Source organism: Variovorax sp. PBL-E5, assembly GCF_901827185.1.
Taxonomy (GTDB): Bacteria; Pseudomonadota; Gammaproteobacteria; order Burkholderiales; family Burkholderiaceae_C; genus Variovorax.
In genome coordinates this window covers 1-439,571 of record NZ_LR594672.1, presented here as the reverse complement: position 1 = coordinate 439,571, position 439,571 = coordinate 1, and the positions used below count along the sequence as shown (strand labels likewise).

At 62.5% G+C, this 439,571-nt stretch carries 447 protein-coding genes, 43 tRNA genes, 1 other RNA gene and 4 pseudogenes (1 of these 495 running past the window's edge); 262 read left to right on the top strand and 233 right to left on the bottom strand.

Annotated elements, in window-relative coordinates; translation table 11 throughout:
• The 7 genes from cas7e to WDLP6_RS29900 all read left to right on the top strand — a co-directional run.
• Window positions 1–977, top strand: partial view of a type I-E CRISPR-associated protein Cas7/Cse4/CasC gene (gene cas7e / locus WDLP6_RS29930; protein WP_068674097.1) — the 3' portion only. 193 nt of this gene lie to the left of the window's left edge; only the last 977 of its 1,170 coding nucleotides appear in the window; its start codon lies beyond the left edge, outside the window; it ends in the stop codon at window positions 975–977.
• Window positions 978–986: 9 nt separating this feature from the next.
• Window positions 987–1,664 carry a type I-E CRISPR-associated protein Cas5/CasD gene (cas5e, locus tag WDLP6_RS29925; protein ID WP_083944147.1) on the top strand — a complete coding sequence of 226 codons (678 nt, stop codon included), beginning with the start codon at window positions 987–989 and terminating at the stop codon, window positions 1,662–1,664.
• A 5-nt stretch (window positions 1,665–1,669) separates the two neighbouring features.
• Window positions 1,670–2,323 carry a type I-E CRISPR-associated protein Cas6/Cse3/CasE gene (gene cas6e / locus WDLP6_RS29920; RefSeq protein WP_146039555.1) on the top strand — a complete coding sequence of 218 codons (654 nt, stop codon included), beginning with the start codon at window positions 1,670–1,672 and terminating at the stop codon, window positions 2,321–2,323.
• Window positions 2,324–2,874: 551 nt separating this feature from the next.
• Window positions 2,875–3,972, top strand: a complete 1,098-nt coding sequence (gene dbpB / locus WDLP6_RS29915) for a DGQHR domain-containing protein DpdB (protein WP_162570915.1) — start codon at window positions 2,875–2,877, stop codon at window positions 3,970–3,972.
• A complete protein-coding gene (locus tag WDLP6_RS29910) occupies window positions 3,969–4,442 on the top strand; it encodes a DUF6884 domain-containing protein (protein ID WP_332105935.1) in 474 nt (157 codons plus the stop codon). Before dbpB ends, WDLP6_RS29910 begins: the two co-directional genes overlap by 4 nt.
• A gap of 31 nt (window positions 4,443–4,473) precedes the next feature.
• Window positions 4,474–5,223 carry a hypothetical protein gene (locus WDLP6_RS29905; RefSeq protein ID WP_068674103.1) on the top strand — a complete coding sequence of 250 codons (750 nt, stop codon included), beginning with the start codon at window positions 4,474–4,476 and terminating at the stop codon, window positions 5,221–5,223.
• 218 nt (window positions 5,224–5,441) lie between these two features.
• Entirely contained in the window at window positions 5,442–6,383 is a 942-nt protein-coding gene (locus WDLP6_RS29900; RefSeq protein WP_068674105.1) for a hypothetical protein, read from the top strand.
• Window positions 6,384–6,457: 74 nt separating this feature from the next.
• Here the strand turns inward: WDLP6_RS29900 and WDLP6_RS29895 are convergent, their stop codons facing one another.
• Entirely contained in the window at window positions 6,458–7,465 is a 1,008-nt protein-coding gene (locus tag WDLP6_RS29895; protein WP_068674107.1) for a hypothetical protein, read from the bottom strand.
• Between the two features lie 241 nt (window positions 7,466–7,706).
• On the opposite strand from WDLP6_RS29895, the gene WDLP6_RS29890 reads away from it, so the two are divergent.
• On the top strand, window positions 7,707–7,913 hold the full coding sequence (locus WDLP6_RS29890; protein ID WP_146039551.1) for a hypothetical protein: 207 nt from the start codon (window positions 7,707–7,709) through the stop codon (window positions 7,911–7,913).
• Between the two features lie 22 nt (window positions 7,914–7,935).
• Here WDLP6_RS29890 and coaD read toward each other — a convergent pair whose 3' ends face one another.
• Window positions 7,936–8,454 (bottom strand): pantetheine-phosphate adenylyltransferase, encoded by a 519-nt coding sequence (gene coaD, locus WDLP6_RS29885; RefSeq protein ID WP_068674111.1) that lies wholly within the window; start codon window positions 8,452–8,454, stop codon window positions 7,936–7,938.
• On the bottom strand, window positions 8,451–9,668 hold the full coding sequence (locus WDLP6_RS29880; RefSeq protein WP_068674112.1) for a dephospho-CoA kinase: 1,218 nt from the start codon (window positions 9,666–9,668) through the stop codon (window positions 8,451–8,453). Before WDLP6_RS29880 ends, coaD begins: the two co-directional genes overlap by 4 nt.
• Window positions 9,669–10,301: 633 nt before the next feature.
• Here WDLP6_RS29880 and WDLP6_RS29875 point away from each other — a divergent pair.
• The 4 genes from WDLP6_RS29875 to WDLP6_RS29860 all read left to right on the top strand — a co-directional run bounded on the left by WDLP6_RS29875 (window position 10,302) and on the right by WDLP6_RS29860 (window position 12,667).
• Complete coding sequence (locus WDLP6_RS29875; RefSeq protein ID WP_068674114.1) at window positions 10,302–10,958, top strand: hypothetical protein; 657 nt, start codon at window positions 10,302–10,304, stop codon at window positions 10,956–10,958.
• Window positions 10,959–11,160: 202 nt separating this feature from the next.
• Window positions 11,161–11,388, top strand: coding sequence for a hypothetical protein (locus WDLP6_RS29870; RefSeq protein WP_068674118.1), 228 nt, complete (start codon window positions 11,161–11,163; stop codon window positions 11,386–11,388).
• A gap of 124 nt (window positions 11,389–11,512) precedes the next feature.
• Complete coding sequence (locus WDLP6_RS29865) at window positions 11,513–12,190, top strand: hypothetical protein (protein WP_068674121.1); 678 nt, start codon at window positions 11,513–11,515, stop codon at window positions 12,188–12,190.
• Window positions 12,191–12,328: 138 nt separating this feature from the next.
• A complete protein-coding gene (locus WDLP6_RS29860) occupies window positions 12,329–12,667 on the top strand; it encodes a helix-turn-helix domain-containing protein (RefSeq protein WP_068674123.1) in 339 nt (112 codons plus the stop codon).
• Between the two features lie 119 nt (window positions 12,668–12,786).
• On the opposite strand, the gene WDLP6_RS29855 is transcribed toward WDLP6_RS29860, so the two are convergent.
• Together WDLP6_RS29855 and WDLP6_RS29850 are read right to left on the bottom strand one after the other, a co-directional pair.
• Window positions 12,787–13,506: a hypothetical protein gene (locus WDLP6_RS29855; RefSeq protein WP_068674125.1), complete on the bottom strand. Its 720-nt coding sequence runs from the start codon at window positions 13,504–13,506 to the stop codon at window positions 12,787–12,789.
• Window positions 13,507–13,600: 94 nt separating this feature from the next.
• Complete coding sequence (locus tag WDLP6_RS29850; RefSeq protein ID WP_162570914.1) at window positions 13,601–14,071, bottom strand: hypothetical protein; 471 nt, start codon at window positions 14,069–14,071, stop codon at window positions 13,601–13,603.
• A gap of 255 nt (window positions 14,072–14,326) precedes the next feature.
• Here WDLP6_RS29850 and WDLP6_RS29845 point away from each other — a divergent pair, with 255 nt between their 5' ends.
• The gene (locus WDLP6_RS29845; RefSeq protein WP_162577723.1) at window positions 14,327–15,076 is read left to right on the top strand and encodes an SOS response-associated peptidase family protein; all 750 of its coding nucleotides are present in this window, start codon (window positions 14,327–14,329) and stop codon (window positions 15,074–15,076) included.
• A 17-nt stretch (window positions 15,077–15,093) separates the two neighbouring features.
• Here WDLP6_RS29845 and WDLP6_RS35560 read toward each other — a convergent pair whose 3' ends face one another.
• The 4 genes from WDLP6_RS35560 to WDLP6_RS29825 form a co-directional block, all read right to left on the bottom strand.
• Window positions 15,094–15,366 carry an AbrB/MazE/SpoVT family DNA-binding domain-containing protein gene (locus WDLP6_RS35560; RefSeq protein ID WP_443083218.1) on the bottom strand — a complete coding sequence of 91 codons (273 nt, stop codon included), beginning with the start codon at window positions 15,364–15,366 and terminating at the stop codon, window positions 15,094–15,096.
• Window positions 15,367–15,699: 333 nt separating this feature from the next.
• The gene (locus WDLP6_RS29835; protein ID WP_162570911.1) at window positions 15,700–16,386 is read right to left on the bottom strand and encodes a glyoxalase superfamily protein; all 687 of its coding nucleotides are present in this window, start codon (window positions 16,384–16,386) and stop codon (window positions 15,700–15,702) included.
• A 228-nt stretch (window positions 16,387–16,614) separates the two neighbouring features.
• Window positions 16,615–17,556, bottom strand: coding sequence for a glycoside hydrolase family 75 protein (locus WDLP6_RS29830; protein ID WP_068674134.1), 942 nt, complete (start codon window positions 17,554–17,556; stop codon window positions 16,615–16,617).
• Between the two features lie 112 nt (window positions 17,557–17,668).
• On the bottom strand, window positions 17,669–18,247 hold the full coding sequence (locus WDLP6_RS29825) for a hypothetical protein (RefSeq protein WP_162570910.1): 579 nt from the start codon (window positions 18,245–18,247) through the stop codon (window positions 17,669–17,671).
• Between the two features lie 421 nt (window positions 18,248–18,668).
• Here WDLP6_RS29825 and WDLP6_RS29820 point away from each other — a divergent pair, with 421 nt between their 5' ends.
• Complete coding sequence (locus WDLP6_RS29820) at window positions 18,669–19,094, top strand: hypothetical protein (protein ID WP_162570909.1); 426 nt, start codon at window positions 18,669–18,671, stop codon at window positions 19,092–19,094.
• 872 nt (window positions 19,095–19,966) lie between these two features.
• Window positions 19,967–21,415 (top strand): hypothetical protein, encoded by a 1,449-nt coding sequence (locus WDLP6_RS29810; protein WP_162570907.1) that lies wholly within the window; start codon window positions 19,967–19,969, stop codon window positions 21,413–21,415.
• Window positions 21,416–21,735: 320 nt separating this feature from the next.
• On the opposite strand, the gene WDLP6_RS29805 is transcribed toward WDLP6_RS29810, so the two are convergent.
• Both WDLP6_RS29805 and WDLP6_RS29800 read right to left on the bottom strand, forming a co-directional pair.
• Complete coding sequence (locus WDLP6_RS29805; RefSeq protein WP_162570906.1) at window positions 21,736–22,599, bottom strand: hypothetical protein; 864 nt, start codon at window positions 22,597–22,599, stop codon at window positions 21,736–21,738.
• Between the two features lie 115 nt (window positions 22,600–22,714).
• Window positions 22,715–23,167 carry a hypothetical protein gene (locus tag WDLP6_RS29800; protein WP_162570905.1) on the bottom strand — a complete coding sequence of 151 codons (453 nt, stop codon included), beginning with the start codon at window positions 23,165–23,167 and terminating at the stop codon, window positions 22,715–22,717.
• Window positions 23,168–23,260: 93 nt separating this feature from the next.
• Between WDLP6_RS29800 and WDLP6_RS29795 the strand changes: the two genes are divergently transcribed.
• The 5 genes from WDLP6_RS29795 to WDLP6_RS29775 all read left to right on the top strand — a co-directional run bounded on the left by WDLP6_RS29795 (window position 23,261) and on the right by WDLP6_RS29775 (window position 27,122).
• The gene (locus WDLP6_RS29795) at window positions 23,261–23,905 is read left to right on the top strand and encodes a hypothetical protein (protein ID WP_162570904.1); all 645 of its coding nucleotides are present in this window, start codon (window positions 23,261–23,263) and stop codon (window positions 23,903–23,905) included.
• 190 nt (window positions 23,906–24,095) lie between these two features.
• Window positions 24,096–24,683, top strand: a complete 588-nt coding sequence (locus WDLP6_RS29790) for a hypothetical protein (protein WP_146039547.1) — start codon at window positions 24,096–24,098, stop codon at window positions 24,681–24,683.
• A 52-nt stretch (window positions 24,684–24,735) separates the two neighbouring features.
• Window positions 24,736–25,230, top strand: a complete 495-nt coding sequence (locus WDLP6_RS29785) for a hypothetical protein (protein ID WP_162570903.1) — start codon at window positions 24,736–24,738, stop codon at window positions 25,228–25,230.
• Window positions 25,231–25,429: 199 nt separating this feature from the next.
• Window positions 25,430–26,044: a hypothetical protein gene (locus WDLP6_RS29780; RefSeq protein WP_068674155.1), complete on the top strand. Its 615-nt coding sequence runs from the start codon at window positions 25,430–25,432 to the stop codon at window positions 26,042–26,044.
• A gap of 205 nt (window positions 26,045–26,249) precedes the next feature.
• Window positions 26,250–27,122 (top strand): hypothetical protein, encoded by an 873-nt coding sequence (locus WDLP6_RS29775; protein WP_162570902.1) that lies wholly within the window; start codon window positions 26,250–26,252, stop codon window positions 27,120–27,122.
• Between the two features lie 98 nt (window positions 27,123–27,220).
• Here the strand turns inward: WDLP6_RS29775 and WDLP6_RS29770 are convergent, their stop codons facing one another.
• Entirely contained in the window at window positions 27,221–27,424 is a 204-nt protein-coding gene (locus WDLP6_RS29770) for a hypothetical protein (RefSeq protein ID WP_068674159.1), read from the bottom strand.
• Between the two features lie 100 nt (window positions 27,425–27,524).
• Here WDLP6_RS29770 and WDLP6_RS29765 point away from each other — a divergent pair, with 100 nt between their 5' ends.
• Both WDLP6_RS29765 and WDLP6_RS29760 read left to right on the top strand, forming a co-directional pair.
• Window positions 27,525–27,896, top strand: a complete 372-nt coding sequence (locus WDLP6_RS29765) for a hypothetical protein (RefSeq protein WP_162570901.1) — start codon at window positions 27,525–27,527, stop codon at window positions 27,894–27,896.
• A 283-nt stretch (window positions 27,897–28,179) separates the two neighbouring features.
• A complete protein-coding gene (locus tag WDLP6_RS29760) occupies window positions 28,180–28,512 on the top strand; it encodes a DUF4148 domain-containing protein (protein ID WP_162570900.1) in 333 nt (110 codons plus the stop codon).
• 113 nt (window positions 28,513–28,625) lie between these two features.
• Here WDLP6_RS29760 and WDLP6_RS29755 read toward each other — a convergent pair whose 3' ends face one another.
• Both WDLP6_RS29755 and WDLP6_RS29750 read right to left on the bottom strand, forming a co-directional pair.
• Entirely contained in the window at window positions 28,626–29,474 is an 849-nt protein-coding gene (locus WDLP6_RS29755) for a hypothetical protein (protein ID WP_162570899.1), read from the bottom strand.
• Between the two features lie 290 nt (window positions 29,475–29,764).
• Window positions 29,765–30,487 carry an alpha/beta fold hydrolase gene (locus WDLP6_RS29750; protein WP_232076901.1) on the bottom strand — a complete coding sequence of 241 codons (723 nt, stop codon included), beginning with the start codon at window positions 30,485–30,487 and terminating at the stop codon, window positions 29,765–29,767.
• 150 nt (window positions 30,488–30,637) lie between these two features.
• On the opposite strand from WDLP6_RS29750, the gene WDLP6_RS29745 reads away from it, so the two are divergent.
• On the top strand, window positions 30,638–30,850 hold the full coding sequence (locus WDLP6_RS29745; protein ID WP_068674170.1) for a hypothetical protein: 213 nt from the start codon (window positions 30,638–30,640) through the stop codon (window positions 30,848–30,850).
• A gap of 162 nt (window positions 30,851–31,012) precedes the next feature.
• Window positions 31,013–31,396 carry a hypothetical protein gene (locus WDLP6_RS29740; RefSeq protein WP_162570898.1) on the top strand — a complete coding sequence of 128 codons (384 nt, stop codon included), beginning with the start codon at window positions 31,013–31,015 and terminating at the stop codon, window positions 31,394–31,396.
• Between the two features lie 239 nt (window positions 31,397–31,635).
• Here the strand turns inward: WDLP6_RS29740 and WDLP6_RS29735 are convergent, their stop codons facing one another.
• The gene (locus WDLP6_RS29735) at window positions 31,636–32,034 is read right to left on the bottom strand and encodes a hypothetical protein (protein WP_162577725.1); all 399 of its coding nucleotides are present in this window, start codon (window positions 32,032–32,034) and stop codon (window positions 31,636–31,638) included.
• A gap of 390 nt (window positions 32,035–32,424) precedes the next feature.
• Here WDLP6_RS29735 and WDLP6_RS29730 point away from each other — a divergent pair, with 390 nt between their 5' ends.
• Window positions 32,425–32,976: a hypothetical protein gene (locus WDLP6_RS29730; protein WP_162570896.1), complete on the top strand. Its 552-nt coding sequence runs from the start codon at window positions 32,425–32,427 to the stop codon at window positions 32,974–32,976.
• 75 nt (window positions 32,977–33,051) lie between these two features.
• Window positions 33,052–33,357, top strand: coding sequence for a hypothetical protein (locus WDLP6_RS29725; protein ID WP_162570895.1), 306 nt, complete (start codon window positions 33,052–33,054; stop codon window positions 33,355–33,357).
• A gap of 79 nt (window positions 33,358–33,436) precedes the next feature.
• On the opposite strand, the gene WDLP6_RS29720 is transcribed toward WDLP6_RS29725, so the two are convergent.
• Entirely contained in the window at window positions 33,437–33,826 is a 390-nt protein-coding gene (locus WDLP6_RS29720) for a hypothetical protein (RefSeq protein ID WP_068674180.1), read from the bottom strand.
• Between the two features lie 228 nt (window positions 33,827–34,054).
• Here WDLP6_RS29720 and WDLP6_RS29715 point away from each other — a divergent pair, with 228 nt between their 5' ends.
• The 5 genes from WDLP6_RS29715 to WDLP6_RS29695 all read left to right on the top strand — a co-directional run bounded on the left by WDLP6_RS29715 (window position 34,055) and on the right by WDLP6_RS29695 (window position 37,279).
• Window positions 34,055–34,417, top strand: a complete 363-nt coding sequence (locus WDLP6_RS29715) for a hypothetical protein (RefSeq protein ID WP_162570894.1) — start codon at window positions 34,055–34,057, stop codon at window positions 34,415–34,417.
• Window positions 34,418–34,678: 261 nt separating this feature from the next.
• Window positions 34,679–35,476 carry a hypothetical protein gene (locus WDLP6_RS29710; RefSeq protein WP_162570893.1) on the top strand — a complete coding sequence of 266 codons (798 nt, stop codon included), beginning with the start codon at window positions 34,679–34,681 and terminating at the stop codon, window positions 35,474–35,476.
• Window positions 35,477–35,488: 12 nt separating this feature from the next.
• Window positions 35,489–35,662, top strand: coding sequence for a hypothetical protein (locus WDLP6_RS29705; protein WP_157103371.1), 174 nt, complete (start codon window positions 35,489–35,491; stop codon window positions 35,660–35,662).
• Window positions 35,663–36,003: 341 nt separating this feature from the next.
• Window positions 36,004–36,777, top strand: coding sequence for a hypothetical protein (locus WDLP6_RS29700; RefSeq protein WP_162570892.1), 774 nt, complete (start codon window positions 36,004–36,006; stop codon window positions 36,775–36,777).
• Between the two features lie 91 nt (window positions 36,778–36,868).
• On the top strand, window positions 36,869–37,279 hold the full coding sequence (locus WDLP6_RS29695) for a hypothetical protein (RefSeq protein WP_068674188.1): 411 nt from the start codon (window positions 36,869–36,871) through the stop codon (window positions 37,277–37,279).
• A gap of 404 nt (window positions 37,280–37,683) precedes the next feature.
• Here the strand turns inward: WDLP6_RS29695 and WDLP6_RS29690 are convergent, their stop codons facing one another.
• On the bottom strand, window positions 37,684–39,099 hold the full coding sequence (locus WDLP6_RS29690; protein WP_162570890.1) for a DUF6035 family protein: 1,416 nt from the start codon (window positions 39,097–39,099) through the stop codon (window positions 37,684–37,686).
• A gap of 941 nt (window positions 39,100–40,040) precedes the next feature.
• Between WDLP6_RS29690 and WDLP6_RS29685 the strand changes: the two genes are divergently transcribed.
• Complete coding sequence (locus tag WDLP6_RS29685) at window positions 40,041–40,682, top strand: hypothetical protein (RefSeq protein ID WP_068674195.1); 642 nt, start codon at window positions 40,041–40,043, stop codon at window positions 40,680–40,682.
• Here the strand turns inward: WDLP6_RS29685 and WDLP6_RS29680 are convergent.
• Entirely contained in the window at window positions 40,679–41,884 is a 1,206-nt protein-coding gene (locus WDLP6_RS29680; protein ID WP_241520350.1) for an RNA-guided endonuclease InsQ/TnpB family protein, read from the bottom strand. The two genes, WDLP6_RS29685 and WDLP6_RS29680, sit on opposite strands and share 4 nt — an antisense overlap.
• Before the next feature lie 871 nt (window positions 41,885–42,755).
• Window positions 42,756–43,976 carry a phospholipase D-like domain-containing protein gene (locus WDLP6_RS29675; RefSeq protein WP_068674196.1) on the bottom strand — a complete coding sequence of 407 codons (1,221 nt, stop codon included), beginning with the start codon at window positions 43,974–43,976 and terminating at the stop codon, window positions 42,756–42,758.
• 198 nt (window positions 43,977–44,174) lie between these two features.
• On the opposite strand from WDLP6_RS29675, the gene WDLP6_RS29670 reads away from it, so the two are divergent.
• From WDLP6_RS29670 to WDLP6_RS29655, 4 genes are all read left to right on the top strand, one after another.
• Window positions 44,175–44,825: a hypothetical protein gene (locus WDLP6_RS29670; RefSeq protein WP_162570888.1), complete on the top strand. Its 651-nt coding sequence runs from the start codon at window positions 44,175–44,177 to the stop codon at window positions 44,823–44,825.
• Window positions 44,826–45,217: 392 nt separating this feature from the next.
• Window positions 45,218–45,526 carry a hypothetical protein gene (locus WDLP6_RS29665; RefSeq protein WP_068674201.1) on the top strand — a complete coding sequence of 103 codons (309 nt, stop codon included), beginning with the start codon at window positions 45,218–45,220 and terminating at the stop codon, window positions 45,524–45,526.
• A 79-nt stretch (window positions 45,527–45,605) separates the two neighbouring features.
• Complete coding sequence (locus tag WDLP6_RS29660) at window positions 45,606–45,968, top strand: hypothetical protein (protein ID WP_068674203.1); 363 nt, start codon at window positions 45,606–45,608, stop codon at window positions 45,966–45,968.
• 130 nt (window positions 45,969–46,098) lie between these two features.
• On the top strand, window positions 46,099–46,845 hold the full coding sequence (locus WDLP6_RS29655) for a hypothetical protein (protein WP_162570887.1): 747 nt from the start codon (window positions 46,099–46,101) through the stop codon (window positions 46,843–46,845).
• 16 nt (window positions 46,846–46,861) lie between these two features.
• On the opposite strand, the gene WDLP6_RS29650 is transcribed toward WDLP6_RS29655, so the two are convergent.
• Window positions 46,862–47,620 (bottom strand): Mom family adenine methylcarbamoylation protein, encoded by a 759-nt coding sequence (locus WDLP6_RS29650; protein WP_068674207.1) that lies wholly within the window; start codon window positions 47,618–47,620, stop codon window positions 46,862–46,864.
• Between the two features lie 266 nt (window positions 47,621–47,886).
• Between WDLP6_RS29650 and WDLP6_RS29645 the strand changes: the two genes are divergently transcribed.
• The 5 genes from WDLP6_RS29645 to WDLP6_RS29625 are packed head-to-tail and all read left to right on the top strand — an operon-like array spanning window position 47,887 to window position 53,194.
• On the top strand, window positions 47,887–49,059 hold the full coding sequence (locus WDLP6_RS29645) for a hypothetical protein (RefSeq protein WP_068674209.1): 1,173 nt from the start codon (window positions 47,887–47,889) through the stop codon (window positions 49,057–49,059).
• Window positions 49,049–49,756 (top strand): aspartate/glutamate racemase family protein, encoded by a 708-nt coding sequence (locus tag WDLP6_RS29640; RefSeq protein ID WP_068674211.1) that lies wholly within the window; start codon window positions 49,049–49,051, stop codon window positions 49,754–49,756. Before WDLP6_RS29645 ends, WDLP6_RS29640 begins: the two co-directional genes overlap by 11 nt.
• The gene (gene nadE / locus WDLP6_RS29635) at window positions 49,753–50,739 is read left to right on the top strand and encodes an NAD(+) synthase (RefSeq protein ID WP_162570885.1); all 987 of its coding nucleotides are present in this window, start codon (window positions 49,753–49,755) and stop codon (window positions 50,737–50,739) included. The genes WDLP6_RS29640 and nadE overlap by 4 nt, the downstream gene beginning before the upstream one ends.
• Window positions 50,736–51,491, top strand: coding sequence for a 2OG-Fe(II) oxygenase (locus WDLP6_RS29630; RefSeq protein ID WP_083944152.1), 756 nt, complete (start codon window positions 50,736–50,738; stop codon window positions 51,489–51,491). Before nadE ends, WDLP6_RS29630 begins: the two co-directional genes overlap by 4 nt.
• Entirely contained in the window at window positions 51,488–53,194 is a 1,707-nt protein-coding gene (locus WDLP6_RS29625; protein ID WP_162570884.1) for a hypothetical protein, read from the top strand. The genes WDLP6_RS29630 and WDLP6_RS29625 overlap by 4 nt, the downstream gene beginning before the upstream one ends.
• A 78-nt stretch (window positions 53,195–53,272) precedes the next feature.
• Here the strand turns inward: WDLP6_RS29625 and WDLP6_RS29620 are convergent, their stop codons facing one another.
• Entirely contained in the window at window positions 53,273–53,698 is a 426-nt protein-coding gene (locus tag WDLP6_RS29620) for a hypothetical protein (RefSeq protein ID WP_068674216.1), read from the bottom strand.
• A gap of 279 nt (window positions 53,699–53,977) precedes the next feature.
• On the opposite strand from WDLP6_RS29620, the gene ssrA reads away from it, so the two are divergent.
• From ssrA to WDLP6_RS29600, 4 genes are all read left to right on the top strand, one after another.
• Window positions 53,978–54,323, top strand: a transfer-messenger RNA (tmRNA) gene (gene ssrA / locus WDLP6_RS29615).
• A gap of 81 nt (window positions 54,324–54,404) precedes the next feature.
• Window positions 54,405–54,905, top strand: a complete 501-nt coding sequence (gene smpB, locus WDLP6_RS29610; RefSeq protein WP_083944153.1) for an SsrA-binding protein SmpB — start codon at window positions 54,405–54,407, stop codon at window positions 54,903–54,905.
• 614 nt (window positions 54,906–55,519) lie between these two features.
• A complete protein-coding gene (locus WDLP6_RS29605) occupies window positions 55,520–56,185 on the top strand; it encodes a hypothetical protein (RefSeq protein WP_162570883.1) in 666 nt (221 codons plus the stop codon).
• A gap of 234 nt (window positions 56,186–56,419) precedes the next feature.
• A complete protein-coding gene (locus tag WDLP6_RS29600; RefSeq protein WP_068674222.1) occupies window positions 56,420–57,121 on the top strand; it encodes a hypothetical protein in 702 nt (233 codons plus the stop codon).
• 124 nt (window positions 57,122–57,245) lie between these two features.
• Here WDLP6_RS29600 and WDLP6_RS29595 read toward each other — a convergent pair whose 3' ends face one another.
• Window positions 57,246–57,599, bottom strand: a complete 354-nt coding sequence (locus WDLP6_RS29595; RefSeq protein ID WP_068674224.1) for a hypothetical protein — start codon at window positions 57,597–57,599, stop codon at window positions 57,246–57,248.
• 205 nt (window positions 57,600–57,804) lie between these two features.
• Window positions 57,805–58,110, bottom strand: a complete 306-nt coding sequence (locus WDLP6_RS29590; RefSeq protein WP_068674226.1) for a S26 family signal peptidase — start codon at window positions 58,108–58,110, stop codon at window positions 57,805–57,807.
• A gap of 299 nt (window positions 58,111–58,409) precedes the next feature.
• Here WDLP6_RS29590 and WDLP6_RS29585 point away from each other — a divergent pair, with 299 nt between their 5' ends.
• Complete coding sequence (locus WDLP6_RS29585) at window positions 58,410–59,372, top strand: hypothetical protein (RefSeq protein ID WP_162570882.1); 963 nt, start codon at window positions 58,410–58,412, stop codon at window positions 59,370–59,372.
• 161 nt (window positions 59,373–59,533) lie between these two features.
• Here WDLP6_RS29585 and WDLP6_RS29580 read toward each other — a convergent pair whose 3' ends face one another.
• Window positions 59,534–59,758, bottom strand: a complete 225-nt coding sequence (locus WDLP6_RS29580) for a hypothetical protein (RefSeq protein WP_068674230.1) — start codon at window positions 59,756–59,758, stop codon at window positions 59,534–59,536.
• Window positions 59,759–59,937: 179 nt separating this feature from the next.
• On the opposite strand from WDLP6_RS29580, the gene WDLP6_RS29575 reads away from it, so the two are divergent.
• The 5 genes from WDLP6_RS29575 (at window position 59,938) to WDLP6_RS29555 (ending at window position 66,096) form a co-directional block, all read left to right on the top strand.
• Window positions 59,938–60,192 (top strand): hypothetical protein, encoded by a 255-nt coding sequence (locus WDLP6_RS29575; protein ID WP_162570881.1) that lies wholly within the window; start codon window positions 59,938–59,940, stop codon window positions 60,190–60,192.
• 334 nt (window positions 60,193–60,526) lie between these two features.
• Window positions 60,527–62,338: a putative bifunctional diguanylate cyclase/phosphodiesterase gene (locus WDLP6_RS35410; protein ID WP_269475016.1), complete on the top strand. Its 1,812-nt coding sequence runs from the start codon at window positions 60,527–60,529 to the stop codon at window positions 62,336–62,338.
• Window positions 62,335–63,771 (top strand): HDOD domain-containing protein, encoded by a 1,437-nt coding sequence (locus WDLP6_RS29565; protein WP_162570880.1) that lies wholly within the window; start codon window positions 62,335–62,337, stop codon window positions 63,769–63,771. The genes WDLP6_RS35410 and WDLP6_RS29565 overlap by 4 nt, the downstream gene beginning before the upstream one ends.
• A gap of 607 nt (window positions 63,772–64,378) precedes the next feature.
• Window positions 64,379–64,993, top strand: coding sequence for a hypothetical protein (locus WDLP6_RS29560; RefSeq protein WP_162570879.1), 615 nt, complete (start codon window positions 64,379–64,381; stop codon window positions 64,991–64,993).
• Between the two features lie 203 nt (window positions 64,994–65,196).
• Window positions 65,197–66,096 carry a hypothetical protein gene (locus WDLP6_RS29555; protein WP_162570878.1) on the top strand — a complete coding sequence of 300 codons (900 nt, stop codon included), beginning with the start codon at window positions 65,197–65,199 and terminating at the stop codon, window positions 66,094–66,096.
• 370 nt (window positions 66,097–66,466) lie between these two features.
• On the opposite strand, the gene WDLP6_RS29550 is transcribed toward WDLP6_RS29555, so the two are convergent.
• The 6 genes from WDLP6_RS29550 to WDLP6_RS29525 form a co-directional block, all read right to left on the bottom strand.
• On the bottom strand, window positions 66,467–66,724 hold the full coding sequence (locus WDLP6_RS29550) for a hypothetical protein (RefSeq protein WP_068674242.1): 258 nt from the start codon (window positions 66,722–66,724) through the stop codon (window positions 66,467–66,469).
• A 99-nt stretch (window positions 66,725–66,823) separates the two neighbouring features.
• The gene (locus WDLP6_RS29545; RefSeq protein WP_146039538.1) at window positions 66,824–67,696 is read right to left on the bottom strand and encodes a DUF6694 family lipoprotein; all 873 of its coding nucleotides are present in this window, start codon (window positions 67,694–67,696) and stop codon (window positions 66,824–66,826) included.
• Between the two features lie 222 nt (window positions 67,697–67,918).
• Entirely contained in the window at window positions 67,919–69,571 is a 1,653-nt protein-coding gene (gene rtcR, locus WDLP6_RS29540) for an RNA repair transcriptional activator RtcR (RefSeq protein ID WP_162570877.1), read from the bottom strand.
• A 3-nt stretch (window positions 69,572–69,574) separates the two neighbouring features.
• Window positions 69,575–69,988: a hypothetical protein gene (locus WDLP6_RS29535; RefSeq protein ID WP_162570876.1), complete on the bottom strand. Its 414-nt coding sequence runs from the start codon at window positions 69,986–69,988 to the stop codon at window positions 69,575–69,577.
• Window positions 69,989–70,005: 17 nt separating this feature from the next.
• Window positions 70,006–70,332, bottom strand: a complete 327-nt coding sequence (locus tag WDLP6_RS29530) for a hypothetical protein (RefSeq protein ID WP_162570875.1) — start codon at window positions 70,330–70,332, stop codon at window positions 70,006–70,008.
• Window positions 70,329–70,679 (bottom strand): DUF6283 family protein, encoded by a 351-nt coding sequence (locus WDLP6_RS29525; RefSeq protein ID WP_162570874.1) that lies wholly within the window; start codon window positions 70,677–70,679, stop codon window positions 70,329–70,331. Before WDLP6_RS29525 ends, WDLP6_RS29530 begins: the two co-directional genes overlap by 4 nt.
• 217 nt (window positions 70,680–70,896) lie before the next feature.
• Between WDLP6_RS29525 and WDLP6_RS29520 the strand changes: the two genes are divergently transcribed.
• The 8 genes from WDLP6_RS29520 to WDLP6_RS29485 all read left to right on the top strand — a co-directional run bounded on the left by WDLP6_RS29520 (window position 70,897) and on the right by WDLP6_RS29485 (window position 78,704).
• Window positions 70,897–73,125, top strand: coding sequence for an RING finger family 4 domain-containing protein (locus WDLP6_RS29520; protein ID WP_162570873.1), 2,229 nt, complete (start codon window positions 70,897–70,899; stop codon window positions 73,123–73,125).
• A 52-nt stretch (window positions 73,126–73,177) separates the two neighbouring features.
• Window positions 73,178–73,459: a hypothetical protein gene (locus WDLP6_RS29515; protein WP_162570872.1), complete on the top strand. Its 282-nt coding sequence runs from the start codon at window positions 73,178–73,180 to the stop codon at window positions 73,457–73,459.
• Window positions 73,460–74,044: 585 nt separating this feature from the next.
• On the top strand, window positions 74,045–74,326 hold the full coding sequence (locus WDLP6_RS29510; protein ID WP_162570871.1) for a hypothetical protein: 282 nt from the start codon (window positions 74,045–74,047) through the stop codon (window positions 74,324–74,326).
• 169 nt (window positions 74,327–74,495) lie between these two features.
• On the top strand, window positions 74,496–75,560 hold the full coding sequence (locus tag WDLP6_RS29505; RefSeq protein WP_162570870.1) for a hypothetical protein: 1,065 nt from the start codon (window positions 74,496–74,498) through the stop codon (window positions 75,558–75,560).
• A 41-nt stretch (window positions 75,561–75,601) separates the two neighbouring features.
• Entirely contained in the window at window positions 75,602–76,108 is a 507-nt protein-coding gene (locus tag WDLP6_RS29500) for a hypothetical protein (protein ID WP_162570869.1), read from the top strand.
• A 128-nt stretch (window positions 76,109–76,236) separates the two neighbouring features.
• Window positions 76,237–77,019 (top strand): hypothetical protein, encoded by a 783-nt coding sequence (locus WDLP6_RS29495; protein ID WP_162570868.1) that lies wholly within the window; start codon window positions 76,237–76,239, stop codon window positions 77,017–77,019.
• 126 nt (window positions 77,020–77,145) lie between these two features.
• A complete protein-coding gene (locus WDLP6_RS29490; RefSeq protein ID WP_162570867.1) occupies window positions 77,146–77,643 on the top strand; it encodes a hypothetical protein in 498 nt (165 codons plus the stop codon).
• Between the two features lie 83 nt (window positions 77,644–77,726).
• A complete protein-coding gene (locus WDLP6_RS29485) occupies window positions 77,727–78,704 on the top strand; it encodes a DUF2628 domain-containing protein (RefSeq protein WP_162570866.1) in 978 nt (325 codons plus the stop codon).
• A 30-nt stretch (window positions 78,705–78,734) separates the two neighbouring features.
• On the opposite strand, the gene WDLP6_RS29480 is transcribed toward WDLP6_RS29485, so the two are convergent.
• Window positions 78,735–79,007 (bottom strand): hypothetical protein, encoded by a 273-nt coding sequence (locus WDLP6_RS29480; protein ID WP_162570865.1) that lies wholly within the window; start codon window positions 79,005–79,007, stop codon window positions 78,735–78,737.
• A 391-nt stretch (window positions 79,008–79,398) separates the two neighbouring features.
• Complete coding sequence (locus tag WDLP6_RS29475) at window positions 79,399–79,635, bottom strand: hypothetical protein (protein WP_162570864.1); 237 nt, start codon at window positions 79,633–79,635, stop codon at window positions 79,399–79,401.
• A gap of 220 nt (window positions 79,636–79,855) precedes the next feature.
• Between WDLP6_RS29475 and WDLP6_RS29470 the strand changes: the two genes are divergently transcribed.
• Entirely contained in the window at window positions 79,856–80,410 is a 555-nt protein-coding gene (locus tag WDLP6_RS29470; protein WP_162570863.1) for a hypothetical protein, read from the top strand.
• A 172-nt stretch (window positions 80,411–80,582) separates the two neighbouring features.
• Here WDLP6_RS29470 and WDLP6_RS29465 read toward each other — a convergent pair whose 3' ends face one another.
• Window positions 80,583–81,527 carry a hypothetical protein gene (locus tag WDLP6_RS29465; protein WP_162570862.1) on the bottom strand — a complete coding sequence of 315 codons (945 nt, stop codon included), beginning with the start codon at window positions 81,525–81,527 and terminating at the stop codon, window positions 80,583–80,585.
• A gap of 124 nt (window positions 81,528–81,651) precedes the next feature.
• On the opposite strand from WDLP6_RS29465, the gene WDLP6_RS29460 reads away from it, so the two are divergent.
• The 3 genes from WDLP6_RS29460 (at window position 81,652) to WDLP6_RS29450 (ending at window position 83,085) form a co-directional block, all read left to right on the top strand.
• Window positions 81,652–82,050, top strand: a complete 399-nt coding sequence (locus WDLP6_RS29460) for a hypothetical protein (RefSeq protein WP_162570861.1) — start codon at window positions 81,652–81,654, stop codon at window positions 82,048–82,050.
• A gap of 54 nt (window positions 82,051–82,104) precedes the next feature.
• A complete protein-coding gene (locus WDLP6_RS29455) occupies window positions 82,105–82,710 on the top strand; it encodes a hypothetical protein (RefSeq protein WP_162570860.1) in 606 nt (201 codons plus the stop codon).
• A gap of 210 nt (window positions 82,711–82,920) precedes the next feature.
• Window positions 82,921–83,085, top strand: a complete 165-nt coding sequence (locus WDLP6_RS29450) for a hypothetical protein (RefSeq protein WP_162595289.1) — start codon at window positions 82,921–82,923, stop codon at window positions 83,083–83,085.
• A 436-nt stretch (window positions 83,086–83,521) separates the two neighbouring features.
• Here the strand turns inward: WDLP6_RS29450 and WDLP6_RS29445 are convergent, their stop codons facing one another.
• The gene (locus WDLP6_RS29445; RefSeq protein ID WP_162570858.1) at window positions 83,522–83,905 is read right to left on the bottom strand and encodes a hypothetical protein; all 384 of its coding nucleotides are present in this window, start codon (window positions 83,903–83,905) and stop codon (window positions 83,522–83,524) included.
• Between the two features lie 288 nt (window positions 83,906–84,193).
• Complete coding sequence (locus WDLP6_RS29440; RefSeq protein WP_162570857.1) at window positions 84,194–84,718, bottom strand: YgjV family protein; 525 nt, start codon at window positions 84,716–84,718, stop codon at window positions 84,194–84,196.
• 188 nt (window positions 84,719–84,906) lie between these two features.
• On the opposite strand from WDLP6_RS29440, the gene WDLP6_RS29435 reads away from it, so the two are divergent.
• Window positions 84,907–85,233, top strand: coding sequence for a hypothetical protein (locus WDLP6_RS29435; protein WP_162570856.1), 327 nt, complete (start codon window positions 84,907–84,909; stop codon window positions 85,231–85,233).
• A gap of 25 nt (window positions 85,234–85,258) precedes the next feature.
• Here the strand turns inward: WDLP6_RS29435 and WDLP6_RS29430 are convergent, their stop codons facing one another.
• Entirely contained in the window at window positions 85,259–86,176 is a 918-nt protein-coding gene (locus WDLP6_RS29430) for an SLATT domain-containing protein (RefSeq protein WP_162570855.1), read from the bottom strand.
• 162 nt (window positions 86,177–86,338) lie between these two features.
• On the opposite strand from WDLP6_RS29430, the gene WDLP6_RS29425 reads away from it, so the two are divergent.
• Window positions 86,339–86,494 carry a hypothetical protein gene (locus WDLP6_RS29425; RefSeq protein ID WP_162570854.1) on the top strand — a complete coding sequence of 52 codons (156 nt, stop codon included), beginning with the start codon at window positions 86,339–86,341 and terminating at the stop codon, window positions 86,492–86,494.
• 190 nt (window positions 86,495–86,684) lie between these two features.
• On the opposite strand, the gene WDLP6_RS29420 is transcribed toward WDLP6_RS29425, so the two are convergent.
• On the bottom strand, window positions 86,685–86,996 hold the full coding sequence (locus WDLP6_RS29420) for a hypothetical protein (protein WP_162570853.1): 312 nt from the start codon (window positions 86,994–86,996) through the stop codon (window positions 86,685–86,687).
• Between the two features lie 73 nt (window positions 86,997–87,069).
• Window positions 87,070–87,927, bottom strand: a complete 858-nt coding sequence (locus tag WDLP6_RS29415) for an SH3 domain-containing protein (RefSeq protein WP_162570852.1) — start codon at window positions 87,925–87,927, stop codon at window positions 87,070–87,072.
• 265 nt (window positions 87,928–88,192) lie between these two features.
• Between WDLP6_RS29415 and WDLP6_RS29410 the strand changes: the two genes are divergently transcribed.
• The 4 genes from WDLP6_RS29410 (at window position 88,193) to WDLP6_RS29395 (ending at window position 90,262) form a co-directional block, all read left to right on the top strand.
• Window positions 88,193–88,678, top strand: a complete 486-nt coding sequence (locus WDLP6_RS29410; RefSeq protein ID WP_162570851.1) for a hypothetical protein — start codon at window positions 88,193–88,195, stop codon at window positions 88,676–88,678.
• A gap of 116 nt (window positions 88,679–88,794) precedes the next feature.
• Window positions 88,795–89,157 (top strand): hypothetical protein, encoded by a 363-nt coding sequence (locus WDLP6_RS29405; RefSeq protein ID WP_162570850.1) that lies wholly within the window; start codon window positions 88,795–88,797, stop codon window positions 89,155–89,157.
• A 240-nt stretch (window positions 89,158–89,397) separates the two neighbouring features.
• Window positions 89,398–89,904, top strand: coding sequence for a hypothetical protein (locus tag WDLP6_RS29400; protein ID WP_102905942.1), 507 nt, complete (start codon window positions 89,398–89,400; stop codon window positions 89,902–89,904).
• A 151-nt stretch (window positions 89,905–90,055) separates the two neighbouring features.
• Complete coding sequence (locus WDLP6_RS29395; RefSeq protein WP_162570849.1) at window positions 90,056–90,262, top strand: hypothetical protein; 207 nt, start codon at window positions 90,056–90,058, stop codon at window positions 90,260–90,262.
• A 231-nt stretch (window positions 90,263–90,493) separates the two neighbouring features.
• Here WDLP6_RS29395 and WDLP6_RS29390 read toward each other — a convergent pair whose 3' ends face one another.
• Both WDLP6_RS29390 and WDLP6_RS29385 read right to left on the bottom strand, forming a co-directional pair.
• Window positions 90,494–91,948 carry an Ig-like domain-containing protein gene (locus WDLP6_RS29390; protein WP_162570848.1) on the bottom strand — a complete coding sequence of 485 codons (1,455 nt, stop codon included), beginning with the start codon at window positions 91,946–91,948 and terminating at the stop codon, window positions 90,494–90,496.
• A gap of 199 nt (window positions 91,949–92,147) precedes the next feature.
• Window positions 92,148–94,820, bottom strand: a complete 2,673-nt coding sequence (locus WDLP6_RS29385) for a DUF2726 domain-containing protein (protein WP_162570847.1) — start codon at window positions 94,818–94,820, stop codon at window positions 92,148–92,150.
• A 107-nt stretch (window positions 94,821–94,927) separates the two neighbouring features.
• Between WDLP6_RS29385 and WDLP6_RS29380 the strand changes: the two genes are divergently transcribed.
• Window positions 94,928–95,569 carry a hypothetical protein gene (locus WDLP6_RS29380; RefSeq protein ID WP_162570846.1) on the top strand — a complete coding sequence of 214 codons (642 nt, stop codon included), beginning with the start codon at window positions 94,928–94,930 and terminating at the stop codon, window positions 95,567–95,569.
• A 678-nt stretch (window positions 95,570–96,247) separates the two neighbouring features.
• Here the strand turns inward: WDLP6_RS29380 and WDLP6_RS29375 are convergent.
• The 4 genes from WDLP6_RS29375 to WDLP6_RS29360 form a co-directional block, all read right to left on the bottom strand.
• Window positions 96,248–96,736, bottom strand: coding sequence for a hypothetical protein (locus WDLP6_RS29375; RefSeq protein ID WP_162570845.1), 489 nt, complete (start codon window positions 96,734–96,736; stop codon window positions 96,248–96,250).
• A gap of 41 nt (window positions 96,737–96,777) precedes the next feature.
• The gene (locus WDLP6_RS29370; RefSeq protein WP_162570844.1) at window positions 96,778–97,104 is read right to left on the bottom strand and encodes a hypothetical protein; all 327 of its coding nucleotides are present in this window, start codon (window positions 97,102–97,104) and stop codon (window positions 96,778–96,780) included.
• Complete coding sequence (locus tag WDLP6_RS29365; protein ID WP_162570843.1) at window positions 97,101–97,523, bottom strand: hypothetical protein; 423 nt, start codon at window positions 97,521–97,523, stop codon at window positions 97,101–97,103. Before WDLP6_RS29365 ends, WDLP6_RS29370 begins: the two co-directional genes overlap by 4 nt.
• 101 nt (window positions 97,524–97,624) lie before the next feature.
• A complete protein-coding gene (locus WDLP6_RS29360; RefSeq protein WP_162570842.1) occupies window positions 97,625–98,716 on the bottom strand; it encodes a hypothetical protein in 1,092 nt (363 codons plus the stop codon).
• Between the two features lie 443 nt (window positions 98,717–99,159).
• Between WDLP6_RS29360 and WDLP6_RS29355 the strand changes: the two genes are divergently transcribed.
• Window positions 99,160–99,381, top strand: a complete 222-nt coding sequence (locus WDLP6_RS29355) for a hypothetical protein (protein ID WP_068674320.1) — start codon at window positions 99,160–99,162, stop codon at window positions 99,379–99,381.
• 268 nt (window positions 99,382–99,649) lie between these two features.
• Complete coding sequence (locus WDLP6_RS29350; protein ID WP_162570840.1) at window positions 99,650–100,039, top strand: helix-turn-helix transcriptional regulator; 390 nt, start codon at window positions 99,650–99,652, stop codon at window positions 100,037–100,039.
• 15 nt (window positions 100,040–100,054) lie between these two features.
• Here the strand turns inward: WDLP6_RS29350 and WDLP6_RS29345 are convergent, their stop codons facing one another.
• Window positions 100,055–102,598 (bottom strand): isoleucine--tRNA ligase, encoded by a 2,544-nt coding sequence (locus WDLP6_RS29345; RefSeq protein ID WP_162570839.1) that lies wholly within the window; start codon window positions 102,596–102,598, stop codon window positions 100,055–100,057.
• A gap of 472 nt (window positions 102,599–103,070) precedes the next feature.
• Here WDLP6_RS29345 and WDLP6_RS29340 point away from each other — a divergent pair, with 472 nt between their 5' ends.
• The 3 genes from WDLP6_RS29340 (at window position 103,071) to WDLP6_RS29330 (ending at window position 104,043) form a co-directional block, all read left to right on the top strand.
• Window positions 103,071–103,409 (top strand): hypothetical protein, encoded by a 339-nt coding sequence (locus WDLP6_RS29340; RefSeq protein WP_068674326.1) that lies wholly within the window; start codon window positions 103,071–103,073, stop codon window positions 103,407–103,409.
• Between the two features lie 7 nt (window positions 103,410–103,416).
• Window positions 103,417–103,686, top strand: coding sequence for a hypothetical protein (locus WDLP6_RS29335; protein ID WP_162570838.1), 270 nt, complete (start codon window positions 103,417–103,419; stop codon window positions 103,684–103,686).
• A gap of 177 nt (window positions 103,687–103,863) precedes the next feature.
• Window positions 103,864–104,043 carry a hypothetical protein gene (locus WDLP6_RS29330; RefSeq protein ID WP_162570837.1) on the top strand — a complete coding sequence of 60 codons (180 nt, stop codon included), beginning with the start codon at window positions 103,864–103,866 and terminating at the stop codon, window positions 104,041–104,043.
• A gap of 90 nt (window positions 104,044–104,133) precedes the next feature.
• Here the strand turns inward: WDLP6_RS29330 and WDLP6_RS29325 are convergent, their stop codons facing one another.
• The 3 genes from WDLP6_RS29325 to istA (WDLP6_RS29315) form a co-directional block, all read right to left on the bottom strand.
• Window positions 104,134–104,763: a hypothetical protein gene (locus WDLP6_RS29325; RefSeq protein WP_162570836.1), complete on the bottom strand. Its 630-nt coding sequence runs from the start codon at window positions 104,761–104,763 to the stop codon at window positions 104,134–104,136.
• 112 nt (window positions 104,764–104,875) lie between these two features.
• Window positions 104,876–105,715, bottom strand: coding sequence for an IS21-like element helper ATPase IstB (gene istB, locus WDLP6_RS29320; protein ID WP_162570835.1), 840 nt, complete (start codon window positions 105,713–105,715; stop codon window positions 104,876–104,878).
• Window positions 105,708–107,231, bottom strand: coding sequence for an IS21 family transposase (gene istA / locus WDLP6_RS29315; protein ID WP_162571147.1), 1,524 nt, complete (start codon window positions 107,229–107,231; stop codon window positions 105,708–105,710). The genes istB (WDLP6_RS29320) and istA (WDLP6_RS29315) overlap by 8 nt, the downstream gene beginning before the upstream one ends.
• Before the next feature lie 311 nt (window positions 107,232–107,542).
• Here istA (WDLP6_RS29315) and WDLP6_RS29310 point away from each other — a divergent pair, with 311 nt between their 5' ends.
• A complete protein-coding gene (locus tag WDLP6_RS29310; RefSeq protein WP_162595288.1) occupies window positions 107,543–110,413 on the top strand; it encodes a Tn3-like element IS1071 family transposase in 2,871 nt (956 codons plus the stop codon).
• Here the strand turns inward: WDLP6_RS29310 and WDLP6_RS29305 are convergent.
• Genes WDLP6_RS29305 through istA (WDLP6_RS29295) form a run of 3 tightly spaced genes read right to left on the bottom strand, consistent with a single transcriptional unit; the run spans window position 110,382 to window position 113,666 of the window.
• Complete coding sequence (locus WDLP6_RS29305) at window positions 110,382–111,329, bottom strand: Tn3 family transposase (protein WP_015060629.1); 948 nt, start codon at window positions 111,327–111,329, stop codon at window positions 110,382–110,384. The genes WDLP6_RS29310 and WDLP6_RS29305 overlap by 32 nt on opposite strands.
• Window positions 111,326–112,120 carry an IS21-like element IS1600 family helper ATPase IstB gene (gene istB / locus WDLP6_RS29300; protein ID WP_011255145.1) on the bottom strand — a complete coding sequence of 265 codons (795 nt, stop codon included), beginning with the start codon at window positions 112,118–112,120 and terminating at the stop codon, window positions 111,326–111,328. The genes WDLP6_RS29305 and istB (WDLP6_RS29300) overlap by 4 nt, the downstream gene beginning before the upstream one ends.
• Window positions 112,110–113,666 (bottom strand): IS21-like element IS1600 family transposase, encoded by a 1,557-nt coding sequence (gene istA, locus WDLP6_RS29295; RefSeq protein ID WP_011255179.1) that lies wholly within the window; start codon window positions 113,664–113,666, stop codon window positions 112,110–112,112. Before istA (WDLP6_RS29295) ends, istB (WDLP6_RS29300) begins: the two co-directional genes overlap by 11 nt.
• Before the next feature lie 129 nt (window positions 113,667–113,795).
• Here istA (WDLP6_RS29295) and WDLP6_RS29290 point away from each other — a divergent pair, with 129 nt between their 5' ends.
• Window positions 113,796–114,629, top strand: a complete 834-nt coding sequence (locus WDLP6_RS29290; protein ID WP_162595287.1) for a dihydrodipicolinate synthase family protein — start codon at window positions 113,796–113,798, stop codon at window positions 114,627–114,629.
• A gap of 209 nt (window positions 114,630–114,838) precedes the next feature.
• Entirely contained in the window at window positions 114,839–115,798 is a 960-nt protein-coding gene (locus tag WDLP6_RS29285; protein ID WP_015060625.1) for a Bug family tripartite tricarboxylate transporter substrate binding protein, read from the top strand.
• 37 nt (window positions 115,799–115,835) lie between these two features.
• Here WDLP6_RS29285 and WDLP6_RS29280 read toward each other — a convergent pair whose 3' ends face one another.
• The 7 genes and pseudogenes from WDLP6_RS29280 to WDLP6_RS29250 all read right to left on the bottom strand — a co-directional run bounded on the left by WDLP6_RS29280 (window position 115,836) and on the right by WDLP6_RS29250 (window position 120,660).
• Window positions 115,836–116,558 carry a dienelactone hydrolase family protein gene (locus tag WDLP6_RS29280; protein WP_015060624.1) on the bottom strand — a complete coding sequence of 241 codons (723 nt, stop codon included), beginning with the start codon at window positions 116,556–116,558 and terminating at the stop codon, window positions 115,836–115,838.
• On the bottom strand, window positions 116,555–117,700 hold the full coding sequence (locus WDLP6_RS29275) for a muconate/chloromuconate family cycloisomerase (RefSeq protein ID WP_162570834.1): 1,146 nt from the start codon (window positions 117,698–117,700) through the stop codon (window positions 116,555–116,557). Before WDLP6_RS29275 ends, WDLP6_RS29280 begins: the two co-directional genes overlap by 4 nt.
• 25 nt (window positions 117,701–117,725) lie before the next feature.
• Complete coding sequence (locus tag WDLP6_RS29270) at window positions 117,726–118,793, bottom strand: maleylacetate reductase (protein WP_015060622.1); 1,068 nt, start codon at window positions 118,791–118,793, stop codon at window positions 117,726–117,728.
• An 11-nt stretch (window positions 118,794–118,804) separates the two neighbouring features.
• Entirely contained in the window at window positions 118,805–119,140 is a 336-nt protein-coding gene (locus tag WDLP6_RS29265; protein ID WP_162570832.1) for a YciI family protein, read from the bottom strand.
• A gap of 52 nt (window positions 119,141–119,192) precedes the next feature.
• Window positions 119,193–119,480, bottom strand: coding sequence for an oxidoreductase C-terminal domain-containing protein (locus WDLP6_RS29260; RefSeq protein WP_232076904.1), 288 nt, complete (start codon window positions 119,478–119,480; stop codon window positions 119,193–119,195).
• A gap of 29 nt (window positions 119,481–119,509) precedes the next feature.
• Window positions 119,510–119,794: pseudogene (locus tag WDLP6_RS29255) on the bottom strand (Rieske 2Fe-2S domain-containing protein); the annotation flags it as partial.
• A 119-nt stretch (window positions 119,795–119,913) separates the two neighbouring features.
• Window positions 119,914–120,660 carry a dioxygenase family protein gene (locus tag WDLP6_RS29250; RefSeq protein WP_015060619.1) on the bottom strand — a complete coding sequence of 249 codons (747 nt, stop codon included), beginning with the start codon at window positions 120,658–120,660 and terminating at the stop codon, window positions 119,914–119,916.
• A 132-nt stretch (window positions 120,661–120,792) separates the two neighbouring features.
• Here WDLP6_RS29250 and WDLP6_RS29245 point away from each other — a divergent pair, with 132 nt between their 5' ends.
• The 3 genes from WDLP6_RS29245 (at window position 120,793) to WDLP6_RS29235 (ending at window position 124,461) form a co-directional block, all read left to right on the top strand.
• Window positions 120,793–121,761 (top strand): LysR family transcriptional regulator, encoded by a 969-nt coding sequence (locus WDLP6_RS29245; protein WP_015060618.1) that lies wholly within the window; start codon window positions 120,793–120,795, stop codon window positions 121,759–121,761.
• A gap of 550 nt (window positions 121,762–122,311) precedes the next feature.
• A complete protein-coding gene (locus WDLP6_RS29240) occupies window positions 122,312–123,232 on the top strand; it encodes a Bug family tripartite tricarboxylate transporter substrate binding protein (protein WP_162570828.1) in 921 nt (306 codons plus the stop codon).
• Window positions 123,233–123,343: 111 nt separating this feature from the next.
• Window positions 123,344–124,461, top strand: a protein-coding gene (locus WDLP6_RS29235) for an IS3 family transposase (RefSeq protein WP_419186584.1) whose coding sequence is annotated in 2 segments (ribosomal slippage) — window positions 123,344–123,596 and window positions 123,596–124,461 — 1,119 coding nt in all. Because the reading frame shifts where the segments join, the coding sequence is not laid out codon by codon here.
• Between the two features lie 128 nt (window positions 124,462–124,589).
• Here the strand turns inward: WDLP6_RS29235 and WDLP6_RS29230 are convergent.
• The 13 genes and pseudogenes from WDLP6_RS29230 to WDLP6_RS29170 all read right to left on the bottom strand — a co-directional run bounded on the left by WDLP6_RS29230 (window position 124,590) and on the right by WDLP6_RS29170 (window position 137,713).
• Window positions 124,590–125,090 carry an IclR family transcriptional regulator domain-containing protein gene (locus WDLP6_RS29230; RefSeq protein WP_060710272.1) on the bottom strand — a complete coding sequence of 167 codons (501 nt, stop codon included), beginning with the start codon at window positions 125,088–125,090 and terminating at the stop codon, window positions 124,590–124,592.
• Between the two features lie 37 nt (window positions 125,091–125,127).
• Window positions 125,128–125,922: an IS21-like element IS1600 family helper ATPase IstB gene (gene istB, locus WDLP6_RS29225; protein ID WP_011255145.1), complete on the bottom strand. Its 795-nt coding sequence runs from the start codon at window positions 125,920–125,922 to the stop codon at window positions 125,128–125,130.
• On the bottom strand, window positions 125,912–127,468 hold the full coding sequence (istA, locus tag WDLP6_RS29220; protein ID WP_011255179.1) for an IS21-like element IS1600 family transposase: 1,557 nt from the start codon (window positions 127,466–127,468) through the stop codon (window positions 125,912–125,914). The genes istB (WDLP6_RS29225) and istA (WDLP6_RS29220) overlap by 11 nt, the downstream gene beginning before the upstream one ends.
• Before the next feature lie 151 nt (window positions 127,469–127,619).
• On the bottom strand, window positions 127,620–128,522 hold the full coding sequence (locus tag WDLP6_RS29215) for a LysR family transcriptional regulator (RefSeq protein WP_029310294.1): 903 nt from the start codon (window positions 128,520–128,522) through the stop codon (window positions 127,620–127,622).
• Between the two features lie 47 nt (window positions 128,523–128,569).
• On the bottom strand, window positions 128,570–129,577 hold the full coding sequence (locus WDLP6_RS29210; RefSeq protein ID WP_014386263.1) for a ferredoxin--NADP reductase: 1,008 nt from the start codon (window positions 129,575–129,577) through the stop codon (window positions 128,570–128,572).
• Window positions 129,578–129,593: 16 nt separating this feature from the next.
• Window positions 129,594–130,238 (bottom strand): aromatic-ring-hydroxylating dioxygenase subunit beta, encoded by a 645-nt coding sequence (locus tag WDLP6_RS29205; protein WP_014386451.1) that lies wholly within the window; start codon window positions 130,236–130,238, stop codon window positions 129,594–129,596.
• On the bottom strand, window positions 130,235–131,581 hold the full coding sequence (locus WDLP6_RS29200) for an aromatic ring-hydroxylating oxygenase subunit alpha (RefSeq protein ID WP_162570827.1): 1,347 nt from the start codon (window positions 131,579–131,581) through the stop codon (window positions 130,235–130,237). Before WDLP6_RS29200 ends, WDLP6_RS29205 begins: the two co-directional genes overlap by 4 nt.
• 44 nt (window positions 131,582–131,625) lie before the next feature.
• A pseudogene (locus WDLP6_RS29195) lies at window positions 131,626–132,294 on the bottom strand (type 1 glutamine amidotransferase); the annotation flags it as partial.
• A gap of 114 nt (window positions 132,295–132,408) precedes the next feature.
• Window positions 132,409–133,008 carry a glutamine synthetase gene (locus WDLP6_RS29190; protein WP_244889977.1) on the bottom strand — a complete coding sequence of 200 codons (600 nt, stop codon included), beginning with the start codon at window positions 133,006–133,008 and terminating at the stop codon, window positions 132,409–132,411.
• Between the two features lie 407 nt (window positions 133,009–133,415).
• A complete protein-coding gene (locus tag WDLP6_RS29185; protein WP_014386451.1) occupies window positions 133,416–134,060 on the bottom strand; it encodes an aromatic-ring-hydroxylating dioxygenase subunit beta in 645 nt (214 codons plus the stop codon).
• Entirely contained in the window at window positions 134,057–135,403 is a 1,347-nt protein-coding gene (locus WDLP6_RS29180) for an aromatic ring-hydroxylating oxygenase subunit alpha (RefSeq protein WP_162570827.1), read from the bottom strand. The genes WDLP6_RS29185 and WDLP6_RS29180 overlap by 4 nt, the downstream gene beginning before the upstream one ends.
• Before the next feature lie 44 nt (window positions 135,404–135,447).
• Window positions 135,448–136,212, bottom strand: a complete 765-nt coding sequence (locus tag WDLP6_RS29175) for a type 1 glutamine amidotransferase (protein WP_060710154.1) — start codon at window positions 136,210–136,212, stop codon at window positions 135,448–135,450.
• A 19-nt stretch (window positions 136,213–136,231) separates the two neighbouring features.
• Window positions 136,232–137,713: a glutamine synthetase family protein gene (locus tag WDLP6_RS29170; protein WP_060710153.1), complete on the bottom strand. Its 1,482-nt coding sequence runs from the start codon at window positions 137,711–137,713 to the stop codon at window positions 136,232–136,234.
• A 308-nt stretch (window positions 137,714–138,021) separates the two neighbouring features.
• Here WDLP6_RS29170 and WDLP6_RS35235 point away from each other — a divergent pair, with 308 nt between their 5' ends.
• The 5 genes from WDLP6_RS35235 (at window position 138,022) to WDLP6_RS29150 (ending at window position 140,809) form a co-directional block, all read left to right on the top strand.
• Window positions 138,022–138,165, top strand: a complete 144-nt coding sequence (locus WDLP6_RS35235) for a hypothetical protein (protein ID WP_014386447.1) — start codon at window positions 138,022–138,024, stop codon at window positions 138,163–138,165.
• A gap of 83 nt (window positions 138,166–138,248) precedes the next feature.
• Complete coding sequence (gene tnpA, locus WDLP6_RS29165; protein WP_014386446.1) at window positions 138,249–138,590, top strand: IS66 family insertion sequence element accessory protein TnpA; 342 nt, start codon at window positions 138,249–138,251, stop codon at window positions 138,588–138,590.
• Window positions 138,587–138,928 carry an IS66 family insertion sequence element accessory protein TnpB gene (tnpB, locus tag WDLP6_RS29160; protein ID WP_014386445.1) on the top strand — a complete coding sequence of 114 codons (342 nt, stop codon included), beginning with the start codon at window positions 138,587–138,589 and terminating at the stop codon, window positions 138,926–138,928. Before tnpA ends, tnpB begins: the two co-directional genes overlap by 4 nt.
• Before the next feature lie 145 nt (window positions 138,929–139,073).
• The gene (gene tnpC, locus WDLP6_RS29155; protein ID WP_059153614.1) at window positions 139,074–140,591 is read left to right on the top strand and encodes an IS66 family transposase; all 1,518 of its coding nucleotides are present in this window, start codon (window positions 139,074–139,076) and stop codon (window positions 140,589–140,591) included.
• A 62-nt stretch (window positions 140,592–140,653) separates the two neighbouring features.
• The gene (locus tag WDLP6_RS29150; protein ID WP_014386443.1) at window positions 140,654–140,809 is read left to right on the top strand and encodes a hypothetical protein; all 156 of its coding nucleotides are present in this window, start codon (window positions 140,654–140,656) and stop codon (window positions 140,807–140,809) included.
• An 85-nt stretch (window positions 140,810–140,894) separates the two neighbouring features.
• Here WDLP6_RS29150 and WDLP6_RS29145 read toward each other — a convergent pair.
• A pseudogene (locus tag WDLP6_RS29145) lies at window positions 140,895–143,805 on the bottom strand (Tn3 family transposase).
• A gap of 77 nt (window positions 143,806–143,882) precedes the next feature.
• Window positions 143,883–144,347 (bottom strand): MYG1 family protein, encoded by a 465-nt coding sequence (locus WDLP6_RS29140; RefSeq protein WP_162570824.1) that lies wholly within the window; start codon window positions 144,345–144,347, stop codon window positions 143,883–143,885.
• Window positions 144,348–144,675: 328 nt separating this feature from the next.
• On the opposite strand from WDLP6_RS29140, the gene WDLP6_RS29135 reads away from it, so the two are divergent.
• Window positions 144,676–145,116: a hypothetical protein gene (locus WDLP6_RS29135; RefSeq protein WP_162570823.1), complete on the top strand. Its 441-nt coding sequence runs from the start codon at window positions 144,676–144,678 to the stop codon at window positions 145,114–145,116.
• Between the two features lie 105 nt (window positions 145,117–145,221).
• Complete coding sequence (locus tag WDLP6_RS29130; protein ID WP_162570822.1) at window positions 145,222–145,755, top strand: hypothetical protein; 534 nt, start codon at window positions 145,222–145,224, stop codon at window positions 145,753–145,755.
• A 68-nt stretch (window positions 145,756–145,823) separates the two neighbouring features.
• Here WDLP6_RS29130 and WDLP6_RS29125 read toward each other — a convergent pair whose 3' ends face one another.
• Window positions 145,824–145,976 (bottom strand): hypothetical protein, encoded by a 153-nt coding sequence (locus WDLP6_RS29125; RefSeq protein ID WP_157103372.1) that lies wholly within the window; start codon window positions 145,974–145,976, stop codon window positions 145,824–145,826.
• 96 nt (window positions 145,977–146,072) lie between these two features.
• Entirely contained in the window at window positions 146,073–146,993 is a 921-nt protein-coding gene (locus tag WDLP6_RS29120; protein ID WP_068674386.1) for a helix-turn-helix transcriptional regulator, read from the bottom strand.
• An 88-nt stretch (window positions 146,994–147,081) separates the two neighbouring features.
• Between WDLP6_RS29120 and WDLP6_RS29115 the strand changes: the two genes are divergently transcribed.
• The 4 genes from WDLP6_RS29115 to WDLP6_RS29100 all read left to right on the top strand — a co-directional run bounded on the left by WDLP6_RS29115 (window position 147,082) and on the right by WDLP6_RS29100 (window position 154,584).
• Window positions 147,082–149,709 (top strand): PD-(D/E)XK nuclease family protein, encoded by a 2,628-nt coding sequence (locus tag WDLP6_RS29115; protein WP_162570821.1) that lies wholly within the window; start codon window positions 147,082–147,084, stop codon window positions 149,707–149,709.
• Window positions 149,706–152,912, top strand: coding sequence for a UvrD-helicase domain-containing protein (locus tag WDLP6_RS29110; RefSeq protein ID WP_162570820.1), 3,207 nt, complete (start codon window positions 149,706–149,708; stop codon window positions 152,910–152,912). The genes WDLP6_RS29115 and WDLP6_RS29110 overlap by 4 nt, the downstream gene beginning before the upstream one ends.
• Window positions 152,913–152,951: 39 nt before the next feature.
• The gene (locus WDLP6_RS29105) at window positions 152,952–153,596 is read left to right on the top strand and encodes a hypothetical protein (protein WP_068674392.1); all 645 of its coding nucleotides are present in this window, start codon (window positions 152,952–152,954) and stop codon (window positions 153,594–153,596) included.
• 334 nt (window positions 153,597–153,930) lie between these two features.
• Window positions 153,931–154,584, top strand: a complete 654-nt coding sequence (locus WDLP6_RS29100) for a hypothetical protein (RefSeq protein ID WP_162570699.1) — start codon at window positions 153,931–153,933, stop codon at window positions 154,582–154,584.
• 25 nt (window positions 154,585–154,609) lie between these two features.
• On the opposite strand, the gene WDLP6_RS29095 is transcribed toward WDLP6_RS29100, so the two are convergent.
• The 4 genes from WDLP6_RS29095 to WDLP6_RS29080 form a co-directional block, all read right to left on the bottom strand.
• Complete coding sequence (locus tag WDLP6_RS29095; RefSeq protein WP_162570819.1) at window positions 154,610–155,437, bottom strand: hypothetical protein; 828 nt, start codon at window positions 155,435–155,437, stop codon at window positions 154,610–154,612.
• Window positions 155,438–155,462: 25 nt separating this feature from the next.
• Window positions 155,463–157,583 carry a GYF domain-containing protein gene (locus WDLP6_RS29090; RefSeq protein WP_162570818.1) on the bottom strand — a complete coding sequence of 707 codons (2,121 nt, stop codon included), beginning with the start codon at window positions 157,581–157,583 and terminating at the stop codon, window positions 155,463–155,465.
• Window positions 157,584–157,649: 66 nt separating this feature from the next.
• Window positions 157,650–158,612: a hypothetical protein gene (locus tag WDLP6_RS29085; protein WP_162570817.1), complete on the bottom strand. Its 963-nt coding sequence runs from the start codon at window positions 158,610–158,612 to the stop codon at window positions 157,650–157,652.
• Window positions 158,613–158,692: 80 nt separating this feature from the next.
• Window positions 158,693–159,085 carry a hypothetical protein gene (locus WDLP6_RS29080; RefSeq protein ID WP_068674532.1) on the bottom strand — a complete coding sequence of 131 codons (393 nt, stop codon included), beginning with the start codon at window positions 159,083–159,085 and terminating at the stop codon, window positions 158,693–158,695.
• Between the two features lie 207 nt (window positions 159,086–159,292).
• Between WDLP6_RS29080 and WDLP6_RS29075 the strand changes: the two genes are divergently transcribed.
• Together WDLP6_RS29075 and WDLP6_RS29070 are read left to right on the top strand one after the other, a co-directional pair.
• A complete protein-coding gene (locus WDLP6_RS29075) occupies window positions 159,293–159,790 on the top strand; it encodes a hypothetical protein (RefSeq protein ID WP_068674398.1) in 498 nt (165 codons plus the stop codon).
• A gap of 18 nt (window positions 159,791–159,808) precedes the next feature.
• Window positions 159,809–160,513 carry an SHOCT domain-containing protein gene (locus WDLP6_RS29070; RefSeq protein ID WP_146039519.1) on the top strand — a complete coding sequence of 235 codons (705 nt, stop codon included), beginning with the start codon at window positions 159,809–159,811 and terminating at the stop codon, window positions 160,511–160,513.
• Window positions 160,514–160,804: 291 nt separating this feature from the next.
• On the opposite strand, the gene WDLP6_RS29065 is transcribed toward WDLP6_RS29070, so the two are convergent.
• The 9 genes from WDLP6_RS29065 to WDLP6_RS29025 all read right to left on the bottom strand — a co-directional run bounded on the left by WDLP6_RS29065 (window position 160,805) and on the right by WDLP6_RS29025 (window position 170,032).
• The gene (locus WDLP6_RS29065) at window positions 160,805–161,563 is read right to left on the bottom strand and encodes a hypothetical protein (RefSeq protein WP_162570816.1); all 759 of its coding nucleotides are present in this window, start codon (window positions 161,561–161,563) and stop codon (window positions 160,805–160,807) included.
• A gap of 55 nt (window positions 161,564–161,618) precedes the next feature.
• Window positions 161,619–162,281, bottom strand: coding sequence for a hypothetical protein (locus tag WDLP6_RS29060; protein ID WP_162570815.1), 663 nt, complete (start codon window positions 162,279–162,281; stop codon window positions 161,619–161,621).
• Window positions 162,282–162,776: 495 nt separating this feature from the next.
• On the bottom strand, window positions 162,777–163,313 hold the full coding sequence (locus WDLP6_RS29055) for a DMP19 family protein (protein WP_162570814.1): 537 nt from the start codon (window positions 163,311–163,313) through the stop codon (window positions 162,777–162,779).
• Window positions 163,314–163,367: 54 nt separating this feature from the next.
• Complete coding sequence (locus tag WDLP6_RS29050) at window positions 163,368–163,802, bottom strand: hypothetical protein (protein WP_162570813.1); 435 nt, start codon at window positions 163,800–163,802, stop codon at window positions 163,368–163,370.
• 92 nt (window positions 163,803–163,894) lie between these two features.
• Entirely contained in the window at window positions 163,895–164,470 is a 576-nt protein-coding gene (locus WDLP6_RS29045; RefSeq protein WP_162570812.1) for a hypothetical protein, read from the bottom strand.
• A gap of 2,106 nt (window positions 164,471–166,576) precedes the next feature.
• Window positions 166,577–167,305: a hypothetical protein gene (locus WDLP6_RS29040; RefSeq protein ID WP_162570810.1), complete on the bottom strand. Its 729-nt coding sequence runs from the start codon at window positions 167,303–167,305 to the stop codon at window positions 166,577–166,579.
• 96 nt (window positions 167,306–167,401) lie between these two features.
• Entirely contained in the window at window positions 167,402–167,797 is a 396-nt protein-coding gene (locus WDLP6_RS29035; RefSeq protein ID WP_162570809.1) for a hypothetical protein, read from the bottom strand.
• A gap of 417 nt (window positions 167,798–168,214) precedes the next feature.
• Complete coding sequence (locus WDLP6_RS29030; RefSeq protein ID WP_162570808.1) at window positions 168,215–168,793, bottom strand: peptidylprolyl isomerase; 579 nt, start codon at window positions 168,791–168,793, stop codon at window positions 168,215–168,217.
• A 261-nt stretch (window positions 168,794–169,054) separates the two neighbouring features.
• Window positions 169,055–170,032 (bottom strand): helix-turn-helix transcriptional regulator, encoded by a 978-nt coding sequence (locus WDLP6_RS29025; protein WP_162570807.1) that lies wholly within the window; start codon window positions 170,030–170,032, stop codon window positions 169,055–169,057.
• Between the two features lie 61 nt (window positions 170,033–170,093).
• On the opposite strand from WDLP6_RS29025, the gene WDLP6_RS29020 reads away from it, so the two are divergent.
• The 3 genes from WDLP6_RS29020 (at window position 170,094) to WDLP6_RS29010 (ending at window position 172,317) form a co-directional block, all read left to right on the top strand.
• On the top strand, window positions 170,094–170,558 hold the full coding sequence (locus tag WDLP6_RS29020) for a hypothetical protein (protein ID WP_162570806.1): 465 nt from the start codon (window positions 170,094–170,096) through the stop codon (window positions 170,556–170,558).
• Between the two features lie 101 nt (window positions 170,559–170,659).
• Window positions 170,660–171,229, top strand: coding sequence for a hypothetical protein (locus WDLP6_RS29015; RefSeq protein WP_162570805.1), 570 nt, complete (start codon window positions 170,660–170,662; stop codon window positions 171,227–171,229).
• A gap of 32 nt (window positions 171,230–171,261) precedes the next feature.
• A complete protein-coding gene (locus WDLP6_RS29010) occupies window positions 171,262–172,317 on the top strand; it encodes an acyltransferase family protein (RefSeq protein WP_162570804.1) in 1,056 nt (351 codons plus the stop codon).
• Window positions 172,318–172,752: 435 nt separating this feature from the next.
• On the opposite strand, the gene WDLP6_RS29005 is transcribed toward WDLP6_RS29010, so the two are convergent.
• From WDLP6_RS29005 to WDLP6_RS28995, 3 genes are all read right to left on the bottom strand, one after another.
• A complete protein-coding gene (locus WDLP6_RS29005) occupies window positions 172,753–173,718 on the bottom strand; it encodes a dienelactone hydrolase family protein (protein WP_162570803.1) in 966 nt (321 codons plus the stop codon).
• A 129-nt stretch (window positions 173,719–173,847) separates the two neighbouring features.
• Window positions 173,848–174,774 (bottom strand): hypothetical protein, encoded by a 927-nt coding sequence (locus WDLP6_RS29000; protein WP_162570802.1) that lies wholly within the window; start codon window positions 174,772–174,774, stop codon window positions 173,848–173,850.
• A 394-nt stretch (window positions 174,775–175,168) separates the two neighbouring features.
• Window positions 175,169–175,414 carry a hypothetical protein gene (locus WDLP6_RS28995; protein WP_162595285.1) on the bottom strand — a complete coding sequence of 82 codons (246 nt, stop codon included), beginning with the start codon at window positions 175,412–175,414 and terminating at the stop codon, window positions 175,169–175,171.
• A gap of 285 nt (window positions 175,415–175,699) precedes the next feature.
• On the opposite strand from WDLP6_RS28995, the gene WDLP6_RS28990 reads away from it, so the two are divergent.
• A complete protein-coding gene (locus WDLP6_RS28990; protein ID WP_068674437.1) occupies window positions 175,700–176,782 on the top strand; it encodes a competence protein CoiA family protein in 1,083 nt (360 codons plus the stop codon).
• 44 nt (window positions 176,783–176,826) lie between these two features.
• Here the strand turns inward: WDLP6_RS28990 and WDLP6_RS28985 are convergent, their stop codons facing one another.
• Both WDLP6_RS28985 and WDLP6_RS28980 read right to left on the bottom strand, forming a co-directional pair.
• Window positions 176,827–177,261, bottom strand: a complete 435-nt coding sequence (locus WDLP6_RS28985; protein WP_068674439.1) for an NUDIX hydrolase — start codon at window positions 177,259–177,261, stop codon at window positions 176,827–176,829.
• Window positions 177,262–177,364: 103 nt separating this feature from the next.
• Window positions 177,365–179,146 carry a phosphoadenosine phosphosulfate reductase domain-containing protein gene (locus WDLP6_RS28980; RefSeq protein ID WP_083944159.1) on the bottom strand — a complete coding sequence of 594 codons (1,782 nt, stop codon included), beginning with the start codon at window positions 179,144–179,146 and terminating at the stop codon, window positions 177,365–177,367.
• 240 nt (window positions 179,147–179,386) lie between these two features.
• Between WDLP6_RS28980 and WDLP6_RS28975 the strand changes: the two genes are divergently transcribed.
• Window positions 179,387–179,590 carry a hypothetical protein gene (locus WDLP6_RS28975; RefSeq protein ID WP_068674443.1) on the top strand — a complete coding sequence of 68 codons (204 nt, stop codon included), beginning with the start codon at window positions 179,387–179,389 and terminating at the stop codon, window positions 179,588–179,590.
• Window positions 179,591–179,722: 132 nt separating this feature from the next.
• Here the strand turns inward: WDLP6_RS28975 and WDLP6_RS28970 are convergent, their stop codons facing one another.
• The 6 genes from WDLP6_RS28970 to WDLP6_RS28945 all read right to left on the bottom strand — a co-directional run bounded on the left by WDLP6_RS28970 (window position 179,723) and on the right by WDLP6_RS28945 (window position 183,228).
• Complete coding sequence (locus WDLP6_RS28970) at window positions 179,723–180,142, bottom strand: dual specificity protein phosphatase family protein (RefSeq protein WP_068674445.1); 420 nt, start codon at window positions 180,140–180,142, stop codon at window positions 179,723–179,725.
• A gap of 88 nt (window positions 180,143–180,230) precedes the next feature.
• Complete coding sequence (locus tag WDLP6_RS28965) at window positions 180,231–181,166, bottom strand: hypothetical protein (protein ID WP_068674447.1); 936 nt, start codon at window positions 181,164–181,166, stop codon at window positions 180,231–180,233.
• Window positions 181,167–181,172: 6 nt separating this feature from the next.
• On the bottom strand, window positions 181,173–181,589 hold the full coding sequence (locus WDLP6_RS28960; RefSeq protein ID WP_068674449.1) for a hypothetical protein: 417 nt from the start codon (window positions 181,587–181,589) through the stop codon (window positions 181,173–181,175).
• A gap of 120 nt (window positions 181,590–181,709) precedes the next feature.
• Entirely contained in the window at window positions 181,710–182,198 is a 489-nt protein-coding gene (locus tag WDLP6_RS28955; protein WP_102905934.1) for a hypothetical protein, read from the bottom strand.
• A 107-nt stretch (window positions 182,199–182,305) separates the two neighbouring features.
• A complete protein-coding gene (locus WDLP6_RS28950; protein ID WP_146041335.1) occupies window positions 182,306–182,596 on the bottom strand; it encodes a hypothetical protein in 291 nt (96 codons plus the stop codon).
• Window positions 182,597–182,688: 92 nt separating this feature from the next.
• A complete protein-coding gene (locus WDLP6_RS28945; protein ID WP_068674454.1) occupies window positions 182,689–183,228 on the bottom strand; it encodes a hypothetical protein in 540 nt (179 codons plus the stop codon).
• A gap of 938 nt (window positions 183,229–184,166) precedes the next feature.
• Here WDLP6_RS28945 and WDLP6_RS28940 point away from each other — a divergent pair.
• Window positions 184,167–186,278, top strand: a complete 2,112-nt coding sequence (locus tag WDLP6_RS28940; RefSeq protein WP_068674456.1) for an FG-GAP repeat protein — start codon at window positions 184,167–184,169, stop codon at window positions 186,276–186,278.
• A gap of 318 nt (window positions 186,279–186,596) precedes the next feature.
• A complete protein-coding gene (locus WDLP6_RS28935; RefSeq protein WP_068674458.1) occupies window positions 186,597–187,646 on the top strand; it encodes an acyltransferase family protein in 1,050 nt (349 codons plus the stop codon).
• Between the two features lie 1,121 nt (window positions 187,647–188,767).
• Here the strand turns inward: WDLP6_RS28935 and WDLP6_RS28930 are convergent.
• The 3 genes from WDLP6_RS28930 to WDLP6_RS28920 all read right to left on the bottom strand — a co-directional run bounded on the left by WDLP6_RS28930 (window position 188,768) and on the right by WDLP6_RS28920 (window position 192,010).
• Window positions 188,768–189,979 carry a hypothetical protein gene (locus tag WDLP6_RS28930; protein ID WP_162570801.1) on the bottom strand — a complete coding sequence of 404 codons (1,212 nt, stop codon included), beginning with the start codon at window positions 189,977–189,979 and terminating at the stop codon, window positions 188,768–188,770.
• Window positions 189,980–190,776: 797 nt separating this feature from the next.
• Entirely contained in the window at window positions 190,777–191,436 is a 660-nt protein-coding gene (locus WDLP6_RS28925) for a hypothetical protein (RefSeq protein ID WP_068674466.1), read from the bottom strand.
• A gap of 139 nt (window positions 191,437–191,575) precedes the next feature.
• The gene (locus WDLP6_RS28920) at window positions 191,576–192,010 is read right to left on the bottom strand and encodes a hypothetical protein (RefSeq protein ID WP_068674468.1); all 435 of its coding nucleotides are present in this window, start codon (window positions 192,008–192,010) and stop codon (window positions 191,576–191,578) included.
• Window positions 192,011–192,330: 320 nt separating this feature from the next.
• Here WDLP6_RS28920 and WDLP6_RS28915 point away from each other — a divergent pair, with 320 nt between their 5' ends.
• Window positions 192,331–192,648 carry a hypothetical protein gene (locus WDLP6_RS28915; protein ID WP_162570800.1) on the top strand — a complete coding sequence of 106 codons (318 nt, stop codon included), beginning with the start codon at window positions 192,331–192,333 and terminating at the stop codon, window positions 192,646–192,648.
• Window positions 192,649–192,872: 224 nt separating this feature from the next.
• On the top strand, window positions 192,873–202,802 hold the full coding sequence (locus WDLP6_RS28910; RefSeq protein ID WP_162570799.1) for a choice-of-anchor D domain-containing protein: 9,930 nt from the start codon (window positions 192,873–192,875) through the stop codon (window positions 202,800–202,802).
• A gap of 348 nt (window positions 202,803–203,150) precedes the next feature.
• Here the strand turns inward: WDLP6_RS28910 and WDLP6_RS28905 are convergent, their stop codons facing one another.
• The gene (locus tag WDLP6_RS28905; protein ID WP_083944162.1) at window positions 203,151–203,924 is read right to left on the bottom strand and encodes an SPOR domain-containing protein; all 774 of its coding nucleotides are present in this window, start codon (window positions 203,922–203,924) and stop codon (window positions 203,151–203,153) included.
• A 371-nt stretch (window positions 203,925–204,295) separates the two neighbouring features.
• Window positions 204,296–205,447, bottom strand: coding sequence for a glyoxalase superfamily protein (locus WDLP6_RS28900; protein ID WP_068674476.1), 1,152 nt, complete (start codon window positions 205,445–205,447; stop codon window positions 204,296–204,298).
• Window positions 205,448–205,725: 278 nt separating this feature from the next.
• On the opposite strand from WDLP6_RS28900, the gene WDLP6_RS28895 reads away from it, so the two are divergent.
• From WDLP6_RS28895 to WDLP6_RS28880, 4 genes are all read left to right on the top strand, one after another.
• Entirely contained in the window at window positions 205,726–206,196 is a 471-nt protein-coding gene (locus WDLP6_RS28895) for a hypothetical protein (protein ID WP_162570798.1), read from the top strand.
• 18 nt (window positions 206,197–206,214) lie between these two features.
• Entirely contained in the window at window positions 206,215–206,484 is a 270-nt protein-coding gene (locus WDLP6_RS28890) for a hypothetical protein (RefSeq protein ID WP_162570797.1), read from the top strand.
• A 188-nt stretch (window positions 206,485–206,672) separates the two neighbouring features.
• Complete coding sequence (locus WDLP6_RS28885) at window positions 206,673–207,170, top strand: hypothetical protein (protein WP_162570796.1); 498 nt, start codon at window positions 206,673–206,675, stop codon at window positions 207,168–207,170.
• A 154-nt stretch (window positions 207,171–207,324) separates the two neighbouring features.
• Window positions 207,325–207,885 carry a peptidoglycan recognition protein family protein gene (locus WDLP6_RS28880; protein WP_162570795.1) on the top strand — a complete coding sequence of 187 codons (561 nt, stop codon included), beginning with the start codon at window positions 207,325–207,327 and terminating at the stop codon, window positions 207,883–207,885.
• 25 nt (window positions 207,886–207,910) lie between these two features.
• On the opposite strand, the gene WDLP6_RS28875 is transcribed toward WDLP6_RS28880, so the two are convergent.
• The 5 genes from WDLP6_RS28875 to WDLP6_RS28855 form a co-directional block, all read right to left on the bottom strand.
• Window positions 207,911–208,291 (bottom strand): hypothetical protein, encoded by a 381-nt coding sequence (locus WDLP6_RS28875; RefSeq protein WP_162570794.1) that lies wholly within the window; start codon window positions 208,289–208,291, stop codon window positions 207,911–207,913.
• Window positions 208,292–208,328: 37 nt separating this feature from the next.
• Window positions 208,329–208,583: an SWIB/MDM2 domain-containing protein gene (locus WDLP6_RS28870; protein WP_083944163.1), complete on the bottom strand. Its 255-nt coding sequence runs from the start codon at window positions 208,581–208,583 to the stop codon at window positions 208,329–208,331.
• 385 nt (window positions 208,584–208,968) lie between these two features.
• Complete coding sequence (locus tag WDLP6_RS28865; protein WP_162570793.1) at window positions 208,969–209,523, bottom strand: hypothetical protein; 555 nt, start codon at window positions 209,521–209,523, stop codon at window positions 208,969–208,971.
• Between the two features lie 549 nt (window positions 209,524–210,072).
• The gene (locus WDLP6_RS28860) at window positions 210,073–210,270 is read right to left on the bottom strand and encodes a hypothetical protein (RefSeq protein WP_162570792.1); all 198 of its coding nucleotides are present in this window, start codon (window positions 210,268–210,270) and stop codon (window positions 210,073–210,075) included.
• An 83-nt stretch (window positions 210,271–210,353) separates the two neighbouring features.
• Window positions 210,354–210,884 (bottom strand): hypothetical protein, encoded by a 531-nt coding sequence (locus WDLP6_RS28855; protein ID WP_162570791.1) that lies wholly within the window; start codon window positions 210,882–210,884, stop codon window positions 210,354–210,356.
• A 401-nt stretch (window positions 210,885–211,285) separates the two neighbouring features.
• On the opposite strand from WDLP6_RS28855, the gene WDLP6_RS28850 reads away from it, so the two are divergent.
• Both WDLP6_RS28850 and WDLP6_RS28845 read left to right on the top strand, forming a co-directional pair.
• On the top strand, window positions 211,286–211,828 hold the full coding sequence (locus WDLP6_RS28850) for a hypothetical protein (protein ID WP_162570790.1): 543 nt from the start codon (window positions 211,286–211,288) through the stop codon (window positions 211,826–211,828).
• Between the two features lie 870 nt (window positions 211,829–212,698).
• On the top strand, window positions 212,699–213,049 hold the full coding sequence (locus WDLP6_RS28845; RefSeq protein WP_068674495.1) for a cold shock domain-containing protein: 351 nt from the start codon (window positions 212,699–212,701) through the stop codon (window positions 213,047–213,049).
• Window positions 213,050–213,062: 13 nt separating this feature from the next.
• Here WDLP6_RS28845 and WDLP6_RS28840 read toward each other — a convergent pair whose 3' ends face one another.
• Window positions 213,063–213,248: a hypothetical protein gene (locus tag WDLP6_RS28840; protein ID WP_102905932.1), complete on the bottom strand. Its 186-nt coding sequence runs from the start codon at window positions 213,246–213,248 to the stop codon at window positions 213,063–213,065.
• A 173-nt stretch (window positions 213,249–213,421) separates the two neighbouring features.
• On the opposite strand from WDLP6_RS28840, the gene WDLP6_RS28835 reads away from it, so the two are divergent.
• From WDLP6_RS28835 to WDLP6_RS28825, 3 genes are all read left to right on the top strand, one after another.
• On the top strand, window positions 213,422–214,087 hold the full coding sequence (locus WDLP6_RS28835; protein WP_162570789.1) for a GIY-YIG nuclease family protein: 666 nt from the start codon (window positions 213,422–213,424) through the stop codon (window positions 214,085–214,087).
• A 216-nt stretch (window positions 214,088–214,303) separates the two neighbouring features.
• Window positions 214,304–215,209 carry a hypothetical protein gene (locus WDLP6_RS28830; protein ID WP_162570788.1) on the top strand — a complete coding sequence of 302 codons (906 nt, stop codon included), beginning with the start codon at window positions 214,304–214,306 and terminating at the stop codon, window positions 215,207–215,209.
• Between the two features lie 248 nt (window positions 215,210–215,457).
• Window positions 215,458–216,963, top strand: a complete 1,506-nt coding sequence (locus tag WDLP6_RS28825; RefSeq protein ID WP_068674499.1) for a hypothetical protein — start codon at window positions 215,458–215,460, stop codon at window positions 216,961–216,963.
• Window positions 216,964–216,991: 28 nt separating this feature from the next.
• On the opposite strand, the gene WDLP6_RS28820 is transcribed toward WDLP6_RS28825, so the two are convergent.
• Complete coding sequence (locus WDLP6_RS28820) at window positions 216,992–219,091, bottom strand: class I SAM-dependent methyltransferase (protein ID WP_068674501.1); 2,100 nt, start codon at window positions 219,089–219,091, stop codon at window positions 216,992–216,994.
• 378 nt (window positions 219,092–219,469) lie between these two features.
• Here WDLP6_RS28820 and WDLP6_RS28815 point away from each other — a divergent pair, with 378 nt between their 5' ends.
• Both WDLP6_RS28815 and WDLP6_RS28810 read left to right on the top strand, forming a co-directional pair.
• Window positions 219,470–219,775: a hypothetical protein gene (locus WDLP6_RS28815; protein WP_068674503.1), complete on the top strand. Its 306-nt coding sequence runs from the start codon at window positions 219,470–219,472 to the stop codon at window positions 219,773–219,775.
• Window positions 219,765–220,286, top strand: a complete 522-nt coding sequence (locus tag WDLP6_RS28810) for a hypothetical protein (protein WP_068674505.1) — start codon at window positions 219,765–219,767, stop codon at window positions 220,284–220,286. The genes WDLP6_RS28815 and WDLP6_RS28810 overlap by 11 nt, the downstream gene beginning before the upstream one ends.
• Window positions 220,287–220,435: 149 nt before the next feature.
• On the opposite strand, the gene WDLP6_RS28805 is transcribed toward WDLP6_RS28810, so the two are convergent.
• Window positions 220,436–221,749, bottom strand: a complete 1,314-nt coding sequence (locus WDLP6_RS28805; RefSeq protein WP_162487205.1) for a CysS/YqeB C-terminal domain-containing protein — start codon at window positions 221,747–221,749, stop codon at window positions 220,436–220,438.
• Between the two features lie 583 nt (window positions 221,750–222,332).
• Between WDLP6_RS28805 and WDLP6_RS28800 the strand changes: the two genes are divergently transcribed.
• The 3 genes from WDLP6_RS28800 to WDLP6_RS28790 all read left to right on the top strand — a co-directional run bounded on the left by WDLP6_RS28800 (window position 222,333) and on the right by WDLP6_RS28790 (window position 228,085).
• On the top strand, window positions 222,333–222,530 hold the full coding sequence (locus WDLP6_RS28800) for a hypothetical protein (RefSeq protein ID WP_068674507.1): 198 nt from the start codon (window positions 222,333–222,335) through the stop codon (window positions 222,528–222,530).
• Entirely contained in the window at window positions 222,527–227,146 is a 4,620-nt protein-coding gene (locus WDLP6_RS28795; protein ID WP_068674509.1) for an AAA domain-containing protein, read from the top strand. Before WDLP6_RS28800 ends, WDLP6_RS28795 begins: the two co-directional genes overlap by 4 nt.
• 81 nt (window positions 227,147–227,227) lie before the next feature.
• Entirely contained in the window at window positions 227,228–228,085 is an 858-nt protein-coding gene (locus WDLP6_RS28790) for a GIY-YIG nuclease family protein (RefSeq protein WP_162570787.1), read from the top strand.
• A gap of 204 nt (window positions 228,086–228,289) precedes the next feature.
• On the opposite strand, the gene WDLP6_RS28785 is transcribed toward WDLP6_RS28790, so the two are convergent.
• Together WDLP6_RS28785 and WDLP6_RS28780 are read right to left on the bottom strand one after the other, a co-directional pair.
• Window positions 228,290–228,988, bottom strand: coding sequence for a hypothetical protein (locus WDLP6_RS28785; protein ID WP_068674513.1), 699 nt, complete (start codon window positions 228,986–228,988; stop codon window positions 228,290–228,292).
• A gap of 133 nt (window positions 228,989–229,121) precedes the next feature.
• Window positions 229,122–229,538 carry a GNAT family N-acetyltransferase gene (locus WDLP6_RS28780; RefSeq protein WP_068674515.1) on the bottom strand — a complete coding sequence of 139 codons (417 nt, stop codon included), beginning with the start codon at window positions 229,536–229,538 and terminating at the stop codon, window positions 229,122–229,124.
• Window positions 229,539–229,943: 405 nt separating this feature from the next.
• On the opposite strand from WDLP6_RS28780, the gene WDLP6_RS28775 reads away from it, so the two are divergent.
• Window positions 229,944–230,567, top strand: coding sequence for a hypothetical protein (locus WDLP6_RS28775; RefSeq protein ID WP_068674517.1), 624 nt, complete (start codon window positions 229,944–229,946; stop codon window positions 230,565–230,567).
• A 100-nt stretch (window positions 230,568–230,667) separates the two neighbouring features.
• Here WDLP6_RS28775 and WDLP6_RS28770 read toward each other — a convergent pair whose 3' ends face one another.
• The 4 genes from WDLP6_RS28770 to WDLP6_RS28755 form a co-directional block, all read right to left on the bottom strand.
• The gene (locus tag WDLP6_RS28770; RefSeq protein WP_162571146.1) at window positions 230,668–231,474 is read right to left on the bottom strand and encodes a nucleotidyl transferase AbiEii/AbiGii toxin family protein; all 807 of its coding nucleotides are present in this window, start codon (window positions 231,472–231,474) and stop codon (window positions 230,668–230,670) included.
• 56 nt (window positions 231,475–231,530) lie between these two features.
• Window positions 231,531–232,385 carry a type IV toxin-antitoxin system AbiEi family antitoxin domain-containing protein gene (locus tag WDLP6_RS28765; RefSeq protein WP_068677399.1) on the bottom strand — a complete coding sequence of 285 codons (855 nt, stop codon included), beginning with the start codon at window positions 232,383–232,385 and terminating at the stop codon, window positions 231,531–231,533.
• A gap of 88 nt (window positions 232,386–232,473) precedes the next feature.
• A complete protein-coding gene (locus WDLP6_RS28760; protein ID WP_162577745.1) occupies window positions 232,474–234,255 on the bottom strand; it encodes a hypothetical protein in 1,782 nt (593 codons plus the stop codon).
• A complete protein-coding gene (locus WDLP6_RS28755) occupies window positions 234,221–234,682 on the bottom strand; it encodes a class I SAM-dependent methyltransferase (RefSeq protein ID WP_068677395.1) in 462 nt (153 codons plus the stop codon). Before WDLP6_RS28755 ends, WDLP6_RS28760 begins: the two co-directional genes overlap by 35 nt.
• Before the next feature lie 390 nt (window positions 234,683–235,072).
• On the opposite strand from WDLP6_RS28755, the gene WDLP6_RS28750 reads away from it, so the two are divergent.
• Window positions 235,073–235,375 carry a hypothetical protein gene (locus tag WDLP6_RS28750; protein ID WP_068677393.1) on the top strand — a complete coding sequence of 101 codons (303 nt, stop codon included), beginning with the start codon at window positions 235,073–235,075 and terminating at the stop codon, window positions 235,373–235,375.
• Between the two features lie 204 nt (window positions 235,376–235,579).
• Entirely contained in the window at window positions 235,580–235,885 is a 306-nt protein-coding gene (locus WDLP6_RS28745) for a hypothetical protein (RefSeq protein WP_068677391.1), read from the top strand.
• A 174-nt stretch (window positions 235,886–236,059) separates the two neighbouring features.
• Here WDLP6_RS28745 and WDLP6_RS28740 read toward each other — a convergent pair whose 3' ends face one another.
• Entirely contained in the window at window positions 236,060–236,773 is a 714-nt protein-coding gene (locus WDLP6_RS28740) for a hypothetical protein (protein WP_068677389.1), read from the bottom strand.
• 395 nt (window positions 236,774–237,168) lie between these two features.
• Here WDLP6_RS28740 and WDLP6_RS28735 point away from each other — a divergent pair, with 395 nt between their 5' ends.
• Together WDLP6_RS28735 and WDLP6_RS28730 are read left to right on the top strand one after the other, a co-directional pair.
• Window positions 237,169–238,173 carry an extracellular catalytic domain type 2 short-chain-length polyhydroxyalkanoate depolymerase gene (locus WDLP6_RS28735; RefSeq protein WP_068677387.1) on the top strand — a complete coding sequence of 335 codons (1,005 nt, stop codon included), beginning with the start codon at window positions 237,169–237,171 and terminating at the stop codon, window positions 238,171–238,173.
• Between the two features lie 188 nt (window positions 238,174–238,361).
• On the top strand, window positions 238,362–238,811 hold the full coding sequence (locus WDLP6_RS28730) for a hypothetical protein (protein WP_146039507.1): 450 nt from the start codon (window positions 238,362–238,364) through the stop codon (window positions 238,809–238,811).
• Between the two features lie 99 nt (window positions 238,812–238,910).
• Here WDLP6_RS28730 and WDLP6_RS28725 read toward each other — a convergent pair whose 3' ends face one another.
• Complete coding sequence (locus tag WDLP6_RS28725) at window positions 238,911–239,162, bottom strand: hypothetical protein (RefSeq protein ID WP_068677384.1); 252 nt, start codon at window positions 239,160–239,162, stop codon at window positions 238,911–238,913.
• A complete protein-coding gene (locus WDLP6_RS28720; RefSeq protein ID WP_068677382.1) occupies window positions 239,159–239,452 on the bottom strand; it encodes a hypothetical protein in 294 nt (97 codons plus the stop codon). The genes WDLP6_RS28725 and WDLP6_RS28720 overlap by 4 nt, the downstream gene beginning before the upstream one ends.
• 241 nt (window positions 239,453–239,693) lie before the next feature.
• Between WDLP6_RS28720 and WDLP6_RS28715 the strand changes: the two genes are divergently transcribed.
• From WDLP6_RS28715 to WDLP6_RS28700, 4 genes are all read left to right on the top strand, one after another.
• Window positions 239,694–240,146, top strand: a complete 453-nt coding sequence (locus WDLP6_RS28715; RefSeq protein ID WP_083944319.1) for a 4-fold beta flower protein — start codon at window positions 239,694–239,696, stop codon at window positions 240,144–240,146.
• A 154-nt stretch (window positions 240,147–240,300) separates the two neighbouring features.
• Window positions 240,301–240,795: a hypothetical protein gene (locus WDLP6_RS28710; protein ID WP_068677380.1), complete on the top strand. Its 495-nt coding sequence runs from the start codon at window positions 240,301–240,303 to the stop codon at window positions 240,793–240,795.
• Between the two features lie 314 nt (window positions 240,796–241,109).
• On the top strand, window positions 241,110–241,574 hold the full coding sequence (locus tag WDLP6_RS28705; RefSeq protein WP_068677378.1) for a hypothetical protein: 465 nt from the start codon (window positions 241,110–241,112) through the stop codon (window positions 241,572–241,574).
• Between the two features lie 321 nt (window positions 241,575–241,895).
• Window positions 241,896–242,360: a hypothetical protein gene (locus WDLP6_RS28700; RefSeq protein WP_162570785.1), complete on the top strand. Its 465-nt coding sequence runs from the start codon at window positions 241,896–241,898 to the stop codon at window positions 242,358–242,360.
• A gap of 330 nt (window positions 242,361–242,690) precedes the next feature.
• Here the strand turns inward: WDLP6_RS28700 and WDLP6_RS28695 are convergent, their stop codons facing one another.
• From WDLP6_RS28695 to WDLP6_RS28675, 5 genes are all read right to left on the bottom strand, one after another.
• Window positions 242,691–245,786: a type I restriction endonuclease subunit R gene (locus WDLP6_RS28695; RefSeq protein WP_162570784.1), complete on the bottom strand. Its 3,096-nt coding sequence runs from the start codon at window positions 245,784–245,786 to the stop codon at window positions 242,691–242,693.
• Between the two features lie 3 nt (window positions 245,787–245,789).
• Window positions 245,790–246,089: a hypothetical protein gene (locus WDLP6_RS28690; RefSeq protein ID WP_162570783.1), complete on the bottom strand. Its 300-nt coding sequence runs from the start codon at window positions 246,087–246,089 to the stop codon at window positions 245,790–245,792.
• 137 nt (window positions 246,090–246,226) lie between these two features.
• Window positions 246,227–247,498: a restriction endonuclease subunit S gene (locus WDLP6_RS28685; protein WP_068677372.1), complete on the bottom strand. Its 1,272-nt coding sequence runs from the start codon at window positions 247,496–247,498 to the stop codon at window positions 246,227–246,229.
• Window positions 247,495–249,306, bottom strand: a complete 1,812-nt coding sequence (locus WDLP6_RS28680) for a type I restriction-modification system subunit M (RefSeq protein WP_162570782.1) — start codon at window positions 249,304–249,306, stop codon at window positions 247,495–247,497. The genes WDLP6_RS28685 and WDLP6_RS28680 overlap by 4 nt, the downstream gene beginning before the upstream one ends.
• A gap of 398 nt (window positions 249,307–249,704) precedes the next feature.
• Window positions 249,705–250,115: a hypothetical protein gene (locus tag WDLP6_RS28675; protein WP_068677365.1), complete on the bottom strand. Its 411-nt coding sequence runs from the start codon at window positions 250,113–250,115 to the stop codon at window positions 249,705–249,707.
• Window positions 250,116–250,220: 105 nt separating this feature from the next.
• On the opposite strand from WDLP6_RS28675, the gene WDLP6_RS28670 reads away from it, so the two are divergent.
• Window positions 250,221–250,562, top strand: a complete 342-nt coding sequence (locus tag WDLP6_RS28670; RefSeq protein ID WP_068677363.1) for a helix-turn-helix transcriptional regulator — start codon at window positions 250,221–250,223, stop codon at window positions 250,560–250,562.
• Window positions 250,563–250,691: 129 nt separating this feature from the next.
• On the opposite strand, the gene WDLP6_RS28665 is transcribed toward WDLP6_RS28670, so the two are convergent.
• The 6 genes from WDLP6_RS28665 to WDLP6_RS28640 all read right to left on the bottom strand — a co-directional run bounded on the left by WDLP6_RS28665 (window position 250,692) and on the right by WDLP6_RS28640 (window position 255,812).
• Window positions 250,692–251,642: a hypothetical protein gene (locus WDLP6_RS28665; protein WP_146039505.1), complete on the bottom strand. Its 951-nt coding sequence runs from the start codon at window positions 251,640–251,642 to the stop codon at window positions 250,692–250,694.
• Between the two features lie 259 nt (window positions 251,643–251,901).
• Window positions 251,902–252,162, bottom strand: coding sequence for a hypothetical protein (locus WDLP6_RS28660; protein ID WP_068677359.1), 261 nt, complete (start codon window positions 252,160–252,162; stop codon window positions 251,902–251,904).
• A gap of 325 nt (window positions 252,163–252,487) precedes the next feature.
• Window positions 252,488–253,030: a hypothetical protein gene (locus WDLP6_RS28655; RefSeq protein WP_068677357.1), complete on the bottom strand. Its 543-nt coding sequence runs from the start codon at window positions 253,028–253,030 to the stop codon at window positions 252,488–252,490.
• A 213-nt stretch (window positions 253,031–253,243) separates the two neighbouring features.
• Entirely contained in the window at window positions 253,244–254,392 is a 1,149-nt protein-coding gene (locus WDLP6_RS28650; protein ID WP_068677355.1) for a hypothetical protein, read from the bottom strand.
• A gap of 107 nt (window positions 254,393–254,499) precedes the next feature.
• On the bottom strand, window positions 254,500–255,030 hold the full coding sequence (locus WDLP6_RS28645; RefSeq protein ID WP_068677353.1) for a hypothetical protein: 531 nt from the start codon (window positions 255,028–255,030) through the stop codon (window positions 254,500–254,502).
• A complete protein-coding gene (locus WDLP6_RS28640; RefSeq protein ID WP_162570781.1) occupies window positions 255,027–255,812 on the bottom strand; it encodes a hypothetical protein in 786 nt (261 codons plus the stop codon). Before WDLP6_RS28640 ends, WDLP6_RS28645 begins: the two co-directional genes overlap by 4 nt.
• A 409-nt stretch (window positions 255,813–256,221) precedes the next feature.
• On the opposite strand from WDLP6_RS28640, the gene WDLP6_RS28635 reads away from it, so the two are divergent.
• Window positions 256,222–256,677, top strand: a complete 456-nt coding sequence (locus tag WDLP6_RS28635) for a hypothetical protein (protein ID WP_180988656.1) — start codon at window positions 256,222–256,224, stop codon at window positions 256,675–256,677.
• Window positions 256,678–256,818: 141 nt separating this feature from the next.
• On the opposite strand, the gene WDLP6_RS28630 is transcribed toward WDLP6_RS28635, so the two are convergent.
• From WDLP6_RS28630 to WDLP6_RS28600, 7 genes are all read right to left on the bottom strand, one after another.
• Window positions 256,819–258,294 (bottom strand): Fic family protein, encoded by a 1,476-nt coding sequence (locus WDLP6_RS28630; protein WP_068677349.1) that lies wholly within the window; start codon window positions 258,292–258,294, stop codon window positions 256,819–256,821.
• A 503-nt stretch (window positions 258,295–258,797) separates the two neighbouring features.
• Window positions 258,798–259,691, bottom strand: a complete 894-nt coding sequence (locus WDLP6_RS28625; RefSeq protein ID WP_068677347.1) for a hypothetical protein — start codon at window positions 259,689–259,691, stop codon at window positions 258,798–258,800.
• 425 nt (window positions 259,692–260,116) lie between these two features.
• Complete coding sequence (locus WDLP6_RS28620) at window positions 260,117–260,632, bottom strand: hypothetical protein (RefSeq protein ID WP_162570779.1); 516 nt, start codon at window positions 260,630–260,632, stop codon at window positions 260,117–260,119.
• Between the two features lie 22 nt (window positions 260,633–260,654).
• Window positions 260,655–261,401, bottom strand: coding sequence for a hypothetical protein (locus tag WDLP6_RS28615; RefSeq protein ID WP_162570778.1), 747 nt, complete (start codon window positions 261,399–261,401; stop codon window positions 260,655–260,657).
• Window positions 261,402–261,665: 264 nt separating this feature from the next.
• On the bottom strand, window positions 261,666–262,076 hold the full coding sequence (locus WDLP6_RS28610; RefSeq protein WP_068677343.1) for a hypothetical protein: 411 nt from the start codon (window positions 262,074–262,076) through the stop codon (window positions 261,666–261,668).
• A gap of 76 nt (window positions 262,077–262,152) precedes the next feature.
• Window positions 262,153–262,668 carry a hypothetical protein gene (locus tag WDLP6_RS28605; RefSeq protein WP_068677341.1) on the bottom strand — a complete coding sequence of 172 codons (516 nt, stop codon included), beginning with the start codon at window positions 262,666–262,668 and terminating at the stop codon, window positions 262,153–262,155.
• Between the two features lie 136 nt (window positions 262,669–262,804).
• Window positions 262,805–263,260 carry a hypothetical protein gene (locus WDLP6_RS28600; protein ID WP_068677340.1) on the bottom strand — a complete coding sequence of 152 codons (456 nt, stop codon included), beginning with the start codon at window positions 263,258–263,260 and terminating at the stop codon, window positions 262,805–262,807.
• Between the two features lie 2,662 nt (window positions 263,261–265,922).
• Between WDLP6_RS28600 and WDLP6_RS28595 the strand changes: the two genes are divergently transcribed.
• Window positions 265,923–266,327, top strand: a complete 405-nt coding sequence (locus WDLP6_RS28595) for a DoxX family protein (protein WP_068677333.1) — start codon at window positions 265,923–265,925, stop codon at window positions 266,325–266,327.
• Window positions 266,328–266,602: 275 nt separating this feature from the next.
• Here the strand turns inward: WDLP6_RS28595 and WDLP6_RS28590 are convergent, their stop codons facing one another.
• Window positions 266,603–267,355: a DUF3223 domain-containing protein gene (locus WDLP6_RS28590; protein WP_068677331.1), complete on the bottom strand. Its 753-nt coding sequence runs from the start codon at window positions 267,353–267,355 to the stop codon at window positions 266,603–266,605.
• 167 nt (window positions 267,356–267,522) lie between these two features.
• On the opposite strand from WDLP6_RS28590, the gene WDLP6_RS28585 reads away from it, so the two are divergent.
• Together WDLP6_RS28585 and WDLP6_RS28580 are read left to right on the top strand one after the other, a co-directional pair.
• A complete protein-coding gene (locus WDLP6_RS28585) occupies window positions 267,523–268,053 on the top strand; it encodes a DUF4166 domain-containing protein (RefSeq protein WP_068677329.1) in 531 nt (176 codons plus the stop codon).
• Window positions 268,050–268,439, top strand: a complete 390-nt coding sequence (locus WDLP6_RS28580) for a thiol-disulfide oxidoreductase DCC family protein (protein ID WP_068677328.1) — start codon at window positions 268,050–268,052, stop codon at window positions 268,437–268,439. The genes WDLP6_RS28585 and WDLP6_RS28580 overlap by 4 nt, the downstream gene beginning before the upstream one ends.
• Before the next feature lie 500 nt (window positions 268,440–268,939).
• On the opposite strand, the gene WDLP6_RS28575 is transcribed toward WDLP6_RS28580, so the two are convergent.
• The 4 genes from WDLP6_RS28575 to WDLP6_RS28560 form a co-directional block, all read right to left on the bottom strand.
• A complete protein-coding gene (locus WDLP6_RS28575; RefSeq protein ID WP_162570777.1) occupies window positions 268,940–270,046 on the bottom strand; it encodes a hypothetical protein in 1,107 nt (368 codons plus the stop codon).
• A 115-nt stretch (window positions 270,047–270,161) separates the two neighbouring features.
• Window positions 270,162–270,500, bottom strand: coding sequence for a hypothetical protein (locus tag WDLP6_RS28570; RefSeq protein ID WP_068677323.1), 339 nt, complete (start codon window positions 270,498–270,500; stop codon window positions 270,162–270,164).
• A gap of 525 nt (window positions 270,501–271,025) precedes the next feature.
• Complete coding sequence (locus WDLP6_RS28565; protein ID WP_162570776.1) at window positions 271,026–271,850, bottom strand: AAA family ATPase; 825 nt, start codon at window positions 271,848–271,850, stop codon at window positions 271,026–271,028.
• A gap of 692 nt (window positions 271,851–272,542) precedes the next feature.
• Complete coding sequence (locus WDLP6_RS28560; RefSeq protein WP_162570775.1) at window positions 272,543–272,974, bottom strand: hypothetical protein; 432 nt, start codon at window positions 272,972–272,974, stop codon at window positions 272,543–272,545.
• A gap of 228 nt (window positions 272,975–273,202) precedes the next feature.
• Here WDLP6_RS28560 and WDLP6_RS28555 point away from each other — a divergent pair, with 228 nt between their 5' ends.
• Both WDLP6_RS28555 and WDLP6_RS28550 read left to right on the top strand, forming a co-directional pair.
• Window positions 273,203–273,718, top strand: coding sequence for a hypothetical protein (locus tag WDLP6_RS28555; protein ID WP_162570774.1), 516 nt, complete (start codon window positions 273,203–273,205; stop codon window positions 273,716–273,718).
• 11 nt (window positions 273,719–273,729) lie between these two features.
• Window positions 273,730–274,062: a hypothetical protein gene (locus WDLP6_RS28550; RefSeq protein ID WP_068677317.1), complete on the top strand. Its 333-nt coding sequence runs from the start codon at window positions 273,730–273,732 to the stop codon at window positions 274,060–274,062.
• Window positions 274,063–274,107: 45 nt separating this feature from the next.
• Here the strand turns inward: WDLP6_RS28550 and WDLP6_RS28545 are convergent, their stop codons facing one another.
• On the bottom strand, window positions 274,108–274,854 hold the full coding sequence (locus WDLP6_RS28545) for a hypothetical protein (RefSeq protein WP_162570773.1): 747 nt from the start codon (window positions 274,852–274,854) through the stop codon (window positions 274,108–274,110).
• A gap of 114 nt (window positions 274,855–274,968) precedes the next feature.
• Here WDLP6_RS28545 and WDLP6_RS28540 point away from each other — a divergent pair, with 114 nt between their 5' ends.
• A complete protein-coding gene (locus WDLP6_RS28540; RefSeq protein WP_162570772.1) occupies window positions 274,969–275,538 on the top strand; it encodes a hypothetical protein in 570 nt (189 codons plus the stop codon).
• Between the two features lie 119 nt (window positions 275,539–275,657).
• Here WDLP6_RS28540 and WDLP6_RS28535 read toward each other — a convergent pair whose 3' ends face one another.
• A complete protein-coding gene (locus tag WDLP6_RS28535; RefSeq protein WP_162570771.1) occupies window positions 275,658–276,317 on the bottom strand; it encodes an HD domain-containing protein in 660 nt (219 codons plus the stop codon).
• Between the two features lie 238 nt (window positions 276,318–276,555).
• On the opposite strand from WDLP6_RS28535, the gene WDLP6_RS28530 reads away from it, so the two are divergent.
• The 8 genes from WDLP6_RS28530 to WDLP6_RS28495 all read left to right on the top strand — a co-directional run bounded on the left by WDLP6_RS28530 (window position 276,556) and on the right by WDLP6_RS28495 (window position 283,559).
• Window positions 276,556–278,328, top strand: a complete 1,773-nt coding sequence (locus WDLP6_RS28530; protein ID WP_232077590.1) for a phosphoadenosine phosphosulfate reductase domain-containing protein — start codon at window positions 276,556–276,558, stop codon at window positions 278,326–278,328.
• Window positions 278,325–278,987 (top strand): hypothetical protein, encoded by a 663-nt coding sequence (locus WDLP6_RS28525; protein ID WP_068677307.1) that lies wholly within the window; start codon window positions 278,325–278,327, stop codon window positions 278,985–278,987. The genes WDLP6_RS28530 and WDLP6_RS28525 overlap by 4 nt, the downstream gene beginning before the upstream one ends.
• Before the next feature lie 199 nt (window positions 278,988–279,186).
• Entirely contained in the window at window positions 279,187–279,678 is a 492-nt protein-coding gene (locus WDLP6_RS28520) for a hypothetical protein (protein WP_068677305.1), read from the top strand.
• A 133-nt stretch (window positions 279,679–279,811) separates the two neighbouring features.
• On the top strand, window positions 279,812–281,059 hold the full coding sequence (locus WDLP6_RS28515; RefSeq protein WP_068677303.1) for a cation:proton antiporter: 1,248 nt from the start codon (window positions 279,812–279,814) through the stop codon (window positions 281,057–281,059).
• 164 nt (window positions 281,060–281,223) lie between these two features.
• Window positions 281,224–281,877, top strand: coding sequence for a phosphopantothenoylcysteine decarboxylase (locus WDLP6_RS28510; RefSeq protein ID WP_068677301.1), 654 nt, complete (start codon window positions 281,224–281,226; stop codon window positions 281,875–281,877).
• Window positions 281,870–282,796, top strand: a complete 927-nt coding sequence (argC, locus tag WDLP6_RS28505) for an N-acetyl-gamma-glutamyl-phosphate reductase (RefSeq protein ID WP_068677299.1) — start codon at window positions 281,870–281,872, stop codon at window positions 282,794–282,796. Before WDLP6_RS28510 ends, argC begins: the two co-directional genes overlap by 8 nt.
• Window positions 282,797–282,935: 139 nt before the next feature.
• On the top strand, window positions 282,936–283,286 hold the full coding sequence (locus WDLP6_RS28500; protein WP_068677297.1) for a hypothetical protein: 351 nt from the start codon (window positions 282,936–282,938) through the stop codon (window positions 283,284–283,286).
• Between the two features lie 54 nt (window positions 283,287–283,340).
• Window positions 283,341–283,559 carry a hypothetical protein gene (locus tag WDLP6_RS28495; protein WP_068677295.1) on the top strand — a complete coding sequence of 73 codons (219 nt, stop codon included), beginning with the start codon at window positions 283,341–283,343 and terminating at the stop codon, window positions 283,557–283,559.
• 57 nt (window positions 283,560–283,616) lie between these two features.
• Here the strand turns inward: WDLP6_RS28495 and WDLP6_RS28490 are convergent, their stop codons facing one another.
• The 3 genes from WDLP6_RS28490 to WDLP6_RS28480 form a co-directional block, all read right to left on the bottom strand.
• Complete coding sequence (locus tag WDLP6_RS28490; RefSeq protein ID WP_068677293.1) at window positions 283,617–283,937, bottom strand: hypothetical protein; 321 nt, start codon at window positions 283,935–283,937, stop codon at window positions 283,617–283,619.
• A gap of 76 nt (window positions 283,938–284,013) precedes the next feature.
• Entirely contained in the window at window positions 284,014–285,756 is a 1,743-nt protein-coding gene (locus WDLP6_RS28485) for a M30 family zinc metallopeptidase (protein ID WP_232076909.1), read from the bottom strand.
• 159 nt (window positions 285,757–285,915) lie between these two features.
• Window positions 285,916–287,661: a cache domain-containing protein gene (locus WDLP6_RS28480; RefSeq protein WP_068677290.1), complete on the bottom strand. Its 1,746-nt coding sequence runs from the start codon at window positions 287,659–287,661 to the stop codon at window positions 285,916–285,918.
• A 221-nt stretch (window positions 287,662–287,882) separates the two neighbouring features.
• On the opposite strand from WDLP6_RS28480, the gene WDLP6_RS28475 reads away from it, so the two are divergent.
• The gene (locus WDLP6_RS28475; RefSeq protein WP_102906933.1) at window positions 287,883–288,179 is read left to right on the top strand and encodes a hypothetical protein; all 297 of its coding nucleotides are present in this window, start codon (window positions 287,883–287,885) and stop codon (window positions 288,177–288,179) included.
• 222 nt (window positions 288,180–288,401) lie between these two features.
• The gene (locus tag WDLP6_RS28470) at window positions 288,402–289,172 is read left to right on the top strand and encodes a metallophosphoesterase (RefSeq protein WP_162570769.1); all 771 of its coding nucleotides are present in this window, start codon (window positions 288,402–288,404) and stop codon (window positions 289,170–289,172) included.
• 519 nt (window positions 289,173–289,691) lie between these two features.
• Here the strand turns inward: WDLP6_RS28470 and WDLP6_RS28465 are convergent.
• The gene (locus WDLP6_RS28465; protein WP_068677282.1) at window positions 289,692–290,051 is read right to left on the bottom strand and encodes a hypothetical protein; all 360 of its coding nucleotides are present in this window, start codon (window positions 290,049–290,051) and stop codon (window positions 289,692–289,694) included.
• Window positions 290,052–290,218: 167 nt separating this feature from the next.
• On the opposite strand from WDLP6_RS28465, the gene WDLP6_RS28460 reads away from it, so the two are divergent.
• The 9 genes from WDLP6_RS28460 to WDLP6_RS28420 all read left to right on the top strand — a co-directional run bounded on the left by WDLP6_RS28460 (window position 290,219) and on the right by WDLP6_RS28420 (window position 297,148).
• Window positions 290,219–291,472, top strand: coding sequence for an MSS51 C-terminal domain-containing protein (locus WDLP6_RS28460; RefSeq protein ID WP_068677280.1), 1,254 nt, complete (start codon window positions 290,219–290,221; stop codon window positions 291,470–291,472).
• Window positions 291,473–291,531: 59 nt separating this feature from the next.
• Window positions 291,532–291,738: a hypothetical protein gene (locus WDLP6_RS28455; RefSeq protein ID WP_068677278.1), complete on the top strand. Its 207-nt coding sequence runs from the start codon at window positions 291,532–291,534 to the stop codon at window positions 291,736–291,738.
• A 118-nt stretch (window positions 291,739–291,856) separates the two neighbouring features.
• Window positions 291,857–292,417, top strand: a complete 561-nt coding sequence (locus WDLP6_RS28450) for a hypothetical protein (protein ID WP_068677276.1) — start codon at window positions 291,857–291,859, stop codon at window positions 292,415–292,417.
• A gap of 51 nt (window positions 292,418–292,468) precedes the next feature.
• Window positions 292,469–293,104, top strand: a complete 636-nt coding sequence (locus tag WDLP6_RS28445) for a hypothetical protein (RefSeq protein ID WP_162570768.1) — start codon at window positions 292,469–292,471, stop codon at window positions 293,102–293,104.
• 76 nt (window positions 293,105–293,180) lie between these two features.
• The gene (locus WDLP6_RS28440) at window positions 293,181–293,567 is read left to right on the top strand and encodes a hypothetical protein (protein WP_162570767.1); all 387 of its coding nucleotides are present in this window, start codon (window positions 293,181–293,183) and stop codon (window positions 293,565–293,567) included.
• Between the two features lie 112 nt (window positions 293,568–293,679).
• A complete protein-coding gene (locus tag WDLP6_RS28435) occupies window positions 293,680–294,219 on the top strand; it encodes a hypothetical protein (protein ID WP_162570766.1) in 540 nt (179 codons plus the stop codon).
• A 902-nt stretch (window positions 294,220–295,121) separates the two neighbouring features.
• A complete protein-coding gene (locus tag WDLP6_RS28430; RefSeq protein WP_162570765.1) occupies window positions 295,122–295,553 on the top strand; it encodes a hypothetical protein in 432 nt (143 codons plus the stop codon).
• Window positions 295,554–295,746: 193 nt separating this feature from the next.
• Complete coding sequence (locus tag WDLP6_RS28425) at window positions 295,747–296,316, top strand: hypothetical protein (RefSeq protein ID WP_162577749.1); 570 nt, start codon at window positions 295,747–295,749, stop codon at window positions 296,314–296,316.
• Window positions 296,317–296,437: 121 nt separating this feature from the next.
• A complete protein-coding gene (locus tag WDLP6_RS28420; protein ID WP_162570763.1) occupies window positions 296,438–297,148 on the top strand; it encodes a hypothetical protein in 711 nt (236 codons plus the stop codon).
• 67 nt (window positions 297,149–297,215) lie between these two features.
• On the opposite strand, the gene WDLP6_RS28415 is transcribed toward WDLP6_RS28420, so the two are convergent.
• The 6 genes from WDLP6_RS28415 to WDLP6_RS28390 all read right to left on the bottom strand — a co-directional run bounded on the left by WDLP6_RS28415 (window position 297,216) and on the right by WDLP6_RS28390 (window position 300,161).
• Window positions 297,216–297,464: a hypothetical protein gene (locus WDLP6_RS28415; RefSeq protein ID WP_146039495.1), complete on the bottom strand. Its 249-nt coding sequence runs from the start codon at window positions 297,462–297,464 to the stop codon at window positions 297,216–297,218.
• 114 nt (window positions 297,465–297,578) lie between these two features.
• Window positions 297,579–297,914: a hypothetical protein gene (locus WDLP6_RS28410; RefSeq protein WP_068677259.1), complete on the bottom strand. Its 336-nt coding sequence runs from the start codon at window positions 297,912–297,914 to the stop codon at window positions 297,579–297,581.
• A 340-nt stretch (window positions 297,915–298,254) separates the two neighbouring features.
• Window positions 298,255–298,770, bottom strand: coding sequence for a hypothetical protein (locus WDLP6_RS28405; protein ID WP_068677256.1), 516 nt, complete (start codon window positions 298,768–298,770; stop codon window positions 298,255–298,257).
• 104 nt (window positions 298,771–298,874) lie between these two features.
• Window positions 298,875–299,135: a hypothetical protein gene (locus WDLP6_RS28400; RefSeq protein WP_162570762.1), complete on the bottom strand. Its 261-nt coding sequence runs from the start codon at window positions 299,133–299,135 to the stop codon at window positions 298,875–298,877.
• A gap of 41 nt (window positions 299,136–299,176) precedes the next feature.
• On the bottom strand, window positions 299,177–299,656 hold the full coding sequence (locus WDLP6_RS28395; protein WP_162570761.1) for a hypothetical protein: 480 nt from the start codon (window positions 299,654–299,656) through the stop codon (window positions 299,177–299,179).
• A gap of 43 nt (window positions 299,657–299,699) precedes the next feature.
• Entirely contained in the window at window positions 299,700–300,161 is a 462-nt protein-coding gene (locus tag WDLP6_RS28390; RefSeq protein WP_068677249.1) for a CYTH domain-containing protein, read from the bottom strand.
• Between the two features lie 155 nt (window positions 300,162–300,316).
• Between WDLP6_RS28390 and WDLP6_RS28385 the strand changes: the two genes are divergently transcribed.
• On the top strand, window positions 300,317–300,913 hold the full coding sequence (locus WDLP6_RS28385; RefSeq protein WP_068677247.1) for an NUDIX hydrolase: 597 nt from the start codon (window positions 300,317–300,319) through the stop codon (window positions 300,911–300,913).
• Between the two features lie 92 nt (window positions 300,914–301,005).
• Here WDLP6_RS28385 and WDLP6_RS28380 read toward each other — a convergent pair whose 3' ends face one another.
• Window positions 301,006–301,470: an FKBP-type peptidyl-prolyl cis-trans isomerase gene (locus WDLP6_RS28380; protein ID WP_162570760.1), complete on the bottom strand. Its 465-nt coding sequence runs from the start codon at window positions 301,468–301,470 to the stop codon at window positions 301,006–301,008.
• Window positions 301,471–301,574: 104 nt separating this feature from the next.
• On the opposite strand from WDLP6_RS28380, the gene WDLP6_RS28375 reads away from it, so the two are divergent.
• Window positions 301,575–301,922, top strand: coding sequence for a hypothetical protein (locus tag WDLP6_RS28375; RefSeq protein ID WP_162570759.1), 348 nt, complete (start codon window positions 301,575–301,577; stop codon window positions 301,920–301,922).
• Window positions 301,923–302,050: 128 nt separating this feature from the next.
• On the opposite strand, the gene WDLP6_RS28370 is transcribed toward WDLP6_RS28375, so the two are convergent.
• Complete coding sequence (locus WDLP6_RS28370; RefSeq protein ID WP_162570758.1) at window positions 302,051–302,428, bottom strand: HU family DNA-binding protein; 378 nt, start codon at window positions 302,426–302,428, stop codon at window positions 302,051–302,053.
• A 258-nt stretch (window positions 302,429–302,686) separates the two neighbouring features.
• On the opposite strand from WDLP6_RS28370, the gene WDLP6_RS28365 reads away from it, so the two are divergent.
• Window positions 302,687–303,199 (top strand): hypothetical protein, encoded by a 513-nt coding sequence (locus WDLP6_RS28365; RefSeq protein WP_162570757.1) that lies wholly within the window; start codon window positions 302,687–302,689, stop codon window positions 303,197–303,199.
• 45 nt (window positions 303,200–303,244) lie between these two features.
• On the opposite strand, the gene WDLP6_RS28360 is transcribed toward WDLP6_RS28365, so the two are convergent.
• Window positions 303,245–304,006: a hypothetical protein gene (locus WDLP6_RS28360; protein WP_162570756.1), complete on the bottom strand. Its 762-nt coding sequence runs from the start codon at window positions 304,004–304,006 to the stop codon at window positions 303,245–303,247.
• Between the two features lie 135 nt (window positions 304,007–304,141).
• Here WDLP6_RS28360 and WDLP6_RS28355 point away from each other — a divergent pair, with 135 nt between their 5' ends.
• Window positions 304,142–304,810 carry a hypothetical protein gene (locus WDLP6_RS28355; protein WP_162570755.1) on the top strand — a complete coding sequence of 223 codons (669 nt, stop codon included), beginning with the start codon at window positions 304,142–304,144 and terminating at the stop codon, window positions 304,808–304,810.
• Between the two features lie 29 nt (window positions 304,811–304,839).
• On the opposite strand, the gene WDLP6_RS28350 is transcribed toward WDLP6_RS28355, so the two are convergent.
• Entirely contained in the window at window positions 304,840–305,307 is a 468-nt protein-coding gene (locus WDLP6_RS28350; RefSeq protein WP_162570754.1) for a hypothetical protein, read from the bottom strand.
• A gap of 210 nt (window positions 305,308–305,517) precedes the next feature.
• Between WDLP6_RS28350 and WDLP6_RS28345 the strand changes: the two genes are divergently transcribed.
• The 4 genes from WDLP6_RS28345 (at window position 305,518) to WDLP6_RS28330 (ending at window position 308,856) form a co-directional block, all read left to right on the top strand.
• Window positions 305,518–306,195, top strand: a complete 678-nt coding sequence (locus WDLP6_RS28345) for a hypothetical protein (protein WP_162570753.1) — start codon at window positions 305,518–305,520, stop codon at window positions 306,193–306,195.
• Between the two features lie 141 nt (window positions 306,196–306,336).
• Window positions 306,337–306,894, top strand: a complete 558-nt coding sequence (locus WDLP6_RS28340; protein ID WP_162570752.1) for a hypothetical protein — start codon at window positions 306,337–306,339, stop codon at window positions 306,892–306,894.
• 736 nt (window positions 306,895–307,630) lie between these two features.
• Window positions 307,631–308,221, top strand: coding sequence for a hypothetical protein (locus tag WDLP6_RS28335; protein ID WP_162570751.1), 591 nt, complete (start codon window positions 307,631–307,633; stop codon window positions 308,219–308,221).
• 347 nt (window positions 308,222–308,568) lie between these two features.
• Window positions 308,569–308,856 carry a hypothetical protein gene (locus WDLP6_RS28330; protein WP_162595284.1) on the top strand — a complete coding sequence of 96 codons (288 nt, stop codon included), beginning with the start codon at window positions 308,569–308,571 and terminating at the stop codon, window positions 308,854–308,856.
• Window positions 308,857–308,935: 79 nt separating this feature from the next.
• Here the strand turns inward: WDLP6_RS28330 and WDLP6_RS28325 are convergent, their stop codons facing one another.
• Window positions 308,936–309,748 (bottom strand): 5'-3' exonuclease, encoded by an 813-nt coding sequence (locus WDLP6_RS28325; RefSeq protein WP_162570750.1) that lies wholly within the window; start codon window positions 309,746–309,748, stop codon window positions 308,936–308,938.
• A 69-nt stretch (window positions 309,749–309,817) separates the two neighbouring features.
• On the opposite strand from WDLP6_RS28325, the gene WDLP6_RS28320 reads away from it, so the two are divergent.
• The 6 genes from WDLP6_RS28320 (at window position 309,818) to WDLP6_RS28295 (ending at window position 314,801) form a co-directional block, all read left to right on the top strand.
• On the top strand, window positions 309,818–310,405 hold the full coding sequence (locus WDLP6_RS28320; RefSeq protein ID WP_162570749.1) for a hypothetical protein: 588 nt from the start codon (window positions 309,818–309,820) through the stop codon (window positions 310,403–310,405).
• 273 nt (window positions 310,406–310,678) lie between these two features.
• Entirely contained in the window at window positions 310,679–312,361 is a 1,683-nt protein-coding gene (locus WDLP6_RS28315) for an ATP-binding protein (protein ID WP_068677222.1), read from the top strand.
• A 102-nt stretch (window positions 312,362–312,463) separates the two neighbouring features.
• Window positions 312,464–312,634: a hypothetical protein gene (locus tag WDLP6_RS28310; RefSeq protein ID WP_157103402.1), complete on the top strand. Its 171-nt coding sequence runs from the start codon at window positions 312,464–312,466 to the stop codon at window positions 312,632–312,634.
• Window positions 312,635–312,817: 183 nt separating this feature from the next.
• Window positions 312,818–313,648, top strand: coding sequence for an EAL domain-containing protein (locus WDLP6_RS28305; RefSeq protein WP_068677220.1), 831 nt, complete (start codon window positions 312,818–312,820; stop codon window positions 313,646–313,648).
• A gap of 64 nt (window positions 313,649–313,712) precedes the next feature.
• Window positions 313,713–314,150 (top strand): hypothetical protein, encoded by a 438-nt coding sequence (locus tag WDLP6_RS28300; protein WP_102905917.1) that lies wholly within the window; start codon window positions 313,713–313,715, stop codon window positions 314,148–314,150.
• 330 nt (window positions 314,151–314,480) lie between these two features.
• A complete protein-coding gene (locus WDLP6_RS28295) occupies window positions 314,481–314,801 on the top strand; it encodes a hypothetical protein (protein WP_146039492.1) in 321 nt (106 codons plus the stop codon).
• Between the two features lie 10 nt (window positions 314,802–314,811).
• Here the strand turns inward: WDLP6_RS28295 and WDLP6_RS28290 are convergent, their stop codons facing one another.
• The 7 genes from WDLP6_RS28290 to WDLP6_RS28260 form a co-directional block, all read right to left on the bottom strand.
• The gene (locus WDLP6_RS28290; protein ID WP_068677213.1) at window positions 314,812–315,180 is read right to left on the bottom strand and encodes a hypothetical protein; all 369 of its coding nucleotides are present in this window, start codon (window positions 315,178–315,180) and stop codon (window positions 314,812–314,814) included.
• Window positions 315,174–315,488, bottom strand: coding sequence for a hypothetical protein (locus tag WDLP6_RS28285; RefSeq protein WP_068677211.1), 315 nt, complete (start codon window positions 315,486–315,488; stop codon window positions 315,174–315,176). The genes WDLP6_RS28290 and WDLP6_RS28285 overlap by 7 nt, the downstream gene beginning before the upstream one ends.
• A 122-nt stretch (window positions 315,489–315,610) precedes the next feature.
• Complete coding sequence (locus WDLP6_RS28280) at window positions 315,611–316,702, bottom strand: hypothetical protein (RefSeq protein ID WP_068677209.1); 1,092 nt, start codon at window positions 316,700–316,702, stop codon at window positions 315,611–315,613.
• Window positions 316,703–316,819: 117 nt separating this feature from the next.
• Window positions 316,820–317,863: a DUF262 domain-containing protein gene (locus WDLP6_RS28275; RefSeq protein ID WP_068677207.1), complete on the bottom strand. Its 1,044-nt coding sequence runs from the start codon at window positions 317,861–317,863 to the stop codon at window positions 316,820–316,822.
• Between the two features lie 157 nt (window positions 317,864–318,020).
• The gene (locus WDLP6_RS28270; protein ID WP_068677205.1) at window positions 318,021–318,374 is read right to left on the bottom strand and encodes a hypothetical protein; all 354 of its coding nucleotides are present in this window, start codon (window positions 318,372–318,374) and stop codon (window positions 318,021–318,023) included.
• A 179-nt stretch (window positions 318,375–318,553) separates the two neighbouring features.
• Complete coding sequence (locus WDLP6_RS28265) at window positions 318,554–319,231, bottom strand: hypothetical protein (RefSeq protein WP_162570748.1); 678 nt, start codon at window positions 319,229–319,231, stop codon at window positions 318,554–318,556.
• Between the two features lie 98 nt (window positions 319,232–319,329).
• Window positions 319,330–319,995 carry an ERCC4 domain-containing protein gene (locus tag WDLP6_RS28260; protein ID WP_162570747.1) on the bottom strand — a complete coding sequence of 222 codons (666 nt, stop codon included), beginning with the start codon at window positions 319,993–319,995 and terminating at the stop codon, window positions 319,330–319,332.
• A gap of 119 nt (window positions 319,996–320,114) precedes the next feature.
• Here WDLP6_RS28260 and WDLP6_RS28255 point away from each other — a divergent pair, with 119 nt between their 5' ends.
• A complete protein-coding gene (locus WDLP6_RS28255; RefSeq protein ID WP_162570746.1) occupies window positions 320,115–320,402 on the top strand; it encodes a helix-turn-helix domain-containing protein in 288 nt (95 codons plus the stop codon).
• Here WDLP6_RS28255 and WDLP6_RS28250 read toward each other — a convergent pair.
• Together WDLP6_RS28250 and WDLP6_RS28245 are read right to left on the bottom strand one after the other, a co-directional pair.
• Window positions 320,399–321,265, bottom strand: a complete 867-nt coding sequence (locus WDLP6_RS28250; protein WP_162570745.1) for a hypothetical protein — start codon at window positions 321,263–321,265, stop codon at window positions 320,399–320,401. The two genes, WDLP6_RS28255 and WDLP6_RS28250, sit on opposite strands and share 4 nt — an antisense overlap.
• 132 nt (window positions 321,266–321,397) lie before the next feature.
• A complete protein-coding gene (locus WDLP6_RS28245; RefSeq protein WP_162570744.1) occupies window positions 321,398–321,928 on the bottom strand; it encodes a hypothetical protein in 531 nt (176 codons plus the stop codon).
• Window positions 321,929–322,135: 207 nt separating this feature from the next.
• On the opposite strand from WDLP6_RS28245, the gene WDLP6_RS28240 reads away from it, so the two are divergent.
• The 4 genes from WDLP6_RS28240 to WDLP6_RS28225 all read left to right on the top strand — a co-directional run bounded on the left by WDLP6_RS28240 (window position 322,136) and on the right by WDLP6_RS28225 (window position 324,915).
• Entirely contained in the window at window positions 322,136–322,429 is a 294-nt protein-coding gene (locus tag WDLP6_RS28240; protein WP_162570743.1) for a hypothetical protein, read from the top strand.
• Window positions 322,426–322,701, top strand: a complete 276-nt coding sequence (locus WDLP6_RS28235) for a DUF4031 domain-containing protein (RefSeq protein ID WP_162570742.1) — start codon at window positions 322,426–322,428, stop codon at window positions 322,699–322,701. The genes WDLP6_RS28240 and WDLP6_RS28235 overlap by 4 nt, the downstream gene beginning before the upstream one ends.
• Window positions 322,702–322,733: 32 nt before the next feature.
• Window positions 322,734–323,804: a hypothetical protein gene (locus tag WDLP6_RS28230; RefSeq protein WP_162570741.1), complete on the top strand. Its 1,071-nt coding sequence runs from the start codon at window positions 322,734–322,736 to the stop codon at window positions 323,802–323,804.
• A gap of 73 nt (window positions 323,805–323,877) precedes the next feature.
• A complete protein-coding gene (locus WDLP6_RS28225) occupies window positions 323,878–324,915 on the top strand; it encodes a hypothetical protein (RefSeq protein ID WP_162570740.1) in 1,038 nt (345 codons plus the stop codon).
• Window positions 324,916–325,006: 91 nt separating this feature from the next.
• Here WDLP6_RS28225 and WDLP6_RS28220 read toward each other — a convergent pair whose 3' ends face one another.
• Entirely contained in the window at window positions 325,007–325,774 is a 768-nt protein-coding gene (locus WDLP6_RS28220; protein WP_068677184.1) for a hypothetical protein, read from the bottom strand.
• A 111-nt stretch (window positions 325,775–325,885) separates the two neighbouring features.
• Between WDLP6_RS28220 and WDLP6_RS28215 the strand changes: the two genes are divergently transcribed.
• The gene (locus tag WDLP6_RS28215) at window positions 325,886–326,107 is read left to right on the top strand and encodes a hypothetical protein (protein WP_162570739.1); all 222 of its coding nucleotides are present in this window, start codon (window positions 325,886–325,888) and stop codon (window positions 326,105–326,107) included.
• Between the two features lie 515 nt (window positions 326,108–326,622).
• Here WDLP6_RS28215 and WDLP6_RS28210 read toward each other — a convergent pair.
• The 3 genes from WDLP6_RS28210 to WDLP6_RS28200 all read right to left on the bottom strand — a co-directional run bounded on the left by WDLP6_RS28210 (window position 326,623) and on the right by WDLP6_RS28200 (window position 330,012).
• Window positions 326,623–327,663 (bottom strand): hypothetical protein, encoded by a 1,041-nt coding sequence (locus WDLP6_RS28210; RefSeq protein ID WP_162570738.1) that lies wholly within the window; start codon window positions 327,661–327,663, stop codon window positions 326,623–326,625.
• 772 nt (window positions 327,664–328,435) lie between these two features.
• A complete protein-coding gene (locus WDLP6_RS35555; RefSeq protein ID WP_443083474.1) occupies window positions 328,436–328,849 on the bottom strand; it encodes a helix-turn-helix domain-containing protein in 414 nt (137 codons plus the stop codon).
• 53 nt (window positions 328,850–328,902) lie between these two features.
• Window positions 328,903–330,012, bottom strand: coding sequence for a tyrosine-type recombinase/integrase (locus WDLP6_RS28200; protein ID WP_162570736.1), 1,110 nt, complete (start codon window positions 330,010–330,012; stop codon window positions 328,903–328,905).
• Between the two features lie 271 nt (window positions 330,013–330,283).
• Here WDLP6_RS28200 and WDLP6_RS28195 point away from each other — a divergent pair, with 271 nt between their 5' ends.
• Entirely contained in the window at window positions 330,284–330,730 is a 447-nt protein-coding gene (locus tag WDLP6_RS28195; protein WP_162577751.1) for a hypothetical protein, read from the top strand.
• A gap of 447 nt (window positions 330,731–331,177) precedes the next feature.
• Here WDLP6_RS28195 and WDLP6_RS28190 read toward each other — a convergent pair whose 3' ends face one another.
• Complete coding sequence (locus tag WDLP6_RS28190) at window positions 331,178–331,975, bottom strand: esterase/lipase family protein (protein ID WP_162487203.1); 798 nt, start codon at window positions 331,973–331,975, stop codon at window positions 331,178–331,180.
• Between the two features lie 349 nt (window positions 331,976–332,324).
• On the opposite strand from WDLP6_RS28190, the gene WDLP6_RS28185 reads away from it, so the two are divergent.
• The 3 genes and pseudogenes from WDLP6_RS28185 (at window position 332,325) to ygiD (ending at window position 334,228) form a co-directional block, all read left to right on the top strand.
• Window positions 332,325–332,564: a hypothetical protein gene (locus tag WDLP6_RS28185; RefSeq protein ID WP_162570734.1), complete on the top strand. Its 240-nt coding sequence runs from the start codon at window positions 332,325–332,327 to the stop codon at window positions 332,562–332,564.
• Between the two features lie 94 nt (window positions 332,565–332,658).
• Window positions 332,659–332,922 (top strand): hypothetical protein, encoded by a 264-nt coding sequence (locus WDLP6_RS28180; RefSeq protein ID WP_162570733.1) that lies wholly within the window; start codon window positions 332,659–332,661, stop codon window positions 332,920–332,922.
• A 401-nt stretch (window positions 332,923–333,323) separates the two neighbouring features.
• Window positions 333,324–334,228, top strand: a pseudogene (gene ygiD / locus WDLP6_RS28175) (4,5-DOPA dioxygenase extradiol).
• A gap of 58 nt (window positions 334,229–334,286) precedes the next feature.
• On the opposite strand, the gene WDLP6_RS28170 reads toward ygiD, so the two are convergent.
• The 3 genes from WDLP6_RS28170 to WDLP6_RS28160 form a co-directional block, all read right to left on the bottom strand.
• Window positions 334,287–335,006 carry a hypothetical protein gene (locus tag WDLP6_RS28170; protein ID WP_162570732.1) on the bottom strand — a complete coding sequence of 240 codons (720 nt, stop codon included), beginning with the start codon at window positions 335,004–335,006 and terminating at the stop codon, window positions 334,287–334,289.
• Window positions 335,007–335,175: 169 nt separating this feature from the next.
• The gene (locus WDLP6_RS28165) at window positions 335,176–335,985 is read right to left on the bottom strand and encodes a hypothetical protein (RefSeq protein ID WP_162570731.1); all 810 of its coding nucleotides are present in this window, start codon (window positions 335,983–335,985) and stop codon (window positions 335,176–335,178) included.
• Between the two features lie 107 nt (window positions 335,986–336,092).
• Window positions 336,093–336,674: a hypothetical protein gene (locus WDLP6_RS28160; RefSeq protein WP_068679190.1), complete on the bottom strand. Its 582-nt coding sequence runs from the start codon at window positions 336,672–336,674 to the stop codon at window positions 336,093–336,095.
• 129 nt (window positions 336,675–336,803) lie between these two features.
• Between WDLP6_RS28160 and WDLP6_RS28155 the strand changes: the two genes are divergently transcribed.
• From WDLP6_RS28155 to WDLP6_RS28145, 3 genes are all read left to right on the top strand, one after another.
• Window positions 336,804–337,241 (top strand): hypothetical protein, encoded by a 438-nt coding sequence (locus tag WDLP6_RS28155; RefSeq protein ID WP_068679188.1) that lies wholly within the window; start codon window positions 336,804–336,806, stop codon window positions 337,239–337,241.
• Window positions 337,242–339,105: 1,864 nt separating this feature from the next.
• The gene (locus WDLP6_RS28150; protein WP_162570730.1) at window positions 339,106–340,014 is read left to right on the top strand and encodes a hypothetical protein; all 909 of its coding nucleotides are present in this window, start codon (window positions 339,106–339,108) and stop codon (window positions 340,012–340,014) included.
• A gap of 12 nt (window positions 340,015–340,026) precedes the next feature.
• Entirely contained in the window at window positions 340,027–341,337 is a 1,311-nt protein-coding gene (locus tag WDLP6_RS28145; RefSeq protein WP_068679181.1) for a DNA topoisomerase, read from the top strand.
• A 68-nt stretch (window positions 341,338–341,405) separates the two neighbouring features.
• Here the strand turns inward: WDLP6_RS28145 and WDLP6_RS28140 are convergent, their stop codons facing one another.
• Window positions 341,406–342,050: a hypothetical protein gene (locus tag WDLP6_RS28140; protein WP_068679179.1), complete on the bottom strand. Its 645-nt coding sequence runs from the start codon at window positions 342,048–342,050 to the stop codon at window positions 341,406–341,408.
• A gap of 228 nt (window positions 342,051–342,278) precedes the next feature.
• On the opposite strand from WDLP6_RS28140, the gene WDLP6_RS35230 reads away from it, so the two are divergent.
• The 13 genes from WDLP6_RS35230 to WDLP6_RS28075 all read left to right on the top strand — a co-directional run bounded on the left by WDLP6_RS35230 (window position 342,279) and on the right by WDLP6_RS28075 (window position 356,235).
• Entirely contained in the window at window positions 342,279–342,473 is a 195-nt protein-coding gene (locus WDLP6_RS35230; RefSeq protein ID WP_068679177.1) for a hypothetical protein, read from the top strand.
• A 305-nt stretch (window positions 342,474–342,778) separates the two neighbouring features.
• Window positions 342,779–343,117 carry a single-stranded DNA-binding protein gene (locus tag WDLP6_RS28130; RefSeq protein ID WP_068679175.1) on the top strand — a complete coding sequence of 113 codons (339 nt, stop codon included), beginning with the start codon at window positions 342,779–342,781 and terminating at the stop codon, window positions 343,115–343,117.
• A gap of 225 nt (window positions 343,118–343,342) precedes the next feature.
• Window positions 343,343–343,564 carry a DUF2274 domain-containing protein gene (locus WDLP6_RS28125; RefSeq protein WP_068679172.1) on the top strand — a complete coding sequence of 74 codons (222 nt, stop codon included), beginning with the start codon at window positions 343,343–343,345 and terminating at the stop codon, window positions 343,562–343,564.
• Between the two features lie 11 nt (window positions 343,565–343,575).
• Window positions 343,576–344,016 carry a hypothetical protein gene (locus WDLP6_RS28120; RefSeq protein ID WP_068679170.1) on the top strand — a complete coding sequence of 147 codons (441 nt, stop codon included), beginning with the start codon at window positions 343,576–343,578 and terminating at the stop codon, window positions 344,014–344,016.
• A 69-nt stretch (window positions 344,017–344,085) separates the two neighbouring features.
• Window positions 344,086–344,832 (top strand): hypothetical protein, encoded by a 747-nt coding sequence (locus WDLP6_RS28115; protein ID WP_162570729.1) that lies wholly within the window; start codon window positions 344,086–344,088, stop codon window positions 344,830–344,832.
• Between the two features lie 44 nt (window positions 344,833–344,876).
• Entirely contained in the window at window positions 344,877–345,641 is a 765-nt protein-coding gene (locus tag WDLP6_RS28110; RefSeq protein ID WP_068679167.1) for a hypothetical protein, read from the top strand.
• On the top strand, window positions 345,638–346,684 hold the full coding sequence (locus tag WDLP6_RS28105) for a TraU family protein (RefSeq protein ID WP_162570728.1): 1,047 nt from the start codon (window positions 345,638–345,640) through the stop codon (window positions 346,682–346,684). Before WDLP6_RS28110 ends, WDLP6_RS28105 begins: the two co-directional genes overlap by 4 nt.
• Window positions 346,685–346,707: 23 nt before the next feature.
• On the top strand, window positions 346,708–347,685 hold the full coding sequence (locus WDLP6_RS28100) for a TrbC family F-type conjugative pilus assembly protein (protein ID WP_162487202.1): 978 nt from the start codon (window positions 346,708–346,710) through the stop codon (window positions 347,683–347,685).
• 67 nt (window positions 347,686–347,752) lie between these two features.
• Window positions 347,753–351,229, top strand: coding sequence for a conjugal transfer protein TraN (gene traN / locus WDLP6_RS28095; RefSeq protein WP_162570727.1), 3,477 nt, complete (start codon window positions 347,753–347,755; stop codon window positions 351,227–351,229).
• 138 nt (window positions 351,230–351,367) lie between these two features.
• Complete coding sequence (locus tag WDLP6_RS28090) at window positions 351,368–353,101, top strand: type IV secretory system conjugative DNA transfer family protein (RefSeq protein WP_083944475.1); 1,734 nt, start codon at window positions 351,368–351,370, stop codon at window positions 353,099–353,101.
• Window positions 353,102–353,246: 145 nt separating this feature from the next.
• Entirely contained in the window at window positions 353,247–353,441 is a 195-nt protein-coding gene (locus WDLP6_RS35225) for a hypothetical protein (protein ID WP_232077588.1), read from the top strand.
• Window positions 353,442–353,443: 2 nt separating this feature from the next.
• Entirely contained in the window at window positions 353,444–353,704 is a 261-nt protein-coding gene (locus tag WDLP6_RS28080; RefSeq protein ID WP_068679154.1) for a hypothetical protein, read from the top strand.
• A 299-nt stretch (window positions 353,705–354,003) separates the two neighbouring features.
• Complete coding sequence (locus tag WDLP6_RS28075) at window positions 354,004–356,235, top strand: recombinase (protein ID WP_146039484.1); 2,232 nt, start codon at window positions 354,004–354,006, stop codon at window positions 356,233–356,235.
• Between the two features lie 236 nt (window positions 356,236–356,471).
• Here WDLP6_RS28075 and WDLP6_RS28070 read toward each other — a convergent pair whose 3' ends face one another.
• Together WDLP6_RS28070 and radA are read right to left on the bottom strand one after the other, a co-directional pair.
• Window positions 356,472–357,038, bottom strand: a complete 567-nt coding sequence (locus tag WDLP6_RS28070; protein WP_068679151.1) for a hypothetical protein — start codon at window positions 357,036–357,038, stop codon at window positions 356,472–356,474.
• Window positions 357,039–357,049: 11 nt separating this feature from the next.
• On the bottom strand, window positions 357,050–358,435 hold the full coding sequence (gene radA / locus WDLP6_RS28065) for a DNA repair protein RadA (RefSeq protein ID WP_068679149.1): 1,386 nt from the start codon (window positions 358,433–358,435) through the stop codon (window positions 357,050–357,052).
• Window positions 358,436–358,569: 134 nt separating this feature from the next.
• Here radA and WDLP6_RS28060 point away from each other — a divergent pair, with 134 nt between their 5' ends.
• From WDLP6_RS28060 to WDLP6_RS28045, 4 genes are all read left to right on the top strand, one after another.
• Entirely contained in the window at window positions 358,570–358,827 is a 258-nt protein-coding gene (locus WDLP6_RS28060) for a hypothetical protein (protein WP_068679147.1), read from the top strand.
• Between the two features lie 133 nt (window positions 358,828–358,960).
• Window positions 358,961–359,593: a DUF6927 domain-containing protein gene (locus WDLP6_RS28055; protein ID WP_068679145.1), complete on the top strand. Its 633-nt coding sequence runs from the start codon at window positions 358,961–358,963 to the stop codon at window positions 359,591–359,593.
• 377 nt (window positions 359,594–359,970) lie between these two features.
• On the top strand, window positions 359,971–360,759 hold the full coding sequence (locus tag WDLP6_RS28050; protein WP_180988655.1) for a hypothetical protein: 789 nt from the start codon (window positions 359,971–359,973) through the stop codon (window positions 360,757–360,759).
• Between the two features lie 426 nt (window positions 360,760–361,185).
• Complete coding sequence (locus WDLP6_RS28045) at window positions 361,186–362,679, top strand: helicase HerA domain-containing protein (RefSeq protein WP_068679141.1); 1,494 nt, start codon at window positions 361,186–361,188, stop codon at window positions 362,677–362,679.
• Between the two features lie 89 nt (window positions 362,680–362,768).
• Here the strand turns inward: WDLP6_RS28045 and yiaA are convergent, their stop codons facing one another.
• Window positions 362,769–363,215 carry an inner membrane protein YiaA gene (gene yiaA / locus WDLP6_RS28040; protein ID WP_068673451.1) on the bottom strand — a complete coding sequence of 149 codons (447 nt, stop codon included), beginning with the start codon at window positions 363,213–363,215 and terminating at the stop codon, window positions 362,769–362,771.
• Between the two features lie 211 nt (window positions 363,216–363,426).
• Between yiaA and WDLP6_RS28035 the strand changes: the two genes are divergently transcribed.
• The 16 genes from WDLP6_RS28035 to WDLP6_RS27960 all read left to right on the top strand — a co-directional run bounded on the left by WDLP6_RS28035 (window position 363,427) and on the right by WDLP6_RS27960 (window position 366,566).
• A complete protein-coding gene (locus WDLP6_RS28035; RefSeq protein WP_146039483.1) occupies window positions 363,427–363,702 on the top strand; it encodes a hypothetical protein in 276 nt (91 codons plus the stop codon).
• Window positions 363,703–364,390: 688 nt separating this feature from the next.
• Window positions 364,391–364,466, top strand: a tRNA-Gly gene (locus WDLP6_RS28030).
• An 88-nt stretch (window positions 364,467–364,554) separates the two neighbouring features.
• Window positions 364,555–364,641, top strand: a tRNA-Tyr gene (locus WDLP6_RS28025).
• Between the two features lie 10 nt (window positions 364,642–364,651).
• Window positions 364,652–364,726, top strand: a tRNA-Gly gene (locus WDLP6_RS28020).
• Between the two features lie 86 nt (window positions 364,727–364,812).
• Window positions 364,813–364,901 (top strand) — tRNA-Ser (locus tag WDLP6_RS28015).
• 38 nt (window positions 364,902–364,939) lie between these two features.
• A tRNA-Tyr gene (locus tag WDLP6_RS28010) sits at window positions 364,940–365,023 on the top strand.
• Between the two features lie 22 nt (window positions 365,024–365,045).
• Window positions 365,046–365,123, top strand: a tRNA-Gln gene (locus WDLP6_RS28005).
• 36 nt (window positions 365,124–365,159) lie between these two features.
• Window positions 365,160–365,236, top strand: a tRNA-Ile gene (locus tag WDLP6_RS28000).
• A 102-nt stretch (window positions 365,237–365,338) separates the two neighbouring features.
• Window positions 365,339–365,414, top strand: a tRNA-Gly gene (locus WDLP6_RS27995).
• A gap of 15 nt (window positions 365,415–365,429) precedes the next feature.
• Window positions 365,430–365,516: transfer RNA gene (locus WDLP6_RS27990), tRNA-Leu, on the top strand.
• Between the two features lie 393 nt (window positions 365,517–365,909).
• Window positions 365,910–365,999 (top strand) — tRNA-Ser (locus tag WDLP6_RS27985).
• 23 nt (window positions 366,000–366,022) lie between these two features.
• Window positions 366,023–366,098 (top strand) — tRNA-Trp (locus tag WDLP6_RS27980).
• A gap of 28 nt (window positions 366,099–366,126) precedes the next feature.
• Window positions 366,127–366,211, top strand: a tRNA-Leu gene (locus tag WDLP6_RS27975).
• An 80-nt stretch (window positions 366,212–366,291) separates the two neighbouring features.
• Window positions 366,292–366,378: transfer RNA gene (locus WDLP6_RS27970), tRNA-Leu, on the top strand.
• Between the two features lie 25 nt (window positions 366,379–366,403).
• Window positions 366,404–366,480, top strand: a tRNA-Phe gene (locus tag WDLP6_RS27965).
• 11 nt (window positions 366,481–366,491) lie between these two features.
• Window positions 366,492–366,566: transfer RNA gene (locus WDLP6_RS27960), tRNA-Trp, on the top strand.
• On the opposite strand, the gene WDLP6_RS27955 is transcribed toward WDLP6_RS27960, so the two are convergent.
• Window positions 366,535–366,759 (bottom strand): hypothetical protein, encoded by a 225-nt coding sequence (locus tag WDLP6_RS27955; RefSeq protein WP_162570725.1) that lies wholly within the window; start codon window positions 366,757–366,759, stop codon window positions 366,535–366,537. The genes WDLP6_RS27960 and WDLP6_RS27955 overlap by 32 nt on opposite strands.
• Window positions 366,760–367,587: 828 nt before the next feature.
• Between WDLP6_RS27955 and WDLP6_RS27950 the strand changes: the two genes are divergently transcribed.
• From WDLP6_RS27950 to WDLP6_RS27790, 33 genes are all read left to right on the top strand, one after another.
• Window positions 367,588–367,667 (top strand) — tRNA-Gln (locus WDLP6_RS27950).
• An 88-nt stretch (window positions 367,668–367,755) separates the two neighbouring features.
• Window positions 367,756–367,832: transfer RNA gene (locus WDLP6_RS27945), tRNA-Lys, on the top strand.
• A 95-nt stretch (window positions 367,833–367,927) separates the two neighbouring features.
• A tRNA-OTHER gene (locus WDLP6_RS27940) sits at window positions 367,928–368,005 on the top strand.
• A gap of 330 nt (window positions 368,006–368,335) precedes the next feature.
• Window positions 368,336–368,411, top strand: a tRNA-Phe gene (locus WDLP6_RS27935).
• Window positions 368,412–368,430: 19 nt separating this feature from the next.
• Window positions 368,431–368,516, top strand: a tRNA-Pro gene (locus WDLP6_RS27930).
• 104 nt (window positions 368,517–368,620) lie between these two features.
• A tRNA-Ile gene (locus tag WDLP6_RS27925) sits at window positions 368,621–368,698 on the top strand.
• 65 nt (window positions 368,699–368,763) lie between these two features.
• Window positions 368,764–368,840 (top strand) — tRNA-Pro (locus WDLP6_RS27920).
• Between the two features lie 54 nt (window positions 368,841–368,894).
• Window positions 368,895–368,972: transfer RNA gene (locus WDLP6_RS27915), tRNA-Pro, on the top strand.
• Between the two features lie 186 nt (window positions 368,973–369,158).
• Window positions 369,159–369,245: transfer RNA gene (locus WDLP6_RS27910), tRNA-Leu, on the top strand.
• A gap of 18 nt (window positions 369,246–369,263) precedes the next feature.
• Window positions 369,264–369,339: transfer RNA gene (locus WDLP6_RS27905), tRNA-Ala, on the top strand.
• 150 nt (window positions 369,340–369,489) lie between these two features.
• Window positions 369,490–369,563, top strand: a tRNA-Cys gene (locus tag WDLP6_RS27900).
• A 32-nt stretch (window positions 369,564–369,595) separates the two neighbouring features.
• Window positions 369,596–369,865: a hypothetical protein gene (locus WDLP6_RS27895; protein ID WP_068673453.1), complete on the top strand. Its 270-nt coding sequence runs from the start codon at window positions 369,596–369,598 to the stop codon at window positions 369,863–369,865.
• 44 nt (window positions 369,866–369,909) lie between these two features.
• On the top strand, window positions 369,910–370,071 hold the full coding sequence (locus tag WDLP6_RS27890) for a hypothetical protein (protein ID WP_162570724.1): 162 nt from the start codon (window positions 369,910–369,912) through the stop codon (window positions 370,069–370,071).
• A 12-nt stretch (window positions 370,072–370,083) separates the two neighbouring features.
• On the top strand, window positions 370,084–370,263 hold the full coding sequence (locus WDLP6_RS27885; protein ID WP_068673455.1) for a hypothetical protein: 180 nt from the start codon (window positions 370,084–370,086) through the stop codon (window positions 370,261–370,263).
• 44 nt (window positions 370,264–370,307) lie between these two features.
• A tRNA-Thr gene (locus tag WDLP6_RS27880) sits at window positions 370,308–370,383 on the top strand.
• Between the two features lie 647 nt (window positions 370,384–371,030).
• Window positions 371,031–371,106: transfer RNA gene (locus WDLP6_RS27875), tRNA-Ala, on the top strand.
• A 16-nt stretch (window positions 371,107–371,122) separates the two neighbouring features.
• A tRNA-Asn gene (locus tag WDLP6_RS27870) sits at window positions 371,123–371,198 on the top strand.
• Between the two features lie 97 nt (window positions 371,199–371,295).
• Window positions 371,296–371,373, top strand: a tRNA-Val gene (locus WDLP6_RS27865).
• Between the two features lie 828 nt (window positions 371,374–372,201).
• Window positions 372,202–372,293 (top strand) — tRNA-Ser (locus WDLP6_RS27860).
• Between the two features lie 28 nt (window positions 372,294–372,321).
• Window positions 372,322–372,412 (top strand) — tRNA-Ser (locus WDLP6_RS27855).
• A gap of 157 nt (window positions 372,413–372,569) precedes the next feature.
• Window positions 372,570–372,645: transfer RNA gene (locus WDLP6_RS27850), tRNA-His, on the top strand.
• Between the two features lie 27 nt (window positions 372,646–372,672).
• Window positions 372,673–372,748 (top strand) — tRNA-Lys (locus WDLP6_RS27845).
• 52 nt (window positions 372,749–372,800) lie between these two features.
• A tRNA-Lys gene (locus WDLP6_RS27840) sits at window positions 372,801–372,876 on the top strand.
• Between the two features lie 7 nt (window positions 372,877–372,883).
• A tRNA-Arg gene (locus WDLP6_RS27835) sits at window positions 372,884–372,959 on the top strand.
• 60 nt (window positions 372,960–373,019) lie between these two features.
• Window positions 373,020–373,094, top strand: a tRNA-Thr gene (locus WDLP6_RS27830).
• Between the two features lie 6 nt (window positions 373,095–373,100).
• Window positions 373,101–373,175 (top strand) — tRNA-Val (locus WDLP6_RS27825).
• A 17-nt stretch (window positions 373,176–373,192) separates the two neighbouring features.
• Window positions 373,193–373,552, top strand: coding sequence for a hypothetical protein (locus WDLP6_RS27820; RefSeq protein ID WP_068673457.1), 360 nt, complete (start codon window positions 373,193–373,195; stop codon window positions 373,550–373,552).
• A 156-nt stretch (window positions 373,553–373,708) separates the two neighbouring features.
• Window positions 373,709–374,272 carry an HNH endonuclease gene (locus tag WDLP6_RS27815; protein WP_068673459.1) on the top strand — a complete coding sequence of 188 codons (564 nt, stop codon included), beginning with the start codon at window positions 373,709–373,711 and terminating at the stop codon, window positions 374,270–374,272.
• 38 nt (window positions 374,273–374,310) lie between these two features.
• A tRNA-Arg gene (locus WDLP6_RS27810) sits at window positions 374,311–374,387 on the top strand.
• A gap of 293 nt (window positions 374,388–374,680) precedes the next feature.
• Window positions 374,681–375,178, top strand: coding sequence for a hypothetical protein (locus tag WDLP6_RS27805; protein ID WP_068673463.1), 498 nt, complete (start codon window positions 374,681–374,683; stop codon window positions 375,176–375,178).
• A 13-nt stretch (window positions 375,179–375,191) separates the two neighbouring features.
• Window positions 375,192–375,267 (top strand) — tRNA-Thr (locus WDLP6_RS27800).
• 79 nt (window positions 375,268–375,346) lie between these two features.
• On the top strand, window positions 375,347–375,961 hold the full coding sequence (locus WDLP6_RS27795; RefSeq protein WP_068673465.1) for a hypothetical protein: 615 nt from the start codon (window positions 375,347–375,349) through the stop codon (window positions 375,959–375,961).
• A 95-nt stretch (window positions 375,962–376,056) separates the two neighbouring features.
• A tRNA-Leu gene (locus WDLP6_RS27790) sits at window positions 376,057–376,134 on the top strand.
• A 41-nt stretch (window positions 376,135–376,175) separates the two neighbouring features.
• Here WDLP6_RS27790 and WDLP6_RS27785 read toward each other — a convergent pair.
• Window positions 376,176–376,493, bottom strand: a complete 318-nt coding sequence (locus WDLP6_RS27785; RefSeq protein WP_068673467.1) for a hypothetical protein — start codon at window positions 376,491–376,493, stop codon at window positions 376,176–376,178.
• A 151-nt stretch (window positions 376,494–376,644) separates the two neighbouring features.
• Here WDLP6_RS27785 and WDLP6_RS27780 point away from each other — a divergent pair, with 151 nt between their 5' ends.
• The 5 genes from WDLP6_RS27780 to WDLP6_RS27755 all read left to right on the top strand — a co-directional run bounded on the left by WDLP6_RS27780 (window position 376,645) and on the right by WDLP6_RS27755 (window position 379,146).
• Entirely contained in the window at window positions 376,645–377,232 is a 588-nt protein-coding gene (locus WDLP6_RS27780) for a hypothetical protein (RefSeq protein ID WP_162570723.1), read from the top strand.
• A 115-nt stretch (window positions 377,233–377,347) separates the two neighbouring features.
• Entirely contained in the window at window positions 377,348–377,518 is a 171-nt protein-coding gene (locus WDLP6_RS27775; RefSeq protein ID WP_162570722.1) for a hypothetical protein, read from the top strand.
• 15 nt (window positions 377,519–377,533) lie between these two features.
• Complete coding sequence (locus WDLP6_RS27765; protein WP_162571144.1) at window positions 377,534–378,052, top strand: peptide chain release factor-like protein; 519 nt, start codon at window positions 377,534–377,536, stop codon at window positions 378,050–378,052.
• Between the two features lie 82 nt (window positions 378,053–378,134).
• Window positions 378,135–378,578: a protein-export chaperone SecB gene (locus WDLP6_RS27760; RefSeq protein ID WP_162570721.1), complete on the top strand. Its 444-nt coding sequence runs from the start codon at window positions 378,135–378,137 to the stop codon at window positions 378,576–378,578.
• Window positions 378,579–378,714: 136 nt separating this feature from the next.
• Window positions 378,715–379,146 (top strand): hypothetical protein, encoded by a 432-nt coding sequence (locus WDLP6_RS27755; RefSeq protein WP_162570720.1) that lies wholly within the window; start codon window positions 378,715–378,717, stop codon window positions 379,144–379,146.
• Between the two features lie 590 nt (window positions 379,147–379,736).
• On the opposite strand, the gene WDLP6_RS27750 is transcribed toward WDLP6_RS27755, so the two are convergent.
• Window positions 379,737–380,333, bottom strand: a complete 597-nt coding sequence (locus WDLP6_RS27750) for a hypothetical protein (RefSeq protein ID WP_197893623.1) — start codon at window positions 380,331–380,333, stop codon at window positions 379,737–379,739.
• A gap of 108 nt (window positions 380,334–380,441) precedes the next feature.
• Between WDLP6_RS27750 and WDLP6_RS27745 the strand changes: the two genes are divergently transcribed.
• From WDLP6_RS27745 to WDLP6_RS27730, 4 genes are all read left to right on the top strand, one after another.
• Window positions 380,442–380,924 carry a hypothetical protein gene (locus tag WDLP6_RS27745; protein WP_162570719.1) on the top strand — a complete coding sequence of 161 codons (483 nt, stop codon included), beginning with the start codon at window positions 380,442–380,444 and terminating at the stop codon, window positions 380,922–380,924.
• A gap of 231 nt (window positions 380,925–381,155) precedes the next feature.
• Window positions 381,156–381,232: transfer RNA gene (locus WDLP6_RS27740), tRNA-Met, on the top strand.
• Between the two features lie 111 nt (window positions 381,233–381,343).
• Window positions 381,344–381,787: a hypothetical protein gene (locus WDLP6_RS27735; protein ID WP_162570718.1), complete on the top strand. Its 444-nt coding sequence runs from the start codon at window positions 381,344–381,346 to the stop codon at window positions 381,785–381,787.
• Between the two features lie 19 nt (window positions 381,788–381,806).
• A complete protein-coding gene (locus WDLP6_RS27730; RefSeq protein WP_068673485.1) occupies window positions 381,807–382,070 on the top strand; it encodes a hypothetical protein in 264 nt (87 codons plus the stop codon).
• A 146-nt stretch (window positions 382,071–382,216) separates the two neighbouring features.
• Here WDLP6_RS27730 and WDLP6_RS27725 read toward each other — a convergent pair whose 3' ends face one another.
• Window positions 382,217–383,278 carry a choice-of-anchor D domain-containing protein gene (locus WDLP6_RS27725; RefSeq protein ID WP_162570717.1) on the bottom strand — a complete coding sequence of 354 codons (1,062 nt, stop codon included), beginning with the start codon at window positions 383,276–383,278 and terminating at the stop codon, window positions 382,217–382,219.
• A gap of 242 nt (window positions 383,279–383,520) precedes the next feature.
• Window positions 383,521–385,815, bottom strand: a complete 2,295-nt coding sequence (locus tag WDLP6_RS27720; protein ID WP_162570716.1) for an AAA family ATPase — start codon at window positions 385,813–385,815, stop codon at window positions 383,521–383,523.
• A gap of 182 nt (window positions 385,816–385,997) precedes the next feature.
• Between WDLP6_RS27720 and recA the strand changes: the two genes are divergently transcribed.
• Window positions 385,998–387,038, top strand: coding sequence for a recombinase RecA (gene recA, locus WDLP6_RS27715; protein ID WP_068673491.1), 1,041 nt, complete (start codon window positions 385,998–386,000; stop codon window positions 387,036–387,038).
• Window positions 387,039–387,177: 139 nt separating this feature from the next.
• On the opposite strand, the gene WDLP6_RS27710 is transcribed toward recA, so the two are convergent.
• From WDLP6_RS27710 to WDLP6_RS27695, 4 genes are all read right to left on the bottom strand, one after another.
• Window positions 387,178–387,819 (bottom strand): hypothetical protein, encoded by a 642-nt coding sequence (locus WDLP6_RS27710; protein ID WP_162570715.1) that lies wholly within the window; start codon window positions 387,817–387,819, stop codon window positions 387,178–387,180.
• Between the two features lie 104 nt (window positions 387,820–387,923).
• The gene (locus WDLP6_RS27705) at window positions 387,924–388,469 is read right to left on the bottom strand and encodes a hypothetical protein (protein ID WP_162570714.1); all 546 of its coding nucleotides are present in this window, start codon (window positions 388,467–388,469) and stop codon (window positions 387,924–387,926) included.
• Window positions 388,466–388,891: a protein-export chaperone SecB gene (locus tag WDLP6_RS27700; RefSeq protein WP_162570713.1), complete on the bottom strand. Its 426-nt coding sequence runs from the start codon at window positions 388,889–388,891 to the stop codon at window positions 388,466–388,468. Before WDLP6_RS27700 ends, WDLP6_RS27705 begins: the two co-directional genes overlap by 4 nt.
• Before the next feature lie 51 nt (window positions 388,892–388,942).
• Window positions 388,943–389,305, bottom strand: a complete 363-nt coding sequence (locus tag WDLP6_RS27695) for a hypothetical protein (protein WP_162570712.1) — start codon at window positions 389,303–389,305, stop codon at window positions 388,943–388,945.
• Window positions 389,306–389,428: 123 nt separating this feature from the next.
• On the opposite strand from WDLP6_RS27695, the gene WDLP6_RS27690 reads away from it, so the two are divergent.
• From WDLP6_RS27690 to WDLP6_RS27675, 4 genes are all read left to right on the top strand, one after another.
• On the top strand, window positions 389,429–390,952 hold the full coding sequence (locus WDLP6_RS27690) for a GspE/PulE family protein (protein ID WP_162570711.1): 1,524 nt from the start codon (window positions 389,429–389,431) through the stop codon (window positions 390,950–390,952).
• Complete coding sequence (locus tag WDLP6_RS27685; RefSeq protein WP_068673502.1) at window positions 390,953–392,128, top strand: type II secretion system F family protein; 1,176 nt, start codon at window positions 390,953–390,955, stop codon at window positions 392,126–392,128.
• Between the two features lie 75 nt (window positions 392,129–392,203).
• Window positions 392,204–392,617 (top strand): hypothetical protein, encoded by a 414-nt coding sequence (locus WDLP6_RS27680; protein WP_068673504.1) that lies wholly within the window; start codon window positions 392,204–392,206, stop codon window positions 392,615–392,617.
• A 23-nt stretch (window positions 392,618–392,640) separates the two neighbouring features.
• Window positions 392,641–392,718 (top strand) — tRNA-Met (locus WDLP6_RS27675).
• 376 nt (window positions 392,719–393,094) lie between these two features.
• Here WDLP6_RS27675 and WDLP6_RS27670 read toward each other — a convergent pair.
• The 6 genes from WDLP6_RS27670 to WDLP6_RS27645 form a co-directional block, all read right to left on the bottom strand.
• On the bottom strand, window positions 393,095–393,538 hold the full coding sequence (locus WDLP6_RS27670; RefSeq protein ID WP_068673507.1) for a hypothetical protein: 444 nt from the start codon (window positions 393,536–393,538) through the stop codon (window positions 393,095–393,097).
• Window positions 393,539–393,726: 188 nt separating this feature from the next.
• Window positions 393,727–394,209 (bottom strand): hypothetical protein, encoded by a 483-nt coding sequence (locus WDLP6_RS27665; protein ID WP_068673509.1) that lies wholly within the window; start codon window positions 394,207–394,209, stop codon window positions 393,727–393,729.
• 10 nt (window positions 394,210–394,219) lie between these two features.
• Window positions 394,220–395,230, bottom strand: coding sequence for a hypothetical protein (locus WDLP6_RS27660; RefSeq protein WP_068673511.1), 1,011 nt, complete (start codon window positions 395,228–395,230; stop codon window positions 394,220–394,222).
• Window positions 395,231–395,238: 8 nt separating this feature from the next.
• Window positions 395,239–396,906 (bottom strand): hypothetical protein, encoded by a 1,668-nt coding sequence (locus WDLP6_RS27655; protein ID WP_068673513.1) that lies wholly within the window; start codon window positions 396,904–396,906, stop codon window positions 395,239–395,241.
• Window positions 396,907–396,919: 13 nt separating this feature from the next.
• On the bottom strand, window positions 396,920–397,381 hold the full coding sequence (locus WDLP6_RS27650; protein ID WP_068673515.1) for a hypothetical protein: 462 nt from the start codon (window positions 397,379–397,381) through the stop codon (window positions 396,920–396,922).
• 41 nt (window positions 397,382–397,422) lie between these two features.
• Window positions 397,423–398,892 (bottom strand): hypothetical protein, encoded by a 1,470-nt coding sequence (locus WDLP6_RS27645; RefSeq protein WP_068673517.1) that lies wholly within the window; start codon window positions 398,890–398,892, stop codon window positions 397,423–397,425.
• A gap of 187 nt (window positions 398,893–399,079) precedes the next feature.
• Between WDLP6_RS27645 and WDLP6_RS27640 the strand changes: the two genes are divergently transcribed.
• Window positions 399,080–399,400: a hypothetical protein gene (locus tag WDLP6_RS27640; protein WP_068673519.1), complete on the top strand. Its 321-nt coding sequence runs from the start codon at window positions 399,080–399,082 to the stop codon at window positions 399,398–399,400.
• A 97-nt stretch (window positions 399,401–399,497) separates the two neighbouring features.
• On the opposite strand, the gene WDLP6_RS27635 is transcribed toward WDLP6_RS27640, so the two are convergent.
• From WDLP6_RS27635 to WDLP6_RS27470, 34 genes are all read right to left on the bottom strand, one after another.
• The gene (locus WDLP6_RS27635) at window positions 399,498–399,995 is read right to left on the bottom strand and encodes a dihydrofolate reductase (protein WP_068673521.1); all 498 of its coding nucleotides are present in this window, start codon (window positions 399,993–399,995) and stop codon (window positions 399,498–399,500) included.
• A 129-nt stretch (window positions 399,996–400,124) separates the two neighbouring features.
• Entirely contained in the window at window positions 400,125–401,153 is a 1,029-nt protein-coding gene (locus tag WDLP6_RS27630; protein ID WP_068673523.1) for a hypothetical protein, read from the bottom strand.
• A 37-nt stretch (window positions 401,154–401,190) separates the two neighbouring features.
• Window positions 401,191–402,156, bottom strand: a complete 966-nt coding sequence (locus WDLP6_RS27625) for a type II secretion system protein (RefSeq protein WP_232076910.1) — start codon at window positions 402,154–402,156, stop codon at window positions 401,191–401,193.
• Complete coding sequence (locus WDLP6_RS27620; protein WP_068673528.1) at window positions 402,149–403,231, bottom strand: type IV pilus twitching motility protein PilT; 1,083 nt, start codon at window positions 403,229–403,231, stop codon at window positions 402,149–402,151. The genes WDLP6_RS27625 and WDLP6_RS27620 overlap by 8 nt, the downstream gene beginning before the upstream one ends.
• Before the next feature lie 12 nt (window positions 403,232–403,243).
• A complete protein-coding gene (locus tag WDLP6_RS27615) occupies window positions 403,244–404,197 on the bottom strand; it encodes a hypothetical protein (protein ID WP_068673530.1) in 954 nt (317 codons plus the stop codon).
• A 23-nt stretch (window positions 404,198–404,220) separates the two neighbouring features.
• Entirely contained in the window at window positions 404,221–404,823 is a 603-nt protein-coding gene (locus WDLP6_RS27610; RefSeq protein WP_068673532.1) for a type II secretion system protein, read from the bottom strand.
• Between the two features lie 315 nt (window positions 404,824–405,138).
• Window positions 405,139–406,350 (bottom strand): type II secretion system F family protein, encoded by a 1,212-nt coding sequence (locus WDLP6_RS27605; RefSeq protein WP_083944114.1) that lies wholly within the window; start codon window positions 406,348–406,350, stop codon window positions 405,139–405,141.
• Between the two features lie 43 nt (window positions 406,351–406,393).
• Entirely contained in the window at window positions 406,394–408,370 is a 1,977-nt protein-coding gene (locus WDLP6_RS27600) for a GspE/PulE family protein (RefSeq protein WP_162570708.1), read from the bottom strand.
• Between the two features lie 16 nt (window positions 408,371–408,386).
• Window positions 408,387–408,791: a hypothetical protein gene (locus tag WDLP6_RS27595; protein WP_068673538.1), complete on the bottom strand. Its 405-nt coding sequence runs from the start codon at window positions 408,789–408,791 to the stop codon at window positions 408,387–408,389.
• Window positions 408,792–408,852: 61 nt separating this feature from the next.
• Entirely contained in the window at window positions 408,853–410,712 is a 1,860-nt protein-coding gene (locus tag WDLP6_RS27590; RefSeq protein WP_162570707.1) for a hypothetical protein, read from the bottom strand.
• A 12-nt stretch (window positions 410,713–410,724) separates the two neighbouring features.
• Entirely contained in the window at window positions 410,725–412,290 is a 1,566-nt protein-coding gene (locus tag WDLP6_RS27585; RefSeq protein ID WP_162570706.1) for a type II secretion system protein GspD, read from the bottom strand.
• Between the two features lie 12 nt (window positions 412,291–412,302).
• Window positions 412,303–414,183, bottom strand: coding sequence for a hypothetical protein (locus WDLP6_RS27580; RefSeq protein WP_162570705.1), 1,881 nt, complete (start codon window positions 414,181–414,183; stop codon window positions 412,303–412,305).
• 255 nt (window positions 414,184–414,438) lie between these two features.
• Entirely contained in the window at window positions 414,439–417,465 is a 3,027-nt protein-coding gene (locus WDLP6_RS27575; protein WP_197893624.1) for a conjugal transfer protein TraG N-terminal domain-containing protein, read from the bottom strand.
• A gap of 14 nt (window positions 417,466–417,479) precedes the next feature.
• Complete coding sequence (locus tag WDLP6_RS27570; RefSeq protein WP_068673546.1) at window positions 417,480–419,156, bottom strand: conjugal transfer protein TraH; 1,677 nt, start codon at window positions 419,154–419,156, stop codon at window positions 417,480–417,482.
• Between the two features lie 37 nt (window positions 419,157–419,193).
• Window positions 419,194–420,240 carry a conjugal transfer protein TraF gene (gene traF, locus WDLP6_RS27565; protein WP_162570704.1) on the bottom strand — a complete coding sequence of 349 codons (1,047 nt, stop codon included), beginning with the start codon at window positions 420,238–420,240 and terminating at the stop codon, window positions 419,194–419,196.
• Between the two features lie 100 nt (window positions 420,241–420,340).
• Window positions 420,341–421,081 carry a hypothetical protein gene (locus tag WDLP6_RS27560; RefSeq protein ID WP_162570703.1) on the bottom strand — a complete coding sequence of 247 codons (741 nt, stop codon included), beginning with the start codon at window positions 421,079–421,081 and terminating at the stop codon, window positions 420,341–420,343.
• Between the two features lie 136 nt (window positions 421,082–421,217).
• On the bottom strand, window positions 421,218–421,703 hold the full coding sequence (locus WDLP6_RS27555) for a hypothetical protein (RefSeq protein WP_162570702.1): 486 nt from the start codon (window positions 421,701–421,703) through the stop codon (window positions 421,218–421,220).
• A gap of 112 nt (window positions 421,704–421,815) precedes the next feature.
• Window positions 421,816–422,658, bottom strand: coding sequence for a DNA topoisomerase (locus WDLP6_RS27550; protein ID WP_068673554.1), 843 nt, complete (start codon window positions 422,656–422,658; stop codon window positions 421,816–421,818).
• 4 nt (window positions 422,659–422,662) lie between these two features.
• Window positions 422,663–423,187, bottom strand: coding sequence for a S26 family signal peptidase (locus WDLP6_RS27545; RefSeq protein WP_068673556.1), 525 nt, complete (start codon window positions 423,185–423,187; stop codon window positions 422,663–422,665).
• The gene (locus WDLP6_RS27540) at window positions 423,184–423,705 is read right to left on the bottom strand and encodes a hypothetical protein (RefSeq protein ID WP_146039478.1); all 522 of its coding nucleotides are present in this window, start codon (window positions 423,703–423,705) and stop codon (window positions 423,184–423,186) included. Before WDLP6_RS27540 ends, WDLP6_RS27545 begins: the two co-directional genes overlap by 4 nt.
• Before the next feature lie 59 nt (window positions 423,706–423,764).
• On the bottom strand, window positions 423,765–426,377 hold the full coding sequence (locus tag WDLP6_RS27535) for a TraC family protein (protein ID WP_102905903.1): 2,613 nt from the start codon (window positions 426,375–426,377) through the stop codon (window positions 423,765–423,767).
• Between the two features lie 39 nt (window positions 426,378–426,416).
• Window positions 426,417–427,055: a type IV conjugative transfer system lipoprotein TraV gene (gene traV / locus WDLP6_RS27530; protein WP_068673560.1), complete on the bottom strand. Its 639-nt coding sequence runs from the start codon at window positions 427,053–427,055 to the stop codon at window positions 426,417–426,419.
• Between the two features lie 16 nt (window positions 427,056–427,071).
• Complete coding sequence (locus WDLP6_RS27525; protein WP_068673562.1) at window positions 427,072–427,335, bottom strand: disulfide isomerase DsbC N-terminal domain-containing protein; 264 nt, start codon at window positions 427,333–427,335, stop codon at window positions 427,072–427,074.
• 35 nt (window positions 427,336–427,370) lie between these two features.
• On the bottom strand, window positions 427,371–428,750 hold the full coding sequence (locus WDLP6_RS27520; RefSeq protein WP_068673564.1) for a TraB/VirB10 family protein: 1,380 nt from the start codon (window positions 428,748–428,750) through the stop codon (window positions 427,371–427,373).
• On the bottom strand, window positions 428,743–429,540 hold the full coding sequence (locus WDLP6_RS27515; protein WP_083944120.1) for a type-F conjugative transfer system secretin TraK: 798 nt from the start codon (window positions 429,538–429,540) through the stop codon (window positions 428,743–428,745). Before WDLP6_RS27515 ends, WDLP6_RS27520 begins: the two co-directional genes overlap by 8 nt.
• A complete protein-coding gene (locus WDLP6_RS27510; RefSeq protein WP_068673568.1) occupies window positions 429,506–430,096 on the bottom strand; it encodes a TraE/TraK family type IV conjugative transfer system protein in 591 nt (196 codons plus the stop codon). Before WDLP6_RS27510 ends, WDLP6_RS27515 begins: the two co-directional genes overlap by 35 nt.
• A 17-nt stretch (window positions 430,097–430,113) precedes the next feature.
• Window positions 430,114–430,407 carry a type IV conjugative transfer system protein TraL gene (locus tag WDLP6_RS27505; RefSeq protein WP_068673570.1) on the bottom strand — a complete coding sequence of 98 codons (294 nt, stop codon included), beginning with the start codon at window positions 430,405–430,407 and terminating at the stop codon, window positions 430,114–430,116.
• Window positions 430,408–430,480: 73 nt separating this feature from the next.
• Entirely contained in the window at window positions 430,481–430,789 is a 309-nt protein-coding gene (gene traA, locus WDLP6_RS27500) for a TraA family conjugative transfer protein (RefSeq protein ID WP_068673572.1), read from the bottom strand.
• 134 nt (window positions 430,790–430,923) lie between these two features.
• Window positions 430,924–431,508, bottom strand: a complete 585-nt coding sequence (locus WDLP6_RS27495; RefSeq protein ID WP_162570701.1) for a lytic transglycosylase domain-containing protein — start codon at window positions 431,506–431,508, stop codon at window positions 430,924–430,926.
• A 15-nt stretch (window positions 431,509–431,523) separates the two neighbouring features.
• Window positions 431,524–431,883, bottom strand: a complete 360-nt coding sequence (locus tag WDLP6_RS27490) for a hypothetical protein (RefSeq protein ID WP_068673576.1) — start codon at window positions 431,881–431,883, stop codon at window positions 431,524–431,526.
• A 110-nt stretch (window positions 431,884–431,993) separates the two neighbouring features.
• Window positions 431,994–432,479 (bottom strand): OmpA family protein, encoded by a 486-nt coding sequence (locus tag WDLP6_RS27485; RefSeq protein WP_102906932.1) that lies wholly within the window; start codon window positions 432,477–432,479, stop codon window positions 431,994–431,996.
• A gap of 10 nt (window positions 432,480–432,489) precedes the next feature.
• On the bottom strand, window positions 432,490–433,116 hold the full coding sequence (locus WDLP6_RS27480) for a hypothetical protein (protein WP_068673580.1): 627 nt from the start codon (window positions 433,114–433,116) through the stop codon (window positions 432,490–432,492).
• On the bottom strand, window positions 433,113–433,505 hold the full coding sequence (locus WDLP6_RS27475; protein WP_068673582.1) for a hypothetical protein: 393 nt from the start codon (window positions 433,503–433,505) through the stop codon (window positions 433,113–433,115). The genes WDLP6_RS27480 and WDLP6_RS27475 overlap by 4 nt, the downstream gene beginning before the upstream one ends.
• Before the next feature lie 83 nt (window positions 433,506–433,588).
• Window positions 433,589–435,736 (bottom strand): helicase C-terminal domain-containing protein, encoded by a 2,148-nt coding sequence (locus WDLP6_RS27470; protein WP_068673584.1) that lies wholly within the window; start codon window positions 435,734–435,736, stop codon window positions 433,589–433,591.
• A 397-nt stretch (window positions 435,737–436,133) separates the two neighbouring features.
• On the opposite strand from WDLP6_RS27470, the gene WDLP6_RS27465 reads away from it, so the two are divergent.
• The gene (locus WDLP6_RS27465) at window positions 436,134–436,847 is read left to right on the top strand and encodes a DNA-binding protein (protein ID WP_068673586.1); all 714 of its coding nucleotides are present in this window, start codon (window positions 436,134–436,136) and stop codon (window positions 436,845–436,847) included.
• 494 nt (window positions 436,848–437,341) lie between these two features.
• Here WDLP6_RS27465 and WDLP6_RS27460 read toward each other — a convergent pair whose 3' ends face one another.
• Together WDLP6_RS27460 and WDLP6_RS27455 are read right to left on the bottom strand one after the other, a co-directional pair.
• The gene (locus WDLP6_RS27460; RefSeq protein WP_162570700.1) at window positions 437,342–438,310 is read right to left on the bottom strand and encodes a ParB/RepB/Spo0J family partition protein; all 969 of its coding nucleotides are present in this window, start codon (window positions 438,308–438,310) and stop codon (window positions 437,342–437,344) included.
• A gap of 4 nt (window positions 438,311–438,314) precedes the next feature.
• Window positions 438,315–439,571, bottom strand: a 1,257-nt coding sequence (locus WDLP6_RS27455) for a ParA family protein (protein ID WP_162487200.1), incomplete at its 5' end; no start/stop codon positions are given.

Genomic DNA, 439,571 nt, shown 5'->3' with positions numbered 1-439,571 from the left:
GCGACCTGTGGTTCACGCTTGCCTCGGAGCAAGTCGCCCTTGGTCACCCTGAAGCGGCCGTAATCGCGCACATCGTGCCTGTTCGCGACGCGTTCGAGGGTAGCAAGAGCGCCGCTCCTAAGGACGAAGAATCCGGGACGGACGACGCGGATTCTGAAACGCCGCCGTCCGAGGCGAAGAAGGGCAAGGGCGGCAAGAAGAAGAAGGGCGCTGCGCCCCTCCCCGCTACCTTGGCGGAGCTCAAGGGGAACCTGTTTTACGCCAGCAAATCGGAGGTCGAGTTCATCAAGACCGTACTGGCCGACTCGCTCAACCCCAGCGGCTCCACCAAGGGCGCTCCTATCGAGCAGAAGGTGGTCGAGGGCCAGATTCTGGACCTGCTCATGAGCGTCGACGTGGCGATGTTCGGTCGCATGGTTGCCGGCAACAAGCCCCTCTCCGTCGAAGGCGGGGTGCAGGCCGCTCACGCGTTCACTGTTCACAAAGCGACTGCTGACGATGACTTCTTCACCGCTGTCGACGACATTTCGCCAGACGAGGGCTCGGGCCACATGGGTTCGAACGGTTTTGGCGCAGGGGTGTACTACTCCTACTTCAACGTGGACGTCGACGTACTGCTGAAGAATCTTAACGGTGACAAGGCGCTGGCGGCACGAGCAATCGAAGCCTTCATTGAGGCCGTCGCGACCGTGGCGCCCGGTGGCAAACAGAATACGTTCGCGGCGCGCTCGTACGCTTTCTACCTGGCGGTCGAGGTCGGGAATGCACAGCCTCGCTCCTATGCGGATGCCTTCGCCGCTCCGGTGAAGGGCGACGACATTACGGGCGGCGCCGTTGCAGCGCTGCGTGCGAACCGTGAAGCAGCCTTTCAATGCTTCCCCTCGCAGCGTACCGAGTATCGCGAAATGTTCGTCGCTGCCCGTCAAGGCTCCCTTCCTGAAGTGCAGGCCCTGGTGGCAGAGGCAGTGGCGGCTTAAGGGCAGACCGTGCACTACCTTGTTCTGCAACTGAAGGCGCCGTTAGCCTCCTTCGGGAGCACGTCGGGCGAGCAACGAGGCACTGATGGTCGGCCTCGCCGCGCCGCGGTGGTGGGCTTGCTCGCGGCTGCGCTAGGCATTCAACGTTCGGAAGACAGCCGCTTTCTCGCCCTGTCCAACGCGCTGTCGCTAGGGTATGTGGTACTTCGCACGCCAACTGTGCTGGTCGACTTCCATACCGTGCAGGCACCTGCAAAGCAAATCGGTCGCACCCGCAGAGAGCAGCTGGCCACCGGCGAGCCGAATTCGATGGTGACCCGTCGTGAGTACCTGCAAAGCGGCCACTGGTTAGTGGTCCTTGGAGGGGAGGAATCCGTTCTGCGCACCATTGCCGATGCACTGTGCGCGCCCGCGTTCCCGCTTTACCTCGGCCGCAAGAGTTGTGCGCTGTCAGCCTTTACCGCACCACTCGTGTTTGCCGCCGAGACGGCGGAGGACGCAATGCGCGAGTGGAGCCGTCGTGTCGGAGGCACCGGCCATCCGTGTGAGCGCGAGTTCTTCTGGGAAGCCGACCTGCCAACGGCGGTCGAGCCGCTTGTCGTCCATCGGCGAAACGACCGACGTACTGCGCTCTCGAGAAACAGTTTTTCCTCCCGCGTTGAGCGGGAGGGTCATTTGACCCTTTGATTTTCATGCAGCTCACCCACCTCACCCTCCCCCGTACCCGCGAATCGGTCGCCGCCTATTCCCGCCTGGTTGCGAACAAATACGTGGAGCACCAGGCGCTCTGGTCCATGCTCCAGGCTCGACCGGATGCCTCCCGGGAGTTCCTCTACCGCACTGAAATCACGGATGACGGTCTCGAGGTCTACGTTTTGTCGCCGAAAGCGCTCTCGCCCGAGGGTCCATGGCGCGCCCGAACGCGCGAATACGCGCCCAAGGTACGGGCTGGCCAACTGGTGGGCTTCTCACTTCGGGTCAGTCCGACGGAGGATAAAGCCCAGGGGCTCAATGCTCGCAGCAAGCGGGTCGACATGGTGATGGACCGATATCAGGCCGCTGGCGGCGAGGTCGACGTTCAGACTATCGCGCAGGGGGTAGCGGCCGATTGGCTCGAACGCCGCGAGGAAAGCTCGGGTTTTCGGGTCGTGGACTGCTCTGCGGGAAACTACCGACGCTTCGACGTGACGAAGCGGGGCCAGCACATGACCAAGCTTTCCTACCTGGACATCACCGGTACCCTCGAGGTGCAAGACCCCGCTCGTTTCCTCACGAAGCTAGCCACGGGATACGGTAAGGCGAAGTTCGCCGGCTGTGGCTTGATGCTGCTTTCCGCACCGAAGTAACCCTTGCGCGGGCAGAGCCGACGGGGAGCCGCGGAGCCTGGTCGCAGAACGGCTGAAGGACTTGACGCCACTGCTAGGGCTGTTGAGGACAAGCTCGCGGGATTTCAAGTGACGCAGCGAGACCGTTCGCCGCAGCAATGGCGCGGCGCGTAGTCTGTCTGGCGTTAATTTCTCGATGCCCCTTCAGTCCTGCTCGACCTGGCGGCGCATTGTTCGTTGCGAGGCCAGCTCAGGGTGACATTCCTCCCCCCGCCAAGGCGGGGGGATTCCTACGTTTTAGGCCAGGCGCTGAGCGTGCACCTGTCCAGCGTGGTGGTCGTATCAGCCGCGCAAGTTGGGTGCTCGGGCGCCTGGCAAGAGCTGCGGGCTCCTATCGTGCGACCATGGCGTCCGCCTAATATCCCCGGCCTGAAGACGGTGGGTTTACGCGAGATGGTTGCTAAACCTCGCTCGGCATACACTACGTTCTACAAAGTCCGGCCCTTAAACGCAATTGAAGGTTATAGCTTTATAGAGTAAAGTATGTGTCCCGTATAAATCGAAGGACGCTAGTGCAAGAGATTCGTCTGCAAGGTTTGCTCGCCCAACAGTCCCGGCGGCACAAGGTGCTGAGCGTGACGGCGCTGCCCGGCCAACTGCGTGCCATAGCCCGGGTCGAACGCGTGGGTCGTGAAGAGGACGGGAAGCTGCGGGGTTTCCAGCGTCACCTTGTTGCCAAGCACATCCGAGAAATCAGTGAGTACCTTCAGGAAGGGCATGCCATCCTGCCAAACCCGGTCGTGATTGCCTTCGTCAAGGGCGCGCGGGTTGAGCAAGTTGCCGGCAAGCTCCATGAGCTGGTGGTCACGCTCCGTGACGGCGACGGGCCCGGCTTCGTGGTCGACGGCCAGCAGCGTCTCGAGGCGCTCGTGGCGAGCGGTCGAACAGACTTCGAGGTCTTCTGCTCGGTCCTCATCTGCGAGGACTACGCCGAGCTGCGGCGGCAGTTCGTGCTCATCAACAACACTCGGCCTCTACCCAAGCAGCTGGTCTACGAGCTTTTGCCAACAGTGTCGTCGTTGCCCAAGCGCATGAGCTCCCGGTCGTTCGGCTCCCAGGTTGTCGAGCAGCTCAACTATCGCGCCGACTCGTCGTTGCGCCGCGCGGTGAGCCAGCACACCAATCCCAAAGGCGTTGTGCGGGACACGGCGCTTCAGAAGCTCGTCATGTGCTCCCGCTCTGACGGCGCGCTTCGGGAAGCGCCGGCGGAGACCGCGGTCGCGCGCTCGGCTGACCTGGTCAGCGACTTCTTCTGGGCCGTCCGGGACACCTGGCCCTGCGCCTGGGACGAGCAGACCCCTCGGACCTCCCGGCTGGTCCACAGCGCCGGCATCATGGCGCTCGGCTTCGCCATGGACTACTTGCACGGCGTCGAGGGCGCCCGAACCAGGCAACAGTTCAGGGCCGGGCTGGAGCGCATCGCCAACGAATGCGCCTGGACGCACGGCTCCTGGCGGTTTTCGGTGGACGACGTTCGCCCTTGGAACCAAGTCCAGAACGCGGGTCGCGACGTATCCATCTTGGCCAACCACCTGGTGCGCAGCCTTAAGGAGACCGGGCGTCCACGCCGGCGCGCGGCGCGTGTGGGCATCCAGTCGGCCTTGGCTTGACAGCAAGGACCACGGGGCTGCACTCGCCCACCGTCTTCGTTGCCTGCTGCTCGCAAAAGTTGAAATCGGCTGCACCGGCGAGGGACTTGTACTGCTCGGACCTGTTCAGGAAGGCGCGCGCCTGGACTGAGCGGCAGACCGGGAGCTGGTACATCCTGTCCGCAAAGCATGGGCTCGTGCACCCGGACGAGCTTCTATCGCCCTACGACCAGTCTTTGAACGACCTCAGTGCGGCTGGTCGCAAGGCGTGGGCCCGGGAAGTGGAACGCCAGATGCAATCGGCCAGCCTCCGAGGAGAGGCCTGCGTCGTCCTCGCGGGGCGGGCCTACCGAGATGACTTGATGAGATTCCTGTCCACGAGGTTTGGCGACGTGCACGTCCCGCTCGCCGGGCTCGGCATTTTGTCGCAGAAGGCATGGCTGAAGCGGCGCCTGGCGCAGCAGGCGGCCGGGTTCGCGCAAGCAGCGTGATAACTTCGACAGAACGTTGAACAGAGGCACCATGGAAGAAGGCGAAGACAAGTACAGGGGATTTTTGGACAGGTCGTTCGACACGGCCTTCGAGGCGTTGCGCCTTCCTTTGCTGCCTTGGGTAGGCTCGGCCTTCCGAACGTCCGCCAAAAGGACCATCGTGCTGGGCGAAAGCCTCTATGTCTGGGGCTCGGCTGAGGAGTACGAGAGGAACCGCGAGAAAATTTCGGTCGTTGACAGCATGCGCTGGCGGCACCTGAGGATGGGCCTGTCGGACAGCTTTCCAAAGGGCAGCCGCAAGCGCGCATTCCTCGCGAATTTCGAGCGAGCCGTGTTCCTGAAGACACGGCCCTCCGCCGCGGAGCGGCAGAGGCTGTGGTCCGAGGTCGCCTACCTCAACTTGGTGCCACGGCTGCTGAATTCCCGCACGCATCGGCCGAAGGACGAGGACTTCGTGGCCGGCTGGAACCAGTTTTTTCCAGTGGCGGCCGCGCTAGAGGCTGAGCGTTGCATCGTCTATGGCACAGAGCCAAAGAAGATTGCCGCGCTTCGCGCAATGCCTGACGTGCAGATACTCGTGCAGGAGCGCCTACCTGCGATTGTCGACACCCGCCCGCTGCACATGCGGCTCGTGCACGGGGGACGGGAGCTGGAGCTCTTTTTCGTCCGCCACCCCAGCGCGTATTTTCCCTGGGACGAATGGGGGCCGGTACTTCGCAGCCGCGGTGTTTGGCTGGACTCCACTTCCGTCCCGCCGGCCCAAGTCGCTGAGCCCGCTTAAGGACCACACAAGCGGCCTTCCAATCGCGGGCTGAATCCCTTACGCTGGAACCTCGGGGCAGGAGGGTGCCCGCCACAGCGAGGAGAAGCTCGATGCATTTGTTCGGAACCGTGATGCCATTTCATCGGGCCGCCGGATGCCTAGCGCTTGTGGCGTCCGCAGCTCTTGCGACGGCCCAGCCGGCACCGACGGCGCCCCGCGGTCCCTCGGAGGAGGCTATGCGCGCCTTCCTTGCCCAGGGCAAATGGAGCACCACGGCTGATGACAACATCAGCGGGGAGTTGCTGCAGGCCGACTTCATCAAGACGCTGGTCGAGGCCTACGAGACGAATCCGACAGACGCGACCGCAATCGCCAATCTGTCGCTCATTCCCCTCGCCCTGGCGGTCGCCGAATGGGGCGTTTCGCCGACGACAGGCCTCCCGAAAGACCCAGCGCGGAGAAACTGGGAGGCGGTCGAGAGCACCGGGGACGGCAAGCACCTCATGAGCTATTCCAAGGGCGGCATTGGCGTCATGCACCAGGACTCGGGCGGCTTGGAAAAGCTCATGGGGTACCTTGAGAAAAACCATCCGGACGTCGTGCCGGCTGCGAACAAGAATGAATTCTTCAAGCTCAAGGGCGTCAACTTCGACAGGCTCTATGCCAGCGGCGGCCACTGCACGTCGCCCCTCACCGAAGTCAAGACGGACCTCGCGGGTGCAGCGTTCCAGCACGATGAACACCCAAGATTTGCCGGCAAGAAGTACTGCAGGGACTATTTCCGGAGCACGTTGAGTCCAAAGGACTGGCAGGTGTTTCGGCACGGCATGCGCGAGGCACTGCGTCGCGAGGACGTGCAGTTCCGCATCATGCGGGATTTTGCAAACAACGAATGGGCCTCGGCCTATCGGCTGGTGGTGACCGACGGCAAACACGACGTGCGGGAGGCGTTCATCCTCGCACGCATCTGGAATTCCAGCCCAAGGGGCGCCAGGTGCGCCTTCGGCCACGCAAAAGGGGCGACGGGTACCGCCGCTCGCATCCAAAAGGAACTCGAGGCCTACGCTGACGACGAAATTTGCCCCAAGGACGGCAAGGAACGAATGGTCGAGCGATGGCCGTACATGCGCCGTGCCGTGCTTGCGTACGACGCGTTCGCGAAAAAGCCACCGCCCTGACCAGCTTGCGGGCCGTCCTTCCCGAATCGAAAAAGCCCGCCTCCTCGAGAGGAAGCGGGCGGTAAATCATTCGGTCAGGCCGGCAGGGCCTTGAGCAAGTTGAACTTTGCCTCGGCGAGGCGCTTGAAGTCCTGTTTGGCGGACCTGAGCTGGATGCTGGCGCCAGTAGCGACGGCAAAGTCACGCAGCAAGTCGAGCGCGACGAGCTGCCGCAATGTATCGAACGCCGCGAGAACGTCGTGCACGCCCAGGCAAAGACCAGGCTTCACGTCCTTTGCGGCTTCAGCCAGGAATTGGGCGAAGGCGAACGCCATGCGCTCTCCCCTGCTCGCTTGCCACATGAACGCGCCGTGCGGGTTGCCACGATGGGTGACGCAGAGTCCCAGCACCGTGCGCCTCAGCCCGTAATCCAGGCCCATAAGGCGCCGGAAGATGACCTCCACGTGGTCCCAGACCTCGTCCGTGAACTCGTCGCCTCGGGACACGAGGGCCGGGCTGTCGTACCGACGCTCCGCCTCGCGGTAATCTAGGATGGGCCCAACCGTGAGGCCGGCCGACGCCTCGAGCTGTTCGGGCGTCGTCCCCAGCTGTTCGTACGGCTCCCGCACCAGGTGCAATTCCGGCCGTTCTGCCGCACGGGCGGCGCCGACCAAGGGCTGAAAGGGGTTTTGCAGCAAAAGCTGTGCCTGCGCAGGCGTGACCACCCGCTTCATGGCGTAGTTCCGGTCGTCGTTGACGATGTGGGCCCGCGCCACCAGGTACTCCGGTTGGTCGATGAGTTCCGACGGCCCGACGACGAACAGGTACAGGTTCTTCTTCGGGCTGTACTCGAAATGGTCCTTGCCGCACACGTGCTCCCAGAGCTGGCTGCGTGCGTATTCGACCTCCCCCTGGCTGCCAGCAAAGGAAAACACCTCCTCGGCAGCCACAATGTACGCGATGCCGTAGAAGGCGTCCAAGGCATAGAGCTCGGCGCGCAGGTGGTTGCCGATTCGGCTGTACGGAAGGCCTGCCTCCCGCAGGATGCCCTCGATTTCGTCGAGCCGATAGGGGGCTTCCGCGGCGGTGTCGTTTGCGTTCAAAAAACTTCTCCTGTGAGGTTGTCCTGCAACCGTCTAGCGAGAGCACGAGGGCTGGACGCCCTCTCAAAAATGTCAGCTTTGGCTTGCAATTTCGCCGCCGTCAGCCCAGTTGTAAGCTATGACTAGCAGCCCACGCGCATCCGCTAAGCTGGCCAACACCTTGGCTGGACCCGCACCGGCCCGCGGGTCGGGCCTCGAGATGGCTCCTTCCAATTCGCCGAAGCTTCGCTACGATATGCGCATGCGACGTAAAGACCCGATTCCACCGATGCCGTCCTTCGAGGAGCAGATGGAAGCCTACCGCGCGGAAAGCTGGCGGGTCTTCTGCGAACACCAACGTTCCCGCAATGCAATCGACCAGCGGCCTTGGTTCCCCTGGGCGGTCGTTGGCCTGGGGGCGAGTCTCGGCGCAGCCCTTGTTGCCTTGGCGGGCTGGCTCAAGGGCTAGACGGCGCTGCGGGCCCGCCGGCTCAGGCGGTCGCGGCCCTCTTGGCCTTGAAGGCAGCGATGACCGCCGGGTGGGCCATCCTTGTCAGCAAGGTTTCCCAGTCTCCGACGCCCACCAGACCCTTGACGAACGACGAGCTCGTCTGCGCCAGGCGGTCAGGCGTGATGAGGAATATGGTCTCGATTCTCGGGTCAATCGTTCGATTAAATTGGTTGATACCGAATTCGTAGTGAAAGTCGTTGCTGTTCCGGATGCCGCGGATGATGTGGGTCGCCCCTACCCTGCCGGCAAAGTTCACCAGCAGCTCGCTTTCATACGAAACCACCTCGATGCGGGCGTAGTCGGCCGGCGTGAGCTTTGACGACAGCACAGCCCGGATGAGCTCGAGGCGCTCGGTGAGCGAGAAATAAGTTTTCTTGTCCGGATTCACGCCGATGGCGACATAGAGCTTGTCGGTCAGCCGAAGGGCCTCCCGAATCACCCACAGGTGCCCCTTGGTCAGGGGGTCGAAGGTACCGGCGTAAACAGCGATGCGAGTCATTGGGCGGGAGCCACTGATTTCCAGCGGCAGATGAGAGAGTTGAGGTTTGCGCGCGCAGCTTCTTCAAGATGCGCGAACGTGGGGGTGAAGTAGACCTGGTCCCGCTCCAGGAAGGTCGTCAGCGCTTGAACGCGGCCACGGGCGAACTCCTGGTCGCCGTATCGCGAGAACTCATGTCGGATGGCCTGGTCGAACTGCTCGGCTGCGGCCGGGCCTTTGCCCAGGATGGTTAGGTCGATGTCCAGGAAGAGCTGCGCGTCGGCCAATGCGGCTGGACGCGACTGGAGGTAGCCCGAAGCGGGCTGATGGCCTTTGGTGGCGAGGATGAACTCGGCGGCGAGGGCGACCACGCTCGACCGCTGCTCGTGCTCGTAGAGGAGCGGGCTGCCGCTGCGCCGAAGCACGTCGCTCATGGCCTTCACGCTACGGGCCTCGTTGTCGCCATACCGGTCGTCGACCTCGTACACGTAGTCGTGGAACCAGATGGCGAGCGCGAGCGCCTTGGGATGGGACACATTGGAGCCAACCTGGTCCAGGCGTTCGAACATGGCATGCAGATGCGCCAGGGTGTGATAGCGGCGATGGGGCTGAGAGTAGGCTGCGACCAGCTCCGGCCAGGCATCGGCTACGCCCAGGTCGCAAAGCGCGCGGTCCCGGAGGTCACCGATGCGGATGGCCTCGACGAGGCGCGCCAGTTGTTCGGGTACGTCGTCGCGCCCCGTATCGACGGCCTGGTCGGCCAGGGCAACCTTGGCGGCAGTGCTCAGCTGGGCGGCCCGGATGGCAGCAATCTTGCCGGCTGAGGCCTTATCCCGGGCAGCTACGCGCTTAACCTGGGTCTCCTGGTCACAGTGCACCGTGACGCAGAGGTCGACGTGCCCCAGTGGCCACGCTGCCTCGAAGTAGAGGGGGAACTCGATAAGAAGGTTCGGGTGCGCCTGCAGGGCATCGGTGAGCCGTTCCTGTAGGGCGGGGATGGACCGGGCCTCGAGCTGCCGGCGAAGCTCGGGCTGGGCGAAAACGATGTCGGAGACTTGCTTGCGGTCGGTCGTGCCGAATTCCTTGTCCAGGAACGCAAGAAAGTGGTCGTCCCGGTAGAGCCCGTCAACTTCCTTGTCGAAATCCAGCAGCTTGTATTGGGGCAGCGCCTTGCAAAGCTGCGCGGCAACCGTCGACTTCCCTGAGCCGATGGTGCCGGTGATGATGACGTGCATGTCTTGGAGGGTCCTCTTGTAAGAAGCATTTTAGCACGAAGCGCGCCCACTGCAATTTAGATTTCGATGTAATTGCTGTTTAGAGCCGCAGGCAGCGCGGGCTAAATAGTTCGGCTAGACGCGTGTTTGGAGCACACGTGGCCGAAGGACACATCTACCTCGCGAGAAGCAGCAGCTACCCCGGGATGGTGAAGGCGGGCTTTACGACCCGCGCACCTGAAGAAGCGCACCGGCCATGTCGACCTGGACATCGACTACACGGATGTCACGCGCCACACGGACGAGGCAGCGAACGAATCGCGTTCGGACGATGTGACCTTCGGGGCTTTGGCGGCAAGGCAAACTCGCGAAGTCTTTGAACACCCGATTCACCCGCCAGGTACCGAGGTGGCCACCACCAACATCCTCACTATCGATGGTTCTCGAGTGGAAACTCGCTCTTCCGTCTACGAACTCCTCTGATTCGAATCCGCACCCGCCGCAGCTTTCGCTCGGCGGGTTTTTCGTGTGAGGTTCTGAGGTACCTGGGCATGACCGGCTTGGCGGTGTTTAGAGGCCGGGGGCCGGAGGCGGCCCTGTGCGCCCGGGTCCTATACCGGAAAGAACCATTTCTTTCCACAGAGGACATCTGCCATGAGCACCATCACCATCAACGCTTCCCAGCGACTCTTCGTGTTGCCAAGCGGCCGCGGCTTCAGTTGCCTCGGGTTCGACGTCACGTTCAAGCGCTTGCGCCAGTTCGCCAGCCTGCTTGGCCTGGCCTCCCCGAACGAGGCCGACATCGGCACCCTCGCACAGTACCAGCTGTACGAGGCCGCTCAAAGCGCCTACATTGCCACCAAGCCAACCACAACCCTGTTCGACCCGGACACCCCGGTGAAGGTCCAGGCGGTGCTGGAGGCGTACCGGCAGCATGGCGGCCGCCTGCGGCTGTTCATGGGCGACGCGTTGACAGGACGAGACTGGCTCGAGGAGCACGACGTTATCGGAACGGTCGGCCGGTCCATGGGCCCCATCCGGGCGCCACTGCTGATTAGCCGGCGGAATTCCCACGGCGGAGGCGCCATCCTGACGGCATGCATCGTCCGCATCATCGACGTTGCAAGCAAGCAGGAGCTGTACCGGCACCCAGCCTATCGGGTTCCGAACTTGGTGCGCCACGCCTCGAAGGAGCCTGGCTACGCCGCATCGGTCAGCGTCGACGGTGAGCTGCAAGCCAGCTTCAAGTCCGACGCCAAGGCCGACAAGTGGATTGCCTTCATGCAAGGCCATCGCATGACGCCCAACTGAGGACGAGCGCCTTGTCTCACCGAGTACTGACGTCGCAACAGACCGAGCGGCTTCGCCAGCTCGACTTCGTCATCGAATGCACCGCGGGTGACCCCGAGGAGTTCGAACGCGCCGTTGCCAGCAAAACCGCCTACCTCGAGTCGCAAGGACTCGACCGGACGGACTTTATCAATTGCGGCCGTCAAGGCTAAAGGAATCAACGATGCCCCAAGGAAATCACCTTTTTTACATCCGCGACAACAACCCCGACGGCGAGAACCTGGACCTGCTGGTCGTCGCCCCGGACAAGGCGCAGGCCGTGGCGTTCTGGACGCAGCACTTCGAGCTGCCCGAGGGTTCTGCCCCCGAGTGGGTCGGTGCCGTACCGGGCGTCGCGCCCACAACCGCCGAGCCGGGCGCCATCGACTGGGAAGCCATCCGGATGGACTGACGGTCTGCCGTCATAGCCTCGGGCCTTCATTCCTCCAGCCCCTTCTGTGCGCGCACCGAAGGGGTTTTCTATAGCCGGGACGCATCGCCTATACGAAATAGGACAAACCCACCTTGCAAGGACAATGAGCTCTCGAATCTTCAATCCCGCGGCCGTTTTCGGTCACAGTTTCGCCCTCGTCAAGGTCGGAGGCACCACCGTCAATGGTAAGGATGCGCATCTGTACGCAACCACGGCCCAAAAAATCTCTGGAGTGCTGAGTGGCTCGTTCACTTGCCGTGATGACGACCTGCTGAATGCAGTCAAGGCGCTCCCCTGCGCAAACCTGATGGTGCAAGCCACCGTCGGCGACTACCTCTACTTCGAGAAGATGCCGTATGCACAACTTCTTGACGTCCTGGTCGCGATGGCTGCCTTCGGCGTTGTCGGCAAGGACTTGCTCGCAGAACAGGTTCAGGTTCACGCTCAAGGCGGCCACCCTGGGTACCAGCAGGCGACCACCGAATTCGAGGGCCGCGCTTTGACTTTCCTCGACGGCTTGCGCTCGGGCAGGCTCATCCCGTGCCTCGGCGCGAGCCTCACCAAGCCAGCCAAGGTGGTCAACGGCCCGACGCGCGGCGTGCTTCTTACTGGTGACAAGCGCCAGCTGCACGTCTACCCGGACCCCTTCGACGCCCGCTACGCGACCATCATGCAGCTGGGCACAGCCTGGCAATACAGCGAGCTCGCGGGCGTGCGCAATGCCGCCTTCGAGTATTTCGAGCCCCTGGGCCTGCGCCCGTGGCTGAGGTCTCCGACCTGATTTCCTGAAACCCGCCTGCAGCGCACGCTGTCGGCGGGTTCCTTTTAGGTGATGCGGGCGGATAAACGTGGTTGCTTCACAGAGGCATGTCTGGGGTCCGCCCGGCAAAAACCACCCGTCAACCTCACAGGAAATGCCATGGCAATCGTCAAGAAGCTCAAGTTCACCAAGCCGCAACTGAAGAAGTTCGCGCGGCTGTTCCGCAACGCCCGCATCCGCGCGCGAGTGACCCAACTGCAGGTCGCACAGGCCGCATTCGATTACAAAATTTCACATTGTAAAATCAGCCGCGTGGAGCGTGCAGCGATGCCCAACGTGGATGCGCATTGCCTCGAACGCATGGCCAATGTGCTGAGTGTGCCGCGCGCCGAGCTGATTGCCATCGACCCGCAGTTCCGCAAGCGCGCCAACGTGGTACGCGCCGCGACGCGCCAGGGTTTCTGGGATGTGCCGGCGAAGCTACTCCACCCGGTATGACCGTCACGCCGCCTGATGGCGGCCATCGGCCGAAAGGGCAGAATCAATTTCGCCCGAATCGCCGCTCCGTACCTTTCGGAGCGGCGATTTGTTTTACAAAGCCGTGAGCCATCGCTGCGCTATTGGCTAGCACCCAGCTTGGTGCCATCGGCAAAAACTACCTGCTCCGGTACGAAGCGGGTCGTGAATTTCCCCTCCTCCAGGTTCCAGACCGCCTTGTGTTCATCGAGGAACTGGTTGTAGTCGCGGCTGCCCTCCCATACGAGCGCCTGGCTGGGCGCAATGTTCTCGGCCACAGCGAAGGCGACGGAGCCAACACGCTTGCCGAAGATGTCAACAAACTCGAGCACGCCCTTCACGCCTCTGATTGGCTTGTCGCCGCCATTGCGAATGCCAATCTTGAAGACTTGCTCCTGGCTGTATCGGCGCTGCTCGTAGTTTGGTGCGAGCTCTTTCTTTTCGAGAAGCGTCACCGTGACAATCCTGTTGAGCGCAGCCGCAGCCTCTTCCTGTTCCTTGCGCAGCTTCTCCTTGAGCGCCTGCTCCTCAGCCGCCTTTACCGCCTGCTGAGCCGCAAAAGCCTTTTGCTGGTCGATGGCCTGGCCGACCGTGGTGCCGAGGGGCATCGTCTTGCCGCCGAATGCCTCGCCCATCTTGGCGCGCACCAGATAGGCCGCTAGGGCCGCGCGGTCATCGTCTGAAAGCTTCTGAATCTTTGGCAGCAGGTCCTTCTCCCAGGTCGCGGAATCCGCTGGGATGATGGCGTCCTTCGGCTGTGAACAGGCGGCAAGGAATGCCACCAGGGCGAGCGGAAGCAGGAAACGTGTTCTCAGGTGCATGGGACGCCGCCAGGGGGATTAGGGTCTTTGAGCTTAGGGGCGGGGCCTCGCTTTTGTCTGTGGCCAATTTCTCGGTTGCTCGCAATTCGTGCACTCACGGCTTCAAGAGATTCTTCAACGCCTCGAGCGTGCGCCCGCTGTCGGGAGCCATTGCCAGGGTTGAAAGCGCTTGCGCGATTGCCGGGCGGTCCCCATCGTTCACCTCGTGCAGCGCGACGGCCAGGCTCTCCACCAAGCCGGGCACGTCAAGGCCAGCAGGTCGCAATGCGGCGGCGGCATCGCCCGAAGATTGAGGGCCCTGTAGGGCAGGCGTGGCACCGACCGGGTCGCCCTCCAGCGCCAATCCCTCGGAAAGCTCTTTCAGGGCCTTCTCGATGGCCGGATGAAGGTGGCCAGGAAGTTCCGAGCGCCAAGCAAATCCCTCGGGCCAGGACTCGACCCAGTCGCGGAACCGCCTAGGGCCCTTCCGGTCAGGATGGGTTGGAGCGAACAGCTTGGCGCAGGGATGGTCGATGAGCTCGGGCCATATCAGGTGCCAATCGCTTTGCCGCAAGTCCCAGCGCATGACCGCACTCTCCGGCCAGTGCGGTTGAGTAGGGGCGTTATCCACCCAATAATGGACCTGGCGGCCTGGCCTCGCAGGGTCGTCGCGCCAGCGGCACTCGTACCGCTTCGCATGAGGGATTTCAGGGTGCTCCTCTACGGAGGGTCGGGCATTGGCGAGGGTCATGCCTCATCATGCCATCGCGGCTATGCGTCCCGACTTCCGGGGAAAGCCCTCGGCGACCTTGCCCGTGCCGCAATGCGGTAACTTACCGACATGTGCAACCGCTACACGCCGGCCACAGGCCGCCACCCTGCTTTTGCGACCATGCTTGCCGTCTCCTCCGACCTGCTCGAGCCGGTCCGCGTGACCATCGGACCGCGAGGGCAAGGTCGATTCCTGCGCCCAGGCCCAGGTTCGGATGCTGTCGTCGAAGTGGAGGGGCAGTGGGGAATGATTCGCCCCGGCTCCGCTACCCGCTTCGAACTGGCAGAGGACGGTCGCCCCAAAATGACCAACAACGCCCGCAGCGAGACCATGGCGCGGCTCCCAACCTTCCGAGATGCATGGAAAAACGGGCAGCGCTGCCTCATCCCTGTTTGGGGGTACGACGAGCCAAACTGGGAGTCGGGGCAGAACCAGTGGTGGCAGGTCAGCAACCCCAAGGAGACCGAGCCCCTGGCGCTTGCCGGCCTGTGGTCAGAGTGGACGGACCCCGAGTCGGGAGAACTTGTTCCCAACTTCACGATGCCAACCGTCAACGTCGACGGGCACCCCCTGCTGGCACGCTTCCACCGACCTGACCCTAGGCGTCCCCTGGACAAGCAGGACAAGCGCGCGGTGGTCGCCCTGCCGAAGAGCGCGTGGAAGACCTGGCTGTTTGGCACCAACGAGGAGGCCTTGGCTGTGCTGCAGGTGCAGCCGGCCGAAGCCCTGGCAGCGAGGGCGCTCCCGGCGCCGCCTCGGAAAACAACTTCTAGACAGAAGCAAGACACGCCGCCGGCCGATACGGGGTCGCTGTTCTGAGGTACCCGGAGGATTGACTAGGCGCTGCGTGGCCGGATTGGGCGGGACCCTTCGACGGCTCCGAGGTTGAGCTCGAGTTGCGGCGACCGCGTAGGAGGTGTCATTGAAATCCGACTCGAGCGTCTCCTACCGAGCAAAGCAGCTCGTTGCGGCTCGACCTTGAGCTCGAACTTGCCGGGGGCCTCCTCGACGAACAGCAGCTCATCCCCCTGGCGCAGATGGAGAGCGTCGCGAATCGCGGTCGGAATGGTCACGCGGCCGCGAGTCTGAACTGTAACTGTGTGCTGCATTGGGCCTCCCCAGTCGCCGGAACAGATTGCCGTCACTGCACAGATGGGGTCAAACCTTTGTTTATCCACGATTCGGCCTTGCCTGACGGGGTGGGGGTTACACCTTCAGATGCCGCGCCACCTGCCCACGTTCAGTGCTAGGACCGGCTGTTGGCGCGCTGAGGGCCGCTGTCGGCGATTGCGCGCTGCGCACGGGGAATTGGCACAGCAACTTTCCCGCAGCTGGGGCCTGTGTTGAGCGAGAAGGCTTCTTCATGCCTGGTTAGGGGTGCGAGACAGCCACGATTGCTGCCAGGGGCAAAGAAAAGAGCCCGCAGATGCGGGCTCTCGAAATCAGACGTCCAATCGAGCGACGATGGAGGAGACGACGCCGGCAAGGTCCATAACGTCGGACGAAGCGCGGCCGCGCAGCTCTTCAATATCCCGGGTCCAGACCTCGGAGCTGTAGTTGAGCGGAACCTGAGTGGCCACGGTGTCTCCAAGCCGCGCGTCGACAACATTCAACAGCATTCCATGCCCGAACTTCAGACACCGACTCGGTGCTATGTTAGCGAGGTCCTCGGTCGGCTGTTCGTCGTCCTCGGCCTGGCGGAGCTCCAAGGTGACCTGGATGCGGTCCTCGACCGGACCAGGTCGCATGGGATTTTCGAGCACGGTGATTCCAACGCTGAAGTCATCAGAGTTGGTATCGGGTTGCGGCACCGAAATGCTGTATGAACTGTCACCTAGTGCGCGCTCGAGCATATCTCGGAGCTCCATCAAGGTGCTGCGGCACTGGGCCTCGACTTGCGCCCAGGCCCTCGTGTAGTCGCGAACGCGGGGAGTCTGGCGGCCGGCCGCCTTGCTGGTCGGCGCATTTTCTGTGCCCTTGAGACTGGCTGACATCGTCTGCCAGTCCTTGTGGCCCTCGACGATAGCGACCATGTCGAGCAGCTTGCGGTTGTCGAGCGTGACGCCTTCGTTCGTCAGAAACGAGGCGAGCTTGCGCGCCGCGTCCTTCGGTTGCGGTTTTCTAACCATGAGTTGTCCTTTTGTCTGCGCAAAGGCGCGCAGGATGTGGTGGGGTTGCTCTCGTTACCGACCGGCGCCTTCGCGAAAAGCAAAAGTGGGTCTGGACTGATGTCCTGCTAGCCGAGCTTGAGCCGTGCCCGTGAGGGTGAGAGCGGCAAGAGGGTCGGGGCCTCTAATTCAGTCTAGCACCGCGCCCTTGGCGCGCCCGCCTGGGCTGGCGCCCGGCGGGAACTCGCGCTAGTTCCGCGGCACGCGCTGGACGCAGAGTGCCAAGCGCTCGTCCCCGCCCCATGCTTGGTAGGCAGCCTTGGCCTTCTCGACCGTGGCGGCCTCGTTCTTGTGGTCATAGGCCACAGACGCGTCCTTGAAGTACACCCACAGCACGTCCCGGGTGTCGACCTGGCCGGCGTAACGTTCGCTGCGCTTGATGTCGTCCTTCAGGGGGAGTCCTGCTGCGAGCCGCGCCAGCGCGACGCTGGCCTCGCCGATTCGTGGGCCGGCGTCCCCGACGACAAAGGGCACGGCAATGCGCCGGTTCACGTTGTAGGCCACACCGAAGCTGCCCATCTTCACGCCCTCGGCGATAACGGTCTTTGGCACGACACCTGCAGGAACGCGCAGCGGGTTCACATATCGAGACTGTTCGGTCTTGTCCGCGATGGTTTCGTCCGCAAGCGCCGTCGGCGACACGTAGAAGCCTGAGCCGTCTTTCTGCTTGACCGGCACGACCGCGGACACGGCGTTCTTGCCGACCTTGACTGAGCCGGTTCCGAGGATGCCGAACCAGTTGATGGCACCGACAGACGGGGACTTCCAGCCGGCAGCGCCGATGCGCTCGAAGTCCTGCATGAACCGCCCGGTGCAGGTTTGATTGTCCTCAGAGGCGTTGTACGACGTGCCGTCTGGGAGGTAGGGCCGCCCGGCATTGCAGAGGTGAATAAGCGCACCCGCAGCGGCGTTCTTTGGATGGTAGGCCCTCGCGTACCCGTCGATGTTGATGTTCATTTTGGCAAAGGCTGCGATGCCGCCATCCGTCAGCACCCAGGAGCGCGGGACGTTGCCCAGGTCTGTTCGCTGCGACCCCTCGCAATCGGCGCCGAAAGCGGGCGATAGCCCCAAGGTGAGCGCTAGCGCCACCGCGCCGGCCGAGTTCATGAAAACGTCGTTCTCTGCCGTCATCTCCGCCTCCAGCCCTGTTAGAGGAGCGCATGCTACGACGACGGCGGCTGAAGTGGAATCCCAGGACGGCTGGCCCGGCAAACTTGGGCGGGCGTCACCGCGGCCGCCGGCGTCAGAACTTGGTCTTCTGTGCCGTCGCGACCTCGCAGCTGCCGGTGGCCAGAACGTTCCCCGGCTCCGTGCCGTGCATCGCCCGCAGCTCGAACTTGCCCGTCTTCCGGTTCACCACCACCCGGTAGGTAGAGGTCTGGGCACGAACGTCCTCCTCAGTCACCTGCGAGTTTCCTATCCAACGGTCATTCATCTGCACAACCCCCTCACGCTGTGAGAATCGCACGCCAACAGGGTAGTCTTCCCCGCTGCGCCGCTTGCCCTCGCAGTCAAGCTCGGTTAGTGCTGGGACGTCCGCGGTCCGCATCAAGCGCTTCGCAACCTGCTCTTCCTTCGCGGGCTCGCGGGCTACCTCGCAGCCGAAGGAGGCTTGAGCCTGATATGAGCTCGGGACCTTTCTGCCACCGAGACCTTTCGCAGCGAGGTCTGCCTGCGCTGCGCGCTCGTGGTCGGCAATCGATTCGTATGTCAGCTGCTGCGGCTTGAATTCCGTCTCCGACCCCTCGACCTGCATCCAGTCCCACTTGGGAGGTGCGTTGACGTCCGGTTCCTTGTTCATGCCTACAGCAACCAGGCTCATGCGCCGAGGCTGGTTGCAGTCAAAAAAGGTTGTGTAGCTCTGCGTATTCAGGCCGCTTGCACCCCTGCCGGTGTCTTGTGATATCGATTGAACACCGACGTAGCGCCCCCCTTGGAGACCACCCTCAAGCACACGCGCGAAGACTATTCGTCCCTCAAGCTGCATGAGTGGTCGGAACTGGCCGCCGCCACTCGACTGGGCCGACGCGCTGCCCGCCAGGGCAGCGAACCAGAGAGCAGTTGCCCGATATATTGTCCGCATTCCTCGATACTCCTTAAACGGTTTCCTTACGCCATTTTAGCAGGCAGGCTCGGCTCGCTCGCCATCGCTGCGCGCATTCCTGTCGGACCCCGACCTAAAACGAATAAGCAATTTTAGGCGCACTATGCTATACTCTATCTCGTCCATCGAGAACAACAGCATGACCGCCATCCCCCTTCCCCGTCGCGAAGCTCTCGCAGATGACACACAAATCGAGTTCGTCGATGCCTACGTGGCGTTCGACGACGCCGAGGGCACGATGGAGCTCACCCCGGAGGGACGTGCCTACTACGGGCGCTGGTTCAAGCGCTTCGGGCTTCGCCTTGACGACAGCGACGCCGAGGGCTTCGTGAAGACCGTCATGTTCATCAATCGCGAAAGCGGGCTCCTGCGCGCAGACCGCTTGCTGGCGCTTATCGCGAGCGGCGACCTCTCCCCCGAGGAGAAGGCCGTTTGGAGCCACTACATCGAGGGAGACTTCGAGTCGTTCGCGACGGGCCTGGCGAAGATTGCCAACAAAATAGAGGCCGTTCCGAGCAACGTTGTCGAGTTGTTCAGCGCCCGCCGCGTCGCCTCCCAACCCTAGAACAGTTGATGAACCAGCCGCCTGCTGACATGACGCCGGCCGAAATGGCACGCGCCACCCGGCACGCCAGGCAACGCGTGGACGACTTGCTTCGAGCGGCGCGGGACATCGAGCTCGATGCGCGGGAAGCCGAGCGACTTGCGCGGCAGGAGTGCCGGGCGTGCTTCTACCGAACTCGGCTTGCGGGGGCCGCCATGACGGTCCAAGCGTGCATGTGTTGCCAGATGGACCAGGTGTACGGCAGCCGCGCCACTTCGGTGCTCTGCATCCCCTGCGCCAAGGAAGGCGGCCTGTGCCGGCGTTGCGGGGGCGACGTCGCGATGGACACAGGGCGCGCCGATTGGCCCAGCCCGCGTACGGAGAAGGCTTCGGATGAGTCGGCCCAATAGGCTATCGGAGCGGAACACGAAAAAAGGCCCACCGCTTAGGGTGGGCCTTGGAATCAGTGAACTGATTTTGGGTTCCGGGAGGAGAGCTCTGCGAGGTACGACCGCGCAATGACATCCCCTTGGAGAGACTTGAGACGCAGAGCGCCGCAAGCTTCCACCGCCAGCTGTCGAGCCTTGCTTCGCAGCTTGCTCCTCAGAAGCGCCATGGCAGCGGTGTGCATGGTGACAAGGGACTGGGAAGGTGTCCCCCGGCCGTACACAACGTCCTCCAGCGCACGACTGTTGAGCGTCGGCAGGTAGATGTTGAGGCGCGCGAGCGCGCTTTGTGCGTGGTCTATATTCAAAGAAACTCTCCTAAACGTTTAAGAAAGCCCTCATGCCAGATGTGAATCTGGCACTGCGGGTCAGTGCCAGATAGCTAGTCCGACAAACCGTCTAGCAACCACTTGCTAGCGCCTTGAAGGACACACAGGAAAATGAGCGATGACCATCGAGTACGTCTTTTTTGGTGAGCTCGAAGTCTCCGCGAAGGAGCTCACCAAGCCTGCGCCGGAAGCGCCGGCATCGGAGCACGCTGACTACCAGCGCGCGCTGGGGCTGTATGCGCTTCAGAGTGAACAGCGCAACCCGCAATGCGGCCGCTGTTCGAGTCGCGTCGTCCTTGCAAAGCGGGCGAACGGCGCGCCGTACTTCATGCACAACGGCCATGACGACAAACATCGCGGAACCAGTCAGGAGGAAGCGTGTGTCTGGTACACGGGGGGAGCGGCACGCGCAAAAGCAGAGCTGCCCCGGTGGAGTGCGGCGAACAGGGTGGATTCGTCCTTGCTCCCAGGCCCGAGCCACGGCATTGAGCGAACCCGCAACTGGCTCCGCGCGGGGCTTCGCGCATTGGCCAAATCTGTTGCCAATTCGGAGGCCGACTTCGAGGCGCAGCAGGGCCGGGCGCGGCGGGGCGGCTTCAAGGGCCTGATGGGCATCCCCAAATCGGCTCTGGCCTCGGCCAGCGTAGCCCCTTACGGTCTTCCCGGCCTTCCAGTCACCGGCGCGCCGCGAGGGCTGCTTGCGGGGTTCCTGGGGCTGCCCGGTCGCACCGGCGCTCTGCCCGGCAGTGTGATGGCCGCGCTCGAGAAATGGACCCCGACCGCTGAGGGCGTTCTCCAGCAGCGGCGCTTGGTCACCCTGAAGGAGACCCTCTTGAACCCGCTCCTGCGAGAGGAGCTGGCTCTCTTTTTTCAGCTGTGCTGCGAGATGGCCTGCCGTGCGAAGGCAAGGGACCAGAAAATTGGTGCTCGGGCGCTCTCCTTGCGGGCGAAGCGTGAGCTCGAGCTCGCCCGTGGGCTGTCCAAACCTCCGGAGCTCGCTTTGGTCACCGCAACCTTTGGGACCAGCGAAGAGGCGCGCTCAGTCTTCGAGATGGCCAGGAACGTGCACCGCGACGACCGGCCGGCCTACGACGCTCTGGTGGCACCCGCTATCAGTGCCCTCTCCGTACTGCTGGAGACCTTCCCTTTCCTGGAGGCTCAGAAGGAGCGCATGGTGGAAACAATGGGGTCCGAGGCGGCGGACAAGGCGCGCTTCATCTACCTCGTCGTGCGCCCTGAGGCTCCCAACGTCGCCAAGGTCGGGATGACCAAGGACCTGGTGGGCCTCGTCGAGCAGCTGTCCGGCAGGCAAGGTGCGCGGCGCGTGCAGCTCGTCGAGGCGGCGCTCTGCTACGACTGGACCCGTACGGAGACCGCGGTACGGAAAGCGCTTGAGCACAAGACAGGCGGCGTCATCTCCGTGGACCCCGAGCAGCCTGAAGCGCGCGAGTGGATTGAGTGGGAGAACCGCCCTCCTCTCCCCGTCCTCGCCAAGACATTCGCTGCCGTGGCAACCCGGGTGGCCGCGGAAATCGCCGTGAGCCAGAGGGCGCTGCCGGCGCACTGATGCACGTGAAGCTGAGGTCGTCGAGAGGTCCATCCTGAGCCGCCGTGGGACGGGGTACACACTCAGAATGCTTCCGGACCTCGTCCATCCCTTGAGGGGCGTACGGGCGGCCTGCCCAGGCACTTCCTTTCTAGCGCGAGGCGGCTGCCAGGCCGACCGTACGCCCAAGAAAGGAAACGCCCGCAGGCGCAACCCTTCCCGGACTTCTGCGAGCGGCGCAAATGCCAAGCGCGAGCACCGCGACCGGACGAAAAAGCACCCCGCCAGCCGAAGCTAGTGGGGTGCGTTCAATCAGGTCGCGCGGTCAGCTGTGACAGCTATCAGCCGAACATCTTCGACATGCGGTCTGCAAAGACCACACGCGCAGCGACGACCTTGCCGAGTTGCGGCTCAGTGACGACCGACAGGGGGTAAGTGCCGTCGCCGTCGAACGTGCGCGTGACAAATCCGATGGCGCCAGGAACCTGGCCCATGGGGTAAGGGTTCTTGTGCTCCCAAGAATCCGCCAGGCACTCCGTCGCGTCGGTACAGCGGCTGTAAAAGGTGCCGTCCTCGTACGCGAACTCTTCGGGTGCCGTAGGGTAGTGGGCTCCGTCAAAGAATCCGACCTGTCCGCTGTCGACGCCGATGGCTGCGCACTGATGAAAGAGCGCTTTGTCGGCAGCCTGCGCCTCGAAGTCTTCGTGCATCACGGTGATTTCAGCACAGCAGAAGCCGTTGAAGCCGTCTCGAAACACGACGCGCGCCTTCCAGGCTCCATCCACGGCACCAAGGGAGGTGCCGTCAGACGCTTTCTTGTAGCAGGGGTCGCTCACATGCATCCGTGTGTCGGAGAGCATGAAGCCCCCAACATCGCGCACGAATTCGTCTCGGAGGGGAATGGAGCGGGGGCGGTCGTACTCGACGCCTGCGACCTCGAACACCAGCTTGTCCGGCTCGCCTTCCTTTGCCTCGACCTTTGCGAAGTAGTCGAAAGTATGCTGAACGCCACGCAGGAAGTGGCGCCAGCTGGTGAACGGAATCTCGAACGTCGTCGCCTCGGTCTCCGAAATCAGGAGCCAGGGGTCTTCCAGCACCATGACCGGGTAGCCGCCGTTCAAGGCGTTGTGCAATGGCGAGAACTTCGCCACGGGAGGAATCGTCAGGTGTACCTGCGCTTCGTTGAACTCAATCTTGATTTTCACGGGCTATCCTTGTTAAATTTCCTGCATCCTGTAGGTACAGCAAGGTTCCTTGCCCCCAGCGCGCTAAAAGGAAAAGTCCCTGAACTGCGAAGCTCAGGGACCGGGGAAGATGGTTTCAGTAGGCGCGGCGGCGACCGCGCTGTGCGTGCTGCCGGTACCAGGGCTTGTTCTCGGCTTCGGGGGCGTAGAGTTCCAGGCGCGGCACTTCGATGGCTTTGATGGCCTCTGCCAATTGGCGTTGAACCAGAAAGGCGTCGTCGACCACAAGGGTGCGGCAGCGCGTGCGCGGGGCGCCGGCAAGGACGGAGATGTGCGCCCCGTCTACGGAGTTGGCCTCGAGTGCCCGTCGAATCCGCTCGACGTGCGTTGAGTCGTGAAGGTCGCCGACGACCAAAACACGGATTTCACCGCGCTCCTGCGACGCGAGGGCCTGCGTAGCGTGTTCGACGATTTGGGTGTCCAGCCGTGCTGCCTGGTCCTTCAGGGGCAGGAAGCACCGGGAGGCGACGGAGGCGGCCGCGCTGGCATTGTCCAGCTCAACGATGATGGGGGCGTCCCGATTGGTCATGCGATTTCCTAAGGTGTCCAAACCAATGTGTAGCGACGGGCGCCCGGGCGTTCTTCATAATGCGGACCTTTGTTCTGAGCCCCGCCCCCTCTGATGAGCGCCGCCGATTTCCTGCTGTCCCCTGGAGTTCAGAAGCTCCTGACCGTCCTTTACGCCCATCCGGGCCAACAGTTCTCCCCTCTTGAACTCGCCAAGACCTGCAAGCTCGACACCGACGAGCTGGAGGGCACGCTCGGCCACTTGCTTAGCAGCGGCGTGCTGACGAAGTGCAAGCCAGCGGAGGACCAGGCCGAGCAAGTCACGGCCAACGTCTCGTTCGTGTTTTACCAAGAGCTGCGCACCATCGCGCTGAAGTCATTCGCTGCAGCCGAGCCCCTTCGTGCGATGCTGCGCTCGAAGTTCAAAGAGTCGGTTCTTCGTGCTTTCATCCTGGGTGAGGCCGGCGCGGCCGGCACCCTCGAGCTCTTGATTGTTCACGGCAAAGTCGCACCCGACCAGGCCGCGCTGGCCGCGGCCTTGCAGAAAGTCGTGAAGGCCATCTCGCGCCAGTTGCAGGTTCACGTACTGTCGCACGGCGAATTCCGCGGCCTGGGACCGCGGGACGCGCTCACGCGCAAGCTTGCCAGCAAATCCTCGTTCGAAATCGTCGCTCTTGGAGACACCAAGGCCGAAGTGCCGACCGAGCGGGTGAGCCTCCTCCGGAGGGCAACGAAGCGGCTCGCGTCACTCGCCGCGTAGCATCGCCCCGCATGCCGCCAGATTCAAGCCGCGTATCCCTTTCGGTCCCGCTCACAACCCTAGCCTCTACACAATGCGCTCTTCGATAGCTCTTCCACACGCTCTCGTATCCGTCGTGTCCCAGTACGTAGCACAGGAGGAGCCGAGGCTACCTGTCACTTACACGTGGCAGTTTCGAGACGACACGCTGTTGAAGCACCTGGGTCTTCGGGTCGCCGGAAGCAACGCGTATACGCGGAATCTTGACCTGAAAAGCCAGCTGACCCGTGAATGGAAGGCCAACCCGGGACAGCATGACGCCATCGGCGACTACTACGTGCGGGTGTGGGGCGGCATCAAGCGAAACCTTCCAGGCACCGTTCCCGCGTACGTCCAGACCATCGCAAAAGGGAAGGTGCCGGACTTCAAGGGCATCGCATCGTGGTCCAAGGTTGCAGCCGCCGCCGACCCCGAAGCGGCCGCCATATTCGACGCGCGGGTGGCGGTCTCGCTGAACGCTCTCCAGGTGCTCGCCGGCCCGGCAAGAGGTTTGGCGTTCCCGGTTCTTGCCAGCCAAAACGGCGTCATCAAGCGGACCGGCCCTCAGCTCAAGGAGCACGGGTTGGCAGGCGGGTGGAGCCCGCTTGCGGAAAGCCAAGTGTTCCCGACCTATCTTGCCCTGCTGCAACATGCGGCTGCGGGGCTTAAGGGGCCGCTTGCTCTCGCGCGGGCCGAGATGGTGCTGTTTGCGATGGCTGAGGACCTCGCCACACGGGCGGAAGCGCAGCTTGGCCCTTGAAGGGTCGTGCGGGGGCGAAGCTATACGGGGCAGGAAACACCAAAAGGAAACCATGGCTGCAAACATCACCGTCACATTCCCGCCCGAAGCGCGTATCGATGCCATCGGGGCGGCATTCGCGATATCGGCAGGCTCGCCTTTTCACCTCAGCGAAGCTGCGGGCGCGCGCTACCCCCGCGTGCCGAGCCTTCGCGTCAGCGTCCGTCCGGACTGCGTCGGGATGGCACACGTGGAGCTGCGTACTGGCACCGGCGACATCCTCGCGGCGTCGTACCACTTCGAGTTCGGCAAGAAGGGGGAACGCGGCATGCTGCTTCCGTTCGACGCACGTTGGCTTGCGCTGGCGCTGGCGGTTGTCGCTCAGCTCGGTGGGAGCGTCGCCGTGGACACCGCGGCCGGCGTATCCAAGGAAGTTCTGAGCGTCCCGACGCGTTGGCCCGAAGACCCAGAGGACGAAGGATTTGCCCAACTTCAGGAGCTGGTGCTTGCGATACCGCACATCTCAGCTGACGACATCGACCGGGCGGAGCCGCTTCTCCGTCAATAGGCCTCCTCCCGTCACTTCACGAGCCCGTCCTTGCGACGGGCTTTTTCTTGCCTGGGTACCGCCAGCCGAAAGGGTAAAAGGGCGGACGGTACCGAGGGAGAAATGCACAAATCTATAGGCAGGGTCGGCACTTGTACCAGCCAGGCCAACCTCATTAGCAATAAATGCTTACAATGCCTCGGCACAATCAATGAGCCCAATGTCCTCTTCAACATACAGCCAACCTTTAACGAGCTCGGACCAGAGCAAGATTTTCATCTTCGGTCTGCTGCTGGTGCCTAGCTTGTTTTTTGTCGGCATCATCCCGGTTCTCTTCCTCGCCTTCGGAGTCTGGATGCTAAAAAAGAACGCGGACTTCTCTCACATGGAGACTGCGGTTCGAAATTTCCGGGGCTACTGGTTTATCGTGTTCGCCGGCTGCGCGCTGTTCGCGGCGGGAAATGTGCTCAGGGTATGGGAAGGCAATCTGGACAAATGGGACCGCAGCTACGCCGTTGAATCGGCCTTTGCCTGGGGGGTCGCCGCGTCTATAGCGTTCGGCTACTTCACCCTCGTAAAGGTGCTCTTCCTGAATCCGATGCGAGGCCATGAGAGGTGGATTGAGGCCAACGGCATCTTCACTTCGAAGTCGAAGGCCGCCGTGCCAGCTGCCAAGCAGGCCGACGTGAATATCGTTCATGGGGGAGGGCTGTCGCCGTCCTACTCTGTCGCCGACGAGCTCATCAAGTGGAGCAAGCTAAAGGACGATGGCCACGTCACCCTCGACCAGTACAACGCCGCCAAAGACAAGCTCCTCGCCAGTCCGAACAGGTAGCCAAGTAACCAAATGGCCTTGGGCCGGGCCTACGGCGAGCTCTGTACCGCCGCGTGGGCCCCTGCGGCGGCGGCACGGCCTCAGCCAACTTCGCTAAAGGCCCTTACCCACCATCTTGCGCCGGTCTGCGTGGGGGAAAAATCCGCAAGCGTGGCGGCGTGACGTCTCTAGACGCCTCAGGACACTAACCTGAACGAAAGAGAACATGCCGCTGTATCGCGCCACCTTCGAACGAACAAACTGGGGCTTTCGGCCCCCACTGAAGCAGTCCTCCGACGTGCTGCTGCAAACGGACATCCCCTACGATGATGACAACTTGGCCGCCTTCGAGGAGGCACTCTGGGTGGCCATGCGGGAGCAGAACCCTCACTGGTGCAACCCGGCGGGGCCGAAAGGTGCCGCAATGGGCTGGTCCAGCGTTATGGGCTCCGGCAAGGTCGAGCGGGTCGACGAGGATGCGCACATGGCCGTTGTCTGGCACATCCCTCAGAGCGCATGGCTCAAGGCGGATGGCGAGACCGCGACGGTGGACGTCGACGAGGCCGGCCGCTTCTCATCTGCGCAAATCCTCGAGCTGCAGGCAAAGTACCCGGGCGAGCGCTATTCGATGGTCATGCCCAAGCTGCTGGCAGAAGTCTATCGCGGCCCAGCGCCGAAGGATGGTTGCGGAGGCTGGGAGCTCCAGGTCCGCTTCGATGAGTTCGTCGTCTGGGGATGCGGTCCTCGCCGCCCGGATGGACGCGGGGCCTTCGAGACGGTGACGCTGGCCAAAACCGGCGGGGGTTTGCTCTCCATGGAGTTCGAGCTGCCGGAACACACCGAATACCGTCCGGACCCTCAGGTGTACGAGCGCAAGAGCTCATGGGCTTGGCGCTTCATCCACGGAGGCGTGGGGTTCGGTGAACCCTGGAATCTCGCCGAGGGCCCTGAAGAGGCGGTCACCGCCGCACGGGAGATTGGCGTCAAGGAGATGCGCCGTGACGGTCACCACTATTGTTGGATGTTCCTGGCCTCAAAGCACGCCGTGAACCTCAAGGACACTCGCTCGGGCCCTGCGCCCACCTGTATCTTCGACTGAAGTCATTCCCTGCGCCAGCCCTCACCGGCTGGCGCCTTTTTTCGTCCCCACGGACGTGAAAAAGACCTCCGGAGAGGTCTTGGAATGAGGCAAGCAGGCTATGTCGGCAGCAGATTCTGCGGGTTGGCTGCATAGCGTTTGCGAATCTCAGCCATCGTGAGATGGGAGAAGTCGGGGTATTCGAAGCCTGGGAACAGCACGGCGAGCGCTGCCTGCAGCATGCCGTCGTCGTCGTAGATGTCGGACAGGCGTTCCGAATTGGCAAAGCGGGCCAGGTAGGCTTCCGCGCGCAGGATATTCATTTGAAGTCTCTCCAGTGTGGTCCTGCTTCCGTGTAGCCAATGCCTAGGGCCCCGACGTGCGCCAGCTATACGAAAGCAGGAAATACAAAAGGAGCTCTTCATGACCCCAACGGAATATCGCAACGAACGTCGCCGGCTTTCGGCCTCCCTCAACCGCCTGCTGCGCGCCCACCTCATCGAGACCGGGTTCCGGGAAGGCCCCATCGGCCGCAGCAAGCCGGTGAAGGCCTGGGTTCCGCGCGGCAAAGGCTCGCCTGGCTTGCCCAGCTTCCAGACATTCGTCCTCCGCGGCGGCTTTGTCGTCAAGGAGTTCATGGGCTTCGTGCAGGGCGGCGTGATTGTCGACTGCGCCAACGGAGGCCTTTCAACGCTCGACTTCGGCGACATGCCCCTGGAAGACCTGTTCAGGCTCAACGTCTGGGCGGAGCGCCAGTTCGCACCAGCACCCGGACACGTCAGAAAGCGCGCATAGCCGGCGTCTGCCATCATTCAGCGAGACCCCTCGGGTCTCGCTTTTCCTTGGTGGCAATCAACCTATAACGCAACCTCTCCGGTTGCTCTATAGACCCACAGAGAGCGGTTGTGTTATAATGGAAAAACCCGTAGGCAACGGCGCCGTCAGGTGCATTGTAGCTGCCACGGAGACGCACTGTTTCGATTATAGGGCTACTAAATCTCCGGGTAAGTACCTATAAGATTTGCAGACCTATACAAACGGACCTTTCCTAAAGCCTATCCACCTACCGGAATCCCTCATGAAGAAGTCTCTCCTCGCCCTCGCCGCTATCGCCGCCTTCGGTCTTTCGCTGGGCGCCCACGCCGAAACCTACGACGGCGTGCATGTGTCCGCCTCGAGCAAGAACCGCGCTGAAGTGAACATCGAAGCCGTCGTTGAAGCCAAGTCCATCGACCTGGCTGCCGAGCCCGGCCGCGGCGTGCTGACCGTCGCATCGGTTGCCAGCAAGGAAGCCGTGCGCGCCCAGGCCGTGGCCGCCGCTCACGCTCCGGACCAGAACGTGAAGCCCAGCTCGCGTGTGAACAGTAAGGTCGTCTCGACCTTCAACCATACGAACATCGCGTCGAAGTAATCGGCAGCGGCATAGCTCGCACCGCAGCAGCCAGGGGCCGACCCGCGCACTCGCGCCGGTCGGCCCCTTCTGCATCTGATTTTTTTAGAGGCCAACCCAGCACCCTGCATTAGCTAACGAAGGGTGATGCCGGCCTCGTGCTTCATGTACTCCACCTTGAAGACGTTCCGAGACTCCTTTCCACTGGGCCAAGTGGCGTGATAGCGGTATGTGCCTATCAATAGCGCGGAAGGCTGGACGAGGATACTCCAGCCTGCACATTTGTCAGGGTTCCAAGGGTCGGCGTTCCGCGCCCTGCAGACCTGCCAATCAAAGTCACTGATGAGGCGAATGCTTGCGCCCGGCGGGTCCGAGGTAACCTGGTAATCTGAACCTCCCGCAGCTAGGCAGCCGTAATGAAATGCATAGATAGGAAGCTCGCGTTGCTCTCCGGGAGGAAGCGAAGTTAGATACCCCGCCCAGCGCAAAGCAAAAGTCCTCTCGAGCGCCAGCCATTGCCTCCGCGCAAATCGGCGGTCGTCACTCGTATACAGTATTGTCAGGCCCGCATCGGTATGCAACGTTGGTTGCTGCTGCAGGCGGCGCTCGATGTTCTCGAGCACTAATGCCTCCAGGGCGGTTAGCACAGGCTCGAAGACATTCTCAGGAAACCTGGCACTGCGGACCACTTCGCGCCGCTCTGCGATGTCCAAGATGCTAACTTCGGTCCAGGTCCAAACGCCCGGATGGATTACGGAGAAGCAGTAGGGCTGTTGGTCCTTCAGCGCGCACTTCGCATAGCTTTCGACGGACAAGTACTCTTCGTCATCCCCGACCGCCGCTATCGTGGTCGCTCTAAGCGCTTGGTTGGGTCCGGGCAAAGGTTGACCCGCGTACTCGCACACGGACTGTGAATGAAACGGGAAGCTGCGAATGGGCCCCTGCGGCATAGCCGTGCGCTCGATAACACGGTAGAGCTTCACGGTGTCATCAGCCTCGGAACGGCCACCAACGTCTGCGAGAGACGGGAGGGGCAGAAGTGCCAAAACGAGCGTGCACGCCAGTGGCCCTCTGCTTCGGCATGAATCCATGGCACACCTCCGTCGATTGCGACGCGTGTAACGAGTAATTTTGAGCCGAGAACTCGGCGGTTGCAAGGCAGTAGCTCCCCGTTAAGCGCCGCGACACGTACTCCGCCGATTGTCCGCATACAAAAAATTGGCCCACCGTTTCCGGGGGGCCAATCAAATGAGGACAAGCTTGAGAGTAAGGCCTAAACCGTAGCGGCCGCAGCCTTTTCAGCCATGGGCAGGGGCAGCACCTCGAGCACCTCGCGCCAGAGCTGCGACCATTGCGGCCAGGCATGGCCCCCTGGTGTCGTGAACACACGGCCTTCCGGCAGCGCGTCCGCGAGCACCCGATGGTTGCTTGCAAAGCGGTCGTCCAAGCCGTAGCCGAGATACACCGGAGGCAGGCCGCTGGAAGCGTCTGCTTGGGTGTAGCGCTTGAGCAATGGCCACAGCTTGCGGTCGACTTCCTGGTCCGGCGGAGGCCCTTCGGGCACTTGCCAGCTCCGCAGGCCACCGGCGGCTTGGATTGCCGCGGCGATAGGGCGCCGGCCGAGGTACGGGGCAATCGTGACGATGCCGTCGACCGCGCCCGGGTAGGCCAGTTCATGAATCAGCGCGCCAAAGCCTCCGATGGAGACACCGACGAGCCAGATGGACTTGTAGCCTGCCTCGCGCTGCGGCCGGATGACGTCCAGATGCAGCCTCTCGACGAAGCTCTGGTCGTAGTAGAACGCGACGTTGGCGTCCACCAGGAGGGCATCGACCGCGAGGTTCCGCTCCTTGACAGCAGCGATGATGCCTTGGCGTTCGAACTCCTCCGGCTGGAGGAACGCGCCCGGCAGGAAGACGAGAAGCGTGTCGGAAAGCGTGGTCGCACCTTTGGCAAGCGCTGTGTGCGCGAACCTGCACTGGAGGGTGTGGGTCATGGGAGTCCTTGGATGCGCCTGCGGGTGCTGGCGCCTGAGGTTGAACAAGAGGTCTTCTTCCTGTAGCGAGTGCCCCCGCTCGGCTCCGGTGGCGCTCGACCTCGCCTCCCAGGAACGCTAAGATTTCGCACCACGACCAGGAGATATGGCATGACGCTGGACGAATACTCGGAAGCCGCGAAGAAAATCTATGCGGAGCAGCAGGACATCGCCCAAGCGATGTCGCAGCTCGCGCTTTCGGCCAAGGCGATGCCGCCCAACCCTGAGTTTTTGGAGCTGATGACGCGGCAATGGGGGCTTGTGCAGCAAATAGCCTCCCTGAATACACAGCTGGCCATGGGCGTGATGGCCCCCAAAAAGTAGCGGGTCGCTGACCGCCGGTGACCGGCGCCACAGTCGTTCGGGGCGCGTCCGTGCTCTACGGTCCAGCTTGGCGGCAGCTCCGGTGACCGTCATGCGCGAAAATGCGGACATGAAACTTCTGGCGCTTCCAACATGCTGCCGCGGCGGCGATAGGCCCGTGTGATGAGCCGGGCGTCCGACAAGCCTTCTACGACATGGGCACCCAGCACCGCCACGGTTGGCGGCAAACCCACCTGGACCCTGGCACGCGACAGTGCGCAGGACCTCCCGCTGATGCTGCAATGTTGCGAAGCTGAACTGCGCAACATGGCAGACCATGGCGTGGTCGCCGCCCCGTTCTACTTCGAGCGGGTGGCGATTCTCTTGCGCAAAGCCAAGCGCTACAAAGAAGAGGTCGAGATGTGCGAGCGGTACGCAGGCGCGATTGAGCAGTACTACCAAGAAACTTCTTCTTTGGAGCAAGCTGACGTCCGGCAGAGTCCCTGGTACCGCGAATTGCCGGCGCGCTTGGCCAAGGCGCGCGCGTTACTTTCGACCAGCGGCTAGCGGCCGCTCCCTACTCGCGGGCTCGGGCCCGCCCCACCAATCACCGCACATGTGCTGGCCGAACGGATAAGAAAAGACCGCCTCGGGACGGTCTTTTCGCCCTGGGCGCAGCGCCAACTGAACAGCGCGCTCGAAGGGAAGTTTTTCTCCTCGTATAGGCACCGAGGAGACGGCTGCTGCTAGCCAGGGCCTGGGGGTCGCGAAGCCGGCGGCTCCCGCCATCTCTTGGCGCGGTCGCGTCAGCCCGCGAAGTTGAGCTTGAGCGTCGGTCCGCGGGGCACCTGCAGACGGCGCGCCGGCGGAACCAGGCTGAACGCTGCGCCGCTGGGCATGTTCAGCAGCCCCTGCGCATCCAGCTCCAGGAGCGGCGCTTCCAGTTCGGGGTACGGGTACACGACCTGACCAGTCTTCAGCAGCCGCAGCGTCGCCAACGCGGCCGCACTCAGGCGCCCGAGCTCAGGGTTGTACAGCGTGGGGTTCTGCCTGCGCGCCTCGCGCCAGGCGACCACCTCCGACCACTCCCGCTCGCGCCGGGCAAATCCCTCAGCATCAAAGCGCCAGCCTCCGGGCTCGATACCAACCGGCTCTCCCTCCGATGCCGCCACCGGCTGGGCGAGCTCCTTCAACAGTAGAGGCATGGTGGGACGGAGTTCAGGCTGCCCCTTTGGGCCCTGAGGTGCTCCGCTCCACACCAGGACCTCATCCCCCTGCTCAGGCCGGAGAAACCAGCGCCATGGGGATTCATGCAGCGCCAAATGCAGCGTTGCGCCTTTTCGGAAGGCGTCGAGCAGGGCGAAATCGTGTGCCGTCCGGAACCCCTCCCAGGGGTCTCGGCGCTGATAGGAGCAATGAATGTCGACAAGGTATGGCATGGTCCCCTCGGAAAGTCGGAGCAATGCCACGTGTAGTTCTGGCGAGAAAACCACACAGCTCCGCCGAGGCTGCGACCAAGCGGACCCCTGGTTACGCTGGACGCAACCTTTTATACGGCCGTTGCTACACGGGGTTTCAGCCTCCGAAAGACAACCGTGTCCCCCGCCCTATCCGAAGAAGCTCAAAGCCGAATCTCCCGGGAACTCGAGGCGCTCGTGCGCCGCTACCATGCGGCCGGCATCGCGCCAGCTGCCCTTAAAGCGGAGCTGCGCAGCCAGGTGGAAGCCTTGAACGAGCGGGCGCCCGGTACCAGCCCTGAAGGGCTCGAAAAACTACTTCGTGAGGCCCGACGACTGCACGATGCCGGAGATGAGGCGGCTCATCGAGACGCCGCAGCGGCCTGGCTCGAGGCCGCGCATCAGGCCCGCGTCGGTTGCGTGCTGCGCTTCGACTGCTTCCTTGTTCCCAAGCAGATGCTTCTGGACGCCTTTCGCATCATGTGGCGCCCGGGCTCGGATTTGTCGGCAGCGCAGCTGTGCTTCGCCGGTCCGACGGATGGCCACGTCTCGCGCCGTGACGTCAAGGAATTCTTCCTGGAGCTCGATGACCGGTTCCAGGTCGTGAAGCCTGGCTACAAGCTGCAGGTGCTGTTCCCGAAGCGGTTCGACCAGGCCGGGCGGCCCATCCCTCTCCAGAAGGCGCGTTAAGCGGCGTGGCCGGTCCGGTTGCTACAGAAGGCAGGCCGCTGCTCCGCGCAGCACTCGCTTAACGAAGGAAACACCATGCCTGATACCACCCCCTGCCGCGGCGCCGGCGCCCCACTCGACCTCGAAGCTCTCGAGAACCTAGCCAACGCTGCCACCAAAGGGCCCTGGAAGGTCCGCAGCTCCCCGGGACTTCCGAGCTTTGTCTCGGCACCGCGCGAGAACCCGCGTCACGGCTACGACATCGAGGTGCTCGGTGAGGACGAGACGCAGTACTCGACCCGGGATGCCGACGTCGCTTACATCGCCGCTGCACAGCCGCAGGTCGTGCTCGAGCTCATCCGTCAGCTGCGCGACGCGCGCCGCCTGCACGACATGCTCTAGCCCTTAGCCCGAGCTGATTCTCGCCCCTAAAGAACCTGTTCTTTGGGGGCTTCTCTTTGCGCTGGCTGCCGGGACTGCGCTATTGGCATGGAAACGTTTGTTCAAGACCGCGGAGTAGCTCAAACTCGGCGTGCAATTTCGTCATATCCGTGGATTTGCCGATTGCGCGATTCTCCGCTGTAACCTTTGCCAAGCGCGCGTCGAGAATTTGCGTGAAATTCTGTGCGTTCATCGATAGCGTCTCTGGCTGGCAGTACAGCGGTCGCACCTTGTTGTAGGTGTTTGTCTCGTTTGCCCAGCCAAAGCCGGTTCCAACACCAGATATGTAGAGCAGCATCGCTGGCTTGTCGCGAGCCGATTGCATCGCCGCCTGGTACTCGCTAGCCAAGACCTCTGCGGTTGCGGATATCGAAAGCGCTGCACCGAGCACGGCGACGGCCACGGCCCGATAGGCCATCATTCTTTTCATACGTCCAAAGTCCTTGTAAGCAGGGCGGCGCTTGGAAAAATGTCCAGATGCTCTTGTATCACGCAAAAACCAGTGATTCCCGATGCCTGTGCGTGCCGCGCACGACAGAAGTCCCAAGTCGTGACTTTCTCGCGTGGAGTCGAACAGCTAGGCACTAGCGTCGGTCACCTGGTCTGGACGCGGTGACTACAAGATTTACCCAAAGGACAACCACCAAAGGAAACCGCCATGCGGACTGTTCAGCAACTCATCGACGCCGGCTTCACGCTCTCTCCCGCAGAGGACGCCATCGGCTGTTCGGAGCTGTTTTCGCCGAAGCCGTTCTTCTACTACAACCCGAAATCTTTGGAGAGCATCAACGACATCTACTCGGGCCTCGAGACTGCCAAGCCGACCGAGTACGGTCACCGCTTAGTGCTCGCAGGCAGGTACAGCCCTTCGGACGTATTCCCGTTTAACGTTCTCGACGAGGAACGCCGCGAGTTGTTGGATGAGGCCTACCAGCGCTACTGGACCCACACGAACGATGCCGCCCGAGCAAAGGACGACTTCTCCGATGTCCTGCGAACGGACGAACCTTATAAGTTTTGACCATTCCCGAAAAGCGCCAGCTCATCTGGCGCTTTTTTCTTGGTCGGGCCGCAGCGCCCCTCTCGATGCCGACGGGCTCGGCCTGGCGCCCGGCGCCAGCCGGTGCGGGCCAGCCTTAACCGGCACAAGAGTGGCTGCTAGCGGTTAAAAGGCGGGATAAGGGGCATAGAAATGCCTGTTAACCCGCGGCCGGCATTTGGCAGCGGCCTGGCCATTGTCGTTTCCCTAGACAACGCAGGACAACAACCCTCAGAGGAACAAATGGCTACTCAAACCCAAACGGTTTTCAAGACCCAGGTGCTTCAGGCCCGTCGCGAGGTGAACTACCGCGATGTTGCCCACGGCATCGTGGTCTACAAGGACCATCGCATCTGCGCGGCCCAGCCGCCGGCGGACCCGTCGTTCAAGGCAGGCTTTGAGTTCAACACCACTACGGAAGGCTTCGCGCGCGAGGCGAACCTGCTTGACCATCTCAACACCGGTGCACCGCTCAAGGATTTGTCGTCAGTCTGCTTTGTGGACGATGAAGTCCTGCGAGCAGGCGCGGTGAAGGGCTTCTCCGGCATGCTGGAAGCACTGCAGAAGACGGCGCGGCTCACGAAGCCCTACTCGTGCTTTGTGTCGGGCGACGCCAACTCCAGGCACCTCGTGCGCATCGAAATGGGGAGCCACCAGGTGTTCACAATGGACGGTCTCCCGCGACCGATGGGGATTCACTTCGACTACATCGTTGGCATGATGGACAACCGGTCCTACGACCTCGAGCTCGCGCTGCACCTGCTTGAGGCCAATCCTCGGGTGCACTTCGAGACCGACCGGTCCGGTCGCAAGCTTCAGAACATTCCGTCGTACAACGCTGAAGACGGCCGGACGCAATGCTTGGAGTTCATCTTCGAGCCGACGGTCGAAGAGGCGGTGCGGATTCGGGACTGGCACCTCGCGCGCGACACGAAGCGCGCGGCCGGCGAAGAGCACGAGGCAATCTTTGTCCTTGACCTGCTCGGACTGCGCAAGGCAGGAGCGGCGCGATTCGACACGTACGCCGGCGTATACGACTGAGGAACTGCAGCGATGAGCTTGACCGCACGGGACAAGGCAATTCGAGGTGCAGGGCGCCGTCGCTTCATCGCGGAAGTAGTGACCGCTAGGCGAGATGAAGGCGGAGTGCTCGACAAGACCACCAACCGTCGCCTTGCAAAAGCGTTGAAGAACGAAGCGAAGTTCGCTCGACAAGCGCGACGCTAGCCGTCGCAGCGTCATTCCAAGACCGCACCAGCTCACGCTCGGTGCGGTCTTTCATTTCTCAGGCCGGTCAGAAAATATGGGAGTGTCCGCCGAGGACATGCTGGGCGTTCCGCGACCTGAACGTGGGCCGCTCCCTCGACGAGGTGCTTCGCATCCTGGACGGCGCACCAGGGGGCTTCGGCCAATTATCAGATTTCAGATAATCTTGAGTAATTCCCGGCGGCGCCCTCCCCACCGGTGACCTCCCCTCTTTTGGCGCATGGTTGGGAAGCGAAGTGCTTTAGGGCGAGGCGTGGCTAAAGAGGGTCGATAGACGGTGGCCGACTCCCCTTGAGGCCACCATGGAAATCCAAACCCTGACGCAAGTCCAAACGCTCGACTCCCATCGCACGCTGCAATACTGCCGGGTGGCCCCGGGCTTCTTCGCGTTCCGCGACGAGTTCAACTGCGCCGGCGTGCCCCAGTTGTCTGCGGGGCTGGCCCCGCACATCCCTGCCAAGAGCGCTGCCGAAGGCGTCGCACGGCTAGAGGACATCCGCGCTCACCTGGAACATGGCGCAGCCCTTGTAGCCATGGAGAACGTGTTCTTCCTGGATGCCGACAAGCAGGCTGCGGCAGGTCGCGAAGGGTTCGAAGCCCTGGGTGACAGCGAGCCGCATCGTGCACTCACGCCATTCACGAGCGTCACGCAGGGTGAGTGCGACGCGGACCACCTGTGCGTGGTCGACCCGGACGCCAAAATGCTCTTCACGCTCGCCGGCGAGGTCATCCAGACGGGCGTCAGGTTCGGTGACCCCGCCTCCATGATGACAACCGAGTTCTTTGACCTGGAGCTCGGCCTGGAAGTGCTGAAGCGCAACCCGCGCGTCCACTTCCACCCGCAAGGCGGTGGCGAGCCCCGGGTGCAATGCTTCTCGAGGGCCAACAGCTACCCGGCCCACTACGTGCTGCACTTCGTGTTCGAGCCGACCTTCGCCCAGGCCAACCGGATGTGGGCCTGGCACAAGGCCAAGGCAACACCCGGAGCGGCCTACTCGCCGCAAGAGGCGGCCCTTGCGCTGGATGTGCTGGGCCTGCGCGTTGCCGGCGCGGAGCGTGCAGAAGTCGACGCCTGAACGGCTTTGTTTGGCTTCGGCAGCAGGCGCCGGCGCGTATGCCCCGGCTAAAATCGTGCCCTCCCCTACCGCGCGCCTATAAGGATTTGCGATGAACGCCAAAGGCCCTGAAACAGGCCGCCTAGACCGTCAGCCCATAGTTTCAAAAATTGACCGGAACCCTGCTGGCGGCGTCCCGGCCCCCGAGGACAACGCGCTCAACCTGGCCGCCCAGGCTTGGCTTCAAAGCTTGCCATTCGGCGTACGACCGCGCCACATCCAAGTGCGGTTCCCGCGCATCGCGAACACGTTGTCCCTGCGCTGGAACAGCGAAAAGCTGATTCGCGAATGCTTCAAGGCATTGCTCAACCCGCAGCGGGCTTTCCGGATTCCCTTCCCTCCTCTCATCGAAGAGGAGCTGCGCGCGTTGGCCGAGTACCGCGGCCTCAAAGAGCCGCCGACCGTCAGCTTCGACGAGTTCCTGGAGGCAGAGTCCGAGACTGCTGCGCTCGCTGCGGCCTAGGTTCGTTGGTTCATCCGTTTGCGCCTGAGTACGAAAGTAGTCGGAGTGGGCGGCCGCCTCCGAAAAAGAGCCCAGGTGCGTTGGTCGAGGCCCACAACGCGCCCTTTGGCGGTGTTCACGCGCGCCGGACGCCGCTAAGCTGACGCGACCGACAGCTAAGCCGGAGGGGCGCATTTGGCAGCAAAACCAGGGGTTCGTGATGGTGAGAGCACGCGGGAAGCCGTTTTGGAGGCTCTGCGTAGGGCGACTGGGCCAATAGACGGCTACGGCATCGCCAAGGCCGCAAGGGTGAGCCCGCTCCAGGCCGGCAGGGCCTTGGAAAAGCTGGCTGCGGACGGACTTGCGGTCAAGGAAGACGAGCTCGATGGTCTGAGCGACCCCTCGGCCTCCTTCAGGCCCGTGGCCTAGAGCGACGCGGCAAGCTTGGCGGTTGCGCCGGCGAGCCTTGGGAACAGGAACTCGATGAGCCGGACCGTGGCCAGCTCTGGCTTGGGGTCCACGATGCGCTCTGCCTCGCGGGCGCGGTGTTCAGCGGCCTTGGTTTCCCAGGCGGCGTAGTTCCGAGCTTTGCGCAGTTGAGGCACCAGGCCGTAGACGCGTAGCGCCTCCCCCACGTACTCGAGGTACGGCATGACACGCGTGCGGTCACTGCGAGGGAGCGTCTCGTGCAGGACCTGGATGAGGCTGCTGAACTTGTAGCCGACCGGACGCCCCGCCTGGAAGGAGTAGAGAACCTTGAGGACGGTCTCTGGCAGCAGATGCGGGTACGCCGGCAGTTTCAGGTCCGCCTCCTCGAAGCGAAACCCGAGTTCTTCCCACTCCTCGCCTGGCACTTTTCCGTCCCCTATAGCGCGCAGCCACGTGTCTCGGAAGCGCTCACGAAGGGCCTCAGCCTCATCGGTGTCGTACCACCACGGTTGTTCGACCGGTGCGATATAGGGGTTGGGCCCTGCTGCATGCTCGGCCGCGCGCAGCTTCTCCCGCGCGCCCTCGAAGTCGAAGTAGAAGGCCGTCTGCGAGGCGAGGTCGAGCGTCAACTCGTCGAAGCTCACGAGCTTGCGCTGGAGGTCGGAGACGGCGGAGCTGTCGGTCGCGGAAAGCGGATACCGCCAGACGCAATCGAGCATGAACTTGCCATGCTTTTTAGACGCTTCGACTGTTTCGGCAGTAACGACTAGGGCGTTCTGATTGTTGTTGAAGTAGATGTCGTCTTGGGTCATCTTGCGGATGCCTTCGTCGAAGTTTGCGAACACCCAGACAAGCAGCGCGCCTTCCTTACGGTAGAACAACCGGCGCCCGACGATGACGTCCAGGTAGGTTGATGACAACTGGACCTCAAACGCAACGCGCATGCCTTTGTGCTCCGCTCGAACGTCAGGGCGACGCATCTCCCCCGTGAGCTTTCCCTTCCAGGACGACTCAACCTCAGTGTTCGTGAATGCCGGGTCGACTTCGGTGCACTGCGCTATCCACTGCTTCATCTGGTGATGCAGCTCACTTTCCTTGGCACCGTTGTAGCGGATGGCGTCTATTTCGTCACGCGTAAGGTGAGCGCCGGTGTCGATGGGGCAGCCCCCAAGCTCGTGCACATGCCGAAAGTAGAACTGCTTCTGCTTGTCCATGCAATTGAGCTGGACCCCTACCCCACAGAGGGGGCAGGTGTACAGCGGGCGACCTTCGAACTGACGCTCCTTGAGCGTGCTGCGAAGAACGACGGCTGCGTCGTAGTCAGCGCCAATCGCCTGATTGGCTGAGAGAACGCGGCCCGACACCATGTCCAGGACCTCGGCAATCTTCGGCTTGCGAACTGCGAACGACATCTGCTGCTTCCCAATTTTGGCGACAGGAAAAGTCTACGCGCAGAGCGGCCGCGGCCACCGGAGTGTTTCTTACGAGGCGAGCTTGAGCGCCGGCGCGCGGCAAGCTGAGGACTTGCGCCTTCGTCTTGAGTCGTAGTAGAGGGCAACGAGCACTGCCCTCCCGGCACGGCGGGCGGGGATGCCATAGGCAAAAGAAAGCCCCGCTCGACGAGGGCGGGGCGTGGGAATCAGGGGCACGTTGCAACAGGCGGGTCTGTCGGCTTGGCTGGCGGGATGACTGTCATCGCTACGCCGAGGGCGGCGAGCCGGTCGCCGATGCGGTCGAATCTGAGCGTCGAACGTACAGTTGTGCGCTTTGTGCCGCCCTCCTCGAGCAGTTGGAGAATGCGGCATGCCGCGGGTGAGCTGCAACCGGCGGCGCGGAGCACGTCGAGGAAGGCCTTGCGGGCAGTCGGAGCGCCGACGAACTCCAGCCCTACTCCATCATGCGGGTCATACGGCCAGTCGGCCGTGAAATGTCTGCCGAACCTTGGTCGGTGCATTGGCGTCCTTCGGGAAAGTGGTTCTTTCCACGTGTAGCGACAACACCCCACCACGTTTCCTGAAAAACATTTCCAACGTCCCTCGGGAATTCCCAAGGTATACCCTGCGCCTCCTGGCGGGCAAGCGCGATGGAATCGGGACCGAATGGGCCGCTTGCTGGCGATTTCATGCCAGGCGCCGATGGCGTCGTGGCCTCAGCCCCGCCATCGCACTGCTGTTGCGCCGCTACCTGGTAGTGCAGCAGCGGAGACCGGTCGCGCGGGAGAGCGCAGCTGACGACCTGGTCATTCGGCACCTTTCGGCGCGCAAGGCGATGCGCCCGGCACGGCCCTCGGAGGCCCGCCCCGAATGGGTTTTGCGGGCGCCGTGTGGATAATCACCAAAACAAGAGGGGCATCATGAACGTTGGCGAGCAGCTGGTTTCCTCGTACCTTCGGTACATCAGAAAGTGCGATTTCATCCAGACGAACTTGTACACGGTCGACGTGCAGGGTGAGATTGACGTCGTGGGCATCAATCTCAAGGAGCGAAAGGTGTACGTGTGCGAGGTTGCTGTTCACCTCACGACTGGCCTCCAGTATGTCAAGGACAAGCGACCAAACAATGTCAACAAGCTCGTTGAGAAGTTCTCCCGCGACATCGCTTACGCTCGGAAGTACCTGGGGGAGTACGAGCACCACTTCATGCTCTGGAGCCCAATTGTCAAGGACAGCCAAGGGGACCCCCGATACAACCAGTTAGGACACTTGACCGAAGTAAAGAGGCAGATTTTCGAAGCTAGGCAGGTCGAGTTGGAGTGCGTGGTGAACGACGCGTTCTACTCAGCAATGCGGGAATTGAGAGAGTACGCAAGCCGGCAGTCGTCGGAGCTCCAATGCCCGCTCATGCGACTGCTGCAAATCGAAGAATTGCTCGCACGCCATGTGAGCAAGGGCGTTCGAGCGCCAACCGCGGGTGGCGCAGAGGTGCTTGCCGGACTTCCTGTCAAGCCCGACTGTCGAGGCCACCGGCACCGCTCATTGACATCCTCCCCGCCCTAAAGGACGGGGATTCCCACTGCTGGACGGCCATGCCCGGCCGCGGCACCCAGCCCTGAAGGGCCTGGTACCTTATTCACTGCGGCCGCACTCTTCGTCGAGCGCGAATCCGCAGCGGAAAACGTGTTCTCCAACCACACCAGCCCACGCGCAAGGATGTTGCGCGCCGCGTTCACATCGCGGTCGTGGGACGTGCCGCAACACGGACAGGTCCATTGCCGTACGGCGAGCCCAGCTCGACCCTTGGGGCCGGCTCGCGTGCCGCAGACGTTGCACTCCTGAGTGGAGAAGGATTCGTCGACCTCCGCGAACCAAGCACTTGCGTCATCGCACTTGTACTTGAGCATGGTTCGGTAGCTGCTCCAGCCCGCGTCGAGCACCGATTTCGCCATTCGGGTCTTCGCGAGGGAAGCGGCATTGACGTTGCCGACGAAGACCGCCGCATGGCTGTATGCCTGAACGGTGGACAGCTTGTGCAGGAAATCCTTCCTGCGATTGGCGACCTTGGCGTGCAGCGCACGCACCCGGTGCGCCTTGCCAGCGCGCTGCGCGGTGGCAATCTTCGACTCGAGGTCGCGATAGAAGCGCTGGGCGTCCACCGAGGTCCCCGCAGAGTCGGTCATATGGCTCTTGAGCCCCAGGTCGGCACCAATGGCCCCTTTGAGGCCCTTGGGCGACGGCTTGGCCTTCGGCTGCACCTTGACCGTGACGTTCAGGAACCAGCGTCCGCGCACGTCCTCGCTGATGCTGCCCGCGCCGAGCTCGCGGTCGGCGAGACCGTAGCTGTCCCAAAGGCTCAGAAGATGGCCCTGGAAAGCCACCTGCCCGCCCTTGTAGCGCAGCGAGCGAGCCTTGAATGGAATCCACCCCAGGCTCCGGTTCGCGCGCTTAGGGTCGGAGACGCGCCAGCGCAGGCGCGCCTTCTTGAACTGCCGCCGGCGCGTGGCGAACTCCTCGGCAACCTGCTGGAACACCGCAGAGCCCACGAGCAGGCCCGCTTTGCTTGCGCCGTTGAGGTACTTCTGAAAGTCGAACCCGCTCATGAAGCGGCCCTCGCGGCGCAGCACCTGCTGGCCGAGGTCGTTGCAGTAGTTCCAGACCTGGTTCACGTCGCGCGCCATCGCGCGCAGCACGGCCGCGTGCTTGTCCTTCAGCCGAAGCCGAAGGACACGCGTCGAGAGCGGGGGGCAACTGGGAAGGGACACCGAGGCGTTGTTGTTTCAACTGTTGTTTCATCCAGTGTATCGCTGCATTTTAGATAGAGCAATGCCTTCGGCTGCAAACAACCCGCGATTCACTCCCCGCCCTAAAGGATGGGCTTCTCTCGCGTTGGCTTCTGGTGAAGCTGACGAACGCGCAAGTTGGCCCTGCGCAGCTTGGTCTGACGACGTTTGCAGCCTTCTTCGGATACGGCTACCTCCTGGTGCTAGTTTGCTGGCGGTTTCGGCACTTCATCGAGTAGTCCGCGCGCGGATTTCGTTCGGGGTCAGCCCCAGCATCCGGCCAAAGTAGATGTCGCCGTAGAGCCCGGGCAGCGCATCGACGAAAGGTTTCGGAAGTTCGAGGTATGCTGCCCTGGCTTGGACACGCTGAAACGCCTGGCCGTTGCTGCTTGGCACCCCTGGTCTCGCCTCTTGGCAACATCGGCCAGCAACACAGCTTGCTTGCCGCAAGATTCCAGCACCGCGTCATCTGCACTTTGCGGCCGTGCCGCCTGTTGACCTCTTGTCCCTTGCGGGCTTGGCTGAGCTGTCGCGGAGCAACGCTCCCAGCTCATCTGGTATGCCGCCTGCCCCGGGCTACCCAGCACCACCCAAGTCGCTTCAGCTTCGCCATGGTTGCCGTGCGGTCGTCGCAGGCCGCCATCGTCTTTGGGTCGCCGCCGGAGCCCCCACGACACTGACTGTTCTGCCGCTCGACCAGCGCCTTCAATTCAGACGCTTCGTCGGCCGCGGAAGCACTAGCAACATGAAATGCAGCCAATGCGCACGCGAGGGTAAGGAGGAGTTTCATGCCCGCATTCTGCTGCATGCCCGCGATTGAACAGACCTGCGTCTGGCCATCACGAGGGAATAGTCAGCGCGTGGCGGGGTCGTAGTAGATGGCATCCAGCAACGCGGCACGCCCGGCCCAAATCCGCTTCTCCAGCGGGTCCGTGGGCTCGGGCGCGAGCCACCAGGGCGAGCTGCGAATCCGAAGTACGATTCGCTCCCAGTAGTTGTCGAGAGAGGTGTTGTTCGCAACGGCAAAGTGCTCTGCGATGCCCTTCTTGTTTGGCCTGCTGATGCAAACGAACTGGTCCGGCCGCTTCATTGCGAGCAGGCGCGTTCCGGTTGCGATGCCGCCCGAGGCGCGTAGGTCTTCGCTCAGCGCGCCCATGAACTCTTCTCGGAACAGCTCGTAGTGTTCCAGGTTTACGGGGCCGGTTTGCGGGATGAAGTCCAGCGCGCGCGACAGCCCCTCCGGCTTATTGATGACAGTGGTGCTGAACGAGCCACTGGCACCCATCGCGCCAAACCAGGCCCACTCATGGCCGTCCTTCTTGGCTTGTGTCCCGCCCATCGTGCCAGCAATGCGCTTGCGGACGTCTACATCGAGCTCGGCGTATGTGGGCTTGGAACGGAACATTGCGCCCAGTTGTTCCAGCACCTGCAGCCTTCCCTCAAGCGTATGGTCCGAGTTCGGGTTTTCAATTTTGACCCGGGCAACGAATTCCTGCCACGCCAGGTCCTGTGGTCCGGGAATGTCGTCTTCCGCCTTGGACTTTTTTACAGGCACCCACCGCGCAAGCTCGTCATGCGCGGCCTTGGCGCGGCGGTGATTGGCCTGGTAGCTGTAAAGCCACTCGGGGGTGACATCGACCCCAGCGCCCCACGACTGGGCAACGAAGGCAAAGAGCTTCTGGAGTCCGGCGTCGGTCGCGTTGCCGCGCATCAGGGTGCTGGCTTCAATGTTCGTCGTGAAAGCTCGATTCGTCAGGTTGTGACTGCCCACCACGGCGGTCCAGTCCTCCTTGCTTCGGAACAGGTAGACCTTGGGGTGGAAGAGCGGACCCTCCGGAAGCATGACCTTGAAATTCGGCATCTCCTGGAAGCGTTCAATGACCGACGGCGCGGTCACGTATCCGTGCGTGCCGACGACGAGGTGGCGGAATTTGGCGCGGTGCTCAAACGCCGCCTCGAGAACCTGGTTGTCCGTGGCCCAAGCCACCGCCCAAGCGGCGAGGTCGCATTTTGCCATCAGGTCGACGAGCGTATTCGTCGTTTGTTTGCTGTCCGTCAGTAACTCTACTTGCATTGGTCTTCCTCTTTCTATTTGTTGGCCAGCATTATGGGCAGCGAGACGGCGACCAAGCGAGGCAGGATGTCACGGAGCGACTTTTCTCGCACGGCGCGATGCGATGCTGCGCCGGAGCGTAGTGCCTCGGACTTGCCGACGATTGAATGTGTCTATACAATATCAAACATCAAGCACACCTAAAACGAAAGGGAGTCCATGGCGAAGTTCAAAGATGCGCACCTGCAGAAGCTGTACGACGGAATGCTCGCCGCGGCTGCCGACAAGAACAGTGAGCTCTATCACGAGGGCCAGCCTCGTCGCGGCGCGGGGCACCGGGCGGCGTTCTGGGATGGCTTCTCCGGAAAGTACACGCTTAACGGCGCAACTCGGTCGGCCAACGTCGTGCCAGGCACCTTCAGCTCCGCCTGCTTCCAAGCTGGTCAGGCCTGGGCGCGCAAGCTTGCCGCTGAGAGCAAGCCCGCGTCGAACCGCGGCGGTGCTGGCCGCAATCAGGGTCGCAAGCCGGGGGCACCTGACGGGCTTCGCAGGAAGGCTCGAGGGGTGCGCTTTTCTGATACCGAATGGGAGGACGCGAAGCTGGTCGGCATCGACGTCGTTCGGGCCTTTGTTGCGCAGCGTGCCGCTGAACTGCGGGCCCTCCCTGGCGAGGTCCTTCTGCACCTGCAAGCATCACCGGAGCCGCTCGAGGCCTACCAGGTCGCCAAGGCCTTGGGCGGAAGGTTGACACCAATGGAGGCCGGCCGGGTGCTCGCCGGGCTCGAGCAAGATGGGCTTGTCGCCAGTGACGATGAAACGGGCACCGCTAACGACCTGTATCGGCGGTTTCGCGCCGCGCCAGGCCGTTAGACAAGGAGCCTGACCCGTACCGGCGCGCCTGGTTGCGCTTGCGCGGAACGGCGTTTAAACGCAATCCCTGTACTGGGCCAATGCCCCGCCATCACTTTAAGCACCGAGCGTCTTTCCACTCTTGCACCTTAGCAAGACTGGAGACCTCGATTGACTTTCCCCACCCCCGCACGCCCGCGTAAGGGCACCCCTTACCAACTGGACATCGTCGCTGCCAACGGCAGCACGCAAACCCAGTACTTCGACACGCTCACCGCGCTGTCCCAGGCTCTGAAAGGCGCCTGGCACAACCACGACGACTGGCTCCGCCGACTCGAGCCCACACCGGGCACACCGTCGCATGGCCGGAGACGCACCTGCGTGCCTACAGCCCGCGCGGCAAGGCCCTGGACGTGCCTACGCTGTACGCCAATGCACGCCCCGCCTGGTACGACTCCGGCCGGTACCCTTCCCGCGGCTACAGCAACCGGCGCGGCTCCGTGTACGGCATCCGCAAATGGCGTGGCGGACCGACCTACCGCAACTGCGCGACCATGGCGCAGCGCCGCCAAAACGCAGCCTGGCACCCTGAGGAAGGCGAGGTGGAATGCCGCGCGACCAGACGCGACGCCTACCTGTTCCACTCCTGGGACGGCCGCCCGCGCGGCGTCGAGCGGTCCTGGAAGTCCCAACACAAGGGCCGAAAGGCCTGGGACCACTGAGGAACGCTATCCTTGCCAGGCTGTACTGCGAAATCGCCGCGAGGCTACACGTGGCAGGACACTGAAAACAAGGAACCACATGGACTCAGCCCAACACGCCCAGCTCATCCAGACCATCAAAGGCCAACTGGCTGCAGCAGGCTGGAAGAAAGAGAGCGGCACCGGCGTTGCAAGCAAGGTATTCCAAACCGCCGTCGGGCCCAAGGTCGCTCACGCGTACGTGAGCCGTGGCGACGGGTACAACGTTACGCTCTCAGGCGACTACCAAAGCGAGGGCCGCAATGCCCTAGAGCCTCACGGCACGCTCATCCCTGAAGGCGCCGATGAAGACGCGGTACGGCTGCTCGCACGGAAATTTGCCGTAAATGCGGACCAAGTCATCTCACAGACCTACGCGGCACGGCTGCATCAGGTCAAAGCGGTCACCGTCGCTCGCGACTGAAACTCTTCGCCCCTCCTGCCCTGCGCAGCGAGGGGCTTCTTCATGGCGAAGCACTTCGGTCACCGTTCGGCTAGTGCGCATGCGATGATTTGGGCCGTCTCCTACGGAGGAGGCTCTTCATTCGCCAAACATGACCCCAACTTTAACTATCGAAGACCTCCTGGAGGCGCTCGGCAATGACTGTGCGAAGCATGGGAGTGCGCTAATACCGGCCACCGCCAGCGACCTCGATGCGACTCCGAGGTTGCGGTTCGCGTGGGAGGATTTCCTGAAGGCAGTCGCCGCTGAAAAACCAAGCGCCGTCTTTTGGCAAAAACAATGCTTTGTGCCAGAGGACTACGTCCAGGAATGCATGGAGGAAGAGGGTTGGAAGCCCGTATTTGAGATGAGCCGCAGAGGTCGCTGGCCAACGCCGGCCGAGACTAGTGCGCACGTCGCCGCAGACCTGGCCTTGGTCGAGCGCTTCAGCGGCCAGCCCTATTTCATCTTGGCGATGTACACAAAGGATGGCGCGTTCCGTACCTCCAGCGTATTACTGACCTGGGCCAATGAAATCGCGGAGAAGATTTCCGATTTCATCGAACAACGTTTCGATGACGAGGCCGTATTGCAGGAGCAGTTGCACACGCTGGAGGCAGAGCGAATTGAGCGGCTTAGCTCGGAAATTGCCGCAAGCGCGGAGTTCCAGCAAATCCGCGGGCTACCGAAGCGGCTCCTGTGGGTCCAGGCGACCTATGGCGGCAAAATTCCCCCTCACAGCCGTGGCAGGATTGAGCGCATCTCCCAAAACGTGGACTACGTGGACGCAAATCTGGCGTATGTAGTACAGAAGGCCCACGACAAGACCTGGGTTGCAAGCAACGTCGGAAAGGCATGAGCGGAGAGCCTTTCGCTCAGGTGCTCGGTATCAGCGCAACCCGCCGGTGCGAATCGGACTGCTTAGGGTACGGCTGCGGAGGCTGAAAGCCCGACATCACAATCGCCTTCTCGCCGGTGCGTCCCAGCGGCCAGGCGTAGACATGATTGCCCGGATGCTTCACAGGCCGCAGGAGGCCGCTTCGAAGAACTCCGTCGAGCCACTGGGCTGGCTCCTGGCCGAACGGCCGTGCCGGTGCACCAAGGTGAACCAGCGCGCGCTCGGCCGCCTCGTGTCCCGACTCCAGAAGACGAATCTTTGAGAGCGAGCGGGGACTGACCACGCGCCCAGACGCCGTGACGTGATGCGTTCGAGGGGTCCCTCGCCCCAGGTACCGCCCGTTGAATGCCTGGTAGCAAATGCCGACATGCCCAGGCATCGTCAGTCCCCCGTCCTCGTCTCGCCTGGGCACTGGGTCGGAGTACGAGACGACGGCCTTCATCGCCGGCTTCACCTTCTTGAGCAGGTCGAACGCGCGACCCAGGAAATAGGTCTCGCTGCAGTAGGGAGCGGCGTCAAGCAGCACCAGGCGGCCTAGCTCCAAGCCTTCGCTCGGGGGCACAGAGCAGTACTTCGGAATCACCCGTTGGTTCATGGGCACGGAGAACACCGCGACGCCCATCAGCTCCGCTTTGGGACCAAACAGGCCCACGCGTACGACGGACGCTACGAACGACCGGCTGTAGTGGTGGGCCTCCACGAACTTTCTTGCGACGCCCTCCGTGATGAGGTCCACAGCGAAGTCCCCCTTCCTAAATCCTTCGTCCCTGTCGACACGGAAGGACGACTTGCCGTCCCGCCACCGTTGCGTAGGAATTGGTTTTCCAGAGGAAGCGGGGGCGCACAGGCCTCTGGCGACTTGTAGTTTAGATTGCATGTGCATTTAGTTTATACGGTTTCCGCGGTCCGTAAATCAACCTTGCTCCCACGTTCTTCTATAGGTGCCATAAACCGTGTCGCTTTTCTGTCTTGACCGCAGCGCTGCTGCCAAGGACGACCGCGATGGCATCTACCTACTTCTCGACTGCGCAACTGCGCCCCTACCTTGACCGCACCAGCATCGGAGCGACGGCCCTCGTGGTCGCCATCCTGAGCGGCGCGCCGCATGACCGCAGTGGCGCACCGACCCGCTGGCCCGTGCTCGAACGCCTGACAGTTGGGCAGCTGCTCTGCGACTTCATGGTCCGAGTCGAAGCGCTCGGCGGAGAAATCGTTACGCCCGAAACGGTAGCCGGCCGGGCCTGCATGGACGCCATCGCACCCCTGCTTTGGCACGAAGGCCTGGTCGATGACAACTGGGAGCCCCCCGGCCGGCAGCTGGACGCGTGCATCGCGCTTGCGACGCCGCTGCTGGCACCCGTCCTGGGCACGAGCGTCACGGAGCTTCTGCAGTACCGGCCGGGCGCGACCGGATTCATCGGCGGGTACGCGAGCATGGTGTCCGACGAGCTCGACGTGACCCTTCAGAACTACTTCGGGGGAAGGGTCGACAAGAACGGGGTCGCCCGCCTCGCCGACAACCTGCCTCTGGCGGCGGGGGAAGGCCTCGTGCTGTCGATGTGGCGTGCCGGCCTGCACCGCTATGCCGAGGACGGCGAGAAGCTCTACGACATCGCTGCCTTGGTCTCTGATGCCAAGGGCCGGCCCGTGGCCACCTTCGACGCTCGAATCGTCTACCTTCGACGCGGCCAATCTGCCGCCAAGGCGCTGTGGACGCTCGACGCCTATGACGAAGCTGGCCTCAAGCTTGGGACCAGCCTCCATGTGCTCGAGCAGCATCAGCGGCTCCCTGATAGCTTTTATGACGGCAAGGGCCTCCTGTTCCTGGAAGCATTCGAGGTCCGGCACGACCTGCGCGGTCAGGGGCTCGGGGCCGAGCTGCTGAAGGAGTTGCTCCCGCTGGCTCTGGGTGGTTTGCGCCGTCGTGTCAGCAAAATTGCCATGGCGCCCTTCCCGCTCCAGTACGACTATCCGGTCTCCGAGAAGCTGCCGCCGCAGCTGGTGATGGACGCCGTGGACGCCGTCGAGTCGCTGCGAGCGCACATCGACCGCGTCCGGCCGCAGGACCTGCACCCGTGGACCGCGGGCAGCGACATCATCTTCCTGGGGCAGGACCCCCGCGCGACCGGGACGCACGACGAGCAGCTCTACCTGCTTTCAGAGCATGCGAGCTGAGACAGCACCGGCCCGCATCGGCATCTTGGGCGGCGCGGGGCCCTTCGCGAGTGCGGTGTTCCAGGTTCGGCTGGTCCAGGCCTGGGCGCGTCAGATGTCCGGCGCGTGCCTCCAAGACGAGCACTACCCCGCAATCATCCACCTCAGTGAGGCCTTGCAAGGACTCGGCGCCGACGGCGTGGAATGCCGCCGTAGGGCCGCCGCTTCGCTTGCGCGCGGTGTGTCGCTGTTGAAAGAAGCGGGTGCCGCCTTCGTCGCTGCGCCTTGCAACAGCCTGGGCGAGGTCCTGACCAACTGCACGGGCACCCTCGGTCTTGAGGTGTTCACCCCATGGAACTCGGCACCCGCCATGCGACAGCCCGCGTCCACGGCGGTGCTGTGTTCCAAGAGCATGAGGGCGTATCTCTCCGCGCGCTACCCAGAATTGATTTTCCCGAGCGACGCCGCCCAAGCCGCAGTTCAACTGCTCATCGAGCAGGGGATGGCGGGTCAGGCTCCCTCAGCTTGCCTACTGCAGGCGCTCATCTCCGAGCAGCTGCGCCGCGGCGTCGCCGAGGTGCGCATTGCCTGCACAGAACTGTCGTGCGCGCAGCTCGAACCCGATGAACGGGTGCTCGACACCATGAATTGCCTGGTGCGCGCCACGGCTGACCGTGCGCAGGCGCTATTTCGGGCCTCCTTCCAAGCCTCAACATGAATCACTATCCCCCTCCTGCCAAGCACGCCCTTCCGAGCGGCCTCACCGAGCTGCTTGCCCAGCTTCGTCTGGAGGATGCGTTTTCCGCACCTGACTACGTTTGGCGTAAGGGCAATGCGCTGAACGCCTACCTTCGCGCATCGGGGCTCCGGGCCGCCGTGGTGGCCGTGAGCGGGGGCGTGGACTCCGCCTTGGTGCTGGCGCTGGTCAAGGCGGCCAGCCAACAGCCCGGCTCGCCGATTCAGCGCATCGTTCCCGTGCTCCTGCCGGTCTTCACCGATGGCGCTGCCACCAACCAGGACCTTGCAACGTCACGCGGCGTGGAGCTCTGCGGCGCGCTTGAACTGCTGCCTGTCGTTATCGACCTGTCGAAGGCGCACCTGGCGACGAAGACGCTCGTCGACAACGCGTTGTCGACGTTAGGCGAAGGCTGGGCCTCGGGCCAGCTGGTGGCTTATCAGCGAACTCCGGCGCTTTACTACGTCACCAGCCTTCTGACCCAGGCCGGCACGCCCGGCATGTTGATTGGCACGACGAATCGCGACGAGGGTGCGTACCTGGGCTACTTCGGCAAAGCCTCGGACGGCCTCGTGGACGCACAGCTCATCTCGGACCTGTACAAGTCCCAGGTCTATGAGGTTGCCCGGCACCTGGGGGTGCCGTCCTCCATCCTCGAGGCGACGCCGACCGGAGACATGTACGACGGCCGCACGGACGAAGAAGTCTTTGGCGCCAGCTATGACGCTGTGGAGCTCTTCCTTCGCGAGAAGGCCTGTACCGATGTCGCCCGGCGAATTGCGGCAGTTGGTATGGCAGATGGCCGGAGCGACCGATTTGCGGGCCAGCGCGCGGCGTTGGAGGACCTTCACCGCTACAACCACCATAAGTATCTGGGTAAGTCGCCGGCGGTGCACTTCGACCTTTGGGATTGCCGAATCGAGGGTGGGTGGGACTACCACGTGGCCAGGGAAGCCAGGCAATGAAGACCGAGGCAAGCGCCCCCATTGCCTCCTTGTTCACGATGAGCGCCCTGCCGTCCGCGCGCGGGCCCGGCGCTCGCGCACGAAGGCTCCCCGTGCCGGGCGAAGCTTGGCATATCCGGGGCCTGATTCAACCCGAGCTTGTCGAGGCCATGCGCCGAGAGGTCCTGTCGGCGCCGAGCGTGCCAGTCGGGCCTGACGGCATCCTCAGCAACTTCAAGCCTGGAACCCACCCAGCCTCCTGGCGTAGCAGCAGCTTCAGCGCGGAGTTGGCGAGCCATCTCTGGTCCTGCCTTCCCTCCTCCCTGCTCGAGCCACGCGCGTTCAGTGAGCACGACCGAGCAGACCACGACGGCCATTCGCTCTGGAACCCGGTTGGCGTCAACGCCTTGCATCGATTCATTCGTTACGAGCCCGGCAGTGGCCATCTGGTGGGTCACTACGACGCTCCGTACATCGAGAGCGAAGCTCGCAGGACGCTTTTCAGCCTGGTCGTGTACCTGAGCGACAACGAAAGCGGTGAGACGAGGTTTCTGCGTGACGCGCAGGACCCGCTCCCCTTCGCAGCCCGAGATTTCAGTGACTGGTCCCGAAATGCCAATGCCGACGAGGTGCTGCTGGCAGTGACGCCCCTAAAGGGCGATGCCCTGTTGTTCGAGCACCGAATGCTTCATGACGGAGCTCCGGTCCTCGGGCAGGAGAAGCTGATTTTGAGAACAGACCTGGTCTTCGAGCGAACGGGGGCGCCCACTTGACGGAACGCCACCCCCGCCCTGACCGCTTTGTCGCCAAGGCGCTATTGGACCCCTACTATGCGCCGCTCGCCGCCGCCGGCGCGAGCCACGAGACGCTCCGAGCCGCCGGTTTCATTGACGACCTCCTGGACGGCAGCGTTCGGGCGCACCCTTGCTGGTCGCCGGCGATGCTCACGACGCCCTTGATGAAGGTGCGACGAGCACTCGCCCAGTCGCCGGAAGACGCCCGAAAACTCGTTCTCCTGTCGACGGGCAGCTACTCCCCGATGCACGAAGGGCACATCGCCCTCATGGAGCGAGCCCGGACGCACGCGCAGGAGCTCGGATACACGGTCGTAGGCGGCTATATGTCCCCTTCCCATGACGCCTACGTCAGCGTGAAGAACGGCGGTACGGCGGCGCTGCATGCAGAGCAACGAGTCGCGCTCGCCGAGGAGGCCGTCCGCCACAGCGACTGGCTCTCCATCTGCCCGTGGGAGGCACGGCATGCGCCGGAAGCCCTCAACTTCACGGATGTGCTCGACCGCCTAGCGGCCTACCTGGCCAGGCACGTTGACGCAATTGAGTTGGGATACGTCTTTGGCAGCGACAACCTGGGGTTCCTGGCGGCTTTCGCAGAACGCGGCCTGGCGTTTTGCGGTGTTCGAGGCGAAATGACCACTGAAGCGCTGCGCGAAACCCATGCGCTCCTTGGCGGCCGTGAGCATCGCCTTCACATGATGCCCGCTACGCGCGCGACGCGGGCCGAGACCGCATCGTCTACCAAGGTGCGTAGCGGCAACCTCTCCCTTATCCCTGAGGCAGCGCGTGCGCGGTACCGGGCGCTCGTGCAGCCGCCGAGCCAGGCCCCGACGATGACACCGGCATACCTCGTTCGTCGCGACCTGGCCCATGCGACGTCCAACTGGGGGGTCGACGCTGCGGCCCAGGCCGAGTTCGAGGAGTCGCTCATGGACGTTCTCGCTTCGAGCCTCGGCGCCGCCGGCGTGGTTCACGGCATCCCGCTGGCGGCGCAAATCGAGTTGGCAACTGCAGCGCGCGAACCCGAGACGTCGATGCTGAGCCTGGACGCGTGCGTTCTGGGCGATGCGCAGCTGCGTGTGAGCCGGCTCTTTGACGTCGGAGGTGGCCAAGTGTTCTCGTCACAGCGCGTACCGAGACCCGGGGCCGCGGCCCTCGCGCTGCAACTGGCCAGCCTCGACCGGTCCCGGAAGTGGCGTGTGCTGGATGATGACAAGGCCACGGGGGACACGGAGCATTCCGTGCACGCCCTCCTGACGGCAGAAGGCGTCCAGGTGGCCGGCTTCACCTACCTGAATGAGGCCTACCTGCGGGGAACCGAGCTGGCGGAGCGCGAAGTGCTCGACATCGTGGATGCGAGGGACTTTCTGCTGGGAGCGAGGGACGGCGGGCTCGTCATCGAATTGCCAACAGGGGAGACAGCCCGCGCGCCCTACATGCTTCCTTTCGTCAACCTGGTCTTTAGGGCCAAGATTCCCGCTGAGGCATGCAACCGCCTCTCGCGCCAACTGTGGGAGCTGAACGTCGCGTGGCTGGAGGCCTACGCGCCGCGGCTCACCGTTTCAGACGCGGACCCCGCTTCAGGCGCCCTGCTGACATACCTGGGCTTTGCCTCGACGACAACGCTGGTTGACTGCTGCAACGCGTTGTCCGCGTGGTCGGGCGACCTCAGCCTTCGCTAGTGCCGGCCGGGAGCTCAAGAAAAGGAAAGGCCTCCTCCAAATTGGAAGAGGCCTGAAGGAGGTCAGCGGAGCCGAGCGTTACGCCGGTTCGAGCTCGCGTTCGCGGAACGCAACGCCGGAAATGGCCATGTCGAGGCCCTTCCTGAGCTTCTCGCAGAGGTCGTCGTAGCCGTGCGCCACGTAGGTGGCCTTGCGGAAATGGTGGGGGTTCACGTTGCCGCCAAAGATAGCCGGGCTCAGCGTGTCATCCGATTCGAGGTCCATGTGCCAGGAGAGCACGTAGACGTCCGGTTGGCTGGAGTAGCCGTTGAAGTAGACGGTCACCTGCAGGCCGCGAGGCGTGTCGATTTCAACGTGAATTCCACGCGGGCCGGGGTACTCGCCGCCTTCGCGCCGGGTGGAGGTTGCGCCGCAGTCGCGAACGAGTTTTTCAACGCCTTTTGCCATCAGCTCGCGGTCGCCTTTGCGGAGCACGGTGAGCCCGAGCGTCTTGGTCTTCTTCATGTGAGTGTCCTGTGTGAAGTGGTCCTCCCTCGTGTAGGAACGGACCTGGCACCAAGGGGCGAGGCACGCGCCCCGCTAAAATGAAAGCCGCGCTCGACGGGCGGCAGGTTCATCCTGTTGCGACGCTGGCAGCAGGCGACGACTCGCCAAAATATGGGCTTGAGACCGCGACGACCCACGCCGCGTGCGCGAGCTCTTGGCTGCCAATAGCGTTCCGCGCCCTAGCGCTCTGACTTGGTCGCGTCGCCTATATGCTGAACCAACGAAACGTCGAGTTTAAAAGCCTCAGCTGCTTGCTGCGCTTGTGGCGATGTGCTATACTGACGACATCGTTGTATATCCTCTGAATCGGAAACGTGTCTAAATGGGGTTCGATTCCCCACACTTCCACCAAGAAACGCTTTAGATGAGGCGTTTGTTGATGGGGGTGACCTGGATTCGAAGACGGGCGGAAGTGCAGGCGGCAACGCGGGTTGGGACTACCCGGCAAGGCTTAGGTCTTGTAGAACAGAACGACATGACAATTGCCAATGAAAGCAATTTCCGCCTCGCTGCTTAAGCAGGCCGGGGTCTAAAGGCACCCTGTAACCTAAGCCTTTGTGAGCCGCAGCAATGCGGCTTGCCGGCGCCTCGATGTACTCACGTGCATCGGGGCGTTTGACCCTCTGGCGCGCTCACGCGCCGCCCTCCTCTCAAGGATTCCATCGTGACTGCACCAAACCCCGCACAAAGCGGACCTCGACAGCGCGAAACTCGGACGGTCGTGGACAACCGCCAGGCGCGACACCTCTACTTCATCGAAGACACCTTCGAAGCCGGCCTCATGCTGCGCGGCTGGGAGGTCAAGGCCATCCTGGCCGGCCAGGCCACGTTCAATGGCGGCTCCGCCTTCATCCGCCTCAAGGACGGAGAGGCCTTCGTCGAGTCGCTCACCATCACCCCCCTGGCACAAGCACGCAAGGGTCTGCTGGAAGAGCTGGAACCCACCCGCCCTCGGCAGCTGTTGCTCAACAAGGCTGAGCTGCGCAAGCTCGAGCGCCGCGTGGACGAGCGCGGCTACACCGTTGTGCCGCTCGCCCTGACGTACACACGCAAGCTGAAGCTGAACATCGGCTTGGCCAAGGGCAAGAAGCTGCACGACAAGCGCGATACGGTTCGTCAACGTGACCAACAGCGTGACCTCGCACGCGAGCTGAAGGCGGCATAGCCGAAAACGGAACGCGGGAGATAGGGCCAACGGCTTTGCGAGCCCGGGGGCCCTCTGGTACACAAGCGCGCACGGGAGCGAGATTGGCTGGCTATACGCAGGAGGACAACCAACCCGCTCCCAACTATGTGCCAACCATCTGCTCTGCCTACCCGGACCATCGCAATCGCGTCGGCCGTTGCTGCCTGCGCCGTCGCAGGTTCGTGCGCCAAGACCTGTTCCACTCCGCCTGCAGACTGCTCCGCGAAACCTGGCGGCCTGACTTCTCGCGCAGAGTCGCCGCAAGCTGCGCCTGAAGAAGTCGCGCCAGACGGACGCCCGTCCGGTGACCAAGTCGACGGCGCGGACCCCCAGAGCTAGTCCCTCCCCTCCCTCGAGACCCGCCTTGTGCGGGTCTTTCTTCCCTGCGCCAGAACCCTGGACGCGGGCGCAGCCACAAGGGGTCCGTTGGCGGAAATCCGTCGGATGGGGAAGGCGAAGCCGCTTCCTGCTGACCAGGCTTGTGAGCAGAGGCCTTCGGGTTCTAAGAGCGCAGCACACTCACTTCGCCACGCGGGGTGGCGGCACGGGGGCTGGTTCTACACGAGGTAGGTCAACTCTTATAGGAGCCATCCATGGCACTCTCTTCTCGTTCCAATCTGCTCTTCGAGGTCGCTGGCGTCGTTCGCGAGGCCTACAAGCTTCTTGATAACAAGCAAGGCAACAACGGTCGCGCGATTCGCCGGTTCATCCGACGGCACGGCGGCTGCGTCAACGGACAAATCGTCTTTGTGCAATCTTTCTGCTTCGAAGACGGCTACTCTCCTGAGCAACTCGCGGCCGTCGAGCGCTACGCCGAAACAATCGACGAGCTGAATGCGACGTTTTTCCCCGCGGACGTCGTGATTCAGAAAGTCGGCTGCGCCCGTGACGACGACTTCGGTTCGGTCGCGAACGTGTACATCGTGCAGCTGGACATTGACACTGCCTCAGTGCGTGAGATGCGCCACCTGGTGCATCTGGTGCTGGTCCTCAACGACACGCTCCAAGAGTTCGCAGTGTCTCGCAACGCCACGGCGTTGTTCGACTACCCAGACTACGTGTACCGAGGGCTGGGCTGCGATTGTGCCTCGGCGACATGGGCTGTCGAGGGAAAGGACAAGCAAGGCAGCAGCGGTGTGCTCGAGTGGTGCATCGATGAAGTCGACGCTCTAGAGCGTCTCGCTCTGATGCAGGCCCACCCGCATCGCTTCCCCGAGCTGAGCGTGGCGAGTCCAGCAATGCTGGGCATAACTGCCTGAGCGGATATCCGCTGATTCCCGCCTGGAGCTAACACTCCAGGCGGTTCTTTTTGCCCCTCGGCGGTGCCCGGTAAGAAAGAGCGTGGCTCCTCGGCGAAGCCCTGATGTCCTGGCCGAAGCGGCCACGGCTGCGCTGTTGTGGAATCTACAGCGGCTGCTGTGCAATGTACAACGGTCGGAGATGAGCTTGACGGCAGATGGCTACACCCATCAGGCCAACCGACATTTCATCTCATGCAAACCTTGACTTCAGCACACCCGTCCTTCCGCTACCTCTGGAGCAGCAACAGGTCGGATACCTCCACGCCCAAGTACCTTGCCGCCAGAAACGTCCTGGTCGGAGAGGCTCCGCCGTCACTCGTTGGCAACTGGGCAAACGGGCGCGCCGCACGGCTCGTCCAGAAGCTCGGCTTGAGCAAGGTCAGCGAGTTCGAACTGGAGGACCTCGGCGAAACCAACAGCCTTGTCATCCGCAACCTCTTGCGTTCGGTGCTCCAACCAGTCCTCGGCGAGCGCAGCATCCGTTACCTGTCAACAGACTACGGGGCTATCGTCGGCGGCGGCTTGCCCTACCACCACGACATGCCCTACTCGAACGGTATCTTCGGCGCCTGGTGCATCGAAGGACCGCCCGAGCGGACGGTGCGTTTTGGCGAGATGGACATCGAGGTGCCATTTAAGCCAGGCACCGTGGTTGTGTTCGACCCGGCACAGCCACATGCGTTGCTCAACGGCAAGCGCCAGTTCGAAGAAACGGACTACGCACCAACCGACCTTGTCGGCATGGTGGGGTTCGTGGCCCTGAGGACGCCAAAGGCTTGTGCCGCTCTCGGCATCGAGGCCTACGGACCCAAGAAGCACAAGGGCATCCGCACCACCCCGAACCAGTTCGAGGCGTGCCCCCGCACGGGACGTATCCCTGGGCTGGCACGTTAAAAACTACTTCTGAAGACCGCCCTCGCCGGCGGTCTTTTTTTTCCTTGTGCCGTTGACCCGACCGGCGAAGAGAAAGCCCCGTCCAAATGGACGGGGCTGGTGAAATCAGAGATGCGCGGTGAGCCTAGGCGGAAACCAGGCCTTCGGCGACAGCGTCGACGTGGGCACTGCGCCAGGCGATGTCTTCGCTCGGGTAGCTGTAGTTCGACTGCCACTGGGCGTCGCCGAGGCGCATCCAGGTGTAGCCGTTGGCGCCGAGCTGCACTCGGTAGCCTTGAACACTGAGCGCCTCGTGGCTGAAGTCGTCTGGAACCAGGGCGATGTTGACTTGCTCCAGAACGTAGGCGGAGAACCGGTCCATGGCTTCGGGGTCCTGGTGGAGAAAAGCCAGTGCGACCTGGCCCTGCAGCTCGGCGGACCAGTTGTTGTCAGTTGCGAGCTCGCTGAAGAGGCGCTGAGATTTGGTAGGTGTTGGCATGTCGCTCCTGTTGCGTGGTGAGGTCCTAAGCCGTCTAGCGAATCCCGTGGACGGCCAGGACGCGGCCTACTTTCGCGCGTTCGGGTTGCCGGTTCGTTGGTCGGTCCCACTGGGCAAGAAAGCGCAATGAAATCAACGGCTTGATGCCGACTGGAGCCTCGCCCGTGCCGCCAAACCTTCCGGTTCGTTTGCCGTTCGCTGTGCGCTACTCGACGACGGCGCAGACCTTGCCGAGAACGCGTTCTCGGGCCGTCCAGCCGTTCTCGTGCCCATGGGCATTGGCAATGAGCACCTGCCCGTCCCGCACGGCGCCGATGAAATGCAGGTAGTCGGCCCCGCGTACACGCGCGAGCACGATGTCCCCAACGCCAGGCGCGCTGCCCGCTAGGATGGGCTCGAGGGTGACGAGCTGGCCACTTCGCATGTGGGGCCGCATCGAGTGGCCGCGCGGCCGGAAAGATACGACCTCGCCTGCTCGAAGCTTCTCGATGTAAGGCGCGGCCCAGCCCATGGTGCTATCGGGCGGGCGGCGGCGTCACCGCCACAACCCGCAACGCGATGTCGGCAACATTAAATAGGGCTGCAGCCCACCGCAGGCTACCTATACGGGTTCTAGGCCACCTTGCGCCCATCTCTCCGCGCCCACAACGGGTCGCCTCACCGGCGGGAGAAGACAAGGCGTTGCTTCGGCAACGAACTTTCGAACCACGTTTCCTAAGGCTTGCGCCAAAGGACGTCGAAGGACAAAGCGGAAATCAGGTCTCTTCGGAGACTTTCGGCGCCCCAGGCGCAAATCCAAAGGAAATCGCAATGACGACAGACAACCAACAAGTGACCCAAGTGGTCCAGGCAATCAAGCGCGCGCTCGACGTGGACCATGGCATCAAGGTGCCCCATGCAGCGCTGCGCGCCAGCTACCTGAAGGCGCAGGGCAAGCACCCGCACGCTTTCGCCAAGTCGCAGAAGAGCGAGGCATCGCAACAGGCTCCGGCGGCACCGGTCACCACGAAGTGGGCGACGCGGACGCTGTACCTGGTCGAGGACGACATCGGATGCCTCGAACGACTTGCACTGGACGAGGCCGGCGAATATCAGCTGCCCAACAGCTTCGACTTCGCGCCGAGCGCTGAACTCGTCTCCCAGAAGGCCCGCATTCCTCGCATCCAGAAGTACGGCATCCCCGTGTACCTCCAGGAGCCCGAAGTGTTCTACCGCAACCGCTTCCTCCTGAGCCAAGCCAAGGCCTACTCCGCTGAGACGGTCGATACGCGCGACGACTCTGGCGACACCTGTGAGCTCGGCGTGCGGATGCCAGATGTGGAATGGCACCGCTTGGTGCTGGCGGTTATCGACGATAACCCAGGGCTCTGGGACACCATCGCCGAATGGGTGGGGCAACACTACGGAGCGAAGATGCAGGCGATGTCGCGTGCTCATCAGGCTGACTGGTGCATGCGGTTCATCCAGCAGGGCGTCGAGTCGGAAACAACCGCCGCGGAAGGCAAGGCCACTTCGGCCTGGGTCACCCTCAGCTGGGTCTATCCAGACGAAGACGGCGACTCGGTCGAAGCGGCCGTGAACCTCTCCACCGGCTTGGTAAAGGCCATCGGCGAGGTGCCAGCCGACGTAGGAAGCGCCACAGTCCGAGTTCGCATCGAAAGCGAGCTTCTTGACTCCGAATGGCTTGAGGTGCGCCAGGTGAAGGCCAACGACGTGACGGCTTGGCAGGTACTTGACGACGACCTCGAGGAGCTTCGAGGGAACCTTGGCTGAAGCCGACCTTTCGGCCTCAGGCCTAAAGCTCTGAGACCCTGACAATCTTCTTTCGAGCCCGCATTCTTCGGAACGCGGGCTCCTCTTTTGGCCAGGCGTTGCCGGCCCTCCAAAAAAGAAGCCCCCGAAGGGGCCTTTTTCTGCTGGCGGCGAGCTCGCGCCTACCGTCGAAGCGCGGCTGCCGCTTGTCCGGAGAGCGTGAGAAGCGACCGCACCTCGTACCCGTCTCGAAAGACGATGTCGATTTGCCCGGCAACGGGCTCGGTTGACCTCGCCGCGGCGTACTTGTTTTCAGGCGTTTTGTAGACGACGACTACGCAGCGCGCTGTCTTGCTGAAATTGCGAGCCACGCCTGTCGCCTGCCTGCGGGTGGGGTAGATATTCATGGTGCACCTCCGACTTATAAGCGAATGGTAACCCGAACGTACTCATTCGCATGGCCAGGCGCCCTAAAAGAAGCGGGTCGCGTGCACTTTACACAACGCACCTGGTCTGCGCTTAAGACCTTCGCGCCGTCAGAGGGCTATACCGAATAGTCCAACTGCGCACAGCGAACAGGAGAACCGTGCCTGGCTTCATTCGCTTCAGCCTCCCCGCCTCGCTCTGCAAGGGCGCCATAGCACCTGGTAGCTTCGTCCGCGACCTAGCGGCCGCCGCCGGCGTCAAGCTCATCTTCGGAGACCACCACGGAGACGACTATCTTGTGCTTCCGGACGAAGAGAGCGAGCAAAACGCCATCAAGGAACTCCTCGGCGGAAGCAACAGGTACTGGGAAGCCGTAGAGGCGTTGCCTCACCACCTTCGGTATCACATCGCCTAGCCTGATTTCACAACGCCCCGGTTACCTCGGGGCGTTTTCATTGAGACCCCAGGCCGGCGACGCAGCTGCCAGCAAGGACGCAGCGCTCTTGGAACGACGTCCCACGCCCCGCGTGCCGTGTGGGGAGGAGGGCGCGCCTTCCGCTGTCGCCAACACCGAGATTCTTGGCATCGGCCCGTGTTCTGCAGCCCCTTCGCGGCAGGTGCGCACACGCCTAAACCCGACACTTTCTACCTATACGCTAATAAAACGTGGCTCTTCACTACAGGTCTTGACCGCCACCAGAGTGCCTCCCGCGCCTTGGGGCGACTTGAGTACAGGACACAAGACCTCAATGCACAGAAGCAAAAAGAGCCCGATGTTTTTGGATATCGAAGCCGCCTTATCGGCGAACTTCGGCCGCGTTGTCGCGCCTGAGCCCGAACCTCAGGCAGAGTGCGACGCGCGAGACCTGAAAGCAATTCTGAACGCCTCAGGGGCGCTAGCCATCTACATCGATTCGGGTGGGCGCATCCTCCATGCGAGCGACGCCTCGGCCGAACTGCTCGCCTATCCGAAAGAGCACCTGCTGCGCGCGTCGCTTTCGGACATCGTGGCGCCTGACCACCGAGACATCTTGTCGGGCTTGCTGCGAAACGCCTGGGCGCGCTCGACGGATGAGCACGCACGGCTTCGGTTCACCGGCGGATTGCCCGAGAGCGTCTGGCTCGAGGTCACCATACGCCCGGACCCCACGCCGGACGGCCTCAAGCGCTTCATTCTGTTCGGCTACAACGTTTCGGGATGGGTTTTGGCCGAGGAGAGCCTCAAGGAGGAGTCCATGGCGGACCCGCTCACCGGCCTCGGTAATCGGGCGCTGATGCGCAAGGCCATCTCTGAGCACATCCTGACGGCGGTTCGAAACAGGAGCCAGTTCGCCGTTGCCATTCTCGACCTGGATGGGTTCAAGAAAATCAACGACTCGCTGGGGCACGACGTGGGCGACGGCCTGCTGAGGGAAGTCGCGACGCGACTGAAGGCGGCAGTCCGCACCTCGGACATCGTGGCACGCCTGGGCGGAGATGAGTTCGTCCTGTTGTTGCCTGGCGCCGGCGAGGCCAAGGTCGCTATCGAGCTCGCGGAGCGCGTCGTCGCTACGCTGCGCAAGCCATTTCACTTGGCCGGCTGCCAGCTGCGGGTGACCACGAGCCTGGGGTTGACCCTCTCCGGCGACGACCCGGACCTGACAGAGTCCTCGCTCATGAAACGCGCGGACATCGCGATGTACCAGGCGAAGGCCCAGGGGAAGAACCGGGTCGCAGTGTTCACCCCTGAGATGGACCGGAAGCAGCAGGTGCAGTTCGCGCTCGAGCAAAACATGTTCGACGCCGTACAGAACGGCGAATTTTCGCTGCAGTACCAGCCTATCTGTGCGCCGTCCACCGGCGAGGTCTGGGGCCTCGAAGCCCTGATGCGCTGGGAGCGACCTGATGGCTTGATTCCGCCGTCGACGTTCATTCCACTGGCGGAACACAACGGCCTCATCAATTTCCTGGGTGACTGGGCGCTTCGGTGCGCCTGCGCCCAGCTTGTCCACTGGGACTCGATGGGCCTGCACTTCAAGTACATCTCGGTCAACGTGTCCCCAGTGCAGTTTCAGCATCCCGCGTTCGTCGAAAGCGTCAAACGTGCCATCGCGCTGTCGGGCGTCGATGCCCGGCGGCTGGTCATTGAAATCACGGAGGGCGCGCTCATGGCCGACCCGGAGCATGCCGGGCGGCTGCTAAGCGAACTTCGGCAGGCCGGGGTGCGGTTTGCGGTCGACGACTTCGGCACGGGCTACTCGAGCCTGGCCTACCTGCAGCAGTTTCCGCTGCAGGCCCTCAAGATTGACCGAAGCTTCGTCGCCGAGATGCTCCAGTCGGGCCCCAGCAGGACCATCGTCTTCGCCATTCTGTCGCTCGCCCGGGAGCTCGGGCTCATGTCGGTCGCAGAAGGCGTTGAGACGGCCCAACAGTGCGCGCTGCTCTCGGAACACGGATGCGACTTCAGCCAAGGCTGGCACCACTCCAAGGCCCTGCCGGCCGCGCAACTCGAACAAGCCATCACATCGGGCGCATTAAAGCTCCACGCTTGCCGTCAGGATTCGAAGGACCACCAAGCATGACAAAACTCACCAAGGCGCGTTTCTTCGAGACGCTTTGGGCCCGCATGCAGCAGCAGGGCGACTTTCCGACCCTTCAGGTTTCGCTCGACAACCTGCTTCCAGCGCTGGGCGCCGACGCCAACGTCGGCACGTTGGCAGAGAGCGTGCTGACCGATTTCTCGCTGGCGCAGAAGGTCATTCGGCTGGCAAATTCCGCCATGTATGCGCCATTCGGTGGCGGGGTGACGACGGTGTCCCGCGCCATCATGGTGTTGGGAGTCGATGCCGTCGGGCACCTGGCCCTGGGCCTTCAGCTGCTCGACAACTTCGCCGGCGCTGCGGCTCGGCGTCCAGACACCGCGCAGGAGCTCGAGCGGGCGATTCTCGCGGGCGAGTTCGCGCGCACCCTCAGCGCCTCACAAGGCATCAACCAAGGCGAAGAGCTCGTCGTGTGCACGCTCATGCATCACCTCAGCCGGCTGTTGCTCGTCTTCTATTACCCGGAGGAATGGGCGCGCATTCAGGCCATGTCCGGTGGGGTCTCCGAGAGCGAGAGCATGGCATGCCATCACGTGCTGGGCGTGACGCTCGAGGAGATTGCGCGCGCCGCGGCGCAGAAGTGGCGCATGCCACCGCTCATCACGGCCACCATGACGCAAAACGCCACGGACGCTGAGACGGTGTCTCGGTCCCACACGAATTGGCTCGGCGCGATGGCTGAGGTGTCGGCGCAGGCCGCCGCGCTGGTGACCCGTGGCGGGGACGCGGACGAGGTGGCGGAGCTGCTCGGGCGGCACGCGGAAGCCCTCGGCCTCCAGGAGCAGGCCGTCGAGGCAGCAAGGCTCAAGGTAGAAAACTTGAGGGAGGCGCGTCACGAGGACGAGGCTGCAGCGGAAGTCGAGCGACGCCACGCGCCGGGCAAGCCGCTCGACGCGCACTGCCGGCTACTGCGGAACCTCAAGGAAGTCCAGGCTGCGGCCACGGACCATCCGGTCTCCGAACTGGTGCCGCTCGTCATTGAATCGACCATGGGGGCAATGAACTTCACGCACTGCTTTCTGATGCTCCTGAACCCCCAGGCGAAGCGCTTCAGCGCGCGCATCGGTTTCGGGCCGGGCATGCGGGAGCGGCTCGCTTGCTTGTCCTTCGAGGAAGGCTTTGTGCCGGACGTTTTCCACTTTGCGACGACCGCCCAGCGACCGACGCACCTGGAGGACTCGCAGCGCCCTGAGATTGCGCACCGGGTCCCGCGCTGGTACCGCGAGGCCTTCCCTGACACTAAATCTCTGGTTCTTGTCCCGGTGTTCATCAAGAACCGCTGCGTCGCGGTGGTCTGCGGTGACTGGGGCTCTGCAGCCTGCGGTATCCCATTCACCGGCGAGGAGTTGGCTACGCTGTACGACCTCGTCGGAGAAATCGGAAGGGGATTTCAGCGCAGCCAGCAGCCCGCTTGAAGCGCGGGCGGCTACTTGAAGCTCCGCGGGTCGCCACTCGCGGAGCCAGGCGGAACACCAGGTCCCCTATAGTGCTCGGTGACGCTGCGTTCGCTATAGGAGGCAGGACCACTCAACATGACACCTCTCATGACTCAAGCGACCACCCCCGCATCCCCCGCTCCCGCAGCGACTCGTCAGGGGCCATATGGCCTCGAGAGCCTCAGCGGCAATCCGATTTGTGACGAGTGCGACCTCGAAATGAACCCCTACAGCGGCCGCTCTGGTCGTACGAACGTCGCAGGCTACGCTTGCGCGGGATGCGGCTGGTCGTTCGACACCTCGAGCTCCGTCGTCTCCGCCGGCCTTTGACCAGCGCTGGACCGGCGCACATCCTTCCGCGCCCGACACAGTCGGGCGCTTTTCTTTGGCGTCAGAGTTTGGGAAGCCCTCCCGCCCCTCAACACGAGCGATGCCGCGACGAAGGGCTTCATTCGCCCGTATGGCTTCTTCTACTGCCAGCGGCTCGGGCGGGCACTCCTTGTCGTCAGTTCGGCGCTGCGAGATACTGCCGGGCATGTCCACACGCTCCCGGCTCCGCGCACATTCTGCCGTTGACATCGCACGCTTGAACGATTTCGAGCGGCGGCTACTGCGCAAGCTCCCACGCAACTCCACCGCGCGTCCCTTAACTTGCGACGGAAACCCGGTCGAATGCAACTGTTTCGTCGTTGGCTTCAATCCAGCGACGTCGATGGCCACGCCGTTCTGGGAGCACTGGAAATCCGGCCATGGGTTCCTTGAAAGCAAGTGGCTCGAGGACTACCGCGCTTACCGTCGGTCCACCGGCAAGCGAACGGCGATGAGCACGACGCGCAGCCGGATGGAGCCTTTTCTGGAAGTGGTGGGCGGGGAGAGATGCCTTGTCACCAACCTCTACAACGTCCCCTCCCCCGACGCGCGCGGACGCGCGCGTTCGGACCGCGACACGTCGTTGTTCGAGTTTCTGTTGGAGTTCATCCAGCCTGAGGTCATCATTCCCCATGGAAGCAAGGCGCGGGAGTATTTTGAGCGACGGGGATGGCCTGGCCTTGTTGTACCAGCGCCGAGCCACTTCTGCCGCATGAGTTTCCTTGCGTCACACCAGTTTGGAGAAGAGGTGGTCGAGAGATGGGAGGCCAGCAAGGCTGGCGCAGCCGGGCGAACCGGGCAGCGCGCGAACCGTGAGGCACGGCACGAATAGGGGGAATTTTTCGCCGCAAGGGCTGCATGGCGGGCCGCGCGCTGTAGAGTGCACTCGCCCTTTAACAAGAATGGCCGCGCCGCAGAGCCACCGCGGACGGCCGCCAACGAGGAGAACCAGTGCCCCGCGTCAGACCTTCCCTCGCTGTTGCAGCACAGCTGCTGTGCGCCCTGCTCTTGAGCCCGACTGCCTCTGCGCTCAACATGAACGACGAGGCCTCCAAGGGCTTCGGCCGGTCGTATGGCTTCGTGTATGGCCAACGGCTGAGCCTCGAATACATTGACCGAGTGTTTCCCGAGCTGCACCAGCAGGTACAGCTGGCAGGCTTGAACTTTTCGGCGAAGTTCCCCCGCCTCGAAGAGCGCCTGGAGAAGGCCATGGCCTCGATTGGAAAGCCCGCCGCCTGGCGTAGCAAGCTCGACCCGATGCTCGCGAAGCAGATTGAAGGCATCACGCGGCAGCAGGCAACCGATTTTCTGGAGCTCGTCAATGACCGCGCCGCAGGTAAGATTCCAAGCCCGGAGCTCGAGTTCATTTTGGCAGCGCAGTACGAGGAAACGCCAGCTCGTGAGTTCGTAAACGGCTTCAGGCAGTCCTACAGCGCAACCGGCCACCCAAAGGCTAAAGGGTTGCGCCTGGACATGCAGATGCCGAAGTCATGGAAGGGCGAGGAGGGCTATCGGCCGAACATCGTTCGGAAATGGACGAGTGCCAACGGCACCGGCATGGAGACCATCCTCCTGCTGGTGAAAACGATTGGCGGCGAACGCGTGACCAAGGCAGACGTCGCGGAGTCGCTGCGCAACGGTGAGGTCAAGGCCATGATTCCCGAGGGCGGGACGTTCATCGCCGCGAAGGCTGTCACCGTCGAAGGCCAGCCGGCATTCGTTGTCGAGTACGACTCGGCTCAGGACCGAGCGGGCATCGACTTGGCCATGCGGGCTGAGATGTACGGCATCTTCTACGGGGACTACTTCATCAGCCTGCAGTGCATGGCCGGTGCGACGAAGGGCGACGCAAGAAAGGCGGCGAGCGGTTACACCGGCGTGAAGCCCCTCTGCCAGCAAGTTGCCAACAGCATCGTCCTCCCCTCGCGGTACTGAAGCTGAGCAGGAAGGGACAGTCCCCTATTTTGTGCGGGGCCCTAGCCGGTCGAGTTCGCTGAAAAGTCGACTTCCGCCAATCTGCAGATTACTCAGCGGGTTTTCTCGGCAGAACTTGTCCATCCAAAGGTTCGCCTGCTCGGGCGATAGGTCCGCGAGTGGGTCGTTCGGAGGCTCGTGCCTCATGCTCAGCCCGGACAGGTACCCCAGCAGCCATCCGGACATCGTGTCACGGTAGGCAGGCGACTTGGTTTTGACCCAGAGCCCACAGTCCCCTGGGACGATAACCGTTGGCTTGTCTGCGAAAGCACTCGCGCAGCACAGCGCGAGCGCAGATGCTGCTGCAATAGTCTTCACCCTCAACACTTGGTCAGCACCTCGCCGTACCGGCAAGGAGACCATCCAAGAAGTCCTGTGAGACCTGCTCGGATGCCTCGGCGCCGACCCATTCGGCGATATGCCGCTCGGTCGTCTTGGAGATGACCTGGTCGACACGGACGTAGCCACGGTCTGGGAGCAGTGCCGCCGCCGGACGCCCGTACGAGAACATCACTTTGGTGTCGGGGGCAAGCTCCAGCTCTGCGCATTTGATTTCTGGCTTGGCTTCGGAGAGGGATACGAGGTTCATAGCTCTTGGAGTGTGCGTGGTCGCGACTGCAGGCGCAGGGGCTCTCGCGCGGCCGGTGCGACGCACGAGACGTCGCGCGGTGAGCGCCCGGTCGCTCTTTCAGCCCTTGATGGAGTTCTCTTCGTCGATGTCGCGCAGGACGCGGGCCTGTGTCTCCTGCGCTTCCTTCAGCCGTGCCTGAGCTGGCCCGATGAGTTGCTCATTGTCGGCCGACGCGAAGGCGCCATTTGCCGATTGGAAGTTCATCAGCTTCACCGATGTGATTTCGGTCTCCAGGTAGTCCTTGGCCTCGCCACCGAAGGCCCCGGCGGATTCCGGCAGTCGGACCTGAACCGTTTGGCCTGCAGGTACTCCAGCAAAGCCCGCTTCGTTGAGGGCGGACTGCCGCACGAACTTGCCCCCGGCTACACGCTGGGCGGTGGTCCGGACGTACGTCACTTCCCAGGTGGCGCGTTCCACCGCCGAGTCGCTCCCGTTGAGCACGTCAAAAACCACGAAGGAGCCCATTCCGGCACCGGCTTGTTGAACGGGCTGCTTTGCGTGCGTGACGGTCACCTTGGTGAAGGCAGCCTGGCCCGCAAGCAAAAGGTCGACCTTGTCCTGAGCCTCCTTCACCAGCCTTGCTGCATCGGACCTCGCGCGCTCCTGCTGCGCCTTCTTGGCAGCAACCTCGGACTCGCGCGCCATTGTGAAAATCTGCTCAGCCGTGAGTCCGTCCAGATGCTTTGCGGCCTCATTGAACATCGCATTTCCGACGTTCTTGTCGGCAGTGCCCACTATCAGGGCGGCACCGACGGGACGAACCAAATTCTTGATGTACCCGGAGAGTTCAGCCCGCTGGGATTCCGGCACAGAGTCCACGACTTTCGGGATGGAGGCATCGAGCGCCTCGGGGCTGGATGCGTCCAGCTTCGCTTGGCACCCAGCCAAGGCCATCAGAAATCCTGCGCAGAGCGCGATACGGAAACGCATTAGATGACTGTCCTTCGAATCATTTGTGTTTATGTTCTCCCTTCGTTTTAGGACGAAGGGAGAACGCCAGTCTATTTTAAATGCTGTTGCATGTCGACACATTTGTTGGGACTTTGCGAACAATGGCACGGTTGCGCCGTGCATGTGCGTTCGCCGTCGCCTTGCGCCCCCCAGGGCACCGTCGAACTGAGGGAGCCGCGTTGCGAGCGGCGCGGGATTTGGTTACGCCGTCAGCGCCCCCGGACTACCGCCCAGCTGCTGCTTGATTTCAAGAAACTCAAGGGCAAACCGGGCCAGGTACTTTTTAAGCCGGTCCGAGTCGTTGCTCTTCGCCTTGCCTTGTCGAGAGACCGAGAACAGATGACGGCCCGCTTCGGCAAGACTGCGGGCGGTGGCAACCGCCCGCAGCACTGTCTCGAGCTGTGCCAGGTCGAAGGGGTCGTATTGGCTCGCGCGCGACCCCAGCACCCGGTCCACCGCGCCGGTGAGGCTATCGCCCAAGTCGCCCGCCGGGTGCGGCCGGGTTCGCGCAGGTTCGGAAAACCGGTTCTGCCGAGCGAGGACGGCGCATTCGTCCGTGACGTCGCTCAGACGAATCCGGCCGCCGGTGCAAAGGGTGGCCATCCGGGCGATTGAAGCCTTGAAGTCCCGGAAGTTACCAGGCCAGGGTGCCTTGCCGGCAAAGTCGAGATAGGCCTCGCGCGCCTCGCTGTTCATGGAGACCTTGGTGCCAAGCTCTTCGGTTGCGCACTCAAGCTCGAAGTCCAGGTTCGGCTCGATATCCTCCGGCCGTGCAGCAAGGCCCGGAAGCTCAAACGTCCACATGTTGATGCGAGCAAGCAGGTCGGCGCGGAACGTGCCCTTCGACACCTCGACGGCCAGGTCCTTGTTGGTACCTGCGAGCAGCTGAAACCGGCTCTCGACCTCCGTGTCGGCGCCCAGGGGCATGAATCGCTTGTGCTCGAGCGCGCGCAGCAGCATGGCTTGCTCATCGAGCGCCAGCTCCCCAATCTCGTCGAGGAAGAGGATGCCCCCGTCGGCCGAGCGCAAAAGGCCAGCGCGGTCGGACGTCGCTCCGGTGTAAGCCCCCTTCTTGTGGCCAAAGAGCGTGCTCATCGCGTTCTCGCCACGCAGGGTCGCGCAGTTCACCTCCACGAAGGCACCCTGGGCCATGCGCTTGCGGGCACGCAGCGCGTGGATGCGAGCTGCCAGCTGGCTCTTGCCGGCACCGGTCGGCCCTGTCAGCAGAATGGGCGCGGTCGACCGCAGGCTCACCTTCTCGATGCGAGCAATCAGTTGGTTGAAAGCAGCGTTGCGCGTGACGATGCCGCCTTTGAGAAGGGACAGGTCGTCGTCCTGCTCTCGTCGGAAGCGCGAGGAGAGCTGGTCGTAGGTCGACAGGTCGAGGTCGATGACCTCCGCCCGGCCTTCCCACGGCTTGCCGTCAGAGGTGCCCTTTCGGGTGCCGAGGAGCTTGCCCGGGAAGTAGCGCGCCTCTGTCAGCAAGAAGAGGCAGATTTGCGCCACGTGCGTGCCTGTGCTCAGGTGGACGTAGTAGTTGGTGTCCTCCTGGAACTCATAGCCCCGGGCAAACTCGTGCAGCGCGGCGTAGACGGACGGGAAGTTCCACGGGTCGTTGATGGCGAGGTCGTGCACGGTCACCTGGAGGTCCGGGCTGAGGGTCTCCATGTCGGATTTGACGACTTCGGCCAAGGCGGATTCAGCGGCCTTGAACGTGAACAGCTCAATGCGGTCGACGGGAATCTCACCTTGCGCGGCCAGGCTCACGGTTGGGCGCCAGCGCTCCCACCGCTTGGCCGTGAGGCCGGAGTCGAGCTGACTGCCGAGAAAGCCAAGGACAACGGTTCTGCTCATGGCTCAGGCCTCCGCCCGCATGAGTTCCGAGTTTTCCCGCTCGAGCTCGTAGCTACGGGCGCCGCCCGCCTTGGCGATTCGGTCGAACCAGTCGTCGAGTGCCTCCACTTTCGGAGCCACGTAGCGGCGCATCAGGCCGCGGCTGTCCTCGTACCGCACCGGTGCCGGCCGCCCTTCCAGCTTCGCCCTGCGCTCGTCGTAGGCGTGGCGGACTGGGTCGTCAGGCACCCAGACCATCAAGGCCTCCACGTCGAACCGCTTTCCAAACAGTTCGAACGGACCGTTGTCCGTTTGGAGGGCGGAGACGGCTGCCGGCAGGAGCGTTTCAAGTAGCGTTTCGGCCGACTCATGCTCGACGGCGATGAGCTTGCCGGCGTGCTCCGGCGGGCGGTAGGTGACGATGAACTTCTTGGTCATGGGGGCGGAGAAATCGTTTAGACGTAGCGCCCGAAGAGCGCGTGGTCGCCGTGGATGACAACAGCTTCATCGGGGGCCTCGATGACGAGGGAAGCATCCTGCTCAAATCGCATCGGCCAAGCAGGCAGGCGCTTGCCAGCCGAGCCGGCTGCGACGCCAATGGCCCATGTATCGCTGGGCAGCTGCTCGGGGGCAAAGGTGGCGTGCACAATGAACTCGCCCTCGGGCGACTCAATCCGGTAGTGCGCGAGCCGCTGGCTTGCGTTGACCTGCGCGACATAGCGTCCGTTGATATCCAGGTTGAACTGGTCGTCGAACTGGCCGTAGAACCGGAGCGTTTTCACTTGGGCGTGTCTTTCGGGAGGGTGTCGTCGAAGGTGAGGTGCTGCTCACCTACGGTCTGTATGCGGTGGGCGTTCTCGCAATCTCGCAGCCGCATGCGCAGCGGGATGTTGTTGCCAGGGCCGACCTGGTTTGCGAGCCACCCGATGCAGTGCGCCTTCTCCGTCTCATGGCATGCCATCATGTGCAGCGGCGCATCCAGGCTCGTGAAATCGGCCGGCTTGGCGATGGTTCTCGCCAGGGCGCGGTGCCGTTCCTCCGAGTAGCCGTTGGCGATGTCGCGCGGGTCAACGTCAGTGCGCCATGGGCACTTTGCGCATTGGCGGGTCCGAGCTAGCTTCCAGGCCATGTTTTTTGGATAGGTGTTCAGTCTGCGATGAATAGATTATATCCTAGTGGATAATTTTCAACAAGGATTTTAGATTTAAGGTTTTATAGGGAAAGCGCAATGAAATCAAAGGCTTAGTGTTGTTTAGGCCGTTCGCTGGGCGTGCTGGCACGGGCATTGCAATGAATCGGATATAGGGCAGCCCTCAGTGCAGCCTTCACAACACACCGAGCAAGCTATGAATTCCTTTGCCAACAACACTGTCGTCCAATCCTTCCTGCTGCGCGAGAAGCGCAAGGTGTTCCTGTCTGTCGATGCTGCCGCTCTGAACGGCAGCGCGGTTACGCTCATCCCGGCAGTGCTGGCAGATGTGGGCCAGCTGGGCTTCACCCTGGACGGTGAGCTGTGCGCACTGCTGCGCAAGCTTGATGTCGCAGGCCTGAAGGCGTTCCATGGTCGCCTGGTGGCTATCCTCCGCGAGGCAGTCGGCGCGCAGGTGAAGTACCGCCCGCTCTTCAAGAACTTCCCGCATGACGTGCCGGACACGTTCGACTACTTCGTCCGTCGGTTCATGGGCTACGCCGAGTCGGCCCTGGGCCCGATTCTGGGTGGCCAGTACACGGCGCTCTCTTGCGGTCACCTGGTGAACCACCGGCTGTTCGACCTGGAGAAGTTCGGTGCGTGCCCGATTTGCCAGCATCAGGTGCCGGAAATCAACGTCGAGCAGACGAACGTCGTGCCGCTGGACGAGCTCACCCCGCTGAAGCTCCTCGGCCTGGCTACCGAAGAACACGTTTTCCAGGCGTTCGACAACGTCGTACGGTCGCGCACGTCCCTTTCCGAGTCGTACAAAGGCTTCGTGTCGGCGGTCATCGGGCTGCAGGCTGACGCCGTCGTACGCCGGTTGCCGGATGAAATGGCATTCAAGGAGACCGCGACCTTCGTGACCGCGGGCCTGCTGAAGCAGGGTGTGGAGCGTGCCCACCTGCTGCGCTTTCTGAAGACCCCGACGGACGTGCTCCGCCTGGCGGTCGCGCTGTGCGGGGGCGACGTGTCGCTCAAGGAAGTGACGCGCTTCAAGCTGAACAACGGTCAGCGCCAGTTCTTGATGGCAGCGTTCAATGCGCTCAAGCAAGCCGATGCGTACGTGCTCGAGGAGATGCTCGGCTACCGCGGCCGCTGGCTGCGCCTGGGTGAAGTGCTGCACGTCGGCCAGTTCAAGGCGCGGTTCCCGAAGGCATGGGCGTGCTTTGACGCCCTGCGCAATCGCGAGGACGACATCACGACTCACGCGTCGCGGGTGGAGAAGCTGCTCGTGCACTCGAACCTGTACAAGCAGGAGGCGCGCTTCGCCCTGCTCGAAACGCTGGCGCAGCGCCCGGGTGAGCTTGCTCGCAAGCTTGACGCGCTGCTCAGCCGCGGCCTGCCGTTCGAGGAGGTGCTTGGCGCACTCCGCGTGGAGTCCGTCAGCACGACCATCCTGTTGACGCTCCTGGCGCACTTCCGCCAGCGTGCGGCCAAGTCGGAGTTCCGGGCCTTCATGCCGAAGGGCTCCGTGGCCAAGATGTACATCGTCGATGGGGATGGACGCAAGCCGTTGGCCGCGGAGGCGCGCTTCGCCGTGCTGGACCTTGTCGACAAGGAGCTGCGTCGTCGCTTTGCTGAGCGCAAGGCGCTCGGGAAGGTTTTCGTGGACGAGGCTCTGGAAGCAGTGCTGGTGCCGTTTTCCCAGCGCAGCGCGTCGTCCGGCATGTCCCCGATGACCCGCGGCTCGCGTGTCGCACTGGAGTCGTCCAAGGGAATCGTGCGCCTGTTCATGCACTGGGCGGGCCCGCACATCGACGTCGACCTGTCCTGCGCGCTCTACGATGAGCACTGGAACAAGAAGGACCACCTGTCCTGGACCAACGTGCGGTCGTACGGCCGTAGCGCCCACTCCGGTGACCTGCGCTCCGGTTCCGGGCCGGAAGGGGCTTGCGAGTTCATTGACCTGGACCTGGCGGCGCTCAAGGTGCAAGGCGTGCGCTACGCCGCGGTTACGGTGTTCTCGTACACGGGGCAGAGCTTCGACACCTTCCCGTGCTTCGCCGGGTTCATGGAGCGTGAGGATGCCACCAAGGGTGCCAACTTCGAGCCGAAGACTGTGAAGCACAAGTTTTCCGTGAACGGAGCGATGGTCATCATGGTGCCGATGGTCGTTGACCTGGCGACCTGCCAGGTGGTGTGGGCGGACTTGTCCCTCAAGGGACGCAACATGTACAACACCGTGGAGTCGGCCGGCGGCCGGGCGGTGAAGCAGCTGAAGGCGGTCATCGCCATGCAGGACCAGCGGGTGAGCCTCAAGGAGCTCTTCGAACTCCATGGTCAGGCGCGCGGGGAGCTTGTCTCGACGCGCGAAGAGGCCGACCTGGTCCTGGACGAGCGCAAGCTCAATGAGCTCGACGAGGTCGTGGCGGACTGGCTGTAAACAAATGAGGGCGGCGTGGAAGCATGCCGCCCTCGAGCAAGAGAGAACTACCGTGCTAATCGAAGAAGTTTGGGAGCAGCTGCGGCGCTACGGCGAGGAGATGGACCTGACAGGCGCCTTGACCCTGCAGCAGCTCATCGACTCCCACCGGTCCTTACGCGCGGCCGCATCGCAGTCGAACGACGAGCGTCGCCAAGTGATTGGCGATGCGCGCAACCGTGCCATCGAAGCGGCCAAGCAGGAGGTCCTCCATGGCGAATACGTGAGCATGCAGCGGCTCAGCACCATGACGGTTGGCGAAATCGGTCGCCTTGTGCACGACTATCCAAGGTGAGCCTTAAACTATTTCAAGCAACAGGCTCAAAAGTATAAAAACTTCATGCTATAATGTTTGTGTGACTGCTATCTGATGGCCTTCCTTCTAAATTCTTTTGGTTGAAACTTAGGCCCCGGAATTCCAGTCGTATCTTCGACAGCCATGTGGCCGCCTTCCTTCTAACTCACACTTCGAAATTTAGGCGCTGCGATTTCTGTCACCCTACTACCGAAGGCCTGCTGCAGCGATGCGAGCAGGCTTTTTCGTGTCAGCCGCAGCTGTCGTTCTGCGAACTCCCGTGCCGCGGTCGACTCCGGGATGATTGGTACGTCGCCGACCCGTTCGGCTCCGTCACTCCGTCAAACGGTTTGCCAATGGACCATGGCTCTGGGCTCGCCGTTCACGGGAACGTGTTCGGGACGAACGGATTGGACTTTTAGGCCTGGCGCGAGGCGCTTCGCCCGATGCAGGGTGAGCGCGCGGCCCCCGCGGCCAAGGCCGGCCTATTCAAGCTTTGACGGCACGGTCGAGCTCCCGGGCCTGCGACCGTTTCCTATACCGGGTACAGGCCTCCCTTAAACTCCGGACCAATACCTTCGACCAATGAAATTCGGCACTACTCCAATCCCCGAGCAGCTCTTCGACCTCGCTCGAGAGCGCCTCCTCGGGAACGCGACATCTACACCAGATGAAGTGCGACAGCACCTGCTGAAGCACGGCGGCCTATGGCTCCAACGGACGAACCCCCTCCCCGCCAACCATGCCATCATCGCCAGTCGAGTGTTTGACGCAGTTCGCCGGGAATTGGTAGCCAAAGGCGAAATCAAGCAGTTCAAGCGCGGCTTGTGGGCAACTACCAAGTTCATGGACGCCGCCGAGTCATAGAGAACTCCTTTTTCGCACGCCCTTCGCGGACCTCTTGGTCTTCGAAGGGCGTTTCGCTTCTCGCGGGCCTAAACCAGTCTAATATAATGCTGGTGGCCTAAAACAATCTTTGCTAAAATCCGCGCCCCAAATTACTTAAAATAAGCGCCAATTCCGCGCCGACCGCCCAATGAACGACAAAGAGCTTATCAGGAGCCTCAACGCAATCGCCCAAGGTGCGTCGGCCCTTCGAGGGCCTGTCGGGCGAGAGATTTTCCGGCTCTTGGCTCGCAACGAGAGCACCCGGATGATGACGCTGGGCGCAGAGGCGGCCCGGCCGGGCAACGACGGTGCGCTCGAAGAGCTCGACGGGATGCTGAGCTCGTCGATGTTCCAGCCGCTTCGTGGAGGCGGGAACAACTACTCCAGCGGCTACGCGCTGGCCGCCCTGGCCACGGTCTTTGCGCGCCCGCGGGGCGTCACGCTCAATCGCTTGAGCGACCCGCGAGCCGTCGCAGCGGACCTGTCGAAGGCGTCGGGCATCTCGCCTGAGCGGCTTGACGTCTTGCCGGGGCACCTGAATGCCGCCAAAGCGTTTGGCTTGTCGCCCACCCTCGCCTTCCAGATTTGCGCGCAGCTGAAGGACGGCCACGTGCAGGAAGCGGAGCCCAATTGCTGGCGCGAAATCGACGAGACGCCTTTTTACGACGAGACGATGCTGCTGGTGCGAGTCAAGGACGGCACGCCTGAAGACCTGGAGAAGCTGCAGGCAAGTCCCCTCAGCTTCGCTGCGGAGTACTCTGACGGTGTGGCCAGCCGGCCGCCGTTGTCTGTTACCCACTCGTGCCTGATGGTTGGCAGCCCCTGGCCCGTGTTGCGCAGCGTCTATCACATCAAGCAGGCGCACACCCTCTCGGTCGCGATGAAGCGCGTGGCGGACGCGACGTACACCGACGAGTCCGAGCTGAGCGCCTACGTCGCGGTGCTAACCGACCGGGCTTCTGGCAAGACCTCTACTCGAGCTGCCATCCACCACCCTTCGCGTGGACTGGTTGCTGGCATCTCTGAGCAGGATATCGACGAGCCCGAGCAGTATGTACTCGTTGCCAACAAGCTTCTGGGGCGCACAGCGGTCCGGCTCTGCGGTGATGCCTTCGCTGCCGACACCATCGATACCGACGGCCCGTACTCGTTCCTGGTGCCCGGCCAAGGCTGGCAGCGCGCGGCCATCACCAACACTGGGCGGGCCGTCTAGCGCCGAAACCCGGTGCAGCAGGCTCCCCGGCGATGACACACTTGCAACGTTCGCACCAACAGGAGTCCGCCCTGCCCCCTCCGCTCGAGATTGCCGCCACGATGCGTCGACTTCTCGTCCAGACGCTCGATATGACGCTGAAGCATCAGCGCACCGATGGCGTCTGCGCGCTCGGGAGCATTTTGCTGCTGGACGCCTTTCACAAGTTCACACCGCACCGCAGTGTCATCCGCGGCGGTGGTGGCGACAACGATGGCGTTCGAGACGTCTCCGGCAACTGGCGAGGACACTACTGGGTCGAGCTGGAAATCGCCGGCGAGCCGACCGTGGCGGACATCACAGCTGACCAGTTCGGCTGGCCAGAAATCATCATCGAGCCTCTCACGTCGCTGCGGGACCGATACCGGGCTGGCGACCAGGCCGAACTGAACCGGCATATCGAATCGGTCCGAGCGTGGCTTGCAGCGGACGAAGGCGACGAGCAGGCCCTGCGGAGCGGTTCTCCTGACCTCGGAGCGGCAGCGCGGCTGCGAAACTCGCGAATATAAGTCAAGCCCCTGTCCGCGGTCGTGAGACTTGCGCAACGCACCCGGAATTGAGCTTCGCTTTATATCGCTCCTTCCGTACCATTCCCCGAATCGCGCCAGCGAGCGGGCGCAGCAAGACGGAGTCGAGGATGAGCAAAGGCATTGAGCGTTTCGAACGATTTTGGCGAGAGCTGGACATGTCACCAAAGTCCTTGTATGTCCACCCCAAGGACGAGCCCCATCTCGAGCCTACAAAGCATCCGCAGTTCCAGCTCCAGGTCCTGCCGATTCCCGTGCTGGGGAACCTGCGGACGGCGGAGGCCGTCATCCTGACGCTTAACGCAGGCTATGGCGACAACGATGAAGCTTGGCGCAAGGCTTGGCCGAAAGAACACGAGGCGATGACTGCAGCACAGAGCGCCAATATCCAGCAGCAGCACACGCCAGGCGGCTATCCGTTTTACGACTTCAATCCGGCCTTTCGCACGCACCCTGGGGTCGCCTATTGGAAGGGTGGCGCAGAGCTGGCAGTAAAGCAGCGGCAGATGGCCAAGCTTCGTGGTGTGGCCACTGAGCTCGGGCAAAACTGGAAGGTACCACTGGAGGAGGTGCACCGAGTACTTGCTCACAAGGTCGCCGTGCTCGAGTGGTGCCCCTACCGGTCGAAGGATTTCACCGCGACGCCAAGCCTGAAGAGGTTGCCAAGCGTGCAGGAGGCGCTGGAGCTCGCCCGCAATCTGGTGCTCGAAAACGAGAAGCTGGTCATCGTGACCCGGCACATCGACGCCTGGGGTTACCAGGGCTCGGCCGATAGCGGAGAGAACCTCGTGGTGTACGACAAGGCCCAGGGGACCTCTGCTTCGTTGACCATGAACAGCGCCGGCGGAAGAGCGCTTCTCCAGAGACTGTTGCGGGCGGGCCCCAAGCTCTAGCTTGCCTCGCGTCGCACGAAGCGTGAAGTTTGTCCGCGAAGGGTGGTGAGGAACCGACGTTTCGGGAACAGCTCCCTCGCTTTGCCTCCGTTTTGCCGGTACAACCGCGGGCGAGGAGAAGAACGAATGAAAACTATCGCAGCGCTGGCGCTGCTCCTGTGCGGAGCCGTGCATGGCCAAACCGTCTATCGATGCGGCAACACCTTTAGCCAGGTGCCCTGCGGCGAGGGACAAACGTCGGTCTACTCGAAGGCCAATGGCGTGAACTCGAACAGCGGCTACGCAGACATCCTGGCCAACCTGGATGAGACCAAGCGCAAGCTTGCCACCAAGATTCCTGACACCAATCCGCCCACGCCGGAGCTGCTGGCTGCCAACAAGGCGAAGTGCAGCGCGGCCGCGCGCGACATGCTCAAGGACCCAGACAGCGCCCGCATGACGGAGACGCAGCGGTTTGGCCCCGCCTACGACTATCACGCCGGCAAGACCCATCCAGGCGTTTCGTATGGGCTCGAAATCAACGCCAAGAACAGCTACGGCGGATACACCGGCAAGAAGCAGTGGTCGTGCGTATTCAGCCCCGACGAGGCGCAGCTGGTGCGTGTGTACCAGGTCACCTCCTGAGCCCGCCCCTTCCCTTAGTTCGAGCCCCTGCCGCCGGGTGCAGCCCTGCGCAGGCAAACCCCTTGTGAAAGACCGACCTGCACATGAATTGCACTGACTGCGGAACCCTCAACCCGGGCTACGCGAACTTTTGCGCTGGCTGCGGAAAACCCGTTCCGGCAACCACACGTGGCCCGCAAGAGCGTTCCCTGGATTTTGGCAAAGCCGCCGAGGCGCCTGCGGCGCCGAGCGCGCAGGCCCGCGACAACGACGCGGAGTTGTACGGCCTGGCCATTGGCCACAAGAATCGGGACTACTACCTGCGCCGTTTCGAGGCCTTCGACCGTGCGGGCACAACCTCGGTCGGTTGGCACTGGCCGGCCTTCTTCTGTACGTTCTGGTGGCTGCTGTACCGCAAGATGTGGGGCAAGGCGGCACTCTACTTCTTCCTGCCGTACCTCTTGGCCATTGCGCTCGGCGGGCTTGCCGCGGTTTCGCCGACTGCGGGAGGCCTGGGCTACGTCGTGTACCTCCTTGGAATCTTCATCGTGCCGCCGCTCATCTCAAATGGTGGCTACTACCGACACTGCCAGCGCCTCGTCGCGAAGGCACGGGCCACGAGCAGCAATCCGCAGGCCCAGGTCGTGCTGGTCGCAAGCAAGGGTGGCACGAGCAACATCGCGCTCATCCTCGCCGTGGTGATGGGCGTGGTGGCCGGTATTGGCATCCTGGCCGCGATTGCCTTGCCGGCATACCAGGACTACACGACGCGCGCCAAGGCGACGAGTGCCTTGATGTACGGCAAAACGGTAGCGGCAGAGGTCGGGTCCTTCTACGAAGCACAGGGGCGGCTGCCAGGCAGCCTGGCCGAGGTGCTCTCCGACACGCGCCCGCCATATGGGCTTAAGGACGTGCAGCTGAACACGTCCAACGGTGTCCTGCAGTTCGTCCTTGCGTCAGGCCCCGCGAATGGGCGCACCTTCCAGCTCATCCCGTCGGCGGACGCCGCTGGCCGGGTGACCTGGGTCTGCAAGCCTGTGGACATGAGGCCGAGCTTGCTACCCAGTGAGTGTCGCCGCTGACCCCGCAGGTCGGGAGAGCGCCGCAGGTGTTCAGGTTGCCGGAACTGCGCAAGCGGTGGCGTCTGGCCTGACTTCGACCAGGTCCTCGAAGCGTAGCGACTTGGGCGCTGATTCGGCGATGTTCAAATCGGGAAACGCGAAGGAGTAGTCAACTTCGCCCTGCTGCCATTTGCCGTCCCTGAAGGCGTACTTCAGCACCCAATGTTGGTCGACGTTGCTGCTCAGCTTGTTTGGAACTGTCAGGGCTTTGACGGCCTGCTCGGAGTTGTCAATGTCCGTCGCCTCAAAGTATCTGACATCCATGTATGCCACGTACGGGGATACTAAGGAGTCGGTCCTTTTCACGTCGAAGCTTAGCGATTTCGGGATGAACTTGTTGCGAACCCACTTCCCCGTTGGCGCTTGCCAAACACGTTCTGCTGAACCTCCCAGCACTGCCTGGCACGGTCGCAGAATTTCTTGAAACAGGCCCAGCGGGTCCGAAAGCGGACGCGACGCCACGGGCGCGATGGGCGGCGCTTCCGCTTTCCGGTCACATCCGGCGAGCACTACCGCAAGGCCGAGGGTCGACAGGCTGGCTAAGACCCCGAGGCGCGTAAGGAGCTGACTTGTGTGCATAGGAGCTGATAACGAAAGCGATGGACGAAAGAAGGGCCGGAAAAGTCTCCGGCCCTTTTGAATAGTGGTTGTGCAATCAGCTCCGCAGGTACGCGACGTCCTTGCGCTGATGGAGCTTGCGTGCCTCTTCCACAGTCAGGCCCACAAACTCCGCTTCGGTGAAGGTGAGCTCGTCGGGGTAGAACTGGAAAAGGGAAACTTCCTCGCCAGTCGACAGCTTCGCCGAAACCTTCGGCATGGGGTCGAACATGCCCTCGGGCATCGCACGAGGCATGGCGCTGATGGAGGCGGAAAGGATGGTTGAAGTGGTCACAAATGGCCTTTCGTTGTTGGGTGCAATTCGTGTAGCCAGGCCCCAGGCTCCCCGACCGTCTGCTGCTATCCCAGCCTGATTGTCGCAAACAATCGGCCGATGCCCGGGACGTACGACAGCGGCGAGCGCTGGCGGACGGCTGCCACTAAGGTGCTTCGGTGCGACGCTTGCCCTCTGGCTCGTTCACTGCCACAGTTCGGTCCATTGCGACGGAGGGACTATGGCGGAACCTTGGCTACCGAAGGAAGAGTACATCGCCCTGCGCAAGGAAGTCGAAGGGTGCATGGCCGAACTCGCGCTTACGGAGAGGGCCTGCGTCCTGGGCGTCGTAGCCATCTTTGCGTGGCTTGCAAGCGCAGAGTACCGGTTCGGCTTTGGAGCGCTGGTTTGGATAACGCCCTTCCTTGTCGTAGCCTACGGCATCTGGAAGTCGCACGCCATCTACTCCCATCTCAAGCTGCTTGGCGGCTATCTTCGTCTCCTCGAACTGGAGGCCTATCCCATGGATAGCGCGAAGATTGCCGAGGCGCCAGCCAAGCCAACAGCCAAGCCGTCAGCCGAGGAGCTTCAGCATGGACGATGGGAGTCCTATTTCGAGCGACTAGGCAAAGGCAGGCGCACTCGCGTCACCTTCATCGCTTGGGGCGTGTTCGCTCTCGCTACGATTCTTGCGAGCGGGCTCGGCCTCTGGCGCGACTGGGGTCGTTGCTCGGGCGTCATGCTCATTGAATGCCCCACGCCGAGACCGCCCGCCCAGCCGGCACCGCCCCGCTGAAATCGCAGGGGCGGTTCCCTCCCGTGCCCGCCCTGCTGATTTCGCCAGACCTTCGGGTCTGGCGTTTTTCTTTTACTCGGCCCTGGGAAACTTGCCCGGCGCTCGGCTTAGGCCTGCGAGAGGAAGGCCCCTGAGGTTGAACTCAGAGGCCTTGAAAAATCAAACGTTCACGCTATGCGTCGACGCTGATGAGCCGACAGGTGACCTGGAGCTCGACGTCGCCGGCGAATTTGTCATCCCAGCCGTCGTACTGCGCACCGACCGCACGGAACTCGGCGTCCGAGACATCGACCTGGCGGTCAAAGGCCTCGACCAGGTAGTCCTCGAGCGGGGACGGGAAAACCAATGTTTGCAAGGGCACGACCGCGATGAAGGTCACGAGCACGTCCTTGTCCACAAAGGGGCGCCACAGCTCCTCGCGCAGCGGCCAGGCCGCGGACACGGGCATCGGCGAGTTCTCGTCGTATGCGCACAGCTCAACCGGCTCCGGCACCTTCTGCTCGGTCGGCTCGACCACCGCGCGGGTGATGGCAGCGAAGCCGTCCTTCCCGCGCAAGTCCGGAACGTAGTCCTCAGGGACTTCGAACACAGCAAGCATCTCCACGAAGCGGAAGTCGTTGACCAGGAAGGCCTCCGCGTTCCGCGCGCGGGCTTGCATGCTCGCGAGGGTTTCGCCCTCGGGCATGTTGAAGACCTCGAAGGTCCGAGCGGTCGCGTCCAGGTTCGGATTGCCCGCGTAGCGCCTCAGCACCAGCAGCGGCTTGTCCTGTTGAAGGCGCGACCTCAGAGGAGGCGGGGGCGTGTAAGCATAGGCCTCCACCTCTTCCGTGACGGTGCGGCGCACGATTTCCAGGGTGGCTGCCTCGAGTTCGCCGTGGCCCGGGCTGTCGTACGTCGCGTTGTACGACGGCGTGTCGGACTGGAGCACTCGGTGAAGCTTTCGCGCGGTTGGCTGCTCGTAGACCGGGAGCTCCGAATCCATTTGGCCGCAGGCCAGGAAATGGGCGACGGGCTCCGATGCGTATGCCCCCTTCTTGTCCTCAACGTAGTAGCGCACCAGCTGGCCGGTGGTCTTGTCGCGGAGGGCGAAGCGGGAGATGGTTTGTGCAGATTTCATGGTTTAGTGTTTTGAGTTGACCTCCTTCGTATAGGCCCCGGCCCCGACGCTGCCGATACAGCCTGGCCCAGCCTCAGCGTCGTCGGGCACAATTGAACCTCGTTGCTTACAAAATGAAATATCTATGCGCGCCCTCATCGCACCTTTCGTTCTTCTACTTGCTGGCGTTGCGGGCGCAGCCGACAACTCCGCCAGCATCCTTCAAATGTCCGAGAGCGAGCTGGCCGCCGAGACCAAAGCCGGCGTCGACGCTTTCAACAAGGACCTTCCGAGTCGAGTAAACGCGACAACCATCTTGCAAAGCGTCTCGTACACCTCCTTCAACAAGGTGTACATGTATCGCTACGAGACCACGTTTCCGATGGACGAGAAGGCCCAGCGCGCTGCGCTTGTGAAACAGCAGTGCGCATCGCCTAACCTTTCTGCTTTCATGAAGCGGGGCATCACGCTTCGGAGCCTTTACTTCGGTCCGGACCGGAAAATGACAGACATCGAAGTGCGGGCCGCTGACTGCGCCAAGTAACCTCCGCCAAGGCGGCCGAGCGTTGAGCTCCCTCGCCCGGAAAGTGTGCCGACGATGACGAGTGCAACCTTCGACTTCAGTGCTGACCTTCCCTTCCTAGACGCCTACAACGCGCGCCTTGCGCCGGGGTCTGAGTACCGGCTGCGCTCGGAGGTGGCTCCGCTGCTGTACGAGGGGCGCCTGGGCGCTCCGGTCACTTGGCTGCTTTCGAACCCAAGCTATGTGACCACCCCTGGCTACGGGTTCAACCACCCTCCCCCCGTGGTGGACGGCTGGCCTCTGCAGAGCTTGGCACCAGCGTACCGCAACGGGTATGGCCAATGGACCTGGCAGCGCCTGCGCGAGCTCCGGGAGGCTCTGGGGCCCGAGCTTGTGAGCAACAACGTGCTGGCGCTGCAGCTGTGCCCGTGGGCCTCGGAGAACTTCGACCCGAAACTGAAGCTCCCGTCGAGGGCCTACACGCGAGAGCTCGCCTTGCACCAGCTCGCCGCGGGCAGCCATTTCGTACTTGTTCGCAGCGTGGCGGCTTGGTTCGAACTGGTACCGGAGCTCGCCGGCGCCAAGCTCGCGCGCACCGCGAGTCAGCGGTCCGCGCACCTCTCCAAAGGGAACCTAAAGAGTTACTGGGAGGGCGTCCTGCGGGCCGTCCGGGGGTGCTGAGCCCACCTGAGGCCAGGGCCAAATTCCGGCCTAAAGGTTCGGGTTAGGGTTAGCCCGTAAAATCGACCGCGCAGTCCCCGCGGCCTTCAGTCCGCATCGCGCATCGACCTTGCGCCGGCGGCCCTCCTCCATCAGTAGCCCATGAGCGACCTTGCCGCCCGCGACCGGTCAAGCGGTCCTGCTTCCAAGCCATCATCAGCTCGGTCGTCCGTGTCCGGCTACGCCCGCACATCGAGCAAGAGACTACGTGAAGCCGACGAGCTGGCTGTCGTCAAGGAAGGTGAGCGCGTTGCATGGGGCGTATCGCAGCAACTGCGCGAGCGCACAGCTGCACTGGGGCTCACCCGCGTGAGCGTGAGTAGAAGCTGTCTGTGAGCGAGCGGAGGCACGGTCCATGATGCACGTGGCGAGTATCGGTTCCTGCGTGCATTTAAGGGCGAGGCCTTGCCGGACCCGTCAGAACTGATGCTCTTGGCGGCCGCACTGCAGTGCTCCGTTCGAGACTTGTTGGACGGCGTCGACCCCGCCCGAATCGAGGTGCTGCGCCAGGTTCGGGCCTTGAAGCGCGTAGCTCGGATTGCAGAAGAGTTTCCCGACCGGCGGGCCCGCCTAGCGAGCGGGGGGCGTGGCACGGGTACGAACGAGCACGACTTCCGGACCTCGTCAGTAAATTCGTCCCGCCCGCGAACCCGCCCACTTTGGGCGGTCTGCTTCTCGCCTGGGGCATTTGCAGGGCGGGACGCGGGCGGGAACCGCACGGCACTCAGGTCACGACGTGCGCGCCAGGCCGGTTACCCAGGATTTCGGGCGCCTAGTGGGATTTCTTCGCCGGCCCCTTGCGCCGGCGCTTCTTCGGGGTGAACTCCGGCACGACGGCGATGCCGCGTGACCGAAGCGCGCCGTTGGCCCAAGCGAGGTCCTCATCAGTTGCGACGGCTTTCATGCCGGTGCGCGTGAAGTACTCGACGGGCACGTCGATGACCTCGGCCCAATGCGTTATCCCATGGCGGCCGTTCTCTTTAACGGTCGCCAGGACGACCTCGTCGAGTTCGAAGAAGTGCTTGAACAGCTCGTCGGGCGTCATTCGTTCCGCGCGGACGAACATGGCGGCCGCGCGGTCGATGCGCTTGACGCGATGGGCCCTACGCAATCCGTCGCACGTCCCCTTCGTGCAGAGGTGCTTCAGCGCGTCCATGGTGATGCCTACTATTGGCCAAGTGTGCTTGCCGACCGCCGCTGCCTCAAACGCGCGCTGCTTGTTTGACGCCGGGAGGTCACGTACCTCGAATAGCACTTCATAAAGCCGATAAAGGTCAGCCTGAGCTTGCTTGCTCAAACTTTCGTGCCAAGGAATTGTTGCCATGCCTGCACTCTAACTCGGCTGGCGGCAGCCAGAGCGGTTCCGCTTGAGGGCCGAACCCTGCTGCGTGCCGTAGTGCTCGCCTGGCCTATTCGCTTGTGCTTTTCGTCGGCAGGTACGGGCTCAGGCCGCGCCGCCGCCGTCCACCGCGCGGGTGCGCCAAGCGCCGTACAGCGCTGCAGCGCCTGAGGCGGACGTGCCCACCATCTGCCACCACGAGTTATAGGCCCAGGCGTTGTACATCCACAGCGCTGCGACCAGCACCATCACAAGGCGAAGGCCGACGCCGCGCAGATAGAACATTGCCCATGTGCCCAGCAGCGAGCCGGCTGCGGTTGCCAGCGAGGTCCAGCCCTTCCAGGTCAGCGCGCTGGCGACAACGGTAACGGCGACAAAGCTGAGGCATGCAAATAGCCGCGTCCTCGCGCTGCGGGTCTGCACGGCTTCTGCGGAAGCTTGGCGGCCGACCGAGACCGCGCTCAGTGCGGCCGCCGTGTGAGCCCCCAGCAGGAGGTTGTTCACCGCCCAGATGGCAGACGCGATGCCCGTTGACTTGCGAAGAAACTTGTCGCTGGTGCCGACCAGGCTGAGAACAGTCAGCACAAGTGCGACCAAGCCGGTGGCGTTGATGAGGTAAGTGGCGTTCATAGAAAAAGGGGCCTGAGGGTCCGGCCCCGAGAGTGCAGGTAGTGTAGCGGACGCGCTAGGGATTACCCTAAAGGGAAGATATAGCCTTGAGGGATGCGTGACAGAGTTCCTCCTCCTGAGTCGCGGTTCTCCGTAGACTCAACCTCGAAAAGCCCAGAAGCCGTCGACCACCCTAAACAACTATTTCTATGAAACTTGCACTCGTACTCGTCCTTAGCCTGCTCGCCTTGCCGGCAGTGGCCCAGACCCGCTCTTACCAACAAATCGGCGACACGACCTATGGCCCCAACGGCCAGACGTGGCAGCGAATCGGCGACACAACTTATGGGCCGCGGGGGCAGACCTATCAGCAGATAGGCGATACGACGTACGGGCCCAATGGCCAGACGTACCAGCAGATTGGAGACACTACCTACGGGCCGAACGGGCAGACCTGGCAGCAGATTGGTGACACCACCTATGGCCCCAACGGTCGGACGTGCCAACAAATTGGCGACCAAACTTACTGCAACTAGAGAGCTGGCGGGGGAACGGGCTGCGCTAACCCTTCGGCACATTAAGCGTGATGTCCTTCGTCGAGCCGCCCTCAACCTGCACAATGCCGTCCACCCGGACCTCGACATTTTTTTCATCAGTGCCTACAAGCCCGACCTTGTAAGTACCAGGTGCGACGCTCGGGAACACCACGCTTGAGTCGACACCAGTGCGCTTTTCGGTGTGGTCCCCTACGGTGACGACAACCTCGCGTCCCTTTAGACGGTCCGGCGCGCCCGAGAAATTAACCTTTAGGGTTGCGGGGGAGGCGGCTACTGCTGCCTTCCCTGCTGCGGTGATGAGGCTTTGGGTAGCGGTCGTCTGACTAGTAGTGAGCGCTTTCAGCTGGTCGACGGCCTTCACCAGCTCACTACTCCATTTCGACGTTTCGGACTCCATGACCGCGCGCGAGTTTGCCACCATAGTCTTGAGCAGAGTGAGCGCCTTAACCTGCTGGTCGGGGGAGGCCTCGCCTTCCTTGTCCTCCCAGCCAATCCTGCATAGTTGCCAGTCGAATTGGGCAGCGAGCATCTGTGAGTTCAGCTTCATGGCGGCCTCCGTATACCGCACCCACGTACCCGTAAACATCAGGACTTGGTTCGCAGCCAGAAGGAAGGCCGCTAAAGCCGCAAGTGCCAAGGCGAATTGAGCCGGATTGGCGAACTTCAGGCCGAGGAAGCTCGGGGCCCAGTTTTGGTCGGTGAAAGCAAGAAAGGCTGCAAAGCCCAGCAATGCGGTCGACCCAATTAGCGTGACCCGCGAGAGCAAGTAGTAAGCGCGCTTCCTCGGGATGTACCAGTCATGGTCCTTTTGCAGAACCCCCATGACATCACTGTACAACTCGTAGAGGTGCTCCCTTTTAACCGGTTTTCCCTGTTCCGGGAAACGCAAGGTGACTTCGTTCGTTTTTGCCAAGCCGTTCATTCGAGCCTCCAGTCAGGTCGACGGGCGAAGGCGCGCAAGCTTTGACCAGTCCCGGCCATTTTCGACATGCGCTTCCGCGGGACCCGTTTGTTGGAGTTGTCGATTTCAGCGTCCAGGGCGCAGTGTCGATAAGCCGAATAGGCTTGTCAAGGTTCTAGCTCGATGGAGGCCAGCAGCGGCGTTGTCGAAGGCCCGAGCCATGCGGCGAACCGGCGCGACCGGATGTCCGAGCGGCAATGCGTTGGCCAGGAAGACCGCAGCCGTGCTGCCGACAGCCAGGAAGGCGTCGCAAGCCACGGCGGCATCGCGCGCCGCTGACAGCAGGTGCGCATCCAGCGCCTTCCGGCCATACCTTGGCGGCGAGCGCGGTGCGAGCATCATCGCGGTGAACCTGGAGCCCATCGAGCTCGACGAGGTCGCAACGATTGTTCTCCATGGAGCTGCCGAGCTCTTGCTGTCGGAACTGTTGGCCCAGCTCCGTACGCTTTCGGCGTGTCAGCCTGGCCCTCTAGGCGACGCGGCGCTGCCCCGGCTCAGCTCCCGTGTCATGGGCGGCGAGAAGCTCCAACTCTTTGTACAGAATGCCGAACTTCATCTTCGTCTTGATAAGGCTGATGAGTTCATTGTTCCTTGGGCAGGCGACCACGAAGCGGCCATTGAATCCTTCGAGCAGCACGGGGACATACGCGGTGTCAAAGGTGTGCTCGCCGCCGCAGCCGCACTTAAAGCTGTCTCCGTTGAATGTTGCCATATTTCGTCGCACGGGCATTACCCTTCCGCAGGTGCGCTCAAACGTTTGCCGGTCGACTAGTTTCACCATGGGATTCGTTTTCAGGTCAGTTTAGGAAAAAGGGGGGCCGCAGCCGGATAGGCTGCACGCCTCGAAGATTGGGCTAGACCCGGTTGGCCATCAAAACGACGGCCTCTCCGACGACTTTGCCGCCGACGTCGATGCGACGGTTTGGAGTCAAAAATCCGTCCGAGGTCACCTGGTAGCCGGTGGCGTAGACCGAATGCTTGATGTTGCCGCCAATGGCGAGCACCAGGTCCGGGCCGACCGCGACCACGATGTCCGAGTGGCAAGGGGTCTCAGGGTTCTTGGTCGCAGCCTGGAACTGCTGGAAGCTGAACGGCGTGTTGCGCCAGCTGCCGATGATGTCGCCCACCTGGGGCTTGGCCTTGTCGAGGGCAACGCCCCAGAAGGGGGCCGCGGTGTCGCCGCTGGCAGCCTTCCGGATGGAATCCCACATGTACTTCGAGTGCCCGATAGATTCAGGGAAGGCCTTGTACCCCGGAACGGACTTCGCGGCGTTTCGCACCATCAGGGAGATGGCCACGGCGGACCAGGGCATGCCCTGGTCCTTGCCCGTCAAATTCTTGTTGAACGCCTTCCACATCTTGCCCACCATGGTGCTGAACGGCTCGACGTTCTCCTTGCCTTCGCCTTTCCTGAAGAGCAGCCACTGCTCCGCGGCCGTCGCGGCCAGGGCTTCGCGCGCCGGCGACGCGGGGTCCCTCAAGGTAGGCTGTTTGGCCGTGGTCCAGGAGATTCGGGCGTCCGCCAGGCCTTCGACGCAGAAGCCCTCGACGTCCTTGCCGTCAACCTGAGTCTTGACCCGATGCCAGCCTGGCTGACCGCCGTCCAGCAGCTCGACCGACTGGCCGAGCGAGAGCTGGCCGATGGGCTCGTTCCCCTCGGTGCTGGGCGCACTGCGAAGGTTCACGGTTTGGACATTCACAAACTTCTGCATCGAACGCTCCTCCAGCCTTGCCAACAATGGCGCCCAAGTGGACCAGAAACGTTAACTTTTGGCTACACCAATTTGAGGAGGGAGCGCCGCATGCGACCAATTTCCGTTCGTGGGTGCATTGCCATCGTCGGCTCGGACGTCATCTACTAAATGCAACCCGGCGGGCCATCCGTTTTAGGTGGGGACATTTCCCGCCGCAGCTTGTTACACCCTGAAGAACTCACTCGCCGGCGCCTAGCCGGCTTTCTCTTTAGGACATCATGTGATGGAGATGAAAACATGCGGCTGCTGCAAAGTGTGCAAGCCAAAAACTGATTTCTCGGTGAAGAACCGCCAAACCGGGCTGCTGCAGTCCAAGTGCAAGGAATGCACGCGCAGCTACTCGAAGAGCCGCTACGCCGGCAACAAGCAGGACTACGTCGACCGCTCCGCTGTTCGCAAGAAGGTCGTCCGCGCCAGCTTTGTCGCCCAGCGGGACGCCTACCTGGCAGGCTGCACCTGTTCCAAGTGCGGAGGAACTTCACAGCTCCAGCTTGTTGGCAAGGGAAGCGGCAAGTCGGTGCACGAAGTCATTGGCGGGGCTCTCAGCCAGGAGGAGTTCGAGCTGGCGCTGCGCGACAGCTTCGTGCGATGCCTGCCGTGCAACGGCTTGGAGTTTGGGGCGGAGCAAGGCGCAGTCGGCGGCATCATAAAGGCAAACCGACTTCAGCTGGAAGCGCTCATCTCGCTGGAAGAGGTCGCGGAGGCCTGACCCACGCGGCGCGATTAGGTCCGGAGCGTCCCGCCGCCGCCTGGCCGTGCCAAGGGGCGGCGTCGCCGACGTCGCTACACGGAGTAGGTCAACTTTTTTACGAGGTAACTCTCTCCATGAAAACTGTCAACGCTGCCATCGTCCCCAACAGCTGGGCAAGCTACGAACTGAGCGGTCGCCGCTCGATGTTCGATGGTGCTGCCCTCACGGGAATGCTGAAGCGCAACGAGCGTCGGAAGTCCCGCCACGCTTTGAACGCCGAACTCGCAAGTCGTAGCTTGGACGACATCCGTGAGGACTTCCAGCTCCTGAAGATGCCTGCCCCCAAGGCGCGCACGTTCCTCGAGCTGAAAATTCCGCAGTTCCTGCTGGAAAACGTCCCTGCTCCGACCCGGTTCAAGGAGGTCACCGTCGTTCGCAAGCGCGTCTCCCAACGCCGCCCGTCCGTCGAAACCCTCCGAATTCCGGCCGGCTGGTAACCTGGCCATTGCAGGCAACTGCAAGACGCCCAAGTCGAACTTCTGTTCTGCTTCGAAACCACACCCTCACCGGTGTGGTTTTTCTTTGGACGCCTGAACTTAGCCCCAGCCAGCTAAGGCTCCTTCGGCCCCAGTCACTTCCGAGCCCTGCGTCAACGTCGACCCGGGTGTCTTTGGTGTTTTAGGGCGCGGGGGAGCCAAGCGCTACACACGAGAGGACCACTACATCAAAGGCCATCCATGCCAAAGCAAACCCAATCTACCCTCTCCAAGGTCAAATCCCTCGTGGAAAAATATGTCACGGGGCGCCATCCGGACCTGGCCGTGGTCGAAGCCGACTTCGAGCACCGCTTCCATCCCAAGGCGGTGATGTTCTACAGCGACGACCCGAACCCTGATTTCCAGGGGTTCACCAAGAAGCCCGTCTTCGAGACGAACCTCTTGTTCGGCGAAATGGACGATGACCGCAAGTATCGAATCGAGCGCCGGGACGGCCTGACGTTCTACACGCGCTACGAGACTGGTAGCGGTATGGGGGTTTGCAACGTCTCAGGCCAAGCGCTTGAATGCAAGGAGGGCTCGCCCGCAGAGCGTGCGTTCCTGGAGCTTGCCCTGGCGGATGCGGTCAACGCCGCAGCAGAGCCCCTGCAATGCATCCTGAGCGATGCGCGCGAGGCCGGCCTGGCACTCAGCCCAAGAGCGTCGAAAGCGTTGCGAGCCAGCATTTTTCCGCCTGCCACCAAGTAGGACAGCCTGGCGCAACGTTCGCGCGCCTCCTCAGGAACATTGGTTCTCCAGGGCGCCCCCTACACCTCCTTCCAGCCGCCCACCCGGGCGGCTTTTTCTTGGTCGTGTGCGGCGCGCTGCCGATAGAGACATCGCGGTCCTATACCTTCGCATGCTCCCCTACCAAGACCCTGACCACCCCGGAAATTCCGCAGAACACCACACGGGCAAGCTCTGCCTGTGGCGCTGCGGCCGGCCCGCCGGCACGGCGTGGGGCCCGCTCCTCTGCTTTCACTGCAATGTGCAGCGCATGGACAAGTTGAACGACCGGTTCAAGCTGCTCGAGGAGCATATGGAGCGCATCGCCGCCGGCCCATGACCACGCACCGTCGCTGAAATTGCCGACTGACGGCATCGCGCCGCGGCGCGACTGGGCCTATGATGTTCTCGCGCGCTCGGTATAGCCGGGCGTTTGCGTCACCTTCGGGTGTGCCAATGACCAGGACGAGAGCATCTAGCACCATGCATATCGACTGCAGGCAGCAAGCGGCGCTTCGGCGTCGCTTGTCTTTGGGCTACCGTCCGCCCATGACCAGGCCTTGAGCCCTTATCAGTTGGTTGGACTGACCCTCAACATGAAGAGCTGCTCCGCCACTCGCCCTGCCGGGCTGCGCTTCGCCACGAAAACGGAGAAGTTCGTCGCAGTCACGAAGCTCGAGGGGCGAACGAAGGCCACCTGAATCGCGCAGCTTTGCCCAGGCTCGAGGGCAGCCCCACAGGTGCCGAGGCCCACGCTCGTCCCGTTGGTGATGCCCGAGACGCGCACGCCGGCGACCGACACCGCTTCATGCGAGGAAGCGGGATTCGTCAACGTCGAGTTGAAGGTGAAGACGTCCGGGTCGCCGGACGTGCGCGACGGTGCCTGGAAGAGCAGGGTCATGAGCCCGTCGGTCTGCGGAGAGGTGAGTGAGATGTTGGTGTAGACCGTGTATGTCAGGGGAGCCGCGTCGAGGACCTGGCCATCGAACTTCAGTTGAAGCGTGCCGGAGTAGGTGCCTCGCTGGGCAGTGCTGAACTTGTACGTCGCCATGCAGTTGCTGTAGGCCGGAATCATCGCGGCGCAGCCACTGCTGATGTCAGGCATCGGACCTTGGCCGTCCCAGCCAAAGTCGGCGCGCGGCATTGGAACGCTCGCGGTGTTGCTCGCAAACACGTTCACGTTGAAAGTTGAGCCGGCGGCGTTGTCTCCCTCGGCCGTGGTCGGCAATGGCGGAGCGAAATAGACCCCGGGCCGTCGGTTGACGGTGACATTGATGGACTTGCCGGGGTCGGAGGCCGACCCCTTTGCGGTCACCACGGCAATGCCCGGGCTGCCCCCTGCCGTCAAGATGGAGGTCGCTTCGCCGTAGCCGGCGGTCCGGCTCGTTGCGGCGCTGAGCGTTCCACTCGTGCTCTCCCATTGCACGGTTGCTCCGTCGCTCACGCCATTCCCGTGCGGGTCGGCAACCAGCGCGCGCAGAGTGGTCTGGCCGCCCGCGGATATCGTGGAGGGCGCTGCGAAGACGTAGAGCACGGTGGCGCGCCCGTAGTCGGGCCGGGCCGCCACCTCGAGAGACGTTGACGCTGCGCTGCTTGGCGTCGTTCCAGTCACGCGAATCGTTTGGGCCAACGTGGGGGCTTCAAGGGTGACGCGGGCCTTTCCTCCGGCCGTATAGGTGGTCGGCGCGGACAGGAAGCCCACGTCTGCGGCCCATCGGACCTCCACACCGTCGGGGGCCTTCGCTCCCTCGGCATCGACGACGTCGGCCACCAGCTCGACAGTGCTTCCGACCGTAAGGGCGCCGGATGCTTGGAGATTCACCAATCTCGCGCTTGCCGCCTTGAACGCGGAGTCGCTCGGCGTCTCGGACCGCGGACCGCCGACCGGAGGCGCTCCCAAAACAGTAAGCCCCGTGGCAGGCACCTTGAAGACAAGGGTTGGTGCGGCGGTTGCGGCGCCGGCGAAGCCCAGCACTGTTGCAAGGACGAGGGCGGCGCCAGAGCGCCGCATGGTAAAGGCGTTCATCGAGAAGCGAAAAGGAGAGCGCATGGAAGCGCATTGAGACGGGCTTTTCGCGTATAGCCAACGACCGTTTAAATCCGGCCGGCCATGAGGCCAAGAACGTGAGCCCGTCGCGGGGCTGGCCGCCCGCCTGGCGTCGAACCGGCCTAGTCGGGCGTAGCGCTCACCAAGCCTTGACCAGTTGACTCGCGGCGCGACTCGTTCAAGGAACGAGTTTTCCGCCGGACAGGTCTTCGAGGAGCATGCGGGCCTGCGCGTAGCCTGGAATCTCCGGCCGCAGGGTGCGGACCAGTTCGTCGAGGTGCTCCGCCACCTGGCCGCGCACGACCTGCTCGGAGGGGCTACCGACCGGGCGCAGGCGCAGGAACGGGACCCCGGCTGTTGCGAACAACCGGTCCTTCTTCCCGTCGTTCTTCTGCTGGCGCTCCGTGTCGTGATAGATGCTGTCGACCTCAATGGCGAGCATCGGCATATAGGTTGTCGAATTGACCACAAGCAGGTCCACGCTTGCCAACAGGTAGTAGTTGAAGTCCTCGGGTGTCACGAGTTCCTTCACCAACTCGTACTTCATGAAGCTCTGCAACGCGCAGTTCGGGAACACCAGGTGGTTCGGGCACAGCTGTGTCATGATTTGATAGATGCGGAACTCGAGCCCGCTGTTGAAGACCTGCTTGACGGTGCTCGTCCCCTGCGCGCGGATGATTCGGCCAACAAGCTTGTGCTGGTCCTCCTGCTCGACGAGCGGAGCGATGTGCGGGTTGATTCGATACTTGCCGGCACTCTCGAAAATCATGCCGGTATCGACGAGCTTTTCGTAGTGGAACCGAACCCACTTCACCTCCATGTGGGCGTAGTCGGCGAGCTCGTCCATGCTGCTGTAGGTTTGAATTTGGGCGAGGACGCCCAGGAGCTTTCGGGCGGGAGCTCCGATGGAGGGCCAACGATTGACCGCGGTCTTCTCGTACTGGGCCTCCTTCTTCAGTGCGGCGAGCCGGGCCTTTGCCAGCTTCAGAAGCTCGCCACGCGCCTCAGCGAGGCGTTCAGGCAATGCGGCCTCGGTAAGGCGCGTCACGGCAGCCGCGGCCGCAGCTTCGCTCTTTTCCTTGTCAAGCAATATCCGCAGGTTGCCGAGCGTGGACTTTTCGAAAGGTGCCTTCCGCTCATCCGCCAGTACCGAGAGGTAGCTCTCCAAGGACAGGCTGGACGAGCCTGCCAGCTGCTCGAGATATCCAAGTCGGAAGCCACCCTCCCCTTTCTCAAGGTCATCTCGGAACTGCCGCGCGAGAGCGAGCACGCCAGCATGCTCTTGGGTCTCGAAGCCATTGCACAGAGCCGCAAAGGCGGGGCCCCCGACCTGCAGCCAGACCTCCCATATGGGTTCGGCCATGTCCGCGACCGCGAGCTTCCCAAGTAGCGCCCGCACCTCGGCTCGCTCCTCCGCGCTCAACTGGATACCCTCCAAGTCAGCCCAGACGTGGGTGGTCGGCGGCAACTGCCCCCGCTTCAGCCAGCCGTGCAGTGCTCGGAGCATCAACAACAGGCGTTGCGCTGGCAGGGGATGGACATGCGCCGCCTGGAATGCGAAGAGCGGCACCTTGTCCCCCAGCCATGCGAAGCTGGAATCATCCCCAGGCAGTTCCCTGTCTATTACCGCGTATTGCGCGAGGGCCGTCCAAATCACAGCTGCCAAAGCCAGTTCGTCACGCCATTGAAAGCGAATGCGCTCGGCCTCGTCCATGAGCCGGGCAAGGCTTTCACTAAGGCTGGGCGCGAGGAACGAGTTCCAGCCCACGGGCAACACCTCTACGCTGCCCTTGTGCTGCACGGTGAGGGCCTGGCCGAACATGCCATCCTCCTGGTCCGCCACGCTCGCAAGGAGCGCCATGCCTTCAAAGAAGAGGTTTTCCTGGTCGCTGCCATTAGCAGTCAAGCTCGTCACGACCTTGCGCAGCCCATCACACCGCGGCCCCAGGCCTTCGGGGTACCGGCTGAAAACGGAATCCAAATGCTTGACCGGAGTGTTTTGGAACTCCCACAGAAGGGCCCAGATTTGAGGGGTGAGCGCGTCCCGAGCCGACCTGGACGCACCTTCCTCATACGGAGCAGTCGCGGGGGTCTCCAGCTTCCCTGCCCACGCGAGAGCGGTTTCAGCCTCCCACGGTTGAGCGACGCGCATGTCCAGGTCGGCTCGCAGAGCGGTGACAAGCAACCGACCGTAGTCGTCCAGCTCGGAGGTCCAGGCGCGCTCGAGTGCTTCGCGCAGGATGAGGTCGACCTCTCCGGCCGCGTTCGCGCGGACCTCCACCTCCTGCGTCCAGGTTTCGTCGTGCTCCTGGTAGTCATCCCGAAGCATGATGCGGAGCACCCGCCCGCGGAGGTTCTCGAGAAGGTCGAGGCGGCTTGGCTGTGCGCGGCATGCGGTGGTCAGCCATCGCATACCCTCCAAGGCGTCCTTGAGGTCGTAGCCAAGCGTCCGCAGGTACACGTCGAATTCGGGTCGAACTGCAAAGTCCGGGTCGTGCTCGCTCAGGCGAGCCAGCGCCGCCGTCAGCCGGGGCTTGTCCGATTGCCTGACACGGTCGTAGGCGTCCAGAGATTCGTCACCGGCAAGCCCGCGAACCTCCTGCAAGGCCAGCCACGCCTGAAGATTGCTGTCCGGCTCTGCGTCGATTTCCGCCGGGGGCAACGTACCCAGCGCAAGCAACGTGTCGAAGTCCTGTGCAGCGCGAGCCTGTTCCGCGCGCGCCTGGAGCTCCGAAAAGGGCCGCCGTCCTGGGGATGGATGCTCGGCAGCGGCTGCGGCCGCGGCCGTTGGCGCAGACGCGGGCGGCTGCGCGCGGGGGTTACGAGACTTGCGCGATTTCGACTTTGCCATTGGAGCGTCTTCTTTTTAGAACTGCGGCGAGGGATTTATTTTAGGGGGACCCACTCCCAAACGCCGCGGCACTCGCTATAGGAGCCAGGAAAACCTACGGAGCAACAATGAGAAATTCCCCAGAAGCACCTTCGTTCCACCTGCAGGACAGCCGCGGCAACGTTGGCGACAACCTGATGTGGTGGGCCATCGGTGGCGGCTACACCTCGGATTTGTCTAAGGCTGAACCCTTCTCCGAGTTCGACGCATTCAAGCAGCACGCGTCACGCGAGTCCGACATCCCATGGCCGACCGGTTACCTGCGCGACCACGCCCGCCCGGTTGTGGACATGCAATACCTGCCGCGTCACGAGGAAATCCCCTTCGAGGCGATGAAAGCAAGCGGCCTCTTCTACGTGCAGGACGCCAACCGTCGCTACATCGGAAACGATATTTGTTTTCGCACGCGTGACGGTAGCTCGGCGACCAACTTGGGCCTGGCAGGCCTGTTCCGTGCAGACGAGCTGGACGGCATCCCCGGCATTGCGTGGCCCCGAACTCTGGTCGAAGCCCAGCGTCGCCCAGCGGTGGATGCAGGTGCGGTTGACCACAAGACGGCACTCAGCGACCCGTGGCTTCGAGCGCTGTTGGTCAAGCCCGAGCGGCAGGCGCCTGAGCGCTATCGATGCCACGGCTGCGGCGTCTTCATGACCGTCGGAAACTACTACGGTAGCGCGTGCCAGCGTTGCGGTAAGGACAACCGCCCCTAACCTCCTTCAGTGCCCTGACCACTCTCGGTCGGGGCTTTTTCCGTCATTCAGGGGAAATCGGCACCTGGCTGGAGTGCGCAGAAAAAAGACGCCCACGGCGCGCAGTAGCGCACGGTGGGCGGGAATGACGGTTACTGAAGCTCGATACCGGAAGGCAGGCTGTGGAGCGGTTTTCCAATCAGGGCGGCGACGGCAAGGATTTCCCCCAGAGAGGCCGCTTGCAATTTCTCTGACCGGCCCTGCTTGCAGTACGCATCGACGGACAGGGTTCGCCAATCGGGGTGGGGCTGGTCGCTGCACAACTGCCAGTTTTGATGGGGGCTCGCTCGGCGATACACGTCAACTCCCGTCGAGCGGTGTAGGCCAGCGCCAAAGTACGCCTGTGCCACTAGTTTGACTTCCGACCCATCGCGCCTGGGCATGACCCTAGTGACCTTCGTGACCAAATCTTCCATATTTCCTCCTGTTCGGCCCGCACACTGAGGTGAGCTGGCACGGTTGAACGATTGATAGCGCGTATAGCCATGAAGCGGGTCTGTGCCGACAGCAAGCGCGTGCCGGCGTTGCGAGACGGACAGCCGGCGCTAAGCCCGGCCATCAGAGGCCTGACCTGATTTGGCCGAGCACTACGAGCTTACGGCTCGATGCCGCGATGCATTGCTTGCGCCGGAAGCCAGGCTACTCAGTGTCGTGCACGTCGCAGAGCGTCCTAATCCATCCGGAATTGCGAAGTTCGCCCGGCGCGCCGCAAACCTCGCAGGTGCGTGCGCTCATCGCCTCGGCAAATGCGATGTAGGCGTACTGCTCGTCGCTGGCGCCGGAGACGTAGAAGCGCAGGGTGCCGAACTTTTCCTTCACCTGGACCGCGACAGGGACGCGGTCGGCCGCGGCGGACATGGCCAGGCGTGCACGTTCGACGTCGACCGCGCTCACTCGCTCTGCTCCCTTGTAGGGCACCGTTCCCTCGATACTCCGCTTGTGCTCATACTCGCGCACGGCAGCCCGATGGTCCGCCTCCAGGAGGCTGCCGAGAGCGTCAAGGAGCGAGTACCAGCCATCTCCCACCTCGAAGCCGAAGCACATCAGCGTGCGGCTCGGGTCACCGCGTCGGTCCTTGAAGACAAGGGGGTACTTCTCACAAAGGGCTTGGTCGAATTCGGGTTTCATGGTGCTGGCGGGTCAGGGGCTGAGAAAGGGGAATGCACCGTCTAGGTCTCAGCACTTATCCCCCGCTGCCACCTTACTGGGAGGTTGAGCTTCCCGAGCACGTCCAGGAACGTTGCCGGCGGCACAGCCCGGACGTTCGGGCGTCGGTTGAGGTGCTCGAACACCGCCGCTGCCCGCAACTGCTTGCAGTCCGGGCCGCCTCGGTATCGCAAAGGGTCGACCTTGAAAGCCGCCCAGTCACTCGCGCCGGCCAGGATGGCGATGCAGTCGAGTTCCTGCAGTCGCCCGAACGGGAACCCCTGGTCGTCCAGCAGCTCGCCGAACTCGATGGCGAGTTTCTTGAGCGCTAGGCGGACCTCCGAAGTCATCTAGGCGAAACGCGTTCTTTCGTCTGGTCGACGCTAGCCCGCCTGATGGCGTGAAGAAAAATGGCGGACAGGGTCATGAAGGCAGCGGCGCCCACGGCGGCACGGAGCGCGGGGCTGAGGAACATGCCTGCCGCGTAGACGAGACCACGCAGCAGGTCCCACTTGAACGCGATGGCCAAGGCTGCGGCAAGGATGCCACTGGGGGACATGAGCCAGACTGCCAAAGCACAAGCAAGAACCAGTGCCAGAAGTGCCAGGATTCGCAGCCGCGGCGCTGCGGTCGACAGAAGGATGCGCACGAGGCGCCAGGGCGCGAGCGCCACATTAAGGCCTACGTCCGCCAAGTCGCTCAGCCGCGTATGGACTGCGGCGCGCGCGACGCTCGTCGATGTGGGGTCCGGAGGGTGGGCATGCGGCATGGCAGCCGATGCTAGCAGCGGACCGCCACGGCGAACCAAGAAAAAAGCGGCCCACCAAGGTGAGCCGCAGGAATGATGTGCGCTATCGCACGACCAGCCGGTTATGGTTTCTTGGGAGGGAGGCCCTCTTGTTCAATCTGGATAAACGCAGCGTCGCTCTGGTCACCTTGCACAGCGCGCACGAACAGGCCGCGAACGTCGTCGGGGTTGACCTTGCTGAGGTCTGGTGCACACCGGTACATGAGCGCAGCCACTCTGTCACAGAACTTCACCCGCTCAGCCTGGGTGGCGCTGACTAGGCATGCGGACAAGCACGATTCGGTGTCTGCCACCGACCGGTCTGCCGTGAGGACCCTCAGGTCTGCCCACAACAGCTCGTCGTCGCAGCCGCCAAGGCTGGTGAGCTCCACGGCATAGGGGCCGTAGACGGCGCCGCCGAGCTTCGGGTCCTCCGAGGTGCCCTGTGGCTCGTCCACCCGGTAGACCACGTCTTCGCTCTTGTCGGGACAGTAGTGGTCGGCCAATCCGCGGTAGTTGCCGTCGTCAACCTCGAAGTGTGCCTTGCCGTCAGCTGCAAACTGCCGGGCGGCCTCGATGGCGTCCTCCGGGGTATCGCCTCGCGCCAGCACGATAGCGGTCATGCTCGTGTCGACTGACACCGGAACCCGGTACAAGAAGCCAGTTCCCGGAATCTCCGTCTGCGAATGCGGCGCCTGGTCGGGCGCGCTGCAGACAGTGGGGGTCCTTTGGTGCACGAGTACTTGCCAGTCCGTCTCGCCGATGCTGGCAGCCACTGCATGCAAAAGCTTGCTGTGAGCAACCTTGGCGTCCATTTTGGTCAGCTGCCGGCCGATGCGCCGCGACAGCGTTCTCACGCGCTCGCTGGGCTCCTCACACTCGAGCACGGCCGCCGGACCGGAGTCGCAGACGTCGAACCACTTCGATTGCGCGAGCTCTTGGAACGTGACGGCGCTGACCTCGAGCACCTCTTCCACGCGAACGTTGCGGCCGCGGTCCTCCTTGAAGGAGAAAGAGCCGTCGGCGCTTACGGTGAACGGCCCCCACCCGTAGGTACAAGCGCGACGAGAGAAGAGCTCCGCGGCTTCGTGCCGGTCCATTGCGCTGGCGCAGCAGTTGACTGCGTGGCTGTCATTGGCGTCAGTGACGCGGAGGCGTCCGATAAAAAACTGCATGGTTGTCCTTTTGACCTGGAAGGTCGCTTGTCTTGTCGCCAGTGCCTGCCTTGCTGAGCGCAACCTTCCGGTGAATCGGATGGATGGGCACAGTGCCTTGAAAACATTGCTTTTCCATACCCCGAAGGGCGCAGGCGGATGGGCAATGGAACCCGTACCGCCTATAGCGACTCCTGCGGTCTCGCAGGCTTAAGACCTCCGGCCATTTGTTCAACGGGCTGGGCAAAAGGGGCGGAATTGTCCAGAAAGCTGGACATCTGCTCGCCGAACGCAGTCAGGCGACGCGGCGCTTTTAGGCCAACGCCCCTGGCGGCAGCGGACGCGGTGGCTACAGGTAAAAGGACAACTCTCAAGGACCCTGTATGCGGAAACTCCAATCGCCTCCCGCGGCCGGTCAGCGCCTCACTGCCTGGCTTGCCGTACCCGGCGCTCATCACTGTTCGATGCGCTGCATCGAAGGAACCGACATCAACGAGGTCGCGAACCGCGTGGCATTCATCGAAAAGACGCCGCGTGTGCGCAATGCGCCCTTCACCGACCTGCACACCGACTACCGCAACTGGCATCCGGGCTCCAAAGGCGACGACGGCTGGGACGCAGAATCCCAGGCTTGGTGCGATGGCTTGCTGCTGAACCTGGGCTACGTGCTTCCGCCCTCGGCTTGAACCGGACGTTGGTCACATGTTCTGCCGCCGCGCCGCCCAGGCCTACTCGGGCAATTAAGCGCATCCCCCTTCTTCAGCCGCCCCTCCCGGGCGGCTTTTTTCGTGCGGAGCCGACGCTTGCGGCCTGCGCCATGGCAAGAGTTCCTTCAGATTTCGGCGTACGACCTGGAAATCTCTCCGCCGCTCAAGAAAATGTCCAGAAGGGCCCTCCGGCCCTGGCCCGAGTAGTTTAGAATAGGTGTACCAAAGTACAGGTATTCTTTCCCTGATGACAATCATTGCACCTTCAAGATTAAGGGAACTGCGTATCGCCGCAGGCCTGACGCAGACTGCGCTCGGCAAGGAGTTAGGCGTCGGCAAGGCCCGGGTGTCTCAGATGGAGCGAGCGGGGGAAGGGCTCGACAGGCTTTCCACGCTCGAGAAGCTCGCCAGTATTCTGGGCGTGACCATTGAGGACCTCAGGCAGCCCGAAGGAGCGCCGAGCAAGGTGGGGCACCGCAGACAGGCTCCTGAAGCGTCTGCTGCTGGCACCCCATTGTCCTCGCTGTCTCCGTTGCAACAAGCCGCGGTACAGGCGCTGGTCGCGGCCTGCGCAAGCAGGCAGCTCTCGGACCGCCGCCTGGTCGAACTGCTTGGCGAATGGCACGGCCTGGCCTGAGGCCGGGTGCTCCGTTCAGGCCGCAGCGGCCCCCAGCGCCGCTGCCGTGCCCTCCACGTCATCACAGCGTGCACACAGGTCCAGAAACAGCCCCGTGCGACTGTGCCTGCGACACCGGGGACACAGCCCGCGTTCGGAGCTGACTACGCGTACGCCGTACCCATTTCCGCGGCCGAGCCGCACCTCGGCACAGCCGAAGAAGTCGACCATCTCCGCCTCGCTGACCAGGAGTGCCGCAGGGGTGTCGGGCACGACCACCGCCAGCTCAAGCGAGCTTGCCGACTTCAGGCCATCCTGCCGGTGCGCGTCGACGTACTGGTTGACCTCGCGCTTGAGCGCTTTCAGCTGGTCGTAGGTGGCCAGAAGCTCGTCCGGGGTGTCGACAGAGGGAAGCGCCAGGTCTCCCAGCGTCAGCAGGAGCACAGATGCCTCCTCACGACGCAGCGCATCACGAACCGACTGGAAGACCTCTTCTGCGGTGAACGGCAAAACGGGGGCCAGCAGGCGCAGAAGGGTGTTGAGCACGCAGGCCAGGACGTACTGGACCTCGCGCCGGCGCTCCGAGCCTGCAGCTTCGCAGTAAAGCGCATCCTTGACAGCAGTGAAGTAGTCGCTGGAGACCGCATCCGCATACTTCAAGAGCAGCGCGGTCGCCGCTGCGAAGTCGTACAAGCCGGCGGCCTCCTGCACGCCGGTCACCAGCTCCCGGAGCTCGAGGACCTGCAGGCGGTTCTGCGAGTGGGTGAGTTCCGCCAGCGCGAAGTCGAAATCGAAGTCGACCAGGTTTTGCAAGCAGAACCGGAGTGTGTTGCGCACCTTGCGGTAGCGCTCCACCGTCTGGTCCAGCGATTTTGGCGACAGCTTGAGCTCCTTGGTGAAATCCTGCTGTAGGGCCCAGAGGCGTAGCACGTCGGGGCTGTAACGCTTGAAGAGCTCGTCCAGCGGCAGGTAGTTCTTGCTGGATTTCGAGTACTTGCGGCCATGCTCGTCGACCACCATGCCGTGGGTGAGCAAGGCCTTGTACGGCGCCGGGCCGCCGGCGGCCACCGCTGTCAACAACGAAGATTGAAACCAGCCTCGGTGCTGGTCAGTACCTTCCAGGTAGACGTCCGCTGTCCGCCCGAAGCGCTTCTTCATGACGAGCTCATGCGTGGCGCCGCTGTCGAACCACACATCGAGGGTACGACGTGGACCTGCAGAATGCCATGCCTCGACGCCCTCCCCTGCAACTCGGGCCGCCAGGGCGCGGTCCTCGGGGTCGGAGGCGTCGACCAGGGGTGTCCCCCAAAGCCTGGAGCGGGAGAGGCACCAGGACGTGCGCGAGCGCAGCATGCTGCTGAGCCGCTCCCGCGACCCCTCCGGCACGAAATGAACGTGCTGCAGCGCATCGAGCGCGCGGGGACCGACGTCCGCTAACTCCATGAAGAACTCGGACGACGCGCGGAAGAAGACGGGGCGCTTGTGACGCCAGCAATGCGGGTACTCGTGCTGAACGTTCTCGTGCGAGAAAACGAGCGGTGCGACGCGCTCAAGCACGTGGGCCGTGCCTTCCCGCAGGCTCATCCCGGCCATCTCGCCGTGGAGGAAGCGGCCGCGCTCGTCGACGTAGTGCTCGACCGCCAGGCCGTGTGCCTCTCCCACCCGGAAGTCGTCCATTCCGAACGCCGGCGCCAGGTGCACCAGGCCGGTGCCGCTGCTCGTCACGTAGTCCGCAGGCAGCAAGGGAACCAGTTCTCCGGTGTAGGGGCTGTAGGCGCGGCGGCCAGCCAGGTCGAACGTAGGCGTATCAGCGGCGTCTTCCGGAGCCCGGGCTCGCACCAGGGTGCGCGCGCCGTCCGCCACCGCCACGTAGTCGAGCGCCGGGCTGTAGGCAACGCCTTTGTTGGCAGGCAGGGTGTAGGGCGTCGTGGTCCAGACCTGCAAGAACGTGTTCTCCAGCCCCTCGACGGGGAACAGCACGACCAGGCTGTCGGAAGCCCGCTCCTTGTACTCCACCTCTGCTTCAGCCAGGGGCGACGCGCAGTCGGGGCACCAGTGCACCGGCCGCAGCCGCTTGGCGACGTTGGGGAGCTCGCTGAAGAGGCGCGCTGCGCCGGCCTCGAACTCCGGGTCGAGCGTGCGATACGGCTGCTCCCAGTCGGCAGCGACCCCGAAGGTGCGGAACTCCGCGGTCTGGTTGGCGACCTGGCCTTCCGCGTAGGCTCGGCAGGCCTCGACGAAGGCTCGGGGGTCGTCCTTTGAGACGCCAAGCTTCTCGACCTCGAGCTCCACGGGCAGGCCGTGGCAGTCGAAGCCAGGAACGAAGGGCGCGAAGTAGCCGTCCAGGCGCTTGAACTTGACGAGCGCGTCCTTGAGGGTCTTGTTCACAAAGTGGCCGAGGTGCAAGCCGCCGTTGGCGTACGGAGGTCCGTCGTGCAGCAGGAAGAGCGGTTTGCCAACAGGATTGCGATGCAAGGCGTCCACGGTCGCCGGCGCGCCCCAGAGGGCGAGGTAGGGTGCTTTGTCCGCATGCAGTTGCGGGAGTTCGAACGAGGACTTGAAGAGATTGAGGTGGTACATGATTCGGGTCCAGAAAAGCAAAAAGGCAGCGAGGGTGAGTCGCTGCCTTGGGAGGTCGAGGTCGAAGGTGGGGCTAATCGCCCAACGTAATTCGCCCCCGGTGCTCTGCGGCAGCGGAGGTGCGAATAATCGAGAAGGACCAGTGCTTGGACACGATGTGCTTGATTGAGTGTGACGCCTTGTATAGGCACTCACATTTTAAACGAACTGCATCTATTCTTTCACGTTTTAGGGCCATTGGCCAAGAATAGCTGCACGGAGCAACCGCCAGCGGGCAACCGGTCTGCGCGGGGCCCGTAGTTTCCATACCACCGCTCGCCATCCAAGGAAGCGAAGTGCGCAATGCTGCACACAAACCACTCCCTCGAGCCGGCGGTACGGGAACTCGCTCGTAGACTGCCCCTGGTGCACGACGTGAGAAATTGGGTCGAACGGCCGGCAGCACACTAACAACACTAAGAGGAACTCAGCCATGGCAACTCGAATCGCTCTCCGGCACAAGGACACCGGGCTCATGAAGAATGGCTTTTACGGCTTCTCATGGACGACGCTCTTCTTCGGATTCTTCCCAGCGCTCTTCCGGGGCGACTTCCTCACCTTCATCGGCGGCTTCGTCATCGCCGTCATCATCGGCTTGATGACCTTCGGCATCGGCGCGCTCGCCATCGGCATCATCTGGGCGTTTATGTACAACAAGTACTACACCCGGCGGCTGCTCGAGCGCGGCTATTCGCTCGCAGGTAGCGAAGGCGAGAACGCCCTCGCCGCGTCGGCGCTCGGCATGGCCATGCCAATTGCGGCCAACGCCTGAAGCGCTGATGTCGGAAGACGAACGGCCAGACGACAAGCCACTTCACCGCCACTGGTGGTTCTGGCTCTTTGTGGTGATGGTCCTGCTCGCACTTTTTAAGCAAATTTCCGGCAGGGACGTCTTCTCGTTCTTCGGAAAGGTCGACAAAAGCCAGCCGAACCTCATCAAGGCCGCGTGCCAGGTCGTCTTCCCTTGCAATCTCGTCTGGGACCTGTCGGCCCCCGAGGACTTGAAGGACTCGAAGCCGGTGGTCCGTCCGCGGCACCTGGACGACTAGCTCCCTTGGGTGTGCTCGCGACGGGCCCCGCTTTGCCTGTGCCAGAAGCACCTCAGCTCCTGGCACGACGCGCGAAGGCAATTCGGTTGCGGCCGGGAATCTACGCAGGCAGGGCACTTCTCCAGGCAAAGCACCTCGCTCAGAGGACAGGTGGCGACCTGGGAGACAATGTCGGGAATGACGATTCTGCCGCTCCTCCGCAGCCTTGAGGCTATCGAACGCGCTTCCCGACCTGAGCTGGTCGGCTACCTGGAGGCCTGGGGTTTCCAGACATACGACCACGAATCCGACGAGGTGCTCCGGGCAGCGGCGCGTCAGAACTTCGAAACCGAGGGCGACCGAGCTCCCGGCGAGTAGCGCATTTAACGCCTGGGCCGCTGGCGGCGCGGCCGGTGCGGACCGTGCTGTTGCTTGTGCTCGCGCCACCGACCGAACGCCGCGCTCTGCCTAACCGCAAGCAGTCGGGCTGGGGTGCTGAAGGCAGGTGAGGTACATCTCGCGCATGCGCTCGGTTTCAGCATCGTCCATCTGCAGGCACCGCATTACGCCCTCCCAGGGGGCCTGCGAGAAGCCAGCGCTGTACTTGCGGCCAAGCCGCAACGTCGACTTGCGTGCCCAGCCGGGAATCGCAGGGGCGCCGGACCCGCCCGGCAGGTCCTGCTCTGACAGCAAAAAATCGCCGGACCGCGCTTGGCGTACAAGCTCATCCGTCCTGTCGAAGGCGTTGGTGCGGCCATGCTGGAGCGACGCTTCGACAAGAAACCACATCGCGTAATGAAGTGGTGCCGTCGAAAGGGAAGGTGCGACGCCGGTCAGCATCGCCGCGAGCACGTTCGTGCTGTCGAAGCACGAGGTCGAGCGGGAGCGCAGGTCGCCTAGCCGACGCAAAAGCAGTTGGAGTGCGTTCACCTCGTCCGGGGCGGGCTCGTTGGCGTCTGCCCAGCGGACCAGCTCATCCTGGATGGCCTTCAGGTTTGCCGGATTGGCACGGGGCGACTGCTGCGCAGCCGCCACTGGGTCTCTAAGAACGGAATGGCGAATTGCGGTCAGCAGGCCACTGCCGTCGGTCAGCACCACATCATGCGCATTGCCGCCTAGCTGTTGGCGCCGATGGAATATTGACCAGCTGTGCCGGTTGAATTTTGACCAGGGGCTAAGGCTGCCTCCGCAGGAGGTCAGCTGTGGATAACTATAGAGACGTTCCTGGTTTCTCGCTCCCTTCATTCAAGGGTTGACTGGCTGAAGTCTTGCGCTCCTGCTCCCTGGACTTGATGCGGCCCTTGGCCTCCTTGGAGCTGTGGCGGAAGCGGTAGGACTCGTTTCCGGTCTCGATGATGTGGCAGTGGTGCGTCAACCGATCGAGCAGCGCGGTGGTCATCTTGGCGTCCCCGAACACGCTGGACCATTCCGCGAAGGTCAGGTTGGTCGTGATCATCACGCTGGTGTGCTCGTAGAGCTTGGACAGCAGGTGGAACAGCAAGGCACCACCGGACTGGCTGAACGGCAAGTAGCCCAGTTCGTCCAGAACCACCAGGTCCATGCGCACCAAACTCATGGCAATGCGGCCTGCGCGACCTTGGGCTTTCTCCTGCTCCAGCGCGTTGACCAGATCCACCGTGGAGTAGAACCGCACCCGCTTGGCGTGCCGGCTCAACCCGGCAATGCCCAGTGCGGTGGCCAGGTGCGTCTTGCCCGTGCCAGGCCCACCGATCAGCACAGCGTTCTGCGCATCGTCGGTGAAGGACAGGTCTGAGAGTTTCTGGATCAGCGCCTTGTCCACCTGCGACACCTCGAAGTTGAACCCGGCCAAGTCGCGGTGCATGGGGAAGCGGGCCGACTTCATCTGGTGCGCAATCGAGCGCATCGCCCGGTCCGCATCTTCGGCTTGCAGCAGATGCTCCACCAGCCAGCGTGAGGCATCCAGCGTCGAGTCCCCACCTTGCTCGACCAGATCCGCCCAGGCCACGGCCATGCCGTTCAACCTCAATGCCTTGAGCTGCGCGTGAACATCCCGTGTCGTATCACGCATGACGCACCTCCTGATCATCCAGGTGGGTGGGACGCAGCCGGTCGTACCGCGCTGTGTCGGCCTTGGGCGCCAAGGTCAATTGCAGCGCGGTCTCGGCCTGCATTGGGGTCACCGGGTTGTTCAACCGCGCCAGCACATTGCGAACGTGCTCCACGCTGATGCTGCCGCTGGGGGCCATGCCTTCGAGCACCAGCTCTACAGCCACCAGCACCGCCTCCAAACCCGCCTGCGGAACCACCGCCAGCACCTGCGCCATGACCCGGTCACCTCCGGCGTGGCGCAACAAAGACTGCCGCAGCCGCAGCAGCGCAGGCGGCAGATCCAGGAAGGGTGTTCCATTGCGAAGCGCACCCGGCTTGCGCTGCACCAGGTCGATGTAGTGCTGCCAGTCAAAGACGGTCTGTCCACTGCCCGAGAGCCGGGCGTGGCTGGCCACCACCGCATCCATGGCAGCCACCTCCACCCGCTCCGGATACACCCGGGTGCTCACGATGTGACCCGCCCATTCACACGGCACCGAGTAACGGTTGCGGGCGGCCACCACCAGGCAGGTGCTGCTTACCCGGGCCAGGCGCTCCACATAACCATCAAAGAGCGTCGGCATGGACATGAGGTGGCCCCTCTCCAACTCCAGCATCTCACCCACGGTGAACTGTCGATGGATCGGGTGCGACGTGTCGGCCCACACCGAGCGGCAACGCTCTGCCAGCCAGGCATTGAGTTCGATGAATGAGCCGAAGCGCCGGGTGCTCGCCTCGATCCAGATACGCCGGCGGCTGTCCTGCACGTTCTTCTCCACCACCCCTTTCTCCCAACCCGAGGCCACGTTGCAGAAGTCCGGGTCGAACAGGTAGTGGCTGCACATGGCCGCAAAGCGCGCGTTGACGATGCGCCCCTTGCCCCGCTTGACCTTGTCCACCGCGGTCTTCATGTTGTCGTAGATGCCCCGCCGCGCCACCCCGCCAAGCGCCTGGAACGAGCGCGTGTGCGCGTCAAACAGCATCTCGTGCCCCTGGCTGGGATACGCCACCAGCCAGAACGCTCGGCTGGCACACAGCTTCAAATGCGCGACCTGCACGTTGTAGAACACGCCGCCCACCACCATCGCCTCATCGCTCCAGTCAAACTGGAACGCCTCGCCCAACTCAAAGCTCAAGGGCACGAACGCCTTGGCCGGACTGCTGTCAGAGCGCGTGCGCCACGCCCGGATGAAGTCCGTGACCGCGCTGTAGCCACCGCGGTAACCCTGCGCCTGGATCTGGGAGAACAGTGCCCTTGCAGAACGCCGGCTTTGCTTGGGCCGGTGCGCATCGGCCGCCAGCGCCTGGTGCAGCGTGCCCTCGAACGCCGTGAGCTTGCGCTCAACGACGCGTCGCTCGTACTTCGGAGGCTCATGGCCGGGGGCCTTGAGCCATTTCTTGACCGTGTTTCGGGCCAAGCCGGTTCGCTTGGAAATCTCGCTCAGGGAGAGTTGGTCGCGCAGCTTCATGCGCCTGACCTTGCCAATCATGTCCATGGTGATCACCTAATTTCCCTGCTGAAAGTTTCAGCAGGTCAGTGGAACACCCTGGTCAATTTTCAGTAGGCACTTCGACCTCTAGATGGTCAGTTTTCGGTCGGCGTCAACACCCGGATCTCACGCAGCAGCCGGGAGCCGGTCAACTCGGGCCAGGCCTGTAGTCGGGGTCTCCTCGTTTTCAGTGCAATAAGTGACGGTACGCAAAGCTAGCACTGGCGCGGGGGTGGTCTGGGTAGACCGTTGATTTCATTGACTTTCCTGTTCGCTTTGTAAACGGGTATGGTGGCCTCCCACTTTTGAGGTTCACGATGCAGGGTTGGCACACAACGTTTTTGGGGATGCGTGGGCTCCCCCGCGATATCAGCGACTTCGAGATGAAGGCATTTTTCACCTTCGATGGTGCCGAGCGCGACGCAATCAATGCACGCCGAGGTGATTCCCACAAGCTTGGTCTGGCGCTCCATATTGGTTTCCTGCGCATGAGTGGGCGTTTGCTCGGTGCCTTTCGGGTAATTCCAGTAGCCTTGTGGCGCCACCTTGGCAACGAGCTTGGCATTGCAGCACCAGAAGTCGCCTCGCTGAGAGCCATGTATGAACGCGGGCGCACGCTATTCGATCACCAACAAGTAGCCTGCACGGTCCTTGGATTCCAGTGGATGAGCGAGCACCAGCGCCGCTCACTGGTACGTGAACTGCGCGACGAAGTGGCGCGCTGCGCCGACCGCGATCAGCTACTCGTGCGGGCGCGTCAATGGCTGTACAAGAACAAGCTGGTGATCGTGCACGAGCGGGCAATTCGGACACTGATTGCGGCGGCACTTGCCCAGCTTGAAGTTGAAACAGGCACCGCCATCGCCGCCAGCGTTGATCCAGCAACACTTGATCGCTGGCGAGCCTCAGTTTCAGAGCTGCGCCCAGATGGACAAACCCAGCAGAGTTGGCTATGGGCTGCACCGGCGAAACACTCAACCCGCCAAATCAGCGAGGTACTGGAGCGCATCGACCTGCTTTACACGCTGGACGTTCATAAGCACCTGGCAGACATCCCCGATCTCATCTTGCGCCGCTACGCGCGCCGACTTGTCTCCAGGCCGCCCTCAGCCGGAGCCAAGATCAAAGAGCCAGCGCGCACCGTGGAGGTCGCATGCTTTCTTCGGTATTGCCTGTTCACCACCACAGACCAGTTGATCCTTATGGTGCAGCGCCGGATCGCCGATCTGTGGCGTCAGGCTGCCGCCGATGTCCCCGCTACCGTCAATTGGGCCGCAATGTACAAAACGCTGCTCGGCGAACTTGTTGCCTTGAGCGCGCAAGGTGCGGTGCCAGATGCTGAGTTGCGTGCCCGTCTTGAAGCCTTGATCACCGAAACCCAGAAACGCAAACCACCGAGCAGGGCCTCCCTGGTCCGCGAGGGATTGATTGATGGAATTCGCCCCGTGCGGTCGTTGCTCGTCGCCATTGCAAAGCTGCCCTGGCAGGCCACCGGCGAGCATCCTGCCATCGAGTACCTTGCCAAGCTGCAAGCTTTATATCTCAAAGGATCCAGAAAGCTGCCAGTTGAAGTGGTGGCACCAAGTCTGGGAATGATCTGGCAGGTTTCGATCTCCAGCCCAGACCGGGAACGGGCGTTTCAGGCGTTGGAGGTGGCCACCCTGTTTGCCCTGCGCCGCGCGGTGCGCAATGGCTCGGTCTGGATTGAGCACAGCCTGAGCTTTCGGGGTCGTGCGCGCTTGTTCTTCACGGACGAGCGTTGGCAGGCAGAGTCCAAGAAACACTATGCCCGTCTATCGTTACCCAGCAAGGCTGCCACTTTCTTGAAGCCTTTGCTGGCCAGAGTAACTGCCGGTGTCGATGCGGTGGCCGCTGCAGCCCGCAGTGGCGTACTGCGCGTGGATGATGAACTCCATTTGTCGCCATTGCCCGCAGAGGACGAAGACCCAGAAGTGACCAAGCTGCGCGCGGCTTTGGATCACCGCATCGGTGAGGTTCAATTGCCGGAAGTGATTCTGGCCGTTGACGCCCAGGTGCGCTTTAGCTGGATCATGCTCGGACGTGAGCCGCGCTCTACCGACGAGCTGCTGATGGTCTATGCCGGCATCATGGCCCACGGCACCAGTCTGACTGCGGTCGAATGCGCGCGCATGATTCCGCAATTGTCTGCCACCAGCATTCGCCAGGCCATGCGCTGGGCGCGGGACGAACGGCGTCTGAGCCAGGCCTGCCAGGCTGTGCTGGAATTCATGCAGCGACACCCGATTGCCGCCACCTGGGGGCGGTCCGATTTGGCATCTTCTGACATGATGACCATGGAGACCACCAAACGGGTGTGGCAAGCCCGGCTTGATCCTCGGCGCAACACACCTTCCATTGGAATCTACTCCCATGTAAAAGACCGGTGGGGCATCTTCCATGCGCAGCCCTTTGTGCTCAATGAGCGCCAGGCGGGCGTGGCCATTGAAGGTGTCATCCGCCAAGAAAAGCTGGAGACCAGCCAGCTTGCTGTGGATACCCATGGCTACACCGACTTTGCCATGTCACATGCCCGTTTGCTTGGTTTTGATCTTTGCCCGCGGTTGAAGGAACTCAAACAGCGCCACCTCTTTGTGCCACGCGGCACCAAAGTGCCCGCAGAAATCGCTGCGGTGTGCGAAGCCAATGTCGACGTCGCTTTGATCGAAAAGCATTGGGATAGTCTGGTGCACCTGGCAGCCTCGGTCATGAGCGGACATGCCAGTGCGGTGGCAGCTCTTGCGCGGTTCGGTTCTGCCGCCCAGGGCGATCCAATCTATGAGGCTGGCGTGCAATTGGGGCGGTTGCTGCGTACGGCGTTTTTGGCTGACTACTTTGTCAAGGACGCTTTCAGGAACGAGTTGCGCCGGGTGCTCAATCGGGGCGAGGCTGTTAACGCCCTCAAGCGCGCCATTTATACCGGCCGGATCAGCCCGGCGCAGGCCAAACGTGTCGATGAAATGCAGGCTGTGGCCGATGCGTTGAGCCTGATGGCCAACATCGTGATGGCGTGGAATACCTCACAGATGCAGGCGGTCCTGGATCGCTGGTCGAACCGCCGCCAGGTCATTCCACCGGAACTGATCGGGAAGATTGCGCCCACCAGGGGTCGTCTCAGAAAACGGAGAATAAAGCACGTTAAGCCGATTGCAGAGGTCGCAACGGCCTGAACTTGCCCGCGCCGATCTTGGCGCTGCTGCGCCAGAGGTAATCGCCGGTCAGATTGATGTGTTCCCAGCCCAACGGCGACAGGTACTGCAATAGCGTTTCATCGACGGCATGGCCGTTGCTACGCAACGCATGCGCTGCGCGCTCCAGGTAGACCGTGTTCCACAGCACGACAGCCGCCGTCACCAGATTGAGGCCGCTGGCCCGGTAGCGCTGCTGCTCAAAGCTGCTGTCGCGGATTTCGCCCAGCCGGTTGAAGAACACGGCGCGGGCCAGTGCATTGCGTGCTTCGCCTTTATTCAGCCCGGCATGGACGCGGCGGCGCAGCTCAACGCTTTGCAACCAGCCCAGGATGAACAACGTCCGCTCGATGCGCCCCAGCTCACGCAGGGCGACAGCCAGGCCGTTTTGGCGCGGATAGCTGCCGAGTTTCCTAAGCATCAGCGAGGCCGTCACCGTGCCTTGCTTGATCGAGGTGGCCAGGCGCAGAATTTCGTCCCAATGGGCGCGGACGTGCTTGATGTTGAGAGTGCCGCCGATCATCGGTTTCAGCGCGTCATAGGCGGCTTCGCCTTTCGGGGTGTAGAGCTTGGTGTCGCCCAGGTCTCGGATGCGCGGTGCGAAGCGGAAGCCCAGCAGGTGCATCAAGGCAAAGACGTGATCGGTGAAGCCCGCCGTGTCCGTGTAATGTTCCTCGATGCGCAGGTCGGACTCGTGGTACAGCAGGCCGTCAAGCACGTAGGTGGAATCGCGCACGCCGACATTGACCACCTTGTTGTGGAACGGCGCGTACTGGTCAGAGATGTGGGTGTAGAACGTCCTGCCTGGGCTGCTGCCATATGTTAATTTCCATGCAACCCTGAGCCGGCATTTCCATCGAATCTTGATCCACCCTTTTTGCAAGCCTGGAAGGCTCACGGTGTGGATAAGTTCTTGGTTTTCTCCTTCTTGGATTGTGCCGGCAGCGCCGAGCTGTTCTTGAATCGGAAGCTGTCGTTGCCAGTTTCCAGGATATGGCAGTGGTGCGTAAGCCGGTCCAACAGCGCCGTCGTCATCTTCGCATCACCGAACACCGACGCCCATTCGCTGAAGCTCAGGTTGGTCGTGATCACGACGCTGGTGCGTTCGTAAAGCTTGGACAGCAGGTGGAACAGCAAGGCCCCACCGGACGCGCTGAATGGCAGATAACCCAGTTCGTCGAGGATCACCAGATCGGCGTACATGAGCCGGGTGGCGATCTGTCCCGACTTGCCCTGCGCCTTCTCGACCTCCAGCGCATTGACCAGTTCGACCGTGGAGAAGAACCGGACTCGCCGGTGATGATGCTCGATGGCCTGCACACCGAGCGCCGTGGCCAGGTGGGTCTTACCAGTGCCCGGGCCCCCGACCAACACCACATTGTTGGCCTCCTCCAGAAACTCGCAACGGTGCAACTGCCGCGCCAGCGCCTCATTGACTTCGCTGTGGGCGAAGTCGAAACCGGCCAAGTCCCGGTACACAGGGAAACGGGCCACCTTCAATTGGTAGGCCACGGAGCGCACCTCGCGCTCGGCGGTTTCCGCCTTGAGCAGTTGGGCCAGGATGGGTTGTGCCGCCTCGAACGCCGGTGCCCCTTGTGCGGTCAGCTCGGCCACGGCCTGGGCCATGCCATACATCTTGAGCTCTCGCAGCATGATCACGATGGCGCCGCTGGCAGGGTCATGACGCATGACGCACCTCCTGGGCTGTGCGGGCAGCCGCGGGGCGGCGCAACTGGTCGTAGCGCAGCACGTTGGCTTGAGGTTCGTTGACCAAGCGCAGGGCCTGTGGTGCCGTCACCGGCGCCGCAGGCGCCGGCTCCCCTTCCAGCAAACGATGCAGCACGTTCAGCACATGGGTCTTGGTCGGCACGCCAGCTTCCAAGGCCAGCTCCACGGCGGCCAGCACGGCCTGTTCATCGTGGTGCAGAACCAGGGCCAGGATCTCCACCATCTCCCGGTCGCCACCCGATTGGCGCAGCAACATGGCCTGCAGCCGTTTGAAGGCTGGCGGCAGTTCGGCGAACGGAGCACCGTTGCGCAAGGCACCGGGCTTGCGCTGCAGCACCGCCAGGTAGTGACGCCAGTCGTAGACGGTCCGACCACCGACGTCGTGGCGCCGGTCGATGAGGCGCGTGTGCTCGCACAAGATCTGACCTTCGGCGGCGACCACCAGCCGCTCGGCGTAGACCCGCAGACTCACCGGCCGGTTGGCGTAGGAGGCCGGCACGCTGTAGCGGTTGCGCTCGAAGTGCACCAGGCAGGTGGGCGAGACCCGCTTGGTGTGTTCGACGAAGCCGTCGAAGGGGCGCGGCATCGGCATCAGGGTGGGCCGCTCCTGCTCCCAGACATCGGCCACCGTGCCTGGCAGCTTGCCGTGGACGATCTCGCGCCACAAGGTCTTGCAGCGGTTCTCCAGCCACTCGTTGAGTTCGGCCAGGGTTGGAAACGCCGGCACGGGTTGCCACAGCCGGTGACGCGCATCACGCACGTTCTTCTCCACCTGCCCTTTCTCCCAGCCCGAGGCCGGATTGCAGAACTCGGCCTCGAACAGGTAGTGGCTGACCATGGCGCTGAAACGGGCGTTGACGTCGCGCTCCTTGCCCCGGCGCACCTTGTCCACGGCGGTGCGCATGTTGTCGTAGATACCGCGCCGGGGAATGCCACCCAACACCGCGAAGGCATGGTTGTGCGCATCGAACAGCATCTCGTGGGTTTGCAGCGGATAAGCCCGCACGGTGAAGGCGCGACTGTGGCTGAGCTTGAAGTGGGCTACCTGCAGCTTGGTGCGCTCGCCGCCGATGACGGCCCAGTCTTCGCTCCAGTCGAATTGGAACGCTTCGCCAGGACCGAAGGCCAGCGGCACGAAGGTGCCTCGGCCGGTGGTCTGCTGCGCTTCCTGACGTTGCTGCTGCCAGACTCGGGCGAAGGCGGCTACCCGGCCGTATGAGCCTGGGTAGCCCAGGGCGGACAGGTCGGCGTGGAGTTGCTTCACGGTGCGCCGCTGCTTGCGCGACTTGCCCGCTTCGCTCTTGAGCCAGCCTGAGAGCTTCTCGGCGTAGGGATCGAGCTGGCTCGGACTGATGCGCCGAGGGTAGTGCGGCTCCGCCACACCCGCGCGCAGGTACTTCTTGATGGTGTTGCGAGACAGGCCGGTGCGCCGGGCGATCTCTCGGATGGACAACTGCTCGCGCAGGGCCCAGCGTCTGATGACACTTAATGTTGCCACGTCAATCACTCCTATGCTCCTGCCGAAAAAATCAGCAGGTTAGGGTTGTTACGTGGATCAGTTTTAGACGGAAATTACCGGGTTAAGTGGATCAGTTCTGGATGGAAATCAACAGACCTGACCACGTTCAGGTCTCACTTGCGTGATCTCGCCTCCGTCAAGGGAGTCACGGGAATCTGCGTCAACGGACACGCGTCGGAAGTCATGTCTTGCACGGAGCAGGAACAGGCCCGGATCTTAACGGTGGCTCTGGAAGAAGTAGGCAACGCGCTGCCGGTGATCGGCGGCGTCTATTCGGAAAGCAGCATCGTCGCAGCCCAGCATGCCAAGCAATGGCAGCAGCTCGGCGCCAACGCGCTCTTGGTGGTGCCACCGGCTGCTTTCGGCAAGGGTGCCCAGCTTCGGCCTGAGATGGTCATGGAGCATTACCAGCGGATCGCCGATGCATGCGACCTGCCACTGATCATCTTTCAATATGCGGGCGCGCAAATGATGGCGATCCAGACGCTCACCAATCTGGCTGACACCATCCCCAGCATCAAGGCGATCAAAGACTACTGCGGTGACCCCGTTGCGCACGAAGAGACGGTCAGACAGCTCCAGAATAGCCACAGGAAGGTGAACGTGCTGACCGCCCACAGCTCGTGGCTTCTGCAATCACTTGCGCTCGGGTGCGAAGGCATCTTGTCGGGTGCAGGCAGCACTGTCGCCGCGCTTCAGGCCGAGCTGTTCGAGGCGATGAAAGACAGCGACCTGCCACGTGCTCGGGAAATTAATGAGCGGCTGGACATTCCGAACAAGGCCTTCTACCACGCCCCGATGGCCGACCAGCACAACCGGATGAAAGAGGCTCAAGTCCTCATGGGACGCTTTCCCCATGCCGTGGTGAGGCCGCCGTTGATGAAGCTATCGACAGCGGAGATCGACGGCATCCGGGCGGCCTTGGCCAAGGCCGTCATGTTGAATCACTAAGGAGACCAGTATGACCATGGAATTCGCTTCCGGACTCGTAAAGCGCTCGGCATGCCTGTCTTGTAAACCGCTCAATGATCGACATCATGCGCAAGCTCTGATTCCTTTCTTTTCCGAGATCAACTCACGTTAGTCAGTGCCTGTTTAAGGTGCCGGATCCATGTGAAATCAAATTGACTTTTTCTCCTGCTTGTCTAAAGGATCTTCCCATGTTCATGTATTTCCGCGCCGCATGCTCGGCAATTATTCTGACGATCTGCGCTCTCCAAGTTCATGCGCAGCAACCGACCCCCATTCGTTTTGTCGTCGCGTACCCGCCTGGGGGCGCTGGCGACCAGATGGCACGAATTGTGGCGAATGAGGTCGCAAGAAGCCTCGGCACTCCTGTCGTGGTTGAAAATAAGCCCGGTGCCGGTGGCATGATTGCTGGCGATCTAGTGGCGCGCGCGAAGCCTGATGGGAAGACATTCTTCGTCGGTGGCAATGGCCCACTAGTTCTGAACGCGGCTATCTATGACAAGATGCCATATGATCCCGCGAAGTCCTTTGCGCCAGTAGCTGGGTTGGGAAAATCACCGCTTCTCTTGGTCACCCGTAATGGCCTTGGCGTCGACAGCGTCGCGGAGTTGGTGTCGGTGATGAAGACCCGGCAACTGTCTATGGCCTCAGCCGGAATCGGCAATGTGACCCATCTTGCCGGCGAGTATGTGGCGGCTCTGATGGGGTACAAGGTCACGCACGTACCGTTTAGCGGAAGCGCACCAGCTATCTTGGGCCTGATCGGCGATAACGTTGACGTCATGTTCGACGCGCTGCCGTCTTCAATGCATCAAGCCAAAGCTGGAAAAATCCGCCCCTTGGCCATTCTTGATGACCGACGGTTTCCGCTTTTGCCGGACGTGCCCACACTAAAAGAATCGGGATACGCCAATGGCGAGACCAGCGCGTGGATTGCGATCGTGGCGCCGGCGCAGACGCCGCGTTCTGCTGTATTGGAAATTAACAAGGCTGTGAATGATGCGTTGCTCAAACCAGAAGTAGCGCAGAAATTTCACTCGATTGGAGAACAACCGATGGCAGGGACACCCGAAGACCTTGGCAACTTCATGGCGGCCGAGCGTGCGCGTTGGTTGCCACTTGTGAAATCGCTTGGCGTGAAGCTCGACTAGTATCCAGGCCAACAATCCACTCCAAAAAAGGCGCAGGCTACGGCGACTTCTGGAGCCCATTGGAATGGTGTCGCGTGAGGAACTCGACCGATCGCGAGAGTGCCAGCTCGGCGGCTTTGGGTGCGAAACCAAATGAGCGAACAGAGTTGAAGAAGCCGTGCCCGGCACCTTCATAGATAAAGAACTCATGCAAAGCGTTAGGGGTGCCTAGGGCCCGCTTCAAAATTTCCTGCACCTCCACAGGAATGTGCGCATCCGAATCTCCGATGTGGACTTGCGTCGGGCGCTTCAGGGCCGAAAGCTCCGCTTGATAGTCCTGCGCTTTGACAGGATAAAACGACACGCTGCTGTCGATGCCTCCGATCGCCGCAAGCTGAAGGGCGTACTTGCCTCCCAAGCAGAATCCGACGACGCTGACGCTTCCATCGCAGCGTGGGTCGCTCGCGAGCGAATTGACCGCTGCCCTCGCGTCATCGAGCGCGACTTGATTGTCCATTCGTTGCCAAAATGATATGGCAATCTCCCGGTCCGAGTCAGAATACGTCAATTCGACGCCAGGTTCGATCTGGCTATAAAGATCCGGTGCCAGCACGACGAACCCTTCACGAGCGAACTGGTCGGCCGCCAATCTCATCGCATTGTTAATCCCAAAAATCTCCGGCAGCAGAACAATGCCCTGTTTCCGCTCCCGTGAGTCGGACGAAATGTAGCCACCCATGGCACCATGAGTCGTTTGCAATTCGAAGTTGAAGTTTTTCATTTTTCTCGCGAGTAAAAGATGATCTTGTCCAAATCGGGCTCGACACCAAGCCCTACGCCCTGAGGAACCACAATCTCGTATTCCCTGTACTGTGTGGCCGTCGTTGCCAGGTCGTCAGCTAGAAGCAGCGGCCCAACCAGCTCGCAATCCCAGGCCAGAGTGGGAAGCGCACTGAACAACTGAAGCGCTGCGGCCGTGCCAATCGAACTTTCCAGCGCCATTCCCCCGTATATTGGAATCCCCGCGGCCTCTGCTATGGCCGCGGCTTTGTACGCGCGCCGAATCCCGCCGCCCTTACCCACTTTGACGCCGTATAGCCCCGTGACGCCGGCCTTGAAGCATGTAAAGGCATCACGGAAGTCCCAGAGACTCTCATCCGCTGCAATGGGTATGTTCAACCTCGCCGATAGGTTCGAAAGACCTTCTAGCTGCCACTTGGGCAAAGGCTGCTCAACCATGGCGACGCCCGCGTCCTGCAGCCGAGGCAAATACTGCATGCATGTCGGAAAGTCCCATGCCTGGTTCAGATCCACGGTGACGATTGCCCGAGTTTCCATCGCGTGAATCGCCTTGACAGTTTGGACGACCCGTTCCGTCTCAGATCGGGGATCGCTAAGACCCATCTTTATCTTGAACGTTCGGTGGCGGCGGTTTTCAAGCTGATTCTCAGCATCCTCGATGTCGACGCCTGCGTTACCTGAAACGAGCACCCAGAGGACTGGCATCGATTCCCGAACGCGTCCTCCGTAAAAGGCACTTACTGGCAGCCCCAAGATCCGACCCACCGCATCGTGCAGTACGACGTCGACGGCTGCTTTGGCGAAGAAGTTGGCGGACGCCACCCGATCCATCAGCAGGAGCAGTGTCTCGTGTCCAAAGAGATTTTCACCTATAAGCGCGGGGGCCAAGTATCGATCGACGACCTGCTTCATGGTTTCGATAGACTCGCCCCCCCAAAACGGCGTTCCCGCGGGCGTGCCCCCTTCCCCGTACGCGACTACTCCGCTGGAGGTGCGCAACGTCAAAAAGAGGAGCGACTGATGCGAATGCGACGAGTTGGAATGGTTGTGTACCTTCTTGAGAGGCAGATCGACTATGCGAGTGTCGATGCTCTCGATGGTTTCGATAGTTTGCGCGTTCATCTTGTCCTCCTGTCGACGAAAACCACTACAGGTACGTCGAATGATCTGGCCTGATCCCAGCCCATGCATTCGCAATCAAGCGCCTAACGAGTTGGGACTCGAGGGGCTTGGGATTCGGGTAGGGCTTAGCCATCACTGCGGCGGTTACGACGTCGATGTCCTTCTCTTTCATCCCCAGGTCTCGCAAAGTCACCGGCACGCCGCTGTCCTTTGCAATGTCATAGATCAGCCCAGCGGGATCTCCTCCACCCATCGCTCGCCCCACTACGACCATTGCCTCAGGAATCTTGGGAGCGTTGTATGCGATGGCGTGCGATAGCACTACAGCGTGAGTCTCGGCGTGGGGTAGGTTTAGAGCGCCTCCAAGCGTGTGGCAAAGCTTGTGGTGAAGACCCATCGACGTCGAGGCCAAGCAAATGGCGCTCAACCATGAGCCATACAGTGCCTCGGTCCGCACCTCGGGAGCAGCCAGGTCCTCGCAGAGTTTCGGGAGGCTTCTGTATAGGGCAGCAATCCCTAGTTCAGCGAACGTGTCGGTTATCGGGTTAGCGTCACTCGCGTAAAGCGCCTCTACTGCGTGAGCCATGGCGTTGATGCCGCTCGACACAGACAGCATTCGAGGGAGTGTGAACGTCAGTTCTACGTCGTAGATAACTGTTTCCGGCAGTACTTTGGGCGTCCTCTGTGTAGTCTTGATGCCGCGCTCGCTTTGACCAAGAATGGGAGTCATCTCGGATCCGGCATAGGTGGTTGGAATCACTAGCTGTGGCAGATCAGTACGAAGCGCGATAGCTTTGGAAAGCCCGATCGCCGATCCCCCGCCCAATGCCACTACTCCATCCACACGCAAGCTCCGCACCTGTGCAAGAGCGGTCTCCGTCACTTCGACGGGCGTGTGCATTACGGCCCCAGCGAAGACGCCGACGCAAACAGGGCCGACGAGGGATCGGATCTGTTCGGCCTGTTCCGGAGCGCTTGCCACAATCAAGATCCGTTTGCACCCCAGCCGTTCGACTTCGTCGCCGACCTCGGAGACAGTACCTCGGCCAAATCTGACGCGACTTGGCATGCCCTGGTAGAGAAAGTCTTTCATCATCAACTCGCTCAGGCGACAGAATTCGCATAAAGCGGGCTGTCGTCGGTTGGTATGTTGAACTTCCCGGCGAACACGGCTTTGATCCAGGGTTGTATGGTTACGAAGGAACGCAGCCCGGCTCGCGTGAACGGATCGTTCTCTACGAACTGACGAGCCTCCTCTAGGTCGCTCACCTCGACGATGTAGCTCCCACCTCTAACGGATTTTCCGTCGTCAGTAAAGGTCGCGCCCGCCGCCAGCACTTTGGCTGCATGGCCTTCCATGTATTTGCGGTGCTCGGACACGACCGCTTGGCGTTTCGCAACTGTGCCCGGCAAGTCTTGAAAAAAAATCGCTACATACATTGAGATATCTCCTTAAAAAACGGCTGCATCGCTGATAACTTGTAGACCGGAATCACGCGCGTGGAATCGATTGATCTGGATCCTCCAGCACTTCGGCCATGACCGCCGTCTGCTTCTCAATGAGGCGGCGCGCCATTGCAAGCTCTCTCGGTGCGTTCACCCCAACAACGGCCTTCAGCCGGTCTTGTTCAAGGTAGAAATACAGCGACGTCTGCGTCGCGAGAAGTCGGCGAATGGCGACACGGTGATGCGACTTGGGCACACCATAAATCTGGATGTTGACCGTGAACTGATCGGACCAAAACCATGGCAACGGGTCATAGCAAACGGGAAAGCCCAAGGCCGCGCTGGCCGCCGCAATCCCTTGGTTCCACGCGCCTTGCGACAGACCGCCGCGCCGCGGTGCGCGCAGCGGTTGACCCAGACGCTGAGCTTTCCCTCTTTTGTGCGCGTTACAACTACCGGCGTGTCGCCCACGAACGTGGACTTGAAATCTCCGGGCTGCGGGATCTCGGCCTCCAAGGCCACGAAACTCCAGGTTGGCCCGCGATAGATGCGTTGTAGTTCGAGTTCGTAAACCTCTTGGGAACGGTATACGTCCAAAGGCACACGGGTCCCATCATGTGTTGGGAAGGTCACGGGCTTGATATCCATCTCTACGTTCCTCAATTAGGCGATCAGGCCAAGGGCCAGATCGCGTCACCAGAGCTTTTTGCAAACGCGGCAAGCCTGCTGCCAGTCTTGCGCGTCGGGATTCAGTGATGCGCAAAAGTTCAGACCGGATCGAGAACGAAATCCTTCTTGAGGACCTTGACGCCCCCCCGTTCTTGCAGCTTGTGAATCAAGGCGGGGCGCACAGCCTCGACGCAGTCACTGTCGACCCACTTCTCATCCGCGAAGTAGGCCTGCGTTGTATGCTCCAAAAAGCCCTGCGCGCGGATCTTGAAGTGCACGTGCGCGGGTCGCCATGGATGGCGACCCATCAGCTCCAGCATCTTGCCGCTGGGGCCCTCGTGGGGAATCATGTAAGGCACTGGCAGCACGGTACGAATGTTGAAAGCCCCGGTCGAGTCGATGATCTTCTTGCCGCGATAGAAATCCGGCGGAAACTCTTCGCTATATCCGCTGTAGTACCCTTCGTGGTCGGAGTGCCAGATAAACAGCTCGGCACCTTCGATTGGCTTGCCCGCCAAGTCAACGACCTTCCCCTCAATGATCAACTCCTCGCCGCCATCCCCACGTGACTTGATCCGATCTGTGATCGTTGGAATGGACTCTAGAAAATAGGGGCCCTCCACGTTTGTCACGGAGCCCCTCCGGTGGTTCATCTCGTTGTCCGTAATGGTTGCGTTGAACCAGAGATCGCACACCAAGGGGATTTCGTATTCCGGAGCTTTTGCGTACTGCATGAGGAAGCCCACGCCAGCGCGGTATTCTTCAAAGGTTACATCGTGGCGCTTCAGAACTTCGCGGACCGCCTTGACGATCTCGCCGATCACTGTCTCTGCCCGGTTTGCCATATTCTTGTCTCCTGTCGTAGTGGGTGAACGAATGCAGAATCTACCGGGCAGGGGCGATTCAATCCAATACCATCTTTGTCATCGCGATGACCAGAAAGGTATCGCGAGGGCAGCACTAAGTCATAATTAGGTATGGAGCTACGCCACCTTCGTTATTTTGTGACCGTCGCGGAGGAGCGCAGCTTCCGTCGCGCCTCGCTCAGACTTCATATCTCTCAGCCGCCGCTGTCGCGCCTCATCAAGCAGCTCGAGGAACAGGTCGGTGCTCAGCTATTTGATCGAACCACGACCGGCGTCGAGCTGACCGCAGCGGGGGAGGTCTTTTTGGAGGGTGCAAACAAGGCTCTGCGGATAACAAGTGACGCTGTCGAAAGATCGCGTCGTGCTGCAAAGGGCGACTTTGGCCACCTCGAAGTCGCCTATTACGGCTCCGTGATCTTCGGTACCATCCCTCATCTGATCGGTGCTTATCGTGACGCGCAGCCCCGCGTCACAGTTCGTCTATCCCATATGACGAAGGATCGGCAAATCCGAGCTCTGCGCGATGGGTGGCTTGACATCGGGTTTGCCCGCTATTATCGAGACGAACCGGACATCGCATCAGAGGTGGTGGTGAGCGAGCCGGTGGTACTTGCGGTGCCGTCGACGCACCCATTGGCCAACCGCACCGTCGTGCCCATGTCGGCCCTGCGAGATGAGTGCATGATCGTCTACCCTGCGGCGTCTCGTCCAAGCTTTGCCGATGAGGTCATGCTCTTTTGCGATCAGGCGGGGTTCACACCTCGCATCGTTCAGGAAACGGAAGATCCCATGGCTTGCCTCGCTCTAGTATCCGGCGGAGTAGGCATCGCACTAGTCCCAATATCCACAGTCAATATCCGTCTACCGCGGGTTGCTTTTCTCAAAGTCACTGATCCTGAGCCCACAAGTAGCCTGTGCTGCGTCTACCGAAGGAACGACCAGAGGCCACTTCTCTCCGGTTTTCTAGCTGTGGTGCGCGCCTTGAATCTGAACGCACTGAATAACAACGCGTTCGAGGAGCAAAGTCGATTGGTCGAGCTCGGTCACGACAGTCGAGGCCGTCGTAAGGCCAACATTTGACCTCTGCGGCGTATGTTCAACGCCCCATTCGCCGGTATTGAATGTAGATTTTCAATGCCGGCCGACTGCTAGAGCGTCGGACCCGAAGGGCTGCACGCGTGGCAGGGCATGGGTCGCGTCGCTGTTTTAGAGGGCGAGCGACCCTCTCGCCACGAGAGCCCACTCTGAGCGCCGAATCTCAAGGCAGCCGGACGCAGTGAAGTCCAGCTGCGCGCCCCGGTCGGATGCGCTTGGATCGAAGCCAGTGGCGTCATCCGATCTTCGAACCTGTGGGGCTCTGCACGTCTCGAGATGCATTCGACCGCTGCCGTTCCAGCTGCCGCCGTCGAGCGATTTCAGTCCGCCACGTAGACCTGCGTACCTCAGTAGTTCCGGCGGAACGACTGTCCCCGTGGGTGCCGGCCTCCGGTATGGCGCCGTGCCTGAAAAGGTATTGGCCTGCGCATTGCGGAGAGCCTAAAGTCGGGTGGATCGTTGTTTGGAGAACGTCTTGAATCCACCCAGCTCAATGCGCCGCCGTTCCGTGCTCGCAGGTCTTTCTTTCGCCTGCATGGCCAACGGCGCCTCATGGGCGCAGGCCTCCTATCCGAGCCGATCCATCAAAATCATCGTCCCGTTTGGAGCCGGCGCATCAGCTGACCTCATAACGCGCCGCGTCGCAGAGGCTATGGCGACCTCACTCGGGCAAGCCGTGATCGTAGAAAACCGCCCCGGCGCTACGGGCAATCTGGGTACGGGAGTAGCTGCTAAGGCGGAGCCTGACGGCTACACCCTTGTTGTTGCTTCGACTCCCAACTTCGCCATCAACACGGCACTCTATCGCCAACTCCCCTTCGACGTCGACGCTGACTTCAGCCCGATCTCTCTGATGGCCGAAGCGCCCAACGTGATTGCGGTAAACCCCTCTACAGGCATCACGTCCATGGGGGATCTGGTCGTTGCGGCCCGCAGGGCCCCTGGTGGGCTTGCATACACCTCAGCCACAGTCGGTAGCACGGGACACCTGCTTGGTGAGCTACTAGCTGCCCGCGCCGGAATCAGGCTGATACATGTGCCCGACAAGGACCCGATTACGCTGGTTCTCGGCGGCCACGCCCCGATGACAATTTTCACCACTGCTTCAGTCCTTCCACACCTTCGGTCGGGGCGACTGAAGGCATTGGCGGTTACCTCCGCGAGCCGGCTTGCCGTCGCACCAGACGTTCCAACGTTGCTCGAAATGAAGGGAATCGACATCAGTGGGACGGCTTGGTACGGGCTGGTCGCCCCACGCGCGACGCCAGCAGAAGCCCAGACGAAGCTCCGCTCTGCAGTCAAGAGCGCACTGCAAACCCCGCGTGTGCTAAGCGCGCTGGTGGATTCGGGACACGAGGTGCGCTTGTTGGAAGGATCGGATTTCGGAGCGTTTATGCGCGCCGAACGCGTTAAGTGGGCGGAGGCTGTGAGGCTCTCCGGAGCGAGACCCGAGTGACCCCAGTCGGGCGGAACGGAGGCCCAGTGACGTTCCCCCCGATTTCCGGACTTTTTAAAACTAGAGGTACGGTTGCTTTCCGGCAGCCCCGAAGGGGTGCAAGGAGAAGCAATGAAGAGGTCGAGATTTTCGGAAGAGCAGATCGCCTACGCGCTGCGACTGGCCGAGTCGGGCACACCCGTCATCGATGTGTGTCGCCAGATCGGCGTGTCCGAAGCGACGTACTACACGTGGAAGAAGAAGTTCGGCGACCTGGGCGTCACCGAGCTCAAGCGGCTCAAGATGCTCGAGGACGAGAACGCCCGCTTGAAGCGCATCGTGGCTGACCTGACGCTGGACAAGCAGATCCTGCAGGAGGTCGTTAGAAAAAAGCTCTGAAGGCTGCCAAGCGGCGCGAGCTGGCAGCCTGGATGCAGGAGCGCTACGAGGTGAGTGTGCGGCGGTCGTGCCGTCTGGCGTTGCTGCGCCCGTCGGTTTGGTATCAGAAGAGCGAGGCACGCGATCAAAGCGCGCTGCGCCTGCGCATTCGGGAGATTGCGATGGATCGTCCACGTTTCGGGTATTTGCGCGTGCTGGTGATGCTCAAGCGCGAGGGTTGGTCGGTCGGCAAGAAGCGCGTCTATCGCCTGTACCGGCTGGAAGGCTTGCAGCTTCGCATGAAGGTCAAACGCCGCAAGCGCATCAGCCTGCAGCGCGGTCGAGCGACGCCAGCCACAGGACCGAACCAGCACTGGAGCATGGACTTTGTACACGACCAGATGCTCGATGGCCGGGCATTCCGTGTGCTCACGGTGATCGATCAGTGGAGTCGCGAGAGCGTGTCTCTAGAGGCCGACTTCCGGCTCACAGGTCGATGCGTCGGGAAGGTCCTGGACGAGGCTGCGCTGCAGCGTGGATGGCCCAAGGCGATCACGGTGGACAACGGCACGGAGTTCACCTCCAAGGCGCTCGATGAATGGGCATGGCGCAGAGGCGTGAAACTCGACTACACGAGACCCGGAAAGCCCACGGACAATGGGCTGATCGAGTCATTCAACGGTCGCTTGCGCGACGAGTTCCTGAACGTCAACGAGTTCATTACGATGCAGGATGCGCGTGAGAAGTTGAAGGCTTGGCAGCATGACTACAACCATCACCGGCCGCATGGCTCTCTCGGCCACCTGACCCCGAGTGAGTTCGTCAAAAAGAGGTCAGATCAACAAGCCGGAAGCCGCCCGATTCCAGTTTAGAAGTGACCGGATAAGGGGGAGACGTCACTTGCTTGTATTCAAACACTCAGCAAGGGATACGTTTTTCGGGGGCAAGGTCACTGAAGTTGCGTTGCGACATGCAAGCGTGAGACACGCGGTGACGTAGGCTAAGGAACGCGGGTGCTCGAAGAGATGCGCCCCGTCACCGCTTGCGCCGTCGCTTTCAACAATTTTGTCAGCGCTAGCTTCTTGGGCTCGAAGATGCTTGTCGGAACAGCTAGGCCGAGACAGGCGATCATTTTGAGATGGACATTGAATACCGGTGCAGAGAAACCGACAACACCATTCGTAAACTCGTCCTGCGAGTACGCCACCCCCTCCGCCCTCACACTCAGCACCTGCCGATGCAGCTCTCCCACCGATCTCACCGACCGCCTTGCAATCGGTCGCAACTCGACGCGCGCCAAGTATTCCTCCAGCTCCTTCGCATCGAGAAACGCTAATACGAGTTTGCCGGAGGAGCTTGCGTACAGCGGCGCACGCACCCCCTCGTGCATCGCGAGTCCTCGCGACGCCGTCACACCGTGCACACGCTCCACAACATCCCCCACGCGAACATTCAAACCGCACGTGTTAATTTCCATGCAACCCTGAGCCGGCATTTCCATCGAATCTTGATCCACCCTTTTTGCAAGCCTGGAAGGCTCACGGTGTGGATAAGTTCTTGGTTTTCTCCTTCTTGGATTGTGCCGGCAGCGCCGAGCTGTTCTTGAATCGGAAGCTGTCGTTGCCAGTTTCCAGGATATGGCAGTGGTGCGTAAGCCGGTCCAACAGCGCCGTCGTCATCTTCGCATCACCGAACACCGACGCCCATTCGCTGAAGCTCAGGTTGGTCGTGATCACGACGCTGGTGCGTTCGTAAAGCTTGGACAGCAGGTGGAACAGCAAGGCCCCACCGGACGCGCTGAATGGCAGATAACCCAGTTCGTCGAGGATCACCAGATCGGCGTACATGAGCCGGGTGGCGATCTGTCCCGACTTGCCCTGCGCCTTCTCGACCTCCAGCGCATTGACCAGTTCGACCGTGGAGAAGAACCGGACTCGCCGGTGATGATGCTCGATGGCCTGCACACCGAGCGCCGTGGCCAGGTGGGTCTTACCAGTGCCCGGGCCCCCGACCAACACCACATTGTTGGCCTCCTCCAGAAACTCGCAACGGTGCAACTGCCGCGCCAGCGCCTCATTGACTTCGCTGTGGGCGAAGTCGAAACCGGCCAAGTCCCGGTACACAGGGAAACGGGCCACCTTCAATTGGTAGGCCACGGAGCGCACCTCGCGCTCGGCGGTTTCCGCCTTGAGCAGTTGGGCCAGGATGGGTTGTGCCGCCTCGAACGCCGGTGCCCCTTGTGCGGTCAGCTCGGCCACGGCCTGGGCCATGCCATACATCTTGAGCTCTCGCAGCATGATCACGATGGCGCCGCTGGCAGGGTCATGACGCATGACGCACCTCCTGGGCTGTGCGGGCAGCCGCGGGGCGGCGCAACTGGTCGTAGCGCAGCACGTTGGCTTGAGGTTCGTTGACCAAGCGCAGGGCCTGTGGTGCCGTCACCGGCGCCGCAGGCGCCGGCTCCCCTTCCAGCAAACGATGCAGCACGTTCAGCACATGGGTCTTGGTCGGCACGCCAGCTTCCAAGGCCAGCTCCACGGCGGCCAGCACGGCCTGTTCATCGTGGTGCAGAACCAGGGCCAGGATCTCCACCATCTCCCGGTCGCCACCCGATTGGCGCAGCAACATGGCCTGCAGCCGTTTGAAGGCTGGCGGCAGTTCGGCGAACGGAGCACCGTTGCGCAAGGCACCGGGCTTGCGCTGCAGCACCGCCAGGTAGTGACGCCAGTCGTAGACGGTCCGACCACCGACGTCGTGGCGCCGGTCGATGAGGCGCGTGTGCTCGCACAAGATCTGACCTTCGGCGGCGACCACCAGCCGCTCGGCGTAGACCCGCAGACTCACCGGCCGGTTGGCGTAGGAGGCCGGCACGCTGTAGCGGTTGCGCTCGAAGTGCACCAGGCAGGTGGGCGAGACCCGCTTGGTGTGTTCGACGAAGCCGTCGAAGGGGCGCGGCATCGGCATCAGGGTGGGCCGCTCCTGCTCCCAGACATCGGCCACCGTGCCTGGCAGCTTGCCGTGGACGATCTCGCGCCACAAGGTCTTGCAGCGGTTCTCCAGCCACTCGTTGAGTTCGGCCAGGGTTGGAAACGCCGGCACGGGTTGCCACAGCCGGTGACGCGCATCACGCACGTTCTTCTCCACCTGCCCTTTCTCCCAGCCCGAGGCCGGATTGCAGAACTCGGCCTCGAACAGGTAGTGGCTGACCATGGCGCTGAAACGGGCGTTGACGTCGCGCTCCTTGCCCCGGCGCACCTTGTCCACGGCGGTGCGCATGTTGTCGTAGATACCGCGCCGGGGAATGCCACCCAACACCGCGAAGGCATGGTTGTGCGCATCGAACAGCATCTCGTGGGTTTGCAGCGGATAAGCCCGCACGGTGAAGGCGCGACTGTGGCTGAGCTTGAAGTGGGCTACCTGCAGCTTGGTGCGCTCGCCGCCGATGACGGCCCAGTCTTCGCTCCAGTCGAATTGGAACGCTTCGCCAGGACCGAAGGCCAGCGGCACGAAGGTGCCTCGGCCGGTGGTCTGCTGCGCTTCCTGACGTTGCTGCTGCCAGACTCGGGCGAAGGCGGCTACCCGGCCGTATGAGCCTGGGTAGCCCAGGGCGGACAGGTCGGCGTGGAGTTGCTTCACGGTGCGCCGCTGCTTGCGCGACTTGCCCGCTTCGCTCTTGAGCCAGCCTGAGAGCTTCTCGGCGTAGGGATCGAGCTGGCTCGGACTGATGCGCCGAGGGTAGTGCGGCTCCGCCACACCCGCGCGCAGGTACTTCTTGATGGTGTTGCGAGACAGGCCGGTGCGCCGGGCGATCTCTCGGATGGACAACTGCTCGCGCAGGGCCCAGCGTCTGATGACACTTAATGTTGCCACGTCAATCACTCCTATGCTCCTGCCGAAAAAATCAGCAGGTTAGGGTTGTTACGTGGATCAGTTTTAGACGGAAATTACCGGGTTAAGCTGAGGCCAACGTTGGCGATAGTGACCGGCAGCGCCGCCAAGCGCGGGCTGGTGGTCAGGACAGGGAGCGAGGTCATTGAGGCCATGTCGCCATTTCTTCCTGCAGCCTGTCGGCCAATTCGCGCTGCCAAGCTGCCAGCAAGTCAAAGCGGCTGACCAGCCACAGCTCCGTTTCGAAGAAGAGCTTTTCGGGGTACGGCACCAGTTCGGGATAGTCAGCGGCAACGAACTTGGGCAGCAGCGCCACGCCGTGGCCCAGCGCGCACAGGTGCGCCATGGGCACGAAGCTGTCCGACTGCACGCGCACCTTGCCCGTCAGGCCGAACTTGGCCCAGTCCAGGTTGGCGTAGGTGAAGTTGTGATCCTGGTGGAAGAACTGCAAGTTCATGGCCAGAAGGTCGTGGTCGTCGACAAACGCGGGATTTGACGCACTCGTGTCGTGGCGCGCCAGGTACGCGCGGCTGGCGTAAGCGCCCACGGCCACCGCACCGATCTTGCGTACGCGCAGGGAATTGCTGTTGCGCACAGGCCGTGCTAGCCGCACGGCGATGTCCACCTGGTCTTGCTCCAGATTGACGAAGTGCGTCTCGGTGGTGATGTTGAGCAGCAGCCGAGGAAATTTCTCCCCCAGCGCGACGAATACTGGCGCAAAGCGCTTGGCGAACACGTCCATCAGGCTGATGCGCACCACGCCCGCGCCTTCCTGGTGATTCTGAGAGAAGCTGCGCGCCGCCTCTTCCATGTGCTGGGCAGCGCTGACCAGCGCGTGCAGGTCGGCCGAGGCTTTCCAGCCGGCCTCGCTGCGCACGAACAGAGTGCGACCGAAGCGCTGCTCCAGCACCCGGATGCGCCGGCGCAGGGTGGAGTCGTCGATGCCTTCCATGTCGGCTGCAACTTCGTAGCTCCCGTGGCGCTCCAGCGCGAGGAAGGCGCGGATCAGGTCCCATGGAGGTGTGGTGGTGCCGTCTCGGGTCATGGTGCATGCTTTCATCGATGGCTTCAGGCTTTCTGGGGCTTGCAGGTTCAGGAAAAGCGCAGCCGCACCTGGGCGCTGGCGGCGCGCGTGCGGCAGGCCAGCAGCCAGCCTTCTGCAGCATCGTCTTCGTCCAGCACCGAGCTGTCGAGCCGCAGCACCTCGCCGTCCACCAGGCGGCACATGCAGGAGGCGCATTCGCCAACCCGGCAAGCGTGCGGGACGGCCAGCCCGGCGTCGAGCATGGCGCCCAGCAGGAATTGCCCGCCGCGCACCGACACGGTATGCGTCTGCCCCTTGAGCTGAACCGTCAGCTCGGCGTCGGGACCCTCGGCGCCCGTTTCCACCGCGCCCTCCAGCGCAGCGCCGAAGTCCTCGCGGTAGACGCGACTGGGCTCGATCCCAGCCGCTGCCAGCGCAGCCAGAACGGAGTGCATGAAGGCCTCGGGGCCGCAAAGGTAGGCGTCAGCAGCCTCAAGGCCCTGGGTCTGCGCCTCCAGCAGCGCCTGCGTGGGCAGGCCCTGTTCGGCGTCATACCAGTGGCGTATCTCCAGCCGCTGCCCGCTACCCGCCTGTAGCGCCTGCAACTCAGCCAGTAGCATGGCCGTGGCTCGGTCGCGGCAGGCGTAGAACAGCCGTACCTGGGGCGCGCCTTGCAGCAACGCTTGGCGCGCCAGCGCGAAGATGGGCGCAATGCCACTGCCGCCGGCATACAACAGCACTGGTTGGCCATGCCGCGCCAGTGTGAAGCGCCCGGCGGGCGGAAGCACCTGCAATCGTTGGCCCGCTCGCGCGTGGTCGCACAGCCAATTGGAGACGCGCCCACCCGCCACGCGGCGCACCAGCACGCTGATCGCCTGCCCATCCTCGGGCGCACTGGTGATCGAATAGCAGCGCCAATGTTCATCGCCTTGCACGGGGACGGCAAGCGTCAGGTACTGGCCAGACTGGAAGGAAAAACGCTGCCGCTGCCCGCCGTCCACGCCCAGGCTCAGCAGGATGGCGTCGCTGCCTTGCGGTGAAACAGCGGTGACGGTAAGAGAATGTGCCAGTTTCATGCGCTGCCACCTCCCCTCACAAAAAGAACGAGTTGTTGCCCTGCAGGCAGTCGCTGTCGATCAGGTTGACCTGCTTGAGCACGATGACTAGCCCCTGGGCGCTCTGGCGCAGCACGAACCCGTTCCAGCCCGCGAGCACACGGTTGTGGCCCTCGCGTGACTCGGCCAGAGTGAAGCTGTAGCGCGCGCGCCATTCATTGCCACGGTCCGGGCTGGGCCACACTTCCAGTCCGCCCCAGTGCCGCGCCGTGCGCGAAGTCGGGAACTGCGAGAAGGCCAGCCCGGTGCCCAGGCGGCTCACACGGTCGAGCAGACGGCGCCGGTCGTGGAATTCCAAGGTGACGTATTGGCGCGGGTCGGGCGCGGGCGCGCCCGCCGGCACCCAATAGGCGCATTCCTCGCCATACAACGCCAGCCAGCGCTCGTAGGCGGTCTTGTCCATCGAGCCCTGATCGAGCAGGCGAGCTTCCAGTGTCAGTAGTTGTGCCACCTGCTGCGTTTGCGCGGCGTCAGCGCCCTGGGTGCGCACGGCGGCCTGGGCCAGGTCGTCCGAAGCGGCGAGAAGCCAGTCGTAGAACGCCGGCACCACGTAGAGCGAGGGAGGCTGGTGGCGGTAGGCCGGAACGGCGGCAGCTTGGGCCAGATCCTGGGCGGCGTTCATGGCAGCTTCCCCTTGTTCATTTGCAGCGTCGGGCGGGCTTGCATCAGCCGCTTCCACTGAGCGTAGTAGTTGCGCATGTGAATCTCTGTGGTCACCGGGCCGCTGACCACGCCATCGGGACCGGGCACATCCTTGCCGGTCTCCCAGTGGCGACCCATGTCCACCCATTCGTCCTCGGGGCTGTTCATAAGGCCGCGTTGGCACTCTTCGAAGTTGGCGGCGTCGTCCATCTCGCCCATGACGGGGAAATCCTCCTGCGTGCGCAGGCGCATGGTGTTGACCTCTGCGTCCACGTCTCTGCGCCGGGTGGCATGCCAGCTTACCGAGGTTTCGCCCACCGCCAGAGGCTGGATCACCTGCACCTGGTTGCCGATCAGCGCCAGATTGGGAAAGATGTTGAGGTTCATGCCCGCCCCGACAGTGGTGTCGAGCACGCGTTGGGCCTGATCGCGGCTGTGGGTGGCGGCCACGTGGGCCTCGTAGGGCTCACGCCCCGGCTGCGGGCGCTGCTCGCGCCAGGCGGAGTTGGCGTGCATCTCGGGACGCTGGTCGACCACCGTATGCCCGTTGTCGAGCGCGTTGTTGCTCATGCGGGAGCGGTCGGCGTCGGCGAAGTAGGCCATGTCGCCGCCACCGTAGCGTTCCTTGGTCATCACCAGCAGCGACTGGTGCGAGAACGGCACGTGGTAGCCGTCGCCCGCGTTGTCCCAGACCAGTTTCCAGTTGCAGCCGACGCGAAAGCGCTGAGCGCCGGCCAAGACGATGTTCTGAGCGCCCCCATTGTGCTCGATCCAGGCGTCCAGATAGCGTGTGGCATTGCCGAGGTGCTCGGCCAGGGGCGGCGCCTCGGAGTTCAGGGTAGCGAAGATGAAGCCCTTGTACGACGCCACCTGCGCAGGCCGCGCAAGGTGCATGTCGCGCGCCTTGAAGGCCGGGCCATAGGCGTTCTTGCCGGGAATGCCGAACAACTGACCTCGGTTGTCGAAACGCCAGCCGTGGTAGGGGCAGGTGAAGTTGGCGGCGTTTCCTTGGTGCTCGCGGCAGACGGTTGCGCCGCGGTGCGAGCAACGGTTGGAGAACACGCGAATTTGCCCCTCTTCGTCGCGAGTCACGATGACCTCGCGGGTGCCCAGCCAGGCCTGCCGGAAATCGTTGGGCTCGGGGATCTCGCTTTCATGGGCCAAGTACACCCAGCTGGCGGCGTACACATGGTCCATTTCGCGGGCAAAGATGGCGGGGTCGGTATAGACGCGGCGGTGTACACGGTCTGGCTGCACCAGGTCGTCCCATTCATCGGCGGCGGATTCCCCGGCCGGAACGGCGGCAATATGAATTACTTTCATCGTTTTCTCGCAATTCGGTTGAATCTGAAAATCGCGGCTTCAGTTCATGTTGTTTCGGTAAGCGTGGGCACAGCCGCGGGAGCCAGGGCGCCTTCGTCCAGTAAGCGGCGGCCCAGCGCGATGACGGCGTCGGGAGACAGAGGCTGGCTGGCTTCCTGTTCTACGTGCGCCCACTGCTCGTCGTCGAACAGCGCGCGGTGGTAGGCCATGAACTTGTCTTTCAGGAACTGACGGTCCACCTCGGGGTGCCCCTGGATGCCCAAGATGCGGCCCTGCACCAAGAACACCTCGTGGGGGATGGTCTGCGACGACGCCAGCAGGACGCTGCCCGGCGGCAGTGCCGCCACGCATTCGCCGTGGCTTTGCACCAGCACGCTGGGCGCTTGCGCCAGCGCCGCGCCCAGCAGCTCAACGGCGACGGGGTCCCAGCGCAGGGCATCGACCCCCAGCTTGAAGCGCCCTGACGGGTTCCTGGCAACCCGTCCACCTAGGGCCGCCGCGATGGCCTGCGAGCCATAGCACAGCCCGATCAGGGGTGAGCCTGCCTCGTCGCTAACGCGGCGAATCAGCGCCAGCAGGTTGCTCACCAGGAGCGAATCGGCATCGTCCACTACCGACATTGGGCTGCCGCTGATGACGTAGCCGTCGTAGCCCATCGCCCGCTCCAGGAAGCCGTCGCGCGCGGGTTCCAGCACGTCCCACTGCCGCCCGCGCGACCGAAAGTGGCGATCATTTTTTCCTGCAAGATCTCGTCTCCGGGTACTTCAGTGCACCAGAGCACGGCATATTTCTTCTTCACGGTGTCCATGAGCGTTACCTGGTTCAGTTCAGAACAGTTCGAAGTACTCGCGATGCTCCCAGTCGGTGACGGGGTCGCCCGCCATGTCCACGTCGGCGCCTTCGGCGGCCACGAAGCGCGCCCATTCGCTGCGCCGCAGGTGCAGCCAGTAGTGGATGAACTCTTCGCCGAAGGCTTCGCGGAAGAAGCTGGAGCCCTCCAGCACGTCCAGCGCCTCGGCCAGGTTGCGCGGCAGGATCGGAACGTCGGCGGCATAGGGCGTTTCCTGCAGAGGGCCGGGATCGAGTTGGCGACGAATGCCATCGATCCCCGAGAAGAGCTGCGAGGCCAGATACAGGTAGGGGTTGGCCGCCGGCTCGCCGACCCGGTTTTCCACACGGCTGGCTGAGTCTTCTGGGGCGGCGATCACGCGCGCCATGGCGGCGCGGTTGTCCTCGGCCCAGGTCACCCGATCCGGGGCCAGAGAGAACGGGCGTCGGCGTCGGTAGCCGTTAACCGTGGGGGTGGTGAAGCTGGAGGCCGCACAGGCATGTTTGAGCAGGCCACCGACATAGGCCCGGCCCAGCGCCGACAGCGGCTCGCCCGTCTGCGGAACGAAGGCATTGACGCCGGAGTCGCGCGCCGCCAGCGACTGGTGCAGATGCCAGCCCGAGGCACGAAACCCTCAATCTTGGGTTTGCACATGAAACTGGCAAGGTAACCGCGCCGCCGACAGATTTGCTTGACTGCGTTGCGGAACAACACCATGGTGTCGGCCATGTCCAGGCCGGACATGACGTCGAAGGTGGTCTCCATCTGGCTGGGCCCCATTCATCCTCGATGCTGCGCAACGGCATGCCCAGCGTCAGCAGGTGCTGGCGCACCTCGGCCATGATGGGTTCGACCTCGTCCAAGTGATTTTCGAGCAGATAGGAGTAGCCCTTGGCGACCGGCATCACCTTGGGCGGTGCCGCCGGTGTGCCGGGGCCACCCAGCGTCTCGGGCTCCAGGCAGGGGTCGAGAGAATGTGCCAGTTTCATGCGCTGCCACCTCCCCTCACAAAAAGAACGAGTTGTTGCCCTGCAGGCAGTCGCTGTCGATCAGGTTGACCTGCTTGAGCACGATGACTAGCCCCTGGGCGCTCTGGCGCAGCACGAACCCGTTCCAGCCCGCGAGCACACGGTTGTGGCCCTCGCGTGACTCGGCCAGAGTGAAGCTGTAGCGCGCGCGCCATTCATTGCCACGGTCCGGGCTGGGCCACACTTCCAGTCCGCCCCAGTGCCGCGCCGTGCGCGAAGTCGGGAACTGCGAGAAGGCCAGCCCGGTGCCCAGGCGGCTCACACGGTCGAGCAGACGGCGCCGGTCGTGGAATTCCAAGGTGACGTATTGGCGCGGGTCGGGCGCGGGCGCGCCCGCCGGCACCCAATAGGCGCATTCCTCGCCATACAACGCCAGCCAGCGCTCGTAGGCGGTCTTGTCCATCGAGCCCTGATCGAGCAGGCGAGCTTCCAGTGTCAGTAGTTGTGCCACCTGCTGCGTTTGCGCGGCGTCAGCGCCCTGGGTGCGCACGGCGGCCTGGGCCAGGTCGTCCGAAGCGGCGAGAAGCCAGTCGTAGAACGCCGGCACCACGTAGAGCGAGGGAGGCTGGTGGCGGTAGGCCGGAACGGCGGCAGCTTGGGCCAGATCCTGGGCGGCGTTCATGGCAGCTTCCCCTTGTTCATTTGCAGCGTCGGGCGGGCTTGCATCAGCCGCTTCCACTGAGCGTAGTAGTTGCGCATGTGAATCTCTGTGGTCACCGGGCCGCTGACCACGCCATCGGGACCGGGCACATCCTTGCCGGTCTCCCAGTGGCGACCCATGTCCACCCATTCGTCCTCGGGGCTGTTCATAAGGCCGCGTTGGCACTCTTCGAAGTTGGCGGCGTCGTCCATCTCGCCCATGACGGGGAAATCCTCCTGCGTGCGCAGGCGCATGGTGTTGACCTCTGCGTCCACGTCTCTGCGCCGGGTGGCATGCCAGCTTACCGAGGTTTCGCCCACCGCCAGAGGCTGGATCACCTGCACCTGGTTGCCGATCAGCGCCAGATTGGGAAAGATGTTGAGGTTCATGCCCGCCCCGACAGTGGTGTCGAGCACGCGTTGGGCCTGATCGCGGCTGTGGGTGGCGGCCACGTGGGCCTCGTAGGGCTCACGCCCCGGCTGCGGGCGCTGCTCGCGCCAGGCGGAGTTGGCGTGCATCTCGGGACGCTGGTCGACCACCGTATGCCCGTTGTCGAGCGCGTTGTTGCTCATGCGGGAGCGGTCGGCGTCGGCGAAGTAGGCCATGTCGCCGCCACCGTAGCGTTCCTTGGTCATCACCAGCAGCGACTGGTGCGAGAACGGCACGTGGTAGCCGTCGCCCGCGTTGTCCCAGACCAGTTTCCAGTTGCAGCCGACGCGAAAGCGCTGAGCGCCGGCCAAGACGATGTTCTGAGCGCCCCCATTGTGCTCGATCCAGGCGTCCAGATAGCGTGTGGCATTGCCGAGGTGCTCGGCCAGGGGCGGCGCCTCGGAGTTCAGGGTAGCGAAGATGAAGCCCTTGTACGACGCCACCTGCGCAGGCCGCGCAAGGTGCATGTCGCGCGCCTTGAAGGCCGGGCCATAGGCGTTCTTGCCGGGAATGCCGAACAACTGACCTCGGTTGTCGAAACGCCAGCCGTGGTAGGGGCAGGTGAAGTTGGCGGCGTTTCCTTGGTGCTCGCGGCAGACGGTTGCGCCGCGGTGCGAGCAACGGTTGGAGAACACGCGAATTTGCCCCTCTTCGTCGCGAGTCACGATGACCTCGCGGGTGCCCAGCCAGGCCTGCCGGAAATCGTTGGGCTCGGGGATCTCGCTTTCATGGGCCAAGTACACCCAGCTGGCGGCGTACACATGGTCCATTTCGCGGGCAAAGATGGCGGGGTCGGTATAGACGCGGCGGTGTACACGGTCTGGCTGCACCAGGTCGTCCCATTCATCGGCGGCGGATTCCCCGGCCGGAACGGCGGCAATATGAATTACTTTCATCGTTTTCTCGCAATTCGGTTGAATCTGAAAATCGCGGCTTCAGTTCATGTTGTTTCGGTAAGCGTGGGCACAGCCGCGGGAGCCAGGGCGCCTTCGTCCAGTAAGCGGCGGCCCAGCGCGATGACGGCGTCGGGAGACAGAGGCTGGCTGGCTTCCTGTTCTACGTGCGCCCACTGCTCGTCGTCGAACAGCGCGCGGTGGTAGGCCATGAACTTGTCTTTCAGGAACTGACGGTCCACCTCGGGGTGCCCCTGGATGCCCAAGATGCGGCCCTGCACCAAGAACACCTCGTGGGGGATGGTCTGCGACGACGCCAGCAGGACGCTGCCCGGCGGCAGTGCCGCCACGCATTCGCCGTGGCTTTTCACCAGCACGCTGGGCGCTTGCGCCAGCGCCGCGCCCAGCAGCTCAACGGCGACGGGGTCCCAGCGCAGGGCATCGACCCCCAGCTTGAAGCGCCCTGACGGGTTCCTGGCAACCCGTCCACCTAGGGCCGCCGCGATGGCCTGCGAGCCAAAGCACAGCCCGATCAGGGGTGAGCCTGCCTCGTCGCTAACGCGGCGAATCAGCGCCAGCAGGTTGCTCACCAGGAGCGAATCGGCATCGTCCACTACCGACATTGGGCTGCCGCTGATGACGTAGCCGTCGTAGCCCATCGCCCGCTCCAGGAAGCCGTCGCGCGCGGGTTCCAGCACGTCCCACTGCCCGCCCGCGCGACCGAAAGTGGCGATCATTTTTTCCTGCAAGATCTCGTCTCCGGGTACTTCAGTGCACCAGAGCACGGCATATTTCTTCTTCACGGTGTCCATGAGCGTTACCTGGTTCAGTTCAGAACAGTTCGAAGTACTCGCGATGCTCCCAGTCGGTGACGGGGTCGCCCGCCATGTCCACGTCGGCGCCTTCGGCGGCCACGAAGCGCGCCCATTCGCTGCGCCGCAGGTGCAGCCAGTAGTGGATGAACTCTTCGCCGAAGGCTTCGCGGAAGAAGCTGGAGCCCTCCAGCACGTCCAGCGCCTCGGCCAGGTTGCGCGGCAGGATCGGAACGTCGGCGGCATAGGGCGTTTCCTGCAGAGGGCCGGGATCGAGTTGGCGACGAATGCCATCGATCCCCGAGAAGAGCTGCGAGGCCAGATACAGGTAGGGGTTGGCCGCCGGCTCGCCGACCCGGTTTTCCACACGGCTGGCTGAGTCTTCTGGGGCGGCGATCACGCGCGCCATGGCGGCGCGGTTGTCCTCGGCCCAGGTCACCCGATCCGGGGCCAGAGAGAACGGGCGTCGGCGTCGGTAGCCGTTAACCGTGGGGGTGGTGAAGCTGGAGGCCGCACAGGCATGTTTGAGCAGGCCACCGACATAGGCCCGGCCCAGCGCCGACAGCGGCTCGCCCGTCTGCGGAACGAAGGCATTGACGCCGGAGTCGCGCGCCGCCAGCGACTGGTGCAGATGCCAGCCCGAGGCACAGAAACCCTCAATCTTGGGTTTGCACATGAAACTGGCAAGGTAACCGCGCCGCCGACAGATTTGCTTGACTGCGTTGCGGAACAACACCATGGTGTCGGCCATGTCCAGGCCGGACATGACGTCGAAGGTGGTCTCCATCTGGCTGGGCCCCCATTCATCCTCGATGCTGCGCAACGGCATGCCCAGCGTCAGCAGGTGCTGGCGCACCTCGGCCATGATGGGTTCGACCTCGTCCAAGTGATTTTCGAGCAGATAGGAGTAGCCCTTGGCGACCGGCATCACCTTGGGCGGTGCCGCCGGTGTGCCGGGGCCACCCAGCGTCTCGGGCTCCAGGCAGGGGTCGACGATGCGCGTCAAGTACCACTCCACCTCCAGGCCACCATGGAAGTCATAGCCCAGATCCGCCAACTGCCCCAGCGCTTTCTTCAACAGGGCACGCGGGCTCAGCGGGAAGGGCCGACCGCTACGCATGTACAGATCGGCCAGCATCCAGCCCGTGCGATCAGCCCAGGGCAGCACGCGGAAGGTGGTGGGGTCGGGCACCATCACCACGTTAGGGCTGCCCGCCAACTCCGGGTTGCCAAGCCCGCCATCCGAGGAAAAGGGATTGAACACGAAGGCGCTGGCCGTGTCGAAGAAAAAGGGCGCCATGGTGATTTCCGAGCCGCTGCCGAATGCGGAGCGCAAGGCTGCCACCGACAGCATTTTCCCGCGCAGCAGACCATATTGATCCGGCCATGAGAGGCGAATCATCTGAATGCCGTCCTGCTCGATTTTCTTCAGCACTTCAACGGCCGCCGCCTTCTGGGCGTCGGACCACAAGCCGTGCCGATCAATGAATTTCTGGCTCATTTTTGTCTTCGGGTTTTCCGGCATAGATGCCGGTTGTTTAGAATTAACGAATTACCCAACCATCTGCCACCAGATCAGTTCAGCACGCATTAAATTTGCCAATTGATCTTTGTCGCAGATTAATATTATGTTGATTTCCTGAGAACCTGAAAGGAAAACATGCGAAACCTATTCGCAAAAATGCGAGTGATGCAATGGTTTTTTCAACCACCCCCCGCCACTTCGAGCCCTACGGCAACGCTAGGAGCCACGCGGCAGGCTAGGAGCGTGGGCGGCAGAAGCAGGGAATCCCCTGATGACCTGCGCACATGAGTGAGCGTTCAAGCTGCATGGCCATAAGTTACCGCCCCTACGAACCGCAACAAGAGATGCTGCTGTCCGCATCGCTGCAGGACTGGCTGCCTGCGGGGCACCTGGCCTACTTCATCAGCGACACGGTCGATGCGCTGTAAGCGTTCCGCGAACCCATCTTTCATCTCACCGTTGAAGCTGCGAACCTCGGGTCTTCGCAATCAACGAACGAGACGAGGTGGACATGGATCGACAGCAGATGGAACGGTGCCTGGAGCAAGTGGCGGCGTATCGTGCCTCTGGCCAGAAGGCGCAGGTATGGGCCGAGGCCAACGGGGTGCCAGCGGGAACGCTGCAAAGCTGGTGCGCACATGCGCGGCGCTGGCAGGCGCGGCTCGACGGCGTCAGCCCTGAGCCCTCGCCAGCCGCCAGGCCGAGCGGCTTCGTGGCCGCCCGCGTGGCGCCTGGTGCCGCATCGACATCGGTGCGCGTCGAATTGAACGTGGGAGGCACCCGGCTCGATCTGCATTGGCCGCTGGCGCACACGCGTGAACTCGCTTCGCTGCTGCGGGAGTTCGGCCGATGATTCGCATCGACGTCATCTGGCTGGCGCTTGGCGCGGCCGACCTGCGCGGGGGCATCGACACGCTGTTGGCCCAAGTGGTGCGCGGCTTCGCGCTGGGCGCGCAAGCCCACCACGCCTACGTGTTTGCCAACCGCCGCGCCGACCGGCTCAAGGTGCTGGTCTACGACGGCGCGGGCATGTGGCTGTGCACCCGGCGGCTGCAAGCGGGCAGCTTCGCCTGGCCGCGCCAGGACACGGGGTCACTTCAACTCACGCGCGAGCAGTTCGACTGGCTCGTCGCGGGCCTGCCGTGGCAGCGCCTGGGCAGCGCGCAGCCGCAGTCGATCACGGTGGTCTGAATGCGCTCGATTCGAGGTCGGGATTTGCGCGTTTGTCTATTGGAGAAAGTCATGCCTCGCGCGCACGCGCGCGCGAGGCATGATGGCGGCCATGCTCGAAGGCCCGGACACCCACACGATCGATGCGCCGGGCGCACTGGATTCGATGCAGGAGCTGCGCGATGTGATCGGGCGCATGCAAGGCGAGCTGAAGTTCAAGCAAACCAGGATCGAGGCGCTGAACTTCGAGATCGCGCGGCTGAAGCGCTGGCGCTTCGGCTCCTCCAGCGAGAGCCTGGAGACGAGCACGCAGGCGGTGCTGTTCGATCAGATCCTGGCCGACACGGCGCTGGAAGACCGCGCCGCCCAGCAAGACCAGAAGCCACCGGTAGCGCCACCCCGGGCCAAAGGCCAGGCGGTGCGCCAGGCGCTGCCGGCGAGCCTGCCGCGCATCGATCACCATCACGAGATCGAGCAGACCCACTGCGAGTGCGGCCAGCCCTTCAAGCGCATCGGCCAAGAAGTCAGCGAGCAGCTCGATTGCGTGCCGGCCCAATTCTTCGTGCTGCGCCATATCCGCGGCAAGTACGCCTGCACGTGCTGCCAGACGATCCAGGCCGCGCCGATGCCCGCGCAGATCATCGACAAAGGCATCCCCGCGCCGGGCCTGCTCGCGCAGGTGGTGGTGGCCAAGCACGACGATCACTTGCCGCTGTACCGGCAGGAAGAGATCTACGCGCGCTCTGGCGTGCACATCCCGCGCTCGAGCATGGCCCAGTGGATCGGCATCTGCGGGGTGCGTCTGGCACCGCTGGCCGATGCACTGAAGGGCTTCATCCTCAGCCACGGTGTGATCCACGCCGACGAGACGCCGGTGTCGCTGCTGGCGCCGGGGCGCGGCAAGACCAAACGGGCCTACGTCTGGGTCTACCGCACGACCAACTTCGTGGCCCAGCGCGCGGTGCTGTTCGACTTCACCGCCAGCCGCGCCGGCGAACATCCGCGGCGCGTGCTGCGAGGCTTCGGCGGCACGCTGGTCAGCGACGATTACAGCGGCTATTTTGGGCTTCAGGCGCAAGGCGTCAGCGCCGCACTATGCTGGGCCCACGCGCGGCGCAAGCTGTTCGAGGCGCACGAGTTCAACGCCAGCCAGATCGCCGGCCAGGCGGTGGCGCTGATCGCAAAGCTGTACGAGGTCGAGCGCGAGGCGCGCGAACTCGAACCCCAGGCACGGTGGCTGCTGCGCCAGCAACGCTCCAGGCCCATCGTCCAGGCCCTGCACCTCTGGCTGACCGGGCAGCGCCAGAAGCTGGCCAATGCCGACGTGACGGCCAAGGCGATCGATTATTCGCTGAGCAATTGGCGCGCGCTCACGCGCTACCTGGACGACGGCGACGTCCCAATCGACAACAACGCGGCGGAGAACGCGGTGCGCCCGCTGTGCGTTGGCCGCAAGAATTGGCTTTTTGTAGGCTCGCAGCAGGCCGGCGAGCGCGCTGGCGTGGTCATGAGCCTGATCGAGTCGGCCAAACTAAACGGGCACGATCCCTGGGCCTACCTCAAGGACGTCTTCGAGCGTCTGCCCACGCTCAAGCAGCGCGACCTCGCGCAGCTGCTGCCGCACAACTGGCGGCCTGCCACCGACATCGCCGTGCCAAACGCGGCGCTCGCCGCCGCCGCGTAGAACCATCCTTCAACACGCCGTCATCGACGGCGCAAGGGTGTCGTTCGCGGAACGCTTACGGTGTGCCGGCGGCGCCGGCGCAGTTGCTGCCGGTGCGAATCGAGCCGAACCTGGCGACCGTGCCGCAGCGCGAAGGCGGCCTGATTGAAGTGCAGATCCACGGGGTCGATTTGTTTTCGTTGTCAAAAGTGACGGTAGGAGATCGAGCACTGGCGTAGGGGTGGCCTGCCAAGCCATTGATTTCATTGGGTTTCCTGTTGATTTTTTTGATCGCCGTTTGAGGGCGCAAAAGCGTGCTCGGTTTCAACCGCCGGTCCCGGTTTTCGGCGTGGTCTGTGACGGCAGGATTTCACTGGCATAACGCTCCACTGGAAAGCGGAATACGCCCCTCAAATTGATACCTTGCAGCCGCGTCGGCGCAATTTTCCCCGTGAGCTCCGCCGGGATGACCTGACGCCGGTTGGCCCAGCGGTCCAGAACGGCCTGCATCTGGGTTGTGTTCCAGGCCATGATGATGTTGGCCAACAGACTCAAGGCGTCAGCCACCGCCTGCATTTCCTCGGCCCGCTTGGCCTGAGCCGGGCTCACTCTGCCGGTATAAATCGCCCGCTTCAAGGCATTGACCGCCTCACCCCGGTTGAGTACCCGACGCAGCTCATTCCTGAAGGCGTCTTTGACAAAGTAGTCGGCCAGGAACGCAGTTCGCAGCAAGCGCCCCAACTGAACACCCGCTTCGTAGATGGGGTCTCCCCGCGCCGCCGATCCAAATCTGGCCAGCGCTGCAACTGCGCTGGCGTTGCCGCTCATCACCGAGGCTGCCAAATGGACCAAGGTGTCCCAGTGCTTCTCAATCAAAGCGGTATCGACGGTAGCCTCGCAAACTGCTGCGATCTCCGGTGGAATGATCGTGCCACGCGGCACGTACAGATGACGCTGCTTCAATTCCTTCAGTCGTGGGCATAGATCGAACCCCAGTAGCCGGGCCAACGCCATGGCAAAGTCGGTGTAGCCGTGGGTGTCCACCGCCAACTGGCTGGTCTCGATGGATTCTTGGCGCACGACACCCTCAATGGCGACCCCTGCCTGGCGCTCATTGAGCACAAAAGGCTGCGCGTAGAAGATCCCCCATCGGTCACGCACATGGGAGTAGATGCCAATCGAGGACGTGTTGCGTCTTGGATCCTGTCGGGCCTGCCACACCCGTTGGGTGGTTTCCATGCTCATCATGTCGGACGACGCCAGGTCCGTGCGACCCCATGTCGCTGCAATGGGGTGCCGTTGCATGAACTCCAGCACCGCGTGGCAGGCTTGACTCAAGCGACGCTCGTCCCCGGCCCAACGCATGGCCTGACGGATGCTGGTGGCAGACAACTGCGGAATCATACGGGCGCATTCGGCCGCCGTCAGACTGGTGCCGTGGGCCATGATGCCGGCGTAGACCATCAGCAGCTCTTCTGTCGAACGTGGCTCGCGGCCAAGCATGATCCAGCTGAAACGTACCTGAGCGTCAACGGCCAGGATCACTTCTGGGAGTTGCACCTCACCGATCCTCAGGTCAAGTTTGGCCCTCAACTTAATCACCTCTGGATCTTCATCCTCTGCCGGCAATACTGAAAGGTGGAGTTCTTCGTCCACGCGCAGCACACCGCTGCGCGCGGCGACGGCCACTGCCTCCACGCCGGCGCGTACCTTGGCCAGCAACGGCTTCAAAAGTGTGGATGCATTGGCTGGCAGTGACAGTCGGGCATAGTGCCGTTTGGCTTCTTCCTGCCAGCGCGCATCAGTGAAGAACAGGCGTGCGCGGCCACGAAAGCTCAGGCTGTGCTCAATCCACACCGAACCGTTGCGCACGGCACGTCGCAATGAAAACAGGGTGGCCACCTCCAAGGCCCGAAACGCGCGCTCCCGGTCGGCACCCGCAATCGCGCCGCTCCAGACCGAACCCAAGCGAGGGGCGCTGACATCAGCAGGTAGTTCGCGAAGTTTGCCCGCGTACAGTTTCGTCAATTGGGCCAAGGCTGTGGTCACCGGGTGCTCGCTATTGGCCTGCCAGGGCAGCTTGGTGATTTCGGCCAGCAAAGAGCGCACGGGACGTATGGCGTCAAACAAACGCTCACGCACCACCGAGGCCCGGCTGGGTGGTTTGCCTTGCTGGCTGGCACTGAGCAGGGCAACAATTCGAGCCCGCAACTCCGCGTCTTGAAGTTCACCCTGGGCGACCAAACCAGCCAGCTCTGCCAGCAATGTCTTGTACAGGTCAGCCCAATTGACCGTCTCCGTGACACCTGCTGCGACCGTGCGCCAAAGATCGGCAACGCGCCGCTGAACCATCAAGATAGCTTGGTCTGTGCTGGTAAACAGGCAGTGCCGTAAAAAGCAGCCAACCTCCACTGTGCGAGCGGGTTCTTTGATCCTGGCCCCCACCGAGGGAGGCCTTGAAGCCAGGCGGCGTGCATAGCGCCGCACAATGAGACCGGACAGGTCGTCCAGGTGTTTGTGGACATTCAGGGCGTACAGCAGTTCGATTCGCTCGAACACCTCGCCAATTTGTTTGGTTGAGTGTTTGGCGTGCCGACCACAACCAGCTCTGCTGGGTTTGCCCATCCGGGCGCAATGCGGCCATGGCATCCCGCCAGCGCACCAGTTGTTCGGGCAGCACAGATGCCGCAATCGTTTTGGCTGTTTCTTCTTCGAGTTGTCCCAGCGCCGCTGTGACCAGGACACGGATGTCACGGTCGCGCAGGATCAGGATCTTGCTTTGATACAACCAGCGCCGAGCGAATACGAGCAATTGATCCCGATCGGCGCAGCGGGCCACCTCATCGCGCAGGGTGCGTACCAGGGCGCGACGTTGGTGCTCCGTCATCCAATGAAACCCCAGGACATCACAGGCCAGTTGTTGATGGTCAAAGAGGGTTCGACCGCGAACATACAGGGCTCGCAGGGATGCCAGTTCAACAGCAGTGATGCCGATTTCGTCACCCAGATGGCGCCACAGGGTTGTCGGAACGATGCGCACCGAATTCAGCAGGCGCCCGCTCAAGCGCAAGAAACCTATGTGCAGTGCCAGACCCAGCTTGTGGGCGTTGCTTCGGCGGGCGTTGATGAGCTCGCGCTCAGTACGGCTGTACGTGAAAAACGACTGAAGCTCGAAGGTGCTGATTTCCCTTGGCAGCTCTCGCAGGCCAAGGTAGGTTGTGTGCCAGCTTTGCATCTTGTGTCTCCGGTGATTGGGGCAGACACAATACGCCTGAAAAAGTGAACAGGAAAACCAATGAAATCAAGGGCTTATCAGACCACCCCTACGCCAGTGCTCGATCTCCTACCGTCACTTTTGACAACGAAAACAAATCGACCCCCTTGCGCGGCGCCTGTGTCGGCCATGTCCAGATGCTGCATCAACTCGTCGTCGATGGAGCTGGCAACACGAGCGGCTTGCAGCGGCGTGAGCTTGGGCGCGACGGCCTGCACATAGGCCTGGCCGTGAGCAGCCCAGACGAGGCCGGCGCTGGCATAGACGACGCCGCTGGAGCGCGCGCCAACGAAGCCCTTCTGATGGTGGTCGAAGCGACCGTTCACCGGGTCCCAGATTCCGCCGACGTCGACCGCAAACTGCGCGCGCCGAATGAATTCAGGGTTGCGGGTGCGAACGAGGGTGGCCGCAGGGAAGAGCTTGGCCAGCACAGCGCAGGCTGCCACGTCGTCGGCGTGGAAAGAACCCGAATGGGTCGCGATAACAGGGTTTTGTTTCTTCATGGGGTTCCTGGATGTTGTTGGTCCTGCTTCGTGTAGCTCGCCGCCTTCATACCAGGCGGGCATCTGTTCAGAAAACCAGTTCTCCCGTGCCTGCAGGCCGAGTCCTCGGAAAGAGCTTGCCGTGGCGGAAATGCGCCTATTTCTGTCGGAGATTTTCCTTGCTATCCCTGACCCCCGCGCCTTTAGAGAGGCACGGAGCCTGGCGGGCTTCCCTATACCCAGAAGGTCATCTACCAAGGAACTCTATGCCCAAGAAACTCACCCCTGAAGAAATCGAACTCCGACGGAAGGAGGCGGCCCAGGCCCGAGAGCTCCTGATGCTCGAGCGGTGGGAGAACAAGCGCCAAGAGGCGGAGGCGCTCATCCCTGGAACGTCCGCCTAGCACTCACCCCGCGCCATCTATGGCTGCTGCTGGGTGTTACCGAGACTGACGAAAGCGAATACCTGGTCCGCAAGCGCGGCAGGTCATGCGAGACCAAGTGGTTTGACCGCATCGCGCCTCGCGCGCGGCCGACCGCCTACGGCCTCAGCAAAGGTGTCAGCGGTTTTACCAACCGCATCGGCGCCGACCTCAACGACCTACTGCATCTGTCGCGCAACGGCTACGTGTACTCCACGACCCGAGGCCTTGCGGTGGTCGAGTACTTCCGTTCCCTCTATCCCGAGCTACGCCTGAAAAATGGCGCCAAGTTCAACTGCCACCAGCCCTTAGAGGTCGCGGGCTTCATGACCGTGCCGAACCTGAGCTGGCGCGGATGGAAAGATTGATTTTCGAGAGCCCGCTGCATCACGCTGCGGGCTTTTTCCACGCCCGGCACGCAACCAAGCTTCCTGCCGACAGCTACCATCCTCGCCATCGAAACAGGAGACCAGATGCCAACGACCAAGAAGAATTCCACGACTCTAGTCACTGAAGTCTCTGTGGACCCCGCGGCCGGACCGCCGAAGGTCGAGGTCCCAGCGACCCATCTGGAGAAATGGCAAGCCGCCGCAGCATCCGCGGCCAAGACGGGTCGGATGGCCAACACCCTGGCCAAGGCGCTGGCACAGCGAAGCTCGAAGCGATGGAAGTTTGTCGACTTTCTCGGGCCAGCGGGCCGGGAGTCCGCAGGCATTGTGGACATCGTTGCCATCCGCAAGAGCGGTGGAAAGCCGAACCATCCGGCTCACCCGCAGCTGAAGTCGCTGGACCTGTTCGACATCACGCTCATCCAGGTCAAGGGCGGCTCGGCGCCGAAGCCAACCGAGGAGGACATTGACCGGTTGAAGGCGGTGAAGGACGTCTACCGCGCGAAGGCCATCGTCCTGTTCCAGTGGCGCAAGGGGGTGGCAAGCGGTTTCTACCTCCTCGACGAGGTGACCCACGCCTGGGTCCAAACGCCGTCGAAGGCGCTCTTTGGCTCGTAAGGGTCGCCACCCCGGCACGAAGAAAAGCCGCCCCGATGTACGAGGCGGCTGAATTGGAACGAAACGCGCTAAAACAGCGCCTTGAACGACTGCCACTTGATGGTGGCTTGGCACCAGGTATAGGAGCTGCCGTTGGCGCGGCAGTTCTTAAACCCGTTCTCGGTGTACGCATCGCCCAGGTACCAGAGGCCCCCGACGAGGGCCATAACGACGAGGGCCACCAAAGGGCGGCCAGCTGCACCAGGTCCAGGAGTTTTCGGGACATGCTCCACAACCAACGCACTTGAGTGCAATCATTCGTCCGTCTTTCGTGGTCATCACGCCCCGCCCTCCTCCGCGGGCGCCGCCGGCAGGAACTTCATCACCGCGGCACGGTTTCTCAGCACGATTTGCTGCACATGCGGCTCTGAGGCATCCACCTCCAGCAGCCCGAGTCGCTTGAGTGAATAGAAGAGAAGTGCCTGGCGACATTCCAGAACGACCTCTCCGTCGACCATCCCGTAGTCGAGCTCGATGACCTTGCGATGGGCCTTCGAGAGACGTGAGTTCGGCGCCAGCACCAGGCTGACCTGACGGTGCCAAGCCTCGTCGTCTGCGCCGTCGGTGCCGGCGTCCTCGAGTACCTCCACGCCGAGCATCCGCGCCATCACGAAATCACGAAAGTCGCCGCGTGTGTGGCAGAACGCACGGACGTGCCACCGGTAGCCGTCGAAGGCGACCGCATGCGGAGAGATGATTCGCGCTTTGGGTTCGGCCGAGGACATCGATTGGTAGGTCACGCGCAAGCAGACACGCTGCCGTATCGCGGTCAGCACGGCCACGACGGTGTTCGCCTCCAGCTTTCTCGTGGGCGCGGCAACGGCGGCCGTCGGCGGCGTCCAGCCCAGGAAGCTCTGCTCTGCAGGCAGCACCCCGATTTCGCGCGCGAGGAGCTCGTTCAGGTATCGCGAGGGTTCGTTCGAGGGGTAGAGCGGCTCGAACCCGTCGGTGGCCAGGTAGACCTTCGAGCTCCGGTCGTAGACCGCGTTGTTGGGAGCGAGCTCCAGGTACTTGGAGATGTCGAGCGATGCCTGCGGCACCGAGATGCCAAAGAAATTCGTCAGGTCGCTGCGGTTGAGCCGCCCCTCCCAGCGAAGGCGGAAATCCAAGAACTCGAGGCGACGGCCCTGGCTCCAGCGGGCGGGCGCCTTTTCCCCCGCCTCGTCGGAGTCCGGGGGCAATGACGGCTGCTGCGGCATGTCTGGATGATACGAAAAATCAGTTCTTTAGTCTTCTTTTTATACGTATAATTTTTGTACGCGATTCGCGGTGCTGTGAGGAATCCGGATGCAGGTCACCTTTGGATTGAGACTTGACGAGCGCCAGGGCCCCTCGGACAGGGGGTACTTCAGGGAGCCGGTCGTCGGGCGCATGGGACTTCTTGGCCTGTTGGAGACCTACCTGGGTCTGGCTCGGCCGGAGGTGCCGCAGGCGCAGCGCGTGGCGGCGTACCTCGGTCACCTGCGCAAGTTCGACGACGGCAGCCGCTTCTACAGCCGGTCGCTCCAGGTAGACGACGTCGGCACCGCAGCACTTCTTCTCTCATGGCGCGACGAGTGGCGCCTGGGCGGCTGGGATGGAAAGGCATCGCCCTCCTCTCCGCTGCGCATCCAGGAACTGGCGAGCGTCGAGGAGGCTGCTTTCGGCCACGTCGCACCTGGCGAGGGTGAGCGCCTGGTGGAAGTGGCCTCTGCGCTCGCTGCAGGCAACACGGTGCCCATTTCGCAGGTCAGGCTCGCCGACCCCTCTGCGAGCTTTCCGGCCATGTGGCGCGCTGTTCTCAATCACCTGAAGGGCGTGCACGAGCCCCAAGCCGCCGAACCTGGCGGCAAAGGGCAGCTTCGTGAGCTGCAGCGCCTCGCCGCAGAATCTGTGGCCAATGGCCAGCTGAAAGCCCCCGAGGCCTTTGCTCTCAACGATGGAACCGTCCAGGTCCTGCAAGCACAGTCGCGCGAGACCGCCGAGCACTGGCTGAGCGCTTGGTGCCGTGCCAACCCGGCGAATCGCCTGGTGCTTTGCGAGCAAGGGGGCGACTCCCTGGACGCCACCTTGATGGCAACGGGCGCCGCCGCCTGTGGCTTCGACAGCCCGAGCAGCCTGCGACCCGCGCTGCAGACGCTGGGGCTGGCGCTCGAGATGCTGTGGGCGCCGCTCCATATCGGACGCCTCGTCGAGTTCCTCGTGCATCCCTACGGGCCGTTCAGCCGAGCTGCGAGAGGCAAGCTCGCGCGTGCGATTGCCGAGCAGCCGGGTCTCGGCGGAGAGGCCTGGATTGCTGCCAAGGCGAGCATCGGCGAGAAGGAAAACGCGCAGACACTTCTGGAGGAGGTCGCCTTCTGGCTCGAGGGGGAGCGCTGGTCCCGCGCAGACGGCGCCCCCATCACCGAGGTCGCTGTCCGCGTCGAGAAGGTGCGCACGGCGTTGCAACGACGCGCCGTCCACCAAGCTGGTGAAGCTGCGACCATCGCGCCGGCACTTCGCCAGTGCGACGCCGTGCTCGTGGGCCTGGCCGAGCTGCGCCAGCAGGGCCTGGAGCACCTGGTACCGCGGCAAATCGAACAGCTGCTGGCGCAGTCCACGCCCGCCGGCGCGACCAACCCCGCTGCCGTCTCCCAGGTCGGCTGCCTGAAATCCGCGACCACCGCGGCCGCATGCCTCGAGCCTGCAGGTGAAGTCGTCTGGTGGATGCCTTCGACGCCGGCCCTTCCCCGGCCGCTTCCTTGGTCGCAAAGCGAGGTCGATGCACTCAGGAGCCTGGGGGTCGAGCTTCGTGACCCCAAGCGTGAGCTGGAGCTGCTCGCAACGCAGTGGCTGCGCCCACTTTTTGCTGCCAAGGAACGCTTCGTCCTGGTGCTGCCGCCGCCGGGTGCGGAAGAACACCCCATCTGGCAACTTATCCGGCAGTTGGCGCCGAAAGTGAAGGTGCACCGCATCGATGACGACCTGTACGGCACGCACCTGGGCTCGATTGCCCGTCGCGTCACCGATGCTCCCCTGCAGCGCGCGGGGCGCTACCTCGAGCTCGAGCGTCCCCTCGCCTCTCGCAAGAAGCACCAGTCGTACACGGCACTCAACGAGCTCTTCAACAACCCCGCCCTCGCCGTCCTGAAGGACGTGGCCCACCTGCGACCGGGGAGTGGCCTCGACGATGAGCACGAGAACAAGCTACTTGGCAACCTTGCGCATCGGGTGGTCGAGCGATTCTTCCAACAAGAACATGTTCTGCGCTGGACCAGCGCGCAGGCCGGCGCCTGGTTCGACGCCATGGTCGACGAGCTCCTGCTCGCAGAAGGCGCACCGCTCCTGATGCAGGGCGCCGGCGTAAGCATGAGCCGGTTCAAGCGAATCTGCCGCACGGCGCTCCTCACCTTGCTCACACACCTGCAAAGCGCCGGCGCTGTTCGAGTCCAGGTGGAGGTTCCTGTCCAGGGATTGCTGGGCGACGTGGAGGTCATCGGCAAGATTGACCTGCTGGTCGACCTGCCGCAGGAGCGCAGTGTCACCCTTGACCTCAAGTGGTCCGGCACCAAGCGGCATGGAGAGGCGCTTGTGGAAGGCCGCCACCTGCAGCTCGCGCTGTATGCAAGTCTGACGCACCAGGTTTACGGGCAGCTGCCCGTGGCCTTGGGTTACTTTGTCTTCGACTCGGCAACGCTGCTCATCTCCACGCCTGGCATCTTCCCGGATGCCCAACTGCGCAAGCCCGCGGGCGGCGTCACGGTCGACCCGATGCTGGCTCAGGCAAGGGAAAGCTGGAAGTGGCGCATGTCCCAGTGGGCGGAGGGCACCGTCGAACTGGTCGACGCCCAGGCGGACATTGCCGAATTCCAAGGGCCGGAAGGCACCTTGCCGGTCACCACGCTCGGTCCCTTCCATCGTGAACACCTCACCCTGCTCGGAGGCTGGGAACAATGAATCCAGTTGAGTTCATCAGTGCCGGCGCAGGAAGCGGCAAGACCTACCGCCTGACGAGCATCCTGTCGGAGGCACTCCTTGGCGGCAACGAACCGGTGCGCCCCCACGCGGTGCTCGCCACGACCTTCACGGTGAAGGCAGCCACGGAGCTGCGCGAACGCGTGCGCACCAGACTGCTCGAGCATGGCCGCATGGACCTGGTCACAGCCATCGGCCAGGCGCGCATCGGGACCGTCAACAGTGTCTGTGGCCAGCTGCTCGAGCGGTTTTGCTTCGAGATGGGTCTCTCCCCCGACCAGACGGTGCTGAGCGAGGCCCAGACCAAGAAACTTCTTGCCCGTGCGCTCGACGACACCTTCGACGCCGAGCGTCGCACGGAACTGCTGACGCTCATGCGCCGGCTGGGGATGGAGGACGCCATGTGGTCCGACACCATCGGCAAGGTGGTCAAGGCCGCTCGCGAAAACGACATTTCCAGAGAGGCGCTTCGCGCAATGGGCGCGACGAACGCAGACCGGATGCTCGAGAACTGGCCGGCGCCCGAGGGTGGCGTCGACCATGCCGCCAGGCTGCTGGAGGAACTCGCGACGGCCAAGACGGCGGTCGCCAAGGACATCGAGTCCCGGGACGCCGCCGGTGGCAGGGTCGACAAGGTCATGCGGGACGGCATCGAGGAGCTCGAGCGCTTGCATCGCCTCTTCAAGTCGGGCAACTGGACCTGGCCTGACTGGCTCGCCGCATGCAACGTCAAGATTGGCGCCAAGCTCGTGGGTCTCGTGCAGCCGGTCGTCGACGCGGCGCAGGCGCACGAGCGTCACCCGCAGTTTCACGAGGAGGTGCGGCGCTACCTCGACCTTGTGTTCAGCCTGGCCACTGACACCCTGGACACCTTCAGACGTGCCAAGGAAGAACTCGGTGCGGTTGACTTCATTGACCAGGAGGTCGAACTGCTGCGGGCCTTGCGCGAGAGCGAAGCCGTGCGAGAGGCCTTGTCGAGCGAGCTCGACCTCGTTCTCGTCGACGAGTTCCAGGACACGAGCCCGCTGCAGCTCGCGCTCTTTGTCGAAATCGCCAAGCTCGCCAGGCGCTCGGTCTGGGTCGGCGACCCCAAGCAGGCCATTTACGGATTCCGCGGCACTGACGCCTCGCTCATCGCGGGGGTCATCGGCGCCGTCCAGGGCTGGGGTGGAATCATCGGCGACCCGCTCACCGACTCCAGGCGCTCGACCCCCGCGCTGGTGTCGCTCGCGAACGCCGTGTTCGTGCCTGCGTTTGCGCCGGACCTCGAAGCCGACGCCGTGAAGCTCGCGCCGACGCGAGGCGACATCCCCGGCCAGCCAGCGCTCTACGACTGGACCTTCGAGAGCAGGAAAGGCGAGCTCGACTATCTCGGGCTCGGCCCTGCCATCACGGAGCTCCTTGCTTCCGGAGCGAAGGTCTACGACAAGGGCACGAAGGAGCTGCGCGCCATCAGGGCGGGCGACATTGCTGTGCTGTGCCGCACGAACGACCAGATTGATTACGCCGCGGCAGCTCTCGCGCGCTGGAGCATCCCGTCGGCGAGTGGCCGCCCGGGCCTCCTGTCAACGCCCGAGGCCTTGCTGGTCACAGCGTGCCTTCGTCGCCTGCAGGACCCGACGGACACCGTGGCGACGGCGCTCATCCTCACGCTCGCGGCCGGCATGCCCGCCAAGGAGTGGCTTGGCGACCGCCTGGACCATCTTGCCGCGGAGAAGCCGTCCCATGAGTGGAGGGCCACGGGCAACAATGCGCATCCCTTGCTTGCGCGGCTGGAGACGCTTCGCCCGTCCCTGCTCTCGCTGACGCCTGCGGAAGCCCTCCGGCTGGCCAAGGCGGAGTCCCACGTGGCCATGCTGGCCAGCGCCTGGTCGCGCACACCGCAGGAAGCGCGCGTTCGTGTCGACAACGTGGAAGCGCTGCTCGCGATGGCCACGACCTACGAGAGCGAGTGCGTCTCTTCCAAGCAGCCTGCGTCGGTGGGCGGCCTCCTGCGGTGGCTGTCAACTCAAGCGGCTGGCGGCGAGGACGCCCGGGCCGCTGCCGCCGATGACGCGGTTGCCGTGCTCACGCACCACGGTGCAAAAGGCCTCGAGTGGCCGGTTGCCATCCTGACGGGCCTGGGCGCCGGCGCGCGCACCGCGGTCTGGGATGTCCGTGCGCGCACCAATGCCGAGAAGCTCGACCCGCAGGAGCCCTTGCGCGACCGCTTCATCCACTGCTGGCCGAGAACTTTCGGCAAACGCAAGGCTCCGCAAGCGGCGCTCAACGCCGAGAACTCCCAAATCGGCCAGGCGATGGCCAAAGCCGGCCTGGAGGAAAACAAGCGCCTCCTCTATGTGAGCATGACACGCGCTCGAGACGCGCTCGTCCTGGTTTCAGCCATGAAGACCAGGCCCGACCGCTCCTGGGTCGACGAGGTCGGCGCCTCAGAACTACTTTTTGGTGAAAGCGGCGTGATGGTGCTGCCCGACGGTCGTCATGTGCAGCGCGAGACCAAGCTTTGGTCCGCCGCCGACTGCGCCGCGGAGCCACCGGCGGCCACTGCCGCTGACCGCAGTTGGTTCAGCCCTGCCGCGCCGCTTGCCAGCCGTCCGCTGTGGCACCGGCCCAGCACCGGCGAAGGCGCCGAGGCGAGCGTCTTCGCCGTCGGTGAGGTCGAGGCTGTCGGCACCCGCATTGCCATCTCGAAGAGCGTCGACATGGTTCTCCTTGGAACGGCCTTGCACCATTGTATCGCCCGCTCTGGCGTGGCCGGAAGCATCTCGGGCGAGGACGTCGAGCGGCTCTTGACGCGCTGGGATGTTGCGCACGCTGTCGACACGGGCGCCGTGGTCGGCCAGGTCGACTCCTTCCTCGCCTGGATTGCCAAGCGCTGGCCCGGTTGCCCGGTTCACGTGGAGGTGCCCATCGAGGTCGACCGTGAGGACGGCACGCGGCTGCGCGGGCGCATCGACTTCCTCGTTGACACACCAGCCGGATGGGTCCTCATCGACCACAAGTCCAACCCGCGCGGTGCGACTCACGATGAGGAGCTCGTGCGCGAGCACGGGCCTCAGCTCGCCTCGTACGCGGATGCGCTGGTCCGCGCGACTGGACGGCCGGTTACCGAACAGTGGCTCTTCTTGCCGGTAGCCGCTCGGGCGCTGCGCGTTCGAGCTCTCCCTAGCCTTGAGGTTGCTTGACCTTCGCAAGCACGAAGCCAACAAGAAAAGGTATGCCGCATGTCCTTTGATGAATCTGACCGCGCAGAGAATGCGGCCGCGTCCACATTGTTCTTTGCTGAAGCCGACGAGCATGAAGGCTTGGAGCTGAAGGTCGGGTATTTGGAGTTCCTATGGATGCAGCCAGGAGCCGCCGCCGAGGCAGACAAGCTCCGAACCCTGATGAGCGACTATCCCCGTGAGGAAGTTGAACGAGCCATCTGCCTGGTACTCGACGCGGGTGGGTGGAGGCCTCACTTGGTGGCATGTGTGGCGCTCCTGTGCGGGCACACGACGCCCAAGACGCTCTGGTACTTGTGGCGGGCAATTCAAGCTGACAGTTGGGTTGCTCCGCAGCTTGTCGCGACTGCATCGTTGGTGGACCCTGAGTTTGCGAACAAGGCCGAATGGGCTCTGCTTTCAACACGCCTGCAGCCCAAGGCCGCAGGAGCCCTCGGCGCCATGCTGGCTGAGCGACTGGGCCCGGAAGATGAACTGCCGGAGGACCTCGAGCAGGCCGTTCAGCGAGGCAGTGCTCATCCTGACGACGCCGCCGGAATCGCACAGACTTGGAAGCAGTCTGTACTGCGGGCCTTCAACGGAGCGGATGGACCTGCACAAGTGAGCGGCCTGGACTGTGCTCGCCGCCTCCCGGCCTCGCATTGAAGACCGTCCGCCACGCAGGCGCTTATCGAGGCGACAGCGGCTGTTCGCCCTCGCCGCTGCTTCGTTTGCGCCATCGTGGAGCTCGACATGCTCCACGAGTGGGCCAGAATTCTGAGAGCGCGGATGGTCATGTACTCAGCTTGCTTCGGTGACTACTTCATCTCGCTTCCAATTCTTGGCTGGGAACGGCGACTCTGATGTGGCGAAAGCCGCGGCGTCCTTTGCACGCTTGAAGCCGTTGTGCCGTTAGGTTGCCAACAGCATCGTGCGGCCAGAACGATAATGAGCACTCTCGTGCTGCAACAATTCAAACAGGAACTGAGGAGAGCGTGAAATGGGACAACTACTAGGCTGGCTGACGATTGCGTTGCCCCTGTCTATCGCGGTCGGCATCTGGGCATCGACCCGCGGCCGAAGCGGTTGGGGATGGTTCTTCCTATGCCTGCTCATCAGCCCCTTGATTGCAGGGATTATTCTCGCAGTCTCGAAGAATCTTGCCACAGGGGAATCGACTCCGGCACCTGGTGCTGGCCGCACCTCAGCGCATTCCTCGTCGGGCGCCATGAATGCCGCTGCGCTGTTCGACGCATCAACCAAGTCCTCCTCCGCTCCCGCACATGTGGGGCCAACAGATGACGATTTCGCCGCAGCGATGGCCGAGTGCGATTCAGCGCAGCGAAAGCCCGGGGTCTGGGCAAAAGCTTTTACAGAAGCTCTGGGCGATGAAGTTCGCTCCAGAGCGCTCTATACCGGCCGCCGCGCTGGCGAGTTGGCTGCAGAGCGAATCGAGCGAGAGAGGGTAGAGCAGTTGAAGACAGAAGAAGGTCGACTTCGTCTCGAGCGTGAGGCCTACGAGGCGAAGCCCAAGGGCACGTGCCCGAATTGCGATACCGTCGTGCTCCTTGACGCAGAAAGCTGCCCGAGCCAGCGCTGTGGTGCCACGTTCACCGCTCCTGGTGGGTGGCGCGTCAAGCCACTGCCGGCGTAAACACGACATCGCGCACCTCGCTCCGTCACATGGCCTGGATGAAGCGGGTGAGATACCACCCGAGGTAAGGCTCATGCAGGTCCAATGCCGCTCCAACGGTGTCACGGAACCACGCGCACACCTCAGTCGGTTCGCCACCTTCAATGTCCGCGGAAACGCGTGCGTGCAGCCCTAGCGGCATGCGCGCGATGCGGGACTTGACTGCAACGGCATAGGCGCTCTCGGCCGCCTTGGCCTGCGTCGGGTTGAGCGGCTTGACGTCGGGATAGCCATCAAGCTCGGCCAGCGCTGCCGCCTGGTACATACCGAGAACGGCCTCGAACTTCTCTGTCGGCAAGCTCGCCATGTACCGGCGCTCATAGACGGCGGACTGCTGGGTGCCCATTTTCCCGAGGAAGAGCGCCTTGCACACGGTAGGCTGAGTGGCCGCAGCCATGTCGAGGATGTATCGCAGGAATTGCGCATGGACCTCGGTCGGCAGGCGGCGCAGCCCCTTCACCTGCAGTTCGACCACGGCCTCGAGCACGTAGTTCTTGCTTTCATCCGCGCCGAGCTGCTTGCCGTAGAACGGCATCACCACCCTGGTCAGATATGGCGCCATCCGTTCGTGCAGCATGACTCTTCGCAACATGGCCTTGACTGCCTCGCGCTTCGGCGGCGCCAGGTTCGGCCCGTACGAGTTGGTCACTGTCTTCTCGAGCAGAGTCTCGTCACTGACGTAGCGCTGCATCCACCGCGAAATCTCGGCCTGCAGTCGAGCTGGCGTTGGCTGCTGGGCGGCTGCCGCGAACGACACCGCCGCGAGCAGCGCAATGCTCAGGCGGCGCAGCCTTGGAAAGAACATGTTTTCCATCGAAGGACTCGCTTCCTTTGTTCAACTATTGAGGTCCGCGCCGCGCCAGGAGCAGGAACTCAACCCCTTGCGCTCGCGCTGATTGCATGTCGAAATGGGCCAAGCTCGCTTGGCCAAGCAGCGAGGCGCAATCGACGCACGCGATTGCTGGCACGTTCTTGAGTTCGAAGGGCCCGACCTTCATCGACTCGATGACGATGCCTCGTGCCAGCACTACTCTGCCGTCGGCTGTCCGCATCTTCACCTGCGGCTCGGTCACCCGGTAGACGACCTTCGTGTCACGCAGCATCGCGTCGCTCAGGCTCGTCCGGCTGGCGCCGGTGTCGACCATGAAAGCCCGCGGCTTGCTCGAGCCCAGGGTCACTGGCGCGAAGAAGTGACCACTGAAGGCCGGCAACCGCAGCGCCGCGCGCTCCAAGGTCTTCTCTGGTTCGGCCTGGTCGATAGCCGTCTCAATGGAAATCCGTTGCGCCACGAAGTACGGCCGGACGCCCTTTGCTTCCAACTGGTTGTCGTAGGCCTGCAGGAGAGACAGCGCCTCGTAGGGCCGCTTCGATTTGAGCAGGAGGCTGGCTAAGCGCCCTCTGACGTCGACCAGGCTCGGTGCCACGGACAGCGCCTTGTACGACCATTCGATGGCGTCGCCCGTGTGGCCCAGCTTCTCGTGGCTGTCGGCGTAGAACGCGAAGAGGTCGTACGCACCCTCCCCGAGGTCCAACGACCTCCTGAGGTGAACGATGGCTTCCTCGTGCTTGTCACGCAAGTTCAGGACCATGCCCAGGCGCGCGGCGCCGAAGGCGTCGTCGGGTCGAAGCCGTACGTACTCGCGCCAGCTGGCTTCCTGGCATCGCAGGTCGCGCAGCTGCACACATTTGATTGCCTGAGAACGGTGGTCCTCCGCCGTCAACTGGTCCCGATTGAGCCAACGCTCCACGTAGCCGCGTGTCATGAGCGTGGTCGCGCCCGAGGTTGCGAGCAGCACCGTGCAGCATCCGACGAAGACCTTCAGGTTCTTGCGCTGGCTGGGGTAGTCGCTCCAGAGCGAGAAAATGACGACGACCGCGACTGGCAGCAGCAGCGTGCCAAGGCCGACTCCGAGCGCATAGGCCAGCGACGCCCTCTCAGGCAGATGGAAGGCCAGGCCGAACGCGACCAGCACCACGGCCAAGATGATTGCTGCGGTCCACAGCGGCGCGCCGGCGGCGCGTTCGCGTAACCTAGCTTGCCTGAGGAATCCAGGCTCAGCGTCCGCGGCCGGCGCAGCCCGGCCCTTGGCCAGCTCCGGGATGTGCTGCATGGGTTTCCAGCTCAGGCGCCCTTCGCGCCAAACCAGCGTGGTCATGCTGATGGTGCCCGCCTGCACAAGCTCCTCGAGCTGCACTGCCGACAGCGGACCGCTCCTGTTTTCGCCTTCTGCGTACCACCAGACCTGCTCGGCTGCGTCTGCTGCGGGCGTGTCGGTCTGCTCCGGCGTCGGCAACGCAGCCAACGGGGCCTCGGCGAACACAGGGTCTCGACGGTCTTCGAGCGCTTTCCGGCCACGTGCTCGCATGCGCAGAGACTCGAGCGGCTCAAGGTCCCCGGCCTGCTTGGCACCAAAGTAGGTGTTCTTTACTCGCTCCGAGTTCGTGAAGTACAGAAACCAGAGGAAGCTTGAAATGAAGCCGCGAACCGTTTGAGCAGCGCCCTCCCCCGCGGCGTTCACGTTGAGGAACGCCCAGGCAGCGCCCACATCGCCGAGGTACATGACGAACGGACTTAGGGCAAGAAAGAGCTTGGCGTGGGTCACGCTCTCCGGCTCGTACCTCGTGCGAAGCCGGTTGGCCATCCAGACCTGCCAGACAATCATGCCCAGCATCAGGCACCAGCAGAAAGCCTTGTATTGCACATAGCTTGGAAGCTCCACGAGCGCGGGGTTGCGCGCCTCCGCCTCGGTGAAGTTCCTGAATTGCGTGCCAATACCTATCAGCGGCGAAAGGACGAATGAAGCGACAAGAAAGAAGCCGAGCCAGCCTCTCGTTCCGTGGAGCCTCTCTCCGCGAGCCTCCCTTTGGCGTGCCGACCGACGTACCAGCCACACGCAACCGGCAATCAGCGCGAGGAATATCAACAGCGGCAGCAGCGAGCCAGCCTGCTCCATGGTCATATTCGCTCCTCAGTCTTTCAGTGTTTTTGTGAGTAGGGCCCGTTCGGCGCTAGAGCGTCCGGGGCATCAACGTTGGTTGTCGAGTCGCAGTCTTTCCACAAATCGCGCGGCGTACCTCCGCAGCGTGTCGATGGAATCGTTCTGGGAGGCAGCAGTGACCATGGCCACGCGCCCGTTTAGATTGACTAGCTCGGTATAGGTGGTTGCGCCATTTGGAGTTCGCAGACTGGCGCATACTCGGTCTTGGTCATCGCAACTCAGCCGAGACCCAGGCATTTCGCCGATGAATCGCTTCTTTACATCGGCAAACTGGGCTGGCCGCACAGGTATCGGCCCATAGCGCGTGTCGTCCAGAACGAGCACGAACTGAACCGGACCCGAGGACCCGAAGTTTGCACTCTGAGGAACGAAGGCACCGACGAAGAAGTTCGAGTTGACTGCCGGTCCAAGATTCTTGTCGGTCGCCGGGTCGACGTTCCATGGCTTCCAGCCAGTGGGCAGTGTCAAGAGCAGCGAACTTGTCGGCATGCGCCCCACTCGCAGCGGGTTTTCGCCGCGGGGCCGGCACTCCGTTCCCTTCGTCGTCCCTGACGAGACTCGGATTGACACCGACTTCAACGAAACCGGCTGCTTTCCCGTTGGGCTCGCCTGAGCAGAAGCCGGGAGTTGGCGCTCAAACAGAAGCCATTCGTCTTCGATACGATAGTTCAGCTCAGAGGCTGGACCTTTCGGCTGACCGGTTACTGGGTCGAGGGTTGTCACCCGCAACTGCCCTGGCCCGGATGGCACATAGCTCGACAGAGTCTCCGTCTTTCCGTTACTGCCGTGGCACGTCGACCGAGCCCGACTACCGTCGTACTCAATGACACAGTCGCCGTTCTGCTCGCGGTGCGTTCCGTCAGCCAGGGTGACTCGAACCTGCTGACTACGCCAGCAGCCGCGTAAAGCGATGTCTTCGGAAGCGGCCACTGCTGCGCCGGCGCTGGACAACAGGACGAGTGCCGCCAGGGCGGGAACAATCAAACACATCGCGCCACGACTTTCACGTCGCCAGCATGCGGCCAGAGGAAAACGCGCTGGCGGGCACCAGAATGAGCCTTGTCGCGACATCATTCCGCCGCCGCGAAGCTCGTGTGCGCAGCCGACTCGCCCGCTACCGCTCGGTTCTTGGATGACATCAGCGCGAGGATGTTGAGCAGGCACGGTGTCGCCATCACCGCGATGAAGACGGCGATGAACAGGCTCTCCCGGGCCTTAAGCGACCACAGGACGAAAGCGACAGCCGCGGCCAGTCCTGCCAGCCACAGCCCATTGAGCGCCAGCGCTCCTACAACGGCAACGCGCGAGGAGTCTGGCCGGAAGGCAATCAGCGCTGCGCCGAAGGGCAGCAGATGAATCACCATGACCCATGGAGAGGCCTGCGGGTAGCGGGCCATGGCAAGCGCGCCGACTCCGAAGCAGGCAACACCAATCCAATCGAGCACCTTCGCCCAAGTCTGCATCGCGATTTCCTCCAACCCGGCGCGTGACCGGTAGTCCCCGGCACGTGCCTTAGCCCTCGACTCCTGAAGCGCCTCCCGTAGGGAGTACCGCCGTTCCATTCTTTTGAGCGCACTCGCCACCGGCAGTGGGTACTTTTGTGCTAACCTTATGTTACCAGCAGTAACTCGTCTGCGCAACATGCGCCCCTCACTTCGGCAAGCCAGCTCATGACTCCACAGCAAATCGTCGGCCTTGCCGCTCGCCTGTTCGCAATCTGGCTCGCTATCTCCGCGTTCCAGGCGTTCGCCATCGCCCAGGCGCTGAAGGCGTCGAATAACCCGGACGCCGTGTGGGTGCCGTATCTGGTGGCCGGGCTCTACGTCGGAGCCGGCGCGCTCCTATGGCTGTTTCCAATGTCCGTCGCGCACCGCTTGGTTCCGAAGACGAGGTTTGAAGACAAGCTACAGCTTCCGAGCCAGCAGGCCCTGGTCGTCGCCTGCGTGGTGCTCGGGCTGCTCGTCATTGCCATCAAGGCGTTGCCGGCAGTGCTGAAGTACCTGTCGCTGTGCGCCATCGTGATTGCCAACGGGCAGCCCATCACGACGATGGACCCTTGGATGCACATCGACGGGATGATTGGGTTCGGGGAGCTGGCGGTGGGGATTTTCTTGGCGACAAAGGCGCATGCGGTTGCGGCCAGGCTCATCCCGTCGGCTGCGGTCTAGGCACCACGGGAGAGCCGGATGAAGGCATTTGGAGTGCTGCTGTTCATTGGTGCGGTCTTGGTCGGGGGCTATGCACTCTTCGTGTTCGACCCGAGCGTAGCGACGGGCTACGGCAGTCGTGTCAACAACATCGGCCTCATGCAGGACCGACAAAACCTGTTGCTCGCAGCGTGCGCCGCGGCTGTGACCGGGGCCATTTTCATGGTGTTCGGCGGGCGCGGGGGCACGAAGGACATCCCGCCGGTCAGCTATGGTGACGGCACGGCATTGAGTACCGAGAAGCTATCCGCCATCGAGGACTTTCGCGACGCGCTGAAACATGACGTCCCCTCGGTCATTCGCACTGCGCTGCAGGCCGGGCGAGTTCACCCATACGACGAACTGCCAACAGGGCGCGGCTTTCTCCAATACGCCGTCTCGGAACAGGCACTCTCTTGCATCCCGCTTCTTCTCGAAGCCGGCGCAAAGCCCGACCATCCTGACAGCACTGGAAGAACCGCTTTCGATTTCATAACGGCATCTAGCAGCCCCGAGCTTCAGAGCCTGATGCGCCCAAAACCCGAGTCAATAGCCAACGCGGTGGCTAGCGATGCAACCGCCAAGATGATGTTGCGCTTGGAGCAACTGGCGAACTTGCACGCAGACGGCATTCTGACGGCAGAGGAGTTCGACCTTGCAAAGGCTCGCGTGCTGGCAAGTGCGCAGGAGGGGCGGCTCGGCTAGCAGCTTGCTCGCAGTTCGGCACGCGGGGCGGGTTCCCAGCTTCCGGACGAGCCGCCGAGCTCGGGCTCCTATGGCGCGGAGGCGGCGCCAGTGCGGATGCACGCGCTGCGATGCCCGGTAGCGCCATTCGATGCTGCATCGCTCCGGCGGGTTTGTGATGCCATGCCGCGCAATGTACGAAGGGCAGCAGCGCCTGCCATCCTCATTCCAGGCCGGGAAATCAAGGTATTGGCCATTCGTCATCAGCGCGAAGAGGACTGCCCTGTAGGCAACGCATCTTCAGCGCTGGTACTACTTGCAGCCGTGCAACGACATCGAGGCAAGCGTATTTTCGGCCGAAGCTCTATCACCTGCCTTGATTGCCTGGTCGACTGTTGCCTTCATGAACTGGCACATGTTCGCGCGCCCTGCCGCCTTTTGAGCTTGCTCGCTTTTCTCATGCGCAGCCTTTTGGGCGGGGGACATGGCAGCCACCGCTTCCTTGCGCATCAGTTCGGCGAGCAATTCGATGTTCTTCTTGTTGCTTCCCAAGATATAGCTCTCGACTCGGTCGATTTTTTCCCCTGGCCAGGGAGTCGACCAGCTGCTCGGCGCGAGCTCTCGCATTTTGAAAATCGCGACTTTGACCAAGGCACGATTGACCACGTATGCACTCGCGGACCCCTGCTCGAAACAAGGCCCATAGGAACTAAGCAAGAGTATCCAGGGGACTATGTCAGAAACCTGCTGAGCAACAGGCCTCCAGTCGAAGCAAACCAGCAGAAGTTGGTCGGCGTTGTCGGGCTTGAAGTTCGGGTTTTTTCGATGAAATTCCGCGACCTCTTCCCGGCTGAATTCGAGCTCGTCTTCCCGCGTCGCGCGGATGCTTTCAAGCTGCGTCCTGAACATTTGGATGGCCCTGATGACCTCCGGCTTCTCTCCGGAAGCCTCCGACAGGGCCGCAATGGCTTCGGGACTGGCGCTGCGCCGCAGTTTCTCAGGGACTCGCGATTGACCGGCCGCAAACGAACTCACCAGCAGCAACGATGCCGCTAAAGCCAAACATCTCATGAACGCTCCTCCTGCTTGTTTCATTGATTCTTGAAGACCAAAAGCCCTCGACGGGCTATCCCTTGGTGCACTCAAATGGCTGCCAGGCGCCCGCGGGCGGATTGACCACCGAACCTCGAGCGTCGACGCGCCGGGTCACCCGGAAGGTCAGTGTCTTGTCGGAAAGCTTTGCACTCATCGTGGTGCTGCCCTGGCCAGGAAGAATCTCGAAGGTGTTGCTGCCAAGAAGGCGGATGGCCCCGGACCGCATGGCCGGCGCAAACAGAGGGAGGTCTTGGGGCTCTACCGCCGCGAGCACGCGCTTTGGGGTCATGGTCACCTCACCGCCCGAGATGGCGAACGTTCCTTTGACCTCCATGCTGGCCCGCTTCGCCGAGTCGGACGAATTCGGGTCGCCAATTGTCGACTGTGTGTACGTGCCGGCGGGGTCGAACTCGTACATGGGCCGGCCCTGGCCGTCGCACTCCCAGGTGCCTGCCAGCCTTGCGGGGGTCACTTTGGTGCCAAACCAGCCCTGAAAGATGCCATAGACAACCACCAAAGCGACTGCTGTCGCCACCGCGATTGCGGCCAAGTTTGGCTTCGCAGTGGACGCACCGGCCTGCTCGGTCGACGATTGGGATGGCACCCCACCATCCTGGACTGGCGCCTCAGCGCCCTGGTCCATCTGCGTGGCGGTTTGGCCCTGCGCTTTCGCTTGTTCGCCTGAGTTCTGCATTCAGCTAGGGCTCGATGGGCCGTTCGTTCTTCTGGTGGCGGCAGTGTATACAGGACGGCGCGCCCCTGCGCACCCTGATGAGCGCTCGTCGTGGCACAAATTAACGAGTGCGCCGACTTCTTGCCGGCGACGGCGCAAGGCATCCACGTCGGCAACTTACGGCTGCCCAACTGACCAACCTGGGCGGCCGGTACCTTGGCCCTCCAGGTCGCGCATCGGCAGTCGGCTGCGATAACCAGGGCGTCAAAGTACGACCTCGCAAGCGGTGCCTCAGGCAGCGCAAGTGCGCGCGGGGCAATGACGCGGTAATGCTTGTTTGACCGCTAGGTGGCGGATAGCTGTCTCCGATGTCGAGGTACAGCTGCGACGGCAACGGGCACGAACCCGTCATACGCCTCGAACATCCGGTTTCTCGGCGCCGTACTTCTGGGCAGGCCCATAGCGGAAGTAGCCGTTGCCCCAAAGCGGCTGTTGCAGTTCGTCGCCTGGCCGGAGTCAAATCTGACTAAGCACATCCAAGAGCTGCTGACGCCTTGGCTCAACATACTCATAGAGCAGGCGCCAAGGTTCCTCCTGCGAACCAGGATTGCCGACGTAGAGGTCGCCGGCAATCTGCATCACTTCGCGAGACATGGCCTGGCTCTTCGCTCCATGAAGCTCGCCGAACGAAACAACGTCATACAGCGTTCCGGCATTCACTTCGGAACGTAAGGTCGTTGGGGTTATGCCATGTCGATTCATCGCCTGGTGAACGCGGCGAAGGATGCCGGCGGTTTCGTTGGCACTGATGAGGTCGAAGGCTTCAATGGTCTCGCTGAGCCACTGGCCGGTGGAATTTTCCAAGAATCCGAGAATCCCGCTCATCGAGACCTCGGTATCGAAGTCGAGTACGAGCGTCAGCACACGAAAAACCTCAGGCCGCGATGCCAAGGTTTCTCGAAGGCGATTTAGGGGAGGTTCGTACAGGCTGATGGACAAAGCCTGCACCAACTCTTCCGTGCTCAACGATGAAAAGTCTTCGATGTTCGGCATGAATAGGAAATGCGGATGAAGGGCCGGTTGTGGCCGCATCTTGCCCTTTGACGTTCAGCCGAAATCAACGGACCTGACGATAGTGCCCGCGTCAGCGAGCTCGCCCGCGGCATCGCCGCTTTCAGCGGCTGCCACGTAGGTGACAAGTGCCACGTCGGAGCCGTTGGTCAAGTACCAGGCGCGAATCACGTCGCCTGCATGCAGGAAGCTCCCGCCGACATAGTGGCTCGCGGACTTGCCTCGTTCGACGTTCGCAGCCACGCCAAGAGAACGTGTGTCGGCGAACTCCTTGAGCATCGCGTCAAGGTCGTCCGGGCTGACTTGTGGGTTGGCGCCGGAAAGATACCGTCCTACAGAGAACTGCAGTGCCCCGACCCCTTCCGGCTTTGCCAGGGTGGGCGGTGTTCCTTCGGGCATGTCGTCGCTGATGTCGACCCAGCCGTTGGGGAGAGCGATGCGGACGCCCGCGAAGGTGCAGAGTTGGCTCATGTTTTGAGAAGTCAGAGGGTAGGGTCGAAGGTCCGGTCTTGGCCGGTTGGAGGCGTCCGCGCAAGCAATTCGTCGCCGCCAGCGCCAGCGAGCTATCCGCCGAGCTGTGCAAAGCCTCTGAGGCGACGTGTGCCTATGACACCGACTACAAGATGCACACCGAAAGCCACGAGCAAAAAGATTCCCCCGACCAACAACCAAGATTGGGCCGGCAACACAAACATGAAGGGAATCATGGTCAGTTCTGCGGCGAGCATCACGGCCATTTGGATGCGCCCGAACTTTCTTGCGACCAGGGCGCGCTCGTTGCTGGGTTCCTTCTTGAGCAACGCGCGCAACGGCCATAGAGCGCCGCCTCCAAGGAGCACCTTGAAAACAAGCATTGGCGGCTTCAGCCCAAACGCGGATGCTGCGACCAAGCCGATATACGTGACAGGCATGCCCCAGAGCGCATAGCGGACGAGCCAGTCGAGGTTCTGCGGCTGGCCTAGCACCTCGGCTGGTGACGCTGAAGAACTGGGACGCGTCACGTTGGATGCCGGTGCGACTTCGCTTGCACGCGAGGCTGGTTCGTCCCGATTGTCGCGTGACGGACCGAAGGGTTTCCCGCAGTCGGTGCAGCGCGCGGCCGCGAACGTGTTTTCAGCCTCGCATTGCGGGCAAATCATTGCTACGGCGCTCCTCGTTCGTGGCCGCGCACGGTTCGCGCAGCCGATTTATGTCAGCAAAATGTAACCCGGACGGCATCGAAAGCCAACTGGAAGAGGCGCGTTTTGTTGCAGTTCAGTTGAACTGGAATTGAGACGCCATCAAGAACGAAGGCTTCGGACGGCTGCGGACCGATATCAAAGGCCTCCAGGCGCCGCTAAGGCTATCGACCGCGCTCAAGACGCCAAGGTGCATGCGAACTCGCGATGACTTTAAAAAGGTCCGGCGACATACCGAGGTACCAACCCTTAACTTCTGCCCCAGGTTTGTCTTTGGTGATGTGGATTTTGACCTTCACACCGGCGAACGCCGCGTCTAGAACGTCTCGAAGGAGCCGTTTACAGTCATCGAGGTCACCTTTAGTCGGAAGCTCTGAGGCCCGTAGCTGCACCGACACTACATGGCCTGGCTCGGGGCGCAGACCGATTGCTCCAAGCCAATCGAACGCAGGCCAGACAATCTCGAAGAAGGCGAGTTGCAGTCCTGGCAGGTGCTCCTCGACGTGGTCAATTGAAGGCATCGGTAGTCGAAAGTGGCAGGCTGCCTGTACGTAGTGCAGGCGCAATCGTGACCGGCCTCAGGACAGAGCGCACGCGCTTCGGACGTCGCGCTTGACTGTCCCTGATGGCCCACATTCTGCCTATGGAGGTCACCAGCCGTCACGAGGTGGATTGAAACTGTGCCAGGGGTTCGCCGGCGCAGGGTTCCCCCCTGGAGTATTAGTATTTTCCTTAGGAAACGTGAAATGAGAGCGAAATGCGACGTCCAACGAGTACGCCGCCATCCGCTTTGATTGGCTCCGCCCCAGGTGAAAGCGGTGCCGATAGTGAGCCGCAAGCGCCCTCTCTGCAGCCGGATACTTCATCCCAAACGCTTGGAACAATTGACGGTTATACGTATCCTTGCCTGCCCACTCGGCCAGCCCGGAATCCACCTCGCTCCTCGAGTTGAACGGTTGCTGAACCGCCCACGGACGCAGCGCGGCGTTCGCCAGCGTGTGCTGAACGTCCACCTGTATCCACGCCGTTGGTTGCTGCGTACCTTCGCCCGCACCGGACCCGATTGCCTTATCCAGCAGGCGCACGAGAGCGGCTGTCGGCTCAGGGAGCAGCGCACTCGCATCTTTTGCAGACGCCGGCCGGAAGTCAATTCGGCAACTTGGGCTAGGACCGCGTTCGAGCGCATACACAGACCAAGCTGCGAGAAAGACAAAAGGCTGCCCCACATCGATGAGCCAGAGTGCCCCTGATGCGCCGTGCCTGAATACCAGGGGGGGGCCTCCACACGCCCGAGAGAATCTCGCCGTTCGACCCCCGCTGCGCGGGTTGGCCAAGACGCGCAACGAAGTCGCCAACAGTCTGCTCATCGGGCGTGATGAAGGCGGAATATGCATCTCCGCGCCACCCGCGCGGAGTTTCTTGCACAATCAAGCGGTGCCCATGTTCTCCATGCCGCTGCCAATACACGGCTCTGGCGATGGTGCTATCCGGTGTACGGTGCTTCTCAAACATCGTCTCATCGACCTGAAGCGCGTCGCCGCCAGAGAGGTCGAGTTCTGACGCTCCCAACACCAGTTCGCTCGACAGGACGGACGGCAGCAAGAAGGGAGCGTAGAGACGAGGCGAGTCCGATGCGAACGCTGCTTGGGCAATGACGAGCGCCTCTTTGCACTCAGGTCGAGTTACAGAACCGGCGAGCACTGGACCTTTGGTTTCCAACAACGAACCTGCCGCCGCCCCTGCAACGGTCAAGGTCAGCAACAGCGGCACAGCGAGCTTCATCGTCGAACGGGTCACAAGCAGAATCTCCCCAGTCTTGCACTTCACACCGAATGCACGCGCTACGTTAGAGCCGCACCGTGCGTTCCCGGTGAACTTCACGTGAAACCCTCGAGAAGGGAGTTCGGCGCCCCCCGCGATGGGCCACGTTTTCGTTCGTGTGGAGGCCTTTATCGACCGCGCCACGGTCAATAGGCCTTCAATCAAGGCAACGCTAGCGGAACTGGAGGGTCGTGACGAACTTCCGGTATTGGCCGCAACGCGAGCGTTGAGTAGTCTTGTAGAGCTCTACCAGCCGGTCGCGTCCGTCTCAGAGCGTGCCGGCTCAACGCTACCTGGGCAGGCCAGCCGGTCTAGCGGCACATGGGTGAAGAATATCTTCAACTCGGGTGAGTGCACGACAGCAAATGCGTGGCTGACACCCCCCGGTCCCACGGCCCAAAAGAACGGTGCGCGACGACGATTCAACTTCCGGTAGGCGTTCAGCTTCGGGCCCGTCAGGGACTTCTCATCCACCTCGGACTGGGGAGCCAGGTTGAGCATATGCTCGATGAGCGCGTCGAGTTCCTTCTCGGTCTTCTTGACCTCGCCGGCGATGTACTCCGTCTCCAGGTTGCCGGGAAGAGACGCGGTCAGGTCGAATTCCCACTTGGCCGACTGCAGTGCCAAGCAGGTCACGGGCCATCCAAGTTCGAAATGGAGGCGTGCCACCGAGCTAATGGCAATGACCGGTTCCAGCCAAGGCGTGATGCTCCTCGGGACGGCGTCTCTGGAACCCTCCCAGAAAATCACTTCCTCGGTCTTGCCGTGGGGCAGTCGGTATCCGCCACGTTTCCCGTGCACCACGATGCCGCTATCCAGCGCGCGGAGGAAGCCCCTGGCATCAGCTGTCGTCACCTTATTGGATATCGCCTTGTACCCCGCCGGCGAATACTGCCGGGCTGAGTAATTGCAATAGGCGGGTAGCCACTCGGCCGACAGCCGGCGGGTAAACGTTGCGAGAGAGTCGTCGGACATCGAAGGGAATCCTACATCGACGCTGAGAAGTGGAGGCCCGAAACGACCGTCTTTTTGGCCGGCGCGGCGGTTGGCAGCGTCTCACACCCACACGCCCTAAGCCGCGGAGGTCGGCTCATACTTCTCACGCATCTCAAGATATGCCTTCCTGCAATGCTCGAAATAGGCCCTTTCATCGTCTGCGACGCGCTCAGCCTCATGCCCAGAAATTACAGGGTCGGCAGTGGCTGTCTCGACGACGCGGATGCTCACCACATCCCCAGCCTTCAAATTCGCTCGTAACCAATCCAAGTGTTCGTCGGCGGCCCCGTCCGCGCGTGCCGTCAGTCCTCCAAGACGCAAGTCCATGTCGACGCTTCCATCATCCCGCGGCGGTGCAGCCTCAGGGCCCAGCTTCCCTGTCAGGGTGATGATGGCAGAGAGCACGCACAGGTCGGTTGCGCCGCCGGTGACAGCGTCTCGTCCGTTGATGGAGATTTCTAAGGCATACATGGACGGATTCTCAAGGATTGGCGACAGGGGCTGACCGTCTGCTTCTGGCCCGAATGCAGGAAGCCCCTACGAGAAGGCTTGCCGTGGCGCCACGATGGAAAATCGGGCCTCCTCATATCTTAGGTCTTGAGCTCCGGCCTGCAAGCAAGGGCGCGCAGCTGCCGGTAGAACCCGCCGTACTCTGCCTTGTCGATAGCGCCGGCGATTGAGGGCCGTCGATTGACAATGAGTCCTTGACCACCTCGGAGCGCCTGCTCTTCAGCCGAATGAAATTGGACAATGCCCTGTTTGCAGTTCACCAGGTATCTGGTTCGCTCCGACCGTTTGCATGCCAGGGGCGAAGTGTTCAGGCGTGCGTACGGGTACTCCGTGTGCTGCAGGACCTCCGTGTTGCCAGACGCATCGGTGGACCCCACCTTAAGAAAGGTGAGATTTCCATCCATGTTCTTGAGGGGAGGCCCAGAGCGGACCGAGTAACCGCGCCACCTTGCCCTCAAAGCCCGGCATCCCTGGCTTGTAGCTCTTCGTGAGCTCAATCACGTTCGCAGGCAGTCCCGGCGTCGCCCTCAGCTGGGCCTTGAGAGTTTGGGCACAGACCTGCGCGACGGGGGTCGATTTCGCCGACGCAACGTACACCAAGTGCCAGCCAAACTCCGTTTGGACCGGACCGCTCATGTGGCCAGGCGCGGTAGCGAAGGCCGCTGCTTCGAAAGGGCGCACCATCGTGCCCTCTTTAATCACCCCGAGGTCTCCGCCCGCTTGGCGCGAGCCTGGGTCGATGCTCTTGGCGACAGCCGCCACCTTGAAGGCTGGCAGCAAACGCTCCTTGGGGACAGTTCGGAGCGACGCTACTTCTTTGGCATCCGCCTCTGTGCGGAACATGACGTGGTAGACATGCGCCTCGTGGTAGCTGCCACGCTCGTCCACGTCGCTCGGCAGTGTCTGCGCTTGAATCGTCGTGGCCGCGAGCATGGCGCAGGCTGCGAGTTTGTTCATTTTTCTTTGGTTTGTCGGTGGCACCCGCCGGCAATCGTAACTGGAACCGGGCTTGATGTCCTGCCATGGACGGAAGCGCGTATCGCGCCGATTGCGTGTCACGTGGTCAGTGGGCACACACTGCAGAAGCCGCGCTCGACCCGCCGATTGAGGCCGTCGCTAGGTTCCGGACCTGAGCTCGATTAGGGGTTCGCTGGTCCGGCTTCGGGGCAGTGCTCACGAGCGACCAGTGGCCCGCAAACAGGTGTCCGATGCACCCCTTTAAGCGGCTTGGTATTGCTCCATCGCCCGAGCTAACTCTTGCGCCACCTGCGCACGCAAGGTCGGCGGCTCCAAGACCTCGACATGAGGCCCGTGGCGCAGGATGTCCATCGTCAACTCCCGTGCATCGGCATACGGGACCTCCAGCACTAAGCGGTCCTGGGCGTCGCGCGTCATGCGTTGCTTCGGGTGCCAGCTCTCGCGCGACACCCAGCGGGCGCGCTCGGCGCTGAAGCGCAGCTTTGCCCAGGTGAGTTGGCTGCCGCTGAAAATGCCGTAGCCCTCGCCAATGAACGAGGCAAGCACCTTGTTCGGCACCTTCCCTGCAGGGCGAGCGAGAACCTCTACGGCCTCCATCGAATCCATCGCGAACGACCGCAAGCCGTTGCGAACATGACAGTATGCGCAGAGAAGCCAGTTCGAGCGGTAGTGCAAGAGCATCTGGGGCGACACCTCACGCTCGCTGCTTTCGCCACGCCCCTTGGCAAAATATTTCAACTTAAGACGTTCGCCGCGTAACAAGGCAGCGGCCACGACTTCGAAGTGCTTGTCTGGCACGGCCCGCGCGCCGGTGGTTATCAGGCGCACGCGGCCCTCGACGTCGGAAGCGGCGTGCTGTCCTGTCTCGATGACGGCGCGCAGTCGCGCCCGCAGAGGCTCTATATGTGAGCCCAGCAACCCTGGCTGCATCTCCGACAGCAGCGCTTGCATCATCAGCAACGCATACGCCTCACTCGAGTTGAACCACATCCCCGGGAGTTCTTGCCTTTCCAGGCCCGGCCCGGCCCCGGCGTACACGTAGCCACCGGCATCTCGGTCCCACTCAATGGGCGCTTGGAGACGGTCGCGCATGTATTCGATGTCGCGCTTGAAGGTGGCCCGGGAGACCTCCAGTTCCTCCAGCATCCTGGCGATGGGCACCGGCCTTCCCCGCTGGAGCAAGGAATCGATTTTGTAGAAGCGCTCGGTCCGGTCCATGGGGCTTGTGGCGGCTGGGGAGTAACTCTTTGGTATCAGTGGCTCACGCTATGAGCCACCCTTGTGCAAATACTACCTGCATTGCAAACAAAAAGAGGAGTTCGTGATGTCAGGTTCGATGCACTTTTCCACGCAAACCGAGGGCGTCGCGGCCACTCTCAGCGCCCACGCATCCCTGCGCGTCCAGCAGCGCGGGATGAACAGCCTCCTGCTCGATTGTCTGCTGCGGTACGGCCACTACTCCCATGACCACCTCGGAGCTGAGGTGGTCACCCTGGACAGCAGCGCCTTGCGCCAGATTGCCCGCAATGAATGTGCCGAGGCGCTGCGCCTCGCAAGCGAGACCCGCTCCGCGTACGCGGTCGTCGCTCATGGCCAGGTCGTCACCGTCGGCTACCGCTTCCGCAAGGTGCTGCGCGACCGCAGCCTCTCCGACGCGCGACAAGGCAGGGGCCGAAAGCTGTTGCGCCTGAACGCGAAGGCGCAGGCGACGAGCTTGACGTACTGCGGGCTAACGCTTCATTGATGAGGGAGCGAGAAAGCATGAAATCAATGGCACCGCCCTCCCCGCCTCATCAACTCCACCTCTCGGGCCCAGGCCTGTCGAGGTACGAGTTGGGCGAGCCGATGTTCGTCTATGAGGGTGCCCGCCTGCTGGGCACAGTGGAGCCTGTCGAGGCTAGCCCCGACAGGTCTGAGGTTCGCGTCGGCCGCTTTGTGCCCTCGCCGTCTTCAAGAAGGGAAGTTCGCAACTTCGCACCTCTATTGCTGGCCGAGGTGACCATGTTCCTGGCCGAGCGCTTCCCGGCTATTCAGGCTGTGCACTTCGCGCTGAGTCGGGAACTCGAGATGCACGGCGACGGGTTGATGGTCGCAGCGGCGCGCGTCGAGTTCCTGAGGAGCATTGGAGCTACGGACATTGAAGCTCGACCCAGGCCTGACGCGAGCCGCCCCGGAAACTTCGTTGTCCACGGCGTGTGGGCGTACACAGAGGAGAACATCTCTTCCCTGCGGATGGTGCTGGCCATGGAGCGCGAGCTCTACCGCAAGCATCTGGCTTACGCAGCCAAGCAAGGTGGTCTGGCGGCGCTGCTAGGCCGTTTGAAGGACCGGTGGGCCCGAGGCGATGACCCCTCCCGTTACCCCTTCGTGGTGGGTTCGCAGGCGCGCAGTTGGCGATGGCAGTCGCATTGCTGAGCCCGCAAACCCATCAACATTCATCCGACAAAATGCAAATCCAAAAGTGGAGCGCCCTCGCAGGGCTGAGATTCGTGCTGGCGTTCGTCGTCGCAGTGAATCATTTGCCCGACTTCGTGGCCCTCGGCACCTGGGATTTCATCCCAAAGTTCGGTGCCTTCGAGGCGATACTCGGTTTCCTCCTCATCAGCGGCTACTCCATCGGAGCGTCGTACGCGAAGGAGCCAGCGGGGTTCCTCTGGCGCCGGGCGCTGCGTATCTATCCGGTTTACCTTGCGGCAGTCGTACTGACGTGTGGCGTCTTCGCGCTTGAGCACGACACGTTCCCGTCGGCTTGGCTTGTCTTGGTCAACGTCCTGTTCTTGAATCAGATTCTGACCAGCGACTCCTTTGTTGGGCCAGCCTGGACCTTGGCTCTGGAGGTCTGGCTCTACTGTCTGACCCCTTTGCTCTTCAAGCTCCGCCCGTCCACGTTGCGTGCCTTGACGGCAGCCTCATTCGCAGCCTACCTGGCATACACCTGCGGGCGAACCCTCTTCCACTGGAACTACTTTTCTGGGGTGGGCTACGGCCTGAATCTGTTGTTGCTCTCCTTCATCTGGCTAGCCGGCCTTCGGCTTGCTCGAGAGCCGGAGAATTCCGTTCCCATCCTGAAGGAAGTTGGCTGGATGTTCGCGCTGCACATCGTGCTCGCCACTGCCATCCAGTTTGCCTCCAGCTGGAAGCGTGGCCACATCGATGACTTCCTCAACAGCGGCATCGACCATTTCGCCTTGCAGGCATTCACGTTGGTCGTTGTACTGTGGACGTTCAGACGGTTCACGACGTACCCTGGGGTGGGAGCAGGTGGCTCGGCAACGCTGCGACTGCTTGGCGACATTTCCTACCCGATGTACGTGGCCCACATCCCAGTGTTTTATCTGCTGAAGCGCGCTTCGCTCGAATCTCCGACCCTCTACTTGGCGGCAGTCGTGGCGGTCTCGTTCCTTCTGTACTGGGGACTGGACAAGTACTCGCAGCAGCGGAGCTCCGCTCCTGTGGATAGCCGGCGTGACGCGCTTGGGCCGATGGGGCGAACCGAGACATGAAAAGAGCCCCCCGGCCAACGGGGGAAGCAGCGGAGGAAACGGCGCAGCGCCGGAGCTAAGGCGTTCGACTTGAGTTCCCCGGCAGCGCGGTCTATGGCCTTGCCTCTGGGCCCGCACCATCGGAAAGGGGCCCGCGTTCAATCACATTCCGTCTATGGGCACTGAGGCCACGAGGCCCAGGACGTGAGACTTCACCTCCCTTACAAATGGGACCTGAATCCCCCGCACTCGGTTACCAGAATGAGCTTCACACTTTGAGTGGGAGCATAAGAAGTTGTCTCGTTCGCCGACCGTAGAGCCCCTGCACCCGACGACAAGGAAAGTTGTGGGCACTGCGGGAAGTTCATGGTTCCGCGTGTGGTGACCTTCAAGGGCAAGCCGGAGCCCACAAGACTGCCATCCGAGGCCTCGAAGGCCGACCTGGGACCGTGCTAGTTAGTTTCCCGTGAGCCGCGCGTCTAGGAATTCGAGCACATCTCGGGTCGCCGCTTCTTTCTGCGCTGTGTTCGTCCAGAAAGATGCTCCCTTCTTCATGCAGCCCTTCCTCATCTCGCCAAGTAGTTCCTCGTAGTTCGCTTCGGAAAAGTACTTTCCGCCCAGTGCGTACCGACCATCCGGCTCCACTACAACCGCACACTCCATGTAGTTCTCAACCGTGCTGGCTCGAAAGAGGCGCGTGTTGGCTGGGTCGCCGTCGAAGCCGTGACTGGCTCCGGCGTACACCTTGACCTCAATCTTCCCTCCGGCATTCGCATAGTCCTTGGCAAGTTCTTCGCACGGCTTCACGCCGGTGTAGTCATCCTTTTCCCCCAGCGCCATGAAGACCACGCTTGCTGGCTTGGGCTCTCGCGGTCGGGCACTGCAGCTCGGATAGAAAGGAATGGCGACGGCGAACCGGTCGCTCTGCTCTGGCAGGTATGTTCGGTCAGCCGCGTAGAGCGCAACGAGCCCACCGCGAGAGAATCCCATGACGGCTATGCGCGCTGGCAGGTGCGATTGTTCGACCAGGAAACGGCGCGCTGCGAAGGCATCACGCGTTTGCTGCAGTGTCGTCAGCTGACTTTGGTTTTCTCCAGTGTTGGAGATTCCCCGCGGCCCAAACGTGTCGATGGCAAGGACGGTGTAGCCGCGCTCACTCAGAGCACGCCCGTAGTGGCCTTCTCGGTGGTCTGTCCAGCCGGAGGAGCCATGTACCAGAACCACGGCCCCCTTTGGAGCGCCAGTGGGTTTGTAGAGCACTCCTTGCAGCTTGCGTGAGGCCCCGGATGCCTCGGTAACATCAAACGAAACGGTCTGGCCTCCTCGTGGCTGTGCTACCGCGAGATGAAGGGCATTGAAAGCAAGGATTGATGCGGCGAGAAGTCGCCAGCTTCTCCACGCTACAGAATGAAGAACGTGCATCGCCGCTCCTTTGACCGCGCTCTGACGCGCCAGGCGGCATGATGGCCGTTTCGGTGACCTCTGTCTAGCTAGAAGGGCAGGATGTGGGCCTGCATCGAGGGGGTCGGTGGCTCGGCCTTCGCGCGTCGACTATTCAGAATCTGGCGGGTAGCGCTGCGCGTGCGTCGTGAGCGACAGCTTCGCTTGTGACCATCCAGTCTCTCGCTCGAGTTCGCCCAGCTCTAGGCCTTCCGGGCTGCGGTCAGCAGTGAATCCCTCGCGCAAGATGGTTGGCCACCCCAGCGTCTTGGCGAGAGCCACGACGGACTCGAGCTCTGCTTTCAAGCGCGGCGCCACGTCCGCTTCGATTTCGCGGCCAACCTGCTCGGTCCAGGGTGTCGCGGGCCCTTTGCCCACAACGAGGTTTGCGAGGCACTCCACCGTGATGGCATGGACGTAGCCGCTTGGAAACTCGAGCTCCAGGTGCGTGTCGTCGAGCGCACCCCACACCCGCTCCCGCCATTCGAGCCACCTCCTGCGGAGAATGAGTTTTTCGACGTGCGCCTCCAGGTCCAGCGTGGGCTCGCCGTCGCTCATCGTCCAAGGGACGAGGTCAACATTGCGGCCAAGACGACGTGACTCCGCCCTGACGGCATCCATGACGCGTTCGAGCTCCGCCGAGTACGCCTTGTCATCAAAGGTGAGTTTCAGCGGTCCTTTGCCATGGAACGCAGGATTCAGCTGTGAGCGGAGCGATTCGGGTATCACCCAGGTCGTGTGCCCGAGGCTCGCCTCCAGCCTAATGGCGCCCTCGATGCGAGCGCAGCCTGGGTCCCCGCAGGTGTCGCAGGTGAAGAGGTAGACGTCCGCCCAGGCCCCGGCCCTTGCCGCCGGAAGGAGCACGAAGTCAAAGGCGTATCGGTCGTCCTGGTCGAGCACAAGCCCATCGACCGACGGAACGACCTTCAGGCGAACGCGCCCCTCCTCCGCTTCCAGGAAGTAGTTTTCAAACGTCAAGGCATGCGGCACGCGGACTCCCTCAAAGAACAGGCATGGGCAGTGGGATGCATTGTTCACCAACAGCTCCATGGCCTGGCGCTGGCGGGGCCGGAGCACGCCAGGCAGAAGCCTCGGTGGCCATTGCTGCTTCGTGCGCATCGCGTCTCATGCGTCTCACCGCTTAAGCGGAATGAGACGCTCTCGAAAGCGCGCCTCCTGCCCCCCTTGGCCTCCACAGGCATGTTTGCCGTGGGGACGCGACATACCAGCGGATTGTGACGCTGCGCGTTTTCCCGCTTGAGGTCTGGCTCCCTTCCGTGGCCCGGGCCCCGTTTGCCTCGGTCAGCGCCTTCAGGTTTGGACCATGAGCGTCGGCCCCGACGGTTCGCTCATCGACCCGTTTACGTTTACGGCCGAGCGGGGCACTATTCGGCCCGAATGCGGATGCATGTATTGCGTTGCAGTGGCCCGGCTAGTCGCGCATCAGCGCGACCGGGCCCGTGAACTTATGAAGGAGCGTGCCGTCGTGGTGCCACAGGTGGAAGATGGTCGGCTCGGTGCGGCGGATTTGCTTGCCCGCCATCTCCGTGTAGCCGTCCTTGCCCAGGAATCGACACAGGTCGCCGACATTGTTGGTCTGCAGGACCTTGCGAGGCTCGGCAGGTGGCTTCGTGCCTTCGGGCTGCGGCTTGACCAGTTCGATATCCCACTTGTTCAAGGCCCAAGCCTTGGGGAATTCGAGAACCAGGCCTCGCTTTTGGGCGAGCGCCTCCACTTCTTGTTGGGTGATGAGCACAGTGCTTCCTTGATGAGAGTTGACCCTTTGCCGTATAGCGAAGGTCAGCACGCCCGCGGAATCGCCGGCGCGGATGAATACGAGGGTCGCCCCCCCCTTCGTTGGGGGGTTTGGAAGGGGTTATCGGCAGAATGAGGGAAAAGTTGAGGGTCGCCGCCACAGCCCCGCGCCCCTATCATCCAAGCTACGCCGAACGACTAACCCTCGATGCCTCTGCGCGCTACCACCGGTACGACAAACCTGCACGCCTTCGAATTTGAGGAAGGCCAGTGGGAGGAGCTCAAGGCTACCTACAAGCGGCTCGGCTTGACCATGCCCTGTTGCCAGCGTGCAGCGGTACCCAAGACGAGCCCGCTCGGGAACTATTTCTTTGCGCACGCCCGTAAGGGACCTTGTGCCACCGCCCCTGAAAGCGCCCAGCACCTCTACTGCAAACAGCTCATCGCGCAGGCGGCGCACGCGGCCGGCTGGACGGTGACCACTGAGCGGCCGGGGGCCTGCCCCACCGGCGAGGCGTGGATTGCCGACGTCTTCTGCGAGCGCGGCCGTGCCCAGGTCGCGTTCGAAGTGCAGATGTCCCCGCAGCCGCACGCCGAGACGCTTCGGCGGCAACGCCGCTACAGGGATTCCGGGGTACGCGGCGCCTGGTTCCACGCGCCGATGAAGAGCGGCATTGCGCCGTTGACGGACAAGGAAACCCCGGTCTTCTCCCTCGAGGACTTCGAGGTCGGCGTGCCGCCCCGGGTCAAAGGATTCCCTCTGGCGCTGCCCGAGTTCGTTGAGGCGCTGCTGGGCAAGCGGCTGACCTACGAGGTGCCTGAATACACCCGAACGCTCCACGTCGGATACCTGTTGGGCGAGTGCTGGACATGCAAACGGCAGCTGAAGCACGTCTGCGGGATGCTCGACAGCGCGGAACAACCCTGGTGGTATCACCCGCTCACCGCTGCTTCTCTTTCCCAGACCCTCGCCGGCGTGCAGGCCGCGCTAAGCTCGAGCGAGCTTGCCGGCCTCGGTCTAAACCGTATCGAGCAGTATGAAATCAACCTCGGCAGGAGGTCCAAGGCGCCGACAAGCAACATCTGCCTGCACTGCAATGCGCCGCAGCCCAACGAGTACGTCACGGAAAAGCTGCGCGCCGCGCTCGGCGCTCCTGGCGAATTGAAGAACCCGCCCGCACGGGTGTCCTCCCTCCTCGGCGCCGCCGTGCTTACCCGCACCGAGCGCGGGGCAGGCCGCTGGAAGCTGCACGATGCAGCAGCAGTTCCCAGCGGGCACCTCGCTGCCTGAATGGGCAGGAAAAAGCCCAGGCGCGAGGCCCGGGCTGCTTGGAATCAAGCTTGCGCGGCATCCATGTGCTTGGCGTACGCCCACGAGACTTGTTGGTTGTATGCAGCAAAGGGGGACGTGTCCGGGCGCAGCAGCAGCGCGATGGGCTGCAACGCGACCGCCAGGCCCTCTTCTGCTTGCAAGGCGGAGAGTTCGGGCGCCGGCGCGTTGAGGAGGTACGTTGTCACCAGGAAGCGCCTGGTACCGTTCTCGCCGCCGCAGGGACCGACGAACAGCGGCACGACGTCGGATGTCCTGACGTCAAGGCCAATCTCTTCCTTCGTTTCTCGCAAGAGCGCTTGCAGTTCGGTCTCGCCGGGGTCGACCTTGCCGCCAGGCAGGCCCCACTGCGTGGGGTCGTCGCGTCGCGAAACGGCTACGACGTGATTGCCGACAACCGCCATGAGACAGACGGCGAGGGGGAGCGACTGGTTGTTCATACTGGTTGCTTTAAGGGAGACTGCCTTAAGCGTGTAGCAAAGGGCATCGCCGCGAGGTACCGTCGTAGGCGATGGTTAGGGGAGGCACCTGCCGGGGCGACCTTCAGACATAGGCTGGGCGGCACAGCTTCATGCGCAGTGGCACTTCGGGAGTCGGGCCAAGGAAGGCGTTTCCTGACGCCTGACGCTGCGCAGCCTGAACGTCCCGCTCAGTCTTGGAGAGCGCCATCGCCTTCACCTTGGCAGCAGACACCGGCCCCGCGACCCCTTCACGTTGCTTCCAACGTGTCCGCCGGACGATGGAATCCAGCATGCCGGTGTGGCGCGCGGACGTGGCCAGGACGCCGAGCTGCGCGTAATAGAAGAACGAGATGGCGCCCGACGAAGCGCCGCTGGCGGTGTCGGCAACCTTGCCCTCCGCCTCCCAGGCCAGGAACGTGTCCGCGCCCTCCACGTCGACCTCGAACAGCTCGGACTCCCACAACTGCAGGACTTCTCGGCCGTTACCCAGCCTGCGGTTGGGCGTGCCCTCGCGTGCCGCGAGCTCGGCGTGCAGGTCGCGAAGGCCTGAATAGTCCCCCGCGTACCCCTGGTCCCATTCCTCCCCCACAGCGATGAAGCGCGGCGCCGGAAAGCTCTGGACCGGATACGCAATCACGTCCTTCGGCGGATAGTAGCGCGCGCCGTTCACGTGCACGTCCAGCCACACCTCCACCGCGGCGAAAGGGCGCTCGGCGTTGCCGTGAAGCCCCCACAGTGCATCGATGGCAACAAGAGCCTGCGGCGAGACCAGCTCGAAGCGTGGCGCGGCCAGGCCGTCTCTGCGGCAGGCGCGCGCTTCGTCGGCATCGGCGGTCAGGCAGTAGCGAAGGAGTTCTTTGAGCATCGCCGGCGAATACGTGTCCGGCGCCACCGGCAGGAACCCGTCCTTGTCCAAGGTGCGCCCAAGCCACGTCCTGCGGTCAAAATCGTACTGCGTGTCCACTAGGAAGCGCTGGATGTTGTTGAGCCCGCGGAGCCAGGCGTAGCCGGGGCCCGACTCGAGCATGTTCTCAAGCGACTTGTCCCGGCCGACGGCCGCGCAAAGCGAACACCCGAAGCGTGCACCGCAGGCCCGCGACTTCTTGGCGCCCTCACTCGCCATGTCGGCGACTACTGCGCAGGAGGAACCGCCACCCGCGGCGTAGAGGTCGAACACGTCGGCCGCGTCGGTGAAGGCCTCCATGTCGCCAGCACGCATTCTTCCGAGGCTCTCCCAGACATCGTCCGACGTCCATAGCGCGATGGGGCTTAGGTAGAGCGCGCCATCCTTCTCCCAGGGCACGAAGGCGGACTCCTTGCGCTCGTCCATGCGTTCCGCGCGACCAGTAGATTCCTCGAATCGGGTGCCAATGACGGTGACTGGGCGGCCGGCGTGCTTGCCGAACGCGGCCAGGAGGCGCTTTCGCAGCTTAACCATTGGCAAAATCTTGTAGCCGATGGTGCAGTCGCGAGACGACGAGTTTGCGAAGGTCGGGAGCTTGCGCCCCGAGAGAACCGAGACCGCCCAGGTGTCGTTGAGCGCCGGGCGGGCGACGTCGGCCCGTACGACCAGGCCATGGCGGACGGCGAATCGACGCACCTTCTCCAACTCCTGCATCGCCAGCGCCGAGACGGTTGGGTTCTCGATGCCGGTGTCTCCGTGGGTGACCAGGATGGGTGGCACGATGCCGCCGGCGCGTTTTAGGCTGAGGGCAGCGTTGAGCGTCAGGGCCAGGACGATGGAGGAGTCCTTGCCTCCGCTATAGGCCACCAGCAGCGGCGAGCCAGCCTCCAACAGGCCGCGCAGGACCGCCATGGCCTCGTGTTCACGCAGGTGGGCCTCTGAGAGTTCAGTTGCAAGCATTGTCGACCGATTGAGCTCGGCTAGAAGAGTTCGAAGAAGCCCCAGTCTGAACGAGGAGAACTATGCTAGGTCGCCTATAAGCCTTGGGCTAAGAGTTGCTAAACAGTTTAGCATCTCGCACGCGTTTTAGCCAAGCAAAATGAGATGCTAGGAGGCGTCGTCACTAGACAAGGCAGTCACCTTCTAAACCGCTGCCCGCCTTGCCGCTCTTTGCGCTGCAGCAGCATTCCAGGACACCCCATGGCCAACCCAAAGTACACCGGCAGCCTCTACCAGCTGTCCTCGCGTTTCCAGCTTCACGTCGGAGCGTACGTTGCCGTAAACGGCCCTTACGACACCTATGGCGTCGTGCAGAAGTCGGAGAAGCAGCCGGACGACAAGTTCCTGAACCTGATTCGGGGCGTTCCGGCCAGGCTCGGCGTCAAGCCAGTCGCCCAATTCTGACCATTCCCGCCCTGCAGCCTTCTGGTTGCAGGGCGTTTTTCAGGCCCGGCGCGGGGAGGTTCGGAAACGCGACAAAGGTCGCGCCAGCTCAGCGCTGAGAGCAAAAAAATACCGCCAGATGGCGGTATTTGTTCAATCAGCGTCCCGCCAGTAGGCGTCGCTCAAAAGGCGATATACTAGGCGGTTGTATTGGCTGTAGCGGATGTCGACCGGAACGCCCCGACGGTAGGTAAGGACGTCGAAGGTGTCCCGGATGAAAAGCGCGACGGCCGCGCTTCGGCTGATGCCAAGGTCGCAATGCACCAGCACTTCGTCGAGCTGCTCGTTCGCGCGCAGAAAGGCCACGATTTCGCGGGCCATCTCCTTGCTGAACACGATGCGCTCCGGCTCAGGCTTGTCGGCATCGTGGAATGCGAGGCGCAGAACTGCTGCCCATCCCGAATGGAGCACAGCGTCCGGGTCGCCAGGTGTCGTCAGCGAGATGACGCCGCAGTTCGGCAAGGGGTGGATTTTCTCCGCCATGTGCCGCGGCAGGAAGTGAACACGTTTCATAAGAATCTCCGTTGGGGCCTGCTGCGTATAGGGCCGCCCCTGCACCTCGCGCGCTTCTCGCCGTCTCCGGCAAGGTTGCCGTCTCGAACTACTTTTCCAGTGCCTCCTCGGCCTGCGTTATCCGCAAGGCGCGCGACAGCAGGTCCAGACATTCCTGGGTACTGTGCACCTGGGCACAACTGCTGTCGAACCTCGCGCGATAGTCCAGGGCGAGGGCTGCCATCGCCTTGGCGGCGCGGTCTTGAGGGAAAGGCCCGTTGTGCGTCGCACAAAGGTGCAAGTCACTGACGCCGACGATACGGCACTTCTGGTAGGCCCCAAGAAGGATTGCTGCACTGTTGCTCGCATCCCTGCCCACAGCCTGCTCCGCTTCCTCCCGCTCCTTGATAGCAGTCTTTCCGGCGTGGCGCGTCGACCAAGCCTGGAAGGTGATGCCGAGTACCAGGGCGGTGCAGAGGATTAGCGTTACCCGCGGCAGGTGCTCGACCAGATAGCGCTCCAAGCGTCGCATTGCGACGCCGGCCTTGCCAAAGCGGGTGCCTGCCGGTTCGGCGGAAGGGTCGGCCTGCCCTGGCGGGGAAGTTCGGCGCCCTGATTGAAAGGCACCGACGAGGCCTGCGGCGGGGGTGGTCGTCTCCCATGCAAGGCCGTCGGCGCGCCCAGCAGCCATCCCAGCCAGGAAGGCTCGGCGGCCGTCCTCGATTAACCCGACGAGCTCGCCCACGGTCGGCTTGTCGTTCGCGAACGCACCGGCCATATCCATCACCGCCGATAGCGCAGCTTCTGCCGAGAGACGCCCGATGTTCAGCGCCCGGCAGATGCCCAGCGCGACACCGCCGATGTAGCCGAGGATGAACTCCCGGCGTCCGCCCCATTCGGTCGTAGGTGTCAAGCCAAGTGCCTGCAGCTGCGGCGGTACGATGGCTCGCACGCCATTGGCCACCCGCCTTAGCTTCGCTGACTCCGAAGCGTTGGCCGGCAAGGCCGGGCTGCGCAGATTGCGTGCAAACTGCAGTGGGTCCATTTGAGGTCACTCACGGGTCCGGCGCGGCGGAAGCAGTAGCGCGCCGGGCCGACGCCTTGGCACCCACTCTTCGTGCACCGCCGAAAAGACATTTTTCAATTCGTCGGCAAAGGCCAGGAAGAGATAGCGCGTTGCAAGGAGGTCAGTGTCGGTCATGCCGTCTAGGCCGCCCTGCTTCAGATGCTGCTGGAAAAAGACGAATACGGCCTGGTCGGGCGTGTCCGACGTCGAATCCGCAAGAAGGCAGGAATGCTCCAGCTTGAACTCCATGACGGACGGCGTCGCGGTGCTGAGGAGAACGTGCACCGCGGCGAGATGTGGCCGGGGGTGGTGCCCGTCCTTGGCAGGCGCGAGCTTTGCCAACAGGGCGCCACGCAGCGGTTGCGCCTCGAGGAAGGCCTTCAGCGAATCTGGGGTGTGCATCCGGCGCATTATTCACCCTGGCCGGCGGCCGGACCTGGCCACCCTAAGTACGGCGGCCCCTCCCACGGCGAAAGCATGAAAAAAAGCCCAGCTGGGAGGGCTGGGGCTGCTGCAGGATTGCTAGGCCCTGTCTTGACCGGGCTCGCGGGCCCCCGTCCTCAGAGGGGAACCTTGCAGTCCATGGCGCCGAAGGTACTCCCCCGCTCGGTCCGCGACTTCCATGGCGAAAGGCACGGTACCGGCATGCTTGCGCAGCGCATAGCGCAATCTGCCGAGCAATGCCGCCATTTCCTCAATGCTCGGCACCGGCGCCGAGGGCACCGTCTGCTCCTCGGCCGCAAGTAGCAGGTCAACCTCGGACGCGAGCCGGTATCGGCAACTCTCGCTGTGATACGCCAGCACCGGCGTCTTCGTCATGCAGGTGCAGCCTCCGGTCTGCAGCCGCGTCAAGCGCTTATGAATCTCGGTGCGGTCGGCGCGCTGCATTGCAGCCGGCTGGGGCGTGTCTCGCAGCGCGACAAGTTCTGCTTCCAGGCAGCGGCACAGCGCAAGGGCATCGCCGTATGCGGGTGTGCGCTGCTGGCCGAGCTCGACGCGCGTGCGCTCCAACGCGTCGGACAGAGGCGTTCCCGCGGGTGCCACGTGGCGCTGCGCAGCGGCTGGACCGTCTGTGGCTTGCGAGGGACAGGTTGGCGTCATAGAAGTCGGGCTGAGTGTCAGCTTGCACTGCTCGCGTCCACGGTGTCTTCCCACTCGGGCAGCACGCAAGACGAAAAGATGTTTTCCATTTGGTCGACCTGCCCGGCCAAAAGCAGCAGGAGCGCACGCGCCTCGGGCTCGACCAGGCCCAGGGCTTTCTTTTCGCTCAGCACCAGGGCGATGAAATGAACATGCGCGGTGGTGCGCAAAGGCTCCTTGTCCCTGGCCGCACCTTCACATGCTCTCACGAGAAGCGCTTCGAGAGAGGGAGGCGTAATCCTGCTGAGGAATAGATGCGCGGCGGCCATCCAGCCAGCTTCGGAGGGGGAACTCGCGCCGACGGGGTCCAGTGCCTCGAGGAGGCAGTCGCACAGAGGTGTTTGGGGTGACGTTATCGCGTTCATGCGCCAGCCTGGTCTTCGCGAGCCAGCTGCCGAAGGGTGGTGAGCACCGCAGTCTCTGCATCGGAGAATGCCGCGTTCTTCGCTTCCAGCGCTTGCTGCTGCTTGCTCAGCCGGGCTAGCGCCTCTGTACGCAAGGTAGCTTCACCCCCGTCGCTCAGATACCTCAGCGGAAAACGCAGCATGTGGGAATACCTCAGGCCAACGCCCTCGCGGTGGCGCGCGACCTCGAAGAAGATAACGTCGTCGCGAACGCCGGCGTTCATCAGCTGGTCGGCCCCGGGGTCCAGCGACGGAAACTCGTCAAGGAAGCTCTCGAATACGCCGTCACCTTTCACCCACGTGGGCTCGAACAGCGAACGGTGCACGGCCATGCGCTGCTCGAGCACAGGGCGCAGCGCTCGCAGCGCGTCAGCGTTCAACATCTGGTCGCGCGGCTCGGCACGCCCGGTCCCCTGCCGCAGTGCCGCGAGCGCCGAGGACACGGTGAGGCTGCGGACTTCAGAGGAGCTCAAGCTTGTGGCGGCAGTTGTGGTCATGACCTATCAATCTCTGGAATGCGAACCCGCTAAAGAGGCCGCGAAATCGCATTATAGCAGTCACTTGTATTTTAGAACCCTATTTCGGCCGAGACACATTTTAGTCAACTCGGAGGGCGTCCCGCCTCTTCGCGGGCGGGGCGCAATAGGCTCGCCCGCCAAAGGCTAAGCGGGAAGGCTAGACGCTGTATCCGGACAGTTACGTCCCCTGTGCTCTGTCTCGCCCTGAACTTGATACGCCCTCCTCGCCGAGGCTGCCCATGTCTTCATTTCATATCCAACGTCCGCCCCGAGGCTTCCTTCGCAACGCCACCCTCTATTTGCTCGCAGACATCACTCGCAGGGTTGTCTTTTCGCTGGTCGCCGTGTTGATGCTCGCATCAAGCGTTGCATTCACGCAGGCAGAAGGCGGCGGCGTCTGCCGCACGTGCCCTCAGGCGCGTCAGCCATCCTTGTCGTCGGAAGCTGATGCAGGGTCGTGCAAAGGAAAGGCCAGGCATGAAGAATCCACTCGGTAGGGAGCGGAGGGACGCTCCTATAAGACGCCCACGGCTCGCTAAAGCTTAAAGGACTTGCAGGGAGGGAGCCTCCGCGGGGGCCACGGTTGCAAAAGCATCGATATTCGGCGCTGTTCGCGAACTTTTCTGCAGACACCGGCGCGCCCTGGCACCTGACAGCAGTACATTTCGGTTACATTGCGTAGCCTAAATTAACAACAAAGGGCTACAGTGACGCTGGGGACCACAACGCCATTCCAATGGCTCAACTACAAACGCGCCTGGCTTGCAGCCGCAGCAGCGCTTGCTCTCAGTGCCTGCGGCGGCGGCGGTGGAGGCGGAGGCGGAGGCTTTATGTTTCCTGTAGCGGAGACGCCATCGCCTGCGGCGCCGGCAGAACCCGCTCCGACTCCTGAAAAGGAGTTCCGCGTTGGTGGAGAAGTGTCGGGCCTGAGCGGAACGCTTGTTCTGCACAACAACGGCGGCGACGCCATCAGCATCACCGCCAACGGCAGTTTCCAGTTCCCCAAGACCATCACAGCAGGCAACCCTTATGCCGTCACCGTGGCGGCGCAACCCCAGGGGCACCTGTGCTCCGTGAGCGCTGGCGAAGGCTCGGTAACCGCCGCAGTCACGGCTATCCGGGTGGTTTGCGCCGTCTCGACGTTCAACGTGGGCGGAAGCCTCAGCGGGCTGAGCGGCACCCTCGTGCTTCGCAACAACGGGGGCGACGAGCTGAACCTCAGCTCAAACGGTACCTTCCAATTTCCGACCGCCTTGGCTTACGGAAGCGCGTACGCGGTGACGGTCCGCACCCTGCCTACCGGGCAGGCCTGCACCGTCGCACTCGGCTCGGGGACGGTCCAGGGCACGGTCGGCGACGTAGCCATCAGCTGTGCGAACGTCCCGCCGCCGCCGGCGCCGAACAAGCCAGCGACCCCGACCGTCAGCTATGGCGTGAAGAGCTACATCCTTGCCTGGACGCCGGTATCTGGCGCCACGTACTACAAGCTCGGCCAGAGCACCGTCACGCCGAGCTCGCTCACGCTGATGGCGGACAACCTCCTGTCAACAACGTTCAGCCTACTCAATCTGCCCCTGCTCGAGCAGGTACCCACTGAGTTCGCGGTTCAAGCGTGCAATGCGAGTGGCTGCAGCCCCTTTTCGGACTCGGTGACGCCGGTGCCCAGCCTGGCCATCGGACACTTCAGAGCGCCGGTACCCGCGGGCAACACGAACTTCGGTCTTTCGGTTGCGGTTTCAGGTGACGGCAGCACGCTAGCGGTCGGTTCGAAGTTCTGGGTGACCAACACGGGCAAGGTCGACATCTACTCCCGCGTCGGTTCGAGCCAGTGGAAGTTCGAGGCCCGGGTGCTGGCGGACAACAATGACCCAAACGACTACTTCGGCGCGTCGGTAGCGCTCTCCGAGGATGGCTCGACGTTGGCCGTGGGCGCTGAAGCCGAGGCGAGTTCGGGAACCGGAACAGGTGCGGACCCGAACAACGACTCGCTCCCCGGCACCGGGGCTGCCTATGTCTTCAAGCGCAGTGGCGCGACCTGGTCGCAACAGGCCTATCTCAAGCGCTCGGTCGCTGGGTACTCTTCCTTCGGGAGCGCCGTTTCCTTGTCAGCTGACGGGACGCGTCTGGCGGTCGCAGCTCCGGATGAATCGCTTGGCGTGGCCACACGGGAAGGGGCGGTCTACGTATTCGAGCAATCTGCCGGCGCCTGGTCACAGCAAACGCGGCTCGTTGCGTCGCATCCCCATTTCTTCGCGCATTTCGGCCATGGTTTGGCGCTTTCGCCCGACGGGAGTACGCTGGCCATCGGTGAGTATGCGCACCCCAGCATCGCGGATGGCGACGAGACGAGCAATGCGGGCGTGATATCTGGTGCGGTTCACGTCTATGCTGCCAACGGCTCGAGCTGGACGCGTACGTCCTTCCTGAAGTCGCCCACTCCCGCCCTGCCGACGGTCTTTGGCATCACGGTTGCGCTCTCAGGTGACGGCAGTGTCCTTGCCGTCGGCGCCACGAACGAAAGTTCAGGCTGGAACAGCACGACTGGCTTTGACGGTACGGCGCCGCCAGCGCTCAATTCCGGTGCGGTCCACACCTACCGGCGCGCGCCCGGGGGCGCCTATGCACTCGAGACGACCCTCAAGCCTGCGGTCACGTACGCAAACCAGGGCATGGGGCAAAGCATCTCGCTTTCATACGATGGACTGCTCATGGCGGTGGGCATTGTCTTCGACCGCTCTACCGCAACTGGCATCAATGGCTCAGGGCCACTGGATATGGTCGGTGGCACCACAGGTGCGGTGCAAACCTTCCACCACCGAACGGGTTTATGGAAGCTCGAGGATTTCGTCAAGGCCAGGCCAACTGCCCTGAGCGGTTCGGTGAGCGGCTTCGGCTGGGCCGTTTCCCTTTCACGCGAGGGCGGAACCTTGGCTGTAGGTGCCCCCAGTGAGACGAACGTGACCTCTGGCATCAATGGCGTTCCGACCGGACCCGCGACGGCCTACTCGGGTGCGGTCTACCTGTATTGACGCCTCCCGCTTCGGCCGAAGCAAAGTGCAGAACGTCATCCTCGCCTGCTTCATTCCCTGCGCCAACGCCCGCCTCCCGGCCAAGGGCAGGTGGGTCGTGCAGAAAAGGCCTAAGGCCTGGCCCGATTCCTGGGCCGATGGCATGCGACATCGCGCTCGAGGCGAACAGCCGATTCGAGCGCTTAAGCCAGCGGGAGCGTGCCGACCGTAGAGAAACGGCGGAGTGCGTTCAAAACGACTTCCGGGTATGAGCAATAGAGCTACCAGGGACTGGCCTCGGACTGAGGAACGTCTTCAAAACAACATCGCGCCTGTCAAATGCAAATCGATAAATGGAGCGTGCTTGCGGGCCTGCGCTTTGTCCTGGCCTTCATCGTTGCAGTAAACCATCTGCCCGACTTTGTCCCGGTCGGGATTTGGGCGTTGGTTCCAAAATTCGGCGCCTTTGAAGCGGTGCTGGGCTTCCTGCTGATTAGTGGGTTTTCGATAGGCACCTCGTACCAGAAAGAGCCGAAAGCGTTCCTCCGGCGGCGCACTCTAAGAATCTATCCAATTTACATCGCCGCGCTCGCCCTGACTTGCGTCGTCTTCGCGATGGAGCACGGCACCATGCCGTCGGCCTGGTTGCTCGTGGCGAACGTGCTCTTCCTGAATCAGATTGTGACCAGCGACTCGTTCGTCGGCCCTGCTTGGAGCCTGGCGCTGGAGTTCTGGCTTTACCTGCTCACGCCGCTACTCTTCAGCCTGAAGCCTTCGACCCTGCAGCTGCTGGCGCGCGTGTCGTTCGTCGCGTTCCTCGCGCACACCTGCGGTCGGACGCTGTTTCACTGGAACTACTATTCGGGCGTGGGGTATGGCCTCAACCTCGTATTCCTGTCCTTCATCTGGCTGGCGGGATTCAGGCTTGCGCGAGAGCCGCAGCGCTACCAGCCCATACTGAATGAGGTAGGGTGGATGTTTGCGCTGCACATTCTCCTCGCCATATCCATCCAGTTCGCCTCGAGTTGGAAGCGAGACCAGGTCGACCAGTTCCTGCACGTCGGCATCGACAGCTTCGCACTGCAGGCATTCACCTTGCTTGCCGTGCTCTGGACCTTTAAGCGAATTGCAAAATCCGTAGGCGCGCAATCGAGCGGCTCAGCGGCACTTCGGTTGCTTGGCGATATCTCCTACCCGCTCTACATCATCCACATCCCAGCGTTCTATTTCCTGAAGCAAAGCGGGTTTGACTCCCCTATCCTGTACCTGGCAGCAGCCATCGTCGGCTCGTTCCTCCTATCTTGGGGCTTGGACAGGTATTCGCAGCAACGGCATCAGCGGTCCACCGGCAACGATTCGACTGCGACACAGCCCCAGGGGAATTCATAGTCGCGGAGTGGCTTTGGCGCAAAACCTAACGGCGCCGGTAGCGCGAATCCATTCTTTGATGGTAGCCAACTGGTTCCCAGTCGTCGGAGCCCGCTCGCTTCATCGAAATGCGAAACGGAGCGCTTGACCCCGCTTGAAGGGGCCCCGTGGTGAACAACTCAAAATGGTCGCTGTCGTAACCCTGCTCTAGGGTGTACTTGTAGACCTCGGTTCGAGGTGCCCTGGCCGGACCGATGCACTGGGCCACCAGCGCTGCGGTTCCATCTTTATACACAGACAGAGTAGAGCAGCCGTCCACTGCTTCAAAGCGGCCACACACGGTGCAGTCGGCTGTGCAGGATTTCGGTAATAGCCCGAATAAAATCGCCCCTGCAAGGAACAACTTTAGAGCCTCAAACATCGTGTTGCCGTGTGACTGCTTCCCATGGCAGAAGTCTACGTTGCCCCTTACTGTCATCCTTAAGCCGTTTGTCACGATTATTGGGGGCCGTTTGTCCTGCTGTGCTGGGCGCCAAGGGTCAGCCGGTGGCAAGCATATCGGCAACCCTTCCATGCCTTTTTTCCCCTGCGGTTTGGTCCGGGACCTCCGGGCGGCGCAGAAGGCTGCGCTCAAGCCCCTGCAGCCCGAACCCCGGCGCACTCGGGAATAGGAAAGCAGTTCTGTACACTCGCCAATCGGGAACGAGGAGAAGTCACCTATGCGCTTTTTGAAGGCGAGTGCGATTGTTGCGACGGCCTTGGTACTTCACGGCTGCGCTATCAGCTCGAAACCCATACCGGGTCCGAACGGGCGAACTGCATACACGGTCAAGTGCGGCAGCGCAGTTCTTCATGCTTGCTACGAGGAAGCCGCCAAGCTCTGCCCACAGGGCTACAGCCTCGTAGACCGGCAGGACGGGCCGAATGGAATCGTGACCCCGATGGGCGCCGGCGCCACGTTCGTGCGGGGACCGAACTCAATGTTCATTGAGTGCAAGAGCTGAACCGAGTCGGGGCAATCGGCGCCAATGGTCTCACAGGGGACCTAGGCGCCCGCGTCTCGGTGCTCTGGCTCGATACAGTCGGCGCCCGCCGGACGCAATGCGTAGCGGGTCAGCCTGGCGCCGTTCCGCCACTTCCGTTCACTTCGAAGGGTCGTTGCCAGCCACCAGCACGACTGGCTTCCCGTCTTCAATCACCTGCTTGCCGTCGAAGATGCTCACTTCCATCTTTCCAACCGCAGGCAGGCTGAGCGAGATTCGGTCGCCGTCCTGGGAAAAAGTACCGCCGGGAGAGCAGGTTCCAAACTCAGGCGTCCACTTCGCTTGGTTGTTCTTCTCCAAGATGACGAAGAAGTAGAGCGTTTCACAGCTATTGCCGCGGCCACCGCTGCTCGCAAGGAGTACGGCATCCCGGCCCCCAGAAAGCGCGAACCGCCGGACGATGCTTTGCCATTGGGCGTCCTCGCCGGTAAACAGAGGCGCACCGCCCAACGTGACAGCTCGCTCCCCAGAAGGCAACTCAGTGACCTTGAGCTCCCCGGCGACGGTGCCGAGCGTCTTCGGCCCGTCTGCCTCGATTTGCCCCACGACCTTGGTGCCAGCGGCGGGGTCTACAGTGGCAGCGGCCGCCGCCTGCGGCACTGCTGTCGTGACGGCCGGATTGGACGCGGGCACCGGGCCTTGAGCCGCCGCAGCGCTCTGAGTAGCGATGTACGGCGCTACGCTTGAGAATTTGAAGACAAGTTCGGGCGCCTCCAGCTTCCCGCGCAGGGTCACGCTCTGCTCAGCAAGGCAGTCCGCCTCGGTGCCGCGAAAGAACGAGCCGGAGAACACCGCATACTGACCCCTCTTCATCTGGGAGGCTGTTTGGAAAACCGGCGTGCCTGGCTCGATGAGTGTGCCGTGGAGCACGTCCGAGATGGCGTTGTTCCACGTCTTCACAGTGATGCCGGGGGCAATAGACAGCTCGAGAACTCCCTTTCCGTCACTGTTGGAGTCAATCTTCTCGACCTTGCCGACCCAGTTGCTTACAGCAAGCGAACGCATCTGTTGACAAATCAGCTTGTCGCGATTTGCCTTGGTGCCGCCTCGCTGCATGTCGTTCTCGGCGTCCTTCGACTCACGCTGAGCTCCGCTGATGACCCGAATGAGGTCTTCCTCCGCGGGCGGGAGCGTTACGACGGATTTCTTCGGGTCCTTAGCTTTTTCGCTGGAGGTTGTCGACGATGTGCTGGCGACCTTGGAGTCGTTCTTGCGTTCTCCCATGGAGGCCCCGACGACGACGACTGCGACCAAGGCCCAGAACCATAGGCGCTTGAAGAAGGGCTTCTTAGTTTTAGATTCCTCGCTCATGGCACTCCTCTTGTTTTTCTCGAACACCTCAATGGACGTTCAGAGCCGATTTGCCGGAACGAACCACTCGTGCCGGCCGCGGCAAGGCGAGTGTAGCCGGCCCGCATGCAGTGCGCCGTTACGCGTCTCACCTGGCATCGCGCGGGTCCCCGCCCCGAATGGCAGCATGTGCGGCCGGCGCGGGAAGCCTTCACCTAGCTTCCCCTGCAGCCGGCGAAAAGCCGGGCCACCCGGCTTGTTCGCACCTGCGCCGAGCTTCGACGTGCGGTCGCTACGACTTCAAGGGCCTGTGCGACCCGCTCAGCACGTTGGTCCACACCGGCCAGGCGTCGCCAGTCGCTCGCGACTCGCATCACCTCCATAGGGTTCATTGGCACCAACGAAATGTCGTCAGCGTCCCCAGATGGCTCAGGCACGAGGGCGCCTCGCGCGCGGCCACGCTGCGACATGTCGTTGAGGAATGCGTCCACGAAAGACCTTGTGGCGACCAGATGCGAGGTGATTGTTCGGTCCATGGCCGGATTCTGGCCAACGTGCCTTTGTCGCGCACGGTCCGAATGGACTGGTTGCGCGCCCGCACCCTCATTATTCCGTGAAATAAGTCCCGGTCTCCGCCAAGCGGCATGGTGAACTTCACAGCCGCCGGGTGGCGACATCGATTCCCTTGCGCACGCGGCGCAGCGCCTCGAGCAGAGCTGACGGGCTTAGCAAGCCTTCTACGCACACGCCTGCCACCGGCGAAAAGGCCTACGGACCTGAGAAATCTGCTATTTACCGCGACTTGCCCGCAAAAACATCTACACGCACTTGCTGGAGGATTCGCGAAGAAGTGACCGGATTGCGTCCGCCTCATCGACCTTCTGTGCCTCATATTTGCCATATGCGGAGAAGTGCGTATGGCTGTAGACAGTCTTCGTTTCTTGACGATATAGGATGTCGAGCGGTCCAAATTGGCCCAGCGGTCGCTTTTCCAGCCATCGGAAGCGCTTCGTGGCATGCATCAGGCGAGCCACCTTTTTCGACACGAAGACGTGCTCTGCGTCGCCATCCAGGACATAGTCGCTGAGCTTGGATAGATGGGCGTCGTCTAAGTCTGCTCGCACGAGGCGACTTCGCCCGACCGTAGGAATGTGCAGTAACTCTATGAATGCGACTTGGCTCGCATGCTCCGGCGTAAAGCCGATGCGGGCGAAGCTGCTGTGATAGAAGCGGCCGTCTCCTCGGTATGGGTACTGCTCTAGTAAAAACGGATGATGCCGTTGGTGACTGCGCCAGAAGGCGACTCCGTCTTCGTGGTACTCCCGCAGCTTCTTGAAGATTGGCTCGTCTTCTACTTCTGCGTGATAGTTCGCGTCGAGGCCAATGAACAGGAATTTTGCGCTTTTTGGATTTGCCCCTTGGTAAGGCTTATCGCGGAATAGCGCATTCAGAACTTGGCTGGGATGCTCGATGAACATGGACGCCTCGAGTGGTCGATTAGACGTTGAAGGTTACCCCACAAGACATCGTGCCGGCGGGCAATCGAGCACGGTCCCACTGCTCCATGCAGCGCCATGGCATCGTCGGCCCTAACGTTCAGCCTCCAGCGGGCATGGGTCAGGCCGCCATAGCAAGACCCTCATCGAGCAGAGCGCCGTCAGTACTGGACACATCCGTCTCGACCCGTTGCTTGGCTCGCGGGCCTGCAGGCTGCGCCACCTGGATTACCACTGGGGCGACGAGCGCTCGCTCGGCACTCGTGGCCGCCTTCTGGGCGTAGTCCACACCCGCGGTCGCTGCAATCGCACGCAGGTCAAGCGCAGCGGACGTGAGGGCTTCCTGCTGGCTGGAGAGAGCCTGTGCAATGGCAGCAATGAGGAGGTTGCGGGCGTGCGCGGCATGGGCGTTGTATTCGGGCGCGCCCCTGACGTGGCGAATGTCCGCATACGAGTCGGCCAGCGCGAGCAGGTTGCGCGCGATGCTCGAAGTGCGCGCATCGGCCGCGGCGGCGAGGTCCTTCACGCTCCGGAGGGCAATGGTGTCGGTGCTCACAAGAACTCCTTTTCTTCTGGGTCAGGTCTCAGGCCTGGAGGCGCGCCATCCGAGTCGGCCAAGACGCCGGGGTCGCTCGGTCGACGAGATGGGGCGGGGCCGGTCGGGGTGCGCCGTCTTAAAACGGGCACCCTGGTGCCAAGTGTTCGCCTTATAGGTCCGGCGTGTCCACCGATTTTAGCAGCCAGCGGTCGGGGCTTGCAATTTAAATCGCTTAGCGGGAAAACGGAGCTGACTTATAGCCAGAAAATGGGGGTGTCCCGCGGTGCCTGTGCACGCATGACCCGACCCTGTTGGGCCCAAGCAGAAATGCGCCACCGATGAAGGTGGCGCATTTGAATGGTGGATTGCTACTGGGCAGCCATGGCCGCTCCTACGGCACCGCGTGCGGCAGCGTCCCGGACTTGACCCGGGGGCCGGGAAGGTTCCGCCTGGTCGATGGCCGGCGGGAGTTCGCGTTCGCGCCTCTCGCACTCCCGAATGGCGCGCGGCAGCCCCAGGTTGGGGCATTGCTCGGTCGCGCGGCCGATGCTCGCGACGCGGGTCGAGTGCGTCAGGCCTGTCTGGTACACCTCGAAGCCTTTCCGGCCGACGTCGAGAACCCAGAAGTTGGCAGTTTCGTGCTTGATTTGGTTTAGTTGGTACATGTTGCAGGCTTGCGTGGAGTTGATGGCCTGCGTTGTGTAGCCACGCGCGAGCCCGAGCCGCGTTTCCCCATGAGGCTAGAGCGGGAGCCGCCCTATATCCACGCCCCAAAGACCTTGGGTTTTAGGCGCTGGCGAGCTAAAAGGTGATTCGCTACACCTTCGAATACGCCTAAATACGGGCAATTTTCGCCCGCACCCTTGACGAGTTCCGACCCATGCGACCCTACTTCAAACGTGCCGTTTCAGCCTTGCTGAGCGCAACAATTGCCCTGCAACCCGTCCTGGCCGCTGCTTCAGAACACATGTACCGCATTCCCATCGACCTCAAGGTCGGTCAGAGCGCGGCGGACTTGGAGATTCAGCCCGCGGCCACGGACTTCGGGGATGTCGCGCGCACGCAAAGCAGCACGCGCCCTGTCAGGGTCGTGAACCACAGCGACGTGCCCGTGGCAGGTATGGCCGTACGCGCGGAGGCTCCTTTTGCCATCGACACGCAGGGCTGCTCGATGTTGCCTGCCGGTGGCGATTGCACGATGCTGGTCTCGTACCTCCCGCAGACGGCAGGCCTCCATACCGGCACCTTGACGGTCCATGGCGCAGGCGCCAAGGCTGAAGCGCAACTCCTGGGCAATTCCGTGCCGCTGCTGTCGGACGTGGAAATCTCCGACAGCGGCTGGAACTTCGGCACCTGGAAAGTCGGGACCACCAGCACCAGCAAGCAGCTCGCCATCAAGAACACGGGCACGGCGCCGGTTAGCCTGAGCCAGCCCTACTTGCTCGAGGCAGGCGGCGGTGACTTCAAGCTGAGCGACAACTGCGGTGGTTCGCTCGCGCCAGGCAACACCTGCATCGTGACCGTCTCGTTCACCCCGACGGCGCTGGGTCAACGCATGGGCGCGCTGCGCGTGAAGAGCGGAGAGAAGGTGCGCGACGTCTGGCTCCTGGGTATCGGCGGCACCGAGACCATTCCCACAACGCCGACACCGAAGCTGGTGACCTCCTCGACCGTGGACTTCGGGACCCTGGAACCGGATGCGGGCACGGTGACGCGGACCGTCACCCTCGTCAACGCGGGAACCAAGGCGCTGCAGCTCTCGGCGGCCGCGCTCAAGGGCGCCGACGCGGGCTCCTTCACCCTCCAGAACCAATGCCCGGAGGCGCTCGCCGAGCGTGCGACATGTGCCATCGACGTCAGCCTGAACCCGACGGGGCACAAGTCCTACAGCGCCAGCCTCGAGCTGGCGTCGGATGACCCCGCAAGCCCTGCCGCCGTCGGCCTGGTCGCGCGCTCGGTTGCACTGAACTCCAAGCTGGTCGCAGCCCCCACGACCGTGGACTTCGGCGAGACGACGCTCAACGCCGCGGTCAAGAGGACGGTGCGACTCACGAACACGGGCACCGTTGCGGCCAACGTGATGCAAACGTCTGCCTCGCCCGCGAGCAGCTTCGTGGTGCTGAGCGGCTGCACCGACGAGTTGGCGCCCCAGGGAACCTGTGACCTCGAAGTCCAGTTCTCGGCCGCCGCGCTCGACTACGCGGGCGGTTCCCTCACCGTCACGACGGGCGAAGGCCAGAACCTGCAAATCCCGCTCACCGGCTATGTCATTTCGCCGCGCATCCAGGTTGCACCTGCAACCGTGGACTTCGGCAGCGTCGGCGTCGGACTGACCGCCGCGACCAAGACTGTCGACGTCACCAATACCGGCCGCCTTCCCCTGGAAGTCAATGGCATCGGCGTGACCGACCCCGAGCGCTTCTCGAGCAGCAACAACTGCGGCACCCCGCTGCAGCCGAACCAGTCGTGCCAAGTCGCAGTGAGCTTCACACCGCTGGACGGAAAGCAGGCTCTCGCCTCGCTGGCCATCGAGAATAACGACCCCCGCCAACCCTTGGCCCTGGTGACGCTGAAGGGACAAGGTCTCGTCGGCGAGGTGAACGTCTCACCGGCGTCCCTTGAATTCGGCGAAGTGGCCAAGGACGTGGCTTCTGCCGCGAAAACAGTCACCGTGACGAACCCGGGCCCCGGCAGCATCCGGGTCTCGAGCGTGGGCGTTCGCGCTCCCGGCAACCAGGTCTTCAGTTTGGCCAACGACTGTGGCAGCGCCATGGATGCCGGTGCCTCGTGCTCCATCGCGGTCCAGTTCACCCCCAACGCGAGTGGTCGCAGCTGGGCCGGCTCCCTGGACGTCCAGACCTCCGACGGCACCGAAAAATCCGTTCTCCTGACCGGGGCGGGTGCCGCTATTGCTGGCAACGTCCGCGTGTTCCCCGAGTCGCTCGACTTCGGCTCGGTGGGCATCCCCCAGGCGGTCACCCGCAAGTTCACGCTGACCAATACTGGCGCCACCGCGGTCGCCATCGCCGGCGTGAACGTGACGGGCGCGGACGCCGCGAATTTCACGACCACCAGCACCTGTGGCGCCAGCCTGGGTGCAACGGCCTCCTGCGAGGTCCAGGTGCGGGCTGACGTGGCCGCCGCCCAGACGTACTCGGCTGAGGTGACGGCATCGCTCGGTAACGGCCAGGCCTTGAGCGTCCATGTGGCCGCCCAGGGCACCACGGCCACCCCCACGCTCCTCGCTGCGACGCCGGACGCCCTCGACTTCGGGGGGGGGAGCATTGGCACCCCGCTCGACCGGGTGGTGCGCATCGACAACGTCGGTACGACTGCAGTCGGCGTGGCCAGCGCTACGGTGACGGGCGAAGCCTTTAGCCTGGTGAACTCCGCCTGCTCGAGCAGCCTCGCCCCCGCCGCCTCCTGCGGCGTGACGGTGCGCTACAACTCCACCGCCGGCGGCGCCGAAGCGGGCATGCTGACCGTGCAATCCACGGGCGGCCAGCGCCTGACCGTCCCGCTGGCGGGGACGGCAGCAGCACCGGCGATGCGGCTCAGTGACGCATCCCTTTCTTTCGGCAGCGTCGCACTCGGCCAGACCGCCAGCAAGACGCTGACGGTGACCAACCAGGGCGATGCGAGCCTGGTCATCCGGACGTTCAAGCTCACGGGAACCGCAGAGTTCAACGTGATTGAGAACTGCACGACCACCCCGGTGGCGCCGCACGGCTCTTGCCAGTTGACCGTGGCCTACACGCCCGTGGCGGCCGGCCAACGCAGCGCGTCGCTGGCCCTCAGCTCCAACGACCTGTCCAATCCGACTGCCGTCGTGAACCTGTCCGCAACGACCCCCGGTGGCGGAGATGGCGAGGAAGGCACCGCATCCATCCGGGTGTCCCCTGGCCAGGTGACCTTCGCGTCGACCGCCGTCGGCAAGGTTTCCTCCGTGGTCTACGTGAACGTCTCGAACGTCGGCACTGGCACGCTGGATATTCGCGGCCTGGATGTCCTTGACACCGCTGCGTTCAACCAGAGCAGCAACTGCGGCTCCGCACTGGCTTCCCAGCAGTCGTGCCAGGTCGCTGTCATCTTTGCGCCGACTGGCGCGGGCCTCCACAGCTCGGCGCTGGTCATCGATTCGAACGACGCCAAACTGCCCCAGTTCCTCGTTCCGCTGTCCGGCGTGGGCAGCTCCGGCTACATCGAGGTCACGCCGACCACCCTCGCCTTCGGTGGCGTGCGCGTGGGCGAGCTCTCGCCGGCGAAGGTCGTCACGATGACCAATCGCGGCAGCGCCGTCACCAAGCTCACAGGCATCAGTCTGCAGGGCACAGGTGCTGACCAGTTTGCGGCCAACAACGATTGCGGCCTGGGCCTCGAGCCCGGTCAATCCTGTTCCGCCCTGGTTGCCTACCAGCCGGACGCGGCATCCGCCACGCAAGCCCGCCTCCTGGTCCAGACGAGCGCCGGCACATCCATTGCGGTCGCCCTGAGCGGCTACGGCACGTCCACGACGGCACCTGCCACCTCGGTGTCCCTGAGCCAGCCGGCTGTCGATTTCGGGCGAGTCGTCATCAACAAGTCGATTTCTCAAAAGCTGCGGCTGAGCAACAACGGCGACGTGGACGTGGTGGTCGACAGCATCAACCTCAACGGCTCGGACCTCGCCGCCTTCTCGCGCGGCCTCGACTGCGTGGTACGCCTGGTCCCAGGCACCAGCTGCGACATCGTGGTCAGCGGCACGCCCCGCGAGGAGCGCGACCATGCCGCCCAACTCGACATCCGCTTCAAGACGGCCGATGTGTCGCTGGCACCCGTGCCCCTGCACGTGCAGGGCGTCGCCAAGGCGCCCGCCGCCACGGTCACCGTGACGCCACTCGCGCTGACCTACGAGAACGTTGCACTGGGCACGCCCTCGAGCAAGCAGGTCCGGGTTGCGAACCAGGGGCCCGACGCCGTGGCCCTCAATCAGCGCATCGTCAGCGGCAGCGCCAGCTTCTCTGTGACCACCGGCTGCGACACGCTCATCGCGACCGGCCAGTACTGTGACCTGACCGTTCAATATGTCGGCAGCGGTTCCGAGGACCAGGCCGAGCTCACGCTCGTGACCGAGACGCAGCAAACGGTGAAGGTTGAGTTGGCCAGCGTCCAGACGCAAGTGACCGCTCCGAAACTTTCGCTCTCGACCGCCGCACTCGACTTCGGCTCCGACGACGTGGGCACGGCATCCGCCGAGCAGGAAGTCGTCGTGCGCAATACCGGCACGGCAGCACTTCAAATTTCCGGCATCGGCATCGGTGGCGAGTTCACCAAGCGCACGACCTGCGGCTCCTCCGTGGCGCCGGAGGGCACCTGCAGCGTGTTCGTGCAGCATTCACCGGTCACCGGCGGGACGCACGCTGACTGGCTCCTCGTTTCGACCAACGACCCGACGACCCAGACCGCCCGCGTGGCGTTGAATGGCGTGGGCCGCATCGGCGTGCTCGCGGTCAACCCGGCGACCTTGGGCTTCGGCGCACTCGCCATCGGAGCCTCAGCCCAACTGTCCGTCCAGGTGCAAAACGTCGGTACCGCGGCACTGCCTATTACCGGCATCACGGTTGAGGGCGACAGCGCCCAGGCATTCACCGCCACGCCGTCCTGCCCGGATTCCCTGGGCGCGGGCCAGTCCTGCACCGTGACTGTCGCCTTCTCGCCGACGATGGCCGGCCGGCATGAAGCTGCGCTGCGCATCGTTCCGCTCTCTGGCGAGTCCCGCGTCGTGTCCCTGGCTGGTGAAGGCCCGCCGGCGCACATCTCCGTGACTCCGACGAACGTGTCCTTTGCTGACCAGCCCGTCGGATTCACGTCGGCACCCCAGGTGGTGACCCTCACCAACGACGGCCTCCAGAGCGTTGCCGTGTACTCCGCGCAGGTGACTGCCGGAACCTCGAGCTACGGCGCGACTTCTGGTTGCCCGGGCATCCTGGCGGCCGGGGAGCAGTGCCAAGTTGCCGTCGCCTTCACGCCGGCCGGCGCCGGCCCGCGCACCGGCACGCTTCGCCTGTCGACTTCCAACTCCGCAGGCGCCATCGACGTCGCCTTGACGGGGACCGGCATCACCACGACCGCCCAGGCTACGCCGACCGCGGTGGACTTCGGGGTCGTCTATTCCACGGCCCCACAAGACCGCCTGGTGACCGTGAACAACACCGGGACCCTCCCGATGCGGGTCAGCTCGGTCTCGCTCACGAGTCAAGCCGGCTTCGCAACAGAAAACGCATGCGGCGAAGCCATCGACGCCGGCTCGTCCTGCGACATCCTCGTGCGCGCTACCGGCCAGGGCAATGGCGCTCTGAGCTCGTCACTGGTCATCATGACGACCGCCGGCCAGCTGACCGTCCCACTGACCGCGACCGCCTCGTCGCCGAGCATTGTTGCCGTCAGCCCGAGCATGGTCCCCGCGGCCGGCGGCGCGACCGTCGTCGTGCAAGGTACGGGCTTCTCCGACACGACGCAGGTCTTCATCGGCGGCGTCGAGGCCGCACCGGTGAACCTCGTCAGCGCCACGCAGCTGACCGTCACCGCGCCGGCGCACGCCGCGGGCCTCGCGGACATGCGCCTGGTGAACAACGGCGTGACCACGGCGTCGCGCGCTGGTGCTGTCCAGTACGTGGCTGCACCGACCATCGCTGACGTGTCCCCCGCGTCCGGGTCCCTCGCGGGCGGGTGGACGACCCAGGTGTCGGGGACCAACTTTGTTGCCGGCATGACCGCAACGGTTGAAGGCCGGCTTGCGACCATCGTTGTGCGCAGCCTCACGCAGGCTACTGTGACCGTGCCAGCGCGCACAATCGTCGCCGAAGGCAGCGTTGCCCTGAGCGTGACGAACGTCGCCGGCACCGCCAGCCTTCCGGCCGCCATCCAGTACGTCGCTCCGGCGGCCGACCTGGCCTGGGGTCCGGCCGGCGGCAATTTCGGTGCCGTGGCGCAGGGCTCCTCGGCCTCCAGCACGGTGACCCTCACCAACGCCGGCACGGCGCCGGTCATGCTCTCGAGCATCATCGTCAGCTCCCCGACGGCTTCGGTCTTCTCGCTCGGGACACAGGGCACCTGCCCGCAGGCATTCCCCGCCTCCTTGGCGGCAAAGGCCAGCTGCACCGTCGAGGTCATCGCCACCGGTTCGACCCTGGGCGCCGCGTCCGGGACCGTGGTCGCCGCGACCTCCGTGCCGCAGGGCGGCTCCACGGCGCCGCTTTCCTTGTTCGCAACGGTCGAGGAACCCGACTTCGCCTTGTCGAACTCCGCGGGTGGGCTCGGCCTGGTCAGCGGAAACTTCGGCGTCGTGGCCGCGCTTAGCGAAGCCGGCCAGGGCAACCCCGCGGTCGCACGCAACATCTACCTGCTGAACCTGGTCCAGGCAGCCGCTACGCGCATCAACGAGCCGGTCATTACCATCACCGGCCCCGACGCTCCCCACTTCCGCATCACGAATGTCGTGGCAGCTGCCAGCAGCGGCTCGAACAAGGTCAGCGGCGCTACGATTGCGCCCGATAAGTTGAGCGCTACGGGCGCGGTCGTTGACGTCGGCAACGGCGCCTACCCCCACCTCGCTGTCGTGTTGTCCTACGCACCGCTGGCCAAGGGCGTTCACAACGCACAGTTGACCATTCGGTACAACGGCGCGCGCCAGGTGCAACTGCCGCTGTACGGTGAAGCGCAGTACTTCAACAAGGCCGAGCTCTCCAGCTCGAGTGCCCTGCCCGTGGTTGCGCCTTCTGGGGACTTCGGGACGCTGTCGTACAACGAGGCATCCGAAGCTGCCGGGTCAGCAGTCAAGACCTTCTATCTGCTGACCACGGAATCGCAGGGCAAGCTGCTCAAGGTGAGCGACCTTCAACTCGTGGGCGCGGACGCGGGAGCGTTCCACATCACGTCCATTTCGCCGAAAGCCGCGGGCGACCGCCTGCCGGCGCAATCCATCGCGCCACTGGAGATGGCGCAAACGAGCGCCACTTCACCGCTCGGTGTCACCGTGCAATTCCAGCCGACCCGGATGGGCCAGCACGACGCGCAGCTGTTGCTTTCGCACAATGCCGACAACGGCTCTCCGACCATCCTGGCTCTCAGGGGAACCGGCGCGCGCGACGTGCGTGTGGTGGCCTCCGGCGGCGCAGGTGAGGTCGCGATTCCCTCGTTCCCGAGCGTCGGCTTGGGAGCCGAGGCCACCCTGACGACCTATGTTCGCAACCTTGGCACGGTGGGTAGCCTCACCGTGACGGGAATTCAGGTCGTAGGCTCGCCGGCCTTCTCCATCTCCGAAGCCGGCGCGGCTACCGTGACGAACAAGAACGGCGCGACGCCCTATCCCGCAGGTACGCGCTACGCCGCGTACACGCGAACGCTGACGGACCCGTCCGTTGCGAGCGGATGGACGGACATGTACACCCAGCTGAAGTTCAAGCCGACCACCACCGGGGCGCACACGGCCACCGTGACCGTCTTCCACGATGGCCCTGGCGGCAAGACGTCCTTCGAAATCAGCGGGGAGGGCGTGCGCGCAGCGGCAGCACTGTCTGAGACCGCCGGTTCGCCCGCAGCGGTGCCCAATGGCAACTTGGGCTCCGCCACTTTCAACGGCGAAGCAGGCGCGCCTGCCGAGGCGGTGGCGAAGACGTTCTTCGTCGTCAACACCACCGGGGTCGGAACGCTGCGCGTGAACCGAATCCGCTTGGCCGGCCCTGACGCAGCGAGTTTCAAGATTGTTGCGTACAGCGGCGCCACCTCTGTGTCGACTCAGGACGTGTCTCCGGCCAACATGGTCGAGGGCGCGTACCCGAGCCTGTCGTTTCGCATCCAGTTCACGCCGACCAAGTCCGGGAGCCACACAGCGCAAGTGTTGGTGGACCACGACGGCATGAACACGTCTCCGCTGGCACTCGACCTGCAGGGCCAGGGCGTGCGTGATGTCGTCCTGCAAGCCGCGAATGTCGACAAGGGCATCGTTGCCGTGGGCGCAACCGCCACCGGCACGGCCTTTGTGCGCAATGTCGGCACGCGCGGAAGCGTCACGTATACCGGCATCCAGTTGACGGGCGACCCCGCATTCACGGCGGTTTCGGCCAATTTCGCACGCCGCGGCGCGGAGACGCAGTATGGACCGACCACCACGTTCCCGGCAGGGGCCACTTCGGCAAGCTTCAGCATGCAGGGGGCGGATGTCGCGACGGCGCCGGCCACGTCCACCGACCTGGCCCTCAACTTCAAGTTCACCCCGACCCAGCGCGGCAGGGTCACAGCGACGGTGACGGTGTTCCATGACGGACCTGGCGGCAGCACGACGTTTCAGCTAGAGGGCACGGGCGTGCAGGCGACCGCGGCCTGGTCGGACAGCTCATCTGCCGTCGACCCTGTCGTCTCGCCCGACTTCGGCCTCGTCACGTACAACCCGAACGGCGTCAACGCATCAAAGGGTAAGGTCTTCTATGTGGTGAACCCTACGCAAGCGGGCAGCCTCCAAATTACGAGATTCCGCATCGTCGGACCCGATGCTTCGGCCTTTTCGATTGCCTCATATACAGGGGCCGTTCCACCGGCGGGAACTCGCGACGTCGCCGTCAATCTCCCGGCCGGCTCGTACGTCCGGATTGAGTTCGCTCCGAACAAGATTGGCGACTTCAATGCGCAGCTACTGGTCGAGCACAACGGCGACAACGTCTCCCCCCTGCCGCTCGACCTCACTGCGCGCACGGCGTATGACGTGAGCTTCGCAGTGTCCGAGGGCCCGGGGTATGTGCCGCCCACTCCCCTCGGCGATGCACTCGTCGGCAGCTCCTCGTTCAAGTATTTCTTCGTGCGCAACATGGGGACGGCGGGTGCGGTCCGGTTCACCGGTGTTCAGGTCCAGTCGGGTACCCCGTTCAAGATTGCCGCGACAGGTCGAGGCTCTCGGGATTCGACAACGGCGAGCTCGATAACGAACTACGCAAGTCCTTACCTGGAATCAGTGACACGGGACCTGCCTGGCTTCGACGCGGCTACTGCACCTTCTGGTGCAACTGACTTCGCAGTCCGAATTGCCTTCACGCCAACGACGATGGGTATCAGCACAGCCCTCGTCACCGTATTCCACGACGGCCCGGGGGGGCAGACGAGCTTCACGGTCTCCGGCACAGGGGTCTATCGTGAGTTGTCTGTCGTGCACCATCCGGCCTTTGCTGTGCCGTACAACAGCGGGGGGTACCCTGACAGCGTTGAGTTCTTGAACACGGGAACAGCGACCATCCCTAGTGTGGTATTCGGAAATAGCGTTACCAGCCCATTCTTTGGAGATAGCAACAACTGCGTGAACGTTCCGCCTGGTCAAACTTGCGCACTCTCGTTCTACCTGAGCGCTGGCTCTAGTATCGGGGTAGGAACTTACAGCGTTGCATACACGGCGACGATTCCCGATGGCGGGACAATCAAGGGCGTGAAGCCACTGACCGCAACCATCCTTGGTAACAAACCAAACGTCGTCTCACCGGCTAATGGCTTGGTGGACTTCGGTGCACTGGCCGTGGGCACGTCGAAGACACTCAATGCGACCGTGCGCAACGACGGGACGCAGAATGCAAACTGGACCGGAATCAACAACGTGACGGGCTACAACAACTTTGTCCCGGCGAACTTCACCTATGACATGTCGGCGTGCAGCAATGTCGCTCCCGGCGCCAGTTGCGTCGTGAAGGTGACGGCTACCCGCAAGGCGTTGACCACGGGCACCTACGGCCCGGTCGCTCCCACGCCTTACACGCAGTACGGCACCAGGCTCCAGTTCAAGTTCAGCTGAAGCCGACAAGCGGCCACATCACAGAGCCCGGGAGAACCCGGGCTCTGTTCTTTTGCATCCTGGTTAGGGCGCGCCTGGAGCTTTCGGGTTAGGACACGGCCTGCCCAGCCGCTGCATACTCGCCGACGCCCTTCATTGGAGGGGTGCATCATGATTGCATCGTCGTCGCGCTGCAATACCCCTCTCCTCCTCCCTTCTTGCGTGACGACCCTGGCCCCCTGTGAAGCATCACACGGGGGCCCTTTTCTCGCTGCAGCGTCTGCTCCTGAAGAGAGGCCCGCTAGCAGGCGTTGCCCGTCTGCGCCTCTCGAGCAGGCACTTTTGTTTCGCTTTCGGGCGAAGCGGCCCTCAACGGCTGACGTCGAGCACCGCGGCTGGGAGTTCGAGCCTTCTTACGGCCTGCGCGGCCGTCAGAGCGTCATCGCGACTCGGGTATGGCCCCAGGCGCACACGCACCTTCCCTCCTTGCGGCGCCGTGGCGAAGGGACGCAGACCGACGCGCTCCAGCATCGCCTGGACGCGGTTCGCCTCCTCTTCATTCTCGAAGACGCCCACCTGCACGACAAACAGGGATGTTCCTGAAGGCGAATCCAAAAACGCTTCAGCCGAAGACGGTCTTGCAGGGGACGACGCGGGCCGCGAGCTGCTGTAGACGGCACTAAGCGCGAGCACCAGGCTACCCGCCGCCGCGAGCGCCGGAGCAAGGAATGATGGGCGCAGCCACACAGCGGGCCAAGGTGTGCCCGCCGCCCTGTCCAGAGCTGAGGCGCGAAGCTCGACAGCCCTGCGCAAAATGCCCAGTCCTAGCCCAAACACCAGCGGGGAGAACACCCCGAGGAGGTAGCCGAAACCCCCAGCCAGGTTCGCCAGGATGCCCCCTGTGGTCTCGCGTCCTGTGCACCACAGGCACTGGCCGAAGAACCAAGCGGAAACCTTTGCGAACGACCTCAATGACCTGAGTGCAAAGGCATCTCCCGCCAAGATGTTCTGCGCGGAGATGGCGATGGAGGCAACAGCCAACCCGAAAAGGATGAGCTCCAGCCACCCGAGGAGCCGTGCGAGGCGCGCCAGGCCTGGCGAGCTCCGGCGCACTGCGCCTGCGGCCAAATCTCCAGGTTCCATTCCCGACTTCTCCTCTCCAATCTTGTTCGACGCAGGCGGACCTCGGCAACACGCTCGCTGGAGCAGAACCTGCAGCAGCACCCACGAGCCAGCGACCTCAGGTCTGACTTGGTAGCTTATTGGCCAGCCTGACGCCGTTGCGGACGTCCAGCGGTCGAAATTGTCAGGCAAAGCCTGCACAGCCTGCAAGAACCGAAAAGGGCGTCAGCCCTTGAAGATGCGCTAGAGGTCCTCGAGGTGCTCGTGCCTCCCGAACCCGGAGTCGCGAAGGTCGACGTCGGTCTCGCCGTAGCGCCTCGAGGAGCCAAGAAAAAACCCTGCCAGCAATCGCTTGCCAGCAGGGTCGAATGAGCGCTCAGGGGCGCACGGGGTTAGCCTTCGTTGTCGTCCTCGATGCCGTCAATCGGCGTCCAGTGCGCCCGGACGCGGATGATGGCGCCAAAGTTGCCCGCAAGGTCGGCAACGTCCGCGCCGGCATAGCCGTGGTAGCTGAGACCGGTGAGGTCGCAGATGCCGCCAGTGATGCGCTCGGAAACGTGGTCGTTGAGCGAGTCAATGCCTGAGGCGATGTCCTCTAGTTCTACGCCAAGCACGACGTCCAGGACGTGTTCACCATCGTCGGTGATGCGGCGGAGCTCCGCGTGCGTGAGCGGGGACGTACCCGCCAGCACCAGGTGCTTGCCACCCTCCTCCAGGAAACGGCCGGGAACCAGAGTCGGCAGTGCGGGTGTGCTGCCTTCCCGGATTCCCGACCACGGGGCGACTTCCTCGGCCTCCATCGTGATGCCGCGCTCGTCCGCGAGGCCTTCCTCCAGGGCGCGGCCAACGGCCGTCCAGGCGAAGTCCTCGTCTGCAAAACTCGTTTCCTTGACGCCGGGCGTTTCGATGACGAAGGTTGCGGGCTCAGTGCTCAGCCGCGAGACGACAAGGTCTGCTGGCCATTTGGCAACCGGACCGAAATGCTGCGCCAGGGTGAGCCGGACATACAGCGCGTACCGGAACGCCCGCAGGTAAGCCCAGACACCTTCCGGGTTCACGTCGACTTCGAAGCCGAGTGATTCCCGGCGGCCGAGGAACTCCTGCGCCCGCTCGATGTACTTGAACACCGCATCGACCTCTGCGTCCCGCGCGCCCATGAACTCGCCGGCGGCGTCGGATGCGTAGTCGCCTCCGAATCCGATTTCAACCAGGTCCGAGAGCTCCTTGTCGCTGGCCTGGTCCAGCCAGGCAGTGGCATCGAAGTCCGCCGTCATGCGGTTGTCGTCCGACTTGATGCGAGCAGGGGCCCGCAACGTGTCGCGCTGGCCGGCGAAGACGCTGAGCACAGGGAGCACATGCATGGTCTGCGACACGGCAGGCGCCAGGTCGACGTTCTGTGCAGATGCAGAAAACTCGTTCCAGGTACGGTGCCCGTTGATGCGGGCCATGGCGTCGAGCGCCTGGCCGTGCTTGATGGGCGAGCCAATCTCGCGCAGGTACGTCGAGAGAACTTTGGCCTTGAGCTTGCTTTGAGAAATGTCCATTTTTGTTTCCAATCAGGTTCTGACTGGCCTCCGATAGGGGTAAAGCTTGGGTGCGCGAGTTGCCAGCAAGGCCAGTCGGAATGACTGGGAAAGCTGCGTCTGACAGGGTTCTGGGAACCGCCAAATTTACCGGACCTCCGAAGAGGCTCGCGCGGCAGGCTTTGGCAGCCTTCCTGGTATAGGGAGCGCGGCGGTTCGAGGCCAGTGCCCCAAGCGGGTTTAAGACGGTTCCGCTATAGGTTCCCACCCGCGCGCCGCGCCTCACCCCCACGCATCTCATGCAACTCGCTCAGAAGATTACGAAGCTCCGAACGCTCCAGCCGACCCCTGGCGGCATGAACGAGCTTTTCTACCAAGCCCGCAACCTGGCCATCGAGGCTCTGCTGCTGCGCCTGGAAAATCAGCTCCTTCGCTCGGGGTTCCCCGCCATCTGCGCATGGAACGAGTCCTCGTTCAGCGACCCCAGCATCTACATCCAGCTGCCCAACCCCAAGGAAGGCGCGTCCTGGGACGTCGCGACCTGCACGCTGCGGGTTCTGCGCTCCAAGGAAAGGGCCCCGGACTTCGTCTCCGGTTGCGTCTATGTCGTGAAGGGGTTCTCAGCCGTCGAGCACTGGCGGGGGAAGCAGCCGGCCAAGGTGGTCGCCTTCCGGGAAGCAGTCACCGCGCTGTACGACTCCGGACACTTGGCCGCGGAAGTGCTGAAGGTCAACTTCCCGTTCGAGCGGGGCTTTCACAGCAGCTTCTGACCAGGCGAAGGGTTCTCGATGAGCAAGACCAACCACCGCCGCCAGGGCGACAAGTCCCGCAAGGACAGCGAGCGCTATCGGCACAGCCCCCTCGACGGCGCCGGCTCTTATTCGGCACTGTCAGACCGCACCATCGGGACCTGCTTCGGCGGAGACAACTCCAACGGCCATCAGGGCTACGCGAATGCCAAGCGTGGCGCCAAGAAGTTCGTGCGCTCCCGGGTGCGCTTCCACGAGGACCACGCGGCACGTGAATCGGCGCGTGATGCGCTCATCGGAGACGTCTGAGATGAAATGAGCGCCTGCCCCGGCGACCGGGCGAAACCACCGAACCCGCGCAGGCCCGACGCCCTGCCTGCCTTGGGTCGAGGGATGGCGGTTCAAATGTAAGACACAATGCTTACCGCCGAACTGGTGCCGGCTCAGCCAGGCGGCGCGCTTGGCGGGCCCAGGTCGAGCACGCTGAAAGGAAAGCGATGACCCGTGATGAGCTGATTGCAGAACTGCGCGCCAAGGGCTTCAAGATGCAGGCGACCGCCTCCTCTCGCTGGATGGGAGCCCTCTACTTCGCGACCGCGGCAAGGACGATGTTCGTTCTGGTCCGCAAACGCGGAGTCGACGTCGTCGTGACGCCCCTTAAGCTCGAAGAGCTGCTCAACGAAAAAGGCGATGCCAGCATCAGCCTCCGACGCGAGGCCGATTGGGTGGCCGAGTACAACTTTGAGGAAAGCGGAACAGCCGTCCACCAACGCGTCAACGACGCATCGCACTGTTTCACCCAGGACCAGGAGATAGAACCTTCGTTTTTCCAGAAGGCCGGCCTGGGTCGAAAGGAGTCAAACGAGCGCTATCGAGCCGAACACGACGAAGCTGCCCAGCTGTTCCAGGCAGTAAGTCCAGGAAATGGCGAGCCGGGCTACTTGGAAGGCGGCGTTTGGCTCCACAAGGACGGGCGAACAGAGCATCGGGGCTAGCCGCCGGGTACCCTCTGCGCATTGCATGCGTTTGGCCCCTTGGGCCGGGCATCAGGTCTGAAAGAAGCCGTTCTCGATTGCATTCAGGTACCGGACGATGGATGATTGGCAACAGGGGAGTTCGTCCGCTTAAAGCAGCAGCTCGGAGGAACCTATGGCCTGGAAGGTTACTGTCGACCAGTCGTTTGATGTCGACGCGTTCGACACCTACTGCCACAGCTTGGCCTGGACTGCCTGGCGTCCCTCGTTCCTTGTCGTCCACAACACGGGTGTACCGACCCTGGCGCAGCGGCCGAACGGATTCACGAAGACGCACATGGGCAACTTCGCAACCTACTACCGGGACAAGATGAAATGGAGCGCGGGCCCTCACCTCTTCATTGACGACAAGCGCATTTGGGTCTTCACGCCACTCACGATGTCAGGCGTGCACTCGCCTTCGTGGAACAAGCAGTCACTCGGCATCGAAATGCTCGGCGACTTCGACAGGGACGCGTTCGACGCCGGCAGAGGGCTGAAGGTTCGGCACAACACCGTTGCCGCCATGGCCACCCTTTGCGCCATTCTTGGGCTCGAGCCCATGACCACGAAGCTCCATCGCGAGGACCCTGAGACCACGCATGCGTGCCCCGGCACCAACGTTCGCAAGCTCGAGTTGATTGCAGATGTTCAGGACCTTCTTGCGACTAGGCATCAGGGAGAACACCAAGCCTGAAGTGCCGGCGGAGCGCCGACCGCGGCTACAGGCTCCGGATGTCTACGGGCTTGCCGCCAGCAAGCGCTGCTTCCATCGCAGTGCGCCCCCATAGGCGCAGCCTCATCTTGCGGAAGGCAGCGGCCTCCTGCAGCGGCTCCTGCGCATCAGGAAGGCCTTCATTGGCCTCGGCCAGCGACGCCTCCCACTGCTCGGCGTAGATAAGCGCCAGCCGCGCGGTCTCTCGTTCCTCGGAGGTCAAGGACTTCAGGCTCTTGCCTCGAAGGGCCTCGAACGCAAACTTGAGGGCTGTCGCCGCTTCAGCCTCCGGTCCCTTGCCGCCATACGCTTGGGCATAGCTCTCGCGGTCCAGTACTGCAGGGGCCAGGGCTCGCTTGAGCGTGAGGTCGTCGGATTGGCGTGGCATGGGTAACGTTATAGAAGGCGCGGAGGAGCCGGAGGTGTCAGCTCAGGTGCTTGCCGACTAGGGCGGTCATCTCGAACATCGTCACTTCGTCCTTGCCCATCACCGCTTTCAGCTTGGCGTCGCAAAGGATGTTGCGCTTGTTCCCGGGGTTTTGCAGGTTGTTCGCCTTGATGTACTCCCACAGCAGCTTCGTCACTTGCGTGCGGGGCTGGGGCGTCGAGCCGATGACTGCTGCCAGCTCCGTGCTGGGGGTCAGTGGGCGAGAGAAGGCGTTGGTTGTCTTTTCGGTCATGATTCTAAAGTCCAAGTAAACCACCATTCTACGGAGGCCAGAATCTGGCCCCGCTGGCCTCAGTCGCAGCTGAATCCGCGCGGGCTCGGAGGGGTGGTACGACCCTGTGCGACGAACGCCGGAGCACTTGGTGCGCCCTGTTGAGCGCACGGATGCAGCGCGGGGAGCTCTGCGACCAAGCCTGCGATGAGTTGCTTGCGAGCTTCGGCCGCCCGGGCGTTGTACTACGCGCCGCACTTGTGGCGCGTTTCAGCGTACGAGTCTACGAGGACGAGCAGCCCGCGCACGGCCGCGGCGGTGCGGGAGTCGAGAGAATGCAGGAGCGCGTCGGGCATAGGAATACTACTTATTGTGAGGGTGAGCGTCTGGGACAAATCCTCGGCGCTCAGGCTTTATCAGGTTGGGGCAACGGGAGCTTGAGGTCAACGCAGGCAGCGGTGAGGGCCTTCTGGGCAGTGGGCGCCGACCAGGAGCGAGGCGAGTCTCGACGGTCGGCACAGAACGGCGCCTCGCGCCTCCGAACGGACCATGCGTTTCGCTTGTTGGCTGCGGCCGTGAGGTATGACAGCGGAAGGTTGCGCTCGACCGTCCAGTGGCCGGTGGCGAGCGCGGCGAAGACCAGCTCTGCCTCGGAGTGCTCAATGGCCGGAGGCTTGACAGCCTTCCCTTTCGGCGCGGGCTCGTCCAGCACGTTCCCCGTGAGTTTCGCCCAGGCCCGTGCGCCAGCGACCGTCAGTTCCGCACGCACGACCTTCTCGCGCTTGGTGCTCACCACCTTGGCCAGGCCTCGTCTGATGAGCGAGTCGAAGGTTCCCGGATGCTCGTAGTGGCGCCATGCCTGGCGCTGTGGCTGGTGCATCATTCCGCAAATCAGCGTGCGCTGCCGGGGCGTCAGGCGAAGCGCGGATACCTGGCCGCTACGGGGTTGAGTTGTCGTCATAGGAGAATGTGTCCTCAGGTGTGCCGAATGGGCGTGCGCGCCTCGCGGATGAAGCGACCAACGCTCTAGAGAAATGCTTTAGCAGATGCGCATTTTAGCTAAAAATCACCTTTCCACCTAGCCTTTAGATGAACGAGCCCGACGCCACCCCAATGCCCTCCACCGAGCCTAGCTCGACCAAGAAGCGGGGGCGAAAGCAGACGACAGGTCGCTACGATTCCAGAGAAGCACTCCTCGAGAGAATCTGGTTCCAGTACCAGCGGTCATCGCTCAGCGCGCAGGCTATCGGTCGCCTGGTGGGCGTGTCGCAAATGACCGTGCTGAAGATTCTGCAGAGTGGCGAGGGTAGGCCGGAGGCCCGAGTACCTAAGGGGCGCCGCTGAGCGACGCGCGCGCTCCCTCAAGCGGCTCATGCTCGAACGCCGGTGCAAAGTCGCCAAGCTCGCCTGCGGTCGGGCTCAGCGCCACCGCGCGTCGGTTCTTGACCGCCTCGTAGAAATCCGCAGGTGCCTGGAGCGCCTGCTTGTCTGCTGACCGCCCCACGAATGCTCAGCGGCCCTTCTGGCCCTCCGGGCTCGGCTTGGGTGTCCGCTGGAGTATGGCGCCGACCATCAGGGGCAGGCGCTTGGCGCGGATGAGACGAACGCAGTGGTCGACGGCGGCCGCGTGAAAGATTTGTGGTCCCGTCTTGGAAGGCTTTTTCTCCCTGCCTTGGCTGCCCTGTTTGCTCGACGTGAAGGTTGCCACGTTAACTCCGTTTCCCCGCCGAACGCCGACGGGCATCGCATGTAGCGAGCGAACTTATCGCCGATAGAACGGCCCCTTCGGCGTCAGTGCTCCGGATGGCCGAGGGCCGCGGATATCACCTTGAGCGCTTTGCTTTTGGTGGCATCGAAGTCCCGGACCATGGTCTTGAGGGCAGCTTCGCGCGCTTTCAGCGTCGCCGTCGCGTGCTCGCACATCAGCTCCAACCCCTTGTCTGCAAGGTAGGGCATCGGAAAACCAATCCTGAGCAGGTTTGCAAAGGCAGCTCCGGGAGGATTGCGCTGCACGACCGCGTACAGGATGCCGTCCGCCTCATAGCACTCATGGATGCTGTCCGTCGCGGGGTCTACCGGGGGGAAGTCATCCGAGTACGTCCGCGGCGGCGCATCGGTGCTCGTCCACAGGGGCTCGAAAAGGGTCCGATGCAGCTGCATGCGCTGCAACAGAGTCGCTGCGAGCTCGTCCTTGACACGCCAGCGTTCTGAACATGTCGTAGGGTCGCTGCCCTTGAGGGCAGCAAGAGCCTCGAGCTTGTCGGCAAAGTTGGAAGGCGCAGATGCAGAGCTGTCAGGGGCGCTCACGAGAGATGCAGTCATAGAGGGGGTTTTCCTGGGGGTAGGCCGCTGAACCGCTCAGCTCCGTTGCATTTTATCAGAGCCCCTACAACAACGGACCTAAAATGCATTGCACCCCACTGCTAAAACCGTTTGGGGTGTTCCGACGTATTGCGCGACCGGCCGACGGCGGGCGAATGCAACTTGCGTCTTAGGCCGAGTTCGGAAGACGCGGCCCACCGTCCCGACGCGTAGAATCGCCGGCGTGGGCTGAAGATGCTCACGCGGCCGACAGTCTTTCCCTCCTCCTCCCTTTGTCGGCTGGCTTTGCCCCCTGGCGATTCGTTCGCCGGGGGTCTTCTTCGCGCCCTTCGTGACAAAGTCGTTCTTGGTACCTCGCGCCCGGCAATACACTCTCGCAGCCGACCACCCGCCACCAACAGATGCTCAAGAAACCCCTGCTGCCAATCCTTGCAACCGCCCTCTTGTTCACGTCGGTTTGCCATGCTGCGGACCGACTGCTACCAACAGAGGATGCCCAGAAGCTGGGTGTCTCGTTCAAGAAGGATGGGAAGGCGCTGTACGTGGACGTGCTCAACGCCAGCCAGTCAGTGCTGACCGGGCTCACCGTGCAGTGCGAGGTTGACCTTCCCCCGGTGACCATGACTCCAGATTACGTCCCGCCTGCAAGGCCTCGGCCGAAGCATCTAGCGACGGGCTCAGCTGTCGTGGCGCCTGACGAAGACTTTTCCCTTTTGTTCGGAAATACCTCGGGCGATGGCCGCAAGGGCAAGGGCGGAGAGCACATCTCGGACTATTCGTCGAGGACCGTGCGCGACCGCGAGTTCGTGAAGCTCGAGCTCACCGGACTGCGGGTCCTGCCTGGAAAGTCGGTCGAGGGCTATACCGAAACGCCCAAGGCAATCCGACATTGCAGCGCGCTTGACCCGCGCGGCCGCGAGAAGAAGCTCTACGAAGTGTTCTAGGCTCGAGCTTCAGCTCGCGAGGAGGCCGAGCAACAACAGCGCGGCCGCCACCCCGGCGCCGCTGCTCTTCGTGAAATCGATGTGCGTGCCCCCGCAAAACCGACACAGAGAGCGGACCGCCCTGCCCTTTCTGACAACGAGTATTGGGACCATCAGCTTTCCGCAGTGTCCGCAGCGGTCATGCGTTTCCGTGACGTCCGGGCGTTGGCGGCGCGCCGTTCTGGGCTTTGGCTCCATGGCGGGCGCCGCCGGCCGGGCCTTAGGCAGAACTTGCACCTGGGAAGCACCGGCAGCATTTGGGTGCGTCCGCTCATCCGGCAGGCGAGAGAAAACTCCTTGTCCGGTCGAGACCGGTTGCGGCGACCGCTGTGGCCAAGCCGGGACCTCCCGCGGCCCCGCGGACCTGGCAGAACGGCTTGCGGAACCAGGTTCGAGCGGCCCTGGCCGGAGTACGTTGGGGCTCGCCCTTCCGTAGACGGGCGCTGGCCGGGGCGCTACACCGGCTTTTTCTGGAAGCACCCGAACGTCAACGGCCGAGGCGGTCCCGCCGCAAACGACGATGTCGAAGTCCACCCGCTGCCCAACGCTAAGCTTGGCGCCGGCTCGTACCTCCTTGGCACGAGCGGTGAGCCTGCCCAAATGCCCACACTCAATCCGGGCGTCTCCGGTCTCGAGGTCCATCTCGAGGACCACGCCCTCTCCTCGCACCCAAGCCTTCGTCGTCTTCATTGCGGTCCTCTCAGAAGCCACCAGGCTGCAGTCTACCGCTGCGGGCCGCCGCAAACGGTCTCAACGGAGTGCGCGTTAGTCCGCATCGGAGTGCATCAGATGCGCGCCTAAAATGCTGCAACAACGAGGATGGAGTGCTGAATGAGAATGACCGGCAAAGTCGCTGATTTCAACCGCATCACGGGCCGAGGGCTCATTGCGAGCAAGACGTCGGGTAAGGTGAGCTTCCACCTCTCACAGGTCGTCGCAGGCAAAGGGAAGCTCGACGCCGGCGACCAGGTGGAGTTCGAGTTGGGCGACTTGGACGGTGTGCCTCAGGCGTTGGCCGTTTCAGTCCTGTCACGCCACATGGCCCTCCAGCAGCGTACATTGAAAGCTCATTCGGCGACCGCGGTAGCGGAAGGGGCAGCTGGCATTGCGGACAAGCAGGAAGGCACAACGGCTCCTGCCACGGCCACGCCCTTTCCGGCATGGCCGGGCCTTGTCGGCTGAGGAACTCGTCGGCCTAGACCGGGAAGAAAAGAATCAGGCCCAACGGGCCACAGAGCGCCATCAAGGGCAACCGCTTGAGCACAACATCCCAGTCGCGCCGACGCATGTTCTTGCGATATCTGAGCGGCCAGAACAAGCTTGTCAGCAGGCCAGTCGCATACCAAAGGGCAAACCAGGCCCAGCCGTTCATTTCGCTCATTCGATTCTTCTTACCCTTGTGTTTTAGGGCGGAATACCCGATGGCTGCATTGTATCATTGATGACTCTAAAACACTTAACGCTACCGTTTAGAGTCCTTTGAACCCCGGTCAGGTCAGCAGTTGGCGTCGACACGGAACACTAGAAACGGAAGAAGCGTAGAAAGGGAGAATGATGGAAAGCGAACGTCCGTTTGTCACTTACAAGATAAAAAACGAGCGGAACGGCAAGTTCTACGTTGGGTCGACGAGCAATACTTCAAGCCGGTGGGCAGAACATCGGCGGGCTATTAAAGCTGCCCGCACAGCCAGAGTCGGGAACCATCTGATGTGCTTGGACATTCAGAAGAACGGCTGGGGGCTGTCTGATTTTCGTTTTGGAATCATCGAGAGATTCGAGACGAGAGAGGCAATGCTTGCAGGCGAGCAGGCGCTGCTAAACACTTATTGGGGCACCGCGAAAAACTACAACTCCGCCCATGAGGTTCTGAGAGACACAGTCCTGCACAAGTGGTTCGCCTGGAACCTTCGAACTCTCGAGCATCGCCGCTACCTCAGCGTAGAGGCGTTGAGCGTCGACTTTCGCCTTGGATTGAAGACGCTCGCAGGTCTTATTGCGCGTGACGACGTTGCTCCCGGTGATTGGGTATTCGAGCCCTTCAGCAGGCGACGTACTGTGCGAGAGGTACGGCAGATGATGCTCGTGCATGGCATACCGCCTCCTCCCCAGCAGGACGCCGCATCGCTGGCGCGCTCAATCAGCAACTTGATTTACGGACCCTGCAAAAGTCAGGGTACGGCCCTCAATGGACATCAAACGCGCGAGTTCTATGGGGTCTAGGCGATGCCCGTTGGCAAACTGCCGCACCCGGCGGCCACTAAAGGGCAACAGCGGGCAATCGGAGCGGCCGGTTAGCGCAACGTCCAGCAGACTTGATTGCTTTGTGAGGCGCAACCCAGGCACACCGCGCCAGCTTGTGATGTTTTCGGAGAAGCCTACCCCGTCCCTTGTTTGCAGCTTCCTACACAAGGAAGGTCAATCAACAAGGAAACGAACATGAAAAGCATGACAGAGCTGAAGACGCTCGCCGCGTCCCTGCGCGTCGCAATGGAGGCCGGCTGCTGCGAGCAGTTTTCGCTTCTGGAGCGCCCCGTCGTCCTGGCCGAGCTTTTTGAGCTCAAGCGCCGCGACAAGGCGGCCCTTCGCAACCTCGAGCTCGAGAGCACGATGGCCAACTACGTCGGCCTGGCGGTGCAAGGCGTCCTCGCAGGATACGTCGCCCTCTACGACAAGCTGGTCGCCGAGGGCCACGACGCCAGCAACTCGTTCGAGTTCGGCAACGACGCGTACTGCTACTTCATCCCTCATCGCGAGGTGGAGGCAGAAGAGGTACCCGCCGGCGCAAAGGGCCTCCTCGGCCTGATTGGCGGCGAGAAGCTACCGCCGCATGTCGTCAAGGCGTTCGTCGTGGAAACACAGAGCACGAACTGGGTCGTGGTCCTCGAGGAACGTTTCGGGCGGCACACGCTGCACATCCGGCAGTTCTGGGACGACCCAGCCTTGCTGGATTCCCCGGACTACCACGGTACGTTCGACCAGTACACCGGGAGCAACCTGAGCATCAAGGACGTCCTCCGCCTGGCTGCAGAAGCTGCGGACAGGTTTTCTGATGACATGCCCGGGGTGAACTATCCCAAACGGCCCTGCCTGAATACGTTCCTGCGCGGCTCACTGGTACCTGGTCACAAGGATGCGGGCATCGGTCTGCGCTATGCCGACGGCCGCGACAAGGGCTACGTTCTGAGCTACGAGCAGCCCTATGGGGATTGCCCGGCGGTCAAAGATGTGCACTGGTTCGGCTTCCACCGGATTTCACATGCGATGGAGCGCATCGGCTTTGCCGTGTCGATGCTGGTGCCCGAGCTGGCCCCCGACGGCGGCGCCGACCTCCTCGACGACTAGCCTGATTGGCTGCAAACAAGCCCTCTGGGCTCGTTTTCTTTTGCTAGCCCTCTCGAATCGCCCAGCGCGGACGGTCGCTGGGCCTGGCTCCTAGCTCATGGCCGGCTCCGAACGAGTTGCCAAGGTGACGCCGCGCCTTGATGATGTGGGCGAAGGAGCGAAGGATGGCCCACCCAAAAAGGCGTTGGAGCTTGAGAGGGTCCGCAGCGCGGAAACCCGGGGGCTCACTTCGGTCCCGTTCCCGTAGGATGGCACAGGAGACCCAGAAGCTGCGGCAGCGGCTTCCTCTGGTATCCGAAGGGGAAGACTGGCTTGCAGGCTGGCTGGAATTGGTCAAGCGGGTGTGGGGCTCCGTCATCCACGGCTACGGCACGTTGATGAGTCGGCATCCCGTCGACAAGCTTTGCAAATTGGAGGCCGATAGGCGCGTCCTCGGCTGGGTTGGCGTGCTCCTGGTGTCCACCGCGCTATTCAGCGTCCTTTACCCAGTGCTCGCCCATGGGCCGCGCATAGTAGACCCCTTTTCGCTGGCGGTATCGCTCGGCAACGTGCTGACGCCATCGCGATACCTCGCGGCGTTTGTACCTTTGCTTGCTCTCGGGCTGGCCTGGGCGCTGGTCCCTTGGTTTGCTGCGAAGCTCGTAAATGGTCGCGCTGCCCACGGTGTCCGACTGCTGGCCGCGACGACGTTCGCCCTCGCGCTCAGCGCCTGGCTGATTGCATTTCTGGTCTCGGGCGCCTTGGTTCCGCTTGCACCAATACGCGGGGTGCTTGGACTAGGCAACTACGACTTCAACAGTGTGCCCACCTCGCCCCGTGAGCTGCCGACCGCCATGTATGCGGGGCTTGTTGCGAGCTTGTTGTCGTACTTGGCTTTAGTCCCCTTGTATCTCGCTCTCGTGGTCGCGGCGATTCGCGCTTCCCGGAGCCTTGCGGGAGCCCTTTTTCGCCGCAGGTGGGCAGGTCTTTTGTCCTCCATCCTCACCGCGCCGGCACTCGTCCTGCTTGCAGTCTCCCTGCCAGCAGCAATTTTGATGAGCGCTGTTCTCGCGCTGAGTACCTCTTCAGGACTCCTGGAACAGGCGCAAGTTGCAGGCACTCCAAGAGGGGAACCCCAGGAGACGGTAGAGGTGGAGCCATTGACCTCATTCTGCAAGTTGGGCCCAATGACCCAAGCCGGTGAGTCAGTGATTGAGTGCCAGCTCCTGGGCTTCACGTCCGGTGCGGGCAGCATTGCCCTGGACTATGGTGAGCAGCTGCTGTACTTCACACCCAGAATCCTTGGCCCCGGCGTGCGCACCACCCGCCGGCTAAGCACAGCCGCCGCTATAGCAACGCCAAGCTTCGGAGAATTCGCAGCTCAAGCAATGAGGCCGCCACAGCCGCTGGAGCAGGAGGGAGAGCCGAGCACCGCTGAGTTGCGCGCCGGGGGACTTGGGCACGTTTCGCAGGTGAGAGGCAGCGTCGTGGAGGACGTAGCACTATTGGAGCTTGGACGCCCTTTTAGCGTTTACGTCCGCCTCGAAGCAGAACGGTTTTGCTCCTTCAAACAGGCTGAGATGCGCGGCAACGTGTGGCTGTACGTCGGCGTAAGCGTCCTTGCGGCCGTCGGCACGCCATCCAGTGTGGCCCGTAGGCGGGCAATAGGCCCCTGGGACCTCAAGAAGGTGGCGGACGAGTGTGAAACAGCCATGTTGCCAGGACGCGGGCCCCCGACGGAGATGCTGGAGATACCGCCACTCTTCCCCAACTGAACGACGCGGCCGTCGCCATCTCCGTGGGTCATTGCACTCTGGCCGGCCGCTTCGCTCCCGCGAACTTCGACAACGGGAACCCGAGACTGTCGTAAGCCCATGCACCGACCTCAATGCGCCGCTTCCAGAACTGCATGCTCACCTTGTCCATTTCCGCCCGCCAGTACTCCTGCGTCTCCGCGCTGGCGGGGTCCTGGGCCGCTATTCCCCTCGTTGTCTCATCGAATAGCGCCTGAGTGGGCTCCAGGAGAAACTTGCGCAGCGCCATCTCGCGCTCCACCAGCACCATGCATATATAGCTGTTCCTGATGAATCCGTCGAACACCTCCTTGCTGCCAGGAACGTTAGCCGTGGCCTTTCGAACGCCGTACAGCTCGCTCGCCGCAAGCTCCAGCCGCGCCGCTGCTGCCACCCGTTCGGCTGCGACGTCAGGCACAGGCCTCAATACCCCGATAATGCCCGCGGCCTGGAGATACTTCAGAGCTCCGTTGATGGCATTCGCGTCCTTGAATCCTGACCGGCGCAGCAGCCGTTCCGCTGCCAGGTCGATTCGGTCGATATAGACCACCCGCCGTCCATCGAGCGAGTACAGCCCTTTTTCCCTGTCCGCTTCAAGAGCCAACGCGAGCAGCGATGCCACCACGATGACGAATGCCGGCCTTACAGTCGTGGTCACCCCGGTCGGGGAGGTAAAGCTGAAGCGCTCCACGCCGTTGTATTGGGCGTGATAGCGCAAATTCGACTCCAAACTCTTCGTGCGCAAATCCTGCAGCATGGGGTTGCCGAGCACCGTGGCCACCCCCATCAAGGCCTGCACCGTCGGCTTCACAGGAAGGACCAACACGTTGTAGAACTTGGCAGCCTTGTCTTCGCCCGGCATGGCATAGACCGAAGCCACGTAGCGTCGGTCATGCTCCCTGTCCTGGTTGAACACCTCGAGCTCGCCAAACACCTCGTTGGGGTCGAAGACCACTCGAGGCTCCGCACTGACGGTGAGGGCCGGGGATGGCTCAGTACCAGGAAGGTAGGCTCCGAATCGTCCACTCTCAACAATGAAGACCTGGCCGGCCGTGTTGTGCTTGTAGGCTATCGGATGGTTGACGGCAACCGTGCGCCAATGCACACCAGGGAGGATATCGTCGCTGATGGCGCTCAGCAGCAAGTGGGCCGGACCGGGGTTTTCCTCTGGCCCGAGACTTCTACGCGCGGCCGCGAGCTCTGCAACCCACTTGTCGATGTCCTTGCGTGAGGCCTGAATGCGCCGTGTGCTGTATATCCCAAGCAACCAGATGTGGAATGGCGCTACCGCGTGGTCTCCGTTGCGCTTTGTGAAACCCTTGAGACGGTCGATGCTCGCCGGAAGGAGGGGTGAGGCCTCGTCGAAGACGTGAAAGCCTGCGTCTCGGAAGTGTCGTCTCATCGCCGTTCGGGACCGCAAATGCCGATGGAGCCCATCCCGGCACTCGGTCAAGGAGGGCTCATCCTGCTTTTCAGTGCTGAAGTCTTCGGGACCCAGGTCCTTCTTGAAATAGCGCCTGTTGCTCGTCGCCACCAACATGATTCCTTCCCGGCCCGGTTCGAACAGCTGCCCGAGTGCGAGCAAAAGCTTAGCCGGGTCAGCGATGTGGTCGAAAAGCCGAATTGCCAGGATGATGTTCGGCATCTCCTTCGTGTCTATGAATCCGAAGGGGTCGTCTTCCTCGAGGTTCCTGACGAGAACCTGCATGAACTTGGAGGGCTGCGCAGCCTTGAGCCGTTCCGATTCCTTATCCACGCCGACGTAGGCGGCGACATTCGGCGCATTCATCAGTTTGTGGCCGATGACTGCATCGCCACACCCGAGGTCCAGCACTCTGTCGTGACGCTTGTTGGAGGGCCAATCCTTGTAGGTCCACATCTTCTCTGGCGTCAACTCAGCGCTTGTCGCCTGGTCGCAAAGCCCCTCCCACCTCTGTAGCGCCGCCTGGATGGAGGTGACATCTCGGCTTCCCGTGGGGTCGTAGCACAACAGACCTTGCACGATTGGGTCGACCAGTTCTCGGCGAAGCTCATCGGTTGCGTCGCCAGCGTCTCGGACCTCCCGGCCCTGGTCGGCACCATCGACATCCTCTGCGTCTTGCGCTGCCATGCCTGTCCTCCGTCGAGGAGGATTCCCCGAAGCGGAGAATTCTGCCCAAAAAACGCGTTCTTGATATGAAGGTTCCACGCCTGGACGTTACCCCCACGCCCGCACGCATGGCAGAATTCCGCCGAATACGACGGTCCGCTGAGCCGAGCACTGCGACGAGGGGCCCCGACCCGATGACAAGGCACTGGGGTTTTCCCGGCCCTCGTCTTTCGGCCCCCTGAAACGCCCTGACGACGGTTTTCGGACCGTGCTGCGCGGTGGCTCAGTAGCCCGGGCGGCGAGTTCAGGGAACGTTTTAGAGTCAACGCAAAGTACCCTAAAGACTTTCCCGTTTCAATCCGGATGATTGGGTCATCTAAAACCCAACCGGAGATTGTCGTGTTCAGCCCCATCGTCCAGGTCATCACCGCCGTCGCGACCGCCTGCCTGAAGGAACCTGCTGTGCGTCGGCTGGCAACCGCCGTCGCCGTGTCGCTCGGCTTATCCCTTGGTGCCTTTTTCAGCGGAACCCACGGCGATACCCACGGAGGCGGCCACGAGCCAGAACCTACCCAGCCGCCGGCGCCCATCCAAAAGCGCGAGCACGAGGAGCGTTTTGCACCTCATCTGCTCGAAGCCGAGTTCAACAAGCCTCGCGCTGCCACCACAGCACACATCATGCAAGGAGCCGAAAGTGAGCACTAAACTGACACTCTGGGGTTTCCTTCTGCTGGGCACGCAAGCCGCTCACAGCGCGGGCGTGTTCGCGGTGGCCCGCGGCCTGTTGGCGGCGCAGAACCTGGCCGACGCGGTATCGGTCTTCACCGACCCGAACGCCCTGGCCGCCATCTACGTCGCGGCCAAGCTTTCGGTGCATTTGTTTGGGGCCCCCGCGAAAGCGTATGTGCTGGCCCGCTACGGAAACGAGCAGCCTAGGTGGGCCCGCACCTTCGGTGCGTGCGTTCGTCGGCTCCTGCCCAAAGCGCAGCTCCGCCTGAGCTCTTGGCTTGGCCTGGTCGATGCAGTGGCGAACGGGGTCATGCTGGCGCCGCTCGCGATGTGGCTGTGGCATGCCTCTCAGCTGGGCCCGACGGCATGCGCTGCCGTGCTGGGCATGCATGAGCTTCTGGGACTCATCGTGGCCTACGAAGTGTTCGAAAGCCTGTGGCACGCGAGCTCGCATGCAGCAAAGGCCCGCGGGCATTCCGACCAGTAGTCCTTGCCAGAGTCGGAGGAAGCCCTGCGATGCAGGGCATTTTGTTTTCGGCCGTCAGCTGCCCAAAATGCCTCCTCGCAAGGTGCAGGCTTGCCATCGTTCTCGCGGCACAAGGCGTCCTTGGGGATGGAATTTCGAGCCGAGTCGGACTACAGCTGCGCGACGGGCGCGTCGCTGACGGCAACGCCATGGGCATTCAACCGCTGGCGGATTTCGTCGGCGAGCGCCCAGTTCTTGGCAGCCCGGGCCTGCTGTCGCTGCGACTGCAGGTCGTCGATGTCCGTGTGGCTCAAGCTCACCGCGGCCGAACGGGGCAGGCGGGCCCAGGCATCGACGTCGATACCGAAGAAGTGCAGACCGGCCGCCAATCGCGCAGGTGTGCCGCCCTTGAGCTCCTGCTTCAGCCAAAAGCTGCCGGCAGGTGCATTCAGGTTGTCCGCCAGAACCTCAATGAGAGCATCCGCTGTCCCAGGCACAACGCCAGCCAAATCCTGGGTGAGCTGCAGCACGTCCGCATGGGTGGACGCCAGAAGCTTGTCATTCCAGTCCAGCGGCTTCTGCCAGTGAGCCTGCACCAGCGCGAAGCTCAGCAGCTGCCCGCCCAGGCCCGGCGCCAACGCCTCCGCGGAGTCGAGGGCCGCCTGCCAAGTGACGAAGTTGCCCTCGCTCTTGCTCATCTTGCGACCATCGGACAGGACCGAGCCGTTGTGCATCCAGATTTCGGCCAGGGGCCGGCCGAACACCGGCTCCGACTGCATCATCTCCGCCTGGTGGTGCGGGAACTTGAGGTCGACGCCGCCTCCGTGGATGGTCACGCTGCCGCCAAAGAGCGCGCGAATCATTGCGGAGCACTCGATGTGCCAGCCCGGGCGGCCCCAGCCCCAGGGCGATTCGAAGCCAGGCTCATCCCGAGAAGTGGTTTTCCACAGCGCAAAGTCCCGCAGGTCCTCCTTGCCGTCAGTACTCACCCGCGTGGCGCCTTGCTCCGAGCGAAGTGCGCCTTCCTTGTGGGGCATCAACAGTGCACCGTCATAGGCGCTCACCCGGTAGAGCACGTCACCCGTGCTCGCCACGTAGGCCAGCCCCAGGCCGATGAGCTGCTTCATGAGCCAGAACATGTCGGCCAGGTACTCGCTCGCCTTCGGCTCCTCCGGAACATCCAGCCCGGTGGCGCGCATCAGCTGGCGGTTCTCCTCGGCGTACTTGTCCGAGAGCTCGTGCCAGGCAACGCCGGCCGTCTTGGCCGTGTTGATGATTTTGTCGTCAATGTCTGTGATGTTGCGCACCAGGCGCACACGGTGACCCTGCGCCGTGAGGACGCGCTTCAGGAGGTCGAAGACGACATAGGTGCGTGCGTGACCGACATGCGCGGACGAGTACGGCGTGATGCCGCAAGCGTAGATTGAAACGTCGGTGGGTTCGACGCGCTTCAGCGCGCCCGAGAGGGAATCTTTGAGATGCATGATGGTTCGTTCGATGGCTGCGGGAATCGGTTGACGTGATTCGCGCACAGACATCGTGCAAGCGCAGCATGGCGGACAACCGCCTTGGAAATGCTTAGCTTGCTTAAAACCGTCATCTTTGAATTCTACCTTTAAAACGTAGCCTATAGCGTATCAGTTTAGCCTGCCGCGTCGCATACACAGCCATGGCACGGCGGCACTGTCTCATGATTTCAGCTTTGGCACAGGCGCTCGAGAACGCGTACTCCGGCATCATCCATGGGCCAATGGCTGCGTAGGTTTCATCCCGAGGGAACACCTTGGCCGCCCTGCCGCGGGACGTCGGCTGGAAAGTCTGGACCACACAACATAGAAGTGGCCCTTTTCAGCTTTTTGAACCTGTCCTTTGAACTCGTCGGCGGCGTTGCACGGCCGTTCGTCCGAGGGCTGAGCCGCCCATCTGCCCTGTCCTGCCCGTCACAGCAAGCGATGGTGCAAACAACTTCACAGGTGCACCAGTTCATTGAGCCGCAAGCAGTCGGCAACACAGCGAAGTCTTGTATGGTGAACCTCTATACAGCCGATAAAAGCAAAGAGGAGCCAAATGGCCGCAGAGAAGAACGTCTCGATTAGTTTCAGAGTGACGCCTGAGTTCAAGTTCCTCCTCGAGCGAGCCGCAGCTCACGAGCAGCGCAGCCAGACGAACCTCCTCGAAAAACTTCTTTTCGACTACTGCCGGACCCACGGCCTGAGCGCCAACCCGCCGGCCGCGCGCGAGCTCGAGAAAGCAGGTGCCCAATGAACGCGCCCGACCTGATGAAGAAGCTGCTCGACTACGTGCTCGAGCAAGCGAAGACCGTCGACCCCACGGCCTTCCAGCTCTCTGGCCAGGGCGGCTTCCAGAAGGCAAAGCCCGACCTCCAAGGCCTGCCCGGTGTTGACTTCGACCTGGCCGGTGACGGCGACCATGTGTGGCTGAAGGTGGCGCGCCTTGAAGCGCACCCGCCGCCGGCGCTGCCGAACGACGAGTGGAAGCCCCTCATCGTCGCGCACCGCGAGCCCACGGGCGCCCGCCCGAGCATCGACGAGGTCGCGTTTGAGCATCGGATGACAGCTGCGACCCAAGCCATGCTCGCCGAGGAGCGGGTCGTCTTTGTCGCCGAAGCACGTACCCGGCTCGAAGAAGCCCTTGGGGCGTACACCCAGCTGTGGACAGCCTGGGCCACCGGCGAGAAGCCCCGCCGCAAGACCATCGCGCTCTACGGCGACCTCTTTGCCATCAAGCATCAGCTGGAGGCCGAGGAGACCGCCAAGCCCCATGAGCTCGTCTGGGGCGTGGGCGTGTCAGCCTGGAAGCTGAATTACACTGAGCGCGGCACGACATCGGTCGTCGATTTCCAGTACCCGCTCATCACTCAGGCTCTCGAGGTCGGGATGGATGACCGCACGCTAGCGCTTGAGCTGCGCCCGCGCGCCGTCGGCCCGCAGTTCTCGTTCGATGCGTTCGCTGCCTGCCAGCTGCTCAGCGCGCCCGAGGTCGAGAAGGCCGCTCGCGCGGCATTGGAGAAGAGCGCAGACCGCCCAGTGAGCCCCTTTGATTCGGGCAGCTACGAGCACCTGCTCAAGCTCATCGCCGGCAACCTGCATGACAAGGGGCGCTACGAGCCTGGAGCAGAGGCCTTCCCGAAGCCTGGCGAGGACCTGGTGGTCACCGACGCATGGGTTCTTTTGTCCCGCCCGAAGTCCGTCAACTACCTGGAAGAGGACATCGAGCGCCTGAAGGCGCGCCTCACGCCCGGCGTCGAGATTCCTCTCGGGCCACTCTCGCTGGTCACGCCACCATCGGACCAACTGGCCACGCACGTGCCGGTCGCGTTCCGCGGGCTCTCCGGTGTTTCAGGCAACTACGGCGGCCGCAACCAGGTGCAGGAGCTCTTCTTCCCCCTGCCCTACAACCACGAGCAGGTCACCATCGTCGAGCAGCTCGAACGCTCGAGTGGTGTCGCCGTGCAAGGCCCGCCCGGGACGGGCAAGACTCACACCATCGCCAACATCGTTTGCCACTACCTGGCCACGGGGCGTAAGGTGCTGGTGACCTCCAAAGGCGAGCAGGCGCTCGAGGTGCTGCAGTCCAAGATTCCGGAGACCGTCCGGCCGCTGACCGTGGCGCTCCTCTCCGGTGACCGCGAAGGCATGCGCCAGTTTCAGGGCTCCATCGAGGCCATCATCCACAACGTCTCGCAGCTCAACCCCGAGGTGGTGAACGAGCAGATTCGCACCGAGCGCAGCGGCATCGACCGCGCGCACGAGGAGCTCGCGACCATCGACCGACGGGTGGACGCGATTGCGATGGCACAGCTCTCGGACATCGAGGTCGACGGGGTGCAGATGCGCGCGCAAAAGATGGCAGAGCTGGTCATCTCGGGCCAGGAGAAGCACGCATGGTTCGATGACGCGCTGTCGCTCGATGCCGCGCATGCGCCGCCCATGGACGCAGCGCTGGCCGCCCAGACCCGTGAAGCCCGTCGCCGGCTTGGCCAAGACTTGGACTACGCCCTCGCCCGCATCCCTTCGAGCAACGCCTTGTTGCCAGCTGCAGAGGTGGCCCAGCTGCACGACGCGCTGGTCAGCTTGCGCGAAATCGAGGCTGCAGAAGCCAATGGAGGCCTGCTGGCGTTGCGCGCCATGACCCCTGAGGTATTGGATGACGCCCGTCGCCTGCTGGCAAAGGTCGAGGAGGCACGGCAACTCGCTTTCGAGCTCGAGGAATCCGGCGAGCTGTGGACCCTGGAGCTGCGCAAGAAGTGTGGCCAGGCGACCTTTGCGAGCGAACGGGCCGCCTTCGAGGCACTCTTTGCCAACATCGAGCAGCTGATTGCAGCGCGCGCCCAGTTCCTGAAGACGCCGGTGGAGGTGCCTGAGCAGGCGCTGGCGCAGCCGAAGGTGCGCGAAGCCGTGCAGCGCGCTGCGGAAACCGGCAAACCCTTTGGTCTCATGAGCTTCGGCGGCAGCGACATCAAGGAGCTCGTGAATGCCATCCGGGTAAGCGGCCTGGCGCCTGCCTCCGTCGACCACTGGAAGCACGTGCACCGCTACCTGGCGCTCCACGAACAAGTTCTTTCGTTCGGCGTGCGGTGGAACGAGGTCGCCGACCTTCTCTCCTTGCCTGAGCTCAAGGGTGGCGTGGTCGGGCTGCGGCGCGTTGAGCTGGTCACGGGCATTGCCAGGAAGGCACACACGCTAGCCATGCAGTTCGACGCGCAGTTGCCGGCTCTTGGAGAACGCGTTTTTGCGAACCCTCCAAAGATGCTGCTGCGTGGCTTGTCCTCCCAGCTCGAAGAGATGCAGCGCCATCTGCGCAGTCATCTGACCCGTCTCGAGTTGGCCAAGGCAGCCACGACCCTGGTGACGCTGCAGGAGAAGCTTGCGGGAACGACCGGTCCGGTCTCCGACGCCCTGCGCGCCTTCGTTGCGAATGAGCTAGGCAACACAGCCATCCCTGTTGAACGGGCCACGGCACGATACGCGGAGCTCGTGAGTGACGTGCGCCGAGTGGAAGGCCTCGGCCATGACCTGGCGCTGGTGAACGACGTGGCGGACAGGTTGGAGCGCGCCGGCGCCGCCAAGCTTGCTGTGCGAATCAGAACTTCGGTGGTCGACGCGTCTGGAGATGACCCTGTCCTGCCAGTCAGCTGGCGCGAGGCCTGGACGTGGTCGCGTGTCCGCGCCCATCTGGATGCCATCGAATCGCGCGAAGAGCTGCGCACACTCGCGGCGCGCCGGCGAGACCTGGAGGCAGGCCTCGCCCGGCTCTACGAGAGCGTCGTGTCCAAATCCGCCTGGCTCTCAACCAAGCTCGGAGCTTCGCCAAGAGTGCTGGCGGCACTGGAGACCTACCGGACAGCGGTCCGCCGTATCGGCATGGGCACCGGCCCGAATGCGACGCGGCACCGTCGCGACGCGCAGAAAGCGATGCTGGACGCGCAGGGCGCCATCCCCTGCTGGGTGATGAGCCACGCCAAGGTGTCCGAGAGCCTCCCGGCGCAGCTTGGCGCCTTCGACCTCGTCATCGTCGACGAGGCAAGCCAGTCGGACCTGTGGGCGCTGCCCGCGGTGCTGCGCGGCAAGAAGATTCTGGTGGTCGGAGACGATAAGCAGGTCTCGCCCGACGGCAGCTTCGTCTCGGCCGTTCGAATTCAGGAACTGCGTGACCGGTTCCTGAGCGAGCAGCCGTACGCGACCGTGCTGACGCCGGAGAAGTCGCTCTACGACATCGCCTCAACCGTCTTCGCGGCCCAGAAGGTGATGCTGCGGGAACACTTCCGCTGCGTGCCGGCCATCATTGCCTACAGCGACAGGTTCTACGACGGCATCCAGCCCCTGCGCATTCCGAAGGCCTCTGAGCGCATCGACCCTCCGCTTGTGGACATCTTCGTGCCCGGCGGCATGCGCGGCGTGAAGGACGAGAACAGCCTGGAAGCGCAGTGCATCCTGGCGGAAATCGAGGCCATCGTCGCCAACCCACAGCTTGCCGGCCGGACCATCGGGGTCGTGTCACTCCTGGGCCCCGAACAGGCCAAGAGAATTGATACTTTGGTGCGTCAGCGCCTAGATGCCAAGGAACTCATCCGCCGGCGGTTCGACGTGGGCGACGCCCGCCTTTTCCAGGGCAGCGAACGCGACATCATGTTCCTCTCGATGGTCGCTGACCCGCAGCGCTCGAAGGCGCTCTCCGGCAACAGTTCCGAGCAGCGGTTCAACGTAGCGGCAAGCCGTGCACGAGACCGGATGTACCTGGTGCGCTCGGTTCAGATGTCAGACCTGTCGCACCTGGACCTGCGCCGTGGGCTCCTGGAGCACTTCAGCCGGCCGATGGAGGAGTTCAAGGACGACCAGGCCAAGTCGCTCATCGAGCTGTGCGAATCTGGCTTCGAGAAACAGGTCTACACCGAGCTCTACAGCCGCGGCTATCGCGTGGTGCCGCAGGTGAAGGCAGGCTCCTTCCGCATCGACATGGTGGTCGAAGGCGCTGACGATGCTCGCCTGGCCATCGAATGTGACGGGGACGAGTTCCACGGGCCCGACCGTTGGCAGGCCGACATGGGCCGCCAGCGCGTGCTCGAGCGAGCCGGCTGGACGTTCTGGCGCTGCTTCGCTTCGACCTGGTCGCTGCGGAGAGACGAGGTCGTCGAGGAGCTGCTTGCTCGCCTGAAGGCGATGGGCATCGAGCCTCTGGGCGCTCTGGAGCGTGCGCCTTCGCTGGTCGAGTATCGGGAGTGGCGCTTGCCTGAGCTCGAGGAGGCTTCGGAATCGGACCCGGCAGCCCAAGCGGTTGAGGATGCGATTGCCGCCGCGACATCAGAGGCGGAATCCCTCGGGTCCGGAAAGCAAGTCGAGCAATCCACATCGGAAATCTAACCTGTCAGGATTTGCCGGATACTGCCCGTCTTTTTTGGTGCGAGCTAGGAGTTCGCGCCGTCAACTCACAAGAAGAACCCGATGTCCTCCCGCGCCAAGACAATTCAGATATTCCTCCCTTCTGGAGACCCCCAAGGAATTCGCCAAGCGGAAATCACCACGCGCATCGTGAGAGTCATCGACGTGCCGCGCGCTCTTTTGAAGGAGTTCCTGGCGATGCCCGAGGCCGCCGGTGGCGCGGTGTACTTCCTATTCGGAGACGCGGAGGAGGCCGCAAAGCCCCTCGTCTACATCGGCCAGACAACCGACCTCAAGAAACGCTTGGTCGAGCACCAGAAGAAGAAGGATTTCTGGCAGCGCGTCGTGGTCCTGCTCAGTCGTGCGGAGAGCCTGACGACGACGCATTCGCTCTATCTGGAGCGACTTTGCATTCAAAAAGCCAAGGAGGCGGGCCGTTGCGTCATTGAGAACGACACCAACGGCAACAAGCTGAATACCTCAAAGCCGCTCGAGTCTGAGTGCGACGAGCTGTTCGATACGGGGGAGACCCTCATGAGCACCCTCGGCTTTTTCCTGTTTGAGAAGCCGGGGGCTGTTGAGAGCAAAACCAACCTCGAGCTCTACTATTGCAATGCAGCAGGCACTGACGCTCGCGGCCATTACACAGCTGAAGGGCTGGTTGTTTTGAAGGGCTCAAAGGCCCGTCTGAGCGTCACCGACAGTTTCAAAGACAAGAGCTTTCACGTGAAGCGCCAAAAGTTGGAAGCAGCTGGAGTGCTCAAGCAGGAGGGCGAGCATTTGATTTTCACGCAGACCTATCCGTTTCCGACGCCGAGCGCTGCCGCTGCAATCGTGGTTGGCAACAACATGAACGGCTGGAAGACTTGGAAGAACAAAGCGGGGAAGGACCTCGACAGCGTCGTCCGCCAAGTGACCTAGCGCACCCGCGGGGCCGGTGGCGGCCGCTCAATGCCCGGTGTCGAGGGTAGACGACGCGGCGTTCATTGAAGCGCTGAGGCTGCAGCCTCCCTCGTCCGAGCAGCCATATGGCGATTGAACGAAAAACTTCTTTCCGCCCGACTGTTGACGAGCTCTGGCGCTCGGGTGCGACCTCCTTCGACGGCGGCGGTGTCAGGCAGCCACTCAGGGGCCGTTAGCAGACACCAACGCGGCCAAGTTACGCTTCTGTTCTGCCAGGATGCCGGCAACGGTCGTCCGCGGCCCGACGGGCTCGGTGATGGTTACGACAACGCCCATCCCATTCACGACGGTCATCGATTGCGTCTGTACGAGGAGCGCCGGATTCGTACGCCCGCGGGCCTTGACGGTCGCGAGTCCGTAAATCCCGTTGCGGTCGACGTCGGCTATCCCGAGCTCCTTGCGCTCGGTGACATTGGGGTGCCCCGACATTCGCATCCACGCTTCGACCTGACTGCGAACACGCTCGCGCTCAGGAGCCTTGCCCGCTTGCCCCACGGCCAGGTCCCTGACTGTGTTCTTCATCGGAGCTGGTTTTCCGTCCTTCTGCATGAGAGCAACCATGCCGAAGGACACGTCACCGTCATAGCCCGGGTCCTTCCGCAAGGTTGGCAGGCTTGGGCAATCGACGACCGCAAACAGCAGCCGCAGCTCCGGGCCGAGTGTCGGAGCGATTCCCTTACGAAGCACCGCGTCGGGCCCGTGCTCCTCGAGCTTACAGAAGCCAGGTGGGATGGGAACCTCGAGCCGGACCCCGTCAAAAGAGTAGTTCTCTGCACCCGCGCCCCCTGCAAACAAGGCGAGCGCCAAGCCGCGGACCATCGCCTGCTCCCAAGCCTTGACCTTCGTCTTCATCTTCACCATCGTCGACCCCTCTTGTTGGCAGCGGAGCCTAGCAGCTTCGAAGCCCGGCACCTCGCCAGCGGCACGTTTTCGAGGCGCGCGACCACGCGGCCAGAAAAAAAGCAGCCCCCGGAGGAGCTGCGAACAGACTGTGTCAATGAGCGACTGGGAACTCGTGAAACCCGACGTGCGGACGCCTGGACGCTGCTGCCTCGAGAGCGGGTTTCAGGTACAGCAGCCCCTCCTCTTCGTACTGCGTGTTGGCCAGCGCTTTGCCTTCGGCTTCCGCGAAGTCGAAGAGCGCGTCGACGAGGAGTTTGGCAACGCCCTGGTTGCGTCGGTCCTCACGAACACTAACGAAGGTGATGGTCATCGCGCCGGGAATGCGCGTCGACTCCTCCTTCAGTGCGGCCAGGCCGATGACTTGCTCTCCGTCCATCGCAGCGATGAACGAGCGATGCCGGGCGGTGTACGGGTCGAAGTAGACCAGGCTGGTCTCCATCTCCTTGAGCTGTCCGGCGAAGACTTGGTGCTTCTGCTCGCTTGTGCGAAGAACGCGTGTTTGAATCATGTTGAGCTTCCTTGAGAGTGGCCTTCCAGGTGTAGAGACGAGCTGGGCTAGGGGCTCGCCAAGTCCGGGCGTCATGGCCTCCGAAGCACCACCTGCATTCCGCTGGGCATATACGCCCAGAAAACCAGAATGCCAAGTGGAATTGGTTTTTTTATCTCAATCCCGACGGTATATTGGCCAGCGACACCCAACCGACGAAGGTCGGGTGCACGGACTACTGCTGGTGAGGCAGCGCTTTCGCCTTCGACAAGACGCATGCGTCTTATTTCTTGCGCTTTGTCTCTGTACCGATGACGAATGGCGAGGTAGAACCGTTCTTCAGGATACGAATCGCTGCGGGCCGACAAGGCGGCCGTTCCCTGCGTGTACCCGCGGCAAAACCTCGGGCCCATTGGAGCTTCTGGCATGGCCACGTTCAAACGGATTCTCGGACTTTGGGTGACCCCCGACTTCTCTCAGGTAGAGAAGGGGCTAAGACCTCCGCCCTACGTGAACTACAACCAGGTCGACTTCGTCGGCTTGGCGCATTTCTTCGAGGAGTTCAACAACTGTGGTGAGCGGGTCAAGGTTCGCTTCGCCAACGACGCTGTCGACCAGGTAACGTTGCACTTCAGGGCCCTGGGCGGCAAGCCCGAGTCCATGGAGTGCAAGGACTTTGCAGAAGCGCTCCTCGCGGTGGCCAAGGGCGCCAAAAGCCCGGTCGATGTCCGCGCTTCGTGGGTGCAGTTGCATAAGCTTCAGGACCGTACGCACGCGCCCCCGCCAATGCTACTCATGTTCGTCGTAGAAGGGGGCTTCGAGGCGGTGATGCTGTGGAGTCAGCAGTTGGGCATGCGGCTCAACATCAAGGCTGCCAGCCCGATGATGCTCATCATGGGCAACGCCCAGGAGAGCGACTACCGAGGGCGACTTTCCCCTGACCTGATGAAACGGCTGGAAGCAGACTTCGGCATTCCCTTCAAACGACCCGCCCTTCTGTCCGCGCTGGCATCCACGGCGCCACCTGCTTGGGCACAGCAACCGGATTAACGGCAACTGCGGAAACCGCCGTCGCCACCTGAACGGCTCCGCTCGGCCACGCGAGTGCTTTCGCGGCTGCGAACTCTTGCTCTGACGGAGTCGGCCGCGCTCAACGGGATTTCGCCGTAAGGTGGGGCAAAAACACGTCCAAGAACTCGCTGCAGGCAACCTGCGGGTTGTACGTCGCACCAACCGGCAGGTAGTCCGCCATATCATTGAGAAACTTCTTTGAACCCATTCGCCGCAGCAATTCAGACTTGACGTCATCCGCGGTGAATGTGCTTCCCTCCTGGGCCATGTAGTAGCGGAACGCTTCCGCTACGCGGGCTGGCTGCACTCGGGCGACGGCGCCTTGCGCCTGCGATGCGGTCCAGGCCCACCAAAGGTCGTAAAGGTCGCGGCCGTGCTCGCGTTGCAGTAATGCGCGCAGCTTCGTCCCCAGCATCTCGTCGAGGTCGTACGAGGGGACGAGTACCGAACCGACGCCGCCTCCTGCCAACGGCATCTCGATAGGCACGGTGGTCAGCGGGTACAGGCTCGTCTGCTCGTTCAGATTCACCTCGATTTTTAGCTTGGCCTGGGCGGCCAACAGGCTTGTTGGCCCATAGACGTAGGTGACCCGTGCAATTTCCGACTTGGAGAGGAAGTTCCGAACTGCCAGCGTTACCGTTGTGCGAACAACCTCCGAGGGCTCGCCCAGCAGCGGCTTGAGCGCCGTGGCAATGTCCGCAGAGATGCCACTCCTTGACCGTTTCGCCGTGAGCACAAGGTCGATGTCCTCCGAATATCGACTCGCCGGAGCCAGGTGTCCTTTGTGAAGAACGGTGCCGCCGCGCATGGCGAGTTGCTTTCGCAGCTTCTCGTCCGCGAAGATTGCGCCTACGGCTTGGCTGAGCAGGTAGTCCTGCTCCACCATCAAGTCGTCGCTCCATGGTGCCTTGGAGCGCCAAGGCACAATTTCCTTCAGGGGTATCAAGCGAGCTCCGAAATACTGTTTCTTTGATGCAGGGTGTGCTCCACGCCCCACGTTGAATCGTGCAACACGCCCGACGGCGCAACCTTGGCTGGTTCCAGGGGCTGCGACGCCCGGTGCCGTCCAGTCAACCAGCTCTTGAGGACATGGCTTTGCTCCCCTAACTTGAGCGTATCGAGGACGAAGCCAAGGCGCTGAACTGCCGGCACCTGGTCGAGCGCGTCCAGGGTTTGCAAGAGCGCATCGGATTTCAATGACGGCGCGAGGTCCTTGGCGATTCGAGCGACCGACTCGATGCCACCAACCTGGGACTGATGTCGAACCAGGTCCAGGAGCGTCGCTTCGCGGGTACTGACCCGTAGACGCGCCACCGGCGTGGTGACGTAGTCGACCGGTGTCTTGTCTATGGACTTCTTCACGGTGAAGTCCAGGCGCAGGCGGCCTATGGTTTGGGCGCGCCGCGGCCGGCTAACCATCACTTGGGTGGCTTGCAGCGCATAGTGCGCGGAGCCCCAATGCCTGGCGGCCGACAGCAACGCAAGGTAGTAGTGTGGCTCGACATCCTTCAAATAGTCGTCCAGCCACCACTCGACCGGAGGCGCCCCAAAATGGCTGTGCTCGGGCGGAACGATGAGCCATGTCGAAGGACGCTTCGTAGCCAGGGTGACGAGGCCTTGTTGAGCGACACGCCGAAGCGCCGATTTCATCGCATCGCCACCTGGCTCCCGGCCCGTGAGCTTGGCCAACTCGTCGGCACGCACGAGGTAACGAGCCTGGGCCTGGATTTTGCGCAGGGCAGGCTCGAGACCTGCACGGCGAGTGTCTGGCTGAGACAGGGGCGAGATGGGTCTCATGATTTTATGCGAATAGTACCGTACTAAGGCGCTTTTCGCAAACGATTTAACATTCTGCCTCCCACCGCAAGGCCTTAGGCCTCGACCGTCACCGCATTGGCTCAGGAGTGCTGGAGACCAACGGTTCATGGTGCGGGGCGGTTTGGCGGCCCACGGCGAGCGGGGTGCCCAGACTGTCGTACCACCAGGCATCCGCCTCGATGCGCGTTCTCCAAAAGTCCATGCTGACCTTGACCATTTCGTCGTGCCAGAACGCCAACGACTCAGGGCTCGGCTTCCCCTTCGCTACGATTGAAGCGTTCGTATCTGTGAAAAGCTCCTCGGTCGGCTCCAGCACGAACTTGCGAAGCGACATATCGGCCTCGACGATAATCAGGCAATAGAACGGGTTCTTCAGAAACCGTTCGAAGACCGCGGCGCTGGCAGGCGCGGACTTTTCGATTGTGGCCAGCGCACTGTGCACGTTTCGTTCTTTGGCTACTTCGCGTAGCCGCGCATAGCGCTCCTCCCTCTCCTTTGGAGTCGCCATTAGCGGGACCGGCCGCATGAGGCCAAGCACACCTGCTGCCTGCAGGTACTCGAGTGCGCCATTGATGGCGGCCCGGACATCCCGACCCGGAAATCGCTGGAAGAGCCGCGACGGCGCCTCGTGAATGCGGTCGATGTAGATGACGCGCCGTCCATCAAGCGCGTAAAGCGCCTTCTCGCGGTCTGCTTCCAGGGCCAAGGCCAGGAGGGATGCAACCATGCTGACGTTGACCGGCTCAACTACACGCGGGTGGGGGGCACCAGCGATTTGAAACGAGAGCTTGGACGTGCCAACGTAGGGTGCCTCATAGCGCAACGACGACTCCAGGCTTTTCGTCCGCAGGTCAACGAGCATGGGATTGCCCAGCACTTTAGGAAGCTTCATTAGTATTTGGACCGTCTCTTGGGGCAGCACGAGTACATCCGACAGAGGTACACGCCTGTCCAAAGGCATGCCATACACCGATGAGACGAAACGTCGGTCGTGCTCCGTCTCGTGGTCGAAAATTTCGAGCTCGCCAAAGGCCTCGTTCGGGTCTAAGACGACCCTGGGCTGTCGCGGTGGAGGGGGCGGGGCGGGAGGTTGCGGTAGTTCCGCCTCTGCCGCCGTCCCCTTCGACTTTGCCACCCTCCGGACGGCCCCGGGTTCGGTGCCAGGCATGTATGCACCCAACCTGCCGGTGCGCACGATGAAGACCTGACCTCCGGTGTTGTGCTTGTAAATGAGTGGCGAATCTGCAGGAATCGTGCGCCAGTGAACACCGTCAAGGTTCTCCTTGATGGCCTCCAGGAGCAGGTGGGCCGTACCGTGCGCGTCGCGTTCTGACGTCAGTTCGCTCAGCCATTTCTCAATCTGGGTTGCATTGGCCGGCTCTCGGCGCGTGCTGTGGATACCAAGTAGCCAGACGTGAAACGGTGCCACCGCATGGTCACCTTCTCGCCAAGTGAAGCCGTCCAGGTCCTGCGCGCCGGCGGGAAGCAAGGGCGATGCCTCGTCGTAAATAAGAAACCCTGCGTCACGAAACAGCCTGCGCATCTCCGTGCGGGACCTCAGAAAGCGCTGCTGGCCGTCTCGGCATTCAGTAAGCCCCCCTACCTGCGGCTGCTCTCCGAAGTCAGGGGGGTGCCCCGTTTTACGGAAATAGCGCAAGTTACTCGTCACAACCAGCATCGACGCGGACCTGCCAGGTTCGTAGCGCTGTCCAATCTCAGCCAAGAGTTTTGCCGGGTCCTTGATGTGGTCAAAGAGTCGGACGGCCAAAATGAACTGTGGGCGCTGTCGCAGATGCCCAATAGGGGCCAGCGGGTCATCGCCCTCCAGGTTGTGAACCGTCACCGTCATTGTGCTTCGTCAGCTGGACGGATTTCAAGCATTCGGCGGAGGAGTCGATGCCGATGTACTCGACGTGCCCTGCCTGGGTCAGCCGCGTCCCCAGAAACGCGTCTCCGCAACCAAGGTCCAAGACGACGTCGGTTTGCGTCCCCAACCAGAAGCGCGTCGGCCATATCTCGTCTGGACCCCGGCCGAACCGAAGCCCCTCTTCGCAAAGCCGGCGCCAGCGCTTCATCGCGCCGTGAATCGAGGTGCCCTCGCGCCTACCTTGGATGTCGTACGAGAGGAGGCCAAAGACGATGTGGTCGATAAGCAGGCGCCTCCAATTGTCTGTGACGTCCTCTTTCACCTTGCCCGCCGCCTGCGCCTTCACGTCACCCCCGCACTCTCCGGCGCCGGCCGAAACCTTGCCGGTCTTCGCTTTGCGCGTCGCCATCGCAATCTCCTTCCACGGATGTCAGGTCCAAGCGGCACATTCTGCCGAGAGAACTGGTTTTCTGATAACGAAAGTTCTCCGGCGAACGCGCTTGCGGGGGAGTTCGTGTGGCACAATCCGGCCCGCGCATCCAAAGCGCCTGGCTCGCGCTCGTTCGCGACGCCTCCTCCGGAACCCGCCGTCTAAGGGTTTGCCTGGATAACCACTCCCTGCAGCGCCTCTTCCCGCCCGGGGCCTCACGCTGTCGCGACACGCCAAATCGTTTTAGGTGGCACAGCGGGACAGCGTGTAGTTTTAGGTTGGTCGGGCGAACCCACTAAAGGCTATCGAGCTTCCGAAAAGCTGTTTAGGCTCTCTCCAGCACGCACCACCCAACTGGAGATTGCCACCATGCCCAATCCTCAAGTCCTCCGCTTCGCAGGCCGAGTCCTCGGCCTGGCACTGAGAAACCGCGCCGTCGCGCGCGCCGTCCAGAGCGTTGTCGTTCTGGCGGGCCTGGCTATCGGAACTATCTTCGGCGGTGGTCACGGCGGCGGCCATGCCGGTGGCCACGAGCCGAACACCGCCCCGCCGCCGGCGCACATCGAAAAGCACGTCGAGCCGGTGGTGCCGCCGCGCCTCGAGGCGCGTCTCGAGGGCCCGCCGCGCAAGACGGCCGTCAACCATGACGCTACCCAAGGAGATGAAAAGTGAGCTCCCGTATTACCCTCTGGAACGCCGCCACCCTCATGGCCGAGTGTGCGCACAGCGCAGGTGTCGTGGGCGTGGCCAAGGGTCTGCTGGCCTGTAACAACTTGGCGGACACCACCGCTGTCATCGACCTCCACGCCGTGTTGTCCGTCTACGTTGCCGTGAAAGTCGGGGTTCACTTGGCGGGGCGAGCCCATCAAGGAAGCGTTGCAGGCAAGGCTGGCACGACGTGGAGCGCACACGCCGGCATGGGCCGGCAAGGTTGGCCGCATCTTACGCAGCGTCCTGCCGCCGGCCCAGATTCGATTCGGCAGTTTCTGGGGCATCACGGACTGCCTCGCGCAAGGCGCGATTCTCAGTCCACTCATCATGTGGGCCTGGCACACCCCGCAGCTCGGCCTGATGGGCAGCGTCGCCGCCTTCGGGCTGATGGAACTGCTCGCGGGCATCACTGCCTTGGAAATTGCCCACGGGCTGAAGCACCCCGCCGTGCAGGAGCCACACCCTCATTAGCGCAAAAGCGCTGGCGCAGGCAGGTCCTGATGCAGACGAGCCCCTCTTGTGGGGCTCGTTTCATTTGTGCGACAGCAAGGCACTCGCAAGATGATGACGGCGCCCGCCCGCAAAGGAAAGCCAGCCCACAAGGGGCTGACTGAAGCGGGGTTAACGGCGGCGGCCGACGAACGCCTAATCCAGGGGTTTGATTTCGTGAACAACACCATCAATGAAGGACACCATCCGGGTCCGGTACGCCCAGACCGCGGTTCGCCCGTTGCCCGACGTCTTGAATTCAGGTTTGCCCCAGTCGCTGCGCAGCACCTCAGCCATTGTGAACCCCGGCTTAATGCCAATCTTGCGGAAGTGCCTGTCGAGCTCCACCTGGTGTTTGCGCGACGCGGCGGTCGCCACCTTCGGGCGTATTGAGTACAAGCCGGGCATGTCCAATGCGATGGCCGTGGAGGGGCTCACGGACTCCTCGAAAGTGTGCACCTCCACATAGGCGACCTGCCCGTCAGTGAAGCGCACCCGGTAGTGGCAGAACATGCTGTTTGCGCGGCACGTGAGCCTCACGTCTTTACGTTCGTCATCGGGTGCCACCACCGCTTCTACAACGAACTCACGGCGCGCCGGCAGCGCAATAGCATCCTTGCATTCGGGGCTGCACTTGGTGGTCGGCCGGGGCGTGAATCGAGCGAGCCGCAAATTGAAAAATAAGGCCGCCTTCGTCATGTACCCGTTGTCCTTGGCTACTAGGTACGCTTTGCCGATGCGCGTGAACACCTCTCGAGAGTCGGCGACGTCGGAAGCAGTTACCTCGTCGTCGGCGCGCGCGCTCGTGACCAGGACGGATGCAAACAGAAGCAGCGCGAAAGTGGGCAAGCGAACCTTTAGATGAATCACGGCTTAAATCATTTCGTCGTTGTGGTCGTGAACTATAGTGCAGCCTGCTTACTTTTGTACACACAGACCCTCCTAGCTTGCGCGCCGCATCCGGAGGACGGTTCCCACCCCCTGGGCGGCGCTGGCTAACTCTTCGGGCAGCCCGCCGTGAACGAGCGGTGTCCAGAACCTATCGATTCCGGCCCCCCTTGTGGGCAACTCGCTTGCCCCGGTCTTCGACCGTGCCAGCCGCACTGGCGGTCATGTTCTTGACGGTGAGCTTCTCCGTCGAGTACTCACCTGCGACGCCGCGAGCGACGTTCCCAGTTAACGCCTCCGGCCCCGCTTTTCGCCAACGGCTAGGCCCGAGCTCCCGATTCCTATACCTCGAAGGACTAAATCAAAGGTATACGAATATGGACAAGCTTTCCAAAGCGGCTGTCGATGTCTCTAAAGTAACGGTTTCCGGTTTGTCCGCCGGCGCGTACATGGCCCATCAGTTGCTGGTCGCCTACAGCGACGTGTTTTCCGGGATGGGCTCTATCGCCGGCGGTCCGTTCCTCTGCTCGAACGGCTCTCTGTACGGGGCACTCTCTGCGGGCATGCGCGGCGGACCCGAGCTCGACGTGGCTCGCCTGGCTTCAAAGGCGCGGTACCTCGAAACGGTCGGCGCCATCGCCGACCTCGAGAACCTGGTAGACGCCCGGATTTGGGTGTTCCGCGGCACCGAAGACCAGACGGTCCTTCAGGGTCCGACCGACGGCCTGGTGGAATTCTGCGAGCGGTTCACCGCCAAGGGAAATGTTCGTTACGTAAACAATGTGCCGTGCGCGCACACGATGCCCACGGATTCCTTCGACGCGAAGGCACTGTCGCCCTATCGGGAGTCGTACATCAGCAACGTCGGCTTCGATGCGGCTGGCCAGATGCTCAAGCACCTGTACGGGCCCTTGAGGTCGCGAACGACGCCTCAAGGCCTCCTGGCGCGATTCAGCCAGAACGAGTTCTTGCGACATCCGACGCTGTACGGAATGGGCGAGACCGGGCTGGTCTACTACCCAACCGCTGCCCTGCGCGGTAAGCGCTGCAAGCTGCATGTCGCCCTCCACGGTTGCGAGCAGTCCGAGTACAAGTTGGGAGAGCTGTTCGCCACGCATGCTGGCTACAACGAGTGGGCGGAAGCGAACGACATCATCGTCCTGTACCCTCAGGCGTACCCGACGATGAGCCCCTTCCTGTTCAACCCCAAGGGAAGCTGGGACTGGTTCGGGATGCTCGACCAGGCCTACTGCACGCGACAAGGACGCCAGCAATGCGCCATCCTCGGAATGGTCGACCGGCTCACCGGAAAACAGGTTTCCTCCAACGGCGCTCTTCGCGACGTGCTTGACGCTTCGCACTTGAGCCCTTGGTTGGCATAACGATTCCTTCTTCACACGCTCCCTGGCCTGCCCGTGGAGCGTGTTTTCTTTTGCCGAACTCCCGGGATTGGCAGAATGCGCGGTCAACAGCGTGGACGGTCATGAAACTTTCGACAGCGCAGATTGGAAGATGCGGCGAGCTCCTGGTCCAGTACGAACTCCTTGCTCGAGGCGTCGAATCTGCTCCCATGAGCACCGACACGGGCATTGACCTGGTCACCTATTCGTCTGCTTCGGCACAGCCCGCCACCGTCCAGGTGAAGACCGTGTTTGCGGCCAAGCCTGGCGGGGGCAAGGGGGCCTTGTTGCTCGACTGGTGGGTCCCGTCGACCACGCCGGCGCAGCTCGTTGCGCTCGTCGACATGTCGACACCCCGCATCTGGCTCTTCACCAGGTCCGAGCTCATCGAAGCAGCGCAGCAGCAGCCCACGAGCGGCCTGTTGCACTTCTTCATGAAAGTCAGCCCCTCCCGCCGGCCGCGTGCTGATGGCAAGGCCCAGGACATCCAGGACTTTGAGCGGTTTCGACTCGAGCGCCGGATGGCGGAGCTGTTTGGGGACGACGGCCACCAAGCCAGAGACGGCCTGGTGCCCCCGGCGCTTGCGGAGCCGGCAGGGGCAGTCGAACCCGGCGAATAGCCCGGCGCACCCGCGGTGCTCCAAGCCGCAAATCCCGCCTTCGTACATCGAGGCAATGAAAAACCAGCCCACGGTGGGGCTGGTTGGAAGAATGAGTTCTTAACTCGAGCTTTGGAACGCCGCGGGAGCGCCCTGTTTGTCTGCCGGCAGGTCCAGTACACCGGCGCTCGCACGAATCGTCATGTTCGTGGTGATGCTCAGGTCAACGTCGGCCCGGTGGGGCGCGCCGTTCTCATAGACAGCAACGGCCACTCCGGTTTCCTTGTTCGTGATGATGTGGCGGCAACCGTCGTCTTGCACTTCGTGCAGTGAGGAGGCCCGCGCGAGCGCGACCAGCGTGGCGCGCTTCATTGCGGCCTATCAGCGAGCTCGGGAGGGATAGGCTCCGCCACTTGCGGCTTCGCGTAGGGCGTCGTACCGTCGTCGATGATGACCTGAGCGGTCGCCGGTTCGATATCCAGCTTCGCCTCGCCGCCGGCCAGGTAGACCAGCTGCTGCTCCGGGGTGAGCAGGCCGAACAGCTTGTGTTCGTCCACGAAGTAGCCGTACTGGTAGTCACGGTCCACGAAGACGCGCACGGTACGGTTGGGACGGGGGTCGAGCGTGCCAACGCTCTTGTGCTCAGTGATATGGATTTGCATGGGTGATTGGCCGAGGCCGTGAGTTTTCCTGGCAACGTATAGCCAATGCCCCGCGGCCCGTGATGCTGCCCGCGTGCAGCAAAGGCTCGGTGAGGGTGACGCCCGGCTGCAAATCGCGGAAAAGTTCACCCAAAGCACGTCTTCTTCGACCGCCGGGCGGACCGGCAGGCCGAGTCGCCGGCGCCGAGGCTTCCGTCGAGGCGAGAATCTGGTCAACCACAACAACACAAGCCCTGCCCCAATGAAGCACTCCCTGTTTGCCGCCAGCCTTCTTGCCCTGGCATTGGTCACACCTGCGGCGCACGCCGACGATGAGGAAGTTGCGCTTTTCAGCGGCTCAGGAAGGGCGGACGCGTACATCGCAATCGCCGAAGAGCTCACAATCTACCTCTGGGGCGGCAAGCCTGTCGCCTATCTGGAGAAGAACGACACCGGCGGCGGCTACCACGTCTACGGCTTTAACGGCAAACACCTCGGATGGTTCACGAAGGGTGTGGTCTGGGACAGCGAGGGCTACGCCTCCTGCGCGACGAAGGAAGCATTGAAGACAACGGCTTTCGAGCCATTCAAAAGCTTCAAAGAGTTCAAGCCTTTCAAGGCCTTCAAGGAGTTTGCGCCGTTCCGACCTTCGCTTACATCGACGTTCGGCGAGACGCCTTGCCGTTTCCTGCTGGGCGCCGGCGGCGCTGGCTGAAGCAGCAAAGGGGCGGCCTCCGCCACAGGACACGGCCGTCGCACTCAACCCGGCCAGGGCGTCTTCGGCGACACTGGGTGTCTCGTTGGGCAACCCATCCCCTGTCGGTTCTCTATAGAGGATGCCAGGCCACATTCTTAAAGACAAAAACCACATGTTCAACCTCAACTTTCCGCTGCTCAAGGGCCAGGCAGACCTGACCTTGCTGAGCAGCCGTAACCTCCAAAACGAAGTGGTGTACCCCCGCGCCGCGTGCTTCACGAAACTGGCGCTCAGCATTGCTGAGCTGTTCCGCGAGAACGAGAGCATGTCGCGATTCCAGCTCACAGTACTTGCCAAGCCGGAGGCGCAGGACACGGAAACGTCCCTCGACTTCAAGGTGACCCAGAGCATCGCCATCGGCACGGACGGGGTCGACGTCTTCCCCGACAAGGACAGCAAGGAGGCGTTCTACGCCGCCAACGCCCCTTTCCACATGATGGGAAGCGGCAGCATTTCGGTCGAACGCAACGACGAGGTCCTCCAGGGCATCCTCGTGGCCACCGACTATGCGGACCTGTCAGGCAAGGCCCACCACCTGGCTGAAGTGCTTGCGTCGACCTTCAAGGCCATCAACCCGACGACCTTCGACTTTCGACAGGTTCTGTAGCTCGCGCTCAAGCCCTACTTCCAACCCACCGGTGTCTTCCGGTGGGTTTTTTCTTGGCCAGCGTCCTGAAGGTGGACCCACCGTCTCCCTGGTGCAGCCGAGCTCGAAGAACGAGTTCTCCGGTCGCGGCACGCCGGTCTACCGAGGGCGACTGCCCAGCTGGCCACGGCTGGCTCAGTCAGGGCCCACCACGGGCGTAAAGAAGCTCGGCCGGCCGCTGGGCGGTAGTTCGCTATAGACGTCATAGGACAGCGCACGTTGCCCCTCAACCAAGAGGGGCACCCGCCCCTCTTTCCCATCACAAGGAGAGAGATATGACCCAAGTTACGAAGAACACCCCCGCGGGCTCCACCGTGTTCGGCATGTTCCCCGTGAAAACGGTGACTGTCGTCAATGGCCGCCTCATCGAAAAGCAACGCAACCTCGTCGACCATCACTGCGTCCTTCTGGGCGTCGATGGCAGCAAGGCTCTGGTGGCATACGCCGGAACCGACGCTGACGAAGCCAACAAGCGCCGCCCGGGCTACATCTCTTTCCCGAGAGATGTGGTCTCGGCGGAGAAGGCTGGTTGGAAGTTCGGCAGCGAGTACTACGTGGACTGCGACGTGCTCGCTTGGGTTCCCGTCCAAGCGCTGCAAGTGCGTGGACGTCTGTCCAATGCACTGTTCAACGCAGTTTCGATGCGCGTCATGAAGCGCCGGGCCCAGCCCGTCGTTTACAGCGAGCTCGATGATGAAGTCGTGACCGGCGCCCGCCGCGCGATGAAAGCAGCTGCCTGATTGCTTGACCCACAAGCATTCAGGCACCCCTCACCGGACTATGCGGTTCGCCGCAACTCTTGTTCTAGACCGCACAGCTCACGCTGTGCGGTTTTTCTCTTGGTCCCGCGGCTTTCGTCGTGCGGTCAGCGCCTGAGACCAGCCCTTGTGACGTCGGCGGTCAGAGCGAAAACCCGATTCTTCGCGGACGCCATCTCGCCGGCGGCAGCCAGACTCCAGCGCGTCGGCTCAATCGCTATAGGCGTCATAGGACAGCGCATTCGGCGTTGCCCCTCAACCGGAGGGGCACCCGCCCCTCTTTCCCTTCATCAGGAGAGAGAAATGACAGAAGTTACCAAGAACACCCCCGCCGGCACCACCGTGTTTGGCATGTTCCCCGTGAAGACGGTCGCCGTCATCGAAGGCCGCCTCATCGAGAAGTACCGCAATCTTGCCGACCACCACTCCGTCCTTCTGCAAGTGGATGGTGAGATGGCGCTGGTCGCGTACGCCGGAACCGACGCTCACGGCAACAACAAGCGCCGCCCTGGCTACATCCCTTTCCCGAGGGACCGGGTCTCGGCAGAGTCCGCTGGCTGGAAGCACGGTTGCTTGCTGTACATCGACTGCGACAGGCTCGCTTGGGTGCCCCTCGCGGCATTGCAGATTCGTGGAAGGCTGACGCTCAGGCTGCTCAATGCAGTCACTTGGCGTGTCATGAAGCGAATGCCGCAACCGGTGTTCTTCAACCCTGGCAATGACCAAGTCGTAACCGGCGCCCGCCGCGCGATAAAAGCAGCTGCCTGATTGCTTGACCCACAAGCAACCCTCCAGGACTATGCGGTTCGCCGCAAGACCTTGTTCAAGGCCGCACAGCTCACGCTGTGCGGTCTTTCTTTGGGCGGACTGGGGGACCTCCGTTGACCGCGGGCGCCCTGCGGCAGCTTCCGCGCAGGAGATGACCGTTCTCCTTGGAACCTGCGAACTCGACTGCAGCTTGCCAGCCTCGGTCTCGCCATGTCGGTAAACCTCCCGCGGCAACTGTTGCCTGCCGTCCGTCCGGCGCGCTTCAGTATCGGCCCGCGCGCGGAGGTTTCGAGCCGGCCCGCAGGTCGGCTTCAGGCATGTGCGTCGGCACTAGGTGCGGGCGGCTGGCCCCTGCTGGAACCCCTGCCAAACCATCTTGGCCACCATCTTCTGCATCATGCCGAAGATGCGCTCGTCCTTCAGCAACTGCTCTGCAATCTGGTTGTGAGCGTCCTGGGCCTCGATGACGACGTCCGTGAAGGCATCCTTGAAGTCACCCATCGCGAACTGCTCCTCGCTGTTGTTGCGGGCCTGGGCAGCGAGCTTCTCGTTCTTGGCCAGGTGACCTTGCCAGGTGGTGACCGCGCCGATGAAGTCCGACTCGGTGATGTGCCCGGAGAACAGGTCATTCATCTTGGCCACAATCTCGCGCAGCGCCTTCTTCTCGTCCTCGGGCGCCGAGCCCGTGCCGGCTTCGCCGATGCCAGGAAGCTTCACGACCTCGGCCTTTTCCAGGTCCAGCTGCTGCTCGCCCACTTTCTGCAAGCGGTAGTGCGTCAGCTTCACGTCGGCGTCAAGCTCCAGCTTGTGCTTGTCCTTGCCGTGGGCGGCCAGGCGCGGCATCAGGTTCTTTCCGAAAACGAAAAGCTTCTCCAGCTCGGGGTCGTCGTAGGGGATGATTTGCGACAGAAACTCGTAAAGGCGCAGGAACGAGCCCAGGTCCTTCCGAAACAGCTCCTGTGGCTCGTCCTCCAGCCCTTCATAGCGGTCAAATGCGGGCTTGAGAACGGCATGCAGGGCGCCTTGGCTCTTGACCTTGGGGTCAAAGAAGGCCGCAGCGAACTGCTCGACCTCGGTCCAGTAGTACACGCCGGCCTTGTCAAGCTTTGTGAACAGCTCGTGCACGACGTTCGGGTCGGTGACGTCCTCGAGCTGCGCGGTGCGGTAGTAGGGCTGGAAACTCGCGAGGATTTCGTCGGGCCGGTTCACGAAGTCTAAGACAAACGTGTCCTCCTTGCCGGGGTACATGCGGTTCAGGCGCGACAGAGTCTGGACGGCCAGCACTCCCGACAGGCGCTTGTCGACGTACATCGTGTGCAGCAGCGGCTGGTCAAAGCCGACCTGGTACTTGTTGGCCACCAGCAGGATGCGGTACTCATCCTGCTTGAACGCCTCCGAGGGCTCCTGTCCCTTGACGTCGTTCATGTTCGACTCGGTGAACTCGTCGGCCCCCGAGTCCGGGTCCAGCACGGCGCCCGAAAATGCTACCAGCGTACGCAGGTCGGTGTACTTCTGGTCCTTGATGTACCGGTCGATGGCCAGCTTGTAGCGGACCGCAGCCTTCCGGCTGTCGGTCACCAGCATTGCCTTCGCCTTGCCGCCAATCTTGGCCGCCACGTGCTCGCGGAAGTGCTCCACGATGACCACGACCTTCTGCGAAATGTTGTGCGGGTGCAGCTTGGCGTATTGAGCCAGCGCCATCTTGGCCTTCTTCTGCGGCACAAGTTTTTCATTGGCTACCGCGCCCAGCTTATAGAAGGTGCTGTAGCTGGTGTAGTGCCTCAGCACGTCCAGGATGAAGCCTTCCTCGATGGCTTGGCGCATCGAGTAGACGTGGAATGGCACCGGTGTGCCCTCGGGCCCTTTTCGGCCGAACAGCTCCAAGGTCTTGGACTTTGGGGTGGCCGTGAAGGCGAAGTAGCTGACGTTCTCGGGGCGCTTGCGTCCCTCGATTGCCAGGGCGACCATGTCCTCGGAGGTTAGGTCTTCCGGGTCGATGTCGACGTCAGCCTCGACCTGGACTTCCACCCCGTCGATGACTTCGGCCGCCTTCTGTTTCGGTTTGCCCTTGGTGAGGGCCTCCCGCAGCTTGCGCGCCGCGGTGCCCGTCTGGCTGGAATGTGCCTCGTCGACGATGAGGGCAAACTTGCGTTTCCCCAGCGCTCCGACCTGGTCCAGGATGAAGCCGAACTTCTGCAGAGTCGTTACGACAATCGGCGCGCCCACGTTCAGGGCCATGGCCAGCTGCGCGCTGTTCTCGGAGATGACCTGCACCACGCCGGCCCTGTGCTCGAATTGGCTGATGGTGTCCTGCAACTGCTTGTCCAGCACGCGGCGGTCCGTTACCACGACGACTGTGTCGAACGTCTTCTTGTCGGCCGCGTCATGCAGGTTGGAAAGGCGGTGCGCTACCCAGGCGATGGAATTCGACTTGCCCGAGCCGGCGGAGTGCTGGACCAGATAGTCCTTGCCCGGGCTTTCCTCGGCCGCCGCGCGAATCAGTTCCTGCACGGCCACGAGCTGGTGATACCGCGGGAAAATGAGGGATTCCTTGGTGGCCTTCTTGCCGTCAGAATCCTCGACCTCCTTCGCTTCCAGGTGCATGAACTCGCCCAGCACCTCGAGCCAGACATCTGGTCGCCAGACGTACTCCCACAGGTAGTAAGTAGGGTAACCCTTCCCGGGCGGCGCGGGCGGATTTCCGGCGCCTGCGCTCAGCATATCGACGCCATCCGGCCTGCCTATGTTGAAGGGCAGGAACTGGGTATCGTCGCCCGCAAGCTTCGTGGTCATGAAGACCAGGTCGCTGGAGATGGCGAAGTGAACCAGCGCGCGGGTTTTGAACTGGAGAAGAGGCTCCAGCTCCTTGGACTTCGGGTCCTTCGGCAACCGGTCCTTCTTGTACTGACTGATGGCGTCCTTGACGTTCTGGGTCAGGTCGGTCTTGATTTCGCCGGTTGCGACTGGAAGGCCGCTGACGAACAGCGTCAGGTCGATGCTGTTCTCGTTGTGCAGGCTGTAGTGCAGCTGGCGGACCACCGTGAGCCGGTTCTTCTGGTACAGGTCCAGCAGCTTGGGGTTCTTCTTGTGGGCCGGCTTGAACTGGCAGAGGAAGAACTTGGCGTCGACGTCCTTGAAGCCATGGCGCAGGAGGTGCAGCGTGCCGTGGGTGTCCAGTTGCTTAGCAACCCGCTTGACGAAGACAGCGTCGGACTGACCGTTGTGCCACTTCTTGAACTTGGCCCACTCGGTGGGCTGCGTATCCTGCACGAAAGCCAGCAGGTCCTCGGCCAGGATTGCGTACTCCTTCGAGTAGCTGGAGGCCTGCTTGGGATGGGTTTTGACCGACCAGCCGTGAGCCTCGAGCTGCGTGCAGAGCTCGTTCTCGAAAACGCGTTCGGTGTGAATGTTGGACGTGGTCGGCATCACTCAATCCCCTGCTTCTTCAAGAAGCGAGCGACCGACCGCCCAGGAGCATACGGTGAAGAGGAGCACGAGTCCCAGTCCTCCGGCGACCATGCACGAGACTGCGGGGCGCCACCGCTCGGACATCGTACTCAGACCGGGGTTGCCATCCATCGTGTCAAGGAAGCTCGCAATAGCTGCGCTCAGCCCCAATCCGATGAGCAGAATCAAGAGGTTTGCCCATGCTCGTAGCTGTTTTCCCTTCCACTCCGCAGTCAGCGGGTCGTCGCGCCGACCCGGTCGCAGCGAAGCAAAATAGTTCATGATGTTCAAGATGTGGTGCACGTTCCTCTCCAGCGATGTCGTTCTCTAGAGTAGCGGTGATTTGAGGACCCTCCCCGGCCTCCTGCTCAACGAAGGCAAGAAGGTCCGCCTCTTCACGTCCAGCAGCGGCTTGGGAATCAGATAGCCCCCTTGAGCACAGTGCCGACCTGCAGGAGGCCGGTCACCGCCGCGGAAATCAGCGAAGAGCGGTACTCGCTTAAGCGCTGGATATGCGCTCTGGCATGTTCCTGCAAGCCTTCAATCGCGTGCTTTTTTGCGATGAACGCTTGCACGATTGCGTCTTGTTCGCTTCGCGGCGCAATCGGTACTCGGAAGGCTCTCAGGGTGTCGCAGTTCATCGCCCCTTGAGCACCGCCGCTCCCGTCACTAAGGTAGCGCAGTGCGGTGTACAGCCCTGTTAGTACGACAACCAGGTAGTCGTCTGAAACCTCGGGACTCCTTGAGGTCACATATGCGACGTTCTGGCTCACCGTGGCCGGAATCGCCAGCCGAGCGGTCATGCCCCGCGTTGGTCCTTGGCCGATAAGGCCAACTATGGCGCTTCCTGGCCGCACCACACGGAGTCCGGTTTCGGACAGGGCGCAGTCGGTCACGCACTCTGCCGTCTCCTTGATGACTCTGTCGTTGATGGCGGTGCTGGTGACCCAAGGCATGGTTCCGTCCAACCAGTACTTCTGCACCTCTCTCTTCGGCGTGCAGCCGTTTCCAACATCTGCGAAATAGCCCAGCTTCGGAGTCGACCAATGGGCTGGCACGCGGGCGAGCCAGCCTTCCTTGCGTCCACTGGAAGTTCCTTTGCGCTGAAGTCCCTCGCTCGCGAAGTCGAACGCATAGGCCTCAAGTGCATCGTCAAGTGACACCAGGAGTTGTTCTTTCTCTGCAATCAACGCATCAATTCGCGCGGTCTTTTCGTCAAGGAAGTTGGCGATGCGCACTTGGTCGGAGCGAGCGGGTGCTGGAAAGTTGACGCTTCCGATGAAGCTCCAGTCAGCTCGCGGCATCTTTGACCCGTAGGTTGAACCATCGATGGCGGAAATATTTTCCGTGGACAGAAGACAATACCTAAGAAAACGTGCGTCTACACCCTCAGTTCGCAGGACCAGACACTCCGTCGTGCTGAATCCGTGACTTTCGGCCACCCACCCTTTGGCCAAATAGGGGCGAAGCTTTCCGAAGAGCACGTCGCCTGGCTCGAATACGTTCGCACTGCCTTCCGGCTGCTGTTGTAGCTCAATGCCGGATAAGCGGCCCGTCCAAGATTCGATTTGTTCTAGGCCGACATAAACGCCCTCGGCGGGCACGCTGTCAACCTTGGTCCCTCTCAGGCCGGCAAGGAACTTCAGCGGCTTGGTTGGATGCTTCGTAACGAAGGGCGTCAGGGTACTCAAGCGAGCACTCCCTTCATCAGCTCCATGAACCGCTTCTCCATCTCGCCAATTTCCTTGGCGATGACGGCCGGCTTGCGCGGCGGCTTGTACACGTAAAAGTAGCGGTTGAAGTTGATTTCATAGCCGACCTTGCCGACCTGGCCGTCCTTTTCGTCGCAGACGTCCTCGTTAACATACGCGTCGGGCACGTGCGGCAGTACCTCGCGCACCATGTATGCCTTGACGTCTTCGGAGAGCGGCACGTTCTCGGTGTCGCGCAGGTCTGGGTCGTACGGCTTCTGCCCCTTCTTGAGTTTGGGCGGCGCCTTGCCCTCCTGCGGCGGTCGGTCAACGGTGACCTTGCGGTATCCAAAAAACTTGTTTTCAAAGACCTTCGACACAATGCGCGCCGGCTCGGCCTGACCCCTCCCGTTGCCGTTCTTGCCCGTCTCGGCGAACTCACCCGCGAAGGTGGCCTGGTCGACAGCGCCCGCGTAGACCTTCACGATTTCCTCGACCTGTTCGTCGGTGATGAACACGCGCTTGTTGCCAAGGCTCTTCATCCTCTTGTACATGCGCGTCGCATCGATGAGCTGTACCTTGCCCCTGCGCTCAGCGCCTTTGTGGTTTGACAGCAGCCAGATGTAGGTCGCGATGCCGGTGTTGTAGAACAGGTCGTTAGGCAGCGCGACGATTGCCTCCAAGAGGTCGTTTTCGAGAATCCACCGGCGAATTTCTGATTCGCCAGACCCGGCATCGCCGGTGAAGAGAGGCGAGCCGTTCAGGACGATGCCGATGCGACCGCCGCCGTCGGCAGCAGGGCGCATCTTCGAAATCAGGTGCATGAGGAAGAGCAACGAGCCGTCCGAGACGCGCGGCAGGCCAGGCCCGAAACGGCCGGCATATCCCTTTTTCTCGTGCTCGGCCTTCACGACGTCCTGGACCTTCTTCCAGTCCACCCCGAATGGCGGGTTCGCAGCCCCGTAGTCGAACTTGTCGCCAGCGAAGCCATCGGCCGACAGCGTGTTGCCGCGGACGATGTTCTTCGGGTCCTGGCCCTTGATGAGCATGTCCGCCTTGCAGATGGCGTACGACTCGTCGTTCAGCTCCTGGCCAAACAGGCGGATGACGGCAGAGTTGTTGATTGAGCGCGCGACGGCCTCGCCCACCGACAGGATGCCGCCGGTGCCAGCAGTAGGGTCGTACATCGAACGCACCACCCCCGGCTTGGCCAGCGCTTCGTCATCACCCGCGAAGAGGCATTGCACGATGAGGTGGATGACTTCTCGGGGTGTGAAGTGCTCGCCGGCCGTCTCGTTCGAGGCTTCCGCGAACTTCCGAATCAGCTCCTCGAAGACGAGGCCCATGGTCTCGTTAGGCACCACGTCCGGATGGAGGTCGACGTTGGCGAACTTCTGCACCAGTTGGAACAGGAGGTTCTTCTCCTCTAGCTCCGCCACTCGCTCGGTGAACTTGAAGCGCTCGAACACGTCGCGCGCGTCTTCCGAGAAGTCGCCCAGGTAGGCCACCAGGTTCTGGCGAATGTGCTTCTGGTCAGCGAGCAGGCCCGGCAAGGTAAACGGGCTGACGTTGTAGAAGGCCTGCTTGCTCTTGCGCTTGAGAAAGGGGTCGAGGTTGATGCCAGTATCCTTGCGCTTCTTGGACTCGGCGAGCACATCCTCCTTCGTGCTCTCCAACACGCAGTCCAGGCGGCGCAACAGGGTGAACGGGAGGATGACCTTGCCATAGTCCGCCTGCTTGTAGTCGCCGCGCAGGAGGTCGGCGACCGACCAGAGGAAGTTCGCGAGTTCGGAAAAATTCTGGGCCATGAGCTGGTTCCCTGTTAGTTCTTGGACGGCTTGGTTTTCTTGGCGGACGCTGGGGGAGCCGGCGCGGGTGCAAGATGCAACCTCTTGGCATGCTCGCGCACCAGGACCTCAAACATGTTGGTCAAACTGCGGCTCTCCGCCGCCGCACATTGCTCCCAGAGGTCGCGAACCTCGGGGGTGAGCTTCAGCGACGTGGCCGAGGTCTTTCGGAGCGGGCGGGGCATGAGAGGTAGAGGCCGCTTGCTTAGATACCGCAAACCGCTATACGTTACCAGTCGTCGAGCAGTGTCACAAGCGGCGACTCCGAAGAACATGTTCTTTCGATGGTTGCGCACCACAATACGAGGGCGCAAGCGGGAAGTAGCCTCGCACTATCGCTTCGCCCGCCGTGAGCCCAGTCAGGTCGGCACGCGTGTCTTGCGGGCAACGACCGAGCTCCCCAGTGCCACCACACGCGCGCTCTTGAAAACAGGTTCTCGCGTGGCTCGGTCCACGAAGGTGCTGTAGCGGTACGGGTCGTAGGTCACGCCGACCCCGCGCATCCTGCGTACCTTTTGCTGCCAGGGCCGCTTGTCAGCAATGCTCGCGCCTGACTCCAGCCAGCCCACCAGCTCACCGCGGATGCCCGCGTGGACGTTCTTGCGCTTCTCTCGCAGGGCGCGCTGCCGGCCGGCCTGCGAGACCACGAAAGACGCGTTCTCCAGCTCGACAGCGTCGACGTGGGCGATGACGCGGCCACGGGTCTCACGGTCCTCGCTGCGCACGGAGAGGCACCGCCGGTGGAGATTGAGGTAGATGAAGACACGCATTGCCTCCGTCTAGGGAGGCAATTTAGCGGGAAAGCCCTGCTCTAAGCCGGTCGACGTCCGATACTATCGTCAGATTACAGCTTTGAGCCTGAAGTATCGGACACCATGAGCAGAACCTTCCAACGACCGTTTCCCTCTGTAGCTCGCCAGATGGAGGCGCTTGGCGACCGTCTGCGCATGGCGCGCCTACGCCGCAAGATTTCGGCCGTCCAAATGGCAGAGCGCGTGGGAGTTTCGCGCGACACACTACATCGGCTGGAGAAAGGCGAACCGAACATCGCCCTGGGAACCTATCTTCGAGCGTTGCGTGTGCTACGCCTGGAGAAGGACCTTGACCTGGTTGCAAAGGATGACGTACTCGGCCGGAAGCTGCAGGACCTGGGTCTTGAGCCGTCGGCTGCGCGCCGACCACGCAGGCCTCAAACGACGCCAGCTGCCACCAGCTGACGCTTCGCACTGCGCAGTCCGACGCGGAGTGTCAGGTCACGCCGCTGTGTCCATAGACGGGCGACCGGCGCTAGAGCGCTACCCGTGAGGTGCCCCAAACCGTGAACCAACTCTCCTCGGTGCGGTGCGTCATCGCAGTACAAGGACTTTCCCCACCGCGCCTTCGGTTCGAATTGTGTTCCGCGACACGGGTCGTCCCGGCCATTTGGCTTCGTAGCGGTAGGTTCCCAGCAGTCGATGCCCCGGAGATGCAAGCACGAACCAGCCGGGGCAGTCGGATTGATTCCACGGGTCGCGCCCGAGTGCCTGGCATAACAGCCAGTCGAAATCGAGAATCAAGCTCACCGTTGCCCCGGACGGCTCTGTCCTGACCTCAAATGGGTCGCCGAGCAGAAAGTGGCACATGCCGCCGCCAAACAGCAGGAGCGGAACCTCGTGGCGACGGCTCTCCGGGAGCGCCAGAACCAGCCCGTTCCATTTCTTCGCAAGCGAAGCCTCAAGCTCACCGTAATCACCTTCGCGGTAGAGACCCTTGAACGCCGCAGCCTTTGGGTCGGCCTCAGTGCCGCTCAACCTCGCGGCGATGTCCTGAACGTCCCTTTCTGCCAAGGCCTGCAATGCCCTCTCAAGCTCCGGAACTTGCATGCCCGTCATCCGGACGAGCTCAACCATGTACAAGCGGAAAGCCACGCCCTTCATCGTGCTAGCCCAGGTGGAGCTAAAAGGCCTGGGCCCCGTGATGTTCGCATAGCCGCACACGCCATACAGATGCTGGTTGCAAGGCAAAGCCTTGCCCGCAGCAGCGTCCATCTCTCGCACGCGTGTGTCCGATTCGGTTGGCGCATAGTTATAGGCGCTTACCGGTGAGCGGGCACACCGGGTCTTTGCAAGTTCTTCAAGCAGCGTTTTGCCTGACGCACTTTGCAGGAACTCCTTCTCCAGCGCCCGGTAGACCTGTACTTCAAGGCTCGCCTCTGGGTGCTTGCCGATGTCTGCCAGACAGCCGGAGCCGGCGGCTCCCAAAAGCATAGAGGCGGCCAGGCAGCGAAAACGCGTTCTGAGGACTGTGGCTTTCGGCATGGCGCCCTCCTGCTTTGCCTGTGGTGGTCGCATTGTGCAGCCGAGCCCTCCCTGCGTCACCAAGCACCTGACTTCCGCGTCCTGGAAGCCGGGTTCGCGCCTGTCCCGGCCGGGGGCCGCCGGCCTTGAGGGCTCGCGCGTCACTTCCTTGTCGGCGTCCTCGGCTGCGTCTACCCGCGCTGGCAGGGACGTCGGCCAGGTAGCGCCTTTCATTTGTCCGCATCGTGCGCTGTCCGCCCACTGATTGCGGGGCTCGTCGTCAATCCCGACGGTTGCGCTCGCGCTCCTCGAGCTCACGGCGAAATTCCTCGTTTCCTTCGCCCCACCAGTGAGGAAAGAAGAATTGCGTGGCGGCCCCGATGCAAGCGATGGAGAGGACCAGGTTGAGGGTCTTTGCAGCGGCTGCGGTCTGTGGCCCGAGTTCGCCAATGAGGGTGGCCCCCGCAAGGGTTGCAGCGTTTTGCGCCAGGACCACGAAGGCCAGCAGCACGAAGCTCACGATGAATTTGCTGTCAGGCATGATGGGGTTCAGAGATATTCAAGCGTCGGAAACGGCTTCTTCGCGGCGCGGACGCATTCAGGCCACAGGTTCTCCATCGTCCGGGTCGTCGCATCAGGGTCACGGTTGCAGAGTGTTCGAGGGGGCGGGCTGCGATACGGCACGTATGGCGCAACGAGACGCACCCATGGGATACCTCGTTGGGCTTGCGGTCCAGCTCACCAAGGGAAGCCGAGGAGTTCACGGTGCCGAAGGCTTGCGTCAGCGGTACCAGGTCGTCTGAGCATTGGTTTTTCGGTCTTCGAGGGCGCGCGAGCACTTCGGCCGGCACGCAGGGAACAAGGCCTCAGCCTTCAGGTCGCGGGGTCGAGGGCACGGGCAGGGCGTCAACCATGTCGTCAAAGTTCTCGCCCGCCAGGTTGCGGGCATGAAGGTCCGCCCACTGCTGGGGATTGAGCTTGCGCGCCTTTTCGTAGCGGACCCAGCCCAGCTCGAGCTCAGGCTGCATCGACATCATGACTTGGCCGCCAGGCACCGGGTCGGAGCCGGGCGCCGGCGCTGCAGCGGAGGCTTGTTTGCCCAGGCCTCTGCAGAACTCCCACAAGGCATCCTGCGCCTTGCGCACCTCGGGGCCCCAGGCCCGCTTGCGGATGGCATCGACGCGAGCGTCGGCCCAGCGCTCGGCCAGGGTGAAGATGTGCCGAACCACGTCCTCCGGAACCACCGCGGTCTCTTCGGCCTCCAGCTTGCTGGCAGGCCCCCGGCCTCCCGCCCCTTTGCTCGCCTGACGCGCCTTGTCCATGACGGCGTCGTACCGGTCGTCCCAGGAGAGCCCATGCTCCTTTATTTCGTCCAGTATCTCGAGAAGGTTCTCGATGTGGTTGGCCATGTATTTAATCCTTGGGTGCCGCGCCTGAGGCGCCGTTGATAGCAACTGATGATTTGGCAATGGTGGCGCATGCACCTTCTTCGGAACGAAACCGGCGCATCTGCCCGTCGGCTCGGAGCAGGTACTCAACCCTGCCACAGGGCCACTCGCGCCAGACACACCATGACTTGCTCACCGGATGCGCGCCCCATGGGCCAGGTGGTTGCGCCGCACTCACGCCGGGCTACGAGTGAACCGCGCCGCGATGTGCTCTTCGAGGGAGGCCTGGTCGCGCTTCCAATCCCGCTCGTCGTGAACGTAGTCGAAGCGCATGCAGAGGTTGCGGTGGAAATTCTTGAATTCGTGCAGGGTTTGGGCCGCCTGCGACTGTCCGCCCGTGGCCAACGCCGAGCTCGGAACCCGTGCCAGGACCTCGTCCTTCAAGTCCTGCGCGAACCGGTAGAACTGCGGCGTGAAGACACCGGAGATGCCAGCTGTCTGGGCGACAACGTCCGCGACACGTTCGGGAAGGTCGACGCTCAGACCACGTCCCGTGGTCGCCGCTTGCTGCTGCGCGGCGCCGGTCAGGCGCGATTGCATGGCCAGGAAGGTGATGGCCAGGGAGCCGGTGAGGGACTCGATACCCCGAACACCCGTGAGCTCGCCAGAGAGGTCACGCACCGTGAACGGGCACCTCTCGAGGAGGTAGCGAACGTTCTGCTCCAGCGAATCTGCACCGGCCGCGCCGTCTGCCCCTTCGGCATTGCTGGCGCGTTCCGCACTTCGCGCCAGGCCTTTGCGCAGCGCATCGGAGATGCAGTCAGCGTGCAGCTGCGGGCCGGAGCCGAAGTCGTGGGTGTGGAACTGCTTGATGGCAACGTGCATGCGCGCCAGCCACTCGTCGTCGGTTTCCGCAGCCTGCGCTTCAGCATCCAACTCGGTGACCTCGACCTCTGAGGGATAGGCTTCTTCGAAAGACTCGTGCTCCACACCCTCCTCCGGCTGCTCCGCGAGCGTGCGGGCCGCGTCGATGGCGCCGATGCCCTGGGCCCAGGGAAGCACGACATTGTTGGCAGCCCACTCCTGCAGGGGGTCGACGGCGCCGGCCTGGATGTTGCGCAGCCACATGTCGCAGTGCTCGAGCGAGGGGGCCTTGCCGCCGGCCAGCAGCGTCAGGACCTCCTGGAACCGGTCGATGAACTTCGTGGGCACCTGGTCGAACGTGACGGGAGGCGTGTTCAGCGCGTCGAGCGCCACAGTGCGCGCGTGGTCGATTTCATCCCAGTCTCCTCCGACCATCTCGTTCTCGATGGCAGCAATTTGCTGAAGGGCGCCGCGCAGACGCAGGTTCTCGGCGCGAAGGAGCGTATCGGTCTTGGACATGAGGACGAGTTTTCCGGTGTGTTGCCCAACAGCGGGCGGAGCCTGAAGCGTCGCCGGCGCGCGCCAGGCAACGAACGATTCAGAAATAGGGAGCGTGAGCGCGAGGCTCAGATGAACGCGGTGGAGCTGACGCTGCCGTTGGCCTCGGTCACGTTGAGCAGCACTACGCCGGCGGTGGGCGCAGCACGGGAGGCCGAGTTCTCGATGATGTGGCCCACTTCGTGGATGCCGGCTTGGCAGCGGTATCCGTGGGTCATGTCTTCGTCCTCGGGAAGGTTCGACTCCGGAATTCCCGCGAAGAGCTTTCGCGCCAGCTTCAGCTGGTACGGGCTCATCGGGATGAAGCTCTGGTTCTCGTGGGTGCTCAGCTTGCCGGCGGCGTGACGCATGAAAACGATGTCACTGCTGAACTGACCCACGCCCTTGCGTACCTGGACGCAAAAGCCTATGCGGCTCAAGGCATCGCGGCGGCCTTGCTGGAAGCCGGTCACCAGGAATTCACCCGGGCCGGGGATGCGGCTGAAATAGCCGCGGGTGTAGTCGGCCAGGGCGACGATGTCCTGGGCGAGCGCTTCCGCCTCTGCCGGAGAGAGGACGGGCGAGGATTCGATGGCCTCAGGTGCGGATTCGTTGGTCATGTTTTTCCAGGTGGCGCAGCAGGGATGCCGCAGGGTTTGTCTTTGTTGTTCAGGGCGAGAGCTGCCGCCAGAGCCGATGAGAGCGTCTTGGCACGGGCAGGAGCCGCAATGGCCACGGGTTCTCTTGCCGAGGCAAGCGCCTTTCGCTTCTCGAGCGCTTTGACGTACCCCGGCGGGAATGCGAAGTCGGCCGGAATGCGCATGGACCGCAGCGGACGCTTGAGCTTCTCCAGGCAGGCGATGACGGTGGCGACATGGCTGAAGTCACGGGCCTCGACGTCGCGTGCCATCAGCTCCTCGCCACCTTCGTTCAGGTAGGCCAGCGGAAGGGCGAGGAAAAACTGCTTCGCCGCGGCGTTCTGGAGTTCGGGGCGCGCGTACTGGCCAACCCAAAGGTCCCCGTCGAGCCACCACTCCGCCAAGTAGTCCAGGCCGAAAACAGACGGGAAGTTGCGCTTGTAGCTTCGGGTCTGATGCTCTCGCCAGGTGGGAAGGAACGCTTCCTGGTGCATGCTCTGGATGTACCGGGCCCGTTTGCCGAGGTCGCGCAGCAGGTTGTTGCGGCCAGAGCCACCGCCCCGGCGTTGGTGCATGTCGAGGTCCATCTTCATCAGGACGTCGAAGGGTGGCAGGTACGGCTTCTTGAGTGCGGGGCGCACAACGGTCGGGGTGACGCCCGCGCGCGCCGCGCCGCCTACGTCTGGGGCCTGGGTGTCGGGCGGCGAGGCAGCGACTGCTTGTGCCGCCGGCGCCAACGTTTCAGTGGATGAGTGAAGTTGCATGGGAAGAGCGTACGACAGGTTTTCTGTTGAACCGCAAGCTGCCGCGGTGACAGTGCTCGTTGCATCGAGCACCTGCTTTAAATTGCGTGACTCCGAATGGTTCTAAAAGCGTTCTGGGTGTGTCCATTTTAGCAGAGTTGAGGCCCGCCGGACAACCTAAACTGTTTAGGCTTCTATTTGCGAGCAGAGCCTATAGACTCTTGAGGATGCTTGGCCAGTCTCATGGCAGGAACGGTTCCACGCTCGATGACCACCGTCTCAGTTGGGCGTTGTGTCTTGCGTAGTAGCTTGGCGCGCCACCGCGAACATGTTTTACGGGGCCCGCGCATCCTCTGGCTTGGCCTGGCGGAGCTATACGACTTAGAAACTCGCGCAGCTGTGCTGCCACCAAATCACTCAAAGGAAACCTGTGACCCAAACTACCCCGCGCAACGCGAAATCCGCCAAGCTTCCCGCGGTCGTTCACGAATTTGGCACCGCCCCGCAGGTCGTGCCCGCCGACTACACCCACCGCGAGGACTTCAGAGGCACCGTCAACGAGGCCGCCGAGCGCTTCGCCGGTGAGCCCGTGGTTCTGGTTAAGAGCGCCGCCATCGAAGGCAGCCCCGACCGCTTCGCCATTGGTGTCTTCGCGTGGGAGCCGCAATACCTGCCCTGGCGCAACGGAGGCTGGTACGTCACCAACCTGCACTACCCCACCGGTGCCTGTGGCTGCGTCAGCAACAACTACCCGGACAAGAAGTGGCGCATTGTCTGCGACGACCGGCGTGGTGAACTCGACGAGGAAGGCGACTACACCTTCCGGACCCGAGATGACGCCGCACGTGCCGAGCGCGACCTCGTGATTGCAAGCAGCGCGACCTAAGCGCCGCCCGCCCTGTGCTTATTCCAGCTCCGCCGTCACCCGGCGGAGCTTTTCCTTGGGGCCGACTAAGCCACGGCGCGACTTGCGCTCTCGAATATTGCCTCTGGCCTTGGCAGAGGCCGTGGTGCCGATGCCGAGTTTCTAGGGCATCAGGAGCTCAAATTGGTTCCGCGAACGCTCGAAGGCGTTGCAGCGCCGCATGTCCGAAATGACCTGGTCAATGTCGTCATAGCTGAAGCGGGATGTCCAGTCATGGATGTGGCACATGACTTTGATGAATGGGGCTGGGTCGCCTTCGCGGGTCAGCACGCGCAAGCAGTCCAGGTACTCCTCGCGATACAGCGTCGGCACGATGATGCGGCAACCGTCGACGGCGGACAGTTCTGCGTTCATGACCAAGCGAGCCAGGCGTCCATTGCCGTCATTGAAGGGATGCACTTCGGCTACAAGGAACATTGCCAAAAGCGCACGAGCTGTTCCCTCAGGGACGCTCAATAGCAGCTTGCTCCCTTCAACCAAGGTTCCTCTCACCAGTGGCGGCAGCACAAACTCTGTGTTGCCTGCTCGATTGGCAACCAGCTTGAACTCCCCTGGGCCCACCTCAGGCCGGTTCTCCATCTGCTTTTTGTGACGTGCGCGCAGCTGCTCGAGCACCGGCTCGCCCGCGGGCAACGTAAGCGTGGACCAAGTGGGGCTGAGCGCCTGCTCGAACACGCCGATGATGTCGTGCGAGTCCTTGGGTCGCGCCACCACCGGAACGCCCTCCAGCACGAAGCCGCGCGCTTCCTCGACGGCAAACTCCGTTCCTTCGATGAAGTTGGAGAAGTAGGACTCCAGAAAAGCGAAGTTTCGCCGAGCACGGTCCGTGGTCAGCGACGAGGCAGGGATGGGCAATGGGACGGCGCGCAAGCGTTGGGCGAAGTTCTCGAATAGCTCCAAGCGCGCACTGTCGTAAGGGATGGCCGCGGTCAGAGCCTTTCCCTCTCGAGTGGTCAGAACGCTCGGGCGAGAGTTCAGGATGCTGCCCACCAAGCCGTCGAGTTGGGAAAACTCGTCCTCGAGGCCCAGTTCGGGCACGAGCTCACGCGCGCGCTCTCGCAACTGGCTCAGGGCTTCTTCGCCACGAGAGTGGCAGATGTCCAGCAGCCGCCTCTCCACGGCTTCGGCGCCAACGCTCCTGCGGCTCTCCCCTCGACTTGGTGACAGGTTCTCAAGCAACATCCGAGGCTCCGACGCGAAGTAAATCGGTCGCCCCATCATCTGGCCATCGCCAGCCTGCGGCGGCGGTCCCTTCCAGACCTCTACCGTAAGGCCGGGCAGCTCTACGGTGCGGCGGTACGTGCCCACCAGGAAGACGGTGCCCTTGCTCGGGCTACCGCCGTCGAACGCGGTTCGAAAGCTCACGACGGTGCCGGGGAAGAACGCGGCCAGCACACGGGTTCGGTGACGTGCGACCAGGGCTTCCCAGTCACCCTCGGGCAAGGAGGTTGCGAAGCCCTTGGCCACAAGCTTCAGGTCCCCCGCCGCGAGTCGCCGTTGAGCAGTTCGCACCTGCGCTGACGAGAGCTCCGCGTACAGAACGAGGGTGTCGTCCAGTACCGTTGTCGTTTTTTTCATGGTCAAGCGAGCCTTGTTGCGCGAAATGTCGTGTTTTTGGTGTGCAATTAGTTTCTATTGTCGTGTTTTTCGGCCATTAGCGCCAAGCGACGTGTCGTGTTTTTTGGTTCTCGGAGCCGGGTTAAGCCATCTGTGTCGTGTTTTTGCTGAACAACAGGTCAACATGTCGCTCTTTTCCGGAGTAATCAGGACGGCGCTCCAGCTCGTGTTGCCGGGTCGAGGTGCCCAGCTCCGGGTGGAGGGCGTTCTGCTAGGGGCGCCGGAGGTAAGTGCCTGGACGATGAGCCACGGCCAGGTTGTCGCGCCGCTCCTGGAAAGTGGCGGGGATGCGCGGCCACTTGAAGCGCATCTCGACCGAACACATCGCGAATTGGCCAGGGAGAGGTTGCGGAGTGCTCAAAGGCAGGTGCGGCCAGGCCTCGGGCGTCTGGCCGGTGCCGGTATGCGCACGATGCAGTTCGCAAGGGGCTTTACTCGAGTCCCTGCGTCCGGAGCCAGACGCCTCAAGGCAAGTCCAGTGTGTCTCCGGTTCGCCCATCCACGTTCAAGACTTGCCGCGAACGCTTGCCGTCCTGCCACTGTGCTTCGTACCGATATGTTCCGATGAGGACGCGCTTGGCGACGACCACCGTCCATCCCACACATTTATCGCCCCAGGGGTCCTGCTTCAACGCACCACACAGCCTCCAGTCGAAGTCCTGGATGATGCGAATCATCGCACCGGGCGGCACCGACCGCACCAAGTACTCCGTCCCGGGCGAGTTGTAACACTGGCCCCATACAGGGCGAGCCGACAACAGGACGGGGGTCGTTGCCCGCTGCGCATCTGGCAACGCCAGGACATAGGCGTTCCACTTGACCATGAGGCTCAACTCCTTGGTCGCTGGATTGTTCACGAGGCGAGTGCGCATGGAATCAGGGCCGGCGGCCGAGGGCGACAACGTTCTTTGGATGCTCGCCAGCGTGCCTTCTTCGATGTCTGCTAGCTCAGCTTCAATCTCCCCTGGAGGTATTGAGGCGCGCCGCGCAAGTTCTCGTACGTAGGTCGCGTACGCCACGCCATGCATTGGCAAGCGCCAGACCGAATCTGCCGGGCCCTGAAAGTACGGGGGGCCCTCCAGTTGCCCGCAGACCGGTGTGCCCTCAATCAGCTGAGCGCACGGGTATGCGTCAGCCGCGGCACCGGTGATTGTTGAAAAACTGCTCGCGGAATCCAACCTGTAGATGTCACCCCGGCGCTCAGACTTCGGCTGGCAAAGCGTCGCGCCCAACCGGGCAAAGAGCTCCTTGCCCTGCGGCCCCTCCAAGAACTCCTTTTGCAGAGCACGGTACACCTGCACCTCCGGACTGCTTTCAGAGTGCTTGCCGATGTCTGCGAAGCACCCTCCGCTTGCCATGCTGAGTGCTGCTGCGACGGCCAAAGGGCTTGGCCCCCTAGGTCGGGGAGTAATTTTCGACACGGGTAGCCTCCTCGTGCAATCTCAGTGTGAGCATTCTGCCGGCCCTACTGCAGCATTCGCAAGCCTCCTCCGAGGCAAGGAGCCCGAAGCTGCTGGCGGAAGCCGGGCACGATGCCGGAAGAGCGGCTCGGGGAACCGGTTCAGCATTAGCAACGGGCAGCTAAAACGTATCCTTGGCGCGCCGCCGGAAGTGGCCAGATGAGACTGTGACAGCCCTGAGCGGGAAGGAAGTGACACGGCCCACACGAGAAAACCCCGCCAGCAACTGCCGACAGGGTCGAAGGGCGGTGGGAGTCGGCGCCGGGTGGGGTGAAGGGAACGCCCCTCAGCGGACGGCCAACCCTGCCGGCGCCGCGGCCGGCTCAGGCTGCTTCGGTCGTCTTGCCGTGCGCGTAGTCGGAGAACTGCGCCAGGGTCAAGGCCTCATCCTCGCACGCACGGACGTACTCCTTACCCCGTTGGGTGAGGGGAAACGCGCCACTGCTATCCCAGCACTCAACCAGGTCGTGGCCGGCGATTGCTTCCAAGACCTGCGAGCCACGAAGCTCCCTCAGCCGATACCCTGCCTCGGGGTCGTCTTGTATCCATCCAGCGACCTCCGTCAGTCCAGCCTCTTGCGTTGCGAACAATGTCGGGCCTGACGCCTCGAAAGCGTCGTAGCAGAAGAGGGTCTCAACGGACCGGCCGCCTCCAACTTCTTGAATCCAAGCGCTCGCTTCAGCGAACTGCTTGGTCAGCGGATGCTCCGGCCCGCGCTCGATGACCCAGAAGCCGTTGGGCCCGCGGGTGCTGAGTTTTGGTGCGAAGACGATGCAGGTTTTGCGGATGCTGTCCAGCGTTCGGTGGTCGAAATTGGCTCGCTCGACATGAACTTCCACGCCGCCGAAACAGAGGTGGCGGTCATCGAAGCAACGCTGACAGGGGGCCTCGTCGACTCCCTTTTCTCGCCGCAGCTGGCGAGCGAGACCGAGAACGGCCGGGGCCAGCTGACGCTTGGCTTCGCTCTGTTCGCAGAGCATCTCGGCAGCCTCCTTCTCGTCCTCCGATGGGTCGAAACACCGACTCCACGCGCGTGAGCGGGACGAACTTCCAGGTGAGCTTGCCATCGCGCTCCAGCTCCAGCAGTCCTTTCAAAATCGCCCAGTCCAGGGTCGTTTGCTGCAAGCGCACGGGAATCTCATCGGTTTCGCGCCAGAATCGACCGGCGTTGGCGACTTTCGGGATTGCCTTGATGGCGGCCTGCCAGTCCAGGCCTTGCTCCCAAACAAGCACGGCATCCGCGAACGCGACGCCCGACGTATTGTCCTGCGGCGTGCCGCAATACAGGCTGACGCTGGGCACGGGACCAAAGAAGTTCTTCTTGATGACAGCGGGGAAAGGTTGCATCCCGTCGAGGGTCTTGCACTCGGCGACCAGGTCCAGGTCACCGCAGGTCGTGGCGCCACGGGCATACGAGCCGACGACCCAGAGGCGGGAAATCCGGATGTACGCGTGGTCCGGAAGGGAGGGGAGAAGCGGGGTAAACGACATCACTCGCTCCGAACTTTCGACCAGCCGCTTGCACGCGCGGATGAGTTTTTCGGTGAAGTGCGCGCGGGGCTTGCGGGCTTCGGCCACCGGGTATTTGCTGTAGTCGACGTGCTTCATATGTCCTGTCCAGTTGAGTGAGGTCCTGAGCAGGTGTAGAAAGCCGGCGCGCCCAGAAACGCTTTAGGCCCTAGCGCAAGAGCCGACTGCCTGCCCAATGGCCAGGTGAAGGACGGGAGAGCGGGAAGGCAAGGCGTTGCAGGTGCGGCGGGCGCTCTGGTGGGCGGCCGGCCGCGCGCTCGGGAATGTGGGCGGAGGGAGTTCGGCGCCTGACCGGCGCCGCGCGGGTGCGCTTGGCCAGATGCCGAGTTGTTGCTCGGACGGCTAAGCCTGGAGTGCCAGCTCGAGCTCTGCGAGCAAGCTTTTCCGGACGGACTGGGGCAGCGGGAGCCGGCGGATGTGCCTGTCTTTCCAGGAAGTCGCGAGCGCCCACCGCTTGACCTCGGCCAGGATTTTCTTGTCGCTCAGCGGCTCAAAGCAGGCGCCGTACGCTGGGTAGTCGAGGGTGCGGTCGCGTCGCAGGCGGAAGGGCCTGCGGAACTGCGTAGCCACCAGGCGTACGAATCGAGCCTGTTTGAAGCCGTCACACTCAGGGGCGTCCAGTCCGCCGAAACGGACGAGGAAGCCCGGCATCTGAACCACCCGCGCCCCTGGCATAGTTGCGTCGACATAGCGCAGCCCCGCCTGGTGGGCCAGCTCGGCGATTCGCTCTTCGATTGTGCGTGCGTCAATCATCGTGGTCCTTTTTGAGTTCGCGCGGCGTGTAGCAGCGCCGTCTTAAACCAGCGGACTCTGCGGCAGACCAGTTGGGTCAGGCATCCAGATGCGCATTCACAAGCGCGGCGTCGTCGCGCATCGCACGCTCGCCGTCGGGTCCCATGTAGACCTCCGGGATGCTCAGGAGCTTGAACTTGGCGTCCACGTCCTTGTCGGCAATCGTGGCCTCGAACCGGCCGGCGCGCACGCTCCAGTGGTCCAGCGCGTCGTTCGACCAGTCGTCCGGCGGGCACTCGTAGTACTCGTACGCCAGGTGCTCAGTCACCGGGAAATCCTGAGCCCAAAGGGTCGGGAACAGCTCGCGGTGGAGCGCGACCCGGGCTTTCAACAACTCCCAAACCCGGTCCCGCAGCACGGTTCGCCGTGCGATGACGGCCGCGGCCTGCTCGTTCAGGCGCTCGTGCTCCGCCTTGATTTCAGGCAGGAAGAAGCCGGCGAAGGCGTATGCCCGCAGAGCCTCGAGCCCCGGGGCTGCCGCAGCGCGAGAGTTCGAGGAGGCCTCGCCTGCGTCGGCGGTGGCGTCGTCGAGAATGTGGGTGGGCGAGGTCATGCTCAGGGTCCAAGGAAGAAGATGTTTTGCTGCTCGGAGGGACTGCTCGCCGCTCAGGGCCTGGCCGGCCTCACAGGTGGCAAGGAACCAGTTCGAGGCCTGCAGACGCTCGTCCAGCTCCGGCCAGTCGGGAGGCTCAAGCCGCGGCGCCGCTGTTGAAGGTGGCAGCGTCAGCGCGCATGACCTGCACGCCGTCGACGCCCAGGTAGGCCTCGGGAATGCTCACGGTCTTGAAGGCGCGCGGCCGCTTCTGGTCGTCGATGGTGCACTCGAACCGGCCGTCGAAGATGCTCCAGAAGACCAGCTTGTCATCAGGCATCGACTCCAGCGGGCTGGCGCAGATGAGGCATTCCATGTGGCGGGAATGCGGCGAGCCCTGCGCCCAAAGCGTGGGAAATAGCTCGCGGTGCACAGCCATTCGGGCAAGCAGCAGGCGGAAAACGCGTTCGGTCAGAGCGTCGCGCCGAGCCTCGAAATCCGGCTCGTCCCGGTCCAGTGCATGGCACTCAGCAAGCATCGCAGCGAAGTCCGCGTCGGCAGGGTCGGCCGTCGGCCAGGCGTTGTCGGGAGCGGAAGGCGGATTGGCGGTCATGGTTCAGCAGGTCCTCGAAGGATGGGCTTGCAGCGCCAGGCGCGCTGCACCGGACGAGTGGCCAGGCCAGGTGGCGGCCAACCCGAAGACTGTCTAGCGCGCGTGTTTATGCCTCACGGCTCCATGACGCCGAGGGTCGCTGGCGGGAAAGCGCAAGGCCCCAGGCCCAGGAGTCGAGCCGGGCCGAAGGAGGAAGAAGACACCGTCGGGGTGGCCAGATGCGGCTGCCGCGAGGCTGGAAGTTCTGGGGAGTCGAGGCGCCCGGCGGGTGTCGGCCAGGGCATGCGAAGGAGACCAAACCCCTCACGCGCGGGGACCGCGTACCCGGACTCGAGAAGTGGTCAGGTGAGGCCCCGGTGGGCTTGGCGGCTATCTGTTTAGACTTCTTGAAAGACGGCCTACGGCTCTTGCATTATAACAGATGGCGGTCCATCCGTAAACCCTAAACCCTATCTGCGCAGGATGAAGTATGTGCGCCGGCAGGCCCTCCTTGCTACCAGCACCCAGTGCCCCCGCCAGCATGCAGGCGTTCCAGCCAAGCCCCTGGTCGGGGCCGAAAAGAACCGTCACCCTTTTACGCTTTAGAGAACTTGTTCTCCCCTAGTCGCGCTACGCCGCGCCACGCCGCGCCACGCCGCGCCACCCCGCGCCACCCCGCAGGCCTGCCGCCCCGCGGTTCCCGGTGGCAACTCGAACTCCCCCCGCGCGTCAAATCCAACGTCGGACCGACCGCCTCCCCGCCCTTCCTCACAAGCAGCACCAGCCCCGCCAGGAGCATGACCAAGCCTTCGCGCAGCCCCTCCTTGCCTTCAAAAACGGAGCCGGCAGTCCTGCCCGCGAGGGAGTTCATCGCGCCGCAGGCAAGTGGAAGCGAAGCTCACCGGTGTGGGGGAGCTGTATATGCCGACATGCATCCGCAGCGCTTAAGTCCAGCGGAAGCCCCAGTCCTTCCTACCCCCTCATCCGCTACTCCGAACCTACGTTGCGCACCATAGCCAGACCTCCACCTCTCCTTGATTCCATAAAGGGAGCACACATAGCAGGCCAAGACCCGCCGCCCCAATAGCCCGCAGACGTATATGCGCAGAGTGCTCAGAACGCACAGAGGGCGAAGCCCCAAGGAGCAGAAAGCAGGAAGGTCCATCCTGAGCCGCCGTGGGACGGGTACGGACGCGATGAGCTTCCGGACCTCGGCCGTCAGTACCGAGGGATGTACCAGACCTGCGGAGCATGCCCAGGCTTTTCGAGTCCCCCGCACGCTCCGCCCCTGCGCCCTAAGGCCTCACCGCCACGCCTGCGTGGCGCCCCAGACTCTGCCTGCGCCCCAGGGACTTCACGCCGCGCTTGCGCGGCGCAAGGCTACGTTCGAGCCCCACACCAAACCCTTCCTGCGCCGGCAGTACTCTCAAACCTCACCTGCGCCGGAGGACTCCATGCACCCTTCCTGCGCCGGTAAACCCCAGGCCTTCCTGCGCCGCAAACAGTCCGTGACTTCATCCGGCGCCCCAGCAGTTCAAGCCTACCTGCGCCGGAATGACTCACAAACCTTACCTGCGCAGAAGCAGTCCATGCACCCTTCCTGCGCCGGTAAACCACCAGCTCAGCAAGCCGCGTAGCCCCTCAGCAAAGCCAGCAGCCTTTGTCAGCAAGGTATGCCTGTGAGCAAAGAAGGCGACGCCTTCCGGCGCCCGCAGGGCTACATAAACGCCGCGCTCCCGCGTGAGACCAACCTCCGCCTGTGCGGGTGAAGGCCGCGCCTTACCGGCGCCCCGGGGCTTAAGCCGCCCCGGAAGACCCAAGCCTTTCTACGCCGGACGCAGCCTCATCGTTGATAGCAGGCAGGCCGCTCCCTCCTGCGAAACGAGAGTTGGGTCTACCTGCGCAGGCAGGCGTGAGTACATCCGGCGCCTAGGGGCTTCCCCTCTCCCTGCCGCCCCCCCGCCTACCCTCCCGCCGTCCATCCGCGCGCCCCTACAGGGCGCAGAAAAGTCCATCCTGAGCCGCCGTGGGACGGGGTACGAACGGGAAGAGCTTCGGGACCTCGGAGAATAAATCGATGGGGCGTACCAGACCTGCGAAGGTGCTGGCTCGAGCCGAATGGCGTCGGAGGAGCGAAGCGAGTCCGGCGACATCGAGGCGAAGAGGCTAGCCGGCCGCAAGGCCGAAACCGAGCAAGGTCTGGTACGCCCCAGGGACTCACGCCTAGCGACGATTTCACCCATGAAATCAGTAGCTTACGGAGGCCTCGGCCGAAATGAGGGGCTCTTGTACCCCGAAGAACCTCGCCTACCCCTGTTTCTTTGCCTGTTAGTCATCGATTAAACGGGCCCGGAAACAGGGGGTTAAGAAATCGCGTTACCGGGCGCAGCGAGGCCTTCCCGAGCCCCGCAGGCCGCTTTCTCTTTGATGCCTGTACCCACCCCATCACAGTTGTGTGCGCACGCCTGCGCTCACGGCGCTGCACACAACCGCTCTCACGGGTTTATACGCGAGCGTGCTGCTCATCACTGGGCTTCAGGCCGGGTTGCGCTCGTGCACTGTGCTGCAGGCGGACGGCGGACCCGCGCATACAAAACCTGTGCCTATGCAACAAGGAGGACTTGCTCGCCCGAGCCAGGCCCACGCATCTCGGCGCCCGCCGCAAACGTCCCAAGGACTACCCATGACCTCAGACCACATCGGAAAACTTCTTCTTCGCGCAACCCTGGGCGGCCTCATGCTCTTCCACGGTGCCGCAAAGATTCTCAACGGCACCGCCGGAATTGAGCGCATGCTGTCGGCAGCTGGACTGCCGGCGGCGTTCGCCAACCTCGTCCTCGTCGGTGAAGTGCTCGCTCCCGCGCTTTTGCTCCTGGGTCTGTTCACCCGCCCCGCGGCGATTGTGATTGCCGTCAACATGGTCGTCGCCGTACTACTGGCCCACACGAGTCACCTCTTCGCGCTCGGCAAGTCGGGCGGCTGGTCGCTCGAGCTGCAGGCCTTCTTCTTCCTGACCGCTGTTGTCATCGCCGTGTTCGGCGCTGGCAAGTACCGTATCGGCGTACAGCGCAAGGCGTGGTGGGCATGACGCCAGGGGCGTAGCCCCGAACAAGAACGGCGCCTTCGGGCGCCGTCAGCTTTTTCTGGGCGCAGTACTTCGAGCCTTGTCAAGTGCACGCTGTTGTCCAGAACGTCGACCGCTCGATTTGGAGGCACTCTGTTCAAACCAAGCGCTGATGCGGGTTCGGCGCGAAGTACACCGGTTATCCACAGAGTGATGCACGGGTTCGGTGGAAAACTCTGCGCGATTTTTTCACGGCTCATAGTTTGGCGCTTGCTCAAGGAGGCGGCGGCTCGGTTACCCTACGGTCGCGGCGGGAGCGGGACGGGGCGCTTGACAACTGTTCTGCGCTTCTCAGCCTCCATCGCCGGACCACCCCGTGCGGAAATCACTCGGAGCGTCGCGACGCTGCGATGAAAATCGCAGAACGCCTGCGCAACAACGTGGTCGGAGAACGAGCTTTGGCGCTCGTCCCCGTGAGGCGCGCGGATTGCCGTTGCCGGAATCTCGGTCGCCCATCCCTGATGGACTCTGAATGCACCGACGATTTGGCCGAACGTTGGCCATGCATGGTCAATCAATGCTTGCTCTGGCGTGAGCATCTCATCCGTCACCTCGCAGGGCACCTGTCCGTCCAAGCCTGCGTGGGCAGCGAAAAACTCAAGCTTTGCTTCGGTCAGCACAGGCCGCACCGTGGCCATGCAGGTGTCGTAGAACTCCTTCGCGTCCGAGCGTGGCGTTCCCTTGAGGGCAGCGATGTAGCTGAAGTCAGTCGGCTCGGCGTCGATGCGGGCGAGCCAGAAGCCTGAAGAGCTGTAGCCATCTCCGACGTTGAGCCTGCGCATGAAGTAGCGCGCGCCGGCGCCGGTCTTCGGAGCGTCGTCGGTAACCGAAAGGTCGAAGCGGTCTAGGAGCGCAACCAAGTCGAGATGGTCCATCCGGTTGTCGACGCGTTCGTCGTCCGAATAGCGCGCCAGCATCGCCTTGAAATGGTCTAGGGCTGCCCGCTGTGTTGGCCAGGTTCGGCCGTTGGATAGCTGAATCGGTTTCGCCACGCTCTGTCCCGGTCAAGGGCTGAATTGTCGCAGGCATCGCGCCCCTGCTAGCCGTAGCCCGGATGGCTAGACTTCGGCATGCACCTGAAACGTCCACCCGCAGCATCCGCACCGATTTTCGAGCAAGGCGCTCGACAGGGGTCCGCGCCTTGACAGGAACACCCTCTATGTATGAACGCGCGATGGGGCCGAGCTTCACCACGCTCGACCCGGAGGTGCGGCTCTTCCATACGCTCGCGGGCTGCCACGAGCTGCGCGGCGCCGTTGAGACCGAGGCACCCAGCACGCTGGCCGGCAAGCTGCTTGCCCGAATGCTCGGTACACCGCGTCGTCAGAATCACGGGTCGCTGGTATTCAGCCTGGACGCCTCGCCGACAACCGAGCACTGGACGCGGAGGTTTCCCGCCTCAGCGATGAGCTCAACGTTGCGACTCGACACGCCAGGCATCGTCGAGCAGCTGGGCACTGCGCGCATGGCGTTCCAACTGGAAGCTGTGGAGGGCAAGCTCGTCATGCGCCTGCGGCAACTGTGGTTTGCAGGCATTCGCTGCCCCACGTGGCTCATGCCGCGCGTCACCGCGGAAGAAACGGGGACGGCGAACAGGCTGAACTTTCATGTGCGCGCCACTGTGCCGGGCGCGGGCCTGGTTGTCGCGTATCGAGGCTACCTCGTGCTTCCCACCCAGGAGGCGACGTGATTGTCGTCTTCGACGCACAGTGCCTCCTGTGCAATGGTTGGGTCCAGTTCCTCCTGAAGCACGACAAGGACGCCGTGTTCCAGTTCGCTTCGATACAAGGCGAGACCGGGCGGCGCCTGCTGGCGACAGCCGGGCTGAAGGTCAGTGGACTGGAAACACTTCTGCTTGTGGACGGGACGCAGACTTGGCAGCATACGGCGGCCATCCTGCGCGTGCTTCACGTAGTCGGCGGGGCATGGCGGCTCGCGTGGGCGGCGTGGCTGGTGCCTGCACCGGTTCGGGATGCAGTCTACCGCTTTGTCGCCCGCAACCGTTACCGAATCTTTGGCCGCTCCGCGGTCTGCCTGGTTCCGTCACCGCTCCACGCCGAGCGATTCCTTACCTGACGTCCGCCCGCGCGCGTCTATTCGGGATAACCGTGCAATCGCCTCGCAGTGACTGCTGAGTGGCCGGGGAGAGTGCTATAGCAGCCAGAGCTCCTAGTAGGTCGTAGCAACCACAGGCCTGAACATGATTACGGTACCGGCCGGTTACCGGGCGGCCGCCAGGAAAGGCCAAGCTCCCGACGCGCGCCCACGCAAGAGCAGCCACACTGAACCGTAGACGACGGCCAGTACGCCCAGTGCTGTCCGGCAATGAGCCCGAGAAATCGCGCCCAGGGGGCATGGTAGAACGGCGTTGCCCCGAGAACGGCGACACCACGAAGCGCACACATGGTGAGAACCACAAGAGCTGCGCGGACCCTCCGGGGCGCGAGCAAGTTGTGTGCGACGTCGGACAGGTCCGCCTACGGGCCGAACTCGGAAAAAGGAAACGCCGACCAGGTTCATGGTCGGCGTTGAAGGGTGAGCGCGCGCAACAGGCTGGGCTGCACTCGTGGTGTGAATCAAACTGCGGCGTTCAAGCGCTGGCGAGACCATTGGGTGACCAACTCCTTCAATTGCGCGTCGCTGTGCGACAGCACGTACGCCTGGACTTCGGCAGGGTTGCTCCCCATCGCAGTGCGCACATCGGTCATCAAGCCGGCCAGGTCTCGCCCGTCCAGCCCCGACCAATCGCGCACCACTTCGCCACAAAACCGCGCTCGCGCTTCATTCCAGTTCCGGAACTCGGCCGCGGTTGCGGCGTAGCGCTCGCGAAAGCCGCACCCCTCCAGCCGCTCCATCAACATCGGAAGGTACTTGTCCTTCGCAGCGTCATACGGATAGGCGGGCAAGCTCCCAGCGGGCTGCTCTTCGAGCCAGGCAAGGAAACCCTTGTAGCTGGTTCGCTTTCTGTCGCGCACCCGGCTCTTAGCGTTTCGGTTGTGCAGCTGAAAGATGTCAGGGTTGAAGAACGGAGTGCTCGCGACGAAGCGAAAGATGTCCTCGAGCGTGTCGAAGCCAGCCGCCCAGGTTTCGTACTGCCATCCGAACGCGGGAAGGATGGTCCTCCAGTCGCGTTCCACCAGCAGTTCTGTGAATTCGTGGGTTCCGCTTTTGAAGGGGTAGAGCAAGCCCAGGTGCCCGAGCTTCATCCCGAAGGAGTGCACGACCCGTCCCAGGAGGTTCCCGCAGTCGTTGTACCCGTAGTAGGAAAGCGAGGTGTCAAACGCCAGCGGCGACGTTGGCAGAATGTCGACCTGAAGCTCGTTGAAGGCAAAGCTGTACGTCTTGCCCGATGCCGCAAGCTGAGCAACGGTGCGAACCGCGACTTCAGCTTCGACCGGCGCATCAAGCTGGTTTACCGGCGAGCCGTCACTGACCAGGTAGTCGATGCCGAATGCGCGGGCAAGGGAATGCCGAAAGTCGAACGCAGAGCCGTCCGTCACTTCTACGAGGACATCCATGTCCCCGAACGACTCCTTGGCCCGGTACGCCGGGATGACTGCAGCGCGCCGGTTGGGGCCCACGATGGTTTGCACCCGGCCCAACACGTCGGAAACAAGGGGGTGGTACTCAGCGGCGCTGAAGCGCCGCGTATGCCGGATGCCATTTAGTGCGTTTCCGCCCATGTCAAATCTCCATTGATGATTGTCCTGCACAGTCTAGACAGGACGGTTTAGCTCGAGGCGGGAGGGCAAGGGCCGAAAAAAGGCCCTCATGATGAGGGCCCCGAATCAGACAGCGCTACCTGTCGTGAATGTCCGCGTCCTGGGCGGGTCGCCACTGCTGCTGAGCGGCCCGAGCTTTCAGCTCGCGCTTGACGCTGCCGTACACCCCGATGCCCAAGGCAGTGACCAGGCCTGCCCCGAATGCGCAGAGCGGGCCGGCCAGCATATAGCCGCCGAATGCCCATCCAGCGATGAGCGCGACCGCGGGCGCCGTCTTCACGAACCCTTGGGCACGCAGAGCGAGCAAGCGTTCCATGGCATCGCGCGATGCGTAGATGACGCCTGCCAACAGCGCGAGCTGAAGGAAGAAGTTCATCGACCCCAACACCTTTGCAAGTTCCTGCATGTTTTCCATTCTCGAGAATGTCCGCCTTGCCGCGTCATCCGAGCCCCTCGGGCTCGAAGTGGTCGAAGCCCGGCGGATGGTTAACGAGTCCGTCGACCCGATGAGCAACAGCTGCTCATACGTTGTATAGCTAGCGGCGACCCGACGCAGTCGCACCAACCACGCGCCAGACGACAAAAAGCCCCGCAAAGGCGGGGCCGTCGAGGGGGAACCTTCCCCGGGGCGGTCAGTAGCCGATGCTCTTGTCGAACTCTTCGTTGCCGTTTCCAAAGGTATTCGGGAACAGGAACACGAAAAGTCCGGTAACGACGACTGCGCAGAGGAGATATTGAAGTTCCATGATGCGAATTGTAGCAGGGTTTTAGAATTTAGCAATAGCTTTTAGCTTCTCTACAACAACCAAGCCCCTGAAACCAACCACCTCCCTGCCCCACGCTTTAGGGCGCCCAACACGCCCGCAACACCACTGGCTGCGCCGCCACGCATCACTCGCAAACGAAGAAAACGCCGGCTCGGCCGGCGTTCGTTTGAATGTTAAGCAGTGGGCTCGGCGCTCAAGCCGCGCGCCTTTGCAAGTAGTGCGTCCTTAGCTTTAGCTAGCGCGCCAAGCGTGAATTCAACGTAGTTCGCGCCGGAAATGCCCAGCGCAAAAACCGAATGCGTGGCCACGATGATTTGAAAGCTCGCCGTAGAGCGCTCCTGGGCAAACGCATGCCACAGCTGTGATTGCCACTCAATCGAGAAGTTGCTCTCCGGTTCGTCGAGCAGAATGCTCGGTTGCCCGGGCTCGATGGACGCGGCCATTCTCCGCTCAATCAATTCCAGCTTGGGCTTCCAGACACTGTTCAGGTTGCCGGCGCCCACCTTTCGGACGATATCCGTCGGCATCTTGGCTTTCCCCGCCAGGATAGCGAGGGCCCTATTGATGCGCTGGACCGACACCTGGCCGTGGCTGGCCTCGCGTTCCGAAAGCTTCGACATGATGCCCTCCCTCAGAAAGTCGTCATCGAAGGAGCCCCCACTGACGCCAATTTGCTTCCGGCTGTCGACGAACACCGCGGGCTGCCCGTCGTGTGTCACCTTGAGCCCGATGCCGTCCACGGCCGCCTTTTGGAACGGTGCCTCGATGGTCGAGCGCAGCGACTCCTCTGTGATGGCGGATACCCCACCTTGTGTGGCGCACATCGTGTCGCTGAGGATGCGCAGGACTGTGGTCTTGCCGCAACCGTTGGGGCCGAAAAGAATGTTCAGGCCCGGCTTGAAGTCAAGCTTCTTGCGTCCAGCAAAAAATGGAAGCTGGGCCGCGTAGCCGAACAGCGGGGACCTTTTGAGGCCGGTGAACGAAATAGATGTGTACATGTCTCGGTTTTCAGAGTTTGCCTGCTTGGTCTAGCAATCGGGGCCTGGCCGCACAGGCCCGGTGCGGCGGCGCGCCCGCATGCAACGACCAACGCGGCGGCCCTTGAAGATGCGCCCTCGCGCGCAGCCAGGGGTAAGAATCCGCCGCGGCCCGCAGTCGAGCTAGTCAGCAGCCGGGTCCGGCGTCGCAAGCAGCATCTCGGCCAGGTCGAGCGCTTTCCGTGCCGCATGGCGCGGCCTTCGTAGATGCGGACCTGCGCCCGCTTGCGAGCAATGAGGGATGCCGCGGCCTCTTCCTTGGTCGGGCAGGCGTACCGCTTGTTGGCAGACAGCCGAACGAACTTCGGCGCGCCGTGAACATCTAGCCAGACGCCCCTCGCAGTTTGCTTGGTCACCAGGAACTCTCGACAGAGGATGTCCACTCGACCTTCCCCGATTGGGTTATCGAACTCGTCGAGCGATGGCGCATAGCGGACATCTTCGTATCGGTAGAAGACGTCGAAGCTCGAGGCCCGGCTGGCGGCAAAGGTGGTTGGGGCTTTCATGGGCGCCTATAGCAAGGCTCCTTTAGCGCTTCATTTGGCCAAGCTCTGACGCCCCGGGGCGGCGGTGTTGTTCGCCTCCCGTTCCATTTCCTCGAAAGAAAGGGCCTCCGTGCGTACGCAGGAGGCCCTGGAATGACGTGTGGGCTTTCAGCGCTTGTAGTAGCGCGCACCTTCGGCTGATTGCGGGTAGTTGCTGGCTTGTCGAGCGCGGTGGGAGGAAATCCGACCGGTCGCGGTTCCTTCGCCGCCGAATCGAGGAATTCCCTCGAAATTCGGGGATGAGGAGACGAACCGGCTCATTGAGGAGCCAAGGAGAGCGTACCGAACTACGCCCGCGCCAAAGCTCGACACGAACCGCGAGATATCCTTCACGCGCTTGTCAACTTCCGGGTCAGCGACGGGCACGCCCAACCTTGCCAGGGTTCTGGCAAGTGACAAAGCGCTGAGGCGAGCCGATTCTGCGGGAAGCGGAAGCTGCACTCCAACCCCGTCAGCTCCCTTCACGAGTTTTGTGCCGCGAGGGAGGGCCTGGAAGCCCGTCGTGGTGGCGTCGATGGGGGAACGTTTGATATCGGGCATGAGAGCGTCCTATTCTGTTGAGTTGACCTTCCGCGTTTTGCGACGGCCCCGCCCAGGACCCCAAATGGGCGGCTTAGCGCCGGCGGCTAACTTGAAGACAAGCCCGGCGGCACGCCCCGAGGGCAGGTGTACCTCGGCGCCTTCGCCAACGTCCCTCCTCACAAATGTGGATTGACGTCGCGAAAGCGGCGTGTATTGTCAGCTCGGCACAGAAATCGGGGCAAAACAATGCGAACATCCTCTCCTCTCGCGTACGCACAGGCAACACGCATCTGGTTCATCGCTTTGGTGCTGTCGGTCCTCGCTGGCTGTGCAGACATCCGCCTGGTAGGGACCTACGACAAGCAAATCGATGACGGCGTCACCGCACTGCAAAAGAGCACCGAGACGTACCTGGTCAAGCTGACGTCCGGACCGGGGGACAAAGCGCTGCCGTACAAGGGCAACGAAGCGTTCTACGGCGAGACCAAGGTGGCTGTCAGTTCCTTGCGCGTGCGCGCAGACGCCACGTCCCGGAACAGCCTGACAGTCCGGCAGCTCGACACATTGCAGACTAACTACGACCTTTTCCAGAAGATGCACCAGGACGGCATTTCGAAAGCTGAAATTCCGCTCGTCCGGGACGGGTTCAACTCTCAGTTCACGGCAATCTTGACCTTCGAACTCGCGAAGCGTCGCACAGAGAATCCAGATGAATCGAAGGCGGTCGCGCCCCCAACGCCCGCCAAAACACCTGCGAAGTAAGGAGCTACGAAATGAGCGGCATTGACGTCGACCAGCTTGGAGCTGACATCGTCAGCGGCTTCAAAGGCGCGGTAGGGGCAAAGTGGCCTGCAGTGCGAGAGTACTTCGAGGCCGAGTCAAAAGTGCTGGCGCAGCGGCTTGCGACCATCGCCAAGCTTCGCATCGAGGGAAAAATCTCGGAGCAACGAGCGAAAGAGCTGGTTCAGTTTCAAAAGAACTCATTTGAGACAGTCCTTCTCGCAGTCGAAGGGCTGACCCAGCTCATCATTGAGGACGCGCTCAACGCCGGCTTGAAGGCCGTCAGAACTGCGATAAACACCGCGATAGGGTTCGCACTTCTCTAGCGGCTGCCGCGCCGCCGGCCAGTTGCGGAAACCGTAGGGCTTTCGTCACGACTGCCGGCGCGCGAACGGAGCCCCGAGCGCCCGGGGCACCTCTCCATCGCACATCGTGTTGTTGCGTGCGTACTCCGCGGGTGAGTCGATTTGCCGGTGCGCAGCTTTTACCCCATCGAACCGGCTCTTGCCCCACGGCAGCCACTGGCTTTTGAGGTTCTCGGTGAACGCGACCCGCAGCTCGCCCGGCGTTCCGTAGAAAACGCGGTTTCCGAAGGAGCGGCTCAGCGCGGCCTTGAGCTCGTCAGCTACCCTCTCCGCGTGAGCCTGGTTCGCCTTTACATGGCGAAGCTCGTGTTCCGCAATCTCCCAGAATGCGCAGGTGCCCTTCGGGAACTCCTTGGCCACCGTCACACGTTGGGGCCCCACCTGAACCTGCACCTTCACCTTTGGTCTGGCGCAAGCCAGTCCGGTTGCTCGGTCGACCAAGGTTTGTCCTTCCCAGCTCGACGACAACTGAAAGTTGGCTTGGGTGAGCCCTAACGTGATGTGAGCCGCGCCGCCCAGAGGCGCCTTTCGCGTGAGCTCCTGAGCGCCCATGCCAAATTCGTAGACGACCTCGCTGGGCAGCGAATCCACGATGACCGCGCCGAGCCCCAGCCGCCGCTCGCACTCGACCTTGAAGCGCTCGGGAGGCTCGGGCTGGGCTTGCGCGGATAGCCCGGAGGCAGCGAGGATTGCTGCGGCAAGCAGGCGAACGCACAGATTTGGCGCCGACAGGGGCGCGTACGATGAAGGCACGGCGGACAGGAAGAGCTACGGGACTACGTCTAGGCATGCGCGCGTTCTGTGCCCGGCAGGCGGGCGCGCGCTGTGGCTACACGGAGGTAGGTCAACTACTCACACAAAGCAACGATGAAGCTCCAGAAACATCCCCCGGTGAACAAGATTTCGGTTTCGGACGCTTTCCGGGTACGCGTCTTCAACATCGCCCAGGAAGTGCACTACATGTTCCAGGCTCACAGCGAGGCCCGTGGCGGCCATCCCGTCGAGTTCAGCTGCCACATGTACGACTCGGCGTCGTGCGACTACGCGGCGTACATTGACGTGGAGACCATCCCAACCGATAGCCACGGCCACCGCCGCTGCTGCGCAACGGGCAATACGCTCGACGAGCTGGTTTCGAACCTGGACCTCGCCCACAGGCCGTCGGAGCTCGCCGAGCTGCGCATGCTATTGGCAACGCGAAGCCTCACCAACAAGAAGCAGCCCATCGGCGACCTGGTTCTCTACGAACCCTCAGCCGAGCAGCGTGAACGCCATGCCGCGGCGCGTGCCCGCTTTGTCAAGGAACACCTTGAGAAGGAGAAAGCGGCAATGACGCAGCGCACGTCCATCGCCATCGAAGCCGCAGCGGAACACGTCGCCGCAGCTGCGAAGTTTGGCATCCGGCGAGATTTGGCACCGAACTTCGACAGAATCTGACAGCCTATAGGCCTTGATTGCGAAAGGACCCCCTCAACGAGGCGGGTCCTTTTCTTTGACTGCCCCGGACGAAAATGCCCTGCAACCAGAAGGTCGCAGGGCATCAAAATCAGCCGAGCTTAGGCGGCGTATTGCTTGTGCATCGCGCGAACCATCGAAATCTGCGTCCGCAACAGAAGCTTCGCATTCTCGTACGCCAGCTCTTGCTGGCAGAAGCGGCGCCGAGCAATCTTAATCATGGGAAGAATCTCTTCCTCCGCTTCCTGCACATAACTGAGCTGCTTCTCAGGCGGCCAGGCCTCGCCCATCGTGTTCTGGTTATTTCCGCGGTCTGCCGGCTTCGCGATGCTGGCCGTTCGGGACCTCGCCAGGCCGGCTTTATACTCCGCCGGCGTCTTCTTGACCCCGTCAACTACCTTGCTGATGGCTTCGACGCCATCAGCGACTTCGGAGCCGAATCGACTCACGAATTCGTTGTAGCGAAGGTTCCCGTCCTCCATGGCGTCATGCAGCAATGTCACCGCGATGGTCTCGATGGGCTTGATGAGGTCCGGCAGCGTCATGACGTACATCGTCGCTTCCACCGGGTGGATGATGTACGGGCCGCCGGTGCCTTTTCGAATCTGGTCCGCATGGACCTCAATCGAGCACTCGAGCGCGTCAACGGCAAGGTACCAGGAGGGGTCGACCTTGCCGGCGCCCAGGAGGCGCGAGCGCAGGATTGAGACGTACTTCTTGGTGTGGGCCTTCGCGGCAGCTAGCGTGTTGGTTTCGGACATGAGTACCTTTCTGAGTTGTTCTCTTACCTTCGCCGTCTAGCGAACCCTTCGCCGTGCGGCTGACGTGTGCCCAAACTCGGGCGCCCTTCGCGCCAGGCGTGAACTTCTGACGACAGCCGCAGGTGCAAATTTAGGGCCCCTGATGCATCGTAGTCATATTCGTTTTAAACTGATAGCTTATAGAAGGGGCAAGGCGAATCACCCCTCTAAAACATTACTTTTTGAGAGCGAGCACCGCATGCGTGAGGGAGAGGTATCCCAGGTCGAGCTGATGGCCAAAGACGTTGAGTTCGTGATTCGTGGATTGCTGGAGGAAGGCCGTGCGGTGTTGGTCGCCTTTTCGAGCGGAAAGGATTCATCGCTGGTCTTGGCGCTGGCCCTAAACGCAGCCCTCGCCCTAAAGCGGTCCGGCGGCGATGTGCCACCAATCCTGATTACGCACGGGGATACCGGCATTGAGAACCCAACAATTTCTGCGCTGGCAATGCGAGAAATGGAAAAGGCCAGGCAATTTGGCCTTGCGCACGGTATCACCGTGGTCGCGGAGGTCGCACGACCGTCGCTCAACGACTCCTGGGCCGTCTCCGTCCTCTCCGGGCGCAAGCTGCCCACCTTCGCCAATGCGGCATCCCGCGACTGCACGGTCGGCTACAAGGTGCTCCCGATGGCCCGCCTTCGAAAGAAGTTGCTCGCCCGATTCAAGAAGCACGCTGCCGCGGCGGTCACACTGCTCGGCACCCGCTTTGAGGAGTCGACGGGCAGAGCTGCCCGGATGGAGGAACGAGGCGAGTCAGCGACGCGCCCCTGGTCGAAGAATGGCCAGTTGTTCCTCAGTCCAATCGCGTTCTGGACTACTGATGACGTCTGGGAGGCCTTGGGCCATATACGCAGGGGCGCTCTTGAAGCGTTCACCAACGCGCGAGACGTCTTCGAGGTCTACGCCGCTGGCGGGGGTTCATCGTGCGCTGTAGTGGCCGACATGGCAACAGAAGGGGTCAAGAAGTCACGCGCCTGCGGAGCGAGGTTCGGGTGCTCCCTGTGCGCGGCCGTTGGGCGCGACAAGTCGCTGGAAGCGATGATTGAATCGGACCCGGGCTACGCCTGGCTGCGTGGCTTGAATCGGATTCAGCGGTTCATCGTCGACACGCAGTACGACTTCGACCGCAGAAGTTGGCTGCAGCGCCAGTCCGATGGGAACGGGTTCCTTGTCGTCAAGCCGGACACCTACTCGCCGGCCATGCTTGCGGAGCTCCTACGCTACTGCCTCACGGCCGATGCCGAAGAGCGGGTGGCAGCGCGCCGCGTCGGCTCAAGTCCGCGGTTCCAGCTGGTATCTCCCTCTGCAGTGGTGGCAATCGACGCGAGTTGGGGCCTGCAGGGCCAGTTTGAGCGGCCATTTACAGCGGTGGAGATTTGGCTCGACGTGCATGTGCGTGGACGCCGGTACCATCCCCCTGAGAATCTGGTCGCCTTCCCGCCCCGCGGCGTACCGAAGGAGCGCTTTCTATGGGTGGGCACGGACTGGGGAGCCGGCGAGAACCTGGACTTTCTAGGGCTGCGGGACGTTGTACGAGAGATGGTGCACCAGGATGGCACCCCTAACACGACGCTCAAAAACGGGCGCCAAGTCCTGCGCGCCCACGAGGCGGAACTCTTTGACGTTGACGAGGAAGCGGCTGAGGAGTTTCTTACCTGGGAAGCCGAGCACAAGGTTGAGCAGTCCAGGCGCCTGGACCTTGCGGGGACCGCCTCCTATTTCTACTACGCCGGCCTGGGGCTCATCTCGACCTCCAAGCGGCACCTGGGCATGCTCGACGAGGTCGTGCGCAGAACCAACTGGAAGCGGGACATCGGCCTGTGCGGTTCGGGCGCCGCGGCCAAGGCAAAGGCGCTCTCCATTTCCCGCGAGAAGCGCGACGAACACCTTTCCGAAGCAGCCCGGGGCGCGAAATCCTCGGTCCCCGACCGCTCCCTACACGAGCAAGGCCAACTTAAAATCAACCCGTCATGAACTTCATCTCTCGCCCTCGTGGCGTCAAGCACGGCAAGCGCGCCCGCGCTGTGAGCAAGAAGGTCTTCCAGACCCACCTCGGCGACGTGCCGCTCGATATGACGGCGCTCAACAAGGTCCTCGAGGAGCGCGTCAACGGACCTGTCTGGAATCCTGGCGATGTGCTGCTCGTCGACACCATCGTGCCCGAGGGCTCTGCGGAAAGCATGCGTGCGTGGCTCGCCACGTTTGGAATCCGCAAGGCCGACTTTGTCGATGCCGGCACGCTCAATGCGTGCGAAGGCTCCACTTTCCACGAGGACTCGCAGGCCTACGGGAATGAGTTTTTCTGTATACAGTGGCTCGAGCACACCGACCCCTGGGACCTGGTGTTCCCCGAATCAGGCATCCGGATTCCGCTTTCGAGGGGTTCCACCGTCCTTTTCGACCCCGCGAACGTCCACGGCGTCGTAGGGCGGGGATGCTCGCAGTTTGACGAGCCTTCGCTCGGCGACTACGGGGTGCAGGCATTTTCGTCGCTGAATCTGAAATCCAACCCGAAGCTCATGCGGCTCTTCGATGTCGCCTGGCTGAAGGACAGCCACGATACCCTGGACCTGACCTGGAATGAGCCGCCGCGTCGCGTTTGTCACCTGACTGGCGCGGCGGTCTCCTGTTAGCTTTCTCAAGCAGCGCACACCCGTGCGCTGCTTTTACTCCACTGAAGGCTCCCGTGGCCGGGGCCGCCTAAGAAACCCCGGAACCGGTCGGTGTGGCGGCGCTCGAATTGGTAACGCCCTGGAAGTTTTTGCCAATTTGGCGTGGCGTTGCCGGCGCCCGTTGCTACACGAGAAAGTTCCTCAACCAGCAAAAGGCCATATGCCCGATATCCACAGCTACGCCGACGTCATCGTCGCAAACGTGTACCACCTGCTGCCGAAAGGGACCGACCAGGCCTATGCAGTCAGCATTCGCATGGATTTCAACAACTACCAGACGGACAAGGAGCTTCCGACAGTTGGTGGCTACCTGCACCTCGCATGCCACGCCCCGGCCAACTACATGTCGGTTTTCGCCGCGCTGACGAAGCGCCCAATCGCACGCTATGACGAGCTGGACTGGGCCCACGTGTGCTCCCATGACAGCGCTTGGCGCGACGACGGAATTCGGGCCACGATGCGCGAAACGTTCCGGACGCTCCATTGGCACGCCGAGAGCTACCTAAACTGCTCGCAGGAGAGCTTGTCGGTCCACCTCGGAATCGAAGACATGGCCCTAAGCCTGGTGCACGAGCTTCTAGCTCCCGCGACGCTCCGGTTAGACCGCAGCCGTCTCGACGTAGCTGGCTTCATCAAAAAGGTCCCGGGCTGACGCACTCCGCCCCTTCAATCTCATTCATCGTCCCGCCTTGTGCGGGATTTTTTTATCGTACAGCGCACGCTCGTTGCACAAAGCTTCGTCCCTATAGGTCGTGGAAACTTCCTTCTGACCAAGCGCCATTTCCATGACCGCCTTCCAAGGAGCAGGACTCCTCTTCACCGTCATCTCCGTCTTCGGTGTCATCAACCATCGATACCTGAAGCTGCCCGACACTCTGGGCATCACGGCAGTTGGATTGATGCTTTGCCTTGGCCTGTCCATTCTTGGGACGGGCCACCCTGAGATGGTGGCTCAGGCTCAGAAGCTGGTGACCCAGATTGACTTCTCAGAGGTAGTCTTCCACGGCTTGCTCTCCTTGCTTTTGTTTGCAGGGGCGCTTCACGTCGACGTCTCGCGCCTGCGTGCCCACAGGGCTCCCGTCTTTCTACTGGCGACGGTCGGAGTCGTCATCTCCACGGCCGTAGTCGGGTTCGGCCTTTACTTGGTCGCAAGCCTGTTCGGTAGCCCCATCAGCTTGTTGTGGTGCCTCGTGTTCGGTGCCCTCATCTCTCCGACTGACCCGATTGCTGTGTTGAGCGTGTTGAAGAGCGCTGGTGCGCCGCCGGCACTGGAGTCAAAAATCGCGGGCGAGGCTCTCTTCAACGACGGCACAGCTGTCGTGACGTTCGTAACGCTGCTCGGCCTCGCGGCCGGCACAACACATTTCTCGTTGGGTGAGGTTGCAGTGACGCTCGCACGCGAGGTCATCGGTGCCCTGCTCCTAGGAGTGGCTGTGGGATACGGAGCCTCCTTGATGGTCTCCCGCGTGGAGAGCTACCCGGTCGAAATCCTCATCACCCTCGCTGTTGCCACGGCCGGCTACAGCCTTGCCGAGCTCCTGCATGTTTCCGCGCCCCTGGCTGTGGTCATCATGGGGCTCGTGCTTGGCAGTCACGGTGCAACAAAAAGCATGACTGCAAAGACGCGTGAGCATCTGTTCAACTTCTGGTCCCTGTTGGATGAGCTGCTGAACCTGTTGCTTTTCGGGCTCATCGGGCTCCAGATGATTGCGGTGTCGCTCAAGGCAAATGTGGTCTACCTGGGCCTCGCCGCCATCCCGGTCGTTCTCACGGCGCGATTCCTCAGCGTTGCTGCACCTTTGTCGGCGCTGAGGGGCTTTCACGCCATGAGCCCTCACGCAGCCAAGGTGATGACCTGGGGTGGTCTGCGGGGCGGCATTTCGATTGCGTTGGCCCTCTCTCTGCCGGTGTTCGAAGGCCGCGACCTCATCATAGGCGTGACCTACATCGTCGTGGTCTTCAGCCTGCTGGTCCAGGCGACGACCCTCGGGCCGCTCGTCAAGCGGCTAGGGCGCTCCTGCTCCGGCGAGTAGTCAGCAAGCGAAGCGATGGCTCGGGCGTCGTTCTTGTTTAGGTCGACTCTAAAACGGTGCGAGCCTAAAACATCAATGCTATAATGGCTAAGCCGTGGCCTACGCGTGGGTTCTTTCCAAAGGGACCCTTTTTTAACACCCTGCCGCTTCCCCTAACACCATACATGACTATCCACATCTTCGGCGGCGGAACCATCATGCATGTCCGCAGCCACATGGCGCTATGTGCGCCGGCGAAGGGCGGAACGGCCAGGAAGCTTGCCGAACTCCTTAGAGGCAAAGGCGCCTCCTGCGAGCTCCACCTCACGGGCATGGCGGACCCTGACAGTTCGATGGATACCAACGACGACGTCGAGGCAGAGCTCCGCCGGGTCCTCGCGCTACCGGAGACACAGGCAATCGTGTTCAACGTTGCGCTCTGCGACATGAACGGCCAGATTGGTGACGTGAAGTCTGGCAAGTACGCCGAGCGCCTCCAAACCAGAAAGGTCCCGGAGGGCGGGCTCGTGATGAAATTGCGGCCAACCTCAAAGGTCTTGGGCCTCGTCAAAGAGCTGCGCCCGGACGTGTTGGCAGTTGGGTTCAAGACGACCGCGGGGCAGGCTCCGGAGGTGCAGGTGCAGCGTGCTGCTGTGATGGCGCAGCAGCATGGGCTGCCACTTGTGTTCGCCAACGACGTTGTGACGCGATACAACATGGTCATTCCCTTCCTGGCGGAGCCCGCCGGCGAGCCTTGGCCGCTTTACGCAGGCGACAACCGAGAATCGGCGCTCGGGCACCTGGCTGACCTCGTTCTGCTGGGCCTCAAACATGGCTAAGCCGCTCGTCGCTGTAGACGGCGCATCCGGGACCGTAGGGCTCACGCTTATGGCACGCCTCGCCGGCCGGGATGACATCGAGGTCACTCCCCTTGGCAGCAAAACGCCGGCCGACGAGAGACAGGCAGTCCTCGAGCGGGCGTCGGTAGCGGTGTTGTGCCTGCCCGAAGCAGCCGCGCGCGCCGCAGTCGCTTCCGCCCCGAAGGGGCTGCGCATCCTTGACGCCAGTCCAGCTCACCGAACCGCCGAGGGCTGGGTATACGGCCTGCCAGAGCTCTCCAAGGACCAGCCTGGCGCCATCCGACATGCCGACCGTGTGGCCAACCCGGGCTGCTACGCGACGGGGGCGATTTTGCTGCTTCGACCGTTCGCCAAGGAGCTGGCAGACGCCGATTACCCCGTCAGCGTCACCGCCGTGGGCGGGTATACGTCTGGTGGCAAGAAGATGATTGAAGCCTTCGCGGCGGACCCGTTCGGGTACCGACTGTACGGGCTCGACCTCAACCACCGGCACGTCCCGGAAATCGTGCGGTTCGCGCAGCTCAAGAGCACGCCAGTTTTCATGCCAGCCGTGGCAGGGTATGCCCGAGGAACCTTGGTGCAGGTGCCGCTGCACCTGACAGCCCTGGGGCTGCGCCTTGAAGAGGTCGTAGAGCGGCTGCAAGGCGCCTACAGGCTGACGCGTGTCCACGTCGACGTGGACACGGATACGCGCCACTTAGATGCCCGCTGCACGGGAACGAACGACGAAGATGGTGTTTTCGTTTCGGTTCATCCGAGCGTCGATAGTTCGTGCTTGGTGCTATCGGCCGCATTTGACAACCTCGGCAAAGGTGCTGCCGGCGCCGCCTTGAACAACGTACTCCTAATGCTTGGAAGCAGCCTCCCTTTCGCCGGGACCAACGGCCGCCGAAGCTGAAGGCCTGGCACCTTCGTGGAGGCTGGTTCGGTCGAATAGCTCGCAAACTAATGGGGCTCGCCACAGTGGGGGTTCTTGTGTTTAGCTACAGCATCCCTTCGCTAGCTACACCCTTCAGGTCATCAACTGAAGGAACCCCTTGAAATATCTTCGCACCCCTGGCGGCAATCTCCAGTTCATCCTCGAGTCGGACGACGACAAGGAACTGGTAGCAGACCTGCTCGAAACCCACGGTGGCGACGACGTGACGCTGCTCTCCTGGCTCTTGGAAGCAACCGGTTGGTCACCCAACGGGCACTTCGACCGCATCAACCCCGAGGATGTCGCCGCCCTTACAGATGCCCCCATGCTGGCAACAGATGTCGAATACCTCGACGACGGCTCGCGACGCGTACACGGCGACGTCTGGTGGTACCCCGACTACGCTGTTCGCAACTTTGGCGACGAGCTGCTGGCAACCGGCAAGACCCAGTTCACGCTGGCTGCCTAGGCCGACCGGAGGGCCGGCGCTCCACATACTCCAAGCAACTACCGAAGGAACACGATGCCAGCAAGTCAAACCGCTGCCGACAATCAAGGCGCGCTCTCTCCGCGCGCGAAGGCCTTAGGCCTCGACGTCGCAGGCACCTATTTCGACTACGACACGAAGATGCGCGAGCCGCGCATCCCGAGTACCGACGAAGCCTGGGAGGACGGAACACTCGGCCGGGACGCCCGCTACGCCCGCGTAGTCTCGCCGCAGGACGCTTACGGCCTCGGTTAACGACCAGCCCAGCTCATGATTAAAGGGGACCGCATCGCGGTCCCCTTTGTTTTGGAATCAATCAGGCTTCAGGGTCTCGAGCGAGTCGACCCGAAGGCGCGGCCCCACGGCCTTTGCCTCCCTTGCACGGGTCACCGTGCCGTGCACGCGGACTCGAGTGTTCTGCCGGCGGGCTGCCTCTTCGGGCGAAAGGCCCTCGAGCGCCCAAACGCCTGCATCCTTGGTGACGACAGCCGGCGTGTTGAACTCGGCCGTTCCCCGCAAAACGAGTTTTCCGGTGAGTTCGATGTGCTGGCCGACCGACGGTGCCGCGCAGGCCGACAGCGCAAGCGTACTCAGAAGCATGGAAGCAAGAGCGAAACGGGGATTTTTGAGCATTGGCGGTCCTAGTATGGGGCAGAAAAAAGCTGCTCCTTGGTGTAGGAGCAGCTTTGAAATCAGACCGTCGAGGGTCTTAGTTGACGATGACCGTCAGCGTCGTGCCTTGCGGGACGCGAATCGTCTCGTTGTACGTCCCGGTCGCGTGGTAGCGGGTGACAGGGAAGCTCGCCAGGGACTCCAGCTGTGCTGGAACCGCAGACGGCAAACCACGCTCGACTTCACCAAAGAAGGCTGGGTCAATGTCCACCAGGTTGAAGCCTTCTTCGCTACGAGCGGGCATCGTGTACTCAGGCACGCCCGAGCTCACCGGCACCAGACCAGCCGAGGCGGCCGAGAAGCGACGCAGTTCTTTGCCAATGCCCGAGCCAGCACGCTGAGCCTTGATGGCGGCGTCCAGGATGTCCGCAGAGTCCTCGATGCCCGTGCTGTTCAGCACCGACTTGAAGAAGCCGAGGCCAAACTGGCGATTCAGGAAGCCACCGAACGAGCCGGAGACCGCGTAGCTTTCGCAGGTTGCTGCCATCGGCGTCCAGTTCAGCAGGCTGCAGTTGTAGCTGCCGACACCGCGGTAGTTCAGGTAGGAGGGGAAGCGCACGTCACGAATTGCGTTGTGAGCCTCGTCCAGCTTGAAGCTGGCCCAGTCCTCCATCATCAGCGCAGACATTTCTTCGAGCCAGATGTCGAACGTGAATTCAACGCCCATCTGGACGCCGCGGCGGTAGAAGTTCTGCATGTGCATGCCTTCGTGCGCCAGGGCTGTCACGATTTGCTTGAGACCACGCTCGCCGTCCAGGTACATCGTTTCCGTGTCCATGTACAAGCTCAGGGACTCGTTGCTCATCGCCAGTTGCGGGTCGCCGTCCTTCTTGAAGTTGTTCAGCGCCCAGAAGTAGCCGCCGAGGCCGTAGGCCTGGTTGTTCTGGTCGAAGTTCACGAAGAAGATGTCAATCGGCTGTGCCGTGCCATCCAGGAGGAAGGATTCAGCGTGCGGGCCCCAAAGAGGGCCACCGACCTTCACCAACATGTCGTAGATGCCGCCGGTGCCTGCGAACGTGTCCCGCATGCGGGTCACGAGCGCGTCAGAGACGCGTGCCGGGGCCAGCTCCGAAGCTTCGACCCAGACGTTCACCATCGTGCCGTCGCCGGTCATCTTCTGGTCTGCCAGCCTGACGGTGCGCTGCGAGCGGTCGTTGAGGTACACGGTCCGCTGTTGGCCAACCGCATAGCCAGAAGCCTGCGAAGGCGCCGTCGGCGCAGTCAGCTTGGCTGCATACATCGACTTGGATGCCTTGCCGCCGAGCAGCTTTCCGAAGCCAGCGCGATTGAACTCGCTGATTTCAGCCTTCGCTGCGACGTCCACCTTGTTCGGCTCGACGTCGCCGATGACCGACTTGCTCAGAAGCTGGGTCTTGCCGCCGAGGTTGTAGATTTGCAGCGCCGGCATCGGCACCGCTTCAGCGGATTCGTTAGTGAACACCAGCGTCACCAATTGACCGTTCAGGCCTTTGATGGACACCGGAATGTCGACAGGAATCGTGGAGGTGTTCGAAGCCTGCCAGACGCCGGTACCCGAACCCCCGTAGGTGTTCTGGTCGACCGCGCCGCAGCCGGTGCAAGCAGCGACTAACGGCGAGTCGGTCGGTTGCGCGGGCGTTTGGGGCGCTTCCACGACGGGTGGCGTCGTGGGCGTTTCCGGGAAGGCCATCATGCCTCCACCGCCACCACCGCCACCGCCACCCCCGCAAGCGGTGAGTGCAACGGCAACAGCCAGGCCGGCGGCGAAGCCCAAGAGAGATTTCGTTCGATAACGGTACATGCGTCCTGTTTCCTTGTTCCGGCTGTGCCGGCTTTTCGTTGGCGACGCGAGGTCGCAAAAAATGTGGTTCCTTCGCGGTCTAGCAACCGCCCATGAAAAGGGGGTACGGGTCTAAAAGGAAGGTCTGCGAGGGACCTGACGGCCCGCTGCAACGACGCATTAAAGGGAGAGCAGTGCGCCGGGCTCGGTGACTCGTTCGTCGATTTGCATGTGGCGCACGTCTCGCACATGAGCAAGGAGCTGAGGCGCGCCGTCGACGGCCACCAGCGTCAGGCTGATGCTGACGGTGAATTCCGAGCCGTCTACGCGGCGCACGCGCCAAGTGAAATACACGGGTAGCCCTGAAAGCGCCGATTGCATCTTGCTCAGGGCCATCTCGCGCGAGAGCTGCCCATCCGGTTGCAGCCGAGGGGCGAGGTCCCAGGGGTCAAATCCGGCAAGCTCATCGGCGCGGCTCATGCGGAGCATCCGAAGCAGCTTCGGGTTCGCTTCCATCAACTTGCCGTCCCGAAACAGTGCGATGCCGTCATTGGCCTGCTCAAACAGGACGCCGTAGCGACGGGCGTATCGTTTTGCCTCGGTCTCGGCACGTCGAAGTTCCGTGATGTCGCAAACGATGCCGCATACCCGGACAATTTGACCCGCAGCGTCCTTGACGACCTGCCCCGATACGAAGAGGACATCAGCCCCGCCAAGGCTGCGCTCGATGCTCACGTCAAAACGAAATCCCTCTCGATTTCGGGTCGCCCACAGGAATCGTCGCAGGACGCGGCGCTTTTCCTCAGGCGCGAGGGCGCCAAGGAAGGCTTCAAGCGTTCTCCCCCAGGTCGGACCACGGTGGCCCGCAAGATTGGCGAGCTGGCGTGACCGATAGAACCGTCGGGGCTCGGTGCTGTAGTCGAATACGCCCTCGCGCAGCCCGCTTGCGGCAAGTTCGAAACGCTCCTCCTCGGCTCGCAGGCGGCGTAGCCAGGCAAAGATTGCGGCACACATGGCCCAAAAGAAGACCAGACCCACAGTGCAGAACAGGATGACGCCGCGCGTGACCTCTCGCCAGGCTTTGAACACCTGAATCCTGTCCAGCCCGACCGCCACGATAAGCGGATGGCCGGGAACACGGCTGTATGCCGCGAATTTGGCCCGACCGTCCTTGGCAACGCCCGCCGGAATGGTGAATGTGCCCTCGGCGCCGAACGAGCCCACAGGCAGGGTGGTTCCGGCAAGGTTGTCCCCGACCGTACTGGCGGTGTATGGCACACGTGTCAGCAAGATTCCCCGGTCGCTCACCAGGGAAAGGACCGTGTGGGGCCGGGTGGTCAACGAGCGATAGAAAGTCCGCACGTAGCGCAGGTCGACCAACGCCATGACCATGCCGCCAAACTTCCCCTTGTCGTCGTAAATCGCTTTGGAAATTGGCAGCACCCACTCGGTGCCATCGGGCGCCCGCCGCGGCTCTCCGATGTGGGTCCCGCGGTCCAGGGGCGTTTTCTTAAAGTAGGCGAGTGTTTCGCAGTCCTTGAAGTAGGCGTCAGGCGGGGTGACGCGCCCAGAACTTGCGACCACCTCGCCATTCGGGCCCACCGCCAGAAGGGTCGCAATGACGGCGTTATCGAGCACCTCGCGTGCGATGGCTTGATGCACCCTCGCGGGCGAGAGGGCGCGGTAGCCGCCCTCTGCGCGGATGGCCGAAGCCGAGGCGTGGAGCGTGTTCGTTACGTCCCGCAAGGAGGCCGACAGGTGACCGGAGAGGCTTTGGGCCACGAGCTGCCCTTCCCTGTATGCTTCTTCGATGGAGCGCTCACGGGAGGAACAGGCCGACCAGACGGCAAAGGCCACGGTGACACTGGTCACGACGAACGCCGACAGGGCCAAGACGTATTGAAGGGGAATTCGGCGGGCCAGCATTCGATATCTCAGGGGTTGCCTATGGGTTATCGGCGCGAGGACCGGAAGCTTTAGGCCGCCATCGCCGATGAGGCCCCTGCGGCTAACCCGGCGGTCACAAGTGCTGTCAGCGCTTGGTTTTCGGCGTCTCGCTTCCTACCGCGCATCATGGTCCCGCGAGGACAGGGGCGTTCGCTATAGGTGGCACGGACAACCTCCGTGCTTTGCACCAAGGAGATTTAATGCAAGTTCAGACCAACAGCCGCGCCCAACGACGCTTTCTCGATGCCGTCGCCATCCAGCGCCAAGTGGCAATCGCCAGGTCTCGCGCCACGGCCGTTAACGACGCTCGCGTTTCTGTTCAGCGTGGCCGCTTCCGCAAACACCACGCAATGGACTGTGGAAATACGAACTGCGGCCTGTGCAGCAATGCCCGCCGCAATCCGCACTCGAGTGGCCTTGCCCGGCTGACCCGTCAAGAGCGGGTGCATCTCGAGCAGCTGTCCGGCGGCGTTCGCGAGCTTTTTTCGGGCCACTAAGCAGGAAGTACTCCAACATTCAACACGGGGCACCTTTTGGTGCCCTTTTTCACGCCTGCCTCTCGCGCCCGCCCACGTCGCCTCCCCCACCCATCCTGGGTGATGGCGGTTTCACGCCTTTTTCAAGGCAAGCCTTGGCTTGCCTTTCGGTATGCCCGTGCGCCGAAGGGGCAGCAGGGGATAAGTCACGGCCCTACACGAGAGCTGATTCCCAGCTCGGCCATGAACCTTCAAATCCTCTCCGACCTCCATATGGACGGCGCAGCCTGGACGGCGCCGCTCACCGAAGCCGACGCTATCGTGGTGGCCGGCGACCTTTTCGACGATGGTGCACGCTCCGCCGTGTGGTGCGTCGAGCTTGCCCAGACTGCGGGGAAGCCCGTCTTCTTCGTGCCGGGGAACCATGATTTCTACGACGGGGTGATTTCGGAGCGCTTGCTGAACATGCACCGCATTGCGTGCGCAGGCGACGTCTACCTGCTGCACAACAAGTCCGTAGAGCTGCAGGGGGTGCGATTCGTCGGAACTCCGCTGTGGTCCGACTTTCAGATTGACGGCCCTGCGTCGTCCGTGCTGGCCAAGCATGCCGCCCAGGACCTCATGGGCGACTTTCAGTACATCCGCATCGGCGATGGGACGGGAAGCGCCAGGAACCTTCGCCCGAACGACGCAGTGCGGATGCATGAGCGAGGCCTGCGCGCGCTAGACCGCGGATTGACCAACGCCTACTCGGAGAAGGTGGTGGTCATAACGCACCACGCACCGTCCGTACGTTCGCTCACCCGGGGCTTCCGGTACTCACCACTCAACGGGGCCTATGCCTCTGACATGGACGAGTACGTGGGCAACTCGATGGCCAAGCTTTGGGTCCACGGCCACATGCACGCAACGCACGACTATATGGTCGGCTCGACACGCGTGCTCTGCAACCCACGCGGCGGCCCCCGTAGCCTCAACGTCGACTTCAACCCTGCCATGGTCGTCGAGGTTTAGGCAGTCATGCTCCGCAGCGAATACGCCCTCTACCTTTCGGACATCGGCCTGAGTAAAGACCAGCTCAGGGCGATTCGCTCTGCCCTCGCTATCAGCATGCGCGAAGCCCCTGACCCTTTCTCCGTCGGCTTCGACAGCGGGCTCAATCTGGTCTTCCAATTCCTCTCGGGAGGCTTAGCCGAGGCCTCGGAGTTCGAAGACGACTATTCGGGCTTACCGGCTCACGTGCAAGTCCCTGAGGCGCCGGGCGAGCATGCGCTTCAGCTCCCTGCACAGTGGCATTGGGCGGCTGAGCAAGCGGAACAGCTGGCAGGCGCGGTGCAAAGCCTCGCGCGGCCAACCTGGCATGAACTAGCTTGCCAAGCAGCCCGAGCAGAGGCAGAGCCGGAGCGCTTGTTTTGGGCCGGGCGAGCCTCGGCACTCACTGCAGTTGCAAGCGCGTTTTGGGGCCAAGCTCAACCATAGGCCGTTGCGCCCGAGCAAAAAAATGCTGCCCTCGGGGAGGGCAGCAGGAAAACATCAGCGGCGAGCGTAGCGAGCCTTGTTGAGGGTTCGATGCTTGTCAGAGCGCAAGTTGACCCAGACTGTCTTGACGACGCCCCCTGGCAGGAGCGCCATGACTAGGTCACGATACTCGTCCATTGGGCAGCGCCACAGTTGCTTGACAACGCGGCTATTTCGACCGTCGGGGCCGTCTTCCGCTTCCGTTTCGATGAGGGTTGCTTGCTCCGGGATAAAGGCATGGAGCAACGTCACCTTACCGTACCGGTCGCTGTTGGCTTCATTGAGGGCGTGCCTCGTGTACCTCAGAGGTCCACGGTGGCATGGCTCAGCCAGGCGCGCCGGCATAAAAACATCCTTGTGAAAAAGAGCGGTCATCAAAAGCTCCAGGGGGTTGTTCCTGAAGCGTTTAGCGAAGCCCCTTTAAATAGCTTCTGCGTACGAGGCTCCTCCGCCTCGCCCCTGTTGGGCGTAGCACCCCTTAACCCTGCCTCCGGCTAAAGGGCCTTGCTACAGGACCGAACGAGCACTTCCCTACGCTTCACATGCCCGCACACGTCCCCGCCCTTGACCACTCCACCTGGCGCCATCTCCTGCGCGAGGTGACGCAGGCCTCGCTTGGGCTGCGCCTGAAGCGCTTCCCGAAGGAATTTCTCCAGACCGTTCTCGTGGCGCCCGCCACGGTCGCCCGGTGGATTGCGCAGGAAGTACCCGCCTTGCTCGAGCGTCCGCATCTCCATGTCGTGATTGCTGGCGCCGCGAAGGGCCCGGACAGCCTGGACGAAGGTCGCTGGTACCAATACCTGCCCACGTTGCTTGGACGGCCAAAAATGACGGTGCGGGTCACGTTAGTCGGGCCGGAACTGAAGCAGGGGACAGAGAACGCGAGCATTCGCTCGGCAAACGAACGGTCCGGCATCATCACGAGCGCCGGAGCAGACGCTGTGAGCAACCTGCCTACGGCAGAGCTCGCCGCGGATGCTCTTTCAAGCTGGTGGGCGGAGCGCCCCCAGAGCGAGGCAACGCCCGACGTGTGCTTCGTGTTCCACCCCGGCATGGAAGCCTTCGGTGGCTCCTGGCTGTCGCGGGAGCAGGGCCTATTACCGTTGATGGACGCCGGCGTTCCAATCGGATTGGCCGCCTCTTGTGTTGAGGAGCTTTGGCACGACGAGTGGTTGGTACGCAAGTACGGCGCAGCCATGCGCGGTCTGGCACAGGCGAATCCTTTCGCGCTCGAAAGGGACAACGCCAGATTTGGAGGCCAATGGGCCGCCCTTACCTGGACGCTGGACCCCACCCTCGTACCCGCCGCAGATTTCAAGGCCATCAAGGCGGAGCTCGTTCGCTTCTACCTCGCGCTCGACCAAGCCAAGCCCGGCTTTTCCTCCTCGGGGAACGCCATCTTCGGATTCATCGGCGGTGTGGTCCCGATTCAAAACGTGGCCACCGATGAACGAGCCCGGTTGGTCGGCATGCCCGCCGGCGTGCTTCTGTGCCTGGAGTCCGGCCAACTGCTCGGCCAAAACACGGTCGGGCGCTTCGAGCTTGTGGAGCGCATTCCTGCAGTACCGCTCGACTTCCTGGCCGATTTCCCTGGCGAGGAGGCCCACCCGGTTGACAGGTTCATCTGGGCGTCCGAGAAGTTCCGGGGATACGTGGAGCCAGTGCTTTTGTCGAGTGCAAAGAGGGCACCAGAGACCTACTTCGACCTCTTCGGCTCCCCGTTGGAAGCAAGGAAAGGGTCGATGCCTGGCGACCCGGGCCCCGGCGGCATTTCCGACTCTATAGGCGAGGGCTAACTTTGAGCGCTGAGCTATACGTAGGGTAAACCCTTCCTCTACTACTTGGAGCAACCGTCATGCCCGTCTCGCACAGCCCGAAGTTCACTGATGATTTTGAGCGCCAGCTCGCTGCCCAGGCAGCCGCGCAAGGTGGCACGAAGGACGGCTACACGTTCAGCGACGCCTTCCACCTGTGCAAGGACGCGCTAACGACCGTAGTGCGTGTCGTGCAACGTCTGCGGGCAATCGCTCAAAGCCGGAAGGTCGGCTTCAACGTCGCCTGAGCGGCCGTAGCCCGACAGAGCCCTGCCGATGCAGGGCTTTTTGCTGGCCAGTGCCGATGCCAATCGCTCGTTTAAGCGCCGCGCGCTATTCAACAGCAACCCCTTTCGGAACTGAACGATGAAATCCCTTCTCCCCCTCGTCTTCGCCGTCGTCATCGCGTGCGGCATTCCAGTTGCGAATGCACAAGGCGGTCCGTCAGCAGGCCTCCTAAGCGCAGCGGCTGACGACTCGACGGCGTTCGAGCTCCTCACGCAGTCCCAGGTTGGCTTTTGGCGCGGCATGTCCCGCGAAGAGCTCGAGTCGCGGACGACGGCCAAGTCGCCTACGCATCGGGTGCTGAACCTAGGTGAGTTCGAGTTCTCGGTTCGGGGCGTCGATTTCGACCCCGAGCAGGGCCTCGTGGCCGCATCCCTTGAATATCGAAGCGATGACCCGGCAAAGATTGAAGCAGCCTACGAGGCCTACAAGCGAGCCCTTGGTGGCCTGAAACCCGACTACGTCCGCTCCGCGCCGAACGGCACGCCTGCGATTCCTGACCTCAAGTTCGAGATGATGGGCTGGAAATCCCCGGACGGCGCGGAGAGTGCGCTCGCGCGGCTTCACTCCTATGCAGGGAAGGCAAAGAGCAAGGGCGCTGTCGCCGCAGGCATCGTCACCTTCGCCCTTCGGCGTCGGTGACCGACGTAATTCAGGCAAGGCAGAATAAGGGGTCCAGTGCAACGACCCTTCATGCCCCACCAAACCGCCCCAGATGCCGACCAGCAGATTGACGAAGTAGCCAGCCGGCATGCAACTGCCGCAGCCTTCTTCGAGCACTGGCCCTCCTCCCTCACGCCAGCCGAGGCCACTCTGCGCGCTCAGCTGCAGTCCTTTGCGACGTTTGGTGCGATGCTGTATGTGTACGTGCTGCATCGGGGCAAGGTCTTCAAGGCGGCGCCCTACCCGAGAGATATCGCGCGAAATGCCGTGAAGAGGCAGTGCTTCTGCAACGCCGCCCAGCTTGCGACAGAGTTCCCCGACAGGTTTGTCTACGTCGAGGGCTATGCGCTATCTGCCATGGCGACAGCCCACGCCTGGTGTGTTACCCACGACGGAACCGTCGTCGACCCGACGTGGGAGAACCCGGAGGAGTGCGCCTATGTGGGCATACCCTTCGACCTGGACTTTGTCACGACGCGCGTACTCGAGACGGGCTACTGGGGCATCTTCGGCGAGATGCCGCAGCGTCAACTGCTTTTGCGCCCCGTCGAAGAAATGGTGCATCAACTGTGGAGAGAAGAGATAGCCGCACGCAAAAAATGGCCCGCGCTCGAGGCCGTTCTATCGGGGACGCCAGAGAAGAACGCCCGCAGCATCCGCCAGTAAGCAGGCTGTCAAGCCGCGACATGGGGCGAGCGGAGCCCTCCTGGCTACACGTCAAAGGACAACCACCCTTTGACCAATGAACCAAAATCCTCCGAACCTGGCCGAGTCCAACTTTCTGCAAATCTGGGAAGCGATTCGCGACGACGCGTTCTCGAAGCGCACCGCTGACTTGCTGGGGGCCCTCAATGGGCTCAAGGGCGCCGGCCCAGAAGCAATGCTGAGCCGTCTGCTGTGCTACATCTACGATATCGCTGTGTACCAGCTCGGCGCCGTGTACGGCGATTTGCTGCCTAGCGATGCAAACGCGCAGCACTTTTTCGTGGCCACACCGATGGGCTTCCCTGGCAGCACCGAGTTGATTCCATCCACGCGCACCGAGGATGAATCCTATGTTCTTGCTGCCAAGCACCTGGCGCTGATGGACAGATATTTAAGCGACTACGCGCAACGTCCGGCGTTGTAACAAGGAGCCCGGGCTACGCCTAGCATGCCTCATTCCGCGCCCTCCCTTTGGAGGGCGCTTTCCTTTGCCTCAGGCACAGAGAAAAGCTGAGCTCCAGGCGCTATACGCCTTCATGTCCTCTATTTTCCTGAAGCTTTGTGAACGCATGGGTCTGTCAGCACGAGCGCTACAAGCCCACGCCCCGGTGGTTGTCCCATTCCTGACCGGAGCGGGCGCGGGGCTGTCCGTCTTGTACGCATGCTTCTGGCTCAACGGCCTGCTCTCTTTCGGAAAACCTGTTTTCTGGGCAATCACCGGCTTGCTGTCGCTCTTCGTCCTTTCCGGTGCCGCCAACGTGACCTTTGCTCGCCGGGAGAATCGAGCCATGCAGCCCGCAGAGCGCGCCTGGTTCGCCGCAATGTCGGGTGCCGTGCCGGCGCTCCTCATCGTTGTCATCGCGCTCGCAATGTCCGCGGGTGCCGTAGTGCTGCGGCTCTTGGCCAAGGGAGACCCTACGGTAACGGCGCAGCCCCTTCAGCCGTTTCTGCTGTGGTGCCTGCTGGCTCTGGTTGTCCTCAGCCCCGCAATGGGCGGCCTGGGCTGGCTCGCGGTGTCGAAGCCGGTGCAAGCCTGGTTCGCAGAGTGCTTTCCGCCGAAGCCGAAGCGCAACTAGCCTGACCCCTCGCCCGTGCGCGCCGGGTGCTTCGTCGTGCACCTGCGGCAGCGCTGCTCCGCTAAATCCGGCACCTAGACGACCTGGGTGCGAGCTTGCCGACGTGGCGCCCCACCTGCGCGCTGACCGCCTGACGGCGCTCGCCTGAAATGCCTGAACAAACCTGCTTGCCGCTTGACGCAATGACCGCCCTACCCGCCCCCGCCACGACACTGCCCGCCATCTGCGCTTGTGACGCGGTACCCGCTGTGTGCCGGCCTCGCCCAGGTGAATTCCTTGCGCGAGGGAGGCGCCGCCGTCCTGACGGAACACCGTACATCGAGTTTAACCGGGGAGCGGGAATATGCGACGGCGACTTCGATTTCCTGAAGGGTGCGCTACTTGAACCCCGTGTGACGATTCTCAGCTTCCTCCCGCCGCACCCGTCGCCAGAGCCCGGGCTTTTGGTCGAACTCGCGCAGCGGGGATACGACCTCGCTACGTTCTCCTTTTCGGTCCACCTCCGGTCCGCACCGTTTGCCCACCCCAAGAGGCTTCGTTCCGTGCCACAGCTGAAAGCAAAGCTGCTGGCCAGGTGGGGCCGCGTCGAGTATGACTGCCCGGACCTTTGCACCTCTTGGGGATTTCCGGCGCGTCGGTGCGACTCGAGCATGCTCATGGGATTCTTCTCAACGCCTCGGTACACCGAAGGCGACCGACAGAGCATCTACACGCCGAAACGTCAACTGAGTTTCCTTGAGGAGTTGAAGGCTCGGCACCTTGATGTCCGCACCGTGCGCATGGCGGTGACGCGAACGCAAAACGACCTCCCCACCGTAGCCCCTTAAGCCGAGGCGAGTCCTGCGCCCACGGCAAGCGGGCCCGTTTTCTACACAGGGCAGAACCCAACTACCTGGAAATCCATGGAAATCCTCACCCTTTCCCAGCGTCGCCAAGCTGCCGAAGCCCTGCTTCGTATTAAACCGGACAGCATGACTGGTCCAGAGCTCGACCTGGCCATCGCGCTGCTTTGTCACAAGCAAATCGACGTTGATGCGGTGCCCCCGCAGCAGCCTCCGCGGGTGCTGACCGACCACGAGTGGGGCCCGTATTCCCCGACGACCGATTGGCGCCTCACCGGGGAACTCCTGTCAAACGTCGGACTCGTCTCGGGCTCTCACGCCATCTATGGTGAAGGCGCTGAATCCGAAACCGTGGTCAAGCACTGGTACAGCTGCCACGCATACGTGGGCGGGACCAGCACGGAAGGCTACGACCTGCAAACCGTCGTTGGTATCACGGCAGCAAAGCTGCTCGCTCACGAGGTCGAGTTTTCTCCTGCATGGAAAGCTTAGCTCCGCCCGCACCCTGATTGGGCCGTCCCTGTGGACGGCCTTTCTCTTGGGGCGGCCGCGTCAGCGCACTCGTAGCTACAGGAGGAAGGACAACTTACCCGTACCAATGAATCTCTCATCCTATCCGAGCCGGAGCTTTCGCAAGCTTTGGCACCAAGGCAGCCTCAACCCTGTCGACAAAGGCGTTCGAGGCGTGAGCTACGAAGGCGCCGGGCTCTCCGTGTCTCAGCACCCCGATGCCTGGGAGCAAATCGCGCGCCTTGGTGGCCTGCCACTCTGGGTGCTGAGCCGCAAGGACCGAAGCGCCGGCCGCTTCATCGACTACCGCCGCCTTGGCCCTAGCCAGCAACATAAACTCGCGCAGGAAGGTACCCGCCGCGGCTGGCTTCAACGGGCAACCAGGCACAGGTTGCAGTGGACCGACCCCGAGGTGGGCGACAAGCGGTACTGCCTTTTCGCCGACGAAGACAAGGCTAGGGCCGAAGCCGACGATATCGAGCAATGGGCGGAGAACATCACGACGGACCTCATCGAGATGGACGTCGCCACCCCGCTCCTCGCCAAAGTAACGGGGCAAGAGGTTTCTGATGACCTGGCGGTTGACATGGTGCTGACCGGCATTGTCGAGGAACTCGATGTGTTCGACGGGGTCTGGTGGGCCGACCGCCTGGACCCAGCAAACTTCTCTGCCCCAAGGGGCTGCATCTCCATGAGCGCCCTTTGCCGTTGGGACGTGGAGCAGCGCGCCCCAGCAAGGCGTTGACCACAATCATTCGAGCTAGCCCGACCCAGGGCTCGCCTTTTCTTTGTCTATGAATGCCGAACCTTCGGGCCGCCCCTGAAGCGCTTTCCTACACGTCGCAGGAAATCTACAGGAGCATCCCATGACCCACTCAGACATGGCAATCGCCATTCTTCAGAAGACCAACGACGGCGACGACCTGAGCCCTTCAGACCTTCATCTGCTGGAAGGCGCGGTCAACGGCCGTTTGACCAGCAGAGCCGTCGAGCTGTTCGAGGCAATGCATAGGAACGTCACCGAGGGGACGTACGCAACCTGGCAGCGGACGTATCTGGCGCCGCACCTCACCAAGGCACCCGACGGAAACGTCTACTGGAAGGGCATTGCGGTTGAACACTATTCCTTCCCGCCGGAACGCCGAGACGAGGAACTGACGCAGGCCCGAATGCTTGCCGCCCGCTGCCAGCAACTGGAGGCCGTCGACATCCCCGTGAACTCGCGGACCGTGCTCTGTGCGGATTGCTACGACGCGCCGACGGATAGCCCTTGGAAGCAACTGCTCGGGAAGTATTACAGCTTCATGAGGAAGAACGGACACGTCATCGGCCTGTTCCACGTCAAGTTGTCAGAGACAGGACAGCTCGGCATTGCCGCGGTCAGCGCGAAAGATGGCGTCGCAACGGTCGAGCGCCACCTTGAGGCCTACGACGCGTTCCACCACTACCAGCGACTTGGCTTCGAAAGCCAGCAATCGTCGTCCTACGACCACACGGCCCGCTTGCTGGAAGCGCTTGGCCTGCAGCCGGACGTCCTTAAGGCAACACTCGCCGCCGATTCCGAATTGGCAAAATGATTTCGCCCCGCTCGCAGAAAGTCGAGCGGGGCGTTTTTCCGGGTCCGATGGACTCGGGGACCGAGGGCTAGGGGTGCTGCCGCGCCCGCGGGTGAGGCACTAGTGCCCTGGCCAGCGCGAGCACATCCCTTGCGACCAGTTTCGCCTGTACGCAGTCCTTGACGTTCGGGCCTGCCCGCTTGCAGAGCGCCTTCGCCTCCTCGAATCGCGGGCCGGAGGTTTCGACGAGGACGATGGCATTTCGATTGGCGCCCATGGCGAATGCTGGGGCGACTGTCATCGCCAGGAGTGCTGCTGCGAGGAGATTTCTGTTCATAAAGCGGTGCTGCTCAAAAGGGGCCATCAACGGTGGCGCGCCAGCTTTGGAATAGCACTGCCATTTATCGCCTCAGGGAAAAGCCGACACGAGGTCGGCTTTCGAAAGGGCTTGTCAGCGCACCAACGAGAGCTTGCGAACTACAGCGGTGGGCGGCTCGGGCGTCAGTTTGGGGCTCGGGGGCACTTCAGTCTGCGCAGCCACCGCAAACTCCTCGTCATGAACGGCGAGCTCATCGTTTGCTGCCAAACTGAGTTGGTCTACTGCGAGCCGGCCATCTGAAGACGTCAGGTCGAGGAGCTGAATCTCTGCCGGGCCGCGGATTTGACCGGCCTCGTAGAGGGCGCGGATGGGACCGGCGAGTACCTCTTCCATCTTCACCGGCCCAGGCGCTTGCATGAACGCTGCAATCGGAACGGAGAGGGGGCGGATGGCGACGAAGTGGCTCATTCTTGTGTCCTTTGTGTGTGCAAAACCTGTATAGGCAGGCACTTTAGGCAGGCACTTTAGGCAGGCGCTTTAGGGAGGCCGAGCCTGCCCAACGACGGCCGCGATACCACCTCGGCCTCACAGCTCCCGCGCGACGACCTTTACCGCGGCTTGACCGAGCATCTTGGCGACGTGGGCCTACTGCGTCCCTGGACTAGGCCAAGCTCATCGGATTGCGCCGCGAATAGCACGCTCATTCCCCTGCCCGCTTCTGCGGGCGTTTTACCGTCCACACCTGCGGTCAGGGCGACGAGAAAAAGCCCCGCGGATGCCGCGGGGCCGAATGTTGCGAGAGTGGCCTTCAGCCGGGGGTCAGCGCCGGCGACCAGACGCCGCTGTAGGCGACGCCTCGACAGCGAGCAACCTCAGCGATAGCGCACGTAAGGCGGTCTTGCCGGTCCCCGACTACACCTGGCTGCAGGCGGTCGGCCCCATACGCCACGGGATTACCGTTCACCGGCGTTCTGGTCAACAGCAACCAGGCAGCGGAACTGCGCTCGGCCACATTTCCGAGAGTGGCGCCAATTCGGCATCGCAGCTCATAGTTGGTCAGGTCCCTGACTTCCCAATCGATTTCGGCGACCTCAAGCTTCACCCTCCCAAGCCTGCGCGCGAGCTCGGGCACCACGCCCCAAACGAGGCTGGAATCGTAGGTGCAGTCGTCGGGTCGGAGGGTCGTACTTTTCCGGGCTTCACGCGCCAGCTTCAGCAGTGCGGACGCGAGCCACTGATTGGTAAGCCGGTACAAGCGGTTCGCCTCCGAAGCCTCCTGGTCTAGCCTGCTGCGGCATTCTTCGCTCAAGTGCATTCTGAACATCGGTTCTCCTGAAAGTAGTCCTGCCGTGTGTAGGTAGCCGCGCGACCTGCCCAAGAAAAAAGCCCCGCAGTGCGGGGCTCGTGAATCTACGGTAGAAGGCTTGCTCAGCGAGCAATCGGGGTGATGTCGGCCAGGTTGGCCTCCTCGATTCGAATGCCGTAAATATCGGCGTCCGAATACAGGATGCCTTGCTTGTTCTCAATGAAGCTGAGGTCATCGACCACCCAGGGTTCGGAGCCGCCGCCCAGCTTGGCGCAACGCGTCCCCGCGGGGACCGTGACTTCGTATTTCGAAGGACCGACCGTCGTGGTGACTTCGGCCTTCGTGCGGGCAGTGTGGGTGCGGGGAGTCGGTGTGCTTTTCATATCTGTCTGCAAAAAAGGGGTTCTTTGGGGAGCGGCCAGCGTCAGGCTTGCCTTGATTCCTTGAACTTCGATTTCAAGAGTGTGAGAAATCTCGCGGGGGTCAGGTAGTACGCCGTAGGCGTCCGGGCATCCACCTCAATCGTACCCTGTTCAGGGTTGTAGGCGTAGTCGTGGTCGTCGCCAAGGCCGCACACGAGAACGTCAAGGCGCTTCAAGCCTTCGTAGCATTGAAGGAAGCCTTCGGATTCCTCGGCGCAGATGCCTCGCACCAGGTGGGCATAGGCGTCGGGTTGCTCGTCCTCCAACAAGAAGCAGCGGGCGAGCGCTTCCGGCTGGTCGTTGAACGCCGCGTTTGGGTAAATTGCCGGGCCAATCAGCCGGCGGGCCAGGCTCTCGGTGACCGCCTTCAAGTCCTTTTGGAGCTCGTAGTCGGCCATGACATTCATCTCGAGCATCGCTGCCGCGGCGTTCTCCTTCAGCAGCAGGAGAGCTCGCGCGACCTGGCTTTCGTTGTGTTCCATTGAGGTAGAGGGAAGTTGTCCTCTCTCGTGTAGAGAATCAGGCCTAGGCTGGGACCCGGCGACTTACCGCCAGCTCCGAATTCCGGTACCTGGGGTCGTGGCTGACCTCGTCGCCGAGCCATGCCGGCCGCGGAAAGTCCTGTTCCTCGGACCCAAGCTCAACTTCTGCGACGACCAAACCGTCCAGTTCGCCCTCAAAGACGTCGACCTCGAAGGTCACATCGCGGACGGGGATGAGGTAGCGCACCTTCGTGAGGCGGCCCAAGCTTGCATGGCCGTTCAGGAGGTCCTCGGCATCGCTGAGGGGGATGGGGTACTCAAATTCCGCGCGGGATAGCCCTTGGGTGTTGCTCTTGAGGGTCAGAAATCCCTTGTCGCCAGCGACCCGCACTCGAACGGTCATTCCGTTGTCAGCCAGATATCCCTGGCCAATATGGGTCCCGGCCAGCCCCGAGAGCACGGAGCGGTCCCTCACAAGAAACTTTCGTTCGATTTCAGTGGCCATGACAAATCCTTTCAGTTCGGGGGTCTAGCGATGGCACTTAGCTACACAGGCGAGGACTGGCAAAGCCATCAATCCTCGTATTGGACCTCCCGCGCGCCCGCGTCGCAGAGCCTCTACCGGGGACCGAATTTGGACACACATGATGAGGAGAGATTTTGATTGAGACTGTGAAGAAGACGGTGAAGGCCTATTTGGCGCGCAATCCGCACGAAGCAGCCGGCCTCCGTGCGTTGCAGGCCCAGCTTGCCGACGACCGGGACATTTTCCTTCGCTCGAACATGCGGGGCCATCTGACCTCCAGCATGCTCGTTCTGGACGAGACCCGAGCCAGGGTGTTGGTCATCCACCACAAAGCCTACAACCGCTGGTTGCCGCCAGGCGGGCATGCTGAGCAGCCCTGCTCGTTGTTCGACTCGGCGCTGCGCGAAGCTGAGGAAGAGACTGGGGTGACAGACCTCAACTGCCCGGGGGCCTGGAGCCTCGCGCCCATCCCCCTGGACATCAACACCCACGCGATTGCCGCGCAGCAGCGCAAGAACGAAGGCAAGCACTGGCACCACGACTTCGTCTACCTGGGTATGGTGGATGAGCCGTACGACCCCGTGCCTCAAATCGAGGAAGTTCACTCGTGCCGCTGGCTTGACTTGGCAGAGTTCGCAAATGACCCCGACGAAACCAACCAACGGCTGGCTCGGAAGGTGCAGCCGCTCATCGCTGCCGGCATGCTCCCGAGAGCTCGAGCACTAGCTTGATTGTGGAAACCCGCCTGGCACATGCGCCTGGCGGGTTTTTCCTATTCCCCGGGAAGCCAGCACACCACAGGACGCCCGCCTGGGAGCGCCCTCTATTGGTCGGAACCGATGCTGAGCAGCTCGATGTCGAACTTCAGCACGCTGTTTGGCGGAATGCTGCCGGGCACCCCCCGCTGGCCATAGGCGGTGTCGCTGGGGCAAGTTAGAGTCGCCTTGCCTCCGACCTGCATTGTTTGTACGCCGTCTGTCCAGCACTTGACTACGCGGCTCAAGGGAAGGGCGATGGGCTTGCCCCGCCTATGGGAGCTGTCGAATTCCGAACCGTCCGGCAGGGTGCCGCGATAGTGCACCTTTACGGTGTCCGAGGCCGTAGGGTGGGCGCCGGCACCCTTCAAGGTGTGCTGCACCCTGACCCCCGAAGGAAGTGTCTCGACTTTGCGGGCAGCTGAAGTGGCTACCACGGTGGCTGTGGTGGCGACAACCTCGGCCGCCGGTAGAGCAGCGTGAGCCGAGGTGGCGAAGAATGCGGAAGCGAGCAGGAAGGTAAACGGTTCCATGGCCTAAGGTGGCAGTTCGTTGGATGAGATATAGCTCCCCTCCTTAAACGTCAGGCGCGCTCAGCCGCGCGCCTATACCAATGAGGACCACTCACCCCCAAACCATGACACCTGAAGACTTTGCCGGGCCAACGCCCGAGGCGCGAGATGCGCAGCTGCGCCAGTACCGTGCTAGGGCCGCCTACTACGACTCCTTCGCTCTCGAGGGTGTCAACAACGACTGGAAGCATCCGAAGGTTGTGTCCGCGCGCGCAGCCTACGAGGCGACAGTGACCGAATTGGTCGGGCTGCTCGGAGAGCAGGCAGACTGCCGCCTGGTCGACACGGACCTCTGGTCGGCATTCTCGGATGCTCACAAGGACGACGTTGGCTTCCGCCCTCGAACGCCGAGAAGCAGGACCGCGGTCCTTCGCTGGTTCGAGAACCTCAAGGCCACGGCCGAACATAGCTGATTGATTCCAAGCCTGGCTCTCCCTCCGAGATGCCAGGCTTTTTTATGGCACGGTGCCACCCCCGTCAGCGGCCGCCCAACAATGAGAAACGGCCCCGTAGGGCCGCCTCCTAGAGCCAAGCTCTCAGCTTACTTCTTCGCCTTCTTGGCGGGCGCTGCAGCCTTCTTCGCCGGCGCGGACTTCTTGGCTAACGGCGTGGCAGCAACCTTGTCGGCCTTGCGCTTGGCGGCCTTCGGGTCGATGGCGGCCTTGAAGGCGGCGCCCGGCACGAACTTCGGCACCTTCTGCGCGGCAATCTTGATTTTCTCTCCCAGGCGCGGGTTAAATCCAGAGCGAGCAGCGCGGGAGACTTGCTTGAACGTGCCAAATCCGATGATTTGGACAGGCTCTCCCTTCTTCACGGCACCGATGATGGCGCTGGTGAAGGTCTCGACGATGCGCGCAGCCTCTGCCTTGCTCACATCGTGGGTGGATGCAATCTTCTCGACCAGTTCGATACGGTTCATTTCAGTTTTCCTTGGAATAGTTCACCATGTTGCCTATGGCGGCGCAGCTTCTAAAGCGAAGTTGCAAGCGGCGCGAGTGTATCCCACCTTCGGAGCCCACTAGAGAGAGGCCTCGGGAAGATGTGGCTGCGCTGACACCTCTAGCAGGAGCAATTCTGGGCCAAGGCCGAGTTCGTGATGTGCCGCCCGAAGTCCTGCCCCCGCCAAGGCACCGCCGGAGGCGACAATGGCGCATTGCATGCCCCGTCCCCTCCCACAATGAAGCCGCTTCCACCTGAGCTCGCCGACCTGGTCGACGGAATTATCAAGAAAGTACGAATCGACGTCGAAGCCGGAAATGCACCTCAGGCGTTCGCCATAGTGGGCAGCACCTTGTCCCGGGAAGTGTTTGAAGTGCCGCTGCCTACCGATGAAGACCAGGCCAAGACGCAAGCCGCGGAGCACATCAGACGTGTCGCATCGCTGATGAGCGCGGACTTCGTCGTTCTCGTGGTCAACTCCTGGGGCCTTCCGAAGCGAAAACTCAAGTACTTCGACGCCATCATGGATAAGTACGGCTCAGTCGGCAACAGCCCCTATCGCGTGAGCCAGATGGCCTTCACGGTAGAGACGAACGAAGGCGTCTGGCTTGGGACCGCCCCTCTGGTGAAGAACCCGCGCAAGGTCCGCGGGGACACGTTTGGCGCAGTGACGTTCTTTTCTGGCACCACGTCGGACACGGCCGGCGTGTTCTCAAGCCTGCTTCCGCAGGTCAGGGCCACGCGGCACTAGGCGACAAGTAAAGCGCTGAAGTCGGGGCACCCATCGACGAGCACCTCATCCCGTATGTCGCTTGGTTGGACTTTTGCGGAAGCTGAGTTGGTCGAAGCCAGCTTGCGCAATGCGGTACTTGTCCGCAATGCCGACCATGGGGCGCGATTCCGGTGCCAGTACGCCGCCCCAGAACATGTCGAGCTCCTGATAGGCCTGATAGGCATCGAATAGCCGGTAGAACTCCACCGTTTCCAGCGCGGGGTTCAGCGTCAGGCTTACCCGGCTAACGCCAACTCCCCTGCGCTCAGCCTCCTTGACCGCGATGGCAACACGCTGGGTGACCGCCCAGTCGAAGAGTTCGGTGCGACCCTGTTCGCCTAGAAAGTCGCCGACTTTCTCGGCAAGCGTGCGCTTGGAGCGCCACCCCTTTGCCTTCAGCTCCTTCTCCGGCACATGTCGGCTCAGGTCGGCAATGGCCCCCGGCGCGTTGTAAAAGACATGTTCATCGACGGCGTAGCAGTCGGTCAAGTCGTGGTCCCGTGGCGGGCGGTAGCCGCGCAGGTGGCGCCCGTATAGGCGGACACGGAGGCCACGGTACAACTTGCCGGCAAAGAGGATGTGGAGTGCGTCGAGCGCGACCACACTGCCGTCAGCGATTTCGATACGGCGCGGAATCCCCGCTGCGGTGAGGCCATTCCAGGGAACAGGAACGGCTCCCTCCGCAAACTGCTGGCGTGCGGCCGTTCGCACGAACACCCGTGTCTTATCCGCGCCCAGGGCCTGAGCGTTGTCGTAATAGTCCCGGAATTTGGAAAGTACGCGCATTTAACCGGCGCTCTGCACGCCTATAGGGTTTGTTCACAGGATAGGGCACGCGTTTAGCCCGCATGCCACCGCCGGAGGCCGGCAGGTTTGCGATAATCCTGGGCCCAACGCCCGCTGCTCCCCTGAAAGACCCCGATGATTGAGGCTCGCGCCCTGGACCCGACGAAAGTTCGCGACATCGCGCCACTGGTGCTTGACGAAGGCGGCCGACTCAAAGTTATGCCGGCCGCATTTTATGAAGGGACGACGGTTGAGGAGCGGGCTATTTTTGGCGTCCGCCACGCCGCATACGGGCTGCCAACGCTGGAGCTTGTGGCTTGGCTGAAGGCGTTGATTGGTGACAGGCCCGCCTTGGAGATTGGGGCAGGGACGGGTGTCCTCAGCGATGCGCTCGGCATCATTGGCACTGACAACCTCATGCAGCAATGGCCGCACATCCGAGCGCACTATGCCGCCCTGCGCCAGCCAGTCATCGCCTACGGGGCAAATGTTAGGCAGTACGACGCCGTCGACGCGGTGTGCGCGCTCAAGCCGAAGGTGGTGGTTGCCTCATGGGTCACTCACAAGTACGACCCGGCCCGCCACGAAGCCGGCGGAAACGAGCACGGCGTAGTCGAAGAGGAAATCATCCGCAACTGCGAAACCTACGTGGTCATCGGGAACACACACGTCCACCGGGCCAAGTCCATCTGGTCCTTACCTCACACGCTCCTCCACCCCTCGTGGCTGTACTCCCGCGCACACAATGGCTCCCGAGAGTTCATCGCGGTGTGGGGCAAGTACGCGCCGTGGCGAGCGGCCTAAAAAGAGAGCCCTCCGGTGGAGGGCTCGAATCATCGGTCGGTCTCGGGTGCTTTCGTTAAGGCGAACTCGATGCGGTCAGCGTCAAGCATCAGGTAGGAATCCCCGCCGCCCTCGGTTTCATTGCGGTAGATGACCGCGTCATAGCCGGCGCCTTCGAGCAATGCTCGGAAGCCAGCCTGGTCGAGATAGCCTTCGTCCCACAGCGCATCACTCTGCTCCGCCGAGATGACACCTGCGTTCCTCAACGCCGGGATGACGTTGTTGAGGCTCCACGTATGGCAGTCAGCCATGCGCAAAGGGCTTTGCATCGTGAGGAGGCACGGGAGAATGCGCGCGCCCTCGAGGTCGTCCTCGTCGCCTCCCTGTAGGAGGTGCTCCAACCTGCGGTTAGCCGTATCCTTCGAGCCGAAATGGTAGCCAACGTCATCGCTGAGTTCGAAGCGGGGGAAATCCTCGCGCGCAACCGTCGCGTGGTAGGCAAGAACATGCATTGGCATGGGCAGTAGCTCCCTAAAGTAGTCCTGCCCTGTGTAGCCACCATTCGGGGCCGGCGAGGGAATCGCCCTGGGGGCGCTCGACTGGCTAAACGACATACTCGCAGCATCTAAAACGCCAACAGCTTGCGCCTCGATACTGCTGATGCTAAAATGCTTCTAAGGCGGCGCTGCGCTCGCGTACCACCTCCCCTTAGAAACAGGCAATCTAAAATGCAAAAATCCATTCATGTCACCGTCGCAGTCGCTGCTGTCCTCATCCTCGCCGGCTGCGGCTCGGTCAACTCCACCCTTGCGAAGCGCCACGAAACCGTGGAGCACTACCACGTGTTCCAAGTGAAGACCCGCGCAACCCCGGACGCCGTCATCAAGGCTACCGCCGACGGCTTGGCCCGCAACACGAACTCGGTGGTGCAAAACCGTCCCTTGCAGATGGGCGCCAAGGTCCCCGAGACGGCCGGTCGCTTCCAGCTCGTCGACCCTGCCGCGGCACTGGGCGGGACCTCGCTGGGCGCAATCATGGCCATGCAGGGGGGCGCCGGCGCCTCCATTCCACGCGTTGCCAAGTGCGACGGCGCCGTCTGGACGTCGCGTGCCAATCGCAGCGTCTCGGGGTCCGACAACCTGACCCTGTACACCTGCATCTATCGATACAAGGATGGCTACGAGCTGAACATGTATGCCGTGTTCCAGAAGGCGAGCGGCGGGCTGAGCGGCCTGGCGCGGGACGCCGTGGCAAGCGCAATTGGTACTCCAGAGGAGTGGACCAACAAGACCATCCTCGACATGGCGCGCAGCGTGGAATCGGCAACGGGTGCCAAAGTCGAATACGTGGAAGGCCAGCCGGAAATCGGGGCCGTGCCAAAGGTCGACCAGCTGACCCAGCGTTGAGCCCTCCCGGTTCACTCAAGAGGGGCCTTCGCGGCCCCCTTTTTTTTTACCAGCAAGCTCCGCACGGCCTTAGGGGCGGGCGCAAGGAATGGCCTGAGCCTGCTTGCTAGACGAACCAGGACCACTCATACAAGACAACCCATGCCCACCCAAGCCCCAAAGCGCTTTTACGGCGACGACAACCTGGCCAACCCGGCAGCGGAACTGCGAGAGCTGAGAATTCAGCTTCACGCGACGTACACGCACTGGATTGCGCGCAACTGGCACCCTCGCGACTTCGTCTGCGCAGTCGAACACACCGCAGACGTTGCCTTCGCTTCCTTCCTGCTGGAAGGTTCTCCGGATTTTTCAGGGGAGCCTCCGCCGCCACTTGAGCCGGCAATCTTGGCCGTACCCCGTTCTGGCCAAGACCATGGCGCGCCGATACGGTTCTACGACGAGTTGAGCTCGCTCAGCCCGGAAATCGACCCAAAGGCCTTGGACCGGGTCCTCGCTCCGCACTTCATCCGCTGGGTTCTGGACGGGTGGCTCGCGCGCGATTTCAAGCAAGCGGCATCGGCCTGCGCTGCGGGCATCGTCTATGACCATCACCTTTGCAGCCAATTGGGCGGTCTTGGCGGTGGCAGAACGGCCCTCGAGTTTTTGACCGAGTCGTACCGCTTCGTAGAGCGCGCGGCAGCCCAACCGGCAGGCCGCTGATTCCTATCGCCTTCCCGTGCCTTCTCGCCCGGGAAGGCGTTTTCTTCCGGGCTGATGCGGCTACAGCGCCGTCTCTATTCCAGTCACAACGCGTACCCGCTTCGATTCCGAGGAGCCTCCAAATGCTGAAGCTGAAAACTCTCGCCGCCGTGTTGGCCACCCTCGCCATGCTGGCAGTTTCGCTGCCCGCAGATGCCCGCGCCGGCAGCCCGTCCGGTTCGAAGTCATCATTTACGTCCTCCCGCAGTGTCACCGCAACTCCCGCGAGGGCGCCGGTCCGCGCGGGTGGCGGAGCGTCGGTAGGGTTGCGGCGCTCCGAAGCCATGCGCGAGGCGCGCTCGCGGCCCGCTGAGCCTGCCCGCTCATACTCGCGAGCCACTGAGGTGCCTGCTACACAGCCGACGGGCAACGGGAATAGCATCATCGGAAGCAATGTGCCGCGGCGCGAGGGCACGCCCCTCACGGCGGGTGGCGGTTCGGCGGGCGGAGGCTCCGCCGGAAACTACGCTCGGCCGGCCACCCAGGAAGCGCCACGCCGCGGTTGGAGCGGGGCCCAGATTGCGGGCGCCGCCGCCCTTGCCGGTGTCGCGGGCTACGCGATGGCGGACAACCGAGACCCCGCTCCCACGTCGACACCCACCCAGACACCCCAGGTGCACGAAGCTCGAATCGGAAGCACGAGGCCCCCGAGGCGGGGGGCTATTCCGAACGGGCGCCTCGGGCTACATCGGCCGCCGTGAACAACCCACCCACGTCACAAACAGAAAAGCCTGCGCCCGCGAGCATGCTCGGTGGCCTGCTCCTGGCCTTGCTGGTCGTGGTTGGCGCTTTCTTCCTCCTGCGCAGTCTGGTGAAGCGAGACCGCGGCAACCAGCCGGCGGGTCAAGCCGGGACGAACAAGGCCGGCAGCGACCCAGCGCTGGCGACGACGCCTAGCCCCCGCGCGACTGCTGCGCCGTCGGCCGACGCACAGTCCGAACTGCTGCGGGAAGCCCCGGAGCTGTTTCGACGCGTGCAGGACGCCAACAACCGAGGTGACCTGGAAGAACTGGCAGCGTTGAGCGACGATGGTGACTTACTGCAGTACTTTGTCTCGAGCATCAATGAACGGAACGAAGCGCCGCGTACCAAAGTTCTCGCCGTGAGCGTCCGGGGCAATCGTGTGCTCGACTTCGTAAGCTCGGCGGCGTCCTTCACTGGCAGCATCCACTTCAAGGCGGAAATCGCCGAGGGGGATGACCCCTCTGAAGTCATCGAAGAGGTCTGGCACTTCCTGAAACCCTCGGGCGGGGGAACCTGGAAGCTTGCCGGTATCGAGCAACTCTGACAGACATCTCTGCGAACCGTGCCCCCTCGCTCACGTGCAGGGGGCACTTTGCCGTAGGCTACGAAGCTCCAGGAGGCCGAGCGTCCGACGGGCCGCTAGGAAAGTCGTTGATTTGGCGCGATGCCTCGGGCTTCCAGCGCGGCGGAAACCGAGGCTGCTATGCACTCCGGCGCGTAGCGGAGGGTTTGGCTCTCGTCTAAGCCAAGGGCGTCGAGCACGCGTGCGAGCGCGAGGAAATAGGCTCGAAGCCTTTCGTACGGTACTTCACCGTCCAGCTGAACAGTTTGGCCGCTGGCGCGATTGAGCCGGCGAGCCAGCTCCTCCGCATACGCAAATCGAACCCGGTCATGCCCAAAGTCTCCAGAGATGCTCAGTCGGGCGTCATGGGTGAAGTCGTCGCTCTGGATGAATACCGGGCCGTCGTTTGCTTGCGCAGCGGTCCAGGGGCCGGCTTCTTATACCGGGGACTGCTGTCGGCAGCCCGCTTCGTACATCCCGAAGGCATCGTTCGTCAGTTTGTTAGCGTAGTTGTGCCCGTTGCGCTCAAGGTCGTAGCCGCGATTCCGGGCCAACTCCACGAACGCACGCCGGCTCTGGGCATGACGATTCGACACTGTCTCCTCCGCGAGATGTAGTTCCAAAAATAGCGAAGCGTTTTAGCCAAAAAAAATGGCTGCCCCGACTTTCAGCGGGGCAGCAGGAATGATGGAAAGTTCAGGCCGCTACCGGAACTTGGTAGCGCAGCTGGTTCCAGGTCAGGCCGAGCGAGATGTCTGTCTTGAACGCAACGAGCTTCCGGGACAGGCGAACCTGGTCGACGTGCGCGCGAAGGTTCTCGGCGCGCTTGCCTTTCAGTTCGCCTGCCGCAGCCAGTAGGTTCTCCAGGCCACCGTACTTGGCAATCCATTGGCCCGCCGTCGTCGCCCCAACGTCGGGGACGCCTGGCACATCGTCCGAATCGTCGCCCGTCAACGCCAGCACGTCATGAACCAACTCGGGCGGCACGAAGAACTTGGCCTTGACCCAGGCGGCGTCACGCCACTCCGGCTTGAAGTGGTCCCGGATTCGGGCGCCCTGTGCGAGCATGATGGTCATGTCCTTGTCGTTGGACACCACCACGAGTTCAGCACCGGGCTTTCTCTTGGCCCAAAGGCCGCCGACTGTGCCGATGACGTCATCCGCCTCGACACCTTCGACCGAGATTGAATGGATGCCGATGTCCTTGATGCGCTCGCGGAACTCAGGCAGCGCCGCTCGGAGGTCCTGGGGCATCGGCTTTCGCTTCTGCCGATAGGCTGGGTACAGGTCGTGCCGCCAGGTGCGACCGCCGAAATCGAACGGGGCAAGTACGTGGCTTGGCCGGTGCTCGCTCAGTGCGCGCCTGAAGGAAGCCAGCGACGAGCGCAGTGCGCCTTGGGCCTTCTCAGGCGAATCGTCGGCCGGAATGGCTTCGTAGACGCGCCGTACGATGTTCAGTCCGTCGATGAGGAGGAGCTTTTCCTCAGGGGGTTGTTCGTAGTCTTCCATTGATGCCTCTTTCTGATAACAGGTCCTGGAGCGTGTAGCGAGTCAGCCACGGGAGGCGCGGATATAGGCGTGGTGCATCTCGGCTCCACCATTGACCATGCGATAGCTACAGGGGGCATCAGGACAACCCAACGAAAGAACGACCAAATGACATCCTCCAAGACTCTCCTCGAGGCCAAGGCGCCCCTAAAGCCCAAGCCCACGGCTGCAGAACGGAGTGCCGCGCTGGTCCAGCGCAAGGCCGCCGAAGCCGCGGCTGAAGCCGAACGAATCGGGCGCTTCGAGACCGAGCGCCCAGTCTGGTGGCTGCGAATCTGGGCGAAGGCCCTGCGGCTTTCCCTCCTGGCACGCGACCACACCGGCTTTCGCGACGCGTATAGCTGGTGGTTTGACGACTTCCGCGTGGATGCCGTGGCACAGTCCTTCCACCTGGAGTCGACCGGCGGCCGCGCGAACGTGCACGCCGAATCGGGCACCGCGGCCTGCGAGTTCGAGCAGATTGACGCGGCCCTGGACCGCGCCATCACCTGGTTCGACGAATACCTCGCCGAGCAGGAGCGCCTGCGCCAAGCCGAGCTCGAACGCCAGGAGCATCGAAAAAGGGGCCTGGAAAAGCTCACCGATGCCGAAAAGTCCGCCCTAGGCCTAATTCGCTAACCACTCCTTCAGGGCCCGCACACCGTCGCGGGCCCTTTTTCTTTGGACACGCGTGCCCTTTCGATAAGAAAAGCGGCCCCACAAGAACTGTGTGGCCGGTCGAATATTTCCCCCCCCGCTGTACCCGCGCCTCGTCGCGGTAACAAGGCAGGCCTCGCCGCGCAGGCGGCATTCACCGACCCCGCTCCGGGGGACGCGCTTTTACTGAGGCGCCCTTGTCCTTTTCGCTACACGCACCAGGACAAACTACAGCCCTTCGGGGCCTCAAGACACATGACTTCCGAAAATCGTGACTTCGCGGTGGACCGCAACATCCTCGTATCGGTCATCCAATCCCAGGCAGGAACACTGGGCAAGGCGCTTCTCGAAGGCGTCATGAACTCTGTCGACGCCGGCGCAACCCGCGTGAGCATCAAGCTCGGCGAAGCAAGCTTCACGCTTCGGGACAACGGCCGCGGCTTTCAGTCCAAGGACGAAATCATCAAGTGGTTCGAAACCTTCGGCACGCCCCACAAGGACGGCGACGCCCGGTTCGGCCGTTTCCGCATGGGCAGAGGACAACTCTATTCATTCGGGGTCAACACCTGGCGCACGGGCACCTTCAAGATGGAGGTCGACATCATCGGGCAGCCGAACCTCGGCTACAAATTGACCGAGAATCTTCCGACATCGAAGGGCTGCCGCATCGACGCGAAGCTCTACGAGGCACTGAGCGCAGCGGCTCTCGACGAGGTTGTGCGCGAGTTCTCTGAGCTCGTGCGCTTTGCAGAGATTCCCGTGACGTTGAACGGCCGCGAAATCAGCCGCAACGTGAAAGACCAGAAGTGGGACACCGAAACGGACGACGCGTACATCAAAATCGTCCGGACCGGTGACCTGCTGGTCTACAACATGGGCGTTCTGGTTTGCAAGTTTCCGAACTACGAGTTCGGGACTGGGGGCCTAGTGGTTTCGAAGCAGGCCCTTGAAGTCAACTTCGCGCGCAACGACATTCTTCGCCACAAGTGCGAAGTCTGGCGCCGCATTGCAAAACACATGAAGACGTACGGCCTCAACAAGGTTGCGTCCAAGGTGTCGCTGACGAAGGAAGAGCGAGACTTCCTGGCACGAGAGTGGAGCTATGGCACCCTGCCCCCCGACAAGGAACTCGAGCTGCGCGACGTGAAGCTCTTCACTGATGCGACTGGCCGCCACTGCTCGTTGACCGACCTCTCTAATGCCTCGCGGCTGGCGGTCGCCCGCGGCAGCCACGGTCGCATCGGAAACAAGCTGCACCGGGAAGGGAAGGCCTTTGTGCTGGCGGAAGAGACGCTCTCGCGTTTCAGGGTCCATTCGCTGGACGACCTGCTTGGCATCATCGAGGACAGGACCAAGATGGACCTCCGTCACCTGACGGCAAGCCTTGAGTCGCTTGCACTAGGGTGCACCGAAACGTACCTGGTCACGGCTGACGAGGAATTGCCGGTGGAGGAGCTTTGCATGCTCACGGCGTTGCGCCAGAAGCATGAGAAGTTCCACCAATGGTTTCTGACGGGTGAGCGCAGCTCCGGCATGCGCGAGCTTCAGTCGGGTGAGTCGGATGTGGCGCTTGCGTGGACCGACGGCGCCAGCTATATCGTGATGGGCCGCAAGGAACTTCAGAAGGCGATGGCCAGGGGCGTCGCGGGTTGCTTTGAGCTTCTTCTAACGCTGACCCACGAGTACTGCCACGACAGTGCCGACTTGGAAAGTCATGAACATGACTTGGTGTTCCTTTCAAAGCATCACGACATTGTCCAGTACCAGGGCGGGAAGTTGTTGAAGCTCGCAGAAGAGGTCAACTCCCTCTACTTGCGGTTGGCGAAGCGCGGTGGCATTTCGCTGCCCGCCCGGCCGGCAAAGCCCACAAGCGTCGGCCGGAAGAAGGCAACTGAAGACCATCCTGCGGCGAAGGCACAGCTCAGCCTCGCATTCTGATTCGCTAAGCGTCCGCTCTATTGAGTGGACGCTTTTTTCTGGCCTGGCGGGCGGTTGTTCCTACACGGGAAAGGCAATCAACTCTCCCCGATAGGAATCCTCATGACCCAGCAAGCAGTTCAAGCGCGTCCGGTCGCCCAGCCGCGCGAATCCGCCTCTTTCACGAGCGTCGACTTCGACCGTATGGTGGCCTTCGCCTACGAGCGTGGGTGGCAAGAAATGCCCTTCCATTTTGTCGTCAAGGAGTGGGCCCGCCAACAGATACTGCATTGAGGGCTTCCCGGCCTCCATTGCAGATGATTCATCAGTCCACCGTTCGGTGGACTTTTTTTTCCGCTCTCCCCCAGGCGGCTTGAGCCGGGACCCTATCTGCCGCTCGCGCACTGAGCGCACACCAACGCGGTCGCTTCACTGGGAATGACAGCATCCTCCGCACCCGGCGCCGCCTCTCCCGATATGGCCGCCCTCGAAGCGGCCTTGGCTAACGGCCAGTTCGTTCTCCACTACCAGCCCATCTTCGTTCTCTCGACCCGGAGGGTCATCGGTGTGGAGGCGCTGGTAAGGTGGCAGCAGCCGGAGAGGCTAGTCCCGCCTGATGATTTTCTGCCGGTCGCGGAAGCCACAGGCTTCATCACAACCCTCGGGGACTGGGCGCTTCGGGAGGCCGCGAGGCAGCTCCTGCTGTGGGATGAGGGAGGCTTGCGCCTCAACTACGTCTCCGTCAACGTCTCCCCGGTGCAGCTGCAGGATGACGCGTACGCGGACAGCGTCCTGGCGGCCATCACGGATACCGGAATTGAGCCCGGTCGTGTACTGCTCGAGATTACAGAAAGCGTTTCCATCGCCGACGCTGAGCGAGCGGCAGCGGCACTGAATTGGCTGGCCAGAGTCGGAGCCCGGGTTGCGCTCGACGATTTTGGGACTGGGTCATCCAACCTGGCCAGTTTCCAGCGCTTGCCGCTCGCCGTGCTCAAAATTGACCGCAGTTTCGTCAATCACATCATGGAAAGCGCTAGGGACCGCTCTATCGTTCAGTTCGTCACAGGCCTAGCGAAAGCGAACGGCTTGGCCACTGTCGCCGAGGGCATCGAAACCCAAGAGCAGCTCGATGTGCTCACGGGCTTAGGCGGGGACTACGGGCAGGGGTGGCTTGTCTCCAAGGCACTGGCCCCCGATGCCTTGCTCACCGCCTTTGAAAGCGGCCGCCTCGTGGCCAATTCTCCGACCCGACAAATGCTTGAGCGAAGCGAGCGATTTGCTATAGAGCGGACTGGCAAACCGTTTTAGAGTGCGGCACTGCCGCGTTTGTGCTAAAATGCTATTTAGGCAAATCAATTTAGGAAGCATGAAAATGAAGACCATCCTCCTTGCGCTTGGCGCCGCCATCATTCTGAGCGCATGTGCCGCCACCGGCGACGACTACGTAAAAGGCGTAGTGCCGGAAATGTCGAACCACCCCGCCCTGGGTTCGATGACGTCCGCAGAGCGTGCGCTTCTGGGACCGGATGCAAATGCCAATGGCATTCGGGACGAAATCGACCGCCTCATCGCTATTAACTTCGACGGTGCGCGGCCGCAAGCGGCAGCCTACGCAGCCAAATACACCCAAGGCATGATTGCGGGCTCCCGCGGCCAAGGGCCCACCCCTTCCCAGGCATCGGACCTTGCGGGCGCGGCAAGCGCGCTGGACGCGGCATCGAGCACCACGCTCGCGGCTCGCATTGCGAACACGCCTGAGCGTCGTGCAGCCGTTTCCCTCTGGGCCAGGAAGGCCGCCGCGAAGCCGTGACCGTCAACGGCCTGCGAATAACTTGGCGCCGCGTGCCGGGCATCATTTGGCGCGCGTCCTGGTGGCCCGTTTACTTTGCATTGAAGTGTTTACTTACTCTGGTCGCCTTTTTGGGGTTTGGCCGCGCCATGGCCGCTGATGTTTGGAGCGCCCTCTCCTAGGCCGGGCGGGTAAGGCCGACCCCGCCGGAGGACCGCCCGCGGCCCGTTTCGCCGTTTGCTCGGCTGCCCTTGCGCTCACGAATCTTCGCGCGACAGCACCTGGCCGGGCGCTACACGGGGCATGACCCATCTTGCTTCGTTCCCCGCCGGCACTGGCCCGGACACACCCGTGGCCCTGCTCAAACAGCTGACTTTCCAGCTAACCATCCACGCCCCGCGCTGGACACCTGAGCTGCGAGAGCTGCAGAGCAGGGCCGAATCCTTCATCGGGAAAGTCGAGGCAACCGGAGCTGGTGGCTTGCTCGCCGACGCATCGCTGATGGAGTTGCTGGCGAAAGCTGCACGCTATGACAGGCTGAGGGCGCTGGCCGAAGCCACGTCTACCGAGCACGCAGGCTTTCGGGTCGGAGACCGCCTGTATCCTACGTTCGATGCCGCGTTCGACCAGGAGATGGCCACCGCTGAGGCGGACCACTCGGTGCTCCGCTAGGCGAAGTCGACTACAACAGGTGCGGCAGGACGAAAGCGAAGAACACGCCGGTCGCGTAGGCGGCCACCGCAAGGCCGTACACCACCCTCGAAATCAGCTTTTGGCGAACGCAAGCTGCCGCCAGCCGTCTGTCAGCCGGGCATGAGGCCGGCTTGGCCTGGAAGTAGCCCGCGACGAGCAGCATCGCAGCCGAAAGGCCAAATACGAGCGCCTTGTGCTTGGAAATCCAGATGAGCTGAGGGAAGACCGTTAAAAGCGACGCCAGGCTGGCGCCCGCGCCGAGGCTCACAAGGACTGCCGGCAGAGCGCAGCAGACCAGGGTCGAGCTGCTGGTAAGAAGCGTTAGCCAGGCGACCGTAGCGCCTTCACGGTTCAGCATTTTAGGTTCCGGACCTCTTCAAGCGTCTTGCGCGAACGCTCGACGCTCTTCAAGTTGAACCCGTGGCTTGTCAGCGTCCAGCCAAGCGCCGCTTCCGTGGCCACTGGCGACTTCTCGGTCTCCAGGAAGATGACGCCGCACTCCAGTTTAGGCTCGATTGCAGTCGCGTCCGCTGCCTTTAGCAGGGACGCCCGCATCTGGTCCGAGCAAAGCGCGCAGTTCAGCCCATCAACCTTCACTTCGAGGGTGTCAGCGTGGGCGGCCGTCGCGGAAAGCACGATGGCCAGGGTAAGAAAGAGTTTTTGCATTGGGCAGCTCCAGAGTCAACCACCTTTAGCGAACGGACTTATTCCTGCAGCCGGCCAAGGGAACAGGCGAGAAAAAGGCCCGCGCAGCAGAGTGCGCGGGCCTTCAATCAGTTGGCAGGGTGCTACGCGCCCGTGTCCACGTCCGCGGCAGCCGAGACGTCAGAGAGCAGCGCCTCCAGCTCAGCCGCCAACTCCTTGAGTGCCCGAATTCGCGACAAGACGGCAGCCACGTCCCGCGGACCTCCGTAGTCGCGCAAGTACGCAATCTGAGCCTTCGATTGACTGCGAACGCTCGCGAGCTCACGTGCACAAACCGCGTCGTGGTTCGATTGCTGCCCAGCCAGCATGCTGGGCGCGAAGGAGAGCTCGTTGACTTCCATGGCAGACATCAACCGCTGCATCTCCCACATCGCAGCCACATAGTCGCGATAGCGTGGAACCTCCCCCAGGGTTGAGCGTTCCTTTTCCTGCGCCTGTCCGAGGTTCCACAGCCCCACGGCACGCAAGACTGTCTTCAGCTCATCCGCGGCCCGGCCTTCGCCTTGCCCACTGGTGAGGTACGACGCCACCGGTGGCACAGGGATGCTTTTCCCGTTCGCCATGTCAGGTACGTCTTCCACAGCCCAGTCGCCGTGCAGGCCCGCAATTCCCGCCAACTCATTCACGGCATCAAATGAGCCGTAGAACTCTTTGGTTCCCCGGGCCGCCGGGTCCATGGCCCTCATTTCAGCCAACTTCCCGAAGTAGAGGTTGGCTAGAGCGACCATGCGCTCGACATCCCCCGCCTTCTGAGCGGCGAGCTCTACCTTGCTGCCAACCCGCCCGGCGCCGCTCGCCACCAAGTGCTCGTAGCTGTCTCGGTGCATGAGCGCAAGCCCATAGGCCCGCTTAGCCCCGCCAACCTGGACCCCTTCGTCAGAGTCCAACCCGCGCTTCAGCAGGTCGTCCCATTTCGTGGTTCCGGTCATCGCCAGGGCGAGCCGAACGCCGACTTGGGCCTCGTCTTCGACAGCCATTCGGCCATAGTCGTAATAGGTGCCGAATACCGGCAGTGATGCAAGTTCGAAGCGAGCAGCCGGGTAGATGATTGAATCGTTCGGATTCTTGTCGAGAGGGTACCGGTGGCCCCGTGAGGCGACCAGAAATCCCACGACAGGCTCGTCGCCCGTCAGTACGCGCCCAGAGGTGATATCAGCTACGTAAAAGCTTCCCATTGTTCAGTTCCTTTGTTTTTGGCCGAGCCTTCAGCCGAGCCCGTTGACCATCTCCTGTCTAGCGAGATGACCCAAAGGAACGGCCACCGGAGATTTCCTCCGGTGGCCGATGCTCAATCAGTTGGCTGACGCGTTCCTCTGTTCAGCCTCAAGCAGGCGCCGAACATGGTTCAGATGCTCCTCGGTCTGCGGAACGCCGGCGGCATTCACGTCCAAGAACATCTGGAGTAGCTCCGCGCGCGATGCCTTCGAGGCAGGAACCTCCGCGACCTGGACGACGCGGGACTCGACATGCCTGCGCTCACGCTTCAGCATTTCGTGCCAGTAGATGCCCTTGTATGCCCTGCGACTTTGCACAAGCTCCATGAGCGTGCTCAAGCGCTGCTTGCCGTCAAAGACCTCCGCCGGCCTGGTGTATCCGTAGTTCACGAAGATGAATCGGCCAAGGTCACGACCGCAGAACAGGGAATCGAGATACCTGTCCTTGTCGTCAGCGGTCCAAGCGTAGCCGCGTTGGTAGTCGGGCGAATCATCGACGCCGAAATGCCCCACGCGGCTTACCAACCCCAGAAGGTCGCCATTGCTAAAGACCGTCCGCTCCAGGAGCGACGGGCGGCAGACGGACGTACCCTTTTCGGCGGCCGTCTCAAAGACCTCCAGCCAGTGCGACGTCAGGTATTCAAAGCCGGCGCCCACCATTTGCCCGCTTTCACGCTTGAGGTTGCGGTAGCGAATCGTCACGTACTCGTCGTCCTCATGCAGCCCGACCACAACACATTCTGGCAAGGCGCCGAATGTAACGGCCATGCCAAGTCGCAGACGGCGGCGCTCTACAACCGGCATGCGCACGGCCAGCCGGTCCAAATTGCTTCCACGGAGCTTCCTGTAAGCAACCTCGACTTGCTCGGCTTCGGTAAGCTCCCTATGCAAAGCCTGCTCGATGGCCTGGGCGGATGCCTTCCGGTAGCCCTTCACCCGGGTTAGCGGTTGCGGAGTTTTCGCAATCGAGGGATGCTCGCTACGGTGCTCCCACCAGGTCTTGCCGATACGCTTGTCGCGCTGGCGCCACTCTGCGATGGTGGTCGTCTCGTCCTGCAGCAATACCTCGTAGAAGCCCTGGCGCGACGGCGCGCCATCTTGAAAATCGTCTCTATTCCTCATGGTTCTCCTAGAACTTGCAGTTGCCTGTAAGGCCTATAGGGATGGCGCACGACGACATCCTCGGGTGGACCCTCAAGAAGAAAATCGGCCCACCAGATGGCGGGCCGATTGAAGAAGGGAAAAAACGTACTTGGTGGCAGGAAGCTCGAGCACGACGTCAAAGGGCGGGATTTCGCACACTTCTCAGGTGCTCCTCCAGGCGCTCGGTCAACTCCTTGGTCGCAACTTCTCTTTGGCGAATCCACGGGTGCTCGAAGTGCTCGGCGGTCCGACGAATCGTCCCACCGAGGTTCGCAGAGAGATGCAGCACAGTGGCCTTGTCCGCACATGCAAACACCATGACCACGTCTTCGTTTTCATGGCTAATATCGGCCAGCGTACAGCCCCTCACGGTGGAGTCCAGTGCCCACTCGTCGGGACTAGGTCTGAGCGCGCTGTCTACCGCGCAGGCTGCAGCACCTGCAGCAAGGGAAAGCACGACAGCGGCAAGTGCTCGCTTCATTCCGAACATGGGTGTCCTTTGAAATAATGTCCTGCACACGTATAGCGAGCGCCCGTACGCCACCCGGAACTGCAAGGCGTGCTCTTGGAGGCCACCGGCGCGTTCCCGAAGGGAAGGTGTCTCCTAATTTGCCGTGGAGGGCCGAAGACAGAAGAAAGCGCCCCGAAAGTTCGGGGCGCGAAGGTGGGTCAGGCAACGACCTCGAAGGAGGCCGAGTAGCCGCGTCGACTTGCAACAAGCACGGCGTCAGGTTGGGCCTTGGAGCCTACGGTGAACAGCAACTCAACTGCCTCGTTCCAGCCTGCGCGAGCGCGCGCCTGGTCCGGATAGCGCGCTTTCGCGCCTTGATAGCCCTGTCGAACCCAGCTGGCGACCAGGCCGGGTGTGCAAAACGCTTTCTTGGCGGCTTGCCATTCCGGCTCGTTGCCCATTCCCCAGAGGAGATGCTCGAGCTCGGCGACCGCTGAGCGTTCCGTTGCGACGAACACCGATTCGGCCAGTTCGCACGCCACGGGCGCGGTCGTCGGACGGAGGTCGAACACCTCCGGCCCTTCGCCCGCTTCATAGGCCATGCCTACGACGCCAGCCGCTGAGCGGGTCAGGGCGTTGAGGCCCGGCGTGGGCAAGCCGGCGGCTGCCGTATCGTAGGCGCCCAGCAGGCCCGAGCCTTCGTAGTTGACGTAGTACTCCGCCCCTAGGGTCGCGAGTTCCTCCGCGAGCGAACCGCGGTCATGGGGAAGGTGGTGGAACAGGTCGTGCACGACCAGCCAGTTGTTTGCGGCGCTTCTGAAGGTGCCGGGCAATGGCTCCCAGCTATCGCTGGCGTCCGCGGGAAGGCGGCGATACTTCAGTTCGAGAGATTCCATGGTGTCTTTTCCGTTCGAGTGGTCCTGCTCCCGTGTAGCGAGGACCTGTCGAACGCCCGGCTCCATAAAGCCACGTCGCGCCCGTGGGGCCGAGCCCCTCAAGTGGCCGGTGGCTTAGGAATCGAAACGCCTCGCGTATCGAACTCAAGTACTTCCCGCACCGTCGTTACTGTCTTCGGACCGACGCCGGCCACCTGGCGTAGTTCCTCGGCTTGCGCCGTAAAAACGGAATGCGCACTACCAAAATGACTCAGAAGGTTGCGCGCGGCGGTCGGCCCGACGCCGGGCAGTCCTTCCACAAGGTACTGGCTTTGGGCAAGGCGGTCACGCGGCTTCCCGGCACACAATGCAATCTCGTACCCGAGCCCCTCCAGGGCATGCCTCTGCATTGTCAGCAGCAGCGTTGCCGTCTGGGCGGTGGTGCCAGTTGTGAGGATAGGAACGCCTTCGAGCACCGTGATGTAGGACATGGCTCCAAGAAGAGCGTCCTCGGCCATCGAGGACCTGGTGGCAAAGAGGTTTCCCTCCACAACGATGAAGGCCCGAGCGTAGGTGGCCTTCAAAGTCGCCAGTTGGGCGAATACGCGTCGATTCTCAATCGACAGGATGAAATCGCTTGCTGCCTTACGCTCGACGGCCAAGCCGTCCGCCAGCACATAGTCGCCCACGTCGAGCTCTTCAACGACGACGTCAGCACCCCGCTGCGCGAGCAGCTGCGCCAGCCCACTGCGGGACTCGCGCGAATCAACAATCAACCGAGCCATGCCTGCACCTCCGGCTGGTAGTCTAAGCGGCGTCGAGTCCCGGCCACGGAGCGAGACGTATAGGCGGTAGATGGATTGGCTGTAGATTTTTTCATCGCAGGACGGCAAGCTGCGCCGACATGCCCGCCCCGAGACATCCGACGTCTGCCTCCCTCACGCTCGCGGCCAACTTGCGTACCTTCCGCTTACGAGCCGGCCTCTCGCAAGAGGAGCTGGCAGACCGGGCCGGAGTTCATCGCACCTACGTGAGCCAGGTTGAGCGCCAGGTGGTCAACCCAACGCTGGCGTCCGTGTCGAAGCTCTCGGATGCGCTGGGCTTGCCGCTCGCACGCCTTCTGGACGGCACAACCGGACCTGACTCAGTCGGCACGGCTTGCGAAGCGGCACCCCGCGGCGGGGTAGCCTAGTTGACGGTATTGCCGTCGAACTCGATGCCGACAGCGAAGGAAGGCATCTCCGCGGAATGGGCAAGCGCGAGCATGGCGTGGGTCAACGCCGCCTCCAGCAAGGATTGAACCATCAGCGTTGCCTGGCTATCGCGACGCGTACTCACACACACGTTCCCGACGAGAGTCAGGCCTGCTGCATCGGCCACGGGCTTCAGGCGGGCAAGGGCCGCCTCCAGTTCTGCCTGAACGACATCGACCACGAACTCCACCAGGGCTGCCGCGGCGCCGGCACCCCGCATGCTGGCGCGGGTCACGAGCTGATTGAGGCTGACCTCAAACCGGACACCCCCGGCTCTACAGGGGGCGGCAAGAACCTCTTCCGCATCCACCTCCGGGCGGATGACGAGGGAAAAGTCAACAAAGGCGGCCACCTCCGGAGATTGCGTGCTTTGCGCGAACGCGATGTGCCGACTGCCTGCCAGGCTGCTGACGACCCCCAACGGCGCCTCAGTGGCCAGCCTGCGCAAAGCGGGCTCGTCCAGCGTTGTGAAGAGCGGGAGCGATTCCTCAAGTGCGCCGGTTTCGTCGAATGAGAACGTGCGGTGCCAGAACGTCTCGCCCGGCGCTCCATCCATGGAAAAGGCGCGCGCGATTGCGTCTGCGGGCCGCCCCAGCTGACCAGGGCTGCGGATGTGAAAGTATCCGACTGTTTCGCCATCATGTGTCCCGGGCAAAGGGCGCGTCGAAGCCGAGGAGTTCACGACATTGCACGGCAGTACCTCCTCGACCTGGCGATGCAGAGCGAGCGCCTCCTGGGTCGCGGAAGTAGCGGCCCCCACGATGACGTGAGGGAAACTGAGCTTGGAAGAGCGATTACGCATGAGTTAAGCGAGATGTTGTGTCTTACGCATAGCTACCGACCCTGCTCTCGACGCCTATAGCCGGCCCTTGAAGACCGGTTAGAGCCTGGCCGCCCAGTGGGCGTACGAGCCGCCGTTCCTGCGGTACGCCGCTCAGACCCGGGCTTTCCACTGGGTCTTGCGACTGCGCTTCCAGCAGCGGTCGTCGCGCGCCGCAATCGCGTAGTCGTCCCACGGGGTCGGAAGGTTGGCAGCAGCGCGCTTACCTCGAGGCGCGACCTCGCCATCCTCGTGCACGACGAGCACTGCATTGCGTCGTTCGTTGATGTGATGGACGCGACGGAAGTGGTGACCGCCGTGATGACGACCCGTCCCTGGTACGGGGCCGTAGCCGCAGTAGTCGTGCTTCGAGGCCCAGAAGGGACGGCGGGGCGGCCCACGGAAACGTTCGAAATCAGAGACCACGACAGGCGCGCCAAAGTCCGTCACCATCATCCAGTCTGCGGTCACCCAAGACAGCAGACGGGAGCAGTAGAAGGGCGACGTGAAGTCGAGTCCGAGGTTTTGGCTCAGCCACCAGTAACCGAGGGCGCGGAACGCCGCCTCGAGCGAGGGATAGTCGTAGCTTGCGCCGCTGCGATGGCGCAGGGTCACGCCCGGTTGATAGGGCGGAATAGTGTGCATTGGAAGGCTCCATTAGTTGTGAAACTAATGGCCGTCCAGCACTCCTTTGATTCGGTCAAATGACATTCGGCGATTTGGTAGTTCGTTAGCGGAGACGGGCGCCCTTGCGAGATGCGGTCCCTTTGCCGTCAGTATAGGGAAGACGGTTTTAGCCAAGGCTAAAGCAGGTGGCTACAGAACGCTGCCCCTCCAACCCTGGAACCTCCTGTGCTCATCCTCACCTACCCTGTCGCCCTGGTCGCATGGACGTACCTGTACGTGTTCTCGCTGAATCGGCACCCGAAGTCCGGCGTTCCGGTCCGGCAGTTGCAGGCGACTGTGGCAGTATTTGGCGGCCTAATGGCCCTTCATCTGCTTTCAATCGCTTACGCCCTGTTCATGGGCGAGCTTGACTGGGGCCTTGTCGACGTAGGCATGGAGTTCGCGTCGCTGTACATCGGCCTGTGCCACATCGCGGGTTGCATTCTGGCCATCGACCACCTGAAGCAGCGAAAGCCGTGACGACCTATGTCGACGACGCTGCGATTCCCTTCAAGGGTAAGCCGCGCTTTCACCTGACCGCGGATTCGCTCGAGCAGCTGCACAGTTTCGCGGCCGAGTGCGGCATAAACCGCTGCTGGTACCACCGAGGTACGCGCCATCCTCACTACGACATCACGGCAGAGCAGCGCCAGGTCGCGACATCTCGGGGAGCCCTCGCTGTCACCAGTAGGGAGCTGCTCAAGCGCGCAAAACTCCTAGCTAGCCAGCCGCGCCTTCCTGCGCTGCCCTGAAAGGTGGGCTTGGGAGGCGTAGGATTAACACTATGCAGTCCCAGACCTTACACAAAAGTATCAGCGCCGCGGTGTTCGAGAGCTTTCTCGAGGCGCTCGCGGGGCATTTGCAGCTCGAGTCCGGCGAATCCCTGCCGGATGGCGTGGGCGACGTGGATAGCGGCGGTGTGCCGGTTTCATTGGCCGTGCAACGCTCCCAGCGTTTTGTTGCTGCTCGATGGGCCTGTGTTGACGAAAACGGCCTCGCACAGCACGAAACGTTCTTCGTACAGCCCAAGGGAATAGCCGCCCGAACGGGGTATCGAATAAGGCGCTACGCGGGTCCGCTAAGTCCGTTCCACGCCCCAGATGGTGGCGGAACCCGCCTGGAAGCTCCAGCCTGGTGGTCGGCAGCAACTGCGACGGGAGCGCCTATTGAAACGGGGACCCTGCCGACATTCGTTGAACTTCTGGCGACGCTTTGTGGCGAGGGTCGCGTCAAATCCACCAACCCGGAGTTGCTTGCGCGTCTTAACGCCCAAGAGGATGAGGCGAACTACTTGCTGACGCTGCTGGACGAGCAGAAGCGGCAGCTCAAGCAATACAGGGCTCGCCTCCGGAGCCTCGAAGCCGCCACAGGCAACGCAGATGCGCAAGCCGACGAGGTGGTCGTGGACATCGACGGAAGGCTGCCCGACTTGGAGTCACTGCCAGCCTGGGCAGCGGAGAACCGCGAACGCATCGTGGTCCTGCCGCGTGCGCTTAACGGTGTAAAGAAGTCGCGCTACGAGCGGCCGGAGGTCGTTTGCGCGGCGTTTGAGCTACTTGCCGGCACATACCGCGACACCCGCCTAGGGCTCGCGAAAGCCGAAGACCTGGACGCGGCTATGTCCGTCCACGGGCTGAAGCTGGAAGGCTCCGTGGGAGCCAGCATCGCAGGTGAACAGGGAAGCGCCTACTTCGTTCGATGGGACGGACGTCGCAGGATGCTTGACCTCCACTTGCTCAAGGGAGGCGGGCGCGACGAGCGCTATTGCATGCGCTTGTACTTTTTCTGGGACGCCGAGTCGAGTCGGGTCGTGGTCGGCTCCGGCGTGGCCCATCTTGCAAACAGTCTCAGCTGAAATCATGGCGAAGCTACGAACCAAATCAGGGCGCGCGAAGTCGCCAGCCGGGGGGCTTACCCAGGACGACCTCTTGCGAAGCATTGTGAGCAGCGTTGCCGACAAGCTGATGTCCGACCAGAGCATGGGCATCGGCGATTCCGATGCCGCGAAGGACGTGCTTTTCCTGGAAGCGCATTGCTTTCCACAGCTTTGCCGCCAGGCGGTCGCAGAGGCCGAGTTTGAGCCAGAATTTCCCCCTCGGATTCAGGTCGTGCGGTTGACGGGCCTTGGCGACGAGGGCGGATGGGCGGGGTCGCTCGTGGAGCCCGGCGACCCGAGCTTCATTTCAGGAGGCCCTGATGGAATCCGCGCCCGCATGGCATCGGCACTCCGCAGGAGCGAAGCGACGCGGGCAGTGGCCCTTTGGGTATGCCCTTACAGAGTGGGAGGGCCGCCTGCGAGAGACCTGACCTTTGCATTTGCATTCCTGCGGCACACGGACGGGCTCGAACAAATCTACCTTGTCAGCGAGTCTGGCTTCATGCGGGTCCCGAGCAATGCAAGGCTGCGGGCGTCCGCCCTGGATACCATGCTTGAGGGCTATGGAACACTCGAAGAGCGCATGGAACCAGTGATGGGCGCGGTGGAAAATGCGCTGGTCCAGGCTCGGCCCAAGGTGGAAGCTGAGTTCGCGACCTGCAAGCTCCCGGTGCCAGCCCTCTCCGAAGCGCAATGGACGCTCTTGGTGCGAAGCCTGCTGGCGCAAGAGGAATGGAAACACGCAGTCGAAGCTCTTTGCCGCGAGGCTGTGGGGCCCGCAATCGGCCAAGCGACGAACCTGGCTGTGCTGGTTGGCAAGCTTTCCGAGGAGCTAGCCGCCGCGCTCAACAGGCTGGAAAGCCGCGCAACGCAGGAGCTTGACCTGTCCCGCGACAAGCAGTTCCGCAAGCTCCAAGCGGACCTTGAGAAGGCACAAATGATTGCCACGGGCGCTCAAGAGCGTGCTAGGCGCATCGAAGCGGAGAACCAGGAGATTCGCCGGGCCGGGGGCGCAGCACGAAGCCACGCGCCTCCGGAGCCTGGTCCCGGAAAAGGGCTTGGCGAGGCGTTGGTAGACCTCTTCGGCTAGGGGCCGCGGCCCAGTTAGCCGGTACCCCAGCGTACGAAAACGCGGCCGAGGGCCGCGTTTTCTTGAATCAGCGCTTCGACATTCCCGGCACCTAGCTTGCTGCGTCGACGCTCATCGGAGGCAGGTCGAGATTCTCGATGTCCACCAGCTTCGCGATATGCACGTCGATGGTACGGAGGACAGTCGCGCCGGCGCGATTGCGATGGCTCTCGAAACCAGTGACCCGTGCCGAGGGAAAGTGTGACTCGATGAGCTCGATGAGCGCGTTCCGACTCGCCTCGCAATCGACCAAGCCTTCGTGGCCGGAGCCCTCGGACGTTTCAAGTACAAAGCCCCTCTCGACAAGGCTGGCTAGCCAGGTGGCTCGAGTAACCTTGTCCGAGACGGGGGTCGCCGAGAACGTCAACGAGGTGGTGCCGAAAAGGCTGCCGCTCAACTTGAGGTGGACACTGCCGTACTTGCTGAACGACATGTCGGAGATGTGCCCGAAGCCGTAAATGTCCCACCAGCGGTCGATACGGTCGCCGAGACGCTTGACTGCCGCTTCCACGTTTTCAGCGGTGACCTGCTCGCCCAGCCTGCGCTCGAGCTGGAGGACCCGCTGATTCGCGGCGCGAAGCGCCGCATATCGCTCTTCTCGCACGGCGGCCGCATCGGTTTCGATGCCGGTTAACTTGCCGACCTCGGCGAGGCTGGATTCGGCGACGTACAGGACGTTGCGTCCATGGTCCCGAGAGAGCTGGTCGCCCGCGGCCATCTGGTGGAGGTGGTTCAAGCCGCTCACGACCTCGGTGAGGGTGCGCTTGAATACAGCTTTCTGGTCGGCATTGAGCACGACCATCTGGTTGTCGTTTGACATGTGTCCTTCCTGGTGTGCGCTCCTCGAGCGCGTTCAACACCTGTAGCCAACGGGACTTATCCCCCCCTATATAGGGCGACGGCAAGGCGCCCATCAACTCAGGACATCACAATGAATCATCAGGACCTCGTCGTTATCGAGGTGCACCCGTTCTACCGCGACAGCGTTGCCCCCGGCATGCTCCTTGCGCTGGTAGCTGAAATCGAGCGGCGTCTCGCCGCGGGCATCCCGTTTGGATGTTCTACTCGAGTCGAGACCTGCGGCGGCGGCCGCGATGAGTGCTTGGCAGAGGTGGAACTCTGGCTCTCCAGCCGCGGCGTTCGGGCCGAGTGACTTCACCCCGTGACGTACCTGAGCCGGAAGGTGGATTCACAAGGTCACTCCATTCCGAGAGGCCTTCCTTCGAGTGCGCCGGGGGCCCTAGCGGCAGGCATCCCCTTTTAAATTCTTTCCTCAAGGCTCCTCTCCGGGGCCATTTCCTTACGCTCTCCAGTGCTAGGCTATCGGCTCCCGTACGGCGGCACCGGTCAAAGCGGTCCTGAAGGCGCTCATGCAAATCAAATGGACGCGACTGGTAAGTTCCAACACTGACCACCAAGGTTGGAGCCCGCATTCTGATTTCGAATTCATTCATGAAGGTCTTCGCCGAAGTCCTGTGGTCAGGTCTGTGGGCAACCTGAAGGGTTGTCCATAGAGCTGTCCATGGGACGTAGGCTCCCCCGTTGGCTGATTCGGTGTCGAGCAGGCCCAGGGCCGGTCAGGGGGTCAGGCCATCTCGTTGGAAGCTTGGCGTTTTGTGCCCTCAGCAGAACAGCGACCGCGGGTCAACCAGCAGTGGCCGGCCGCGCCTAGGTCGACGTTGCCTGCGAACGTCCGGCTTGAGCCACCTCGTCGCGAATCCGTGGGGCGAAGGCAGCCCAATACTTCACTGCAGTCTGGTTTGAGATTCCTAGCGTGCGCACGAGCACCTTCGGAGTGGCCAGCCCCGCTCGGAAGAACGATGCGAGGGCCGTCGTGTACAGCTGCCTGGCTGTGACTCCCTGGCCCAGCAACACATACCTGAGCCCGGCGTCGGAGAGCGCACGGCCGGGCACCGCGGACTCGAAGAGCAAATCGTTGTCTTTGAGAGGCTGGCCGCGCCTAGCTTCTAGCGTCGCGAGATACCGTGTCAAGAGCACCGAGGTCCTGGCATCGAGGTCAATGGACACTTCTGCGAACCGAGCCTGCACCGAGCCGTCTGCTGTAGTTTGGAAGGCGCCGCGGCAAAGGTTGCGCGCCTGTTTCCCGGTACGCGCGTAGAGGAGCATCAATACGCCCAGCAGCGCATTCCGAAGGTCCCCATCTTCCGCCCGAAACCACCCCTGGCGCAGCTGCCCGGCACGCTGCGGGGTCAGAAGGTCGTGAAACGGAACGCCGCTTGGCACACTGCGGTCCAGATGGAGGCGCTGGAACATTCGCTCCTTGCGGTTCAGGAATCCGATAAAGGAGTGCAGAGCGTTGCGGTGTCCGGGGTAGCTGGCCACAAAGCGTTCGAGCATCGGGCGGTCAATCCCTTGGGCCGACACGACAGAGGACGGCATCGAGTCGAGCAGCCGGAACGCGGCTCGCAAAGACAAGGTGACCGTTCGCGCAGTGAACCGTTCGTGTGCGCCGCCCCAGCCGCGGGCTCGCCAGCTACGCAGGTAGGCAGCAAGGCTTCGTCGATAGCGCGTGAGCAGCTCGAGCTGCCAGGGCTCTCGCACACGCGCCAGAAGCCGGTCCTGCGCAAGATTCTCAGTGGTCCGCGCCACCACTTCCATCGGCATCGCCTCGGCTTGCCCTTCCCTGAGTAGCCATGCATAGGCGACCTGGTAGCGCCGAAGCTCTTCAGGCGAGAATTCAGCGGCCATCCGTTCTGCGGTAGGCGCGGTACCGCTGACCGATGCGAGACCCAGGCGCTCAAAAAACTGCGCGTAGGCTCTCCAGCGCCCCCTGGAACGTCCGCTGAGGGTGGCGTGGGCGATGGTCTGAGCGGCGAACTTCTCGAACAGCGCTCGCGCCCAGCCGTGTGTCAGCCTGCCCGCAAGAAGGGCAACTTCGTTTGCGAGAGCGCGGCGCCAGTAACACTGGACACACTCCGCGGCGGAGTGGCGCTCGCTGGAGCGACCGCACCTGGAGCAGCTAAACGCCACAGGCTCCACGCATCGACGGCAGAGGGCTTTGCCCTCCGGCGAGTGCGCGACAACCTTGCGGTGCTTGCGGCAGCGCGAACAGGTTTGACAGTCGGGCCGGGCGCAGCGCGGGCAAACCGGCGACGTGATGCCGAGCGCGAGATTGGACTCGAAATGGCGACTCTCTCGACCACAGCGCGTGCAGTTCCCAGGAGGCTCGTAGAACCGACGGCAGTAGCCGCAAGCGTAGCCGCCAGGCACTTCGAACGACGTACGATGCACCGGTTTGCTGCATCGCATGCAAGCAAACGCGGTCGATGGCCTACATCGGCGGCAGTAGGCAGGTTCCATCCCTTGGTGACTTCGGGTGCTCGCTCCGCAGGTTGAGCAGGGCACCGGTAGGAACGCTCGCTGGTAGCAGGCGCCGCAGACCGGCCGTTGCGCGAGCCGTGTCGCCACCTTGATGAGGACGGGGTTGGCGCAAAGGGCGCAGGACTCAGCCACCGTGTCCCTAGCTCGCGCCCAAAGGGCGGACAAATGCGAGGGATGCCAGGGAGGGACCCAGGATGTCCCGGGGCACACTCGGGGGCACCGCAGAGGCCGCAGGATGCTTGGTTCGCGGAGCCTTGGGTGTGGAGGGCGCAACGCCGCGAGCGGGGCGAGCAGAATCTTTGGCCGAACCCGCAGGCCCAGCAGCGGGTGGTGCGCCGGTCGGCTCCAGGCGCAGCAGCTCATGGGCGTCGCAATCGAGTTCCCGCATCAACGCGCCCAGTAGCTTCACGTTCAGCTTGGACGGCAGGCCCGCAACTATGCGCGTGAGCTGTTTGCGGGTGAGTCCGACGGCGTAGGGCTCCAGCCGGCGCGACAACTCAGTAGCGGTTCGAATGCCACGCTCCGACATGACCGTGTGCAGACGCCACAGCACCACGCAACTTGCCGCTGGCGGCGCCGCGGCAGGGGTCAACTGGCGGACGTCGCTCACTCGGTCGCTCCATCGGCCTTCAGGTTTCTGGCGATGGCGGCGTTAAACGCCCCGCGGATATAAGCATCTGGATGGTGGATGTAGACCTGCATGGTCGAGCCGTGCGCATGGCCGTGGCGTTGCCGGTTGGACTCCAGGCTGAGGCCGCTCATGTCATCCGACGACATCGATGTGTGGCGAAGGCAGTGTGGCACCAGCTCGATGGGCAGGCCCGCAAGCTCGATGATTCGGCGGAATTCGCGGTGAAAGGCACTGTAGCTCAGTCGCTTGCCCTGTTCGGAGAGGAACATTGCCTTTTCTCCGGGTGCTGCCTTCGCCAGGTAGTTCGGGCGCACGTGTTCCATGTACCAGGCCAGCGCGTGGCTCAGGGCGACCTTCAGGATGGGAACCTGTCGCCACTTGCTGCCCTTGCCGAACACGCGGACGATGCCGAAGTCCCCCATTGCGGGCTGTTCGGGATTCGGCTCGAACGAATCGGTGTCCAGGCCCAGGACTTCATCGGCGCGCAGGCCCATCTCGAGGGTGCTGCCGAACATGGCCTTGTTGCGCTGGTGGGCACGCACCCCTTTGGAGCCCTGCTGGTAGGCGAGGGCCATCTCAAGGTCGATGCGCTCCAGGAAGGTGGCAGCCTCGGCCTCCGTGAAAGAGCGGCGCGAGTTGTTGCGCTCGAGTTCGCGCTCACGCCGGTGGATGATGGAGTTCTCGGGCGTGGAGACCTGCACGAGCTCCACCCCCAGCGTCTGGCGGATGTCGGCCTTGAAGCGCGGCTCGCGCAGGAGGTAATCGAAGAAGACGCGCACGGCGGTCTGGTAGGTCCTTTGGGACGAAGCCACGACGCCGCGCTCAAGATAGAGGTGGTTGCTCCATCGCTCGAAGTGCTCCGGGCGCAGCTGACCAGGCAGTGCCCTCGCATGGTTGAGAAAGAGCAGGACGAGGTTCTCGTCGCCTTTGATGGTCTTCACCTTGTGACGGCGGCTGCCTCGGTAGGCCCGATAGGCGGTGAATAGCCGCTCGAGCAGTGCGCGCTCCTTTGGCTTGGCCCAAGGTATGAACTCGACACTGGCACTGTCATCGTAGATTCTGCTAGTATCTGTGTTAGTTCGCATGGACAATGGGCGCTTGGTGCGCGCTATAGGGACATTGGCCGCGATTTTAGGAAGCCGCGCACGCCCGGCAAGCGGTTTCGGATACGAAATCCATTACACCTGCGCGCGCCGGCGCATGGCGTGCGCCTCCGGGACCTCCCCTGTCCCGCGATTTTTCGCTAAGTGCCTGTCGCGCCTCGGAATTCCGCCAGAAGCGAACGTTGGAGAAATTTCGGCGAACGTTGTGGGGTCGGAGCGCTATACGCACAAGGTAAACAACCAGGAAAGACCAATGTCCAAGAAGAACGAGCCGTGGCTCTCCGCCGCGGAGGCGCTCAAGCGCATGAACCAGGTCCGGAGCGCAGTCGATGGCGCAAGCCCATTTCTCGTTCAGGCGGCCGTCTTCGGCCGAATGCAGGCTTGCACCATCGTGGAGCTCAGAGCTGCGATGGTCAACCCCTTTCAGGGGGTCAGCCGGGGCGGGCGTCCTGTCATCGTTGCGCTCCGCTCGTCGGAACCGACGGCGATGCTCACCCTCGACCAGGCTATCGCCGCGACCGAAGCGCTGGCTGCCTCCACCGGCGAAGGAGTTCCCTTCCTGGCAGGAAGCAGCGAACAGTCGTTCCAGCTCTGCGATATCCGCCCCACTAAGGGCGGTGCGGATGACTACTTCAAGGTGGTGACGCGCGGCGGGGTCAGCGTCGTTTACGCAATGCAAACCATCCCGCGCAAGGACTGATTCTCGGCCCACGATTCCCTCGTGGGCCCTTTTTTGCCTTGGCAGCGAAGCTTGAGCTCAAAAGAAAGCCCCTCAACGAATCCGGTGAGGGGCTTGAGAGGAATCACGGACGTCCGTGTCCCGGGCCGCGCAATCGACGGTCCGCGTAGCGAAGACCTGTCACCTTGACGCCCTGCGTCCTAGGCTCTGCCTGATGGGCAACAACACACACGATTTGGGGCAGCAAACGTCCCTCATACACGCGCACTTCAAGAGTGGAGCCATCCTCGGATGGCGACCTCGTGGGAGGCGTGCCAGCTTTGTTTTGCATCTTGATTGTTCCTGAGTTGACCTACAAGGCTGTATAGAAAATACGGTACTTGAATGCGACCAGCCTAAAACGTTTCTCCAAGGCAAAAGAAAGCCCAACCGCGGATGCGGTCGGGCTTCTAGAATGAGGATTGAGGCCTAGGCCTTATCCTTGAGCAACGATGCGATACGTTCAGCCGGCAAGCCGGTAAGAACGGATGCGTGCGTCGCGACAGTTCTGATGACCTGCTCGGCTTGAAGCCGCATGCCAGGCGCAAGCTGACTTTGACGGCTGATGGTGCCGTCGCCGTCGGACTCAGCGCTGTCCTCTGTAACTGCGTAAACCAGCGTGAAGTGCGTTTCGAGCTGACTGCCGTAGATGGATTGCAGCGTCCGACTCCCGGGCGAGAGGTCGTGCCAGCTATCACGGCAGGGCGTCAAAAACGACATCATTGAGCCGATACCCGCGCCCCAGTGACCGCCCCAAGGGGTGGCCACCGTGACGAGTTGGTCGACATGCATGTGCTGCTCCAGCGCCTTGACAAGATGCCAAGCCACAAGGCCGCCCATGCTGTGAGCAACAACTCGGATACGTTGCATGCCCGCTTCGTCCATCAAGCGAAGGACTTCCTTTGCAAGGCGTCCGCCACTCACTGCGACAGCGTCACCACTTGCGTAGTAGGCATACCAGGCTTGCTGTTTGGATGTGTCCAGCTTGCCTGCAACGTCCACAAAATCTCGAGGTGAGCCAGAGGACCCGTGCACGAAGAGCACGACTTCCTTGCTGACATCGACCGGCTGGCCCATGTAGACCCCAAAGTGCTTGAATTCCTGGGGCTTGACGGAGCCGACCTCCGCCACGGACACGTCGAAACGTGCATCGAGAGCGATGTCGACTACCTCGGCAGCATGAAGATGCGAAAAAACAAAAGAGAGAACGAGAGCAAGCCATTTCATGGCATTTCCTAAGAGAGTTGACCTGCTCTCTGTAGGAACGTCGCCTATGCGACCGCCCAGCGGGACCTCGAGATGGGCTATGCCCCTCGGGAAATCATGACTCTGCAGAGGGGACAGGGCTTCGCCGACCTGCTCCCTCAGCTCGTTACGGAGCTGCGTGGCCGGGGAGTTGATGACGAAGGAGGATGGGACTGCGCAGCGGCGCGAGACATTCCGGTGCTCACCGCTTCTCCCCAGGACGCTCCCCTTGCCGTCAATGGGTACCTCACAGTTCCGGGCACTCCGGGCAGCCAGGACGTGAACGTAGACGCCCGCCTCGTGGTTCGTCAAGGCCGGAGACGAGGCCATCATGGAACTTGTCGGAAATGGGATGCAGGGCGAGGCCGCTGCCTTCGTGCTGAAGTCTCTCCTCGATGGAGGCCAGGCAGACGCCCCTGCGGCGCACGAGCAGCACTTTCTGGCAAGGAAGCGTAAACCGGGCCTTGCCTGCGGCGTCGATTTTCGGCTAGACGTCCCTCAAGCCCTCAACTGGCTGGAGACCAATCGTCCGGACCTGTACCACGCGCTTGGAATCAAGCGCATCAGCTGATTGCCATTACGGCACCGAAGGCGCTCGTATAGCGCCTTCGTTTTCGCCTGAGCGGGCATGACGAGCTACACGTCAGAGGACAAAGGAGCAATACATGTTTTTTGAAAAAGGCACGAAGGTGCGCTTCACGGCTGAAGCCCTAGTTCGTAAGGGACCGTCGGAGTCCAAGCGCTACTCAGGTCGCACCGGCGAGGTCACTGGCTACCGCATGGGCGCTGTCGCCCCCATCGTCAGCTTCCCGAAGGATGGTCGCCGCAAGGAGATGCGTCTCTTCGAGGTCTCCGTCAAAGACCTCGAAGTCGTGCCCGCGGCCCAGCCCCGGCAAGGGTCGAAACCGCACCGCGTGCTCGCCCCTTGAGGCCTACGCCCGGAGATAGAAAGGGCCGGGGTTGAAGCACCAGCTCATGCCTATTTCCCAATCTGGAAGGCTTCGCAACCTGGGCAAGGGCAAATGACCTGGCTACGTCGTGGGCTTTCGAGCACGACGGTGGTGGGATTGAGAGCTGGTTCGTCCTTTCCGTCCGACCGCTCTAAGCAGCTGATTCGTGAGCCCCGCATTCCTTCGTGGATGCGGGGCTTCTTCCTTCCCAAGAAAAAGCGCGGCCTTGCGAGTCCAGGTCCGCACCTACAATCGGCGGGAGGGCCTCGGCCCTGTCCCCGCGGGCGGCCGGGCCCATACAAAGCGTCCGGCTATACGAATTCCGTCCCGTTCCGAGCCCCTTCGCCTGCTGCTCTGCTTCGAGCAAGTCTCCTGAAAACATGTTCTCTGCCGACTCAAGCCGCCGCGGCTTTCTGCTCCAAACGTCTGCGCATGGCGCGACGGCCGCCCTTGCATCGCTCTCGAGCCTCGCCCATGCGGCGGCGGAGAAGCGCGGCAAATCCGTTGCTCGCATGCCCACAGTTTTCATTGGGCATGGCAGCCCGATGAACGCCATTCGCGACAACGAGTTCACCCTCCGGATGTTTGCGTGGGGCCGAGCTCTGCCGACACCCACTGCCATCCTCAGCGTCTCCGCGCACTGGCTCACCCAAGGCGCCACGGGCGTAGGCGTTCAAGAGCGTCCAAAGACCATCCACGACTTCGGGGGCTTCCCCCAGGCACTCTTCGACATGGAGTATCCCGTGCCAGGCCACCCTGTCTTGGCTCATCTTGCTGCTGGCTTGGTCAAGCAGGGGCGCGTGGTCCCAACGCAGCAGTGGGGCCTGGACCATGGCACGTGGACAGTCCTCAAGCACCTATACCCCAAGGCGGACGTGCCGGTCTTCCAGGTCTCCGTCGACTACGAGAAGCCGGCTTCGTTTCATTACACAGTCGGCCGTGAGCTGGCCGCCCTTCGGGACAAGGGCGTTCTCATCTCGGAAGCGGCAACGTGGTGCACAACCTTCGTGCCACGGACCGAGGGGTCGCGGACGCGCTCACGGCGAGCCGGCCCTGGGCGCAGTCGTTCGATGACGCCGTGAAGGCTGCACTCGCCGGAAGGGACGACAAGGCCCTCATCAATTTCAGCAAGCTCGACGGGGCATCGGTTGCCGTAGCGACGCCCGACCACTACTACCCCTTCATGTACCCGCTCGGAGCCGCAGGCGGCGGTGAGCGCGCGCAAACCATCTACGAAGGCTTTCAATCCGGGACGCTCAGCATGCGTTGCGTTCAGTTCGGTTAAGCCTGGCCCACCAAGGCAAAAAAAGGGCCGACGTCGTGAAACGTCGGCCTTTCGAATGTCAGCGGGAGTAGGCCGTAGACGGGAGCTGAGCGGGTTGAGCTTTCCAAGCACCGCTCACCCCGTCAATCTCGTCCATCCACACTGTCCGCGTCGGTTTGTCACCGATGCCTATGCATCCTCTCCGACCGCGCTCCGACAGCTTCCTAATTGCCATCCGACGCCGCACCGCTGCCGTCAACCCGATTTCCTGCGAGCAGAAGAACCCGGGAGCCCCTCGGAACGAATCGGGATGGAACTCGACGCAATCCCGGGCGACCACGCCGTGAGGCTGCGCTGAGTCGAATGCCAGCACGGTGCCGAGTTCCAGTGGAATTCTTCGTTCCAGGAACGGGAAGTAAACGTCCCACGGGGTCTTGTCAGACAGCCATAGCACGCAGAACACGTCATTTGGGAAGTACGTCGCATCGTGGTGGTACTGCGCGCCGGCACAAGCCAGCAAGGATGCTCTGCAGCTGAAGCTACCGAACCCTTGTGCCTGCAGCCACATGGAAGTGGCTTTGACGGCTTGGGCAAAGACCTGCGAGCGCGTGCCGTTGAGCGAAGCGATTGAGCCGGGTGCGGCTCCGTCCCGCCGAAACTGCGAGGTCCAGCTTTTAGTGTCAGCCGGCGGCACCGGCTCCATAGCCAGCCGGCCGGAAAGTACGGTCTGCGAAATCGTTCGCTTTCCGCCAGTCGGAAGGACGACGAGCGCCTCTTCAGGTGTCAGTGGTTGCCACATAGTTGCTCATAGAGTTGCCCTTCTTGGTGTAGCCAGCCGCCTCAGGTCCGCGCAATCCGGCAAATCTACTACTACCGTTCCGGCCACCGCCACCGCCCAAAAGGAAACGACCGCTCGAGAGCGGTCGTCGGGTGGAAATCAAAGGCAAGAGCCCTGACGCTGGATGGACTCAGGCCAGCTTGGCTTCAGTCGTCTGTTGCAGGGCGGTCAGGGCCATCCTCGCGGAGATTTCAGAACGGAAGTTTTGCTCCTCGCCGGCGAGCCACTTGCCAGGAATCCGGCCGTCGACCTGCAGGTACTCGATGACCGACATCCGCTCCGAGAACGAGGGTCGGCAGACCTCTTCGCGCACCTGATGCAGCGTCTGCGCATCGCCCAGGACCACGGCAAACTTGAGCATGTCCAAGGTGAACTGGCGATTGCGCCCATAGAGCACGCCCCGAGCTTCGCTAGCGCACGCCCCCGCTTCGGGGAAGTGCGTCAGCGGCGCAAGCGACGCCAGAAAGTCCAGAGTGGCGACTCGGCTCGCGTTGATGCGGCGGTTGTGCCGCGCCAATGCGAATGCGTATTTCACAGAGGTGCCAGGGCCTTCCGGGGTCGGCACCGCCTCGTGGAACTGCTCGTCGCCGAACAGGTCCGCAAACTGTTTGCAAGCCGAGCCTTCCAGGCTCAGTGGCAGCGGACGGATGTCGTGCTCGACGCCTTCGTCCCGTCCTGCGGCGTGAATGTGGTGGAAATAGGCCTGCAGAAGCAGCCGCTCTCTTGCCTCGCCAGCCGCACTCTGAGGCGCGACTTTGAAAACGCATTGAGGCTCGTCCCGCAAGCAGACCTCGGCAAGGGCGCCTCGAAGGGGCGCCAGGCACACCTTCGGTCGGCCATCGTAGTCGCGCAGGCCGTTGAGTACCTGCGAAAGGAGCGATTGGATAGTCGTAAAGCAACGGGCAGAAAAGTGAAGGGTCCTCATTTCAATATCTTTCATGGTGTTGGTTTTCCTCCACCGTGTAGCCAACCCATGCGGGCCGCGGGCCGGAACCTTAGCGCTTGAGAATCGCGTAAGGTCGCGCCCTTCACAGGTGAATCTGGCCGTCAGTAGGAGGTCGGCGGCGCGGCGCTGAGGAGTCGGACCTCGAACACGTACCCGCTGCGGTCAATCCGGAAGCTCTGCCCCGGACGCACCTTGTCGGTCCCACTCAATTTGGTCTCCTGGAGCTCCGGAACATGGAGGCGTATGGCCACGCCCTCCCCCTCCACGGCCACCCATCGGGCAATCTGAGCCGCGGAAAGGTCGTACTGGACGTACGCGAGACCATCTGACTCATACAGCGGCTTGAGGGAGAGCTCATAGCCGACCTTTACCGCCTGCGGCGAAAGCGCGGGCGCTGTGGCAACGTGCTCGGCAGACCGAGCCGGCCCTGCGGGGCTCGAGGCGAGGTAGGTCACCTGCCGAAAGTTGGATGTGCTCGCCGTGTCGCCCGTCTGGCTCGCCAAGCGACTGGTTGCGGTCGTCACGCAGGGGTGGAACGCGTCTTCGACCTTCTCGACACGCCGGCAAACGTGTACAGAAAACACATACTCTGCACTCTTCTCGGTGGGCACAGGCGGCAGGTTCTGAGCTGTCGACGCTTGCGCCGCCACAATCGAGACGACGAATAGAAGCTGCTTGAACATAGGGTGGCTGGCTGACAATCCCTCGTGTAGGCCCTCCTCCTTAAATCCAGCCGCCACGCACCACGCCGTCAGAGACCGCAGCAGCGCCTATACAAGGAATGCCGACAGGCAGACCTCAAAGGAAACACAATGAACTTCAAAGAATTGATGGAGCTGGCTCGCTTCCGCCCCGTCGCCGTCGAATGCCTCCCCCTGGCTGAGGACTGGGAAGCCTACCCCGAACGCGGCATGCGAATGCACGTGACAGGTGGAACCGTCCAGCACGACGATGTTGGCAAGCTGCAGGTGGATTTCACGGCGTTCGAAGAATTCAACCGCCCTCTCGAAAGCGCCAACTACAACGGCCCGGGAGGAAAGCCCATCACGGCTCGCGAGTACGGTGACTACAAGGTCATTGACACAGTCTACGTCGACCCTACTCAGGACATCTCGGGGTACGTGCAACTACTGGATGGCGGAGCGCAGGTGCTGCTCGCAGAGTTCAGCGCACTGCCCACCCCTCGACCGTCGTACGTGAGCTGGCTCGAAGCCCGACTGGTGGAGCTGCGTCAGCGGCCTGCCAGTTGATGCCGACGCAGCAGACTGGGCCCCTCAAGGTGGTGCCGAAGGCGCCCCACTACACGGCAAAGCGTCGCTTGACGAGGAGGCCACCCCCAGCTCGTCAAGCCCAAGCCGACCCCCTACGACCTTACGCAGTACGTGCGTCTGTTGCTTGTCCCGCGTAACATCGTCTCCCGCGTCCACCTGTCCATCGTCGCTGAGAACAAGCTGGCCGTTCGCGTCTGGCACTAGACCACTACCAATTCGAACCCTCAAAGCGCAAGCTTCGAGGGTTCTTTCTTTTGCCGCGGAGCAAGCCCACAGGGGCCCGTTCTGGGCCTCTGCGGACGCCCGCAGCCCTAGGGGGCGAACGTGCGCGAGTCGCTTACCAGCGCAAACGAGACAGCTGGCCACTCAGGTGCGCTTTTCAGGTGGCCCAGCGCGTGGCCGACAGGGCTTCGCTCGGAGCGAAAAGCCTGGTGCACGAACGCGGTCCAAGCCAGTGTACGGGCCATCTCGGTCACCCTCTCGATGCCCATCCGAAATGACGGGACGATTACGCTCTCGATGTGCGCCATTGCCGTCTCGCTCAGGTGGAAATGGTCAGCCGAGGAGAGCGTATAGGCGACGTTCTCCAGGGGAAGACATCCGATGTAGCCGTTTGGATGCGTGAACTCTAGTTCGGAGAACAAGAGGTCCCCGAACACCTGCCGGCGCCAGGCCTCTCGGTCGTAGAGGCGACGGCACGTTCGCGCTCCTCCGCGATGCGAGCCCCAAGCGAGGGGAGGCTCCCATCACCCTCCGAGCATGCCCAGATATCGACGCCGCGGCCCCCGTGGCTGCTCGATACCCTCTCGAGCTGGCGAACCAGGTCGTCGAGAACCAACTCGTACTCGGACCTGTCAAAGGTGAACTGAAGCAAAGGGCCAGCGCCTGGAAGTCTTACGAGCTCGACGCCGTGCTTCCCGGTCGGAATCAGCCAGGAGAGGGTGTCCGCCGTGGCTCGCAGTTCGCTCGGCTCATAGATGCCGATGCACCCTGCGACACCGCAGGAGCACGTGAAAAAGTCCACCGGAGCGGCGTTATGCGCCCTCAGCGCAAGAACCAACCCTACGTCGAAGAAGTATCGGCCACTCGGGTCGAGGCGCTGACCGTTAACCAGGGGGTGCACGGCTACGCTAAGTGGTTCCGTTTCTCCTGGTACGGCGGCGGCCGCAGGTTCGACGTGGAAGGATAGTTTGTGCAGCATCGAAGGTCCAAAAGCTTTGGCCCTCGAACCCGAGAGCCACGTCGATATAGGGGACGCGATTTATATCGAGGGCGAGGGTTCCTAGGGGTCATTGGCCAAATCCGGAGCCTAGAAGGCACCGGGAGGTACAGACAACTGAGCAGCGCGCCAAAGCTTCGAGCAGTGTGGCCCTTGCCGGTGGCCGGCTTGCCTCTCGCATGCGCGCGGGCACAAGCACGAGCTCGCGGGCGCGCCATGCGCGAGACTCTCTTCTTGATTGAGGGTTTTAGAAGAACTCTCAATCTAGAGAAAGACTTTAGGTAGCAAACCTTTTTATGCAAAACCAGCCCGAGGGAAGCTGGCGTGGAGGGCCCTCCCTGCACGAGGGGGCAAGAGGCAGAGTCCTCCGCGCAAGCAGGGTTGCCCCTGGATGGTGGCGGACGAACGTGCCCGGACCTGACGGCTAGCCAGCACGTCGTAGGCCACGAGGTTTCCACTGAAAAAGTCTTTTCCGTCAACCACTTAGCGCTTGGATTCGGCGTTTAAACACGCTGTACCTATTCGTTGGGTAGCCGCTTGCCTGTTTCACCCCCTGTTTGCGTCGTCTAAACGGGCCCGAAGCAAGCAAGCGGTGTTTCCCTTTCATCGCTCCATCGAACCCGTATGCCTCAACCCTATACGCCGACCACCAAAGATGGTCGCGCCGTTGCCGACGAGAATGAGCTGCGCATCTTGAAGGCCCTGCGCCACTTTGGGCATCTTCGCCGTCAGGAGGTCGCTTCCGCCGTCTGGCCACGGTCGTCGGGAACCAGCGCCTATGTCATGGCTGGGCGAACCGTCAAACGCATGCTAAGCAAAGGCATGCTCCTCGAGAAGGCCAATACGCTTGGCGGCTATTCGCTCGTCCTCGCCTCGAAGGGTGTCGCCCGCCTCAAGGATTTCGACATTGTCGCGCAGGAAGGCTATGAGCTGGCCTTCAACGGGCCTCAGTTCTTCCACCGAACTCTCGGAACGAACTACCTCATCGAGCGAGCTCGCGCCGGCGACGAAATTTTCGGCGAATACGCTCTCCTGAAGGGGTGGTCGCCCGTGGACAAGGAATACGTGCGTGAGCGCTTTCGCAAGATTCCTGACGGGCTCATCGTTTATTCCGGCGCGACCGCTGGGTTCACCGACGGTACTCGGGTTGCCGACTGGGTTGAGGTCGAGTCGGCCTTCAAGCCGTACGAGGAGGTCAAGAAGGCGCTGGAGCTCCTGACCCGCGACTCGCAACTGACGAAGAGCGGAGGACTGCTGCTAAACAAGCTCGTCTTCGTCTACGACTCCCGGCACAAGCACGACAAGCAGCTGCTTCGCTACATCGCGAAGTTCCTGAAGGAATACCCCGGCCTGACTCCGGAGCTCGTGCTCGCCGAAATCATCCTCGCCCGCTGCTTCGTGGACGTGCCTTTCAGTTGGCATGGCGTGGAGGAGACCACTGCGCTGGACCTCATGCGCGCCGCCGGAGACCTCGAAACCGATTCACTCGACGCACCCGCCGCTGATACCGCCCCTTCCCAACCCGACCTCTGAACCAGACCACAAATGCCTACCGTTATCCTTACCGAAAAGTCCTCTGTCGCCAACGATATCGCTGCAATCATGGGCGTGAAGTCGAAGTCGCGCTTCCACATCGAGGCCAAGGACGGAACCCTCATCACCTGGGCCCGTGGCCACTTGCTCGAGCTCGTCGACCCGGAGGTCTACTCCAAGGACTGGGGCGGCTACTGGAAGTGGGCGCAACTTCCCATGATTCCTGAGAACTGGAAGTACAGCGTGGTGCGCGGCTCCGGCGACCAGGTGAAGGCCATCGCAGCACTGCTCAAAACCGCCACTAAGGTGGTCCTGGCGACCGACGCGGGACGGGAAGGCGAACTCATCGGCCGCCTCATCCTGGACCATTGCAAGTACCGTGGCCCGCTGGAGCGATTCTGGGCCAGCGAAATGACACCTGCGGGCATCAAGAAGGCCTTGGGGACACTGCTGCCTGGCTCGTCCAAGGACCCGCTCTACGAGGCGGCCAAGGCGCGGCAGCACGCCGACTGGATGTACGGCATCACGGGGACGCGTGCGGTGTCCCTGGCGGCGAACGTCCGCGGCGACTACTTTCCGCTCGGACGGGTCCAGACCCCCACCCTGGCCCTCATCGTGCACCGCGACAAGGCTATCGCTGACTTCAAGTCGTCGTCGTATTACGAGCTGGAGGCGAGCTTGACCACTGCGAGCGGGAAAGCCTTCAAGATGTGGCACGCACCGGCGGAAGACAAGCGCATCACCGAAAAGGCGGACGCCGAGAAGATGATGAGGCAGGCCGAAGGCGCCACCGCTCCGCTGCGAGTGACCCGGGAGCCCGGTTCGGAACGTCCCCCGCTTCCCTATTCGCTGCCCACGTTGCAGCGCGATGCCAACCGGGTACTCGGCTTTTCGGCAGCTCGAACACTCGAGCTTGCCCAAAAGCTGTATGAAAAGAAGGTTACGAGCTATCCTCGGACAGACTGTGAATACCTGGCGGAGAACCAGAAAGCCCAGGTAAAGGAGGTGCTCGACTGCGTGCGGCTCACGGCGCCCTCCAAGGTCGATGAGCTCCTCCGCCAGGGAATCGTCATGCGCTCGACCACCTTCGACGACTCCAAGCTCTCGGACCACCACGGCATCATCCCGACCTACATGCTCGTCGACTTGGCCCCCGACGAGCAGCAGCTCTATAACCTCATCAGCCTGCGATATCTCCAGGCGCTCGGCCAAGACATGCGCTACGACCAAACGAAGGTGTCGATGAACGCCAACGGCGTCGAATTCAAGGCTGCAGACCGGGTGATTTCGTCGCCGGGTTGGCAGGCCCTCGCTGACGCCTAAGGCAAGAAAAAGGGCCCCGCAAAGCAGGGCCCTTTAAAATCAAAAGCGCGTCATACCGACGCCAGTAGTCATTCATCAGCACCGCCTTCCAGGGACGACGCTTCGCTCAACCGCTTCGCACGTTCCTGTTCGAGGCCCTTAAACGCTTCTGCAATGCGGTCCAAGCTCAGTTGCTCGGGCAGCAACCGGCGCTGAGTCGCCTTTTCGTACAAACGGGCTACCAAGTACTTCGTCTCAAGCGTCCCGTGCAGGACGTCGGGCGTTATCAGGTGGCCCCACTCGCTGTCCTGGGTGATGAACTCGAGCACACGGGGAACCTCCCTCTCCAGCTGCGATGGGCTCGCATACAGGTCGGACACGGTGATACGGCCTGCCATCAGCAGAACCGTAAGCCGCGGAATACCAAGGTACTCCGCGCACTTGACGGAGAACTCTTCTGAAATCGCCTTTGTCGGGCGTGTTCCGTTCCTCAGCTGGGTGATGTACCCGTAGGTGACGCCCAGGTGGTCCTTGGCCATCTCTACCCCCGTGTGACCTAGGTAGTCCGCACGGCGCTTCAACGCCGCGACCAGGTAGGCACCCGGGCGCAGCAGTGAGTTCTCGTCAAACTCACCATTCCATGGGGGAACCTCCACAGGCGCATTCGACGGAGCGGCGCGGGAAGCGCGCTTCGAATCGAGCGGAACCACAGTCGTCACATCATTCTTGGTCATAGATACCTCTTGGCGCGCGAGGGCGCCACCTTGTTATTGGGATGCCTTTCGGAACTCGCCGCTTGATAAGGCGCTGACGCGCACTGCAACATTTTCCTACTACGTAAAGCTACCGGCTTGAAACTGACCGTTCATTTTATACCAGAGGATGACCTGACACCAATACTGGTAGCCGTTTGCGCCTTGTACCTACACCAAGCAGTTCAACTTTTTCTTCATGAGGTCATCATGGCTGCAAACATCTTCGGTTTTCTGGGCTTCCTGTTCCAGCTGGTCGCACTCGGCGGATTCCTCTGCTTCGTCGGCTGGCAGGTGCGCAAGGTTCTGAATGCTCGCGCTGCGTCCCGGCAGCAACAGCGTGCCAAGGAGGTTGCAGCAATGGTCGCTGCCTCCAGGTCACGTCAAAACGCCCGCGCCTTCTGACGCGTTCGTTCTGCCCTGATTCAAGAGCTCCTTCATGGAGCTCTTTTTCTTTGGCGTCCGCCGGCCCTGTCGTCCTCCAACCCTAAGACGGCGGTACGCCGGGCGGCCGCCATGCGCCGACCCTAAAACCGTAAGCAGGAGCGAGCAGAACCGCTTTAGGGGTGGCCACCGGGTTTCCTGCGCTACCTATATGAAGAGGTGCTCGTGGGGGCGACGCACCACTTACAAGCCATTTATTTTGCCGATTCGTTCTTCCCCGCACATGCGGACGATGAGGCGCCACTGTTCTAGATTAGGAGTTCCCCATGATTGTCTTCGGTAACATCGCTGCGCAGCCCGAAAAGAAAACTGCCCGCGAGTCCGGGAAAGAATACTACACGCTCCGCCTTGCGGAAAATCAAGGCAAGGACGCCAACAGGACGACCACCTGGTACGACGTCGTCGCCTTCATCTCCGAGATGGAAGCCGACATGCTGAACAAGGGCATGCTGGTCAAGGTGATGGGCGTCCTGAATGCCGAGACCTACCAACGCAAGAGCGACTCGACCTGGACGTCGGCCCTGAAAATCCGTGCCTTCAAGGTCGAGCCCTACGAGCCGAAGCCCCGTCCCCAGCAGGATGGCGGCGACGACAGCCAAGGCTAACTCTCCGTCATTCGAAACCCCGGCGCCACATGGGCCGGGGTTTTTCTTTGGGGGCTAACCACGCCAGTGCGTCTCACCTGGCGCACTAGAACCTAAATCGCGTCTAAACTGATACTGGCACTGTTTATTCTTTGACAGTTGGTGTTACTGAAGCTATACTTTCACTGTCGTTTAAGCGCTGGTCGCTAACAACTATCACCAACACAACTTTCGGTACCTGTCACCATGAAGCTCAAGAAAATCACCCTGCGCGAACCCGTCGAACGCCTGGCCGTCAGTGTCAAGAAGTCCACCGCGGACCTGGTCGAGGCCTATCGCCAGGAGTACAAGGCCGCGCACGGCGTCGAGATTGAGACCAGCGCCCTCGTGGAGACCATCCTCAAGGAGTTCATCACCTCCGACAAGGACTTCATGAAGAAGTACGAAGCGAGCAAGGCCGGCGCCTGACCGGCGGCTGGATGGAGAGCCCCGTAGCAGGGCTTGAAATCTGGAAACAGCGAGGAGAGCTTAAGTACGAACTCTCCCTCCCTGTCGAAACACCCTCGAACAACGTCATCAAGGGCCTTCACTTTCACGCATACAAGGATTTGCGGCGCCAATGGCGAATGATGGTAAAGGCGGCCCTCAAGGGCCAAAAGCCAGAAGCCCCCGTCGAACGGAGCTTCCTGGTGGTGACAAGAGAGTGCGCCGGCGGCGGACTGGACTGGGACAACGCGTACGGAGGGATGAAGCCAATGCTTGACTGCCTGGTAGCGCCCTCCGACAAGAACCCCGACGGTCTCGGCCTGATTCTGGATGACAACCCCAAAGCCATGCCTTTCCCCCCGTTCGTGCGGCAGTTGCCGGCGAAAAGAGGTGCCGGACGCACCTTGGTTCAGATTTACGAACTGACCACCTAAAACGTATTTTTGGATTGAGGCGGCCGCCGCCCAGCCCGCCTCTCAATCACTTGGAAACTGGAGCCTCGAATGTCTGAAGTCGCTGTCAAAACTGCTAAGCCTACCCGCCAACGCAAGGACGTGGTCCCCCCGGAGAACCTGACCTCGGACATGTCGCTGTTCGACTACCTGTCGCAGTGCCAGCCGCCGCTGGACCAGAAGATTATCGACATCGCCTGCTCCCAGAACCAAGTGCCGCCCGAGCTCAAGAAGGAGGCGGCGCAGGAAATCCGCATGATGTGGTTCACCCTGAGCCCTGATACGGCGAAGTACAAGCCCGGCCAGATTGCGGCCTACGCTCACCGGATGGCTGGGCACGCAGCACTGCGTCTTCGGCGCGAACTCGGCTCGTCGGTGCGCCTGCCGGGCTCGGCGTTCCGCAAGCGCAAGGACGGCAGCTCCTACGTGACCCCCGGCGTGCTCGCCGCAGCCCTGGAGTGGGACAAGCTCGAGGGCTGGTTTCAGACCGACGGCGGCGAGGGTGCGGACAGCGGAATGGCCCCCGAAGGCCTGCCTGACGGCCTCGGCCTGAACCCACTCATGGCTGCCGACGGCGAGCCCGCCATCGAAGAGGACGAAGACCAGGCGATGCGCGACGAGCGCCAGGAGCTCCTCGAGCGGCACCGTGACGACCTGACGCCGCGGCAGTTCACCATCATGGGCAGCCTGATTGGCGGCAGTTCGTTCGACGACGTCATGAAAGAGCATGGCATCAAGAACGGCGTGCTCATGCGTGAGGTTGCCATCATCAGCTCCATCGTCGGCGTCCTGGACTGAGCCATTTGGCTATAGGTTGCACAACCCTCTACCGAAATTCCACGATGAAACTAGCCCTGTTCGCCACCGCGCTCCTGGCCATGGTCGGCCTGGCCCATGCCAAGGACCACGGCGTCCAAGGGAACGTCTGGCCCATCATCGAAGTAGACATGCGCCAAACGATGCTCGAGTCCGCGTCTCGTACGGACTGGAACAAGGTGAACAAGCAGGTGGTTGAAAGCGGCAAGAAGTTCCTGTCGAACCTGCCGAAACGCCAGCTGCCCCAAGCCAACGAGACCGGTACAGCGTACTTCGACCCGTCCCTGGTCCTCACTTCGGACATCCAAGCTCCTGTGAAGCAAAGCGATGGCAGCTACAAGTGGGAAGTCCTTGCTGCCAAGGGCACCAAGGTGAACCCGCTTGACTCATACCACCCGGTCACCGCCCTCTTCTTCTTCGACGGGTCTCAGGAGGACCAGCGGGAGCTTGTCAAGAAGGTCTTTGCCGCTGAGCAGGACCGAATCGTCCCCATCGAAGCCGGCAGTGGCGACGTGAAGGACCTTGGTGACATCTTCAAGCGCCCCATCTTTCACGCGAGTGACGCGCTCATCAGCCGCTTCCAAGTGAAGTATCTGCCTGCCCTGGTCTACCCGGGCACGGGCGTGAACTCCAAATACATCGCGGTTACTTCCTTCGGCCAGCCATTTCAGACCGACGAGGTCCTGCACGCCTGGGATGAGCTCAAGCCGAAGCAGTCAGAGCTGTCGGCAGGGGCGTTGGCCGTTTCCGTGCCTGCCTCCGCGCCATCTTCCTCTGGAGTGACCCAATGAACGTCTTCAAGAAGCTTTTTGCCGCTGTTCTGATGTGCTGCGCCTTCGGCGCTTCTGCGCAGCAGGATGAATCTGGGGTTACGGGCGAGGCGCAGGCTGCCATCTGCACGGGCGAGATGTTCAATCCGATGAACATCGACTGGAACAACCTGTACCCCATCACGATTGTCGGCATGCAAATCAACGGGTCCGGCTACAACGAGAACCCGGTGTTGATGCAGGCGATGCCCCCCATCTGCTACTGCCCTTCCGTCATGACCTACGGGTACCCGACCATGGGCGAGGGCCTCACTTACTGGGAGCCGATGTACCTGGTGGAGGTGGAACGCCGCCCCGGGTGCATGCCCTCAATGGGCGGCATGCAGGTTCTCAAGACCTATGCGAACCAGGGCTCCGAGAAGTCGACGGGTGAAGGCCTGGAAAAGCGGCAAGCCAACCGCATGAACGTCCACTTCATCACCTACCCCGTGCTGGACATGATTGACCAGGAGCTTCTCGCGTACTGCAAGAACCCCTCGGGCGTGGACGTCACGTACATGACCGAGGTCGACCCAATGTGGCAGGACGATACCTGGAGCGGCATCTTCACCCCAGAAGCTTCCATCTTTACGGGGCTCACCGCTCACGCCGCATGCGCGGTCGACGCCGCGGCCTCGACCCTCGGCCACACCATTGATGCCCTGTTCTGGTGTGCCGGAGCATGGGGAAATCTGTACCCCTTATCCGGCAACACGTCCCATGCCGGCCAGGACTTTGCAGAGAACAACCTCATTGCGGCCAAGTTCATCGCACGCTTCAGCCGTCTGGGATTGCTGTTCACCACCATCGGTCCCTCGGCTATCTGCGCGTCACATCCGAATCCCATGGTCGTTAAGGGTCAGTACCGGTTCAACCAGGTTGGCCCTATCAACCGTACCGGCCGAGCAGTGGTCTTCGGCGATATGGCCGAATTCCAATATCCGCCGACGTCGAACGCCCCTACCCAGGAGCACACCATCAACATGATTTGGCAAGGCAAACAATGCTGCTACCGCGTACCGTGATGAACAAGTGCTTGACCGTATCGATGGCTGCAGCCATCGTGGCCTTCGCCCTGAGCGCCCAGCAGGCCCGCGCCCAAGACACTGCCGACGGAACCGAAGCGCCCGCCGAGAAGCAAGATGCCGGAGCCCTCTACGTGCCATACGGCAACCTCAAGGACGCGGACCCCCAACAGGTTGAGGCGGCCCGAAAGCTCGGCGAGACCCTGGCTGTTGACCTGCTCACCGCATATGAGAAGGCTGTTCCCGACCCGGAGTTCGCCGAGCGAGTGGCCCGCGGTAAGAAGAATGCCGACGACATCGCGGACCAGTCAATCGCTGGCGAGCGTGACAAGGTTCTGGAGTTCCTGGGCATCAGCCCCAAGCGGAGGTCCAACCTTTACTACTTCGTGTCTTGGTCAATGCCGCTGGAAATGCTGCGGTCTTACGCCGTCGAGGCCATGTGGTCTGGCGGCACGCTGATTTTCCGGGGCGCGCCTCCGGGGCGAAGCCTCGGAGACTTTGTGAGCGAAGACCTCACGAAGCTGAACTACGGCAAGGGTGCGTCAGCCAATATTTCGATTGACCCGCGCATGTACGACGCCTACCAGGTCACCACGGTTCCGACCATCGTGCTGACCACCTATCGCGTGGAGATGCAGTGCACCGGAATCGAGCCGCGCAAGTTCAAATACCGCGGGCAGGACCTGCAGTACAACACCTGCCCGCCGCTGGACCCGGCCAAATACTCGAAGGTTTCGGGTGCCGTCACTGCAAACTATGCCCTCCAACAGTTCCTCGACGACGGCATGGAGGATGCAACGCCCTACATCAAAGCTCTGGCGCGCGGATTCGCCCTGGGCGATACTCCTGCAAAAGAGCAAAAGCCGTTCACGGGCAAATGGGAAGACTTTAAGTCGCCATCGGAGCGCTTGAAGGAAGAGGAAGGCATCCGCAAGGCCATGGCTGATGCCCTCGCCGCGAAGGCGCTGCAGAACGCCTCAGCACTTCCACCCCAGAAATGATGCGCAAAGGCTAAGTGGGGTCTCTGTACCTATACGTTGGAGCAACCTATAGGCCGGAGACTACCCAATGCGTGTCGCAAACTACCTTCTGGGCGCCATGTGCGCCCTTTTCACGTTCACCACAGCGGCGCAAGCCCCTACCGCGGAGGAGATTGCGCAGGCGAAGAAAGTAGCCACCCAAGCTGCAACCCAGATGCGCAGCGTCAGCGTGAACCGGGATGCGGGGGGAGACACAATCCTGAACGAGGACGGAACGGCGCAGCTGGCGCCGAGGTCGTCTTTTACCCAGGCCGCAGGCCTCGACTACTTCAAAAGCATCACCGGACTGGAGGGCCTCGAGCAAGTTGCCTCCCCCGGCCAGAAGCAACAGGCAGGCATCGCCGTCGTCACTGCCACGGCGAAGTTCGACCTCAACTGCCGCGCCAAGGTCGAAGGTGAAATCCGCTCGGGTGGCAACCTCACGTTCCGGGCAGTCGCGTGCGAGGGCGCTCCGGTTCAATCGCTGCTCTTCAAGGTTTGTGACAACCAGCAGCGACTGGGGCAGTGCGCGGCTGATAGCGACTTCTCGCAAGAGATTTCCGTGCCCGTCGGCTCCTTCACCACGGTGAGCGGAGTTCAGGTCGGGGCTGGCTGCAACAGCACCGACAGCTGCCGCATCTCGGTCCGCGGGACGTCGGTCATTGGCGGCAGCGACGCCACTCTGAAGGTCACCGGCCAACAGATTGCTTCCAACAGCACACTGATTTCGGACCTCCGCACCAACGTCGAAAACGGCAGCTACGCCGACAAGACCAGGGAGACCGGCGAGCACCTGCGGGCAAATCCGGCCCAAGCCGCCGAAGGAGGAACCGAGACCAAGCTCACCCAGGCGGATGCTCAGTGCTCCGGCCCGCGCAGCTGCACGAAATGGAGCACGACTTCGCAGAAGTTCACCACGAGCTGCACGCGCACGTTCCCCCTCACTGAGCGCATCACGAAGTACAAGCTCGAGACCGCACAATGCGACATCAAGGTCAAAATCGACAAGGACGGCAAGGTGGCGACCACGGACACATGCCTCACCTCGGAAGGCGTAGACCTGCGCAAGGACAAGTCGAAGATTGGCGAGACCGCCAAGGTCTGCTCGCAGCTCGCAGAGGACGGCACGACGTGCCTGGACCAGAGCTGGACCGAGTACTTCGCCACGAGCGACCCCGCCGTCCTGTCGGTGGAGGCATCGCCCTCGCCGGTCGCTGGCGCCTGCGACTTGAGCCCTCTCTCAGAAAGCCGGTACAACACCTACCAAGGCGGCGAGTGGTTCGGCCGCACGCTAGACGACGCCCAATGCCTAGTCGCGGCCGTCGATGAGGCTACTGGCTTCCCGACGGGTGTTGTCCTGCAGCTCACCAACGCTGAGAAAGCGGGTTGTGGCATCTACACGACGCCGACCACCGGTGTCGTCTGCTACGGGCAGCCCAGCGCGACCGACGACCTCGATTCCTGCAAGAGCGTTGACCTGGCGCACTGCAGCATGACCTCTGCCGAGCCAGCCTCCTACACCGGCGGCAACGGCGGCCTCGTCATGTCCCAGAACGAGACCTACCAATGCACGCACGCTCAGGATATCTGCGTCGAGTGGTCCAAGAGTTCCGAAGACAACGCCTGCCTGAACACGGACGACATCACGTTCGGCAATGCCGTGAAGCAAGACCAAACCGTCGACGTCGAGAAGATGAACGCCGCCCTGGTCTCGGCCGCGATTGCGGACGCTGCGGGCGAAGGCATTGACGACATGAGCGACAACCCGACCATCCCGAAGATTTTCACGGGCAAGGATATGCGCTGCAAGCGGGCGACAGGCGGCATCGGCCAGTTGTTCGGGCGGAACTGCTGCCGGATGGACATGGAGCGCCCGAAGTCAGGACAGATGATGCGTGACGGCTGCGAAATGCCCACGGTCGAGCTCGCCGCAGCCCGGCGCTCGAAATACACCGTCTACATTGGCGAGTACTGCTCCAACAGGGCTAAGTGGCCGCTGAAGTCCTGCCTGGAATACACCCAGACCTACTGCTCATTCAACGGCATTCTGCCGCGCGTCATCCACGAGCAGGGCCGCGGCCAGCTGCTGCAGATGGCCATGTCCGGGCAAGGCGCGGACATCGTCAGCCAGAATCTGAACTTCACCTATCTCGACCAGGGCAACGGGCGGTGGACGTCGCCGGTGGACGTCAACGGCGTCAAGGTCGCTGCGTGGCAGTGGCCCAGCTACTGCGCGGACCCCGTCAAGGCCGGCGAAATTTTTGCGACGGACCCGGAATCGTTCGAATGCCCTGGCGTCGTTCGGACCATCATTGCCAGCTGCGATAACTCGAACGGGTGCGCCGAAATGCCAAAGGCACCTGAGTTCGGCCCGAATTCGTGGAACCTGGTGGAACTCGACCCGCTGGTCAACGAGTCCCGGGGTGTCAGCCGTTACACCGCCGTGAAGGGCGCATGCTCGCCCGAATCGGGCAATTGCACCTATGAAGCACGAGGATGGCCGATGGGTCAGGGTGGCAAGGCTATCGTCACCCGTGACCTGTCATGGCACCTTTACTCGAACGAAGAGTCAGAAGGCCGCTCCGCCGGCGCGTTGAACCAGATGTCGAACATCGCCGACCTGGTGTTCCGCACCTGGTCCGTAAAGGGCGCCTCGGACGGAAAGACCGTGCCGGAACGCATCCGCATCGACTACAGCCAGGATGGCGGCCAGACTTGGAAAACCGTGCAAGTCCCAACCGACCTGCGCACCTCGGAGTTCACCTTTCCGAACTCTGACACGCGCCTCACGGGCCGTTGCGATGCCCTGACGAACCTGTGCAGCTTTCGGGTGACTGCGACCTCGGCCGTTGCCCTCAAGCTGTGGGGATTCCCTCAGTTCCCCGACTGCACGGGCTTCACGCCGGGTCAACTGTCTGCCATGGACTTCGGCAAGATGGACCTGTCCGAATGGTTGACGTCGGTCATGGACAAGGTCGCGGCTTCGGCCGGCAGCCCGAGCGAAATCGGCCGGGCGGCTGCTGAGCAGTTCCAGCAGTTCAACAGCCAGTATGCGGATGGTAAGGGCACCATCACGGTTACCGCGCCATCTGCGGCGCACTACGCCCGCATCAGCCCATCGCAAGGCTTCGGACCGTTCCACACGCGACTCATCGCGAGCGGATACTGGCCTGAGACGACAGGCGACAAGGCCAAGGACGTGGACCGCGTGACCGCGGTAGAAGTGGACTGGGGGGACTGCACGATGACCGAAACCCTTCAACCGCTGTCCCTCTCCGAGCCCGGCTCGGGCTACTACGGAATCCACGTCTTCAAGGCTCCTAACGAGCTGGCCTGCGGCAAGCGCGAAGGCAACGTGACCCAAACCGTCACGATGACTGTGCACACCACCAAGAGCGGCGTGCAGAAGCGCACAGTCACGGTCGAGAACGCATACAACAAGTTCCCGGGCGGCAGCGGCGGTCGCAACGATAACGTCCCAGTAACGGTGACCGTCCCGGCGAGCCAAGGCACGATGCCGAAATGAGGCACTGACAGGCCCTGCGCAAGCGGGACGTAAAGCGGCAGGACCTCGGTCTTGCCGCTTTTCTTTGTGAATCCTGACCAACCAGCCCATATAAATGACTGGTTCCTAGACGAACCAGCATAAAGGGAGACGTTTTACATGCTGGTAGGTCGAAAAGACGCTTGGGCGTTGATGGGGATTGGTGCAGGCGTCGCGGCGTCAAGCCCTTGGGTTGCGGGCAACCCCTATGTACTCCCCGCATTGGTGGGGCCCGCTGTGGGCGCCGGGTGGTTCGCGTTTAAGCGAGCACGGGAGTGGCTCGACCGAACGGACACGGTCAGTCGCGAAAACTTCGTTCTTCCGTCGGATGAGACGTTTGGCGACCTCATGTCGACCAAGGAGGGAATTCGGTTCGGCTACACGCGTGACAACGGTATGCCCGTCGATATCAGCGACAACTTCCTGACTCGGCATACCGCCATCATCGGCCAGTCAGGTGTCGGCAAGACCACTCTGGGCGAGTTCCTTCTTTGGCAGCAGGCTATCCGCGGTGGCGGCTTCATCTTCATCGACGCTAAGCTCGATGCGGCGACGCGCGACAAGTTGAACATGATGATGCAGCTCTGCGGCCGCGGGGATGAGTTCTACGTCCTCAACGTCGACCAACCGCACAACAGCAACACCTACAACCCCATCCTCAAGGGCGACGCCGATGAGGTGGCCAGCCGGCTCCTCAACCTGATTCCGGGAACGGAAAACTCGCCAGGCGCCGACTACTTCCGCCAGCAGGCGAACTATGCCTTAACAGTGCTCACAGGCGCGCTGAAGTCAGCCAAGCGCCGCTACAACTTCAGCGACCTCGCCATCCTCTTGCAATCGGACCGGGCGCTGGAATCGCTGCTGCGGTTGCGCTTGGGCGATGAGGAACGCATGACCCTGGAGATGTTCCTCAATCAGTTTCGCAAGAAAGACAAGAACGGCGTTGGAATTGACATCAAGATGGTCAAGGATTTGCTGGGTGGCATCTCCGGGCGAATTGCACTCTTCGCGCAAGGAAAGTTCGGCGAGGTCTTCAACACCTACACGCCGGAAATTGACCTCACGGACATCGTGATGAACAACAAGTGTCTGTACGTCATGCTTCCGACCATGGGGAAGGATACGGCAGCGCTGAACCTCGGGAAAATCATTCTTTCCGACCTCCGCACTGCGGTCTACAACGTGCAGGGCGTGCACAAGGACAAGCGCCCGAAGCCCCCGTTCCTCGTCTTTGCTGACGAAATGGGCAGCTACGTCATGAGCGGTATCGCACGACTTTTCGAGCAAGCTCGAAGCGCAGGCATCTGCATGATTCCAGCCTTCCAGACCTTTGCGAACCTGCGCACGGTCGGTCCCGACTTCGAAGACATCATCATTGGCAACACCTGGAACAAGGTCTGTTTCAAGTTCGCATCCAAGGACTCTCCCGAGACGGCCGCTGACATCATCGGCAAGACCAAGAAGTTCGCGAAGTCCCTCTCGCTGAGCAAGAACGAGGGCGAATCCTCCTCCAACATCCGAACGACTCCCCAGGGCAACGCGTCGGACGGCGCCGGCATGTCCGAGTCCTGGAAGGAATCCGAGGAGTATCGCGTCAGCCCCGAGCATCTGAAGTCCCTGGGCCTCGGAGAGGCGGTCCTGCTGTCGGGCTCCCGCGTGTTCCACATCAACACGCCGATGCTCAACTTCCCGGAGCCTATTCCGGAGTTCAAGGTGACCAGGCACAAGGTCACGATGCCGCCTGATGAGCTGGGCCTTGACCTTACCGACGAGTACGAGCAGTTCCTGATGGTGGGGTCTGACGAGAGCCGAGCCGCCTCGGCTGAAAGCAGCTTCACCACCGCCGGCGCTTAATCCCTTGAGCGGCGAACACGCTCCCACGGGTACGTACGACAAGCTGGTGCAACAGGCCATCGCGTTGCTTCGGGACCATCAGGCAAGTGCGGGGCCCCAAGCTGTCGCGGTCCTGGCATGTGTCGGCTACGGCGAAGGAAGCGTCGTGTCGACCGCGGTCAGGGCAGCGGACGGGCATGAAGCCGTTCCCCTCGCCATGCTGCTGTCGTTCACCCGGTCGTTTGCGGCGGCTGAGAGCTGTCCCAGGGCGATGCGCGAGCTGCAAATGGCGGAAGCCGCGCTCCAACGCGCTATCGAAGCGAAGCTGCTCCCAGAGCGCGTCGCGCTCTCTCTACACTGACCATGAGCACCGTCCTCTTCATCCTCGCCTGTGGCGTTCTCTGCCTGGTGGTCTTGTCCAAGATTCCCGGGCTCGAGCACCTCGTCAAGCCTCTCATCGACCTCGTCTTCACCGGCGTAAAGGTCGGCGCTGCCAGCGGCTCCTACTGGGCCATCTGGCTCACGAAGCTCCTGCTGGCCTCGCACACGGACCTCATTCGACATCTGTTCCTCTCCGCTGAGGCCATCGACCCCTCGATGGCAGTGCGCGACAACGAGGCCTGACCGAATCGCGCCCCGGCCCGCAGGCCACCCCATCCGGGGTGGCTTTTTCGTTTAACGGCTCCTCCTGTTGGCACCCTTAAAGCAGGCCTCCAGACCGGGCTAGCTATAGGTTGCGTACCCCTCCAGCACAGCGTTGCGCCCCCAGGCGCAGGCGCTGTCGTCCTTTAGATGGTCAATTGCCTCTCGCTATACGCGGAGAGGACAACCAACCCGCTTGCGACTGGCTTCAAGCCTGCTACGCGTGCGGACCAACTTCAACATCGAGGCCCCAGGGGCCTCGGAATCTACGAAAGAAACAGATGAAAAACGCTCTGATGTCTCCCCTTGGCCAAAAGATGCTCTCCGAGTCGAAGTTCTTCATGGGCTACTCCCGCTGGGTAGATGCCCGGGGCTCCTACGAGACCTGGGACGAAGCCGTAGCACGCGTCATGGACATGCACCGCGACAAGTACGCGGAACGCATGACGCCGGAGCTCGAGAAGTATTTCGCCAAGGCTGAAGTGGCATACGAAAGCCAACTGGTGCTGGGTGCTCAACGTGCCTTGCAGTTCGGTGGCGAACAGCTGCGCAAACACGAGGCCCGCATGTACAACTGCTCGGTCAGCCACTGCGACCGTGCGGCTTTCTTCCAGGAAGCGATGTACCTGCTTTTGTGCGGCTGCGGCGTCGGCTTCTCGGTGCAGAAGCACCACGTGGCCAAGCTGCCCCCAATCGCTCGTCCGTCGAGCGAGAAAATCAAGGTCTTCCAGATTCCCGACAGCATCGAGGGCTGGGCCGACGCGTTTGGCGTCCTCTTGAGCTCGTACTTCGATGGCGAAGGCACGTTCCCGGAATATCAGGGCCACCAGGTTCATTTCGACTTCAGCCTAATCCGCGCGAAGGGTTCGGAAATCTCGGGCGGCTTCAAGGCCCCGGGCCCGGACCCCCTGCGCCAGGCACTCATCAAGTGCGAGGCGCTGTTGCAGAAGGCTCTCGGAGCTGCTGAATCGGTCGCCGTGCGTCCCATCGTCGCATACGACTTCGTCATGCACATGTCCGACGCAGTTCTGGCCGGCGGCGTTCGTCGCTCCGCGACGATTTGCCTGTTCGACAAGGACGACCAGGAGATGATGAAGGCGAAGACTGGCGACTGGTTTGTCGACAACCCGCAGCGCGGCCGCAGCAACAACTCCGTTGTGCTGCTTCGCGACGAGCTGACCCGCGAAGAGTGGGCGCAAATCATGACCTCCGTGCGCGACTTCGGCGAGCCGGGCTTCATCTTTGTCGACGACAAGGAGTTCGCTTACAACCCGTGCGTGGAAATCGGCATGCGTCCGGTCACCATCGACGGCGTGTCGGGGTTCCAGTTCTGCAACCTGACCGAAATCAACGGCGGCAAGTGCGTGAACAAGGAGCTGTTCTTCGCCGCTTGCGAGGCCGGCGCCATTCTGGGCACGCTCCAAGCAGGCTACACGAACTTCAAGTATGTGTCCGAAGCCACCCGCCGAATCACCGAGCGCGAAAGCCTCATCGGCGTGAGCATCACGGGCTGGATGAACAATCCGCACATCCTGTTCGACGAAGCCATCCTCAAGGAGGGCGCTGAAATCGTCAAGCGGGTCAACCGTGAAGTGGCGATGCTCATCGGGGTCAATCCGGCCGCGCGCACGACCTGTGCGAAGCCCTCGGGCAACGCGTCGGTCCTGCTGGGCACTGCCTCGGGAATCCACGGCGAGCACTCGCCGATGTACTTCCGCAACGTTCAGATGAACGCCGATGACGAAGTGGCCAAGCTCATCCTGCAGCGCAACCCGAAAATGGTGGAGAAGTCCGTATGGTCGGCAAACGGCAGCGACATCGTTGTCAGCTTCCCGGTCGTCTCGAAGGACACGTCCATCTTCAAGCAGGACCTCATGGGCGTTCGCCAGCTGGAGTTCGTGAAGAAGGCACAGCAGCACTGGGTCGAAAACGGCACCAATGTGGAACTGTGCGTGCATCCAAAGCTGCGTCACAACATCTCGAACACCATCGGGGTGGATGACTGGAGCGCGGTCGAGCAGTACATTTTCGACAATCGCCAGTGGTTCGCCGGCATCTCGTTGCTGGCAGGCGAAGGCGACAAGGCATACCCGCAAGCTCCGTTCACGGAAGTGACGTCGGCCGAACAAATCGTCGGACTCTACGGCGAGGCCAGCATGTTCGCCTCAGGTCTCATTGTCGACGGGCTGCACGCCTTCAACGACAACCTGTGGATGGCATGCGACACCGCAATGGGCAAGGGTCTGCAACTGTCGGACGAGGATTCCAAGGACCTGCTCAAGCGTGACTGGGTGCGTCGCTTCAAGAAGTTCGCGAAGCACTTCGACGGCGACATGCAGAAGGCCTCCTTCTGTCTGAAGGACTGCTACAACCTGCACAAGTGGGTGGGCATCCAGACCTCTTTGCAAGACATCGACTTCGCGTCGGTTCTGTCGGAAGTCCGTCAGGTGGACATCAACACCCTCGGCTCGCAGGCCTGCGCCGGCGGCATGTGCGAAGTTAGCTTCAACTAGCCCCGCGTCAGCGTAATTCCCAAACCCCGAGGAGCAATCCCCGGGGTTTTTTATTGGGCGGGCTCCTGCCGTGGCCCACTTAGCGGATGTGGCGGTTCGCCGGGCCGTTTCAAGCGGGCTGCCATCGCGGGAGCTTCAAGGGAGCGAGGGCGCGGGGCTCACAGCCGCCAAGACAGGACCCAACCAAAAAAGCCAGAGGCTGTGCCTCTGGCTTCCAGGTCACTGCTTCGCCGGGCTCAAGACATCGGATTGTGAGGGTCCGAATCCAACCCCATGGGGGCGACGTAGGCGTTGTTTTCTGCGACGAACCCACCCGTCTGCTCGTTGAACAGGCCGCCTGCACCGCCGCCAAACACGCCGTACGGGTTGCCGTTGATGTCCGTCAGGCCACCGGGCATCATCGGCGTGCCGTCGACGTTGACCAGAGGTGCAGTTGCGGAGTTTTGTACCGCGGCAAGGCTCGCTGCGTAGACCGCGCCCTCCATGCCTTGATTTCGCAGCAACTGCTGGCGGTCCGCCCGCACCCTGTCGGATGGCGCGGAAGCAATCCAGTCCTTCACGAAGCCGAAATGGCGCGCCTTCTCGTCTTTGCGGGCAAGCGTGACGAGCCAGACGAGGCTTGCGACATACAGCACAGCGACGGCAACCGCTACGGAGCTCAGGGCGGGGAACTTCAGTCCGAGCAGCAGGAAAAACCCGCACGATACCCCAGCGAACAAGTGCCCGTTGAACTCCCCCATCCGACGGAAGGCCGCCACCACCCAAACCCACTTGAACTTCTTGTTGACAACTTTTTGCTTCATGACATTTCTCCTCAGGCAGCTGCCTTCAATTCTCGCAGCAGCCCGATTGCTTGGTCGACGCGTGACACGTACGTCACGTCGATTCCCTTTACCGATGCCAAATTGTTGTGCTTGCACGCCAGTGGCACCATCGCCTGGGTGAAGCCCAGCTTCGCGGCTTCCTTCAGCCTGGTCAGAGCATCAGTTACGGGCCGAATCTCTCCGGCCAGGCCTACCTCCCCGAAAGCGACCATCCCCTTGGGCAGCGGCCGGTCCACGAGGGACGAATGTGCCGCAAGCATCAACGGCAGGTCCGCCGCTGGCTCCGTGAGCCGCACGCCCCCCACAATCTTGACATAGACGTTCTGGTCGAACGCAACGACGCTCGCGTGCTTGTTGAGCACTGCCAACAGCATCTGCAGCCGGTTCGTATCCACGCCGGCGGCGAAGCGCTTCGGATTCGGCGTCGGAGCGTCCTCCACCAGCGCCTGGACTTCAACCAGGAACGGTCGATTGCCCTCAAGCGCAGCAAGGATGCACGTACCCGGGACCGGATGCTCGTGCGCCGTGAGGAACAGCGATGACGGGTTGCTGACCTCCTCCAAGCCCTTCTCTCCCATCGCGAACACGCCGAGCTCGTTCACGGAGCCGAACCGGTTCTTGAACGCCCGAACCATGCGGAACGCGGAACCCGACTCGCCCTCGAAGTAGAGGACCGCGTCCACGATGTGCTCCAGGACGCGCGGGCCGGCCAGGTTGCCTTCCTTCGTCACGTGCCCGACCAGGAACAGGGCAATGCCCATGCTCTTGGCCTTCTTGTTCAGCTGCGCAGCGCATTCCTTAACCTGCGCGACGTTGCCCGGCGCCGACGTGAGCTGGCTCGAGAACACGGTTTGAATCGAGTCCACAACCATGATGTCTGGGCGCTGCTCATCCATCATGGCCAGAATCTCCTCCAGCTCCGTCTCGGGAAACACCTGGATGGATGCCTCACCGAGCCCGAGGCGCTCAGCGCGCATTCTCAGCTGGTCGGGCGACTCCTCGCCGGAGACATAGAGCGTCTTCGCGCGGGGGCTCAGATGCCCAACCACCTGCATCAACAGGGTCGACTTGCCAATGCCAGGGTCGCCACCGACGAGCACCACGGAGCCCTTGACCAGCCCGCCTCCCAGGACGCGGTTGAACTCGGTCAGGCCGGTGTCCCAACGCACGTGGGTGACCGTCTTGGCATTGCGGAGGTCAACGAGCGTTGCCTTCGTGCCCGACCAGTTCGAGTAGCGGTGGCTGTTGGCCGGCTCCTCGCGCTCGACGACCTCTTCCATCGTGTTCCAGGCGTTGCAGCCGGAGCATTTGCCACCCCAAACCACAGCCTTTTGCCCGCATGCGTTGCATGCGTAGCTCGACTTCTTCTTAACCATTGGAGTGCTCCATCTTAGTTGCATTTTAGCATACATACGATTTAGGTCCAAGCTAAATCGCAGTCCTGTGCCTAAAAGGCTAAAACTCAAATCCTACATGCACGGTTACCCCCTCTGCATCACAGGAGAACTCAATGGCAGACGAAATCGACATGGCCAATGAACAGGCTGAACTGTTCCTGCGCCAATCCCTGGCAAATCGGGCTACCGGCCCCAAGTTGCTCCCCCGTGGCAGTTGCTACAACTGCGACACCCACTTCGTGGCTTTGGGCAAGGATGCCCAAGGCCGAGACGTCGACGAGCGCGGCGTAGCCATCGACGAGAAACTCTTCTGCGACAAGGACTGTGCAGACGACTTCACCGAGCGCGAGCGCCTGAAAGCACGACGCTGAAGCGTTAGGCGCCTGCAGAGGGAAACGGCCGCCGGCAACCCCGGCGGCCTCTTTTTGCGCGCCTCAGCGCTAAATCTCAAGCGCACCGCGCCCGCTCCCTACACCTGTCAGGTCAACTACACAGGAGCATCAAATGGGATGGAGCAGCGTTTCCAACCAACGTGGCAAATCGACGCTTGAGATGCTGCGAGACCACACCTCGTACCGCGAAGGCGCCAAGTGGGACGGCAGCGAGGGCGTCACCTACCACATCGAGAGGATGGTCAGCGGTGCCGGTGGCGCCTATGGCATTCTTGCGAAAATCGACGCCAGGTCGGAGAAGACGACGCGCTGTGCGCTGGTCATCGCTGTTTCGCGAGGCCGCACGGATTTCGCCTGGAAGTCGATGACTGAGCAGGAAGGCCCCGTCATCTGCGGAATGCCCAAGGGCATGCTTTCCAAGCTGACTCCGGTGGCCGAACTCGACTGTAGCGAGTCCAGCATCGAGAATGCACGAGAGTGGCGGGCGCGTGTCCTCGCACGGTCAGCGCCAGCCTCCCTTGTGGTAAATGTCGGCGACGTCCTCGAGTTCACCAGTCCGCTAAGGTTCAACCTCCCCTCTGGAAGCGTAGCGGTTAGCCAACTGCGCGTCGAGAGCTGGGGCCGGCGAAAGCGCTTCCTTGCGCTCAACCCGACGGGTGGCAGCTTTGTCGCCAGGCTTTCGCGGCGAGCGCTGAGTGAACCGTTCAAGATAAATCCACAGAGCACCGCGGCCGCAACGCCGTGATTTTCCGAAAGCCGCTTCATGCGGCTTTCCTTTTTCATAGGGTCTGGGTCACTAGCGGCCCAAGCTTGTGAATTAGGCTAGAGTCCTGTGGTCAGGTCTGGCGGCAATCCAATGGGGTTGTCCATAGAGCTGTCCATCGGAAGCAGCCGGTGACGGACAAGGATGGGAAGGGCTCGAGCTGAGAAGCTTGGCAGGATTCACGACTCAGGGCCGGGCCCGCGAAGCGCGTGCTCACTACATGATTCGCCGACATTCTCCTTCGAGCTTCGGCGCTTAAACAGGGCGCAGGCTCTCCCGCATCGGCAGGCAATGGCCTCTGTGTCGGGCCAATGCAACGGACACGTGCATGCGGGACAGAACAAGTCAGAATCGTCTTTATGTATCAATTTCCTTTTGGGCAGCCTCTGCAGAGAGTCGAGCAGGTGCCTCATACAAGTGCCCGTGTATTCGTTTTGGGCGTCTACTCAAGTGCCGTGCATGCACGCTGGCTAGGCCGCGACGGAAAGCAGCGTGCCGCGGCACTTGCTGTGGCCTCAGAGCCCTATATCTTCTGGCGAGGCGAGGGAGCGGGGGCCATCATCGACGCAATCCACATTCCGCCAGAAGCCGGCAGGTTGGTCGAAGCGGACCAGCGTTTCAACGGCCCGTCGGGTAAGTCTCTGGATGAAGACTATCTTGCTCCGTTGGGCCTTGTGCGCGACGACGCTTGGCTATGCGACTTGCTCCCAGAAAGTCGGATGAACAAAGGGCAGGCCGCCCGGGTCCTCAGTGACTACGCCCCAGTTGCAAAGGCGCTGGGCCTGCCTGCGGCTAATGTCCCCCTGGTTTCCACCGGGTACGCTGACCACCTGCGGGTCGAGGCCGTCCTGGAGGAGCTTCTCACTTCTGGCGCCAATACCCTCATCACCTTGGGCGACGCGCCCCTGCGGGAGTTCGTCGCTGCACTGTCTCTCGGGCACCCCAAGCTCAGAATGTACGGGACGCAGCCGGGCCAATACGGCAAACGTCACCCGTTCAGCATTCGCGGCCGCCATCTGCAGTTGCTACCGTTAACGCATCCGCGACAGGCACGGGCTCTTGGGAATTCGGACAAGGAATGGGGTGACCTGCATCGGCACTGGGTACAACACACGGCTGGCGAAATCACTGGCGTATTGGGGCGCTAGCGCAATGTTGTTCCGAACTTCGCCTCTACGGGGTTGGACCAGCGTGTGCTTCGCCGGCGCTGCTGGTATCGGACAGGCGAGGGTACCGCTGCGCTCTTGAGGCAACACCTGCAGCAACTTGAGCTGGCGCGTAGCAGGCCCGCTGTCAAGCGCCGACCTGCTGTCATGTCGTGCTGACGCCGGGTCGCTAATTCGCGCAGCAGGGAGTCAAAGAACACACGTACGGCGCTCGGGTAGGTGCGCTGCGACGCTGCCCATACGCCCCGTTCCAGCGTGCACCTTTCGGACAGCCGAAGTCCCGACCATTCCCCCAAGTCCTTCGCGCAAGGAAAACCCGTGCACACCGAACGTTCAAGAAGTTTCGGTGAACGTGGCTAAGTCCCCTGCCTATACGGGGCTTCGTCATCAAAATCCCGCGATTTCTCTATGGAGCTCAACTTCGGGGTGGACTACTTCGGCGCCCGTGAAGGGCGGAAGACCCCTGTCCAACTCAACACAAAGCGCCTCATCAACGGCCACATGCTCATCCTCGGCTCGAGCGGCGTTGGGAAGTCGCACACCATCCGGCGCCTCATCGCGCAGGCGATGAAGGCTGGCACCAAGGTTCGCTTCCACGTGTTCGACGTCCATGGCGACCTTGAGATTGAAGGGGCGAGCGTTGTCCAGTTCTCCGAACAGGCCCCCTTCGGCCTCAACCCCTTCCGTGTCAACCCGTCCTTCGAGTTCGGCGGCGTACGCAAGGCGATTCAAGCTTTCATCCGTACGGTCGACCAGGCATCGCGGACGCCGCTCGGCCTGAAGCAGGAAGCCGTCATCCGCGAACTCGCGCTGGACGTCTACCGCGAGTTCGGCTTTCAAAAGGATGACCCCTCGACCTGGTCGCTCAACGCTTACGAGTCGCGCCTGATTTCAGGGGGCTCGGACAACCGCATCTACCTGAACGTGCCCTTTGTCGACAAGGACAGGGCCCGCGGCTTCGGCGCGCGGTTCTGTGGAGAGCGCAAGCTTTGGTACGTCCACACCCAGAACTACAAGGGCGGCATCACCGAGTTCCCGCCGGCGTTCAAGGAGCGTGACTACCCCACCCTTGCCGACATCCTGGCCTACGCCAAGCAGATTCACCTTGAAAAGTTCCTCGGCTCGGACCAAAAGGCCATCCGGGCGCTTGGTTACCTCAACAAGACCGCGCGGACCATGCAACGCAAGATGCTCGACTCCGTCAAACGCAAGCGCCACGACGAAAGCGTATTCGACGAGGACGAAGAGGTTGCCCTGGAGGCAGCAAAGGAAAGCGCTATCGATGCGTTCACCGACTATGCCAATTCGATTCAAACCGGGCTCGAGCTCGAAAACCTCATCAAGTACGACAGCCCCGAGGTGCTCAAGTCGGTGGTAGACCGCCTGAACAACCTGAACTCAACCGGCATCTTCAAGAACACGCCCCCGCCGTTCGACGAGACCCTGCCGGTGTGGCGATACAAGCTGAACGCTCTCAGCCTGGAAGAAAAGAAGATGCTCGTCCTCTTCCTGCTGCTCGACATCTTCTACAAGTCGGTGCAGCGTGGCGAGCAGTCCGACGTGCTTGAAATTTGCGTCCTCGACGAGCTCGGAACTTACGTCAGCGGGGCGGACGAGCGTGGTGACGGCGTCATCGGAACCATTGCTCGTGAGGCGCGCAAATTCGGCCTAGCACTATGGGCCGCCAATCAATCGACCGAGAACGTACCGGACAGTCTCATCAGCTCTGTCGGGACTAAGGTGGTCCTGGGTGTCGACGAGATGTACTGGCCAGACATGGTGAAGAAGCTTCGGATGGACGCGAAGCTCTTGAACTTCATCCAGCCCCACCACACGATGGCTGTACAGCTCAAGGAGAAGGGCTCGACCAAGACCAAGTGGTGGTGGACGGCCATCAGCTAGGCCGCGGCACAGCCATGCAAGAAGCCCCCGCACTCTCACGAGGCGGGGGCTTTCTTCAATAAGGGCGGGTAGGCTACCGCACCTCAGGGTTACACGCTGTCATGCAGGCCGGTAACGTCATCTGGCACATTGCGCTTCTCCTTGGGTCCCGAGTCGCGCACGTTCTTCTGCACGGTCACCGCAGCGGACAGGCTGAGCACGTACCCCATCGCATAGAAGCCCTTCTCCGAGCGCTGGAAGTTCGCGTTGAACAGTCCCACTGCCAGCAGCGTGAGGGAGCAAACGATGGCAAACCAACAAATTCCAAAGTACAGGTCGGTCACCGGAATACCTTCTGCTCGGTCGCGCACGCTCTTCTGGAGCGACACGGCCGAGAACAAGCCGAACATCAGAATCGCGAAGTAGTATCCCTTCTCGTTGACCTGCAGTTCGCTGTTCCAGAGCCCGACCAGGTATGCGAGTATGCCGATGAGGAGGGCAGCCCATGAGGCGCCGATGAAGGCCGAGGTCGGTTTGTGGTGCGTGAGGATTGTCATGAGTTTCCTTGTGGTGCCCTCTATAGGGATAGCTGCCCGAGCCTGCTGGCGGGCGCCTAACGCACCTAAAACACAACATTGCGGATGAATGCGGGTTTCTACCTACGCAAAAATGGTTGCGACGGATAAAACATGCGGCTACACTCGCCATCCACGTCACCGACTGATAATTTTGTAAGAAGTTGTTGACGTATAAACCCAGTGAGCTATAATGCTCATCACCGCCTTAAAACGGAAACCGCAGCGAAAGCTGCACAACCAAACTCTTTCAACGAACGACGACTTTTCAGCCATGAAAACGCAGATGACCAACCTGACAACCGCGATGTGCTCCTTGCACAGCGTGGTTGCGCACGCCCCCAGGGCGCTGCCAGGCGGTTATCAGCAACCGTCGCTTCCCTCAACGCCCAAGTGCTCCGTCCTCGCAGTCGCCTCGATTGGCAACAGCATCCAGGGATGGTTTAACAGCAACAACCGGCTTACCTGACGAATAAGACTCCAGCAGTCCCGTCAGGTTAGCACCGGCGGGACCCGCAAAGAGTTGATTCCAGGTTTCACACCAGCCCCCAGCGGGCGGAATCCCCGAAGAGCGTATCCCGACCGGCAGAACCGAAGAGGTTCAGCCCGAAGCTTCATTGCTTCGTGACCGAAAGGTCAGTCGCATCGTCGACATCCGGCCTAACAGCCGCGCTCTTTAAAAATTCATTGCGGGAATTACCCGCGGAGTCCTGGTACGGTGACCTGCCGTAGCTGCGGAAACACATCATGCTTCGAGGGCGTGGTGCCGTGGCGTGCCCCTCCAGCCGCAACTTTCGACAGAAAGCGGTCGCGACTGGATGCCACACCAGATAGGACGATGCGAACATTCCCCAAGCAACACAAGGGACCGGCCTGGCATCTATAACGGATGTCGAGCCTGCACACCGCAGGAGGTGGTCCCCGGAAGGGTTCGCAAGAGCCCTTTCGTAGCAGCGCATGCAAAAATCCCAAGGCGAAGTGCACCTGGTAACAGGAACGGGCGCTCAAGGGGCCCATCCATCGGGTTTATAGCTCCGCACCAGGCCCGCACCCTGGACGGTTGGTGAGTTTTCACCGTGAAACAGATGGAGCGCTGCTACGAGAGGAACTTCCGATACTGGCGGGCACAGTTTGGCGCCCGGTAGTTCGAAAATCACGCGGATGTAGCTCAGTTGGTAGAGCGCGACCTTGCCATGGTCGAGGCCAGGGGTTCGAACCCCCTCATCCGCTCCACAACCTGGTCGCCGGCAGTAGCTGGCGACTGCTAAACCGGCCATGTAGACAAGGTGGCATCCGGAACCGTAACCGGAGCGAAAAACGCGGGTGTCGAGCAGCATGGGTTGACTGCATCGGACTGTAAATTCGACGCCTTACGGCACACGGGGTTCGAACCCCTGGACACCCACCATCATCAACACGCGGATGTAGCTCAATGGCAGAGCTGAAGCCTTCCAAGCTTAAGACGTAGGGTTCGATTCCCTCTATCCGCTCCAGATTGCTCGAGTAGCTCGAGACCGAAGCCTGTGCAGGTTGGCTCCACGCCACGTCACCAGGCCGCCCGCCAGCGTCAAAGGCACCTGGAAGATTGGTCGAGTGGACTATGGCGCCTGTTTCGAAAACAGGCGGCTCTGCGAGGGGACCGGGGTTCGAATCCCTCATCTTCCGCCACATACAAGTCGTCGCAAGACGCATCGAGAGTACTTTGTGGGCAGTTGGCAGAGTGGCTGATTGCGGCAGGCTGTAACCCTGCTTCCCCAAAGGACGCGGTGGTTCGAATCCATCACTGCCCACAAAGTGCTTTCGAGGTTTTCTAGGGGAGTCGCCAAGCTGGTCCAAGGCACCTGATTTTGATTCAGGCATCCGCAGGTTCGAATCCTGCCTCCTCTGCCAATTCGTCTCGTCGCACTGCGGCGAGCCTGTCAACACGGTCGGCTAGCTCAGTCGGTTAGAGCAATCGCTTGATAAGCGATAGGTCCCCAGTTCGAGTCTGGGGCTGACCACCAACACTTCGGGAGCGATAAACGCTCTTGATACACGTGAAAAGAAGGACTTGGAAGTACGGGGCCGGGGTCATCCCGCTGCACTTCACTCGTCCGCATCGTAATGCGGGTGTAGCTCAGCTGGTAGAGCTCCAGCCTCCCAAGCTGGTTGTCGCGAGTTCGAATCTCGTCGCCCGCTCCAATACGATTCCCATTTGCCCGGGTGGTGGAACTGGTAGACACGCTATCTTGAGGGGGTAGTGGCCGTAAGGCCGTGCGGGTTCGAGTCCCGCCTCGGGCACCAGAATAGTCTCGGAACGCTCGCATGGCTCCAACGGGCCGTGCGATACAGCGCAACACCTCGCCTGGATTTACAGGCTAACCCTGCGGACGCGCAGGGCGACGAGACCTCTCAGTGGCGACAAGCCGCGGGCACCCGGGGAAGACCGGGTGCGTGACGCCCTGAAGGGGCTTCATGCAGGAGTGCTCAGCTCACGAGCGCTGCTGCATGAACAGAAGTGTTCTATGAGCCGCACCACGGTATGAACGTGCGTTCCTTTGGAGGTCGAAGGGGGAGCGTCGGATGCAGGCATGGGGGTTCGACGTCCCATGCTCCGCGGATTCTGATTCCAGGTCCGAAAACCGGTGCACGGGGCCGCAATCCCACAATCCGGTCGGCTCATAAAACACCTTTTCCGGAGGGCTGGCCGAGCGGCTTAAGGCTCCAGTCTTGAACACTGGCGAGGGTGAGAATCCTCCATCGGTTCGAATCCGATGCCCTCCTCCAAACATCATCGATGTCATCCCTGTAGGGGTATGGCGCAACTGGCAGCGCAGCGGCCTCCAAAGCCGAAGGTTGTAGGTTCGATTCCTACTGCCCCTGCCAACAGGTTGACATCGCGCTTCACAACCCCGCGCTCGTGGTGGATTCGGTAGACACACCTGACTCAAAATCAGGCGCCGCAAGGCAGGCGAGTTCGACCCTCGCCGAGCGCACCAACACACGAGAACCCGTTCTCTGAACGCGGCCCTCAACTCTGGCAGCTCGGCTCAAAGGCCTCGAGCGCCGTCAACGTCACGCCCCGGTGGTGGAACACTGGTAGACACACTGGTTTCAGGAACCAGCGCCGCAAGGCATACGGGTTCGAGTCCCGTCTGGGGCACCATCTCAACTCACCCCAAACAACTCTCGCCTCGGTAGCTCAGCTGGTAGTAGCGGCGGATTGAAAATCCGTGCGTCGCAGGTTCGATTCCTGCCCTTGGCACCATCTCTTCGTACGGGCGGTTGGTACAGTGGCCGTGCACTGGACTCCAAACCCAGCTTAGGAAGGTTCGAATCCTTCACCGCCTGCCATTGTCTGGTCGACTGCTGCACCCACTGAGCAAAGCCTCCTCGCTTCGAAGCGGTCTACCATGGCCACAAGCTCATCGTAGGCCATGCTGCTCTTTGTCTTCTTCCGGTTGTTTGCATGCCACGTCATGAGCTCGCAGTTGATTGGGTGGGCGATATAGAACGGGTCAAGGTTTCGTCTGATGGCCTCGTTCACGGATACTCGATGGTCCCTTGTAAGACCCTCAGGATTCGCGGGAGACCAGAACCCTTTTTCGGCCAAGCTGCGCAGCGTTGTCTCGCCGAACACCTCAGGAAGCGAGAAGGGATTGAACGTGAAGGCGTAGCGGTAGCGACCTTCCCTTCCGTACAAACCGACATGTTCCACGCAAAACTTAGACTTACAGCGGCCTACGGTGACCTTGCCGCAATGTGAGCACGAGCAGTGGAACAGCTGGCTGTATGGACCGGCGACCAAGGCTTTGTTGAGGCGGTCGAGCCGAACTAACCGCCTTACTGCCTTAGCCGGCACGGTCTTTGGCGCAGAGCGCTCAATGGTTACGCGGCGGCGCTTCGAAGCGACGGGTAGTCTCGGAGGCGATTTGGCGCGCCGATAAGCTGAAACGGCGGCCGCAATCTTGTGCCGCGTCTCCTGGCTTCGGCTACCACGTGCGCTGTTGGTGCACTTTGCAGCGCAGGACCTGCCGCAGAACCGCGTCGAAGGTTCGTCCCGAATCACCTTGTACGGAAGCACTTCAGAGCACTGGAGGCAGCGCTTCGGGTTCGCCTGATGCGCAATTTCTTCCGCTTCGAACCGCAACGCTGCCCTATGCCTGTTGGCCCTCGCTGAGTTCACGAGGAAGGCTTCATGGCTAGGAAGATGAACCCTCAGGTGTCCATTCAGGGCGCTGAGCGTTCCAAAGTGACGGCGGCACTCAAAGCAATGCACGAAGACTTCTGGCATAGGGAGCATAGAGAGCCAAGTTTAAGCGGCAGGTCGTGCCTGCAAGTCGTGTTGGCCACAAGTCAGGGCGCAGAGTTCTGTCGGGGAGTGTGTGCAAGTGGTCTAAGCCGCCTGGTTCTGAGCCAGGATGTTCGTCAGTTCGAATCTGACCTCCCCTGCCACCGTCATCATCAACCGCTCACAAGGAGACGAAATGTCCAACAAGCGAAAACGTGGCTCGGCACGAAAACCGAAAGCACGAAAACACGAGGAGGCGTAGCTCAGCAGGTTCAGAGCATCCGGCTTTTACCCGGACGACGAGGGTTCGATTCCCTACGCCTCCACCAGTGTCCTGTGCCAAGCAGCCAGAAGACGGCTTCTTCGTACAGCGCAATGGGACACCATTGCCAACAAGCTCGCCTCCGGCGGGCTACCCATTACGGGTGCGTTAGCTCAGCCTGGTAGAGCACCGGTCATTTGGGACCGGTGGCCGGACGTTCGAATCGTTCACGCACCCCCAACAATCATCCATCGGCGCGCCGGCGCCGCGGAGTACCAGCTTCGGGCCGATGCACTGACGGAAGGTGCCCTCGTAGAACGGAACGAGGCCCGGTAACACGGTACGGCGAGCTCGCAAGGCAGATACGTGGCACGGTTGCAGAAGCACCTATAGCGGCCTTGGCAACAAGGTGGCCTTCAACAAGCAAGGGAAGCGCGTCATCCAACACAAGTCTGCGCCCGGAGTAGTTCCCGGGTAGCCCCGTAAGGCGGGTTCGAATCCCGCCGGCTCGACCACTCGCACGGCAGCTCGTCCTGAGGCACGCGCGCCGGATTTAACAACAATACCCATCCAACCATAGCTGAGAGAGGCATAGCAGCGGCTTGAAACCCCGCAGACGGACGTTCGAATCGTTCTGGTTGGGCCACTTCTTAATCATCAACTCTCGGGGTGTAGACCGTAACCTGGTAGCGGGCCGCGTTTGGGACGCGGTGCGAAAGCCTTGCAGGTTCAAATCCTGTCTCCCCGACCAACATCAACCACAACAAGGACATCATGGAACAAGTCATCGACGACATCCTGGCCAAGGCGGCCAAGCATTTCGGCCTCAGCCCTCAGGGCTGACACCAAGAACACGGAGAGTTAGCTGAGTTGGTTTCAAGCGCTGGCCTCATAAGCCAGGGTACGTCGGTTCGAATCCGTCACTCTCTACCATCACCGGCCGCCGCGGCACACCCCGCAGCGCGCGGCCTCATCCCTCCCTTGGGCAACCACTCAATCGGCCTGTAGCGCAGCCTGGTAGCGCACCTGCATGGGGTGCAGGGGGTCAGAGGTTCGAACCCTCTCAGGCCGACCAATTCGCCTCTCACCAAGGCACCACGACCCGGACCCCGGTCCGGCCCAACAACCACGGCGCGTGGGAAAGTCTGGTCAATCCGCCTCGTTCGGGACGAGGAGACCGCCGGTTCGAATCCGGCCGCGCCGACCATCTCAGCAACGGATAAAACCGGCTTCTAAACCATCAACAACGTCTCGAAGAGAGACTCCAAATAGCTGTGCACCAGTGCCCGTCGCTAGCCGGACCCGGCTTCCTGAGGGGTGTCCCCTCATACCGGGGGTGGCGTGGACCGAGGTAGCGGACGCGTTCTGGTGTTCAGCTATTTGGAACGGAAATGCGCGTGTGGCGGAATTGGTAGACGCACCAGGTTTAGGTCCTGATGCCCGCAAGGGCGTGGGGGTTCGATTCCCTTCACGCGCACCACATGTTTCAACGGATTTCGGGGGTGTAGCTCAATTGGTAGAGCGCCTGCTTTGCAAGCAGATTGTCGCAAGTTCGATTCTTGTCACCTCCACCAGATTTCGATAGGTAAGGCAAGCCCGACAGGGGCGCAGCGGTCAGAATCCCCGCACGGGTGTTAATGTGCACGCTGCGCAAACGGAGGATGGGAAGGAGCCTGGTGGAAGCCGGGTGACGGATACCCCACCGGCCTATTGAATCCCTCGATGGCGGCATGCCCGAGCGGTTAGGGAGCGGATTGCAAATCCGTGTAGCCCGGTTCGACTCCGGGTGCCGCCTCCATCTCAGCCCACGTCTCTTGAACGGACCGCACCATGACCACATCGGCGCAGCTTCCCGAAGCTACATCGCATGCCTTCGCGGCCTGGCTCTCCAAAGAGCACGCCCAGGGCCTCCAAAGCATCCATCTCACCGTCGCCGCCAAGGCTGACGTCTCCCCGGTCGTTGTTATCGACGAGCTCCTGCGAGCAGAAGCTGCACTGGCCTTAGGCCATGTCGTCGCCGCTCCCCGCGCTCAGTCCGAACTGCCGGCAAGCGTCAAGGCCTTCTTGGCCACACTGACCCTGCCCCGTCCCCTTCATTGACCCGCGCAGGTGCTGCGCGGGCATAGACCCCGGAGCACAACATGATGGACCTCGGATTCGACATCTACGCGATGGTGAAGCCCAAGACCAAGGCTGACTACATCGCCCTCCTCGACGAGGCGCTCAGCCTCATCCAGCAGGTGAACGAACAACTTGACGCTGTCTTCGAGGCCTGCCAGGCCGAGCAGGACAAGAAGCGCCAATGACAGGAGCACACGATGCAAGACTTTGACCTCAGCACCGCGCCGGCGCACCGGCCCACCACCCGGGCCGAGTGCGTGGCGCTCATCAAGCGGATGAACATGGTTGCCGACAAGCTCGTCGAGCAGTTCACCGGAATCTTCCAGGCCTGCGCGGCCGGCTCCGGCCAGCCTCGCGGAGACGCTGCCCGCGTATAAAACGGCGCCCTATAGGTTGCTCGCTGCTCGCAAGAGCGGCAAACGCTGATGTGGCTCAGTTGGTAGAGCACTCCCTTGGTATGGGAGAGGTCAGGGGTTCGAAGCCCTTCGTCAGCACCAAGTTTTGAGAAGCCGGAATCGCCGATTCGCCGAACGCTCGCAAGAGCCTTCCCCGACAAGCAGGCCCGCGTCTCACACCTGACCCGATGGCAGGTGCACCTTAGGGTGAGTGTCCACGGGAGGCCGCGAGGCCTCTGATGCGCAATAGCTCAATCACGGCCGCGGTGTGCGCGGACAAGTTCGGCAAACCTTGCCGGATGGTCAGAGCGGGGCGATTGGCCCAGGACGCAGGTGCGAGCCCTGCTTGCAGCATCAGTTAACCCAGTCGGCGGGGGAGTTGTCGACAGGTCGTCCGTAAGTCACGACCTCCACGCATTGAGATAGCTCAAGGAAGCTCAGAGCACCGGACAAGTCCGGAGGTCCCAAGTTGAACTCTTGGCTCAGAAGGCGTGGTTGAGGTGATGTAAGCCGCGGGAAAGCCCGCTTCCGCTCAGATGCACACGCTGAGACTGTAGGGAGCAGGGTGAGTACCGCGCCGCGCCGAGACTTCATACGTAGCTCCGGAGAGACGTTGTCGGCAACGCCAGCGACACCCGGAGGGTACTCAGCCAGGGGGGATTCGCGATACCGCCTGGTGCCTGGAAACAGGCAATGAAGGTTACCCATCCCCCGTGCTAACAAGACGGGCCCTATCTCCCCCCTCTCACGGGGCTGTAGCTCAACTGGAAGAGCGCATCGCCGGCAGCGATGAGGTCGTCGGTTCAACTCCGGTCAGCTCCACCATCCACAACGTTTCCATTCCAAGGTAGCTCAGCTGGTAGAGCATGCGACTGTTACTCGCGTGGTCGGGGGTTCGATGCCCTCCCTTGGAGCCATACATCAACCTGCCCAGGCCCGTGGAGGTCCCACACCTGGCAATTGAAGTCAGCCTTGTCGTCCTGACGGGCTTGGGCAGCTTTGATTCCCTGCAACGCCCGGTTAGCTCAGTTGGTTAGCAGCACCCGCCTTACATGCGGGGGGTCGTCTGTTCGAATCAGACACCGGGTACCACCGTTCCGAAGTCCGCGCCATTGTTGAGCCCAGGCGCATCCTTGCCGTTCACCGGCGGCTAAATCGACACGCTTCACGATGGGTGTCTCGCAAGCCACCACTATCCCTGCCCGGTCCGCCTCGCTTCGTCGAGAAGAGCGGAAGGTCCCGACCGGGCGAATGGCACGAGTGTGAACACTGCTCAAAGAGTTTCGTGCGCCGCTTGACGGTGTCGGCAAGTCGGCCGAAGCAAGCGTTTTGTTCGCTGGCGTGTTCGACCGCCGCGGGCCTCGCAAGAAGCCGCTTCAGTGTCCCCTGCCCAGTCTGCGGCACGACCGTGAGCGCCACGAAAAGCCGAATTGATGCGGCGAAGTCTGGCCTGGTGTTCTGCTCGCACCGATGCCTGTCAGCCGCCAAGAAGATTGGTGGAGCGGTGCCTCAGGTAAAGCCTTCTCATTACGGCACCGCGAAGTCGCGATACGGAGACCTGGCGAAAACCCCAGGAGCGAAATGCGCGGACTGCGGGTGCGCGTTCCGGCCGGTACTGCACGTACACCATATTGACGGCAACCGCAGGCACAACGAAAAGGAGAATCTTGAGGTGCTCTGCCTTCTGCACCATCAGCTGAGGCACCTTCACCAAGTTGCCGGCGTGTGGTGCTTCAACAGTTCAGTTCTGACGCCGCGCGACAGGCTCCCTGAACTTCGAGCGATGCTCCTGGCATCGACCTTGTCTCCAGTCGGTGCCGAAAATCCCACGGCCCTTGCCGCCGCCCCAACAAAGGCGCACCGGCCTGGCTGGGTCAGCCCGCACCGACACAACCGTCGGCCAGGCTAGAACATGTTTTTGGAAGTGTGCTCGAGAGGCCTATGAGGGCTGTTTGCTAAACAGCTGGCCGTCGCAAGACGGCCCGGGGGTTCGAATCCCTCCACTTCCGCCAATTCAGGGGTAGCGCCCTTACACCACACGGAGAGCGGGCAGGACGGTCAATGCACCTGCTTGGAAAGCAGGCGTCTGTGATGAATAGGCGACAGGGTTCGACTCCCTGGCTCTCCGCCATCAATCTTGCGCAAGAGAAACGACCGCCGCGAGGCCGCCGGGAGGGTGGTCTGAAAAGCGAACAAGCGGAAGGGTAAGACGCCCGATTCCCTCCCACCAATTTGCTGTCAGCGCACCGTCGCGCTGGCCTCCCCTCCCCGTTCGAGAGTTTTTTGGGTTGGACGTCGCCTAGCGGTCCAAGGCTGAAGGCTGTGACCCTTCCATCGCGAGTTCGAATCTCGTCGTTCAACCCAAAGCACTCTCTTGCTTCCAAATTTCGTGGGTCGCTAGCTCAGCTGGAAGAGCGGCGGACTCTTACTCCGTAGGTCCCCGGTTCGAGCCCGGGGCGGCCCACCACACCAACATTTCTTTCGGACGGCGCCCTTGCGCGTTCGAGTCTCACCACATCGGGTCGCTAGCTCAGCTGGCAGAGCAACGGACTCTTAATCCGAAGGTCCCCGGTTCGAAACCGGGGCGGCCCACCACCCTCGCGCGCCATTAGTTCAGTGGATAGAACAAGGGCCTCCTAGACCCTCGGTCGCAAGTTCAAACCTTGCATGGCGCTCCACACATCGGCAGCTGTAACCAGCAGCTGCTGCTAAACCCCCTCCCTTCACGACCCATACCCGCCCCCGTAGCACAGTGGTAGTGCTCCTGCATCGTAGGCAGGCTTACGTCTGTTCGATTCAGACCGTGGGCACCATTCCTCGCGCGACTAGCTCAGGGGTAGAGCGCTTGGTTGACATCCAAGAGGTCGGTGGTTCGAGACCACCGTCGCGTACCAATTCACCGGAGAACACCATGACGACAGCGACCCTGACCCCAGCCGAGCTCGAACATGCAAAGAACGTGTTCTGCGAACTGACGCCCGACCCGGCCATCCAGGCCCACGTCAAGGAGAGCGACTACGCCACATTTGCTCTCAAGCTTCGCGACCCCAAGGTTGCCGCCGGCGTTGACCGCACCCTCTCCATCATCAGACTGCTGACAAGCTGGACGCCGGCCACGGCGCAGGACTATGACTCTGTGGTCAGGCTTCACCGCGCTATCGACTGCGGCTGGTGCTCCGCGCGCCTTGCTGCTCGCAAGACCGGCATGACCATCCATGCGCTGCAGCAGCTTTTTGTCACCAATGGGCTGCCGGCGCCTTTCGAACTCTAAGGCGCACGCGTGCGACGCCTCTCATCAACCTAACCCGGAGCCCCACTTTTCGCAGCTCCAGTCGCTAGACGAGGCAGGGGGTAGCCGAACTTTTCTCGCAGTCCTCGCCAGCCGGCGTGGGCGCGAATCTCTCCCCACCTGAACCTGGAGCCAAGTATGGAACCCCGTATCCTGGCCGTCGACCGCGCATATACGCCTGACCGGTGGATTGGAGCGGCTGAGGCCCTGAACCTCTTCTCTCGAGGCATCGTGCAGACGTCCTTCGGCGACGTCGCGATGACACTGCGCGGCGGCATGAACGCGAAGACCGGCAAGCAGTCGATTCTTGAAGTCCATTCCATCCTGGTTGTGGACAGCAAGTCGCATGTCGTCACCGACTTCAACTACGCGCCCCTCGACCGCCGGCGCCTCTTCAAGCGTGACCTGCACATCTGCGCGTACTGCGGGGAACGCTTCAGCCACGACAAGCTCGAGGCAGAGCACGTCACCCCTGACGCGCAGGGCGGGGCCTACTCGTGGGAGAACCTCGTGAGTGCGTGCCACCCCTGCAACCAACGCAAGGGGTGCCGCACGCCGGAACAGGCAGGCATGCCGTTGCTCTACCTACCGTACAGGCCGAGCCGCTTTGAGTCGCTCATCCTTGAGAGCCGGAACATCTTGGCTAGCCAAGCAGATTTCCTGCTCGCACGTGTGCCGAAGCACAGCCGGCTGCACTCCTAAGTGCAAAAGCGGGGCCGAAGCCCCGCTTTTTCTTTTGCGCGCCCTTGGCCGAATGGACTGAGGCATCCCTCTTCTACAGGGAAACATGCGGGTTCGACTCCTGCAGGGCGCTCCATTTTTCGCAACACGACCTACAGGCAAGGAGGCCCCCATGGTCACCCTCCCATCAAAACAAGCCCGTAGCGCCCTCTATCGACGCGACGCGGCCTATCGAGCGGGAACGCCCTGCGCCTCCAGTACTGCGTTGCGCTCTCACGTTGAGCGCGACCTCAGGCGCATCACGAGTGAGACTCTCGACGCGCTGAAGCACCCTGCTGCGATTCCCAGCAACGTCATTCTTGAGGCGCTGCTCAGGGCGCGCCAGGTATAAGACGGGGGCCTACACGGGAGAACTCACATATTCTCGCTATGGCCTATTCCCCCAAATCGACCCGCCGCCTCCCCGCGACTCCGCCGAAGGCCAAGAGTCCCTTCGCTGGGGCCAACGACGACAACTGGCGCCTGCCGTACTGGGGGAGCGTAGCGGCCATCCCTGCCGCCTACTTGATGCTTTCATTCCTCGTGGGCATCCTTCCTTTTCCTCTTCTCTGGGTCTGGCTCATCGCCGTCCCGGGTGCAGCCTGCGCCGGGTTGCTCGTCTACCGACGTCTTAGCATGTCTTCAAGCTACAGTTGGATGCAGACCTTCATTGCCTGCAGCCTCGGCTTTGGCTCCCTCCTTGTCTGGTCTTCGCTCAGTCTCCTGTTTCGCGCGGTGGGCCTCATGGATTTCGGCTTCAGCGAAGCAGCCGAACTGGCTACCGACGAAGGCTTGGTTTGGATGGCCGGCGCATTGCTCGGCGTCCTATTTGCCCAGTTTCTGATTGGCTTCGCTGCCATCAGCGCGCTCGAGCGAGCCCTCGACTAGACCACCTTCTCCCGCCGCTTTAGCTCAGAGGCCAGAGCAGCTCCTTTGTAAGGAGTTGGACGTCCGTTCGAATCGGACAAGTGGCACCATCTTCCAGCCCGTTCGCGGCCCGTCCACCATCTCATCCGTAGCTCCAAACCCTCCCGTGCGCTTCGAAGCCCTTCCACCATGCAATCCAACTCCGACCAGTGGCGCGAGACCGCCGAACAAGCTGCCGCGCAAGCAACCGAGGCCGGCCGCCGCGTGTTCGACGTTGCAGCCAGAACCGGGTCCTTCCTCAAGCAAGGCGCCGAGTTCGTTGCTGCTGACAAGGCGAGCTATGCCGGTCGGGCGTTCTGGGCTACCGCGGCGGCTATCGGCCTGAGCGCCTTCCTACTGCGCTTCCCGTTGCTCTCGCTTCCGCTGGGTGACATCCTCGTGGTCGCGCTCGGCGTGCCCCTAGCCGCACTTATTGGCCAGCTCGCATTTCGCCAACTTGCGCCGAGCCAGACGCTGACGGTTCGTCAGGCGTTCGTAGCCAGCGCCACCGGCTTCGCCCCATCCCTGGTTTACGACATCCTATTCTTGGGAGGCCGCGCCAGCCTGTTGTATGTGACGACGCTCCTGGTCGTCTCCTGGGTCATCCAGGTCTTCTTCGGCACGGCTGCCTTGCACTTTTGGCAGAACCGCCTTGCTGAGCTTTTGACGGCACTCAATACTCCTCTGGAGGATGAGGGAGAATCGTTGGCTGAGACGCTCCGGGTCCGCGTTGCTGAAGCGCAGGCCAGGTTCCGTAAGGGCTGAGACCCACCGGGGTTCGTTGCATCGGGCCGCCCTCGGGCGCCCTTCTCGTTCCTAAGCCTTCCCCTGGTCCGCCGACCCGGTCTAGGGCTTTCATCCTCCGCGTGGCGCAATTGGCAGACGCGCTCGCTTTAAAAGCTTGTTGGTTGCCGGTTCGAAGCCGGCCGCGGAGACCAATGCGGCCAATGAGAAGCCGACCCGGAAGGGTCGGCTGAATTCAAGTGAGCGAGAAGCCCAGGGCTACTGCCTTTTCAACGTTGACCTGGCGCGCGTGCATCTTCGAGAAGCGCACTTCGCCTTGGTCTGACACGACATACCGGTGGTAGCCGCCTTCACCGTAGATGACGGGCTCGGCGACGATGTCTCGGATGCCTGCAGCGGGCTCCAGCGGGTCCAGAGCTTGAAGCTCCTGCCAAGCCGTCAGCAAGACATGGAACCCGTAGCGCTGATTGGGATTGGCCAGTTGAGCCTTTCGCCAGGCGTCACCCTCCATCTCGACCATCCGTTCGAAAGTCTGCTTTTCCGCAATGTGCAAGTCGATGCTCCTTTGTTTTCCTGCGTCGTGTAGCCATTGGCCGGCCTCCCGTACCGCACCCACGTGGCGCCACATCGCGCCTGAGCAAGCGCGGCCGGACTGCTTGCAAGGCCTCCCCTATACGCCGTAGGCCAACTCACAACGCTACACCATGACCAAAAAGAAACCTTCCGCTCCCGTGACCGCACCACGCAACGCCGCAGCCAAGCCTCCGAAGGCGCCGGAGCGCGCCAAGCCGACCACCCTCGAGCAGGCCCAGGAAATCCTCGCCCAGCGACGTAGCGCGGTGGACGCAGCCATTGCTGCCACCTCGACGGCGCGAGCCGAAACGCAGGAGGCTACCAGCCTCCTTCGCGTTGCCGTGCGCGATGAGAAGTACGCAGAGGCGGCACGGCTCAAGAACCTGCGCGATAACGGCGAGCAGGTCATCGGCCAGCTTCGCGCAACCGAAACTGCCGCTCGCACCGCGTTCGGTGAGGCGCTCCAGGATGCAGAAAACCTGTTTTTTGCGGACCAAGGCGACTTCTCGGAGCAGGTGCGCCTCTGCCGCGTCGTCGTTGCCGACCCTGTGACCGGCGCGACCGACAGCGAGGTCTACACAGACTCCAGCGAGACCATCCAGCTGCGCCTCGGCGACGAGCGCAACCAGCAGTTCGAATCGGAGGCCTACCATGTCAGTGAATGGGCCGCTCAGCACGGCTACTTCGTGAAGGTCTTCGAGACCAACGTTCGCGTCTGACCATTCCAGAGGACCTTCGGGTCCTCTTTTTCTTTCTCGTGTCACTACACCCTTTGGGTCCCTCGTAAGCCAACCAGCAGCGAGGACCCGTTCACCTCCTTCAAATGGACTCATCATGAAACTGAAATCGTCTACCGAAACCATGTTGACGCTCAACGTTGAGCTCAATGCCGCCGAAGGCGGCGAAGATGCGGCCCTCTTGGTCGAAGACCAAGCTCGCATTCTGTCGAACCACATCGTCCGCGCCGGCGGGAAGGTTCATCACGTCTCCCGCGCCAAGGGCTGACTCAACCTCGAGGTTGTGGTCAGCGAAGCGCTCGCAGCAGACCTGAGCCTCGAAGCCGGCGGCCACCGCTGGCAACGTGTCCCGCCCACGGAAAGGCGCGGAAGGGTGCACAGTTCAACTGTCACCATTGCCGTTCGGCAAACGAGCAAGCTGGCCTTCGTTCTCGACGAGGCTGAGCTCGATGAGCGGTTTAAGCGCTCCACCGGACCAGGTGGCCAGCACCGGAACAAGTCCGACTGCTGCGTGGTCCTCACTCACCGCGCGACCGGCATCACCGTTACCGTCGATTCCCGCTCTCAGGCCGACAACCGGCGCGAGGCGCGGGTGGAAATGGCCCGGCGCTTGAAGCAGTTGTGGGACTCCGGTCTGTCGGCCGCGGCCGCCTCGGACAAGCGGCGCCAGGTCGGCACCGGCCAACGCGGGGACAAAGTTCGCACATACAGCGCGCAGCACGGCATCGTCACTGACCACAGGACTGGGCGCAAGGCGCCACTGGAGGCAGTTCAGGCCGGCAGACTGGACTTGCTGAGGTAAGTCGCCCATCGGGCCCAGCTAAAACCACTTGCTTCACAGGGGACGGGCGCCGCCGCTTGGCGCCTTTTCCCCTCAATCTGCGATGACCCAGCCTACCCTGAACCTGCACGCCATCCTCACGCGTACGTCCCGCCTTGAAACCAAGAAGCTTCCGCAGGAGGCCGTCGGAAAGTTCGAGTTCGACGTCAACATTGCGAACACCTGGCGCGCGCTTGCCGAAAAGAACCGGTACGCCGCCTCGGTGGCGTTGACCCTGAAGGGGCGTGTCGAAGGCGCCGAGGTCCTGACGGGCGAGTACGTCGTCGAAGGCATCGTGGAAATCGTCGACCATGACGAGGCCTCGAAGCAACACATCCTGGCCATCTGGGTGCCCAACCAGCTCGTACCCTACATCCGGGAGCTCCTGTCCAGCTCGACGTCGCGCAGCGGCTTCCCGACCATCCTGCTGCCCCCTGTGGTGTTCCAGCCGCCGACCATCATCCCAGAGCGCGCTATGTTGCCTGGCTCGCCTAAGCAACTGCACTAAGCACTAACCCCTCTGAAGCCCCACGCGCCAAGCGGTGGGGCTTTCCTGCTTGTGGCGCGGGCGCCAGCGTGCCGCTGCGGTGGACGACAGCGGGACGGGCTCAGATACTGCGTCGACCAGCCTGGAAGGAGGTCACGTGGAGGACCTGATTGCGGCACTTCAAGTTCAGCATGCCGTCATCTTCGGCATTCCGTTGGCTTTCTACCTTTGCGGCGGCCTCGGGAAGACGCTGGCCCGAAACTCACGGGGATTGCTGGTCCGCCAGGACTGGTTCTTGGCGACAGACGCGCTACTGGCGACAGTGGCGGCTTGCGTCGGCTTTTTGGGCGACGAAGTTATTAAGGCGCAGCGCGACGGCTGTACACAGGCGATGGCAAAGACCTTGGCCGCGCTGGCGGTCCTCGCCGCAGCTTCAATTCTCTTTTACCTCGGTATCCTGGCTGCGCATCGCCACCTGGAACACGAGGGTAGCGCGCGACAGCAGCGATGGGTCCTAGTGTTCGGCTGCAACGCGGTTGCAATTGCCCTTTCGGTGATTTTTCTAATCATGACGAAGTTTGGGAGCTGATGTGGCCACGACTGAAAGGGGCGCACCACAAGGCAAGCTCACACTCGCCCAGCTGAAAGCGGTTTTGAGCGCGACGGATTCATTGCGAGCCATCTCCGGGCTCACCGCGCTTCCAGACGAAGCGCGCACCACTATCCAGTGGGCTCGCATGCATTTAATGCGGATGGCAGAGGACGCAACAGCCCCGAAGCCGAGCTTTTTGAACGAGGTGTTGATTCCTTGGGGGCCAACCTTCTTCTTCGCTGCAATTGGCCTCGGCCTCCTGGGCTGGATGGTCCGGCTTAGCCTTGGCGCGGGTGAATTGGCTACCGTCCTCGCCTTTGGTCTAGGCGGCTTGCTGGCGGTCAGTGTGGCGGCCATTGCTGCCTTCAAAGCGACGGCACCAGAGCGGGTTGCACTGGAGGCCCCTGCACCACCTACCCCGCCACTGCAGTCCGTAGAGCCGATGGCGCCCCAAGTGGTATTCGGTGCCGAGCCCACGGGGTTTTGGGACGAGAAACCCTCAGCCCCCGTACCGTCCGGACCGTCGTCGCCCTCATCTGCCTCAAGCTGAAAAAGAGCCCCGCAAAGTGCGGGGCTCGTGAATAGCGTCAGAACAGGCCGACCTGAACCGGCGAAGGTCGCTTGAACTCGGTCGGCACCTGGTAGTCGATGCCGGCCGAATGAAGCCAGACGTTCAAACGATGGCGACTGTCGTCGTTGCGCAGGTTGAAAACGGGAATGCCGCGGTCCGATGCGATGACGATGGCCGTGGCGGTTCCGCCGGTACCACGGTTTCGCGTCTTGCGCGACTCACAACCATCACGCGTCCAGCAAATCACAAGGTCCGTAGGCTCGTCGAGCTCTCGGCCGAGCACCTGGTACGCATTCCGGCTGTGCATCTTCTTGGGCCCTTGGCCCAGCGTGTCCCATGCGGGATGAACAGTCGACGCGAGGTGCATCGCATCGCTGTCGTCACCGCCATAGTGCGGCGAAGTACGGCCGTTGAAACCCTTCCAGGGCAGGAAGATGGTCATCGCGCCATCGACAGCGAAACATCCCTGCTCAAAGGCGTCGTCTGCGCCGTCGGCCCCGCCTGAACGGAGCGTCCAGCCCGCTTTTGCGAAAGCGACCCCGAGCTCTTCCATGAGCTGCAGGACCTCCGAGGGCGTCTCCCGTGAGCCGATGCCCGTATAGATTTTCCTCAAATGATTGTCCTCCGTGTGTGACACCATTTATAGCGAGAAGCGGACTAACGAAGCGCTAACAGCGCCGGCACTGCCCTCCACTCGCTACACCACATAGGAGGACACCCCATGATTGAAGAACTGGTTTTTCTGTCGCTTGATGGCATGAAGCGTGTGCGCCCTGCGCTTGACACCCTGGTCATCTCCATCCTTGACAGGTCGGAGGAATACGCCAGGCCCCCACTCGGTGGGTTTCGAAGCGTCCTTGTTCTCAATTTCGAGGACACGTACGAAGAGTTGAAGCTGGCTGCGCCCGGAGCTTGGCCAGACGAGCCAACACCAGAAGAGCACGCGCGCTTTTGCCAGGGGGCCGGCGAGCTGGTGCCAACGCTCACGGATGCGAAGCGAATCTTCGACTTCCTGACGCTGCACAGGTTCAGCGACGAGAAGTTGAAGCTGGTTGTGCACTGCCATGGCGGCATCAGCAGGTCCGCCGCGGTGGCCGAATGGATTTCGGTGAATCTTTGGCTACCGATTGCCAACGGTCGGAGTACCGAATACGCCAACCTGCGCCTCATGCGCTTGCTGGACAAGGCCGCGGGTAAGCGGTAGCAGCTGCGATTCTCAAGAGCGCCTTCGGGCGCTCTTTTCCACGTGTGCCGTCGCAGCGCGGCAGCACACAATCCAGGAGCTCGGACCCGTAGGCGGCCGCGATTTTCGGCGAGCTGCCCGGGAAGGTGGCTGGCCCCTGAAACCTCGCAAAAGCGCGTCGAGGTTGTGGAATATGCGGATAAAACCCGTGCGTACACGAAGTGTCGGAGACGCTTGAAGCCTCCAAGAATTCGCGGGATGGCGCAGTCGGTCAGCGCGCTGGGTTCATATCCCAGAGGTCAGAGGTTCGAGTCCTTTTCCCGCAACCAGCTCGGCCCCGCAGGCATTGCGCCTCACGGGGCCTTTCTGTTGCCTCTGCGACCCCCGGGGTCCCTACACGCCTCATCAGGAACTCCAGGGCACCTCGCCCGAAACAGACCATGACCAACCTGGCCCCTCCTCTCAACATCTTTTCCGGTGCGGAAATCCCCTTGGGCGCTGCCCTGACGAACCCAACGGAGCTGGCCCGTCAAAAGGGTGTACTCAAGCAGTCCTACCCCCTCCACTACAACGGCCGGCGTTTCCCTGATGCGGAGACGGCCTATCAGGTGTCAAAGCAGGTTGCCCCCGACCGGGACGAAATGATGGTTGAAATCATTGCAGCCAAATTTCGCCAGCACCCCGCCCTCGCTGCCGAGGTCGAAGCCCGCGGCGGCTCTGAGTGGCTCGCGACCTGTTCGCACTTCACCCAGGCCCGCAGCGAGGCTGCGCGAGCATGGGAAGGCGCAGGCCTCGAGTCGCGCTACATTCGCAACCTGGTCGCAGGCTTCCGCCGCTTCGAGGCGGGCTTGGACACGGCGCTAGGACAATCCACGCTGTTTTGACAGCTACTCACGCATCTTCATGACAACATTGCAATTCGAAACCCAGGTCTCCGGCAGCCGGGACACGGTCTGGGTGAATGCCTCCGACGGCTCATGCGTTGCACGTTTCAGCAAGAAGTTCGGCATCGACGTTCACAACTCAGCCACCGCCCAGATGCAGGGAGCCAAGGAGTGCCTCATGTGCACCCATGCGCCCGCCGGGGAGGATGAGTGGGAGCGCTTCCGGGCCGCAGTCTTGGAACACTACGGCGTGAAGGTCAGAAAGAACCTCCTTCGCTTCTGAGCAACGAGCCTCCAGCTCCCCTGCCTCATTCAAGCCCTGGCTGCAATCGCCGGGGCTTTTCCATTTCGGAGGTTGAGGCGAGAAAAGAGCAGGGCGCCCCTTAGGGCGCCCCTTTTGAGCGTTCTCAGTCGCCCAGCGGCGCTGCCTCAGTTCACGGTCACTGCGATGGGAATCGTCACCTTGCCGACATTGGTCACGATGGACATGCTCGGGTTCACGGGGGCGACACCGGTCGTGTTCGTGTACGTGACCTTGAACCTGCAGCTGCCGCCAAAGCCAGTAAGCGCGGACGTGCAGGTGTAGTAGTCGAGAGCCCAGCCTGGCCCTGCCGGCAACGCCCAGGATTTGAAGGTGGCACCCATGCTGCCATCCGCGCGGAGGTCGACCGACGCGGTACCCGACGCCCCCAAAGCGAGGGGGCCGATAGCCACGGCTCCGCTCGTTACTCGAACCTGGCTGGCCAAAGGCGTCCCCTTGACAGGAATCGAGAAAAGCGAGCTCACCTGCAGGACGTCATTCCCCGGAAGGTCGCCTGCCGTGTACTTGACTCCGATGGTGCAGGAATGAGGCGCTGGGAGCACAGACCCGTTCGGTGGGCAAGTCCCTAGGGACGGGTCGAGCTCCCAGCCCTGATTGCCGTCCAGCATGGCAAGCGTCAAGGGCTGAGGCTTGCCGTTCGGCGGGTTGTGAATCTCCACGGTCGTAGAGAACGGGACACCGTAGAAGGTAGACGCCGTGTATGGCGAGCGAGTGGCCCAGATGTTCTGCCGGGTATCGGCCGTCACGGGAATATCGAGCGAGACCGCCGGGTCCTCCGCAGCGACCGACAACGTACCGGAGCGCGGACCGGTAAGGGTCGCGACGGGGGTATAGCTCACCGACACGTCACAGGAACTCTTCGCTGCGAGGGCTCCCCCAGCGCAGCCGGACAGCCCGAACTCACCTCCACCATTGACGGAGAGGCCCGTTACGGGGCTATCGCCTGTGTTTGACAGCGTCACGGTCCGCGTGTATGGGCCGGTGCCGCCGACCTCGATGCCGAAATCAATAGCGGCCAGGCTCGCTCTGAGGCTGGCGGGCGTGGTCGGCGACGCGACCGCCATGCCGCGGGTAGGGACGCGAAGCGTATACCTTGTCTGGGCAAAGGCCGGGGCAAGGACAGAAGCTCCAAGCAAAAGGGCAAATAGGGAACGGTTGAGGGATTTCATTGTGGCATCCGGGAGGAACATGTTTGCACGTGTAGTAACGTGCGTTAAACGCCGCGCCGAACCATCTGAAAGGCGGGTTAGCCTGGACCGCTTCGAGTGCTGCACCTACGAGCTGTGGAACTCCGTCCCTCCGTTTGCACGCGGCGGCCTGAACAGCATCCAAGTCCGGCCGGCACCGGGGGCAAGGAATCTCCAACGCGAAAAATGCGCCGCCCAGACAGACTGGGCGGCGCGGAAGAATGCTACAGAACGAGTTCGCGAATTAACGCGAGCTTCTCTTGCTCGTCGCGCTGAAGGATGGCCTCCAGCGAAAACTTTGTCGTCAAAGTATCGACGAGAGAGTAAAACTCCTCATCGATTCGCAGCTTGAAGGAAGCGGGATTTGCGAACAGGTGCTTCCATTTGCCGTCAGACATGCGAGCGAGAAATTTTGAAGTCAGGTACACGGGGCCCTTAAGCTTCAAAACCATCGTCTCTTGGTCGTCGAGCAACCGCACCATGTGGCCTTCGTGGTGACAAGCGGCGTTGAGCTTCAGCAGCTCACCGAACGTCGTCTCAAAGTGCTCCGGCCGGCGGAAGCCCAGCTCTGCGGCCAGGTCGTCCAGCTCACCTTCTGTCAGCAGCGACGACCCTTGTCGGATTTCGCGCGCGCCGATGAGGTGCAAGCCGTGGTCTTCCTTCTCGTAGGGAACGATATGTGGGTCCTTTTCGTGCAGAACTTCGAACATCAGCGTCAAGGGACGCTTGCTGAACAGCTTTAGCATCTTCCCGCGAACCGGGCCGGTAATGAAGTCCTTGATGTAGCCGACGAAATCGCTTTCGAAGCTACCGGTCGTGTGCACCAGCAGGTCGGACCGCATCACAGGGTGGGGGCTCACGACTCCGAGGAATCCGTTGAGTTTCACCACCGCGCGCACCCGAGTCTCGGGCGCCAGGTCGAGACCCGCCCCCTCCTCCTTGTAGTTGAAAACCTTGTCGAACGGCTGCGAGACGACGTTGCCCGCCACGTCGTAGACATGGCCGCGCGCCCGCAGAAGTGCACTGTTCGTACCCCACAGGTGCTCGTAAAACACCGACTTTGCGTACTTGAAGAGGCGCAAGCCGTAGCGGGTGTCAGTCGACACTGTTGCCAGCTTGTTTGTCACCAGTTCCTGCAGGCCAACGTAGGGTGCAACCCGGGCAGCTTGCACTGCATTAAAGTCGTACGTCGTGGGCAGAGGCACGACCGAGCTCTTGCCCTTCAGGTAGTCATCCAGCCGCATTGCGAGCAACGAGCCGTTCTGAAACGCGTGTGCGTCCAGGCTCACCACCTTCACCTGCCAGCTCGTACCCGGGATGTGCCCGCGGATGTAGTACTGGCGTTTGGTTGGCGGCACCAGCTCGGCAGAGCAGAAGTCGTACGTGTCGAGGTAGCGCTGCATGGCCGCGTCTGAGTCGAATCGGCCCCAGTTCGATGCGCCGTGAAGCACTTCGTCGCGCGGGGTTCGCATCAGATTGAACGCCTTGGCGTCGGCATGGGCGAACACCACCCGCTGGGTGTCGTTCTCGTACATTGCGAAGTGCGGCAACGAGCGCAGGAACGCGATGATGCGCTCCCCCTCGTCCTCAGGCAGGCGCAGCAGCTCCATGCCGGTCTGGGCATTGCTGAAGGAGCGCCAGAAGTCCAGCTTCTCCTGCTTGGCCGTGTCCCAGAACGCGACGAGCTTTGCGTCATGGTTACCCATGACCACCTTTGCCAGCCCAGCCGCGCACATACGCATCACGAAACGCAGCGTCTCGATGCTCTCCGGACCCCGGTCGACCAGGTCGCCCAGGAAAAGGAGCCGGCGCCCGTCGCGATGGCGATGGAGTCCGTCTGGGCACTCCTCGTACCCCAGCTTCTCGAGCAGGGCACGCAGTTCGCGCAGCAGGCCATGAATGTCGCCGACAATGTCCCAGTTTTCGCCCTCCAGCTGAAGAGGCGCCACCACGCGGACTACCGCGTCGGACGTCACGACTTCGTGAGGAAAGCGAGAGGTGCGCTGATAGCCGCCAAGCACGTACGCGGGGGCCTTGCCCTGCGCTGGCACCGTGACACCTTCGAGGAACTCTTGGATGGCGCGCTCAGGCACACGAGCGCTTCGGCTCGCGTTCTGGGCGAGCACCCGCTCCATCGGAGTATCGACGATGATGACCTTGAACGGCACGCCGGCTTGCTGGGCCATCTTGGCGAAGCGAGCGCGGTCGAAGCTTCCGGGGATTTCGTCCGCCACGAGCGTGGCGTCGACGATGGTCGTGAGCCCCTGCTTCAGGCGCTCCTCAACCACCTTTTCGATGGTCTCCCACACAAGGAGGCTTACCGATTGAAGCGGCTCGGAAACCACGTGGCCATCGGCCGCGATGAAGACCGATTCACCACCGAACGCGCGACGCAGAGCGTCACTCGACTGCACGATGCCGTGCGGCAAACGACTGTTTTGCAACAGGTGCGATTTTCCTGCCCCGGGCAGCCCGGACAGAACGGCCAGGCTACCTGCGGGAATGTTGATGACTTGCATTTGTTGCTCCTTGAGAAATATGTCCTGCAAGGTGTAGGGACGCGGCACCGGCGCCCTCAAGGCGACTCATCTAAAACGCAACTTTGCTGGACTTTAAAACGCTTGGGAGCTATAATGCTTCTCTGCCCGAAGGCCCTGCCTACTGGGTCCCTCCTCCATTTTTCCTACCGTACGCACCCCCCATGAACGAAGCCAAGCAAAAAGCCCTCGCCGCCGCCCTCCAACACATCGAAAAGCAGTTCGGCAAGGGGAGCATCATGAAGTTCTCCGACGACGCACCGCCGGTGGCTATTGAGGTGGTGTCGACGGGCTCGTTGGGTGTGGACATCGCGCTTGGCATCGGCGGCCTGCCCCGCGGCCGCGTGGTTGAGATTTATGGTCCGGAAAGCTCGGGCAAGACCACCCTCACCCTGCAGACCATCGCCGAAGGCCAGCTACAGGGCCTGCAGTGCGCTTTCGTGGACGCAGAACACGCGCTGGACGTGCAGTACGCCCAAAAGCTCGGCGTCAACCTCTCTGACCTGCTCATCAGCCAGCCGGACACCGGCGAACAAGCCCTGGAAATCGTTGACTCCCTGGTCCGCTCCGGCGCAGTCGACATCATCGTCGTCGACTCGGTAGCCGCGCTGACGCCCAAGGCTGAAATCGAGGGCGAGATGGGTGACTCCCTGCCCGGTCTGCAAGCCCGCCTGATGAGCCAGGCGCTGCGGAAGCTGACCGCTGTGGTCAAACAAAACAACTGCCTCGTCATCTTCATCAACCAACTCCGTATGAAGATAGGCGTCATGTTCGGCTCGCCCGAGACGACCACCGGTGGCAATGCACTGAAGTTCTACGCCTCGGTGCGCCTGGACATCCGCCGCATCGGCACCATCAAGAAGGGTGACGAGGCCATCGGCAACGAGACGAAGGTCAAGGTCGTGAAGAACAAGGTCTCGCCCCCGTTCAAGACTGCAGAGTTCGACATCCTCTTCGGGCAGGGCGTGCGACGGGCCGGTGAGGTGCTCGACCTGGCCGTGACCCACAAGCTGGCGGAGAAGTCGGGCGCATGGTACAGCTACAAGGGCGAGAAGATTGGCCAAGGCCGTGACAACACTTGCGACTTCCTGCGCGACAACCCCACCCTGCTGGCAGAAATCGAAGGCAAGGTGCGCGCCCTGGTGATGCCGAAGCCGGGCGCCGTGTCTGCGAACGACGAGGCCACCAGCGCGCTCGATGCCTGACCGACTCGCCGGGCATCAGCAAGGGGGCTTCGGCCCCTTTTTATTGACCGCCGCGCCGCAACCCCGTGTTGCACAAAGGCGGAAAGCAACACAGCATCCAACCGCGGAGGACCCCTTCGCTTGCCTAGCGCTGGCTGGACTATTCGCCGATGAGATTGGCTTTTGCTCTATCTTTTTCTCTGGCCACGCTGTAGAGGTCCCGCACCCTTTTCCATTCCTCTTCAGCCGCGTCGCCGTAGTCGAGCGACTCATAAAGTCTCGCCACCTTGCTGCGCAACGTGGCTGCCTCCACCAAAGACGCGGTGCTGTCGTCTCGCCACTCAACGCCTCGGGCGGCTACCCGGTACGCACGCGCCGCTCGATAGGCTTCACCCGCACTCTCGAAGTAGTCGCCGGCCTTCAGCGCGTATTCAATAGACCGCTCGTCGTCTCTGACCGGTGAACCCGGCACGCACAGCACTTCCGCCGCCGCAACCCAAGCGTTTGCCAGACCTACCGTATCGTTGAGTCGCCGGAGCAGCTCCATAGCCTCTTCAAGCTTGCCAAGACGCAACTCCTCTGATGACTCTGCGTCGAACGCCAACAGCTCGGCTGCCCGGGCCTTGAGCTGCTCTCGGCTTGACCGCTTGAGTTCTTCAGCATGCTCGGCTCGGCGCTTCCACCAGGGCACAAACCACCTGCGGGCCGCGATGGCGACTACAACTACGGCGACAACTGCCTCCACTCCCTGCGCAGGCCCGCTCCAGTCTTCTAAGAAATGTCGGACGTCGTCAATGCCCATACAGACCCCCTCGGGTGGGATTGTGCGCCGTCAGCGGCAGGCAGAAAAGCGGTTACACAGCAGGCGCTCCAACAACCGCTTCGACGCGCGTGCTTGGTCCGCAGTCAGCGGCAGGACGCCGGGAACCCGCGGAGCAGTTGCTTCAGCTGGTGGGTGTCGAACACCACGGTCTGCTTCCCAAGGTCCCGGAAGGAAAGCGTCAATGAAACGCTCGGCTTGCTGGCAAGGTAGCGCGTGAACTCGACCGGATTCGGCGGGAAGATGTTCAGGCCGCTCCCCTTCTGCCATTCGGCGGCCTTGCCGTCGACTTCCACCGGAGTCGTCTTGACACCAGTCGTAGCCATACGCGAGTCGATGCGGGCATCGGGTGCGCCGGCGTTGCAGAGCAAGCCGAACGAGGGAACGTCGTACGAGGTTCCGTTGACGACCATGTCGCCCGTTGCTCGGCGTGTAGCCTCCAACACGGGGCCTTGCTGGCGAATTGTCCAGCCATCGAGCTGCTCTTCCTTGAGCTGCTCCGGGAGCGGACCCTCTACGATGTCGCCCCCGCTCTTGAGGAACGCCAGCTCCTCCGGAACTTTATCCTGAATGCTGACGAAGGCCATCAAGCCGAAGGCCAGCGCGACGAAAATCCAGAGTATTGCGTTCATTCGCCGGTTTTCTTGCGGGCAAGCGCCAGCAGTTGGTCGCCCGACAGGGGCGGCAGGGTGATGGGGCCGTAACCTGTCTGCATGGTGGCAGTGGAGATGGCGGCGCGGATGTTTCCGATGAGCAGGCCTGGAATCTGCCGCTCGAGCATGGCAGCGAGCTCTTCGTCGGTGAGGTTTGCGTGCGCAACGATGGCTTCCAGGGCGGCGCCGGCCTCGAAGCAAAGAACGCCTTCTTCATTGGTGGCCTCGACCGTCACCGACAACTCCACGCGATGGTGACCCGGGTGCTCCAGCGCCTCCGAGGTGAGCTCGACACTGACGGCGTTGCTCACCTGGCTCTTGTTCTCATAGGGGCGAACGTGCGCGGTCGCATACAGCGCCTGTACGTACTGAGCAACGATGTTGCAGGTCTTGTCTTGCACGGTGAGTCCTTCTGGTTCGATTGAGGTCGTTCGAACCTTTAGCCTACGGGTTTAGCCGGCGTGCACTTCGGCGGCATCCTGCGCTTTGAGCTCACGAATGGACGCGTGGCTGGCGTTGCGAGCAATGCGTAGGAGCATCCCGGCGACCTCCTCCCCCTTGTTCGACAGGGCGAAGAAGCTCTCCTTGCCATGACGGTCGGTACCCCAGTCGGCCAGGCCGTGGGCAGACAGGCGCATCGCGAGGTCCGGCTGAGTTTTCAGCTCCTTCAGCACCTGTCGCTTCAGCAGGCCGAACTCCCCTGCGTCCAACAGGACGAGCATGAAGCGCTTCTCGTCGTCAGTCATCCAGTCCAGCTCATGCGGAACCTTGGTCTGGCGAAGGATGCCAAGGTTGTCGAGCTCTACGTTTTCCATGGGGCTGCGCCTCAAATTCAGTGTGGTGTGTGTTCTTTTTAGCCTTTGGGTTTTAAACGCGGTCCCGTTTAAAGATTTAAACGCTGGACTTATACGCTCCACATGGATACGAGCGCATCATCAATGAACGACACGCCCCCTGCCCCAGCACCCGCGAAACGAACCGGCTTCGGTGAATACCTGATTCAGAAGGGGTACATCACCCAGCAGGTTCTGCATGCCGCCAAAGCAGAGCAAGCAATCACGCAGGAGCGCCTGGGGCTCATCCTGTGCCGGGGTGGCTTCATTTCGCGAGCCACGCTCCTCGAGACGATTCTTGCCACCAATCCCGACATGATTCACGGGGAGTCGCTCTTTACCGCGCGAATCCCGGCCGACGTGCTGATGGGCACGCGCACAATGGTGGTCGCTGAAGCGGCGGGCAAGGTCTACCTGGCTACTCTCGAGTCCGAGCGCCAGGCGGCGGCAGAAATAAAGCCCTACTACCCCGAAGCTGAGCTCGTCTTCGTTGCGGCGGACTTCGAGAAGGTCGACTCCTACCTCGAGCAGGTGCGCGCCATGGAGCAGGACGACGACTCTCTTGTTGACAAGATTCTGCGGCGCGCCTTCGCTGACGGCGTCTCCGACTTGCACATCGTGCCGCGGTATGACTCCTACACCATCTTCAGCCGGTACCTCGGTCGCCGGGCGCACACCCACGAGGGCACGCTCGACGAGTACAACACCCTCTCTGCGCGAATCAAGGACCTTTCCCGCATGGACTTGGCCGAGCGGCGCGTCCCGCAGGATGGGGGCTTTCAGATGGAATACAACGGGAAGCTGGTCGACCTCCGGGTCTCGGCAATCCCGACCGGCAACAGCGAGTACATCGTCATCCGGTTGCTGGACCCTGACCGCGTGCAGCCTTCGCTGGACGGCCTGGGTGTCACCCGCATTTCGGAATGGCGCAAGGGCGTGTCCCGCCCGGACGGCCTGTGCCTCATCGCCGGCCCCACGGGCTCGGGCAAGACCTCGACACTGAACGCCTCCATCCGCGAGATGGACCGTTTTGGCAGCTCCATCTTCACCATGGAAGACCCTGTCGAGTACCGTATCCCGTACGTTGGCCAGGTCAACAAGAACGAAACCCTCGGCCTGGACTTCTCGCGCGGTATCCGCGCCTTCATGCGGTCTGACCCGGACGTCATCGTGGTAGGTGAAATCCGGGACGCGGAAACCGCCCGGAATGCCATCAAGGCCGGCGAAACGGGCCACCTGGTGCTGGGCACCCTGCACACGGGCTCCATCTTCGGCGTGGTCGCGCGTCTACGGGACCTGGAGGTGCCTCAGCACGAACTGCTGTACCTGCTGCGCTCCATCCTTGTGCAGCGCCTCATTCGGACTACCTGCGTGCACTGCAAGGGCGACGGGTGCCCTGCCTGCTACCACAGTGGGTATGGCGGCCGGACCGTGATTTCTGAGAGTGCCTACTTCTCGACTGAAGAAGACGTGAAGAAGCTGCTCGCCGGCGAGCGCTCATGGCCGACGATGCTCGAAGATGCCATCCTGAAGTGCCAGCAAGGCATCACGACCCGCAAGGAAGTAATCCGCGTTTTCGGTGAAGAAGCGCTGATGCTCTTCGAGAAGCTGGACAAGGGAGAAGCATAAATGCCAGTCTTCGAAGGGCGCGTAAAGCTCAAGAACAACTCAGTCAAGCGGGTTGAGCTCCAGGCCCGTACGGCCGAGGAGGCGCGGCACCATCTGGGCAAGATGGGTCGCATTGTCACGGTCAAGAAGAAGGTCGGCATGGACCTCGGCCGCGGCCTCACGGTCGCTGACCGCCAAATCTTCTTTAGCCGCCTGGCAGCCATGCTGAGTTCGCGCGTGGGTACCTCCGCAGCGCTGGCCCTGCTTCGCGATACGTTCAAGGGCCGCATTCAGGAGGTCTCTGCCCGCCTGCTTGCCCAGGTGGAAGCCGGCAAGGACCTCTCGGACGCCATGGAAGCTGTCGGCGCACCAGATTTCCCAGAAGCTACTGTGGCGCTCATCAAGGCTGGCGCTCGCTCAGGCGAGACCTGGCGCGCGCTGCGCGACGCTGCCGAGTTTGAGCGCGAGCTCGTGAAGGTCAAGAAGGGTGCGGCCAAGGGCCTGGCGACCGGCATCTTCTCATTCGTCTTCGCGGGCGTCATCACGGTCGTGAGTACGCTCTACGTCGGGCCAAAAATCATGGGGTCCGACCTAATCAAGGCCGCGGGTGATTCCGTGAACATCGACTTCATCAACACCACGGCCTTTGTGGTCGGCTGCATCATGGCCGTGCTGATGGTCATAGGATTGTTCTTCTTTCTGCTTGCAGCCGTGGGCCGGCAAATCAGTCCCGTCCACGCAGACCGCTTCATCCTTAAGATTCCGTACTACAAGGACCTTATCCTTGCCAAGAACAACTTCATAGTTCTGTACGGGCTGAGCTTGCTCGTGAAGTCCGGGGTACGCACCGAAGAAGCGCTGCGCCTCTCTGCTGTAGGTGCTCCTAAGGGCGCTTTGCGCACCGACCTGATGAACGCGACTACCGCGGTAAAAACGGGGCGCAGTTGGCCCCAGGTGATGACCACATTTCATCCGACCGACAAGGCATCCCTAATGAGCGCATCGGACCGAGAACAAGTGGCCGGAACACTGGGCACGCTAGCAAATCAGTATCGTGAGCTATACGCACAGCGGCTAGCGTCGTTCGTGCCAATGCTGAACCTCATCGCTGCCCTCTTCATGTGTATTGCCGGAGGCATTCTGTTCGGCCAAGCAATCCTTCCAATGCTTATGGCCTCCGGCGGAGTATTCGGCTAAACGCGTTCCTATACGTGCAAGCAGCATCAACCCTCAAGCAACACAAGCAACCGAACCAGGTTTGGAGTCTTCAATATGTTCTCGCTCATCGTCACAATCCTAGCCATTGCTCTAGTGGCAGTGCTTGCCGTTGCCACCCTCCTCTATCTGAAGGATGCGGGCAAAGGTAGCTCGGCAGCCGCCCAAAGTGCGCGGTACCTTCAAGAGGGCAGCCAATTGGTCGGCGCACTCGAACTCTACAAGCTTCACAACGATGGCCAGATGCCCACCGGCGATGAGCAGCAAATCAAGGACACACTGCTTCAAGACGGCAAGTACCTGAAGGCATGGCCGCAGGAGTCGTGGAGGTTCTCGACCGACTACGCCTTCCGTGCCGAGGTGTCCAGCGAAGCTTGCGCAGCCGTCAACAAAAAGCTCGGGATTGAAGGCGTCCCGCAGTGCAGCGATACGGCCTATGAGGCCAAGTCTGTCTGCTGTGCTATCGACTGAAGCGCAGTCCCATCAAAGCTTACCGCGGAATGGAGAAGGCTGGCCATCTCGCCTGGCTCATTACCAGGAGACCGTAGGTTCGAATCCTACTTCCGCTACCAACTGCAAAGCGGCACGCATCGCGTGCCGCTTTCTCTTTGCGCTCGTGCCGCTGTCGCAAGGCTTGAAACACCCCTTTGCATGGCAACGTCGGGGGGGCATAAGCCAGAGGCCTTCTGAGTTGTATTGTTCTTCCTCAACGCTGGGCTTGGCCGCGAACTGCGGCGACCGGCGCGCTACCGGGCCGGTAAACGACCCGCGCGACCAGCACTATGGACATGCATAGGAGAATGCGGCCTAGCTGGCCTGCTAGTGACCGACGAGAGTCTGCAGGGTTCCCGGGACGTCAGGTGGTGTGTCAGGAGGACGCAAACGAGAAAGCGGCCCAAGGGGCCGCTTCTGTGCGCTGTACGTGTGCGGGGCATGCCCCGCATGCGATTACAGCTTGTAGGTGATGGTGTACACCGGAGTTGCAGCGCCGTCGCCCTTGCAGAAGAAGGCCTTGGCTGCTTCTTCGGCTGCGTCGGCCGGGCCGGCTTCCGGCAGGCCTGCCTTCACGTTGATGGCGTCGCACACCTTCTTGCTGGGCACGACCGAGGTTGCGAGAGTCATGTCGGCCGACGCCCAGGTGCCGGGGACTTGCGCCAGGTATGCCGGTGCTAGGTCGTCGATGGTGGCCGGGGCAGCCACGAGCGTGCCGGCTTCGACGTCGGTCTTGGCCAGTTGCGAAGCGCCATTCAGCTGCTGGCCTTCGTTGATGAACTGCGAGGCCTTGGCTTCAGCGGCACCCTTGTTAAAGGCGGTACCGCCGTAGTAGATGGTGGCGAGAGCCAGAGCAGCGACCAGAGCGATGGAGATGATGGTGATGATGAGGGAGAACATGGTGTCGAATCCTTGATGGAGTGGAAAATTCACCAGCCGGTCGGTTGACGCACATGCGTCACTCGCAGCCTGCTGATACTCCGTATAGAAAGTCGACTAAGAAACGAATATCAGTTTTTATATGGTTGAGGCCTATTTGCGTACAGCCCCAATCGGATTGAAAAGGCCCGCTAGTGCGGGCCGTTGTCTTAAGATTTGGGCAACGCCTTTGGAGGCATCAACTTCGACCCGGAGGCCGCGGGTCCCGGGTTCGCGGCCGCTGCAGCCGCGTCAGGCTTCGCCTTTGCCGCTTCTCTCATGGCCTGCGGACGGGCCACGGTCAAGCTCATCCCAGGGCGCGCACAGGCCTCTCCCATGCAGAACGACTTCATCTCGAGCTTGCACACGGTGGCTGCCAGCGTGGCGCGCTCCAACTGCTCCTTCGGGGCGTCGGAGAGTTCTTCGAAGATGATGATGTCATCGCCTTTCATGGCGACATCCCTGTAGCCCAGGCTGCGTAGAGTGCCCGCGCACGACTGTAGGTCGACGACTGCTCCGCTATAGGTCGGCGCGGGGCGTGCCTGGCTCGGGGTCACCGCAAAATAGGAGGTCAGCGCCCATGCGAACACGCCGATGGCGATGAACGTCGAGCCAGCCGCGGTGTTGAACTTGCGTTTTTGTTCTGGAGACATGTATCGGTCCTTATTGCCCGGCGGGAGTCGTAGGGGGAGCGGGAGGCGGCGTAAGGTCTGGAGCTGGCGGCGCCACCTGCGGCGGGGGCGGCGCACCGACGGGCGCAGCCTGCGTCATCCGGGCGTCCCGAATATCAAGCGCCTTCCATCGCTTGTCGGCGTACTCCACCTTTGCAACGTACGAGTTCGGCTGCAAGGACTGCAGGCGCGGCCAGCGCGAGATTGGCAGGTCGTCATAGTTCACGCGGCTCACGGCGGAGGCTACCGGTGCGTCGTACGGCTGGTATCGCGTCACCATGGAGCCCACCAGGGCAAAGAAGCCGGTCACGAAGAACACGGCGCCCAGCACCAGAAAACGAGTTCGCTGGTTCAGGGCAGGCGACATGCGCTCGCGCGGCGCCAGCCAGGCGGTCGGTTCCTTCGTGGACGATTCCGGCAGAAGAATGGCCGACAGTCCCGTGGCCTGGCGCTCCACTTCGACGAGGCGCGTGCCCGTGCGGATGGTCACCTTCGCCGGCTCGTCCGCGCGATAGGGGCCGAGGCTGTCGAAGTACTTGATGATTTGCGGCAGGTAGGCGACGCCGTCGCCGCCTTCGTGCACTTCGTAGGCGTAGCCGTCCCCGAGCTTGAAGGCGTCGTAGAAAGCCATGGCCGGCTGGTCGAAGTGCTTTTCCGCCACGCCGAGCGCGTACTCGCGGGCGTCACGCTCGCGGACCTCCGGCAGGTAGCCGATGAGGATTCGAATGGGAGCCGAGCGCAGCACGGTCGTTGGCTCGCCCGGGGACGCGGCGGTCGGGTCTTCGCTCACGGCGGACTTCATGCGGCTGCCGAAGAAGCGCTTCCTCGGCTTCATGACCGGCAGCGCGTCTGCGGCCTGGGCGGTCGCCTCCTCTGCGATGGGCTCCAGGGCCTGGCTCACCGGCTGCTCTCCCGTGGGGAGGAAGTCGCTCTCGCGCCACTCCTCATCGAACGAAGGCTCCGAAGGTTGCTTCGGGGCGGGGGATTCTTGGAGGTTGTTCATCTGCGTCCTTACTCCGCCTTGCCCGCGTTCAGGCGGCCGCCGGCCTTGCGCTTCTCGGCGGCGGTCGGGTTGGCCTTGCCGGGCGCGAGCTCGAGGTAGTCCTCCATGCCAGGCTCCGACTCCTCGACGAGCTGGCCGATGCGAACCACGCTCGAGCGCACGACGATGAACATGCTCTGGCGGTCCAGCTTCAGGGTCTGCGATTCAGCCTTGGTGCCCTGCAGGAACAGGGGTGAGCCGAAGCTGTTCGAAATAGAGTCGTAGGCCAGGCCGCCGACGACCACGGTCTGGCCGGGGCGCATGCGCAGGATATCGTTGAAGCTGCGTTCCGCCGTCGTCGGCTGGGTCAGCTTGCCGAGCTGGTTGCCCGCGGACAGCTCGTTGAAGGCAATCACGGCCTTGATGGCAAGCTTCATGTCCACCGTCACCGTGTTGGCAGCCGAGTCATAGGTCGGCGTCATTTCGACGGTGATGCCGTCGTCAGCCTTCTCCGTCTGCGTCGAGCCCAGCGCGGTGTTGTTGTTCGCGCCGGTCGATTGCGTCACGCCGATTTCCTTCACGTAGGGAATCTGGGTGAGCGACTTGAACTCGACCTTGTTGCCGGCCACCGTCTTCAGCAGGACGTTCTGCTTGGTCTCGGCGTTGCCGTACGTTTGCAGGAAGTTGAACATCCCGGAGAAGTTGAAGCGCTGCGTGAAGATGAGGCCTTGCAGAGCGCCGCCAGCGAAGCCTGCCTGGGACACTGCGCCTGCGATGCTGCCCACAGCGTTGGCTGCATCGGCGACGGCGTTGCCGGTCGTGCCCGTCGTGCCCGTCGTGCCGGTCGCTCCGGTCGTGCCGTTGGTCCCGGTTGTGCCGGTTTGTCCGTTGATGCCGGTGCCGGTCGTGGGCTGGTTCAGGTTGAGCGCTTTCTGCCAGGCCTGGATATCCTGGACGTTGCCGCCAGTCAGTGCCGCCAGCTGGAGCTTCTCCCAGTCCACGCCCTGCTTGGCGTTCTGGTTCAGGGTCACGTTCACCACCGCCACCTGCAGCGTCACGAAGGCCGAGTTGTCCGTCATGCGGCCGAGGTAGTGGCGAACCTTGCGGTACTGCGAAGGGGTGACGTCCAGCGAGGCCATGCCGGCTTGCCACGTAACCGCACGCTCCTTGATGCCAATGGCGTCCAGGCCTTTGACCAGCACCTCACCGAAGGTGTTGTCCTGGGGGACGCTCACGGCGATGCGCTCGGTGCTCGAGACAAGGACGGCGCCTTCGTTCCAGGTGAACCAGACATCCGTTGCGCGACCGATGGCGCTCAGCAGCTGGCCGAGGGTGCCGTTGAAGCGCGGCATGTAGAAGCTCTTGCCGGCGGCCTGTTCATCCGAAATCAGAATGGGAACGCCCATCTCGCCCAGCACGGCGACCACGTCCTTGACGGTTGCACCCGGCTCGAGGCTCAGCTGCACCTTGCGGTTCTTGACTTCAGGCGGGAGGGAGAACGGCGTCATGATGACGATGGACGCCTTCCCCTCCTTCACCACCGGTGCCGCGTCCCAGCCCTCCGAGATGGACATGGCCTGCTCCGCCTTCAGCGAGGTATTCGGAAGGTCCTCAGGAAAATCCTTGGGGGTGATGGTGGAGCAGCCCGCCAGCATGACGGCTGCGGCCACGGCGACGAGTCGCAGGGTCTTGTTCATTTTCAAGGGTTCCTTATTTCTTCGGGGCAGGCTTGCCGACGCTGGACGGCAGGTCGCGCGGAGTGGGCGCCGCGGGCATCGGAACCGGAGCCCCGACGGTCGCGGCGGGAGCGCCAACCTGCGCGGCCGGGTTGGAGACTCTGCGGATGAGTTCCTTGTCAGCGGCCTTCTCGAACACGTACGTGTTGGTGCCGCGGTAGATGCGCAGGCCGTTTACCGTGCCGACTCGACTTGCGTCCACTTCTTCTTCAATGGTGGGTTTGGAAAGCACGATGGGCATTGCCGGCGCAGCCGGTACGGGTGCCTGAACGACGCCCGGCGTGGCCAGCGGCATTCCCGGTTGCGACTGCTCCACCACGGGGGCCGGCTGCGCGGGCTCCACGGGGCGCGCGAAGGGATTTGGTGCGGACTGTGCGAGCGCAACGCCGGAGGCGGTGGCCAGCAGCGCCGCGACGGCAAGGTGAAGTTTTTTCATCGGTAGAGAGGGGCGAGGTTCATAGTTCTAGGCACAGGCGTTTAAACCTCGGCCGGCGGCGCAGGCGGCTTTTCTCTCGGCGTAGCTGGCTTGAGCACGCTGCCCAGCAGGTCCCCCTTCGAGATGGCGGTCCCTGCGACGGTCGCGGCGTTTGTAGAAGCCGATGGCGTGAAGAGCGTCCCGGAGATGGCAACGTCGTACATGCTGTCCTCCTTCGGGAGCTGCGTCATGTACTCCTCAGGCACGTCGATGATGATGACGCCCTTGAACTCCAGCTTGCCTGCCTTGACGTTCCACAGCGCCTCCTTGACCTCAAGCTTCGTACTCTCGTGCTTGCGCACGAGCCAACCCTTTTCGTCCAGGGCCTTCAAGAGTGCCAGGGTGAATGGCTGGAGGCGGCTGCGCTCCTTCGGATTGGGGGCAAGTGCGCCGCGCACTTCCTGTGGCAGCTTCGCGAGCACGGTGTCGCGCAGCTTGATTTCAAGCATGTAGACGCGGTTCTTCACTTTCCAGGCGACGGCCTGCACGCCCTTGGGCAAGCCGCGGCTCTGGAACGAGAGTTGCGGAAGCGCCTGGAGGAAGCCCTCCAGGATGAGGTCCGGCAACTCGAGCTTCTCCAGGGTCTGGGTCTTCTGCTCGGTCAGGGCTTCAGCCTGGGCGCCATCGGCTGCATCCAGGATTTCGCGCGCTTGCCGGTAGATGGCAGGGTCGCCGTTGACATCAGGAATCTGGCGCGGGCGGCTGTGGAACTTGACGGCCATCATCACCGCATTGCGGTCAGCTTCCGGCAGGGCCCACCACGAGGTCAGCGTACCGAGGATGCGGGAGGCCTCGCGGTCATGGTCCTTGATGGCCGTCCAGGTATCGCCACGCTTCACGTACGCCTCAATTTTCCCGAGCTCGTGGGCTGCTGCGACCACTGCCGACAGGCCAGGGTACCGGCGATGGGTCAATGCCTTGGAGGCAAGGTTGAGGGCGTGCTCGAGAAGGCTGACCCTCACGCCTTCTCCGGGGTATGCGTCAGGGTGCGCCGAAAGCGTCCCGAGGACGTCGCCGAGCAGCACACGCTCTTTTTCCGTCATGCGCGACAGCGCCGAGTCGTCGTCGGCGCCCAAGTCCAATTCATCGCGCGGCCAGGTCTTGGGCAGCGGGAGCTCGCCGCGGGTGATAGTGACCTCGCGGAAGGAGCCCGAACCCGCTTCCCGCTCTGCCCGTTCCTTGCTCTGGCGCGCCGCCTGCGTCCATACCAGGCCCAGGCCAACAGCTCCGAACATGGCAGACCCCAACAGGATGGGAGCGGTCCAGTATGCGAGCACCGAGATTTGCACCCGCCAGGCCCCCATGATGGAGATTTCCGCCGGGACCTTCAGGTTGATGAAGGGCAGGAGCTTCTGCAGGGCGACCAAGGCCTTGTAGTTCGTCTCTGGCGAGGCCAGGGTCCACCAGACGGTGGAGAAGAGGAACCAGAACAGCAGGACGACGATGAAACTTTTAAGGAGCTTGGGGCGCATAGGTGGTGTCGGGGCTTAAAGGCGGCATCACCGTATAGCTGAATCGTTTATGTGCAGCGGTGCCTACACGTCCGAGCGATACCACTAGCCGCTTGACTGATACTGACAGTGCTCGTATAATTCGTAACACTGACAGAATTCGACTGTCACTCGTTTTAGGCCCAACCCCAACCGCCGAAGGAATCACATGACTGCAGCAGCCACCACCAAGCAACAGCCGAAAACCACGTACTTCTACAAACTGTTCCGCGTCAAGCGCAGCGACGGCCGCGTGACCACGGTTTCCCTGAACCCCCTCCTGGTCACCCAGGCCTGCCGTGCGGTTCCTGGTGGTTTGCCTTCCGTGAACAAGCTGGTGCGCGAGGCTGCCGCCCGCTTCGAAACCGGCATGTACAAGAACTGCTCCGGGTACGTGAGCAAGCAGTTGACCGCTGCTGTCGAAGTGGCGCTGGTCGAACGCCGCTCCAATCGAGTCGCCAACGATGCCATGAACGCCGTGGCCGCCTGAGCTCTAGCTCCCGCCTCGAACGCCGCCCTCGGGCGGCGTTTTGCATTTCCAGGACGCAAAAAAGCACCCGGACGTCAATCCGGGCGCTTAAGCAGGGTCAGCGGGGGTTGCGCTGCCGTCGATAGGTCTCGAAGACCAGGTTCAAGCTGCCGTCCTTGACCGCGACTTGAGCATCGAGCTGAAACACACTCGCGTCTATAGGAGGGCCGAATGCATCGGCATCTATAACGTTTGTGTCGACTTGTGTGACGTAAAGCGTATCCGCAACCCGAATCGCTCGCTCGTACAACGCCTGGCCACCGATGACGAAGACCTTGGCGGGGCGGGAGGTACCCGCCAGCGCAAGCGCGTCTTCGAGGCTGCTGCAGGCGAAGCCGCCTTCGTGCTGGAGCGGTTTGCTGGTGACCACGATGTTCAGCCGGCCTGGCAAGGGGTGCATCGGCAGCGACTCCCACGTCTTGCGCCCCATGATGACCGGGTATCCGCCGGTCAGGTCCTTGAAGTGCTTGAGGTCGGCCGGCGCGCGCCACGGCAGCGTGCCGGCTTTACCGATGGCTCGACTTCGGGCTTGCGCCCAGATGAGGCAGAGTTCCATGATTCCTTCGAGTGTCTGACGGGCTTTGGGTGCCCCGTGTAGGAATCAGCGACGCCGCACTCATAAGACAACGCCCGTTAGGGTTTTCGCAACGGGCGAGAGCAGTGTCGGCGAGCGATGTACGAGCGCTTACTGGAGGGCGACCGACGGCATGGTCTTGTTGGCGTTCGTCGTGTTCATCAAGCCGGCCGGCAGCGGGGGCGGCGGCAGCGTCGCGGCCTTGTTGGCCGGAATGGACGGCGGCAGCGCGGTCACGTTGGACCCGGGATTGAAGGAAGCACCGCCCACCGGCATGCCCGCACCCAGTAGCACGGGGTCCTTCTTGGCGTCGGACACCACGAAGCGGCCGATGGTCTGGTCGTGAACCTTGAGCGTGCGGCCGCCGACGTTGGCGCTCTGCGTGTTGATGACCTTCACCGGGCCTGCGGGGCTCATCTCGCCGTCAGCGATGGTAGCCACGTTCCCGCGGATGTCGAGCACGACCGAGTTCTTGCCACCGACCGAGATGACCGACAGCAAGGTTGCCGGAGGAATCGCCGCGGCCTGGGCGGCTTGAATCTCCGCTGCGCGACGCGCAGCAGCTTCGGCCTCTGCCTTTTCCTTGGCGAGCGCCTTTGCCGACTTCTTGACCGGCTTTGGCTCGCCAGATTGCTCCTGTGCCGAAGGCTTGGGCTGCGGCTTCATGGACTGCTCGACATCCCGCAGCTGGAGTTCTTCCTTTTTGGTCTGCGTCAATGCCTGAGCGGCTTCCACACCCTTGCGAATCGGGACGTTTTTGATTTCTGCTTCCGTGCTCGTCTGCTTCAACCGCTCTTCCAGCAGCTGGGAGCGGTAGCGCGCTACCTCGAGCTCACGCTGCAGCTGCTCGGTCGACAGCGGCTTGCCGTTGAACGGATTGACGAAGCTGCCAGCTTGGTCCGAGGAGGTGCCCGGCAATGCCACGGGGGCTTGCGAAGGCACTGCACCCAACGTGGCCACCGCGCCCGCGGTCAACGAGGACAGGGTCGGGGCTGCTGGCGCCACCGCAACTGCCGAAGCAGGGGTTGCAGCGGGCGCCGCGATGGCGGCGGGCGCATCGGGGGCCTTCGCAGGCGCCTGAGCGAACGCTACCGAGGACAAGCCAGCCAGGGCCAGGGCGAGGATGAGAGGTTTGGTCATGAGATTTTCCGTTTGCTCGCAGCTATAGCGAATGGGTTTAGTAATTGCCGACTGCCACGCGGGTCACGTAGAGGTCTACGCCAGCCGGCGCAGGGACCCGGGCCGCCAGGATTGCCGTGTAAGGCAAGATGCCCGTACCTGTCGTGGCGGGTGAGCGAACGCGCTGGCTGCCGAGCTGCTCGTCGTAGTTCGCGACGATGATGTTGTTGTTGCGCTCCCACGCGGTGAAGGCGTCACTGGCGCTCACGCCGATGTTTGCCAGTAGCGCGTCCGCGTTCGCCCAGCCGCCTTCCGTGCTGGCGACAGCGCTCGAGGCGTCATACCGCTGGCTGAAGTAGTCGCGCGTGATGTCGCGGTCCGCATAGGACAGGAAGCGCATGCTGAAGTACGCTTCATAAGATGTGGCGACGCGAGACATCCGGCGCAGCGTTTCTTTCAGCTTCGGGTACTGCACGTCGTAGCCAGAGACGGTGATGCCGACATCGTCGCCGCTGTAGTTCATCAAACCATCCGCAGCCATCCGCGTGCCCGGCGCCAAAAGGCTGTCCGAGCCCGCGGAGACGATGGAGATGTTGCGGTAGTAGAGCGTTGTGCCATCCACGGGCTTCTGGAGTTGTCCGGAGACGAATACGCACCATGCGTTTCCGTAGCCGTCTTTCGCGGCCTGGGCCCCTGCGTCGCTGATGAGCGTATTGAGCTGGCGGAATGCGCTTGATTGCAGATTACAGTTGCCGGCGCCGTCGATGGTGCTGGTCACCAGGCCGAAGAACTGGCCGGCCGGGAGCGTCTCGGCTTCGTACGCACGCGTCTCGTACACGGCCTGAAGGCCCTGTCGAATGTCCTGCATACGGCGGTCGTTGTCGATGTTCTGCTTCAAGCCGAGCCAGGGGCCCACGGCTCCGATGACCATGAACGAGACGATGGTGATGACCGAAAGCGCGATGAGCACCTCGGGGAGCGAGAAGCCTCGCTGGCGACGGGCGCCGAGGGTTGACTTAAGCAAGGCCAAGCTCCTTTCGAAGGTTTGCGGGGTCGTAGGAGGCGTATAGCGCCTCATCTGCCGTGATGACCCCCGACCGAACGAAGTTGCGCAGCGTCGTGTTCAGGAGCACCTGGCCGAACGAGGAGCCGGTGTCCATGTGGTTGAAGATGGCGGACGTCTTGCCATCTCGGATGGCAGTCTTGATGTCGGGCGTGCAAATCATCAGCTCGGCGGCAAGCACACGGCCCTTCCCGTCCGCACGGGGAACGAGGGTCTGGGTCACGCAGCCAAGCAACGCCTGGGAGAGCACCATGTGGGCCCAGTCGCGGCGCTCGGCGCCGAACTCACTGGTGAGCCGCTCCACACTTTGGCGTGCCGAGTTGGTGTGAAGCGAGCCGAGCACCAGGTGGCCCGTGGTCGCTGCCGCCAGCGCGGTCTTGATGGTCTCAAAGTCACGCAGCTCACCGATGAGCAGAATGTCGGGGTCTTCGCGCAGGGCAGCGCGCAAGCCGTTGGAGAACGAATTGGTGTCGCGGCCAATCTGGCGCTGGTCGACGAGGCAGGACTCCGAGGTGAGAAGGTACTCCACCGGGTCTTCCAGCGTGATGATGTGGGCGGACTTTGACTCGTTCAGGAAGTCGACGGTCGATGCGAGCGTGGTGGTCTTGCCCGAGCCGGTGGCGCCCGTCACGAGCAGCAGCCCCTTCGATTGCGTAAGCAGGCGCTTCATGTAGCCGTCGGGCAGGCCAAGCTGCGCCAACGGCGGTGCCTTGTCCGGCAGGCGTCGCATTGCGACCGCCAGGCGGCGACCGTTGGTCAGATACAGGTTGCATCGGAAGCGGAACTGGCCAACCTTGATGGCGAAGTCGAGGTCCCCTGCTTTCTCCTCCAAAACACTCTGGATGTTTTCGGCGGGAACGCCGATATGCTGCTGGTGCTTCTTCAGCAGCGTCTGCATCTGGTCCCGCGTCACCTTGGACGATTCGGAGCGCACCACCTCGCCCTGGAGACGAACCCACATGGGGTCTCCTTCCTTCAGGATGATGTCGGTAACCTGCGGCTCGGCGGCGGCTTGCTGAATGAGTTCGGAGAGCATCAGAGGGGTGGTTTAGATTTGCTGGATGGCACGCATGGTCACGTAGCCCCCAAAGGGGTTGGGCGCGCGGAACACCATCGTGAAAGGCGGTTCGCTGGTCTCGCTGTCCTGCCAACTCGAGGCTTCGATGGGTGCTCCCCATCCGGACACGAGCTCATCTGAGGCCAAGCCGAGGACCAGAGGGAGATTGGTCTGGGGCACCCACGTGCTGCCGACCAGGGACACCAGCGGGCGGTACGTGTCGAGGCACTGAAGCTCGTTGATTGCTCGCAAGCTCGGGTTCGCAAGGTCAATGCTCTCGTCGGTCAGGCAGGGATTTCCGGCCACGCCCGGGCCCGACGGACCGAAAGGCGTGCGGAAGTAGTTGACCGAGATGTTCTTCTCGGCGTCCTGCAGCATGCGTGCCTTGAAGAAGGCCTGCGCCTTCAGGGCCACACGCTCCAGGCGGCGCTGCGTCTCCAGTAGGGCCGCCCGATGGATGTCGCGGGAGTCCATCGTGATGAACTGCCGGGGGCTGCACGGCAGCGACTCGTCTGTGCATGACTTGAATTCGCCAGTCGCGGCGAAGCTCGCCAGGTCGGGAGGATTCGTCTCGTCCGTCTCGCTTGGATAGAAGAGCACAATACGCCGGTAGAGCAACCCCGACTCGCCAGGCAGTAGGTTCGACATGGCGCCACTCAGCCCGTGCCGTACGGGGATGTTGGCGCCTGCGAAGATGTCTCCGAACGTGACGCCGTTTCCGGCCGACGGATTGTCCAGCTCGGTCGCGTGCTGCTGGTACAGGCCCATGACCTGGGTCTTGTACTGCTCGAGCAGGGCCTGCATCTTGGCGGGGCGTCGATTGGCTTCCTCGCGAGTAAGCAGGCCGGAGTAGCCCAGAACGATGGACAGGGCCACCACGCTCGCCATCAAGACGAACACGAGCAGGCCGAAGCCCTCTTGGCGCACGGGCCGCAGCCTGCTCATGATGGCGTCCTTCCCGGCTTGGATTAGCGGGTTTCGTCGAACAGGATGTCGAACGTGCCCGGGGTGTCCGAGGACAGGTTCACGTCGGTGCGGCACTTGTCCGTGGAAAAGTCGCCCTTCGATTCCGGGTTGCCGTTGCACTCGTTCAGGCCTTGGCGCACGACGTCGACCGGAACGTTCGAGAAGCGCACGTAGTAGCGCTTCCACGTGGTCCCGCTGATGACGACCGATTCGGGCGCATCAGGGAACGATGCAGTGACTTCAGAGCCAAGCTTGTCGAACTTGATGGCGCCCGTGGTGGTATCCGTCGGGTACTTGGCCATGTAGGCACTCGTCCAGTTGGTACCGAAGGTGCGCGCGCAGTAGTTGTTCGCGGGAACCGCGGCGGCGACGGGGTCGAACAGAGCCTTTGCGTTCTTGACGTAGCAGCCGGTGTCGAGCTTCAGCTTGATGTTGGCTTCGCCAATCTGCTTGCCCAGGTTCAGCATGGCCTGTGCCTTCGTGCGCGCGCCGTCGAATGCGCTGGCCGCAAGCAAGGCCATGATGGTGAGAATCGTAAGCACGACCAGCGCTTCGATGAGGGAGAAGCCGCGCTGGCGCAGCGAACGATTGCGGGGGGTTTTCATGGAGGGTAATCCTTAGACCGATGTAGGCCTGTGGTGTAGGGAAGAACTTTTATGCATCCGCAATCACGGGCTATCAGGCCCGCACGCTGGAGCACCTTTGCACTCGCCTCGCGCTCTCACGCAGGACTCGCACCTGACGTCTAGCAACCACGCCTCAGAAATCAGGGCAAGCTGGCCGCTTTTTTGCAATAGCTGCTCGAAACACGCCCTCATGCGCAGCGCACGGACAAAGGCCCCAACGAGGGGCCTTGACAAAGCTCACGATAAGGCGCGGGATGTCTACTTGACAGTGCTATTAGGCTGAAACCTATGGCGTTATAGGTTCGACATTACCGAGGCCATCATGGGATAGTAGGTCATCACAAAGACCAGCAGCAGGCCCAAGCCGACGAACAACACCGACAGCAACTTGACGTTTTCTTGCAGCAGGTCGGTCATCACTCGAACGTCTTCCTCGAGGTTCTTGGCCATCTCTGTCATGCCCTGCACGATGGAGCCCGAGGACACTGCGGCCTTGATACCGTTCATGACGACCGGCGGGAACCCCGCATTGGTCACGGCGTCGTCCAGCGGCCGGCCCGCGTCGATGAGCTTGCCCATCTTGTGAAAGGCGCGCTTGGAGTCCAGACGCTTTGCCGAGTCGCCAACGATGACCGCCGCCTCTTTCGCAGGAATCGCCGCGTCATAGAGCAGCACGAAGCTGTTCCAAAGTGCGGCGTGGTCCGACTTCACGGATAGCGTACGCAGCGACTCGATGCGGTCGAGCATGTCCTTGAAGGTCTGCGACCTCAGGAAGTATGCGATGCCTGCGAAGGCGCCGAAGTACAAGCACGACGAGATAACCGTCGTGGTCGTGTGTCGGGGCAGCCCACCATTGAACAACTTCACGAATTCAAAGTAGTTGGCGATGAAGGGCGAGAAGCTCAACCGCAGTCCGGTCTGCTTCAGGAAGGTCAACGTCATCGGGGCCATGAATACGATGGCAGCCCAGATGAAGAGAACCATGAAGACCGCCATCACCTTCGGGATGCGGAACGTCGAGCTCACCGAGCGACGGATGGCATCCGTGCGCTGGATTTCCTCGCCTAGCGAGATGAAGGACGTGGCCGCCTTGCCCGCCTCGGCGGTCGACTTGATGGAAAGGCAATCCCGGCGGGGAAACCCGGCGGCCAGCATTGCCTGGTGCTCGGACTGACCGTCAATCATCGCCTGCCGCATAATCATCACGGCCTGACGCAGGCGCGGGTCGCTCACATAGTCGATGGCCGACTCAAGGCCATCGCCCAACGATTTGCCGTTCTGGATGCGGCGGCCCAGCGTGATGTAGAAGCGGGCAAGCTCCTGGGTGTCGAACTCTTTGCTGAAGACGCCCTTGATGGTGCCTCCAGCGTTGAGCGTCACGCGCAGTGGCTTGAAGCCAGCCCGCTTGAGACGAGCGTAAGCGAGCGGCTTGCTGGCTGCGTGCACCATCCCGTTGAGGACCATCCCCCGCCCGTTCTTAGCCGTGTAGTTGTATGCGCGTTCCATTGAGTCGAAAGCCGATGTGTTGGTTGACGTCTAGCGCTGTGGCTTAAACGCTCTTGTTGGCAACGCGTTCGAGTTCCTCGCGACTGGTGATGCCCTGGGCAACGAGCCCCAGGCCGCAGGCCCACATCGACTTGCTCTCAGGAAGGCCCGCCCGCGCCACAGCGGTGGGCGTTGCGCCCTGCTCTACCAGCTCACGCACCGCTGGGGACATTTCGAGAAGCTCATAGACCATCCGGCGCCCACGGAATCCGGTGAAGTTGCAGTGAGGGCAGCCCCGGCCGGCGCGGCGAGGATTCTTCGCCATGTTCCCGAGGTAGCTCGCGTCTGCCAGCAGTTCGTGCGTTTCGACCGTGTCGTCGGGCACGGCGCAGGCGTCGCACAGCGTCTGGACCAGCCGCTGCGCCAGGATGCCCAGCAAGGAGGCGCCCAGCAGATTCGAGTCGACCTGCAGTGCCTTCAGGCGCGCCAGAGCCGACACCGCGCTGTTCGTGTGCAGCGTGGCGAACACCAAGTGGCCAGTATTGGCCGCATCCATACAGATGGATGCGACTTCCTTGTCCCGGACTTCGCCCACCAGAATCACGTCGGGCGCGTTCCGAAGGAGCGCCTTGAGCCAGACGTTGTACTCGTCCCCTTCGTTCGATGCGTCCTTGCGCACTTCGAATTGCAGCCAGAGCCCGTGCTTGTACTCAATTGGGTTTTCGATGGACTGGATGCTGCGCTCGACGGCATCGATGTCCTTTAGCAGCGCGTAGAGGGAGGTGGTCTTCCCTGAGCCGGTCGGGCCCGTCACCAGGAAGAATCCTGTGGCTGTGCGGGACACGCGAGACAGCGCCTTGCGGGTTTGGTCGTCGAAGGGCAGCCGAGACAGGTCCGTGGCGGCGGAGTTCTTGTCAAGAATCCGGATGACGGCACTGTTGATGCCGCGGGACTGGGCAAGCTCCAGGCGGAAGCCGAAGCGCGATGCGATGTCGTGGTGTTCCTTCTTGTCCTCGTCGGTGAACTCGACGACGGTTTCCTTCGGACGCAGCCGCAGCTCTTCCGCCTTGGTGTTGTCCTGGACCATCTTGGTCAGCAACCGCTTGTACATCGAGATGTCGATGGTGCGAAATATTTGGCCGACACCGTTCACCTTCAGGCGCACGATGCCCACGTGTTCCGACTGGTACAGGTAGAGGTCGGAGGCACCGGAATAGCACGCATGGCGCAGCAACGAGAAGTAGATGGTGCGAATCAACCCAAGGGTCGAGTCGTCTTCGTCCTGACGCCGCGAGAGGGCGCTCTTCTCTGTGTACTCCTTGACCGCCAGGTCGAAGGCCTCAGCCGTGTTTGCGAAGAACTTCAGATAGACGTTCTGGATGGTGTGCTCGCTGGCCACCACCACCTCTGCGCGAGACTCCTGGTAGAAGGAGTTCAGTGCAGCGTTGACAGTGTCGGCGTCGGGGACAGCGACCATCAGCGTACCGTCCGGCCGGCGACCGACCGGGACGAACTTCTTGAAGTCCGTCAATTCGAGGCCAGCGAGGTCCTCTGCCTTGATGTCGTCGACCTTCTCGGCACCGAAGTACTCGAAGCCTGTCTGCAGGCTCACGGCCTCGGCCACGCGCTCCCCGGTGAGAAAGCCGAAGTCGCGCATGATTTGCGCTAGGGACTCCTTGGTTTCGCTCGCGCGGTTGAGCGCGATGTCGACGTGCGACTGCTTGACACCCATGCCCAGCAGAATCTTCTCCAGCGACTTCTTGGAGAAGATTTCGTCCGTGCGTGGCGCATGTTGGGGGCGCAATGCCACCGCACGGCCAGTCTCGAGCGCCGGTAGGGGCAGCACTTGTGCGGTGTTCACGACCACGGGTTCAGCGGAGAGAACCGTGCGCGCGGGAGCCTCCTCGCGCGACGAGGCCGGAGGCACGACGTGCTCGGGCTCCCGGGGGCGCGAGGCGGCGTGCGCCGGCCTGGCGGGGGAGAGTACGGACGTCTTGCTGCGCGAGCCGGAGAGGAAGTCGAAGGGAGAGGGTTTTGCCATGGTTTCTGGTTTCGGCTCAGGGAGCGGGGGTCAGGTCGCCGTAGACGCGAAGCCCGAGTTCGTAGGCCTGGTCCTGGACCTTCAGGTGCACGACGCTCAGCGGATGTGCCTGCATGTCCTTGATGTAGCGCAGCAGGCCCAGGTAGTCCGAGTAGGTGCCGCGAATATTGACCCGCATGCTCTGCACCTTGGTGCCAGGAATGACTTCGGTGAGCGTGTCCAGCGGCGACATGCTGCCGCTCGCGGCAAACTTGCCCGGCGCGACGGACGCCACAGTGACTGCGTGAGGCAGCCGACGGTTGTAGACGTCAAGCATCACCGCGGTGACCGCGTCCTGGAGCGACTTAGAAGACGTGTCGGGCGTGAGTTGACTGCTGAGCTCCTGATGGGCGCGCTCGGCTTCCTTCGCGGCGCGTTGCACGGATGCGAGGCGCGTTTTTGCGGACTCGGCCTCCTGCGACCACTGCTTGACGTAGTAGCCGCTAGTCGCTGCGATAGCGACCAGCGCTACCAACAGGAGTTTCGCAGTTGACTGTGACTTGGATGACATTGACACCTCCGCTCACCCCGGGCATTGTTTTCGTGCACTCTTCTGGAGGGGTGAGCTTCAGAAGCTGTTGAATCTCTTCGTTTCGCAGTTCGCTGAGCGCGCTGGGCTTGTTGTTCACGAAGCCGCCAGTGGTCAGGGGCATCGACACCACATAGGTTTCGCGCGCAGCGGTCGCATCGACCACCAAGGTGGAGCGAGGAGCCCAAATCGCAGCTGCACGTTCTGAGAGACGAGCAATATCTAGCGACTGGCTTTTGCCAAAACTGACCAGTGAGCTTGCAATCAGCGTCTGGTTCTTTCGGTCGAAGGCATCTGCCTTCTTCTGAGAAAACGAAATGGACGACTTCGTACTGGCCAAGCCGGTCTTGAGCACCGCGGCATAACCGGCGGTACCGATGGCCGCAGCGGCAGCGACCATGACGGCGCCATTCAAGAGCGAACTGACAGAGATGCCGTTCCACTCGGCCTCAGCCGGGTAGAGCTGGAGCTCGCCAGACTGCGCGACCAGGTCCGCATTGGAGAGCTGGACCGTCTGCGAATCCGGGCTCAGGCCGCGTGCCGACTGGAACTGCGCCAGGGTGAAGGCCAGGTTCGTAGGATTGAACGTGACCTGAGGCGCGCTGAACTCGCCGTCCACGCTGCGGTAGTAGAGGATTGCAACCTTGCGGCCGCTCTCCGCATCTTCCAGCAGGATGAAGACGATGTGGGCGCCCTTCGGCACCTCGCGGCGAACCATCGCACGCTCCACCAGCAGCAGGCCTGGGCCGACGCGCATGGACAGCTCTTCCAGCCGCTCCACCGATGTCGCGTAGATGGCCCCCAGTTGCTTGGCAGCGTTAATGATGCGCACCGACTCGCCAACGCCTTCGGAGAGCGCCAGGTCGCTGCCCTGCCGGTAGGTCGTCTTCGGGCCCACCGCGAAGCGGACGTCCTGTGCGGTGAGGCTTGCCGCTTCCTTCACGTCGCCTTCAGGCACATCGAGCAGGCCTTGCGCCGAGACATGGAAGCACGCGCGGGTGCCGTCCTCACGTGCGAGTACCAGGTGGAAGGCGCCCCTTGATTGGCGGACCTTTCGGGGCGCTTGGGGCTGTTTGGCGGGCTTTGCCGGCTTGCCGGCGCTGTCGCCCTTCTCTGCCGACCTTTCGGCTTTCGCAGGGGCGCCACCCTCAGAGCTCGAGGAGGCCTTTGGAGGCTTGGCCCCGCCGGCCTTCTTGCCGCCGAAACCAAAAAACGACTTTTTAGTTGCGCCTGGTAGAGCCGCGGCCACCGTCGCCGGTTCCTTCTTGTTGGCGAAGCGCGCCTGAAGGCTCGTACGCGCAGCGGATTGCGCCACCTCAGAATCAGTTCGGTCTGCGCCCCTTTCCGAGGGAGCCGCGGGTGCCTGAGGCGCAGCGTCCGGTTGACGCGCCTCCTCGGCCACCACCGGCGGTTCTGCTTCGAACGTTTCGTCGACGGGCTTCCGAGCCGCTGCGGCCTTCAACTTCAGGCCTAGGCCCGCAGGCTTCGTGGGCTCCTCAAAGGCCGGGCCAGGCGAGCTCGTCGGCTTGGTGTCCGTGAACGGCACATCCAGCGCAGGCTCGACGCGCACGGAGGCGTCCACCACCTCCTTCGGGTTGCGAATGAAGAGCCCCCGGCTGCCGTCGTCCGAGCCGCGCAGCGGCACGAGCACCTCAGAAACGCTCTCCGCACCGTCGGCGGTCTTCGACTTGGCGACGAAGAGCGAGAAGTCCTTGTCCGGCGGACGGACCGCCTTCAGCCCCTCCGGCGTTTTCTTCCTGATGTTAAGAAGCATGCGGCGCCCCTGTTAGAGCGATTCGCTCATGATGATGTCGTTGTCGGTCGGAGGAATCACGTTGGCGCGCAGCAGGATGACGACCTCCTTCGAGGTGCTCTTCTGGCCGGTCGTAGACGCGATGCTCGTGTCCTTCACGTCCTTGTTGTAGCGAATACCGCCCAGAATCAGCGTCTTGCCGCTTTCGGCCACAACGCGCATGTAGGTCTGCTTGTTTGACTGCGTCGGGGCCGTCAGCGTGCCGTTCAGGAAGTTCGAAAACGAACCGACCGACGACAGCACCGGCAGCAAGGTGATTTGCACCGAGCTCTTGTTCACGACCGAAGGCACCGCCGAGAAGCTCACGCCGTCGATGGCGAACGAGACGGAGCCAGACACCGTCGGCGCGCCGGCGGAGCCGCCCGTCGTGGTGTTGTTCGTCTGCTGGACGCTGCCCAAGTAAGGAATCTGCGTACCGTCGAAGTACGTCGCCGGGTTGTTGTTCAGCGACACGAGCTTCGGCTGCGACACGATGTTGACATCGGTGAACTGCATCAGCGAATTGATGATGGCAGCCGAGCTGGCGGTCGTGCGGTAGCCGCCGAGGCTTCCCTGGGCTGCGGCCGACGCGGCGGAGCCAATGAGCGAGCTCATGTCGCCGCCGGCGGCCTTGACCGCAGCGGAGGCGAGGTCGGAGCTGCCCCCGGCAAACATGCCGCGGCTGGCGCCGTTCAGCACGCGGCCCCACTGGATGCCGAGGCTGAAGTCCTTGGTGAGTGAGACCTCGATGACCGAGGCTTCGATTTCCACCTGGGTCATGGCGTCGCGCGCGAAGTTCTTGATGAAGTCGCTCATGCGGCGTAGCGCCTGGGCGTTGCCCTTCACGGACACCACGCCCTGGTCCGTCACCAGCACCTCGGCATTCTTGCCGGCCATGTCGGACATGAACTTAATCAGCGCCTTGCCGTCGGTTCCTTCCTTGCCGGCGATGGTGAATTCGGCCTTCAGCGAAGTTCCGCCGGCGCTGCCGCCACCGCCGCTGCCGCCCGAGCCACCGCTCGTCGAGGCGGAGGAATTCGCGGGGTCACCGCCCACGTTGTACTGGGCCTGCAGGCTCTTGAAGACGGCCGAAGGAAGGCGGAAGTTGTAGGTGGCGTTCTCCGCGATGTACAGCGTACGGTTGTCGCGGTCGAAGACTGCGGCGTAACCCGCAAGGAACGCGGTGGTGCGGATGGCGTCTTCGCTGAAGGAGCCGTTGAAGTCCACGGTCACCTTGCGCATGGGGTCGACGCCCTCGCCGTAGGCGACGGAGTAGCCGAGCTTCTTCGACAGCTCGCTCACCAGAGGCGCGAACGGCGTGCTGGCCGCCTTCACGTAGACGTCGCCACGCTTGGCAGGGGCTTCCGTGCGACGGAAATCGTTCAGCGGCTCGGTGATTTCGCGCACGCTTCCGCTGGCCCCCTGCTTCACGAAGTCCTTCACGGCGGCGGCAGCGCGTGCGTCCGTGATGTCCTTGGCCTGCTGCTGCGTAGCGAAGGGCGTTGCGCAGCCCGAGATGAGGGTGGCAACTGCAGCAGCGATGAGAAGTCGTTTCGACATGAATGGTGCTCCTTAGAAGTCGAGTGCCGCGTCAGCAGGCCGAACGACGATGTGTGACTCTTGTTTGTAGATGTCTGCCGACACGCCAAGCGGCGGCAGGATGTTGGCGAGGACCTCGCGAACCGAGGCACCCTTGTAGGTAAGCGACCGCTTGGCCTCAAAGCCGCCGTCGACCTTCCATTCCATGGTGTAGCCGTTGGTACGGGCGAACCGGACGATGGCGACCTCCAGCGGTTCACCTTCGTTGACCACGAGTTCAAGTGCGGCGACTGCGGCAACCGGTGCATCCGTGGCGCTCGGCGCGCCAGCTGCAACCGGCTGCGCGCCTGTACCTCCGAGGACCTGACCGACCACGCTGCCGCCAGCAACGACGTGAGTCCCGGCGGGGTCTGTATTCCCGGGCGCCGCAGGCAAGATAGCCTTGGCTGCGAGGTTCGGATAATCGCTACCCGATTGGGCGACTGCCATCAGGACGCCTTGTCCTGTCGGGATGTCAAGCGACACAGGCGAATAGACGCCCATGGCCTTCTTGAGGAGCGTCATGTCTTCTTCGGCCGAGTTGCCGAGCAACGTGACAGGACCGCGTAGGGTCATCTCCGGCGCTGCCCAGACCAGGCGAAGGTGGAAGCGGTTCGCGATGCTTTGCGCGACGGAGCGCGCCGAAGGCTTGTTCAGCGCGACGGCCTGCGTGTAGACGAAATCTTCCGTGTCACCGATGCGGGCTCCGGGAGACGGCAGAAGTGTGGTCGGAGCGGCATTCAATGCTTCGGTCATCTGGGCGGCAAGCGCGATGTTCACGGGGGGCTCTGCTTGGGCGACGGCGACCGGCGCCTCGGGGGAGCGGGCAGCCGCAACAACGGCAGGCGCGGCCAAATGCCCGACAACGGAGGTTGGAGCCGCGAGTACCGGGGCTGGCACGGTAGCGTTGAACGGACCAGGCTCCGCAGTCACAGGCGCAAGAGCGGCACGAACCGCCGCCGAAGTGGCCATTCGCTTCTCAGCGGAGGGCCGCTCAATAGGCGCAGTCAGCAGGTCATGCTGCTGTGACGGCCCAGCGGAGGGCGCCGCAACCAGGTCAAGGCCGAGAGCGGGCTTGAGGACGAGCTTGTCTTCCAGCACGGACAAAGGGCCGGACGTCACGGCCCCGACCGGGGCGGTCCCGGTGCCTGTCGTTGGGGACGCGCCGACGACCTGAGCGGGCTCGGCCTTGGCAAGGACTTTTTCCGCGGGCTCGGGCGCATCGCTCACGGCGCTCGAGGTGGAAGGGCCCTGAGCGACCGGTGCGGCTCCCAGGGAAGCCGTGCCACGCGTTTCGACAGCCCTGCCGGTCACGTCAGACGGCCCCAACGTCACCGTTGCAAGCGGCGCGTCGAACGTGGTATTGGAAGTTTTCTTGCGCACTGCGAATTTGCCACCGGCTGGCTCTCCCGCAAGAGGAGTCGCCAAGGCAGCGGAGGACGCAAAGCTGGCCTTCGAAGCAGCATCTGCGGCCGTAGCGGCGGGTGCCCCTGCCGCGAGAGGTTCCGTCTTCAGGTGGTTTTGGGACGAAGCGGCGGTGCTTGCCACCTTTTCAATGACGCCGACGGCGAGCGGCTTGGGTTCAAAGCGCGGCAGTGGCGTGGTGGCTGCTTGCAGGACTTCCGCACGCTTTGCGCCGTCATCCAGTGCCGCTTCGGTGGTACGGAGGTAGACAGACTTCGACGACCAGTCGACGAGCACGTTGATGTTGGAATCTTTGGCCAGGTCGGCCAGGACGGAGGTCCATTCCTGGCCCACCTTCCACGACATCGACTCAGGCAAGGCGGCGGGTGGCTGGACATAGGTCCGCCAGCCGGCGGGAACGACCGTACGGAGCCCCTTGGACGTGGCAACGCCAACGCCATAGGTCTTCATCACGGATACGCTTTGCTCGGGCTGCCCCGATTGCTCCAAGCTTGAAGCAACCCCTGTTTGGCCAAACAGGGTAAGGGCGGCCCCTAGCACGAAGGCGTGCACAGGACGGGTCATGCAGGGTCTCAAGAGTTTGCAGTAGACCCCGTATAGGGAGCGCCGGTTTATATTCGCCGCGCGTCGGCCTAAAGCAAAAAATGGGGCACCCTGCAGGTACCCCTTTTCTTCGTGCCCGCCAAACCTGGGGCCGTTGTTCGGTCAGTCCAAGAATCCCTTGTCGATTTTTTCCATTCTCATGTTCCTGCCGGCGTTCTGTGCAAGTGCGCCTACCGCAGTGTTGGAAACCTTCGTTTCGTCCCGACCCGTCTGATTGGCCTCGGCCGTTCGCTGGGCTGTGCGGTTCGTCTCCTGGGTCCGGTTATCGAGTTCCGCACCGGTGTCGTTTACGAACTGGTTATAGGTCGGTGCGACGTTCGGCATGTCGCCAGCAGCGCTGCTCGAGCCGGGGCCAAATGCACCGCCGCCACCGCCGCCACCGCCGCCACCGCCGCCACCGCCGCCACCGCCACCACCGCCGCCGCCGCCGCCGCCGCCGCCGCCACCAGCGCCACCGCCACCAGCGGGAGCACCTCCGCCTCCGACACCGAAATCGAGGCCGGTCCCTCCGCCGGTACCAAAGGCGCTGCCGCCACTGCCACCGAATGCGCCGCCACTGCCGCCTACGGCCGCAGAGGTCGTATTGAAGTGCTCAGCGCTTCGTGAACTGAGCTCGTTGAACCTCTCCCTAATCTCTGCTGCAGAGCCCATGCCCCGCGCGGCTTCGACTTGCGACATCAACTGATTTACGCCGTCGAGGGTCATGCCGCTGCTGAACGAAGCGGTACTGGTCAGGGACTGCATGTGCTCAAGCCCGGCGGTGACGCTCTCGCTGCGCTGTAGCGCTTCGCTGGCGGCCTGACGGAAGGCAACCTGGTTGTCATGGCTGCGCATCATCCCGATGACTTCTGCGTCGCTGCGAGTCACCGTATGGGTATTCCCCGAAGACGCCGTCCCGGATTCCTGCTTCGAAACACTGCTCGCCGTGCTCGTGCCGTGGGCTGCTTGGTCCGCCTTGTTATAGGCCTCTTGCTGCTCCGTTTTCGTATTCCCGTTCATGCCGGCCGAGGCGCCGGCCTTGATAGGCGAGATGCCTCCAGGCATGCCAACTCCGAATTCAGTGCTCGCCGTCGTGCCCATGCCCTGTCCCCGCTGCCCGCTTGAACTGTTCGTGCTGCTGCTGCTGGCCGAAGTGTTTTCTCCGGCTGAGTTGCTCTTGGTAACCTGTCGAGCCATTTGCATCGCCTGGTTGTATGCGTCCGCCGTCATCACGCTATGGTCGCCCTTTTGGTAGCGGCTCATCGCGTCGACAGTCGAAGCCGTGTTCTCCTTCATCGATGAGAGGTTGTGCGAGACGGACCGCTGCTCCGCCAGCTTCTGGCCAATTGACTCGCTCAGCTGCTGCTTCGCGTCCACCGTCGCTCCGTGCATCGAGGCACTAGAGCCGCCCGCTGCCTGCACGACGTCCAACGCACCCGCGTTGGCAAATGCGTTCGTGGCCTGGAACCCGACCGCCGAGGACATCGCGGTGTTGAATTTGTTGGCACTATAGTTGTCCATCGACATGTTGTTCATCGAGAGATTGCCTGACGCTGCAGCCGCACCCGCCTGGCTAGCGAACTGGGACCCCACGCCGCTCGAGATGAATTCGGTAAACGCCATGGCGCCCTTCACGATGCCCCAGGTAATCATGGGCACCATCGTTCCGAGGAACTGAGCGGCAATCACCATGTTCTTGGTCTTCTCATTGAACGCGCCCTTGCTGTTCATGGACAGGCCGCCGTCGACATTCAACACGCCGGTGAAGGACTCGGCCGCGAAAGATGTGATGACGAAGTTGATGATGGCGAAGCACGGCATCCACAGCGTGAGCCAAATGAGAATCTGGGCGTAGTTCTTGAAGATGCCCGCTCCAAGACCGGGCACTAGAAGTGCGACGATGATGAGGGGAGTGATGGCAAAGATGAATGCCTGCAACACGGTGAAGACGTAGCCCATCATGTTGTTGAAGGTCGAAAATGATGCGACCCACGCGGACTTCTGCGACGCTTCAGCCTGCGAGGCGCTCGCTGCCTGCATCAACTCGCTGTTGCCGGTTTGGGCGGCTGCAGTACGGAACGAGCCAGTCATGGAGTTCAGAAAGCCCTGCTGCAGGATGTAGCCGCTCGGGCTGCTGAAGCCGGAGGCCACCGAGCCGGGTGCGGCCGCTTGGGCCAGCATGGAACGGAACGCCGTCTCAAACGGAACCATGATGCCTGCCTTTTTCCAGGCTTCTGCACCGCGTCCAAGCATTGCGGCAGCGTGGGCGTTCATGTCCTTTTCGATATTGTCGTACGCCTTCTCGCAAGTCTCTACGGTGCCCATGCCGCCCAGCGTTCCGCCGGGCGTAGCCGCTCCGCCCTGGTCGGGGATAGGGAAGTACGTTGTCATGATGGACTTGTGCTGGGCGGACTTGTAGGTCTTCATGAGGTCGTTGGTGCGCAGCAGCGCGTCGACGCCAGTCAGCTCGCCATCCTTTCCGGGGCCCTTCAGCTTCAACAGGGCCATTGCAGGCACGACGCAATCGGCCGTATACGCGGACAAGGATTGCTTGAGGGCCGGGTAGCTGAAGCCGTACTCGTTCGACTCCTCAACCATCTTCGCAAAAAGGTTGAACTGACCCGCAGCTCCGCCCGTGAGCTTGAACTCAGCCGGAACCGAAAAGTAAGTCTCGAGAGACTTGGTGAAGTACTGCCCGACCTGTGAGGTCAGCGCGGAGGGAAGCGCCACCAGTGCGGGGACGCCGGTGACCACCCAGGAATCCTGCTGGCCGGCTTGATTTACGACCATGTCGTGCACCTGCACGTTCACGACAATCTTCGTCGTGAACAGTGTCACCATCCAAACCAGGAAGATGTAGCCAAACATCTTCATCAGGTTCTTGCCTGGGTCGAATCCGGCCTTCACCGCCAGCACCAGGAAGCCAAGGGTGGCCATCAGGAGCAGCAGGAGTGTGAAGCCAGAGTCGCCGGCATCCGGCACCATGAGCATTTTCACGCCCATCATGATGTCGTAGATGACCCGGCCATTTCCGAAGACGATGAGGTCCCACGAGTTGCCGTCGATGGGGTTCAGCGTCGACGGGGCGGCCAACGCGAGTCCCGGAGCAAGAAGCGCGGCCACAGCGAGAATGAGGTAGAGGAAGGGCATTGGTGCCTCGTCTTTTAGTTGCCGGTCGGCTGATTGCCGGCGCCGGTCGGGCTGAGGGAGCTGGCGAGGCCGGCAGCCATCTTGTTTTGTTGCAGCAGTTCGCCACTCATGACTTGCTGCTGGATTGCCAGGTTGATTTGGCGAATTTGCTCGCGCATGCCTTGCTGCGCGGCCATGTTCGATGCGATGAGGTTCTTGCGGGCCTTCGCTTCGGTCTTGGCAAAAGCCAGTGTTTCAATGACACGGCGAACCTGTTGCTCGTTCGTACAGCTTCCGCCACCCATGGTGCCGTCGACACGCAGGAACTCTTCCAGCATCGTGCCTGCTGCGCTTTCTGCCACCAGGATGCTCAGCGAGTCGAGCAAGTCGGCTGCGGCGACGGGGTACACAGCGGCCGCGTTGACGGCCTGGTACAACGGGTAGGGGGCTGCTTCCATGAGGTCGATGATTTCCTGGTCCATCGGCTTGTTATTCCGTACGTTGTCCACGGCGGTGGCCAACTGCTTCGCGACCTGGGGCAGGAAGCCCACGCCACTAACAACGTTGGCTTCAGCGAAGTCCTTCAGCACCAGCTTCTTGCAGGATTCCGATTCCTCGCACACCATCAGCCGCTTCAGCTTCAGGTTATCCAGCGACGCTCCGGAGTCCTGCTTGGCTCCCGCAAGTCCATCGAAGAAGGCCTTGCAGTAGGAGATGACGGCCGAGCCGTTGACCACCTTTGAGAAGGCGCTCTTGTCGGTACCACACATGAAGGCGCCGGTGATGTCCTTAGCCTCAACTTGAGGCGGGCAGAAAACCATCATCTGGCCATCGGCCTCGCTTGGCTTCAACGTGCCGTTCGGAGTTTCGCAGGATGCCTCCTTGTCCCCTACGCGCAGGACGACTCCCATCATGTTCATGATGACGGTCTTGCGTGCGTAGATTTCGTCGTCAGTACCCTTGAACTTGTACTTGGCGCCGCCGAGCATTGCCCAGGTAACGTTGCCCACCCCGAGCTTGCACTCAAGCTCGGACTCTTGGCTTTTAGACTCCTTGGACCCCCCCGCCGTGCCCGGGTTGGCCTGCTTCACCGCCTGGGTCGAGCCCACGATGGTGTTGCATTGCTTGCTGATGGAGGACAGGAAGTCAGCGCTGGTACCGCTGCCAGAGGTCGTTGTTGCTCCACAGAGCTCCGAGGCAAAATCGTTCGGCTCCCCCTGGAACTTCTTGGCGGCTTCCATGCCGAGCTTGCACGCGTCGATGGAGAGTCGTGCCGCGACCTGGGCGGCATTCTTCAGCTGCTGCACGACATCGGCGCACTGCGGGCACAGGGATTTCAGGGTCAACATCGTCACGAACCCTAGCGCAGCGCCCGACGCGATGCTCTTGACCAACTGTTCGAACTCTTGGCTCGAGATGAAGGAAAAGCCGCCGAAGAAGGCCGATACGCCGTTGCACCCGACGGTGACCTTGGGTGGCGTGAACGAAAACAGCTGCGCCGACACGTCCTGCTTGGGCATCCGCATTTCTAGACCGCCCGCGATGAATGTGTTTCGAGCGGAGGATTCGTAACGGCCGCCTTTGTTGACGGCGGCAACTCCGCCCTTGGACAGCAGATTGCCAAAAGCGGCTGTGAGGTCGCGAGCGGATGCGAACGGCGCCTGCAGCAGCATCGAGGCTGCCAGGAAGAGGATGACGAGTTTGCGCAGCATTGGAGATTCCCCGTGATTTGGTCTTATAGGTACGCGTTCAGTTTTTACGCCCGAGCAGGTCATGGATAAGTTCCTCGGACACCTCCTGGCGTTTGCCTGCGCCTACGCCCGTCGAGAGGTTCCCCGTCGGCCCTTCGTCTTTCCCGAAATCCACGGAGGGCCGGCCGTCCTGCCCGTTTTCCACGCCCTTGAGCAAAGCCGTGCGGTATGCGGTGAAAAACTGCATTGCGCGGGTTGCCATGGAGTCAGCGTCGGTGATGCCGGTGGCAATACGAATCCAGGTATTGGGCTTGATGTAGAGGAAAACGGTGGGAACGGTAGCGACCTGAAGGGCCTGCGCGGCCTGGATGGCGACTTCGCCGGTCAGGCAACCCTCGACAAATGGCGCGATGCATTGGCCGTCGAGGCTGGCGTTACGGATGGGCAGCTTCGTACGCTCTTGCATAATCCGCAGCGGCTCGGCCATCTGATGGCAGAAGATGCAGTCGCTGCGCGAGAAGAAGACGAACATTCCGCCTTCGTCGCGTGCCACGTCGAAGATTTCGGCCTCTGAGCCTTTGCGCACCTCGGTCATGAGTCGCAAGCCCATCGCCGAGATGGGCTGCGCTGCCGTCGGGTCCAGTTCGGGGTTTTGGACCATGTTGTACCACCAGAGGTTCGTCACCTCACTGGTGCGCTCGAGCACCCAGCGCATGTAGTACTGGAAGGCTTCGACAGCCTGCGGGTCATTGTTGGAGACCACCATACGCTCCATCAGGGCGTCGCGCTGCTTCGCCTGGAACTCGAAATCTTGGCCTGGGTGGACGAACCCACAGTCGGCCGACCAGGTCGCTTTCTCCTTGCACTTCTCTTCCTTGCTCTTCTCAGCCTTTGAAGGTTGCGCCACGGGCTCAGGCTGGGGTTGAGGAGCCGGTTCCTCGAGCTTCGGTGGCTCCTTCTTCTTCTCGAAGTACCACCAGCCCTTCTCGGCCTTGGCGCGAGCGTCCGCGGCCGCGTTTTCCTTGAAGGTCGAGCTGGACTGGGCATGCGTCAACCCGGGCAGCGCAAGGGCGACGGACAGCAATAGGACGTGGAGAGGCTTCATTAGGCTGAGGTGGGTGAGCTTGAGCCGTGTAGCTCTGCCGTTTAAACAAAAGAAAAGGCCTGCCACCAGAGTGGCAGGCCCAAAATCAGGCGTTGAGGCGTCAGGCCGCCTTCTTCTCCAGGAACCCAGCCTGCTGCAGCACGTCCAGGCGCAACTGCGCGAGCTGGCCCTCCTCATTCAGGAATTCGAAGTCCACCGGGTGGTCCAGGAGTTCCGTCTCGCTCGGGTGAGCGGCCAGGCCGGTGACCTTCCGCTCAGCCGCATCTCGGGCTTCCAGGGCGGGCCGGCGCACGCGGTGCAGCACGCCACCGATTGACACCACGAAGAACGCCTCGTTCTTGAAGCGGACGTCCGTGATGACGAAGCACTTTCCGGGCTGCGCGTTGACGGCCGCACGCACCTGGTCGAGCCAGTACGAGTCGTACCCATACTTGCTCTTCCGGCGGAACTCGGTTCCCCAGAGTTGCAGCGTCCATCGTGGGCTTCTAGCCGCTTTCAGGACACCCCTCGTGCGGCGTGCCGAAACGTGGGGTGTCAGCTCACCGGTCTTGAAGTAGTGCAATGCAGCGTCGCGCAGGCTTCGGTCGCGGGTCGCAGACTTGAGCGCAATTTCCACAAAGTGGACGCTCACGCAGCGGCTGAGCGCGAGCGGCGTTTGCGGCAGCTCCTTGGACTTGCGATTGCCCAGGTACTCGACGGTCGTGCGGAACGCATCAGCCGCCTCCTGGTAGAGGGTGTCGGCGAAGCCAATGCGAATGAAGCCAAGCTCATTCACCAGCACCGCCGCGCATGTATCTTTGCCGGAGCCCCGTGCTCCCAGCATTCCGATGATTTGGCGCATATATGACCTCCAAAAGGTTGCGGGTCGTATAGCGACGGCTTTATCCGGTGCGGTTTAAGGCGCGCCCGGCCCAACGAGTGAACTGCTGCCAGCAAGAGAAAGCCCCGCGATGCGGGGCTTTCGAGGAATGACGGGGTTAGGCCACGGCCTCCATCGCCAGGGGGCGCAAGCTCGTTATTCGATAGCGCCGCCTGTCGTCCAGCACTACGAAAGCGCCGATGCCGGTCTTGTCCATGTGAAAACAGGCGTCGTTCACCAGCCCGGGCAGGTCAGAGATTTGCCGGTCGGAAAGCACTCCGGAGGTCGGAAATTGCTCGAGGTCGACCGCTCTGCCTGACACCTTGCTGTATGAGAGCGGAACGAACCTGACGCTGCCATCGCGCTGCGCCAACGCCAAGGTGACCTCGGCTTCGAAGCAGTAGTGGGTGTTCGGTATCACCCGGAGTTCGATGCGGGGGAGCGGAAGCCCCGACTCGTCACGCGGAAGCGGTTCGTGCCGCATCCAGTCGACGCCAAAGTCGATTTCTCTCTCGAGTGTGCGGATGCGCTCTTCGGCTTCCTCTAGTTCGACGTCTTTCAGGTCGAGCAACTCTTCCAGTCGAGATTCGGTCGCGGTTGTCATGTTTGTCCTTGTGATGATTGCCCCCTTGCACAGGGCGTTGATGTCCTCCCGGTGTAGCGACCCAAAAGCGAAAGCCGGCACGGGGCCGGCTTTGCATGCGGAGGCAGGCGAGTTACTTGCTGATGTTCTCGTCAATCCAGCGCGACAGTTCGCGGCCGTCCTTCAGCGCGTCATCAGGCACAGTCAGGCCCTTCTCCTTGGCGATGCGGCCGGCGAACGCAATCTGCTTTTCGCTCGGACGCATGGCCGCGTCCTTGTTCTCGTCGATGAACGCCTTGCAGGCGTCCCAGTCGGCCATGACGTCGTCAGGGACCTTCTTGCCGACCTTGTCGGCGATGCGCTTCGCGAACTCCAGCATCTTGTCGCTGGGTTTGTTCGCACGTTTGGGGGTGTCAGTCATGCTTGATGAGCCTTCAGTTGAGGAGGTGGATGCGAGGCGCATTGAAGGCGCCACTTGAAATATAGAAACCAGCTGTCGCACGTTGTCTGCGACGCCGGCTTCAAAGGCTTTGCCGCCACCTGAAACGGCAACGCCATCAAGTTCTGCTTGCCAGCGTGCCGTGAGCGCAACGTCCGTGAGCTCGGGCATGATGGATTCAAGCCAGGTGATGAAGTCGAGACCCTTCGGGGTCGCGGTGATGGTCTTTCCCGAGGCCTTGATGTACTTGACGGCCTTGAGCTTCTCGATGGTTTCCGCACGGGTCGCGGCAGTGCCGATGCCAGAGGCTTCCTTGGTCCTGATGGCCTTGCGAAGAGTCGCGTCTTCCACGAACTTCGCGGCGCCCTTCATGTCGTCGAGCAGCGTTCCCTCCGTATAGGGCTTGGGGGCTCGCGTTTTGCGGGTCTTCAGTTCAACGCGAACGACGGTCGCCAGCTCGCCGTCCTCGAGGAAGGGCAGGCGCTGCGCCTTTTCATCTTTTTCGACGTCTGCTGCGTCAGCTTTCGCGGTGGCCATGTGGTTACCAGGTCAAGAGGGGAACAAGGGTGCGGGTGAGGCGCTCGTGGGCAATACGTCCCAGGTAGCGCGAGTCGAGGCTGTTCGTGTGGGCGGGTGCCAGCAGCAGGTACTCCCCGCGGGGAATCGCTCCGGCCAGGCCCTCTGCACGCGGCATCGGGCGTCCGCGGCTGTCGGCCGATGCAAAGGCGACGTCGGCGTGCTTCCCCGCAGCGGAGGACACGCGAAGGGACGCATCGACCTCGACCACGTCACCAGGCAAGCCCAGCGCGTACTTGCACAGCTGAAACCCATCGGGGAAGTAGTGGCGCGCCTCCGCCCAAGTCGGTGCCGAATAGGCGAAGCAGCCAATCTGACCGCGCACCAGGGGCGTCGTTGTCGCCTCGGTGGACAAATAGAGTCCCCGTGGAATCGATGCGGTGACGTTCCAGGACAGCGAGTACGGGACGACCTTCACGTACACATGAATCGCCAGCACAGAGCATGCGAGGATGATGAAGAAGCGCTCGAAGGCGTCGCGCGAAATCACGGGATAACGCTTTCACCGCTGGGGGCCACCGTCGTCTGCGGGCGACGGCTGGTCAGCGGCCCCATCAGCATGGTCGGTGCAACGTCCAGCGTGTATGCCACGGCGTCTCGCGTCGGGGCATTGGTCGGCATGCCGAGTTTCTTCAGCACGTCGTCGGTGATGTCGCGCGACACGCCGTGGGCCACCGATTGCTTCACGAGCACCAGCGTGCCCTCCCCTGCCACCTCCTCAATGGTCTTGCGGGTGCGTTCGGTAAGTCCCAGGAGGATTTCGTTCGCCTCGGCGACGTCCGCGCTGCCGGGCTTGAGGAACGCGGAGGCGACTGCGCGCTGCGCATTGGCAAACTTCACCACATCGAAGGTCACCGCGTTCACCGTGGATGTCCCGCCGCCGCCTTGTCCCAACGGAGAGAAGCGCAGCAGGAGCACTACGACCATCACGGCAAGCAAAAGCGTACCCCCGAGATAGGGAGCGAGCAGCTTGAAAATTTCGCCTTGTGAAGTGGTGTCGTCGTTCATGTTCACGTCTTGAAAGCAAACGCCCGGCATCGCCGGGCGTTCTGATGGACTCTCGCGCGTCAGGCGGCGTCTTGGCCACCCCACATTCGCGCGTAATCCTCCATTGCCAGCTTGTCGATGGCGTCCTCCAGCGTCATGCCTGACTCGGTGAGCTTGTTCAGCCTGATGATGTCGGTCGCCCTCGACGAGAACGTGTAGTAGGAGTGTTTATCCGTCACGAAGCGGTACACGCCCGCGCCGGCGTCATTGCGCACGAAGACCTCGGAAAACCCCTCGCCGGATTTCACGGACTTGATGAGCTCGATGGTGGCCTCGTCCGCCGAAATTCGCTTGTGGTCGACCGCGTAGTCGATGGACTCCTTCTTCTGGTGAAGAATGAACTGCCACGCGGCGTTTTCCACCGCAGCCATTGCTGCCTCGGACTTCGTAAAATCCTGGAAGGACTGCGTGATGACCCCGGCGACGCCGTTGTACTTACGCATCCGGCGGAAGGCGGTTTCGATGAACTTGCCGGTGCTGAGGCCGCCCATCAAGTCCCAGGCTTCGTCGATTGCCAGCAGCTTCGGGAGGGCCCGGTCGGAGAGGTACATCTCCTTCGTGCACTGGAACATCACCAGCTGCAGCACGACCGACTGGAGCTGTGGGTCCTGTTTGAGCTCTTCGAGTTCAATCACGACCAGAGGCTTGTTGAAGGAAACCTCACGCGGGCCGGTGAACCACGCGCTGTAGCGGCCATGGGAATACGCCATGAGCTGCATCGCGAGCTGGTGGGCCAGCTCCGGCGACGCGCCGTCCCAGACTTCCAGCTCTTCGACGACGTGCTTGAGTTCGGTAGCTGCAGCAAACTTTCGCCATGCCTTTTCGACCACGATTTCGAGCAGCTGATACTGGAACTGAGGCACATCCTCCGACTTGGTCAGGGGGAATGCCATCAGGCGCAGCAGCTCCTTGAGCATCGGCATGAGCTCGTTCAGGTCATCGACGGTGTTGATGCCGGTGAAGGGGTTCATCGACCGCGGCTTCTCCGCGTCGAAGACCAGGTTCTCACCGCCCATGACGGTACAGAAGCGGTGGTACGACCGCCCCACGTCGATAATGCGCGCGATACCGCCGCGGGAAAGGAAGTCGCAGACCAGCTCGTTGGTCAGGAATGACTTGCCCGAGCCAGAGGCGGCTACCACGACGAAGTTGTAGTTCGTGGAGTCCTTCCACAGCAGGTCGAAAGTTGCAAGTTGGCCCGAACGGGAAGTCAGCAGTAGGCCCGCGTGCTCCGGACCCGTACCGCGCCAGTCACCCTGGACTTGCATCATGGAGGCCGCGTTGATGGAACTCATCAGCCAAGCCCGCTGCATCCCGCGGTTCGGAGGGTCCATCGCCGGGACATACTGCAACGGCAGCGACGCGATGAACACCGGCAGGGAGATGTAGGGCTCGTCAGAAATTCGGAATCCGGCGCCTCGGAAAAAGCCCTTCACGCGCTCGGTCTGCTGTCGGGCCTCATCGGGCGGCGTGTACAGGTTGATGCCCGTGTAGGCGCGCACCAAGCGGTGCCCCTTGCTCGTTTCCTTGAGCAACGCTTCTGCGCGGTCCCGACGCTCGTAGAGGTGGCCCATCATCGAACGGAACCACTGGCTCTCAGACATCGTCTGCTTGTTCAGCATGCCGAACTTGCCCAGCAGGTCATCCTTCGAGTCATCGGGATGGAGAATGTGGACCGTCGTGTATGCCCAGTATGGACACGTGATACGGTCGTCCCAGGACATCGGGTCCCCGAGGGTGCGCGCCATGCTCGGCAGGTAGTGCGTATGGGGCGCCGCATCGACCGTGAGGCAACTCACGACAACGTCAGGCACGTGCTCGCCGTCCGCGTTCGTATCCCCTGCGTGCTTGCTGAAGCCGATGCGGCCGTCGCGCAAAACGCTGACACGGGTATTGCGGGACATGAGGTCCGCCGAGACCGGTTGGCCAGGCGTCGCCTCGAAAATACGTTCGGAGGGCTCGAGGTGCGGATTCAGAAGCTCCCAGAGCAGGAACTTGATGTCGACCTCAGCCATTTCCATCGATTGCATGCCCACGGCCGACAACGCGCTGGCGACCGTGTTGCGGCAATCACGCATCGTCTGGCGAAAGGCACGCATTTCGACTTCGCTTTTCACGTCACCCGTGAATGGAACGCGCGCGGCGACGTACCACTGCATCATGCGCGGATGCATGCGCGTGCGGGGCAGCATCGATGGGCCCAGGGCGGTGGTGAGCAGGAAGTCGCGGCGGCGCTCAACGATTTGTCGCAGTAGCGGGTTGTTCGTTTTGGCGAGGCGCGCGTTCGCCCAGGTGTTCACGAAGCCCTCGACCTGCGGGGTCACGAGTTTGCCGAATTGCAAGACCGACTCGGGCGGGAGACCCACCATGGCGGCCTCGATAGCACCTTCGGCGTTCACGCCGGCGACATTGAGCGGTGAGATGGCGAGCAGGAAGCCGATGGCCGGCCCGTGCCCGTCATCGAGGTACATGAAATTCGTCTCGTCATCGAAGAACCGATACGTGAATAGCGACGAGAACGATTCCCGGTCGGTCATGGCTGCCGCCGCCGACATCGTGGCGGGGACCGCCATGGGGGCGTCCGGCTTTACGAACGCAGTGAGGCGCTTGAGCAACTTGCCTGCTTGTTTCAAAGATATCTCCTACGTGGGCTGTGGTGGCGCTGCCGACGTTCAGTTGAGTCGCTGGTACGGTTGCGTAATGCCGTTCGATGTCGAAGGTGCAGGTGCTGACGAAGTTGTCGTTCCGGTAGCCGCCTTTGACTCGGGCGGTTTTGACGGACCGCTCGGCGTCGTGGCACGGTTGGTGGAGTTCACTTCCTTGGGGGTGAATCCCAGCTGATTGGGCTTGGTGGGCTCAAACATCCCGCCTGCGGCCGCTGCGCCAGGCTTGGTCAGGCTGCCGTAGTTCCAGGCGCCAGGTGTGGCGAAGTACGTGTACTCGCCAGACCGCAGGTTTCCGTCGGCATCGACGTACGGCGCAACCCAGACGCGCATTACTTTCGGTTGTTTGAACACCGGCAGCCCCTGCTGCGCCGCGTCGGGCATGTTCGACGCTTCCCCGCGGAAGAATGGCTGCGCAGCCTCAGGCGACTGCTCGCCCGTCTTGGCGGTGCGAGGCTGGCTTTCAAAGACGGATTGTTTGTGATTGCCTGCGCCCTTCCCTTTAGTCGAAAGCTTGTACGCATCCTCCATCGAGGCGCATTTCGCGGCGGGCACATCGGCGAGCGCGCATTCGTATTCGACGTGGCCCAAGCCAGCACAGGCCGACAGCAAGGCGGTCACGGAGGCAGCAATAAGGAGGCGTTTCATAGGAACTCCGGGTCTTTCATTCATTCGTGTCGGTGGGGTCCATCTGGCGGTCCAAGCCCTTGCCAGTAGCGGTGTCGAACACCACCCCCATCAAGAAGTAGCGAGCGGACTTATCCGCATAGGCAACCTCTCCGTTTTCTAGTTGCAGCGTGACGAGCCCTGGCACTGCGGCGGGCCACGCCTTCAGGAAGCGGGTGCCGCGCAGGGTGCCGCGCAAGCGCGAGAGAACCTCGTCCGCTTCAAGCTGAGTCAGACGCCCGCCAACTTCGGCGGCGGGCATCACGGCTGCAGCGGGTGGTGGCGCCGCCGTGGCCATCAGTTGTTCGGCTTGACTTCTTGAACGAACTGCGACTCACCCGTTCCCCAGTTCAGCGAGACGCTGTTGGTGAAGACGATGGTCCCGGTTCGTCCGGTGTCGATGGACACCACCGGGAAGATGGCTTGCGCCTCTTTCAGGTAGAACTCCGCGATTTGCTGCGCTGCCGTTTGAGCGCCAGAGAGGCCGGACGCCCGCAACGCCGCCGCACCGCCCAACGAGCTCATAGTGGAGCCTGTCGACAGGTTGGACGTCACGGTGCCCTGGGCCTGACCCAGTGCACCGGAGAGACCCTGTGCAAAACCAGCGAGGAGCGCCTTGCCAAGGCGTGCGCCTTGACGGTCCATCACTTTGCCGCGAAGCCCTAGCTTCCCGTCACTGTCCACCACGTAGCCTGCGACTTCCTGCGACAGAATCAGGCGGTCGCCCTTATCCACGCACGAGAGGCGATTGAACCGCACGTACACCCGCTCGGCAGACAGGTCGCCGTAGCCGTTGCCCAGCACGAAGCAGTTCTTGAGGCGGTACTTGGCGGCACCAGGCAGCGTGGCCTGCTCCGTCACGTTCATCAGAACAGGCATCGGATTCGATTGCGTCGTCACCGACGTACCCGCGTCCAGGCCGTTGAGCAGCACGACGGGTGCGAAGCCGCCTGCCGGCAGGAGCCCGGCAGACTCGTTCTTCTTGTACGAAATCTTCGAGTTGACGGAGGGGCCTCCTGCGGGTGCGACTGCAGCGCTGGTGTCCTTCACCTCGAAGACCATCGGTGCGACCGGGGCGGATTGCATCGTTGGCGTAATGGGAGGCAGCGAAGCGCCAGACGCACCGGGGCCTGCGGGAATGGGAATCCCCCCTGCCGGCCGCGCGGGCGCAGCCGGAGGCGGCGGGGGAGCCTCTGGTGCTGCGAGCGAGCCGATGCCGCCACTGTTGCCTTGGCTGGGTGGGGGCACGACGCCGGCAGGCAGGGGCGTATTCGACCTTGCACCGGTGCCGCCGTTGGCAGCCGCATTCCGGGCAGCAAGGTCTTGCTGCGCGACGCGCTCCTTCAGCGAGAGGTTGTCGGACTTGAGCTGCTCCAGCATTTGCTTGAAGCCCTCCAAGTCCTTGCCGAACTTGGCCTCGAACGCCACCTTGTCCGCGTTGGGCGGGGTCACGTTAATCATGGCCGCCTCTTTCTTCGGGCCATCGGGCAAGTTCGACTTCTTGTCGGAGAAGGCGGCCGTGCTGATGACGGCGACGCCCGCCAGGCCGACGGCGACATAGAGCCAGCGACGTTGGACGTTCTTTTGCTTGCCGCCGACCTTGATGGCCGATGCGGACGCGGGTGCCGCCTTCGACTTGTTGTTGATGAACAGTCCTGGCTTTTTGTCGTCACTCATCGCCGAGCTCCTCCACTACGAACAGTTGCGGGCTGCTGTTTGCGTCCACGGTGTCGCCGTCCAGCAGCACAGCGTTGATGCCTTCACGGTAGAACTGATTCGGGCTGACCACGGCGGTCTGGTCCTGTGCAGCAACCAGCGAGAAAACCAAGATTCGCTTGGCGCCGTCGCTCCAGCCCGCCATTGGTACGACCGTGAACTTGTCGAAACGGGTCGGCCGGGGGAGGCTCACGGGCTCGAAGCCGCTCGGCGGTTCGCCGCCAGTCGTCAGCGTCTTCAGCAGCTCGATATCCGCGCCGCGCGGCGAGGACCCCTTTTGTCCGTCGCTCACGAGAGGGCCTTGGGTGCGCGCGGCAGACGGGGGCTTGAGTCGAGCACCATTCACTGGGTAAGTGATGCCTGGCACAGCCTTGGGCACCACGCGCAACTTCTCTACCTTGCCGCTTTGCAGCTCCACCACCATCTGTACCGGGCGGTCGGCACCACGCGTGAACTGCAGCAGTACCTGGGTACCGCCCGAGAGCGTGATTGGGTCGCCGGAGACAGGCGAGCCCGCCGGGAAGATGAAGCGCTTTGCAGGTTCGCTGAAGACGAAGGTATTGAATTCGTAGTCGGACACCGTCACGACGCCCGGCTCGGGCAGTTCGATGGTGGCACCCTTGACGGGCTCGACTTGCTTCTTCGCGGGGGCAGCGAATGCCGTAGCCGAGAGCGCAAGCCCAGCGACGAGTGCCAGAGCCACGGCGAGTGGCTGCTTATTTGTCTTGTTGTTGACGCAGGTCGGCGACATGCAAGTACCCCTTGTAAACCTTGTAGGTGATGACGTAAGTCAGCTTGGCGCGCAGCGTTTCCTTGCCGCCGACCCAGCGCAACTGGGTGCCATCGATTTGGACGCGCTTGCCGTCCGGAGAGACCTTGACTTCGGACGGATAGAACGACTGGGTCACCCCCCGACGCTTGAAGTCCTCGGCCTGCGCGAGCAGTGGCTCGCGTTGTTCGCCATACAGGTCCTCCGTGAGCCGGTTCAGGAACCGGGTCGTTTGCGTAACGACGTTGTCCGGAATGAAATTCAGGATGAGTGAGGCATCGGACATGGCCGCGTTCGCCATGTACTCGGAGCTCGTGCCGCGAATCTCGCCGTTGGTGGTCACGGTGACACGGGTGCCGGAGGCGGCCAAGTCGTGCGGCACGAGAACCACAGGCGTGTTGCGCTGCTGATAGATGAGCGCGCTGACCAGGAAGATGACAGCCACACCAAGGGTGTAGGTGGCGCTCTTCCAGGCCTGCGCGGTTTTGAACGCGTTTGCGACGCTGTCCAGGTAGTTGTTTTGTTTCGGGTCTGACATGTGTTAGGCCTGGTGGCTTACTCGGTAAAGTCGTTAAGCCACGCGGGTTTAAACCTGGTCTTCAGCGGCGCGTCCAGCTGTAGCCCGTGCGCCCACAAAAAGTGCTGCATCGCTCCGCGCTTGGAGCCACGCTTGAGATACCGGGCGCCAATGAGTACGCCGCCGCCCATCAAGACACCGAGAATCCACATGTGCGCGATGATTCCGAAACCCATCAGAATCAGTGAAAGCGTGAACTCCAAGGGGTCCCAAAACATGATTGGGATGGGCGACTCGAGGTCGAAGGGAAAGACGTGCGACTCTTGGTCCATGCGCTACTTCCGGGGGAAGGAAAGAGAGAAGAGAGATAGGGGCGGTCTCCCGCCCCTACTCGTCAGGCCGCGCTTAGATGAGGCCGCCACCCACCATGATTTGCTGGATGATGCTGGGGCCCCAGTGCAGGAAAGCACCGCCAGCGATACCCGTCAGCGCGGGCATGGGGCTGTTCTTGGCAACGCCGATGGCGCCGCCCATGAGCAGCATGGTGGTGGCCAGGCCAACGCCCAGGGCGCCTGTGGTCCAACCGTCCACGGTCTTCCAGAAGCTGTAGAACGCGTCGTTCTGGTCCAACTGGCCAGCGAACACCGCCGGGGAGGCACCGGCCACAGCCAGCGCAGCGAGGGCCTTGCCCTTCAGGGTACGGAGAAAAGTCATTTAAAGCTCCTTGCTTCGTTGAGGTGATGTGTTTGCAAACACGCGCTCGAGAGCCGGAGCCGTTGGTTCAGGCAGCGAGTGCCTACCGTATAGCGATGGGTTTATACAACCCGGAAGTTTTTTCTGAGCTAGCGCTATTCGCTTCCCGTCTCGTCCGACGATAGGGAAAAGACGAGTTGTTTCGGCTTGGCCGGAGAGGCCTGCGCTTGACGAATAGGCGAAGTGGCGGCGGCGGTGGGGGTTCCATCCGCGGTGCGGCGAATACCGCGCTGCGCATCGACATAGTTCTGGAAGCCCCACCAGAAGCCGATGACGTCGCTGGCGTACTTGTGGCCGATGCGATAGCGGTTCGGCGTCCAGTTGTTGGGCCCGATGTTGTAGGCCACGATGGCGTTGAACCAGTCGCGCTTCTTGTTGAAGTTGTCGCGAATGATGTAGGCGCTCGCGTTGATGTTCGTGCAGAAGTCGTCGCGCAGATGCTCCTTCCTCAGGCCGAACTTGGCGAAGTACTCGACCCACTTCGTGTTGACCTGTGCGGGGCCGAGGTCGAAGCTTCCGTCGCGATTCTTGCTGCTCGCGCCGACCCGCCCGTTCTCCTTTCGAAGAATCGCGTGCAGGAGTAGCTCCGGTACGTCGTAACGCAAAGAGGCCTGTGCAGCGCACTGCACGGCCTCTCGCGTGACATGGGCGTACGGAGGCAGCGACGGAATCGCGTCCATGGCCCAGGTCGGGGTTTACTCGGCGGCGGCTGCGGCGGCCTCCGCCGGCGTGCTCGGTTCGTCCAGGATGAACACGCGGTCGGCGACCAGCTCGTTCGAGAGGAACTGGTCGGCGTCCAGGGTCTTCACGACACCTTGGATGTGGCCGTTGATTTTGACGGTCTGGCCGACCTTGAGGCGGTCCTGCAGCTTCGGGAAGCGGTAGTTGGGGATGCGAACTTGGCCGGCGTTGATGAAGTCGACGACACCGCCGCTTTGTTCGCGCACCGGGCCCCACTGCACCATAAGCACAGCGCTGGCGCCCTTCTTGGGGTCCTTGGGGGTGGACACCGTAATCTTGCGGATTTCACCAACGATGAAAAGGTCGTGAATCAATTGAGTCTCCTGGGGGTACTGAGTCCGCTGCTTTCAGCGGGGGTTACTGGGGCTTTTTAAGGCACCCCTTCTATAGAAGATGCGTTTATATGAGCGCGTCTTCCTTGCACTCAGCGCTCAAATACTTCCACCCGCTGGTTCAGCGAGGCGCCCTCGGACGTGTGGCTGCGGGGCACCTCACTCGAGAACGACCGCACCGCCTCGACCCTGTGGCCGCGACGCTTTAAGTTCGCGGCGACAGCCTGGGCACGCCGCTGCGCCAGCTTGGCGGGATTCTTTTCGCCCGCGCCCGCGTGGCCGGCGACCAGGACGGTTGATTTCTTGTGAAGGCCGCGCAGCTCCGCAGCAGTCTGTTTGCTGATGAGCACAGAGTTCTTGGCGAAGTCGACGATGACTGTGGCGCCCTCCACCGGCATGGCGTGTGCGGCCTGGTACCCATTGGTAGGCTCAAGGGGTGGGAGCGGCACCGGGTCCGGCAGCGGCGTGATGGGCGTTTCGACCGCAGAACGGGACAAGTCCCAGTTGGTACCGCCGACGACGTCGATGTGGTTTTGCCGAACGTTCTCGTGCTGGACGTGGGCGGGGACTTCAATCATGGGCATGCTGTTACTTCGCGAGAGTTTTCACTTTGGAGATGACTTCATCCCGAAGGCGCGTCAGCGAGCCTCCAGGCACGGAGGTGGGGTCGACGCTGGAGACGGGCCTTCCGTCAACGACGATGACGTAGGCAGGAAGGCTCTCAACACCGACTGACACGGCAAGGGTTGCCGCACGAGAAAGTGCGCCCTTTCCGCGCGGGCCCCGTGAGGCCTCGAAGAGAGCGGTGAGGTCCTTCTCCGGCATGTCCCCCAGCTGCTGCTGGAGCCAAACCAGCACCTGGTTTTCCTCGCCCAACGGGATGCTGAGGTCCTGCGCGCCACGGTAAATCGCGTTTTTGATGGTGTCAGCCACCGCCGGCGAAACGCCTCGAGCGGCGTAGTAGACGCGCTCTTTGGCGCCGCTCTCGGCCGGGTCAACCGGAACCGGGCCGCGCACGAAGCTCCCGCCGACGGCCTTCACCGCACTTTCGATAGCAACGTCCTGGGCCTCTGCGGCGCGGCAGACCGGGCACGAGAACGACATGATTTTCACGACGTCGACCGTAGGCGCGGCGCTGGCGAGTGAGGGCAGCATGAGTGCGCAAGCCCAGGCCAGCCCGACGGCTTGAAGGAAATGGCGGCGTTTCTTGGTCATTTTTTCTCCGGGGCGGCGGGCGCGGCCGGCGCTGCGGGGGTGGATGAAGCGGGCGCGGAGGCGGCCTTTTGCGCCGGGTTAGCAGCAGCGTCGTCGGCCGGCTTCTTCGCGTCAGGGCTGAGGCCCTGGGTAGCGAGCCACTCGTTGTAGGCGTCCTGGTAGATGAGGCGCCAGGTCACGTAGCGGCAGCCGTAGCCGAGGTTGTTGAACCACCCTTGAACCTTCGTCTGCTGTGAGGGGACCACCAGCGAAGACAACGACGTGGTTGCGTTCCCGACCCAGGCAATCGGAGCGCAGCCCCGTTCGATGCGCTTCTCCGGCGATGCGGCCAAGAAAATCCAGGCGACGAACGCCAGGAAGATGAGGCCAAAGAATTCTTTGTGAAGCATGAGGGGCAGCCCTTGCGGGCAAGTCAAGACAGTGCCCCGTATAGAGCGCCCCTTTTATGCGGCGGCTCGCCGCGGCTCCTTTGCTACTTGACGGCGACAGGCCGCGGCAGCCGCAAAGCAGGCATCGACCGTTTGCGAAAGCCTGGCAGGGCCTCCAGCATCTTTCGGCCCCACTGGGTGTAGATGAGCCGCTTGTCGAAGACCACGATTCGGCCCCTGTCCGATTCACGGCGCATCAGGCGGCCCACCATCTGGATGAGCTTGGTCAGTGCGTCGGGCATCGCACGTTGGGCGAAGTACTCCTTGCCCAAGACCTCGGCGAGCTCCTGCTCGACAGGCGAGGTCGGGACTGCGAAAGGAATCGCGCAGATGATGACGTTCACACAGTAGGCGCCGGGAAGGTCGAGGCCCTCCGCCATTGTTGCCAGGCCGCACAGGATGCTGCCCCGTCCCCGGTCGATGCGGTCCTTGTGCTCATGAATCAGTTCCTTGATGCCAAGGTCGCCCTGAGCAAGAACCGCGTTTCCGAAGTGCTTGTTCAATGTCGGCAGCAGCGCGTTCATCAACGAGCGCGATGGAAACAGGATGAGAGTTCCCTCGGACGCATCGATATTTGCCGGCATGTTCAGCTGCAGCTCCTCGATGTACTTCTCCCGTTCATCTTGGCGCGGGCTGTACTTCATGTCGATGAGCTCGATGGTGTTGTTGCGGTAAGGGAAGATGGGGTCGAGCTTCATCGTGCGCAGCACGTCACCGACACCGACGCGTGCCCGGAAGCGGTCAAACCCGTCGAAATCCTGAAGCGTTGCCGACACCATCGCGACGATGGCCCGCTCGCTGTCCCACAGCAGGCGACGCAGGACGTCTGCGCCTTCGAGCGGCGACACGTGAATGCTCGCCACCTCCGGCGTGCCGCCTTTGAACACCCAGCGAACTGCCCGGTCCGGCGCAGAGAACAGCTCGAGCCCCTTGACGATGGATGACAGCTGCGAGCCGAAGAAGGCGCACTGGTACAGGAGCTCGCCTATCGGCCCCTTCAATTCCGGGCTCTTCTCCGGAAGATTCGTTTTCTTGAGGGCCGCGCTGGCCTCCTTGATGCTCTCTTGCAAGAGCCGCGCATGGTCCAGCGCATGGGTCGCGGCCTTCAGCACGGAGGTGTCGAGCTTTCCGGCCGGGAAGCGATACTGATTGGTCTCCGGCTCCACCGTGATGGTCGACAGGGAGTCCTTCAAGCCAGCGAGCCCGTTCACCAGGCCACCGGTGTCGAAATCGTGCGCGCTGAGCTTGGCCTTCTCGAACAGGCGCACCAGCTCCCCCTTGCGCTGCCACCCCTTCGAGAAGCCGGCCATCCGACCGAGGTTGGCAACGCAGTCGTCGAGCACGAGGTTTGCCGAGCCTACGTCGATTGCCTTGTCAGGCAGATGATGGGCCTCGTCAAAAACGAGGAGATAGCGGCCGCCGGGGAACAGAGCATCGGTGGGGCTTTCCTTGGCCATGGCCAGGTCAGCCAAGACAAGGTCGTGGTTGGCCACGATGATTTTGGCTTCCGACAGGACCCGGCGCGACGCCAGGAAGGGGCACTCGCTGTGGAACTCGCACTTATGACCGAGACAGGTCTCGGACTTGGCTGCCACTTCCTTCCAACTGCCCGGTGTCTTGTCCGGGTAGCTGTCGACGTCCCCGTTCCAGGCGCCGCCGCGCCAGTGGTCGAGCATTGACTTCACGTCGACGGACACATCGACGTTCTCGTTGGAGCCCTGGTCGAAGAAGTCGAATTGGTTTTCCGCGTCGCCCTGGTTGGAAATGCGCTCGGCCGAGTTGACGCAGAAATAGCGACCGCGGCCTTTGGCCACGACCGCGTCCCGCTCGCTTTGAACAATGCGCGCCTTGACCAGCGTTGGAAGGTCGCCCTGCATGATTTGGGTTTGGAGGCCAACCGTCGCTGTCGCGATGACGACCGGGACCTCCTTTGTGGTCCGCAGCTTTTCCGAGGCAGCGATTGCGCCGACCAAGTAGGCGATGGTCTTTCCGGTGCCGGTGGGTGCCTCGGCAGCGATGGGCTCGTCGGCCACCATTGCACGGCAAACCTGCCGAGACAACTCAACCTGACCGTCGCGGACGATGAAGCCGGGGAGCTGGCCAAGCCGCTCGTAGCACTCGTCGATGAAGGTAAAAGCCGCGTCGGATGATTCGAGGCGGCTTGCGTTTGCGATTGGAATGACCTGTCCCATACTGTCCAATAGTTACCAGGGCCCGAGAAGGCCCAACCTTGCGACAGAGTAGAAAGAGGCTTTAAACGCCTTCGCCGCACCGGTCCGAGAAAGCGGTTCAGGTGCTAGCCGCCCTACCCTCGGCTGCTTGCGCCTGGACCCAGGCGCAGCTATTTACACCCGTTACGCTTGCCACCTGTTACGCAGGCGATGGCAAATTCAATGTTTCACGGCATTTTCACAAGGTGGCTTGCAGTTGTGAATAATCGATGTGTGGCAACGACTTAGCGGCTTGGGACCGGTCGAACGGCGAGTTGACGTGTGTGGATGTTTCACGAAATGCACCAGTTTGCGGCTTAGCTGGGATAATCAGGCCGTAAATCTTTACGCCAAGTCTTAAGCCACCACCACCACAACAATGGCAGCAACCCCCTCTGATACCCGCAAGCGCGTTCGGGAAATTGCCGACCAGCTCCTCGCCGCCGGTACAGCCCCGACCTCCACTCTGGTGCGGAAGCTGCTTGGTAAGGGCAGTTTCGAGACAATCGTCGGCGAGTTGAAGCTGTGGGAAGCTGACCGCCAGCGCCCCCTGCCGAACAAGCGAGACCCCACTGCTGAGGCCCTCGATAGGGTGGGAGCTCAGCAAGCCGCAGAGTTGATTGCTCAGGCTGCGGACGCCTCGAAGTCACTGACTGCTGCGGTTGCCAGCGTCCGCTTGGCAGCGTCAGAGATTGCAAGTTTCCCTGCCCTGGTTGCCACCCTTACAGAGCAGGTGAGAGCGCTCACGCAAGTCGTCGAGGACGACCGGAAGGCGATGAGGGACGAACTCGCAAAGGCGAATGCGCGCTACGAAGGCGTCCAGAAGTACGCCATGACCGCTATTGAGGCGGCCCGCGCCGAGAGTCGAATGCTCCAGGAGCAACTCGCCCAAACGGGGGATAAGACTGGTGCCCGCGAATCGGCTTATCGTCAGCAGGCTGAAGACCTCCGGGTCCTCGTGCATCAGCTTCAGGGTCGCCTAGCTGAGCAAGGTAAGCGCAGTGACGACGTTGTTGTGCCTCCGCGACTCGACTTTGACCAAAAGCGTCCTGTACGTTTATCCAGTTATGAGCCCACTGGGCGGACCACCTAGACTGGCCGCCTGCGGCACCGCTGTCCCCAAGTATTTTGGTTGTCCCTAGTAGGGACAACACGACTTGCTGCCGAACCCGCCCCGTCCAGGTAGGGACTCAATTCACCTGTCCTACTCGCCGGTCGCTCGACGCTTGCACGCTGCTCGCGGACGTCGAAGGCGTGGTGGCAATCTGTCCCGGGGAATTTAGTTTGTCCCTACTAGGGACAAAACGCCTCCACGCCGCTGCTGGAATTCGAAAATGCGCCGCTGCGGGGTGACTCTGTCCCAGGGAATTTAGTTTGTCCCTACTAGGGACAAGACGCCGTCACGCCGCTGCTGGAAGTCGAAAATGCGTCGCTGCGGGGTAACTCTGTCCCAGGGAATCTAGTTTGTCCCTACTAGGGACAACGTGCGAAGCAGACCTTGTTAGCCTCGCCGGCGCATGCAGCTCATTGTTCTCGTGTGGGTCAGAGGGGCGCCAGAAAAGCAAAGGGGCCCGAGGGCCCCTTACTTCAGCTGAGCGATTTTAGTTTTGCGATGCGGTCCTTGATGAGCTCAGTAATGATTCTCTCAAGTTCATCAGCTTCCTGCGCTGATGTGAAAGCCATCGACAACAAGCCGTCCCGGCGTCTAATTCGGACGTAGCGCGTACCGTCAACCGCTAGGTCCGTACTTGGCTGCCTCCGGCGTTCCGCGTTCTTCTCTTTTGGGGGGGCTGTCACCCACGCAGGCGCCTTGCTTGCCTTCAGCTTACCCTCCACGACCAACTCGACGGCCTGAACAACGCGGTCGCCATGGTCCTTTGCAAGCGCCGCGAGCAGTTCGACCACGTTTGCCCCTATGGCAGACGGCTTAGAAGCAACCAGCTGGCGGGCTGCGGCAGGCAAGCGTTCGAACGAAAGCAACCTGGCGACCTGCGACTTGCTGAGCCCTGACTCTGTCTCGAGCTCCCGAACTGTAAAACTGCGACTAGCCTTCCGCTGCGCGAGGCCCAAGTATTTCGCGTAGTCCGTCAGTTGAGGCGCAAGAAGATTGTCATAAAACGTGACTCGTTCGGCCTCATCATCCGACGCTTCACGGATGGTGACAAGCCACTCTTCCCGACCCAGCTCAAGCAGAGCTGCCTTACGATGACGCCCGGCCAGAATCTGGAACCGTCCGGCGGCGGCCGGGCGTAGCTGCGCCGGTGTCGTTTGCGGGTTCTCCTTTAGGTTCGCTTTCAGGTTCGCGACGCGAACGGGGTCGAGAGGGCTTGAATGAAATGGCCCGTCATCGCACAGGTCTAGCCTGATTACCAGAGCCTTGCCTTGTTCTTTCTTGAGCCGTTCAATCTCCGCCTTGCTCTCAAGGTGCCCGCCCGTCAGGTTCATCAGCTGAGTCGGCGCAGGCAATGGCCGTTGCCGCACCATAGCCGGCGACGTCGGACCTGACAGGACTGCATCGCTGATTGCGCTCAGTTGTTCTCTGCCTTTTGTTGCCATCTTGTTACTCCTGTTCGGTCGCCGGAATCTGCCACACCTTCCGGCGAGTCATGAAATCAATCTCATCGACCAGCTTGTCGTAAGCGTCGCGTGCGCGCGAGAGCGTCTTAGCAGAACCCGCGTACCGTTCGACGTCGTAGACAGTGGAGTACTTGGCCCCTTCCATTCCCACGGCGGCCGTGTCGGGAATTTCCGTTTGCGTCAACATGTCTCCGTAGGAACCTTGCATCCACTTGAGAATCTCCTTCGTATACATGCGTTGGTGGTTCACCTTGCTCGGCACTGCAGCCACCCACGCGAAATCCTTCTGGCCCAACGCCAATCCAGTGCTTAGCTCCGACAGCATCGTCCAGAATTGCGCAGAGCTGACGAAGTCGATGCCTTCGGGCGGAAGCGGCAGGAGCAGCGCGTCGGCTGCCCAAATGGTTGTCATGTTCATGTACGACAGCGCCGGCGGGGTGTCGATGATGATGTAGTCGTACTGTTCACGAATCCCGGCATCAAGCGCCTTGTTCAGCACGTCCCAGAACTTGAACTCCTCGCCCCGGTTGTTTGCTTCCAACTGCCGCAAGGGCAAATAGAACTCACCCTGAGCAATCGCATGTGAGGCCGGCACCAAGTCAATCCCGTCCCAGTACGTCGCTTGAATCGACTCCTGCAGTGTGTCCCGTGCAATCTCGGAGGTCGCGTGCATCATTAAGGGCAGCACTGTTTCGCTCTCGGGTATGAACCCCGGCGTCAGGCCGAAGAGGGCAGACATTGACCCTTGCGGGTCGTAGTCAATGCACAGGACGTCATAGCCCTTCAAGCTCAAGGCCTGAGCCGTGCTCATGGCGGTCACAGTTTTACTGACCCCGCCCTTGAAATTGGCCACCGTTATGGTGGCGCCCGGCAAGCCGGGGGGACGGCCTGGCTTGCGGGTCGCCTTGACCCAGGCGCGGGCCTCAGACAGGGTGAAGCGGCGATTGCGCTCACTGCCGCCGTCGGCTTTGCCCTTGATGCCATCGCTCAATCCAGGTTCGAGCCCGCGGTCGAGTAGACGCAACATCTGGTCGCGAGACCTTCCGCATAGTTCCGCCAGCTTCGTCGCATTGAACTCCGGCGCCTTCTTGGCGGTTCCGCTAAAGAGATATTCTTTGAGCCGAGCTGTCTGGATTTCCAAGCGCTCGCCCAGCGCCGTTATGTCCTCCATGGTCACTCGAGAACTGACCAGGCTCACCGGCAACTTGTCGGCAAGTCCATCCTCAATCGCGCTATCCAT

What these genes read in the sequence shown, in the direction of transcription:
- WDLP6_RS28275 (WP_068677207.1), bottom strand. Translation starts at nt 317,863, where the DNA reads ATGAGGAATAGAGACGATTTTCAAGATGGCGCGCCGTCGCGCCAGGGC.
- WDLP6_RS28770 (WP_162571146.1), bottom strand. Translation starts at nt 231,474, where the DNA reads ATGGTGGAGCAGGACTACCTGCTCAGCCAAGCCGTAGGCGCAATCTTC.
- WDLP6_RS27695 (WP_162570712.1), bottom strand. Translation starts at nt 389,305, where the DNA reads ATGGAAAACGTAGAGCTCGACAACCTTGGCATCCTTCGCCAGACCAAG.
- WDLP6_RS27620 (WP_068673528.1), bottom strand. Translation starts at nt 403,231, where the DNA reads ATGCTCTCCGAACTCATTCAGCAAGCCGCCGCCGAGCCGCAGGTTACC.
- WDLP6_RS28105 (WP_162570728.1), top strand. Translation starts at nt 345,638, where the DNA reads ATGAACGTCTTCAAGAAGCTTTTTGCCGCTGTTCTGATGTGCTGCGCC.
- WDLP6_RS29800 (WP_162570905.1), bottom strand. Translation starts at nt 23,167, where the DNA reads ATGACCAATCGGGACGCCCCCATCATCGTTGAGCTGGACAATGCCAGC.
- WDLP6_RS29595 (WP_068674224.1), bottom strand. Translation starts at nt 57,599, where the DNA reads ATGCCAACACCTACCAAATCTCAGCGCCTCTTCAGCGAGCTCGCAACT.
- WDLP6_RS28595 (WP_068677333.1), top strand. Translation starts at nt 265,923, where the DNA reads ATGACCTCAGACCACATCGGAAAACTTCTTCTTCGCGCAACCCTGGGC.
- WDLP6_RS28970 (WP_068674445.1), bottom strand. Translation starts at nt 180,142, where the DNA reads ATGAAACGTGTTCACTTCCTGCCGCGGCACATGGCGGAGAAAATCCAC.
- WDLP6_RS28165 (WP_162570731.1), bottom strand. Translation starts at nt 335,985, where the DNA reads ATGAAAGATATTGAAATGAGGACCCTTCACTTTTCTGCCCGTTGCTTT.
- WDLP6_RS27660 (WP_068673511.1), bottom strand. Translation starts at nt 395,230, where the DNA reads ATGAACAACCTCCAAGAATCCCCCGCCCCGAAGCAACCTTCGGAGCCT.
- WDLP6_RS29775 (WP_162570902.1), top strand. Translation starts at nt 26,250, where the DNA reads ATGCCGCTGTATCGCGCCACCTTCGAACGAACAAACTGGGGCTTTCGG.
- WDLP6_RS28870 (WP_083944163.1), bottom strand. Translation starts at nt 208,583, where the DNA reads ATGACCGAAAAGACAACCAACGCCTTCTCTCGCCCACTGACCCCCAGC.
- WDLP6_RS28460 (WP_068677280.1), top strand. Translation starts at nt 290,219, where the DNA reads ATGCCCGCACACGTCCCCGCCCTTGACCACTCCACCTGGCGCCATCTC.
- WDLP6_RS27610 (WP_068673532.1), bottom strand. Translation starts at nt 404,823, where the DNA reads ATGAAAACCCCCCGCAATCGTTCGCTGCGCCAGCGCGGCTTCTCCCTC.
- WDLP6_RS28380 (WP_162570760.1), bottom strand. Translation starts at nt 301,470, where the DNA reads ATGGAACCGTTTACCTTCCTGCTCGCTTCCGCATTCTTCGCCACCTCG.
- WDLP6_RS29545 (WP_146039538.1), bottom strand. Translation starts at nt 67,696, where the DNA reads ATGCGTTTCCGTATCGCGCTCTGCGCAGGATTTCTGATGGCCTTGGCT.
- WDLP6_RS29590 (WP_068674226.1), bottom strand. Translation starts at nt 58,110, where the DNA reads ATGGGCTGGGCCGCGCCTTACATCGAGAAGCTTCGAGCAGGCGAGGTC.
- WDLP6_RS29630 (WP_083944152.1), top strand. Translation starts at nt 50,736, where the DNA reads ATGAAGACCGAGGCAAGCGCCCCCATTGCCTCCTTGTTCACGATGAGC.
- WDLP6_RS29465 (WP_162570862.1), bottom strand. Translation starts at nt 81,527, where the DNA reads ATGAAATCTGCACAAACCATCTCCCGCTTCGCCCTCCGCGACAAGACC.
- WDLP6_RS29495 (WP_162570868.1), top strand. Translation starts at nt 76,237, where the DNA reads ATGAGCAAAGGCATTGAGCGTTTCGAACGATTTTGGCGAGAGCTGGAC.
- WDLP6_RS28670 (WP_068677363.1), top strand. Translation starts at nt 250,221, where the DNA reads ATGAGCAGAACCTTCCAACGACCGTTTCCCTCTGTAGCTCGCCAGATG.
- WDLP6_RS29585 (WP_162570882.1), top strand. Translation starts at nt 58,410, where the DNA reads ATGACGACAGACAACCAACAAGTGACCCAAGTGGTCCAGGCAATCAAG.
- WDLP6_RS28735 (WP_068677387.1), top strand. Translation starts at nt 237,169, where the DNA reads ATGGACAAGCTTTCCAAAGCGGCTGTCGATGTCTCTAAAGTAACGGTT.
- coaD (WP_068674111.1), bottom strand. Translation starts at nt 8,454, where the DNA reads ATGACTCGCATCGCTGTTTACGCCGGTACCTTCGACCCCCTGACCAAG.
- WDLP6_RS28880 (WP_162570795.1), top strand. Translation starts at nt 207,325, where the DNA reads ATGGCCTGGAAGGTTACTGTCGACCAGTCGTTTGATGTCGACGCGTTC.
- WDLP6_RS29380 (WP_162570846.1), top strand. Translation starts at nt 94,928, where the DNA reads ATGAGAAATTCCCCAGAAGCACCTTCGTTCCACCTGCAGGACAGCCGC.
- WDLP6_RS28510 (WP_068677301.1), top strand. Translation starts at nt 281,224, where the DNA reads ATGACTATCCACATCTTCGGCGGCGGAACCATCATGCATGTCCGCAGC.
- WDLP6_RS28750 (WP_068677393.1), top strand. Translation starts at nt 235,073, where the DNA reads ATGCCCAATCCTCAAGTCCTCCGCTTCGCAGGCCGAGTCCTCGGCCTG.
- WDLP6_RS28565 (WP_162570776.1), bottom strand. Translation starts at nt 271,850, where the DNA reads ATGTACACATCTATTTCGTTCACCGGCCTCAAAAGGTCCCCGCTGTTC.
- WDLP6_RS29875 (WP_068674114.1), top strand. Translation starts at nt 10,302, where the DNA reads ATGAGCACCATCACCATCAACGCTTCCCAGCGACTCTTCGTGTTGCCA.
- WDLP6_RS28470 (WP_162570769.1), top strand. Translation starts at nt 288,402, where the DNA reads ATGAACCTTCAAATCCTCTCCGACCTCCATATGGACGGCGCAGCCTGG.
- WDLP6_RS27760 (WP_162570721.1), top strand. Translation starts at nt 378,135, where the DNA reads ATGACCCAGCCTACCCTGAACCTGCACGCCATCCTCACGCGTACGTCC.
- WDLP6_RS29705 (WP_157103371.1), top strand. Translation starts at nt 35,489, where the DNA reads ATGAGCTTGACCGCACGGGACAAGGCAATTCGAGGTGCAGGGCGCCGT.
- WDLP6_RS29115 (WP_162570821.1), top strand. Translation starts at nt 147,082, where the DNA reads ATGCAGGTCACCTTTGGATTGAGACTTGACGAGCGCCAGGGCCCCTCG.
- WDLP6_RS29690 (WP_162570890.1), bottom strand. Translation starts at nt 39,099, where the DNA reads ATGTCGTTCGCAGTTCGCAAGCCGAAGATTGCCGAGGTCCTGGACATG.
- WDLP6_RS29670 (WP_162570888.1), top strand. Translation starts at nt 44,175, where the DNA reads ATGGCGAAGTTCAAAGATGCGCACCTGCAGAAGCTGTACGACGGAATG.
- WDLP6_RS28390 (WP_068677249.1), bottom strand. Translation starts at nt 300,161, where the DNA reads ATGGCCACTGAAATCGAACGAAAGTTTCTTGTGAGGGACCGCTCCGTG.
- WDLP6_RS27510 (WP_068673568.1), bottom strand. Translation starts at nt 430,096, where the DNA reads ATGTCAGACCCGAAACAAAACAACTACCTGGACAGCGTCGCAAACGCG.
- traN (WP_162570727.1), top strand. Translation starts at nt 347,753, where the DNA reads ATGCGTGTCGCAAACTACCTTCTGGGCGCCATGTGCGCCCTTTTCACG.
- WDLP6_RS28305 (WP_068677220.1), top strand. Translation starts at nt 312,818, where the DNA reads ATGGCCGCCCTCGAAGCGGCCTTGGCTAACGGCCAGTTCGTTCTCCAC.
- WDLP6_RS29820 (WP_162570909.1), top strand. Translation starts at nt 18,669, where the DNA reads ATGACCGCCATCCCCCTTCCCCGTCGCGAAGCTCTCGCAGATGACACA.
- WDLP6_RS29430 (WP_162570855.1), bottom strand. Translation starts at nt 86,176, where the DNA reads ATGAACGGCTTGGCAAAAACGAACGAAGTCACCTTGCGTTTCCCGGAA.
- WDLP6_RS28490 (WP_068677293.1), bottom strand. Translation starts at nt 283,937, where the DNA reads ATGCTCAAAAATCCCCGTTTCGCTCTTGCTTCCATGCTTCTGAGTACG.
- traF (WP_162570704.1), bottom strand. Translation starts at nt 420,240, where the DNA reads ATGAAGCCTCTCCACGTCCTATTGCTGTCCGTCGCCCTTGCGCTGCCC.
- WDLP6_RS27815 (WP_068673459.1), top strand. Translation starts at nt 373,709, where the DNA reads ATGGAACCCCGTATCCTGGCCGTCGACCGCGCATATACGCCTGACCGG.
- WDLP6_RS28985 (WP_068674439.1), bottom strand. Translation starts at nt 177,261, where the DNA reads ATGAACAACCAGTCGCTCCCCCTCGCCGTCTGTCTCATGGCGGTTGTC.
- WDLP6_RS28145 (WP_068679181.1), top strand. Translation starts at nt 340,027, where the DNA reads ATGCCTACCGTTATCCTTACCGAAAAGTCCTCTGTCGCCAACGATATC.
- WDLP6_RS27820 (WP_068673457.1), top strand. Translation starts at nt 373,193, where the DNA reads ATGACGACAGCGACCCTGACCCCAGCCGAGCTCGAACATGCAAAGAAC.
- WDLP6_RS29310 (WP_162595288.1), top strand. Translation starts at nt 107,543, where the DNA reads ATGCAGGGTTGGCACACAACGTTTTTGGGGATGCGTGGGCTCCCCCGC.
- WDLP6_RS28800 (WP_068674507.1), top strand. Translation starts at nt 222,333, where the DNA reads ATGGCCGCAGAGAAGAACGTCTCGATTAGTTTCAGAGTGACGCCTGAG.
- WDLP6_RS28285 (WP_068677211.1), bottom strand. Translation starts at nt 315,488, where the DNA reads ATGCAAAAACTCTTTCTTACCCTGGCCATCGTGCTTTCCGCGACGGCC.
- WDLP6_RS28430 (WP_162570765.1), top strand. Translation starts at nt 295,122, where the DNA reads ATGGAAATCCTCACCCTTTCCCAGCGTCGCCAAGCTGCCGAAGCCCTG.
- WDLP6_RS29140 (WP_162570824.1), bottom strand. Translation starts at nt 144,347, where the DNA reads ATGAAGAAACAAAACCCTGTTATCGCGACCCATTCGGGTTCTTTCCAC.
- WDLP6_RS29070 (WP_146039519.1), top strand. Translation starts at nt 159,809, where the DNA reads ATGAAGGCATTTGGAGTGCTGCTGTTCATTGGTGCGGTCTTGGTCGGG.
- WDLP6_RS29695 (WP_068674188.1), top strand. Translation starts at nt 36,869, where the DNA reads ATGAACGCCAAAGGCCCTGAAACAGGCCGCCTAGACCGTCAGCCCATA.
- WDLP6_RS28185 (WP_162570734.1), top strand. Translation starts at nt 332,325, where the DNA reads ATGGAACTTGTCGGAAATGGGATGCAGGGCGAGGCCGCTGCCTTCGTG.
- WDLP6_RS29780 (WP_068674155.1), top strand. Translation starts at nt 25,430, where the DNA reads ATGTCCTCTTCAACATACAGCCAACCTTTAACGAGCTCGGACCAGAGC.
- WDLP6_RS27720 (WP_162570716.1), bottom strand. Translation starts at nt 385,815, where the DNA reads ATGCAAGTCATCAACATTCCCGCAGGTAGCCTGGCCGTTCTGTCCGGG.
- WDLP6_RS29445 (WP_162570858.1), bottom strand. Translation starts at nt 83,905, where the DNA reads ATGGACGCGCTGAAGCACCTCTGCACGAAGGGGACGTGCGACGGATTG.
- WDLP6_RS29785 (WP_162570903.1), top strand. Translation starts at nt 24,736, where the DNA reads ATGGCTGCAAACATCACCGTCACATTCCCGCCCGAAGCGCGTATCGAT.
- WDLP6_RS28525 (WP_068677307.1), top strand. Translation starts at nt 278,325, where the DNA reads ATGAACTTCATCTCTCGCCCTCGTGGCGTCAAGCACGGCAAGCGCGCC.
- WDLP6_RS28180 (WP_162570733.1), top strand. Translation starts at nt 332,659, where the DNA reads ATGTTTTTTGAAAAAGGCACGAAGGTGCGCTTCACGGCTGAAGCCCTA.
- WDLP6_RS27890 (WP_162570724.1), top strand. Translation starts at nt 369,910, where the DNA reads ATGGACCTCGGATTCGACATCTACGCGATGGTGAAGCCCAAGACCAAG.
- WDLP6_RS28300 (WP_102905917.1), top strand. Translation starts at nt 313,713, where the DNA reads ATGAAGACCATCCTCCTTGCGCTTGGCGCCGCCATCATTCTGAGCGCA.
- WDLP6_RS28640 (WP_162570781.1), bottom strand. Translation starts at nt 255,812, where the DNA reads ATGCAACTTCACTCATCCACTGAAACGTTGGCGCCGGCGGCACAAGCA.
- rtcR (WP_162570877.1), bottom strand. Translation starts at nt 69,571, where the DNA reads ATGAGCAGAACCGTTGTCCTTGGCTTTCTCGGCAGTCAGCTCGACTCC.
- WDLP6_RS29870 (WP_068674118.1), top strand. Translation starts at nt 11,161, where the DNA reads ATGCCCCAAGGAAATCACCTTTTTTACATCCGCGACAACAACCCCGAC.
- WDLP6_RS27495 (WP_162570701.1), bottom strand. Translation starts at nt 431,508, where the DNA reads ATGGACGCGATTCCGTCGCTGCCTCCGTACGCCCATGTCACGCGAGAG.
- WDLP6_RS28785 (WP_068674513.1), bottom strand. Translation starts at nt 228,988, where the DNA reads ATGGTGAAGATGAAGACGAAGGTCAAGGCTTGGGAGCAGGCGATGGTC.
- WDLP6_RS29270 (WP_015060622.1), bottom strand. Translation starts at nt 118,793, where the DNA reads ATGAAAGACTTTCTCTACCAGGGCATGCCAAGTCGCGTCAGATTTGGC.
- WDLP6_RS29435 (WP_162570856.1), top strand. Translation starts at nt 84,907, where the DNA reads ATGAAACTTGCACTCGTACTCGTCCTTAGCCTGCTCGCCTTGCCGGCA.
- nadE (WP_162570885.1), top strand. Translation starts at nt 49,753, where the DNA reads ATGAATCACTATCCCCCTCCTGCCAAGCACGCCCTTCCGAGCGGCCTC.
- WDLP6_RS29715 (WP_162570894.1), top strand. Translation starts at nt 34,055, where the DNA reads ATGCGGACTGTTCAGCAACTCATCGACGCCGGCTTCACGCTCTCTCCC.
- WDLP6_RS29740 (WP_162570898.1), top strand. Translation starts at nt 31,013, where the DNA reads ATGAGCCGGGCGTCCGACAAGCCTTCTACGACATGGGCACCCAGCACC.
- WDLP6_RS29880 (WP_068674112.1), bottom strand. Translation starts at nt 9,668, where the DNA reads ATGCACGTCATCATCACCGGCACCATCGGCTCAGGGAAGTCGACGGTT.
- WDLP6_RS28925 (WP_068674466.1), bottom strand. Translation starts at nt 191,436, where the DNA reads ATGTTCATCGAGCATCCCAGCCAAGTTCTGAATGCGCTATTCCGCGAT.
- WDLP6_RS29810 (WP_162570907.1), top strand. Translation starts at nt 19,967, where the DNA reads ATGACCATCGAGTACGTCTTTTTTGGTGAGCTCGAAGTCTCCGCGAAG.
- WDLP6_RS29275 (WP_162570834.1), bottom strand. Translation starts at nt 117,700, where the DNA reads ATGAACGCGCAAACTATCGAAACCATCGAGAGCATCGACACTCGCATA.
- WDLP6_RS28790 (WP_162570787.1), top strand. Translation starts at nt 227,228, where the DNA reads ATGTCCTCCCGCGCCAAGACAATTCAGATATTCCTCCCTTCTGGAGAC.
- WDLP6_RS28160 (WP_068679190.1), bottom strand. Translation starts at nt 336,674, where the DNA reads ATGTTCAAGCAGCTTCTATTCGTCGTCTCGATTGTGGCGGCGCAAGCG.
- WDLP6_RS27775 (WP_162570722.1), top strand. Translation starts at nt 377,348, where the DNA reads ATGAAACTGAAATCGTCTACCGAAACCATGTTGACGCTCAACGTTGAG.
- WDLP6_RS29130 (WP_162570822.1), top strand. Translation starts at nt 145,222, where the DNA reads ATGCCAACGACCAAGAAGAATTCCACGACTCTAGTCACTGAAGTCTCT.
- WDLP6_RS28190 (WP_162487203.1), bottom strand. Translation starts at nt 331,975, where the DNA reads ATGAAATGGCTTGCTCTCGTTCTCTCTTTTGTTTTTTCGCATCTTCAT.
- WDLP6_RS29455 (WP_162570860.1), top strand. Translation starts at nt 82,105, where the DNA reads ATGACGAGTGCAACCTTCGACTTCAGTGCTGACCTTCCCTTCCTAGAC.
- WDLP6_RS27725 (WP_162570717.1), bottom strand. Translation starts at nt 383,278, where the DNA reads ATGAAATCCCTCAACCGTTCCCTATTTGCCCTTTTGCTTGGAGCTTCT.
- WDLP6_RS28855 (WP_162570791.1), bottom strand. Translation starts at nt 210,884, where the DNA reads ATGACTGCATCTCTCGTGAGCGCCCCTGACAGCTCTGCATCTGCGCCT.
- WDLP6_RS28585 (WP_068677329.1), top strand. Translation starts at nt 267,523, where the DNA reads ATGTATGAACGCGCGATGGGGCCGAGCTTCACCACGCTCGACCCGGAG.
- WDLP6_RS27480 (WP_068673580.1), bottom strand. Translation starts at nt 433,116, where the DNA reads ATGACCAAGAAACGCCGCCATTTCCTTCAAGCCGTCGGGCTGGCCTGG.
- WDLP6_RS28830 (WP_162570788.1), top strand. Translation starts at nt 214,304, where the DNA reads ATGAAAAGCATGACAGAGCTGAAGACGCTCGCCGCGTCCCTGCGCGTC.
- WDLP6_RS29490 (WP_162570867.1), top strand. Translation starts at nt 77,146, where the DNA reads ATGAAAACTATCGCAGCGCTGGCGCTGCTCCTGTGCGGAGCCGTGCAT.
- WDLP6_RS28325 (WP_162570750.1), bottom strand. Translation starts at nt 309,748, where the DNA reads ATGGAAGACTACGAACAACCCCCTGAGGAAAAGCTCCTCCTCATCGAC.
- WDLP6_RS29645 (WP_068674209.1), top strand. Translation starts at nt 47,887, where the DNA reads ATGGCATCTACCTACTTCTCGACTGCGCAACTGCGCCCCTACCTTGAC.
- WDLP6_RS28125 (WP_068679172.1), top strand. Translation starts at nt 343,343, where the DNA reads ATGAAGCTCAAGAAAATCACCCTGCGCGAACCCGTCGAACGCCTGGCC.
- WDLP6_RS28155 (WP_068679188.1), top strand. Translation starts at nt 336,804, where the DNA reads ATGAACTTCAAAGAATTGATGGAGCTGGCTCGCTTCCGCCCCGTCGCC.
- WDLP6_RS27735 (WP_162570718.1), top strand. Translation starts at nt 381,344, where the DNA reads ATGACCAACCTGGCCCCTCCTCTCAACATCTTTTCCGGTGCGGAAATC.
- WDLP6_RS27485 (WP_102906932.1), bottom strand. Translation starts at nt 432,479, where the DNA reads ATGATTGAAGTCCCCGCCCACGTCCAGCACGAGAACGTTCGGCAAAAC.
- WDLP6_RS28045 (WP_068679141.1), top strand. Translation starts at nt 361,186, where the DNA reads ATGGAGCTCAACTTCGGGGTGGACTACTTCGGCGCCCGTGAAGGGCGG.
- WDLP6_RS29510 (WP_162570871.1), top strand. Translation starts at nt 74,045, where the DNA reads ATGAAATTCGGCACTACTCCAATCCCCGAGCAGCTCTTCGACCTCGCT.
- WDLP6_RS29015 (WP_162570805.1), top strand. Translation starts at nt 170,660, where the DNA reads ATGTTCGTCTATGAGGGTGCCCGCCTGCTGGGCACAGTGGAGCCTGTC.
- WDLP6_RS29215 (WP_029310294.1), bottom strand. Translation starts at nt 128,522, where the DNA reads ATGACCCGAGACGGCACCACCACACCTCCATGGGACCTGATCCGCGCC.
- tnpA (WP_014386446.1), top strand. Translation starts at nt 138,249, where the DNA reads ATGGATCGACAGCAGATGGAACGGTGCCTGGAGCAAGTGGCGGCGTAT.
- WDLP6_RS29900 (WP_068674105.1), top strand. Translation starts at nt 5,442, where the DNA reads ATGCGCGCCTTCCTTGCCCAGGGCAAATGGAGCACCACGGCTGATGAC.
- WDLP6_RS29385 (WP_162570847.1), bottom strand. Translation starts at nt 94,820, where the DNA reads ATGGCAAAGTCGAAATCGCGCAAGTCTCGTAACCCCCGCGCGCAGCCG.
- WDLP6_RS28090 (WP_083944475.1), top strand. Translation starts at nt 351,368, where the DNA reads ATGCTGGTAGGTCGAAAAGACGCTTGGGCGTTGATGGGGATTGGTGCA.
- WDLP6_RS27605 (WP_083944114.1), bottom strand. Translation starts at nt 406,350, where the DNA reads ATGGAACGCGCATACAACTACACGGCTAAGAACGGGCGGGGGATGGTC.
- WDLP6_RS29005 (WP_162570803.1), bottom strand. Translation starts at nt 173,718, where the DNA reads ATGCACGTTCTTCATTCTGTAGCGTGGAGAAGCTGGCGACTTCTCGCC.
- WDLP6_RS27505 (WP_068673570.1), bottom strand. Translation starts at nt 430,407, where the DNA reads ATGGACCAAGAGTCGCACGTCTTTCCCTTCGACCTCGAGTCGCCCATC.
- WDLP6_RS29865 (WP_068674121.1), top strand. Translation starts at nt 11,513, where the DNA reads ATGAGCTCTCGAATCTTCAATCCCGCGGCCGTTTTCGGTCACAGTTTC.
- WDLP6_RS28655 (WP_068677357.1), bottom strand. Translation starts at nt 253,030, where the DNA reads ATGGCCAACCACATCGAGAACCTTCTCGAGATACTGGACGAAATAAAG.
- WDLP6_RS28060 (WP_068679147.1), top strand. Translation starts at nt 358,570, where the DNA reads ATGGCAGACGAAATCGACATGGCCAATGAACAGGCTGAACTGTTCCTG.
- WDLP6_RS28600 (WP_068677340.1), bottom strand. Translation starts at nt 263,260, where the DNA reads ATGACCGCCAATCCGCCTTCCGCTCCCGACAACGCCTGGCCGACGGCC.
- WDLP6_RS27645 (WP_068673517.1), bottom strand. Translation starts at nt 398,892, where the DNA reads ATGCGCCCCAAGCTCCTTAAAAGTTTCATCGTCGTCCTGCTGTTCTGG.
- WDLP6_RS29265 (WP_162570832.1), bottom strand. Translation starts at nt 119,140, where the DNA reads ATGTATGTAGCGATTTTTTTTCAAGACTTGCCGGGCACAGTTGCGAAA.
- WDLP6_RS27685 (WP_068673502.1), top strand. Translation starts at nt 390,953, where the DNA reads ATGCCAGTCTTCGAAGGGCGCGTAAAGCTCAAGAACAACTCAGTCAAG.
- WDLP6_RS27730 (WP_068673485.1), top strand. Translation starts at nt 381,807, where the DNA reads ATGACAACATTGCAATTCGAAACCCAGGTCTCCGGCAGCCGGGACACG.
- WDLP6_RS29525 (WP_162570874.1), bottom strand. Translation starts at nt 70,679, where the DNA reads ATGGCCTGGAAGCTAGCTCGGACCCGCCAATGCGCAAAGTGCCCATGG.
- WDLP6_RS28980 (WP_083944159.1), bottom strand. Translation starts at nt 179,146, where the DNA reads ATGCTTGCAACTGAACTCTCAGAGGCCCACCTGCGTGAACACGAGGCC.
- WDLP6_RS28915 (WP_162570800.1), top strand. Translation starts at nt 192,331, where the DNA reads ATGAAGGTGGCGCATTTGAATGGTGGATTGCTACTGGGCAGCCATGGC.
- cas6e (WP_146039555.1), top strand. Translation starts at nt 1,670, where the DNA reads ATGCAGCTCACCCACCTCACCCTCCCCCGTACCCGCGAATCGGTCGCC.
- WDLP6_RS28420 (WP_162570763.1), top strand. Translation starts at nt 296,438, where the DNA reads ATGACCCACTCAGACATGGCAATCGCCATTCTTCAGAAGACCAACGAC.
- WDLP6_RS28055 (WP_068679145.1), top strand. Translation starts at nt 358,961, where the DNA reads ATGGGATGGAGCAGCGTTTCCAACCAACGTGGCAAATCGACGCTTGAG.
- WDLP6_RS28615 (WP_162570778.1), bottom strand. Translation starts at nt 261,401, where the DNA reads ATGAAGCACGTCGACTACAGCAAATACCCGGTGGCCGAAGCCCGCAAG.
- WDLP6_RS29240 (WP_162570828.1), top strand. Translation starts at nt 122,312, where the DNA reads ATGGCCAACGGCGCCTCATGGGCGCAGGCCTCCTATCCGAGCCGATCC.
- WDLP6_RS28450 (WP_068677276.1), top strand. Translation starts at nt 291,857, where the DNA reads ATGAAATCCCTTCTCCCCCTCGTCTTCGCCGTCGTCATCGCGTGCGGC.
- WDLP6_RS29375 (WP_162570845.1), bottom strand. Translation starts at nt 96,736, where the DNA reads ATGAAACCCGAATTCGACCAAGCCCTTTGTGAGAAGTACCCCCTTGTC.
- WDLP6_RS28115 (WP_162570729.1), top strand. Translation starts at nt 344,086, where the DNA reads ATGTCTGAAGTCGCTGTCAAAACTGCTAAGCCTACCCGCCAACGCAAG.
- WDLP6_RS28170 (WP_162570732.1), bottom strand. Translation starts at nt 335,006, where the DNA reads ATGTGGCAACCACTGACACCTGAAGAGGCGCTCGTCGTCCTTCCGACT.
- WDLP6_RS28875 (WP_162570794.1), bottom strand. Translation starts at nt 208,291, where the DNA reads ATGCCACGCCAATCCGACGACCTCACGCTCAAGCGAGCCCTGGCCCCT.
- WDLP6_RS28555 (WP_162570774.1), top strand. Translation starts at nt 273,203, where the DNA reads ATGCGAACATCCTCTCCTCTCGCGTACGCACAGGCAACACGCATCTGG.
- WDLP6_RS29505 (WP_162570870.1), top strand. Translation starts at nt 74,496, where the DNA reads ATGAACGACAAAGAGCTTATCAGGAGCCTCAACGCAATCGCCCAAGGT.
- WDLP6_RS29200 (WP_162570827.1), bottom strand. Translation starts at nt 131,581, where the DNA reads ATGAAAGTAATTCATATTGCCGCCGTTCCGGCCGGGGAATCCGCCGCC.
- WDLP6_RS28035 (WP_146039483.1), top strand. Translation starts at nt 363,427, where the DNA reads ATGCTCATCACCGCCTTAAAACGGAAACCGCAGCGAAAGCTGCACAAC.
- WDLP6_RS27590 (WP_162570707.1), bottom strand. Translation starts at nt 410,712, where the DNA reads ATGCTTCTTAACATCAGGAAGAAAACGCCGGAGGGGCTGAAGGCGGTC.
- WDLP6_RS28250 (WP_162570745.1), bottom strand. Translation starts at nt 321,265, where the DNA reads ATGCGTAATCGCTCTTCCAAGCTCAGTTTCCCTCACGTCATCGTGGGG.
- WDLP6_RS28350 (WP_162570754.1), bottom strand. Translation starts at nt 305,307, where the DNA reads ATGCCAATGCATGTTCTTGCCTACCACGCGACGGTTGCGCGCGAGGAT.
- WDLP6_RS29735 (WP_162577725.1), bottom strand. Translation starts at nt 32,034, where the DNA reads ATGCCTCTACTGTTGAAGGAGCTCGCCCAGCCGGTGGCGGCATCGGAG.
- WDLP6_RS29760 (WP_162570900.1), top strand. Translation starts at nt 28,180, where the DNA reads ATGAAGAAGTCTCTCCTCGCCCTCGCCGCTATCGCCGCCTTCGGTCTT.
- WDLP6_RS29520 (WP_162570873.1), top strand. Translation starts at nt 70,897, where the DNA reads ATGAATTCCTTTGCCAACAACACTGTCGTCCAATCCTTCCTGCTGCGC.
- WDLP6_RS29105 (WP_068674392.1), top strand. Translation starts at nt 152,952, where the DNA reads ATGTCCTTTGATGAATCTGACCGCGCAGAGAATGCGGCCGCGTCCACA.
- WDLP6_RS29470 (WP_162570863.1), top strand. Translation starts at nt 79,856, where the DNA reads ATGGCGGAACCTTGGCTACCGAAGGAAGAGTACATCGCCCTGCGCAAG.
- WDLP6_RS29280 (WP_015060624.1), bottom strand. Translation starts at nt 116,558, where the DNA reads ATGAAAAACTTCAACTTCGAATTGCAAACGACTCATGGTGCCATGGGT.
- WDLP6_RS28605 (WP_068677341.1), bottom strand. Translation starts at nt 262,668, where the DNA reads ATGACCTCGCCCACCCACATTCTCGACGACGCCACCGCCGACGCAGGC.
- WDLP6_RS27540 (WP_146039478.1), bottom strand. Translation starts at nt 423,705, where the DNA reads ATGAACGACGACACCACTTCACAAGGCGAAATTTTCAAGCTGCTCGCT.
- tnpB (WP_014386445.1), top strand. Translation starts at nt 138,587, where the DNA reads ATGATTCGCATCGACGTCATCTGGCTGGCGCTTGGCGCGGCCGACCTG.
- WDLP6_RS29485 (WP_162570866.1), top strand. Translation starts at nt 77,727, where the DNA reads ATGAATTGCACTGACTGCGGAACCCTCAACCCGGGCTACGCGAACTTT.
- WDLP6_RS28795 (WP_068674509.1), top strand. Translation starts at nt 222,527, where the DNA reads ATGAACGCGCCCGACCTGATGAAGAAGCTGCTCGACTACGTGCTCGAG.
- WDLP6_RS28220 (WP_068677184.1), bottom strand. Translation starts at nt 325,774, where the DNA reads ATGTCAAACGACAACCAGATGGTCGTGCTCAATGCCGACCAGAAAGCT.
- WDLP6_RS28140 (WP_068679179.1), bottom strand. Translation starts at nt 342,050, where the DNA reads ATGACCAAGAATGATGTGACGACTGTGGTTCCGCTCGATTCGAAGCGC.
- WDLP6_RS29085 (WP_162570817.1), bottom strand. Translation starts at nt 158,612, where the DNA reads ATGTGTTTGATTGTTCCCGCCCTGGCGGCACTCGTCCTGTTGTCCAGC.
- WDLP6_RS28405 (WP_068677256.1), bottom strand. Translation starts at nt 298,770, where the DNA reads ATGTTCAGAATGCACTTGAGCGAAGAATGCCGCAGCAGGCTAGACCAG.
- WDLP6_RS28495 (WP_068677295.1), top strand. Translation starts at nt 283,341, where the DNA reads ATGCCAGCAAGTCAAACCGCTGCCGACAATCAAGGCGCGCTCTCTCCG.
- WDLP6_RS27580 (WP_162570705.1), bottom strand. Translation starts at nt 414,183, where the DNA reads ATGAAGACCTATGGCGTTGGCGTTGCCACGTCCAAGGGGCTCCGTACG.
- WDLP6_RS27680 (WP_068673504.1), top strand. Translation starts at nt 392,204, where the DNA reads ATGTTCTCGCTCATCGTCACAATCCTAGCCATTGCTCTAGTGGCAGTG.
- WDLP6_RS29060 (WP_162570815.1), bottom strand. Translation starts at nt 162,281, where the DNA reads ATGCAGAACTCAGGCGAACAAGCGAAAGCGCAGGGCCAAACCGCCACG.
- WDLP6_RS28310 (WP_157103402.1), top strand. Translation starts at nt 312,464, where the DNA reads ATGACCCAGCAAGCAGTTCAAGCGCGTCCGGTCGCCCAGCCGCGCGAA.
- WDLP6_RS28215 (WP_162570739.1), top strand. Translation starts at nt 325,886, where the DNA reads ATGAATCATCAGGACCTCGTCGTTATCGAGGTGCACCCGTTCTACCGC.
- WDLP6_RS27585 (WP_162570706.1), bottom strand. Translation starts at nt 412,290, where the DNA reads ATGTCGAAACGACTTCTCATCGCTGCTGCAGTTGCCACCCTCATCTCG.
- WDLP6_RS28840 (WP_102905932.1), bottom strand. Translation starts at nt 213,248, where the DNA reads ATGAGCGAAATGAACGGCTGGGCCTGGTTTGCCCTTTGGTATGCGACT.
- WDLP6_RS29230 (WP_060710272.1), bottom strand. Translation starts at nt 125,090, where the DNA reads ATGGAAATGCCGGCTCAGGGTTGCATGGAAATTAACACGTGCGGTTTG.
- WDLP6_RS28625 (WP_068677347.1), bottom strand. Translation starts at nt 259,691, where the DNA reads ATGGCAAGCGGAGGGTGCTTCGCAGACATCGGCAAGCACTCTGAAAGC.
- WDLP6_RS28835 (WP_162570789.1), top strand. Translation starts at nt 213,422, where the DNA reads ATGGAAAGCGAACGTCCGTTTGTCACTTACAAGATAAAAAACGAGCGG.
- WDLP6_RS35235 (WP_014386447.1), top strand. Translation starts at nt 138,022, where the DNA reads ATGAGTGAGCGTTCAAGCTGCATGGCCATAAGTTACCGCCCCTACGAA.
- WDLP6_RS29010 (WP_162570804.1), top strand. Translation starts at nt 171,262, where the DNA reads ATGCAAATCCAAAAGTGGAGCGCCCTCGCAGGGCTGAGATTCGTGCTG.
- WDLP6_RS28825 (WP_068674499.1), top strand. Translation starts at nt 215,458, where the DNA reads ATGGCACAGGAGACCCAGAAGCTGCGGCAGCGGCTTCCTCTGGTATCC.
- WDLP6_RS28150 (WP_162570730.1), top strand. Translation starts at nt 339,106, where the DNA reads ATGCCTCAACCCTATACGCCGACCACCAAAGATGGTCGCGCCGTTGCC.
- WDLP6_RS28895 (WP_162570798.1), top strand. Translation starts at nt 205,726, where the DNA reads ATGCAACTCGCTCAGAAGATTACGAAGCTCCGAACGCTCCAGCCGACC.
- tnpC (WP_059153614.1), top strand. Translation starts at nt 139,074, where the DNA reads ATGCAGGAGCTGCGCGATGTGATCGGGCGCATGCAAGGCGAGCTGAAG.
- WDLP6_RS28705 (WP_068677378.1), top strand. Translation starts at nt 241,110, where the DNA reads ATGACCCAAGTTACGAAGAACACCCCCGCGGGCTCCACCGTGTTCGGC.
- WDLP6_RS27520 (WP_068673564.1), bottom strand. Translation starts at nt 428,750, where the DNA reads ATGAGTGACGACAAAAAGCCAGGACTGTTCATCAACAACAAGTCGAAG.
- WDLP6_RS27895 (WP_068673453.1), top strand. Translation starts at nt 369,596, where the DNA reads ATGACCACATCGGCGCAGCTTCCCGAAGCTACATCGCATGCCTTCGCG.
- WDLP6_RS27780 (WP_162570723.1), top strand. Translation starts at nt 376,645, where the DNA reads ATGACCAAAAAGAAACCTTCCGCTCCCGTGACCGCACCACGCAACGCC.
- WDLP6_RS28630 (WP_068677349.1), bottom strand. Translation starts at nt 258,294, where the DNA reads ATGAAAAAAACGACAACGGTACTGGACGACACCCTCGTTCTGTACGCG.
- WDLP6_RS29065 (WP_162570816.1), bottom strand. Translation starts at nt 161,563, where the DNA reads ATGAGATGTTTGGCTTTAGCGGCATCGTTGCTGCTGGTGAGTTCGTTT.
- WDLP6_RS29685 (WP_068674195.1), top strand. Translation starts at nt 40,041, where the DNA reads ATGAACGTTGGCGAGCAGCTGGTTTCCTCGTACCTTCGGTACATCAGA.
- WDLP6_RS27640 (WP_068673519.1), top strand. Translation starts at nt 399,080, where the DNA reads ATGACTGCAGCAGCCACCACCAAGCAACAGCCGAAAACCACGTACTTC.
- WDLP6_RS29120 (WP_068674386.1), bottom strand. Translation starts at nt 146,993, where the DNA reads ATGCCGCAGCAGCCGTCATTGCCCCCGGACTCCGACGAGGCGGGGGAA.
- WDLP6_RS28780 (WP_068674515.1), bottom strand. Translation starts at nt 229,538, where the DNA reads ATGATTCAAACACGCGTTCTTCGCACAAGCGAGCAGAAGCACCAAGTC.
- WDLP6_RS29675 (WP_068674196.1), bottom strand. Translation starts at nt 43,976, where the DNA reads ATGCAAGTAGAGTTACTGACGGACAGCAAACAAACGACGAATACGCTC.
- WDLP6_RS27475 (WP_068673582.1), bottom strand. Translation starts at nt 433,505, where the DNA reads ATGCTTCACAAAGAATTCTTTGGCCTCATCTTCCTGGCGTTCGTCGCC.
- WDLP6_RS28695 (WP_162570784.1), bottom strand. Translation starts at nt 245,786, where the DNA reads ATGCCGACCACGTCCAACATTCACACCGAACGCGTTTTCGAGAACGAG.
- istB (WP_011255145.1), bottom strand. Translation starts at nt 125,922, where the DNA reads ATGCGTCATGACCCTGCCAGCGGCGCCATCGTGATCATGCTGCGAGAG.
- WDLP6_RS27630 (WP_068673523.1), bottom strand. Translation starts at nt 401,153, where the DNA reads ATGACCAAACCTCTCATCCTCGCCCTGGCCCTGGCTGGCTTGTCCTCG.
- WDLP6_RS29285 (WP_015060625.1), top strand. Translation starts at nt 114,839, where the DNA reads ATGTTCATGTATTTCCGCGCCGCATGCTCGGCAATTATTCTGACGATC.
- WDLP6_RS27555 (WP_162570702.1), bottom strand. Translation starts at nt 421,703, where the DNA reads ATGACAACCGCGACCGAATCTCGACTGGAAGAGTTGCTCGACCTGAAA.
- WDLP6_RS27650 (WP_068673515.1), bottom strand. Translation starts at nt 397,381, where the DNA reads ATGAAAAAACTTCACCTTGCCGTCGCGGCGCTGCTGGCCACCGCCTCC.
- WDLP6_RS29095 (WP_162570819.1), bottom strand. Translation starts at nt 155,437, where the DNA reads ATGGAAAACATGTTCTTTCCAAGGCTGCGCCGCCTGAGCATTGCGCTG.
- WDLP6_RS29580 (WP_068674230.1), bottom strand. Translation starts at nt 59,758, where the DNA reads ATGAATATCTACCCCACCCGCAGGCAGGCGACAGGCGTGGCTCGCAAT.
- WDLP6_RS29090 (WP_162570818.1), bottom strand. Translation starts at nt 157,583, where the DNA reads ATGACCATGGAGCAGGCTGGCTCGCTGCTGCCGCTGTTGATATTCCTC.
- WDLP6_RS28440 (WP_162570767.1), top strand. Translation starts at nt 293,181, where the DNA reads ATGAACCAAAATCCTCCGAACCTGGCCGAGTCCAACTTTCTGCAAATC.
- WDLP6_RS29460 (WP_162570861.1), top strand. Translation starts at nt 81,652, where the DNA reads ATGCGCGCCCTCATCGCACCTTTCGTTCTTCTACTTGCTGGCGTTGCG.
- WDLP6_RS29725 (WP_162570895.1), top strand. Translation starts at nt 33,052, where the DNA reads ATGCCTGATACCACCCCCTGCCGCGGCGCCGGCGCCCCACTCGACCTC.
- WDLP6_RS35410 (WP_269475016.1), top strand. Translation starts at nt 60,527, where the DNA reads ATGCACAGAAGCAAAAAGAGCCCGATGTTTTTGGATATCGAAGCCGCC.
- WDLP6_RS28480 (WP_068677290.1), bottom strand. Translation starts at nt 287,661, where the DNA reads ATGCTGGCCCGCCGAATTCCCCTTCAATACGTCTTGGCCCTGTCGGCG.
- WDLP6_RS29080 (WP_068674532.1), bottom strand. Translation starts at nt 159,085, where the DNA reads ATGCAGACTTGGGCGAAGGTGCTCGATTGGATTGGTGTTGCCTGCTTC.
- WDLP6_RS35560 (WP_443083218.1), bottom strand. Translation starts at nt 15,366, where the DNA reads ATGCAGCACACAGTTACAGTTCAGACTCGCGGCCGCGTGACCATTCCG.
- WDLP6_RS28675 (WP_068677365.1), bottom strand. Translation starts at nt 250,115, where the DNA reads ATGCGTGTCTTCATCTACCTCAATCTCCACCGGCGGTGCCTCTCCGTG.
- WDLP6_RS28365 (WP_162570757.1), top strand. Translation starts at nt 302,687, where the DNA reads ATGAAGCCGCTTCCACCTGAGCTCGCCGACCTGGTCGACGGAATTATC.
- WDLP6_RS29210 (WP_014386263.1), bottom strand. Translation starts at nt 129,577, where the DNA reads ATGAAACTGGCACATTCTCTTACCGTCACCGCTGTTTCACCGCAAGGC.
- WDLP6_RS27665 (WP_068673509.1), bottom strand. Translation starts at nt 394,209, where the DNA reads ATGTCTCCAGAACAAAAACGCAAGTTCAACACCGCGGCTGGCTCGACG.
- WDLP6_RS28280 (WP_068677209.1), bottom strand. Translation starts at nt 316,702, where the DNA reads ATGGGAAGCTTTTACGTAGCTGATATCACCTCTGGGCGCGTACTGACG.
- WDLP6_RS29075 (WP_068674398.1), top strand. Translation starts at nt 159,293, where the DNA reads ATGACTCCACAGCAAATCGTCGGCCTTGCCGCTCGCCTGTTCGCAATC.
- WDLP6_RS29825 (WP_162570910.1), bottom strand. Translation starts at nt 18,247, where the DNA reads ATGAGCCTGGTTGCTGTAGGCATGAACAAGGAACCGGACGTCAACGCA.
- WDLP6_RS29765 (WP_162570901.1), top strand. Translation starts at nt 27,525, where the DNA reads ATGACCCCAACGGAATATCGCAACGAACGTCGCCGGCTTTCGGCCTCC.
- WDLP6_RS29605 (WP_162570883.1), top strand. Translation starts at nt 55,520, where the DNA reads ATGGCACTCTCTTCTCGTTCCAATCTGCTCTTCGAGGTCGCTGGCGTC.
- WDLP6_RS28660 (WP_068677359.1), bottom strand. Translation starts at nt 252,162, where the DNA reads ATGCCTGACAGCAAATTCATCGTGAGCTTCGTGCTGCTGGCCTTCGTG.
- WDLP6_RS29425 (WP_162570854.1), top strand. Translation starts at nt 86,339, where the DNA reads ATGGAGGCCAGCAGCGGCGTTGTCGAAGGCCCGAGCCATGCGGCGAAC.
- WDLP6_RS28075 (WP_146039484.1), top strand. Translation starts at nt 354,004, where the DNA reads ATGAAAAACGCTCTGATGTCTCCCCTTGGCCAAAAGATGCTCTCCGAG.
- WDLP6_RS28070 (WP_068679151.1), bottom strand. Translation starts at nt 357,038, where the DNA reads ATGAAGCAAAAAGTTGTCAACAAGAAGTTCAAGTGGGTTTGGGTGGTG.
- WDLP6_RS27690 (WP_162570711.1), top strand. Translation starts at nt 389,429, where the DNA reads ATGAACGACACGCCCCCTGCCCCAGCACCCGCGAAACGAACCGGCTTC.
- yiaA (WP_068673451.1), bottom strand. Translation starts at nt 363,215, where the DNA reads ATGACAATCCTCACGCACCACAAACCGACCTCGGCCTTCATCGGCGCC.
- WDLP6_RS28755 (WP_068677395.1), bottom strand. Translation starts at nt 234,682, where the DNA reads ATGGCGACGCGCAAAGCGAAGACCGGCAAGGTTTCGGCCGGCGCCGGA.
- WDLP6_RS28890 (WP_162570797.1), top strand. Translation starts at nt 206,215, where the DNA reads ATGAGCAAGACCAACCACCGCCGCCAGGGCGACAAGTCCCGCAAGGAC.
- traA (WP_068673572.1), bottom strand. Translation starts at nt 430,789, where the DNA reads ATGACTTTTCTCCGTACCCTGAAGGGCAAGGCCCTCGCTGCGCTGGCT.
- WDLP6_RS28485 (WP_232076909.1), bottom strand. Translation starts at nt 285,756, where the DNA reads ATGTACCGTTATCGAACGAAATCTCTCTTGGGCTTCGCCGCCGGCCTG.
- WDLP6_RS29830 (WP_068674134.1), bottom strand. Translation starts at nt 17,556, where the DNA reads ATGACGGCAGAGAACGACGTTTTCATGAACTCGGCCGGCGCGGTGGCG.
- WDLP6_RS27575 (WP_197893624.1), bottom strand. Translation starts at nt 417,465, where the DNA reads ATGCCCTTCCTCTACCTCATTCTCGCTGTGGCCGCGCTTCTTGCTCCG.
- WDLP6_RS28210 (WP_162570738.1), bottom strand. Translation starts at nt 327,663, where the DNA reads ATGGCCGCTGAATTCTCGCCTGAAGAGCTTCGGCGCTACCAGGTCGCC.
- WDLP6_RS29860 (WP_068674123.1), top strand. Translation starts at nt 12,329, where the DNA reads ATGGCAATCGTCAAGAAGCTCAAGTTCACCAAGCCGCAACTGAAGAAG.
- WDLP6_RS28340 (WP_162570752.1), top strand. Translation starts at nt 306,337, where the DNA reads ATGCCCACCCAAGCCCCAAAGCGCTTTTACGGCGACGACAACCTGGCC.
- WDLP6_RS29720 (WP_068674180.1), bottom strand. Translation starts at nt 33,826, where the DNA reads ATGAAAAGAATGATGGCCTATCGGGCCGTGGCCGTCGCCGTGCTCGGT.
- WDLP6_RS28905 (WP_083944162.1), bottom strand. Translation starts at nt 203,924, where the DNA reads ATGGAACCTGGAGATTTGGCCGCAGGCGCAGTGCGCCGGAGCTCGCCA.
- WDLP6_RS28315 (WP_068677222.1), top strand. Translation starts at nt 310,679, where the DNA reads ATGACTTCCGAAAATCGTGACTTCGCGGTGGACCGCAACATCCTCGTA.
- WDLP6_RS29480 (WP_162570865.1), bottom strand. Translation starts at nt 79,007, where the DNA reads ATGGATGTCAGATACTTTGAGGCGACGGACATTGACAACTCCGAGCAG.
- WDLP6_RS29330 (WP_162570837.1), top strand. Translation starts at nt 103,864, where the DNA reads ATGACGATTCTGCCGCTCCTCCGCAGCCTTGAGGCTATCGAACGCGCT.
- WDLP6_RS28110 (WP_068679167.1), top strand. Translation starts at nt 344,877, where the DNA reads ATGAAACTAGCCCTGTTCGCCACCGCGCTCCTGGCCATGGTCGGCCTG.
- istA (WP_162571147.1), bottom strand. Translation starts at nt 107,231, where the DNA reads ATGGACATGATTGGCAAGGTCAGGCGCATGAAGCTGCGCGACCAACTC.
- WDLP6_RS29025 (WP_162570807.1), bottom strand. Translation starts at nt 170,032, where the DNA reads ATGGACCGGACCGAGCGCTTCTACAAAATCGATTCCTTGCTCCAGCGG.
- WDLP6_RS29350 (WP_162570840.1), top strand. Translation starts at nt 99,650, where the DNA reads ATGACAATCATTGCACCTTCAAGATTAAGGGAACTGCGTATCGCCGCA.
- WDLP6_RS28435 (WP_162570766.1), top strand. Translation starts at nt 293,680, where the DNA reads ATGTCCTCTATTTTCCTGAAGCTTTGTGAACGCATGGGTCTGTCAGCA.
- WDLP6_RS27470 (WP_068673584.1), bottom strand. Translation starts at nt 435,736, where the DNA reads ATGGGACAGGTCATTCCAATCGCAAACGCAAGCCGCCTCGAATCATCC.
- WDLP6_RS29180 (WP_162570827.1), bottom strand. Translation starts at nt 135,403, where the DNA reads ATGAAAGTAATTCATATTGCCGCCGTTCCGGCCGGGGAATCCGCCGCC.
- WDLP6_RS27570 (WP_068673546.1), bottom strand. Translation starts at nt 419,156, where the DNA reads ATGCTGCGCAAACTCGTCATCCTCTTCCTGGCAGCCTCGATGCTGCTG.
- WDLP6_RS28400 (WP_162570762.1), bottom strand. Translation starts at nt 299,135, where the DNA reads ATGAAAAGCACACCGACTCCCCGCACCCACACTGCCCGCACGAAGGCC.
- WDLP6_RS27635 (WP_068673521.1), bottom strand. Translation starts at nt 399,995, where the DNA reads ATGGAACTCTGCCTCATCTGGGCGCAAGCCCGAAGTCGAGCCATCGGT.
- WDLP6_RS27805 (WP_068673463.1), top strand. Translation starts at nt 374,681, where the DNA reads ATGGCCTATTCCCCCAAATCGACCCGCCGCCTCCCCGCGACTCCGCCG.
- WDLP6_RS28700 (WP_162570785.1), top strand. Translation starts at nt 241,896, where the DNA reads ATGACAGAAGTTACCAAGAACACCCCCGCCGGCACCACCGTGTTTGGC.
- WDLP6_RS29170 (WP_060710153.1), bottom strand. Translation starts at nt 137,713, where the DNA reads ATGAGCCAGAAATTCATTGATCGGCACGGCTTGTGGTCCGACGCCCAG.
- WDLP6_RS28330 (WP_162595284.1), top strand. Translation starts at nt 308,569, where the DNA reads ATGCCCAAAGTCTCCAGAGATGCTCAGTCGGGCGTCATGGGTGAAGTC.
- WDLP6_RS29335 (WP_162570838.1), top strand. Translation starts at nt 103,417, where the DNA reads ATGTCGGAAGACGAACGGCCAGACGACAAGCCACTTCACCGCCACTGG.
- WDLP6_RS28475 (WP_102906933.1), top strand. Translation starts at nt 287,883, where the DNA reads ATGCAAGTTCAGACCAACAGCCGCGCCCAACGACGCTTTCTCGATGCC.
- WDLP6_RS28610 (WP_068677343.1), bottom strand. Translation starts at nt 262,076, where the DNA reads ATGATTGACGCACGCACAATCGAAGAGCGAATCGCCGAGCTGGCCCAC.
- WDLP6_RS27600 (WP_162570708.1), bottom strand. Translation starts at nt 408,370, where the DNA reads ATGGCAAAACCCTCTCCCTTCGACTTCCTCTCCGGCTCGCGCAGCAAG.
- WDLP6_RS29395 (WP_162570849.1), top strand. Translation starts at nt 90,056, where the DNA reads ATGCTCCCCTACCAAGACCCTGACCACCCCGGAAATTCCGCAGAACAC.
- WDLP6_RS29040 (WP_162570810.1), bottom strand. Translation starts at nt 167,305, where the DNA reads ATGTCCGACGACTCTCTCGCAACGTTTACCCGCCGGCTGTCGGCCGAG.
- WDLP6_RS29410 (WP_162570851.1), top strand. Translation starts at nt 88,193, where the DNA reads ATGGAGATGAAAACATGCGGCTGCTGCAAAGTGTGCAAGCCAAAAACT.
- WDLP6_RS28990 (WP_068674437.1), top strand. Translation starts at nt 175,700, where the DNA reads ATGCCTCTGCGCGCTACCACCGGTACGACAAACCTGCACGCCTTCGAA.
- WDLP6_RS28200 (WP_162570736.1), bottom strand. Translation starts at nt 330,012, where the DNA reads ATGCGAACTAACACAGATACTAGCAGAATCTACGATGACAGTGCCAGT.
- WDLP6_RS28270 (WP_068677205.1), bottom strand. Translation starts at nt 318,374, where the DNA reads ATGTTCGGAATGAAGCGAGCACTTGCCGCTGTCGTGCTTTCCCTTGCT.
- WDLP6_RS27560 (WP_162570703.1), bottom strand. Translation starts at nt 421,081, where the DNA reads ATGCGCCAAATCATCGGAATGCTGGGAGCACGGGGCTCCGGCAAAGAT.
- WDLP6_RS29045 (WP_162570812.1), bottom strand. Translation starts at nt 164,470, where the DNA reads ATGATTTGCCCGCAATGCGAGGCTGAAAACACGTTCGCGGCCGCGCGC.
- WDLP6_RS28715 (WP_083944319.1), top strand. Translation starts at nt 239,694, where the DNA reads ATGAAGCACTCCCTGTTTGCCGCCAGCCTTCTTGCCCTGGCATTGGTC.
- WDLP6_RS29555 (WP_162570878.1), top strand. Translation starts at nt 65,197, where the DNA reads ATGAACGACGAGGCCTCCAAGGGCTTCGGCCGGTCGTATGGCTTCGTG.
- WDLP6_RS29835 (WP_162570911.1), bottom strand. Translation starts at nt 16,386, where the DNA reads ATGGTTAGAAAACCGCAACCGAAGGACGCGGCGCGCAAGCTCGCCTCG.
- WDLP6_RS28265 (WP_162570748.1), bottom strand. Translation starts at nt 319,231, where the DNA reads ATGGAATCTCTCGAACTGAAGTATCGCCGCCTTCCCGCGGACGCCAGC.
- WDLP6_RS29535 (WP_162570876.1), bottom strand. Translation starts at nt 69,988, where the DNA reads ATGACCAAGAAGTTCATCGTCACCTACCGCCCGCCGGAGCACGCCGGC.
- WDLP6_RS28645 (WP_068677353.1), bottom strand. Translation starts at nt 255,030, where the DNA reads ATGACCAACGAATCCGCACCTGAGGCCATCGAATCCTCGCCCGTCCTC.
- traV (WP_068673560.1), bottom strand. Translation starts at nt 427,055, where the DNA reads ATGAAACGCCTCCTTATTGCTGCCTCCGTGACCGCCTTGCTGTCGGCC.
- WDLP6_RS27795 (WP_068673465.1), top strand. Translation starts at nt 375,347, where the DNA reads ATGCAATCCAACTCCGACCAGTGGCGCGAGACCGCCGAACAAGCTGCC.
- WDLP6_RS28540 (WP_162570772.1), top strand. Translation starts at nt 274,969, where the DNA reads ATGAAGCTCCAGAAACATCCCCCGGTGAACAAGATTTCGGTTTCGGAC.
- WDLP6_RS28885 (WP_162570796.1), top strand. Translation starts at nt 206,673, where the DNA reads ATGACCCGTGATGAGCTGATTGCAGAACTGCGCGCCAAGGGCTTCAAG.
- WDLP6_RS28910 (WP_162570799.1), top strand. Translation starts at nt 192,873, where the DNA reads ATGCGACCCTACTTCAAACGTGCCGTTTCAGCCTTGCTGAGCGCAACA.
- WDLP6_RS28710 (WP_068677380.1), top strand. Translation starts at nt 240,301, where the DNA reads ATGTTCAACCTCAACTTTCCGCTGCTCAAGGGCCAGGCAGACCTGACC.
- WDLP6_RS27515 (WP_083944120.1), bottom strand. Translation starts at nt 429,540, where the DNA reads ATGTCGCCGACCTGCGTCAACAACAAGACAAATAAGCAGCCACTCGCC.
- WDLP6_RS28355 (WP_162570755.1), top strand. Translation starts at nt 304,142, where the DNA reads ATGATTGAGGCTCGCGCCCTGGACCCGACGAAAGTTCGCGACATCGCG.
- WDLP6_RS28375 (WP_162570759.1), top strand. Translation starts at nt 301,575, where the DNA reads ATGACACCTGAAGACTTTGCCGGGCCAACGCCCGAGGCGCGAGATGCG.
- WDLP6_RS29415 (WP_162570852.1), bottom strand. Translation starts at nt 87,927, where the DNA reads ATGCAGAAGTTTGTGAATGTCCAAACCGTGAACCTTCGCAGTGCGCCC.
- WDLP6_RS29850 (WP_162570914.1), bottom strand. Translation starts at nt 14,071, where the DNA reads ATGCGCTGGGACTTGCGGCAAAGCGATTGGCACCTGATATGGCCCGAG.
- WDLP6_RS28255 (WP_162570746.1), top strand. Translation starts at nt 320,115, where the DNA reads ATGCCCGCCCCGAGACATCCGACGTCTGCCTCCCTCACGCTCGCGGCC.
- WDLP6_RS29030 (WP_162570808.1), bottom strand. Translation starts at nt 168,793, where the DNA reads ATGAACAAACTCGCAGCCTGCGCCATGCTCGCGGCCACGACGATTCAA.
- WDLP6_RS28765 (WP_068677399.1), bottom strand. Translation starts at nt 232,385, where the DNA reads ATGAGACCCATCTCGCCCCTGTCTCAGCCAGACACTCGCCGTGCAGGT.
- WDLP6_RS28760 (WP_162577745.1), bottom strand. Translation starts at nt 234,255, where the DNA reads ATGACGGTGACGGTTCACAACCTGGAGGGCGATGACCCGCTGGCCCCT.
- WDLP6_RS29420 (WP_162570853.1), bottom strand. Translation starts at nt 86,996, where the DNA reads ATGGTGAAACTAGTCGACCGGCAAACGTTTGAGCGCACCTGCGGAAGG.
- WDLP6_RS28570 (WP_068677323.1), bottom strand. Translation starts at nt 270,500, where the DNA reads ATGGAAAACATGCAGGAACTTGCAAAGGTGTTGGGGTCGATGAACTTC.
- WDLP6_RS28975 (WP_068674443.1), top strand. Translation starts at nt 179,387, where the DNA reads ATGGCCAACCCAAAGTACACCGGCAGCCTCTACCAGCTGTCCTCGCGT.
- WDLP6_RS28680 (WP_162570782.1), bottom strand. Translation starts at nt 249,306, where the DNA reads ATGGCCCAGAATTTTTCCGAACTCGCGAACTTCCTCTGGTCGGTCGCC.
- WDLP6_RS28345 (WP_162570753.1), top strand. Translation starts at nt 305,518, where the DNA reads ATGCAAAAATCCATTCATGTCACCGTCGCAGTCGCTGCTGTCCTCATC.
- WDLP6_RS29345 (WP_162570839.1), bottom strand. Translation starts at nt 102,598, where the DNA reads ATGTACCACCTCAATCTCTTCAAGTCCTCGTTCGAACTCCCGCAACTG.
- WDLP6_RS29405 (WP_162570850.1), top strand. Translation starts at nt 88,795, where the DNA reads ATGAAAACTGTCAACGCTGCCATCGTCCCCAACAGCTGGGCAAGCTAC.
- WDLP6_RS29770 (WP_068674159.1), bottom strand. Translation starts at nt 27,424, where the DNA reads ATGAATATCCTGCGCGCGGAAGCCTACCTGGCCCGCTTTGCCAATTCG.
- WDLP6_RS28050 (WP_180988655.1), top strand. Translation starts at nt 359,971, where the DNA reads ATGTATCAATTTCCTTTTGGGCAGCCTCTGCAGAGAGTCGAGCAGGTG.
- WDLP6_RS29340 (WP_068674326.1), top strand. Translation starts at nt 103,071, where the DNA reads ATGGCAACTCGAATCGCTCTCCGGCACAAGGACACCGGGCTCATGAAG.
- WDLP6_RS29750 (WP_232076901.1), bottom strand. Translation starts at nt 30,487, where the DNA reads ATGACCCACACCCTCCAGTGCAGGTTCGCGCACACAGCGCTTGCCAAA.
- WDLP6_RS28950 (WP_146041335.1), bottom strand. Translation starts at nt 182,596, where the DNA reads ATGGCCGCCGCGCATCTATTCCTCAGCAGGATTACGCCTCCCTCTCTC.
- WDLP6_RS27615 (WP_068673530.1), bottom strand. Translation starts at nt 404,197, where the DNA reads ATGAGCAGGCTGCGGCCCGTGCGCCAAGAGGGCTTCGGCCTGCTCGTG.
- WDLP6_RS28230 (WP_162570741.1), top strand. Translation starts at nt 322,734, where the DNA reads ATGCAGTCCCAGACCTTACACAAAAGTATCAGCGCCGCGGTGTTCGAG.
- WDLP6_RS29050 (WP_162570813.1), bottom strand. Translation starts at nt 163,802, where the DNA reads ATGAGCCAACTCTGCACCTTCGCGGGCGTCCGCATCGCTCTCCCCAAC.
- WDLP6_RS28550 (WP_068677317.1), top strand. Translation starts at nt 273,730, where the DNA reads ATGAGCGGCATTGACGTCGACCAGCTTGGAGCTGACATCGTCAGCGGC.
- WDLP6_RS29400 (WP_102905942.1), top strand. Translation starts at nt 89,398, where the DNA reads ATGCCAAAGCAAACCCAATCTACCCTCTCCAAGGTCAAATCCCTCGTG.
- WDLP6_RS29700 (WP_162570892.1), top strand. Translation starts at nt 36,004, where the DNA reads ATGGAAATCCAAACCCTGACGCAAGTCCAAACGCTCGACTCCCATCGC.
- WDLP6_RS28245 (WP_162570744.1), bottom strand. Translation starts at nt 321,928, where the DNA reads ATGCACACTATTCCGCCCTATCAACCGGGCGTGACCCTGCGCCATCGC.
- recA (WP_068673491.1), top strand. Translation starts at nt 385,998, where the DNA reads ATGAACGAAGCCAAGCAAAAAGCCCTCGCCGCCGCCCTCCAACACATC.
- WDLP6_RS28535 (WP_162570771.1), bottom strand. Translation starts at nt 276,317, where the DNA reads ATGTCCGAAACCAACACGCTAGCTGCCGCGAAGGCCCACACCAAGAAG.
- WDLP6_RS28290 (WP_068677213.1), bottom strand. Translation starts at nt 315,180, where the DNA reads ATGCTGAACCGTGAAGGCGCTACGGTCGCCTGGCTAACGCTTCTTACC.
- WDLP6_RS29795 (WP_162570904.1), top strand. Translation starts at nt 23,261, where the DNA reads ATGAGCGCCGCCGATTTCCTGCTGTCCCCTGGAGTTCAGAAGCTCCTG.
- WDLP6_RS28845 (WP_068674495.1), top strand. Translation starts at nt 212,699, where the DNA reads ATGAGAATGACCGGCAAAGTCGCTGATTTCAACCGCATCACGGGCCGA.
- WDLP6_RS29660 (WP_068674203.1), top strand. Translation starts at nt 45,606, where the DNA reads ATGGACTCAGCCCAACACGCCCAGCTCATCCAGACCATCAAAGGCCAA.
- WDLP6_RS27655 (WP_068673513.1), bottom strand. Translation starts at nt 396,906, where the DNA reads ATGAACAAGACCCTGCGACTCGTCGCCGTGGCCGCAGCCGTCATGCTG.
- WDLP6_RS28935 (WP_068674458.1), top strand. Translation starts at nt 186,597, where the DNA reads ATGCAAATCGATAAATGGAGCGTGCTTGCGGGCCTGCGCTTTGTCCTG.
- WDLP6_RS27550 (WP_068673554.1), bottom strand. Translation starts at nt 422,658, where the DNA reads ATGGCCACCGCGAAAGCTGACGCAGCAGACGTCGAAAAAGATGAAAAG.
- WDLP6_RS29365 (WP_162570843.1), bottom strand. Translation starts at nt 97,523, where the DNA reads ATGCCGCATGCCCACCCTCCGGACCCCACATCGACGAGCGTCGCGCGC.
- WDLP6_RS28455 (WP_068677278.1), top strand. Translation starts at nt 291,532, where the DNA reads ATGCCCGTCTCGCACAGCCCGAAGTTCACTGATGATTTTGAGCGCCAG.
- WDLP6_RS28575 (WP_162570777.1), bottom strand. Translation starts at nt 270,046, where the DNA reads ATGGGCGGAAACGCACTAAATGGCATCCGGCATACGCGGCGCTTCAGC.
- WDLP6_RS28395 (WP_162570761.1), bottom strand. Translation starts at nt 299,656, where the DNA reads ATGGAACACAACGAAAGCCAGGTCGCGCGAGCTCTCCTGCTGCTGAAG.
- WDLP6_RS28965 (WP_068674447.1), bottom strand. Translation starts at nt 181,166, where the DNA reads ATGGACCCACTGCAGTTTGCACGCAATCTGCGCAGCCCGGCCTTGCCG.
- WDLP6_RS29440 (WP_162570857.1), bottom strand. Translation starts at nt 84,718, where the DNA reads ATGAACGCCACTTACCTCATCAACGCCACCGGCTTGGTCGCACTTGTG.
- istB (WP_011255145.1), bottom strand. Translation starts at nt 112,120, where the DNA reads ATGCGTCATGACCCTGCCAGCGGCGCCATCGTGATCATGCTGCGAGAG.
- WDLP6_RS28360 (WP_162570756.1), bottom strand. Translation starts at nt 304,006, where the DNA reads ATGCGCGTACTTTCCAAATTCCGGGACTATTACGACAACGCTCAGGCC.
- WDLP6_RS28945 (WP_068674454.1), bottom strand. Translation starts at nt 183,228, where the DNA reads ATGACCACAACTGCCGCCACAAGCTTGAGCTCCTCTGAAGTCCGCAGC.
- WDLP6_RS29745 (WP_068674170.1), top strand. Translation starts at nt 30,638, where the DNA reads ATGACGCTGGACGAATACTCGGAAGCCGCGAAGAAAATCTATGCGGAG.
- WDLP6_RS29890 (WP_146039551.1), top strand. Translation starts at nt 7,707, where the DNA reads ATGCGACGTAAAGACCCGATTCCACCGATGCCGTCCTTCGAGGAGCAG.
- WDLP6_RS29855 (WP_068674125.1), bottom strand. Translation starts at nt 13,506, where the DNA reads ATGCACCTGAGAACACGTTTCCTGCTTCCGCTCGCCCTGGTGGCATTC.
- WDLP6_RS28370 (WP_162570758.1), bottom strand. Translation starts at nt 302,428, where the DNA reads ATGAACCGTATCGAACTGGTCGAGAAGATTGCATCCACCCACGATGTG.
- WDLP6_RS28690 (WP_162570783.1), bottom strand. Translation starts at nt 246,089, where the DNA reads ATGAACTATTTTGCTTCGCTGCGACCGGGTCGGCGCGACGACCCGCTG.
- WDLP6_RS27460 (WP_162570700.1), bottom strand. Translation starts at nt 438,310, where the DNA reads ATGGCAACAAAAGGCAGAGAACAACTGAGCGCAATCAGCGATGCAGTC.
- WDLP6_RS28805 (WP_162487205.1), bottom strand. Translation starts at nt 221,749, where the DNA reads ATGCATCTCAAAGATTCCCTCTCGGGCGCGCTGAAGCGCGTCGAACCC.
- WDLP6_RS29845 (WP_162577723.1), top strand. Translation starts at nt 14,327, where the DNA reads ATGTGCAACCGCTACACGCCGGCCACAGGCCGCCACCCTGCTTTTGCG.
- WDLP6_RS28960 (WP_068674449.1), bottom strand. Translation starts at nt 181,589, where the DNA reads ATGCACACCCCAGATTCGCTGAAGGCCTTCCTCGAGGCGCAACCGCTG.
- WDLP6_RS28725 (WP_068677384.1), bottom strand. Translation starts at nt 239,162, where the DNA reads ATGAAGCGCGCCACGCTGGTCGCGCTCGCGCGGGCCTCCTCACTGCAC.
- WDLP6_RS28730 (WP_146039507.1), top strand. Translation starts at nt 238,362, where the DNA reads ATGAGCACCGACACGGGCATTGACCTGGTCACCTATTCGTCTGCTTCG.
- WDLP6_RS29905 (WP_068674103.1), top strand. Translation starts at nt 4,474, where the DNA reads ATGGAAGAAGGCGAAGACAAGTACAGGGGATTTTTGGACAGGTCGTTC.
- WDLP6_RS29185 (WP_014386451.1), bottom strand. Translation starts at nt 134,060, where the DNA reads ATGAACGCCGCCCAGGATCTGGCCCAAGCTGCCGCCGTTCCGGCCTAC.
- WDLP6_RS27745 (WP_162570719.1), top strand. Translation starts at nt 380,442, where the DNA reads ATGATTGAAGAACTGGTTTTTCTGTCGCTTGATGGCATGAAGCGTGTG.
- WDLP6_RS35230 (WP_068679177.1), top strand. Translation starts at nt 342,279, where the DNA reads ATGGCTGCAAACATCTTCGGTTTTCTGGGCTTCCTGTTCCAGCTGGTC.
- WDLP6_RS28930 (WP_162570801.1), bottom strand. Translation starts at nt 189,979, where the DNA reads ATGAGCGAGGAATCTAAAACTAAGAAGCCCTTCTTCAAGCGCCTATGG.
- radA (WP_068679149.1), bottom strand. Translation starts at nt 358,435, where the DNA reads ATGGTTAAGAAGAAGTCGAGCTACGCATGCAACGCATGCGGGCAAAAG.
- WDLP6_RS29640 (WP_068674211.1), top strand. Translation starts at nt 49,049, where the DNA reads ATGCGAGCTGAGACAGCACCGGCCCGCATCGGCATCTTGGGCGGCGCG.
- WDLP6_RS28900 (WP_068674476.1), bottom strand. Translation starts at nt 205,447, where the DNA reads ATGGACATTTCTCAAAGCAAGCTCAAGGCCAAAGTTCTCTCGACGTAC.
- WDLP6_RS28865 (WP_162570793.1), bottom strand. Translation starts at nt 209,523, where the DNA reads ATGACGACAACTCAACCCCGTAGCGGCCAGGTATCCGCGCTTCGCCTG.
- WDLP6_RS28080 (WP_068679154.1), top strand. Translation starts at nt 353,444, where the DNA reads ATGAGCACCGTCCTCTTCATCCTCGCCTGTGGCGTTCTCTGCCTGGTG.
- WDLP6_RS28850 (WP_162570790.1), top strand. Translation starts at nt 211,286, where the DNA reads ATGCTCAAGAAACCCCTGCTGCCAATCCTTGCAACCGCCCTCTTGTTC.
- WDLP6_RS29055 (WP_162570814.1), bottom strand. Translation starts at nt 163,313, where the DNA reads ATGCCGAACATCGAAGACTTTTCATCGTTGAGCACGGAAGAGTTGGTG.
- WDLP6_RS28410 (WP_068677259.1), bottom strand. Translation starts at nt 297,914, where the DNA reads ATGAGCCACTTCGTCGCCATCCGCCCCCTCTCCGTTCCGATTGCAGCG.
- WDLP6_RS28720 (WP_068677382.1), bottom strand. Translation starts at nt 239,452, where the DNA reads ATGCAAATCCATATCACTGAGCACAAGAGCGTTGGCACGCTCGACCCC.
- WDLP6_RS29360 (WP_162570842.1), bottom strand. Translation starts at nt 98,716, where the DNA reads ATGCAGTTTTTTATCGGACGCCTCCGCGTCACTGACGCCAATGACAGC.
- WDLP6_RS28465 (WP_068677282.1), bottom strand. Translation starts at nt 290,051, where the DNA reads ATGACCGCTCTTTTTCACAAGGATGTTTTTATGCCGGCGCGCCTGGCT.
- istB (WP_162570835.1), bottom strand. Translation starts at nt 105,715, where the DNA reads ATGCGTGATACGACACGGGATGTTCACGCGCAGCTCAAGGCATTGAGG.
- WDLP6_RS28530 (WP_232077590.1), top strand. Translation starts at nt 276,556, where the DNA reads ATGCGTGAGGGAGAGGTATCCCAGGTCGAGCTGATGGCCAAAGACGTT.
- WDLP6_RS28445 (WP_162570768.1), top strand. Translation starts at nt 292,469, where the DNA reads ATGCCCCACCAAACCGCCCCAGATGCCGACCAGCAGATTGACGAAGTA.
- WDLP6_RS28415 (WP_146039495.1), bottom strand. Translation starts at nt 297,464, where the DNA reads ATGAACAGAAATCTCCTCGCAGCAGCACTCCTGGCGATGACAGTCGCC.
- WDLP6_RS29245 (WP_015060618.1), top strand. Translation starts at nt 120,793, where the DNA reads ATGGAGCTACGCCACCTTCGTTATTTTGTGACCGTCGCGGAGGAGCGC.
- WDLP6_RS27705 (WP_162570714.1), bottom strand. Translation starts at nt 388,469, where the DNA reads ATGAACGCAATACTCTGGATTTTCGTCGCGCTGGCCTTCGGCTTGATG.
- WDLP6_RS28650 (WP_068677355.1), bottom strand. Translation starts at nt 254,392, where the DNA reads ATGTCCAAGACCGATACGCTCCTTCGCGCCGAGAACCTGCGTCTGCGC.
- WDLP6_RS28775 (WP_068674517.1), top strand. Translation starts at nt 229,944, where the DNA reads ATGGCCACGTTCAAACGGATTCTCGGACTTTGGGTGACCCCCGACTTC.
- WDLP6_RS28100 (WP_162487202.1), top strand. Translation starts at nt 346,708, where the DNA reads ATGGCTGCAGCCATCGTGGCCTTCGCCCTGAGCGCCCAGCAGGCCCGC.
- WDLP6_RS27670 (WP_068673507.1), bottom strand. Translation starts at nt 393,538, where the DNA reads ATGTTCTCCCTCATCATCACCATCATCTCCATCGCTCTGGTCGCTGCT.
- WDLP6_RS28130 (WP_068679175.1), top strand. Translation starts at nt 342,779, where the DNA reads ATGATTGTCTTCGGTAACATCGCTGCGCAGCCCGAAAAGAAAACTGCC.
- WDLP6_RS28560 (WP_162570775.1), bottom strand. Translation starts at nt 272,974, where the DNA reads ATGCCCGATATCAAACGTTCCCCCATCGACGCCACCACGACGGGCTTC.
- WDLP6_RS29110 (WP_162570820.1), top strand. Translation starts at nt 149,706, where the DNA reads ATGAATCCAGTTGAGTTCATCAGTGCCGGCGCAGGAAGCGGCAAGACC.
- WDLP6_RS29390 (WP_162570848.1), bottom strand. Translation starts at nt 91,948, where the DNA reads ATGAACGCCTTTACCATGCGGCGCTCTGGCGCCGCCCTCGTCCTTGCA.
- argC (WP_068677299.1), top strand. Translation starts at nt 281,870, where the DNA reads ATGGCTAAGCCGCTCGTCGCTGTAGACGGCGCATCCGGGACCGTAGGG.
- WDLP6_RS29100 (WP_162570699.1), top strand. Translation starts at nt 153,931, where the DNA reads ATGGGACAACTACTAGGCTGGCTGACGATTGCGTTGCCCCTGTCTATC.
- WDLP6_RS27525 (WP_068673562.1), bottom strand. Translation starts at nt 427,335, where the DNA reads ATGCCCGCCGCCGAAGTTGGCGGGCGTCTGACTCAGCTTGAAGCGGAC.
- WDLP6_RS29550 (WP_068674242.1), bottom strand. Translation starts at nt 66,724, where the DNA reads ATGAACCTCGTATCCCTCTCCGAAGCCAAGCCAGAAATCAAATGCGCA.
- WDLP6_RS29205 (WP_014386451.1), bottom strand. Translation starts at nt 130,238, where the DNA reads ATGAACGCCGCCCAGGATCTGGCCCAAGCTGCCGCCGTTCCGGCCTAC.
- WDLP6_RS28515 (WP_068677303.1), top strand. Translation starts at nt 279,812, where the DNA reads ATGACCGCCTTCCAAGGAGCAGGACTCCTCTTCACCGTCATCTCCGTC.
- WDLP6_RS29620 (WP_068674216.1), bottom strand. Translation starts at nt 53,698, where the DNA reads ATGAAGAAGACCAAGACGCTCGGGCTCACCGTGCTCCGCAAAGGCGAC.
- WDLP6_RS29710 (WP_162570893.1), top strand. Translation starts at nt 34,679, where the DNA reads ATGGCTACTCAAACCCAAACGGTTTTCAAGACCCAGGTGCTTCAGGCC.
- WDLP6_RS27885 (WP_068673455.1), top strand. Translation starts at nt 370,084, where the DNA reads ATGCAAGACTTTGACCTCAGCACCGCGCCGGCGCACCGGCCCACCACC.
- WDLP6_RS29250 (WP_015060619.1), bottom strand. Translation starts at nt 120,660, where the DNA reads ATGGCAAACCGGGCAGAGACAGTGATCGGCGAGATCGTCAAGGCGGTC.
- WDLP6_RS28260 (WP_162570747.1), bottom strand. Translation starts at nt 319,995, where the DNA reads ATGGCTCGGTTGATTGTTGATTCGCGCGAGTCCCGCAGTGGGCTGGCG.
- WDLP6_RS28665 (WP_146039505.1), bottom strand. Translation starts at nt 251,642, where the DNA reads ATGCCGAAAGCCACAGTCCTCAGAACGCGTTTTCGCTGCCTGGCCGCC.
- WDLP6_RS29655 (WP_162570887.1), top strand. Translation starts at nt 46,099, where the DNA reads ATGACCCCAACTTTAACTATCGAAGACCTCCTGGAGGCGCTCGGCAAT.
- WDLP6_RS29565 (WP_162570880.1), top strand. Translation starts at nt 62,335, where the DNA reads ATGACAAAACTCACCAAGGCGCGTTTCTTCGAGACGCTTTGGGCCCGC.
- WDLP6_RS27465 (WP_068673586.1), top strand. Translation starts at nt 436,134, where the DNA reads ATGGCAGCAACCCCCTCTGATACCCGCAAGCGCGTTCGGGAAATTGCC.
- WDLP6_RS28195 (WP_162577751.1), top strand. Translation starts at nt 330,284, where the DNA reads ATGTCCAAGAAGAACGAGCCGTGGCTCTCCGCCGCGGAGGCGCTCAAG.
- WDLP6_RS29355 (WP_068674320.1), top strand. Translation starts at nt 99,160, where the DNA reads ATGCGCTGCATCGAAGGAACCGACATCAACGAGGTCGCGAACCGCGTG.
- WDLP6_RS29175 (WP_060710154.1), bottom strand. Translation starts at nt 136,212, where the DNA reads ATGGACACCGTGAAGAAGAAATATGCCGTGCTCTGGTGCACTGAAGTA.
- WDLP6_RS29035 (WP_162570809.1), bottom strand. Translation starts at nt 167,797, where the DNA reads ATGTATGCCTTAGAAATCTCCATCAACGGACGAGACGCTGTCACCGGC.
- WDLP6_RS28120 (WP_068679170.1), top strand. Translation starts at nt 343,576, where the DNA reads ATGGAGAGCCCCGTAGCAGGGCTTGAAATCTGGAAACAGCGAGGAGAG.
- WDLP6_RS29600 (WP_068674222.1), top strand. Translation starts at nt 56,420, where the DNA reads ATGCAAACCTTGACTTCAGCACACCCGTCCTTCCGCTACCTCTGGAGC.
- WDLP6_RS28820 (WP_068674501.1), bottom strand. Translation starts at nt 219,091, where the DNA reads ATGGCAGCGCAAGACGCAGAGGATGTCGATGGTGCCGACCAGGGCCGG.
- WDLP6_RS27710 (WP_162570715.1), bottom strand. Translation starts at nt 387,819, where the DNA reads ATGGGCATTGACGACGTCCGACATTTCTTAGAAGACTGGAGCGGGCCT.
- WDLP6_RS28520 (WP_068677305.1), top strand. Translation starts at nt 279,187, where the DNA reads ATGCCCGATATCCACAGCTACGCCGACGTCATCGTCGCAAACGTGTAC.
- WDLP6_RS29370 (WP_162570844.1), bottom strand. Translation starts at nt 97,104, where the DNA reads ATGACTTCGGAGGTCCGCCTAGCGCTCAAGAAACTCGCCATCGAGTTC.